General features: G+C 69.7%; 434 protein-coding genes and 5 pseudogenes (1 of these 439 cut by a window edge). 258 read left to right on the top strand and 181 right to left on the bottom strand.

Translation table 11 applies throughout. The features are described from left to right. Positions 1-50 precede the first annotated feature (50 nt). The gene (locus tag BN1701_RS22775; protein WP_054052027.1) at positions 51-3362 is read left to right on the top strand and encodes an error-prone DNA polymerase; all 3312 of its coding nucleotides are present in this window, start codon (positions 51-53) and stop codon (positions 3360-3362) included. A 23-nt stretch (positions 3363-3385) separates the two neighbouring features. Then, positions 3386-3970 carry a pentapeptide repeat-containing protein gene (locus BN1701_RS22770; protein ID WP_054052025.1) on the top strand — a complete coding sequence of 195 codons (585 nt, stop codon included), beginning with the start codon at positions 3386-3388 and terminating at the stop codon, positions 3968-3970. On the opposite strand, the gene BN1701_RS38305 is transcribed toward BN1701_RS22770, so the two are convergent. Then, the gene (locus BN1701_RS38305) at positions 3967-8802 is read right to left on the bottom strand and encodes a glycohydrolase toxin TNT-related protein (RefSeq protein WP_054052023.1); all 4836 of its coding nucleotides are present in this window, start codon (positions 8800-8802) and stop codon (positions 3967-3969) included. The two genes, BN1701_RS22770 and BN1701_RS38305, sit on opposite strands and share 4 nt — an antisense overlap. A gap of 129 nt (positions 8803-8931) precedes the next feature. Here BN1701_RS38305 and BN1701_RS22760 point away from each other — a divergent pair, with 129 nt between their 5' ends. The 4 genes from BN1701_RS22760 to BN1701_RS22745 are packed head-to-tail and all read left to right on the top strand — an operon-like array spanning position 8932 to position 11992. Continuing rightward, on the top strand, positions 8932-9918 hold the full coding sequence (locus tag BN1701_RS22760) for a LuxR family transcriptional regulator (RefSeq protein WP_054052021.1): 987 nt from the start codon (positions 8932-8934) through the stop codon (positions 9916-9918). Between the two features lie 2 nt (positions 9919-9920). After that, on the top strand, positions 9921-10829 hold the full coding sequence (locus BN1701_RS22755) for a DMT family transporter (protein ID WP_054052019.1): 909 nt from the start codon (positions 9921-9923) through the stop codon (positions 10827-10829). 13 nt (positions 10830-10842) lie between these two features. Beyond that, positions 10843-11697: a bifunctional methylenetetrahydrofolate dehydrogenase/methenyltetrahydrofolate cyclohydrolase gene (locus BN1701_RS22750; protein WP_197672135.1), complete on the top strand. Its 855-nt coding sequence runs from the start codon at positions 10843-10845 to the stop codon at positions 11695-11697. 58 nt (positions 11698-11755) lie between these two features. Next, positions 11756-11992 carry a DUF3017 domain-containing protein gene (locus BN1701_RS22745; RefSeq protein ID WP_054052015.1) on the top strand — a complete coding sequence of 79 codons (237 nt, stop codon included), beginning with the start codon at positions 11756-11758 and terminating at the stop codon, positions 11990-11992. Here the strand turns inward: BN1701_RS22745 and BN1701_RS22740 are convergent, their stop codons facing one another. After that, entirely contained in the window at positions 11993-12781 is a 789-nt protein-coding gene (locus BN1701_RS22740; protein WP_054052014.1) for a helix-turn-helix transcriptional regulator, read from the bottom strand. Between the two features lie 278 nt (positions 12782-13059). On the opposite strand from BN1701_RS22740, the gene BN1701_RS22730 reads away from it, so the two are divergent. After that, positions 13060-14043: a malate dehydrogenase gene (locus BN1701_RS22730; RefSeq protein ID WP_197672134.1), complete on the top strand. Its 984-nt coding sequence runs from the start codon at positions 13060-13062 to the stop codon at positions 14041-14043. 51 nt (positions 14044-14094) lie between these two features. On the opposite strand, the gene BN1701_RS22725 is transcribed toward BN1701_RS22730, so the two are convergent. Then, on the bottom strand, positions 14095-14721 hold the full coding sequence (locus tag BN1701_RS22725; protein ID WP_054052008.1) for a hypothetical protein: 627 nt from the start codon (positions 14719-14721) through the stop codon (positions 14095-14097). A gap of 266 nt (positions 14722-14987) precedes the next feature. Between BN1701_RS22725 and BN1701_RS22720 the strand changes: the two genes are divergently transcribed. Next, the gene (locus tag BN1701_RS22720; RefSeq protein WP_054056054.1) at positions 14988-15392 is read left to right on the top strand and encodes an SsgA family sporulation/cell division regulator; all 405 of its coding nucleotides are present in this window, start codon (positions 14988-14990) and stop codon (positions 15390-15392) included. Positions 15393-15454: 62 nt separating this feature from the next. On the opposite strand, the gene BN1701_RS22715 is transcribed toward BN1701_RS22720, so the two are convergent. From BN1701_RS22715 to BN1701_RS22700, 4 genes are all read right to left on the bottom strand, one after another. After that, a complete protein-coding gene (locus tag BN1701_RS22715) occupies positions 15455-15835 on the bottom strand; it encodes a bacteriophage spanin2 family protein (protein ID WP_054052007.1) in 381 nt (126 codons plus the stop codon). A 211-nt stretch (positions 15836-16046) separates the two neighbouring features. Further along, positions 16047-16235, bottom strand: coding sequence for a DUF1918 domain-containing protein (locus BN1701_RS34550; RefSeq protein ID WP_082859998.1), 189 nt, complete (start codon positions 16233-16235; stop codon positions 16047-16049). A 42-nt stretch (positions 16236-16277) separates the two neighbouring features. Beyond that, the gene (locus tag BN1701_RS22705) at positions 16278-17657 is read right to left on the bottom strand and encodes a serine/threonine-protein kinase (RefSeq protein WP_054052003.1); all 1380 of its coding nucleotides are present in this window, start codon (positions 17655-17657) and stop codon (positions 16278-16280) included. Positions 17658-17670: 13 nt separating this feature from the next. Next, positions 17671-18243, bottom strand: a complete 573-nt coding sequence (locus BN1701_RS22700; protein ID WP_054052001.1) for an HhH-GPD-type base excision DNA repair protein — start codon at positions 18241-18243, stop codon at positions 17671-17673. 47 nt (positions 18244-18290) lie between these two features. On the opposite strand from BN1701_RS22700, the gene BN1701_RS22695 reads away from it, so the two are divergent. The 3 genes from BN1701_RS22695 to BN1701_RS22685 all read left to right on the top strand — a co-directional run bounded on the left by BN1701_RS22695 (position 18291) and on the right by BN1701_RS22685 (position 19397). Continuing rightward, a complete protein-coding gene (locus BN1701_RS22695) occupies positions 18291-18530 on the top strand; it encodes a hypothetical protein (protein WP_054052000.1) in 240 nt (79 codons plus the stop codon). Continuing rightward, positions 18527-18940: a type II toxin-antitoxin system VapC family toxin gene (locus tag BN1701_RS22690; protein WP_054051998.1), complete on the top strand. Its 414-nt coding sequence runs from the start codon at positions 18527-18529 to the stop codon at positions 18938-18940. Before BN1701_RS22695 ends, BN1701_RS22690 begins: the two co-directional genes overlap by 4 nt. A gap of 196 nt (positions 18941-19136) precedes the next feature. Next, positions 19137-19397 carry a hypothetical protein gene (locus tag BN1701_RS22685; RefSeq protein WP_054051995.1) on the top strand — a complete coding sequence of 87 codons (261 nt, stop codon included), beginning with the start codon at positions 19137-19139 and terminating at the stop codon, positions 19395-19397. Here BN1701_RS22685 and BN1701_RS22680 read toward each other — a convergent pair. After that, a complete protein-coding gene (locus BN1701_RS22680) occupies positions 19394-20236 on the bottom strand; it encodes a metal-dependent hydrolase (protein ID WP_054051994.1) in 843 nt (280 codons plus the stop codon). The genes BN1701_RS22685 and BN1701_RS22680 overlap by 4 nt on opposite strands. Before the next feature lie 56 nt (positions 20237-20292). Between BN1701_RS22680 and BN1701_RS22675 the strand changes: the two genes are divergently transcribed. The 6 genes from BN1701_RS22675 to BN1701_RS22650 all read left to right on the top strand — a co-directional run bounded on the left by BN1701_RS22675 (position 20293) and on the right by BN1701_RS22650 (position 25155). After that, a complete protein-coding gene (locus BN1701_RS22675) occupies positions 20293-20859 on the top strand; it encodes a GNAT family N-acetyltransferase (protein WP_054051992.1) in 567 nt (188 codons plus the stop codon). A gap of 96 nt (positions 20860-20955) precedes the next feature. Next, the gene (locus BN1701_RS22670) at positions 20956-22176 is read left to right on the top strand and encodes an NADP-dependent isocitrate dehydrogenase (RefSeq protein WP_054051990.1); all 1221 of its coding nucleotides are present in this window, start codon (positions 20956-20958) and stop codon (positions 22174-22176) included. 168 nt (positions 22177-22344) lie between these two features. Then, positions 22345-22653 (top strand): SH3 domain-containing protein, encoded by a 309-nt coding sequence (locus BN1701_RS22665; protein ID WP_231949675.1) that lies wholly within the window; start codon positions 22345-22347, stop codon positions 22651-22653. A gap of 18 nt (positions 22654-22671) precedes the next feature. Beyond that, positions 22672-23484, top strand: a complete 813-nt coding sequence (locus tag BN1701_RS22660) for an exodeoxyribonuclease III (protein WP_054056052.1) — start codon at positions 22672-22674, stop codon at positions 23482-23484. A 361-nt stretch (positions 23485-23845) separates the two neighbouring features. Next, positions 23846-24619: a nuclear transport factor 2 family protein gene (locus BN1701_RS22655; RefSeq protein WP_067520852.1), complete on the top strand. Its 774-nt coding sequence runs from the start codon at positions 23846-23848 to the stop codon at positions 24617-24619. A gap of 254 nt (positions 24620-24873) precedes the next feature. Next, positions 24874-25155: a hypothetical protein gene (locus tag BN1701_RS22650; protein ID WP_054051987.1), complete on the top strand. Its 282-nt coding sequence runs from the start codon at positions 24874-24876 to the stop codon at positions 25153-25155. Positions 25156-25382: 227 nt separating this feature from the next. Here BN1701_RS22650 and BN1701_RS22645 read toward each other — a convergent pair whose 3' ends face one another. Beyond that, positions 25383-26918, bottom strand: a complete 1536-nt coding sequence (locus BN1701_RS22645) for a S8 family serine peptidase (protein WP_157368165.1) — start codon at positions 26916-26918, stop codon at positions 25383-25385. Between the two features lie 296 nt (positions 26919-27214). Between BN1701_RS22645 and trpS the strand changes: the two genes are divergently transcribed. Then, positions 27215-28249: a tryptophan--tRNA ligase gene (gene trpS / locus BN1701_RS22640; RefSeq protein WP_054051985.1), complete on the top strand. Its 1035-nt coding sequence runs from the start codon at positions 27215-27217 to the stop codon at positions 28247-28249. A 46-nt stretch (positions 28250-28295) separates the two neighbouring features. Further along, a complete protein-coding gene (gene yhjD / locus BN1701_RS22635) occupies positions 28296-29312 on the top strand; it encodes an inner membrane protein YhjD (protein ID WP_054056050.1) in 1017 nt (338 codons plus the stop codon). 11 nt (positions 29313-29323) lie between these two features. Here the strand turns inward: yhjD and BN1701_RS22630 are convergent, their stop codons facing one another. Then, positions 29324-30619 carry a D-alanyl-D-alanine carboxypeptidase family protein gene (locus BN1701_RS22630; protein ID WP_369800590.1) on the bottom strand — a complete coding sequence of 432 codons (1296 nt, stop codon included), beginning with the start codon at positions 30617-30619 and terminating at the stop codon, positions 29324-29326. Between the two features lie 128 nt (positions 30620-30747). Here BN1701_RS22630 and BN1701_RS22625 point away from each other — a divergent pair, with 128 nt between their 5' ends. Together BN1701_RS22625 and BN1701_RS22620 are read left to right on the top strand one after the other, a co-directional pair. Then, positions 30748-31923, top strand: a complete 1176-nt coding sequence (locus BN1701_RS22625; protein WP_054051983.1) for a trans-acting enoyl reductase family protein — start codon at positions 30748-30750, stop codon at positions 31921-31923. 42 nt (positions 31924-31965) lie between these two features. Beyond that, positions 31966-33111: a GNAT family N-acetyltransferase gene (locus BN1701_RS22620; RefSeq protein WP_054051981.1), complete on the top strand. Its 1146-nt coding sequence runs from the start codon at positions 31966-31968 to the stop codon at positions 33109-33111. Between the two features lie 22 nt (positions 33112-33133). Here BN1701_RS22620 and BN1701_RS22615 read toward each other — a convergent pair whose 3' ends face one another. Continuing rightward, positions 33134-33793 (bottom strand): hypothetical protein, encoded by a 660-nt coding sequence (locus BN1701_RS22615; RefSeq protein WP_054051979.1) that lies wholly within the window; start codon positions 33791-33793, stop codon positions 33134-33136. A 162-nt stretch (positions 33794-33955) separates the two neighbouring features. Between BN1701_RS22615 and BN1701_RS22610 the strand changes: the two genes are divergently transcribed. After that, the gene (locus BN1701_RS22610; RefSeq protein WP_157368164.1) at positions 33956-34534 is read left to right on the top strand and encodes a hypothetical protein; all 579 of its coding nucleotides are present in this window, start codon (positions 33956-33958) and stop codon (positions 34532-34534) included. A 48-nt stretch (positions 34535-34582) separates the two neighbouring features. On the opposite strand, the gene BN1701_RS22605 is transcribed toward BN1701_RS22610, so the two are convergent. The 4 genes from BN1701_RS22605 to sdhC are packed head-to-tail and all read right to left on the bottom strand — an operon-like array spanning position 34583 to position 37995. Beyond that, positions 34583-35359 carry a succinate dehydrogenase iron-sulfur subunit gene (locus BN1701_RS22605; protein WP_054051975.1) on the bottom strand — a complete coding sequence of 259 codons (777 nt, stop codon included), beginning with the start codon at positions 35357-35359 and terminating at the stop codon, positions 34583-34585. Next, positions 35359-37122: a succinate dehydrogenase flavoprotein subunit gene (gene sdhA, locus BN1701_RS22600; protein ID WP_054051973.1), complete on the bottom strand. Its 1764-nt coding sequence runs from the start codon at positions 37120-37122 to the stop codon at positions 35359-35361. Before sdhA ends, BN1701_RS22605 begins: the two co-directional genes overlap by 1 nt. A 14-nt stretch (positions 37123-37136) precedes the next feature. Further along, positions 37137-37568, bottom strand: coding sequence for a succinate dehydrogenase hydrophobic membrane anchor subunit (locus BN1701_RS22595; RefSeq protein WP_054051970.1), 432 nt, complete (start codon positions 37566-37568; stop codon positions 37137-37139). A gap of 1 nt (position 37569) precedes the next feature. Next, complete coding sequence (gene sdhC, locus BN1701_RS22590) at positions 37570-37995, bottom strand: succinate dehydrogenase, cytochrome b556 subunit (protein WP_054051968.1); 426 nt, start codon at positions 37993-37995, stop codon at positions 37570-37572. A 376-nt stretch (positions 37996-38371) separates the two neighbouring features. Here sdhC and BN1701_RS22585 point away from each other — a divergent pair, with 376 nt between their 5' ends. The 5 genes from BN1701_RS22585 (at position 38372) to BN1701_RS22565 (ending at position 43848) form a co-directional block, all read left to right on the top strand. Beyond that, entirely contained in the window at positions 38372-39424 is a 1053-nt protein-coding gene (locus tag BN1701_RS22585; protein ID WP_054051966.1) for a BMP family protein, read from the top strand. Between the two features lie 119 nt (positions 39425-39543). Beyond that, positions 39544-41094: an ABC transporter ATP-binding protein gene (locus BN1701_RS22580; protein WP_054051964.1), complete on the top strand. Its 1551-nt coding sequence runs from the start codon at positions 39544-39546 to the stop codon at positions 41092-41094. After that, on the top strand, positions 41094-42212 hold the full coding sequence (locus BN1701_RS22575) for an ABC transporter permease (RefSeq protein ID WP_054051963.1): 1119 nt from the start codon (positions 41094-41096) through the stop codon (positions 42210-42212). Before BN1701_RS22580 ends, BN1701_RS22575 begins: the two co-directional genes overlap by 1 nt. Continuing rightward, complete coding sequence (locus tag BN1701_RS22570) at positions 42209-43465, top strand: ABC transporter permease (protein ID WP_054051960.1); 1257 nt, start codon at positions 42209-42211, stop codon at positions 43463-43465. The genes BN1701_RS22575 and BN1701_RS22570 overlap by 4 nt, the downstream gene beginning before the upstream one ends. Continuing rightward, entirely contained in the window at positions 43462-43848 is a 387-nt protein-coding gene (locus tag BN1701_RS22565; protein ID WP_054051958.1) for a cytidine deaminase, read from the top strand. Before BN1701_RS22570 ends, BN1701_RS22565 begins: the two co-directional genes overlap by 4 nt. A gap of 167 nt (positions 43849-44015) precedes the next feature. On the opposite strand, the gene BN1701_RS22560 is transcribed toward BN1701_RS22565, so the two are convergent. Beyond that, positions 44016-44303 carry a hypothetical protein gene (locus BN1701_RS22560; RefSeq protein ID WP_157368163.1) on the bottom strand — a complete coding sequence of 96 codons (288 nt, stop codon included), beginning with the start codon at positions 44301-44303 and terminating at the stop codon, positions 44016-44018. Between the two features lie 62 nt (positions 44304-44365). On the opposite strand from BN1701_RS22560, the gene BN1701_RS22555 reads away from it, so the two are divergent. Together BN1701_RS22555 and BN1701_RS34545 are read left to right on the top strand one after the other, a co-directional pair. Continuing rightward, entirely contained in the window at positions 44366-45244 is an 879-nt protein-coding gene (locus BN1701_RS22555; protein WP_157368162.1) for a helix-turn-helix transcriptional regulator, read from the top strand. A 7-nt stretch (positions 45245-45251) separates the two neighbouring features. After that, complete coding sequence (locus BN1701_RS34545; RefSeq protein ID WP_082859995.1) at positions 45252-45446, top strand: DUF397 domain-containing protein; 195 nt, start codon at positions 45252-45254, stop codon at positions 45444-45446. Between the two features lie 22 nt (positions 45447-45468). Here the strand turns inward: BN1701_RS34545 and BN1701_RS22550 are convergent, their stop codons facing one another. After that, on the bottom strand, positions 45469-45984 hold the full coding sequence (locus BN1701_RS22550; protein WP_054051952.1) for a hypothetical protein: 516 nt from the start codon (positions 45982-45984) through the stop codon (positions 45469-45471). 217 nt (positions 45985-46201) lie between these two features. Here BN1701_RS22550 and BN1701_RS22545 point away from each other — a divergent pair, with 217 nt between their 5' ends. Next, positions 46202-47482: a thymidine phosphorylase gene (locus BN1701_RS22545; RefSeq protein ID WP_054056048.1), complete on the top strand. Its 1281-nt coding sequence runs from the start codon at positions 46202-46204 to the stop codon at positions 47480-47482. On the opposite strand, the gene BN1701_RS22540 is transcribed toward BN1701_RS22545, so the two are convergent. Beyond that, entirely contained in the window at positions 47479-48192 is a 714-nt protein-coding gene (locus BN1701_RS22540; RefSeq protein WP_054051951.1) for a TetR/AcrR family transcriptional regulator, read from the bottom strand. The genes BN1701_RS22545 and BN1701_RS22540 overlap by 4 nt on opposite strands. A gap of 94 nt (positions 48193-48286) precedes the next feature. On the opposite strand from BN1701_RS22540, the gene BN1701_RS22535 reads away from it, so the two are divergent. After that, the gene (locus BN1701_RS22535; protein ID WP_054051949.1) at positions 48287-49789 is read left to right on the top strand and encodes an MFS transporter; all 1503 of its coding nucleotides are present in this window, start codon (positions 48287-48289) and stop codon (positions 49787-49789) included. Between the two features lie 577 nt (positions 49790-50366). Here the strand turns inward: BN1701_RS22535 and BN1701_RS22530 are convergent. Then, positions 50367-50663: a hypothetical protein gene (locus BN1701_RS22530; RefSeq protein ID WP_054051947.1), complete on the bottom strand. Its 297-nt coding sequence runs from the start codon at positions 50661-50663 to the stop codon at positions 50367-50369. 491 nt (positions 50664-51154) lie between these two features. Between BN1701_RS22530 and BN1701_RS22525 the strand changes: the two genes are divergently transcribed. Further along, positions 51155-51592: a hypothetical protein gene (locus BN1701_RS22525; RefSeq protein ID WP_054051945.1), complete on the top strand. Its 438-nt coding sequence runs from the start codon at positions 51155-51157 to the stop codon at positions 51590-51592. Between the two features lie 1503 nt (positions 51593-53095). Here the strand turns inward: BN1701_RS22525 and BN1701_RS38300 are convergent. After that, positions 53096-53606: pseudogene (locus BN1701_RS38300) on the bottom strand (hypothetical protein); the annotation flags it as partial. 264 nt (positions 53607-53870) lie between these two features. Between BN1701_RS38300 and BN1701_RS22515 the strand changes: the two are divergent. Then, positions 53871-54974, top strand: a complete 1104-nt coding sequence (locus BN1701_RS22515; protein ID WP_054051941.1) for an adenosine deaminase — start codon at positions 53871-53873, stop codon at positions 54972-54974. Positions 54975-55036: 62 nt separating this feature from the next. Then, the gene (locus BN1701_RS22510; RefSeq protein WP_197672133.1) at positions 55037-55399 is read left to right on the top strand and encodes a hypothetical protein; all 363 of its coding nucleotides are present in this window, start codon (positions 55037-55039) and stop codon (positions 55397-55399) included. Positions 55400-55531: 132 nt separating this feature from the next. Here BN1701_RS22510 and BN1701_RS22505 read toward each other — a convergent pair whose 3' ends face one another. From BN1701_RS22505 to BN1701_RS22485, 5 genes are all read right to left on the bottom strand, one after another. Then, a complete protein-coding gene (locus tag BN1701_RS22505) occupies positions 55532-56779 on the bottom strand; it encodes a hypothetical protein (RefSeq protein ID WP_054051939.1) in 1248 nt (415 codons plus the stop codon). A gap of 69 nt (positions 56780-56848) precedes the next feature. Further along, the gene (locus tag BN1701_RS22500) at positions 56849-57370 is read right to left on the bottom strand and encodes a YbaB/EbfC family nucleoid-associated protein (protein WP_054051937.1); all 522 of its coding nucleotides are present in this window, start codon (positions 57368-57370) and stop codon (positions 56849-56851) included. Continuing rightward, positions 57367-57759 (bottom strand): YbaB/EbfC family nucleoid-associated protein, encoded by a 393-nt coding sequence (locus tag BN1701_RS22495; RefSeq protein ID WP_054051934.1) that lies wholly within the window; start codon positions 57757-57759, stop codon positions 57367-57369. The genes BN1701_RS22500 and BN1701_RS22495 overlap by 4 nt, the downstream gene beginning before the upstream one ends. A 20-nt stretch (positions 57760-57779) precedes the next feature. Beyond that, a complete protein-coding gene (locus tag BN1701_RS36525) occupies positions 57780-58880 on the bottom strand; it encodes a C40 family peptidase (RefSeq protein WP_054051933.1) in 1101 nt (366 codons plus the stop codon). Beyond that, positions 58877-59218, bottom strand: coding sequence for a hypothetical protein (locus BN1701_RS22485; protein WP_054051931.1), 342 nt, complete (start codon positions 59216-59218; stop codon positions 58877-58879). Before BN1701_RS22485 ends, BN1701_RS36525 begins: the two co-directional genes overlap by 4 nt. A gap of 190 nt (positions 59219-59408) precedes the next feature. Between BN1701_RS22485 and BN1701_RS22480 the strand changes: the two genes are divergently transcribed. Beyond that, entirely contained in the window at positions 59409-59999 is a 591-nt protein-coding gene (locus tag BN1701_RS22480) for a type II toxin-antitoxin system antitoxin SocA domain-containing protein (RefSeq protein ID WP_054051929.1), read from the top strand. Further along, on the top strand, positions 59996-60577 hold the full coding sequence (locus tag BN1701_RS22475; RefSeq protein WP_054051927.1) for a Fic family protein: 582 nt from the start codon (positions 59996-59998) through the stop codon (positions 60575-60577). Before BN1701_RS22480 ends, BN1701_RS22475 begins: the two co-directional genes overlap by 4 nt. Here BN1701_RS22475 and BN1701_RS22470 read toward each other — a convergent pair. The 4 genes from BN1701_RS22470 to BN1701_RS22455 are packed head-to-tail and all read right to left on the bottom strand — an operon-like array spanning position 60574 to position 64449. Further along, the gene (locus tag BN1701_RS22470) at positions 60574-61434 is read right to left on the bottom strand and encodes an aldehyde dehydrogenase family protein (protein ID WP_054051925.1); all 861 of its coding nucleotides are present in this window, start codon (positions 61432-61434) and stop codon (positions 60574-60576) included. The two genes, BN1701_RS22475 and BN1701_RS22470, sit on opposite strands and share 4 nt — an antisense overlap. Beyond that, positions 61427-62857 carry an aldehyde dehydrogenase family protein gene (locus BN1701_RS22465; RefSeq protein WP_054051923.1) on the bottom strand — a complete coding sequence of 477 codons (1431 nt, stop codon included), beginning with the start codon at positions 62855-62857 and terminating at the stop codon, positions 61427-61429. Before BN1701_RS22465 ends, BN1701_RS22470 begins: the two co-directional genes overlap by 8 nt. 2 nt (positions 62858-62859) lie before the next feature. Beyond that, complete coding sequence (deoC, locus tag BN1701_RS22460; RefSeq protein ID WP_054051921.1) at positions 62860-63825, bottom strand: deoxyribose-phosphate aldolase; 966 nt, start codon at positions 63823-63825, stop codon at positions 62860-62862. A gap of 9 nt (positions 63826-63834) precedes the next feature. Further along, entirely contained in the window at positions 63835-64449 is a 615-nt protein-coding gene (locus BN1701_RS22455; RefSeq protein ID WP_054051919.1) for a hypothetical protein, read from the bottom strand. 55 nt (positions 64450-64504) lie between these two features. Here BN1701_RS22455 and BN1701_RS22450 point away from each other — a divergent pair, with 55 nt between their 5' ends. Beyond that, positions 64505-65161 carry a TetR/AcrR family transcriptional regulator C-terminal domain-containing protein gene (locus BN1701_RS22450; RefSeq protein WP_054051917.1) on the top strand — a complete coding sequence of 219 codons (657 nt, stop codon included), beginning with the start codon at positions 64505-64507 and terminating at the stop codon, positions 65159-65161. Between the two features lie 80 nt (positions 65162-65241). Here BN1701_RS22450 and BN1701_RS22445 read toward each other — a convergent pair whose 3' ends face one another. Continuing rightward, positions 65242-65895, bottom strand: a complete 654-nt coding sequence (locus tag BN1701_RS22445; protein WP_054051915.1) for a DUF1707 domain-containing protein — start codon at positions 65893-65895, stop codon at positions 65242-65244. Between the two features lie 57 nt (positions 65896-65952). On the opposite strand from BN1701_RS22445, the gene BN1701_RS22440 reads away from it, so the two are divergent. Further along, positions 65953-66765: a methyltransferase domain-containing protein gene (locus BN1701_RS22440; protein WP_054056046.1), complete on the top strand. Its 813-nt coding sequence runs from the start codon at positions 65953-65955 to the stop codon at positions 66763-66765. On the opposite strand, the gene BN1701_RS22435 is transcribed toward BN1701_RS22440, so the two are convergent. Together BN1701_RS22435 and BN1701_RS35910 are read right to left on the bottom strand one after the other, a co-directional pair. Then, positions 66762-68852, bottom strand: coding sequence for a bifunctional polysaccharide deacetylase/glycosyltransferase family 2 protein (locus tag BN1701_RS22435; protein ID WP_054051913.1), 2091 nt, complete (start codon positions 68850-68852; stop codon positions 66762-66764). The genes BN1701_RS22440 and BN1701_RS22435 overlap by 4 nt on opposite strands. Further along, entirely contained in the window at positions 68852-69268 is a 417-nt protein-coding gene (locus BN1701_RS35910; RefSeq protein WP_157368161.1) for a hypothetical protein, read from the bottom strand. The genes BN1701_RS22435 and BN1701_RS35910 overlap by 1 nt, the downstream gene beginning before the upstream one ends. Before the next feature lie 118 nt (positions 69269-69386). Here BN1701_RS35910 and upp point away from each other — a divergent pair, with 118 nt between their 5' ends. After that, positions 69387-70010: a uracil phosphoribosyltransferase gene (gene upp / locus BN1701_RS22425; RefSeq protein WP_054051908.1), complete on the top strand. Its 624-nt coding sequence runs from the start codon at positions 69387-69389 to the stop codon at positions 70008-70010. 388 nt (positions 70011-70398) lie between these two features. Here the strand turns inward: upp and BN1701_RS22415 are convergent, their stop codons facing one another. Next, complete coding sequence (locus tag BN1701_RS22415) at positions 70399-71004, bottom strand: TetR/AcrR family transcriptional regulator (protein ID WP_054051906.1); 606 nt, start codon at positions 71002-71004, stop codon at positions 70399-70401. A gap of 65 nt (positions 71005-71069) precedes the next feature. Here BN1701_RS22415 and BN1701_RS22410 point away from each other — a divergent pair, with 65 nt between their 5' ends. From BN1701_RS22410 to BN1701_RS22395, 4 genes are read left to right on the top strand one after another with little or no spacing between them, the layout of a single operon-like run. Next, positions 71070-71276 (top strand): ribbon-helix-helix protein, CopG family, encoded by a 207-nt coding sequence (locus BN1701_RS22410; protein WP_054051904.1) that lies wholly within the window; start codon positions 71070-71072, stop codon positions 71274-71276. 8 nt (positions 71277-71284) lie between these two features. Then, a complete protein-coding gene (locus BN1701_RS22405) occupies positions 71285-71674 on the top strand; it encodes a type II toxin-antitoxin system death-on-curing family toxin (RefSeq protein WP_054056045.1) in 390 nt (129 codons plus the stop codon). A gap of 38 nt (positions 71675-71712) precedes the next feature. Continuing rightward, a complete protein-coding gene (locus BN1701_RS22400) occupies positions 71713-72090 on the top strand; it encodes a MerR family transcriptional regulator (RefSeq protein ID WP_054051903.1) in 378 nt (125 codons plus the stop codon). After that, on the top strand, positions 72087-73067 hold the full coding sequence (locus BN1701_RS22395; RefSeq protein ID WP_054051902.1) for an aldo/keto reductase: 981 nt from the start codon (positions 72087-72089) through the stop codon (positions 73065-73067). Before BN1701_RS22400 ends, BN1701_RS22395 begins: the two co-directional genes overlap by 4 nt. A gap of 50 nt (positions 73068-73117) precedes the next feature. Here the strand turns inward: BN1701_RS22395 and BN1701_RS38020 are convergent, their stop codons facing one another. The 7 genes from BN1701_RS38020 to BN1701_RS22360 form a co-directional block, all read right to left on the bottom strand. Further along, a complete protein-coding gene (locus BN1701_RS38020) occupies positions 73118-74620 on the bottom strand; it encodes an FG-GAP-like repeat-containing protein (protein WP_054051901.1) in 1503 nt (500 codons plus the stop codon). A gap of 118 nt (positions 74621-74738) precedes the next feature. Then, on the bottom strand, positions 74739-75188 hold the full coding sequence (locus BN1701_RS22385) for a flavodoxin family protein (RefSeq protein WP_054051899.1): 450 nt from the start codon (positions 75186-75188) through the stop codon (positions 74739-74741). A 20-nt stretch (positions 75189-75208) separates the two neighbouring features. Beyond that, complete coding sequence (locus tag BN1701_RS22380) at positions 75209-75937, bottom strand: SDR family oxidoreductase (protein ID WP_054051897.1); 729 nt, start codon at positions 75935-75937, stop codon at positions 75209-75211. A gap of 54 nt (positions 75938-75991) precedes the next feature. After that, complete coding sequence (locus tag BN1701_RS22375) at positions 75992-77653, bottom strand: phospho-sugar mutase (protein WP_054051895.1); 1662 nt, start codon at positions 77651-77653, stop codon at positions 75992-75994. After that, positions 77650-78462 (bottom strand): purine-nucleoside phosphorylase, encoded by an 813-nt coding sequence (locus BN1701_RS22370; protein ID WP_082859992.1) that lies wholly within the window; start codon positions 78460-78462, stop codon positions 77650-77652. Before BN1701_RS22370 ends, BN1701_RS22375 begins: the two co-directional genes overlap by 4 nt. 9 nt (positions 78463-78471) lie before the next feature. After that, positions 78472-78888: an ABA4-like family protein gene (locus tag BN1701_RS22365; protein WP_054051893.1), complete on the bottom strand. Its 417-nt coding sequence runs from the start codon at positions 78886-78888 to the stop codon at positions 78472-78474. Further along, complete coding sequence (locus BN1701_RS22360) at positions 78885-79832, bottom strand: hypothetical protein (RefSeq protein WP_157368160.1); 948 nt, start codon at positions 79830-79832, stop codon at positions 78885-78887. The genes BN1701_RS22365 and BN1701_RS22360 overlap by 4 nt, the downstream gene beginning before the upstream one ends. A gap of 78 nt (positions 79833-79910) precedes the next feature. On the opposite strand from BN1701_RS22360, the gene BN1701_RS22355 reads away from it, so the two are divergent. Beyond that, a complete protein-coding gene (locus tag BN1701_RS22355) occupies positions 79911-80549 on the top strand; it encodes a MerR family transcriptional regulator (protein ID WP_054051890.1) in 639 nt (212 codons plus the stop codon). Positions 80550-80601: 52 nt separating this feature from the next. On the opposite strand, the gene BN1701_RS22350 is transcribed toward BN1701_RS22355, so the two are convergent. Next, entirely contained in the window at positions 80602-82290 is a 1689-nt protein-coding gene (locus tag BN1701_RS22350; RefSeq protein ID WP_054051888.1) for a serine/threonine-protein kinase, read from the bottom strand. Positions 82291-82757: 467 nt separating this feature from the next. On the opposite strand from BN1701_RS22350, the gene BN1701_RS22345 reads away from it, so the two are divergent. From BN1701_RS22345 to BN1701_RS22305, 9 genes are all read left to right on the top strand, one after another. Beyond that, positions 82758-84548 carry a methylmalonyl-CoA mutase subunit beta gene (locus BN1701_RS22345; RefSeq protein ID WP_054051886.1) on the top strand — a complete coding sequence of 597 codons (1791 nt, stop codon included), beginning with the start codon at positions 82758-82760 and terminating at the stop codon, positions 84546-84548. Positions 84549-84619: 71 nt separating this feature from the next. After that, the gene (gene scpA / locus BN1701_RS22340) at positions 84620-86800 is read left to right on the top strand and encodes a methylmalonyl-CoA mutase (protein WP_054056043.1); all 2181 of its coding nucleotides are present in this window, start codon (positions 84620-84622) and stop codon (positions 86798-86800) included. Then, positions 86793-87791: a methylmalonyl Co-A mutase-associated GTPase MeaB gene (meaB, locus tag BN1701_RS22335; protein ID WP_054051884.1), complete on the top strand. Its 999-nt coding sequence runs from the start codon at positions 86793-86795 to the stop codon at positions 87789-87791. The genes scpA and meaB overlap by 8 nt, the downstream gene beginning before the upstream one ends. Positions 87792-87822: 31 nt before the next feature. After that, entirely contained in the window at positions 87823-89337 is a 1515-nt protein-coding gene (locus BN1701_RS22330; RefSeq protein ID WP_054051882.1) for a serine/threonine-protein kinase, read from the top strand. Between the two features lie 20 nt (positions 89338-89357). Beyond that, positions 89358-92165, top strand: coding sequence for a LuxR family transcriptional regulator (locus BN1701_RS38015; RefSeq protein WP_054051880.1), 2808 nt, complete (start codon positions 89358-89360; stop codon positions 92163-92165). Positions 92166-92303: 138 nt separating this feature from the next. Further along, a complete protein-coding gene (locus BN1701_RS22320; RefSeq protein ID WP_054051878.1) occupies positions 92304-93239 on the top strand; it encodes a hypothetical protein in 936 nt (311 codons plus the stop codon). A gap of 121 nt (positions 93240-93360) precedes the next feature. After that, positions 93361-93609 carry a hypothetical protein gene (locus BN1701_RS22315; protein WP_054051876.1) on the top strand — a complete coding sequence of 83 codons (249 nt, stop codon included), beginning with the start codon at positions 93361-93363 and terminating at the stop codon, positions 93607-93609. A 191-nt stretch (positions 93610-93800) separates the two neighbouring features. Continuing rightward, positions 93801-95093 carry an amidohydrolase gene (locus BN1701_RS22310; RefSeq protein ID WP_054051874.1) on the top strand — a complete coding sequence of 431 codons (1293 nt, stop codon included), beginning with the start codon at positions 93801-93803 and terminating at the stop codon, positions 95091-95093. Between the two features lie 67 nt (positions 95094-95160). Further along, positions 95161-95790 (top strand): nucleoside triphosphate pyrophosphatase, encoded by a 630-nt coding sequence (locus BN1701_RS22305; protein WP_054051872.1) that lies wholly within the window; start codon positions 95161-95163, stop codon positions 95788-95790. A gap of 10 nt (positions 95791-95800) precedes the next feature. On the opposite strand, the gene BN1701_RS22300 is transcribed toward BN1701_RS22305, so the two are convergent. Next, positions 95801-96508: a hypothetical protein gene (locus BN1701_RS22300; RefSeq protein WP_157368159.1), complete on the bottom strand. Its 708-nt coding sequence runs from the start codon at positions 96506-96508 to the stop codon at positions 95801-95803. A 131-nt stretch (positions 96509-96639) separates the two neighbouring features. On the opposite strand from BN1701_RS22300, the gene BN1701_RS22295 reads away from it, so the two are divergent. From BN1701_RS22295 to BN1701_RS22255, 9 genes are all read left to right on the top strand, one after another. Then, positions 96640-98424: an acetyl/propionyl/methylcrotonyl-CoA carboxylase subunit alpha gene (locus BN1701_RS22295; protein ID WP_054051868.1), complete on the top strand. Its 1785-nt coding sequence runs from the start codon at positions 96640-96642 to the stop codon at positions 98422-98424. Beyond that, positions 98408-98905 carry a DUF1707 domain-containing protein gene (locus BN1701_RS22290; RefSeq protein ID WP_054051866.1) on the top strand — a complete coding sequence of 166 codons (498 nt, stop codon included), beginning with the start codon at positions 98408-98410 and terminating at the stop codon, positions 98903-98905. Before BN1701_RS22295 ends, BN1701_RS22290 begins: the two co-directional genes overlap by 17 nt. Next, complete coding sequence (locus BN1701_RS22285) at positions 98902-99321, top strand: DUF1707 domain-containing protein (protein ID WP_054051864.1); 420 nt, start codon at positions 98902-98904, stop codon at positions 99319-99321. Before BN1701_RS22290 ends, BN1701_RS22285 begins: the two co-directional genes overlap by 4 nt. 14 nt (positions 99322-99335) lie before the next feature. Next, entirely contained in the window at positions 99336-99920 is a 585-nt protein-coding gene (locus BN1701_RS22280; protein ID WP_054051862.1) for an HAD family hydrolase, read from the top strand. Between the two features lie 19 nt (positions 99921-99939). Beyond that, entirely contained in the window at positions 99940-100452 is a 513-nt protein-coding gene (locus BN1701_RS22275) for a GNAT family N-acetyltransferase (protein WP_054051860.1), read from the top strand. A gap of 133 nt (positions 100453-100585) precedes the next feature. Continuing rightward, complete coding sequence (locus tag BN1701_RS22270) at positions 100586-101056, top strand: hypothetical protein (RefSeq protein ID WP_054051858.1); 471 nt, start codon at positions 100586-100588, stop codon at positions 101054-101056. A gap of 10 nt (positions 101057-101066) precedes the next feature. Next, positions 101067-102278, top strand: a complete 1212-nt coding sequence (locus BN1701_RS22265) for a PPE domain-containing protein (protein ID WP_054051856.1) — start codon at positions 101067-101069, stop codon at positions 102276-102278. Between the two features lie 74 nt (positions 102279-102352). Then, the gene (locus BN1701_RS22260; RefSeq protein WP_369800589.1) at positions 102353-104017 is read left to right on the top strand and encodes a DHA2 family efflux MFS transporter permease subunit; all 1665 of its coding nucleotides are present in this window, start codon (positions 102353-102355) and stop codon (positions 104015-104017) included. 10 nt (positions 104018-104027) lie between these two features. Beyond that, positions 104028-105848, top strand: a complete 1821-nt coding sequence (locus BN1701_RS22255) for a Xaa-Pro dipeptidyl-peptidase (protein ID WP_054051853.1) — start codon at positions 104028-104030, stop codon at positions 105846-105848. Positions 105849-105904: 56 nt separating this feature from the next. On the opposite strand, the gene BN1701_RS22250 is transcribed toward BN1701_RS22255, so the two are convergent. Beyond that, complete coding sequence (locus tag BN1701_RS22250; RefSeq protein ID WP_054051851.1) at positions 105905-106474, bottom strand: hypothetical protein; 570 nt, start codon at positions 106472-106474, stop codon at positions 105905-105907. Between the two features lie 102 nt (positions 106475-106576). Beyond that, positions 106577-107035 carry a gamma-glutamylcyclotransferase family protein gene (locus BN1701_RS22245; protein ID WP_054051849.1) on the bottom strand — a complete coding sequence of 153 codons (459 nt, stop codon included), beginning with the start codon at positions 107033-107035 and terminating at the stop codon, positions 106577-106579. Between the two features lie 127 nt (positions 107036-107162). Here BN1701_RS22245 and BN1701_RS22240 point away from each other — a divergent pair, with 127 nt between their 5' ends. Next, positions 107163-108563, top strand: coding sequence for an NAD(P)H-quinone dehydrogenase (locus BN1701_RS22240; RefSeq protein ID WP_054051846.1), 1401 nt, complete (start codon positions 107163-107165; stop codon positions 108561-108563). A gap of 34 nt (positions 108564-108597) precedes the next feature. On the opposite strand, the gene BN1701_RS22235 is transcribed toward BN1701_RS22240, so the two are convergent. Further along, positions 108598-109608 carry a serine hydrolase gene (locus tag BN1701_RS22235; protein ID WP_054056042.1) on the bottom strand — a complete coding sequence of 337 codons (1011 nt, stop codon included), beginning with the start codon at positions 109606-109608 and terminating at the stop codon, positions 108598-108600. 397 nt (positions 109609-110005) lie between these two features. Here BN1701_RS22235 and BN1701_RS22230 point away from each other — a divergent pair, with 397 nt between their 5' ends. After that, the gene (locus BN1701_RS22230) at positions 110006-110386 is read left to right on the top strand and encodes a DUF4190 domain-containing protein (RefSeq protein ID WP_054051844.1); all 381 of its coding nucleotides are present in this window, start codon (positions 110006-110008) and stop codon (positions 110384-110386) included. A gap of 48 nt (positions 110387-110434) precedes the next feature. On the opposite strand, the gene glpK is transcribed toward BN1701_RS22230, so the two are convergent. Together glpK and BN1701_RS22220 are read right to left on the bottom strand one after the other, a co-directional pair. Beyond that, positions 110435-111946, bottom strand: a complete 1512-nt coding sequence (gene glpK / locus BN1701_RS22225; protein WP_054051842.1) for a glycerol kinase GlpK — start codon at positions 111944-111946, stop codon at positions 110435-110437. A gap of 27 nt (positions 111947-111973) precedes the next feature. Beyond that, the gene (locus BN1701_RS22220) at positions 111974-112717 is read right to left on the bottom strand and encodes an MIP/aquaporin family protein (RefSeq protein ID WP_054056041.1); all 744 of its coding nucleotides are present in this window, start codon (positions 112715-112717) and stop codon (positions 111974-111976) included. 247 nt (positions 112718-112964) lie between these two features. Here BN1701_RS22220 and BN1701_RS22215 point away from each other — a divergent pair, with 247 nt between their 5' ends. After that, complete coding sequence (locus tag BN1701_RS22215; RefSeq protein ID WP_054056040.1) at positions 112965-114674, top strand: glycerol-3-phosphate dehydrogenase/oxidase; 1710 nt, start codon at positions 112965-112967, stop codon at positions 114672-114674. A gap of 13 nt (positions 114675-114687) precedes the next feature. Here the strand turns inward: BN1701_RS22215 and BN1701_RS22210 are convergent, their stop codons facing one another. Continuing rightward, the gene (locus tag BN1701_RS22210) at positions 114688-114897 is read right to left on the bottom strand and encodes an acyl-CoA carboxylase subunit epsilon (protein ID WP_054056039.1); all 210 of its coding nucleotides are present in this window, start codon (positions 114895-114897) and stop codon (positions 114688-114690) included. Positions 114898-114911: 14 nt separating this feature from the next. Next, positions 114912-116549, bottom strand: coding sequence for an acyl-CoA carboxylase subunit beta (locus BN1701_RS22205; RefSeq protein ID WP_054051840.1), 1638 nt, complete (start codon positions 116547-116549; stop codon positions 114912-114914). Between the two features lie 334 nt (positions 116550-116883). On the opposite strand from BN1701_RS22205, the gene BN1701_RS22200 reads away from it, so the two are divergent. The 9 genes from BN1701_RS22200 (at position 116884) to BN1701_RS22160 (ending at position 125751) form a co-directional block, all read left to right on the top strand. Continuing rightward, complete coding sequence (locus BN1701_RS22200) at positions 116884-118146, top strand: ATP-binding protein (protein ID WP_197672132.1); 1263 nt, start codon at positions 116884-116886, stop codon at positions 118144-118146. Positions 118147-118178: 32 nt separating this feature from the next. Further along, positions 118179-119654: an ATP-binding protein gene (locus BN1701_RS22195; RefSeq protein WP_054051836.1), complete on the top strand. Its 1476-nt coding sequence runs from the start codon at positions 118179-118181 to the stop codon at positions 119652-119654. A 43-nt stretch (positions 119655-119697) separates the two neighbouring features. Continuing rightward, the gene (locus BN1701_RS22190) at positions 119698-120498 is read left to right on the top strand and encodes a biotin--[acetyl-CoA-carboxylase] ligase (protein ID WP_054051834.1); all 801 of its coding nucleotides are present in this window, start codon (positions 119698-119700) and stop codon (positions 120496-120498) included. Between the two features lie 82 nt (positions 120499-120580). Then, positions 120581-121141 (top strand): PH domain-containing protein, encoded by a 561-nt coding sequence (locus BN1701_RS22185; protein WP_054051832.1) that lies wholly within the window; start codon positions 120581-120583, stop codon positions 121139-121141. 2 nt (positions 121142-121143) lie between these two features. Continuing rightward, on the top strand, positions 121144-122085 hold the full coding sequence (locus BN1701_RS22180) for a hydroxymethylglutaryl-CoA lyase (RefSeq protein WP_054051830.1): 942 nt from the start codon (positions 121144-121146) through the stop codon (positions 122083-122085). A 192-nt stretch (positions 122086-122277) separates the two neighbouring features. Then, positions 122278-122700, top strand: coding sequence for a YbaB/EbfC family nucleoid-associated protein (locus tag BN1701_RS22175; protein ID WP_054051828.1), 423 nt, complete (start codon positions 122278-122280; stop codon positions 122698-122700). Beyond that, positions 122697-123005: a WXG100 family type VII secretion target gene (locus BN1701_RS22170; protein WP_054051826.1), complete on the top strand. Its 309-nt coding sequence runs from the start codon at positions 122697-122699 to the stop codon at positions 123003-123005. Before BN1701_RS22175 ends, BN1701_RS22170 begins: the two co-directional genes overlap by 4 nt. Beyond that, positions 123005-125506, top strand: coding sequence for a TNT domain-containing protein (locus tag BN1701_RS22165; RefSeq protein WP_054051824.1), 2502 nt, complete (start codon positions 123005-123007; stop codon positions 125504-125506). The genes BN1701_RS22170 and BN1701_RS22165 overlap by 1 nt, the downstream gene beginning before the upstream one ends. Next, positions 125503-125751 (top strand): hypothetical protein, encoded by a 249-nt coding sequence (locus tag BN1701_RS22160; protein WP_054051822.1) that lies wholly within the window; start codon positions 125503-125505, stop codon positions 125749-125751. The genes BN1701_RS22165 and BN1701_RS22160 overlap by 4 nt, the downstream gene beginning before the upstream one ends. Before the next feature lie 36 nt (positions 125752-125787). Here BN1701_RS22160 and hisN read toward each other — a convergent pair whose 3' ends face one another. Continuing rightward, positions 125788-126558: a histidinol-phosphatase gene (hisN, locus tag BN1701_RS22155; protein WP_082859989.1), complete on the bottom strand. Its 771-nt coding sequence runs from the start codon at positions 126556-126558 to the stop codon at positions 125788-125790. 96 nt (positions 126559-126654) lie between these two features. Between hisN and BN1701_RS22150 the strand changes: the two genes are divergently transcribed. Next, positions 126655-127338 carry a response regulator transcription factor gene (locus tag BN1701_RS22150; protein WP_172803299.1) on the top strand — a complete coding sequence of 228 codons (684 nt, stop codon included), beginning with the start codon at positions 126655-126657 and terminating at the stop codon, positions 127336-127338. 2 nt (positions 127339-127340) lie between these two features. Further along, positions 127341-128621, top strand: coding sequence for an ATP-binding protein (locus BN1701_RS22145; RefSeq protein WP_054051818.1), 1281 nt, complete (start codon positions 127341-127343; stop codon positions 128619-128621). A 91-nt stretch (positions 128622-128712) separates the two neighbouring features. Here the strand turns inward: BN1701_RS22145 and BN1701_RS22140 are convergent, their stop codons facing one another. Next, on the bottom strand, positions 128713-129255 hold the full coding sequence (locus tag BN1701_RS22140) for a GtrA family protein (RefSeq protein WP_054051816.1): 543 nt from the start codon (positions 129253-129255) through the stop codon (positions 128713-128715). 32 nt (positions 129256-129287) lie between these two features. Beyond that, positions 129288-131561 carry a sigma-70 family RNA polymerase sigma factor gene (locus tag BN1701_RS38010; protein WP_054051814.1) on the bottom strand — a complete coding sequence of 758 codons (2274 nt, stop codon included), beginning with the start codon at positions 131559-131561 and terminating at the stop codon, positions 129288-129290. A gap of 200 nt (positions 131562-131761) precedes the next feature. Here BN1701_RS38010 and BN1701_RS22130 point away from each other — a divergent pair, with 200 nt between their 5' ends. From BN1701_RS22130 to purE, 4 genes are all read left to right on the top strand, one after another. Beyond that, the gene (locus tag BN1701_RS22130) at positions 131762-132592 is read left to right on the top strand and encodes a hypothetical protein (RefSeq protein ID WP_054051811.1); all 831 of its coding nucleotides are present in this window, start codon (positions 131762-131764) and stop codon (positions 132590-132592) included. A gap of 94 nt (positions 132593-132686) precedes the next feature. Further along, positions 132687-133868: a glycosyltransferase 87 family protein gene (locus tag BN1701_RS22125; RefSeq protein ID WP_231949673.1), complete on the top strand. Its 1182-nt coding sequence runs from the start codon at positions 132687-132689 to the stop codon at positions 133866-133868. An 11-nt stretch (positions 133869-133879) separates the two neighbouring features. Then, complete coding sequence (locus tag BN1701_RS22120; protein ID WP_054056036.1) at positions 133880-135052, top strand: 5-(carboxyamino)imidazole ribonucleotide synthase; 1173 nt, start codon at positions 133880-133882, stop codon at positions 135050-135052. Next, a complete protein-coding gene (purE, locus tag BN1701_RS22115; protein ID WP_054051809.1) occupies positions 135025-135555 on the top strand; it encodes a 5-(carboxyamino)imidazole ribonucleotide mutase in 531 nt (176 codons plus the stop codon). The genes BN1701_RS22120 and purE overlap by 28 nt, the downstream gene beginning before the upstream one ends. A gap of 47 nt (positions 135556-135602) precedes the next feature. On the opposite strand, the gene BN1701_RS22110 is transcribed toward purE, so the two are convergent. Further along, positions 135603-137321, bottom strand: a complete 1719-nt coding sequence (locus BN1701_RS22110) for an acyl-CoA dehydrogenase family protein (RefSeq protein WP_054051808.1) — start codon at positions 137319-137321, stop codon at positions 135603-135605. 117 nt (positions 137322-137438) lie between these two features. Here BN1701_RS22110 and BN1701_RS22105 point away from each other — a divergent pair, with 117 nt between their 5' ends. From BN1701_RS22105 to BN1701_RS38295, 5 genes are all read left to right on the top strand, one after another. After that, the gene (locus BN1701_RS22105; protein ID WP_054051806.1) at positions 137439-138599 is read left to right on the top strand and encodes an acyl-CoA dehydrogenase family protein; all 1161 of its coding nucleotides are present in this window, start codon (positions 137439-137441) and stop codon (positions 138597-138599) included. 59 nt (positions 138600-138658) lie between these two features. Further along, positions 138659-138988: a hypothetical protein gene (locus BN1701_RS22100; RefSeq protein WP_054056035.1), complete on the top strand. Its 330-nt coding sequence runs from the start codon at positions 138659-138661 to the stop codon at positions 138986-138988. Positions 138989-139073: 85 nt separating this feature from the next. Beyond that, the gene (locus tag BN1701_RS22095; RefSeq protein WP_054051804.1) at positions 139074-139583 is read left to right on the top strand and encodes a DinB family protein; all 510 of its coding nucleotides are present in this window, start codon (positions 139074-139076) and stop codon (positions 139581-139583) included. A gap of 299 nt (positions 139584-139882) precedes the next feature. Beyond that, positions 139883-141253 (top strand): molybdopterin-dependent oxidoreductase, encoded by a 1371-nt coding sequence (locus BN1701_RS22090; RefSeq protein WP_054051802.1) that lies wholly within the window; start codon positions 139883-139885, stop codon positions 141251-141253. 477 nt (positions 141254-141730) lie between these two features. Beyond that, complete coding sequence (locus BN1701_RS38295) at positions 141731-141928, top strand: molybdopterin dinucleotide binding domain-containing protein (protein ID WP_172803298.1); 198 nt, start codon at positions 141731-141733, stop codon at positions 141926-141928. Here the strand turns inward: BN1701_RS38295 and BN1701_RS22080 are convergent. Both BN1701_RS22080 and BN1701_RS22075 read right to left on the bottom strand, forming a co-directional pair. Beyond that, the gene (locus BN1701_RS22080; RefSeq protein WP_054051798.1) at positions 141897-142703 is read right to left on the bottom strand and encodes an SDR family oxidoreductase; all 807 of its coding nucleotides are present in this window, start codon (positions 142701-142703) and stop codon (positions 141897-141899) included. The two genes, BN1701_RS38295 and BN1701_RS22080, sit on opposite strands and share 32 nt — an antisense overlap. Positions 142704-142735: 32 nt before the next feature. Continuing rightward, on the bottom strand, positions 142736-143605 hold the full coding sequence (locus tag BN1701_RS22075; protein WP_054051796.1) for a winged helix-turn-helix transcriptional regulator: 870 nt from the start codon (positions 143603-143605) through the stop codon (positions 142736-142738). 74 nt (positions 143606-143679) lie between these two features. On the opposite strand from BN1701_RS22075, the gene BN1701_RS22070 reads away from it, so the two are divergent. Next, positions 143680-144888, top strand: coding sequence for an MFS transporter (locus BN1701_RS22070; RefSeq protein WP_054051794.1), 1209 nt, complete (start codon positions 143680-143682; stop codon positions 144886-144888). Here BN1701_RS22070 and BN1701_RS22065 read toward each other — a convergent pair. From BN1701_RS22065 to BN1701_RS22055, 3 genes are all read right to left on the bottom strand, one after another. Beyond that, positions 144885-145559, bottom strand: a complete 675-nt coding sequence (locus BN1701_RS22065; protein ID WP_054051791.1) for a TIGR03089 family protein — start codon at positions 145557-145559, stop codon at positions 144885-144887. The two genes, BN1701_RS22070 and BN1701_RS22065, sit on opposite strands and share 4 nt — an antisense overlap. 12 nt (positions 145560-145571) lie before the next feature. After that, the gene (locus BN1701_RS22060) at positions 145572-146750 is read right to left on the bottom strand and encodes an LCP family protein (protein ID WP_054051789.1); all 1179 of its coding nucleotides are present in this window, start codon (positions 146748-146750) and stop codon (positions 145572-145574) included. Positions 146751-146982: 232 nt separating this feature from the next. Then, positions 146983-148569 carry an LCP family protein gene (locus BN1701_RS22055; protein ID WP_197672131.1) on the bottom strand — a complete coding sequence of 529 codons (1587 nt, stop codon included), beginning with the start codon at positions 148567-148569 and terminating at the stop codon, positions 146983-146985. 158 nt (positions 148570-148727) lie between these two features. Here BN1701_RS22055 and rfbB point away from each other — a divergent pair, with 158 nt between their 5' ends. Beyond that, positions 148728-149711, top strand: coding sequence for a dTDP-glucose 4,6-dehydratase (rfbB, locus tag BN1701_RS22050; RefSeq protein WP_054051787.1), 984 nt, complete (start codon positions 148728-148730; stop codon positions 149709-149711). Position 149712: 1 nt separating this feature from the next. Continuing rightward, positions 149713-150615 (top strand): dTDP-4-dehydrorhamnose reductase, encoded by a 903-nt coding sequence (gene rfbD / locus BN1701_RS22045; RefSeq protein WP_054051785.1) that lies wholly within the window; start codon positions 149713-149715, stop codon positions 150613-150615. 146 nt (positions 150616-150761) lie between these two features. On the opposite strand, the gene BN1701_RS22040 is transcribed toward rfbD, so the two are convergent. Beyond that, the gene (locus BN1701_RS22040) at positions 150762-151202 is read right to left on the bottom strand and encodes a MarR family winged helix-turn-helix transcriptional regulator (protein WP_054051784.1); all 441 of its coding nucleotides are present in this window, start codon (positions 151200-151202) and stop codon (positions 150762-150764) included. A gap of 83 nt (positions 151203-151285) precedes the next feature. Here BN1701_RS22040 and BN1701_RS22035 point away from each other — a divergent pair, with 83 nt between their 5' ends. Continuing rightward, the gene (locus BN1701_RS22035; RefSeq protein ID WP_054051782.1) at positions 151286-151672 is read left to right on the top strand and encodes a nuclear transport factor 2 family protein; all 387 of its coding nucleotides are present in this window, start codon (positions 151286-151288) and stop codon (positions 151670-151672) included. Between the two features lie 3 nt (positions 151673-151675). Here the strand turns inward: BN1701_RS22035 and BN1701_RS22030 are convergent, their stop codons facing one another. The 3 genes from BN1701_RS22030 to BN1701_RS22020 are packed head-to-tail and all read right to left on the bottom strand — an operon-like array spanning position 151676 to position 156229. Further along, a complete protein-coding gene (locus BN1701_RS22030; protein ID WP_054056033.1) occupies positions 151676-152752 on the bottom strand; it encodes a glycosyltransferase family 1 protein in 1077 nt (358 codons plus the stop codon). Then, a complete protein-coding gene (locus BN1701_RS22025) occupies positions 152745-155288 on the bottom strand; it encodes a glycosyltransferase (RefSeq protein ID WP_157368157.1) in 2544 nt (847 codons plus the stop codon). The genes BN1701_RS22030 and BN1701_RS22025 overlap by 8 nt, the downstream gene beginning before the upstream one ends. A gap of 8 nt (positions 155289-155296) precedes the next feature. Then, positions 155297-156229, bottom strand: a complete 933-nt coding sequence (locus tag BN1701_RS22020; protein ID WP_054051778.1) for a glycosyltransferase family 2 protein — start codon at positions 156227-156229, stop codon at positions 155297-155299. Positions 156230-156266: 37 nt separating this feature from the next. Between BN1701_RS22020 and BN1701_RS22015 the strand changes: the two genes are divergently transcribed. The 3 genes from BN1701_RS22015 (at position 156267) to BN1701_RS22005 (ending at position 159425) form a co-directional block, all read left to right on the top strand. Continuing rightward, positions 156267-157355 carry a glycosyltransferase family 1 protein gene (locus BN1701_RS22015; RefSeq protein WP_054056032.1) on the top strand — a complete coding sequence of 363 codons (1089 nt, stop codon included), beginning with the start codon at positions 156267-156269 and terminating at the stop codon, positions 157353-157355. 61 nt (positions 157356-157416) lie between these two features. Next, positions 157417-158547, top strand: coding sequence for a glycosyltransferase family 1 protein (locus BN1701_RS22010; protein WP_054056031.1), 1131 nt, complete (start codon positions 157417-157419; stop codon positions 158545-158547). A 23-nt stretch (positions 158548-158570) separates the two neighbouring features. Then, positions 158571-159425: a glycosyltransferase family 2 protein gene (locus BN1701_RS22005; RefSeq protein WP_082860400.1), complete on the top strand. Its 855-nt coding sequence runs from the start codon at positions 158571-158573 to the stop codon at positions 159423-159425. A 202-nt stretch (positions 159426-159627) separates the two neighbouring features. On the opposite strand, the gene BN1701_RS22000 is transcribed toward BN1701_RS22005, so the two are convergent. Then, entirely contained in the window at positions 159628-160011 is a 384-nt protein-coding gene (locus BN1701_RS22000; RefSeq protein ID WP_054051776.1) for a hypothetical protein, read from the bottom strand. A gap of 88 nt (positions 160012-160099) precedes the next feature. Then, the gene (locus BN1701_RS21995; RefSeq protein ID WP_172803297.1) at positions 160100-161200 is read right to left on the bottom strand and encodes a mannose-1-phosphate guanylyltransferase; all 1101 of its coding nucleotides are present in this window, start codon (positions 161198-161200) and stop codon (positions 160100-160102) included. Positions 161201-161277: 77 nt separating this feature from the next. Here BN1701_RS21995 and BN1701_RS21990 point away from each other — a divergent pair, with 77 nt between their 5' ends. The 4 genes from BN1701_RS21990 to BN1701_RS21975 all read left to right on the top strand — a co-directional run bounded on the left by BN1701_RS21990 (position 161278) and on the right by BN1701_RS21975 (position 165298). Continuing rightward, positions 161278-162198 carry a DNA-3-methyladenine glycosylase gene (locus BN1701_RS21990; RefSeq protein WP_054051775.1) on the top strand — a complete coding sequence of 307 codons (921 nt, stop codon included), beginning with the start codon at positions 161278-161280 and terminating at the stop codon, positions 162196-162198. A gap of 102 nt (positions 162199-162300) precedes the next feature. Further along, on the top strand, positions 162301-162708 hold the full coding sequence (locus BN1701_RS21985) for a YciI family protein (protein WP_054051773.1): 408 nt from the start codon (positions 162301-162303) through the stop codon (positions 162706-162708). 3 nt (positions 162709-162711) lie between these two features. Beyond that, complete coding sequence (locus tag BN1701_RS21980; protein WP_054051771.1) at positions 162712-163860, top strand: RNA polymerase sigma factor; 1149 nt, start codon at positions 162712-162714, stop codon at positions 163858-163860. 154 nt (positions 163861-164014) lie between these two features. Beyond that, entirely contained in the window at positions 164015-165298 is a 1284-nt protein-coding gene (locus tag BN1701_RS21975) for an ATP/GTP-binding protein (RefSeq protein WP_054051769.1), read from the top strand. 568 nt (positions 165299-165866) lie between these two features. Here the strand turns inward: BN1701_RS21975 and BN1701_RS21970 are convergent. From BN1701_RS21970 to BN1701_RS21950, 5 genes are read right to left on the bottom strand one after another with little or no spacing between them, the layout of a single operon-like run. After that, positions 165867-166232, bottom strand: a complete 366-nt coding sequence (locus BN1701_RS21970) for a GntR family transcriptional regulator (RefSeq protein WP_082860399.1) — start codon at positions 166230-166232, stop codon at positions 165867-165869. Beyond that, the gene (locus BN1701_RS21965; RefSeq protein ID WP_054051764.1) at positions 166232-166774 is read right to left on the bottom strand and encodes an NUDIX hydrolase; all 543 of its coding nucleotides are present in this window, start codon (positions 166772-166774) and stop codon (positions 166232-166234) included. Before BN1701_RS21965 ends, BN1701_RS21970 begins: the two co-directional genes overlap by 1 nt. Further along, positions 166771-168114, bottom strand: a complete 1344-nt coding sequence (locus BN1701_RS21960) for a coenzyme F420-0:L-glutamate ligase (protein WP_054056028.1) — start codon at positions 168112-168114, stop codon at positions 166771-166773. The genes BN1701_RS21965 and BN1701_RS21960 overlap by 4 nt, the downstream gene beginning before the upstream one ends. Next, positions 168104-169102, bottom strand: coding sequence for a 2-phospho-L-lactate transferase (cofD, locus tag BN1701_RS21955; protein WP_054056027.1), 999 nt, complete (start codon positions 169100-169102; stop codon positions 168104-168106). The genes BN1701_RS21960 and cofD overlap by 11 nt, the downstream gene beginning before the upstream one ends. Before the next feature lie 36 nt (positions 169103-169138). Next, positions 169139-169891 carry a site-2 protease family protein gene (locus BN1701_RS21950; protein WP_054051761.1) on the bottom strand — a complete coding sequence of 251 codons (753 nt, stop codon included), beginning with the start codon at positions 169889-169891 and terminating at the stop codon, positions 169139-169141. A 226-nt stretch (positions 169892-170117) separates the two neighbouring features. Here BN1701_RS21950 and BN1701_RS21945 point away from each other — a divergent pair, with 226 nt between their 5' ends. Next, entirely contained in the window at positions 170118-170429 is a 312-nt protein-coding gene (locus BN1701_RS21945; RefSeq protein ID WP_054051759.1) for a WhiB family transcriptional regulator, read from the top strand. Positions 170430-170665: 236 nt separating this feature from the next. Continuing rightward, positions 170666-174037 carry a glycosyltransferase family 2 protein gene (locus tag BN1701_RS21940; protein ID WP_231949672.1) on the top strand — a complete coding sequence of 1124 codons (3372 nt, stop codon included), beginning with the start codon at positions 170666-170668 and terminating at the stop codon, positions 174035-174037. A gap of 121 nt (positions 174038-174158) precedes the next feature. On the opposite strand, the gene BN1701_RS21935 is transcribed toward BN1701_RS21940, so the two are convergent. Next, entirely contained in the window at positions 174159-174620 is a 462-nt protein-coding gene (locus BN1701_RS21935; RefSeq protein WP_054056025.1) for a metallopeptidase family protein, read from the bottom strand. A 119-nt stretch (positions 174621-174739) separates the two neighbouring features. On the opposite strand from BN1701_RS21935, the gene BN1701_RS21930 reads away from it, so the two are divergent. The 6 genes from BN1701_RS21930 (at position 174740) to BN1701_RS21905 (ending at position 180275) form a co-directional block, all read left to right on the top strand. Continuing rightward, a complete protein-coding gene (locus BN1701_RS21930; RefSeq protein WP_054051757.1) occupies positions 174740-175096 on the top strand; it encodes a DUF3499 domain-containing protein in 357 nt (118 codons plus the stop codon). Between the two features lie 76 nt (positions 175097-175172). Next, positions 175173-176519 (top strand): phosphomannomutase/phosphoglucomutase, encoded by a 1347-nt coding sequence (locus tag BN1701_RS21925; RefSeq protein ID WP_054051755.1) that lies wholly within the window; start codon positions 175173-175175, stop codon positions 176517-176519. A 66-nt stretch (positions 176520-176585) separates the two neighbouring features. Then, positions 176586-176792: a Trm112 family protein gene (locus BN1701_RS21920; protein WP_054051754.1), complete on the top strand. Its 207-nt coding sequence runs from the start codon at positions 176586-176588 to the stop codon at positions 176790-176792. A 5-nt stretch (positions 176793-176797) separates the two neighbouring features. After that, positions 176798-177880: a hypothetical protein gene (locus BN1701_RS21915; RefSeq protein ID WP_054056024.1), complete on the top strand. Its 1083-nt coding sequence runs from the start codon at positions 176798-176800 to the stop codon at positions 177878-177880. Between the two features lie 38 nt (positions 177881-177918). After that, a complete protein-coding gene (manA, locus tag BN1701_RS21910) occupies positions 177919-179151 on the top strand; it encodes a mannose-6-phosphate isomerase, class I (RefSeq protein WP_054051752.1) in 1233 nt (410 codons plus the stop codon). A 206-nt stretch (positions 179152-179357) separates the two neighbouring features. After that, positions 179358-180275, top strand: a complete 918-nt coding sequence (locus BN1701_RS21905) for a cation diffusion facilitator family transporter (protein ID WP_054051750.1) — start codon at positions 179358-179360, stop codon at positions 180273-180275. On the opposite strand, the gene BN1701_RS21900 is transcribed toward BN1701_RS21905, so the two are convergent. Then, complete coding sequence (locus BN1701_RS21900; protein ID WP_082859983.1) at positions 180254-180784, bottom strand: NADPH-dependent FMN reductase; 531 nt, start codon at positions 180782-180784, stop codon at positions 180254-180256. The genes BN1701_RS21905 and BN1701_RS21900 overlap by 22 nt on opposite strands. 246 nt (positions 180785-181030) lie before the next feature. Between BN1701_RS21900 and BN1701_RS21895 the strand changes: the two genes are divergently transcribed. Next, entirely contained in the window at positions 181031-182320 is a 1290-nt protein-coding gene (locus tag BN1701_RS21895; RefSeq protein WP_054051748.1) for a glutamate mutase L, read from the top strand. Here BN1701_RS21895 and BN1701_RS21890 read toward each other — a convergent pair. After that, complete coding sequence (locus tag BN1701_RS21890) at positions 182317-183420, bottom strand: winged helix DNA-binding domain-containing protein (protein WP_054051746.1); 1104 nt, start codon at positions 183418-183420, stop codon at positions 182317-182319. The genes BN1701_RS21895 and BN1701_RS21890 overlap by 4 nt on opposite strands. Beyond that, positions 183421-185709, bottom strand: coding sequence for a hypothetical protein (locus BN1701_RS21885; protein WP_197672130.1), 2289 nt, complete (start codon positions 185707-185709; stop codon positions 183421-183423). Between the two features lie 161 nt (positions 185710-185870). On the opposite strand from BN1701_RS21885, the gene ahcY reads away from it, so the two are divergent. Beyond that, positions 185871-187361 carry an adenosylhomocysteinase gene (ahcY, locus tag BN1701_RS21880; protein ID WP_054051740.1) on the top strand — a complete coding sequence of 497 codons (1491 nt, stop codon included), beginning with the start codon at positions 185871-185873 and terminating at the stop codon, positions 187359-187361. Positions 187362-187681: 320 nt separating this feature from the next. Here ahcY and BN1701_RS21875 read toward each other — a convergent pair whose 3' ends face one another. After that, entirely contained in the window at positions 187682-188209 is a 528-nt protein-coding gene (locus BN1701_RS21875; protein ID WP_231949671.1) for a hypothetical protein, read from the bottom strand. 50 nt (positions 188210-188259) lie between these two features. Here BN1701_RS21875 and BN1701_RS21870 point away from each other — a divergent pair, with 50 nt between their 5' ends. The 9 genes and pseudogenes from BN1701_RS21870 (at position 188260) to BN1701_RS21835 (ending at position 198488) form a co-directional block, all read left to right on the top strand. Continuing rightward, complete coding sequence (locus BN1701_RS21870) at positions 188260-188901, top strand: dTMP kinase (protein WP_054051737.1); 642 nt, start codon at positions 188260-188262, stop codon at positions 188899-188901. A gap of 26 nt (positions 188902-188927) precedes the next feature. Further along, entirely contained in the window at positions 188928-189605 is a 678-nt protein-coding gene (gene mtrA / locus BN1701_RS21865) for an MtrAB system response regulator MtrA (protein ID WP_054056022.1), read from the top strand. Positions 189606-189615: 10 nt separating this feature from the next. Next, positions 189616-191274, top strand: a complete 1659-nt coding sequence (gene mtrB / locus BN1701_RS21860) for an MtrAB system histidine kinase MtrB (RefSeq protein WP_157368154.1) — start codon at positions 189616-189618, stop codon at positions 191272-191274. Then, positions 191271-192986 carry an LpqB family beta-propeller domain-containing protein gene (locus BN1701_RS21855; protein WP_054051733.1) on the top strand — a complete coding sequence of 572 codons (1716 nt, stop codon included), beginning with the start codon at positions 191271-191273 and terminating at the stop codon, positions 192984-192986. The genes mtrB and BN1701_RS21855 overlap by 4 nt, the downstream gene beginning before the upstream one ends. A 162-nt stretch (positions 192987-193148) precedes the next feature. After that, positions 193149-193784 (top strand): ComF family protein, encoded by a 636-nt coding sequence (locus BN1701_RS21850; RefSeq protein WP_067520845.1) that lies wholly within the window; start codon positions 193149-193151, stop codon positions 193782-193784. A gap of 510 nt (positions 193785-194294) precedes the next feature. Continuing rightward, positions 194295-194933 (top strand): ribosome hibernation-promoting factor, HPF/YfiA family, encoded by a 639-nt coding sequence (hpf, locus tag BN1701_RS21845; protein WP_054051729.1) that lies wholly within the window; start codon positions 194295-194297, stop codon positions 194931-194933. Between the two features lie 235 nt (positions 194934-195168). Continuing rightward, positions 195169-197683, top strand: a pseudogene (gene secA, locus BN1701_RS21840) (preprotein translocase subunit SecA); the annotation flags it as partial. A 167-nt stretch (positions 197684-197850) separates the two neighbouring features. Then, positions 197851-198048 (top strand): annotated as a pseudogene (locus tag BN1701_RS38290) (hypothetical protein); the annotation flags it as partial. A 65-nt stretch (positions 198049-198113) separates the two neighbouring features. Continuing rightward, positions 198114-198488, top strand: a complete 375-nt coding sequence (locus tag BN1701_RS21835; RefSeq protein ID WP_054051725.1) for an HAD-IA family hydrolase — start codon at positions 198114-198116, stop codon at positions 198486-198488. Here BN1701_RS21835 and BN1701_RS21830 read toward each other — a convergent pair. Next, entirely contained in the window at positions 198477-199247 is a 771-nt protein-coding gene (locus BN1701_RS21830) for an RNA methyltransferase (RefSeq protein WP_054051723.1), read from the bottom strand. The two genes, BN1701_RS21835 and BN1701_RS21830, sit on opposite strands and share 12 nt — an antisense overlap. Before the next feature lie 44 nt (positions 199248-199291). Between BN1701_RS21830 and BN1701_RS21825 the strand changes: the two genes are divergently transcribed. From BN1701_RS21825 to BN1701_RS34520, 5 genes are all read left to right on the top strand, one after another. Continuing rightward, positions 199292-200677, top strand: coding sequence for a wax ester/triacylglycerol synthase family O-acyltransferase (locus BN1701_RS21825; protein ID WP_054051721.1), 1386 nt, complete (start codon positions 199292-199294; stop codon positions 200675-200677). Between the two features lie 4 nt (positions 200678-200681). Beyond that, positions 200682-201185, top strand: a complete 504-nt coding sequence (locus BN1701_RS21820; RefSeq protein WP_082859980.1) for a hypothetical protein — start codon at positions 200682-200684, stop codon at positions 201183-201185. 92 nt (positions 201186-201277) lie between these two features. Beyond that, on the top strand, positions 201278-202906 hold the full coding sequence (pruA, locus tag BN1701_RS21815) for an L-glutamate gamma-semialdehyde dehydrogenase (RefSeq protein ID WP_054051720.1): 1629 nt from the start codon (positions 201278-201280) through the stop codon (positions 202904-202906). Between the two features lie 68 nt (positions 202907-202974). Next, positions 202975-203808: a helix-turn-helix transcriptional regulator gene (locus tag BN1701_RS21810; protein ID WP_054051718.1), complete on the top strand. Its 834-nt coding sequence runs from the start codon at positions 202975-202977 to the stop codon at positions 203806-203808. A gap of 6 nt (positions 203809-203814) precedes the next feature. Beyond that, positions 203815-203988 carry a DUF397 domain-containing protein gene (locus tag BN1701_RS34520; RefSeq protein ID WP_082859979.1) on the top strand — a complete coding sequence of 58 codons (174 nt, stop codon included), beginning with the start codon at positions 203815-203817 and terminating at the stop codon, positions 203986-203988. Between the two features lie 66 nt (positions 203989-204054). On the opposite strand, the gene BN1701_RS21805 is transcribed toward BN1701_RS34520, so the two are convergent. From BN1701_RS21805 to aroA, 4 genes are all read right to left on the bottom strand, one after another. Then, positions 204055-204882, bottom strand: a complete 828-nt coding sequence (locus BN1701_RS21805) for a hypothetical protein (RefSeq protein ID WP_054051716.1) — start codon at positions 204880-204882, stop codon at positions 204055-204057. Positions 204883-204979: 97 nt separating this feature from the next. Further along, the gene (locus tag BN1701_RS21800) at positions 204980-205828 is read right to left on the bottom strand and encodes a PhzF family phenazine biosynthesis protein (protein ID WP_054051714.1); all 849 of its coding nucleotides are present in this window, start codon (positions 205826-205828) and stop codon (positions 204980-204982) included. A 12-nt stretch (positions 205829-205840) separates the two neighbouring features. Then, the gene (rsgA, locus tag BN1701_RS21795; RefSeq protein ID WP_054051712.1) at positions 205841-206857 is read right to left on the bottom strand and encodes a ribosome small subunit-dependent GTPase A; all 1017 of its coding nucleotides are present in this window, start codon (positions 206855-206857) and stop codon (positions 205841-205843) included. Between the two features lies 1 nt (position 206858). After that, a complete protein-coding gene (gene aroA / locus BN1701_RS21790; protein ID WP_054051710.1) occupies positions 206859-208121 on the bottom strand; it encodes a 3-phosphoshikimate 1-carboxyvinyltransferase in 1263 nt (420 codons plus the stop codon). A 106-nt stretch (positions 208122-208227) separates the two neighbouring features. Here aroA and BN1701_RS21785 point away from each other — a divergent pair, with 106 nt between their 5' ends. The 4 genes from BN1701_RS21785 (at position 208228) to BN1701_RS21770 (ending at position 210180) form a co-directional block, all read left to right on the top strand. After that, positions 208228-208977, top strand: a complete 750-nt coding sequence (locus tag BN1701_RS21785) for an SOS response-associated peptidase (RefSeq protein WP_054051708.1) — start codon at positions 208228-208230, stop codon at positions 208975-208977. Then, positions 208964-209575, top strand: coding sequence for an alpha/beta family hydrolase (locus BN1701_RS21780; RefSeq protein WP_054051705.1), 612 nt, complete (start codon positions 208964-208966; stop codon positions 209573-209575). Before BN1701_RS21785 ends, BN1701_RS21780 begins: the two co-directional genes overlap by 14 nt. Positions 209576-209638: 63 nt before the next feature. Next, on the top strand, positions 209639-209866 hold the full coding sequence (locus BN1701_RS21775) for a hypothetical protein (RefSeq protein WP_054051703.1): 228 nt from the start codon (positions 209639-209641) through the stop codon (positions 209864-209866). A 20-nt stretch (positions 209867-209886) separates the two neighbouring features. Beyond that, complete coding sequence (locus tag BN1701_RS21770; protein ID WP_054051701.1) at positions 209887-210180, top strand: hypothetical protein; 294 nt, start codon at positions 209887-209889, stop codon at positions 210178-210180. 5 nt (positions 210181-210185) lie between these two features. Here BN1701_RS21770 and ybaK read toward each other — a convergent pair whose 3' ends face one another. Beyond that, positions 210186-210662, bottom strand: coding sequence for a Cys-tRNA(Pro) deacylase (gene ybaK / locus BN1701_RS21765; RefSeq protein ID WP_054051699.1), 477 nt, complete (start codon positions 210660-210662; stop codon positions 210186-210188). A 194-nt stretch (positions 210663-210856) separates the two neighbouring features. On the opposite strand from ybaK, the gene BN1701_RS21760 reads away from it, so the two are divergent. Both BN1701_RS21760 and rsrA read left to right on the top strand, forming a co-directional pair. Further along, positions 210857-211477 carry a sigma-70 family RNA polymerase sigma factor gene (locus BN1701_RS21760; protein ID WP_054051697.1) on the top strand — a complete coding sequence of 207 codons (621 nt, stop codon included), beginning with the start codon at positions 210857-210859 and terminating at the stop codon, positions 211475-211477. Beyond that, positions 211474-211758: a mycothiol system anti-sigma-R factor gene (gene rsrA / locus BN1701_RS21755; RefSeq protein ID WP_054051695.1), complete on the top strand. Its 285-nt coding sequence runs from the start codon at positions 211474-211476 to the stop codon at positions 211756-211758. Before BN1701_RS21760 ends, rsrA begins: the two co-directional genes overlap by 4 nt. Positions 211759-211807: 49 nt before the next feature. Here rsrA and BN1701_RS38285 read toward each other — a convergent pair whose 3' ends face one another. After that, positions 211808-211882, bottom strand: a complete 75-nt coding sequence (locus BN1701_RS38285; protein ID WP_096498094.1) for a 50S ribosomal protein bL37 — start codon at positions 211880-211882, stop codon at positions 211808-211810. A gap of 155 nt (positions 211883-212037) precedes the next feature. Between BN1701_RS38285 and BN1701_RS21750 the strand changes: the two genes are divergently transcribed. Both BN1701_RS21750 and BN1701_RS21745 read left to right on the top strand, forming a co-directional pair. Continuing rightward, positions 212038-212253, top strand: a complete 216-nt coding sequence (locus BN1701_RS21750; RefSeq protein ID WP_054051694.1) for a biotin/lipoyl-binding carrier protein — start codon at positions 212038-212040, stop codon at positions 212251-212253. A gap of 8 nt (positions 212254-212261) precedes the next feature. Further along, positions 212262-213776, top strand: coding sequence for a sensor histidine kinase (locus BN1701_RS21745; RefSeq protein ID WP_054051692.1), 1515 nt, complete (start codon positions 212262-212264; stop codon positions 213774-213776). An 83-nt stretch (positions 213777-213859) separates the two neighbouring features. On the opposite strand, the gene BN1701_RS21740 is transcribed toward BN1701_RS21745, so the two are convergent. Further along, complete coding sequence (locus tag BN1701_RS21740; RefSeq protein WP_054051690.1) at positions 213860-214114, bottom strand: WhiB family transcriptional regulator; 255 nt, start codon at positions 214112-214114, stop codon at positions 213860-213862. Positions 214115-214325: 211 nt separating this feature from the next. Then, positions 214326-215249, bottom strand: a complete 924-nt coding sequence (locus BN1701_RS21735) for a diacylglycerol kinase family protein (protein ID WP_054051688.1) — start codon at positions 215247-215249, stop codon at positions 214326-214328. 295 nt (positions 215250-215544) lie between these two features. Here BN1701_RS21735 and BN1701_RS21730 point away from each other — a divergent pair, with 295 nt between their 5' ends. Then, a complete protein-coding gene (locus BN1701_RS21730; protein WP_054051687.1) occupies positions 215545-215940 on the top strand; it encodes a hypothetical protein in 396 nt (131 codons plus the stop codon). Positions 215941-215942: 2 nt separating this feature from the next. After that, positions 215943-216425, top strand: a complete 483-nt coding sequence (locus BN1701_RS21725) for a GNAT family N-acetyltransferase (protein WP_054051685.1) — start codon at positions 215943-215945, stop codon at positions 216423-216425. Here the strand turns inward: BN1701_RS21725 and BN1701_RS21720 are convergent. Together BN1701_RS21720 and BN1701_RS21715 are read right to left on the bottom strand one after the other, a co-directional pair. After that, positions 216406-216885 carry a GNAT family N-acetyltransferase gene (locus BN1701_RS21720; RefSeq protein ID WP_054051683.1) on the bottom strand — a complete coding sequence of 160 codons (480 nt, stop codon included), beginning with the start codon at positions 216883-216885 and terminating at the stop codon, positions 216406-216408. The two genes, BN1701_RS21725 and BN1701_RS21720, sit on opposite strands and share 20 nt — an antisense overlap. Next, positions 216878-217462, bottom strand: a complete 585-nt coding sequence (locus tag BN1701_RS21715; protein ID WP_054051681.1) for an acid phosphatase — start codon at positions 217460-217462, stop codon at positions 216878-216880. The genes BN1701_RS21720 and BN1701_RS21715 overlap by 8 nt, the downstream gene beginning before the upstream one ends. Before the next feature lie 83 nt (positions 217463-217545). On the opposite strand from BN1701_RS21715, the gene BN1701_RS21710 reads away from it, so the two are divergent. Next, complete coding sequence (locus BN1701_RS21710) at positions 217546-217989, top strand: hotdog fold domain-containing protein (protein WP_369800679.1); 444 nt, start codon at positions 217546-217548, stop codon at positions 217987-217989. Here BN1701_RS21710 and BN1701_RS21705 read toward each other — a convergent pair. Then, a complete protein-coding gene (locus BN1701_RS21705) occupies positions 217983-218636 on the bottom strand; it encodes a hypothetical protein (protein WP_054051677.1) in 654 nt (217 codons plus the stop codon). The two genes, BN1701_RS21710 and BN1701_RS21705, sit on opposite strands and share 7 nt — an antisense overlap. Positions 218637-218768: 132 nt before the next feature. After that, complete coding sequence (gene sodN, locus BN1701_RS21700; protein WP_197672243.1) at positions 218769-219170, bottom strand: superoxide dismutase, Ni; 402 nt, start codon at positions 219168-219170, stop codon at positions 218769-218771. Positions 219171-219277: 107 nt separating this feature from the next. Here sodN and BN1701_RS21695 point away from each other — a divergent pair, with 107 nt between their 5' ends. Continuing rightward, a complete protein-coding gene (locus BN1701_RS21695) occupies positions 219278-219568 on the top strand; it encodes a S26 family signal peptidase (protein ID WP_054051673.1) in 291 nt (96 codons plus the stop codon). A gap of 2 nt (positions 219569-219570) precedes the next feature. On the opposite strand, the gene BN1701_RS21690 is transcribed toward BN1701_RS21695, so the two are convergent. Continuing rightward, the gene (locus BN1701_RS21690) at positions 219571-220164 is read right to left on the bottom strand and encodes a dTDP-4-dehydrorhamnose 3,5-epimerase family protein (protein ID WP_054051671.1); all 594 of its coding nucleotides are present in this window, start codon (positions 220162-220164) and stop codon (positions 219571-219573) included. Positions 220165-220547: 383 nt separating this feature from the next. Between BN1701_RS21690 and BN1701_RS21685 the strand changes: the two genes are divergently transcribed. The 3 genes from BN1701_RS21685 (at position 220548) to BN1701_RS21675 (ending at position 225487) form a co-directional block, all read left to right on the top strand. Beyond that, positions 220548-221747: an NADP-dependent malic enzyme gene (locus BN1701_RS21685; protein ID WP_054051669.1), complete on the top strand. Its 1200-nt coding sequence runs from the start codon at positions 220548-220550 to the stop codon at positions 221745-221747. Between the two features lie 60 nt (positions 221748-221807). Next, positions 221808-224360, top strand: coding sequence for an EAL domain-containing protein (locus BN1701_RS21680; protein ID WP_082859978.1), 2553 nt, complete (start codon positions 221808-221810; stop codon positions 224358-224360). Between the two features lie 125 nt (positions 224361-224485). Continuing rightward, positions 224486-225487 carry a DUF3558 family protein gene (locus BN1701_RS21675; RefSeq protein WP_054051667.1) on the top strand — a complete coding sequence of 334 codons (1002 nt, stop codon included), beginning with the start codon at positions 224486-224488 and terminating at the stop codon, positions 225485-225487. Between the two features lie 4 nt (positions 225488-225491). Here the strand turns inward: BN1701_RS21675 and BN1701_RS21670 are convergent, their stop codons facing one another. After that, positions 225492-226955, bottom strand: coding sequence for a bis-aminopropyl spermidine synthase family protein (locus BN1701_RS21670; protein WP_054051665.1), 1464 nt, complete (start codon positions 226953-226955; stop codon positions 225492-225494). Between the two features lie 145 nt (positions 226956-227100). Between BN1701_RS21670 and BN1701_RS21665 the strand changes: the two genes are divergently transcribed. From BN1701_RS21665 to BN1701_RS21650, 4 genes are read left to right on the top strand one after another with little or no spacing between them, the layout of a single operon-like run. Beyond that, complete coding sequence (locus tag BN1701_RS21665; RefSeq protein ID WP_054051663.1) at positions 227101-228219, top strand: ABC transporter ATP-binding protein; 1119 nt, start codon at positions 227101-227103, stop codon at positions 228217-228219. Then, on the top strand, positions 228216-228860 hold the full coding sequence (locus BN1701_RS21660) for an ABC transporter permease (protein ID WP_054051661.1): 645 nt from the start codon (positions 228216-228218) through the stop codon (positions 228858-228860). The genes BN1701_RS21665 and BN1701_RS21660 overlap by 4 nt, the downstream gene beginning before the upstream one ends. Before the next feature lies 1 nt (position 228861). Further along, positions 228862-229551: an ABC transporter permease gene (locus tag BN1701_RS21655; RefSeq protein WP_054051659.1), complete on the top strand. Its 690-nt coding sequence runs from the start codon at positions 228862-228864 to the stop codon at positions 229549-229551. Positions 229552-229562: 11 nt separating this feature from the next. Continuing rightward, positions 229563-230471, top strand: coding sequence for an ABC transporter substrate-binding protein (locus tag BN1701_RS21650; protein ID WP_054051657.1), 909 nt, complete (start codon positions 229563-229565; stop codon positions 230469-230471). Positions 230472-230474: 3 nt separating this feature from the next. On the opposite strand, the gene BN1701_RS21645 is transcribed toward BN1701_RS21650, so the two are convergent. After that, on the bottom strand, positions 230475-231248 hold the full coding sequence (locus tag BN1701_RS21645) for an IclR family transcriptional regulator (RefSeq protein ID WP_054051655.1): 774 nt from the start codon (positions 231246-231248) through the stop codon (positions 230475-230477). 87 nt (positions 231249-231335) lie between these two features. On the opposite strand from BN1701_RS21645, the gene hutH reads away from it, so the two are divergent. The 9 genes from hutH (at position 231336) to BN1701_RS21600 (ending at position 244947) form a co-directional block, all read left to right on the top strand. Continuing rightward, a complete protein-coding gene (hutH, locus tag BN1701_RS21640; RefSeq protein WP_054051653.1) occupies positions 231336-232871 on the top strand; it encodes a histidine ammonia-lyase in 1536 nt (511 codons plus the stop codon). Then, positions 232868-234523, top strand: coding sequence for a urocanate hydratase (gene hutU / locus BN1701_RS21635; RefSeq protein WP_054051651.1), 1656 nt, complete (start codon positions 232868-232870; stop codon positions 234521-234523). Before hutH ends, hutU begins: the two co-directional genes overlap by 4 nt. Beyond that, entirely contained in the window at positions 234520-235704 is a 1185-nt protein-coding gene (locus BN1701_RS21630; protein WP_054051649.1) for an allantoate amidohydrolase, read from the top strand. The genes hutU and BN1701_RS21630 overlap by 4 nt, the downstream gene beginning before the upstream one ends. Next, on the top strand, positions 235701-237002 hold the full coding sequence (locus BN1701_RS21625) for a formimidoylglutamate deiminase (protein WP_054051647.1): 1302 nt from the start codon (positions 235701-235703) through the stop codon (positions 237000-237002). The genes BN1701_RS21630 and BN1701_RS21625 overlap by 4 nt, the downstream gene beginning before the upstream one ends. Beyond that, positions 236999-238138 (top strand): imidazolonepropionase, encoded by a 1140-nt coding sequence (gene hutI / locus BN1701_RS21620; protein WP_054056019.1) that lies wholly within the window; start codon positions 236999-237001, stop codon positions 238136-238138. Before BN1701_RS21625 ends, hutI begins: the two co-directional genes overlap by 4 nt. A 383-nt stretch (positions 238139-238521) precedes the next feature. Further along, positions 238522-240066 carry a SulP family inorganic anion transporter gene (locus BN1701_RS21615; protein WP_054051644.1) on the top strand — a complete coding sequence of 515 codons (1545 nt, stop codon included), beginning with the start codon at positions 238522-238524 and terminating at the stop codon, positions 240064-240066. Beyond that, entirely contained in the window at positions 240063-242786 is a 2724-nt protein-coding gene (locus tag BN1701_RS21610; RefSeq protein ID WP_054051641.1) for a DUF2309 domain-containing protein, read from the top strand. The genes BN1701_RS21615 and BN1701_RS21610 overlap by 4 nt, the downstream gene beginning before the upstream one ends. Next, positions 242783-243880, top strand: a complete 1098-nt coding sequence (locus BN1701_RS21605) for a proton-conducting transporter membrane subunit (RefSeq protein WP_054051640.1) — start codon at positions 242783-242785, stop codon at positions 243878-243880. The genes BN1701_RS21610 and BN1701_RS21605 overlap by 4 nt, the downstream gene beginning before the upstream one ends. After that, entirely contained in the window at positions 243868-244947 is a 1080-nt protein-coding gene (locus BN1701_RS21600) for a hypothetical protein (RefSeq protein WP_054051638.1), read from the top strand. The genes BN1701_RS21605 and BN1701_RS21600 overlap by 13 nt, the downstream gene beginning before the upstream one ends. A 23-nt stretch (positions 244948-244970) precedes the next feature. Here BN1701_RS21600 and BN1701_RS21595 read toward each other — a convergent pair whose 3' ends face one another. The 11 genes from BN1701_RS21595 to BN1701_RS21545 all read right to left on the bottom strand — a co-directional run bounded on the left by BN1701_RS21595 (position 244971) and on the right by BN1701_RS21545 (position 260667). Beyond that, entirely contained in the window at positions 244971-245525 is a 555-nt protein-coding gene (locus tag BN1701_RS21595) for a Uma2 family endonuclease (RefSeq protein ID WP_054051636.1), read from the bottom strand. Positions 245526-245531: 6 nt separating this feature from the next. Next, on the bottom strand, positions 245532-245711 hold the full coding sequence (locus BN1701_RS21590) for a DUF6104 family protein (protein ID WP_054056018.1): 180 nt from the start codon (positions 245709-245711) through the stop codon (positions 245532-245534). Between the two features lie 65 nt (positions 245712-245776). Continuing rightward, positions 245777-249481: a multifunctional oxoglutarate decarboxylase/oxoglutarate dehydrogenase thiamine pyrophosphate-binding subunit/dihydrolipoyllysine-residue succinyltransferase subunit gene (locus BN1701_RS21585; protein WP_054051635.1), complete on the bottom strand. Its 3705-nt coding sequence runs from the start codon at positions 249479-249481 to the stop codon at positions 245777-245779. Between the two features lie 187 nt (positions 249482-249668). Continuing rightward, a complete protein-coding gene (locus BN1701_RS21580) occupies positions 249669-253385 on the bottom strand; it encodes an ABC transporter ATP-binding protein (protein WP_054051633.1) in 3717 nt (1238 codons plus the stop codon). A gap of 78 nt (positions 253386-253463) precedes the next feature. Beyond that, positions 253464-254369: an ABC transporter permease subunit gene (locus BN1701_RS21575; RefSeq protein ID WP_054051631.1), complete on the bottom strand. Its 906-nt coding sequence runs from the start codon at positions 254367-254369 to the stop codon at positions 253464-253466. Next, positions 254369-255559 carry an ATP-binding cassette domain-containing protein gene (locus BN1701_RS21570; RefSeq protein ID WP_082859976.1) on the bottom strand — a complete coding sequence of 397 codons (1191 nt, stop codon included), beginning with the start codon at positions 255557-255559 and terminating at the stop codon, positions 254369-254371. Before BN1701_RS21570 ends, BN1701_RS21575 begins: the two co-directional genes overlap by 1 nt. Before the next feature lie 169 nt (positions 255560-255728). Then, the gene (locus BN1701_RS21565; protein ID WP_054051629.1) at positions 255729-256136 is read right to left on the bottom strand and encodes a hypothetical protein; all 408 of its coding nucleotides are present in this window, start codon (positions 256134-256136) and stop codon (positions 255729-255731) included. Beyond that, positions 256133-256333, bottom strand: coding sequence for a hypothetical protein (locus tag BN1701_RS21560; RefSeq protein WP_054051627.1), 201 nt, complete (start codon positions 256331-256333; stop codon positions 256133-256135). Before BN1701_RS21560 ends, BN1701_RS21565 begins: the two co-directional genes overlap by 4 nt. A 292-nt stretch (positions 256334-256625) precedes the next feature. Continuing rightward, entirely contained in the window at positions 256626-257741 is a 1116-nt protein-coding gene (gene ald, locus BN1701_RS21555) for an alanine dehydrogenase (protein ID WP_054051625.1), read from the bottom strand. Between the two features lie 117 nt (positions 257742-257858). Beyond that, positions 257859-259385 (bottom strand): CdaR family transcriptional regulator, encoded by a 1527-nt coding sequence (locus tag BN1701_RS21550; protein ID WP_054051623.1) that lies wholly within the window; start codon positions 259383-259385, stop codon positions 257859-257861. 49 nt (positions 259386-259434) lie between these two features. Further along, positions 259435-260667, bottom strand: coding sequence for an RNA-guided endonuclease TnpB family protein (locus BN1701_RS21545; protein ID WP_054051621.1), 1233 nt, complete (start codon positions 260665-260667; stop codon positions 259435-259437). A 22-nt stretch (positions 260668-260689) separates the two neighbouring features. On the opposite strand from BN1701_RS21545, the gene tnpA reads away from it, so the two are divergent. Beyond that, entirely contained in the window at positions 260690-261103 is a 414-nt protein-coding gene (tnpA, locus tag BN1701_RS21540) for an IS200/IS605 family transposase (RefSeq protein WP_054051619.1), read from the top strand. A gap of 164 nt (positions 261104-261267) precedes the next feature. On the opposite strand, the gene BN1701_RS21535 is transcribed toward tnpA, so the two are convergent. The 6 genes from BN1701_RS21535 to BN1701_RS21510 all read right to left on the bottom strand — a co-directional run bounded on the left by BN1701_RS21535 (position 261268) and on the right by BN1701_RS21510 (position 266733). Continuing rightward, entirely contained in the window at positions 261268-261738 is a 471-nt protein-coding gene (locus BN1701_RS21535) for a GDSL-type esterase/lipase family protein (protein ID WP_054051617.1), read from the bottom strand. A gap of 5 nt (positions 261739-261743) precedes the next feature. Continuing rightward, positions 261744-262253, bottom strand: a complete 510-nt coding sequence (locus tag BN1701_RS21530; protein ID WP_054051615.1) for a hypothetical protein — start codon at positions 262251-262253, stop codon at positions 261744-261746. A 49-nt stretch (positions 262254-262302) separates the two neighbouring features. After that, entirely contained in the window at positions 262303-264378 is a 2076-nt protein-coding gene (locus BN1701_RS21525; RefSeq protein WP_054051613.1) for a diguanylate cyclase domain-containing protein, read from the bottom strand. A 13-nt stretch (positions 264379-264391) separates the two neighbouring features. After that, positions 264392-265201 (bottom strand): SAM-dependent methyltransferase, encoded by an 810-nt coding sequence (locus BN1701_RS21520; protein ID WP_054056017.1) that lies wholly within the window; start codon positions 265199-265201, stop codon positions 264392-264394. A gap of 47 nt (positions 265202-265248) precedes the next feature. Further along, positions 265249-265950: a sterol desaturase family protein gene (locus BN1701_RS21515; RefSeq protein WP_054051611.1), complete on the bottom strand. Its 702-nt coding sequence runs from the start codon at positions 265948-265950 to the stop codon at positions 265249-265251. Positions 265951-266013: 63 nt separating this feature from the next. Next, a complete protein-coding gene (locus tag BN1701_RS21510; RefSeq protein WP_054051608.1) occupies positions 266014-266733 on the bottom strand; it encodes a FadR/GntR family transcriptional regulator in 720 nt (239 codons plus the stop codon). 82 nt (positions 266734-266815) lie between these two features. On the opposite strand from BN1701_RS21510, the gene BN1701_RS21505 reads away from it, so the two are divergent. After that, a complete protein-coding gene (locus tag BN1701_RS21505) occupies positions 266816-267157 on the top strand; it encodes a hypothetical protein (RefSeq protein ID WP_067520843.1) in 342 nt (113 codons plus the stop codon). On the opposite strand, the gene BN1701_RS21500 is transcribed toward BN1701_RS21505, so the two are convergent. Beyond that, positions 267158-267757: a TetR/AcrR family transcriptional regulator gene (locus tag BN1701_RS21500; protein WP_054051606.1), complete on the bottom strand. Its 600-nt coding sequence runs from the start codon at positions 267755-267757 to the stop codon at positions 267158-267160. Between the two features lie 153 nt (positions 267758-267910). Here BN1701_RS21500 and BN1701_RS21495 point away from each other — a divergent pair, with 153 nt between their 5' ends. The 5 genes from BN1701_RS21495 to BN1701_RS21475 all read left to right on the top strand — a co-directional run bounded on the left by BN1701_RS21495 (position 267911) and on the right by BN1701_RS21475 (position 274790). Continuing rightward, positions 267911-268699, top strand: a complete 789-nt coding sequence (locus BN1701_RS21495; RefSeq protein ID WP_054051605.1) for an SGNH/GDSL hydrolase family protein — start codon at positions 267911-267913, stop codon at positions 268697-268699. Positions 268700-268830: 131 nt separating this feature from the next. Further along, positions 268831-270444, top strand: a complete 1614-nt coding sequence (locus BN1701_RS21490) for a carboxyl transferase domain-containing protein (RefSeq protein WP_054051603.1) — start codon at positions 268831-268833, stop codon at positions 270442-270444. 5 nt (positions 270445-270449) lie between these two features. Then, the gene (locus tag BN1701_RS21485) at positions 270450-272435 is read left to right on the top strand and encodes an acetyl/propionyl/methylcrotonyl-CoA carboxylase subunit alpha (RefSeq protein WP_054051601.1); all 1986 of its coding nucleotides are present in this window, start codon (positions 270450-270452) and stop codon (positions 272433-272435) included. Next, the gene (locus BN1701_RS21480; protein WP_054051599.1) at positions 272432-273586 is read left to right on the top strand and encodes an acyl-CoA dehydrogenase family protein; all 1155 of its coding nucleotides are present in this window, start codon (positions 272432-272434) and stop codon (positions 273584-273586) included. Before BN1701_RS21485 ends, BN1701_RS21480 begins: the two co-directional genes overlap by 4 nt. A gap of 157 nt (positions 273587-273743) precedes the next feature. After that, entirely contained in the window at positions 273744-274790 is a 1047-nt protein-coding gene (locus BN1701_RS21475) for an alpha/beta fold hydrolase (RefSeq protein WP_054051597.1), read from the top strand. On the opposite strand, the gene BN1701_RS21470 is transcribed toward BN1701_RS21475, so the two are convergent. After that, entirely contained in the window at positions 274787-275929 is a 1143-nt protein-coding gene (locus BN1701_RS21470) for a hypothetical protein (protein WP_054051595.1), read from the bottom strand. The genes BN1701_RS21475 and BN1701_RS21470 overlap by 4 nt on opposite strands. 43 nt (positions 275930-275972) lie before the next feature. Beyond that, on the bottom strand, positions 275973-277451 hold the full coding sequence (locus BN1701_RS21465) for an MFS transporter (protein WP_054051594.1): 1479 nt from the start codon (positions 277449-277451) through the stop codon (positions 275973-275975). A gap of 95 nt (positions 277452-277546) precedes the next feature. Between BN1701_RS21465 and BN1701_RS21460 the strand changes: the two genes are divergently transcribed. Beyond that, positions 277547-278182 carry a TetR/AcrR family transcriptional regulator gene (locus tag BN1701_RS21460; RefSeq protein ID WP_054051591.1) on the top strand — a complete coding sequence of 212 codons (636 nt, stop codon included), beginning with the start codon at positions 277547-277549 and terminating at the stop codon, positions 278180-278182. A gap of 4 nt (positions 278183-278186) precedes the next feature. On the opposite strand, the gene BN1701_RS21455 is transcribed toward BN1701_RS21460, so the two are convergent. From BN1701_RS21455 to BN1701_RS21430, 7 genes are all read right to left on the bottom strand, one after another. Next, entirely contained in the window at positions 278187-278564 is a 378-nt protein-coding gene (locus BN1701_RS21455) for a hypothetical protein (protein ID WP_157368152.1), read from the bottom strand. A gap of 206 nt (positions 278565-278770) precedes the next feature. Then, positions 278771-279100 (bottom strand): hypothetical protein, encoded by a 330-nt coding sequence (locus BN1701_RS21450; protein ID WP_157368151.1) that lies wholly within the window; start codon positions 279098-279100, stop codon positions 278771-278773. Positions 279101-279183: 83 nt separating this feature from the next. After that, positions 279184-280308, bottom strand: a complete 1125-nt coding sequence (locus tag BN1701_RS35900; RefSeq protein WP_157368150.1) for a WXG100 family type VII secretion target — start codon at positions 280306-280308, stop codon at positions 279184-279186. Between the two features lie 383 nt (positions 280309-280691). Further along, on the bottom strand, positions 280692-281252 hold the full coding sequence (locus BN1701_RS34515) for a DUF3558 domain-containing protein (protein WP_231949670.1): 561 nt from the start codon (positions 281250-281252) through the stop codon (positions 280692-280694). 10 nt (positions 281253-281262) lie between these two features. Then, entirely contained in the window at positions 281263-281646 is a 384-nt protein-coding gene (locus BN1701_RS21440) for a hypothetical protein (RefSeq protein ID WP_054051583.1), read from the bottom strand. Positions 281647-281674: 28 nt separating this feature from the next. Further along, positions 281675-281860, bottom strand: a complete 186-nt coding sequence (locus BN1701_RS21435) for a DUF397 domain-containing protein (protein WP_054051580.1) — start codon at positions 281858-281860, stop codon at positions 281675-281677. Then, on the bottom strand, positions 281857-282711 hold the full coding sequence (locus BN1701_RS21430) for a helix-turn-helix transcriptional regulator (protein WP_067520838.1): 855 nt from the start codon (positions 282709-282711) through the stop codon (positions 281857-281859). The genes BN1701_RS21435 and BN1701_RS21430 overlap by 4 nt, the downstream gene beginning before the upstream one ends. A gap of 99 nt (positions 282712-282810) precedes the next feature. On the opposite strand from BN1701_RS21430, the gene BN1701_RS21425 reads away from it, so the two are divergent. Beyond that, the gene (locus BN1701_RS21425) at positions 282811-283023 is read left to right on the top strand and encodes a hypothetical protein (RefSeq protein WP_157368149.1); all 213 of its coding nucleotides are present in this window, start codon (positions 282811-282813) and stop codon (positions 283021-283023) included. After that, the gene (locus BN1701_RS21420) at positions 283020-283271 is read left to right on the top strand and encodes an AMED_5909 family protein (RefSeq protein WP_054056015.1); all 252 of its coding nucleotides are present in this window, start codon (positions 283020-283022) and stop codon (positions 283269-283271) included. Before BN1701_RS21425 ends, BN1701_RS21420 begins: the two co-directional genes overlap by 4 nt. 24 nt (positions 283272-283295) lie before the next feature. Here BN1701_RS21420 and BN1701_RS21415 read toward each other — a convergent pair whose 3' ends face one another. The 3 genes from BN1701_RS21415 to BN1701_RS21405 form a co-directional block, all read right to left on the bottom strand. Further along, positions 283296-284498 (bottom strand): acyl-CoA dehydrogenase family protein, encoded by a 1203-nt coding sequence (locus BN1701_RS21415; protein ID WP_054051576.1) that lies wholly within the window; start codon positions 284496-284498, stop codon positions 283296-283298. A 15-nt stretch (positions 284499-284513) separates the two neighbouring features. Next, positions 284514-285809 (bottom strand): acyl-CoA dehydrogenase family protein, encoded by a 1296-nt coding sequence (locus BN1701_RS21410; RefSeq protein WP_054056014.1) that lies wholly within the window; start codon positions 285807-285809, stop codon positions 284514-284516. A 122-nt stretch (positions 285810-285931) separates the two neighbouring features. Continuing rightward, positions 285932-286897: a D-2-hydroxyacid dehydrogenase gene (locus BN1701_RS21405; RefSeq protein ID WP_054051573.1), complete on the bottom strand. Its 966-nt coding sequence runs from the start codon at positions 286895-286897 to the stop codon at positions 285932-285934. 613 nt (positions 286898-287510) lie between these two features. On the opposite strand from BN1701_RS21405, the gene shbA reads away from it, so the two are divergent. Further along, on the top strand, positions 287511-288173 hold the full coding sequence (shbA, locus tag BN1701_RS21400; protein WP_082859974.1) for an RNA polymerase sigma factor ShbA: 663 nt from the start codon (positions 287511-287513) through the stop codon (positions 288171-288173). Here shbA and BN1701_RS21395 read toward each other — a convergent pair. Next, entirely contained in the window at positions 288170-288787 is a 618-nt protein-coding gene (locus tag BN1701_RS21395; RefSeq protein ID WP_054056012.1) for a class I SAM-dependent methyltransferase, read from the bottom strand. The genes shbA and BN1701_RS21395 overlap by 4 nt on opposite strands. Positions 288788-288891: 104 nt before the next feature. Beyond that, entirely contained in the window at positions 288892-289512 is a 621-nt protein-coding gene (kstR, locus tag BN1701_RS21390) for a cholesterol catabolism transcriptional regulator KstR (protein ID WP_054051571.1), read from the bottom strand. Between the two features lie 78 nt (positions 289513-289590). On the opposite strand from kstR, the gene BN1701_RS21385 reads away from it, so the two are divergent. After that, a complete protein-coding gene (locus BN1701_RS21385; RefSeq protein WP_054051569.1) occupies positions 289591-291567 on the top strand; it encodes an acyl-CoA dehydrogenase in 1977 nt (658 codons plus the stop codon). Here BN1701_RS21385 and BN1701_RS21380 read toward each other — a convergent pair. The 6 genes from BN1701_RS21380 to kstD form a co-directional block, all read right to left on the bottom strand. After that, on the bottom strand, positions 291564-295511 hold the full coding sequence (locus tag BN1701_RS21380; RefSeq protein ID WP_067520834.1) for a LamG-like jellyroll fold domain-containing protein: 3948 nt from the start codon (positions 295509-295511) through the stop codon (positions 291564-291566). The two genes, BN1701_RS21385 and BN1701_RS21380, sit on opposite strands and share 4 nt — an antisense overlap. Positions 295512-296129: 618 nt before the next feature. Then, entirely contained in the window at positions 296130-296990 is an 861-nt protein-coding gene (locus BN1701_RS21375) for a MaoC/PaaZ C-terminal domain-containing protein (RefSeq protein WP_054051568.1), read from the bottom strand. A gap of 10 nt (positions 296991-297000) precedes the next feature. After that, entirely contained in the window at positions 297001-298008 is a 1008-nt protein-coding gene (locus BN1701_RS21370; protein ID WP_054051566.1) for a ferredoxin--NADP reductase, read from the bottom strand. Continuing rightward, positions 298001-298261 (bottom strand): hypothetical protein, encoded by a 261-nt coding sequence (locus BN1701_RS21365; protein ID WP_054051564.1) that lies wholly within the window; start codon positions 298259-298261, stop codon positions 298001-298003. Before BN1701_RS21365 ends, BN1701_RS21370 begins: the two co-directional genes overlap by 8 nt. Before the next feature lie 2 nt (positions 298262-298263). Further along, a complete protein-coding gene (locus tag BN1701_RS21360; protein WP_054051562.1) occupies positions 298264-299385 on the bottom strand; it encodes a Rieske 2Fe-2S domain-containing protein in 1122 nt (373 codons plus the stop codon). A 42-nt stretch (positions 299386-299427) separates the two neighbouring features. Then, a complete protein-coding gene (gene kstD / locus BN1701_RS21355; protein WP_054056011.1) occupies positions 299428-301041 on the bottom strand; it encodes a 3-oxosteroid 1-dehydrogenase in 1614 nt (537 codons plus the stop codon). A gap of 134 nt (positions 301042-301175) precedes the next feature. Here kstD and BN1701_RS21350 point away from each other — a divergent pair, with 134 nt between their 5' ends. The 4 genes from BN1701_RS21350 (at position 301176) to dmpG (ending at position 305560) form a co-directional block, all read left to right on the top strand. Continuing rightward, entirely contained in the window at positions 301176-302771 is a 1596-nt protein-coding gene (locus BN1701_RS21350; RefSeq protein ID WP_054051560.1) for an FAD-binding protein, read from the top strand. Beyond that, on the top strand, positions 302758-303546 hold the full coding sequence (locus tag BN1701_RS21345) for a 2-keto-4-pentenoate hydratase (protein ID WP_054051558.1): 789 nt from the start codon (positions 302758-302760) through the stop codon (positions 303544-303546). The genes BN1701_RS21350 and BN1701_RS21345 overlap by 14 nt, the downstream gene beginning before the upstream one ends. Continuing rightward, positions 303543-304421 carry an acetaldehyde dehydrogenase (acetylating) gene (locus tag BN1701_RS21340; RefSeq protein ID WP_054051556.1) on the top strand — a complete coding sequence of 293 codons (879 nt, stop codon included), beginning with the start codon at positions 303543-303545 and terminating at the stop codon, positions 304419-304421. The genes BN1701_RS21345 and BN1701_RS21340 overlap by 4 nt, the downstream gene beginning before the upstream one ends. A gap of 128 nt (positions 304422-304549) precedes the next feature. Continuing rightward, positions 304550-305560 (top strand): 4-hydroxy-2-oxovalerate aldolase, encoded by a 1011-nt coding sequence (dmpG, locus tag BN1701_RS21335; protein ID WP_157368148.1) that lies wholly within the window; start codon positions 304550-304552, stop codon positions 305558-305560. Positions 305561-305569: 9 nt separating this feature from the next. Here dmpG and BN1701_RS35895 read toward each other — a convergent pair whose 3' ends face one another. After that, entirely contained in the window at positions 305570-305731 is a 162-nt protein-coding gene (locus BN1701_RS35895) for a hypothetical protein (RefSeq protein WP_157368147.1), read from the bottom strand. A 3-nt stretch (positions 305732-305734) separates the two neighbouring features. Further along, the gene (locus BN1701_RS35890; RefSeq protein ID WP_157368146.1) at positions 305735-305896 is read right to left on the bottom strand and encodes a hypothetical protein; all 162 of its coding nucleotides are present in this window, start codon (positions 305894-305896) and stop codon (positions 305735-305737) included. A 188-nt stretch (positions 305897-306084) separates the two neighbouring features. Here BN1701_RS35890 and BN1701_RS21330 point away from each other — a divergent pair, with 188 nt between their 5' ends. From BN1701_RS21330 to hsaB, 7 genes are all read left to right on the top strand, one after another. Further along, positions 306085-306951 carry a helix-turn-helix transcriptional regulator gene (locus tag BN1701_RS21330; protein ID WP_054051554.1) on the top strand — a complete coding sequence of 289 codons (867 nt, stop codon included), beginning with the start codon at positions 306085-306087 and terminating at the stop codon, positions 306949-306951. Positions 306952-306959: 8 nt separating this feature from the next. Next, the gene (locus BN1701_RS34510) at positions 306960-307178 is read left to right on the top strand and encodes a DUF397 domain-containing protein (protein ID WP_082859971.1); all 219 of its coding nucleotides are present in this window, start codon (positions 306960-306962) and stop codon (positions 307176-307178) included. A gap of 121 nt (positions 307179-307299) precedes the next feature. Continuing rightward, complete coding sequence (locus BN1701_RS21325; RefSeq protein WP_054051553.1) at positions 307300-307500, top strand: hypothetical protein; 201 nt, start codon at positions 307300-307302, stop codon at positions 307498-307500. A gap of 96 nt (positions 307501-307596) precedes the next feature. Continuing rightward, entirely contained in the window at positions 307597-308760 is a 1164-nt protein-coding gene (hsaA, locus tag BN1701_RS21320; RefSeq protein ID WP_054051551.1) for a 3-hydroxy-9,10-secoandrosta-1,3,5(10)-triene-9,17-dione monooxygenase oxygenase subunit, read from the top strand. Positions 308761-308762: 2 nt separating this feature from the next. Next, positions 308763-309605: a 4,5:9,10-diseco-3-hydroxy-5,9,17-trioxoandrosta-1(10),2-diene-4-oate hydrolase gene (hsaD, locus tag BN1701_RS21315; RefSeq protein ID WP_054051549.1), complete on the top strand. Its 843-nt coding sequence runs from the start codon at positions 308763-308765 to the stop codon at positions 309603-309605. Continuing rightward, positions 309605-310504 (top strand): iron-dependent extradiol dioxygenase HsaC, encoded by a 900-nt coding sequence (gene hsaC / locus BN1701_RS21310; RefSeq protein WP_054051548.1) that lies wholly within the window; start codon positions 309605-309607, stop codon positions 310502-310504. Before hsaD ends, hsaC begins: the two co-directional genes overlap by 1 nt. Next, positions 310501-311049, top strand: a complete 549-nt coding sequence (gene hsaB / locus BN1701_RS21305; RefSeq protein ID WP_054051547.1) for a 3-hydroxy-9,10-secoandrosta-1,3,5(10)-triene-9,17-dione monooxygenase reductase subunit — start codon at positions 310501-310503, stop codon at positions 311047-311049. The genes hsaC and hsaB overlap by 4 nt, the downstream gene beginning before the upstream one ends. Before the next feature lie 21 nt (positions 311050-311070). Here the strand turns inward: hsaB and BN1701_RS34505 are convergent. Then, a pseudogene (locus BN1701_RS34505) lies at positions 311071-312075 on the bottom strand (acyl-CoA dehydrogenase family protein); the annotation flags it as partial. A gap of 58 nt (positions 312076-312133) precedes the next feature. On the opposite strand from BN1701_RS34505, the gene BN1701_RS36925 reads away from it, so the two are divergent. From BN1701_RS36925 to BN1701_RS21275, 6 genes and pseudogenes are all read left to right on the top strand, one after another. Continuing rightward, on the top strand, positions 312134-313717 hold the full coding sequence (locus BN1701_RS36925) for a serine/threonine-protein kinase (protein WP_067520833.1): 1584 nt from the start codon (positions 312134-312136) through the stop codon (positions 313715-313717). 224 nt (positions 313718-313941) lie between these two features. Continuing rightward, positions 313942-314076: pseudogene (locus BN1701_RS35880) on the top strand (acyl-CoA dehydrogenase); the annotation flags it as partial. Between the two features lie 32 nt (positions 314077-314108). After that, a complete protein-coding gene (locus tag BN1701_RS21290) occupies positions 314109-314702 on the top strand; it encodes a TetR/AcrR family transcriptional regulator (protein WP_054051544.1) in 594 nt (197 codons plus the stop codon). A 3-nt stretch (positions 314703-314705) separates the two neighbouring features. After that, the gene (locus BN1701_RS21285; RefSeq protein WP_054051541.1) at positions 314706-315854 is read left to right on the top strand and encodes an acetyl-CoA C-acetyltransferase; all 1149 of its coding nucleotides are present in this window, start codon (positions 314706-314708) and stop codon (positions 315852-315854) included. Positions 315855-315911: 57 nt separating this feature from the next. Next, positions 315912-317282 (top strand): wax ester/triacylglycerol synthase family O-acyltransferase, encoded by a 1371-nt coding sequence (locus BN1701_RS21280; protein ID WP_082859970.1) that lies wholly within the window; start codon positions 315912-315914, stop codon positions 317280-317282. 117 nt (positions 317283-317399) lie between these two features. Then, a complete protein-coding gene (locus tag BN1701_RS21275; RefSeq protein WP_157368144.1) occupies positions 317400-317909 on the top strand; it encodes a hypothetical protein in 510 nt (169 codons plus the stop codon). Positions 317910-318209: 300 nt separating this feature from the next. Here the strand turns inward: BN1701_RS21275 and BN1701_RS35870 are convergent, their stop codons facing one another. Continuing rightward, positions 318210-318572: a hypothetical protein gene (locus tag BN1701_RS35870; RefSeq protein WP_157368143.1), complete on the bottom strand. Its 363-nt coding sequence runs from the start codon at positions 318570-318572 to the stop codon at positions 318210-318212. Positions 318573-318847: 275 nt separating this feature from the next. On the opposite strand from BN1701_RS35870, the gene BN1701_RS35865 reads away from it, so the two are divergent. Genes BN1701_RS35865 through BN1701_RS21260 form a run of 3 tightly spaced genes read left to right on the top strand, consistent with a single transcriptional unit; the run spans position 318848 to position 320060 of the window. After that, positions 318848-319255 (top strand): hypothetical protein, encoded by a 408-nt coding sequence (locus BN1701_RS35865; protein WP_157368142.1) that lies wholly within the window; start codon positions 318848-318850, stop codon positions 319253-319255. Positions 319256-319278: 23 nt separating this feature from the next. Continuing rightward, positions 319279-319632, top strand: a complete 354-nt coding sequence (locus BN1701_RS21265; protein WP_054051536.1) for a DddA-like double-stranded DNA deaminase toxin — start codon at positions 319279-319281, stop codon at positions 319630-319632. Next, positions 319632-320060 carry an Imm1 family immunity protein gene (locus tag BN1701_RS21260; protein ID WP_054051533.1) on the top strand — a complete coding sequence of 143 codons (429 nt, stop codon included), beginning with the start codon at positions 319632-319634 and terminating at the stop codon, positions 320058-320060. The genes BN1701_RS21265 and BN1701_RS21260 overlap by 1 nt, the downstream gene beginning before the upstream one ends. Positions 320061-320081: 21 nt before the next feature. Here BN1701_RS21260 and BN1701_RS21255 read toward each other — a convergent pair whose 3' ends face one another. Continuing rightward, positions 320082-321194 carry a steroid 3-ketoacyl-CoA thiolase gene (locus tag BN1701_RS21255; RefSeq protein WP_054051531.1) on the bottom strand — a complete coding sequence of 371 codons (1113 nt, stop codon included), beginning with the start codon at positions 321192-321194 and terminating at the stop codon, positions 320082-320084. A 146-nt stretch (positions 321195-321340) separates the two neighbouring features. Between BN1701_RS21255 and BN1701_RS21250 the strand changes: the two genes are divergently transcribed. Continuing rightward, complete coding sequence (locus BN1701_RS21250) at positions 321341-322561, top strand: cytochrome P450 (protein WP_231949669.1); 1221 nt, start codon at positions 321341-321343, stop codon at positions 322559-322561. On the opposite strand, the gene BN1701_RS21245 is transcribed toward BN1701_RS21250, so the two are convergent. The 3 genes from BN1701_RS21245 to BN1701_RS21235 are packed head-to-tail and all read right to left on the bottom strand — an operon-like array spanning position 322552 to position 325645. Next, a complete protein-coding gene (locus BN1701_RS21245) occupies positions 322552-323706 on the bottom strand; it encodes a thiolase domain-containing protein (RefSeq protein ID WP_054051526.1) in 1155 nt (384 codons plus the stop codon). The genes BN1701_RS21250 and BN1701_RS21245 overlap by 10 nt on opposite strands. After that, entirely contained in the window at positions 323703-324701 is a 999-nt protein-coding gene (locus BN1701_RS21240) for a thiolase domain-containing protein (RefSeq protein WP_054051524.1), read from the bottom strand. The genes BN1701_RS21245 and BN1701_RS21240 overlap by 4 nt, the downstream gene beginning before the upstream one ends. Beyond that, complete coding sequence (locus tag BN1701_RS21235) at positions 324698-325645, bottom strand: Zn-ribbon domain-containing OB-fold protein (RefSeq protein WP_054051522.1); 948 nt, start codon at positions 325643-325645, stop codon at positions 324698-324700. Before BN1701_RS21235 ends, BN1701_RS21240 begins: the two co-directional genes overlap by 4 nt. Positions 325646-325689: 44 nt before the next feature. Between BN1701_RS21235 and BN1701_RS21230 the strand changes: the two genes are divergently transcribed. The 3 genes from BN1701_RS21230 to BN1701_RS37440 all read left to right on the top strand — a co-directional run bounded on the left by BN1701_RS21230 (position 325690) and on the right by BN1701_RS37440 (position 329958). Continuing rightward, positions 325690-326718: an LLM class F420-dependent oxidoreductase gene (locus BN1701_RS21230; RefSeq protein WP_054051520.1), complete on the top strand. Its 1029-nt coding sequence runs from the start codon at positions 325690-325692 to the stop codon at positions 326716-326718. 21 nt (positions 326719-326739) lie between these two features. Next, positions 326740-328275, top strand: coding sequence for an acyl-CoA synthetase (locus tag BN1701_RS21225; RefSeq protein WP_054051517.1), 1536 nt, complete (start codon positions 326740-326742; stop codon positions 328273-328275). A gap of 99 nt (positions 328276-328374) precedes the next feature. Continuing rightward, the gene (locus BN1701_RS37440; protein ID WP_054051516.1) at positions 328375-329958 is read left to right on the top strand and encodes a proprotein convertase P-domain-containing protein; all 1584 of its coding nucleotides are present in this window, start codon (positions 328375-328377) and stop codon (positions 329956-329958) included. Positions 329959-330064: 106 nt separating this feature from the next. Here the strand turns inward: BN1701_RS37440 and BN1701_RS21215 are convergent, their stop codons facing one another. Next, entirely contained in the window at positions 330065-330844 is a 780-nt protein-coding gene (locus tag BN1701_RS21215) for a crotonase/enoyl-CoA hydratase family protein (protein ID WP_054051513.1), read from the bottom strand. 59 nt (positions 330845-330903) lie between these two features. On the opposite strand from BN1701_RS21215, the gene BN1701_RS21210 reads away from it, so the two are divergent. Continuing rightward, a complete protein-coding gene (locus tag BN1701_RS21210) occupies positions 330904-332490 on the top strand; it encodes an acyl-CoA synthetase (protein ID WP_054051512.1) in 1587 nt (528 codons plus the stop codon). Beyond that, the gene (locus BN1701_RS21205) at positions 332490-333584 is read left to right on the top strand and encodes a nitronate monooxygenase family protein (RefSeq protein WP_054056007.1); all 1095 of its coding nucleotides are present in this window, start codon (positions 332490-332492) and stop codon (positions 333582-333584) included. Before BN1701_RS21210 ends, BN1701_RS21205 begins: the two co-directional genes overlap by 1 nt. A gap of 162 nt (positions 333585-333746) precedes the next feature. On the opposite strand, the gene BN1701_RS21200 is transcribed toward BN1701_RS21205, so the two are convergent. The 4 genes from BN1701_RS21200 to BN1701_RS37890 form a co-directional block, all read right to left on the bottom strand. Further along, entirely contained in the window at positions 333747-334898 is a 1152-nt protein-coding gene (locus tag BN1701_RS21200; RefSeq protein ID WP_157368141.1) for a pentapeptide repeat-containing protein, read from the bottom strand. Positions 334899-334972: 74 nt separating this feature from the next. After that, entirely contained in the window at positions 334973-335212 is a 240-nt protein-coding gene (locus BN1701_RS21195) for a DUF5302 domain-containing protein (protein ID WP_369800581.1), read from the bottom strand. Between the two features lie 24 nt (positions 335213-335236). Then, a complete protein-coding gene (locus BN1701_RS37895) occupies positions 335237-335539 on the bottom strand; it encodes an SRPBCC family protein (RefSeq protein ID WP_255364644.1) in 303 nt (100 codons plus the stop codon). A gap of 140 nt (positions 335540-335679) precedes the next feature. After that, positions 335680-335826 carry an SRPBCC family protein gene (locus BN1701_RS37890; RefSeq protein WP_082859969.1) on the bottom strand — a complete coding sequence of 49 codons (147 nt, stop codon included), beginning with the start codon at positions 335824-335826 and terminating at the stop codon, positions 335680-335682. Positions 335827-335921: 95 nt separating this feature from the next. Here BN1701_RS37890 and BN1701_RS21185 point away from each other — a divergent pair, with 95 nt between their 5' ends. Next, on the top strand, positions 335922-336443 hold the full coding sequence (locus tag BN1701_RS21185) for a hypothetical protein (protein ID WP_157368140.1): 522 nt from the start codon (positions 335922-335924) through the stop codon (positions 336441-336443). Positions 336444-336446: 3 nt separating this feature from the next. Here the strand turns inward: BN1701_RS21185 and BN1701_RS21180 are convergent, their stop codons facing one another. Continuing rightward, positions 336447-337379 (bottom strand): acyl-CoA dehydrogenase family protein, encoded by a 933-nt coding sequence (locus BN1701_RS21180; protein WP_054051502.1) that lies wholly within the window; start codon positions 337377-337379, stop codon positions 336447-336449. Between the two features lie 11 nt (positions 337380-337390). Further along, positions 337391-338563 carry an acyl-CoA dehydrogenase family protein gene (locus BN1701_RS21175; RefSeq protein ID WP_054051500.1) on the bottom strand — a complete coding sequence of 391 codons (1173 nt, stop codon included), beginning with the start codon at positions 338561-338563 and terminating at the stop codon, positions 337391-337393. Positions 338564-338648: 85 nt separating this feature from the next. Here BN1701_RS21175 and BN1701_RS21170 point away from each other — a divergent pair, with 85 nt between their 5' ends. The 17 genes from BN1701_RS21170 to BN1701_RS21085 all read left to right on the top strand — a co-directional run bounded on the left by BN1701_RS21170 (position 338649) and on the right by BN1701_RS21085 (position 354109). After that, complete coding sequence (locus tag BN1701_RS21170) at positions 338649-338837, top strand: ferredoxin (RefSeq protein WP_054056006.1); 189 nt, start codon at positions 338649-338651, stop codon at positions 338835-338837. A 60-nt stretch (positions 338838-338897) separates the two neighbouring features. Then, positions 338898-339788 carry a 3-oxoacyl-ACP reductase gene (locus BN1701_RS21165; protein ID WP_157368139.1) on the top strand — a complete coding sequence of 297 codons (891 nt, stop codon included), beginning with the start codon at positions 338898-338900 and terminating at the stop codon, positions 339786-339788. Beyond that, positions 339788-341281, top strand: coding sequence for an aldehyde dehydrogenase (locus BN1701_RS21160; protein WP_054051498.1), 1494 nt, complete (start codon positions 339788-339790; stop codon positions 341279-341281). The genes BN1701_RS21165 and BN1701_RS21160 overlap by 1 nt, the downstream gene beginning before the upstream one ends. A gap of 10 nt (positions 341282-341291) precedes the next feature. Beyond that, entirely contained in the window at positions 341292-342053 is a 762-nt protein-coding gene (locus tag BN1701_RS21155) for a glucose 1-dehydrogenase (RefSeq protein ID WP_054051496.1), read from the top strand. Between the two features lie 97 nt (positions 342054-342150). Further along, entirely contained in the window at positions 342151-342936 is a 786-nt protein-coding gene (locus BN1701_RS21150; RefSeq protein ID WP_054056004.1) for an ABC transporter permease, read from the top strand. Position 342937: 1 nt separating this feature from the next. Further along, the gene (locus tag BN1701_RS21145; protein ID WP_054051494.1) at positions 342938-343777 is read left to right on the top strand and encodes an ABC transporter permease; all 840 of its coding nucleotides are present in this window, start codon (positions 342938-342940) and stop codon (positions 343775-343777) included. Further along, positions 343774-345093, top strand: a complete 1320-nt coding sequence (locus tag BN1701_RS21140) for an MCE family protein (RefSeq protein ID WP_054051492.1) — start codon at positions 343774-343776, stop codon at positions 345091-345093. Before BN1701_RS21145 ends, BN1701_RS21140 begins: the two co-directional genes overlap by 4 nt. Continuing rightward, positions 345090-346148 carry an MCE family protein gene (locus tag BN1701_RS21135; RefSeq protein ID WP_054051490.1) on the top strand — a complete coding sequence of 353 codons (1059 nt, stop codon included), beginning with the start codon at positions 345090-345092 and terminating at the stop codon, positions 346146-346148. The genes BN1701_RS21140 and BN1701_RS21135 overlap by 4 nt, the downstream gene beginning before the upstream one ends. Further along, positions 346145-347164: an MCE family protein gene (locus BN1701_RS21130; RefSeq protein ID WP_054051489.1), complete on the top strand. Its 1020-nt coding sequence runs from the start codon at positions 346145-346147 to the stop codon at positions 347162-347164. Before BN1701_RS21135 ends, BN1701_RS21130 begins: the two co-directional genes overlap by 4 nt. Beyond that, positions 347161-348366, top strand: a complete 1206-nt coding sequence (locus BN1701_RS21125) for an MCE family protein (RefSeq protein WP_054051487.1) — start codon at positions 347161-347163, stop codon at positions 348364-348366. The genes BN1701_RS21130 and BN1701_RS21125 overlap by 4 nt, the downstream gene beginning before the upstream one ends. Positions 348367-348535: 169 nt before the next feature. Next, on the top strand, positions 348536-349654 hold the full coding sequence (locus BN1701_RS21120; RefSeq protein WP_054051485.1) for an MCE family protein: 1119 nt from the start codon (positions 348536-348538) through the stop codon (positions 349652-349654). Continuing rightward, positions 349654-350895 (top strand): MCE family protein, encoded by a 1242-nt coding sequence (locus tag BN1701_RS21115; RefSeq protein WP_054051483.1) that lies wholly within the window; start codon positions 349654-349656, stop codon positions 350893-350895. Before BN1701_RS21120 ends, BN1701_RS21115 begins: the two co-directional genes overlap by 1 nt. A 174-nt stretch (positions 350896-351069) precedes the next feature. Then, positions 351070-351267 (top strand): hypothetical protein, encoded by a 198-nt coding sequence (locus BN1701_RS21110; RefSeq protein ID WP_054051481.1) that lies wholly within the window; start codon positions 351070-351072, stop codon positions 351265-351267. Between the two features lie 34 nt (positions 351268-351301). Then, on the top strand, positions 351302-351589 hold the full coding sequence (locus BN1701_RS21105) for a hypothetical protein (protein WP_054051479.1): 288 nt from the start codon (positions 351302-351304) through the stop codon (positions 351587-351589). Positions 351590-351666: 77 nt separating this feature from the next. Continuing rightward, positions 351667-352647 carry a LysR family transcriptional regulator gene (locus tag BN1701_RS21100; RefSeq protein ID WP_054051477.1) on the top strand — a complete coding sequence of 327 codons (981 nt, stop codon included), beginning with the start codon at positions 351667-351669 and terminating at the stop codon, positions 352645-352647. Between the two features lie 274 nt (positions 352648-352921). Then, positions 352922-353140: a hypothetical protein gene (locus BN1701_RS21095; RefSeq protein ID WP_054051475.1), complete on the top strand. Its 219-nt coding sequence runs from the start codon at positions 352922-352924 to the stop codon at positions 353138-353140. A 237-nt stretch (positions 353141-353377) separates the two neighbouring features. Continuing rightward, positions 353378-354109, top strand: a complete 732-nt coding sequence (locus tag BN1701_RS21085) for an HAD hydrolase-like protein (RefSeq protein WP_172803296.1) — start codon at positions 353378-353380, stop codon at positions 354107-354109. Here BN1701_RS21085 and BN1701_RS35860 read toward each other — a convergent pair. Then, positions 354106-354945: an XRE family transcriptional regulator gene (locus BN1701_RS35860; protein ID WP_157368138.1), complete on the bottom strand. Its 840-nt coding sequence runs from the start codon at positions 354943-354945 to the stop codon at positions 354106-354108. The genes BN1701_RS21085 and BN1701_RS35860 overlap by 4 nt on opposite strands. A 568-nt stretch (positions 354946-355513) precedes the next feature. Between BN1701_RS35860 and BN1701_RS21075 the strand changes: the two genes are divergently transcribed. The 3 genes from BN1701_RS21075 to BN1701_RS21065 all read left to right on the top strand — a co-directional run bounded on the left by BN1701_RS21075 (position 355514) and on the right by BN1701_RS21065 (position 357871). Continuing rightward, a complete protein-coding gene (locus tag BN1701_RS21075) occupies positions 355514-355765 on the top strand; it encodes an AMED_5909 family protein (RefSeq protein ID WP_054051462.1) in 252 nt (83 codons plus the stop codon). A gap of 169 nt (positions 355766-355934) precedes the next feature. Continuing rightward, positions 355935-356843, top strand: coding sequence for a hypothetical protein (locus BN1701_RS21070; RefSeq protein ID WP_054051460.1), 909 nt, complete (start codon positions 355935-355937; stop codon positions 356841-356843). A 65-nt stretch (positions 356844-356908) separates the two neighbouring features. Next, positions 356909-357871, top strand: a complete 963-nt coding sequence (locus BN1701_RS21065) for a glutaminase (RefSeq protein ID WP_369800580.1) — start codon at positions 356909-356911, stop codon at positions 357869-357871. A 357-nt stretch (positions 357872-358228) separates the two neighbouring features. Here BN1701_RS21065 and BN1701_RS21060 read toward each other — a convergent pair whose 3' ends face one another. Further along, positions 358229-359116: a hypothetical protein gene (locus BN1701_RS21060; protein WP_157368137.1), complete on the bottom strand. Its 888-nt coding sequence runs from the start codon at positions 359114-359116 to the stop codon at positions 358229-358231. 285 nt (positions 359117-359401) lie between these two features. Continuing rightward, entirely contained in the window at positions 359402-359818 is a 417-nt protein-coding gene (locus BN1701_RS21055; RefSeq protein ID WP_054051457.1) for an HIT family protein, read from the bottom strand. A 104-nt stretch (positions 359819-359922) separates the two neighbouring features. Between BN1701_RS21055 and BN1701_RS21050 the strand changes: the two genes are divergently transcribed. Continuing rightward, the gene (locus BN1701_RS21050; RefSeq protein WP_054051455.1) at positions 359923-360540 is read left to right on the top strand and encodes a TetR/AcrR family transcriptional regulator; all 618 of its coding nucleotides are present in this window, start codon (positions 359923-359925) and stop codon (positions 360538-360540) included. A gap of 165 nt (positions 360541-360705) precedes the next feature. Here BN1701_RS21050 and BN1701_RS21045 read toward each other — a convergent pair whose 3' ends face one another. Beyond that, positions 360706-361533, bottom strand: coding sequence for a tyrosinase family protein (locus BN1701_RS21045; RefSeq protein ID WP_054051453.1), 828 nt, complete (start codon positions 361531-361533; stop codon positions 360706-360708). Positions 361534-361563: 30 nt separating this feature from the next. Further along, positions 361564-361959 (bottom strand): tyrosinase family oxidase copper chaperone, encoded by a 396-nt coding sequence (locus BN1701_RS21040; RefSeq protein ID WP_197672129.1) that lies wholly within the window; start codon positions 361957-361959, stop codon positions 361564-361566. A 528-nt stretch (positions 361960-362487) separates the two neighbouring features. On the opposite strand from BN1701_RS21040, the gene BN1701_RS21035 reads away from it, so the two are divergent. The 13 genes from BN1701_RS21035 to cutA all read left to right on the top strand — a co-directional run bounded on the left by BN1701_RS21035 (position 362488) and on the right by cutA (position 372663). Then, complete coding sequence (locus tag BN1701_RS21035; protein WP_054051449.1) at positions 362488-363639, top strand: PLP-dependent aspartate aminotransferase family protein; 1152 nt, start codon at positions 362488-362490, stop codon at positions 363637-363639. Positions 363640-363659: 20 nt separating this feature from the next. Further along, complete coding sequence (locus BN1701_RS21030; protein WP_054051447.1) at positions 363660-364124, top strand: Lrp/AsnC family transcriptional regulator; 465 nt, start codon at positions 363660-363662, stop codon at positions 364122-364124. 170 nt (positions 364125-364294) lie between these two features. Further along, the gene (locus BN1701_RS21025; RefSeq protein ID WP_054051445.1) at positions 364295-364765 is read left to right on the top strand and encodes a hypothetical protein; all 471 of its coding nucleotides are present in this window, start codon (positions 364295-364297) and stop codon (positions 364763-364765) included. A gap of 35 nt (positions 364766-364800) precedes the next feature. After that, entirely contained in the window at positions 364801-365889 is a 1089-nt protein-coding gene (locus tag BN1701_RS21020; protein ID WP_054051443.1) for an MBL fold metallo-hydrolase, read from the top strand. Between the two features lie 54 nt (positions 365890-365943). Then, positions 365944-366258, top strand: coding sequence for a hypothetical protein (locus BN1701_RS21015; RefSeq protein WP_157368136.1), 315 nt, complete (start codon positions 365944-365946; stop codon positions 366256-366258). Positions 366259-366263: 5 nt separating this feature from the next. Next, the gene (locus BN1701_RS21010) at positions 366264-367277 is read left to right on the top strand and encodes a polymorphic toxin type 44 domain-containing protein (RefSeq protein ID WP_054051439.1); all 1014 of its coding nucleotides are present in this window, start codon (positions 366264-366266) and stop codon (positions 367275-367277) included. Positions 367278-367290: 13 nt separating this feature from the next. Further along, on the top strand, positions 367291-367812 hold the full coding sequence (locus BN1701_RS21005) for a GNAT family N-acetyltransferase (RefSeq protein ID WP_054051437.1): 522 nt from the start codon (positions 367291-367293) through the stop codon (positions 367810-367812). A gap of 253 nt (positions 367813-368065) precedes the next feature. Continuing rightward, positions 368066-368743 carry a histidine phosphatase family protein gene (locus tag BN1701_RS21000; RefSeq protein ID WP_231949668.1) on the top strand — a complete coding sequence of 226 codons (678 nt, stop codon included), beginning with the start codon at positions 368066-368068 and terminating at the stop codon, positions 368741-368743. 172 nt (positions 368744-368915) lie between these two features. Next, positions 368916-369350 carry an SRPBCC family protein gene (locus BN1701_RS20995; protein WP_054051432.1) on the top strand — a complete coding sequence of 145 codons (435 nt, stop codon included), beginning with the start codon at positions 368916-368918 and terminating at the stop codon, positions 369348-369350. Positions 369351-369391: 41 nt separating this feature from the next. Then, positions 369392-369808, top strand: coding sequence for a hypothetical protein (locus BN1701_RS20990; protein WP_054051429.1), 417 nt, complete (start codon positions 369392-369394; stop codon positions 369806-369808). Between the two features lie 191 nt (positions 369809-369999). Further along, positions 370000-371496, top strand: a complete 1497-nt coding sequence (locus tag BN1701_RS20985) for a cupin domain-containing protein (RefSeq protein ID WP_231949667.1) — start codon at positions 370000-370002, stop codon at positions 371494-371496. Further along, the gene (locus tag BN1701_RS20980; RefSeq protein WP_054051428.1) at positions 371493-372344 is read left to right on the top strand and encodes a sucrase ferredoxin; all 852 of its coding nucleotides are present in this window, start codon (positions 371493-371495) and stop codon (positions 372342-372344) included. The genes BN1701_RS20985 and BN1701_RS20980 overlap by 4 nt, the downstream gene beginning before the upstream one ends. Before the next feature lie 4 nt (positions 372345-372348). Next, positions 372349-372663: a divalent-cation tolerance protein CutA gene (gene cutA / locus BN1701_RS20975; RefSeq protein WP_054051426.1), complete on the top strand. Its 315-nt coding sequence runs from the start codon at positions 372349-372351 to the stop codon at positions 372661-372663. On the opposite strand, the gene BN1701_RS20970 is transcribed toward cutA, so the two are convergent. The 3 genes from BN1701_RS20970 to BN1701_RS38005 all read right to left on the bottom strand — a co-directional run bounded on the left by BN1701_RS20970 (position 372644) and on the right by BN1701_RS38005 (position 377415). Continuing rightward, positions 372644-373822 (bottom strand): hypothetical protein, encoded by a 1179-nt coding sequence (locus BN1701_RS20970; RefSeq protein ID WP_054051425.1) that lies wholly within the window; start codon positions 373820-373822, stop codon positions 372644-372646. The two genes, cutA and BN1701_RS20970, sit on opposite strands and share 20 nt — an antisense overlap. A gap of 31 nt (positions 373823-373853) precedes the next feature. Continuing rightward, positions 373854-375686, bottom strand: coding sequence for a dynamin family protein (locus BN1701_RS20965; protein WP_231949666.1), 1833 nt, complete (start codon positions 375684-375686; stop codon positions 373854-373856). Between the two features lie 64 nt (positions 375687-375750). Beyond that, on the bottom strand, positions 375751-377415 hold the full coding sequence (locus tag BN1701_RS38005) for an IniB N-terminal domain-containing protein (RefSeq protein WP_054051423.1): 1665 nt from the start codon (positions 377413-377415) through the stop codon (positions 375751-375753). Positions 377416-377677: 262 nt separating this feature from the next. Between BN1701_RS38005 and BN1701_RS20955 the strand changes: the two genes are divergently transcribed. Both BN1701_RS20955 and BN1701_RS20950 read left to right on the top strand, forming a co-directional pair. Next, positions 377678-378955 (top strand): hypothetical protein, encoded by a 1278-nt coding sequence (locus tag BN1701_RS20955; RefSeq protein WP_054051421.1) that lies wholly within the window; start codon positions 377678-377680, stop codon positions 378953-378955. Then, entirely contained in the window at positions 378952-381324 is a 2373-nt protein-coding gene (locus tag BN1701_RS20950; RefSeq protein ID WP_054051420.1) for a LuxR C-terminal-related transcriptional regulator, read from the top strand. Before BN1701_RS20955 ends, BN1701_RS20950 begins: the two co-directional genes overlap by 4 nt. 46 nt (positions 381325-381370) lie before the next feature. Here the strand turns inward: BN1701_RS20950 and BN1701_RS20945 are convergent, their stop codons facing one another. Further along, a complete protein-coding gene (locus tag BN1701_RS20945) occupies positions 381371-381739 on the bottom strand; it encodes a DUF1707 domain-containing protein (protein ID WP_054051418.1) in 369 nt (122 codons plus the stop codon). A gap of 23 nt (positions 381740-381762) precedes the next feature. Here BN1701_RS20945 and BN1701_RS20940 point away from each other — a divergent pair, with 23 nt between their 5' ends. The 3 genes from BN1701_RS20940 to BN1701_RS20930 are packed head-to-tail and all read left to right on the top strand — an operon-like array spanning position 381763 to position 384087. After that, positions 381763-382122, top strand: coding sequence for an MmcQ/YjbR family DNA-binding protein (locus tag BN1701_RS20940; RefSeq protein WP_054051417.1), 360 nt, complete (start codon positions 381763-381765; stop codon positions 382120-382122). 43 nt (positions 382123-382165) lie between these two features. Next, entirely contained in the window at positions 382166-382423 is a 258-nt protein-coding gene (locus BN1701_RS20935) for a hypothetical protein (RefSeq protein WP_157368135.1), read from the top strand. A gap of 23 nt (positions 382424-382446) precedes the next feature. Continuing rightward, positions 382447-384087, top strand: a complete 1641-nt coding sequence (locus tag BN1701_RS20930; protein WP_054051413.1) for an ABC-F family ATP-binding cassette domain-containing protein — start codon at positions 382447-382449, stop codon at positions 384085-384087. Between the two features lie 61 nt (positions 384088-384148). Here the strand turns inward: BN1701_RS20930 and BN1701_RS20925 are convergent, their stop codons facing one another. After that, complete coding sequence (locus BN1701_RS20925; RefSeq protein ID WP_054051410.1) at positions 384149-384349, bottom strand: antitoxin; 201 nt, start codon at positions 384347-384349, stop codon at positions 384149-384151. Between the two features lie 83 nt (positions 384350-384432). Here BN1701_RS20925 and BN1701_RS20920 point away from each other — a divergent pair, with 83 nt between their 5' ends. Next, a complete protein-coding gene (locus tag BN1701_RS20920; RefSeq protein WP_054051408.1) occupies positions 384433-385104 on the top strand; it encodes a TetR/AcrR family transcriptional regulator in 672 nt (223 codons plus the stop codon). A gap of 8 nt (positions 385105-385112) precedes the next feature. On the opposite strand, the gene BN1701_RS20915 is transcribed toward BN1701_RS20920, so the two are convergent. After that, positions 385113-385940 (bottom strand): isocitrate lyase/phosphoenolpyruvate mutase family protein, encoded by an 828-nt coding sequence (locus BN1701_RS20915; RefSeq protein ID WP_054051406.1) that lies wholly within the window; start codon positions 385938-385940, stop codon positions 385113-385115. A gap of 121 nt (positions 385941-386061) precedes the next feature. Here BN1701_RS20915 and BN1701_RS20910 point away from each other — a divergent pair, with 121 nt between their 5' ends. Beyond that, the gene (locus BN1701_RS20910) at positions 386062-387513 is read left to right on the top strand and encodes a DNA-3-methyladenine glycosylase 2 family protein (RefSeq protein ID WP_054051403.1); all 1452 of its coding nucleotides are present in this window, start codon (positions 386062-386064) and stop codon (positions 387511-387513) included. Between the two features lie 3 nt (positions 387514-387516). On the opposite strand, the gene BN1701_RS20905 is transcribed toward BN1701_RS20910, so the two are convergent. Both BN1701_RS20905 and BN1701_RS35850 read right to left on the bottom strand, forming a co-directional pair. Next, positions 387517-388773, bottom strand: coding sequence for a nucleotide sugar dehydrogenase (locus BN1701_RS20905; protein ID WP_054051401.1), 1257 nt, complete (start codon positions 388771-388773; stop codon positions 387517-387519). A 29-nt stretch (positions 388774-388802) separates the two neighbouring features. Further along, positions 388803-388940, bottom strand: coding sequence for a hypothetical protein (locus BN1701_RS35850; protein ID WP_157368134.1), 138 nt, complete (start codon positions 388938-388940; stop codon positions 388803-388805). A 167-nt stretch (positions 388941-389107) separates the two neighbouring features. On the opposite strand from BN1701_RS35850, the gene BN1701_RS20900 reads away from it, so the two are divergent. Together BN1701_RS20900 and BN1701_RS20895 are read left to right on the top strand one after the other, a co-directional pair. After that, entirely contained in the window at positions 389108-389902 is a 795-nt protein-coding gene (locus BN1701_RS20900; protein WP_054056000.1) for a DUF3050 domain-containing protein, read from the top strand. Between the two features lie 222 nt (positions 389903-390124). Next, positions 390125-390661, top strand: coding sequence for an EF-hand domain-containing protein (locus tag BN1701_RS20895; RefSeq protein ID WP_082860387.1), 537 nt, complete (start codon positions 390125-390127; stop codon positions 390659-390661). 50 nt (positions 390662-390711) lie between these two features. Here the strand turns inward: BN1701_RS20895 and BN1701_RS20890 are convergent, their stop codons facing one another. Genes BN1701_RS20890 through BN1701_RS20860 form a run of 7 tightly spaced genes read right to left on the bottom strand, consistent with a single transcriptional unit; the run spans position 390712 to position 397647 of the window. Then, positions 390712-391995, bottom strand: coding sequence for an NAD(P)/FAD-dependent oxidoreductase (locus BN1701_RS20890; RefSeq protein ID WP_067520830.1), 1284 nt, complete (start codon positions 391993-391995; stop codon positions 390712-390714). Beyond that, complete coding sequence (locus tag BN1701_RS20885) at positions 391992-392387, bottom strand: hypothetical protein (RefSeq protein ID WP_054051397.1); 396 nt, start codon at positions 392385-392387, stop codon at positions 391992-391994. The genes BN1701_RS20890 and BN1701_RS20885 overlap by 4 nt, the downstream gene beginning before the upstream one ends. After that, a complete protein-coding gene (locus BN1701_RS20880; protein ID WP_054051395.1) occupies positions 392384-393301 on the bottom strand; it encodes a Gfo/Idh/MocA family protein in 918 nt (305 codons plus the stop codon). The genes BN1701_RS20885 and BN1701_RS20880 overlap by 4 nt, the downstream gene beginning before the upstream one ends. After that, positions 393301-394416 (bottom strand): Ldh family oxidoreductase, encoded by a 1116-nt coding sequence (locus BN1701_RS20875; RefSeq protein ID WP_054051393.1) that lies wholly within the window; start codon positions 394414-394416, stop codon positions 393301-393303. Before BN1701_RS20875 ends, BN1701_RS20880 begins: the two co-directional genes overlap by 1 nt. After that, positions 394413-395864 carry a M20/M25/M40 family metallo-hydrolase gene (locus BN1701_RS20870; RefSeq protein WP_067520827.1) on the bottom strand — a complete coding sequence of 484 codons (1452 nt, stop codon included), beginning with the start codon at positions 395862-395864 and terminating at the stop codon, positions 394413-394415. The genes BN1701_RS20875 and BN1701_RS20870 overlap by 4 nt, the downstream gene beginning before the upstream one ends. Further along, complete coding sequence (locus BN1701_RS20865) at positions 395861-396679, bottom strand: sugar phosphate isomerase/epimerase (RefSeq protein ID WP_054051391.1); 819 nt, start codon at positions 396677-396679, stop codon at positions 395861-395863. Before BN1701_RS20865 ends, BN1701_RS20870 begins: the two co-directional genes overlap by 4 nt. Then, entirely contained in the window at positions 396676-397647 is a 972-nt protein-coding gene (locus tag BN1701_RS20860; RefSeq protein WP_054051389.1) for a Gfo/Idh/MocA family protein, read from the bottom strand. Before BN1701_RS20860 ends, BN1701_RS20865 begins: the two co-directional genes overlap by 4 nt. A gap of 211 nt (positions 397648-397858) precedes the next feature. On the opposite strand from BN1701_RS20860, the gene BN1701_RS20855 reads away from it, so the two are divergent. From BN1701_RS20855 to BN1701_RS20825, 7 genes are read left to right on the top strand one after another with little or no spacing between them, the layout of a single operon-like run. Beyond that, the gene (locus tag BN1701_RS20855) at positions 397859-399055 is read left to right on the top strand and encodes a DegT/DnrJ/EryC1/StrS aminotransferase family protein (protein WP_054051387.1); all 1197 of its coding nucleotides are present in this window, start codon (positions 397859-397861) and stop codon (positions 399053-399055) included. Further along, positions 399052-400185 carry a DegT/DnrJ/EryC1/StrS aminotransferase family protein gene (locus BN1701_RS20850; protein WP_054051385.1) on the top strand — a complete coding sequence of 378 codons (1134 nt, stop codon included), beginning with the start codon at positions 399052-399054 and terminating at the stop codon, positions 400183-400185. The genes BN1701_RS20855 and BN1701_RS20850 overlap by 4 nt, the downstream gene beginning before the upstream one ends. Beyond that, a complete protein-coding gene (locus BN1701_RS20845; RefSeq protein ID WP_054051382.1) occupies positions 400182-401120 on the top strand; it encodes a UbiA family prenyltransferase in 939 nt (312 codons plus the stop codon). Before BN1701_RS20850 ends, BN1701_RS20845 begins: the two co-directional genes overlap by 4 nt. After that, positions 401117-402445, top strand: a complete 1329-nt coding sequence (locus tag BN1701_RS20840) for an NAD(P)/FAD-dependent oxidoreductase (RefSeq protein ID WP_054051380.1) — start codon at positions 401117-401119, stop codon at positions 402443-402445. Before BN1701_RS20845 ends, BN1701_RS20840 begins: the two co-directional genes overlap by 4 nt. Further along, on the top strand, positions 402438-403211 hold the full coding sequence (locus BN1701_RS20835; protein ID WP_054051378.1) for a class I SAM-dependent methyltransferase: 774 nt from the start codon (positions 402438-402440) through the stop codon (positions 403209-403211). The genes BN1701_RS20840 and BN1701_RS20835 overlap by 8 nt, the downstream gene beginning before the upstream one ends. Further along, positions 403208-404794, top strand: a complete 1587-nt coding sequence (locus tag BN1701_RS20830) for a class I adenylate-forming enzyme family protein (protein ID WP_054051375.1) — start codon at positions 403208-403210, stop codon at positions 404792-404794. Before BN1701_RS20835 ends, BN1701_RS20830 begins: the two co-directional genes overlap by 4 nt. Beyond that, positions 404785-405246 (top strand): carboxymuconolactone decarboxylase family protein, encoded by a 462-nt coding sequence (locus BN1701_RS20825; protein WP_231949664.1) that lies wholly within the window; start codon positions 404785-404787, stop codon positions 405244-405246. Before BN1701_RS20830 ends, BN1701_RS20825 begins: the two co-directional genes overlap by 10 nt. Here BN1701_RS20825 and ispH read toward each other — a convergent pair. Further along, positions 405233-406396 (bottom strand): 4-hydroxy-3-methylbut-2-enyl diphosphate reductase, encoded by a 1164-nt coding sequence (gene ispH, locus BN1701_RS20820; RefSeq protein ID WP_054051372.1) that lies wholly within the window; start codon positions 406394-406396, stop codon positions 405233-405235. The genes BN1701_RS20825 and ispH overlap by 14 nt on opposite strands. Positions 406397-406414: 18 nt before the next feature. Beyond that, the gene (locus BN1701_RS20815; protein WP_054051370.1) at positions 406415-407455 is read right to left on the bottom strand and encodes a family 2 encapsulin nanocompartment cargo protein polyprenyl transferase; all 1041 of its coding nucleotides are present in this window, start codon (positions 407453-407455) and stop codon (positions 406415-406417) included. Between the two features lie 494 nt (positions 407456-407949). On the opposite strand from BN1701_RS20815, the gene BN1701_RS20810 reads away from it, so the two are divergent. Beyond that, positions 407950-408690, top strand: coding sequence for an SDR family NAD(P)-dependent oxidoreductase (locus BN1701_RS20810; protein ID WP_054051368.1), 741 nt, complete (start codon positions 407950-407952; stop codon positions 408688-408690). A 7-nt stretch (positions 408691-408697) separates the two neighbouring features. On the opposite strand, the gene BN1701_RS20805 is transcribed toward BN1701_RS20810, so the two are convergent. Beyond that, positions 408698-410170, bottom strand: coding sequence for a triacylglycerol lipase (locus tag BN1701_RS20805; RefSeq protein ID WP_054051367.1), 1473 nt, complete (start codon positions 410168-410170; stop codon positions 408698-408700). Continuing rightward, positions 410163-412277, bottom strand: a complete 2115-nt coding sequence (locus tag BN1701_RS20800; RefSeq protein ID WP_054051365.1) for a CHAT domain-containing protein — start codon at positions 412275-412277, stop codon at positions 410163-410165. The genes BN1701_RS20805 and BN1701_RS20800 overlap by 8 nt, the downstream gene beginning before the upstream one ends. A gap of 667 nt (positions 412278-412944) precedes the next feature. Here BN1701_RS20800 and BN1701_RS20795 point away from each other — a divergent pair. Then, positions 412945-415707, top strand: coding sequence for a LuxR family transcriptional regulator (locus BN1701_RS20795; protein ID WP_054051362.1), 2763 nt, complete (start codon positions 412945-412947; stop codon positions 415705-415707). Positions 415708-415775: 68 nt separating this feature from the next. Here the strand turns inward: BN1701_RS20795 and BN1701_RS20790 are convergent, their stop codons facing one another. Next, positions 415776-416540: a thioesterase II family protein gene (locus BN1701_RS20790; protein WP_157368133.1), complete on the bottom strand. Its 765-nt coding sequence runs from the start codon at positions 416538-416540 to the stop codon at positions 415776-415778. 59 nt (positions 416541-416599) lie between these two features. On the opposite strand from BN1701_RS20790, the gene BN1701_RS20785 reads away from it, so the two are divergent. Beyond that, positions 416600-419575 (top strand): glycine--tRNA ligase, encoded by a 2976-nt coding sequence (locus BN1701_RS20785; protein WP_054055999.1) that lies wholly within the window; start codon positions 416600-416602, stop codon positions 419573-419575. Positions 419576-419655: 80 nt separating this feature from the next. Here the strand turns inward: BN1701_RS20785 and fxlM are convergent, their stop codons facing one another. The 3 genes from fxlM to BN1701_RS20775 all read right to left on the bottom strand — a co-directional run bounded on the left by fxlM (position 419656) and on the right by BN1701_RS20775 (position 423284). Further along, positions 419656-420858 (bottom strand): methyltransferase, FxLD system, encoded by a 1203-nt coding sequence (fxlM, locus tag BN1701_RS20780; RefSeq protein ID WP_054051358.1) that lies wholly within the window; start codon positions 420856-420858, stop codon positions 419656-419658. Positions 420859-421156: 298 nt separating this feature from the next. After that, positions 421157-421279, bottom strand: a complete 123-nt coding sequence (locus BN1701_RS37885) for a hypothetical protein (RefSeq protein ID WP_255364642.1) — start codon at positions 421277-421279, stop codon at positions 421157-421159. 775 nt (positions 421280-422054) lie between these two features. Continuing rightward, a complete protein-coding gene (locus tag BN1701_RS20775; RefSeq protein ID WP_054051357.1) occupies positions 422055-423284 on the bottom strand; it encodes a helix-turn-helix transcriptional regulator in 1230 nt (409 codons plus the stop codon). Positions 423285-423460: 176 nt separating this feature from the next. Here BN1701_RS20775 and BN1701_RS20770 point away from each other — a divergent pair, with 176 nt between their 5' ends. The 3 genes from BN1701_RS20770 (at position 423461) to BN1701_RS20760 (ending at position 426762) form a co-directional block, all read left to right on the top strand. Further along, the gene (locus tag BN1701_RS20770) at positions 423461-424729 is read left to right on the top strand and encodes an aminotransferase class V-fold PLP-dependent enzyme (protein WP_054051355.1); all 1269 of its coding nucleotides are present in this window, start codon (positions 423461-423463) and stop codon (positions 424727-424729) included. Between the two features lie 86 nt (positions 424730-424815). After that, entirely contained in the window at positions 424816-425988 is a 1173-nt protein-coding gene (locus BN1701_RS20765) for a hypothetical protein (RefSeq protein WP_067520826.1), read from the top strand. Positions 425989-426003: 15 nt separating this feature from the next. After that, the gene (locus BN1701_RS20760; protein ID WP_054051353.1) at positions 426004-426762 is read left to right on the top strand and encodes a hypothetical protein; all 759 of its coding nucleotides are present in this window, start codon (positions 426004-426006) and stop codon (positions 426760-426762) included. On the opposite strand, the gene BN1701_RS20755 is transcribed toward BN1701_RS20760, so the two are convergent. Continuing rightward, positions 426759-427511: an SDR family NAD(P)-dependent oxidoreductase gene (locus BN1701_RS20755; RefSeq protein WP_054055997.1), complete on the bottom strand. Its 753-nt coding sequence runs from the start codon at positions 427509-427511 to the stop codon at positions 426759-426761. The two genes, BN1701_RS20760 and BN1701_RS20755, sit on opposite strands and share 4 nt — an antisense overlap. A gap of 108 nt (positions 427512-427619) precedes the next feature. Between BN1701_RS20755 and BN1701_RS20750 the strand changes: the two genes are divergently transcribed. The 3 genes from BN1701_RS20750 (at position 427620) to BN1701_RS20740 (ending at position 431914) form a co-directional block, all read left to right on the top strand. Beyond that, positions 427620-429002, top strand: a complete 1383-nt coding sequence (locus BN1701_RS20750) for an FAD-binding oxidoreductase (RefSeq protein ID WP_054051352.1) — start codon at positions 427620-427622, stop codon at positions 429000-429002. A 744-nt stretch (positions 429003-429746) separates the two neighbouring features. Beyond that, positions 429747-431201 (top strand): collagen binding domain-containing protein, encoded by a 1455-nt coding sequence (locus BN1701_RS20745; RefSeq protein ID WP_054051350.1) that lies wholly within the window; start codon positions 429747-429749, stop codon positions 431199-431201. A gap of 5 nt (positions 431202-431206) precedes the next feature. Then, a complete protein-coding gene (locus BN1701_RS20740) occupies positions 431207-431914 on the top strand; it encodes a class F sortase (protein ID WP_054051348.1) in 708 nt (235 codons plus the stop codon). A gap of 85 nt (positions 431915-431999) precedes the next feature. Here the strand turns inward: BN1701_RS20740 and BN1701_RS20735 are convergent, their stop codons facing one another. Further along, positions 432000-433241, bottom strand: a complete 1242-nt coding sequence (locus tag BN1701_RS20735; RefSeq protein ID WP_054051346.1) for a cytochrome P450 — start codon at positions 433239-433241, stop codon at positions 432000-432002. 42 nt (positions 433242-433283) lie between these two features. Beyond that, positions 433284-434828, bottom strand: coding sequence for a 4-hydroxyphenylacetate 3-hydroxylase family protein (locus BN1701_RS20730; protein ID WP_157368132.1), 1545 nt, complete (start codon positions 434826-434828; stop codon positions 433284-433286). Between the two features lie 213 nt (positions 434829-435041). Here BN1701_RS20730 and BN1701_RS20725 point away from each other — a divergent pair, with 213 nt between their 5' ends. After that, a complete protein-coding gene (locus tag BN1701_RS20725) occupies positions 435042-436217 on the top strand; it encodes an acyl-CoA dehydrogenase family protein (protein WP_369800579.1) in 1176 nt (391 codons plus the stop codon). 27 nt (positions 436218-436244) lie between these two features. Next, a complete protein-coding gene (locus BN1701_RS20720; RefSeq protein ID WP_054051342.1) occupies positions 436245-436679 on the top strand; it encodes an SgcJ/EcaC family oxidoreductase in 435 nt (144 codons plus the stop codon). A gap of 243 nt (positions 436680-436922) precedes the next feature. On the opposite strand, the gene BN1701_RS20715 is transcribed toward BN1701_RS20720, so the two are convergent. The 6 genes from BN1701_RS20715 to BN1701_RS20690 form a co-directional block, all read right to left on the bottom strand. After that, on the bottom strand, positions 436923-437216 hold the full coding sequence (locus tag BN1701_RS20715; protein ID WP_054051340.1) for a type II toxin-antitoxin system Phd/YefM family antitoxin: 294 nt from the start codon (positions 437214-437216) through the stop codon (positions 436923-436925). Positions 437217-437753: 537 nt separating this feature from the next. After that, positions 437754-438284, bottom strand: a complete 531-nt coding sequence (locus BN1701_RS20710; protein ID WP_082859963.1) for a helix-turn-helix domain-containing protein — start codon at positions 438282-438284, stop codon at positions 437754-437756. A gap of 156 nt (positions 438285-438440) precedes the next feature. Then, positions 438441-439676 (bottom strand): acyl-CoA dehydrogenase family protein, encoded by a 1236-nt coding sequence (locus BN1701_RS20705; protein ID WP_054051338.1) that lies wholly within the window; start codon positions 439674-439676, stop codon positions 438441-438443. Positions 439677-439784: 108 nt separating this feature from the next. Beyond that, entirely contained in the window at positions 439785-441026 is a 1242-nt protein-coding gene (locus BN1701_RS20700; protein WP_067520821.1) for an RNA polymerase sigma factor, read from the bottom strand. Between the two features lie 11 nt (positions 441027-441037). After that, on the bottom strand, positions 441038-441379 hold the full coding sequence (locus BN1701_RS20695; protein ID WP_054051335.1) for a YciI family protein: 342 nt from the start codon (positions 441377-441379) through the stop codon (positions 441038-441040). Positions 441380-441516: 137 nt separating this feature from the next. Then, positions 441517-442332 (bottom strand): class I SAM-dependent methyltransferase, encoded by an 816-nt coding sequence (locus tag BN1701_RS20690; protein WP_054051334.1) that lies wholly within the window; start codon positions 442330-442332, stop codon positions 441517-441519. A gap of 187 nt (positions 442333-442519) precedes the next feature. Between BN1701_RS20690 and BN1701_RS20685 the strand changes: the two genes are divergently transcribed. The 9 genes from BN1701_RS20685 (at position 442520) to BN1701_RS20645 (ending at position 455706) form a co-directional block, all read left to right on the top strand. Further along, on the top strand, positions 442520-443929 hold the full coding sequence (locus tag BN1701_RS20685) for an NAD(P)/FAD-dependent oxidoreductase (protein ID WP_231949662.1): 1410 nt from the start codon (positions 442520-442522) through the stop codon (positions 443927-443929). A 135-nt stretch (positions 443930-444064) separates the two neighbouring features. Then, complete coding sequence (locus BN1701_RS20680) at positions 444065-447229, top strand: AMP-binding protein (protein ID WP_067520818.1); 3165 nt, start codon at positions 444065-444067, stop codon at positions 447227-447229. After that, a complete protein-coding gene (gene cmdF, locus BN1701_RS20675) occupies positions 447216-448817 on the top strand; it encodes a tyrosine 2,3-aminomutase (RefSeq protein ID WP_054051332.1) in 1602 nt (533 codons plus the stop codon). The genes BN1701_RS20680 and cmdF overlap by 14 nt, the downstream gene beginning before the upstream one ends. A gap of 84 nt (positions 448818-448901) precedes the next feature. Next, positions 448902-449144: a phosphopantetheine-binding protein gene (locus BN1701_RS20670; protein ID WP_054051330.1), complete on the top strand. Its 243-nt coding sequence runs from the start codon at positions 448902-448904 to the stop codon at positions 449142-449144. 18 nt (positions 449145-449162) lie between these two features. Next, entirely contained in the window at positions 449163-450023 is an 861-nt protein-coding gene (locus BN1701_RS20665) for a phytanoyl-CoA dioxygenase family protein (protein ID WP_054051328.1), read from the top strand. Positions 450024-450197: 174 nt separating this feature from the next. After that, positions 450198-451754: a class I SAM-dependent methyltransferase gene (locus BN1701_RS20660; RefSeq protein ID WP_054051327.1), complete on the top strand. Its 1557-nt coding sequence runs from the start codon at positions 450198-450200 to the stop codon at positions 451752-451754. A 241-nt stretch (positions 451755-451995) separates the two neighbouring features. Further along, the gene (locus BN1701_RS20655; protein ID WP_067520815.1) at positions 451996-453588 is read left to right on the top strand and encodes an MFS transporter; all 1593 of its coding nucleotides are present in this window, start codon (positions 451996-451998) and stop codon (positions 453586-453588) included. A 78-nt stretch (positions 453589-453666) separates the two neighbouring features. Next, a complete protein-coding gene (locus BN1701_RS20650) occupies positions 453667-455193 on the top strand; it encodes an MFS transporter (protein ID WP_082859962.1) in 1527 nt (508 codons plus the stop codon). Between the two features lie 165 nt (positions 455194-455358). Continuing rightward, entirely contained in the window at positions 455359-455706 is a 348-nt protein-coding gene (locus tag BN1701_RS20645; protein ID WP_054051323.1) for a YciI family protein, read from the top strand. Positions 455707-455985: 279 nt separating this feature from the next. On the opposite strand, the gene BN1701_RS20640 is transcribed toward BN1701_RS20645, so the two are convergent. Next, entirely contained in the window at positions 455986-456837 is an 852-nt protein-coding gene (locus BN1701_RS20640) for an LLM class flavin-dependent oxidoreductase (RefSeq protein ID WP_054051321.1), read from the bottom strand. Positions 456838-457025: 188 nt separating this feature from the next. Between BN1701_RS20640 and BN1701_RS20635 the strand changes: the two genes are divergently transcribed. After that, on the top strand, positions 457026-457615 hold the beginning of the coding sequence (locus BN1701_RS20635) for an FAD-binding protein (protein WP_054051319.1). It continues 919 nt past the right edge of the window; the window shows 590 of its 1509 coding nt (coding positions 1-590); the start codon lies at positions 457026-457028; its stop codon lies off the right edge, out of view.

Below are 457615 nucleotides of genomic sequence, written 5' to 3'. Positions count from 1 at the left end.
CGCCGGAGGCGGGCCCGCAGCTGCCCTGAGGGCCGTGGAAGGAGGGGCGAATGGGGTGGAACAACCCGCCGGTGCGGTGGTCTGAGGTCGAGCGCATCCTCTCCGGCCGCCCGCCCCAGGTCGGTGACGGTGGCGACAGCCCGGCGTGGACGCGTCGCCGCGATCGGTACGTCCCGCCCATGGGGGTGGGCCCGCCCGGCGTCACCGACCACGCCGACGGCGATTCCCGCGTCCCGTACGCCGAACTGCACTGCCACTCCAACTTCAGCTTCCTCGACGGCGCCAGCCATCCCGAGGAGCTGGTCGAAGCCGCCTCCCTGCTCGGCCTCGACGCCATCGCACTGACCGACCACGACGGCATGTACGGGGTGGTCCGCTTCGCCGAGGCGGCCAGGGAACTGGGGATGCGCACGGTGTTCGGCACCGAGCTGAGCCTGGGCCTCACCGGACCGCAGAACGGCGTCCCCGATCCGGAAGGCGAGCATCTGCTGCTCCTTGCCGACAAACAGGCGGGCTATCACAGCCTCTGTCGGGTCCTCACCTCCGCGCACCTGCGCGGCGACGAGAAAGGCAAGCCGGTCTACGACCTGGTCGAGGTCGTCGAAGAGACCCGCGACGACTGCGTCGTACTCACCGGAGGCCGCAAGGGCGGGGTCCGGCAAGCGCTTGCGGCGGGCGGTCCCACGGCCGCGTTCGATCAGTTGTGCCTGCTCGCGTCGGCCTTCGGGCCGGATCGGGTCTTCGTGGAACTGATGGACCACGGCCTGCCGGAGGACACCGACCGCAACGACCTGCTCGCCAAGATGGCCGACGAACTGGACCTGCCCACGGTCGCCACCAACGCCGTGCACTACGCCCACCCCTCGCGCGGCCAGCTCGCGGCGGCGATGGCGGCGGTGCGCGCCCGGTGCAGCCTCGATGATCTGGCGGGCTGGCTGCCGCCGTCGCCGACCGCGCACTTGCGCACCGGGGAGGAGATGGCCGCCCGGTTCGCCCGCTTCCCCGGCGCGGTGCAGCGGGCCGCGCTGTTGGGGGTGCAGCTGTCCTTCGACCTGCGCCTGGTAGCCCCCAAGCTGCCCCCGTTCGACGTTCCCCCCGGCCACACCGAAGTCACCTACCTGCGGGAACTGACCTACCTGGGCGCCGCGAAGCGCTACGGTTCGGCCGCCGAACGCCCGCGCGCCTACGCGCAGATCGACCACGAGCTCAAGGTCATCGAGGAACTCGGCTTTCCCGGCTACTTCCTGGTGGTCTGGGACATCGTCAACTTCTGCGTGAAGAACGACATCCTCTGCCAAGGCCGCGGTTCGGCGGCCAACTCGGCGGTGTGTTTCGCGCTCGGCATCACCAGGGTCGACGCCGTGCGCTGGGAGTTGCTGTTCGAGCGGTTCCTGGCCCCGGCCCGCGACGGCCCGCCCGACATCGATCTCGACATCGAGTCCGACCGGCGTGAGGAGGCGATCCAGTTCGTCTACGGCAAGTACGACCGCCGCCACGCCGCCCAGGTCGCCAACGTGGTCACCTATCGCGCCAAGTCGACCGTGCGCGACATGGCCAAGGCGCTGGGCTATTCACCCGGCCAGCAGGACGCCTGGAGCAAGCAGATCGACCGCTGGGGCCCCTTGCGGTCCACAGTGGACGACAACCATCTCGACGTCCCGGTCGCCGTGCTGGAATTGGCCGGGCAGCTGGAGAACTTCCCGCGCCACCTCGGCATCCACTCCGGCGGCATGGTCATCTGCGACCGCCCGGTCAGCGAGGTGTGCCCGGTCGAACCCGCCCGCATGCCCAACCGCACGGTCCTGCAGTGGGACAAGGACGACTGTGCCGCCGTCGGCCTGGTCAAGTTCGACTTGCTCGGCTTGGGCATGCTTTCCGCGCTGCACTACGTCATCGACCTGGTGGACGAACACCACGGGGTCGCCGTCGACATGGGCGAACTCGACCTCGCCGACCAGAACGTCTACGACATGCTCTGTCGCGCCGACTCGGTCGGAGTGTTCCAAGTGGAGAGTCGAGCGCAGATGGCGACGCTGCCCCGGTTGAAGCCGAGGGAGTTCTACGACTTGGTCGTCGAGGTCGCCCTGATCCGCCCCGGCCCGATCCAGGGCGGTTCGGTTCATCCCTATATCCGGCGCAAGAACAAGCTGGAAGAGCCGACCGTCGACCATCCGCTGCTGGAGAACGCCCTGCGCAAGACGCTGGGGGTGCCGCTGTTCCAGGAGCAGCTGATGCAGATCGCCGTCGACGTCGCCGATTTCAGCCCGGCCGAGGCCGACGAACTGCGCCGGGCCATGGGCGCCAAACGTTCCACCCGGCGCATGGAACGTCTGCGCGAACGATTCTACGCGGGGGCGATGGCCAACGGGCTCGACGAGCCGCTGGCCGCGCGCGTCTACGAGAAGCTGATGGCCTTCGCCAACTTCGGGTTCCCGGAGAGCCACGCGCTGAGCTTCGGCTATCTGGTCTTCGCCAGCGCCTGGTTCAAGCTCTACTACCCGGCCGCGTTCTGCGCCGCCCTGCTGCGCGCCCAGCCGATGGGGTTCTACTCGCCGCAGTCCCTGGTCGCCGACGCGCGAAGACACGGGGTCACCGTGCGCGGCCCCGACATCAACGCCAGCCTCGCCCACGCCACCCTCGAACCGGTCGAACCGGGATCGTCCGAGCAGGCGGTCCGCCTGGGGCTGGGCGCGGTCCGCCTGATCGGCACCGACCTGGCCGACCGCGTCATCGCCGAACGCGAGACCCCGTACCGGGACATGGTCGACCTGGCCCGCCGCGTCCAGCTCACCCGCCCGCAGATGGAGGCGCTGTCCACCGCGGGCGCGTTCAGCTGCTTCGGCGTCGAGCGCCGCGAGGCCCTGTGGGCGGCGGGCGCGGCGGCGGCTGAACGCCCGGACCGGCTGCCGGGCACCGCGGTCGGCGTCACCGCGCCCCGATTACCGGGGATGGACGAGGTCGAACTCGCGGTCGCCGACGTGTGGGCCACTGGGCTGTCGCCGGACAGCTTCCCGACCCAGTTCCTGCGCGAGCGACTGGTCCGACTCGGCGCGCTGACCGCGGCCGAACTGTCCAAAGTGGAGACAGGATCCCGGGTCCTGCTCGGCGGCGCGGTCACCCACCGGCAGCGCCCGCAGACCGCGGGCGGGGTCACCTTCCTCAACATCGAGGACGAGACCGGCATGGTCAACGTGGTGTGTTCGCCCGGCTTGTGGGCCCGGTACCGCCGGGTCGCGCGCAACAGCTCGGCCCTGCTGGTGCGGGGCGTGGTGGAGAGTGTCGAGGGGGTGGTGAGCCTCTACGCCGACCGGTTGCAGCAGTTGGATCTGCGCATCCCGGCCAAGTCGCGTGACTTCCGCTGAGCGGGCCGTGGCAGGCTGGGCGGGTGGAAACCGGCGAGGACTACCGCGACTGCGACCTGCACGGCCAAGAGTGGGACCAGCGGCACTTCACCGACTGCGACTTCACCGACGCCGACCTGCGCGGCCTGGTCACCACCGGCTGCACGTTCACCAACTGCGACTTCTCCCGCGCCGACCTGGGGGAGTCGCGCCACCGCACGTCGGCGTTCCGGTCGTGCAAGTTCGACCGCGCGACGCTGATGTTCAGCGAGTTCGTCGGCTGCAGCCTGATCGGGTCGACCTTCCTCGACTGCCGCCTGCGCCCGTGGACCGTACGCGACACCGACCTCACCCTGGTCGCCCTCGCGGGCGCCGCGCTGCGCAAGACCACGCTGTCGGGCCTGCGCTTCCGCGAGGCGAACCTCACCGACGCCGACCTGCGCGACACCGACCTGCGCGACGCCGACCTCACCGACGCGCGCCTGCGGGGCACCCAACTCGACAACGCCGACCTCCGCGGCGCCCGCATCACCGCCGACGGCCTGGTCCACGCCAGCTTCCGCGGCGCCCGCGTGGACCTCGACACGGCCATCGCCTTCGCCGTGGCCCACGGCCTCCGAATCGACTAGTGCGGACGCGTCGGGGGCTCCCGGCCGGGGATCTCGACGAGGTGTCCACTCTCCAGCAGTTCCGCGATCGAGCGGGCCAGAATGAACGCCGTCCCACCGCCAGGCTGCTCGAACCACGGGATAGCGATGCCGGTCAGGGCTTCCGTCGCGCGCATCACCCGATAGGCCCGATACGGCCGCGTCACCCAATCGGGTACCAGCGAGCGCCGCTCGAATGGGGTGCCCGCGAGGTAGGTCAGGTTGCCGCCGGGCTCGCCGTAGCGGTCGATCTCGGTGCCCGGTGCCAACTCGGTGATCGCTTTGCCGCGGAACAATGTCAGCGGCGGCTCACCCGGCCGCGGCTGGATCGGCCAGTCCTGCGGCTTCCGCGGCACCTCCACCTGCCGCGGCGTCGGCCTCGGCGCGGTGCGGCTGCGCTGGTACTCGTCTTCGTCCTCGTCGTCGAACACCGGCGCGGGCGCGGCCATGGTCGGCTGGAACAACTCCTGAGCCTTCTCCACCGGCAGCGTCGGCCGGAACAACTCGTCTCCGGTCGGCGGCACCGCCCGCCGGGCGCGGTGGTCGTAGTCGTCATCGTCGTCCACGAGGTCGGCCAGCGAAGCCCGCACAGTCGCGGGTCCCTCAGCGGTCTGCTCGTCGAACAACAGCTTGCCGACCAGGAAAGCCCCCGCGTCCGTCGCGCCCGCGAACACCGCGGAGGACACAAACTCCCGATCGAACCAGCCGACCCGCCACCCCTCGGCGGTCCGCACCATCGCCCACCCGGGCACGTCCGGGGTCGCGCCGATCCGGTATCGGGATTCAGCGATCCCCAACCCGGCGAGCCGCTCCCGAACCCGGTCGACAGCCGCTTCGACCCCAGGCTCGTCGTCGGCGGACGACCAGGCCGGGGCCACCACGGGCGCGGGTTCGGTGGGCGACACGTCACCCGGCGGGATCGTGGCGGGTTCCGCGACCCAGTCGGAGCGCTGTTCGCCGAGATCGGTCGGAGAAAGATCACCTGCCGGGATCCCCATCACGACAGCTGCCGCCTCGCCGAACTCGGGCTCGCCCGACGCGGGAGTCAGTCCATGGGTCGTGTCACGCCCTTGACGATCATCGCGGACGTCACCGACCGCATGCGATCCGTTCACCCGTGCGTGGTCGGCCGCACGGCCACCGATCGGAGCCGCACCCGGTCCCTGGTAGTCGAGTTCGTCGGACTGGACCGCGGTGGTCACCTGGTCGCCAGCGGATGTCCGATCACGCGTCTCTTGATCACCAACCGCCGCCTGACCGGCCACCTGGTCGCCGAACGGTGCCTGGTCACGGAACAGGGCGTCGTCGCCTGCAGGCACCTGGCCAACAGCCGACGCTTGGTTACCGATTGACGGGTGGTCGGTGCCGGGCGCTCGGTCACCGAGTGATGCGTGGTCGCTGATGGGCGCCTGGTCACCGAACGGTGCCTGGCTGCTGTCCGATGTTCGATCGACGATGGGTGCTTCGTCGGCGAGTCGCGTTTGATCGCTGGTCGCTTGCTCGGTGAATCGAGCCTGGTCGCCGACCGGTGCCGATCCGGCGACAGGGGCCGAGTGGTTGGCGGGTGCGTGATCGCGGGCCGTTTGGCCACCCACGAACCCTTCCTCGGCGAACGATCGGTCGCCTGCGGGTGCCCGATCCTTCGAGAATGGTTGGTCGGCGAACGCCGTCTGGTCGGCGGAGGTTGGTTGGTCCGCGAAGGGTGGTTGGTCCGCGAAGGGTGGTTGGTCCGCGAAGGGTGGTTGGTTGCCGAAGGGCGGTTGGTCGGCGGTGGAGCGTTGGTCGGCAGCAGGGGACTGCTCGGCAGCCCAACTGGGCCTGCCTTCGGAAGTCTCGGGGCCTGGAGCGTCGTGGTCGGCGGTCCCGCTGACGGACGCCGGGAGTTCGGTCGACCAGTCGGTGGCCGCCATCGCGGCGGTTTCGGCCGGTGACCATGCCGACGTGGGTTGTTCGGCGGGCTCGGGTTTCGGCTGCTCGCCGGTGTTCCAGTCAGTGGGGGACCAGTGGGCTGTCCGCTGCTCGTCCTCGTGTCCGGCCATCGACGGCTCCGCGCTCCAGCGCGGGGCGGCTTGGTCGGCCACAGTCGGCTCGACGGGATCAGTAACCGGTCGGCCCTGCTGGTCGTGGGCACCACCCGGTTCGGTCGCCCAACCGCGCGGCGGAGCCTCTGATGGGGCGCCACCCGATGACGCTTGCGGTGTGCCGGAGTCGGCCAGGTGGCCGCTGCCCGACTCGCTCGCGGTCAGCGAAGGGGCGCCGTTGGGCGGTTCTTCGCTGGTGACAGAGGGCGGGCCAGCGGTCGCGCCTTCGGCACTGGCGAACGACCGGTCGTCGGTTTTGCCTTCGGCAATGGCGACTGATCGGCTCTCGGTTGGTTGTTCGGCCGGTCGGCTGTCGTCTTCGCGTGCGGCGTGGGTTCGGCTGTCGGCCGGGCCTTCGGTGAAGGTGAAGGGGTGGCTCTCGGCTGGTTCGTCAGCAGTGGCGGACGATCGGCTCTCAGTTGGTTCTTCGGCGGGTGCGCTGGGGCTTTCGCTCGCGGTGGAGGGTCGGCTGTCGGCCGGGCCTTCGGTGAAGGTGAAGGGGTGGCTCTCGGCTGGTTCGTCAGCAGTGGCGAATGACCGGCTCTCACTCGGTTGTTCGGCCGGTCGGCTGTCGTCTTCGCGTGCGGCGTGGGTTCGGCTGCCGGCCGGGTCTTCGGTGAGCGTGAAGGAGCGGCTCTCGGCCGGTTCGTCAGATCGGCTCTTGGTTGGTTCTTCAGCCGGTCGGCTGTCGTCTTCGCGTGCGGCGTGGGATCGGCTGTCGGCCGGATCTTCGGTGGTGGCGACGGACTGGTCGGTCGGGCGTTCGGTGCCTGCAAACGATCGGTCGCCACGCGGGTCTTCACTGGTGGCGAAGGTTGTGTCATGGCTTGGACCTTGGTCCGCGCCTGCGGGCGGGCCGTCGTGGTGGGCGCGAGCGGCGTCGGCGGGTCGGACGTCGCTCGGGTGCGCGGGTCGGACTTCGGCCGCGGGACCTGTCCAGTGGCCGGGTGCCTGATCCGGCGTGCCTGCCGATGTGTCAACACCGTCCTGCCCGACCGCCGAGTCGGCAGGCGCGGGCAGTTGATCGGCCGCGTCGGTGGCTGAGTCCGGCTCGGCGGGCCTGCTGGGGTGTTCGCCTGCCGGGGAGGTGGACTCGGCGTCGGGCGGCGTGCCCGGCTGATCGGCGGTGAGCTTCTGGCGGTCCTTGTGGAGCATGGCGTAGCCCGCCTGCACCGGGATGGGTGGCACGGGACCGTCCGGACCCATGATCGGCGGTCGTGGGGTGGAGGCCGTTTGACCTGCCGTGCCTGGTCCGGTCTGTGGGAACGGCCGGCTCGCTGTCTGTTCGTCGGTGGGGGCGAAGCCCGCTTGGGCGCCATCGCTCGGCTGCGCGGTGCCGGTGGGCCTTCCGGGAAAGCCTCCGTGCCTGCCTGCGCCGAAGTCGGGTTCGGCCGGGCGGACAGGGGTGAACAGGTTCACGGGACGGTCCGCGCCCCCAGGGACAAGCCCAGCTGCCTGCACATCCGCTGGACGTCCGCCAACCGGCCTGCCCGCGTCCGCGGACCGGCCTGCGTCAACCGAGTGGCCCGCATCGGCGCCAACGGCTTCGCTCGCCTCCCGACGACCCGCCTCAGCCGGACGCCCCTCATCGCCGGAACGACCTGCCTCAACTGGACGGCCTGCCTCAACTGGACGGCCTGCCTGAACTGGACGGCCCGCTTCGGCCGGACGACCCGCATCCGCCGAGCGGCCAATGTCAGCGCCGCGACCCGTGTCGACTGGACGACCCGCGTCGCTGGGTCGGCCCGCGTCGGCGGGACGCCCGCCCTCGGCCGGGCCGCCGGCATCAGCCGAGCGATCCGCGTCACCAGGCCTGCCTGCGTCCGCCGGGCGACCCGTGTCCGGCTTGACCGCGTCCCCGCCCCGTCCAGGTTCGGCGTCCGGCCGGGCCGGTCGAGCGGCCTCCGCGGGCCGTGCGGCCCCGTTCGGGCGACGAGGACCGCCGCGGGTCAGGAAACTCGCTGCGGCGGTTCGGGTGGCTTCGTCCACATCTGGGGCACCGCCCGCCCGCCGGATGTGGTCCTGGAGCTCAAGTTCCGGGGGAATGCCGTGGACTCGCAGGTAGTAGTTGACCGCGGCGGGCCAGATCCACGTGCCGTCGGTGTGGAACGCGACCGGGACCGCCTGCCTGCCCTCGTCGTCCAGGTAGTCCTTGTCGAAGCCGCGCTGCGGCAGGGCGAGGGGGGCGCTGTCGAGGTAGCGCAGCACTTCTTCGGCGTCCTCGATCGGCGGCCGGTTCACCATGGGCCGACCGCTCGGGCCCGCCCCGTCGAAGATCCGGGCGACGCGGAACGGGGGCTTGAGTCCGGCCATCCTGCGCAGCAGCCAGTCGGGCACGTTCTGTTCCTCGCGGGGGAACGTGCGAAGATCATCAGCGTAGGCCGGGGGCGGCGGCGGGTTGACCCACCGCGGTTCCTCGCGGTCGTATTCGAGGTTGTAGGCCGACGGCTGGTCCAGCTGGTAGCGGGCGTTGTACCAGGTGCCGCGGCCCTCCCGGTACATCCCGGCGCGCAGCCTGGCGAAGAGCACGGCGATGTCCGGGGAGACCTTGATCTCCTCAACGGTCTCATCGGTGCGGGTCAGTTTGCCGGTGGCCTCGGCGTACCGGCCCAGGGCGCGGTACTCCACGCCGATCGACTGCCAGTCGGCGGGCGCCGCTCGGAGCAGGGCCAGCCCGATCTGCTTGACCAGGGCATCCTGTTCCGTCGGGTTCAGCTGCGTCGGTTGTGCCACGTAGACATCTTCTCCTGTCCGCAAGCCCCCGGCATACGGTGGTTCGGTCGTTGACCCTGCCACATCGCTCGACAGCGGCACGGGGCAACCTGTTTGTGTCACCGTCACATCTGTGCCAACCTTCGCGGCATGTCCGAGGGCGATCTCGCGCCGCACCTGTCTCGTCTGGGGCTGCCCGACGACGAGATCCGCTGCTACACCTACCTGCTGCGCACCGGCCCGTCGACGGCCGAGGAGATCGCGGTCGGGTCGGCCGAACACCTTGACCTGGTCCGACGCGGTCTGCGCGCGCTGATCGACGCGGGTCTGGTCGGCGCGGGTGGCCCCGACGGGCTGACGATAACGCCGGTCCCGCCCGCCTCCGGTCTACAGATCCTCAGCCGCCGCCGGGAGTCGGAGCTGGAGCAGGCGCGGGTCGCCACGCTCAACGCGTACGACACGTTCCGCCGCGCGATCTCCCCACAGCGCACCGATGACCTGATCGAGGTGGTCACCGGTACCGCCATCGCCCAGCGGATCCAGCAGATGGAGCTGAGCGCGCGCACCGAGATCCGCAGGCTGGACTCGCCCCCGTACTTCACCGAGGGCCACGTCAACAAGGCCGAGCTGGAGCAGCTGGCCCGCGGCGAGGTCACCTACAAGGTCGTCTACTCGCGTGCCGCCGTCGAGGACCCCGGCCGCTACGCGCACAACATCCAGCCGTGCGTCGCCGCCGGTGAGCAGGCCAGGGTCCTGCCCGAGGTGCCGGTCAAGCTGACGATCATCGACCAGCAGTTCGCCACCGTCTCGCTGCCCGTCGCCGAGGCCGACGTCAACCGGTCGCTGCTCGTCGTGCGGCCCAGCAGCCTGCTCTCGGCCCTGATCGGGCTGTTCGAGGCGTCGTGGCGGCTGGCGGTGCCGCTGCACGGTGCCGTCCGCGCGGCCTCGCCGGTGCAGCCGATCGAGCAGCGCCTGCTCGGCCTGCTCGCCGCGGGCGCCAACGACGACTCCATCGCCCGCCAGCTCGGCGTCAGTAGGCGCACGGTGTTCCGGCACCTGCAGCGCCTGATGGACCACGCGGGCGCCACGACCCGCTTCCAACTCGCCGTGCACGCCGTCCGGCACCGCTGGATCTGAGCGTGTCGAAGCCGTTGGGCGCGGTCGTCGCCGTGCTCGGCGGTGTCGTGCTCGCGCTCCAGGCGCGGATCAACGGCGAGTTGGGCAGCGCGCTGGGTGACGGCCTGATCGCGGCGGCTATCTCCTTCGCCATCGGCCTGGTGATCCTCGCGAGCGCAGTGGCCGCCACACCCGCAACCCGGGCGGCGGTACAGCGCCTCATCGACGGTCTGAGGGCCCGCCGACTGCGGCCGTGGCAGTGTCTCGGCGGCACCGCGGGCGCCTGGTACGTGACATCCCAGGGCTTGACGGTGTCGGCGCTCGGGGTCGCGGTGTTCACCGTCGCCGTCGTGGCGGGCCAGGTCGTCAGCAGCCTGGCGGTCGACCGGGCGGGCCTCGCGCCAGGCGAACCGCAGCCGATCACGGCGTCGCGCGCCTTTGGGGCGGCGCTCGCGGTCGTCGCCGTCGGGGTCGCGGTGTCCGACGAGTTCGGCAGGTCGGGACACCTGTGGCTGGCGCTGGTCCCAGCGCTGGCCGGGGTCGGGATCGGCTGGCAGCAGGCGGTGAACGGCCAGGTCAGGGCGACCGCCGACAGCGTCGCGGTGGCCTCGGCCCTCAATTTCGCCGTCGGCCTGGTCGCGCTCCTGCTGGCCTCGGGGGTCGACGTCGCGCTGCGCGGGCTGCCCGACGCGCTGCCGCCGCAGTGGTGGCTCTACGCGGGCGGCGCGCTGGGCGTGTTCGCGCTGTCGACCGCGGTGTTCGCGGTGCGGCTGATCGGTGTGCTGATGGTCGGCCTGTGCGCGGTCGCGGGCCAGCTGGCGGGCGCGCTGCTGCTCGACGTGGCCGCGGGCGGGCTCCAGGCCGCCACGGTCGCGGGCGTGGTGATCACCTTCGTCGCGGTGGGGGTCGCCGCCAGTCCACGCCGCGAGTGAGAGGATGGGGCCCGTGACCGCGACGATTCTTGACGGCAATGCCACCCGTGACGCGATCCTCGCCGAGTTGCGCGGCCGGGTCGAGGCCCTCGCCGCGCGCGGTGTGGTTCCCGGCCTTGGCACGGTGCTGGTCGGCGACGACGCAGGCTCCCAGTCCTATGTCCGCAGCAAGCACCGCACCTGCAAGAAGATCGGTCTCAACTCGATCCGCCGCGACCTGCCCGCCGAGACCACCCAGGCCGAGCTGGAAGCCGTCATCGACGAGCTGAACGCCAACCCGGAGTGCACCGGCTACCTGATCCAGCTCCCGCTGCCCGGCCACCTCGACGCGGGCCGCGCGCTGCAGCGGGTCGACCCGGCCAAGGACTCAGACGGCCTGCACCCGGTCAACCTGGGCAAGCTCGTCCTCGGCGACGAAGGCCCGCTGCCGTGCACCCCGGTCGGCATCGTGGAGCTGCTGCGCCGCTACGACGTCCCGCTCGCGGGCGCGCGCGTCACCGTGGTCGGCCGCGGTGTGACCGTCGGCCGCCCGCTGGGTCTGCTGCTGACCCGCCGCAGCGAGAACGCCACGGTCACCCTGTGCCACACCGGCACCAAGGACCTCGCCGCCGAGGTCCGCCGCGCCGACATCGTCGTCGCGGCCGCGGGCAACGCGGGCCTGATCACCGCGGACATGATCAAGCCCGGCGCCGCGGTGCTCGACGTCGGCGTCACCCGCACCGACGCGGGCCTGGTCGGCGACGTCCACCCGGACGTGCGGGAGGTCGCGGGCTTCCTGGCCCCGATGCCCGGCGGCGTCGGCCCGATGACCATCGCGATGCTCATGAGCAACACCGTCGCCGCCGCGGAGCGGAACCTGTCCGCGTGAGCGGGGGCCGCGCACCGGTAAGCACCCCGCCCTGGTCCATCTGCCGTTCGCGCTGGTGATGGCGGTGGTGGTGGTCGGGCTCGTGCGGATCACCCAGTACTACTGGCGTGAGGGAACGGTGTGGATCGGCCTCGCGCTGCTGTTGGCCGCGGGCCTGCGCGCGCTGCTGCGCGACGAGCAGGCGGGCCTGGTGGCGATCCGCAGCCGCGCTATCGACGTGCTCGCCTACACCGCCTTCGGCGTGATGGTGATCGCGGTCGCGATGACCATCGAGGGTGGCCCGCTCTCGCGCTGATCAGGCGGGCGCCATGGTCAGACTCTCGATCATGGCCAGCGAGTCCTCCTCGCTCAGCGCGACACTGAGCAGCTCGACCACGATCCGGTCGTAGATCTTGACCTCGGCAAGGTCCTCGACGATCACCGTCGATGTTCGGTTCTCCAACACCACCACGGCGCCGCGCTCGCGGAACTGCAGCCGCTGGAACGGTCCGCCGAGGCCGGGGTGGCCGTGCGGCAGGTCGGGGACCACGCGGATGGTCACGTTCGGCTTCCGCCCCGCCTCGCCCAGGTAGCGCAGCTGGCCCCGCATGACGTCGCGGCCGCCGACGGCCGCGCGCAGGGCCGACTCGGCCACGATGGCGAAGAACCGCGGCGGCTGGGCCCGGCGCAACACGGCCTGACGGCGCAGGCGGTGGGTGTACTGCTCCTCGACGCAGCTCTCGTCGATCATGCTGACCTCGCGCAGCGCGGCCTGGGCGTAGGGGACGGTCTGCAGCAGCGCCGGGACGATGGCCTGCTCGTAGTCGACCAGCATGGTCGCCTTGGACTCCAGCACCCGCAGCGTGGCCGACTGCGCCCCGCCCATGCCGTCGACCAGGGCGAGCAGGTCGTCGCGGCGGGAGCCGTGCACGCCGTAGACCTTGAGGAGCAGGTCGACGTCGCCGGACTTCTGCGGTTTGCGGCCGTTCTCCATCCGGCTCAGCTTCGACGTGCTGATGCCGGTCCGCACGGTCACCTCCGCCAGGCTCAGCCCCGCCCCCTCCCGATGCCCGCGCAACTCCTCGCCGAGCAGTTCGATAACCATGTTCCGGTGTGATTCCCTCCGCCTGGCCCGCCGATGCGCTCATGATCGACCGCGCGGAGGGGCTGATGACGCAGTTCAGGGGCCTGTCGGCACAGAACCACCCGATAGGGACCGTCGAGACCCTTCTCACCGCGCGCGGTCCGGACCCCCGGGTGCTTGGTAGCCTCCCGGGTGCCGGGCGACGCTGCTGACAGGGCAGCCTGCCGCGTGGACGCGCCCGTGAACCAGCGGTCTCTCCTTGAGACCGCAACGTCCGCTTACTCGGGAGGATCCGCCAAGTGGCACCCGTCAACGTCACCGTCACCGGCGCCGCCGGCCAGATCGGCTACGCCCTGCTCTTCCGCATCGCCTCCGGGCAGCTGCTCGGCGCCGACACCCAGGTCAACCTGCGGCTGCTGGAGATCCCGCAGGCGGTCAAGGCCGCCGAGGGCACCGCGATGGAACTCGACGACTGCGCCTTCCCGCTGCTCAGCGGCATCGAGATCACCGACGACGCCAAGAAGGCGTTCGACGGGGTGAACGTGGCACTGCTGGTCGGCGCCCGCCCCCGCGCCGCGGGCATGGAGCGCGGCGATCTGCTCGCGGCCAACGGCGGCATCTTCAAGCCCCAGGGTGAGGCGATCAACGCCGGTGCCGCCGACGACGTGCGCGTGCTGGTGGTCGGCAACCCGGCCAACACCAACGCGCTCATCGCCGCGTCGCACGCGCCGGACGTCCCCCGCGAGCGCTTCACCGCGATGACCCGCCTCGACCACAACCGCGCGATCTCGCAGCTCGCGGCCAAGCTGGGCGTGCCGGTCACCGAGATCAAGAAGCTGACCATCTGGGGCAACCACTCGGCCACCCAGTACCCCGACCTCTTCAACGCCGAGGTCGGCGGCCGCAACGCCGCTGAGGCCGTCAACGACGAGGCCTGGCTCGCCGACACCTTCATCCCGACCGTGGCCAAGCGCGGCGCGGCCATCATCGAGGCCCGCGGCGCTTCGTCGGCCGCCTCGGCCGCCAACGCCGCCATCGACCACATCTACGACTGGGTCAACGGCACCGCCGAGGGCGACTGGACCTCCATGGCCATCCCGTCGGACGGCTCGTACGGCGTGCCTGAGGGCCTGATCTCGTCGTTCCCGGTGGTCTGCGCGGGCGGCCGGTACGAGATCGTCCAGGGCCTGGAGATCAACGAGTTCTCCCGCGCCCGCATCGACGCCTCGGTCGCCGAGCTGGCCGAGGAGCGCGACGCGGTCAAGGAGCTCGGCCTTATCTGATCCGCTGGATTCCCCAACGCCCGGCCGGGACTTCCGGCCGGGCGTTCGGCGTCACTGGGGGTAGAGCAGGAACGTCGCGCCCTGGCTGACGTCGTCGTGGGCGTCGTCGGCCTCGCTGGGCTGGTAGTCGAGGAACTTGGTCTGGCCTTGTTCCCTGCTGACGACGACGGCGTGGCCGCTCCCGTCGGCGCGGACGAAGCACAGCGCGAACTTCTTGTCGTTGTCGTCCGCGGCCGCGACGACGGCCTGTTGGACCTCGTCGAAGGTCGAGTACTCGGTGTAGGCGGTGGACAGGCCCGCCGCGGCGAACAGCTCATCGACCTCGGGGACGGTGGCGCCGCCCGCGTACTGCATCAGCTCGGTCTCGGTGATGAGCTTGTCCACCGTGATGCCGCGCAGGGCGGCGGCGGTGCAGTAGTAGCAGTTGTCGTCGAGGGCGTAGGTGTTGGTCGGTTCGTCCTCGGCGATGTCCATGGGCTCGGCGGTGACGGCCTGGTAGTCGTCGAGCGTCACCTCCACGTACCACCAGGTGTTGTCCTCGGGGCTCAGCCACATGAACACGGCGGCCTCGGTGGCACTGACCTGGTGCGCCGCCACGTTCTGGGTGATCACCTCCGCCCACCCCGAGACGTCGTCGAGCGGGTCGCCGTAGAAGGTGTTCGATCTGGAGAAGCGCATACATCGAGGAATACCCCCTGGCCAGGGGCGCCGTCGCGGATGGGAAGGCCGCAGGAAGGGCAGCGTTTCGTGTCCTGTTGGGACCGACAGCTCGTAGGTGCCGATCCCGTTACGAACTCCCTGCAAACGGGTATATACCGATCGTGGCCTCGTCCCCCGATCGCGTGAATGTGCAGGTCTTGGCATCACAGACCGCCGAGCGCGACGTTTCCCAGCTGACGGGTTCGCACAACCACGAGCGGAAACCGGGAACAGGAGGCGACGAGATGACCACCAACGCGCAGCACACTGAGCAACTCATCTCGCTGTATGGCGGCAGCACCCCGGTGCGCTCCCGGTGGACGTACCGGGCAGACGAACCGTTCACCATCACCGCGGCGTTCCAGACCGACCGGGACCGCTGGGTCGAGTGGATCTTCGCGAGGGACCTGCTGGTCGCGGGGCTGATCGGCCCGTCAGGCGAGGGTGACGTGCGGCTCAGCCCGGAGTTCTCCGGCGGTAAGTCGGTCATGGTGCTCGAGATCGAGTCGCCGGAGGGGCACGCGGTGCTGGAAATGGACCACGACGCGGTGGAGCGGTTCTTGCTGGCCACCACAAAGATCGTTCCGTTGGGTGCGGAGAGCGATCATTTCGACGTCGATGCCCTGATCGAGGAAATCACGAACGTGTAATCCCGCGGACCTGATGGCCGCCTGCCGACTCGGCAGGCGGCCATCAGTGTTTCCAGCGGTAATTACAGGCAGGCCTGGGACAGCGCGTTGACCGCGCCGACCTTCTCCTTGGCCCACGCCGCCACGTTCGCGGGGTCGATCGAGCCGGGGCCGAGCGCCCCGATCTTGTCCGACACGCCGTTGATGGCGTCCTTGAGCGTCGTGTCGCCGGTCTTCTCCGCGAGCGCGGACAGCTCCTGCGCGGTCTTCTCCGCGTCCTTCACCGCCTGGTCAGGGTTGGAGACGTCCGGGTAGAAGCCCGCGAGCCGGACCGCCTCAAGGCAGATGCTCGCCTTGTCGGTGGCCGCGTCAGCCGCGCTCGTGGCCTCGCGCACCTGCTGGCACGCGGTCAGACCAGCCGTCAGTACCGCCGCGGCCAGGATGGTCGCCAGCCGAGATCGCATGGTGCCCCCCTTGTGGAGTCGAAGAGGGCCACAGGCTACCTAGAGCTGTGTCCACGAACGTTGCCAGGCTCTCGACGGCCCAGCTTCCCGCTGGCCGCACCGCCGGAACGCCCAAGTACACCCAGTACGAGCGGCATTCCGGCGGCACGCCCAGCGGAAACCTGGATCCGCCGATAGCCCGACAACGCTCATGGACACAGCTCTAGTCGCATCAGGGGGACTCGTGCTCGACCTCGCAGTCGGGCCCTGGGAAGACCAGGCCCTGGTGTCCGTCATCGAACTTGACCAGATACGGCGGGGCGCCGTCGGCGCCGCGCACCTCAACGATCTCACCAAGAGCGTCCGCATTGCCGACCTTGCGACCGTGGACATGAAGTCGGTCGCCTACCGCTGCTCGCATGGGGCCACCTCCGGTGAATCAGGGTAAGCGGGACGGCGCGCGTCAGCCACCGGTGAAGACGCTGCGCGAGCTGTCGCCCTCGGCCGGGCCCGCGATGCAGTACAGGTATGTGCGGCCCTGTGCGCCCGCGTCGGACGGGATGATGTCGATCTCCCAGCCGGTGGTGTCGGCGTCGGTCTCGGTTCGCTCTCTCATGACTTCGGCTGAGCACGCGGCTTTGACCTCGGGCAGTTCGAGGATCTGGCTGACGTTGAGGATGGCGTTCTCGTCCGACAGCCACAGGCCGCTGAACGCCTCGTTGGGGTGGGGCTCGGTGCACGGGATGGCGCGGGCCTGCACGTCGCGGTCGCCGACGGTGACGAGCCCGCCGAAGCAGGCGTCGGTCACGCAGAATGAGGCCTTGCCGCAGTCGGCCATCTTCGGCGGGACGGCGTCCTTCTTGCTGGTGTCGGCGCTCTGCCCGCTCTGACTGTTCTGAGCTACCGCGGTCTCCGGGGTGACCAGCCCGCGCGCGAGGAAACCCGCGGCGAGCAGCGCCACCCCGGCCACGGCGCCCGCGGCGATCCGCCCGGCCCGCCGCTTCGGCGTGACCGCGGGGGTGATCCGCCGGGGCGGCAGCAGCCCCCGCAGCTCGTCGCGCAGTTGCTCGGCGCTGAGGGTCCGCCTGCCGGAGTCGGCCTCCAGCGCGCCGAGCAGGGCGGAGTTGAGCAGCGGCGGCGCGTGCTCGATCGGCGCGACCGGCGCGCGCAGGGCGGCGACCAGCGAGTCCAGCGAGCTCGACGGCCACGGGATGTCCCGCGGCCGCCTGCCGCTGGCCAGCGTGTAGAGGGTCGCCCCCAGCGAGTAGATGTCCCCCGCCCGACTCGGCGCCGCATGCGCGAACACCTCGGGCGCGGCGTAGTTGGGGCTCAGTGCCCCGACGGTCACGGTGTGCTCGGCGTGCGCGTCGAGGATGGCGGCCAGCCCGAAGTCGGCCAGCTTCACCGCCCCGAACGCGTTGACCAGGATGTTCGCGGGCTTGATGTCGCGATGCAGGATCCCGGCCGCGTGCGCGTGCGCCAGCGCGTCGGCCAACTGCCCACCGATCTCGATCACCCGATCGACGGCGAGGACGCCTTCGCGGGCCTGCACGTCGGCGAGGGACCCGCCCGTGCACAACTCCATGACGATGTACGGGCAGCCATCGGGCGTCACCCCGGCGTCGTACACGTTGACCACATTCGGGTGCCCCGAGAGCCGCGCGGCGGCCCGAGCCTCGCGAAGGAACCGAATCCGGTCGCGCTCGGTCGCGAGCACCCGATTGTCGACCTTGACCGCGACATCGCGCTCAAGGCGGTCCTGACGGGCGAGGAAGACGGTGCCGAACCCGCCTTGGCCGAGCGGGCCCGCGAGCGTCAGACCGGGGATGACGGGAGGCTGCACGCGGGCAATCTAGCTACCCGTTCTTCGCCGCTGCCTTGGCGGCCTTCTTGAATGCCCGCACCTCACCCAGACTGACCTGATCGACGACGTCGGCCACCGACCGATGCGCCCCGTCATCGCCATAGCTCCCCGCGGCCTCGCGCCAACCGTCAGCGGTGAGGCCGCGCTGCTTGCCGAGCAGGGCGATGAAGATCTTCGCCTTCTGCTCCCCGAACCCCGGCAACGCCTTGAGCCGCTTGAAGATCTCCGCGCCGGACGGGTCACCATCGGTCCAAATGGCCTGCGTATCACCGTCGTAATGCTCGACGAGGTACTGGCACAGCGCCTGGATCCGCTTGGCCATCGACCCCGGGAACCTGTGCACTGCGGGCGGGGTGGCCGCGATGGCCGCGAACTTCTCGGCGTCGTACTCGGCGAACGTGCGGGCATCGATCTTGCCGATCCGGTCGGCCAGCTTCTTCGGCCCTCCGAACGCGACCTCCATGGGGATCTGCTGATCAAGAAGCATGCCGAGGAGAAGGGCCAATGGACTCTCCTCCAGCAGGGCGTCCGCCTCCGGATTCTGGGCGATGCAGAGCTTGGTCATGGCCTTATCATGCCCCGAGGCGGTATGCCCTGCCGTAAGCTGGGCACATGACAGCCGAGGCGCATCGGTACGACGACATTCATGAGCTCGTCGACCAGTTGAATCCCGTCCAGGCGGATGCCGTGCGCGCTGTCGTGTTGCAGCTCGTCACCGGTTCCGGTTCGAGTTTCGCTCCGGACCGGCAGGTACGGCGGCTGTCATTCGCGGGCAGTGTGACTGCTGAGCCCGACTTCGCCGAGCGATCCGAGGACATTCTTCGGGAGATCAACCGTCGGTCCGCCGGGTGATCATCACGGATACTGGTCCACTGGTTGCGGTGGCCAATGATCGTGATGATCACCATCAGCGTTGCCTGGCGCTTCTTGAGGGGCATATGGGCCCTGTTCTCGTGCCCGCCCCAGTTGTCGTCGAAGTTTGCCAGCTTCTCGAAAGCCGTCGTGGCAGTCGAGCTGAGGCGCTTTTCCTCAGTGCCCTGGGTGAGGGCGAACTTCAGGTTGTCAACCTACTTCCGGTCGACTATGTGCGGGCGGCGAAACTGGTGGAGAAATACGCCGATCTGCCCATCGGGGCTGTGGACGCGTGTGTGATCGCCGTCGCCGAGCGACTGGATGTCCATGAGATAGCCACGCTCGACCGCAAGCATTTCAGCGTGGTTCGGCCAGACCACATCCCGGCGTTCACACTCCTCCCAGACTGACCTCGCGTGACCCCGGCTCCGGCTGGTGTCGGCAGCCGCCGAGACGATCTTGTTCGGTGGGTTGTGCGGTTAGGGCGCAAGAAGCCGAACCGTACAACTAATGCGCGCATCCCATGTGGTCCGACGCCGTTCCGGTTGCCGGTCTGTGGAGGCAGGCGCAGGCTGGCAGGCGTCACGACGGACAGGGAGTGGGCGGATGGCGGTTTGTGATACCTGCGGCAACGACTACTGGATGGCCTTCGAGGTGCGCACGGTCAGTGGCCAGGTGCACACCTTCGACAGCTTCGAGTGCGCGATCACCAAGCTGGCGCCCGTGTGCGAGCACTGTCGCTGCCGCATCCTCGGCCACGGGGTCGAGGTCGAGGGCCGCTTCTTCTGCTGCGCCCACTGCGCCCACAGCGCCGACGCCGAACTCGGGTCACAGATCCGCGACGCCGTCGGGGCGCACCCTGGCTAGGCCCAGAACTTCCAGTCGGGCATCTCGATCAGGTTCCACGGGGTCAGGTTGACCCCGTCGAGTACCGGCAGGGCCCCTGCCCGGTGCAGCGCGATCGCCGACGCCCAGACGGCGATCAGGGTGACCAAGGGGCCGACCATGGCCATCTCGACGCGGCCGCCGGTGCGCATGCGGAGGAACTTCGGTGGGGCGACGGGGTACCAGGTGCGCCAGGCGATCGGGACCGGCCAGAGGATCGGGCAGCCCTGCTCGGTGATGGCGTCGCCGAGGTAGTGGGCGATGCAGCCGATGGCGACGGCGACGCCGCAGGCCGCGGCGTCGGCGTCGGTCCGGTCTGTCCATTTGAGACAGGCGTAGGTGAGCATCACGGCGGTACCGGTGATCCACAGCGCGTCGTTGCGGGGGCACCACTTGTGCATGATGCCGCGCACGGCGAGGCCGCTGAAGAAGAACATGAGCACCGGCAGCGCCCAGGAGCGGCTGGTCTGGATGGTGGCCGTGGTGATCACGGCGGCCAGGGCGGCGAAGACCAGGGTGTGGGTGAAGCCGCGGTGGCCGCCGTCGCGGTCGCTGTCCCGACTGGTCCTGGTGACCTGGTAGATCCCGTGGCTGACGGCGTTGATCAGCTTCGACCCGGCCGCGGTGACCTGGCCGAAGGTGGTCGACACCGTCGACTGTGGGTGGTCGAGGTCGGGCAGCAGCGCCGCCCCGGTGGCCAGGACGGCGCCGACCAGCCAGCCTTTGATCGACAGTGTGCCCAGCGCCGTGTCGGCGGCCAGGGCGGTGACCGCCGCCCAGGCGGCCAGGCCGCTCATCGCGTGGGTGGGTCCGGTGGCCATGGCGGTATTCGATCACGGGCGGCCGTCAATCCCGACGAAGGACTACCCTCGGCCGAGTGTCGCGCCCTGAGCTTCCCATCAAGACCCGCCGCCTGGTCCTGCGTCAGTTCTCCATGGACGACCTGGACGCACTGCACGCGATCCAGTCCCGCGAGGACGTCGCGAAGTACCTCTACTGGGAGCCCCGCACCCGCGAGGAGACCGAGGAGGCGCTGCACGTCTATCTGACGTCGACCTCGCTCGCCAAGGAGGGTGACGGCCTCCGGCTGGCCGTCACCCTCGCCGACACCGGCGAGCTGATCGGCGACGTCATGCTGCTCTGGACGAGCGAGCAGCACCAGGGCGGCGAGATCGGCTACACCCTCCACCCCGACCACGGCGGCAAGGGCTACGCCGGTGAGGCCGCCGTCGAGATGCTCAAGGTCGGATTCGACGAACTCGGCCTGCACCGCGTCATCGGCAGGCTCGACGCCGACAACCGGGCGTCCGGGCGGCTGCTGGAGCGGCTCGGCATGCGCTTCGAGGCCAGGTTCAAGCAGAACGAGTTCGTCAAGGGCCGCTGGGCCGACGAAGCGGTCTACGCGATGCTCGCCGACGAATGGCGTGAGCTGACCGAGTCCTAGGGTGAGTGTGCACACAGGCATACGAAGCGCGTCCAGTTACCAGTACGCTTGTACCGTTTGAAGGCGCGCAGTAAGGCGAGAGGAGCACCGCGGCTCATGGCCAAGATCAAGGTCCAGGGAACGGTCGTCGAACTCGACGGCGACGAGATGACCCGCATCATCTGGCAGTTCATCAAGGACAAGCTGATCCACCCGTACCTGGACGTCAACCTGGCGTACTACGACCTGGGCATCGAGCACCGCGATGCCACCGACGACCAGGTGACCATCGACGCCGCCAACGCCATCAAGGAGCACGGCGTCGGCGTGAAGTGCGCGACCATCACCCCGGACGAGGCTCGGGTCGAGGAGTTCGGCCTCAAGAAGATGTGGGTCTCGCCCAACGGCACGATCCGCAACATCCTCGGCGGCGTGGTGTTCCGCGAGCCGATCATCATCTCCAACATCCCGCGCCTGGTGCCCGGCTGGACCAAGCCGATCATCATCGGCCGTCACGCCCACGGCGACCAGTACAAGGCCACCAACTTCAAGGTGCCCGGCGCCGGTGAGCTGACCATGACCTTCACCCCGCAGGACGGCTCCGAGCCGATCCAGCACGTCGTGGCCAACTACGGCCCCGACGGCGGTGTGGCGATGGGCATGTACAACTTCAACAAGTCCATCGAGGACTTCGCCCGCGCGTCCTTCGCCTACGGCCTGAACCGGAACTACCCGGTCTACATGTCGACGAAGAACACGATCCTCAAGGCCTACGACGGCTCGTTCAAGGACATCTTCCAGAACGTGTTCGACACCGAGTTCAAGGCCGAGTTCGACGCCAAGGGCCTGACCTACGAGCACCGCCTGATCGACGACATGGTCGCCGCGGCGATGAAGTGGGAGGGCGGCTACGTCTGGGCCTGCAAGAACTACGACGGTGACGTGCAGTCCGACACCGTCGCGCAGGGCTTCGGCTCGCTGGGCCTGATGACCTCGGTGCTGATGACCCCGGACGGCAAGACCGTCGAGGCCGAGGCCGCGCACGGCACGGTCACCCGGCACTACCGCCAGCACCAGGCGGGCAAGCCGACCTCGACCAACCCGATCGCGTCGATCTTCGCGTGGACCGGCGGCCTCAAGCACCGCGGCAAGCTGGACGGCACCCCCGAGGTGATCGGCTTCGCCGACGCGCTGGAGAACGTCATCATCGAGACCGTCGAGAGCGGCCGGATGACCAAGGACCTCGCCGCGCTGGTCGGCCCGGACCAGGAATGGCAGACCACCGAGGACTTCCTCGGCACGCTCGACGAGAACCTGCAGAAGAAGATGGCGGGCTGACACTCGTTCGGGAAGCCCCTCGCCCCGCGGCGGGGGGCTTCTCGCTGTCTATGTGACGCTGCGTCGCCGTCGTTGGCTCCGACGGGTGTTTCCCGGCTGATCACTGGCGCCGCGGCTGCGGGATGCGGGACCGTGGAACCAGGAGTACCGCGACAAGGAGCGTGCGAAGTGCTGCTGGTGCCCAAGACTGTGCTGATCGGCGGTGCCGTGGTGGCCGTCGCCTACATGTACTCGGTCGGCGGCGACGCCAACGGAAGCTCCCCGACCAGCGGCGCGGCGAAGTGCCGGATGTCGGTCACCGCCGACGTCCTGAACGTTCGGGCGGCCCCCGATATCCACGCGGGCGTGGTCGGCAAGTTCAAGCAAGGCGCGGAAACCGACGCCGACACCGTCGTGCGGAACGGCTACCGCCAGCTCGCCGCCAACCGCTGGGCGTCGACGGACTTCCTCCAGGCGCTGCCGGGCCGCACCTGCTGATCCCCGTAGGGTGTGCGGGTGCTGACGGTATCCACGATCAACGTCAACGGCCTGCGCGCCGCGGCCAAGAAGGGCTTCGTCGAGTGGCTCGCGGCCACCCCGGCTGATGTCGTGTGCCTGCAGGAGGTCCGCGCCACCGCCGACGACCTGCCCGACGACCTGGCCGCGCCCGCGGGCTGGCACACCGCGCACGCCGACTCGACAGTGCTCAAGGGCCGCAACGGCGTGGCGATCTACGCCCGCCAGGAGCCCACCAGCGTCCGCGTCGGCCACGGCGTCGCCGAGTTCGAGGCCAGCGGCCGCTACGTCGAGGCCTGGTTCCCTGGCCTGGCCGTCGGCAGCCTGTACCTGCCCAGCGGCGACGTGGGGACGCTGCGGCAGGAGCAGAAGGAGCGCTTCATGGCCACCTTCCTGCCCTACCTCACCGAACTGCGCGAGAAGGCAGCGGCGAGCGGGTGCGAGGTGGTCGTGTGCGGCGACTGGAACATCGCCCACCAGGAGATCGACCTCAAGGCGTGGAAGACGAACCGGAAGAACTCCGGCTTCACCCCGGGCGAGCGCGCGTGGATGGGGCAGGTCTTCACCGAGTACCGGGACGTGCAGCGGACGCTGGAGCCGGAGGGGCCGGGGCCGTATACGTGGTGGTCGTACCGGGGCAAGGCGTTCGACAACGACTCCGGCTGGCGTATCGACTATCAGGTCGCGACGCCTGGTCTGGCGGTACGGGCGCGGACCGCTGTCGTTGAGCGGGCGCCTTCCTATGCGGAGCGTTGGTCGGACCATGCTCCGGTGACGATCACCTATGACTGGCCCATGGCTGGGGATCAGTGACGGCGAGATGTGCCTGGGTGCCCGTTTGGGTGGTTCGCCTTGATTTGGGGCCCCTCGAATGGGCCTGCGCGGGTCTAAAAGGTGGGCTAGGTGAAGCCCACCCGCGCCGAAAGTTTAGGCCCATTCACCCCAAATCAAGGCGAACCACCCAAACGGGCCGTTGATCTTGGCCCCTTGCGTGACGCTTGCTGTTTGCCATGCCGCGGCGCGGTGGCCTGCCTCCGCGTAGGCCGTTCGGGGTACTTCGGTCCTGGTGTGCCCGAACTCGTCGGCGCAGTGTGTCGGGTGGCGGCGGGGACCGTCCCGTCGCGCCCCGGCAGTCGGGCGGTAGGCGCCCGGCTGGTGACCGTTGGAGGTTGCCATGGCGGATGTGCAGATCAGCAATCTGGAACGTGAAGGCGAGGTCCGGCAGTTTCACGCCCACGGCCATCTGACGCTCGGCAGTGCGGGCGGCATGACGCTCGGCATGGGTTCCTTCGAGCCGGGGTGGCGGTGGTCGGAGGACGTCAAGCCGCTGGCGGGCACCGATGCTTGTCAGGTCCACCACATGGGTTACGTGATGTCCGGGTCCATGGGCATCCGGCTGGAGGACGGCACCGAGTGTCAGGTCAACGCCGGTGACGTGGTCGACATCCCGCCCGGCCACGACGCGTGGGTGGTCGGCGACCAGACCTGCACGGTTCTCGACACCTCGCCGGACGCCACGGCCTATGCCAAGGGGCCCTCGCAGCGCGTGGCGCCGTACGCCGATGCCGACATGGCCGCCGTGCACGCGGGTTACGCGGCGTTCAACTCTCAGGACATTCCCGGGCTGATGGCGGTGCTCGCGCCGGACTGTGTCCAGTACAGTCCCGGCAACAGCCAGATCGCGGGCGAGTACCGGGGTGTTGAGGCCGTGCTCGGCTACTACGGCAAGATCGGCGAACTCACCGGCGGTCAGTTCCGCGCCGACCTGCTTGAGACCCACAGCGACGGCCGCGGCCATGTCACGGCGGTCCACCAGATCACCGCGACCCGCAATGGCGTCACCCGGGTCAGCCGCGGTTCGATCGTGTTCACCTTCGTCGACGGCCGCGCCGCCGAATTGAGGGAACTGCACGCCGACCTGGCCGGGGACGACGCCTTCTTCGCCTGAGTCCTGCTGTGGAACCTCGACCCGCCGCGACCGGGGCGCGGCGGTCGAGGGGCAGGCATCCCTGTTCGCAGGTCGGTGGGTGATCGACTACCCACTGCCGGTGGTTGATCCGCCGGGGTCTACCCTCGATCGAGACAACCGATAGTGCGGTTTCGGGGACGCAGGGTTGACACACTCGGTAGCTTTTTCATGGTCCACGCAGTGTGCTTAGTCCAATCGAGGGACGGTACAACGGTGTCAGGCGGTGTCAGTTCGTGAACGCGGAAACTCTGCGCAGTCACGCGCGGCGGGTCGCGGTGATCGGCTCGGTCGCGAGTGCGCAGGTGGTGTGGTCGGCACAGTCGGCCGCCGCGCAGGCGATGACCGAGAGCAGCGTGCCCTCCGGGCTGACCGGCCCGGTCGGGATCGTCGCGGTGGTGTTGGGGGTCGGCGGGCTCATCGCGGGGCTCGTCCGCAGGCGCAAGGTCGCCAAGGTGGTCAAGGTGCCGCTGCCTGGGCCACGCCAAGCCGCGCGCGCCACGGTGAGCCAAGACTAGGCGCTGTCCTGCGAGTCCGGCACGCGCTATCCGCGCCCGGACGGCCCCTGGCCGCACGGGCGGAAAGCCCAAGTACACCCAGTACGAGCGGCTTCCCGCCCGCACGCCCAGGAACCGCCCGGATCACGGATCCCACGCACCGGACTCACAGGACAGCGCCTAGAGACATGAAACAGCGGGCCCCGCAGGAGAACTCCTGCGGGGCCCGCTCTCTTTCCCGATGAGTCTTACTTGACCGCGTCGAGCGCGTCGATCACGCCTGCGCCGTAGAAGCCGCGGCCGGTGGTGCCGCCCTCACAGGTGGCCTTCCACGCGCCGGTGCCGTCCGGGTCGTAGACGCCCTCGGGGCACGCCTGGCGGTCGGCGCCGCGCTGCAGGGCGTGGATCACGCGGGTGGCCGACCAGGTCGGGTGCGCCGAGCGGATCAGGGCGACGACGCCCGCCGCGTGCGGGGAGGCCATCGAGGTGCCCTGTTTGTAGCCCCACTTGCCGTTGACCACGGTCGACAGGATGCGGCCGTTGGCGTCGGGGGTGCTGGGGATCTGCATCCGGTCGCCACCGGGCGCGGCGACCTCGGTCTCGGTGCGGCCGTAGTTGGAGAAGAAGGACTTGAGGCCCTTCACGCCAACCGACGACACGCCGACGACGCCGTGCACCTCGGCCGGGAGCTTGGTGCAGTTCTCACCGGTGGTGCGCTCGATCGGGGTCCCGTTGTTCGGGCTGCCCGAGTCGACGATGTCGTGCGAGAGGTCCCAGTTGCTGTTGCCAAGCGCGGCGACGTTGACGACGTTCTTGCGGTTGGCGTAGCGGATCGCGCGGCTGACGGCATCGGCGACGGCCTTCTGGTCGGCGTCGTCCTTGCACCACAGGTACCACGGGTCGACGAAGTACGAGTTGTTCGTGACGTGAACGCCATGCTCGGCGGCCCAGATGAACCCGCAGATCGCGTACTCGGGCCAGATGTACCCGTCGTCGTTGACGACCTTGATCGACGCCAGCTTCACGCCCGGCGCGACGCCGACGATGCCGACGCCGTTGCGCGCGGCGGCGATGGAGCCCGCGACGTGGGTGCCGTGGTCGCTGGTGGTCGGCGCCCACGCGGCCGGGGAGGTGTCCGGCACACCCTGGTTGGTGCAGCCCACCGAGCGCGAGGCGTCGATGTTGGCGGCGAGGTCGGGGTGGGTGGCCTCGATGCCGGAGTCGAGCACGCCGACGACGACGTTCGAGCTGCCCTCGTTGATCTTGTGCGCCTGGTCGGCCTTGATCATCTTGAGGTCCCACTGGTTGGCGGCCAGCGGCTCGGGTTCGGTCAGGGAGCCCTTGGGGCTGTCGACGACCGACTCGGTGTCCTCCAGCGCGCGCTGGTTTGCCCCGGACCGGGCCTGCGCCGAGTCGGCCGCGAGGGCGCCAACCGGGGCGGGTGTGACCAGCTCGGCCAGGTTCTGCGTCGCGCCCGCGCCGGTGACCCCCGGCTTGGAGCGCACGGCCGCGGCGAAGCCGGGGTCGGCCGAGGTGGCCACCACGACGCCGATCTGCGGCCAGCTCTTGACGATCGTGCCGCCGGTGGCGAGCACGGCGGCCTCGGCCTTCCTGAAGCCATGGCCCTGGGCGCCGAGCACCACGAAGTGCGCCACGGGGCCGTCGGCCGCCGCAGGCGCGGCGGGCGCTGCGGTGGCGGGCTGGATCAAGGTGGCCGCGAGGCCGGTGATGGCGGCGATCACCACCGCTCCGCTGAGGACGCGGAGCCGGGATCGACTGAGCACGAAGAACCTCCAGAGGTGACTGTTTCGGCGAGCGGCGTAGCCGATCAGGCTTTGATGCCACCCGGTTCCGGAGAACCTGTCATCACGCCACCCTATGAGCAATCGCCCGGATGGCGCAGCACACGGCCCGCCTCCCCGGAGTTTCTAGGCAGGGTCACCTTCAAGGGCACGTGCGGACAGGTGCGCACCGTGGTCGGCTGCCGTCACGGTCCCCTTTGGCTGCGGTCTAGTGGTGGGTCGCGAACTCGGACAACCCGGCCCCTGCCGGTGCAGGCGGGACTGGGACAATCGGTGGCGTGTCGACCGAGCAGAGCACCGCCCCCGCGCCCAAGCCGCGTGTGTTGTCGGGGATCCAGCCGACAGCGGACTCGTTCCACCTGGGCAACTACCTTGGCGCGGTCCGCCAGTGGGTGGCGCTGCAGGAGACGCACGACGCGTTCTATTTCATCGCCGACCTGCACGCCATCACCGTCGAACACGACCCCAAGCTGCTGCGCAAGCGCACCAGGGTCTCGGTGGCCCAGTTGCTGGCCCTCGGGCTCGACCCGGAGCGCGCGACGGTCTTCGTGCAGAGCCAGGTGCCCGAGCACGCCGAGATGGGCTGGGTGATGCAGTGCCTCACCGGGTTCGGCGAGGCGGGCCGGATGACCCAGTTCAAGGACAAGTCGGCCAAGCAGTCCGCCGACCGGGTCAGCGTCGGCCTGTTCACCTACCCGATCCTGCAGGCCGCCGACATCCTGGTTTACCGCCCGCAGTACGTCCCTGTCGGCGAGGACCAGCGCCAGCACCTTGAGCTGACCCGCGACCTCGCGCAGCGGTTCAACTCGCGGTTCGGCAAGACGTTCCTGCCGCCGGAGCCCTACATCCTCAAGGACACGGCCAAGATCTACGACCTGCAGGAACCCGGCGCGAAGATGAGCAAGTCGGGCTCCGCCACCGCGGGGATCATCGACCTGCTCGACGACCCGAAGGTGTCGGCCAAGAAGATCCGCTCCGCGGTCACCGACACGGGCCGCGAGGTCGTGTTCGACCCGGAGAACAAGCCGGGCGTGAGCAACCTGCTCGGCATCTACTCGGCCCTGACCGGGCGCGGCGTCGACGAGTTGCAGGCAGCCTACGAAGGCAAGGGCTACGGGGACCTGAAGAAGGACCTCGGCGAGGTCGTCGCCGACTTCGTCACCCCGGTCCGCGACCAGGTCAAGTCCTATCTGGACGATCCGGCCGAACTCGACAAGGTCCTCGCCCGCGGCGCCGAGCGCGCTCGCGAGGTCGCCTCGGTCACCCTGGCCAGGGTCTACGACAAGATCGGCTTCCTGCCCGCGCCCAAGTAACCCGATTGGGTTTGCGGGACCGCTTGGCGCCCAATAGCTTTCAGTGGTGACGGAGAGTGCGGCCAACCCCGAGTCCAAGATCGCCCGCCTGCGTCGACGGCGGCCGGGAATCGATCACCTGATCAGGGCTTACGACGCGTTCACCGAGCGCTACGGCAACCACTTCGCCGCGTCGATCACCTATTTCAGTGTCCTGTCGCTGTTCCCGCTGCTGCTGATCGCGGTCGCGGTCACCGGTTTCGTCCTCGCCGGGCAGCCCGACACCCTCACGGACCTGCGGAACTCGATCACCGAGGCGGCTCCGGCCGGACTGCGCGACCTGCTGACCGATCTTGTCAACGCGGCGGTCGAGGAACGCGGCAAGGTCGGTGTCATCGGCCTGATCACCGCCCTCTACACCGGCCTCGGCTGGATGACGAACCTCCGCGACGCCCTGACCGCGCAGTGGGGCCAGAAGCCGGTCGTGCAGCCATTCCTGCGCGGAATCGCCGTCGACCTGCTGGCCCTGCTCAGCCTCGGCGTGGCGATCGTGGTCTCCTTCGGCCTCAGCGCGGTAGGCGGCGGCGCGGCCGACTGGCTGCTGGACAAGGTCGGCCTGGGCGGCTACGGCTGGGCGAAGGTCCTCCTGATAGTGATCACCACCCTGTTGTCGCTGGCGGCGAACTGGCTGGTCTTCCTCTGGGTCATCACCCGACTACCCCGAACCCCCGTCCGAATCCGCAGCGCCATGCGCGGCGCTTTGGCCGCCGCTGTGGTGTTCGAGGCGCTCAAGGCGGTCGGGACGATCTACCTCAACATCGTGATCGGCGGACCGCTGGGCACGATCGTCGGCCCGATCGTGGGTCTGCTGGTCTTCGCGAACCTGGTCTCGCGAATGCTGCTGTTCATCACCGCCTGGACCGCCACGGCCAAGGAGAACTTCGTCCCCAAGCCAGTCCAGGCACCCCCGCCCGCGGTGATCCGCCAGACCGTAGAGGTGGCAAGGACACCACGGATACGCGAGGCAGCAGGCCTCCTCGGCGTAGGCGCCCTACTAGGACTGGCCCTACGCAGGCGGCGCTAGCGTCCTGCGGGCTAGACAGCTGCCCGAGCCCGAGCCGCCCGAGCGGCCTTGGCCCGCTGCCGCCGAATCCACAACCCGAACGACCCCAACACCGCCAACCCCGCCAAGATCACCAACGGCACCCCGAACGTCCCGAACGCCGACCGATGCGTATCCAACGGCGGCCCAGCCGACGCCGCCGATCCAGAGCTGGTCGGTGTCACGCTCACCTTCCCAGCGGCATCCTGCTTCCGCTGAACCTCCGGAGCCTTGTCCACCAACTGCCCCACCGGCTTGGCCGACGACTTCACCAGCGCGAACCCATAATCGAGCAACTTCGCGGCCTGATCGGCCAACGGCGCCGGATTGCGCTCACCACGCAGCAAAACAGCCGAAAGCCTGCGCCCACCCTGCTGCGCGGTCCCCAGATACGTATGCCGGGCATCATCGGTGAACCCGGTCTTCCCACCAAGAAACCCCGGATAAACCCCAAGCAGCCGGTTGTCATTGTTCACTCGGAACCCCGGCTTCGACCCATACCCGGGGAAGTCGATCGACCGAGTCGCGATCGCCTCAGCGAACTCCTTGTGCTTCATGGCCGTCCGAACCAGCAGGCTCAGGTCGTAGGCCGACGTGCTCATCCCAGGCCCGTCAAGCCCGGACGGAGTGGCCGCGCGAGTGTCCAGCGCGCCCAATTCCTTGGCCAGAGCGTTCATCTTCGACAGCGCGTTCGGCACGCCGCCCAGCTGGCGGGCCAGCGCGTGCGCCGCGTCGTTGCCCGAGCGCATCACCAGGCCCTGGAGCAGCTGGCGGACCGTGTACTGGCCGCCGGGGCCCACGCCGACCTTGGTGCCCTCCTGCGTGGCGTCCTCGGCCGTGCCGATGACGACCTCGTCCGGCCGCAGTTCCCGGATCGCGACGATGGCCAGCAGCACCTTGATGAGCGAGGCGGGCCGCTCGCGGGCGTGCGGGTCCTTGGCGGCCACCACGGCGCCGCTGTCGAGGTCGGCGATCACCCAGGAGGCCGCCGCGATGTCCGGCGGGGCGGGTGCGCCGGTGGGCTGGACCAGTCCGCACTCACCCATGTGGGTGCCGCCGACGGGCTCCTCCGGGACCGGCAGGGCGCTGGGGCTCGGCTGGCCCGGCTTGGGCTCCTCCGAGGTGTCGATCGGCGGCGGCGGGCGGTCGTGGTTCTGGCACTGCGCGCTGGTCTGCGCGGACTTCTGGACCTCGGTGGTCGACTGGGCAGTGGCCCCCGGTGCCGACGCGACCATTGCGCACAACGACACCAGGAGAACGGACACGGTCTGTCGGGATGCGAAGCGCACGAGAGCAGATTAAGGCCTGTCACGATCAGGCCACGATGCGCCCTATCACCCACACGTGGCGCGAGGTGTCGGGATGACTACTCACGGCGCCGTCGCCAACCGGGTTACCGGCGGGTAATGTCGCGGTCATGCCTACCGGCCGCACGTACGACGTCGTCCTGTTCGGTGCCACCGGCTTCACCGGGGCCCTGACCGCTGAGTACCTCGCCCGCAACGCGCCCGCGAAGCTGCGCTGGGCGCTGGCCGGTCGCAACAAGGCCAAACTGGAGACCGTCCGCGCAGGCCTGGCCGCGATCGACCCGGTGCTGGCCGAGATGGACCTGCTCGCCGCCGATGTCACCGACCAGGACTCGCTCAAGGCGGTCGCCGAGGCGGCGCGGGTCGTGGTGACCACGGTCGGCCCGTACGTGGCCTATGGCGACGCGCTCGTTGGCGCGTGCGCGGCGGCGGGGACCGACTACGTCGACCTGACCGGCGAGCCCGAGTTCGTCGACCAGACCTACCTGCGCCACCACGCGAAGGCCGTCGAGACCGGCGCGCGGCTCGTGCACGCCTGCGGGTTCGACTCGATCCCGTACGACCTGGGCGTCTACTTCACCGTCCAGCAGCTGCCCGAGGGCACGCCGCTGGTCGTCAACGGCTACGTGCGCGCGTCCGCGGACTTCTCCGGCGGCACGTTCCACTCGGCGATCACCGCGTTCTCCCGGCTCCGCACCAGTGCCCGAATCGCGGGCGAGCGTCGCAAGGCCGAGGGACGGGTGGCCGGGCGCAAGGTGCGCGGGATCTCGGGCAGGCCGCACTTCGAGAAGGACGCCGGGGCGTGGGTGCTGCCCGCGCCGACCATCGACCCGCAGATCGTGTTGCGCAGCGCGCGGGCGCTGGAGCGCTACGGGCCGGACTTCAGCTACGGCCACTACATCGCGGTGAAGAAGCTGCCGGTGGCCGTCGGCCTGGTCGGCGGCGTCGCGGCCATGTTCGCCGCCGCGCAGGTCAAGCCGGTGCGGGAGTGGCTGCTGGGCCGTAAGAAGCCCGGTGACGGCCCGTCGGCGGCCAAGCGGGCCAAGTCCTGGTTCAAGGTCCGCATCGTCGGCACGGGCGGCGGCAAGCGCGTCGTGACCGAGGTGGCGGGCGGCGACCCCGGCTACGACGAGACCGCGAAGATGCTGTCCGAGTCGGCCCTGTGCCTGGCTTTCGACCCGCTGCCCGAGGTGTCCGGCCAGGTCACCACCGCCACCGCCATGGGCGACGAACTGCTGAAGCGACTCGTCGCGGCCGGGATCACGTTCACTGTCGTGGAGGGCTGAAAAGCGTTTGCCTGAGCCGGTGGGCGGGCCAACACTGCTTCGATGACTCCACGCATCCGGACGGCAGGCCCGGCCGACCTCGACCAGATCGCCACCCTGCTGGTCGAGCGTGGTGAACCGGCGGACGCGCTGGACCACCGCCTGGTGGTTGAGCGCGCGGGCTGGGACTGCTGCGCGGTCGCGGTCGACGGCGACCGCGTCGTCTCGACGGCCACGCTGCTCGACGAGACCTTGGTCCTCGGCGGGGTGGAGATCCCGGCCGGGCAGGTCGAGCTGGTGGCCACGGACAAGGACTACGAGGGTCAAGGGCTGGTCCGGGCACTGATGGACTGGGCGCACGCGCGGTCGGCCGCGCGCGGACACCTGGTGAACGTGATGATCGGGATCCCGTACTTCTACCGCCGGTTCGGCTATTCCTATGTCATCCCGATCGAGACTTTCCGCCCGCTGATGAACAAGCCTTCGGCGGTCGAGGACTACACGCTCCGCGCGGCGACCGCGGCCGACATCCCGGCCATGGCGGCGCTGCAGGACGGTGCCCAGGCCGCGGCCGACCTGCGGATGCCGCACTCGCCGGACTGCTGGCACTGGCTGGTCGATCGAGAGGGCAGCACGAGCTGGGTGGTCGAGAAATCCGGAACGGTGGTCGCGACCGGACGCACGACCCCACCCGAGGAAGGCCTGCGCCTGCTGGAGATCGCGGCGGTCGACGACGAGGCCGCGGTGGCCCTGCTGAGCGAGTTCCCGGACGCCACGGTCAGCGCGCGCGGTCTGCCCGCACTGGAGCCGTATCTGGGCCCGGCGACGGATTTGCAGGCTCAGCAGTACTACGTCCGCGTCCCCGACCCGGTGGCGCTGCTGGAACACCTGCGGCCACTGCTGTCCGCCCGCTTGAGCGCCTTCGGCGATGGCGAGGCCCTGGTGTCGTTCTTCCGCTCCCACGTCCGGTTCAGCTACTCGGCGGGCGTCGTCGGCCCGATGCGCACTGGAGGGGTGATGCAGGGGCCGTACGCGCAGGGCGGGGCAGGCGTGGCGCCGGACCTGGTTGGGTCGCTGCTGTTCGGCCCGCTGGGGATCGACGGCCTGCGCAGGATTCACCCGGATGTCTACCCTGGGCCGAACGAGGCGCTGATGGGCGCGCTGTTCCCGCCGATCAGCGCGGACATGCTGACTTACTACGTCCCCTGACGGCCTTGTGACCTGTCACCGATTACTTGGTCGGCATCAGCTCGGCGGCGACGTGCACGGTGCCTTCCATCAGGGCAGCATCGGGTTTGCCTGCCACCACGGCCGCTTCGGCGACCACGAGGACGTCTTTCTCCGGCCGGGAGTGAAACGGCGTGCCGGTGAACCGGATTCCCTGATTCTTCATCGCGGTGAACATCAGCGGTGTGACGCTGCCTGTCCCATCGGTGTCGATCAGGGATTTGAGGTCGCCGACATCGTCTTTGTCTCGCATTCGCACCCATGACACCGACACCACGAAGGTCCCGCCTGCCGGATCGGCGAGCGTGATGAGTGTTCGGTCCAGTGACTTGCATGGATGCCGCACGAAGAAGTCGCGAATCTGACCGTAGGAGTTGATCGCGCAGTCAAGGGCGTCCTTCGTGACGTCCTTGGCTTTCTTCTTCAAGTTAATCTGCCGCCAGGCATCGTCGGCTTTGCCTTTCCGCGCGGATTCCTTCGCCTGCTTAACCTGCGCTGACAGGCCCTTGGGCACACCGACCGACTCGGCTGCGCCACCCGCCGCGGTTCCACCGCTCGCGCCGCTGCTCATGGCGACCACTCCCGCGGCGCCGAGCGCCGCCAGGCCCAATGAGCTTTTCGCGTACTTGCCGCGCTTGTCGCGCGGCTGATCGGGATTCCCCACAGTCGCCCCCCTTTGCCAGTGAGGTCTCGCCACCCGAGGCGGCCGCGTTAGGGGGAGCCTGGCCGTGGTCACTCGATCGAGTGAATATGTAACGGTGGGCGTTGTCGGGGCGACTGAATGTCATCGGTGGTGATCTGGCCGCCCTTGGGGATCCGAGGATTCATGCGCAGGTTTCTTGCCCTCGCCGCAGTGCTTGTCATGACGACATCGGCCGCATGCGCGCAGCTCAGCCGGTCAACCGACTCGGGCAACGCGTCGAGTGAGCCCGCCACCAATGAGCGTGGCAACATCGTCAAACAGGCCGGGGAGCCCGCTGGGATCACCAACAAGCTCAAGGCGGGCAAGGAAGAGCTCACCTTCACGCTCAACTCGCTGTCGATGACGGATGTCTGCGAGAAGAACTACGGATCGTTCACAGACTCCACGAAACCCGAACACGGTCACTTCCTCGTGCTCGACATGTCCGTCACCACTGCGGCCGATCTGGATCCGATGATCGGCGGCCTCGTGCTGAATCCGAACTCGTTCAGCACGATCGGTCCGGACGGTGTCACCGAGACCGATCTGGCGACGATGGGGACGTATTCCTGCTTCTCCGATGAGCGATTCCCCACGGAAGGCTTCAAGTCCAGCCAGAAATACGCGGGCAAGATCGTGCTCGACACCAAGAACAAGTCCGGCGTCCTCATCTACACCCTCGGCGGTTTCGAGGGCGGATGGGAGTGGGCGTACACCGTCTGAGGAAAGGGGCCGTCCCAAGGCGGGACGGGCCCGTTCACGAGATCAACCTCAGCGCCGGAACAGCAGCGCCCGCTTCACTTCCTGGATCGCCTTCGTCACCTGGATACCGCGCGGACAAGCGTCCGTGCAGTTGAATGTCGTGCGGCAGCGCCAAACACCCTCGGCGTCGTTCAGGATGTCCAGACGCTCCTGCGCGCCCTCATCCCGCGAGTCGAAGATGAACCGGTGCGCGTTGACGATCGCCGCTGGCCCAAAATACGAGCCCTCATTCCAGAACACCGGACAAGACGTCGTGCAGCAAGCGCAAAGAATGCACTTCGTCGTGTCGTCGAAACGCTCCCGGTCGGCCGCCGACTGGATGCGCTCACGCGTCGGCTCGTTCCCATAGGTGATCAGGAACGGCTTGACCGCCTTGAACGCCTCCATGAACGGTTCCATGTCCACAAGCAGATCCTTGTGGACCGGCAGGCCCTTGATCGGCGCGATCGTCACCGTCGTGTGCTTGCCCTTGCCCGCCATCAGGTCCTTCACCAGAACCTTGCACGCCAAGCGGTTCACGCCGTTGATCTGCATGGCGTCGGAGCCGCAGATGCCGTGGGCGCACGAGCGGCGGAACGTCAGTGTCCCGTCGAAGTACCACTTGACGTAGTGCAGCAGGTTCAGCACCCGGTCGGTGGGCAGCGCGGGGACGCCGAAGGACTCCCAGCGCGGCTCGGAGTCGGTCTCCGGGTTGAAGCGCAGGATCTTCACCGTGATGGTGATCGCGCCGTCCGGCACCGGCGGCTGGTCGCCCCGGACTCCACTGGAAACAGTTGCGGCAGACATCAGTACTTGCGCTCCATCGGCTTGTACCGGGTGAAGGTGACGGGCTTGTAGTCGATCCGGATGTCGGACTTCAGACCGTCGCCCTGCTTGTAGAACATGCTGTGGCGCATGAAGTTCGTGTCGTCGCGGTTGGGGTAGTCCTCGCGGGCGTGGCCGCCGCGGGACTCCTTGCGCTCCAGGGCGCCCACGACCAGGACCTCGGCCAGTTCCAGCAGGAAGCCCAGTTCGACGGCCTCCAGCAGATCGGTGTTGAACCGCTTGCCCTTGTCCATCACGGTGATGTGCGCGTAGCGGTCCTTGAGGGCCTGCACGTCGTGCAGCGCCTGCTTCAGGGTCTCCTCTGTGCGGTACACCGACGCGTTGGCGTCCATGGTGGCCTGCAGCTCGGTGCGGATGTCGGCCACGCGCTCCTTGCCGTGGTCGCCCAGCACCATTTCGAGCTGCGCCTGGACGGCGGTGGCCGGGTCGGCGGGAAGGTCCACATGGGAGTGGTTCGCCGCGTACTCGGCCGCGGCCAGACCGGCTCGGCGGCCGAAGACGTTGATGTCCAGCAGCGAGTTCGTGCCCAGCCGGTTCGCGCCGTGCACCGAAACACACGCGCACTCGCCCGCGGCGTAGAGGCCGGGCACGACGTTGTCGTTGTCCCGCAGCACTTCGCCGTGGATGTTGGTCGGGATGCCGCCCATCGCGTAGTGCGCGGTCGGGTACACCGGGACCGGCTCGGTCACCGGGTCGACCGCGAGGTAGGTGCGGGCGAACTCGGTGATGTCGGGCAGCTTGGTCTCCAGGACCTCGGCGCCCAGGTGGGTGCAGTCGAGCAGCACGTAGTCCTTGTTCGGGCCGGCGCCGTTGCCGTTGAGGACTTCAAGGGCCATCGACCGGGCGACGATGTCGCGCGGCGCGAGGTCCTTGATGGTCGGGGCGTAGCGCTCCATGAACCGCTCACCCGAGGCGTTGCGCAGGATCGCGCCCTCGCCGCGGGCGCCCTCGGTGAGCAGGATGCCCAGGCCCGCCAGGCCGGTCGGGTGGAACTGGTAGAACTCCATGTCCTCCAGCGGCAGGCCCTTGCGGAACACGATGCCCATGCCGTCACCGGTGAGGGTGTGCGCGTTCGAGGTGGTCTTGAAGACCTTGCCGAAGCCGCCCGTGGCGAACACGACGGCCTTGGCCTGGAAGACGTGGATCTCACCGGTGGCCAGCTCGTAGGCGACCGCGCCGGTGCAGACCGGGCCGTCCTCCGTCTCGGTCAGACAGATGTCGAGGACGTAGAACTCGTTGAAGAACTCGACGCCGTGCTTGACGCAGTTCTGGTACAGCGTCTGCAGGATCATGTGACCGGTGCGGTCCGCGGCGTAGCAGGCGCGGCGCACCGCGGCCTCGCCGTGGTTGCGGGTGTGCCCGCCGAAGCGCCGCTGGTCGATCTTGCCCTCGGGCGTGCGGTTGAACGGCAGGCCCATCTTCTCCAGGTCGAGGACCGCGTCGATGGCCTCCTTCGCCATGATCTCGGCGGCGTCCTGATCTACCAGGTAGTCGCCGCCCTTGATCGTGTCGAAGGTGTGCCACTCCCAGTTGTCCTCCTCGACGTTGGCCAGCGCGGCGCACATGCCGCCCTGGGCAGCGCCCGTGTGGGACCTGGTCGGGTAGAGCTTGGTGAGCACCGCCGTGCGCGGCGACGAGCCTGCCTCGGCCACCGAGGAGATGGCCGCGCGCATACCCGCGCCACCAGCGCCGACGATCACGACGTCGTACTTGTGGAACTGCATGGGAGTTCGCCGTCCTAGTCCGCGCGGATGTTCGGGTCGAAGGTGAAGATCACGTACGAGCCGAGCGCAAGGATCAGCACCATGGACACGTAGAGCATGATCTTCAGCCAGAACCGGGTGGTGTCCTTGCGCGCGTAGTCATTGATGATCGTGCGCAGGCCGTTGCCGCCGTGGATCTCGGCGAGCCACAGCATCGACAGGTCCCAGAACTGCCAGAACGGGCTCGACCAGCGACCCGCGACGAAAGCGAAATTGATTCGGTGCACGCCGTCGTCGAGGATGTTCATGATGAACAGGTGGCCCAGCACCAGCACCACCAGCGCCATGCCCGAGATGCGCATGAACAGCCAGCTGACCATCTCGAAGTTGCTGCGGCGCGCAGCGGGCCTACGCGGCGCGCGGGGCTTGTCCAGAGCGGGAGACACAGTCAGAGTCGGTTTTGACATCTCAGTGGCCCCCGAACATCTCGGTCACGGTGCGCACGAGCATGAAGTAGGTGCCGGGGATCATCACCAGGACCCAGAGGCCGAGGATCGTCCACAGCATCTGCTTCTGGTAGCGCGCGCCTTTCTCCCAGAAGTCGACCAGCATGACCCGGATGCCGTTGAGCGCGTGATAGAGCACGGCGCCGACCAGGCCGACCTCGATGAGGTTCACGATCGGGGTCTTGTAGGTCTCGATGATCTCGTCGTACGCGTTGGGCGAGACCCGCACCAGGGCGGTGTCCAGCACGTGCGCGAAGAGGAAGAAGAAGGTGAGCACGCCGGTGATGCGGTGCGCCACCCAGGACCACATTCCCGGGTCTCCCCGGTAGAGCGTCCCGGTGCGGCGGGATCCACGGGCCACTTGCGTGGCGCTGGCCGTGTCGGACACGGTGGACGGCCTCCGATGTCTTTGGAACGTCCCAGCCGGGGTCTGTCGTGGACGGCGGCCTGGACTTTGGTCTGAGCGGATGCTAGCCCCGCAGCGGGGACCGCACCCAACGCGCGGATCCTCTCTGTGACAGACGAGACACGCCCGCCGCCGCGCACAATGGCCCCGCGACCACGGTGAGGGCGGTCCACTCGCGACGCGCTGCGTGTGACCGCCATTACTCTTGGTGAGTCTTCACAGTTAACGCAAACGATTGGGTCACGGCCCGCGCGCTGAGGGTGCGCGAGCCGTACCGGGGAGTACCTTCCTGCGAATAGCCATCGCGATCCGGTCATCCCGGGCGCGACAATCTCGGAAGGAGAAAGCCTTGCGCCGAATGCGAGGAGTTAGTCTCGCTGCGGGGCTGCTTGCGCTGGGCCTTGGCCTGGCGGGTTGCGGCGGGGACACCGGCACCGGATCCGGAAGCGGTGCCACCACGGGTGCCACCAAGCCGGCATCCAGTGTCAAGGTCGGCCTGGCCTACGACATCGGTGGCCGTGGCGACCAGTCGTTCAACGACTCGGCCGCGCGTGGGCTCGACAAGGCCAAGTCCGAGTTCGGTGTCGAGATCAAGGAACTCGAGGCCGCCGCGGGCGAGACCGACGCGCAGAAGGAAGACCGGCTGCGCCAGCTGGCCGATGGCGGCTTCAACCCGATCATCGCCGTCGGCTTCGCCTACGAGAAGTCGGTCGAGAAGGTCGCGGGCGACTACAAGGACATCAAGTTCGCCATCATCGACAGTGAGGCCCCCAAGGCCGCCAACGTCGGCAACCTGGTGTTCGCCGAGCACGAGGGCTCGTTCCTGGTCGGTGCGGCCGCGGCGCTGAAGAGCACGACCGGCAAGGTCGGCTTCATCGGCGGCGTGAACGTTCCGCTGATCCAGAAGTTCGAGGCGGGCTTCACCGCCGGTGTCAAGGCAGCCAAGCCCGACGCCACGGTGGACGCCAAGTACCTGACCCAGCCGCCGGACTTCACCGGCTTCAACGACCCGGCCAAGGGTGAGACCGCCGCGAACGGCATGTTCGACGCGGGTGTCGACGTCGTCTACGCCGCCGCCGGTGGTTCCGGCAACGGCGCGTTCAAGGCGGCCAAGGCCAAGGGCAAGCTGGGTATCGGTGTCGACTCCGACCAGTACAACCTGCCGTCGCTGGCCGACGTGAAGGACATCATCATCACGTCGATGGTCAAGAACGTCGATGTCGCGGTGTTCGACTTCATCAAGTCGGTCAAGGACAACACCTTCAAGTCGGGGGTGACGATCTACGACCTCAAGCAGGGCGGCGTCTCCTACTCCGTCAGCGGTGGGAAGGTCGACGACATCAAGGCCAAGCTCGACGAGTACAAGGCCAAGATCGTCTCCGGCGAGATCAAGGTTCCGGCCGCCAAGTAAGGACGGAATGGGCTGTGCCACGGGCCTGGGAGACCGCGAGACGCGGGTCCCAGGCCCGTGGCAGCATCCCAGCCGCGTGAGGCACAGCAACCCCAGTCCCTCGATCGAAGGATTCGGCCGTGTCAACGGAGCCACCGCGGGCGGCGGGCAGCGATCCTGCCCCTACCGTCGAGCTGAGCGGGATCACCAAGCGGTTTCCCGGCGTGATCGCCAACTCCGACGTCAACATCGCGGTCCGGGCGGGCACTGTGCACGCCCTGGTCGGCGAGAACGGCGCCGGGAAGTCCACCCTGATGAAGATCCTCTACGGGATGCAGCGTCCCGATGAGGGCACCATCGCGGTCGACGGTCACCCGGTCGTGTTCACCTCGCCCGCCGACGCCATCAGGGCGGGTATCGGCATGGTCCACCAGCACTTCATGCTGGCCGACAACCTGACCGTGCTGGAGAACGTCGTCCTCGGCGGCGAGCCCCGGTCGGGCATCGGTTTGGACTTCGGCGCCGCGCGGAACCGCATCCGCGAGATCTCCGACAACTACGGCCTGAACATCGACCCCGACGACCTCGTCGACGACCTCGGCGTCGGCCAGCGGCAGCGGGTGGAGATCCTCAAGGTTCTCTACCGCGGCGCCCGGACGCTGATCCTGGACGAGCCGACCGCCGTGCTGGTCCCGCAGGAGGTCGATGAGCTGTTCGGCAACCTGCGCGAACTCAAGGCCGAGGGCCTGACCATCCTCTTCATCTCGCACAAGCTGGACGAGGTGCTGTCGGTCGCCGACGAGATCACCGTCATGCGCCGGGGGACCACGGTGGCCAGCGTGCTGCCCAAGGACGTCACCGCGCGCAAGCTGGCCGAGCTGATGGTCGGCAGCGCTCTCCCGGTCCCCGAGCTGCGTGAGTCCACGGTCACCGACCGCCCGGTCCTTGAGGCCCGCGGCCTGACCGTGACCAGCGCCGACGGCCGCCGCGTGCTCGATGACGTGTCGTTCACCATCCACGCCGGCGAGGTCCTGGGCATCGCGGGCGTCGAGGGCAACGGCCAGGCCGAACTGGTCGAGGCGCTGATGGGCATCCGTCCGCTCGCGTCGGGCTCGGTTCACCTGGCGGGCGCCGACATCAGCAAGACCTCGACCAAGGACCGCCGCGAGGCGGGCATGGGCTACATCCCCGAGGACCGGCACCGTCAGGGCGTGCTGCTGGAGGCGACCCTCTGGGAGAACCGCATCCTCGGCCACCAGACCCGCGGCCCCAGCGTCCGCGGTCCGCTGCTCGACCGTGCGGGCGCCCGAGCCGACACGCGCCGCATCGTCGAGGAGTACGACGTGCGCACCCCGAGCATCGAGGTCCACGCCTCGGCCCTGTCGGGTGGCAACCAGCAGAAACTCATCGTCGGCCGCGAGATGAGCGGGTCCCCGGTGGTGCTGATCGCCTCCCACCCGACCCGCGGCGTCGACGTCGGCGCGCAGGCCGCGATCTGGGACCACGTGCGCAACGCCAGGGCCAACCAGCTCGCGGTGCTGCTGATCTCGGCGGACCTGGAGGAGCTGATCGGCATGTCCGACACGGTGACGGTCATTCTGCGCGGCAGGCTCGCGGGCCGGTACGACCCGGCGACGGTCACCCCACAGGAACTCGGCTCGGCGATGACCGGCGCGGGGAGTGAGGACTGATGAACAGGCTGACCCCCCGTGCGATCCTGCTGGGCCTGGCGGCCCCGCTAGGCGCGTTGATCTTCGCGACGGGCCTCTGCGCGGTGATCTTGCTGGTCACCTCGCACTCGCCGGTCGACACGGTCGACGCCATGTCGACCGCCGCCCAGCGCCCCCGGACCCTGGTCAACTCCCTCAACACGGCGACGACGTACTACCTGGCCGCCGTCGCGGTCGCCGTCGGCTTCAAGATGAAGCTGTTCAACATCGGTGTCGACGGCCAGTACCGCCTCGCGGCGATGCTGTCGGCGACGCTGGCGGGCGCGGCGTTCATGGAGGGCATTCCGTCCTTCATTCGCGTCACCATGACGATCGTCGCGGCGATGCTGGTCGGTGCCGCCTGGTCCGGGCTGGCCGCGCTGCTCAAGGTCACGCGCGGGGTCAGCGAGGTCATCTCGACGATCATGCTCAACGCCATCGCCACGTACCTGGTGTCCTACCTGCTCAACCCCGCCCGCCTGGCCGAGAACGTGCCGGGCAGCAACAACATCAGCACCCGCCCGATCGACGCGGGCGGCCAGGTCACCGGCATCACCGTCGAGGGCTCGTCCTCGAAGATCTTCGGCCTGGTGTTCCTGGCGCTGGTGGTCGGATTCCTCTACTGGTTCGTGCTCTCCCGCACCCGGTTCGGCTTCGAGCTGAAGGCGACCGGCCTGTCGGAGTCGGCGGCGGTGGCCAGCGGAGTGAGCGTGAAGAAGATGGTCGTCTACTCGATGCTCATCTCCGGTGCGGTCGCGGGCCTGGTCGGCATGCCGCAGCTGCTCGGCTCGTCGTACTCCTACGCGCTGGACTTCCCGGCGGGCATCGGGTTCACCGGCATCGCCGTGGCCCTGCTCGGCCGGAACCATCCGATCGGCATGGCGGTCGCGGCGCTGCTCTGGGGCTTCCTGGACAACACCGCGAACTCGCTGGACGTCGCGGGCATCCCGCGCGAGATCGTGCTGATCATGCAGGGTGTGATCGTGCTTTCGGTGGTCATCGCCTACGAGCTGGTCCGCCGGTACCGAGTGGCGGCCGAGCAGCGTGAAGTCGGCCGTGCCCTCGGCCGCACCAAGACCCTGGAAGAGGTGTCGGCATGAGCGCCGGGGGTCTCACGGTAGGGATGCAGACGGCGCCCGCCAAGCGCGGACGCAAGTTCTCGCCGATGGTCTACCTGATCGCGGTGGTCGTCGGACTGCTCGTGTTGTCGCTGGTCCGCGTGCTGGCCGGAGCGACCGATCTGACGTCGGCGGGCACGGTCCAGGCCGCGATCACCGCCGCCGTCCCGATCGCGATGGCCGCGCTGGCCGGGCTCTGGTCGGAACGTTCTGGCGTGATCAACATCGGCCTCGAAGGCATGATGGTCCTGGGCACCTTCGGCGCCGGATACGCGGGCTACCAGTGGGGTCCGTGGGCCGGTGTCGCGTTCGGACTCCTGCTCGGCATCTTCGGCGGCCTGCTGCACGCCATCGCGACGGTGACCTTCGGAGTCGACCACATCATCTCCGGTGTCGCGGTCAACCTGTTGGCACCTGCCGCCGCGCTGTTCCTGTCCAAGCTCTACTTCGCCAACGCCCCCGGCGGCGGCCAGAAGCAGTCGCCCCGCGTCGAGGACGCAGCCAAGGTCTCGGTCCCCGGCCTCGCGGATGTACTGGGCGACTTGGAGGCCAAACGCTGGTTCTTCCTGTCCGACCTGGCCGGAATCCTGCGCGGGCTGCTGACCGAGGTGTCGCTGCTGTCCATCTTCGCCGCGCTGCTGATCATCGGCACGGTGTACGTCCTGTGGCGCACCCCGTTCGGCCTGCGCCTGCGGTCCTGCGGCGAAGCCCCGATCGCGGCCGAGTCGCTGGGCGTCAACGTCTACAAATACAAGTACTACGCGGTCGTCGGCTCCGGCGCCTTCGCGGGTCTGGGCGGCGCGTTCCTCGCCATCAGCTCGGGCCAGTTCCGCGACGGACAGACCGGTGGCCGAGGCTTCATCGGCCTCGCCGCGATGATCTTCGGCAACTGGCGGCCCGCGGGCTTGGCCACAGGCGCGGGCCTCTTCGGCTACACCGACGCGTTGGCGTTGCGGGGTTCCACCGCCGTGCACGCGCTCCTGTTGTTGCTGGGCATCGCGCTGATCGTGGTCGCCGTCATCCAGTACCGCAACGGCCACAATGTCTTGTCAGGGGTCGCCGCCGCGATCGGTGTCCTGTTCGGCTGGTGGTACTTCAGCAGCGACGAGGTCCCACCCGAACTGGTCGGCGCCGCGCCATACGTGGTGACACTGCTGGTGCTCGCCTTGGCATCACAGCGATTGCGCATACCGCGAGCGGTCGGCGAGGTCTACCGACGAGGCGAGGGCAAATGATCGACTGGGACGCACTCCGCGAAGCGGCCGTCAAGGCCGCCGCGTCCGCCTACTGCCCCTATTCGGGGCTGTCGGTGGGCGCGGCGGCGGTGGTCGACGACGGTCGGATAATCACTGGTTGCAATGTGGAGAACGCCGCCTATGGCGTCGGCATGTGCGCCGAAGGCACCATGGCCGGGCAGCTGCATATCTCCGGGGGCGGCAGCCTTGTGGCGGTCGCGTGCCGCAGCGGGACGGGGGAGTTGCTGATGCCGTGCGGGTCGTGCCGTCAGATCATCTTCGAACACGGTGGCCTGGAGTGTCTGGTGGACACTCCGTCCGGCCCGAAGCCGATGTCGGAGGTTCTTCCGGACGCGTTCGGCCCGGATCACCTGCCGGGATGACCACCTCGGCCTGACACAGCGTCGCGGCTTGGAAGAGGATGTGGGACAACTCGTCCCACGGGCAGCCGTCCGGCCCCTCGGTGGTCGCGCGGACCACGAGTTCGCTGATCTTGTTGCGCAGCAGCACAAGCATGGTGACGAGATCGTGCTGTTCGAGTGTCAGATGCTCACCCACGCTTGGTCGCCCACGCGTCGGCGAAGCGGCGCAGGAGATCGTCGTCGGACCAGTCGCCGTGGTGGACGGGAATGGCGTCGGCGAGGGGTTGGGGTCCTTCGAGGACTGGGCGCGGGAGTTCGTCTTTGAGGATGAAGTAGCGGCGTTGTTCTACGCAGGTTCCTCGGAAGACGGCGATGTAGCGGTCTCCTTTGGCCCAGCGGAAGGTGTGGCCGTGGGCGTACAGGCGGGAGCAGGCGGTGGTTCCCGTGTACGGGTGGGTCAGACCCTTGATCTGCATGGGGATAACGGTGGCGTCCAGAATGGACTTGCCCAAGGGGGAACATATGATCACATCTCGCGGTGGCCGAATTCCTTGCCTGGCTGGAAACTGTAGCCATGACGACGAACTCGGCCCGCATGCGCGGACTGGCAGCCGAACTCCAAGACCTGCGCAAGGCCGCGGGTCTGACATTGCGGGACGTCAGCGAACGGATCGGTTTCTCCCTGGCGAAGATCAGCCGCCTGGAGAATGGAATCAGGGATGTGAGTGTTGAGGACACCGCAACTTTGCTGGGCGTCTATTCGGTGAAGGGTGCCAAGCGAGAACGATTGCTGGATCTCGCCAGAAATCTCCACCAACCGCACTGGCCTGCCACCGGGCGCGGGAACCTGCACCCCCATCTCGCCACTCTCATCGCCTTCGAGGCTATGGCTCTTCGGATCATCCAAGCCGAGATGCTCCTGGTCCCGGGCCTGCTGCAGACCGTCGACTACATGCGCACCGTCATGATGGTGCATGGCGCTTCCGCCGATCGGATCAAGGTACTGGTCGATGCCCGGCTGCGGCGCCAAGATATCCTGGTTCAGGCGAGGGCCCCGCACTATCTAGCCGTCATCGACGAGGCGGCTATTCGCAGACCGACCGGAAGCGCGGAGTTGATGGTCGCGCAACTGGAACACCTGTGTCGAATGGCGGAGCTGCCGAATATCGACATCCACCTGCTGCCATTCGATCGCGGCCACCATGTCGGCCTCACCGGCGGATTTGGGATCCTGCACTTCGCTAAGACGGCCCCGGTGGTCCACATCGACCACGAGAATTCGGCCATGTTCCTGCACGAGTCGGAAGACGTGAGCCTGTTCCAGGCGTCCATCGCCGGTATGCTGAAGGCAGGACTCACGTCAGCCGAATCGGTGAAGTTCCTGCGGCGGTACCAAGCCCGATATAGCCGGGAGTGAAACAAAAATGCACCTTGATCACGCACGGTGGCGGAAGTCCAGCAGAAGCGGCGGCGCCGAACACTCGTCGTGTGTCGAGGTTGCGTTCGTGCCCGGTCAGGTGGGTGTCCGGGACTCCAAGAATCCTGATGGCGGTCTGCTCGACCTCCCCGAACCGGCCTGGCATCCGTTCCTTCGCCAGGTCGGCCGTGGGCGGGCCTGAGCCCACCCACGGGCCGTCCTGATCAGGCCTTGAACGTGACCGACACCGAGTCACCGACGATGGCGACGGTGCCCTTGGTGCTGTTGCCGTCGAAGTCGACGCTCTTCTCCGTGTCGGCGGTAATCTTGTAGCCAGCCTTCGGCAGGGCCTCGCGGTAGAACCGCAGGATCTTCTCCGCGCCCTCGCCCACGACGACGAATGAGCCTTCGCTGCCCGCCACGGGGTTGATCTTTCCGCCGCTGACGACCGGGAAGCCCTTCGGAGCGCCCTTCGGCAGCGCCGGGAGGACGACCGGCGGCTCCGAGGCCGCGGCGGGCACCGACGACGGGGCCGGGGCGCCGGTGGCGACGGGGCCGTCGGTGGCGGACGGGTCGGTCTTGTCGGTCTTGGCTTCGCCCGCCGCTGTCGTGCCGGCGGCGCTGTCGGCGGTCTTGGCGTCACCGGTGCAAGCGGCGGTGCCGAGGCCCACGCAGATCGCCGCGGCGGCGAGGATCAGGCGTGCGGCCATGGGGGTGTGCTTCATGGTGATGATCTCCATGCAGGGTTGGTGACGGGAACCCCTACCTCCCGACCGCCGGACGGCGGCCAGGCTCCTCGGCCGGTTCCCTCCATCGAGACCCAGGAGGCTGCCGAGGATACGGTTTCCCATTTCACAGTTGTGGAACGTCATCGCGAGCGACCCGGCGCGGCCCAGGGGGTCAATCTCCGCCCCTCGGGTTAACGTTGGCCCACTGTTCGAAGTGTGGGAGGCGTCGGTGGAGCGGTTCAGTGCGGTCGACGTGATCCGGGCGAAGCGGGACGGCGCTCGGCTCACCGATGACCAGATCGACTGGGTGATCGACGCCTACACGCGCGGCGTCGTGGCTGATGAGCAGATGTCCGCGCTGGCCATGGCCGTGTTCCTCAACGGTATGGACACCGACGAGACTGCCCGTTGGACCGCCGCCATGGTCGACTCCGGCGAGACCCTCACCCTCCACAGCGACCGCCCGACCGTCGACAAGCACTCGACCGGCGGGGTCGGCGACAAGATCACCCTCCCGCTCGCCCCGCTGGTGGCGGCCTGCGGCGCCGCCGTCCCGCAGCTCTCCGGTCGGGGCCTCGGACACACCGGCGGCACGCTCGACAAGCTCGAAGCAATCCCCGGCTGGCGGGCCCGCCTCACCACCGAGGAGATCCTGGCCCAACTCGCCGACGTCGGCGCCGTGGTCTGCGCGGCCACCGAGGGCCTGGCCCCGGCCGACCGCAAGCTCTACGCGCTGCGCGACGTCACCGCGACGGTCGAGTCGATCCCGCTCATCGCCAGCTCGATCATGAGCAAGAAGATCGCCGAGGGCGCCGACGCGCTGGTCCTCGACGTCAAGTGCGGCTCCGGTGCGTTCATGAAGACCGCCACCGACGCTCGCGCGTTGGCCGAGGCGCTGGTCGGCATCGGCGTGGCCCGCGGGTTGAGGATCTCGGCGCTGATCACCGACATGTCCGTGCCACTCGGCCGGGCGGTCGGCAACGCGGTCGAGGTCGCCGAGTCGGTCGACGTGCTGCGCGGCGGCGGCCCCGCCGACGTGGTCGAACTGACCGTCGCGCTGGCCAGGGAGATGCTCGACCTCGCCGGACTGTCCGATGTGGACCCGGCGGCCGTATTGGCCTCGGGCGCGGCCTACGACGTCTGGGCCCGCATGATCCGCGCGCAGGGCGGCGACCCGGAAGCCGCGCTGCCCGAACCCAAGCACGTCCACATCGTCGAGGCGCCCGCCGACGGCGTGGTCACCCGGCTGGACGCCTACGCGGTCGGCGTCGCGGCCTGGCGGCTCGGTGCCGGTCGGGCGCGCAAGGAGGACCAGGTCCAGGCCGCGGCGGGCATCCTCTGCCACGCCAAGCCCGGGGAGTCCGTGCGGGCCGGTGATCCGCTGCTGGAACTGCGCACTGACACCCCCGCCGCCGTTCCCAGCGCGCTCGCGGCGCTCACTGGTGCCTACGAGATCGGCGACTCGGCCCCGGCGGCGACTTCGCTCGTGCTGGCGACGGTTCGTGGCTAACGCTGTTTGATCAGTGCGTCGATGCCGTCGAGGATGCGGTCGAGGCCGAAGATGAACTCGTCGTCGATCGGGTCGTCGTGGTCGAAGATGCCGGAGTTCAGGATGCCGGTCAGCTCTGGGTAGGTCTGCGGGTTGATCAGCCGCCGCAGCATCGCCGAATAGATGGGCATGACCTCGGGGTCGTGCTCCGTGCCGATGTCGGCGGCGAGGGTGGCCGTGGTCCGGACGTAGCCGGTGACCAGCAGGATCGCCGACATCTTGTCCGCCGGGCCCAGCGGCGTGTGCGCGAGCGCGCGCAGCCCGCTTTCCAGCCATAGCAGCTGGTTCGGCATCAGCGGCGGCCCGCTGATCGGCACCCGCAGCACCCACGGGTGGGCGCGTACGGCCTCCAGTTCCGCCCACGCCCACTTGGTCAGGCTCTCCCGCCACGCACCCTCGATCGGGTCCGGCGCCGGGTGGTAGGCGGCGTCGATCATGAGGGTGAGCAGCTCGTCCTTGGCCGAGATGTAGCGGTAGAGCGACATCGCGCTCGACCCCAACTCGGCTGCGACCCGGCTCATCGAGAGCGCGTCCAGGCCGTCCCGGTCGGCGACCGCGATCGCGGCGGCGACGATCCCCTCCAAGGTCAGACCACGTTTCGGCCCGCGGTTGGGCCGCTCGCGGAGCCCCCATGCCGCCTCGACGCTCTCGGGCAGTCCAGTGCTGGTCATGGCCTCCGCTTTCGGATCGGGGTTGACCCATCATAGTTCTGCGTATAACTTACGCAGTATCGCGTATGGGGTACGCAGTAAGGAGGGGAAGATCATGGAAACCACCGCCGGTCGTAAGGAGTGGATCGGGCTCGCCGTCCTGGTCCTGCCGTGTCTGCTGGTCTCGATGGACGTCAGCGTGCTGTTCTTCGGCCTGCCGTTCATCAGCGCCGATCTCGGGCCGAGCGCCAGTCAGCAGCTCTGGATCATGGACACCTACGGGTTCGTCCTGGCAGGCCTGCTGATCACCATGGGCGCGGTCGGCGACCGTATCGGCAGGCGAAAACTGCTGCTCATCGGCGCCGCCGCGTTCGGCGCGGCCTCCGTCGCCGCCGCGTACGCGAACACCGCCGAGATGCTGATCCTGGCCCGCGGCGTCCTCGGCCTGGCGGGCGCGACGCTGATGCCGTCCACCCTCGCCCTGGTCCGCAACATGTTCCACGACGCCGCGCAGCGCAAGACCGCCATCGCCGTCTGGACCGCGGGCCTGACCCTGGGCGCCACCATCGGCCCGATCGTCGGCGGCTTCCTGCTCGACCATTTCTGGTGGGGCTCGGTGTTCCTGATCAACGTTCCGGCCATGATCCTGCTGCTGATCGCAGGCCCCCTACTCCTCCCGGAGTTCCGCGCGCCGGAGTCCGGCCGCTTCGACCTGCCCGGCGCGGGCCTGTCGCTGGTCGCCATGATCACCCTGATCTACGGAATCAAGCGCGCCGCGATCGACGGTGTCGACGGGCTCGCACTGGCCGCCTTGGCACTGGGCTTGGCGCTGGCGGTCGCGTTCGTCCACCGGCAGCGGACCACCGCCTATCCGTTGGTCGATATCTCGTTGTTCCGCAACCGAACCTTCAGCGCGTCGGTGCTGATCAGCGTGGTCAGCATGTTCTGCTTCATCGGGATCACGCTCTATACCAATCAGTATCTGCAGTTGGTCCTCGGGATGCGGCCATTCACCGCGGCGTTGTGGTCGCTGGCGGTCATGCCGGGCGTGATGATCGTGATGACGGTGTCGGGCGTGCTGGCCAACAAGGTCAAGGTGTCGGTGCTCGTCCTGTCCGGCCTGGTGATCCTGACCGCGGCGTTCGTCATCCTGACCTTCGTCCGCGCCGACTCGCCACTGTGGCTGATCCTGGTCGGCGCAGGCCTGGTCGCCTCGGGCGTGCTGGTCACGACATCCCTGCTGGCCGACCTGATCCTCACCGCAGCCCCACCCGAACGCGCGGGCACGGCGTCGGCGGTGTCGGAAACCGGCAGCGAACTCGGCGCCGCACTAGGCATGGCCATCCTCGGCAGCATCGGCGCCGCGATCTACCACAACGAGATGGCAGCCCCCGTCGCCTCCCTACCCACCGACGCCGCCCGAATCGCCCGCGACACCCTCGGCGGCGCCGTGTCTCTAGGTGACCCGGCTGTGATCCAGGCCGCTCGGGTCGCGTTTACCCACGGCTTCACGGTGACAGCGGTCGTAGGTGCGATCGTGGTGGCGCTGACTTCGGTGCTGGCTTACCGGGCCCTGCGGCACGTGCCGGTGACGGCGAAGGAAACCGTAACCGCCTGAGAACTGTGTTGTGTCCTGCCTGTTGGGCATGGAGGTTGGGGGCAATTCTGATTCGCGACAGCGTCTCGTCGATCGGATGATCGAAGCCGTCCATGCGCCATTTGGGTGGTGTGGTGGGTATTGGCCGTATCGAATCGTCGTCGCCGACCGACATGGTGTCCACAGCAGCCCATCGGGACCTGGAGGAAATTCGCCATGCCACCGCCCACTGAGGGACGTCGGGATCGCATACACGAGAACGGCACCTGGGCCGACGATCCTGAAGTGGTCCCGTTGGCCACCGAACTGATCGAACTGAAGGCGTGGCTGGGCGAGAGACCGACCGAATAATGCTTCAGAGTTCCCTCAGTAGGCACTCCTCTGAGGGAACTCTGACTGCCTGCTCTCGCACTCGCTCGGGCAGGCAAAGATCCTTTGGCGATACCCCATCGCGTGTTGCCGAATTGACGGATACCAAGTCACGGTCTCGGCTATGGCAGAAAAATTCAGCGGGACCGGACAGTGTGCGACAAGACCTGTCTTCGTCGCAGCTCTGTGGTGGTGCCGCCGGTTGGTTCGTGACCGCGTCGCGTCGTGCTCACAGCAGCACAACCTCTCGAATCGTGTCGTTGCTCCGGAGGAGAACGGTGGCGTCTTCTTCCTTGACCGAGCGGTAGACGAACTCGCCGTAGCCAACCAGCCTGCGTAGCGCTTCGGTCAGGCTCACGCCTTCTCTGTCGATCACGAGCTCTAATGCGCGGACCATGTCCGGCGTGATCGCGACGTTGATCCGCTTCGGTTCCGGCTTCGTCGGCTTCGAGCGATCTGGGGGGTCTGGCGTCAGGTCCTGCTCGGTGTCGGTCTCCGTGGCTTGCTCGGGAGGGGAAGTCTTCATCTGGGCACGCTCCCTTGAGTCCGAGGAACACGATCCCCGAACTCACGATGACGGCAGCGGGGATGGTTGGCGCCATCGCCCTGCCGGCGCGCTGAGTCCCAGCGCGGGATGGGTGGGTGTCGGTATTGGTTCGGCATCCACGAGTCGACCGGCTGCCGATCGTGGTACCTACCGGTAAGTGTAGCCACACTTGCGTAGAGTTTCAACACGCATCAACTGCGCTCTACCCACATAGTACGTGTGCCAAGTGTGTATGTTCGATGGTAATCTTGCGCCGAATGGGTCTCGACGCCACCCGGAACCCCCGCTCCGGGGGCGTCTCCCGAAAGGCTGGCGTCCGATGCGAAAGCGCACACCGACGCGCCAAGCTCCCGGTTCGTATGACGTGCTTGCGAACGGAACCTGGCTCGAGGAACTGCCTGAAGACCACCAGGTCGTCGACCGCCCCCTGGTTGTGACCAAGGAGAGCGGCCTGCAGGTGGTCGCGGCTGATGACTGACATCACCACCCAGTCGGGGCGAGGCGAGGACGGGGAGTCCGAGGGGCCAGTGTGGTCGGACCCCAGCGACGCGGTCGCGGGCGCGGGGGAGACGTGGTCGGACGGCGACACCGCTGCCGCGGATCGCGAGCTGATCGATACGCACACGCTTTTCAAGCTTCAGACCGAGCGCGCCGAGCTCGCCGCGGCACGGAAGGCTCAGGGTGAGACCCGGCGGCACAACATGAGGATGCAGGTCCGTGTTCTGAGCGGTGTCGGCCTCGTCTTCGCGTTCACCTTGGTCCTGCTGGCCATCGGCCTCTGGCGCGATCTCTTCCCGCTGGAGTTCGCCACGGAACTGATGCGCATGGTGATCCCCACCGTATTGGGGGCGGGTCTGACGATCGTCGGCGTGTTCTTCCGCAGCAACTCGGGGGGCGGCGAGGCTTAGTGGTCAAGTGAGGCGCGTGGAACCCGCCCTCCCGGCGCTGAGAGACTGACGCGCGGGAGGGTCTGGCGTATCTATACCCAGGCGATGGCTATCGCGGAACGTGCCCATTTGGTAGGCGGATAGACCAATACACCCCTGTGGGCGGCGCCACAGGGGGTTGGATATCCTGTTGTTCATACTGTTACGTACCGTATTTCCCAAGCTGGCGAAACAACGGCGTCCCGCTTGAGTGTCTGGGCACACCGCAGCGGGCGGGGGTCTCCATCAATCCAGGTGGGGACAATCGAGAGGGTCGGTCCCGGAGTTGGCGCTCCCCCGGCCCTTCTCAAACCACTCGGCTTGGAGTTGTGTCGCCCGGACCGCCGCTGCCGTTACCACCACTGACTGACAGTCGCGATTCAAAGCGATGCGTAACCATACTTTGCCTGACGGCCGTACTGTTAGCCAGCCGTAAACTGTACACCTGATCGGGTGCATTTCTCCGTAACGGCAATTCTGCGTACTTCTCGCACGACCCTGATGCGCCGTGGGCCCCTTGCGCGCGGCAAGAGGCCCACGGTTTGTTGTCTGCTTACGCGCCTGCGGCGATGTCGTTGTCCTCGGATTCCTCAAGGGCCTTCTCCGAGCCCTTGAGGTTCTTGCCGTTGGTCGGACGACGGCGGTTGCCCTGGCGGGGCAGTGCGGTCGGCGGGGGCGGGGTGGGGCTGCCGCCGCCGAGCATGAGCTCGGCGAAGGTGGCCATGGCCTCGTCCAGGTGGCCGCCGATGCGGCGGACCGACTCCTCGTTGGTCTTCTTCACCAGGGTCTCGACCGAGGACGAGTCCGGCTGGTTGGACAGAGTGCCCTCGACCTTGCTCAGGCTGGTCTGGATGGCACCGCGCAGGTCGCCGAGTTTGGCGGTGAAGCCGTCCTCGACGGTGTCCAGGCGGGTGGTCATCTCGTCGAGGCGCTCGGTGACCTTCTCCAGGCGCTGGGCCAAGCCCTCGAGGCGGTCGCTGGCGTCGACGGTCTCCTGGGTCTCGCGGAGGGCCTCGCGCAGGGCGAGGGTGGCCTCTTCGAGCTTGCCGTGGACCGCGTCGCGGGTTTCGCCGAGGGAGGTGCCCAGTTCGGCGCGGGTGCCGTCGAGCTGCTCGGTGGCGGCGTCGAGTTTGCCGTGCAGCGAGTCCGAGGTCTCGGTGACGCGGCCGTGCAGCGCGTCGGTCGACTCGGTGAGTCGGACCCGCAGGGCCTCGGCGGTCTCGGTGACCTTGGCCTGCAGGGCGCCCGCGGACTCGACGAGCTTGCCGTGCAGCGAGTCGCTCGACTCGGCGAGCAGGCCGTGCAGGGCGTCGGTGGACTCGGCCAGCTTGGTGTGCAGCGAGTCGGTCTTGCCGGTGGTCTCGGCGATCTTGACCTGCAGGGCGTCGGCGCTGGCGGTGACCTTGCCGTGGACCGAGTCCGAGGTCTCCGACACCACGCGCGCCAGGGCGTCCTTGGTGCCGTCGAGGTGCTCGTGCACGCCCTCGTCGACCTCGTCGAGGCGGCCGCGCAGCGCGGTCTCCATGATCTCGATGCGCTCGCGCACCGGACCGGTCGACAGCGACGGGACCTGGTCGATCTTGCCGTCCTGCTTGTCCAGGTGGTGATCGAGTTCGTCGATGCGGCGGTGGATGTTGAGGAGCTTGTCCTCCAAGCCGTCCATCCGGCCCGCGACACCCTCGAACCGGCCCGCGACGCCGTCGAGGCGGCCGTCCAACTGGGCGAACGGGGTGGCGAGCTTGTCGACGATGCTCTCGACCGCACGGCCGATGGCGGCGATGGCGGTGTCCTGCGCCTCCAGCTTCGACATCGCCGCGTCCAGGCGCTCGGCCAGGACGCCGACCTCGGTGCGGTCGGGCATCTCGGACAGGCGCTTACGCACCGATCCGATCGACTCCAGCGGCGACAGCCTGGCGTGGATCTCGTCCAGGGCGTCGAAGATCTGCTGCTGTTCGCTCTCACGGATCTCGGCCGCGCGCGTGAGCATGTTGCGCATCCGGTCGAACGACACCGTGGGGTTGTTGCTCTCGTTCACGGAGGTGACCTTCGTCCTGGGGAGGGGAGATGCAGACGACTCTGGGGAGCCTAGCCAGTCCCAAAAGGCGTCCATACACCACCCGTTGATAGTTCGTCGGCTCAGACACGGCGGATTGGACCGTTCGGCGTAGAGCCGTGCCGCATTGAGTGCGGCGCCCGCGAACCATACGTGACGGCCTAGCTACCCGATCGGGTGACCGCGAGAAGTGAGTACCGTGTCCACATGTCGAATCCGTCCTCGGCACCGGTCACCCCGGAAGCCATCCTCACCGCGCCCAAGGTCCTGCTGCACGACCACCTCGACGGTGGTCTGCGCCCAGCGACCGTCATTGATCTTGCCGAGGCGGGTGGGTACAAATCCCTGCCCACGACCGATGCGGGCGAACTCGGCGCCTGGTTCCGCGACGCGGCCGATTCCGGGTCGCTGGTGCGGTATCTGGAGACCTTCGCGCACACCTGTGGGGTGATGCAGAACGAGGCGGCGCTGGTTCGCGTGGCGGCCGAGTGTGCCGAGGATCTCGCCGCGGACGGTGTCGTCTACGCCGAGGTCCGGTACGCGCCGGAGCTGTTCTGCGAGCGCGGCCTCGAACTCGACGCGATCGTCGAGGCGGTCGAGGCGGGCTTCCGCGAGGGCGAGCGCCGGGCCGCCGCGGCGGGCAGGCCGATCCGGATCGGCACCCTGCTGTGCGCGATGCGCCAGAACGCGCGCTCGCTGGAGATCGCCGAACTCGCGGTGCGCTACCGCGACGCGGGTGTGGTCGGGTTCGACATCGCGGGCCCGGAGGCCGGTTTCCCGCCCACCCGAAACCTGGACGCCTTCGAGTACCTGCGCCAGCAGAACGCGCACTTCACCATCCACGCGGGCGAGGCGTTCGGGCTGCCGTCGATCTGGGAGGCGTTGCAGCACTGCGGTGCCGAGCGGCTCGGGCACGGGGTGCGGATCATCGACGACATCGAGGTGCGCGACGACGGCTCCGTCCACTTGGGACGGCTGGCGGCGTATGTCAGGGACCGGCGGATCCCGCTGGAGATGTGCCCGTCGTCGAACCTGCAGACCGGCGCCGCGCCGTCGATCGCCGAGCACCCGATCGGGCTGCTGACCCAGTTGCGCTTCCGGGTCACGGTCAACACCGACAACCGGCTGATGAGCGGCTGCTCGATGTCGAGCGAGATGGCGGCGCTGGTGGAGGCGTTCGGCTACGGCTGGGCGGACCTGCAGTGGTTCACCATCAACGCGATGAAGTCGGCGTTCATCGGGTTCGAGGAGCGGCTGGCGATCATCAACGACGTGATCAAGCCGGGGTACGCGAAGCTCCTGGGCATGTGAACAATCCTACAATTCAACAGTAGGATTGTTGGACAATCCTAAATGGATCGAGGTGGCAGGCGATGTGTCGGTACGCCGAGATCATCTACAAGGTCCACTACGTCTGCGTTCCATGTCGCCGGAGCAACAAGTACGCCTGGGACGGGGCGGTGCACCTGTGCACGTCGTGTCGGCGGCCGATGATCTTCGCGGGGCACGACTTCGCCGCGCCGCCTCGACGGGACGAATCCGGGTGGGACGCGGTCGCCGCCGTGCTCGGTGCGGGGCTTCGGTACGAGGGGTTCGAGCTGTGCGGCTGTGGCCGGACGCCTCAGTCTCGGCCACGGACCGGGGCGCTGGTTCGGGTTCGGCGCCAACTCGCCGAGCGCTCAGGTAAGTCGGATGCCGAGGCGTTGGCGGCTCGGGACCCCTACGACCTGGCCTGAGCGCTCGGCCTCGCCTGATCGCCCTACTGTGGCGGCGGGATTGTTGAACAAGTGAACGTTTGAACGTTGGGATTGTTCTACAAAACTGAACGAGGGGCCGGAAGATCCGGCCCCTCGTTCACAGCTTGAGGATCAGTGCGCGCGGAGCCGGTCCTCGAAGGTCTGCACCAGCTTGTTCCACTGCGCCGACTCCGTGTCGAATGGGGCGCTGGGGGCCAAGCGGGTCGGGTCCGGGGCCAGGATGAAGCTGACCAGCCAGCCCAGGCTCTCCGACTGGTTGAGCGCCTCGGTGACCGATCCGTCGTCGGCCCAGTCCGCGGTGTCGGTCAGCAGCTCCACCGCGAGGTCGAGCTGCACCGGGTCGACCGCGTCCACGCCTTCGGCCAGGTCGTCGCCGAGGCCCTGCAGCACATAGGTGTTGTCGGTCTCGACTTCGAGTTCCAGGCTGCCGTCGGTGGCCTTGGTGGCCACCTCCTCCCACGTCGACACCTCGGCGAGGTCGTTGTCGCCGTGGTCGCCGGTGGCCAGGAACTTCGCCAGGCCGCGCGCGGAGCCCGCGACGTCGATCTTGCCGTCGGAGCCGAGGAAGATCGGCTCGTCGTCGAGGTAGCAGCGCAGGGTGTAGTACTCGTGCCCGCTGACGATGATCTTGATCGGGTCGATGCCGACCTCGCCCCAGAAGCCGACCGGAACCTCTTCCTCGGCATCTTCGGTGGTCTCGGCGACGGGCTCGATGTCGTCGTCCTCCGCGGCGGCGTCAGCGGCCTCGGCCGCGTCGGCGTGGAAGGCGGCGAGTTCCTCGGCGCTCTTCTCCAGCGCGACCTCGTCGACCGTCGGGACGGTGACCACCGAGTCCAGCGCGTCGAGGACCTCGTCCCAGCGCTCGGCGATGGTCTCGGCGAGGTCGGTCCACAGGCGCTCGCCGTCGCGGCCGGTGAACGGCAGGGTGCCCTGGTTGAGCACCGCGAAGCCGTCGGCCGAGTTGAGCACCTCGTGCACCTCGTCGAGCTCGCACACGTCGGCCAGCGAGCGCACGATCTCGACGATCTCGGCGAGTTCGCCGATCGTCCAGGTGTCGGGCTCCTCCGCGGCCAGCTCCGGCACGCCGACCAGGTCGTACTGGTGGGCCTCGTCGGGCATCAGCTCGGCCACCGACAGCGCGGGCACCAGGTGCCAGGCCGGGTGGTCGGACAGGTCGTGCTCTTCGGTGGTGCGAACGAAAGCGGCGAGATGGGCGGCGTCGGGGAACGCGTAGAGGTCGTCCTCGTGGCCGAGGAACGCCTCCCATTCCTCACCTTCTTCCCGCCAGCGCGGCGCCCACAGCGTGACGACGTCACCCTGGGGCAGCCCGAGCTCGATCGGGACGATGTCCTGGGCCATTGGAGGTCCTCCTGGTGCGCGCAGCCATCGGCGTACGTGGGGTGCAGGCGGCAGCCTACGGGGTCGGGATCACCGGTCCGAACGTAGGGAGGACAGGTCGAACGACAGCGGATCGTCGGGGTCGAAGCCGTCATCCTCGACGGGTTCGCGCTGTGACCGGTCGGCGCTCGAACGCAACCGTTCATCGCGCCCGCGCTGGAACTCCTCGGCCGTTATGCCGCCCGCGTTGGGCTGTCTGGCCGGAGCCGACCGGCCAGAGATCAACTCTATGGCGTAGGTCATAGTGTCGCCCAGGATCGGGGCGAGCTTGTTGTAGCCGGCTTGGGTGGCCTGGTCCATGGCGGCTTGGGCCACCATCACGATGAGCCTGCCGAGTTGGTCGGCACCCCAGCGGACCGCGTCGGGGCGCAGCCACAGCTCGATCAGCTTGCCGCGGCCGTCGACGGTGACCCGGATGCTCTGGTGGTTGTCGTAGGCGGTGCCGCGCACGCTCTGCAGCACGGTGTCGATGCCCGCCAGCGCTTCCTGACGCGCGCGGCCGTCCTCGATGAGCTGCTTGGTGGACCGGCGGACCGGCTCGCGTTCGGTCATCTGGTCCGCCGCGGGCGGTGGCCGAGTGGGCTGTCGAACGCCTCGTCCTCATCGTCGTCGTCGGGCTCGTAGCCCAGCGACGTCAGGTGCTTCTCGCCTTCGGGCCCCAGGACCGGCGCGAGCGTCTGGTGCATCGCGGCCCCCGCGCGCCGGGTCGCGCGCTCGGCCAGCGCCATGATCTGCGCGGCCAGCGCCTCGGACCCGCTCGACAGCGCGGCCGGGGTCAGCGTGACGGAGCTGAGCAGGCCGCCGGGGCGGACCTCCACGGTGACCGCGCCGTCGCCGCTGGCGGCTTGGCCGGTGACCGGCCCGATCCGCTGCGCGCGCTGCTCCGTCTGCTCGACCTTGCGCTGGACCGCGTCGAGCTCATGACCGATATCGATCTCCACGGAGCTAGTGTGCCGCAGGCTCAGCCGGTCGGCCGGTAGAAACCGACGAACGGCATCCCGGAGTTGGTCGTACGCAGCGGGCCGACCTGCACCGGGTCGCCAGCCTCGACGATCTGGCCGTTGCCGATGTACATCGCCACATGGCCCTCCCAGCAGACCAGGTCGCCGGGCAGCAGCTGGTCGGCCGACGGCACCTCGGCGCCGATATCCTGCTCGCGGGACGTGCGGGGGATGTCCAGGCCGCCCTCGCCGTAGGCGTACTGCGTCAGGCCGCTGCAGTCGAGGCCCGACCCCGGCGCCGTGCCGCCCCAGACATAAGGAACACCGAGCTGGCTCAGCGCGGCGCGCACGGCCTTCGCGGCGGTCTCGTTGGGCGCCATGACCGAGCTGCCGTCGGGCAGGTTGACCTGCACGCCCGTGCCCGGCTGCGGCGGGATGGCCATCGGCAGCCTGCGCTTGGTGGCCACACCTCCGCCGCCACCGCCTCCGCCGCCCCCTCCACCACCGCCGCCTCCGCCCCCACCGCCGCCTTGGCGGTCGTTGTAGGCGGTCGGCGAGGTGGCGCCGGATGGGGTGGTCGACTGCGAGCCGCCGGTCAGCTTGGTGACGACGCCGCTGAGCTGGGTCATCACGGTGTCGAGGTTCGTCGACGTGTCGCCGGTGAGCTGGGCGGCGTAGCGGGCCAGCTCGGTGAGCTTCTGCTGCGCGCCCGCCGGGTCGCCCGCCTGCCGCAGCGCCGCGGCGGCCTGCAGGAGTTCGGCGGCTTTGCGGTTGAAGTCATCGATCTGGTCCTGGTTGACCTTCTGGCCGACCTTGAGGATCTCGCCTGCCTCGCGCACGGCCTGCTGCACGCCCGCGCTGTACTGACTCAGCTCGGCGCCCGCCTGGCTCTGCCCGCTGACGTCGGACTGGTGGCGGGTGCTGCCCTGGCCGGTCCAGCCCGCATGCAGCGCGGTCGCGTTCCGCGTGGCGTCGTAGGCGGTGGTGTCGAGGGTCGCGCTGACCGTGGCGTGCGCGCCGCCGATCCGGTCGATCGCGGCGTCGTCGGTGGCCAGGTGGCGCTGGGCGGTGGCCGCGGGCTGAATCATCGGCTCCAGCAGGTCGCGCACGGGGGCGGTCACGAGATCTCACCCGCCGCCCGCCGCAGCGCGGCCGTCGCGTCGTCCTCGGTGCTCTGCATGTTGGTCCAGGTGTTGCGCACGGCCTCGGCGGTGTTGCCCATGCTGTCGGCCAGCCCGCGGACGCGCTTGAGCTGGTCCTGGGTGGCCGAGCGGATCGCCTGGCTCAGCCCGACCTCACCGCCGATGATCGAGAACGCCTCGTCGCCGAACTCCCCGTGCGGCGCGAGATCCTTGTCGGCCATGCCCCTGAGCTGGTCGGCCAGCGGGTTCACCCCGGCGGTGTATGCCGCGAAGGCGTCTTCCTCGCCGTAGTAGCCGCCGGTGTCCGGTCGCGTCACATCTCCCCCTTGTGTCGCGCGCTTGGACGCACGCCACGCCTGCCTGGCTCCCTCGGAATTCAGGTTAGGGCACCGTGCTCAACTGGGTGGGAAGTTATCCACAGCGCACCCCGAACGGACGACTTTCGCAGGTGAACACGGTAATATGGAGCTTGCGAGACGCCGTTCAACCTCGACCTGGGAGGCCAGTGTGGCCGACGTGCACGACGTCGCCGCCGCGATTCTTGCCGAGACCGGGCCGGATTCGCCGATGCGGTTGCAGAAACTGCTCTACTACGTGCAGGGATGGCACTTGGCCACGAGTGGCAAGCCGGTGTTCCCCGACCGCATCGAGGCGTGGCGCGCGGGTCCGGTGGTTCCCGAGGTCTACAAGCATCACGAGGGCAAGCGCGAGGTCGCCTGTTGGGACGAGGGCGACCCGGACCGCCTCGACAGTGAATACCGCGAGACCGTGCGGTGGGTGGTGGCCCGGTACGCGGGCTTCGACCGCCACCAACTCAGCGCGATGACCCACGACGAAGAGCCATGGCGGGTGGCCAGGGCCGGACTGTCCGACGACGAGCCCAGTTCTGAGCCGTTGTCCGAGCAGGTCATGGCCGCGTATTTCGGCCGGTTGACCGTCGACTCGGAGACGGCCATCGCCCAAGCGGTGGCCAACGCGCGGCTCGAAGGAATGGAGGTCTCGGCCGAGGCCATCGACTACGCACGCGCGGTCGGTCGCGGCGAGATGACCACCGATGAAGCCGTGCGTCGGCGGATCAAGGAACTAGTCGGTCGGTGACCCAGAGCGACCCCTACACCGATCCCGCGACCGGTGTTCTGTTCAACCTGTTCGAACTTGACGATCCCGTGGCACTCGCCGAGGTGGAGCGCGACATCACCTTCCTCCGCGAGGACGACCTGCGGCGCGCGCCCCTGCCTGGCCAGTTCGACTTCAGGCACCTGCGGGCCTACCACCGGCACCTGTTCCGCGACATCTACGAGTGGGCGGGGGATCCGCGCAGGGTCAACATCGCCAAGCCGGGCGCCTTCTTCGCCAGCTGGCTGCATGTCGAGACCGCACTGCACGAGGTGTTCGCCAAGCTGCACAAGGAGAATCTGCTCGTCGGGCTCGACCGGGCCACTTACCTGGCCCGATTCACTTACTTCTTCATCGAGGTCAACGTCGTCCACCCGTTCCGAGAAGGCAACGGTCGAACGCAGCGGGCGTTCTTCCGCCACCTCGCGGCGCACGCTGGTTGGGAGCTCGACATCGCCACCCTGGTGGGTGCCCACTACATCGAGGCTTGCAACGGCGCGATGCTCGGCGAACCGGGTCGGCTCGCCGAGCTTTTCGACGCCGCTTTAAAGCCGATCTAGACGCCCATCGGGTGCCACACGGTCTTGGTCTCCAGGACCGCCCGCAGCCTGCTGATATCCGGCTGCCGGGCCCAATCCTGCTCAGCCGCGCGCAGCACCCGCTTGACCGTGCCCGACGCCGACGCCTCCAGTTCGGCGCGCAGGTCGTCCGGGGCGCCGGTCAGATCCAGGGCGTTGACGTCGGCGTGTGAGGCCAGCCACGGAGCCAGCTCTGCGGTGTGGCCGGTCAGCAGGTTGACCACGCCGCCCGGCACGTCCGAGGTCGCCAGGACCTCCGAGAGGGTGATGGCGGGCAGCGGTCGGTCCTGGCTGGTGACCACGACCGCCGTGCAGCCGGTCGCGATCACCGGGGCGATCACGCTCACCAACCCCAGCAGCGACGACTTCTGCGGCGCCAGCACCGCGACCACGCCGGTCGGCTCCGGCACCGAGAACGAGAAGTACGGCCCCGCCACCGGGTTCGACGCGCCCAGGACCGTGGCGATCTTGTCGGTCCAGCCCGCGTACCAGACCCAGCGGTCGATCGCGGCGTCCACAATGGACTGGGCCTTCTTGGCCTGCACGCCCTCGCTGGCCGATACCTCGGCGACGAACTGCTCGCGCCTGCCCTCCAGCAGCTCCGCGACTCGGTAGAGCACCTGGCCCCGGTTGTAGGCGGTGGCGCCGGACCACTTGCCGAAGGCGCCGCGCGCCGCCACAACCGCGTCGCGAACGTCCTTTCGGGACGCTTGCGCGGCGTTGGCGAGGAATTTCCCGCGCGAGTCCACGACCTGGTAGGTGCGGCCGGATTCCGACCGTGGGAACGCTCCGCCCAGGTACAGCTTGTATGTCTTGGCGACGCTGAGACGATCAGACATCGAGGTAAGCCTCCAGACCAGTGCGGCCACCCTCGCGACCGAAGCCAGACTCCTGGTACCCGCCGAACGGCGCGGTCGGGTCGAACCGGTTGAACGTGTTGGCCCACACCACGCCCGCGCGCAGCTTGTTGGCCATCCAGAGGATCCGCGAGCCCTTCTCGGTCCAGATCCCGGCCGACAGCCCGTACGGGGTGTTGTTGGCCTTGGTGACCGCCTCGTCTGGCGTGCGGAACGTGAGGACCGACAGGACCGGGCCGAAGATCTCCTCGCGGGCGATCCGCATGGCCTGGCTGACGTTGGCGAACACGGTCGGGGCGAAGAAGAAGCCCTTGTCCGGCAGCGGGCACGACGAGGTCCACCGGATCGCGCCCTCGGACTCGCCGGTGGCCACCAGCTCCTGGATCTTGGTGAGCTGCTCGCGCGAGTTGATCGCGCCGACGTCGGTGTTCTTGTCCAGCGGGTCGCCGATGCGCAGCGTCGAGACGCGCTTGTGCAGCTTGGCCAGCAGTTCCTCGGCGATCGACTCCTGCACCAGCAGGCGCGAGCCCGCGCAGCAGACGTGGCCCTGGTTGAAGAAGATGCCGTTGACGATGCCCTCGACGGCCTGGTCGAGCGGCGCGTCGTCGAAGACCACGTTCGCGGCCTTGCCGCCGAGTTCGAGGGTGAGCTTCTTGCCCTTGCCCGCCAGCGACTTCTGGATGATCTTGCCGACCTCGGTGGAGCCGGTGAAGGCCACCTTGTTGACGCCGGGGTGGTTGACCAGCTCGGCGCCGACGTCGCCGGCGCCGGGCAGGATGTTGACCACGCCCGGCGGCAGCTCGGCCTGCTGGATGATCTCGGCGAGGACCAGCGCGGACAGCGGCGTGGTCTCGGCGGGCTTGAGTACGACGGTGTTTCCGCAGGCCAGCGCCGGGGCGATCTTCCACGCGGCCATGAGCAGCGGGAAGTTCCACGGGATGACCTGGCCCGCCACGCCAAGCGGCTGCGGGTCGGGTCCGTAGCCCGCGTAGGCCAATTTGTCGGCCCAACCCGCGTGGTAGAAGAAGTGCGCCGCGGCCGTGGGCACGTCGACGTCGCGGGATTCCTTGATCGGCTTGCCGTTGTCCAGGCTCTCCAGGACCGCCAGCTCACGCGACCGCTCGGCCACCATCCTGGCGATCCGGTAGATGTACTTGGCCCGCTCGGCACCCGACATCGGGCCCCACACCTTGTCCTGCGCGCGGGCCGCGGCTTTCACCGCGCGGTCCACATCGGACGGTGCGGCGGTGCTCACCTCGGCCAGCACCTCCTCGGTGGCCGGGTTGATCGTCTTGAGCGGCTCACCGGCGCCTTCGACGAACTCTCCGTCGAGGAACATCCGGTAGCTCGGCTTGAGGTTCGCGATGCCCCGCGACTCCGGCGCGGGGGCGTAGTCGAAGGTCATCTCTAGTCCACCGTCACATAGTCGGGGCCGCTGTAGTTGCCTTCCAACTGCGTGCGGCGCTGCATGAGCAGGTCGTTGAGCAGGCTGGAGGCGCCGAAGCGGAACAGGTGCGGGTCGAGCCACTGCGGGCCTGCGACCTCCTGGACGGCCACCAGGTAGCGGATGGCGTCCTTGGTGTTGCGGATGCCGCCCGCGGGCTTGACCCCGCGCAGCTCGTCCGTCGCGGCGTGCCAGTCGTGCACGGCCTGCAGCATCACGTGGGTCACCGGCAGGGTGGCCGCGGGGGAGACCTTGCCGGTGGAGGTCTTGATGAAGTCGCCGCCCGCGAGCAGGGCCAGCCAGGAGGCGCGGCGGACGTTGTCGTAGGTGGCCAGCTCGCCCGTCTCCAGGATGACCTTGAGATGGGCGTCGCCGCAGGCGTGCTTGATGGTGCGGATCTCGTCGAAGACCTGTCCGTAGTGCCCGGACAGGAACGCACCCCGGTCGATCACCATGTCGATCTCGGTGGCGCCCGCCTCGACGGCCAGCTCGGTGTCGGCGATCTTGATCCGCAGGCTCGACCGGCCGGAGGGGAACGCCGTGGCCACGCTCGCCACCCCCACCCCGGTCCCCTGGACCTCGGCGACGGCGGTCTCGACCATGTCCGGATAGACACAGACCGCGGCGACGTGTGGGACGTCGGGCCGCTCCGGATCGGGCCTGCGGGCTTTGGCGCACAGCGAGCGGACCTTGCCCGCGGTGTCGGCGCCTTCGAGGGTGGTCAGATCGACCATGGCGATCGCCATGTCGATCGCCCACAGCTTGCTGGCCTTCTTGATGCTGCGGGTCGCCAGGCCAGCGGCCCGCTGCTCGACCCCGACCTGGTCCACGCCGGGAAGGCCGTGGAGGAACCGCCGCAGCGAGGTCTCGTCGCGGGTGGCGTCGGCGAACTCGGGAGGGATCGACGTCTTCGTCGAGGACACAGCCATGGTCTGAGTCTAGGCCGCGGCGGCCGTCTCGACCCGGGCGTCGCCGCTGGCCCGCCACACCCGCCACGCCAGCGCGATCAGCCAGAGGCTCCACAGTAGGTAGCCGACGAAGTTCGCCAGGTCGGCGCCGGGGACGCCGAGGGGGACGAGCACGCCGGACAGGATCAGGGCGGCGGCCGGAATAGCGAGGACGCGCAGGCCGAACTGCCGGGCGACGACCAGGGTCCATGCCGCCGTGGCCAGGTAGCCGAAGGTCTCGCCGACGACCGTGCCCAGGATGGTCGACACCGTGCGGAACGTCTCCGGGTCCTCGATGAACGGCACGATCGCGGGCCACCGCAGCAGCCCGATCACCTGCACCGCGGCGGCCGTCACCCCCAACGGCACGATCCAGTCCGGCCGCGGGGTCCGGGCGACGAGGCCGAACGAGATCGGGGCGAGCAGCCCGGCGCTGAGGGCCAGCAGGAGGAACAGGGTCGACACCGCGACCTGGTTGTCGGCGAAGCGGTCCATGACTTCGAGCGGCGGGTAGGCCAGGACGTCGGGGTAGTCGAACACGATCCCGAGGCCGAGGAAAGCCAGGTTGGCGCCGAGGGCGCCCGCGACGAGGAGAGCCGGAAGCATGAGGAGCCTTTCTCTGCACGGCGTACAATAATGATACACCGTACAGTGTTGCTCCATGGAAGACGAGACCTCCCGCCGAGGCCCCAAGCGCAGCCTTTCCGCCGACCAGATCGTGACCGCCGCGATGGGCATGTTCGACGGGGAGACACCCTCGATCCGCGGGGTCGCGGCCCGGCTCAACGTGCGCCCGAACACGCTCTACACCTACCTGCCCGACCGGGCCGCGCTGGAACGGGCGCTGGTCGACCGCCTCCTGGCCGAGGCCGACCCGGACGTCCTGGTCGGCCGACGCGGCTGGCGGCGGCGGATCGAGGACTATGCGATCAGCCTGCGCGAGGTCCTCCTGGAACGACGCGGGGCTGCAGCCCTGTTCCACGCGGCGCCGATGGACGGCCCGACCGCCGCGATCGTGGGAGAACGGCTGCTGGGCGCGTTCGTGGAGGCCGGACTTGATCCGATCAGCGCGTCACGCGCGGCCTACGCGGTGATCGTGCACGTCCTCGGCTCAGTCGCCCTCACCACCGCCGACCTGGGCGACAGCACCGAGGCCGCCCTGGTCGAGGCCCGAAGCCACCTCGCCATCGATCCCGACGCGTTCCCGCTGACCGCGTCGACCTTGGAGACGGCGGCGACCTGGAACACGGTGGAACAGTTCAAATGGTCGCTGCGCGCACTGCTAGAAGGCTGCGTCACCCCACCACGCGCGTCATAGGGTGTGGCTATGGGCCGTATTCGGCGGTGAGGGTGGCGGGCAGGCAAACAGGCATCACACGCCCAAGCGAGCTTGCGAACCTATTCCTCGATCTCCCGAACCTTCTTCTCCTTGCGCCGCTTAGGCGACCGCACATCCACCCCGCCCATCATCGCGAACCCAGTCACCCGCACGACCGGCGACCCAGGAGGCGCCTGCGTCCGGACAGAATTCGCGAACCCACCCATGAACCCAGACCCATTCACGAACACCGTCACGTCCTCAGGCACAGTGATCTCCACCCCACCCATCAACGCGAAAGCCTGAATCACAGTCTCACCGGACTCAAACGTCGCCTGGGTCAGATCGATCTCCACCCCGCCCATCACCGCGATAGCGTTGAACGTCGGCGGAACCACCCAAACACCCTTGCGATCAGACCCCGACATCACCGCGATCGCGCTGGACGAAGTCCCACGCCCACCAACCCTGGACGACGGCGCGAGAGGCGTGGCCAGCGGCTGCGGCGCGGTGTTCAAACGGGGCACGACCTGATGCCCCGGCAGGTCGCGGACCACCGGCTCCAACTCGCCATACGTCTTCGCCGCGTAGACCTGGTCGAGACGTTCCTCGAGTTCGTTGACGGTCAGCCTGCCCTCGGCCATCGCGTCGTGCAGGATCTTCGAGAAGCGTTCCCGGTCGGCGTTGGACGCGCGCATCTCGTGGGGGCCTGGGATCCCTGGCTGCTCGCTCACGCAAGGCAGCGTAGCGCTAACGGGTGACGGGGCGGCGGAAGAGCTACCGTGGGCGCCATGTCCGACACCCAGCCGTCCTTTCGGTCCGAGCAGATCAACCCAGGCGACCTGGCCCGGTTGGTCGACGTGCTCGACCGTCAGGCGGCGCTTCCCGGCATTGTGCGGCTGCGGTCGTGGGCGATGCTCGCGCTGGCGCCCAGGCCCGGGGAGCACGCTCTCGACGTGGGGTCCGGCACCGGTTCGGAGGTGCAGGCGTTCGCCGCGGTGGTCGGGTCGGCGGGGGACGCGGTCGGCGTCGAGCCCAACCCGTGGATGCGCGCGGTGGCCGAGGAGCGGGCCAGCGAGCACGCGTCGTCGGCGCGGTTCATCGAGGGCAACGCCTACGAACTGCCGTTCCCCGACGCGACGTTCGACGTGGTGCGGTGTGAGCGGGTCTTCCAGCACCTGGCCGATCCGGAGCGGGCCGCGGTCGAGATCGCGCGGGTCCTCAAGCCGGGCGGTCGGGCCGTGGTGATCGACTCCGACTGGGCGACCGCGATCATGCATCCCGGCGACCCTGAGGTGCTCAGCGCGTTGTCCGGGTCGATGCTGGCCGCCACCCCGAACCCGTACAGCGGCCGCAGGCTCGCGGGTCAGCTGACCCGCGCCGGGCTCAAGGTCACCGACATCGGCTCCCAGGCGCTGCTGCAGGAGTCCGACGCCACCGGGGACGGCTCCTTCCTGCGCGTGATGGCCGCCATGGCCGTCGCCCGGGGCGTGATCACCGAGGACCAGAGCACGGCCCTGGTCGACGAACTGGCAGTCGCCGCCGAGGTAGGCGACTTCCACATGTCGGTGACGATGTTCGCCGTACTCGCGCACAAGGTCTAGACGCGCGTCGCCTGGCCCCGGCGTTCCAGTTTGTGCCATGGCAGGCGCACGCCCGAGACCGCTGTCGCCACCGACTGGATGACGACCAGGTACATCAGCTGCCGGTAGACGAACTGCTGCAGCGGCAGCGCCAACAGCGGCCGCAGCCGTTCGCCGTCCAACTGGAACGCGATCACCGCCGGGATGGTCTGCAGGATCAGGAATCCCAGCCAGGTCAGCGTCGTGGCCACGGCGTCGCCGGTCAGCAGGCCGAACAGGGCCGCCACGTCGACGACCGGGGCCAGCACCGGCAGTAGGACCTGGAACAGCAGCAGATAAGGCAGCCCGCGACGGCCCAGCTTGCCCGCGGCACCGCGTTCGAAGACGGCGTGCCTGTGCTTCCAGACCGCTTGCAGCGTGCCGTAGCACCAGCGGTAGCGCTGTTTCCACAGCTGGCCGAGGGTGTGCGGGGCCTCCGTCCAGGCCACCGACCGTTCCGAGTAGACGACCCGCCAGCCGTCGCGCTCCAGGGCCATGGTCAGGTCGGTGTCCTCGGCCAGGGTGTCCTCGCCGACGCCGCCGACGGCCAGCACCGCGGAGCGGCGGAACGCGCCCACCGCGCCGGGCACGGTCGGCATGCACTGCAACACGTCGTACATCCGCCGGTCGAGGTTGAAGCCGATCACGTACTCGATGTGCTGCCACTTGCCGAGCAGGCCGTCGCGGTTGCCCACCTTGGCGTTGCCCGACACCGCGCCGACGGTCGGGTCCCGGAACTGGGCGGCCAGGGTCGGCACCGCGTCGGGTTCCAGCACGGTGTCGCCGTCGACCATCACGACCAGTTCGGTGCGCGCGGCGGCCAGGCCGGTGTTGAGCGCGGCGGCTTTGCCCGCGTTGGCCTGGCGGATCAGCCGGACCCTGGGCAGCCGCAGGTCGGCCACGATGTGCGGGGTGTCGTCGGTCGATCCGTCGTCGATCACGATGACCTCGACCGGGTGCCGCGAGCGCAGCACCGAGCGCAGCGTGGCCTCGATGCCCTTCTCCTCGTTGTACGCGGGCACCAGCACGGTCACGGGGTCGGCTACGGGGCTCGGGCGGTCGCGCCGGACCCGGCGGACGTGCATCCCGGTCGTGGCCAGCACCAGGATCGTGCGCAGCGCGGCCACCACCGTGGCTGCGATCAGCAGGAACTCCAGCGCGCCCGTGACGAACTCCGCCAGCTGCACGATCGCGACCAGCAGCAGCCCGCCGAGGCGGGTGAGCAGGTCGGGGCGGCCGCCGGTGTCGACCAGGCCCGTTGTCTCGGTGACGGTCCCGACGACCCAGCCGCGGGCCTGCAGGTCGGGGATGAGTCGGTCGAGCGCCGCCACGGTCTGGTCCCGGTCGCCGCCCGCGTCGTGCATCAGCAGGATCGCGCCCGCGTCGGACCTCGGTGTCGAGTTGGCGACGATCGCGTCGACGCCGGGCCTGCGCCAGTCCTGGGAGTCCAGGTCGGACAGCACCGTCAGTCGCCCGTCGTCGCCCAAGCGCAGCGCGGCCACCCAGGCCGGGTCGTCGAGCGACGCGGGGGTGGCGGCGTAGGGCGGGCGGACCAGCGCGGTCGTGCGGTCGGCGGCCCAGGCCAGCGCCAGGTCGGTGGCGCGTAGCTCCAGCCAGGTCCGGGTCTCGCCCGCCGTGCGCAGGTCGGTGTGGGTGGTGGTGTGGTGGGCGATCTCGTGCCCGCGTTCCTCGATCTCCTCGACCAGACCCGGGTGCCGGGCGACGTTGGCCCCGGTGACGAAGAACGTGGCGTGCACGTTGTGCCTGGACAGCACGTCGAGGATCTTCGGCGTCCACTCCGGGTCGGGGCCGTCGTCGAAGGTCAGCGCGAACATCTTGTCCTTCGGCCGGACCGTGCGCGGGGCCTCGCCGCGCGGGTCGATCACCGCCCCGCCTTCGCGCGCCGCGGCGGGGACTCCGGTCGCGGAACCGGTCGGGGACGCGTGCTCGGTGCCAAGTCCGCCGGTCAGGAACGCGTTGACGGCGAGCAGTCCGGTGACGGCCAGCAGGATCGCCGAGAGCAGGACCCAGTGCGCACGCGGCTTGCGGGCCTTGAGATGCCGGGCCACTAGCGGGGCGGCTTGGTCGGGCGGTCGGACGGCCTGCCCGGGGTCGGGTTGCCCGGTTTGCTGGTCGTTGTGGTGGTCTCGCCCGCGTCAGCGGTGGTGGTGGTGACCGGAGCGCCCTGGGCAGGCTTGGTCGAGGCCTTCGTCGTGGTGGTGGTCGCGGGCTTGCGGGTGGTCGAACTCGCCGGTCGGCTCGGGTCGCCCTGGTCGGGCTGTTGCAACGGGACGGCGGGCGCGGACGGCGGCGGCGGCACCGGCAGCGACGCGGTCGGCCCGATCGGGGCCCCGAGCAGGGCCGCGACGAGCAGGCCGCCGACGGTGGTCAGCGTGCCCACGGTCACGAGCGTGGTGGTGCGCACGGTCTTGCGGCGTCTCCCGGTGGGGTCGACGAACACCGGTGCGGCGGATCTGTCGGGCATCGTCACTCCAGCTCGGCGGACGGCTCACCCTAACGGGTGGCGTGGGCCGAAGGAATGACACCGCGAGCGCGGTGGCCTTTGCCGAAAAACTCGGTCGGAGCCGCTACCGTGTCGCCTCATGGATGTGCTCGTCGTCGACCACCCCCTCGCCAGGGCCCGCCTCACCGTCATGCGCGACGCGCGCACCGACAGCGCGACCTTCCGCGCCGCGCTGCACGAGCTGACCGTGATGCTCACCTACGAGGCCATGCGCGGGGCGCCGCTGCGCACCGAGCGGATCCACACCCCCGTCGCCCGCACCGACGGGCACTGGCTGGCCAACCCGCCGCTGCTGGTGCCGGTGCTGCGAGCCGGGCTGGGCATGGCCGACCAGGCGCACAAGCTGATCCCCGACGCCCAGATGGGCTTCGTCGGCCTGGCCCGCGACGAGGAGACCCTGCAGCCGACCCCATACATGGAGTCGCTGCCCGACGACCTGTCCGACCGCCCGGTCTTCGTCCTCGACCCGATGCTCGCCACCGGCGGCTCGATGGTCTACACGATCAAGCTCCTGGTCGACCGCGGCGCCACCGACGTCACCGCCCTGTGCGCGCTGGCCGCCCCGGAGGGAATCGAACACCTCCGGCAGGCCGGTCTGCCGGTCCGCCTGGTCACCGCGAGCATCGACGAACGCCTCAACGAGTCCGGCTTCATCGTCCCCGGCCTCGGCGACGCGGGCGACCGCCAATACGGCGCCCGCTAGGGCTATTCGCCGTTCACGACCTGAATGATTCGCGGGGCGAGGAAGTATCGGACTCGCCCTGGACTGCTGACTTCGGCGAGGATTCCGCCGGGCTCCTGATAGACCGAGAGATCGAGCAGCGGAGCCGGGAGTAGACCCCATTCGATCAGCAACAGAGTGACCAGGAGCCAGCCAACGCGTCCGCTTCCGTCCACGAACGGGTGGCCTTCGATCCTGCCGGAGAGAACAGCCTCCCGCCTGAGCATGGTCTTTTGTCAGCAGGTGTTCGCGCCGGCGTCCACCTATGTCAGTTGCGCCGCTGCCGTTCGGCGATCGTCAGGCGCATTGATATGGGCTCCGTTGTGATACTCAAGTCGATTTAGGTATCACAAGTGAGCCCTGGTGGGAGTTAGGTATCAGTCGGGGCTGGCTGCAGCCAGCCCGCCAGGTTGTTGCGCAGGGCGGTCTCGTAGGTCGACGAGACGTCCAACCCGGGTGGGAGGGCGCCGGTGAGTTCCAGCGAGACGAATCCGTGCACGATCGCCCAGCACGCCATCGTCATCGAGGCGGCCGGGCCGGTGAACACCCCGGACTCGACGCCCGCGCTGATGGTCCGCAGGAGCGGGGCCAGCGCCGAGAGCGCGAGGGCGTGGGCTTCCTCGTCCGGTTCGAAGCCGGGGATGGCATCGCCGAACATGATGGCGTAGAGGTGGGGGTCGGCCACGGCACTGTCGCGGTAGGCGATGCCGAGGTGGACCAGGTCTTGGTGGGGGTCGCCGGTCGGGGTGACGGCGTGCAGGCGGCGGCCGAGGCGGTCGAACGCCTCCACGTATAACTCCCGGACCAGGGCGGGTTTGCCGCCGAACAGGGAGTAGACCGCGGTGGTGGAGGTGTCGACGTCGGCGGCCAGTTTGCGCAGGCTCAACGCGGACGCGCCCTGGGTGGAGAGGAGTTCGCCTGCTCGGTCGAGCAGGCGGACCCGGAGTGCGTCGTCGTGGGTCTTCGGTCTGGGCACGCCATAGCGTACCGCGAATGGGTTTTGTAACACAGTTATTGGTATCACGGTGGTACCATCGGATTATGGCGATGACCTTGCGACTGACCGACGAGGAGAACGCGCGGCTCGATGAGCTCGCCGCCGCCGAAGGGCGCTCCAAGCAGGAGATCCTGCGCCTGGCGCTGGCCGACCGGTGGGCCAGGCTGCACAAGGAGGAGCAGCTCGGCGAGGTGCTCGGCCGCGTCTTGCCCCGCTACCGGGGCCTGCTCGACCGCATCGGCACGGTGTGACCCGGCCGGTGACGACCTATCTCGATGCCAGTGACCTGCTCGTCCTCGCCGCCGCGGTGACCGGTGGCGACCTGGTGGTCCGCGACCTCGGCCTGCTCGACTCCGCCGCGCACCGGCCCCGCGCCACCGTGCTCGGAGTGGAGGCCTACGACACGCTCTGGCTCAAGGCCGCCGCCCTGCTCGACTCGATCGTCCGGGCCCGCCCGCTGGTCGAGGGCAACTGGCGTCTGGGCTGGGTGGCGGCGGTGACCTTCTGCGACCTCAACGGCTGGTGGATCGACGCCGACACCGATCAGGCCCTGGAGGTGGTCCGCGAGGTCGGTCGCGGCGCCATCGAGGTGCCGAAGATGGCCGAACACCTGGAAGCGTGGGCTCTGCCCAAGGAGAGTGATTTGTAGTTGACCTGGAGCGCACTCCAGGTCCTACCGTCGATGGCGTGACTTACCCGATCGCCGAGGCGGCCCACCGCAGTGGACTGTCGATCGACACCCTCAGGTACTACGAGCGCATCGACCTGATCGCCCCGCCCGCGCGCGACGCGGCGGGCCGTCGCGCCTACTCCGACGACGACCTCGCGTGGCTGACCTTCCTCACGCGGCTGCGCACGACGGGCATGCCGATCAAGCTCATGCGCGAGTACGCCCGACTGTGCAGACAGGGCCCGGTCACCGCGGCGCCGCGCAAGACGATCCTTGAGGAGCACCGCGCCGATGTGCGCGCGCGGATCGCCGACCTCCAGTCGTCGCTCGCGGCGCTCGACTACAAGATCGACAACTATGAGCGCATCATGCGCACTCAGGAGGCTTCCGCATGACCACCCGGCTGTTGCGCGACCTGCGCGTCGGCGCCCAGGGCCTGGGCTGCATGGGAATGAGCGAGTTCTACGGCAAGACCGACGACGAGGAGTCGATCGCCACGATCCACCAGGCGCTGGACTCGGGCGTGACGCTGCTCGACACGGCGGACATGTACGGCCCGCACACCAACGAGGTCCTCGTTGGCAAGGCCATCGCCGGTCGGCGCGACGACGTCGTGCTGGCGACGAAGTTCGGGGTCGTGCGCGACCCGGCCGACCCGACGGCACGCGGGATCCGCGGTGACGCGGCCTACGTGCGGTCGTCCTGCGAGGCGTCGCTGCGGCGGCTCGGGGTCGACCACATCGACCTGTACTACCAGCACCGGGTCGATCCATCGACGCCGATCGAGGAGACGGTCGGCGCGATGGCCGACCTAGTGGCGGAGGGCAAGGTCCGGTATCTCGGGCTCTCCGAGGCGGGCGCGGCGACGATCCGCCGCGCCGACGCTGTGCATCCGATCACGGCCGTGCAGTCGGAGTGGTCGCTGTGGTCTCGCGACATCGAGGCCGAGGTGGTGCCTACGATTCGCGAGCTGGGGATCGGCGTGGTGGCGTACTCGCCGCTCGGCCGCGGCTTCCTGACCGGCCGGTTCGCCTCGCGCGCCGACCTACCGGAAGGTGACATCCGGGAAAAGTTCCAGCCGCGGTTCGCGGAGGGCAACTTCGAGGCGAACCTGGCCATCGCGGAGGTCTTGCGGGCGTTGGCCGCCGATCGCGGGGTGACCGCCGGGCAGCTTGCCCTGGCGTGGGTGCACAGTCGCGGGTCCGATGTCGTCCCGATTCCCGGGACCAAGCGACGCGCGTATCTGGCGGAGAACCTGGTCGCCGTCGATGTCGAACTCGGCGAGTCCGACATCGCGGCGCTGGAGGCGGCGGTCCCGGTGGCGGCCGGGGACCGGTATTTCCCGGAGTCGTTGGCGACCACCAACAAGTAGCCGTGGTGCGGTCGCCCCTCCATCCGGGAGGGGCGACCGGCTTAGTGGGGTTACCTGCAGACGGCGGCGACGACGCCGATGTGCGCGCAGGTGACGGTAGCGCTGTCGTTGGCGGGCGTCGGGTCCGCGGGCACGCTGGCCACCCGCTTGGCGGTGATCTTGTAGGTGTTGATGGTCAGTGGGCCGAGCGGGATGCGGAAGGTCTTGGTCGTGCTAGCGCCGCTGGCCATCGGTTCGATGGCGCAGGTCAGCACCCGGTTCGCGACGGTGCAGCCCGGGCCGGGGACCACGGTGGTGCGGGCGGGCAGCGCCGCGGTGATGGTGGCGCTGTCGACGGTGTCGGGGCCGTTGTTGCGCACCGAGATCGTGTAGTCCAACGCCGGGACCAGCACGCCGAGGCGCGGGGTGGCCGTCATCGTGACCGCGAGGTCGGCGAAGTCGGGGACGGTGATGTTGCGCATGACCGAGACGCCGTCGGCGAAGCGGTTGGTGGTGACCAGGTCGGGCCGTGCGTCGACGTCGACATCGACGGCGTGCACCTCGGTCGGAGTGGTGCCGGTCGGCAGGGGCGTGGCGGGGACGAACGTGCCGTCGCCGTTGCCCAGGATCGCCACCGAGTCCGCGCCCGCGATGGCCACGGCCAGGTCGTGGTCACCGTCCATGTCGAGGTCGGCGACCGCGACGCTGAACGGGTTCGGGCCGACCGCCTGGGCGGTGGGGGCGCTGAAGGTGCCGTCGCCCGCTCCCAGCAGCACCGCACTGCTGCCGTCGCCGTAGTTGGCCGTGGCCAGGTCGGTCTTGCCGTCGCCGTTGAAGTCGCCCGCGGCGATGTCGATCGGGTTGGCGCCCGAGGCGGACTGCGCCGCGGCGCCGAAGGTGCCGTCGCCGTTGCCCGCCAGGACCGAGACGGTGCCGGTGAAGAAGCCCGCGATGGCGATGTCGGGCTTGGTGTCGGAGTTGAGGTCGGCGAGCACGACGCCGCGTGAGTAGCCGCCAGCGGCATAGTCGGTGGGGGTGCCGAGGGTGCCGTCGCCCGCACCCAGCAGGACGGTCACGCCGTTCGGCCTGCTGATCACGACATCGGCCTTGCCGTCCCCGTTGAGGTCGCCCGCGGCGATGCCCTCCGCGCCACCGCTGACCGGGAACTTGACCGATGGGTCGAACGTCCCGTCGCCGCGTCCGCGCAGGATGGCGACGTGGCCCGCGATCGTCACCGCCAGGTCGGCCTTGCCGTCGCGGTCGAAGTCCGCGTCGGCGAGCCCGGTCGGCTCCTCACCCGGATTCACCGCGGCGCGCGCCGCGAAAGCGCCGCCGCCGGTGCCGAGCAGCACCGACAGTTCCCACTGGTAGCGGTCGGCGGTGACCAGGTCCGGCCTGCCGTCCCCGTTGAGGTCGGCGTCGATCACGGCCTCGGGGTGGTTCCCGGTCGCGTAGTCGACGCGGGGGGCGAAGGTGATCGGGTTCGCCGCCGACGCGGGGGTCGACGTGGCGAGGGCGACGACCGCCGCGCAGGTCAGGACTGGAATTGCCCGCGAGCGCGCGCGTGTGGCCATGGGACTACCTCCGAATGGGCGAATACCGGCATCGTCTGCGCCATCGCTCGGAGCAATCGATCCGTTTCCGGATCGGCCATACAATGTGGACAGTAGTCTTGAGAATTCGGAGAGTGACCTACAGCAATCCCGCCGCGATGGTCGCGCCCAGCTCCCAGCAGCGCTCCAGATCCGCCTTCGTCGGCTGTCCGAGAACCACCACGGGCTCGGCGGCGACGACCCAGCCCATCCCCTTCGTCACGGTCCGGATGCTCGCGACCGCGCCCTCGGTGCCCTCGTTGCCGTGGACGTAGAACCCGAACGGCGTGCCCCGGCCCGCGTCGAGGCAGGGGTAGTAGACGGTGTCGAAGAAGTGCTTGAGCGCGCCGCTCATGTAGCCGATGTTGGCCGGGGTGCCCAGCACGATCGCGTCCGCGGCCAACACGTCGACGGCCGTCGCCCCGAGCGCGGGTTCGCGGACGACCTCGACGCCCGCCAGCTCGGGGTCGCTCGCGCCGGACACCACGGCCTCGAACATCGCCTGCAGGGCCGGGGACGGGGTGTGGTGAACGATCAGCAGCCTGGGCACGGTGACCCACTCTGCCAGAGTCAGGCCGTGAAACCGCCGTCCACGGTCAGCGTGGCGCCGGTGACGAAACCCGCGTCCGGGCCGGCCAGGTAGGCCACCGCGCCCGCGATCTCGGCGGGTTCGGCGAAGCGGCCCAGAGCGGTGTAGCCGCGGATGGTGTCGGCGTAGGGGCCGTCGGCCGGGTTGAGGTCGGTGTCCGTCGGGCCCGGGTTGACCAGGTTGACCGTGATGCCGCGCGGGCCGAGTTCGCGGCCGAGCGCCTTGGTCAGCCCGATGAGCGCGGTCTTCGTCGTGGCGTAGCCCGCGTGGCCGGGGAAGGTCACCCGGTCGTTGACCATGGTGCCGACCGAGATGATCCGGCCGCCTTCCCGCAGGTGCCTGGCCGCGGCCTGCACGGCGGCGAACGGCGCGCGGACGTTGACGGACACGCTGTGATCGAAGGTCGCGATGTCGTGGTCCGCCAACGGTTCCACGACGTAGGTGGCGGCGTTGTTGACCAGGATGTCCAGCCTGCCGAACTCGGCCGCCGCCTGGTCGACGGCGGCGGCGACCGCGGCGGGGTCGGCACTGTCGGCCTGGATGGCGAGCGCGCGCCGCCCGGCCGCCTTGATCCGGTCCACGACGGACGCCGCCGCGTTCTCGTTGGTGTGAAAGGTGAACGCGACGTCGGCGCCGTCCTCGGCGAGCCGAATCGCTGTCGCCGCGCCGATTCCGCGGCTGCCGCCGATGATGAGAGCTGCTTTGTTCATGCCTCAATCATGATCGGACGGCGCCGCGCGGTCTGGCGGGTAACGGCCATGGCGCTACCGCAGCAGGCCCGCCACCTCGTCGGCGAGCGCGTCCAGGCTGCCCGCCGCCTTCGCGCGGATGTCGGGCAGCGAATCGCGGGACGGGACCGGTTCCACGACCTCCAGGTACGCCTTGATCTTCGGCTCCGTCCCGGATGGACGGACGACGACCCGCACGCCGTCCCCGGTGAAGCGCAGGACATCGGCCTTCGGCAGTAAGTCCTCGCTGGTCACCGGCACCCCGGCCAGTTCGGCGGGCGGATCGACGCGCAGGTCCGACATCAGGCCGCTGATCTTGGCCAGGTCGGTGACCCGCAGCGAGACCTGCCTGGTCAGGTGCAGTCCGTGGGCAACGGCGAGGTCGTCGAGCGCGTCGAGCAAGGTGCGGCCCGCGGCGCGGAGGGTGGCGGCCAGGTCGCAGATCAGGACGGCGGCGGAGATGCCGTCCTTGTCGCGCACGGAGTCCGGGTCGACGCAGTGGCCGAGGGCTTCCTCGTAGGCGTAGACCAGCCCGGTTCCCTTGCCGTCGCCCGCGCGGACCAGCCACTTGAAGCCGGTCAGTGTGGCGTCGTAACGGACCCCGGCGGCGTCGGCGACCGACTCCAGTAGCGACGACGAGACGATCGTGTTGGCCACCAACGGATCCGGGTGCGCGATCCGATCCAAAGTGGACAGAACATGCTGACCGAGCAACGCGCCGGTCTCATCGCCGAGCAGCATGCGCCAGGTGCCGTCGGGCGCTCGCACGCCGACGGCGCAGCGGTCGGCGTCGGGGTCCAGGGCGATGGCGAGGTCGGCGTCGACGTCGGCGGCCTTGGCGAGCAACAGGTCCGTGGCGCCCGGCTCCTCCGGGTTGGGGAACGGTACGGTCGGGAAGTCGGCGTCGGGCTGGGCCTGTTCGGCGACCATCCGCACGTCGACGAACCCGGCCTGGTTCAGCGCCAGCGCGAGCGGCCCCGCGCCGACGCCGTGCAGGGCGGTCGCCGCGACGCGCAGTTCGCGGGCCGTTCCGTGCGGCAGCGTCGCCACGTGGTCGAGGTAGCGCTGGAGCACCTCGTCGCCCAGGCGGGTCCACGAGTCAGAGCGGGGGACCGACACCGCGGGCGGGCTCGCGGTGACCGCGGTCTCGATCTGGCGGTCGGCGGGCGGCACGATCTGCGCGCCCGAGTCGACGTAGAGCTTGTAGCCGTTGTCGGCGGGCGGGTTGTGCGACGCGGTGATCTGCACGCCCGCGACCGCGCTGAACTCGCGCACCGCGAACGCCAGCACTGGCGTCGGCAGCGGCTGGGGCAGCACCCGCACGTCGAACCCGGCCGCAGCCAGCACCCCGGCGACATCGGTGTGGAACACCTCGGAACCCCGGCGGGCGTCGCGGCCGACGACGACGATGCCACCGGCGTGGCCCTGCGCGTGCAGCCACTCCGCCAGGCCTGCCGTGGTGCGGATGACGACCGCGCGGTTCATCCCGTTGGAGCCCGCCCGCACCGGGCCGCGCAGGCCCGCCGTGCCGAACTCCAGCGTGCCCGCCATCCGGTCGGCGACCTCGTCCACCGCGGCAGGGTCGCCGCCCATCGCCGCGGCGACGACCTTCTGCAGTTCGAGCTTGGTCTCGGGGTCGGGGTCGTCGGCGATCCAGCGGAACGCCCGGTCGCGCAGGTCCGAGGTCAGCCTGCTCACGAGCGCAGGACCAGCTCGCGCAGCAGCGTGCCCATCGAGCTCGCCGCGACCCGGCCCGCCTCCAGGACCTCTTCGTGGTTGAGTGGCTCACCGGTGATGCCCGCGGCCAGGTTCGTCACCAGCGACAGCCCGAACACCTCGACGCCCGCCGCGCGCGCGGCGATGGCCTCCAGGACCGTCGACATGCCGACCAGGCCCGCGCCCATCACGCGCAGCATGTTGATCTCGGCCGGGGTCTCGAAGTGCGGACCGGGCAGGCCCGCGTAGACGGCTTCGATCAGCGTGGGGTCGATCTCTTTGGCGATCGCGCGCAGGCGCGGCGAGTACAGGTCGGTCAGGTCGACGAAGTCGGCGCCGACCAGAGGGGAGCGCGCGGTGAGGTTGAGGTGGTCGCTGATCACGATCGGCTGGCCCACCTTGGCGCCCTCGACCATGCAGCCCGCCGCGTTGGTCAGCACGATCGCGCGCACCCCGGACGCGGCGGCCGTGCGCACGCCGTGGACGACCCGCGCGATCGGGTGACCCTCGTAGAGGTGCGTGCGGCCGAGCACGATCAGCACCCGCTTGTCCTCGACCCGCACCGAGCGGATCGTCCCGCCGTGCCCGGCGACCGTCGGGGCCAGGAAGCCCGGCAGGTCGGCCATCGGCACCTCGGCGACCAGGTCGCCGATGGCGTCGGCGGCGGGTTTCCAGCCGGAGCCGAGGACGAGCGCGATGTCGTGCTGATCGACCCCGGTCCGGGCGGCAAGCGCTTGCGCTGCCTGCTCGGCGAACGCGGTGGGGTCGATGTCGATGTCGATGGCGGTCACGCGGCGAGCCTACGCGCGGGAGCGCGCTCGCAGCACGAGGAACACGGGCAACCCGATCGGGGACAACAGGATGGTGAACACGAGCAGGGGTCCCATGATCAGGGGGTGGATGTTCAGCGTGCGTGACTCCAGGTACATCCATCGGCCGATGAACAGGTCCCACGCGATGATCTGCGCCCAGAGCAGCGCCACCGCGCCGTCGTCGGCGGCGAACGCCTGGAACTTCGCCAGCGACGGCGACGTCACCGCCGACCACAGCTCGGGGAACAGCGGCACGGCCAAGATCGCCCAGACGACCAGGGTCGGCAGCACGATCCACGGCGACGACACGATCCGGTGGGTCCACGACCAGCGCGGCGCGACGACCATCAGGCCCCAGAACGGGACGGTGACCCAGAACGCGAGGTCGAACAGCAGTGACGTCACGCGGCCACCGACTCGCGGATCTCGGTGTGCGCCGCCCTCGCCCACGCGACCCCGGCGATCCCCCCGGCGACGATCGCCGCGAACCCGAGCAGCGTGAGGGCGTCGGGCTGGACCAGGGCCTGCCCGCGGAACGCCTGCCAGGTGACCAGCGCGAAGAGTCCGATGTAGACGCCGCCCGCCGTCCAGGCCAGGCGGGTGCGGACGCGCTCGTCGGCGAGGATGGCGTACCGGGTCGCCAGGACGGTGACCAGCAGCGCGATCAGCGGAAGCGCCTGGACGGCGTGGATGCCGACGAAGTGGCCGACCCGCAGATCGCCCGCGACCGTGCTCCAGCCGGTGACCGGCATGATCGGGCCGCCGTCGGCCGCGCCGACCGAGTGCGCGCCCGCGATGCCGTCGACGCCGGTCTGCTGGCTCGACATCACCGCGCCGATGAGCATCCCGGCCAGGGAGATCCCCATGCCGAGGTTGATCGCCACGGTCAGCGAGCGCGGCGCGTAGCGGGTGCGGGCCAGCGATATGGACGCGACGAGTGTGGCGATCCAGAGGACGACCACCGTCAGGCCCATGACGTTGAACAGGGCGCTGTCGAAGGCGGTCTCGGTGTTGAAGTGGCTGCGTTTGCCGCGCAGCGCCTGCCCGACGATGATCGCCATCTCGACCACCCCGGCGCCGACCAGGACCGTTCCCGTGTGGTGCAGCCAGCGCGGGCGGCGCGGGTGCAGCGACATCAGCCAGGCCCAGGTGACGCTGTAGAGGATGAAGGACACGGCGAACTTGAACGGCTTGAGCCAGACCGGGGCGTCGACGACCAGGCGGTCGTCCACGACGAGGCCGACCAAGGAGAAGGCCGCGACCGCGGTCATGGCGAAGGAGAAGAGCATCAACGGGCGGTGCCAGTCGATCGCTTTGGCTATCCGGGCGTCCATACGTACCCCCTGCATGAATGGATAGTGTCACTCTCCACTATCCGATAGGTACACTATCCATCTGGTCGGGCCGGATTTCAAGAGGAGGTTTGCGTGCGGATCGCCGAACTGAGCAGGCGCAGCGGTGTCGCGGTGCCGACGATCAAGTTCTACCTGCGGGAGGGCATGCTCCCGCCGGGCGAGCGCACCAGCCCCAATCAGGCGCAATACGACGACGGGCACGTGCGCAGGCTGCGCCTGGTCCGCGCGATGATCGACATCGGCGGCCTGTCGGTCGCGGCGGTCCGGGAGGTGCTCGCGACGGTCGACTCGCCGGTGGACAACGTCGACAAGCTCATGGGGACGGTGTCCAAGGCGCTGGTGGACGAGCCCGCCGACGTGGACCCGGACGCGCTGGCGGAGGTCGGGGCGCTGCTGGAGGAGTTGGAGTGGGGGTGCGGCACCGACCACCCGTCGGTGTCGTCGCTGGCGGCGGTGTTCACCGCGGCCAGGGAGATCGGGCACGAGCGGCTCATCGCCGGGATGCGCCGGTACGCGAAGGCCTGTGAGCTGATCGCGGCGGTGGATCTCGACTACGTGGAGGGCGTCGCGGAGGTCGATCGGGTCCTGGAGAGCGTGGTCGTCGGCACCGTTCTGGGCGACTCGGCCCTTAGTGCCCTGCGCAGGCTGGCCCAGACCGCGGAGTCTCGCCGTCGCTACCCGCCCAAGGCTGACGAGGATCCGGCTTCGTAGGATTGTTCAACAAGGGGATTGTCCAACGAGGGGATTGTTCGACGATCGCCCGTCAGCCGGTGGCGCGGAACTCCGGCACGGTGCGGGTGAACAGCCCGCGCTTGCCGGAGTCCTCCTGCTCGATCGGCACCGTCAGGCTGACCACCCACAGGTCGGTGCCGATCGGCAGGACGTTGGCGAACGTCGCCCGGTTGACGTCGGTGGTCGCGGGCCTGCCAGGCGCGTCGTCGGCGACGTCGACGGTCCGGTAGGTCACCTGCACACCGGGCTCCGGGTCGGTCGAGCCGTCGATCGGGGTGGTGCCCACCAGCCGATATCCGGGCGCGCGCCGCGCCAGCACCGTGAGGTACTCGTCCGCCGTGTGCTTCGGGTAGAAGACCGGGAACCGCTCCACCACCAGCTCCGACGTGCCGTCCGGGGCGACCCAGTGCACCCGCGTGCTGTTGGGCAGCGTCTTGGTCACCCGCTGCTCGACGAACTTCACCCAGTCGCTCGGCACCGGCAGCGAGAAGCCGCCCCCCTGCTCACCGGCCAGCGTCGACGCGTCGGCGGTGCGGATCTCGACGTCGCGGACCGGCGCGGAGGCCTGCGACGCCTGGGCGTGGGACAGCGGGCGAACCGGCTGGCCGCCGACGAACCTCGTCAGCGCGAACCCGCCCGCCGCGGCGCCCGCGAAGAGCACCACCGCGGCCACCACGGCGACCACCGCCGCCCACGGCGACCGGCCCCGCGGCTCGTCGGGCTCGATGAAGGGCAATGGCCCCGGCACCGGCGCGAGCGGTGCGCTGGCCGAGGACACCGGGTCAGCCGGGGCGGCGATGGCCGGGGCGGTCGGGTCGGTGGTCTCGGCGAGCGTCGGGTCCGGCGAGTGGGGCAGGTCGGTGCGCAGGTCGGCGAACACGGCGGTACCGGGCATCGGCTGCAACTCGTGCAACCGCTCCCGGACCGTCCGCAGCGACATCCGCGCCGCCGGGTCGCGCACCATCAGCGCGGTGATCACCTCGCGCAGCGGGCCGTCGACGGTGGGTTCGGGGATCTCGCCGTGCACGACCTCGGTAACGATGTCGAGCACCGCGCCCTCCGGGTCGTACGGTGCCCGCCCCTCGACCGCCGCCCAGAGGGTCGCGCCGAGGCCCCATAGGTCGGCGTCCGGGGAGACCTCCGAGCCGGAGGCGACCTCGGGGGCGATGTAGGCGGGGGAGCCGAGCATGATCCCGGTCCGGGTCAGCGTCCGCTCGGCGACGTTGCGGGCGATGCCGAAGTCGGTGAGCTTGACCCGGCCGTCGGCGGTGACCAGGACATTGCCCGGCTTGACGTCCCGGTGTGTGATTCCCGCCTCGTGCGCTGCTTGCAGACCGGCCGCGATGGCGTCGCCGACGACGGCGGCTTGGGTCGCGTCCAGGGGGCCATTGGCGCGCAGGATCTGGGCGAGGCTGGTGGCTGGGAGGAATTCCATGACGACGAAGGGCTCGCCGTCTTCGCGGACCACGTCGTGCAGGGTGATGACGTTGGGATGTGAGACGACGGCGATGGCTCGGGCTTCGCGGAGGGTGCGTTCGCGGAGTTCGTCGGCTTCGCGTTGGGGGATGCCTGGGTCCAGGCGGACTTGTTTGACCGCCACTGGGCGGTGGAGGTGTTCGTCGTAGGCGGCCCAGACGGTGCCCATGGATCCCTGGCCGAGCACTGTTCGCAGCCGGTATCGGCCGCCGACCAGGCGTTGTGGGGGATCCTGGGTGGACATTCGACCATTGTCGCGGAAAGTGGCGTGGTGGTGGGGTGAGGTTCTTCGGCGCTCGGTCCGGTGGTTGGGCCCGGTGGTTGGGCCCGGTGGTTGGGTTCGCACCATCGGGTGAAGGTGGGCGATCACGCTTTGCCCGGGGCCCCTACGACGGCCCCTGTGGGGAGAAAGCGTGGGCGGAAGGGCACCCCACACGCCAGGCAGCTTAGGGGCCGCCGTCCCCCCGGACAAAGCGTGATCGCCCACCTTCACCCGATGCTGCTCAGGCGGCGGGTGCGGCTTGAGTGGGGGTGGGGAGGGCTCGGGCGGGGCTTGAGTGGGGGGCTTGAGTGGGGGCTTGGGTGCGGCTGGGGTGTGGGTGGGGCGGGGACGTTCTGTCTCAATCCAATGCGGGCAAGTGTGTGAATGGCGATTAGCCTCACAACGTCCTCGCCTGGTGTTGAGGCGTGGTTTCCGTAGCATTTCTGGGCATGACATCCCCCTCCGCGCATGAGCTGGTCCTGGCGGGCGAGTTCCCCGACGCCGGGTGGGAGCAGTGGCAGGAACTTGTGGGCGGTGTGCTGCGCAAGTCGGGGGTGGTGCCCGAGGACTTCGACGGGCCCGTCGAGTCGCTGCTGGCCACCACCACCTATGACGGCATCGTCCTGCAGCCGCTCTACACCGCCGCCGAGTCCGCTCCCGCTGCCGGGTTTCCCGGTTTGCCGCCCTATGTGCGCGGGGGCACACCGCAAGGTGGGGTGACGACTGGGTGGGATGTCCGCCAGCGGCACGCCGACCCCGATCCCGAGGTGACCCGGAAGGCCGTTCTCGCCGATCTGGAGAACGGCGTCACCTCCCTCTGGCTCTCCGTCCCGGCCGACGCGCTTGCCCACGTCCTCCAGGACGTCTATCTCGACCTGGCCCCAGTCACGCTCGACGGCGATATCGAGGCCGCCGAGGAGCTGCTGCGGATTCACGCCGAGAAGGGCATCCCGAACGGCGAGGTCAAGGGCAATCTGGGTCTCGATCCGATCGGCCATCACGCCCGCACCGCCGCTGGAGCCGACCTCGCCGCTGCCGCTCAGCTGGCCGTCAAAGCGGCTGAGTACCCGGCGCTGCGTTCGATCGTGGTCGACGGGCTTCCGTTCCATCAGGCGGGCGGGTCGGACGCCGAGGAGTTGGGCGCGTCCATCGCAGCCGGGGTCACCTACCTGCGCGCGCTCACCGCCGCTGGGCTCCCGGTCGAGAAGGCCGCCGCGCGGCTTGAGTTCCGCTATGCCGCCACGGCTGACCAGTTCCTCACCATCGCCAAGTTCCGCGCCGCGCGCCGCCTGTGGGCGCGGGTAGCCGAGGTCAGCGGGTTCGCGGCTCCGCAGCGGCAGCACGCGGTCACCTCGCCCGCGATGTACACCAAGCGTGATCCGTGGGTGAACATGCTGCGGTCAACGCTGGCCTGTTTCGGGGCCGGGGTCGGCGGTGCGGACGCGGTCACCGTGCTTCCGTTCGACGCCGCGCTGGGCCTGCCCGATGGCTTCGCCCGCCGCATCGCGCGGAACACGCAGTCGGTGTTGCTGGAAGAGTCCAAACTGGCCGGTGTGATCGACCCGGCCGGTGGCTCCTGGTTCGTCGAGCGGCTCACCGACGACCTGGCTCGCACCGCTTGGGACTGGTTCACCGAGATCGAGCGCGCGGGCGGGATCGTCGCCGCGCTCGACACCGGCGTCATCTCCGACCGGCTCGCCGCGACTTGGGAGGCCCGGTCGGCCAACCTGGCGACTCGCAAGGACGCCCTCACCGGCGTCAGCGAGTTCCCCAACCTGGCCGAGAAGCCGATCACCCGTGCTCCTGAGCCCGCCGCGCCGTCCGGTGGCCTGCCGGTGGTTCGCTACGCCGAGGCCTACGAGGAACTGCGCGACCGGTCCGACCGTGTGCTCGCCGAGACCGGCGCTCGCCCCCGGATCTATCTCGCCACCCTCGGCCCAGTCGCCGCCCACACCGGCCGCGCGACCTTTGCCGCCAACCTGTTCCAGGCGGGCGGCATCGAGACCATCGCGGGCCCGCCGGAGGGCTTCGCCGCCAGCGGTGCCACCGTCGCCTGCCTGTGCGGCAGCGACAAGTCCTACGCCGCCGACGGCCCTGCCGCCATCGAGCAGCTGAACGCCGCCAAGATCCTGCTCGCGGGCCGGGTCGAACTGTCCGGAGTGGACGGAAACGTCTACGCGGGCTGCGACGCGCTCGCCGTCCTGCGCGGTACCCTGGAGACGTTGGGAGTCAACGCATGAGCGAGCTTGCGAGCGAATCATCGACACAGGGCACCTCGCGTTCAGCGTCACCGAGCATGCGAGGTGGCCATATCAGCATCCCCGATTTCTCCAGCATCGACCTGGGTCAGCCGACGGGCGGCACAGCCGCCGACTGGCAGGCCGCGGTTCACGCCGCCACCGGCAAGGGCGCCGACGCGCTGGCCTGGGACACCCCAGAGGGCATCGGCATCAAGCCGGTCTACACCGCCGACGACCTCGCGGGCCTGGACTTCCTCGGCACCTACCCCGGCATCGCGCCCTACCTGCGCGGCCCGTACCCGACGATGTACGTCAACCAGCCGTGGACGATCCGCCAGTACGCGGGCTTCTCCACCGCCGAGGAGTCCAACGCCTTCTACCGCCGCAACCTCGCGGCGGGCCAAAAGGGACTGTCGGTCGCCTTCGACCTGGCCACCCACCGCGGCTACGACTCCGACCACCCGCGCGTGGCCGGTGACGTCGGCATGGCGGGCGTGGCCATCGACTCCATCTACGACATGCGCCAGCTCTTCGACGGCATCCCGCTGGACAAGATGAGCGTGTCGATGACGATGAACGGCGCCGTGCTGCCCGTTCTCGCGCTCTACGTCGTGGCCGCCGAGGAACAGGGTGTGGCGCCCGAGGCGCTCGCCGGGACCATCCAGAACGACATCCTCAAAGAGTTCATGGTCCGCAACACCTACATCTACCCGCCGCGGCCGTCGATGCGGATCATCTCCGACATCTTCAGCTACACCTCGCAGCACATGCCGAAGTACAACTCCATCTCGATCTCCGGCTACCACATGCAGGAGGCCGGGGCGACCGCCGACCTGGAGCTGGCCTACACCCTCGCCGACGGCGTGGAGTACATCCGGGCCGGGCGCGACGCGGGCCTCGACGTCGACCGGTTCGCGCCACGGCTGTCGTTCTTCTGGGCCATCGGCATGAACTTCTTCATGGAGGTCGCGAAGATGCGCGCGGCCCGCCTGCTGTGGGCCAAGCTGGTCAAGGGCTTCGAGCCCAAGTCGGACAAGTCGCTGTCGCTGCGCACGCACTGCCAGACCTCCGGCTGGTCGCTGACCGCCCAGGACGTCTACAACAACGTGATCCGCACCTGCGTCGAGGCGATGGCCGCGACCCAGGGCCACACCCAGTCACTGCACACCAACGCCCTCGACGAGGCGCTGGCACTGCCGACCGACTTCTCCGCGCGCATCGCCCGCAACACCCAGCTGCTGCTCCAGCAGGAGTCCGGCACCACGCGCGTGATCGACCCGTGGGGCGGCAGCGCGTTCGTCGAGCGGCTCACCTACGAACTGGCCCGCAAGGCGTGGGGCCACATCAGCGAGGTCGAGGCCGCGGGCGGCATGGCACAGGCCATCGACGCGGGCATCCCGAAGCTGCGCATCGAGGAAGCCGCCGCGCGCACCCAGGCCCGGATCGACTCGGGGCGGCAGCCGGTCATCGGGGTCAACAAGTACCGGCCGGACGGGGACGAGCAGATCGACGTCCTCAAGGTCGACAACGCGGGCGTGCGCGCGCAGCAGATCGAGAAGCTGCGGCGGCTGCGCGAGGAACGCGACAGCGGCGCGGTCGAGAGCGCCCTCAACGCGCTGACCAACGCCGCCGACGGTGGCGGCAACCTGCTCGAACTCGCCATCGACGCGGCCCGCAAGAAGGCCACCGTCGGCGAGATCTCCGAGGCGCTGGGCAAGGTCTGGGGACGCCACTCCGCCCAGATCCGTACGATCACCGGTGTGTACCGGGATGAGGTCGGCAACGCGTCCAATGTGGACGACGCGCGCGCCGTGGTCGAGGCCTTTGCCGAGGCAGAAGGCCGTCGTCCGCGCATCCTGGTCGCCAAGATGGGCCAGGACGGGCACGACCGCGGCCAGAAGGTGATCGCCACCGCGTTCGCCGACCTCGGCTTCGACGTCGACGTTGGCCCGCTGTTCTCCACCCCGGACGAGGTCGCCCGCCAGGCCGTCGAGGCCGACGTGCACATCGTCGGGGTCAACTCGCTGGCCGCCGGTCACCTCACGCTGGTGCCCGCGCTGCGCGAGGAACTGGCCGCGCTGGGCCGCGCGGACATCATGATCGTGGTCGGCGGCGTCATCCCGCCGCAGGACTTCGACGAGCTGCGCGCGGCGGGCGCTTCGGCGATCTTCCCGCCCGGCACGGTCATCGCCGACGCGGCGGCCGAGCTGCTGCGCAAGCTCGCCGACCAGCACGGACACTCGCTTGGCTAGAAAGATTGATGTCGGCGAGTACGCCAAAGGTGTGCTCGCCGCCGACCGAGGGCTGCTCTCGCGGGCGATCACGCTGGTCGAGTCCAAGCGGGCCGACCACCGCGCGCTCGCCCAAGAGCTGCTGGTCGAGCTGCTGCCGCACGCGGGCGGCGCGCACCGGGTCGGCATCACCGGCGTCCCCGGCGTCGGCAAGTCGACCTTCATCGACGCCATGGGCTCGAACCTGACCGCCGCCGGTCACCGGGTCGCGGTGCTCGCCGTCGACCCGTCCTCGACCAGGACCGGCGGCAGCATCCTGGGTGACAAGACCCGGATGCAGCGGCTCGCGGTCGACCCGGCGGCCTTCATCCGGCCATCACCGACCTCCGGCACGCTCGGCGGGGTCGCCAAGGCCACCCGCGAGACCATCGTGCTGATGGAGGCGGCGGGATTCGACATCGTGCTGGTCGAGACCGTCGGCGTCGGGCAGTCCGAGGTCACCGTGGCCAACATGGTCGACTGCTTCCTGTTTCTCACCCTGGCCCGAACGGGTGATCAGCTGCAGGGCATCAAGAAGGGCGTGCTGGAGCTGGCCGACGTCATCGCGGTCAACAAGGCCGACGGCGACCACACCCGCGAGGCGCAGAAGGCCGCCCGTGAACTGGCAGGCGCCCTGCGGCTGCTGCGCGCGCCCGAGGGCGCGTGGAATCCGCCCGTGCTGACCTGCAGCGGCATGGAGAACCTGGGGCTGGACACGCTGTGGGAGCAGATCGAGCTGCACCACAAGACCTTGTCGGAGTCCGGTGAGCTGGCGGCGAAGCGACGGCGGCAGCAGGTCGACTGGACGTGGCAGATGGTCACCGACACCCTGCTGGGCAGCCTGCACAGCCATCCAGCGGTGCGCGCTCTGGCCCCGGACCTGGAGAAGCAGGTCAAGAGCGGGACGCTGACGCCGACGCTGGCCGCTGAGCAGATCCTCAAAGCGTTCGGCGACCAGCCCACACCGATGTAGCGACATCCGCCCGCGCGCCGACTTTCAGGGTATGTCCGACGCCGAAGGGCAGCAGTTCGGGCGGTACCGGCTCGACGGGCTGCTCGGACGAGGTGGGATGGGGGACGTCTACCGCGCCTACGACACGGTGCTACAGCGCGATGTCGCGGTGAAGGTGCTGCCCGCCGACCTGGCAGGCGACGATGAGTTCCGGGCGCGGTTTCGGCGGGAGGCCGAGCTGCTCAGCAGGCTCCAGGCGCCGCACGTGGTGCCGATCAACTCCTTCGGCGAGATCGACGGCCAGCTCTATCTGGACATGCCGCTGCTGCCCGGCCAAGACCTCGACAAGCTGCTCGCGCACGGGCCGCTGGGCGCGGCCCGCGCGGTCACGATCATCGGCCAGGTCGCGCTCGCCCTCGGTGCCGCGCACGCGGCGGGCCTGGTGCACCGCGACGTGAAGCCGTCCAACGTCCTGGTGTCCACCGTCGACGGCGCCGACTATGTCTACCTGCTGGATTTCGGCATCGCTCGAAGCACCACCGGCACCACCAGCCTGACCAGGACGGGCATGGCCATCGGCACGATGGACTACATGTCGCCGGAGCGGTTCGCCAGCGGGCGGGCCGACGCCCGGTCGGACGTCTACTCCCTGGCCTGCCTGCTCTACGAGGCGCTCACCGCGACCAAGCCGTTCGTCTGCGCCGACCTGCCCGCCCTGATCCACGCGCACCTGTCGCTCCCGCCGCCGCTGCCCACGGTCCTGCGCCCGGACCTCCCGCCGGGTTTCGACACGACCGTTGCCATCGGCATGGCCAAGTCCCCCGACGACCGTTTCCCCACCGCGGGTGCGCTGGCCGACGCGGCCCGTCGCGCGCTCAGCGGTGCCGTGATGTCCCCGCCGCGACCCGATCGGCCACCCGACCCGACCAAGCTGGGCCTGCCCGATCCGCCCGCCTACCCCTACTTCGTGGCGCCCGCCCCGCCGCCCCGCAGCCGCTCGCGGGTCCTGCCGTGGGTCGTGGCCGCCGCCATCCTGCTTTCCGCAGGCGCGGGAGTCTGGCTGAGCGTGCTGCTCAACCGGCAGGGCGGGATCGGGGGCTCGACCGTGACCACCACGCCGGTCGCCACCACGACGAAATCCATCGCGACCCGGCCGACGACTACCCGGACGACCACCGCGACCAGGACCACCACCACCGAGACCACGACGACCACGTCGAGGCGTCCCACGACGACGCGTCCCACGACAACGCGCACCACGACAACGCGTCCCACGACGCGCCCCACCGCCCCGCGTGTCCGGGGCACTGGCGACTTCTACCAGTGCACCAACCAGCTCCCGCCGAGCAGCCTCGGCCCCGAGGTCGTGTTCACCGTCGCCAACCGGACAGACCAAGCGCTGACCTTGGACTACTTGGACACAGCGGGTGTGTGGCGGCCCTGGTACCAGCTGGCGGCAGGCGAGACCTTCAACGGCCGCACCGCGGACGGCGGCTGGTGGGGCGTGCGCAACGCCAACGGCTGCCTGTCCGTCTTCCGGTATCAGCGGCAGGTCATCGTCGAATAGCGGCCGGCTATGATCCTCCGGTGAACCACGAGGACCTGACCCTGGAGCGGGACCGGGAACTCGATCGGATCACCGCGACGCTGGACTCCGCCGCGGCTGGCGAAGGCCGGGTGCTCGTCGTCGAGGGCACCGCCGGGATCGGCAAGACCCGGCTGGTGCGCGAATGCCGGGACCTGGCCAAGGCGCGTGGGTTCGGCAGGCTCCAGGCGGTCGGGGACGCGCTTGAGGCGGCGATGGCCTGGGGTGTCATCCGGCAGCTCGTCGAGCGTTCGGTCTCCCGCTACTCCGGCGGCACCCGCGCGGCCATCCTGGCCGGGCCGTCCGGGGCGGCGCTTGACGCGCTCGACGCGGCCGCCGCCGATCCCAGCGAGGCCGAGCTGGCCAGAGCCCTGCACGCGCTCTGGTGGGTCGCCGTCGACCTGTCGTCCACCCGGCCGCTGCTGATCACCGTGGACGACGCCCAGTGGGCCGACGTGCCATCGCTGCGGTTCCTCGACTATCTCTCCCGCCGTATCGCCGACCTCCCGATCGCGCTGGTGGTGGCGACCCGGCCGCTGGAGGCGAACTCCGGTCCGCTGGCCCAGATGAGCGTGTCGCGGCAGGCGGAGCGGATCCACCCGCGCCCGCTGACCCGCGACGCCCTCGCCGAGTTCGCCGCCGCCCGCGGCCCCGCGCCCGCCGCCGAGGTGGCCGCCGCGCTGCACGAGGCCAGCGGCGGCAACCCGTTCCTGGCCACGGTCCTGCTCGACGAGGTCGACGCGCTCGGACTCGACCCCGACCACCCCGCGACCGGCGCGCGGATCGCGGGCCTTGGGCCGAGCACGGTCTTCCGGGCGGCGCTGGGCAGGCTCCCCGACCCGGCGATCCGGCTGGCCAGGGCCGCCGCGGTGCTCGGTCAGGGCATCGACCCCTGGCTGACCGGGTCGGTCGCCGACCTGGACCCGGCCGACCTGCCCGCCGCCGTGGCCGCACTCGTCGCCGGGCACGTGCTGGCCGACGACGGCGACCACCTGGTGTTCCAGCACCCCGTGGTGCGCGAGGCCGTCCTCGCCGAACTCGGTCCGCTCGCCCGAGCGGCACTGCACGCCCGCGCGGCCATCGCGCTCACCGCGGCCAACGCGCCCGCCGACCGGGTCGCCGCGCACCTGGTCAACGCACCCAGAGGCACCCTGCCCGACGCCGCGGACGTGCTGCGGTCCGCCGCGGCGGCGCTGCTCGCGGCGGGCGACGCCGCGACGGCGGCGACGCACCTGGCCCGCGCCGTCGACGAGTGTCCGCAGGACCCCGCGGTGCGAGCGGAGTGGGGCCGGGCGCTGCTACGCACAGGCGCCGCGGTCGAGGCGCGCGTCCAGCTGCGCGCCGCCGCGGCCGGACTCCCCGACGCCGAGCTGATCGCCGCCGCCGCGTCGGCCACCGTGCTCATCGACGGTCCGGAGGCCGCCGCCGACGAGCTGACCGCCGCGATAGCCGCGCGCCCGGCCGGTGCGCGGGAGGCCGGGCGGATGCACCTGCAGGCCCGCCTCGCCGTGATCCGCTCGTTCGTTCCCGGCCTGCGCCAGGCCAGCTCGGCGCACCTGGCCGGGTACGCGGACCTGCCAGGGGAGACCCCGGACGAGCGCACCCTGCTCGGACTGGTGGCCCAGACCGGCCGCTACGAGGTGTGGCCCGCCGACCAGGTCGCCGCCATCGCCCGGCGCGCGCTGTCCGACGGTGCCTACCTCGACGACGCGGCGGGCAGCACCGACGCGATGGTCGCCTGGGTGGTGGCCATGCTCGCGCTGATCATGGCCGACGATGTCAACACCGCCGGGCGGGAGGTGGCCCGCGCGCAGCAGCGGGTGCGCGCGCACGGCTCGCCGGTCGAGTTCGCCATGGTGGCCAACGTGTCGGTGTTGCTGAACTGGCGTCAGGGCAACGTGGGCTCGACGGAGGCCGAGGCCGAGAGCACGCTCGCCGCGGCCGCGAACGAGGATCCCAGCCCGACGGTGACCGCGCTGCGGGCGACCGCGACCCAATTCGCCGCCTACAGCGCCATCGAGCGCGGGGACCTCGACGGCGCCGCCTCGGTGTTGGCCAGGTTCGACGCCGAGCACGCCGACGCGCCGCGGATCATCCCGACGATCTGGCTGCACGAGGCCCGCGCCACCCTCGCCCTCGCCGCGGGCGACGCCGAACTGGCCCGCAGAATGGCCTATCAGCAGCGCGACGAACTGGCGTCGGCGGGCTTCGACCCGTCATCGGTTTCCTGGCGGGTGCCCGCGATCCGGGCGCTGATGCTGCTCGGCGAGCCCGCCGAGGCACTGCGCCTGGCCGAGGAACTCGTCGCCATCGCCCGCCGCTGGGGCGCGCCGACCGAGGTGGGGATCGCGCTGCGCCTGTGCGCCCACGCCGACCCCGAACAGCGGCTCGACCTGCTCACCGAGTCCGTGGAGGTGCTGCGCGGCGCGCCGTCCCGGTTGGAATTGGCCCGCACGCTCGTCGATCTCGGCGAGGTTCTGCGGGTGTCCCGGCGGCGGACCGAGGCCCGCGAACCGCTGAACCAGGCCGCCGACCTGGCCGCCGTCTGCGGCTCCCCGGTCCTGCGCGCCCGCGCGGTCACCGTGCTGGAGGCGCTGGGGGACCGGCCGCGCCGACCGGTGTTCGGTGGGCTGGACGCGCTGACCGCCAGCGAGCGGCGGGTGGCCGACCTCGCCGTCACCGGCCGGGGCAACCGGGAGATCGCCCAAGAGCTGTTCGTCAGCCCGAAGACCGTGGAGAACCACCTCGGCCGGATCTACACCAAGCTCGGCATCGCGGGCCGCCGCGACCTCGTCCGCGTCCTGGTCTGAGGTTGCGTTGGGGGGTACCCCCAAGTTTCGCCAGGAGCAGTTGAGGGATCGACCCTCATGCCTCGGCGCCCGTGATCGAAGAGTCTTGTCCTACCACAGGGAAGCCGCGGGGGAGCGGCGAAAACAGGAGGTAGGAACATGTTCCGGAAGCTGATCATCACCACCGCGGCCGTCGCCGCCGGAGCGGCCGCGGTCCCGGGGACCGCCGCGGCCGACATCATCGGCACCCCGCCGCCGTGCGTGCGGCTCAGTGATGTCACCGGGCCGGACTTCGACGTCAAGCAGTGTGGGGTCAGCGACGTCGACCAGTACCGGGCGGGTCTGGAGGCGAACGGGAGCTCGTACTGCGGCCCGAGTTCGCTCTACAACGTGCTCCACTACTGGTCGCACGTGAAGAACGCCCCGGTCGGCTGGCAAACGACCAAGGTGGGCAACCTCGACCCGCTGGACCAGGCCGACTACAACGTGATCACCAACTCGATCGGCCGGATCGGCGTCGACGCGCAGTACGACCTGGAGGACGGCACCAACCTCGGCAACCTGCAGACCGCGTGGAAGATCGCCACCAAGCCCGCCAGGGACGCGGGCTGGGCGACCGGGCAGGGCAACGTCAACTCGTCCGTCGCGACGGACTTCGGCGGTGACCTGGCCAAGCGCCTCAACGTGGGGCCGCTGCAGATGTCGTACGGCCGCTACTACGCGGGCCCCAAGGCGGGGAGCTGGGAGCGCAGCGGTGGCCACATCGTCACCGTGGTCGCGGCGAAGGGCTCGTTCGGCGGCGACACCGTGCAGATCAAGATCGCCGATCCCGCCCAAGCGGCCGATCACAACCAGGGTGACTTCCTCAAGACGCAGTCGAGCTACATCCTTCGCGACCTCACGCTCAAGAAGGTGAGCTTCAACGAGTACGTGCCCGTCGCGGACGACCCGGACACCGCCACCGACGAGAGCTTGCTTCCCGGCACCTACCGCTCGATCACGCGCTGGGAGCTCGTCACCCCGTTCCAGGGCGAGACCAAGCGCGTGATGATCGAGAACTTCAACTGGTTCGTCATGGCCCCGCCGGTCGGCTGACCGGCACCGGAGCCGCTGGGCCCGCCCACCTCACCCGAGGTGGGCGGGCTCGCGGCCTTAGCGGAGCGTGAGCGGTCCGACTAATCTGGTCACCGTCTCCCCGACCCGACTTGGAGGGCCTGTGACCCGGCTGCTGATCGGCCTTTTCCTCTCCGCGCTCATCGTGTTCGGCGGCGGGTCCGCGGCGACCGCCGACCCGGTCGCCCAGCCGACCGACACCGTGGCCCCGACCGGTCCTGCCCTCGACCCGGCCACCGAAAACGATGCGGCACGGGACAAGAACAAACTCATTATCGGAGTAACCGCGGTCGTGCTCCTGGGCATTGTCATCTACGGCAATCGCGTGCGCGCCAAGCGCCGAAAGTCGTGATGATCGCAGCTCAGCGCGGGTGGACCACCGATCGTCTTGATCATTCAACGGTGCGGCAGAAGAGCCGGGCACCGTTCGTCGCAGGGGCGGTACCGGCGGTCTTGCGATGTGGTCACGGCCCCGGTGGTGGGTGCGGGATGGGGCACTATGGGTCCTGAGATGAATCCCAAGACCATTGCCGGAGGGGTCGCGTGACTCTGCTGGATTCGCGGCCGGAGCTGCCGCCGGAAGGCGGCCGCGATGGCCGACCGACCGGCCCGACCGTGCTGATCACGCCCAGTGGGGTCACCATTCCCACTGTGGAGGATCTCGCTGTCGGACGCGGCCCCGCCTGGCTGGACCAGTGGCTCGCCGCCAACGCCGCCGATGTGGTGGCGTGGTTCCGACACTTCCACGCGCACCCGGAACTGTCCCGCCAGGAGTTCGCCACCACCGAGATGGTCGCGGGCCTGCTCAAGTCCTTCGGCCTGCAGCCGGAGCTGCTGCCCGGCGGCAACGGCCTCATCTGCGACGTCGGCGAAGGCGACCGCTGCGTCGCGCTGCGCGCCGACATGGACGCGCTTCCGATGACCGAGGCCACCGGCCTGCCCTACAGCACCACCGTGTCGGGGGCCTGCCACGCCTGCGGCCACGACGCCCACACCACGATCCTGCTGGCCACCGGCATCGCCCTGGCCTCCGCGCCGGTCCTGCCCGGCCGGGTCCGCCTGATCTTCCAGCCCGCCGAGGAAGTCATGCCCGGCGGCGCCCTCGACGTCATCGAGGCGGGCGGCATCGACGGAGTCGAGCGCATCTTCGGCCTGCACTGCGACCCCCGCCTGGAAGTCGGCCGCGTCGGCACCCGCGTCGGCGCCATCACCTCGGCCACCGACCTGCTGGAGCTGCGCCTCACCTCACCCGGCGGCCACACCTCCCGCCCGCATCTGACCGCGGACCTGGTCCACGCCCTGGGCACCGTGATCACCGGCCTGCCCGCCCTGCTGTCGCGCCGGATCGACCCAAGGTCGGGAACCGTCCTGGTCTGGGGCGCTGTTCACGCGGGTGAGGCGGCCAACGCGGTCCCGCAGGACGGGGTGCTGCGGGGGACGCTGAGGACGGGCGACCATGACGTCTGGGCGGACCTGGAGCCGATTGTCGCCAGTCTGGTCCAATCGCTTCTGGCCCCGACCGGGGTCGGGTTTGAATTGATCCACACGCGGGGCGTCCCCCCGGTGCTCAACGACCGCGAAAGCACGCAGCTGTTGCGTGCGGGTATTGAGACCGCTTTGGGTGAAGACGCGTTGGCGGGGACCAAGCAATCCTCCGGTGGTGAGGACTTCGGGTGGTACTTGGAGAACATCCCGGGGTCGTTCATGCGTCTGGGCGTTTGGACGGGGGTTGGGCCGAGGCATGATCTGCACCAGCCCACGTTCCAGTTGGACGAGCGCGCACTGCTGACCGGCATCCGAGTCATGGCTCACGCCGCCCTGACGGCACTCGCGTAGAGCAAATCGCAAGGGGCCAAACAGGCACCCGCGAGACCAAGCAGGCCCCCAGCCCTAGGCTTAGCCCATGCGCTTCGTCCTCGCCTCTCAGTCACCTGCCCGTCTAGGCATGCTTCGCGACGCTGGGATCGAGCCTGTGGTTCGAGTGTCCGGTGTGGACGAAGAAGCCATCGAGCGGTCGCTGCCCGACGCCCGGCCAGATGCGGTCGTCATTGCCTTGGCCGAAGCGAAGGCTCGCGCGGTGTTGGATCAGGTTGTCGCCGAGTACCCCGACGCCGTCATTGTCGGCTGTGACTCCATGCTCCACTTCGACGGTGCCCTCATGGGCAAACCGGCCACCGTCGACATCGCCCGTGAACGCTGGACCCGGATGGCGGGCAACGCGGGTCACCTCCTCACCGGTCACGCCGTCCTCCGCGTCGACAACGGCGAAGTCACCGCCACCGCCACCGGAACCGAGAGCACCGTCGTCCGCTTCGGCAAGCCCACCGACCGCGAACTGGAGGCCTACCTCGCCTCCGGTGAACCCCTGCGCGTCGCCGGTGCGTTCACGCTCGACGGGCGGGGCGGGTGGTTCGTCGACGGCATCGAGGGCGACCACTCCGGGGTTATCGGGATCAGCCTGCCCCTTATGCGCAGGCTGCTGGCCGACATCAACCTCTCCGTCGTCGATTTCTGGACCGCCCCCACTTCCTGAGTTGACCACCTCAAGGGCAGTCGCGCAGCAGTGCCGCTGGGAAGGTGATCTGCGGGTAGCCCGGGATCTGCTCGACCTTCGAGTAGGTCTTGGTGCACCCGATCTCCTGACCGCCGAGATCGAAGACCTGCGCGTAGACCGGTCGGTTCGCGCACACCTGGTTCGCGCGGCAGTCGTGTTGTACCGCGATCACCTCCGGTGACGAGTCGCTGACCAGGTTCCCCAGCATCAGCACCCCCGCCGCCGACAGGAATGGCCGGTCCTGGGCGCGCCACTTGTCCGAGCGGCCGACCACCACCTGGCCGGTCGTTCCGCCCGGGCCCGCGCCCCGGATGAGGCAGGCCGACGCCGAGCCGGGTACGCACTGCAACGATGTCGGACTCAGCGTGACACCGAGTTCGGTGACGGTCGTCTCGATCACCTGGCTGGAGGACGGTCCGCCGATGCGCAGCCTGCCCGAAGTGGCGCCCGCGTCGGCGATGAGTTCGACGAATGTGCCGCCGACTGTTGTGGTCGACAGCACTTGACATGGTTCGCGCAGGCAGCCCGTCACGCCCACCGCAGGGGTGCTCGTCGGGGCGCTCTGGGTGGTTGTCGGGAGCGCCGACATCGGGTTTGACCTGGCGTTCAGTACCGCCGCGCCGATCAAGGAGGCGGCGGTGACCAGACCGCTGATGACGGCCGTCCACACCACTGATCGGGGGGCGCGGGCACTCATCGCCGTGTCATCTCCTCGCATGCGGCGAAAACTGGGCACAGTATCCCTCGCCGGTGTGGGGTTGCTCTCGGTTCACTAGAGGCGCTGGGTCCGTAAACTCCCCCCAAGCCCGCGAACGTAGGAGGAACGGCGTGCCCGAGTCGGCAAAGGCGCTGAGCAAGGTTCTCATCGCCAACCGCGGCGAGATCGCGGTCCGTGTCATCCGTGCCTGCCGCGACGCCGGTCTGGGCAGTGTGGCCGTCTACGCCGATCCCGACCGTGACGCTCCGTTCGTCCGGCTCGCCGACGAGGCGTTCGCGCTCGGCGGCAACACCCCCGGCGAGAGCTACCTGTCCTTCGACAAGGTGCTCGACGCCGCCAAGCGCTCCGGTGCCGACGCCGTGCACCCAGGCTATGGCTTCCTGTCGGAGAACGCCGACTTCGCCCAGGCCGTCATGGACGCCGGGCTGACCTGGATCGGCCCGGACCCGCAGGCCATCCGCGATCTCGGCGACAAGGTGACCGCGCGGCACATCGCGATGCGCGCTGGCGCGCCGCTGGTGCCCGGCACCAAGGAGCCGGTCAACGGCGCCGAGGAGATCATCGCCTTCGCCGAGGAGCACGGGCTCCCGGTGGCGATCAAGGCCGCGTTCGGCGGCGGCGGCCGCGGCCTCAAGGTCGCCCGCACGATCGAGGAGATCCCCGAGCTGTTCGACTCCGCGGTGCGCGAGGCGGTCACCGCCTTCGGCCGCGGCGAGTGCTTCGTCGAGCGCTACCTGGACAAGCCGCGCCACGTCGAGGCCCAGGTGCTGGCCGACCAGCACGGCAACGTCATCGTCGTGGGCACCCGTGACTGCTCGCTGCAGCGCCGCCACCAGAAGCTGGTCGAGGAGGCCCCCGCGCCGTTCCTCACCGACACCCAGCGCGCCCAGATCCACTCGTCGGCCAAGGCCATCTGCAAGGAGGCCGGGTACTCCGGCGCGGGCACCGTCGAGTACCTCGTCGGCACCGACGGCACCATCTCGTTCCTCGAGGTCAACACCCGCCTGCAGGTCGAGCACCCGGTCTCGGAGGAGACCACCGGCGTCGACCTGGTCCGCGAGCAGTTCCGCATCGCGGCCGGCGAGAAGCTGCGCTTCACCGAGGACCCGGCCCCGCGCGGCCACTCGATCGAGTTCCGCATCAACGGTGAGGACGCGGGCCGCAACTTCCTGCCCGCCCCCGGCACCGTCACCCTGTTCTCCGCCCCGGACGGCCCCGGCGTGCGGGTCGACGCGGGCGTGGAGACCGGCACCGTCATCGGTGGCCAGTTCGACTCGCTGCTCGCCAAGATCATCGTCACCGGCGAGAACCGCGAGGAGGCCATCGCCCGCTCCCGCCGCGCGCTCGACGAGTTCGTCGTCGAGGGTATGGCGACGGTGACGCCGTTCCACCGCGCGATCGTGCGCGACCCGGCCTTCCTCGGCGACGGCGCGGGCTTCTCGGTGCACACCCGCTGGATCGAGACCGAGTTCGACAACAAGATCGAGCCCTTCACCGGCGGCGCCGACGTGGCCGAGGAGGACACCCCGCGGCAGAACGTCGTGGTCGAGGTCGGCGGCCGTCGCCTTGAGGTGTCGCTGCCCGGCACGTTCTCGATCGGCGGTGGTGGTGGCGGTGCCGCGGCGGCCAAGGCCAAGCCCCGCAAGCGCGCGGGCGGCAAGGCGGGCGCGGCGGCCTCCGGCGACGCGGTCACCGCGCCGATGCAGGGCACCATCGTCAAGATCGCGGTCGAGGACGGCCAGACGGTCGAGCAGGGCGACCTGATCGTCGTCCTGGAGGCGATGAAGATGGAGAACCCGGTCACCGCGCACAAGTCGGGTACCGTCACCGGCCTCGGTATCGCCCAGGGCGAGACCGTCACCACTGGAACAGTGCTCTGTGAGCTCAAGGACTGACGAGGCGGGCGAGGGCCGCCTGATCAGGGTCAGCGACCGGGAACGTGACCTGGCGGTCGAGCTGCTCGGCGAACACGCCAAGCTGGGCCGCCTGGAACCGGACGAGTTGGCGGCCCGGACGGGCTGGGCGCGCTCGACGCGGATCCGGGCAGGCCTCGACACCTTGTTCGCGGACCTCCCCCTCCCGCACCCCGACTACGACGCGTTGGCCAAACCCGAATCCAACTGGTGGGACGAGCAGGACGACGGACTGGTCGCGACGCCCACGAGTTCGGCGTTGTCCACGTTCGCGATTCTGACGTTCTTGCTCGGCCTGCCAGGGTCGATCGTGCTCGCCGTGCACACGGAGATCTGGTGGCCGATCGTCGCGGTGGTGATCACCGCGATCGCCGTGGGGGGACTCTCGGAGCGGTTCAAGAAGCCCGCGCTGAGAAATGCCTCAGGTCACCCAGTCGATATTTCCGTAATATCGAACGCGTGACCGAGTTTCCGCAGTCCGAGATGCGCATCGGTGATGCCGAACGGGAAGACGGTCTGCGTGCGCTCGGGGAGCACATGAGCGCGGGCAGACTCACCGTCGACGAGTACGGCGACCGCAGCGCCAAGGCGACCACCGCGACCACGCGGGGCGAGTTGATGACGCTGTTCGTCGACCTGCCCGACCCGCGGCCCCGGTTCGGTCCGCCCGCTGTCGTCCCGGCGTTCGCGGCGCCGCCCGCGTACGCGCGCAGGCCGCCGCCCGCGGTGCGGCGAATGCCGAACGTGCTGGTCCCGATCGCGGTGGTGGTCGGGGCGTTCCTGTTCTTCCGGTTCGGGCTGCTCCCGCTGCTGCTCCTGCCGCTGATCGTGATGATGTTCAGCGGACGCCGCCACCACGCGGGCCGGGGCTGGCACTGAGCGGGCCGCGGCTGTTGCTGCTCGACCTCGACGGCGTGCTGCGGGGCTTCCCCGACTTCGACGACTCCGCGTTCGGGCTGCCCATGGGCTCGGTGATGGCCACAGCGTTCGACCCTGAGCTGTTCCGGCCCGCGATCACCGGCCAGGTCACCCACGACCGCTGGCTGGCCACGGTCGCCCGCAAACTGGTCAGCGACACCGTCCCCACCGCCCAAGCCGCCGCCGCGGCAGCCGCCTGGTCGGGTCCCGGATACGTGATCGGGACCGCGCTCGGCCTCGTGCGGGCCGCGCGGGTGCGTAGCCGGGTCGCGCTGCTCACCAACGCCACCACCAGGCTGGCAGGCGACCTCGCCGCGCTCGGGCTCGACCGGGAGGTCGACGGCGTGATCTCGTCGGCTGAGATCGGCATCGGCAAACCCGATCAAGAGGCTTATCTGGCCGCGCTCGCGCTGCTCGACGCCAGCGCCGACGAGACCCTGTTCTGTGACGACGCCGAGCCCAACGTCGCCGCCGCCCGGCGGGTCGGGATGGCCGCGGCGCACGTCCCCGACACCGACGCGCTGCGCACCGCGCTGTCCGTGCACGGCCTGCTTGGCTGACTTCGCTAGCGTGGCGGCCGTGGAATTCGTAGAGATCAACGCCGGTCGGTTCTATCTGCGCGCGCTCCGCGCCGACGACCGGATCGACGACCGGCAGGCGATCGTCGAGGGCTTCGCCGACCCGGAGAGCAGGCGCTGGCTGTCGCACCTCGATGTCTCCGACCTCGACCGCGCGGAGGCCTACATCGTGCGTCGCGCCCAGGGCTGGGCCGAGGAGACGCGGTTCTCGTGGGCCGTGGCCGAACCGACGACCGGCGACCTGCTCGGCGAGGTGCTGCTTAAAGAGGTCGACCTGGCCGCGGGCACCGCGGAGGCGGGCTGTTGGACGCACCCGTCGGCGCGTGGCAGGGGGATGGCGACCGAGGCGCTGGGCGCGGTGCTGCGCTTCGGTTTCGGCGCGCTCGGCCTCAAGGAGATCGTCTACAAACACAGCCCCGGCAACGAGGCTTCGGCCAGGGTCGCGGCCAAACTCGGGTTCACGGTCGTCACTGAGACAGACGAGCGAATCGTGCTCGTGCTGCGTAACGACTGAACGGCGGGCGACGGTAGGGGGAGGGGAACCTGACGATCGCGGCGTGCGTCTAGAAAATGAGCCACGAACGGTCGAATCCGAGCATCGACACTCGATAGAGTGGGTTCACCACAGGTAGTGACGGGGAGGCGACGTGCCGGGCACGGACGGGCACCACCAGGGCGGGCAGGGCGGGGGCCACGGTTCCGGCAACGGGAACCAGGGCGGCGGGGGTAATGCCGCCCAGCACGGCACCGGATACAGCGGCCACAACAACAGTGGCCACGGCTCGCCGGATCGCAAGGACCTGCTCAACCTCGACGCGCAGGCCGTCCCCGCGCTGCGCGGCGCGTTCGTCGCCGCGCTCGACCAGGTTGACCGGCAGCTGGAGGTCGCGGCCGGGGATCTCCCGGTGACGGCGTGGGCCAACGACCCGGTGAGCCTGCGCGCCGCAGGCGTCGTCAACGCGCTGTCCGTCGACTCCGACATCGCCGCGCTCGACGCGTTGCGGGCGTTCCGCAAGCAGTTGGGCACGGCCGTGGACAACCTGGACAAGACCGCCGACCAGTACCGCGTGCTGGAGGACGACACCGAGGCGACCGTGTCGCAGACCGGCCAGGGCTGAGGGGGACGACATGACTGAGCAGACCGCCAAGCGCTGGCAAGGATTCACCCACGACGAGCTGTACCGCCTGCTGCACGAGGGGCCCGGCGCGCAGGCGTCGGCCGCCCCGGCGCGGCGGTGGGCGGAGCTATCGGCGGTGCTCGCCGATGTCGGCCAAGACCTGCTGACCTCCCTGGAGAGCACCGGCGCGGGGTGGCAGGGCCGGGCCGCGGGCCGGGCGTACGACCGCCTGTCGCCATTGGCCGCGTGGGCGACGGACGCGGCGGCGACGGCGGCGCAGATGCGCACCGCCGTGGAGAACCAGGGCGACCACATCGCCAGGGCCCGCGCGGAGATGCCAGCCCCGGAGTCCGCCCCGACCCAGGCGCCGGACCCGACGGTCGCGCCCGTGCTCCAGGTGGCGGGCGCCCAGGTCGACCCTGAGCCCCTCGAAGCCGCCAAGTCCTCGGCGGAGCAGCGCGCGTTCGAGGTCATGGCCGCCTACCAGCAGGCCACCGACACCAACCTCGGCACGCTGACCGCGCTGAACACCCCGGCCGAGGTGGTGAACCACGGGCACGGCAACCACAGCAACCGCGGCCAGGGCATCACCATGTCGACCCACGTGTCCTCGGCGCCGATCACGACGGTTGTCCCCGACACCAACCACCACAACAGCCACCACCGCCCGCCCGGCCACCACCAGCACTCGGGCAGCCAGAACGTCTACATCTCGGGCGCCACCATCAGCGCCGACCCGCCGCGCCGCCCGCTGCTGACCCCGGGCGCGCTGTCGGCGTCGGTCCCGATGGAGACCAACCCGGTCCTCGGCGCGGCCCCGCGCTCGGGAACCGGCCCCACGGAGAGCGATGAGCGCTCCTCATCCCGACGCCCGGCCGCGGCCGCGAGCATGGCGATCGGCGCCGACCCGACCACGAGTGGCGGCACGTCCCCGCTCGGCACGTCGGCGGCCCCGCCGCTGGGCACCACCGGCACCGCGGGCACGCCGATGGGCTCGGCCGCCTCGACCACCCCGGCGTCGTCGGCCGACAAGCTCGGCCTGCGCCGCTTCGGCGCTGACGCCGTCGGCTCCAGCCAGTGGTTCGGCGACCCGGTCGAGCAGGCGCCGAGCCGCGAGGTCTCCGGCCGCCGCCGTGACCTCGGCAGCACCGAGCAGGTCACCGAGTCGGTCGTCATCGACGGCGAGGACCACCAGCTCCCGCCCGGCGTGATCGGCGGCTGACCCGAGAACTCGGCGGATATGCTGGAGCCGCTACAAACCGGCACCTAAGGGGACCGTGGCGGCGGTAGACCACGGTGACCGCCCGACCGCACCCGCCAACCGAACGGAACCAAGACTTGAAAGTTCCGGGGAGGCGGTCAAGTAGGTCTTGGGCTGCTCTAGCGGCTCTGTGTGCGTGTTTCTTCATGGTGATGCTCGATTCCACGATCGTCACCGTGGCGATCCCGGCCATGCTGACCGACCTCGACGCGACCCTCAACGAGGTCATCTGGGTCAACAGCGTCTATCTGCTCGCCAACACCGTCCCGCTGCTGCTCACCGGCCGCCTCGGCGACCGGTACGGGCCCAAGCGCGTGCTGATCATCGGACTCGTCCTGTTCCTCGGCGCCTCGCTCTGGTGCGGCCTGGCCACCACCGCTGAGTCCTTGATCGCCGCCCGCGCCGTGCAGGGCCTGGGCGCCGCGGCGATGACGCCGCAGACCCTCACCTTCATCACCAGGCTGTTCCCGGCGGAGCGCCGCGGCGTGCCGATCGCGGTGTGGGGCGCGGTCGCCGGGGTCGCCACGATCACCGGCCCGGTGATCGGCGGGCTGCTGGTGGAGAACGCGGGCTGGCAGTGGATCTTCCTGCTCAACCTGCCCATCGGCGCGGCGGGGCTGGTCATGGCGCTGGTCCTGCTCCCCGACTGGCGGCCGGGCGGCCGAGTCCGCTTCGACACCCTCGGCGCCGTCCTTGCCTCCCTCGGACTCGCGGCGCTGGTCTTCGGGCTGCAGAACGCCCAGCACTACCACTGGGGAACCATCGTCGGGCCGATCAACGTCACGGTCGTCATCGGCGTCGGGCTTGTGCTGATCGGCGCGTTCCTGGTGTGGCAGCGGCGGACCAAGGACGAGCCGCTGGTCCCGCTGGTCCTGTTCACCAATCAGACCTTCTCCTACGCCAACCTCACCTACGCCGCCCTCGGCTTCGCCACGACCGGCATGTTCCTTCCCCTGGTCATCTATGTGCAGTCCGTCCTCGGCCTCGGCCCGGTGGACTCCAGCGTCCTGTGCGCGCCGATGGCGGGCGCGGCGGGTCTGGCCGCGATCGGCGCGGGCCGCGGGATGCGCCACATCAACGGCAAGACGCTGATCATGACCGGCCTGGCCGCCCTGGCCTGCGGCACCGGCCTGATCGCCGTGTTCGCCGAGCCCGACGCCGACCCGCTGGACCTGGTACCCGGTCTTGTCGTGGCAGGCCTGGGCATCGGGCTCGTCTACTCGCCGCTCACCGCCGCGGCGACCTTCGGCCTGCCGCCGCACCTGGTCGGGGCCGCGTCCGGAGTGTTCAACACCTCGCGGCAGGTCGGCGGGGTTCTCGGCAGCGCGACGACCGGCCTGCTGCTGCAGGTGGGGCTCAGCTTCTCGGTGCCGGAGGCGGCCAAGCAGTACGCCAGAGCCCTCCCGCCGCGCTACGCCGACGAGTTCGTCCGCCGGATCACCGACGCGGCCAACACGGCCAGCCAGTTCGACGACAAGGGGCCGCAGATGCCCAGCGACTGGTCGCCGTCGATCGCGGGGCGGGTGCGGAACCTGGCGACCGACGCCTACGACCTCGGCTTCACCAACGCGGCAAAAGCGACCCTGGTTCTCCCGGTCGTCGTGCTCGTTCTCGGCATCGTTTGCGCCGCGGGCATGCGCACGCCACCAACTGGTAACGCGAAAAACCTGGACTACCCGCGCGAGCGCGCGACTCCGTAGCGTCATCGCCATGACGATCCGGCGGTCACTGCTCACCGTCATCGCGGCGGTCGGCGCTTCCCTTGTCCCCCTCTCCTCGGCGACAGCCGCGCCCGCCGCGAGCGAGCCGGTCTACTCCTACGCAGCCGCGGTGCGCGAGACAGTCTGGGTCGACACCGGGCTGACCTCCCCGCAGGGCGCCCGGGTCCGCGTGGCCGCCGACATCGTCAGGCCGAGCACACCCGCGAGCGTCAAGGTGCCGGTGATCATGGACGCCAGCCCCTATTACACCTCGCTCGGGCGCGGCAACGAGAGCCAGAAGAAGACCTACGACAGCGCGGGCAAACCAATCCAGTTCCCGCTGTTCTACGACAACTACTTCGTCCCACGCGGCTACGCGATCGTGCTCGTCGACCTGTCCGGGACCGCGCGCTCCAACGGCTGCGTCGATGTGGGCGGTCGTTCCGAGATCGCCTCGGCGAAGTCCGTGATCGACTGGCTCAACGGCCGCGCGACCGGCTACACCTCGGCCACCGGGACCACCCGGGCCACCTCGGGCTGGTCGACCGGGGCGGTCGGCATGATCGGCAAGTCGTGGGACGGCACGATCGCCAACGGCGTGGCCGCGACCGGCGTCGACGGGCTCAAGACCATCGTGCCCATCGGCGCGATCAGCTCCTGGTACGACTACTACCGGGCCCATGGCGCGACCCTGAACGCGGGGACGCCGTCAGCGTTGGCCGCCCGCGTGGAGAACGCCCAGGGCAAACAGAACTGCGCGTCGGTGAAGTCCGCTTTGGACAGTGGGTCGCCGTCGAACGGAAATATGACAGCGATGTGGCGCGACCGTGACTACGTGGCGAGCGCTGCCAACATCAAGGCGAGCGTGTTCGTCGTGCACGGCGTCAACGACCTCAACGTGAAGTCGATCAACTTCGGCCAGTGGTGGGCGGCGCTGCCCGCGAGCGTGGAGCGCAAGATCTGGCTGTCGCAGACCGGTCACGTCGACCCGTTCGACTTCCGCCGCTCGGTCTGGGTCGACACCCTGCACCGCTGGTTCGACCACTATCTGCGCGGCGTCGACAACGGCGTCCAGAACGAGCCGCGGGCCAGCGTGGAGCACAAGCCGGACGTGTGGACGACCAGTGCGGCCTGGCCTGCGGTCACCGGCCCGAAGTACCTGTACGCGCACCCGTCGAGCACCGCGGGGGTCGGCGTGCTGAACGGCGCCCCGCCGCCACCCGCCGAGATCCCCCTGTGGGCGAACTTCACCGACAACCGCAGTAGCGAGTACTCCTGGATCACGAACCCGACGTCGACCTCGTCGGCCCGGCTGCTCTACAGCTCGCCCGCGATGGCCGCGGACAACCGGATCTCCGGCACCCCGCGGGTGACGATCACCGCGACCTCGACCTCCAGCGCCGCCCGGCTCACCGCGGTGCTCGTGGACCTCGGACCGGCCACGATCCGCGACTACCGCGGCTCGGGCGAGGGGATCACCACCCTGTCGACCCGCTCCTGCTGGGGCGAGAGCACCCCCGGCGACAGCGCCTGCTTCCTCGACACGGCCACCTCTACCACGTCGACCAGCGCCAATATCATCAGCCGAGGCTGGGCCGACCTGGGCCACTACGCCTCGCTGGACTCCCGGGCCACGCTGACCTCGGGGACGCCGTACCGGATCACGTTCAACCTGGCCAGCACCGACCAGGTGATCCCGGCGGGCCACAAGCTGGCCCTGGTGATCGGCAGCACCGACAGCGCCTACATCGGCTCAGCGGGCAACTACCCGAAGATCGGCGTCGACCTCACGAAGACGGTGCTGCACATCCCCATGACCGGGACGTTCTGACTCCGGGCGGCTGCGCACCGCCCGGAGTTCCAGAGATTCCGGTGAGGCGGACCAGCTCACCAGAAGTGTGCGACGTCGACGACGATGCGTGAGCCGCCGTTGGCGTTGTTCAGGACGAACGCGCGGAATGGGAGGCGGGCGCGGACACCGAGGCCGATAGTGGTCTGGCCCTCGAAGCTGCCCGCGTCGGCGACCTGGCGGAAGGTCTGCCAGCCGGTCACGTTGACCAGTTCACGGCGGTTGGCCGGGTTGAACGTGGAGTTGCCGAAGTCGTCGTAGGACGGGGCGATCGCCACGATCTCGATCTTCGCGCCACCGCGCAGCGGGACGATGTGGCCGGAGCCGTCCTGGCGGACCTGGTCGACGTAGCGCACGAAGTAGCCGTCCGCGCCGCCCGCGCGGATGTCCAGGACGAGACGGTCGTAGCACTGGTGCCTGCCGCCGCGCACACCCACAAGGGGGGCCACCTCCGTGGCGGGCGCCGACTTGGGCAGCGAGCCCCAGCTGATCCCGCAGAATCCCGGCGTCGCGGAGGCGGTCGACGAACCGACCACGCCCAGCGCCAGCATCGTGCCGACCGCGACGGCGACCGCGGTCATCCGGGTGGTCCATCTTCGAACACTCATGGCGATCTCTCCTCGCACCTGCCGAAACCCCTTCGGCGAGAGCTGACCGTGATTTCGGTCATACCAGGAGGACGCGTGTGGACGTCCGAAGTTGTCGCGGGTTCAGCCCGTTGTCGGACCGATACCGTCGCACGGGCGGATCCGCAGGTCACCGACGTAATCGGCGGGTGCTCCGGCGGCTTCGGCGGCGTCGGCGACCACCCCGAGGTAGCGCGCCGACGGCAGGCCGCCCTCGTAGGCGTCCAGGACGTAGAGCCACGCCAGGACCGAGCCCTCCAGCGTCTGCACGCGGAGCCGGATCTTGGAGTGCAGCCCCAGTTCGGAGCCCTCCCACCGGTCCAGGAGCGGCTCGTCGTCGGTGACGTCGTAGAGAACCACGAAGACCTGGGAGTCCGGGTCCTCGACGATGGTGGCCAGCGCGCCTTCCCAACCGAGGTCTTCGCCTCCGAAGGTCAGCCGCCAGCCCACCAGCCATCCGGTCCCCGCCATCGGCGAGTGCGGGGCTCGCTGCATCATCTGGGCCGGGTCCATGTTCGACCCATAAGCGGCGTAGAGCGGCACGCCGACAGCCTAGCGACACCGGGGATCATCGGCTCGCAAGCACGCGCGTTTCGCGGCCACGTCGCGTTCACCCGATCGGGTCCGCGTACGGTAATCGCGGACGCGAGCTCGATGTAGGAGGACACCAGTGACCCGGATCGTGATCATGGGTGGCGGCCCGGCCGGGTACGAGGCGGCCCTGGTCGCCGCTCAGCACGGGGCCGATGTCACCGTCATCGAACGCGACGGCCTCGGCGGCGCCTGCGTGCTCTATGACTGTGTCCCGTCCAAGACGTTCATCGCCTCCGCGGGCGCCCGCTCAGCCTTCCGCGACGCCGACGAACTGGGCATCGGCACCGACGACGTCGACTCGTCAGTGCACCTGCCCGTGGTTCGGGGGCGTGTGCGCGGGCTGGCCCTGGCCCAGTCCGCCGACGTCCGCAACCGCGTCCAGCGCGAAGGCGTCAAGATCCTCATCGGCAACGCCCGCTTCTGCGACGACCGCCCCGGCATGGCCGCCCACCGGGTCGAGGTCACCACCGCCGACACCGTCGAAATCCTCGACGCCGATGTCGTGCTGATCGCCACCGGCGCCACCCCGAGGGTCATCGCCGGAGCCGAGCCAGACGGCAAACGGGTGTTGGACTGGCGCCAGATCTACGACCTGGAACAACTCCCCGAACACCTGGTAGTCGTCGGCTCCGGCGTCACCGGCGCCGAATTCGCCTCGGCCTTCATCGAGATGGGCGTCAAGGTCACGGTGATCTCCAGCCGCGACCGCGTCCTGCCCCACGAGGACGCCGACGCCGCCGCGGTCCTGGAGGACGTGTTCTCCGAACGCGGCACCACCCTGGTCAAACACGCCCGCGCCGAAAAGATCGAACGCGACGACAAGGGCGTCAAGGTCCACCTCAAGGGCGGCGAGATCGTCGAGGCCTCCCACGCCCTGATGACGGTCGGCTCGGTCCCCAACACCAGCGACATCGGCCTGGACAGAATCGGCATCGACCTCGGCCCCGGCGGTTTCATCGCCGTTGACCGGGTCTCGCGCACCAGCGTCCCCGGCGTCTACGCGGCGGGCGACTGCACCGGCGTCCTGATGCTCGCCTCGGTCGCCGCGATGCAGGGTCGCATCGCCATGTGGCACGCCCTGGGCGAGGGCGTCGCACCGATCAAGCTGAAGACAGTCGCCGCCAACGTCTTCACCCACCCCGAGATCGCCACCGTCGGAATCAGCCAACAGGCCATCGACTCGGGCGAAGTCCCAGCCCGCACGATCATGCTCCCCCTGGCCACCAACGCCCGAGCCAAGATGGAAGGTCTGCGTCGAGGCTTTGTGAAGCTGTTCTGCCGCCCCGCCACCGGAGTGGTGATCGGCGGCGTGATCGTCGCCCCCAGCGCCAGCGAACTGATCCTCCCCATCGCGCTGTCAGTGCAGAACCAGCTGACAGTGGATGACCTGGCCCTCACCTTCTCGGTCTACCCGTCCCTGTCGGGTTCGATCACCGAGGCAGGCCGCCAGCTCATGCGTCACGACGACCTGGACTAGAGATAGACAAGGTGAGGGACAGGCGCCCACCGGCTCAGCCTCCGTTCGACGCCCGATACCCCGGCGCGGCCTGCCGAGCCGCAGGAGTGTCAAGCCGAGCGACCGCGTCAACCAACGTCCGCCCAATCACCTGCCGTGCCCGCAGCGCAGGGTGGTTCGCGCTGTAGTTGTCGGCGTTCGCGGCCTGATCACCGGCGAACTGACCGGACGCGAACAGCGCGTAGAACGCTGTCGGCTTGTCAGCGGTGTTGAACACGATGCCCGCCTCGTTGCGCCCGTCGGCGAACCAGCCTGCCTTCGTCGCTACTTTCAGGCGTTCCGCGGAGCTGAGATTCAGCCGGATGCCATCAGTGAACGAGGTTAGCGACCGCAGAAGCGACAACAGATAAGCCGAAGACGTCGCCGAAAGCAACTCCCCATCAACCAACCGCCGCAGCAAAGCATGCGTCTCCCGCGCCGTCGTCTTACCCAGGAAGAACCGATTCGGATTCGCCACCGGCTTCACCTGCGTATGCACAAACCCCTTACCCCGCAAGATCTCATTCAACTCGGCGGCCGGACAAACGAGACCACACAGACGCACACAAGTGTTGTCAGACACCGTAAGCAGCGTCGCGAGCACGTGCCCAAGAGTCACCTGACTCGGGTACGCCCCATCGAGACCAAAGATCCCATCGGTGTCCCGACTGACAATGGCACTACTGACTTCCACCCGCTGATCGAGCGTCAGCAGACCGCGGTCGATCTTGTCCAACACCGCCACCGCGACCGCGATCTTGTTGACGCTGTACGCCTCCACAACCTCATCGGCCCGAACATCGACAGCCGCGCTCGCCGCACCGTCCACATCGGACACGCTGATATACGACGCCCACGTGCCCAGCGACTTCGCGGTCTCGCGCTCGTAGACCCTCCTGACCCGGCCGCACGCCTGGGCGGCGGTCGTCGAAGCGTCCTCCGCCGCGGCGGTAGTGGTTCCGACCCCCAATACGGTGCCGACAGCGGCGGCACCCAGGCCCAGTGCGGACCTTCGATTCACGTTCATGATCCGAGTCAACCAGAAACCGTCGAGTCGGGTGACAAAGACACGAGACATACTCACCGTGTTCGAGCCACACATCTGGGTAGCCGGGTTGGGTGAATCTCCCCCAAACGTATAGGGATCGCTCTACTGGCGCGGTACGTCTGGAGACGCGGGAACCAGTCCGGTCCCGACGGTCTCTGGAGGCACTATGTCTCGCCGAATGGAATGTCCGGAATGTCTTGGCTCAGGGCTCGCGCCCAACCGACGGGACTTCTGCCCGCGGTGTGGCGGTATCGGCCAGGTGCCGAGGCTGTTGTTCGAACCGATATCGGCCCGCAGATAGCCGCGGCCCGTAACGGTGGGCAGTCGGGCCGCGACATGGCGTGCGGGGATCTACCACTGAGAGAGGCACAGTCCTGTGACGTATCCGCCGCAATCCGACGAGCCCTATGGCCAGCCCGCTGAGTCGCAGCCAGGCTCCTACGGCTATGCGCCGCAGGCGCCCGCATACCCGCAGCAGGGATATCCGGCGCAGGCCGGGTACCACGGTCCGGCCGCGCCGCAGAACGGGCTCGGCACCGCCGGGTTCGTCACCGGCCTGCTCGGCCTGATCCTGTTCTGGGTTCCGCTGATCGGCCTCGTCCTGGCGATCATCGGCGTGTCGCTGTCCGGTGTCGGCATGGCCAAGGCCAACCGCGGCGAGGCGAACAACAAGGGTCTGGCCATCGCGGGCCTGGTGTGCGGCGTCATCGGGGTGACGATCTGGCTGATCGCGTTCATCGCGGTCGCGTCGAGCTGACCGGTCGCCCAGGTCGGGGCCCACTCCCGACCTGGGCCGACCGGCGGCTCAGTCGTGTTCGACCCAGTCGAACGTCCTGGTCACGGCCTTCTTCCACTGGGCGTAGTTCTTGTCCCGCGCGGCGTCGTCCATCGCGGGGGTCCATTCCTTGTCCTTGGCCCAGTTCGTGCGGATGTCGTCCTCGCTCTCCCAGAAGCCGACCGCCAGGCCCGCCGCGTACGCCGCGCCAAGAGCCGTGGTCTCGGCGACCTTGGGCCGGATGACGGCGACGCCGAGGATGTCGGCCTGGAACTGCATCAGCAGCTCGTTGCCGACCATCCCGCCGTCGACCTTCAACGCCGTCAGCGGCACCCCCGAGTCGGCGTTCATGGCGTCGATGACCTCACGGGTCTGGAACGCGGTGGCCTCCAGGACCGCGCGCGCCAGGTGGCCCTTGTTCACGAACCTCGTCAGGCCGACGATCGCGCCGCGCGCGTCCGAGCGCCAGTAGGGGGCGAACAGGCCGGAGAACGCGGGGACGAAATAGCAGCCGCCGTTGTCCTCGACCGTGCGGGCGTGTTCCTCGATCTCGGCCGCCGAGCTGATCATGCCCAGGTTGTCCCTGATCCACTGGACCAGCGACCCGGTCACCGCGATCGACCCTTCCAGTGCGTACACCGGATCCTGCGAGCCGATCTTGTAGCAAACCGTTGTCAGCAGGCCGTTCTGGCTCATCACCTGATCCGTGCCCGTGTTGAGCAGCACGAAATTGCCTGTCCCGTAAGTGTTCTTGGCCTCGCCGGGCGACAGGCACGCCTGGCCGAAGGTCGCCGCCTGCTGGTCGCCGAGGATGCCCGAGATCGGCACGCCCGCGAGGGCGCCACGCTCCCGGACGTTGCCGTACTCCTCCGACGACGAGCGGATCTCCGGCAGCATCGCCAGCGGCACGCCCATCTCGCCTGCGATATCGGCGTCCCAAGACAGGGTCGACAGGTCCATCAGCAGCGTCCGCGACGCGTTGGTCGGGTCGGTGACGTGCACGCCGCCGTCGGGGCCGCCGGTCATGTTCCACAGGACCCAGGTGTCCATGTTGCCGAACATCAGGTCCCCGGCCTCGGCCTTGGCGCGGGCGCCGTCGACGTTGTCGAGGATCCAGCGGATCTTCGGGCCGGAGAAGTAGGTCGCCAGCGGCAGACCGGTCTTGGCCCGGTAGCGCTCCTGGCCGTCACCGAGGTTGCCCAGCTCGGTAGCGATGCGGTCCGTCCGCGTGTCCTGCCAGACGATCGCGTTGTAGACCGGTTTGCCGGTCTTGCGGTCCCACACGACGGAGGTCTCACGCTGGTTGGTGATGCCGACCGCGGCGATGTCGGCGACGTGCAGGTCCGCCTTGGCCAGCGCTCCCGCGGCGACCGCGCGGGTGTTCTCCCAGACCTCCTCGGGGTCGTGCTCGACCCACCCGGCCTGCGGGAAGATCTGCCTGTGCTCGCGCTGGTCGACCGCGACCACCTCACCCGCGTGGCTGAAGATCATGCAGCGGGTGGAGGTGGTGCCCTGGTCGACCGCGGCCACGTACTTGGTCATCGGTTCGTTCGCCTCTCGTCGCGACGGTCAGGAAGGCAGGATCTGGGAGAGCAGGCCGGCGAGAACGGCGCCGACGAGCGGGCCCACCACCGGGACCCACGAGTAGTTCCAGTCGGCGCTGCCCTTGCCCTTGATCGGCAGCACCGCGTAGGCGATGCGCGGGCCGAGGTCGCGGGCGGGGTTGATGGCGTAGCCGGTCGGGCCACCGAGGGAGTTGCCGATCCCGATGACCACGAACGCTACCGCCGCGTAGCCGAGCGCGGCGTTGCCGAACTGGGGCAGGCCACCCTCGGCGCCCGCGGTGACGCCGGGGCTGGTCAGGATCCAGAACACGAGCACGAACGTACCGATGATCTCGGTCGCGAGGTTCCAGCCGTAGTTGGGCACGGTCGGTCCGGTGGCGAAGATGCCGCGGGTGGCCGCGGGCTCGTCATGGGTGTCGAACTGCAGTTTGTAGGTCACCCAGCACAGCACGGCGCCGAGGAACGCGCCGACCATCTGGCCGGACAGGTACGCCGGGAGCTTGTCCCAGTCGAGCTTGTCGGCCGACGCCAATCCGAGTGTGACGGCCGGGTTCAGGTGCGCCCCACTTGGCGCGGCGATGCTGGCGCCGGTGAAGACGGCGAAACCCCAGCCGATGTTGATCAGCAGCCAGCCGCCGCTGTGGCCCAGCGACTTCTTCAGCACGACGTTGGCCACGACACCACAGCCCAGCAGCGTCAGCGCCGCGGTGCCCATCAGTTCCCACAGGAAAATCTCGCCGAAGTTCAGGTTCACCAGTGATCTCCCTCGCGCTCATTGTGCGGCGGAGGGGCAGGCAGGGGCGACCTGGCACGGGCGGCTGCGCTGCCTACCCTGAGTGAGACTGGACGCTACCTGCGGCTAGCGCCGCTGTCCATCCGTTGGCTCAGAGCACCCATGCCCGCTCACCTCGAACGCGGTAGCGTCGGGGACGAGTGTGACGAGCAGGGAGGCGGAAGTGGCCACGCGCAAGCCCCCACGATCCACATCGGACCCGATCGGCGGCAGGCTGGATCCCGCGGTCAGGACCCAGGCCTGGGAGAAGCTCGGGTCAGAGACGTTCGACGTGGTGATCATCGGCGGCGGCGTCGTCGGCACCGGAGCCGCCCTCGACGCCGCCACCAGGGGGCTCAAGGTCGCCCTGGTCGAGGCGCGCGACCTGGCCTCGGGGACGTCGAGCCGGTCGAGCAAGCTGTTCCACGGCGGCCTGCGGTACCTGGAGCAACTGGAGTTCGGCCTGGTCCGCGAGGCCCTGCGCGAGCGCGAGTTGATGCTCACCCGGCTGGCCCCGCATCTGGTCAAGCCGGTCAGCTTCCTCTACCCGCTGACGAAGCGGATCTGGGAGCGGCCCTATACCGCCGCTGGTCTGTTCCTTTACGACACGATGGGCGGTTCCCGGTCGGTTCCCGGCCAGAAGCACCTCACCCGTGCGGGTGCGTTGCGGATGGTCCCCGCGCTGCGCCGCGGGTCGCTGATCGGCGGCATCCGCTACTTCGACGCCCAGGCCGACGACGCCCGCCACACCATGACCGTCGGGCGCACCGCGGCCCACTACGGCGCCGTCGTGCGCACGTCGACGCAGGTCGTGGCCTTCCTGCGGGAGGCCGACCGGGTGGCGGGGGTGCGCGTCCGTGACGTGGAGGACGGCCGCGAGACCGACGTCAGGGCCAACGTGGTGATCAATTGCACGGGCGTGTGGACCGACGAGATCCAGCGCGCCTCCGGCAGCCGGGGCCGGTTTCGGGTGCGGGCGAGCAAGGGCGTGCACATCGTCGTCCCGCGCGACCGGATCGTCTCCGAGTCCGGGCTGATCCTGCGCACGGAGAAGTCGGTGCTGTTCGTGATTCCGTGGCGCAATCACTGGATTGTGGGGACGACCGACACCGACTGGAATCTCGATCTGGCCCATCCGGCGGCCACCAAGGCCGACATCGATTACATCCTTGATCACGTCAACACGGTGCTCGCGACCCCTTTGACGCACGACGACATCGAGGGCGTCTACGCGGGGTTGCGGCCGTTGTTGGCGGGCGAGAGTGAGGAGAGTTCAAAGCTGTCCCGTGAGCACGCGGTCGCCCGGGTCGCGCCTGGGCTGGTCGCCATCGCGGGCGGGAAGTACACGACCTACCGGGTGATGGCGGCCGACGCGGTGGACGCGGCCTCGGTCGACCTGCCGGGGCGGTTGCAGCCTTCGATCACCGATCGGGTGCCGCTGTTGGGGGCAGACGGGTATCACGCGCTGGTGAACCAGGCCGACCTGCTGGCGGCGCGGCATGGGCTGCATCCGTATCGGGTGCGGCATCTGCTGGACCGGTATGGGGCGTTGGTCCACGAGGTGCTCGACCTGGGTTCGGAACGCCCGGAACTGCTGAAGCCGGTCGACGCGGCGCCGGACTATCTGCAGGTCGAGATCGTGTACGCGGCGGCGTGTGAAGGTGCTTTGCACATCGAGGACACGTTGGCTCGGCGGACGCGGATCTCGATCGAGTATCCGCATCGTGGGGTCGACTGCGCCGAGCAGGTGGCCGCGTTGATGGGGTCGGTGCTGGGGTGGTCCGCTTCGCAGGTTCAGCACGAGGTCGCGGTGTATCTGGCCAGAGTCGAAGCGGAGCGTGACTCGCAGACCCTGCCGGACGACGAGGCCGCCGACGCCACGCGGTCGGCCGCGCCGGAAGCGCGGCCGCATCTGTTGGAGCCGGTTCTCTAGATGATTTGAGTGCTCAGTGCGGCAGGGTTGACGCGCGCCAGGCGCCGGGGCCGTGGTCGAGCTGGCGGCGGACCGCTGACGTGCGGGACGACCACGCCGATTGGTCGGTGGCGCTTTCGTCGGCCGCCGCGTTGCCCGCAGCGGCGACAATCGCGGTCAGGGCGGCCAGTTCGACGTCGTCCGGGGTGCCTCGGACGACGCGCAGGATGGGGGTCTCGGTCACGGGCTGCTCCTGCTTCACAGGGGGATGTTGCCGTGCTTCTTAGGAGGCAGAGTCTCCCGCTTGTCGCGCAGCATGCGCAACGAACGGGCGACATAGCCCCGCGTGTAAGAAGGCGGGATCACCGAGTCGACGTAGCCGCGCTCGGCCGCGACGTACGGGTTGAGCAGCGTGTCCTCGTACTCGCGGTCCAGCTTGGCGCGCAGCGCGTCCACGTCTTCGCCTGCCGCAAGAGCATTCTTGAGGGTCTTGCGGTGCAGGATGTTCGACGCGCCGGAGGCGCCCATGACCGCGATCTGGGCGGTGGGCCAGGCCAGGTTCATGTCGGCGCCGAGGTGCTTGGAGCCCATGACGTCGTAGGCGCCGCCGTAGGCTTTGCGGGTGATCACCGTGATCTTCGGGACGGTGGCCTCGGCGTAGGCGTAGATCAGCTTCGCGCCGCGGCGGATGATGCCGGTCCACTCCTGGTCGGTGCCGGGCAGGAAGCCGGGCACGTCGACGAAGGTCAGCACCGGGATGTTGAAGGCGTCGCAGGTGCGGACGAACCGGGCCGCCTTCTCCGAGGCGTCGATGTCCAGGCAGCCCGCGAACTGCGTCGGCTGGTTGGCCACGATGCCCACGCTCTGGCCCTCGACCCGCCCGAACCCGACGATGATGTTCGGCGCGAACAGCGGGTGCACCTCAAGGAACTCGCCCTCGTCGATGACGCGGTTGATCACCTCGTGCATGTCGTACGGCTGGTTGGCCGAGTCCGGGATCAGCGTCTCGAGTTCGCGGTCGGTGTCGGTCAGGCTGTCGGAGACCGCGCCGTCCTCGGCGAAGCCGGGGAACACCGGCGCCTCGGACAGGTTGTTCGACGGCAGGAAGGACAGCAGCTCCTTGACGTAGGAGATCGCGTCCTCCTCGTCGGCGCCCATGTAGTGCGCGACACCGGACTTGGTGTTGTGCGTGCGCGCGCCGCCGAGCTCTTCGAGGGTGACTTCCTCACCGGTGACGGTCTTGACCACGTCGGGGCCGGTGATGAACATCTGCGAGGTCTGGTCGACCATCACGATGAAGTCGGTCAGGGCGGGGGAGTACACGTGCCCGCCCGCGTTGGCGCCCATGATCAGCGAGATCTGCGGGACCACGCCCGACGCGCGCACGTTGCGGGTGAAGATCTCGCCGTAGAGGCCGAGCGACACCACGCCCTCCTGGATGCGCGCGCCACCGCCCTCGTTGATGCCGATGATCGGGCGGCCGGTCTTGATCGCCAGGTCCATGACCTTGACGATCTTCTCGCCGTACACCTGCCCGAGCGAGCCGCCGAAGACGGTCACGTCCTGGGAGAACACACACACCGGACGGCCGTCGACGGTGCCGTAGCCGGTCACCACGCCGTCGCCGTACGGCCGGTTCTTCTCCAGGCCGAAGTTGGTCGACCGGTGCCGGGCCAGCTCGTCGAGTTCGATGAACGACCCGGGGTCGAGCAGCATGTCGATGCGCTCGCGGGCGGTCATCTTCCCCTTGGCGTGCTGCTTCTCCACCGCCCGGGCCGACCCGGCGTGCACCGCTTCGTCGTTGCGGCGGTAGAGGTCGGCCAGCTTGCCCGCGGTGGTGTGGATGTCGGGCTCGTCCACGGGCGGAGTGCCGATCGGCTCAGTCGCGCTGCTCATGGACCGGCAGCCTAGCGATCCTGCGCCATTCGGCGGGCGTGGCGTATCCGACATCACCTCGACATGATGAATCATAGTTCACTGAAGCACAGTTCACTGAACTGCAACCCAGTAAGGGATGTCGATGTACACCAAGCCGAGTGAAGTCTTCGATCGGGACTGGGAGTGGGAGGGCCTGACCAGCTTCGTCCAGGGCCGCCGATCCTCGGCGACACTCGGCATCGTCAGCGGACGTCGCAGGCAGGGCAAGAGCTTCCTGCTGGAAGCGCTCGCCGAGCAGTCCGGCGGCATCTACTTCGCCGCGACCGAGGGCTCCGAACAGGAGTCTCTGCGGATGTTCGCGGCGGCGCTCGCCGAGTACTCGGGTGTCGCTCCAGAGCCCTTCCGCGACTGGAACGATGCGATCTCGGCCATGTTCCACGCGGTGCGCGACCGCGCTGTCCCGGTGGTCATCGACGAATTCCCGTTCCTCTCCAAGGTTTCCCCCGGCCTGCCCTCGATCATCCAGCGTGAGCTGGGGCCAGGCGGATCCGGTCAGGAGAGTTCGGCCCGGTTGCTGCTCTGTGGATCCGCGATGTCGGCCATGGGAAAGCTGCTTTCCGGGCAGGCGCCTCTGCGTGGGCGCGCCTCCCTGGAACTGGTCGTCCAACCATTCGGATATCGGGCCGCGAGTCGATTCTGGGGCATCGATGATCCACAGCTCGCTGTTCAGCTCCACGCGATAGTGGGAGGCACGCCCGCCTATCGCGGGGACTTTGTGGACGACGACACTCCACAAGGGATTGATGACTTCGACTCCTGGGTCGCCAGGACGGTGCTCAGCCCGCGGATGCCGCTGTTCCGGGAAGCGCGTTACCTGCTGGCCGAGGAATCGGACATCCGCGATCCCGCGCTCTATCACGCCGTGCTGGCTGCGATTGCTGCGGGCAACACGGCAAATGGACAGATCGCGAGCTATATCGGCAGGAAAGCCGATCAGTTGGCCCATCCTCTCGCTGTGCTCGAGGACTGTGGACTGGTGGCCCGCGAACCGGACCTTTTCCGGTCGAATCGCTACCGGTACCGGATCGCCGAGCCGCTGATCACGTTCTATGCGGCGATCATGCGGATGCGTTGGTCTGAGCTTGAGCGGAAGCGGGCGGCGTTGCTGTGGGCGGACTCGCGCCGTATGTTCACGTCAAAGGTTGTCGGCCCACATTTCGAACAACTCTGTCGTGAGTACTCCGCCGACGTCGACGAAAGCGTGTTCGGTGCCTTTCCCTCGGAGGTCGGCGCGGGTGTGGTCAACGATCCGCAGAACCGCACCCAGATCGAGATTGATGTCGTAGTACTCGCCGCACCCGCCGACGGACCGCGCGGCGTACTGGCACTCGGCGAGGTGAAGTGGGGCGAGGTCATGGGCGTCGGCCACATTTCGCGGCTCGTTCGGGCCAGGGACCTGCTGGCCGTCAAAGGCTGGGACACCCGCGCGGCCAAGCTGGCCTGCTACAGCGGGGCCGGTTTCACCGACGAACTCCTCGCTGCCGCAGCTGCCGACGACCGGATCCTGCTGATCGATCTCGACCAGATCTACGCCCCGATTAGTACGGAAGTGTAGTTCCGGGAAGTGTACTTCTGTAACCTGTCACCATGGTGGACAAGCCGGACTGGATCTTTGATCGGGACGATGAGTGGCAGGCGATGACCTCATTCATCTCTCGGGGGCTCACCGTGGGTTCGCGCCCGAGGGCCACACTCGGCGTGATCAGCGGCAGACGCAGGCAAGGCAAAAGCTTCCTGCTGCAATCCTTGGCCGAACAGGTCGGCGGTCTCTACTTCGCTGCGACAGAGGCGACCGAGGCCGAGTCGCTGCGTGGGTTCGCGCGGGCGCTCGATCCGCATGTCCGCACTCGGCTGCCCGCGTTCGACGACTGGAACGAGGCGATTATCGGACTGTTCTCTGGCATCGGGGAGAACCCCACGACGGTCGTGATCGACGAGTTTCCCTTCCTTGTCAGGGCCTCACCAAGCCTGCCGTCCATCATCCAGCGGGAACTCGGGCCGGGCGGAAGCGGCTTCGGTAGCGCCGTTCGTCTTCTGCTCTGCGGATCGGCTATGTCGGTGATGGGAAAACTGCTGTCCGGGCAGGCACCGCTGCGCGGCAGGGCCGGACTGGAAATGCTCGTCAAGCCGTTCAGTTATCGGAGTTCAGCCGAGTTCTGGGGGATCACCGATGCGCGGCTCGCGGTCATGGTCCACGCGATCGTGGGTGGCACCCCGGCCTATCGGTACGAGTTCAGTGGCGGTGATGTCCCGGCTGACCTCGCCGACTTCGACTCCTGGGTGGCTCGGACAGTCCTGAATCCGCGCACACCGCTGTTCCGTGAAGCTCGGTATCTCCTGGCTGAGGAAACCGACATCCGAGATCCGGCGCTTTATCACACGATCCTTGCGGCTATCGCGTCCGGAAAGACCACCAACGGCAAGATCGCGACCTATGTCGGCCGAAAGTCCGATCAGATCACCCATCCGCTCAACGTCCTTGAGGATTGCGGTCTTGTTGTCCGCGATACGGACATGATTCAGGGGAATCGGTCGCACTATCGGATCGCGGAACCGTTGATCGCGTTCTACGAGGCGATCATGCGGGATCGCTGGCGCGATCTCGAAATGGCACGGGCGGACGCGGTGTGGGCCGATTCACGGCAGACCTATCTCTCGAACGTGGTCGGCCCGCATTTCGAGGAACTCTGCCGAGAGTTCGCGGCGGGCGCGGACGAGACGTTGTTCGCGGGTCGACCGGCGGAAGTGGGCGCGGGTGTGGTCAGCGACCCAGGGAATCGAACACAGATCGAAGTCGACGTGGTGGTGAAGGCGAGCTCCGACCGGGGGCCCCGCTGTCTGCTTTCGCTGGGCGAGGTGAAGTGGGGTGAAACGATGGGACTGGGGCATGTCGCTCGATTGACCAGGGCTCAGGGCCTGCTCGCCGCCAAGGGCTGGGACACCGTCTCGACCAAGCTGGCCTGCTACAGCGGGGCTGGTTTCACCGACGAACTCCGTGCCGCCGCCGCTGGCGACGACCGGATCCTGCTGATCGATCTCGACCAGATCTACGCCCCCGAGTGAGTCCGGGAAGCCTTCGGCGGCGAACGGATCTACGCTGATCGGCATGGCAGCACTCGACGCCGAGGCCCTGCGTGCGGCCTTGGTCACGCCCCATGGCCCCTACGCCGCGCTTGACGTGGTGTCTTCGACCGGGTCGACCAACGCCGACCTGCTCGCCGCCGCTGGGGCGGCGGATCGGACGGTGCTCATCGCCGAGGCGCAGACGGCCGGGCGCGGTCGGCGGGCCAGGGCGTGGGTGTCGCCGCCGGACGCTGGGCTCTACCTGAGTGTGCTGGTGCGGCCCGAAGGGGTCCCCGCCGTCAGGCTGGGCTCGTTGTCGCTGGTCGCGGGGGTGGCGCTGGTCCGCGCGGCGCGGCATGCCGGGGTGACGGCGACGCTCAAGTGGCCCAACGACCTGCTTGCCGGGCTGGCTCAGGCCAAATGCGCGGGCGTACTCGCCGAGGTCGGCCAGGACGGTGCCGTAGTGGTCGGGATCGGCCTCAACGTCGGCCCGCTGCCCGACCCCGTCCCGCCCGGTCCCGGCGGGATCCCGGCGACGTCGATCGCCGAGGAGGGCGGGGTGGGCGACCGGGCCGAGTTGGCCGTGGCGCTGCTGCGCTCCTTCGACGAGGCGGAGCGCTCGTGGCGCGGCGCCGAGGGCGACCTGTCGACCTCCGGGCTCCTTGCCGAGTACCGAGCCAACTGCTCGACCTTGGGCCAGCGCGTGCGCGTCGAACTGCCGGAGGACCGCGACTTCCAGGGCACCGCCATCGACATCGACGCTGATGGCAGGCTGGTGGTCGACGCGGCGGGCGCGGCCCGCACGGTGTCGGCTGGTGACGTGGTGCACCTGCGGAGCGCATGATTGCAACTTGGTGAGTCCCGCGCACGCGGGAACCGCCCGCCGGTACGGTAGCCGCGTCATCAGCGATGATCGGGAGGACACCGTGGCATACCCCGACGACTTGCTCAGCGACGGCGAGCGCGTCGTGCTGCACAAGCATCCCCACTGGAAGATGTTGCTGCTGCCCTACCTGGTCCTCGTCGTCGTGCTCGGCCTGGGCATCTGGGGCGCGATCCTCGCCCAAGACCTGTCGTGGGCCACGATCGCGTGGATCAGCATCGGCGCGGTCGGACTGATCCTGATCGTCTGGCTGTTCTTCGTGCCGTTCATCCGCTGGCGCACGACCCACTTCGTGGTGACCACCGACCGGGTGATGTACCGGGTCGGCGTGATCAACCGGACCGGCATCGACATCCCGCTGTCGCGGATCAGCAGCGTGCGCTTCGAGCACGGCCTGATCGACCGGATCGTCGGCTGCGGCACGCTGATCATGGAGTCCTCCGCGCAGGAGCCGCTGATGTTCGATGACATCCCGGGCGTGGAGAAGGTCCAGACCCTGCTGTACCGCGAGGTCAACGACAACCCGCACGACGACTTCCACCGACCCGGCACCGAGCCCGCCCCGCCCACCCAGCAGTACCCCGACCAGGGCGGACGTCGCTGACGATGGGCGCGCGTGAGGTCGGTCTGCCCGCCGTCACCCCGGGTGGCGGGCTACCCGCCCGGGTGACGATCTGGGAGGTCGGCGCCAGGGACGGGCTGCAGAACGAGAAGACGGTCGTCCCGGTCGACGTCAAGATCGAGTTCTTGGACCGGATGGCCGACGCGGGCCTGACCACATTGGAGGCCACCAGCTTCGTGCACCCCAAGTGGGTGCCGCAGCTGGCCGACGCCGAGGACCTGCTCGCCAAGCTCGACCGGGTCGACGGCGTGCGCTACCCGGTGCTGGTCCCCAACGAGCGCGGGCTCGACCGGGCGCTGGCCGCCGGGGTCCGCGACATCGCGATCTTCGGCAGTGCCACCGAGACCTTCGCGAACAAGAACCTCAACCGCACGCTCGATGAGCAGTACTCGATGTTCGAGCCCGTGGTCGGCCGCGCCCGCGCCGAGGGCCTGGACGTGCGCGCCTACGTCTCGATGTGCTTCGGCGACCCGTGGGAGGGCGCGGTCGCCCCCGCGCAGGTCGCGGCGGTCAGCAAGCGGCTGATGGACATGGGCTGCTCGCAGCTCTCCCTCGGCGACACCATCGGCGTGGCGACGCCGGGCCAGGTCGAGGCTGTGATCGGCGCGTGCGGCACCGAGGGCATCGAGGTCTCGTCGGTCGCCGTGCACTTCCACGACACCTACGGGCAGGCGCTGTCGAACACCCTGGCCGCGCTGCGGCTGGGCGTGACCACGGTCGACTCGTCGGCGGGCGGCCTCGGCGGCTGCCCCTACGCCGAGTCCGCGACCGGCAACCTGGCCACCGAGGACCTGGTCTGGATGCTCGACGGATTGGGCATCGAGACCGGCGTCGACCTGGACAAACTCGCCGACGCCAGCGCCTGGATGGCCCAGCGGCTGGGGCGGCCCAGCCCGTCGCGCGTGGTGCGGGCGCTACGCGGGTAGGCCGATGGAGATCGTCGAACTGACCGAGCGGCGCTGGCCCGCGCTGGAGCGGCTGTTCGGCCCCAACGGCGCCCAGTCGGGCTGCTGGTGCACGTTCGTCCTGCTCACCAAGCTTTGAACTCGCAGGGAACCGAACTGAGTCGGGTGGCGTCCAACGCGCGACCGTGCCGACTACTCGCGGAGGTGGCACAGGTGGCCGACCACCGAGCCCAGGTCGAGGATCTGCTCGCGGACTACCGCCGCGGCCGTGATCAGCTCGCCGGGGTCCACCGCGCCCTCGCGGCGGTCAACGAGTCGAGCACCAGTCCCTGTGGGCTGGTCACCGCCACCGTGTCGGCCCAGGGCCTGCTGACTGGGCTGGTCGTCGCAGACGGCGCGTACCGGTCCTACCGCCCACACGAACTGGCGGCGGTGATCGTCGCGGCGACAGCCGTGGCTGCCGACCGCGCGAGCCGCGTGGCCTGCGAGATCGTCGCACCGGTCCTGCCGTCGGGCACCGACCCGGCCGCGCTGCTGCGCGGCACGGCCGACCTCACGCCCGCCGAGACCGACCCGCTGCCGGTGGAGGACGAGAGCTTCGAGGACGTCCACTGGCTGGGGACGGGCAAGCCATGACCCTGCGCGTCGACGCCGCCAAGCTCGCCCGCGACGCGGCTCAGTTCACCGGATTCGCCGAGCGGGTCGAGGCCATCCACCGCGACCTGTCCGACCGACTCGGCGCCGTCGGTGCTTGCTGGGGTACCGACGAAATCGGCCGGAGCTTCGCCGCCGTGCACGCAGGCGCAGCTGACCAGACCCTCGCCGCAGTCGGCGGCCTGCCCGCCCGCCTGAGCGACATCGGCGAACGGTTCGCGAGCAACGCGGCGGCGTATGTCGATGGCGAGCAGGAGAACGTCGATCGGCTGGGAGCGCAGGGCTGATGGGTATCGAGCTCCCCCCGGAACTGGCCGCCACCGCGGCCGCCGCGGGCGTCACCTGGCCCGAGGCAGACGAGGACGCCCTGCGCGCGGCCGCCCAGGCCTGGCGCGACGCCGCCACCCAACTGGGCGCCGTCACCGCCGAGGCCGACACCGCCGCCCGAACAACCCTGACCGCTTTCGAAGGCGACGCCGCGACGGCCGCCGCGAGCCACTGGTCAGCCTTCGTCGCGCCCGACACCGGCCACCTGACGGCCACCGTCACCGGCTGCACCGCCGCGGCCGACCGCCTCGACCACGCCGCCGAGCAGGTGGGCGCGGCGAAGGTCGAGATCGTCCGCCACCTCACGGCCCTGGCGAAGAACACCGACGCGGCCGCGGGCAACCCGACCGCCATGCTCGGCCTGGACACGGCGGTCAAGGGCACCGCGGTCAACATCGCCGCGATCAAGGACGCGCTGGTCAGCTCGGTAGTGCCGGGCTCGGGCCTGGACGTGTCGGCGGTTCGGGACGTGGTGCACGCCCAGCCCGGCGCGGTCGCGGGATTCGGGTTGAGCGGCTTGATCGACGCGGTGGCCGGGGTGGTGCAGGGGGTCACGGACACGGCGGCTGGAGTCGCTGGTTCGGGGATGCCTGCGGCCGTGGATGTGGCAGGCGTGGGCAGCACGGGGCGGCTTGTGCCGGGGCTGGTCGCCGGCGTTGGGGACCTGGCAGGCGGTGCGGTCGCGGGGACCGGCCAGGTGGCCGGTGGTGTGGTCGCGGGGGCGGGCCAACTTGCCGGCGGTGTGGCTGCTGGGGCGGGGCAAGCGGTTGCCGGGGTTGGGGGCTTGGCAGGCGGTGTGGTCGCAGGACATCCGGCGGGCGGTGTGGTTGGCGGGGTCACTGACCTTGTGGGTGGTGTGGCCGCTGGTGCCGGGAACGTTGTCGCTGGGACGGGACAGCTGGTTGGCGAGGCCGCTGCCGGTGCGGGGAATGTTGTTGCTGGAACGGGGCAACTGGCAGGCGGTGCCCTCGCGGGCGCGGGCCACCTGGCAGGCGGGGTGGGCGACCTGGCCCCAGGGGCCACCCTCGTTGGCGACGTGTTGGCGGGTACGACCAACCTTGTGGGCGATGCGGTCCCGGGTATCACCAACCTCGTTGGTGATCCTGGGCACGCGGGCGACCTGTTGGCGGACGCTCCGACACCGCCCGCAGGCATTCCCATGGCAGAAGCTCCCTTCGCGGGATCGGATGCGCCGACGCCGCCTAGTGGGATTCCGGTGGCGGATGGCGCCGTTCACGCGGCCGCTGCCGCCGCGGTGATCGAGGCTCCTGCGCAGGCCGCTCCCGCCGCGCCCGCTGCCAATCCGCCTCCGGCCGCGCAGGCCCCCGCTGGGCCGGGTCCGGCCGGGCCGGTGGGTGGTGGGGTGCCGCTCGCGGGTGGTGGGGCCGCGGGAGGTGGCGCGGCCCAGGGGGGACAACGTCAGCAGCAGGCCGCACCCACGCCCGCGCCGAGGGGGGAAGCGCCCGCGGGTGGGGCTCGGCAGCCCGGTTCCGCACAGGCCTCGGTGTCGGAGCAGCGTGGTCAGGATCGGTCTGAGGACGCCATCGCCGCGATGGTGGGGTTCGGGGTCGGTGCGTCCGCGTTCGGCAGGTCGACGGGTGACGGGCCAGCGGGCGAGGTACGCCCGGGGCACGGGCCCCACGGCGAGAGCAAGCCAGGCGAGCGGCAAGCATGCGACGCGAAGTCGGCCGCGCAGGCAACGGATGCCAAGTCGGCGGGGCAGGCGACCGATGCCAGGTCTACGGCGCAGGCAGGCGACGGCAAGTCGGTCGGGCAGGCGAGTCCGGATGGCCACTCCGGTGACGCCGAGAGCGGGCACTCCGAGGGCACGAGTCTGTTCCTGCTGAACATGTTCCCTATCGGGCACCTTCCCGTCGCCGCGACCAAACCGACGCGGCAGCTGCCCGCCCCACCCGCTGAGGTCGACTACGCCGCAGGCCTTCGGTTCCCGCCCAATGACCACCCGACCCCCGTCGACCTGACAATCACCGCCTGCCCGACTGACGGCCAAGCTCAAACCCCCACCCCCGCGATGGTCGGCGGCTACGACCCCCTCGGCGGCCAGCACGAGCGCGACTGGGATCGGCGGTTCCTGGTTCGGCCCGACGCGCTCGCCACCGAGTACGCCTGGCCCCCTGGCGAGCTCTATCCCGAAGGCGGCACCGCCGACGGCGAACCCGAGGCGCTGCCCGTGGGCACGCTCATCGATCGGTTCGGCACACCCGAGGGGCGAGTGTTCTCCGCCGACGGAACCCCCTTCGCCGCCCGGTCGCTGCCGCCCGCGCATCTCGACGGGGGGTATCGGCGGTATCAGGTGGTACGGCCGCTGCCCGTGTGGCGGTCGGTGTCGGCGCCGTGGTTCGCGCAGCGGGGTGGTGGTGAGCGGTATCGGGCGACGTTGTCCGCCGCTGACCTGGTGGCGTTGGGGTATCTCGTGCAACTCATCGGAGGAGACCAGTGAACGCCGAGTCGATCATCGAGCTGCTCGGGGCCGTCGGCGTTCCGGCCGACGTCGTCACCGTCGGCGGCGAGGCCGACAACACCTGGTGCCTGGTGCGCGAAGGCGACGGGTGGGAGGTCTTCTGGCGCGAGCAGGGCAACCGATACGACTGGGCCAGGTTCAGCAGCGAGGCGGTGGCCTGCCACTACCTGTTCGGCAGGCTCACCTGGTCCCAGGTCGTGCGCGGCGCGGTCGGCGTGCGTTAGTGCCCCGAGCCGATATCAGGCGTTCGGAATCATCAATTAGGCAAGCAGCTTCAGCGCGGTCTCGTGCAGGTGGCCGTTGGAGGTCATCGCCGAGCCGCCGTGGATGGTGGGGTCGCCGGTCAGGTCGCTGAACCGGCCGCCCGCCTCCTCCACCAGGATCCGCAGCGGGGCCACGTCCCACGGGTTGACGATGGCCTCGGCGGCGATGTCGATCACGCCCTCGGCCACCAGACAGTGCTGCCAGAAGTCGCCGAACGCGCGATTTTCCCAGCAGGCGTCCGCCAGCGCCAGGTACTTCTCGCGCGAGTGGTATTCCACCCAGGAGCTCAGGTGGGTCGTCGAGAGATAGGCGTCGCCGATGTCGCGCACGCCCGAGACCGAGATCCGGCGCGGTTCGCCGCCGCTCTCCGCTGCCCAGGCGCCTTCGCCGCGGGCGGCCCACCAGCGCTTGTTCAGCGCGGGGGAGCTGACCACGCCGACGATCGGCTCGCCGTCCTCCATCAGCGCGATCAGCGTCGCCCACGCGGGCACGCCGCGCAGGAAGTTCTTGGTGCCGTCGATCGGGTCGAGCAGCCAGGTGCGACCCGCCACGACCGAGCCGCCGCGCTCCTCGCCCGCCACCGCGTCGGCCGGGCGTTCGGCGGCGATCAGCGCGCGGATGGCGTCCTCGACGGCGGTGTCGGCGTCGGTCACCGGGGACCGGTCGGGCTTGCGCTCGACCACGAGGTCGGTGGCGCGGAACCGGGAGTGGGTGATCGCGTCGGCCGCGTCGGCCAGGCGCAGGGCGAAGCTCAGGTCGCTTGACACGGGCACGATCGTCGCACGCCTAGGTGCTGTCCTGTGAGTCCGGTGGGCGCGGATAGCGTGCGCCGGGCTCACAGGACAGTGCCTAGGCTGGGCACCGTGAGTCTGGTGCTGCTGGCTGAGGACGACGCCGCCATTGCCGACCCGCTCTCCCGGGCACTGCACCGTGAGGGCTACGAGGTCGAGGTGGTGGCCGACGGCCACCGTGCGCTGGAGGTGGCCTCCACCGGCCATCCCGACCTGCTCGTGCTCGACCTCGGCCTGCCCGGGATCGACGGCCTCGACGTCTGCCGCAGGCTGCGCGCGGCGGGCCGTGGCATCCCGGTGTTGATGCTGACCGCGCGCGCCGACGAGGTCGACTTCGTCGTGGGCCTCGACGCGGGCGCCGACGACTACGTGGCCAAGCCGTTCCGGCTGGCCGAGCTGCTGGCCCGCATCCGCGCGCTGCTGCGCAGGCAGGCACCGGGCGCGATCGACGTCAACGGCGTGCGGATGGACCTGGCCGCGCGCGTGGTCACCGTCGACGGGGTCGAGGTCACCCTGGCGAACAAGGAATTCGAGCTGCTGCGGGTGCTGATCCAGCGCGCGGGCAAGGTCGTCACCCGCGAGGAGATCCTGGGCGAAGTGTGGAGCGGCCCGGACCTCAAGACCAGCAAGACCAGCAAGACCCTGGACATGCACATGTCGTGGCTGCGCCGAAAGCTCGGCGAGGGCGGCCCGCGGACCCCGGAGCGGCGGATCGCGACCGTGCGCGGCGTCGGCTTCCGCTTCAACGCCGACTAGTCATGCGCCGTCGCATCCTGCTCGCCATCCTGCTCGCGGTGCTGGTCACCGCGTGCGCGCTGGGCATCCCGCTCGGCTACACCGCCCTGCAGGTGGTCGAGTCGCTGACCAGGGAGGACCTGGCCGCGCGGGCCCAGCAGATCGCCGCGACGCTCGACGACGAGATCGCCAACGGCCGCCGGATCGACCTGGCGAAGGTCCAGCTGGCGGTGCCGCCGGGCGGCAGGCTGACGGTGCTGCTGCCCGCCGAAGGCGAGCGATCGCTCGGCCCGACGCTGCCGGAGGACACCGTCACCGAGGAGGTGCCGATCGTCCAGCAGGGCCGAGTGCGGCTGGCGGTCGACGCCGCGCCCATGCGGACCCGGCAGACCCAGGTCGCGGCCCTGGTGGCGCTGGTCGTGGTGGCGACCGTGGCCATCGGGACCGGGGTGGCGACGGTGACCGCGCGCAGGCTCGCCCGGCCGCTGCGCCACGTCGCGGCCCGCGCGACCCGGCTGGGCGCCGGGGATTTCCGACTCGATCGGACCCGCTATGACCTGCACGAACTCGATCTGGTTGCCGAGTCGCTCGACGCGTCGGCCACCGCGCTCGCCGAGCTGGTGCAGCGGGAACGCGACCTTGTCAGCGACGTGTCCCACCAGCTGCGCAGCCGGTTGACCGCCCTGCAGCTGCGCCTGGAAACGCTCGCGGCCGCGCCGGACGAGGAGACGGCCGCCGAGGCCGGGGCGGCCCTGGAGCAGGCCGAGCGGCTGGCCGACGTACTCGACGAACTGCTCGCCGCGGCCCGTGAGGCTCGCGCGGTCGCCGCCGAGCCGGTCGATCTGACCGTCCAACTGACCGCGATCGCCGACGAGTGGCGCGAGCCGCTGCGGTCGGAGGGCCGGTCGTTGCGGCTGCGGCTGCAGGCCGACCTGCTGGCCAAGGCCACGCCCGCCCGGCTGCGGGAGACGATCGGGGTCCTGCTGGACAACGCGCTGCGCCACGGCGGCGGGACGGTCACCCTGTCGGCCCGCCCAGGCGACGCGGCGACGGTGGTTGTGGAGGTCACCGACACCGGGGTGGGCGTGCCCGATGAACTGGTGCCGCACATATTCGACCGAGGCGTCTCCGGCGCGGGCTCCACCGGGCTCGGGTTGGCGCTCGCGCGGGCCCTGGTGGACTCGGATGGTGGTCGGCTGGAGCTGTCCACGGCACGGCCCGCGACCTTCACCGTGTTCTTGCCGGTGCCGAGGGCCGGGGACGTGCGTGGCGTGCGGTGGACCACGCAGCGATCACCGCGCTGACGCCATCAAACTGGCCAAGTAAGAATCTACTCACCTTGGTAACGTCGACACTCGATGCTGGCACCCGCAGGCTGAGGTCAACGCGCTTTGGTCAGGAGTGGCCGAGGGCCGCGGCGGCTTCGTCCTCGTCCTCGTCGCGCCTGCGGCGGCCGAGGTCGTCGGGGAAGACCCACTTCTTGAAGCCCCAGAAGCGGAAGAACATCGCCATCACCATGCCGATGATCGAGCCGCTGACGAAGTCCGCCGTCTCCTGCACCAGCAGGCTCACGTGCGGCATCTCCAGGTCCAGCCAGTACCGCGAGATGTAGGGCGGGATCAGGTTGATCACCACGCCGCCGCCACTGATCAGGAAGAACAGCGCGGCCTCGTGGTGGGTCTCGCGGCCGCCCCTGGTCCGGAACGACCACTCGCGGTTGAGGATGTAGGACACGATCGTGGCCACGATCACCGCGATGGCCTTCGCGGTGATCGGCTTGTCCTCCAGCACCGTGAATTTCAGCAGGAACCAGATGCCGTTGTCGATCACGAACGTCGTGCCGCCGACGATGGCGAACTTGAGGAGTTCGCGGTGCTTGAGCAGCAACTCGCGCAGTGGCCCCGGAACCCGGGCGAGCACGGACTCGACGACGGTCACCCGGTCAGTCTACGGATGACCTGTCAGGGGCCTCAGCAGGGCACGTCCCACCGCTTCGGTTTGTGGTTCCCGCCGACGCAGATCGGCGTCGGCTGCGAACCCGGTTCCGGGGTCGCCGACGGGCTGGTCGTCGGCTTGGCCGGACGCGTGTTCGGCGGGGTCGTCGTGGTGTTCGGCGGCGCGGGTGGTCGGTGCTGAGTCGGGTCGACCGGGTCGGCGGTGGTGGTCGGCACCGGCTTGGTGGTGGTCGTCTTGGTCGGCTTGGTGTTGGTCGCGGGCGGGGCGAAGCTGGACCACCACGGGCCGTGCGCCCACGGCACCCAGACGGTCGCGGTGTCACGCGCGGAGCCAAGTACGGCGGTCACGGTGATCTTGCGGGCCTTCCCGTCGTGCGGGTGGTCCGGGCCCCGGCCGATCCGGAAGACGACGTCGATCTTGGCGCCCGGCGCCATCGGGCCGGTCGCGCAGTCGATTGCCGAGTGCCCGCCGCCGCAGGTGATGGGCCCGGTGGCGGAGATCTTGGACCCGCCTTCGTCCACATTGAGTGAGACCGGCTTGGTGCTGGTGCCGGTGTTGGTCATGGTGACCTTGAGCAGGATCTCGCGTTGCCACGGCCAGAGCTGGGTGAACCAGTCGTCGGTGGTGACCATGGCCCGCACGTCGACCTTGTCGACCGTGGGCGGCGGCCGCACCTCGACCGGGACGACGACGTTCACCGTCAGCGACCGGCCCGCGCTCACGGTGCCCGTGACCTGCCCGCCGGTGGCGTCTGGGTCGGCGACCAGGCGGAACATCAGGGTGACGGCGTCGCCGGGGCGCAGGCCGTCGGTGGTGCCGCAGGTGACCGAGCCGGTCCCGCCGGGGCAGCGCACGACGTCGGTGCGCTGGGTGGCCAGCAGCGGTGCGTCGAAGCGCAGCAGTGGATCGCCGGTGAGCCGGTTGGCCGTCGCCGGGATCGCCCGAACGCCCGTGGGGAGGCTGAGGGTCGCGCTGATCGGCTCGGACAGGCTGCCGCCGGTGTTGCGCACCGTGATCGGCAGGTCGACGGGGCCGCCGCCGGGGGTCAGGGAGATCGGGGTGGCCGGGCCCGCGGCCGACAGGTTCGCCGGGGCCGGGTTCGGCGTCGGCTCCGGCGCGGGCGGCGGCACGGGCTGCTCGGGGGCCGGAGCGGCCGTCGTCGGCTTCGGCTGGATCGTCGCGGGCGGATCAGCTGGTGCGGGCTTGGGTGGCTCGGCGGCGGGCGGGGCCGGGGGCGCGGGTGGCGGCGGCGCGGGCGGCTGCGGTGTCGCCGTGACCGGCGCGGGCGCCGCGGCCGGGATCTGCTGACCGGTCGGCGACGCGGCCAGCCCCACGGCGACCGCGGCGGCCAGCGCGACGCCGGAGGCGGCCACGCCGAGGAACTGGCGCGGCGCGCTCGCGGCGGCTCCCGCGGCACCACCGGCGGCACCCGCGGTGGCCGCGCCCGCCGTGGCGATCGCCGCGGTCCCGGCCGCGGCCTTGGCCAGCGCCAGGTAACCAGCCGCGGCGCCGAAGCCCAGCACCAGCGGGGCGACGTTGAGCCGCAGGCCGGTGTTGATGTCGGCGAGTTCGGCGGACAGGGCGCGGCAGCGTTCGCAGTCGTCGAGGTGGAGTTCGACCTGGGCGGTTTCGCGCTTGGAGAGGCCGCCGCGGACCCAGGCGCCGAGTCGGTCGGCGGTGGCGCGGCAGCGGTCGCTGCTGTTTTCGGCGAGGTGGACTTGGAGGTAGGCCTGGCGGAGTCCTTCGCGGGCGCGGTAGGCCAGGGCGGAGACGCCGTTGGGGGTGAGGCCGAGGATGGGGGCGACCTGGGCGGGGTTCTGGCCTTCGATCTCGGTGTGCCAGAGGACGGCTTGCCAGCGTTCGGGGAGCATGGCGAAGGCGCGGGCGGCGAGGCTGCGTTCGAGTCCGGCGACGGCGGTGTCGGAGAAGGGGACCGCGACCTGGTCGGGGTTGACGCCGCTGACCTGGGAGACGTCGTCGGAGAGTTCGACCTTCTTGTCGCGGCGGGTTTTGTCGTAGGCGGTGTGGCGCAGGGCGGTGAGCAGGTAGGCGCGGAAGGCGGAGTCGGGGCCGCGGCCTTGGCGCAGGGTGTCGAGGACTTTGGCGAACGCCTCGGAGACCAGGTCGTCGGCCTCGGCGGGTGACCTGGTGAGTTGGCGGGCCAGGTTCCGCGCCGCGCCGACGTGCCGCTCGTAGAGCGATCCGTAGGCCGACACGGTTCCGGCGCGGACCGAATCGATGAGCTCGGCGTCGCTGGGGCCGTCGAGATCAGCCGGGACGGTCGACACGGTCCTCCCTCTGGCGTGGTCTGGTCCGGACTCCCCGTCCGGCCTCATGACCACACTCTCCGCGACCTAGTGTGACCGATGCTCACGGAGCCGTCACCTCCTCACTCCTACGGGGGAGGGTCACCCGATTCACCGGAATCGCGTCACGCCACGCTTTCGGCGGCGTTTCCCCGGTGAACCAACGACGGAAGGACACAAGGGTGTCGGTACGGGCGACGGACTCACGGTGGAACCGTGGCGACGCGAACGGTACTGACCGGAAGGTTCTCCGGGCCCGCTGGCGCACCGCCAGCCTCGCCGCGGGTTGGCGCTTCCCGAATGACTGGGGTCTGCCGGAGGTCGACGAGGTCTGCGCGACGGTCGTCGCCGACGGCGAGGTCCTGGCCGCGCTGGCCGACCTCGGCCGGGCCCGGGCCCGCTCGGGCGCCGATCTGGACGAGACGCTGACCGACTTGGCCGCTTTGCACGCTGTGGTCACGAATCCGGCCGAACGCGGCGGCCTCGTCGCCGCCGACCCGGACGCGACCCCGGCCCAGCTGCTCCGCGCCATGGCCCTGGCCTGGGCGGACGCGACGCTGGGCGACCTGCGCGACTCGGCGGCCACCGAGACGCTGACCGGCCTGGCGACCGAGGAGTACCTCCAGGTCAGGATCGGTGAGCTCTACCGCCACGGCCGCAGGAACGACGTGCACCCGGCGGATCGGTACGTGCTGCTGGTGGTGACCCTGGACCTGTCGAACGTCGCGGGCTGGCCGCGCCTGATGGCGATGATCCTGGTCGGCGACGCCCTGCGGTCGGTGTTCGACGGCGGCGAGACGCTGGCGGTGCTTGGCCCGTCGGTGGCCGTGGTGCTCGCCGAGCGGGACGCGGCGCTGCCGGGTCGGGTCCGGGAGGCGCGGGCGCTGATCGCGCGGCAGTTGGGCGTCGACCCGCAACTCCACACGGCGCGGCGGGTCGACGTGCGGCTGGAGCGGCTGCCGTGCGGCGAGGCGGCCGCCAGGAGCCTGGTCCGGGCCGTCGGGCGGGCATGAACCGGGAGTGGTGATCGCTGTCGGCATGGCTGATCCGGCGGGCGTGAACCGGGGGTGGTGATCGGCTGGCGGTCGGTGGTGATTTGCTGTCGCCGTGATTCAGACAGCCGCGCCCACCAGATCGCGCGTGTGGGCCCCGGTGTCCCTCTTCCCCGCGGTGTGTGGCGTGGCCGGGATCGTCGGCTGGCTGCTGGGGTGGCACCTCGGCGTCGACAGCGCCGTCTACCGCTCCGGCGCCGTCGCCCTGTTGAGCAGCGAACCCCTCTACGACCTGCCCCACCTGAGCGCGGAACCGTCCTGGGCGAGACTCCCGTTCACCTATCCGCCGACGGCGACGCTGCTGTTCCTGCCCCTCACCCTGGTCCCCACCCAGGTCGCGTGGGGAATGCTGGGCGCGGTCTCGATCACCGCGATGGTCTGGGTGGTCAAGCTCTCGATCGAGGCGATCCCGGTCCGTCCACAGTGGATGGACCCGGCCCGTACCACCGCGGTCCTCGGCGTGGTCCTGCTGGGCATCGAGCCGGTCTGGCGGACCGTCCTGCTCGGCCAGATCAACCTGATCCTGATGGCCGTGATCGTGATCGACGTGCTGGGCAACCGGAACCAGCTGCGCGGTGTGCTCATCGGCGCGGCCGCCGCGGTGAAGCTGACGCCGCTGATCTTCGTGGTGCACCTCCTGCTGATCGGCAGGCGCGCGGACGCCGCACGGGCCCTCGCCACGTTCGTCGCGCTGCAAGGCGTGTTCTACCTGGTCGTGCCGCACGACGTCAGCCAGTTCTGGGGGCACGCGGTCCGCGATCCGCAGCGGATCGGCCCGATCCACTGGGCGGGCAACCAGTCCCTCAACGGGCTGATCCTGCGGCTGAGCGACAACGCGGACTGGACCATGCGGGTCGCCGTGCCGATCGGGATCCTGTTGGCCATCCCGTGCCTGCTCTGGGTGCGGCGCCACCGGGACCGGCCGCTGCCCGCGCTGCTGGTGACCGCGTTCCTCGGCCTCGTGGTCAGTCCGGTCTCGTGGTCGCACCACTGGGTGTGGACGGTGCCGCTGGTCGTCTTCCTGCTCTCCCGCCTGCCCGACCGGCCCCGGCCGAGGGACTTCGCGGGCATCGGGGCCGTCATCGTCGTCTACGCGAGCTGCGTGTTGCTCGCGATGCGGCACAGCGATGACATCGAGCTGGAGTGGACGCCGGGTGAGTTCGTCATCGGCAGCTCCTACCTGCTGGTTCCGCTCGTCGCCGGGGCGATTTTCCTGGTCAGGCACCTTCGGCGTTAGTGTTGCTGTCCGTGGATCCACGTACCGGTTTTCCCGTCGTCGGGATGGTGGGCGGCGGGCAGTTGGCCCGGATGACCCATCAGGCGGCTGTCGCGCTCGGACAGTCGCTGCATGTGTTGGCGGTCTCGGCCGACGAGCCCGCGCCGCTGGTGTCGCCGAATGTGACTCTCGGGCACCACACCGACCTCGCGGCGCTGCGCAAGTTCGCGGCGGACTGCGACGTGCTGACCTTCGACCATGAGCACGTGCCCGGTGAGCACCTGCGGGTGCTGATCGCCGAGGGCGTCGAGGTTCGGCCAGGCCCCGACGCGCTGATCCACGCCCAGGACAAGCTCGTCATGCGCCGCAAGCTCGCCGAACTGGGGCTGCCGATCCCGGACTTCGCCGAGGTCACCTCGGTCGACGACCTGCTCGCCTTCGGCCAGTGGCCGTGCGTGCTCAAGGCCGCGCGGGGCGGGTATGACGGGCGGGGGGTGTGGATCCTGGACTCGCCTGCCGACGCGGGGATCGTCGACGAGTTGCTGGCGGCGGGAACACCCCTGCTGGTCGAGCAGAAGGTGCCGCTGCGGCGGGAGCTGGCCGCGCTGGTGGCGCGGTCGCCGTTCGGGCAGGGCGCCTGCTGGCCGCTGGTGGAGACCGTGCAGGTCGACGGCATCTGCGTCGAGGTGCTCGCCCCGGCGCCCGGGGTGTCCGCCGAGCAGGTCGAGGCCGCGCAGGAGCTGGCGCTTCGGGTGGCCGCCGAGCTGGGGGTCGTGGGGGTGCTCGCGGTCGAGCTGTTCGAGACCGACGACGGCGTGGTCGTCAACGAGCTGGCCATGCGCCCGCACAACTCCGGCCACTGGACCATCGAAGGCGCCCGGACCTCGCAGTTCGAGCAGCACCTGCGGGCCGTCCTGGACTACCCGCTGGGCGCGACCGACGCGCTGGCGCCCGCCGTCGTGATGGCCAACGTCCTCGGCGCGCCCGAGGCGCCCGCGATGGGCCCCGACGAGCGCCTGCACCACCTTTTCGCCCGCTACCGCGACGCCCACGTGCACTACTACGGCAAGCAGGAGCGGCCCGGCCGCAAGATCGGCCACATCACCATGCTCGGCGACGACATGGCCGACGTCCGCACCCGGGCCAAACTCGCCGCGCACTGGCTGTCGCACGGCGAATGGCTCGACGGGTACGAGATCCACTAGGAGCGAATGTGTCCACCCCCCTTGTCGGCGTGATCATGGGCAGCGACTCGGACTGGCCGGTCATGCGCCTGGCCGCCGAGGCCCTCGCCGAGTTCGACGTCCCGCACGAGGTCAGCGTCGTCTCCGCGCACCGCACCCCGCAGCGCATGCTCGACTACGCCCGCGACGCCGCCGGTCGCGGCCTCAAGGTCATCATCGCGGGCGCGGGCGGCGCGGCCCACCTGCCGGGCATGGTCGCCTCGGCCACGGTGCTGCCGGTGATCGGCGTGCCGGTGCCGCTGAAGTACCTCGACGGGATGGACTCGCTGCTGTCGATCGTCCAGATGCCCGCCGGGGTGCCCGTCGCGACGGTCTCCGTCGGCGGCGCGCGCAACGCGGGACTGCTCGCGGTGCGCATCCTCGCGGCGTCCGACGAGTCGCTGCGGGCCCGGATGGCGGTGTTCCAGGCCGACCTGGAGAAGCTGGTCCTGGAGAAGGACGCCGCCCTCCGCGCCACGCTCTGACTTCGCGTCGCCGGGCGGGTTGCCTCGCCCGGCGATGAATACCCAGGTCAGGGGTTCATCTCGTAGGCGCCGGACAGGCCCTCGACCTGCTTCCACACGTGGTCGAAGCGGCCCTGGTCGACCACCGGCTTGCGCACCGCGCCCAGCGCCCACTGCTGTTGCGGCAGGGTGGACGACGGCTTGCCGTGCAGGGTGACCGCGTGGCCGGAGAAGTCGCGCACGAGGGCGTCGAAGATCTGGTCGAGTACCAGTGGGTCGACGCCGGTCAGCTCGGCCTGCTCCAGGATCAGCTGCCCGTAGACGATCAGCGTGAACAGCTCGCCGAGGGTCAGCAGGTAGTCGAGGTCCCTCTGCTGCTCGGCTGACGGCGGCGCGGTGGTCAGGAACTCGGCGAAGGACTCGGCCTGCGCGGCGAACACCTCGACGTTGGGTACGTGCACGAAGGTGCGGTAGGCCTCGCGCCAGTCGTGGAAGCGAACCTTGCCCAGGCCGCGGGCGGGGCCCTGGTTGAACAGGAACACGTCGTCGGCGGCGTCCTGGCGGGTGGGCACCGCCGGGTACTCGGCCGGGGCGAACAGGTACTGCGGCATGAACTTCAGGATCAGCGCGAGGTTGACCGCGACCGTGCCCTCGAGCTTGGGCAGGCCGCGGATGTCGGTGGCGGCGATGGTGAGGTAGGTGTCGGCCTCGAAGCTCTTGGCGGAGGCGACCTCGCTGAGCAGGCCCACGATCCGCTCGGCCTCGGTGGTCGCCTGCATCTTGGTGACCGGGTTGAACAGCAGGTAGCGGCGGTCGTCGGGGCCCGCGGAGCGGAAGTAGTCCACGGCGCGGTCGCAGAACAGCTTCGAGGCGACCAGGCGGGTGTAGGCGTCGACCAGGTAGGACCGCACGTGCGGGAAGTCGGTGACGCGGTTGCCGTAGAGGATCCGGTTGTGCGCGTGGGTGATCGCCTCGTAGAGGGCGTGCTCGGCGATGCCGATGCCGCCGAAGCACAGGTTGAACTTGCCCACGTTGACCGTGTTCAGCGCCGCGTCGAAGGCGGCGGGGCCGGTGTGCAGGATGTCGTCGGCGGTGACCGGGTAGTCCTCCAGGCGGAACTCGGAGACGTAGATCGCCGACGGGACGACGTTCTTGACCAGGTGGTAGTTCGGGTGGGCGCTGTCGGCGGCGAAGAAGACGTAGCCGTCGGGCCCGTCGATCCCCTCGACCCGGCCGAAGACCGAGACCACGCCCGCCACGTTGCCGTTGCCGATGTAGTACTTGCCGCCGGTGGCCCGGTAGCCGCCATGGCCGTCGGGGGTGAGGACCATGTCGGTGGAGTAGATGTCGGCGCCGTGGTCCTTCTCGGACAGTCCGAACGCGCACACCCCGCCGTCGGCGAGCACCTGGGCGGCGCGGGCGCGCGCGGCCGGGTTCGCGCTCTGCCAGACCGGGCCGAGGCCCAGGATGGTGACCTGCCAGGGGTACCAGTAGCTCAGGCCGTAGAAGCCGAGGATCTCCGACAGCGCGGCGACGCGAGCGGTGTCCCAACGCTTGTTCGGGTCGCCCGCCGCGTCCGCCGCCGGGGTGAGCAGGGTGGCGAAGAGGTTCTCCTTGGCGGCGAACTCCAGGAAGTCGGCGTGGAACTCCTTGGCGTGGTATTTGCTGACCAGAGCCTGCTTGCCGCGCTCCTCGAACCAGTCGATGGTCGCGCGCAGGAGCCTGCGGGTCTCCTGGTCGAACTGCTTCGGGTCGTACGTCGCGGGGTTGAAGAGCAGACTTGTCATAAGGGCAAAGCTACCCGGCGGTAACTTTGTTGGGAAGTGGTGCGACAAGACACAAGGACATCCAAGTAAACGCGTACTAACATCGTTGGCGAACGTGTGGGCTACCGGGAGGTAACAGTGGACGCGGGCTTCGGTCTCTACCAGCTCGGCGACGAGCACAACGCGCTGCGCGAGGCCGTGCGCGATCTGGCGGAGAAGGAGATCGCCCCGCACGCCGCCGATGTCGACGAGCACGAGCGCTACCCGATCGAGGCCCAGCGCGCGCTGGTCAAGGCCGGTTTCGCCGCCCCCCACATCGCCGAGGCCTACGACGGTCAGGGTGCTGACTCGATCGCGACCAACATCGTCATCGAGGAGGTCGCCCGGGTCTGCGCGTCGTCCTCGCTGATCCCGGCGGTCAACAAGCTCGGCACGATGAACCTGATCCTGGGCGGCTCGGAGGAGCTCAAGAAGCAGGTCCTCCCCGCCATCGCCGCGGGCGAGATGGCCTCCTACGCCCTCTCCGAGCGCGAGGCGGGCTCGGACACCGCGTCGATGCGCACCCGCGCCCGCCTGGACGGTGACCACTGGGTCCTCAACGGCACCAAGTGCTGGATCACCAACGCGGGCGAGTCCAGCTGGTACACGGTCATGGCGGTGTCCAACCCGGACGCCCCGAAGCCCGCGGACGGCATCTCGGCGTTCATGGTCCACAAGGACGACCCGGGCTTCGTGGTCGGCTCGAAGGAGCGCAAGCTCGGCATCAAGGGCTCGCCCACCCGCGAGATCCACTTCGAGAACTGCACCATCCCGGCCGACCGCATCATCGGCGAACCCGGCCAGGGCCTGCGCCTGGCGTTCAAGACCCTCGACCACACCCGCCACTCCATCGGCGCCCAGGCCCTCGGCATCGCCCAAGGCGCCCTCGACGCCTCGGTCGCCTACGTCAAGGACCGCAAGCAGTTCGGCAAGGCCATCGCGGAGTTCCAGGGCGTCCAGTTCATGATCGCCGACATGGCCATGCGCATCGAAGCCTCCCGCCACCTGGTCTACGCCGCCGCCGCCAAGGTCGAACGCGGCGAACCAGACGCGTCGTTCGCGTCGAGCGCCGCCAAGACCTTCGCGTCGGACACCGCGATGTCCGTCACCACCGACGCGGTCCAACTGTTCGGCGGCGCGGGCTACACCCGCGACTTCCCAGTGGAACGCATGATGCGCGACGCGAAGATCACCCAGATCTATGAGGGCACCAACCAGATCCAGCGCATGGTGATGGCCCGCCAGATCCTCAAGGGCTGAGCCTGCCTCCGACTGAACCAAGACCGCTGACGCCGACCGAACGCTCGGCGTTGAACGCGATGCTCGCACTCGATTTCCCAGGCGTCGCTGAGCTGCGGGCCCAGGCCGATTCCGCCCTCGTGGTCGGCCGCTGCGGTTGCGGCTGCGCGACGATCGACCTGGCCGTGCCTGAGACTGCACCGCTGGCGAAGGTGGAGTCAGCTACCCCAGTGTGGGCCGATGTGCCTGCGACCGGAGAAGGCCTGATCTTGCTCGTCGACTACGGCAGGCTGTCCTGCCTGGAGATTTACGGGACCGAGGAGCCGGTGTCCTCGGTGTTCCCAGAGCCCAAGTGGATCGTGCCGGTCTTGGAGGATTCCTACTGGACCGAGTCTGACGAACCTGACTGAAACTTCGTTGTCCTTTAGGACTGAACCTGTCCGCAACGGGTCATATCGTTTTCCTTACAAGCCACCGAGGGAAACGAGAGAGATCATGACCAGCACCGAGATCGTCGTGACGGGGGAGCGAGCGGACCTGCTGGAGGTGCTGACCAAGCACCGGGGACTGTTTCGATTCACGGTTCATGGCATCACCGAGGACCAGGCCCGCCTGCGGACGACGGTCAGCGAACTGACGCTGGGTGGCCTGATCAAGCACGTCGCCAGCGTCGAGCAGGGATGGGTGCGGTTCATCCAGGAGGGCCCCGAAGCACTGGCGGCAGGCGAGGGGAGCTGGGAGGACCAGCACCGCCTGACCGACGGTGAGACCCTGGCAGGCGAACTCGCCCGCTACGAAGAGATCGCCAAGCAGACCGACGAACTTCTAGCCACCCTCGACACCCTCGACGTGAGCCACCCCCTCCCCACCGCCCCCTGGTTCGAACCGGGCGCAAAATGGTCAGCCCGCCGCGTGTTCGTCCACATCATCGCCGAAACCGCCCAGCACGCAGGCCACGCCGACATCATCCGCGAGACCCTCGACGGCCAGAAGAGCATGGGCTGACCCCAACAGAGAACACAGCGGGAGATCAAGAACCAGCGTCGGCCCCGTGAAGTTGGGGACCGAAGGTCCTTGCTTGAGGGGACCGCAGGTCCCTGCTCTTCCCCCTGCACCCTCGTCCTGGCAATCCCTTGTCCGGAAACAGCGATGTCAATGGTCAGCTCCGCTGATCGCGCAGCGACGCCGCAGGCGCCATTGACATCGCTGTTTCCGGACAAGACGCTGATTGACGAGGGAGCCGACCCCGCGCCCCGAAGAACGAACGAGTAGACGCACGGCGAGGGACAGGCAAGACTCACCAGATGGCCCACATCGCGTGCTCACTCTGCGAAGCGATCTGCGGTCTAGAAGTCCAGACGAACGCCAACAGCGTCGTCTCCATCCACGGCGACCCCAAAGACCCACTCTCCCGCGGCCACCTCTGCCCCAAAGCCCTAGCCCTACAAGACATCCACGAAGGCGACCGCCTCCGAACCCCCATCCGCAAGACCCCCACCGGCTGGACCGAGATCTCCTGGACCGAAGCCTTCGACCACACAGTCGACCACCTAGCCAAGATCCGCAAACTACACGGCCCCAACGCGATCGCTGTCTATCAAGGAAACCCAACCGTCCACAGCCTCGGCGCGCTGACGCACGGAACAAGTTTCCTGAACCTCCTCAACACCCGCAACAGATTCTCCGCAACCTCCGTAGACCAACTCCCGCACCAACTAGTCGCCTCCCTCATGTTCGGCCACCAGTTCAAGCTGCCGATCCCGGACATCGACCGCACCGACCACTTCCTGATCATCGGCGCGAACCCCATGGTGTCCAACGGAAGCATGATGACCGTCCCCGATTTCGCCAACCGCCGCAAGGAACTCAGAACCCGCGCAGGCCGGATGATCGTAATAGACCCAAGAAGAACAGAGACCGCGAAGATCGCCGACGAACACCACTTCATCCGCCCCGGCACCGACGCGGCCCTCCTCCTGGCGATGATCGGCGTCATCCTCGAAAACACAAAGGGATACGACGAGATCAGGCCTCTCGCTGTCCCCGTCGACTGGGCCGAGGGAGTCACCGGCTTGACCGGGATTCGCCGCCTTGCCCAGGAATTCGCCGACGCGGACCGAGCGGTTTGCTACGGCCGGACCGGCGTCTCGACCCGGCGGCACGGCCTGGTCTGCCAGTGGGCGATCCAAGTTCTCAACATCATCACCGGCAACTTCGACCGGCCCGGCGGCGCCCTGTTCGCCAAGCCTGCCGTCGATCTGATCCGGATCACCGGCAAAGGCGAGCGGGATCGGTGGCGCAGCACAGTCCGCGGGCTCCCGGAGTTCGCTGGTGAACTGCCGGTGTCGACCCTCGCGGAAGAGCCCGAGATCCGGGCGATGGTCGTGTCGGCAGGCAATCCGGTTCTGTCCACACCGGACGGTCCACGGGTCGAACAAGTCTTGCAGAAGCTCGACTTCATGGTCGCCATCGACCCGTGGATCAACGAGACCACCCGCCACGCCGACATCATTCTGCCGCCGACCACGGCCCTCGAACGCGATCACTACGACCTGATCTTCCACGCGCTCGCCGTCCGCAACACCGCCCGATTCTCGCCCGCCGTGTTCCCCAAACCGTCTTCCAGGCGATGTTCGCCTACTACGCGCGCGGCCAGGACGCCATGGCCGCGGTGATGGGTGACCCGGACGCGGCCCTGCCATGGGACGGGTGCACCCTGCACGGCCAACCCGCCGCGGCCCGTCACGACTGGGAGATCTTCCGCGAACTCGGGCTCCGATACGGCAAGCGCTTCCCCCGCCAGTGGCTCAAGGCACAGCGGCTGAGGCTCACCCCGAACAGAATCATCGACGTTCTGCTCAGGCTTGGCCCCTATCGGCTCCCACTCAAGAAACTGAAGCAGCACCCCCACGGCATCGACCTCGGCCCCCTCGCCCCCACCGGCCCCCACAAGATCGACCTCACCCCGCGACTGCTGGTCGACGCGGCTCGGGACGTGGCGGACATGCCCACACCGCAAGGGCTTCTGCTCATCGGCCGCAGGCACCTGCGGGCCAACAACTCGTGGATGAACGACATCCCGCGGCTCACCAAAGGCAAGGTGCGGCACCACTTGCTGATGCACCCGGACGATTGCGCCGGTATCAGGGACGGTGTGCGTACGGTCCGCTGTCGGGGAAATCGAAGTCCCCGTCACGATCACCGCCGACATCATGCCCGGCGTGGTGAGCCTGCCGCACGGCTACTGGCAGGCCAACGCCAACGCGCTGACCGACCCGAAAGTCCTTGACGACAGCGGAAACGCCGTGCTGAACGGCATCAGGGTGACAGTCGCTTTGAGAACAGGGTGACCAGCGGCTGGTAGAACGAGCCGAGCAGCCGCGGGAGCAGGTCGACCACGTACGCGTCCGGGCCGATGAGGATGCGGGCCCGGTCGCGCCGCACGCCGTCGAGGATCGTGCGGGCGGCGCTCTCCGGGCTGGTCATGGCGACCCGGTCGAGCGCCTTCACGAACGCGGAAGCCTGGGTGGGGTCCGAGGTCCGGGCGTTGCGGGCGATGTTGGTCTTGATGCCGCCCGGGTGCACGCACGATACCCCGACCTTGGTGCCCTCCAGCCGCATCTCCTGGCGCAGCGCCTCGGTGAAGCCGCGGACGGCGAACTTGGCCGCGTTGTAGGCACTCTGCGTCGGCACGCCGATCAGCCCGAACACGCTGGAGACGTTGACCAGGTGGCCCTTGCTGGCGACCAGGTGCGGCAGGAACGCGCGCGAGCCGTGGGCCACCCCGTAGAAGTCGATGTCCATGATCCACCGCAGGTCTTCGTCGCTCATCTCGCGGACCGATCCACGCAGGGCGACGCCCGCATTGTTGATCACTAGGTCGACCCGGCCGAAGTCCGCGACCACCTCGGCGGCGTGGGCGTAGATGGCGTCGCGGTCGGCGACGTCTAGTTCGTAGGTGCGCACGGCGACGCCCGCGAGCGCCGCGGTCTCGGCCAGGCCCGCCTTGTCGATGTCCGACGCGGCGACCTTGGCCCCCTCGGCGACCAGCGCCCGGACCAGCGCCCGGCCGATTCCCGACCCCGCCCCGGTGACGACGGCGACTTTGCCCGCGAACGACTCCACGCTGCCTCCTCGAAGGTGTTACCCCCGGTAACTTACTTCAAGTAAGTTAGCTGGGCAAGGGCTTCGTCGACCGACGCGGCGGGGTCGGTGATCGGGAACTGGACGAACCGGATCGTCCGCGCCGGGTCGACCACCAGGGTGAGCCGCTTGAGCCGGTCGACCCCGGCGGCCCGGAACGTCGGCAGTCGCAGGGCCGCCGCGAAGCGCAGATCCTCGTCGGAGAGCAGGTCGAACGGCAGGTCGGCGTGGTCGGCGAACGCCCGCAGTTGGTCCGGCCGCTGGGTGCTGATCCCGCGCACTCGCACGCCCCGCGCGGCGAAAGACGTGTGCCGGTCGCGGTAGGTCATCGCCTCCAGTGTGCACCCGGCCGCGCCGGGGATGTCGAACCAGCCGGGCGGGAACGGGTTGCTGTTGGGCGCGAACGCGCCGGGGAAGCAGTAGAGGACGGTCCAGCGGTCGGCCGGGTCGGTCGGCTCGTCGCGCGACGACCGCAGCGCGAGTTCGGGAACGCGGTGTCCGAGCAGGCCTTGCACGCGCTGGGCCTCGGCGGACGTCGGCGCGGTCGTCGCCGTCAGGGATCCGTCGCCGGCGACGAACCGGGTGCCCCAGTCCTGCAGCGAGATGAGCACCGGGAGCAGGCCGAGTCCCGCGTCGGTGAGTCGGTACTCGAAGCGCGGCGGGTGGTCGCTGTAGCGGTGTTTGGCCACGACACCGTTCTCCACCAACGACTTCAGCCGCTCGGTGAGGGTCTTGCGGCTGACGTCGAGTTCGCGTTGCAGCGCGTCGAACCGGGTGACCCCGCCCGCGATGTCGCGCACGACCAGCAGGGTCCACCAGTCGCCGACAACGCCGAGGGCCTGCGCGATCGCGCACTCGGCGTCGGACAGATCGCTGTGTTTCATGGCCCTCGCTTCTCGGCTGACCACCTCAGTATAGTGAGTTCCGAATAGGAACTTACTCGCGAACTGGGGGCGACATGTTCTGGCGGTACTGGGCGGCGGGCGCGATCAGCCAGGTTGGCACGGCGGTGACGGCGGTCGCGCTGCCACTGGTGGCGGTGACGGTGCTGGGCGCGTCGGCCTTCGAGGTCGGCTTGGTCGCCGCGGCGTCCTACGCCGCCTGGATCCTGATCGGCCTGCCCGCGGGCGTGATCGTGCGGCGGCTGCCGCTGCGCGGCACGCAGGTGGCCATGGACCTGATCCGCGCCGCGGCGATCGGATCCATCCCCCTGGCCTGGTGGCTCGGCGAACTGACGTTGGTCCACCTGGTCGCGGCCGCCTTGGTGATCAGCTTGGCGAACGTGGTCTTCGACGTGGGCAACGCGACCTTCCTGCCGTCGATCGTCGCCAAGGACGAGTTGACGGCCCGGAACAGCCTGATCTCGGCCACCCACTCGACCACCCACCTCGGTGGACCCGGACTCGGCGGCCTGCTGGTCCAGCTCCTCGGCGCGGTCCCGACCTTGGTGATCGACGCGGTCAGCTTCCTGGTCTCCGCCGCGCTGCTGCGCAAGCTGCCGTCAGGGAACGCGCCCCAGCCCGAGTCGGCGCCGCCGATGCGGACGCAGATCCGCGACGGCCTGCGGTTCGTCCTGCGGCACCCGGTCATGCGCCCGTGCGTGCTGGGCGCGACCTCGATCAACTTCGTCAACGGCGCCCTGATGGCGCTCGTGCCCGTGTTCCTGGTCCGCGATCTCGGTGCCGCGCCCGCCGTGGTCGGTCTGCTCGTCGCCTTCGACGGCGTCGGCGCGCTGATCGGGGCGACACTGGCGACCCGGCTGGTCAACGCCATGGGCAGCGCCCGGGCGATCCTCGCCGCGTCGGCTTTCGGCGCGGCGTGCTGCCTGCTGCACCCGGCCGGGGCGGGTGGCTGGGGAATGGTGCTGTTCGCGCTGGGAGCGGCCGGGTTCAGCGCGGGCGTCGTGGTGTTCAGCATCTCCACCCGGACCCACCGTCAGGTCGCGAGCCCACCGGACCTGCTGTCGCGGGTGATGGCGACGGTCCGCTTCGTCTCCTGGGGCGCTATCCCGGTCGGCGCGCTGGCAGCGGGTGTGGTGTCGACGGTGATCGATACCCGGACGACGCTGTGGGTGTTCTGCGCGCTGGCGTTCCTCGCGCCCGTGGCGCTGTGGTTCAGCGAGGTCCGCCGGATCCGGGACCTGCTAGACGAACCGGTCGTGGTCTAGAGCAGGTCGAACGTGGTCCGCTCGCTGGTGCGGTGGGCGTCGAGGCGGCTGGGGTTGCTGACCTGGACGATCGACCCGCCCACCGCCAGCGGCGCGACCACGGCGGCCAGAACGCCGTCGGGCACCGTCCACTCGCGAGTCGACAGGACCCGTGCGCCCGCACCGTAGTTCTCCCCCAGAGCCCTCGCCGCGGCGACCACCTCGTCTACAGTGGACCCTGCAAGCGCGGGCGTCGAACCGTCGACCGTCGCGCCGAAGAAGTCGTCACCGAACATGCGGGCCTCGCCGACGAAGTCGACCAGCCCACCCGTCGAGCCGCCGAGGTCGCGGCCCATCGGGTCCAGCGACACCGACGCCACGGCACCGTCACCGTCCGCGCCCGGCACCGCGAAGGTCACCACCGGGTCCTCATCGGTGACGTGCGCGCCGCACCACCACGCGCCGAGCAGGATGCCCGCGGTCTGCCAGTGCGCGGGCAGCCGCACCGAGACCGGCGTACCCGGCTCGACGTCGTGCTCCTCGACCAGCCAGTTCGCCGTCTTCGCCGCCCAGTTGGCCACCGTCGCCACCGACAACTCGACCCGCGTGCCCGCCGTGTCGTCATAGTGGGTGATCAACGGCTTCGCGGAGTGCGCGCGCAGCGGGCGAAGCAGGATCTCGGTGAGGCTCACGGGGAACTCCGGTCAGTAGACGCAAGGTGCGGCGGTGTTGAGCGCGGCGGGGGCGCCGAAGTCGAGGAGGCGGTCGCCGGTAAGGTTCGACTCCTCGGTCATCGAGGGCGGTGGCGGGGCGGGCGGCGGGTTGGCCGTGGCCAGCCCCTTGATGTAGGCGTGCACAGCGGTCAGGTCGACGGTGATGATGCTCTGCCCACGGTCGTTGCGCGCGCCGACGCCGGTCACCGGGATGGTCACGAACTCCACCGCACCCGACGCAAGCGCTTGCGCCTGGTTGACCAGGTCCAGGAAATGCAGTCCGGGGTCCATCACCACGGTCTTGGCCACCGCGTTCTCAAGCTTGTTGAGCTTGCCAGGGTCGGCCAGGGTGCCGCCGCTGAGGACCTTGTTCATCGCCGAGGCGAGGAAGGTCTGCTGGCGGACGATCCGGTCGAGGTCGCCGCGCGGGAGGCCCTTGCGCTGGCGGACGAAGGCGACCGCGTCGCCGCCGCGGACGGTTTGCTGGCCGCGGCGGAAGTTCGCGCCGGAGTCGGGGTCGCTGGTCGAGCGGTTCAGGCACACGTCGACGCCGTCGATGGCCTCGGTGAGCAGGTAGAAGCCGTACAGCGTGACCTCGACGTAGTGGTCGACGCGCACGCCGGTCAGACCCTGGACCGACTGGACCAGCGCCGTACGGCCCGCGTTGTCGGACTCGCGTTCGATCTTCTCCCGGTCGCGCTCGCCGCCGTCGACCATCGACTGCGCGGTCTTGGCCTTGATGACCCCATACGCGCCGTTGATCTTCTCTTCGCGGTGGCCGGGGACGGCGACGTAGGTGTCGCGCGGGATGGAGATGGCGAAGCTCTTGCCCCCGTTGCGCGGCAGCCGCAGCAGGATCAGGGTGTCGGTGTTGATCGTGTCCGTTGCCTCGGTGCGCAGTTCGCGCAGCACCCTTGCCGACAGTGGGCGGCCCTGCAGGTCGGTTCGGGTGTCGTTGCCGACGACCAGGATGTCGTTGGCGCCGTCATCGGCGGACGGCGCGTCGGGGGCGTTGGCCGCGGCGGCGATGGCGTCGGTCGTGTTGACGCTCTCCTGCAGCTGATCGACTTGGAACCAGACCGCGCCCATCGCCGCCAGCGCGGCGGCCGACACCAGCGCGATCACGGACCGGCCGACAATCAGCCAGGTCTTCCCCGCCCGCCCCGCCACGTTCCGTCCCCCCGATTGCCTAGTGGTGTGTCCACGAACGTTGCCGGGCTCTCGACGGCCCAGCTTCCCGCTGGGCGCACCGCCGGAACGCCCAAGTACACCCAGTACGAGCGGCATTCCGGCGGCACGCCCAGCGGAAACCTGGATCCGCCGATAGCCCGACAACGTTCATGGACTCACCACTAGCCCCAAGCCTGGTCACAGGCTAGACGGACACGGACTGTAATAGGGGTCAGTTCACGCAGTTGAGCCCGCCCGCCTCGATCTTCGGCGGCGGCGCGGTGTTGCTCGGCGATGTCGTCGTGCTCGGCGTGGACGATCCGGTCGGCTCAGGTGGCTCGAATCTCAGCAGCCGGTCGCCGGTCAGCGAGTCGCCGACCTGGTAGCTGGTGCCCAGGACGATCCGGATGCGGCCGGTGGGCAGGGTCCGGTCCTCCTCGAAGACGAACGGGCCCGCCAGCGAGGTGGCCACCTGCTTGGCCGTGGCCAGCTCGCCCCTCGGGTAGCGGATGACCGAGCCGGACTGCACCGCGGTGTCGGTCGTCTGCCCGCGGCCGAAGCCCAGGCCCGAGAGTTCGTCGAGGACGTCGCCCGCAAGGCCGACGGTGTTCGAGCCGTTGCGGACGTCCACGGTGATGCCGTTGATCGTGGCTTTGGTGGTGGTCGTCGTCGACTCCGGGAACAGGTCGCTCGCCGTGGGGGTCGTGGTGGTGGGCCGGGTCGTCGCCGACGGGGAGCCCGAGGTGGACGGCCGGACCGGGGACCCGGTCAGCCGGGCGACGAACTCGTGCACCTTGGCCGGGTCGACCTTGATCACGTCCGCCCCGCCGATCTTCGCGTCGCCCTCGGTGGGGATGGTGCGGAACTCGATGTTGCCGCCGCTGAGGCCCTGCATCTGGGCGGCGAACGTGGACAGGTTCCAGTTCTTCGACAGCACCACCGACCGCTGGACCGCGCCGATCAGGTCGCGCGCCTTGGACGGGTTGGTCAGCATGTCGGCGGAGAGCACCTTGTCGGCCAGCGCGGCCAGGAACACCTGCTGGCGCACGATCCGGTCGAGGTCGCCGTTGGGCAGGTCGTAGCGCTGCCGGACGAAAGACAGCGCCTCCTTGCCGGAGATGGTCTGGCGGCCCGCGGCGAAGTTGGCGCCGGACTTGGGCTCGCTGACCGCGTTGTTCAGACACACCTCGACGCCGCCGATGGCCTTGGTGACCTCGTAGAAGCTGGCCAGGTTGACCTCGGCGTACCGCTCGATCTTGACCGCGTTGCCGACCAGCCGCTCGATCGTGGCGATCAGGTTCTTGCGGCCGATGACGGTGGCCCGCTGGTCGAGTTCCTTCTGGTCGGTCACGCCCTGGGCGGCCAGTGTCTTGCGGGCGTCGGTGTAGGCGTAGACGAACGCCGAGTTGAGCTTGTGCTTGCCGAAGCCCTCGCCGATGTCGACCCACGAGTCACGCGGGAAGGAGAAGGCGATCGCTCGGGTCCCGTCGACGGGGATGTGCACCAGGATCATGGTGTCGGTGTTGCGCTCGCCGTCGACCTTGCCGCCGTTGAGCAGCTGGAGCACTTCCTTGGGCAGCGGGTTGCCGAAGGCGTCGGTGCGGCTGTCCATGCCGACCAGCAGCATGTCGATCGCGCCGTCGAGCGGCACCGGGCGGGTGCCGACGTCCTCGGCGATCACGTCGGTGGTCACGGTGTTGGCGTCGACGTCGCCCACCGTCCACCAGCCGTAGGCCGTACCGGCGAGTACGGCGGAGGACAACAGAAACGCGACCGTCCGCACGGCCTGCGTGCCCAACCACCGCGCACGCTCGCCCACGAGCGCTCCTCCCCATCCCCGACCCGTCCCACCGTTCAGATTACCCAGGTGGCATCGGTAAGGGTTTCGGCACCGGCGGCGATTACCCGCACGAGTGGGCGACAGGGTCCGCGAACATGAAACACTCGGTCAGCAACCGAGAGGAATGGCGGAGCGATATGCGGGTTTTGGTCACGGGCGGAGCCGGGTTCATCGGATCGCACTATGTGCGGCAGGCACTGTCCGGCGCCTATCCGACCCTCGCCGACGCCGAGGTGGTCGTCCTCGACAAGCTCACCTACGCGGGCAACCGGGAGAACCTGGCCCCGGTCGCCGACAGCCCCCGGCTGCGGTTCGTGCATGGCGACATCTGCGACGCCGAGACCGTCGCGTCGGTGATGTCCGGGGTGGACCTGGTCGTCCACTTCGCCGCCGAGTCCCATGTCGACCGGTCCATCGCCGGGTCGTCGGAGTTCGTCCGGACCAACGTGCTCGGCACGATGACGATGCTGCAGGCGGCCCTGGAGGCCAAGGTCGGCAAGTTCGTGCACGTGTCGACCGACGAGGTCTACGGGTCGATCGAGCACGGCTCATGGCCGGAGACCCATCCGCTGGAGCCGAACTCGCCGTACTCGGCGTCGAAGGCGTCCTCGGACCTGATGGCCCGCTCGTACTTCCGCACCCACGGGCTGCCGGTGTGTGTCACCCGGTGCTCCAACAACTACGGGCCGTACCAGTTCCCGGAGAAGGTCATCCCGCTGTTCACCACCAACCTGCTCGACGGCAAGAAGGTGCCCCTCTACGGCGACGGCCTCAACGTGCGCGACTGGCTGCACGTCGACGACCACTGCCACGGCATCCAACTCGTCGCCGACGGCGGCAGGCCGGGTGAGATCTACAACATCGGCGGCGGCACCGAGCTGAACAACCGCGAACTGACCACGCTGCTGCTGGAGTCCACCGGCACCGACGAGTCGTTCGTCCAGCCGGTCATCGACCGCAAGGCCCACGACCGCCGCTACTCGGTCGACATCACCAAGATCAGCACCGAACTCGGATACGCGCCCCGCGTGCCGTTCGAGGACGGTCTCGCGGCCACCGTCAAGTGGTACGCCGACAACCGCGGCTGGTGGGAACCCCTCAAGGCCCGATCGGGGAACTGACGTGATCGATGTCCTCGTACCCGGCGGCACCGGGCAGCTCGGCCGCGAACTCGCCGCCCTCAGCGGCGACGCGGTTTCCGTGCGCGCGCTCGGCTCGGCGGAACTCGACCTGACCAGCGCCGGGTCGATCATCGCCGCGGTGTCCGCGTTGGCGGACAAGGCCCAGGCCGAGGGCAGACACCCGATCGTCATCAACGCCGCCGCGTACACCGCCGTCGACAAAGCCGAGACCGAGACCTCACGCGCGTTCGCCGTCAACGCCGACGGCCCGCGCGTCCTGGCGGCGGTCTGCTCCTCGCGCGGGGTGCCGCTCGTGCACGTGTCGACCGACTACGTCTTCGACGGCACGGCCGACCGGCCCTACGAGGTGGACGACCCGACCCGGCCGCAGTCGGTGTACGGGATCACGAAGCTGGCGGGCGAACAGGCGGTCCTGGGCTCGGGCGCGCGTGCCTGGGTCGTGCGCACCGCCTGGGTCTACAGCGCCTTCGGCGCCAACTTCGTCAAGACAATGGCCCGCCTGGAGCAGTCGCGCGAGACGCTGTCGGTGGTGGACGACCAGGTCGGTGCTCCGACCTGGGCGGCCGACCTGGCGGCAGGCCTGATCGACCTCGCCACGAAGATCGCCGAGGGCACGCCCCCGTCGAGCCGGGTCCTGCACTGCGCAGGCGCGGGCTCGGTCACCTGGTGCGGGTTCGCCAAGGCGGTCTTCGAGGAACTCGGCGCCGACCCATCCAGGGTCCACCCCTGCACAACGGCGGACTACCCGACCCCCGCCAAACGCCCGGCATACTCCGTCCTCTCCAACACCGCATGGACCGCCTCGGGCCTCACCCCCCTACCAAACTGGCGCGACGCGTTGGCACGAGCGTTCAAAGAACACCCGACGGGCTTCCAGCCGTAACCGCTGCCCGGCAAGTGAGGGGACCGCAGGCCCCAGCATTTCCCCCCTCATCGTGGCGCCGGAGCCGCACATGCCGCCCAGCAGCGGGCGAATCTCGGAGCTGCTCGCCCGCCGGCTCGACGCCATCCTCGGCGCCGGGCCTGCGGTCAGGCGTGGTGGTCGGCGAGCCGGGTCAGCAGGCGGTTGAGCTGCTGCCGCTCGGCGGCCGACAGCGGGGCGAGCAGATCGTCCTGAGCCTCGCCGACGATCCGGTCGAGGACCTTGAGCTGCTTCACCCCGGCCTTGGTCAGCTGGACGATGTTGCGCCTGCGGTCGACCGGATCCGGTGTGCGGTCCACCCACCCCTGGTCGAGCAGGTCGGCCACCGCGCCCGCGACGTCGCTGCGGTCGAGGCCGCAGCGACGGCCCAGGTCGGCTTGGCTGGCGGGGCCGAACTCCTCCAGGGCCGCGAGCATCGAGTAGTGGTAGCGGCGGGTGCCGGTGCCTTCGAGCCGGTCGGTGACGACGTTGCGGGCGGTGACCGAGTTCTGGTTGATCAGCCAGCTCGTCAGCGAGCGCAGCCGAGCCGGTGCTGAACGAGTGTCCATGTGGTTCACCGTAGCGCTTCCGATCGACTGGTGATACGTTGGTCAAACCAACGTTGGTACAGCCAACGAATTAGGAGGAGCAAGTGAACGCGGTTCTCGACATCACCCAGCTTGTCTACCGGCTCGCCGCCTGCCTCGACGATCATCGGTTCGACGACTTGCGCGAGCTGTTCACCGACGATGTCTCAGCCAGCACGCCAGGCGGAGTCGCCGAAGGTCGCGACGCGGTCATCGCGCAAGCGTCGCGCAATCATGAGGAGTACCAGCGGATCCAGCATCTGATCTCGAACGTGCTGGTCGATGTGGACGGATCCGAAGCCGCTGTGCGCGCGAACTTGATCGGGACGTTCGTCGGCAAGGACGACAAGCCTGTGCTCGAACTCGGTGCCGTGTATCGGTTCCGGGCGCGCGAGATCGACGCCGAGTGGAGGTTGTCGAGGGTGGAGGTCGCCCCGGTGTGGCGCGCTTAGGGCCTAGGTCGACTGGTATGCGGCGATGGTGAGTTCCGCGCACCGGCGCCAGGTGTGGGCCGCGGCGTGGGTGCGGCGGGCGGAGAGGGTGGCGGGGGACAGGGGGCTGTCCAGGACGGCGGCCAGTGCCACGGCCATGGCCTCGGTGTCGCCGAAGGGGATCAGGGTGGCGTGGCCGCCGGAAACCTCGCGCAGCGCGGGCACGTCCGAGCAGACCACCGGGACGTCGCAGGCCATGGCTTCCAGCACGGGCAGACCGAAACCCTCGTCCCGCGAGGGAAGCACGAGCGCGCTCGCCCCCGCGACCACGCTACGCAAGTCCACTTCGGACAGATAGCCGGTCGAGATCACCCGCTCCGACCCCACCGCGTGTCCAGGACCCGCGAGTACCAGCGGCGGTAGCGACGGGGTGGCGGCGTGGGCGTCGAGCAGCCAGCCCAACGCCTTGCGGGGGCCCGCCGCGCCGACGAAGAGCAGATACTCCTTGGGCAGGCCCATCTTGGCGACCAGGGCCTCGTTCGGCGGGCGCGCGGTGAACCACTGCGGGTCGACACCGAGCGGGGTCACCCGGACCTTGTCCTCGGACACCCCAAGCCGCTCGACAACCCGCTGAGCCACCGCGCGCGTCGGTGTGCAGATCACGGTCGCGCGGTCGGCCGAGAGCTGCACCAGGCGCGGGAGTTCGGCGTCGCTGGGCGGAAGTTCGTCGGGGAAATCGAGGAAAGCCAGGTCGTGGATGGTCAGCACGCCCTTGGCCCGGGCGGCGGCGGGGAGGACGAAGTTGGTCCCGTGCACGACATCGGTGAACCCGGCGAACAGCTCGATCGGCGGGAACTGGCCGCGCACCCACGCTTTGCGCAGCAGGCGGGCGGGCACCGGGAACCCGCGCGCCTGGGAGCCGTGCGGCAGGACATGGCGCAGCTTGCGCCAGCCGCGCAGGGTGAAGGCGACCGCCCGCATGTTCACGTCCGGCGAGGACGCCAGTTCCTCGGCGAGGGCGGCGGTGTAGCGGCCGATGCCCGTGCGGGAGCCCAGCAGCGGGGTCCCGTCGATGAGGACGCGGATCGGGCGGTCAGACATCGCCTGGGCCACCCCCGCGCAGTTTGTCCTTGGCCAGCCTGCGGACCCGGCCCGCGGCGCGGCGGGCCAGTTCGGTGGGGCCGCCGCCGTCGAGGTACTCGCGGACCAGGGCCAGGTCGCGCCGGACCGTGCCCGCCGCGCCCAGGGGCGCCCGGCGGACCAGCGGCTCGGCGCCCGGCAGCCGGTCGGTGGCCGGGCGGGGGTCGCGGCAGAAGGCGGTCAGCGGGGCGAGCGCGTTCTCCCAGGTGAACCGCTCCCGCACGCCCGCGATCCGGTCCTGGCAGGCCTGCGCGAACTCCGTGTCATAGAGGACCCGCTCCAGCGCGTCGGCCAGCGCGTCGACGTCCTCGGCCGGGACGACCACGCCCAGGCCCTCCGCGCGCACGAGTTCGGCGAACGAGTCGCCGTCGGTGGTGACGATCGGCAGACCCGCCCACAGGTAGTCGAGCACCCGCGTGCGGAAGGCGAAGGTCGTCTCCACGTGCTCGTAGTGCGTGGTGACCCCGCAGTCGGCGTCAAGCAGCCAGTCCTGACGCTGGTCGTAGGGCACCCACGTCTCGTTGAAGAACACGTGCCTGCCGGTCAGGTCGAGCCGACTGGACAGCGCGCGCACCTGGGCGCCGATGTCCATCTCCGGCACCTCGGGATTCGGGTGCTTCATCCCCAGGAACACCAGCCGGACCTCCGGCCGCCGCCTGGCCAGCGTCCCGATGGCGCTGACCAGCGTCAACGGGTCGAACCAGCTGTAGACCCCGCCCGCCCAGAGCACGACCTTGTCGCCGTCGCCGATGCCGGGCAGGCCGCCCTTGATCGGGTTGCGGCTCTGCTGCGGCGGCTTGCCCGGCAGGCCGAACGGCACCACGTCGAGCACCGATCGCAGCGTCGGGTCGCCGTCGTAGAGCGACGGTGTCAGCCTGCCCAGCGACATCAGGTGGCCCAGCCAGAAGTGCCGTTGCCGCTCCGAGGCGCAGATGAAGAAGTCGCCGCGCTCCAGCTGCGTGTTGAGCACCTTGGTCACCCCGACCAGGTCCAGTTCGCGCTTCTCGGCGATCTCGTCCTTGCCCTGTTCCAGCAGCTCAAGGTGCATCGGGTCGTAGACGTCGCACACGACGATCTTGGTGGAGTCCGCGTGCTTGAGCGACGGCACCAGCTCCAGCGCGTGCCCCTGGACGATCACCACGTCCGCCCAGGCCACGTGCGGTTCCAACTCGCGTCGCTTGGCCCGCAGAACCGGGAACGCCGCGTCCGGCGGTGCGCACACCGGGTTGACCGTCACCAGCCGCACGTCGTGTTCGGCGGCGAGGATGTCGGCCATGTTCCACGCCCGGATCGCCGGGCCCGCCATGCGCTCGGCCAGCGCGTCCCCGGTGATCACCAGGATCTTGCGGCGCGCGCCGAAGGCCTGCTCCAGGCCCAGCGCCTCGACGATCGCCTCGTGCGCGGCCAGGTAGCGCGGCAGCGGGTACGCGGGCTCCATCGCCTTGCGCATCAGCGGAACCAGGTCCGCGTCCGACCGCACCCGGGCGGCCTGCTCGACCGCGCGGGAGGCCGCCAGCGAGGGCAGCATCTCGACGAACTGGTCGATGGCGAGGATTCCGGCGAGCGTGGTCCGGGGGATGGACACCGGGCCCTCGCTGCCGTCGCGGCGGGTGATCTCCAGCTGCGTCGGGTCGACGTCGCCGCGCGCGGTGGCCCTGCGCACGGCCAGGGCGAGCGCGCCCGGCAGCGCCTTGGCCAGCGTCTCGTCGGAGAGGTTCTTGTAGAGCGCGGCCAACGCGTTGCGCTCCAACAGGTACAGCTCGCGCGACTGGTCCTTGGTGTCCACTTCGGACATCGACGCGTGGTGCCGGTGGTAGGCCAGCGACGTCGGCTCGTAGCGCACCCGCCAGCCGCGCAGGTTCAGCCGCCAGCCCAGGTCGACGTCCTCGTAGAACATGAAGAACCGCTCGTCGAACCCGCCGAGCTCGCGGTAGACCCCGGCCCGGACGAACATCGCCGAGCCGGTGGCGAACAGCACGTCGCGCGGGTCGTCGTGGCTGCCGTCGTCTGGCTGGCCGGCGTGGCGCTTGTAGCCCATGCCGAACCAGGTCAGGCCCGCGTCGACGAAGTCGATGTTGGTGCCGTCCCAGTCCAGGACCTTGCTGGCCACCGCCGCCACGTCCGGCTGCTCGGTCAGCACCCGCACCGCCGCGCGCGCCCACTGCCGATCGGGCCGCGCGTCGTTGTTGAGGAAGGCCAGGACCGTGCCGCGCGCGTGCCGGGCACCCAGGTTGCAGCCTCCGGCGAAGCCCAGGTTGGCCCCCGCCTCGACCAGTTCGACCCCGTCGACCGCGCCGATCTTGGCCGCACTGCCGTCCTGGGAGTCGTTGTCGACCACGATGACCTGCAGCCGGTCGGCCGGGTAGTCGAGGTCGGCCCGCAGCGCGCGCAGGCAGGTCAAGGTGTCCTCGGCGCCCCGGTAGTTCACCAAGATCACCGACAGTGTGGGCAGTGCCCCCTCGACCACGCCGACTCCTCCCCGTAGCTCCTGGGCCATAGCGTGCCTTATCGGCGTTGGTCCACGTCGCCCGACTGGCCGGACCACTCCCGCCAGACCGCCGTCCGGGCGTCCGGCGTGCAGAGTTTGATCTTGAGACGGGCCGCGACCGCGCGCGGCAGCCGGGCGGCGACCTGGCTCAACACCCGCAGCCGCAGGCCGAGTTGGAAGTTGTGCGCGTCCGGCACCCCGGCGCGCAGCGGCAGCACGGCGGTGAGCAGCGCGAACCGTGCCACCTGGGCCGCGGCGACGCGCGCGGGCGCGCACCGCAGCAGCGTGAGCAGCCGGTTGCGCTCGTTCCACAGGTGGAAATCGCGGGACCCAGGCGCGGTGCTCGCCCCGTGCAGGTGGACCACGTCCACCGGGACCGCCACGACCGACCAGCCCGCCAGCCGCAGCCGCCAGGACGTGTCGGTGTCCTCGTAGTAGCAGAAATACTCGCCTGGGACCCCGCCGACCTGCGCCAACACCGCCGCCCGGACCAGCGCGGCGCCGCCGCAGAAGCCGAAGACCGGGCCCGCGGTGGCGTCGGCGCCGTGCCCGTCGGCGGTCAGCCGGACGCCGACCGACTGCACCGCGCCCGCCGGGGACACCAGCCGGGCGCTGGCCGCGGCCGCGGTCGGGTCGGCGTCGAGGGTGTCCTCCAGCCGGGCCAGCCAGTCCGGTCCGGGGGCGGCGTCGTCGTTGAGCCAGGCGACGAACGCGGTGCCTGGATCGCCGACGGCGGCCAGCGCGCCCGCGTAGCCGACGTTGACCGGCAGCCCGCGCACCTCCGGCGCGCTCGGATGGGCGGCGGCGATCGCGGCGGAACCGTCGGTGGAGGCGTTGTCGACCACGATCGCGCGGTGCGGCCTGGTCTGCGCGGCCAGGGCGTCGAGGCACGCGGCGAGGTGTGCCCGGCCGCGCCAGGTGACGACGACGACGGTCGTGCGGACGTTCACCGGCGCGACGCTACCGCAGGCATGCCATCCTTCCGGCGTGCCCGAGCTGGTCGTCCTCACCGAGCAACTGCTGTCCCCGGTTCCGGGCGGAACCGGCCGCTACACCCGCGAGCTGGCCGCCGCTCTGGCAGCCGCCGCTCCAGTGGGCTGGACAGTCCGCGGCGTCACCGCGCGCCACGCCGACCTGTCCCCGGCGGCGATCCCCGGCGTGCTCGGCCCCCGCGCGCTCGCGCTGCCGAGGCGGGCGCTGACGCTGGCCTGGGAGTACGGCATGCCGCTGTGGCCCGGCGGCGACATGGTGCACGCGCCCACCCCGCTCGCCCCGCCCGCGCGCGGCGGGCTTGTGGTCACCGTGCACGACACCGTGCCCTTCACCCACCCAGAGACGCTGACTCCGCGTGGCGCCGCCTGGCACCGCAAGGTCATCCGCCGGGCCACGGCCACGGCGGCGGCGGTGATCGTGCCGACCCAGGCCGTCGCCGACGACCTGGCCAGGCACGCGCCCGGACCCGCACCGGTGCACGTGATCGGGCACGGGGTCACCGCCGCCGAGCCGACCCCGGTCGACGGCCTGCCGCCGGAGTATGTGCTGGCCATCGGCACCGTCGAGCCACGCAAGGGCCTCGACACCCTGGTCGCCGCGATGGCGGGCCTCTCGCGCGCCGCGCTCGTCGTAGTCGGCCCGCGCGGCTGGGGTGAGGTTGATCTCGACGCCCTCGCCGACCGCCACGGCCTGCCCCGCGCGCGGCTCCACGTCCTCGGTCGGGTGACTGACGGCGAACTCGCCACGGTGCTGCGCCAGGCCGCCGTGCTCGCCGCGCCGAGCCGGGCCGAGGGGTTCGGGCTGCCGGTCCTGGAGGCGATGGCGGCGGGCGTCCCGGTGGTGCACTCGGACGCACCCGCCCTGGTCGAGGTCGCGGGCGGGGCCGGGATCACCGCCCGCCGCGACGATCCAGCCGACCTGGCGCGTGCTCTTCGGGAGGTGCTTGAGCGGCCGGACACGGCCGCCGACCTGGTCGCCAGGGGCCGCGCGCGGGCCGCCGGGTTCACCTGGGCGGGGGCGGCCGAGGCGGTCTGGCGGCTGCATGTGAGCCACTGGGCTAACAAGAGTGGAGAAGGAAGTTAACCGGTTCGGTCATTCCGCCGACATCGGCCGTCGTACGCTGTCCAGCGTGTCCGACCCCGCCGTGCTCATCGACGCGACCGCGGTGCCCGCGGACCGCGGTGGGGTGGGCCGGTATGTCGACTCGCTGGTCGCGGCCCTGGCCGCCGACGGCGCCGCGCTCAGCGTGGTCTGCCAGCCCCGCGACACCCGGCTCTACAGCGAACTGGCCCCCGACGCGCGGATCGTGCCGACCTCGGCGTCGGTGACCACCCGCACCGCCCGGCTGACCTGGGAGCAGACAACGTTGCCGCGGCTCGTCCGCAGGCTCAACGTCGACGTGCTGCATTCCCCCCACTACACGATCCCGCTGGCCAACCCGGCCGCGTCCGTGGTCACCCTGCACGACGCGACCTTCTTCACCGACGCCGTGCTGCACCACTCGATCAAGGCGACGTTCTTCCGCGCCTGGACCAAGACCGCCCTGGTCCGCGCCGCGCGCTGCGTGGTGCCGAGTGTGGCGACGGCGGCCGAGCTGACGCGGGTCGCCAACGCCGACCCGCGCAGGCTCGACGTCATCCAGCACGGCGTGGACACCGAGCGCTTCCACCCACCCTCGCCCGCCGAGGTCGCCGAGGCGCGGGCCGTGGTCGGGCTGGGGGACCAGCCGTACGTCGCGTTCCTCGGTGCTCTGGAGCCGCGCAAGAACGTGCCCGCCCTGATCCGCGGTTTCGCCGCGGCCTGCAAGGGCCGAGCGGAGCCGCCCGCGCTGGTGCTGGCCGGTCAGCCCGGCTGGGACCACCAGATCGAACGCGCGCTCGACGCCGTGCCGCACCGCCTGCGCGTGATCCGCGCGGGCTACCTGCCCTTCGAGAACCTCGCGGGCTTCCTCGGCGGCGCCGCGCTGGTCGCCTACCCCAGCCTCGGCGAGGGCTTCGGCCTGCCGGTCCTGGAAGCGATGGCCTGCGGGGCGTGTGTGCTGACCACGCGGAGGCTGTCGCTGCCCGAGGTCGGCGGCGACGCCGTGGCCTACTGCGGCGTCGGCGCGGGCGACATCAGCGCCGCCATCGCCGACCTGCTCGACGACCCGGCCCGCCGCGCGGTGCTGTCGGCCGCGGCCCAGCAGCGGGCCAAGGAGTTCTCCTGGAGCCAGTGCGCCGACCGCCACCGCGAGGTGTACGAACGGGCGCTGCTGACCCACCGCCGGGCCCGCTGAGCCTGCGTGGACAATGTTTGGTCGTGACCGAAACCTACGGTGCCGAGATCGCCGTCGTGACCGTGACGTACTCGCCCGGGGAGACGCTCGACCGGTTCCTTGTGACACTGGACAAGGCCACCTCCCGCCCGGTGCACGTGATCCTGGCCGACAACGGCTCCACCGACGGCGCCCCTGAGGCCGCCGCCGAGACCCACGACAACGTCGAACTCGTGCGAACCGGCGGAAACCTCGGCTACGGCGCGGGCGCCAACCGCGGCGTAGCCGCCCTGGACGACAGCTACGGCTGGATCGTGATCTCCAACCCCGACGTCGAATGGGAGCCGGGTTCCCTCGACACCCTCCTCGAAGCCGCCGACCGCTGGCCCCGCGGCGGCGCCTTCGGCCCCCTGATCACCGAACAAACCGGCGCGGTCTATCCGTCGGCCCGCGAGATCCCGTCACTGGGCAAGGGAATCGGGCACGGGGTACTGGGGAAGGTGTGGCCGGGCAACCCGTGGACCAAGGCGTACAAGCAGTCGGCGACGGATGTCCGGGAGCGGGTCGCAGGCTGGCTGTCGGGCTCGTGCTTCCTGATCCGCAGGGAGGCCTTCGACTCGGTTGACGGTTTCGATTCCCGCTACTTCATGTACTTCGAGGACGTCGACCTCGGCGAACGCCTGGGCAGGGCTGGCTGGCAGAACGTCTACGTACCCACAGCCAAAGTCATGCACATCCAAGGCGTATCCACGGCAAAGGCATCGACAAAGATGCTGGCAGCCCACCACGACAGCGCCTACCGCTACATCGCAGACCGCCACCAGGGCCCCATCTGGGCGCCAGTACGCCTCGCAGTGAAGGCAGGCCTAGCACTACGCCTTAAGCTCGAAACCCGCTAAGCGCAACGGGCCGAATCCAACGGCCTGTTTGGGTGGTTCGCCTTGATTTGGGGGAAATGGGCCTAAAATCGCGGTGCGGGTGAGGTTCCTTGAGCTCGCCTTTTGACCCGCACAGGCCCATTTCTAGGGGCCCCAAATCAAGGCGAACCACCCAAACAGGCACCTCACCGGGCAGCTGGGCCGTGGTTCGGCCCAACCAGGCTCAGCCGTCGAGCCGCTGCGTAAAGGTCTGCCGAGGCTGCGGCGACGGCCTCGTCGTGGGCACCAGACCGTCCACTTGCTCCGGTCGTGCCTGCGGAAGCTGTTCCGTGGGACGGGAACGCGGGTCGACCGGGTGCTGGGCCCGACGAGGCGGAGCGGCCAGCGACTGCGTCGCCGCGTCCTGGGCGATCGCGGGAAGCTCCTCGGTCGCCACCGGGAAGACCATGGTGACTTCAGTGTCGTCCAGCGCGTTCACCACAGCCCGTGGGATCTGCAGTGTCGCGGAGGCGTCCATGGGAGAGATCGCACTCTCCGGAGTGACGACGAAGGCGCCACGGGCACGTGCGCGGGCGAGAATGGCGTCGGCGCGCTCTCGGGGGTCCATAGAGTGCCCTCTCCTGCGTCGCTCCATGTGCCCTGCCAGAGTATCTCTCCAGTCGCGTGCCGTCATCGGCCAGCGCCGATCGGACGGGTCAGATGTAATCGAGTTCGCCGCGTTCGCGCAGGATCTCGGTCAGCTTCTTGATGTCCTGGGCCCGGTCGCGCCTGCACACCAGGACCGCGTCCTCGGTGTCGACCACGATCAGGTCGTTGACGCCGAGGGTCGCGATCAGGCGGTTCGCCGGGACGACGACCACGCCCTTGCCGTCGACCACGATGACCTTGCCGTTGCCGCTGGTCGACACCGATCGGCCGCCTTCGCCGACGTCGGTGCCGAGCAGGTCGCCGAGGGTGTCGAAGTCGCCGATGTCGCTCCAGCCGAAGTCGCCGGGGACGGTGGCGACCTTGCCCTCGGCGGCGGCCGGTTCCATCACGGCGTACTCGACGGCCACCTTCGGCACCGACGGCCACAGCTGGGACAGCACGGCTTCTTGCGCCTCGGTGTCCCACGCGGCGGCGATGGCCAGGATCGGCTCGGCCACGTCGGGGCGGCGGGCGGACAGTTCGGCGAGGAAGACGTCGGTGCGCCAGACGAACATGCTGGCGTTCCAGAGGTAGCTGCCCGACTCGACGTACTGGGTGGCGACCTCGAGGCTCGGCTTCTCCTTGAACTCCAACAGCTTCTGGATGACCCCGCGCTCGGCGGGTTCACTGCACCGCAGGTAGCCATAGCCGGTCTCGGGGCGGGTCGGCGTGATGCCGATGGTCATCAGGTTGCCGTCGCGCGCGCCGTCGACCGCGCGGGCGACGGTGTGGGCGAACTCGTCGGTGTCGGTGATCAGGTGGTCGGCGGCGAAGGAGGCCATGACCGCCCCCGGCGCGCGCTTGTCGATCACCGCGGCGGCCAGCGCGATGGCCGCGCAGGAGTCACGGGCCAGCGGCTCGACCAGGATGTTGCGCTCCGGCAGGTCCGGCAGCTGCCGCGCGACGCCCGCCGCGTGCGCCGTACCGGTCACGACCAGCAGGTTCTCCGCCGAGGAGAGCGGGGCCAAGCGGTCGAAGGTGGCCTGCAGCAGTGACCGGTCGGTGCCGGTGAGAGGGTGCAGGAACTTCGGGTTCGCGGCCCGCGACAGCGGCCACAGGCGGGTGCCGCTGCCCCCGGCGGGCACGACGACATGCAGTTCGGCAGTCACAGAGCTTGGTGTCCTTTGGTCCCCGGCGGGCGTGATGTGCGGACCACTGTAGCCAACCGGCGGGTACGGTCCTCGTGATGACCGCGATCCCCGCCCCCGCCGCCCTGGTACGGCACTGGGCACCCGACGGCCCGCATGACGTCGCGAGCGCCCTGCGCCCGCTGCGGCGCGGCCCGGGCGACCCGGCGTGGCAGCAGGACGAGCGTGGGCTCTGGCTGGCCGCCAACACCCCGGACGGAGCGGGCACGCTCTGCCTGCGCATCGGCGACGACGTGGCCGCGTCAGCCTGGGGGCCCGGCGCGGAGCGGCTCATCGACGGCCTGCCCGCGTTGCTCGGCGCCGAGGACGACGACTCCGGCTTCGTCGCGCACCATCCGCTCGTCGCGGAGTCCCGGCGCAGGCGCCCCGGGCTGCGTTTGGGTTCGACCGGGCGGGTGTGGGACGTGCTGCTCGCGGCGATCATCGAACAGAAAGTGACCGGCACCGAGGCCTACCGCACCTGGCGTGACCTGGCCCGCCGCTTCGGCGACCCCGCGCCCGGACCGGCACCCGCCGGCCTCACGACCCCGCCTTCGCCGCGGGCCGTGCTGGGCATCGAGGACTGGGAGTGGCACAAGGCAGGCCTCGACGGCGCCCGCCGCCGCGCGGTGCTCGCCGCGGCCCAAGTGGCGGGCCGACTGGAGCGCGCGGTCGAGCTCAAGGGCGAAGAGGGACGGGCCCTGCTGCGGAAGGTCCCGGGCATCGGCGTGTGGACCGCGGCGGAGGTCGCCCAGCGCGCCTGGGGCGACCCGGACGCGCTCAGCGTCGGCGACTACCACCTGTCGGACCTCATCGGCTATGGCCTGCTCGGCCACAAGATCGACGACGACCGGATGCTCGAAGAACTGGCCCCCTACACCCCACAACGCCACCGCGCGGCCCTCTACGTCCTGCTCGGCGGCCCCGGCAAACCCCGCTTCGCGCCGCGCTTCTCACCGCGCGACTACCGCAGGCTCTGACTCGAAGAAAAGTCGGGCGGCGATGTCGAGAACCCGTGACCTGCTCCGTCCCCGCACTGAACGCGACCGGACTGGGTCGCATCAGCACCAAGGAGAACCACGATGGCCAAGTACTTGCTGCTCAAGCACTACCGCGGCGCCCCGTCAGCGGTCAACGACGTGCCCATGGACCGGTGGACGCCCGCGGAGATCTCGGCCCACATGCGGTACATGAGCGACTTCGCGGCCCGGCTGGAGGGGACCGGCGAGTTCGTCGACGGTCAGGCGCTGGCCCCCGAGGGGACGTGGGTCCGCTATGACGGCGAGGGTCGTCCGCCGGTGACCGACGGCCCGTTCGCCGAGACCAAGGACCTCATCGCGGGCTGGATGGTGATCGACGTCGACAGCCACGAGCGCGCCGTCGAGCTGGCCGGGGACCTGTCGGCCGCCCCGGGCGCGGGCGGGAAGCCGATCCACGAGTGGCTTGAGGTGCGCCCCTTCATGGCTGCGCCGCCCACCATCACGGAGTGACCTGTGAACGAGGTCCTACTCAGGAGCCTCACGCCCAGCGTGCTCGGTATCCTCGTCCGCCGCGGAGCAGACTTCGCGGCGGCCGAGGACGCCGTGCAGGACGCGCTGGTCGAGGCCGTCCGCGTCTGGCCCGCCGACCCGCCGCGCGACCCGAAGGGCTGGCTGATCACCGCGGCCTGGCGCAAGTTCCTCGACGCCACCCGCGCGGACGTCGCCCGGCGCAGGCGTGAAGACCTCGTCGAAGAGGAGCCCGTGCCCGGGCCCGCGCCCGCGGTCGATGACACGCTCCAGCTCTACTTCCTGTGCGCCCACCCGTCGCTGACGCCGTCATCCGCCGTCGCGCTCACGCTGCGCGCCGTTGGAGGGCTGACCACCCGCCAAATCGCTCAGGCCTACCTGGTGCCCGAAGCGACCATGGCGCAGCGCATCAGCCGGGCCAAGCGCACTGTCTCGGGAGTGCGTTTCGACCAGCCCGGCGACGTCGCCACCGTCCTACGCGTTCTATACCTGGTCTTCAACGAGGGCTATAGCGGCGATGTCGATCTCGCTGTCGAGGCCATCCGACTCACCCGGCAGCTTGCGACTGTGATTGATCACCCCGAGGTGGCCGGCCTGCTCGCCCTCATGCTGCTCCACCACGCCCGACGCACGGCCCGGACCGCGCCCGACGGCAGCCTCGTGCCGCTCGCCGAGCAGGACCGCGGCCGATGGGACACCGAGTCGATCACCGAGGGCGTCGAGATCCTGCAGGCGGCCCTGGCGCGCGACCGACTGGGCGAGTTCCAGGCTCAGGCCGCCATCGCCGCACTGCACGCGGACGCGCCCACGGCAGGGGAGACCGACTGGGTACAGATAGTCGAGTGGTACGACGAACTCGCGCGCCTGACCGACAGCCCGGTCGTCCGGCTCAACCGCGCGGTGGCCGTCGGCGAGGCGGACGGCCCCATCGCAGGCCTCGCGGCACTCGCGAAACTGGACGACTCACTGCCCCGCCACACCGCGGTAGCGGCCTACCTTCACGAGCGCGACGGCGACCTGGAGACGGCAGCCCGGCTGTACGCCGATGCGGCTCAACAGGCACCCAACCTCGCCGAACGCGACCACCTAACCCGCCAAGCCGCCCGACTCCACAACACCCGCCAGCCGCACTGACGCCCCGGACGACATCCGGGTCCCGGACCAGCGATTGTAGGATTGTCGGAACGTTGGATCCCGGCTTGAATCCGGGTTTTGGTGGCGATCCTGTAGGATTTCTACCTGAGAGTCTGTCTGGGCAACGTTTCGCCAGGGTATAGGGAGGCCGGCGGTGCTGGTGCGGTTTCGGGTCGCGAACTTCCGGTCGCTTCGAGGAGAGGCTGAACTTTCCTTCGTCGCGTCCGACTCCGATGACGCGATCGTCCGGCGCACCGGCGTCGAGTCGGGCGGCAAGGAGATCGGCATCATCCCCGCGGTCGGGGTGTTCGGGGCCAACGCTTCCGGCAAGTCGAACCTGCTGCAGGCGCTGCTGGCGATGAGGGCGGCCGTGCGCGACTCGATGGTGTCCTGGGCGGGTGGACATGGGGTGCCTCGGGAGCCGTTCGCGCTCGACCCTACTTGCGGGGACGAAACAACACTCTTCGAGGTCGATCTGCTGTTGCCTGAGGGTTCGCGTCGCGACGGGCGGAAAGTGCGCTACACGTACGGATTCGAGTTGTCCGACGATCGGGTGGAGGCTGAGTGGCTGCACGCCTACCCCAAAGGAAACAAGCAAGTTTGGTTCGATCGCGATCCGGGGCGTAAAGGCAAGGAAATTCACTTCCCCAATGAGAACCTGCGTGGCGCCAAGGAACATCTGGTCGCATCGACCAGGCCAAATGCGCTCTTTCTGACAGTCGCGGCCACCCTCAATCACCCGCAGCTGTCTCCCATTTATCGCTGGTTCCTGGACAACCTGTCGATGGTCAGCTCCGGCGACGATATGACGAAGCGTGCCGAATACACCAGGAAGCGGCTGACAGATCATCACGATACCGGTTACCGCGGTCGAGTCGAGTCGCTGCTGCGGCTGGCGGATTTGGGAATTCTTGGGCTGGACGTGGACAGCGCGAAGCCGGTCGACCAGCAGATACGGTTGCTGCACCGCGGAAGCGGTGACGAACCGGTGGCCCTCGAGTTCCACTCCCAGGAGTCCCTTGGCACTCACGCGTGGTTCGCGTTCATCGGGCAGGCGCTGGACAAACTTGACAGTGGGTCGGTCTTGCTCGCGGATGAACTTGACTCCAGCTTGCACCCGATCCTCGCCGCCGAGGTCATCCGGCTCTTCCAGGACCCGGTCGCCAACCCGCACGGCGCGCAGTTGCTGTTCACCACTCATGACGCGACCCTGCTCGGCACCGGGATGGTTGGCAGGCCGCTGAGTCGTGACCAGGTGTGGATCGCGGCGAAGAAGTCGAGCGGGGAGACCGAGCTGTATTCCCTGATCGATGCCCGGCCGCGCAGGGACGAGAATCTGGAGCGCGGCTATCTCCGGGGCCGCTATGGCGGCGTGCCGAGGGTGACCACCGGCGAGATGGCGCGAGAAGTCGCCGACCTGGTGGCGGGGCTCGCGTGAGCAGGCGGCGCGATTCGAACGCGGACCGGCCGATCCACCGCAGGGTTGGGCCACGTCGCGACCATCGGGTGGGCGGTTGAGGGCGAGCGAACGGAGTTCGACACTTCAACTACCCCAAGACGGGCTCGCCGAACGCGACCACCTAACCCGCCGGGCCGCCCGACTCAACAACGCCCGCAACGATTGTAGGATTGCCGAAACGTAGAATTGTAGAATGATCCAAGCCGCGCCGACCCACAAAGCAGCATCGGGTGAAACTGGGCGATCACGCTGTGTCTGGGGGGACGACGGCCCCTAAGCTGCCTGGCGTGTGGGGTGCCTTATCCGCCACCGCTTTTTCCCCACAGGGGCCGTCGTAGGGGCCCCGGGCACAGCGTGATCGCCCAGTTTCACCCGATGGTGCGGCCCAAGCCAGACGGCCCGGACGACGCCGGGTCCGCTGATCGGTTGAACAGCGATGTGAACAGGGTGAATCGCTGAACGGCAGGATCCGCGAACAGCGGGCGACGTTGAACAGCGGGCGCCGTCTACCCACGCCGGATTGTTCAACTTAAGGATTGTCGGATTGTCACCGAGTCTGCTGCGCGAGCGCCGCCTCAACAATCGCCAACGCATCCTCCGTCGACAGTCCCAACTTATGAGCCGCCGACGCATAAGCCGCCGCCGCCGTGCGCGCGCGTTCCAGCGTCCGATCCCCCGCCGCCCCAACGAACGTCCCCGCTCGCCCGCGCGTCTCGACCAGACCAGCCTCTTCCAACTCCCGATAAGCGCGCGCCACGGTATTAGCCGCCAAACCAAGATCGGCCGCCAACTGCCGAACAGTAGGCAGCTTCGTCCCCACCGCCAGCGTGTGATCGTTGATCCCCTGCGCCAGCCCACTCCGAACCTGCTCGAACGGCGGCACCGCCGACTCCGGATCAATCCGGACGCTGATCACCGCGCGACCAAGGCGTCGATCATCTCCGCGATCCCGGCTGAGCCGTCCGGGTCGTCCGGCAGCGCGTCGATCGGCCACCACCGCAGATCCAGCGACTCGTCACTGCACACCGCGCGCGCACCCGCGGGCGCGCGCACCGCGAAACGGACGTCGAAATGCCGGGTCGGCACACCAAGCGAGCACGTGATCGGGTGCACGTCCACATGAAACGGCACCGGCTCGATCACCAGCCCGTCGATCCCCGACTCCTCGGTCGCCTCCCGCAGCGCCGCCCCCGCCAGTGACACATCCGAAGGCTCGCAATGGCCACCCAACTGCAGCCAGGTGCCGACGCGCGGGTGCAGGGTCAGCAGGACCTGGGACCCCGTGTCGTCCAGGACCAGCGCCGACGCCGTGAGGTGTCCGGCCGCGCACGCGCGTTCACACGCGTCCGGCCGTGCCGCGAGGAAACCGAGGTAGGCCTGGCGCAGGGACTCCTGTCCGCGGTCGGCGGGCTTCCACGAGGTCAGCGTGGCCACGGCGTCCGCGTGCAGCGTCATTTCTCCACCCAGCAGTCCTCGGTCGACATCGAGCGCGGGGTCAGTTCCTCCACCGGGTGCCCCACGGCGACCGCGCCCAGCGGCTCCCACGTGTCCGGCAGGTCGAGTACGCGCCGGACTACATCAGCGCAGAAGATCGTCGACGACACCCAGCACGACCCAAGTCCCTCGGCCGCCAGCGCCACGAGCGTGCCTTGCACCGCCGCGCCGCCCGCGATGGTGAACATCGTGCGTTCGGCCTCGGACCTGCGGGCGTCGGGATAAGTGTGCGCGCCGTCGCGGACCAGGAACGGCAGCAGGATCTCGGTGGCCTCGAACAGCAGCGCGCCCCGGCGGACGCGGCGTTCGATCCAGTCCGCGGGCATCCCGTCGCCGCGCAGGTCGGCCTTCCACGCCTCGCGCATCGCCGCGAGCAGTTCGTCGCGATGGTCGGCCAGCCGGACGAAGCGGACCGGGCGGGTGTGGTGCGGAGCCGGGGCGGTCAGGCCCGCGGCCACCGCGCGGCGCAGCGACTCCGGGTCGACCGGCTCGCCGGTGAACTCGCGCAGGGACCGGCGCAGCAGCACCGCCTCCTGCCTGCCCTGGGCGATGGACTCCTCGGTGCCCAGCCGGAACAGGTCGTCCTCGACCGACCGCAGCAGGTCGCGCGCGGTGGCGGTCTCGTCGCCGATCTCCAGGCCGCGCACCACCGCGACGGGCACGCCGCCGAGCTTGCCCTTGACCAGGTCGGCCGCCGCGGCGACCTCGTCGGCCACGGCCACCCTGGTCACCGACAGCTCGTTGCCCTGCGAGTCGATCTGGCCCGCGTAGGAGTGCAGCACCCGCAGCCCGGACGAGCCGATCGCGGCGTCGGTCTGCCCGATGCGCCACGCCCGGCCCATGGTGTCGGTGATGACCACGGCCACCTCGACACCCAGCCGCTCGCGCAGCCCAAGGCGCAGGGCCAGCGCCGAGGCGTCGGGGTCGACCGGCAGCAGCGCCAGCTCGTCGCCTGCCACGTTGGACGAGTCGATGCCCGCGGCTGCCTGCACGATGCCCAGCCGGTTCTCGGTGATCAGCGAGCGGAACTTGCGCGCGACGATCTTCACCGACTCTTCGAGTACCAGCTTGCGCCGGACCGCGTCGCGGGCCTCCGGGTCGGACGGCACCGACACCAGCTGACCCTCTACTTTGGACACGACCTTGCTGGTGACCACCACGATGTCGCCAGAGCGCAGCCACGGCGCCGCGGCGACGATGGCGCCGGTCAGGTCGTCGCCCGGCCGGAACTCGGGCAGCCCGCGCACCGGCAGGATCTCCACGGACCCCCGCGCACCGTGTTCAGACTGTTCACTCAACATCGACACCACCCAGGTCGAACGCCGCGCGAGCCATCGCGGCCGTCGCGTCCACATCGGACATCAGCAGCGGCACCGCGCGCACCAGCACCCCCGGCACGTCGGCGGTGTCGCCGGAGTGCACCAGCCACCCGTCGAGGATGCCGTTGTCGGAGCACTCGCGGGAGCCATAATGCCTGCCCACGGCCTCGGCGGACACACCGAGCCCGACCGCGGTCAGGCACGCGTCGGCCATCCCGCGCACGGGCTGGTCGTTGATGATCGGCGAGATGCCCACCACTGGCGCCTCGGTCTTGCGCAGCGCGGTCCGCACCCCCGGCACCGCCAGCACACTGCCGATGCTCACCACCGGGTTCGACGGCGCCAGCAGCACGATGTCGGCCGCGGTGATCGCCTCCACGACGCCCGGACCGGCACTGGCCTCGTCCGCGCCGACCGGCACGATCGACCGCGCCTTCGGCTCGGCGCGGTAGCGCACCCACCACTCCTGGAAGTGCACGGCCTTGCGGTCGCCGGTCTCCGGGTCGTCGATGACCACGTGCGTCTCGACCCGGTCGTCGGACATCGGCAGCAGCCGGACCCCCGGCTTCCAGCGGTCGCTCAGCGCGGTGGTGATGTCGGAGAGTTCGTAGCCCGCGCGCATCATCCGGGTGCGCACCAGGTGGGTGGCGATGTCCTTGTCGCCGAGGCCGAACCAGTCCGGGTCGGCGCCGTAGGCGGCCAACTCGTCCTTGACCGCCCAGGTCTCGCCGGTGCGGCCCCAGCCGCGCTCGGTGTCGATGCCCCCGCCGAGGGTGTACATGCAGGTGTCGAGGTCCGGGCAGATCCGCAGGCCGTGCAGCCAGATGTCGTCGGCGGTGTTCACCACCGCGGTGATCTCGTGCGGCGAGTCGGCCGGGGCCGGGCCGACCGGGTCGAGTCCGAGCAGTTTCTTGACGCCGAGCAGGAACCGGGCTCCGCCGACTCCGCCGACGACTACGACAACCTTCACGGTGGGTGATCCTCGCACGTTCGGGTGAGACCGGGCTCAGCGCTGCCAGAAGAAGAATTCGTCCGCGCCGTACACGGAGTACAGGACGTCGCCGCCGATGACCTCGAACAGCGCGTAGACGACCTCCCACAGCGCCGCGCTCACCCCAGGGATACCGATCAGGGCCGCGAACAGGAACAGCGGCGCCCACGGCCGCGCCTTCGCGCCGAACATGCGCGCCTGGTGGGACAGGAACGGCTCGATCGCGCCCCAGCCGTCGAGGCCGGGCACGGGCAGCATGTTGAGGATGAACGCGCCGAGCTGCAGCACGGCCAGGAACGACAGCGCCGCCGCCAGCGGAAGGGCGGGCTCGAACACGTTCACCGACAGCGCGAGCAGGATCGCGATGGCCAGGTTCGACAGCGGCCCGGCGAGCGACACGCTTGATTCCACTGCTCTGGAACGCAACGCGTGGTGGTTGATCCAGACCGCGCCACCGGGCAGCGGGATGCCGCCGATCGCCAGGAAGATCACCGGCATGAGCAGGCTCAGCACCGGGTCGGTGTACCGGCGCGGGTCCAGGGTCAGGTAGCCCTTGAAGTAGACCTCGCGGTCGCCGCCGCGGAAGGCGACCAGCGCGTGGCCGAATTCGTGCAGGCAGAGCGACACCACCCAGCCGCCGAGCACGAGCAGCACGACGCCCGCCGTCACGGCGGTTTCGCTGTTGAGCAGGGTGAGCAATCCACCGCCCACGGTGACGGCGAGGAGTCCGAGGAAAATGGGAGAAGGGCGAACCGCTGATCTCTGCACCCACCCAGTGTGGCAACGTATGCCGGTTGCGCGTCGGCCGCCCCGGCTCTCCGTACCGTTTCTGCTGGTACACGATCGGGTACAGCCTGCGCATAACGCATCACCCACCTGGGGGCAGCGCTTGACCCGCCGCCATGACAAGGGTGTAATCACATTGATGTCATTCGCCAGGGAGTAGCGAGTGCATCCGCCAGCCGGGAGTGCGGAAGGCGAGGAGGCGGGCGATATGCAGGGATTGAGTGACGGGGGTCGCGTCGTGGAGTGGGGCGAGCGTCCGTCGGAGGAAGTGGACGTGTTCGCCGGATTCTTCGACGAGACCGATGAACAGGAATGGCAGGAACGCGCGCTGTGCGCGCAGACCGACCCGGAGGCGTTCTTCCCCGAGAAGGGCGGCTCGACTCGTGAGGCCAAGCGCATCTGTCTTGGCTGCGAGGTCCGGTCGGAGTGCCTCGAGTACGCCTTGGCGCACGATGAGCGCTTCGGCATCTGGGGCGGCCTGTCCGAACGAGAACGTCGAAGGCTGAAGAAAGCCATGTAGGGAGTCGTCGCCGGGGGAGTGCGCTCGCGGGAGAGCGCTCGCCACGGCGACGACTCTCTGCGCCTGCCCGAGCCCCCGTGCGTTCGGTGGCCGAACCAGCTTGGTCGCCGATGAGCGGCCACGCAACGATTCGGGGCGGGGTGCGCGGGTTTCGGCCGGTGGCGTCGTACGGTGTGGGCTCGGTGGCCGGAGGTCACCGCTAAGCCAACTGCGGGCCACGGGAGGTGGGCGCGGCCGTGCCGCCACGATCGCACCAGGCATTGGGCCGTGGCGCCCCCGTCCTGCGCACCGCACCGGTGTTGGCCGTCCTGGTCTGCCACGACGGTGCCCAATGGCTCCGGCTCGCGCTCTCGGCGCTGCGGCACTCTTCGCCAAGGCCGCGCCACATCATCGCCGTCGACACCGGATCGACCGACGACACCGCGGCCATGCTCGCAGCCGCCGCCAAGGGCACCGACCGGGTCCTCGACGGCGTCATCACCCTGGAGCGCCACACCGGGTTCAGCGAAGCCGTGCACGCCGCTGTCGACCACGCCGTCCAGCGCTGGGGCGACCCGGGCGGGTGGATCTGGGTCCTGCACGACGACTCCGCCCCGGAACCCGACTGTCTGGCCACCCTGCTCCTCGCCGCCGAGGTCTCGCCGTCGGCGGGCGTGCTCGGTCCGCTCGCCGTCGACTGGACCGACCCGCGCGAGGTCGTCGAGGCGGGTTTGTCCACCGACGCGTCCGGTCACCGCCAGACCGGGATCGGTCCGTCCGAACTGGACTGGAGCAGGCCGGCCACCGACGCGCACCGGTTCGAGCAGAGTTCCGAGGTGTTGGCCGTGTCGTCGGCCGGGATGCTCATCCGGCGCGACCTCTGGGAGGAGCTCGGCGGGTTCGACCGCGCGCTGCCGATGCTGCGCGAGGACGTCGACTTCGGTTGGCGCGTCAACCGGTCCGGCCGGGTCGTGCTGTGCGTCCCGGCCGCGCGGATCCGACACGCCCGCGCGCTCGCCCGCGACCTCAGAGGCATCGACGCGCGCTCCCCGCTGGGCATGCTCCCGCGCGCGGTCGACCGCGCCCACGGGCTGCGCACGTTCCTGGTCAACTGCTCGACGCTGTCGTTCCTCATCGGAGTGCCCCGGCTGACGCTGCTCTGCCTGCTGCGCGCGCTCGGGTTCGCCATGCAGCGCAGGCTCCCGGAGAGCGGCGCCGAACTCCGGGCTGTCGGCTACCTGCTCAGCGGCCGCGCGCGGCTGCGGGAAGGCCGCGCGACACGGGCGGCGACCGCGCGCAAGGGCAGCGTGCGCGGGCTGTTCACCAGCAGGCTCACCCGGCTGCGCAACGCCACCCGGGGCGTGCTGTCGACCATGGTCCGCCGCCGCGTCGAGGCCGACGCCGCGCTGGGCAGGCTGCCCGGCCCGGACGCGGTGTGGACCGCCCCCGAGGCCGCCTCGGCGCCGCGCGCGACGCTCGGCCCGGACGCGTTGCCCGCCGGAGCGCACGGCAGGCCCCGCCGGGCCGGGCTGCGCAGGCCGTCCGGCGCGGTCGCGGTGCCGCTGCTGGTGCCCGACGACGCCCCGACCGGCCTGCGGCCCAGTCCGCGGCCCCGGCCGTCGCCGACCCCGCGCGACGGGACCGCCGAGCCCGCGCCGGATCTGGTTCTCGTGCACGTCGACCGGGGTCGGGTGCTGCGTCAGCTCGCGCTGTCGCCGCCGTTGCTGCTCGTGCTCGGCCTGATCGGGCTCGCCGTGGTGGTGAACTCCGGCCGGTGGGGGTTCGACCTGACCGGCGGCAGGCTGCTCCCGGTCGGGGACCTGGGCGAGACCTGGTCGGACTACCTCGCCACCTGGCACGGCGTCGCGGGCGGCACCTCGGCCCCCGCGCCCGCCGCGCTGGCCATCGTCGGTGCGCTGGGCACGGTCTTCCCGCCGATCGGCGGGCCGCCTGCGGCGGTCGCGTTCCTGTTCTTGGCCGACCTCCCGCTGGCCGGTCTCGCCGCCTACGCCGCGACCCGCCGGGCGCCGGTCCGCCGCTGGGTGCGCGCGCTGCTGGCGCTGGGCTACGCGCTGCTGCCGCCCGCGACGGCGGCGGTGGCGCAGGGCAGGCTCGACGTCGTCGTCGTGCACATCCTGCTGCCGCTGGTGGCCGCCGGGGCCGCCGCGCTGCTGGTCCGGGGGCGGACTGGGAGCGGTGGATCGTCGTGGCTGTCGACGGCGGGCGGCACGGCGCTCGGACTCGCGGTGGTCGGGGCGTTCGCTCCGCTGATCCACCTGGTGATCGTGGTCGTCTCCCTGGTCGGCTTCGTCCTCGTACCCGGCGGCGGCGCCCGGCGCGGGGCGGCGCTGTTCCTGGTCGTGCTGATGCCGCTGGCGCTGCTGCTGCCGTGGCCCGCGGTGGTGATCCAGCACCCGTCGGTCGTCCTGCACGGGGTCGGCGCGCTGGTGAGCGCGCCTATGGCGTCGGTGGCCGACCTGCTGAGCCTGCATCCGGGCGGGCCGGGCGCGTGGCCGTTCGTGGGCGGGGCGGTGCTGCTCGCGGTGCTGGTCGGCCTGGCCCTGCGGCCGAGTCGAGCGGTGCTGCCCGGTCTGGGTTTCACGGTCGTCGGGCTGCTCGCTGTGGGGCTCGTCCACGCGGTGCCGATGACCCCGCTCGGCGGTGTCGAGTCCACCCACGGCTGGCTCGGGGCGCCGATGCTGGTGGTCGGCTGGGGTCTGCTGTGGACGATGCTCGGGGTGTGCCGAACCGGGCGGGACGCGGCGCCGGTCCGGTTCGCGCGGCCCATGGCGGCCATGGCGGTGCTGGTCCTGATCGGTCTCGCCGCGAGTGCCGCCGTGGCTGGTCGTCAGGGCCCGCTGCGGGCCGACGATCAGCCGGTGCTGGCGAACACCCTGGTCGAGGAACTCGCCGCGACCGGCCGCTCGGTCCTGTTCTGCGCGGCCGACGGCGCCCCGGCCCGCCAGATCATGTCCCGCCCCCCTCGCTTCGGCGACGACGACATCGCCCCCACCCCCGCCGCCCCGGTCCGCCTGAGCGCCCTCGGCCGCGACCTGGCCTCCGGCGACCCCGACGCCACCCGCGCCGCCATCGCGAACGCGGCGGCCAATGGGGTCCTGTTCGCGGTCCTGCCGGACAAGCCTTCAGGCGACCGCCTCAAAGCCGTGGCGGGCGAATTGGTGGCCGACGCGCCCACGACCTCCGACGGTCGCCCGGTGGTCCGGCTGCAGCTGAGCGCGGGCTCCGCGGCGCTGCTGTCACCCGACCTCGCCCGGGCCGCGGTGACCGGCGGCATGCCACCCGCCCAACTCGACCTCGGCGGCGGCGTGGTCCCGGTCTCAGCAGGCCCGCCGAACGTCGCTGTGCGCGTGTCGGACGGGGCTCAGGGTCGGCTGCTGGTGATCGCGGCCGAGGAGGAGCCGGGCTGGCAGGCCACCGTCGACGGCAAACAGGCCCCCATAGTCCGCGCGTGGGGCCACCTCGTCGCGGTGGCGGTCCCCACCCGCGCGGCCGATGTCCGCGTGGAGATGCCGACCGCCCTGCGCAGCGTGTTGCTGCTGACCCAGGGCGCGGTGGTGTTGTTCATCCTGCTGACGTCGATCCCAGGGCGGCGGGAACAGGAGATCTAGCCCCCAGCCCCAAAGTGATCACGGCGACCGTCTCGCAGCCGTGCGTCCTGACCTGGCGTACTGCGTGGTTCGTCTGTGGCGCAGGTAGCCGCGGACGTCAGAGATCCGCCTGAGTCGGTGGTCAGGCTTCGCCCTCGACTACGCCGGGGTCCAGGCCCAGGTAGGTGGCGACCTGTTCCACGAGCACGTCATGGATCAAGCCAGCCAGGTCGGCCCCGTCCTTCGCCCGCGCCTCCAGTGGCCTGCGGTACAGGACGATCCGGGCGCGGGTCGGCTGGCCGCGTCGGTCCACTCCGGCCTGCACCAACCGAGCCAGCGGCACACCACTGTCGGCGAGCACACCGTCCGGGGGAGCGCCGTCCGGAACCTCCGGAACATCGTCGACCGCGACGTCGAGCTTGGTCAGCTCGGTTCGCCAGCGGGCCTCGATGGGTTCGAGCGCGTCCAGCACGAGTGCGTCGAACTTCTCCGCGCGGGTGCTGGCCGCGGGGAGGGTCGAGGGAAAGAGCGGTCCGCGCAGGCCGCGGCCGTGTCGGTCGCGGTTGCGTCGTCCGCGTCGCCGGGAGCTGCGAGCCGTCACCACGATCAGCAGGGTACGGCTGCGCCGGATGGGTGTGCCAGCGGCATCGCACCGGGGTGCGTGGGCGTGTCGGGCGCACACTTGCGGCGCCGGACTGACCGGAGGCGCTATGGTCACCGATCGTGCGGAGCGTGCGTCGGTGTTCGCGAACCGGGTGTCTCAACCCGGCCGTCGCCACGCTGACCTACGCCTACGCCGATTCGACCGCGGTCGTCGGCCCGCTCGCCACCTACTCCGAACCGCACAGCTACGACCTGTGCGAGGAGCACGCCCTGCGGCTTACGGTGCCGCGCGGGTGGGAGGTGGTGCGCCATGACGGCGAGTTCGCCCTCCCGGAACCCTCGGTCGACGACCTGACCGCGCTGGCCGAGGCCGTGCGCGAAGCGGGCCGGGTCGACCGGCCGATCGAGCAGCCCGAGCCGACGCTGGGTTCGCGCCGCGGGCACCTGAGGGTCCTGCCCGACCCGGTCAACGACTGAGTGCGGTACTGCGGCGAAGTTCCCCGCCGGTAGGCTCGCCGCGAGAGCCCACAGAGCCAACCCCTGGGAGCATCCCGTGCGCGACCTGTCCGGCGTCTTCAAGGCGTACGACATCCGTGGTGTCGTCGGCGAGCAGATCGACGCCGACCTCGTCCGTGCCATCGGCGCGGGGTTCGCGCGGCTCGTGGGTGGGCCGACCATCGTCGTCGGGTACGACATGCGCGACTCGTCGCCCGGCCTGGCCGACGCGTTCGCCGAAGGCGCGAACGGCGAGGGTGTCGACGTCGTCAACATCGGTCTGGCCAGCACCGACATGCTGTACTTCGCCTCCGGCAGCCTGAACCTGCCCGGCGCGATGTTCACCGCGAGCCACAACCCGGCCAAGTACAACGGGATCAAGCTCTGCCGCGCGGGCGCCGCCCCGGTCGGGCAGGATTCCGGCCTCACCGACATCCAGCGCGACGTCGAGAACGAGACCCCCGGCTCCGGCAAGACCGGGTCGGTCGAGCGTCGCGACCTGCTGGCCGAGTACGCCGCGTACCTGAACAAGCTGGTCGACCTGTCCGGCAGCCGCCCGCTCAAGATCGTGGTGGACGCGGGCAACGGCATGGGCGGCTACACCGTCCCCAGCGTGTTCGCGGACCTGCCGTTCGAGATCATCCCGATGTACTTCGAGCTCGACGGCAGCTTCCCCAACCACGAGGCCAACCCGCTCGACCCGAAGAACATCGTCGACCTGCAGGCCAAGGTCCGCGAGGTCGGCGCCGACGCGGGCCTGGCCTTCGACGGTGACGCCGACCGCTGCTTCGTGGTGGACGAGCGCGGCGAGCCGGTGTCCCCGAGCGCGGTCACCGCGCTGGTCGCCGTCCGCGAACTGGTCAAGGACCCCGGCGGCACGATCATCCACAACCTGATCACCTCGCACGCGGTCCCCGAGATCGTCACCGAGCACGGCGGCAAGCCGGTCCGCACCCGCGTCGGCCACTCCTTCATCAAGGAAGAGATGGCGCGCACCGGCGCGATCTTCGGCGGCGAGCACTCCGCGCACTACTACTTCCGCGACTTCTGGAAGGCCGACACCGGCATGCTGGCCGCGCTGCACGTGCTGGCCGCGCTCGGCGAGCAGGACGGCCCGCTCTCGGCGCTGACCAGCGAGTACAACCGCTACGCCGCCTCCGGCGAGATCAACTCCACGGTCGGCGACCAGGCCGACCGGCTGGCCGCGATCAAGGCCGAGTTCGGCGGCCGCGACGGCGTGGAACTCGACGAACTCGACGGGCTGACCGTCCAGCTGCCAGACGGCGCGTGGTTCAACCTGCGGGCGTCGAACACCGAGCCGCTGCTGCGCCTGAACATCGAGGCCGCCGACGACGCCGCGGTCGCCGCGCTGCGCGACGAGGTCCTCGCCATCGTTCGGGCCTGAAAGAGACGATCTAGCCCGGGCGGGGGCGGCCCCGTCCTGGGACACTGGACCCGAGGAGGACCCACCATGGCAGTCGACCTGGACCCACAGTTGCTGGACATCCTCGCGTGCCCGTCGGACGACCACGCGCGCTTGGTCGTCGGCACGCCGGACAACCCCGACGCCGACGCGCTCACCTGCACCGAGTGCGGGCGGCAGTTCCGCGTGGACGACGGCGTGCCCGTCCTCCTGCTCGACGAGGCGACCGAGCCGGGCGAGCCGGACTCGCGGTGACCGCCCTGCCCGACGACAGCCTGCTGGACGACGCGGTCCGGCTGGCCGAGGTCGACACCGACGGGCTGCTGCGTGCCGCGGCGCTGGCGGGCGCGCAGGTGCGTGCGACCGCCGAGGCCGCCGTCGAGGCTCGGCTGGACCGCCTCGAAGGGCTCAAGCCGCGCGCGATCGTGCTGCTGACCAGGCCCGGCCTCGGCCCGGCCGTGTGTCACCTGCTCTCGGCGCTGCTCGCCCCGTCGTGCCCGGTGCCACTGGTCGTGGCCGACATGGTGCCCAGCTGGATCGGGCCGCTCGACGTGGTCATCTCGCACACCGACGACGCGGGCGACGTCGTGCTCGCCGAGTCCATCGCGCGGGCCGGACGCTTCGGCGCGGGCGTCGTGCTGACCGCCCCGGAGGAGGGGCCGGTGGCCGCGGCGGGCGCGGGCATGGCCGTGCACCTGGCGCCGCGGCTCAGCGTGCCGCCGGGCTTCGGCTTCGCCAAGGCGTTCACCACGGGCCTGCTGACCCTGCGCACCCTCGGCCTGCTCGAGGTCGACACCGACACCTTGGCCGACGAGCTCGACAACGAGGCCGAGCGCGACCACATGCAGCACGAGTCGTTCGTCAACCCGGCGAAGTCGCTCGCGCTGCGGCTGGCCGACCGCACGCCGCTGCTCTGGGGCCTGGACTATGTCGCCTCCGCCGTCGGCAGGCACGCCGCGCAGCTGCTGGCCACCCACACCGGCGCGGTCTGCGACGTGGCCAGCTACGCCCAGGCGATGTCGCGCACCGCGCTGCACCGCTCGGCCGTGGCGGCCACCTCCGGCCACGACCTGTTCGCCGACCCGGACGACCTCGGCGGCGCCCCCGCCCCGCCGCGCGCGCTGCTGTTGGCGATCCGCTCGAAGCCCGGCGACCCCGACCGCGCGCACGCGGCGGCGACCCTGCCCGGCGCCGACCTCATCGCCATCGCCGAGGAGATCACCGCCGACGAGCCGACCCTCGCCGCGGTGCTCGCGCTCAGATTCGAACTCGCCGCGCTTTATCTCGGGCTCGCGGCGGGTACCGCGGGTGGATCGGGCCGCTACGCGCCCGCCACGGCCTGACCGGCCAGTTTTCGGTTCGACAAGGGAGTGAAGTGGCAGTGGACCTGTTGCGCAACGCTGTGCGCCCGTACGCGTGGGGGTCGCGCACGACCATTGCCGAGCTGCTCGGTCACCCGGTTCCCGCGCCGCACCCGGAAGCCGAGCTGTGGATGGGCGCCCACCCCGGCGACCCGTCGCACCTGGCCGCGTCCGACAAGTCCCTGCTCGCGCACATCGAGGCCGATCCCGAGGCCGAGCTGGGCGCGGACAACGCTGCCCGCTGGGGCAACCGGCTGCCGTTCCTGCTCAAGATCCTCGCCGTCGAGGAGCCGCTGAGCCTGCAGGCGCACCCGTCGGCCGAACAGGCAGCCGAGGGCTACGAGCGGGAGGAAGCCGCCGGGGTCGGGCGCGACGCGGCCAACCGCAACTACCCGGACCCCACGGCCAAGCCCGAACTGGTGTGCGCGCTGACCGAGTTCCACGCGCTCGCCGGTTTCCGCGACCCGGACCGCACGGTCGCGCTGCTCGACGCGGTCCGCACGCCGTCGCTGTCGCCCTACATCGACCTTCTCGGCGACCAGCCCGACTCCGACGGCTTGCGCGCGCTGTTCACCACGTGGATCACGTTGCCGCAGACCGCGCTGGAAGCCCTGCTGCCCGACCTGTTCGACGCGTGCGTCGCGCACGTGAAGGGCCGCGGCGAGTTCGCCGCCGAGTGCCGCACGGTCCTCGAACTCGGCGAGCGCTACCCCGGCGACGCGGGGGTGCTCGCCGCCCTGCTGCTCAACCGGCTCGTGCTCAACCCGGGTGAGGCGATCTACCTGCCCGCGGGCAACCTGCACGCCTACCTGCACGGCACCGGCGTGGAGATCCTGGCCAACTCCGACAACATCCTGCGCGGCGGGCTCACCCCCAAGCACGTGGACGTGCCGGAACTGCTGCGCGTGCTCGACTTCCGCTGCGGCGACATGCCGGTCACCTCAGGCGAGCCAGACGGGCGCCGCCACGTGTACCCGACTCCCGCGCCGGAGTTCGAGCTGTCCCGGTTGGAGTGGGCGGCCGGGGACGCCGAGGCCGCGCCGCTGCCGTCGGCCCGACCGCAGATCCTGGTGTGCACGCACGGCAAGGTCACGGTCGAGGGCGAGTCGGACACGGTCGAACTCGACCGCGGCCGATCGATGTGGATCCCCGCGACCGACGCGGCGCTGTCGGTGCGTCCGTCCGGTTCGGACGGCGCGCAGGTGTTCCTCGCCACCGTGGGTGCCGAGTCGCCGCTGCACGACACGCTCTAGTGTCCCGAGTTGGAAGTTCGGCGCCAGATCCGGTGATCCGCGTGGTGGCTGGGCGTGCCGAGCGGAAGGTCGTAGTACCGGGTTGTACTTGGCCTTTCGCTCGGTGCGGCCAGGCGCCGCGCGGGCGCCGGAGGTGGTGTCGAACTTCCAACTCGGGCCACTAGGCTCCATCCAGACATTCCGGACTGAGGGTAAGAGGAGCTGCTGTGTCCGCAGGGGGTAGCACCAAGGCGATCCTGGCCGCGCTGTTCGCCAACGCTGGAATCGCCGCGGCGAAGTTCGCGGGCTTCCTGGTCACCGGGTCGTCATCGATGCTCGCCGAGTCGGTGCACTCGGTGGCCGACACCTCCAACCAGGGCCTGCTGCTGCTCGGGCAGAAGACCTCCCAGCGCGCCGCGACGAAGGATCACCCGTTCGGCTACGGCCGCGACCGGTACTTCTACTCGTTCATCGTCGCGCTGATGCTGTTCACGCTCGGTTCGGCGTTCGCGCTCTACGAGGGCATCCACAAGGCGATGCACCCGGAGAAGCTGACCTCGGCGATCGTGGCGGTCATCATCCTGGTCCTGGCGATCGGCCTGGAGACCTACTCCTTCCACACCGCGATCGTCGAGTCCAGGAAGGTCAAGGGCGACGCCTCCTGGTGGGGCTTCATCCGCCAGTCGCGCACCCCGGAGCTGCCGGTCGTGCTGCTGGAGGACGCGGGCGCGCTGTTCGGCCTGGTCCTCGCGCTCATGGGCGTCGGCATGACGGTGATCACCGGCGACCCGATCTGGGACGCCATCGGCACCATCTCGATCGGTGTGCTCCTCGGGGTCATCGCGATCATCCTGATCATCGAGATGAAGTCGCTGCTGATCGGCGAGGGCGCCACCGCGCCGGAGCTGTCCACGATCGAGGCCGAACTGGTCGGCGGCAAGATCGACCGCGTGATCCACATCCGCACCCAGTACGTCGGGCCGGATGAACTGCTGATCGCGGCGAAGGTCGGCCTGGCGCCCGGGCTGCCGCTGGAAGAGGTCGCCCAGGCCATCGACCAGGCCGAGTCCCGCATCCGCGCGTCGATCCCGGCCGCGCGGCTGATCTACCTGGAGCCCGACCTCTACCGCGCGCCGGTCGTCTGATCCAGCGCGACGACCGCGGCGGTGATGGCGGCTCTGGTGTCGGGGTCGTGTACGAGTCCGTCCGGTCCGACGTCGCCGTGGCTGACGTGGACTGAGACGACGGCGTCCTCGATGATCAGGGAGCCGGTGTAGCCCAGGACGGTCCGCAGCGACTCGTGGGCCTTCGCCGCGCCGCGGGGTGCGGAGTTGATCCACGCGACGGGCTTGCCATAGGTCTCGCCGCCGCCGACGCTCCAGTCGAGCAGGTTCTTGAAGGAGCCGGGCAGCGCCCCGGCGTATTCGGGCGTGCAGAACAGGATCCCGTCGGCCTCGCCCAGCGCCGCGCGCAGTGCGGTGACCGCTGGGTGCAGCGGCTCGGCGTCGTCGTCGGGGTTGAAGTGCGGAAGGTCGGCGAGGCCGGTGTAGTGCGTCAACCGCACGCTCGGAGGAGCCAGCGCGGCTGCCGTGGCCAGGACCGCCGCGTTCGTCGAGCCCGCGCGCAGGCTGCCGCAGACGAGGAGGATTCCCATGCGGCAGACGGTATCGGGCTTGTGATCACTGTCCAACAGGGAGACCACGCCGCAGGAGGTCGCGCACCGCGGCGGAGATCTGCGCGGGTGCCTCCTCGGCCATGAAGTGTCCGCAGGTCACGGTGGTGTGGTCGAGGTCGGGGGCCTCGCCTGGATGGCGCTGGGCGTGGTCATCTACTTCGGCTACAGCAGGCGCGACTCCGTGCTCGGCAAGCGGGTCGGCGCCGACAAGTAGGATCCCCGCTCGTGCCGCTGCTGTGCTTGGACGTCGGATCAACCTGGACGAAGGGCGCCCTGGTCGCGCCCGACGGCACTCTCCTGGGCACCGCCCAGCACGCCACGACACCGCCGGAGGTCCTCGACGGCGTCGCCGCTGTCACCGACGCGCTCGACGCTCGCGCCGCCGAGGTCCTCGCCTGCTCGTCGGCCGGTGGCGGTCTGCGGCTGGCGGTGGTCGGTCAGGAGCGGCTGGTCAGCGCCGAGGCCGGGTACCGGGTCGCGCTGTCGGCTGGGGCCAAGGTCGTGCACGTCTCCAGCGGCGACCTCGACGGCGCGGGCATCCGGGCCCTACGCGCGGACCGGCCGGACGTGATCCTGCTGGTCGGCGGCACCGACGGCGGCGACCAGCGGGTCCTGCTGCACAACGCCCGCAGGCTCGGGGCCAACCGGATCGCGGTGCCGATCGTGTTGGCGGGCAATGTCGAGGCCCAGTCCGAGGCGCTGGAGTCGTTGGCGGGCCGCAAGGTCGTCGCCACCGCCAACGTGCTGCCGGACGTCGGGGAGCTGGCGCCCGGCCCGGCTCGCGCGGCGATCCGGTCGGTGTTCCTCAGTCACGTGATCGGCGGCAAGGGCCTGTCGCGCGGCCCCCGCTTCCGCTCGCTCGTGCGGACCGTCACCCCGGACGCGGTGCTGACGGGCGTGTCCAGGCTGGCGGGCGTCTTGGCGCGGGACGAAGAAGAAGGCGCGGTGCTCGTCGTGGACGTCGGCGGCGCCACCACCGACGTCTACTCCGCTGTATCCACTGTGGACGGTGAACGGGCGGCGACGGTCGCGCTGCCCGCCGACCGCCGCACGGTCGAGGGCGACATCGGCATGCGCTGGTCGGCGCCGGGGATCGTGGCGGAAGCCTTGGCGGAACGCCTGATCACCGCGCCGGAGGACCTCGGCGCGGCGGCGAAACACCGCGCGGCGGACGTGGACTTCATCCCGACCACCGCCGAAGAGTCCGAAGTGGACATCAGGTTGGCCGCGCTGGCCGCGATCCTGGCTGTGCGCAGGCACTTGCGCTTGGTCGAGGGCAACCTCGGCCCCAAGGGCGCGGGCCTGCTCGTCCTGTCCGGCGGCGTCTTCCGGCACGCGTCAGCCGACGCGCTGGCGCAGGTCGAGGCGACGCTGCGGGCGGACCCGATCGTGCGTCCGGTGCTGCGTACGGCGCGGGTCGTGGTGGACCGGAGCTACGTTCTCGCGCCCGCCGGCCTGCTGGCGGACGCGGGTCACGGTGACGTGGCCGATCGGCTGCTGGAAGGCTCCATCTAGAGGTGCCTGCCCGCGGTGACCTCGCCGAACGTCAGCGTCGGCACGGCTTCCATGATCTCGCCGATCCGCGCGACCTGGGATTCGACCTCGGCTGACTGTTTCCTGGTGAGCCGGGTGAACGCCTCGACGGTGACCGCCGTGCGCTTGCCGGACCGCTTCTGGTGCCAGATCCCGGCGACCACGCCGTCGATCAATACCACCGGAACCGTGCCCGCTTGGCCCCGAGACAGCGCCCGCTCATAGGCCTGACCAGGGAAAACGCGGTCGCGCGGGTGGGAGCCGACGGTGTAGCAGTCGAAATAGGGCAGCAGCCGGACCCCGCACGGCCGCACCTCATCGGCCGGTTCGTCCAACCGCCAAGCGTCCTCGACTGGGCGGACGCGGTCGCCGAGCGCGGCGAACAGCGTGGCCGCGCCCGCCGGGGCCATGCCGAGCCAGCGGGCGAACTGCTGGTGGGTGACGGGGCCGTACGCGCGCAGGTAGCGGCAGGCCACCTCGGCGAGCGCCGTGCCACCGTCGAGGGGGTCGCCCTGGTCGGGGCGGGTGTAGGTGACCTTGCGGCCGCGGTCGGGGCCGAACCGCAGTGCGCCGCGGTAGGCGGCCAGTTGGATCACCGAGCGCCACTTCGGCCACAGGCCGTCGAAGCCCGGAAGCACCAACTCGCCCGCCCAGTGACCCGCCCGCTCGACCACCCCGGCGTTCAGCTCATCGATGGTGAGCGCCTGACCGTCCAGCGCGTCGGCGATCGCGGCGATCACCGCGTCGACCTCGGCGTCGGTCATCCTGGCGGGTTCGGGCAGGGTCGGGCGGGGAATCGGCGCGTGCGCGAGGGCCGCCATCCACAGCGACTCCTCGGCCGCGGGGAACAGGTGCACGGTGCCGCGCATGCCGTAGGTCTTGACCAACTCGCCGTCGGCCAGCGCGGCGCGGACATCGGCCCTGGTCGTCCCCGCGACCCGCAGGCCGAGGGCGACCTCGGCGCCGGACATCACCTGGGCGTGGACGCCGCACACGTCGGCCGCCGCGGTGACCAGGCTGTCGGTCGGTTCGGTCAGGTGGTGCCGGGCGAGCCTGCGGCGAAACACCTTGGCCCAGTCCATCTACCGCCTGCCGACCCGGGGCCAGGGGAGTCCGGCCGAGTCCGGGTCGGCCGGGTCCATCCCCGCCGCCATCGCCACCGCCCGGTCCCACTCCGGGTCGACCGGGTAATCGTTGTGGCCGAGCACCCCGGCCGCCCACCGCCGTCCGGGGAAGGGGCCGCGCATCGGGTCCGGCAGCCAGTGGTCGCCGCCGAGCACCAGGGCGCCGGTGGGGCTGACCTGCGCGGCGGGCAGGGGACCGATGGTGCCGTCCGGCCGGAAGCCGGTGCCCAGCAGCTTGCCGTCGCAGACCTGGCGGTTCCACGTCGTCACGGCGCCGCCGAGCGGGTCGGTCCCCCGGCACAGGGACCGCCAGCGGGTGCCGAGTTCGCCCGCCAGATGGGCCAGGGAGGAGTGGGGCACGACGCCTGGGAAGGCGCGCGCGTAGGCCCACTGGAGGTGGGAGCCGACGGTCAGGATGCCGAGGCGGTGGCGTTCCGGCTCGTTGATCGATTCCAGCAGCCGGGCCGCGGTGACCGCGACGATGAGCCCGCCCTGGCTGTGGCCGGTCAGCACGACCCGGGTGCCGGGGTCGCGGAGGTGTTCGACCGTGCGGGCCGCCAGCTCCGGCACGACTTTCAGCGCGTAACAGGGCGGCACCGTCGGGTGGGCCTCGCGCGGCCAGAAGCAGGCCAGGTCGGCGACCACGCCAAGGCGCCTGCCGCTGGCCGGGTCCTTAGCCGCGGTGTAGACCGCGCGCAGCAGGGCCGCGGCGAGCAGGCCGAGGGCGAGGATGCCGACGGCGGACAGCGGCTCCATCCAGAACGGCGGCGCGAGCCCGGCGACCCGCATCGTGACCGCCACCCCGGCACCGACCGCCAGCACCGCGGCGCCCGCCAGCAGCAGCCGGTGCAGGTTGCGGCGCTGCCAGGCCGCGGTGTGCCAGGCGCGGTCGGCCCAGGCCCGGTCGCGCGGCTTGCCGTGGTGGAGCAGGTCGACCTCGCGCCTGCCGCGCCTGCGCCAGAAGCCGACGCCGACCCAGGCGGCCACCGGCAGCGCCACGACCAGGCCGATCGCCGCCGCGGCGCCCCACAGCAGGGTCACCCGCTCGTAGCCGTCGGGGAGCCGCACGCCGTCGGACCCGACGAGCTTGCCGACGGTGATCGCCAGGCCCGCGCCGAAACCGCCGCCCAGCAGTCCGGCCACGGCCAGCACCGGCGCCGACATCCAACCGCCCGCCCACGGCCGCAGCCCGCGCGGCAGGTCGGACCACGTGCGACGCGCCATCAGGGCCGCGGGCACCAGCAGCACGCCAAGCAGCACGATCACCGCGATCAACGCGCCCGCCACGGCCTCGACCGTGGCGCCCGAGCCGGGTAGACCGGTCGCGGGCAGTTCGATCACCGCGCCCGCGCCGCCGACCAGCCCCACCCCGAGCGTCAGCGCCAGCGCGCGGACCGGCCCGTTCAGCGCGGTCCGCAGCAGCCTGCCCGCGCGCTCGGGCACCGCGCCGCGTGGATCGTCGAGCGTCAGCACCGCCAGCAGACACAGTCCGAGGAGACCAGCCGCGCCGAACCACAGCGCCCGGTCGGCGACATCGGCGGGCACGCGGAACGGGCCGCCCAACGCCAGCAGCGCCACCGTCGCCAGCGCCGCGACCAGGTGCAGCGCGCGCAGGGCCGGGGTGTCGGGGTCGGCGACGAGATTGCGTCCGGGCAGCTCCACCCGGGTGTTGGGCGGCGCGGCGGGCGGGTTGGGGGAGTCGGCGGTCTCCCACGCCACGCCCGACACCCGGTGCAGCACCAGCACCGCCAGCAGCACCGGCACCAACCCGGCGAGCGGGCGCACTGGGTAGGTCTCGCGCAGCCAGTTCGGCACCGAGTCCAGGCAGCCCGTTCCCGGCGCGAGGCACTGCGCGGCCACCAGGTCCAAACTCACCACTGTGGCCTGCGCCACAAGCAGCATGGTCAGCAGCACCGCGGCCAGGCGCAGCAGCGCCCGCGCCGCGCCGCCGAGCAGCCGGGCGGGCCGGTGCCCGCTGGGGATCGGTGGCAGCATCCAGTGGGCGACGTTGGCCAGTGAGAACGGGAACAGCAGCGCCCAGGTCGCCTTCGCCCAGCCGCCGGAGGTCATCGCGCCCCAGACATAGCCCTCGACCACGCGGGGGATGGATCTGCCATCGGCCTGCAGGACCGGCCCCGGTGCCGGACGCTGGAGCCGGTCGGCGGGTCGTACGATTCGGCCGACGCCGTCGCCGGCGACGTCGACCGCGGACCCGGCCGACACCAGCGACTCCGCGCTGGTGCCCATCAACCCATGCACCCGCAGCTCGACAACGCGTGTTTCCGTGCCTGTAAGCAGCACTTCTCTCCCAAGTTGCCCATCCGGCCGATCACGCCTCATTGGGCGATCCGTGTCCCCTCGGACAACGGTAGTGTTCGACAGGGACCAGAGTCTGGAGGATTCACTCGATGACCGCAGAAGACACGCGGACCACGACCGGGGCGAGCTACGCGCAGACCCGCAACGGCATTGATTTCGCCGTCGCCGATCTCTCCCTCGCCGAGTTCGGCCGCAAGGAGATCCGCCTCGCCGAGCACGAGATGCCCGGCCTGATGGCGCTGCGCCGTGAATACGCCGAGGTCTACCCGCTCAAGGGCGCGCGGATCTCGGGTTCGCTGCACATGACCGTGCAGACCGCGGTGCTGATCGAGACGCTCGTCGACCTCGGTGCCGAGGTGCGCTGGTGCTCGTGCAACATCTTCTCCACCCAGGACCACGCGGCGGCCGCGACCGTCGTCGGTCCGCACGGGACCGAGGAGGAGCCCAAGGGCGTGCCGGTTTACGCCTGGAAGGGCGAGACCCTGCCCGAGTACTGGTGGGCGACCGAGAAGATGATGACGTGGCCCGACGGCGGCGGCCCGAACATGATCCTCGACGACGGCGGCGACGCCACGCTGCTCGTGCACAAGGGCGTCCAGTACGAGAAGGCGGGCGTCGTTCCCGACGCCACCGAGGAAGACTCGGAGGAGTGGGCGCTCATCCTCGAGACGCTGCGCAACTCGCTGGCCGCCGACTCCGGCAAGTGGACCAAGATCGCCGAAGGCATCAAGGGCGTCACCGAGGAGACCACCACCGGTGTCCTCCGGCTGACCCAGATGGCCGCGGCCGGGGACCTGCTGTTCCCCGCCATCAACGTCAACGACTCGGTCACCAAGTCGAAGTTCGACAACCGCTACGGCATCCGCCACTCGCTCGTCGACGGCATCAACCGCGGCACCGACGTGCTGATCGGCGGCAAGGTCGCGGTCGTCGCGGGCTACGGCGACGTCGGCAAGGGCTCCGCGGAGTCCCTGCGCGCCCAGGGCGCCCGCGTCATCGTCACCGAGATCGACCCGATCTGCGCGCTGCAGGCGGCGATGGACGGCTACGAGGTGCGCACGCTCGACGAGGTCATCGACAAGGCCGACATCGTCATCACCACGACCGGCAACAAGGACGTCGTGCTCGCGGGCGACATGGCCCGCATGAAGCACCAGGCCATCCTCGGCAACGTCGGCCACTTCGACAACGAGCTGGACATGGCGGGCCTGGCCCGCTACCCCGGGGTCCGGCGGATCAACATCAAGCCCCAGGTCGACGAGTGGGTGTTCCCGACCGGCCGCTCGATCATCGTGCTGTCCGAGGGCCGCCTGATGAACCTCGGCAACGCCACCGGCCACCCGTCCTTCGTGATGTCGAACAGCTTCTCCAACCAGGTCATCGCCCAGGTTGAGCTGTTCCTCAAGCACAAGGAATACGACAACGAGGTCTACCGCCTCCCCAAGAAGCTCGACGAGAAGGTCGCCCGCATCCACCTGGAAGCCCTGGGCGGCTCGCTGACGAAGCTGACCAAGGAGCAGGCGGAGTACATCGACGTCGACGTCGAGGGCCCGTTCAAGTCGGAGCACTACCGCTACTGACGCGAAGATCTTTTTGGCCCCGGCACGCAACCTCGCGTGCCGGGGCCGCGTCTTTTCTGGTGAGTTCGTCAGAACGTGTAACGGATCGATAGCCCTAACCGATCTTGCATAGTTCTGACGCGCTGGGGGTGCGTCGGACCCGAAGCCGCCCCGGGGGTGGACGACGTCGGTGGGTGAGGGATTCTCCGAATGGGGTACGGGGAACGCCTCACCCACCGACGTCCTGGCTTTCTGGTGTAGAGTGGCTCTTGCTGAGGCTGTTGAGCCGATGAAGTGAGCCCGAAGCGTGTCCGGACGGTCACCCTTCGGGCTTCGCGCTTTCAAAGGCCGTCGAGATCGACCTCACCGGAGACGATCGGCGCGATCCGCTTCCTCCACTCCGATCCGGCGCCATAGCACCAAGCCACGACATCGGCGATCCACAGCAGCGGCTCACCGGTGCTCATGTGCTCGTAGATGAACGTGTGATCGATGCGGCTCAGCGTCGTGCTGTCGATGACGTCGCGATGGGAGCGGCTGTCGATCACGAGCCTGCTGATTCGGTGCCCAAGCAATTCCACGGCCGTTCGCAGGCACGCTTGGCGTGCCGTCTCGTCGTGGCGTCGACACGTCTGGCTGTAGATGTTCACCTCGACCGGGAGACGGGCGAACGAATCGGCCAAAGCCCGCCGCCGTGGGTCTTTCTCCTTCTTGAAGTGGATCTCCCGTTGGCCAGGGAGCAGCAGATTTCTTACATCACGTCGGAGCTCTCGCAGGTGTCGAGGCTCGACCAGGGCTACTGCGACGTAGTACCGCGATCCGCGGCGGGACTCGTCGACAAAGGCGTGGATGGACATGGTGTCCTTCATGATGACCACGCCCCGGCTGACACGATCGAGACACCGTTAGGGTCTTCGGCATGGGTCGTCTCATCGTCATCGAAGGGCTCGACGGGGCCGGTAAGCGCACCCTCGCCGAGAAGCTCACCGCCGCCTTCGCCGAGCAAGGCGCGCGCACGGCCACCATGGCCTTCCCCCGCTACGGCCGCAGCGTCACCGCCGACCTCGTCCGCGACGGCCTCTACGGCAAGCTCGGCCCCCTAGGCGACTCCGTCTACGGCTCGGCCATCCTCTACGCGCTCGACCGCCAAGGCGCCGCCGCCGACATCCAGTTCAAGCTCGACACCGCCGACGTCCTCCTGCTCGACCGCTACATCTCCTCCAACGCCGCCTACGGGGCCGCGCGGCTGCACGAGGACGCGGACGGCGAGTTCGTTCAGTGGGTCAAGTCCATCGAGGTCGACCGCTTCGAACTTCCCCTCCCGCACGCCCAGCTCCTGCTCAAGGTCACCGCCGCGACCGCCAAAGAGCGGTCCGAGCACCGCGAGCGCACCGAGAACCGCGAGCAGGACAAGTGGGAGGCCGACGCCGACCTTCAGGCGCGGTGTGCGGAGGTCTACGACGGGCTGGCCGCGAGTGCCTTCCTCAGCCCGTGGCACGTCATCGACGGGGCCGCCGAGACCGACCTCGCGACACTCTCGAAGCACCTGCTCACCCCCTAATCCGCGCGCAGTGCGAATATGTGCTCATGAAGGCACGTGTGCTGGTAGTGGACGACGACCCGGCTCTCGCCGAGATGCTCACGATCGTGCTGCGCGGCGAGGGGTTCGACACCGCCGTCGTGGCCGACGGCTCGCGTGCGCTGCCCGCGCTGCGTGAGCTCAAACCCGACCTGGTGCTGCTCGACCTCATGCTGCCCGGCATGAACGGCATCGACGTTTGCAAGGCGATCCGCGGCGAGTCGGGGGTCCCGATCGTCATGCTGACCGCCAAGAGCGACACCGTCGACATCGTGCTGGGCCTGGAGTCCGGCGCCGACGACTATGTGGTCAAGCCGTTCAAGCCCAAGGAACTGGTCGCCCGGGTGCGCGCCCGGCTGCGTCGGACCGAGTCCGAGCCCGCCGAGACCCTGGGCATCGGCGACCTGACCATCGACGTCCCCGGCCACGAGGTCCTGCGCGACGGCAAGGCCATCCAGCTCACGCCGCTGGAGTTCGACCTGCTGGTCGCGCTGGCCCGCAAGCCGCGGCAGGTGTTCACCCGTGAGGTCCTGCTCGAACAGGTCTGGGGCTACCGCCACGCCGCCGACACGCGGCTGGTCAACGTGCATGTGCAGCGGCTGCGGTCCAAGGTCGAGCGCGACCCCGAGCACCCCGAGGTCGTGCTGACCGTGCGGGGGGTCGGGTACAAGGCGGGCCCTCCGTGACAGGCCACTGGTGACCGCGTTCCTCACCCGGCACCTGCGCACCATCGTCGCCGCCGCGACCAGGGTCATCGCGAAAAGCAGGCGTCGCTCCGCCGCGTTCGGCGAGCTGTGGCGACGGTCGCTGCAGATCCGGGTCGTGGTGAGCACGCTGGCCCTGGGGTCGGCGGTCGTGTTCGTCCTGGGCATGGTGCTGCAGAGCCAGATCACCGAGCGGCTCATCAGCGCCAAGGAAGGCGCCGCGGTCGACCAGACCCGCGACGCCGTCCTGGTCGCCCAGCGTGAGCTGCTCGGCATCTCGCTGGGCTCGGACATCCAGAGCAGGCTCAACAGCGCGCTGACGAAGCTGACATCGTCGTCGCCGGACCCGCAGGCCGGGACGGCGTCGGCAGGCGCGTTCGAGCCGGTTCTGGTCAGCGACCAGGTCGGCTTGCCGCTCAGCGACGTCAAGGCCGCGGGCGCCTACGTGGACGTGCCCAAGTCGCTGCGCGAGTTCGTCCTGACCAGCGCCAACCGCACGGTCTCGCAGATCCACACCGTCGACCGCGACGGCGAGCGGATCACCTTCCTCATGGTCGGCGCCCCGGTGACCACCGCGTCACCCGCCCTCCAGCTCTACATGCTCTATCCGCTGACCGCTGAGCAGCGCACGGTCGAGGTCGTGCAGAGCACCTTGCTGGTCGGCGGCATCGTGCTGATGCTGCTGCTCGCGGGCATAACCAACCTGGTGACCCGCCAAGTGGTACTCCCGGTCCGCCGCGCCGCCCGCGCCGCCGAGCGGTTCGCCGACGGCGAGCTGGACGAGCGCATGGTCGTGGCAGGCGAGGACGACGTGGCACGCCTGGCTCAGTCCTACAACGAGATGGCCGAGAGCATCGAGCGGCAGTTCCGCCAGCTTGAGGAGTTCGGCCAGCTGCAGCGCCGCTTCACCTCCGACGTCTCCCACGAGCTGCGCACCCCGCTGACCACGGTCCGCATGGCCGCCGACGTGCTGCACGCCTCCCGCAAGCAGTTCCCGGCGGGCCTGGCGCGCTCCACCGAGCTGCTGGTCGACGAACTGGACCGGTTCGAGACGCTGCTGGCCGACCTGCTGGAGATCTCCCGCCTCGACGCGGGTGTCGAGGAGCTGGTCGCCGAGTACGCCGACCTGCGCGCCATCGCCCGGCGTGCGGTCGAGTCCGTCCGGGTCATCGCGCGGCGGTCCGGCTCGGAGATCGTGCTGGAGCTGCCAGAGGAAGAGATCATCGCCGAGGTCGAGTCGCGCCGGGTCGAGCGGATCATGCGCAACCTGCTGGCCAACGCCATCGACCACGGCGAGGGCAGGCCGGTCGAGCTGCGCTTGGCCGCCACCGACGACGCCGTCGCCTTCACCGTGCGCGACCACGGCGTCGGCCTGCGCACCGGCGAGGCCGACTTGGTGTTCAACCGCTTCTGGCGGGCCGACCCGTCGCGCAACCGGCACACCGGCGGCACCGGGCTCGGCCTGGCCATCAGCCTGGAGGACGCCCGCCTGCACGGCGGCGGCCTCGACGCCTGGGGCGAGCCGGGCGACGGCGCCTGCTTCCGGCTCACGCTGCCGCGACAGCAAGGCGAGGAATATGGCGAGAGTCCCCTCGCGCTGCCCCCGGTCGACCAGGCGCGGCTCGCGGTCCCCGAGGAGGTGGCCCAGTGACCAGGCTGCTCGTCGCGGTGCTGGTGTTCGCCGCGGTCACCTCGGGCTGCGCGAACATCCCCGACCGCACCCCGCCGAAGGTTGTGCTCGACCAGCCCGTCACCGAGCCGAGCAAACCAGGCAAGCCGCGCCCCGACCTCGACCCGTTCTCCCTGGTCCAGGACTTCGTCAACGCCGCGGGCAACCCCGATGCGGCCAAGACCTACCTCACCGAGGAAGCGGGCCAGCACTGGCCGAGCAGCCAGGTGCCGACGATCCTGCAGGACAACTTCACCATGCCGCCGCTCACCGGCCAGGAGAACGGCGTGGACCCGGCGAACCCGGACGAGAAGGTCGTCGTGCTCACCGGGACCGTGGTCGGCAGGCTCCGCGACAACCATGTGTTCTCCCCGGAACCCCAGAGCCTGGAGCACCGGGTCGTGGTCCGCAGGCAGCCCGACCGACAGTGGCGCATCGCCACCCCACCGCCGGACCTGCTGATCACCCAGTCCAAATTCGACGTCGCATACCGGCGCGTCAACCTGCAGTTCTTCGACTCCGAGCAGCGCGTGATGGTGTCCGATCCCCGCTACGTGGAGAACGAGCCACGCGAGGGACTCGAGGACCGGGTCATGCGCCTGCTGGTCGCGGGCGCGTCCGACTCGCTCAAGACGGCGGTGCGCAGCCCGCTGGCCGGGATCAACCTGCGCACCAACGCGGTCCTGGAGAGCGGCGCCGTGGTCGTCAACCTGACCCAGGTCGACAAGTCGGTCGAGGATCGCAAACGCATCGCCGCCCAGATCGTCGAGTCGCTGCGCGAGGTCACCTCCAGCCCGGTCCGCATCCTGAGCCAGGACCGCCCCTTGCTGCCCCAGGTCGAGTGGCGCCCCAGCGACGTCGACTCCTACGACGCGCTGACCACCCCCAAACCCGACCTCCTCGGCCTCGTGGCCCACGGCGGCCGCATCTACTCGATGCGCGACGGCAAGGCCATCGAAGGCCCATCGGGCGCGGGCGCCTACGACATAGCCAGCGCCGCCCAGTCCATCGACGGCACCCAACTCGCGATCGTCCAGCGCACGGCCGCGGGCATGCGCCTGCGCATCGGCGCCCTCAACGCCGACCTCGCCGAGGTCTCCCACCCCGCCGCCGCCACCCTCACCCGCCCCACCTGGCTCTACGGCGACAACGGCGGCCGAGAGGCATGGACGGTGCTGGACGGCACCGTGGTCATCAGGGCGGTAAGGACACCCCAAGGCGGCTGGGAAGACCTCTCAGTCGACGCCTCAGAACTCACCGCCAACGGCGGCACCATCACCCAACTCCGCCTGTCCCGAGACGGCGTACGGGTCGCGGCAGTCGTGAACGGCGAGATCAAGATCGCCTCCGTGGTCCGCACCGACGACGCCGTATCTATCAGCCTCCCCAGAACCCTCCACGGCGCCAAGATCAAGGAAGCCGTCAGTGTCGACTGGATGGGTAAAGACGCACTGATCGTGGCCACCCGGCAGAACCTGCTTCCCGTGGTCAAGATGCCGATCGACGGTCTCGCCTTCAGCGTCTACAACTACTCGACCCTGACCCAGCCCATCACCGCGATCACGGCGTCGCCCAGCAGACCGGCAGTGGTGACGGACGGGTCAGGCATGTGGTCGGCACAGGAAGCAGGCCCCCTGTGGCAAGCGCACCCCCACGGCCAGGGCCCCGGCTCAGTGCCCTTCTACCCAGGCTGACGCCAGCACCCCCAGCACCCCCGGCACCCCAGAACGCAAGGGCCCAACCAGGCGCCCACCGCGCCAAGAACGCCTGTGGACAACCGACCGCGCCAAGCACGCCTGTGGACAACCCGACCGCCCACACCAAGAACCGTCGGTGACCACCCGCACGCTGAACGCATGCTCAACGCACTCCTGGACCTACTCCTACCCCGCTTCTGCGCAGGCTGCCGCACCCAAGGCACCCGCTGGTGCACCCCATGCACCGACGCCACCGACGGCCTCTTCACCGTCCGCCGAGCAGCCCTGGAAAAGCGACCCCCAGCCCACGCACTAGCTCCCTACAACGGCCCAGCCCGACGTTTCGTCATCGCCTACAAAGACGGCAGACGAGAACTAGCCCCCATCATGGGCGCCCACTTCGCCAAAGCCCTGCTCCGCCTGGAAACCCGTGACGTAACCATGGTCCCAGCACCATCCCGCTGGTCAGCCGCACGAAAGAGGGGCGGAAACCACATCGCACGAGCCGCCGAACACACCGCCAAAGCCCTCACAAACCACCAAATCACCGCCCAAGTGGTCCCAGCGCTCAAGATGGCCTGGCGAACCCGCGACTCAGCCGGACTGAACCCCATCCAACGTGCCGCGAACCTCCACGGCGCGCTCACGGTCGTCCGCAAGCCGCCGCCAGGGACACCCGTCGTCCTCCTCGACGACGTCATCACGACCGGCGCCACCATGGCCGCCTGCATCGATGCCCTAGCCGCCGCAGGGATACCAGTGGCCGCCGCGGTCAGCTTCACGGCCACTATCTGATACACCCACACGGGTGAACCTGAGTTCGGGAACCCTCAGCCGCCCGCGTCCGTTGGCCAAGTATGCGGCGTGACGCGAGCGACCCGGTTCCTCCATCGGAAGCAGGTACCACTAAGCCGTTCGCATCATCGTCCTACGCCGCTCAGTGGGAGCTATTGCGCCAGTTGAGTGAACGTTCGGCCACCCGTCCGGGGGCGTGTCGCGGGGCATGGCCTTGGCTACCTGCGACGTCGTCGCGCGCGGTGAAAACTAGTCCCCAACAGATGTCCCCCGCGTCGGGGGCTGTTGCGGAACCGAAACCCGGACTAGCGTGCCGCACTATCAACGTTCCCGTTGGCAGGGAGGAGGCGAAGCGCCCATGACCCTGGTGCCGGTGGAGCGCTGAATCTCCGGGAGCGGAGTCTCCCCAGGTCACGCCCCGTTCTGGACGTCGAATCCCAGACATACCGGCGCCGCCAATGTTTTCGGCGGAGAGATCCAAGGCTCGCAAGCAGCGAGGGAGGTTCGTGTATGGACATCGTGGTTAAGGGCCGTAACGTCGAGGTGCCGGATCACTACCGAGTGCACGTCGAGGACAAGCTGACCCGGATGCAACGGTACGACCGCAAGGTCATCCGTTTCGACGTGGAGCTGTTCCATGAGCCCAACCGCAGGCAGCTCAAGAACTGCCAGCGGGTCGAGATCACCGGTGTGGGCCGCGGCCCCGCCGTTCGCGCCGAGGCGTGCGCGGGCGACTTCTACGCCGCGCTCGATCAGGCCGTGGCGAAACTCGAGAACCGGCTTCGCCGCCTGCATGACCGCAGGCGTGTCCACCACGGGCGACGCAGCCCGGCCTCCGTCGCGGAGGCGACCGCCGCTGTCAACGGCAGGCGGTCCGCACAGCTCGCGGTGCTCGACGCACCCGAGTTCGAGGGGATGCCCGAACTCCCCGAGCAGCAGCGCTGGACCGACGACCAGGCTGACAACCTCCCAGGTCGCGTAGTCCGGGAAAAGGAGCACCCGGCCAAGCCCATGACCGTCGACCAGGCCCTCTACGAGATGGAACTGGTCGGACACGACTTCTACCTCTTCGCCGACGTGGACTCCGGGCAGCCCAGCGTCGTGTACCGCCGCAGGGGCTTCGACTATGGCGTGATCAAGCTGGTCTGACCCAGCCCGCCAACGATGACGGATGCGGTGCCCCGGGGCGTGTCGGCCCCGGGGCACCGGCATGTGCGGAACCATGTGGCCCGGTGATGCGTTGGTCCTGTGGTGCTGCCCGCCCCGGTACCCTGCGCGAGCAGCCGACGCACGTCGCTGCACGCCACCGGTCGGGTTGCCTACGATGACGTACAGGAGCGTCCGTGGCGGACGCACGACAATCAGCTAGCGAGGTCGAGTCCGGATGGTGCTGTCCCGAATCCTGCGCGCGGGCGAGGGCAAGATGCTCAAGCGACTGCGCAACATCGCAGCGCACATCAACTCGCTGGAAGACGACGTCGTCGATCTGACCGACGACCAGCTGCGCGGCAAGACCGAGGAGTTCCGCAAGCGCTACGCCGACGGCGAGTCGCTCGACGACCTGCTGCCCGAGGCGTTCGCGGTGGCCCGTGAGGGCGCAAAGCGCGTGCTGGGCCAGCGGCACTTCGACGTCCAGCTGATGGGTGGCGCCGCGCTGCACCTCGGCCAGGTCGCCGAGATGCGTACCGGTGAGGGCAAGACCCTGACCTGTGTTCTCCCGTCCTACCTCAACGCCATCGCAGGCGACGGCGTGCACGTGGTCACCGTCAACGACTATCTGGTCAAGCGTGACGCGGAGTGGATGGGCCGCATCCACACCTTCCTCGGCCTGACCGTCGGCGCGATCCTGTCGGAGATGACCCCGCCCGAGCGCCGCGAGGCCTACAACTGCGACATCACCTACGGCACGAACAACGAGTTCGGCTTCGACTACCTGCGCGACAACATGGCGTGGAGCCTGGACGAGATGGTCCAGCGCGGCCACTGCTTCGCCATCGTCGACGAGGTCGACTCGATCCTGATCGACGAGGCCCGCACGCCGCTGATCATCTCCGGCCCGGCCGACCAGTCCTCCCGCTGGTACCAGGAGTTCGCCCGGCTCTCGCCGATGCTGAAGAAGGACCTGCACTACGAGGTCGACGAGCGCAAGCGCACGGTCGGCATCAGCGAGAAGGGCGTGGCGCTGGTCGAGGACCAGCTCGGCATCGAGAACCTCTACGAGGCGGCCAACACCCCGCTCGTGGGCTACCTGAACAACGCGCTCAAGGCCAAGGAGCTCTACAAGCGCGACAAGGACTACATCGTCCGCAACGGCGAGGTCCTGATCGTCGACGACTTCACCGGCCGCATCCTGGCCGGTCGCCGCTACAACGAGGGCATGCACCAGGCCATCGAGGCCAAGGAGAACGTCGAGATCAAGGCCGAGAACCAGACGCTGGCCACGATCACGCTGCAGAACTACTTCCGCCTCTACGACAAGCTCAGCGGCATGACCGGTACCGCCGAGACCGAGGCCGCCGAGTTCCACACCACCTACAAGCTCGGTGTCGTGCCCATCCCGACCAACCGCGACCTGATCCGCAAGGACCAGGCCGACCTCATCTACAAGACCGAGGAGGCGAAGTTCCTCGCCGTCGCCGAGGACATCGGCGAGCGGCACGTGAAGGGGCAGCCGGTCCTGGTCGGCACGACCAGCGTCGAGCGGTCGGAGTACCTGTCGAAGCTGCTGGTCAAGATGGGGATCCCGCACAACGTCCTCAACGCCAAGCACCACGAGAAGGAATCGCAGATCGTCGCCCAGGCGGGCCACAAGGGCGCGGTCACCGTCGCGACCAACATGGCGGGCCGTGGTACCGACATCGTGCTCGGTGGCAACCCCGAGCACATCGCCGAGGAGGCGCTGCGGGCCCGCGGTCTCGACCCGGTCGAGACCCCAGACGAGTGGCGCGCGGCGCTGCCCGGCGCGCTGGAGAAGGCCGAGCTCGAGGTCAAGGCCGAGAAGGTCGAGGTCCAGGCCGCGGGCGGGCTCTACGTGCTGGGCACCGAGCGGCACGAGTCGCGCCGCATCGACAACCAGCTGCGCGGCCGCTCCGGCCGTCAGGGCGACCCCGGCGAGTCGCGGTTCTACCTGTCGCTGGGCGACGAGCTGATGCGCCGGTTCAACGCGAGCATGGTCGAGCGGGTCATGGACACCCTCAAGGTGCCCGATGACCAGCCGATCGAGGCGAAGATGGTCACCAGGGCGATCAAGAGCGCGCAGACCCAGGTCGAGGGCCAGAACTTCGAGATCCGCAAGAACGTCCTCAAGTACGACGAGGTCATGAACAAGCAGCGCAAGGTGATCTACGGCGAGCGCCTGCGCGTCCTCAAGGGCGAGGATCTGCACGAGCAGATCGAGCACATGATCAGCGACACGGTCTCGGCCTACGTCGACGGCGCCACCGCTGACGGCTACGCCGAGGACTGGGACCACGAGAAGCTGTGGACGGCGCTCAAGACGCTCTACCCGGTCACCGTCACCTGGGACGAGCTGGCCGACAAGGCCGAGGGCGACGGCGGCGACATGGACCACGACTTCCTGCTCAAGGAGGTCACCGCCGACGCGCTGCAGGCCTACAAGGACCGCGAGCGCGACATCGACGGCCGGGTCGGCGATGGCGCGATGCGTGAGCTGGAGCGTCGGGTCATGCTGACCGTCCTCGACCGCAAGTGGCGCGAGCACCTCTACGAGATGGACTACCTCAAGGAGGGCATCGGCCTGCGCGCGATGGCCCAGCGCGACCCGCTGATCGAGTACCAGCGCGAGGGCTTCGAGATGTTCACCGTCATGCTCGACGCGCTCAAGGAGGAGTCGGTCGGCTACCTGTTCAACGTGCAGGTCGAGGCCGAGCCGCAGCCGCAGATCCAGCTGGCCCAGCCGTCGGCACTGCCGGTGGTCAACCAGCCGGTCGACCCGGCGGCGGCGGCCCGTCAGGCGGAGTTGGAGCAGCGGCAGGCCCGCGCCATCGCCGCGCAGCAGCGCGCGGCCGAGGAGCGGGCGGCGGCGGCCACCAAGGCCGAGCACGTGCCGCTTGCCCTGCGCGGCAAGGGCCTCGACGCCCCGACCCCGCAGAAGCTGAGCTACAGCGGCCCGGCCGAGGACGGCGGCGTCGAGTCGCACAGTGACGGCGCGGGCTCCGCTGGAGCGGCTGGCGCGGGCGTAACGCGCCGTGAGCGCCGTCAGGCTGAGCGCGACGCCAAGAAGCACAAGCCGACGCGTCGGTAGCGATGTGTGGCAGAGGCCCCGGCGATCAGCCGGGGCCTCTGCTGTCTGAGTGGGAGGATGGTGGCGTGTACGAGGCGCTGGTCGTGGACTACGCGGGCGTGTTCACCGAGCCCGCGATCGTCGAGGTCGTTCGCGCGGCGCGTCGATCCGGTCTGCGCACGGCGCTGCTGTCCAACGCCGACCGGCGGCCGTTGGTGCCGGACCTGTTCGACGTTGTGGTCGTCTCCGGTGAGGTGGGCGTGGCCAAACCGAACAAGGCGGTCTACGACCTCGTGGCCGAGCGGCTCGGCACCACGCCCGACCGGTGTGTCTTCGTCGACGACATCGCCCGCTACGTGCGCGGCGCGGCGGCGGCGGGCATGACCGGCGTGCACCACATCACCGTCGAGTCCACAGTGGACGAACTGGAGATCCTGCTGGGGCGCAAGTTAAGCGCGTGAGCGGCGGACCAGCTCGAAGCACAGCACGGCCGCCGCGCTGGCCACGTTCAGCGACTCCACCCCGCCCGCCATCGGGATCGACACCCACCGGTTGATGTGCGGCCGGACGCCGTCGGTCACCCCGGAGGTCTCGCTGCCCAGCACGAACGCCACCCGCTCCGGCAGCTCGACATCGAACACCGTGCGACGCGCGCCCGCGTCCATTCCGAACAGCGTGTAGCCCGCCGACCGCAGGTCCGCCGCCGCGTCGGCCGCCGACACGCAGCGCAGGACCGGCGCGGTGAACGCGACCCCGGCCGACGCCTTGACCACCAGCGGGTCGATCGTGGCCACGCCGCGGCGCGGGACCACGATCCCGCCGAGTCCGGCCGCGGTCGCGGTGCGCAGGATCATGCCGACGTTGGCAGGCGTGGTGATCCCGTCGAGCAGCAGCACCGAGCGCGGGGCCGAGCGGCCCGCGAGGGCGTCGGTGAGCAGGCGCATACGCGGCGCGACGACGTCGGCGAGGACGCCCTGGTCCTGTTTCCCGTTGCCCGCCAGCACCTTCACCCGCTGCGCGGTCGCGCGCTGGACCTGAACACCGCGGTGGCGCGCGGCGTCGAGGATCTCGCGGGCGGCGGCGCCGTGGGCGTTGTCGGCCAGGATCACTTTGTCGACCGACAGCCGGTCGTCGGCCAGTGCCTCCAGCACGGGCTTGCGGCCGTACACGGTGACGAAGCGGTCTTTCGGGGAAGCGGCGGAATCCACACCGAGCAGCATCGCACGTCACCTCCGCGACACCGCGATGTGTCAGGATCGAGTGCATGCCCGACCGCCTGTCCGCCCTCGACGCGTCCTTCCTCTACCTGGAGGATCAGGCGACACCGATGCACGTCGGCGGGGTCGCGGTCTTCCAGAAGCCGCGGACCGGGTTCTCCTACGCCCAGCTCGTGTCCCTGATCGAGCACCGGCTGCCGCTGGTCCCGCGCTACCGGCAGAAGGTCGTCGCCGTCCCAGGGCACCTGGCCCGCCCGGTCTGGGTCGATGATCCGCATTTCGACGTGGCCTACCACGTCCGCCGCTCCGCGCTGCCCAAGCCGGGCAGCGACGAGCAGCTGTTCGACCTGGTGGGCAGGCTGATGGCCCGGCCGCTCGACCAGAACCGCCCGCTGTGGGAGGCGTACCTGATCGAGGGCCTCGCGCACAGCCAGGTCGCCCTGGTCACCAAGACCCATCAGGCCATGGTCGACGGCGTGCGCACGATCGATTTCGCCCAGATCATCCTCGACCCGTCCCCGCACGCCGCGGATCCGCCGCCGGAGGAGCCGTGGCTGGCCCGCCGCATGCCGGGCCCGACCAAGCTGGTCATGGACGCGCTCGCCGAGACCGTCCAGCGTCCGCGCGAGATCGTGGAGAACGTGCGGTCCGCGGTGACCGACGTGGTGGCCACCTCGCAGAAGGTGGCGGGCGCGGTCGTCTCGGCGGTCGGCATCGCCGCGAACCCGACCTCCGGCGGGCCGCTGAACGCCCCGGTCGGCAAGGCCAGGCTGTTCGCGGTCGCCCGAACCCGTCTTGAGGACCTGCGCAGCGTCCGCGCCGGTCACGGCGGCACGGTGCACGACGTCATCCTGGCGGTCATCGCAGGCGCCCTGCGGGCGTGGCTGCTCTCGCGCGGCGAGCAGGTGACCTCGTCGAGCAAGGTCCGCGCGCTCGTCCCGCTGGCCGTGCGCGACGACGACGGGACCGTGCCCGGCATGCTGGGCAACCGGGTCAGCGCGCACCTGGTCGACCTGCCGGTCGGCGAGCCCAACCCGTTCGTCCGGCTGCACCACATCAGCCACGCCATGCGCGCCCACGGCGACGGCATGGCCGCCCGCGCCCTGCTCGGCGTCGGCGGATTCGCCCCGCCCACCCTGCACTCGCTGGGCGCGCGGGCGGCGGCGTCGTTCTCCCAGCGGATCTTCAACCTGGTCGTCACCAACGTCCCCGGCCCGCAGTTCCCGCTCTACGCGGGGCCCGCCCGGATGACCGAGATGTTCCCGGTGATGCCGCTCGGCAAGAACCACGCGCTCGCCATCGGGGTGACGTCCTATGACGGTGGCGTCTGCTTCGGCCTCACCGGGGACCGCTCTGCGATGGCGGATGTCGACGCGATGGCGAGAATGGTGGAAGAGTCTTTGGAAGAGTTGTTGACGACAGTGAGAGCGTGATGATTTGAGGGTCTACGTACCGGCGACAGTGGCCATCCTGCGCGAGCTGAACGAGGCGGGCGAGCTAGTCGCGGTGGGCAACACCGCGTTCGCGCTGACCCCGGCCCTGCGCGAGTCCTACGCGACCGGCGGCGACGAGGAACTGGAGTACGCCGCCATGCTCGACGCGGCCCGCGCTTCGCTGCGGCTGCTCAACGCCGAGCTGGAGAAGGATCCCAACACGGTCATGCGCCGCGCGGTGATCTCCGCCGACGTCGACGGTGCCGTGCTGCGGTCGGACCTCGACTACGCCGTGGTCAAGCTCGCGGGCCCGATCCCGCTCAAGGTCGTGGCCGCGATCCACCTCGACACCGAGGACGCCCAGGACGCCGTGCGCGCCGCCGCCGCCGTCGTCGATGCCGCTGACCTGGGCGATCCCGACGCCGAGTTCACCCTCGGGGACGCCGAGGACCACGAACTGGCCTGGTACGCCGTCCAGGAGCTGCCGTTTGTCCTGGAGCTGATGTAGGCCGACGAAACATCCCATGACAGGATGCGTGTCACCCGGGTGAGCGGCCACAAGCGGGGCTCACCACGCCAACAGGGAGGCGAGCCACACCGATGGACGCGATTTCGTCAGTTCCAGAGCCGTCGAACGAGCCCATCAACTCCTACGCGCCGGGCTCACCGCAGCGTGAGTCGCTCCAGCGCCGCATCGCGGAACTGGAGGCCGAGCGCGTCGAGCTGACCATGACGATCAACGGTGAGCAGCGCATGGCCGCTGGCGAGCGCATGGACGTGGTCCAGCCGCACGACCACGCCCACGTCCTCGGCGTGACCGCCCAGGCCACCCACACCGACGTGTCCGACGCCGTCGCCGCCGCGAAGAAGGCCGCCCCCGCCTGGCGCGAACTCCCCTTCGACGAGCGTGCCGCCGTCCTGCTGCGCGCCGCCGACCTCCTGGCGGGCCCCTGGCGCGACACGCTCAACGCCGCCACCATGCTCGGCCAGTCGAAGTCGGCTCAGCAGGCCGAGATCGACAGCGCGTGTGAGCTGATCGACTTCTGGCGCTACAACGTGGCCTTCGCCCGCAAGCTGATGGAAGAGCAGCCTTCGTCCGCGCCGGGCATGTGGAACCGGTTCGACCACCGCCCGCTGGACGGCTTCGTCACCGCGATCACCCCGTTCAACTTCACCGCCATCGCCGGGAACCTGCCGACCGCGCCCGCGCTCATGGGCAACACGGTCGTCTGGAAGCCGTCGCCCACCCAGCAGCTCGCCGCCCACCACACCATGCGTCTGCTGGAGGCCGCCGGACTCCCGGCCGGTGTCATCAACCTGGTGACCGGCCACGGCGCCGTGGTCTCCGAGGTCGCGATGACCGACCCGGGCTTCGCGGGCCTGCATTTCACCGGCTCCACGGCCACGTTCAAGTCCCTGTGGCGCCTCATCGGCGACAACCTCGACACCTACCGCTCCTACCCGCGCATCGTGGGCGAGACCGGCGGCAAGGACTTCATCGTCGCCCACCCGTCGGCCGACCCGGCGGCGGTCGCCATCGGCCTGGTCCGAGGTGCCTTCGAGTACCAGGGCCAGAAGTGCTCGGCCGCCTCCCGCGCCTACATCGCCAGGTCCCTGTGGGAGGGCGGCGTGCGCGAGCGGGTCGCCGACACGGTGGCCTCGCTGTCCTACGGCGACGTCACCGACTTCACCCACTTCGGCGGCGCGGTGATCGACGCCCGCGCGTTCGCCAAGCACAAGGCGGCCCTGGAAGCGGCGGCCGCGGACTCGTCCATCGAGGTCCTCGCGGGCGGCACCTGCGACGACTCGGTCGGCTACTTCGTCCAGCCCACCGTGCTGGTCGGGTCCGACCCGCTGAACGAGATCTTCACCACCGAGTACTTCGGCCCCATCCTCGCCATCTACGTCTATGACGACGCCGAGTACTCGAAGATCCTCGAACTGGTCGACACCTCGTCCCCCTACGCCCTCACCGGCGCCGTGTTCGCGACGGACCGCGCGGCGGTCGAGGAGGCCCACAAGGCTCTCCGTTTCGCGGCGGGCAACTTCTACGTCAACGACAAGCCCACGGGTGCCGTTGTCGGACAGCAGCCGTTCGGTGGCAGCCGGGCGTCGGGCACGAACGACAAGGCGGGCTCGATCTACAACCTGCAGCGGTGGGTGAGCCCCCGGTCGATCAAGGAGACTTTCGTTCCGCCGACCGATCACCGTTACCCGCACATGGGCTGATTCACCCCGGGAACAGCTCACCCATTTGTGCAGCTTGCGGCCTTTCGGGACCGTGATCTCATGAACGTATGAGCGAACTTTCCGCGCGGTTGCGCGCCCTGGCAACGGAATTGACCTCGGCACGCAACCGCGCGGGTCTCAGACTGCGTGAGGTAGAAGAGAAGCTGGACGTCTCGCTGGCGTCGCTGAGCCGAATCGAAAACGCGAAGCGAACTCCTACGGTCACGACTGTGGCGGGAATGCTCGCCATCTATGGCGTGGTCGGCGAGAAACGCAAGCGGATCATGACAATGATGGACGAGATCAAGGCCGCCACCTGGATGGAGGTCGGTCAGGACTTCGGCCACCTCTTCCAGGCGCTGGTCCGCTTCGAGAGCGACGCTCGGTCGATCACCAACTTCGCCCCATTCGTGGTGCCTGGCATGCTCCAGACACCCGCCTACGCCAGGGCCGTCACCTCGCTTGGCGACTCGTCCGCCGAGGTGCATGAATCCCTGATCGCCTCCCGCTTGGACCGCCAGACTGTCCTGGACCGTCTGGTGAGCCCCGACTACGTCGCGATCTTGGATGAAGCCGTGCTCCGCAGGGGCTTCGGCGGCGATGACGTGATGGCCGGTCAGATTCGCTGGCTGATCGAACGGGCGAACCTGCCGCACATCGGCATTCACGTCATCCCGTTTCGTCACGGCGGATATCACAACCCTGGCTACTTCTCGCTCTTCGAATTCCGCGACGAGACGCCGATCGTCTACATCGAGCAGGACGGCGCCCGCGGCTTCCTCGACCCCAAGGACGCACCCCGGTTCCAAGATCGGGCCGCTAGGCTGATGAAGACCGCGCTGGGGTCCACCGATTCGGTGAACTTCCTCGCCAGGGTGGCCGCTGACTACGAACGGGGCTGAAACACAATGGGTGCAGAGTGGCGGAAGTCGACCTTCAGCGGCACCGAACAGCCCGACTGTGTGGAGGTCGCCTACGCGGCCGAGGTCCGTCTCCGCGACTCCAAGAACCCCGACTCCGGCACCATCACCATCCCGGCTTCCTCCTGGCACAACCTGCTAATTAGGTGCGCTCAGCCCTGACACTGCCAGGTAGACGAGAAGCGCCCCACGGGAATCCCGTGGGGCGCTTCTCGTCAGCTAGTTGGATCAGCTGCCCGGCAGCTCAGCGACCTCAGCCGCGTCCGGAGCCTTGACCTCGACGCCCTTGCCCCAGTTGGAGTAGTCGGCCTGGACCTTGCCCGCGCCCGCACCGGCGGCCGTCGGGATGTCGATCACGAAGCGGACCGGCAGGTTCTCCTCGTTGATCCACACGTCGACCGGCATCTCCTTGACACCGGACTTCTCCAGTGCCTTGATGCCAGCCTCGTCCATGCCAAGCTGGGCGTCCTTGAGCTTGGCGGTGTCGACGATGATCGAGTAGTGCTTGACGGGCTTGCCGTCGATCTCCTCGTCCTTCACGGACTTGATCTGGCCCGAGTCCGCCAGCTGCTTGAGCGTCTGCGACGGGTCGGTGTTCTTCATCGAGCTCAGCGACGAACCCATCATCTTGGCGAGCGGGTTGTCCTTGTCGTTCAGGTCGAGCTTGAGCCACGGCTTGCCGGGCTGGATCTCCTGCGGGGTCTTGATGTAGATGATGTTGTCGACGAAGCGCATCGAGATCTCGCCCTCGCCGGTGGCCATCGTCATCTGCATCGCGGTCTTCTCGCCAGCGAAGTTGAAGTCGCCCTCGCCCTTGATCTTCTCGCCCGCGGCCTCACCGGTGAAGACGACGTGCGCGCTCTTGGCGCCGTCGCTCTTCTCGGCGACGGCATCGCTCAGGGCCTTGAGGCTGTCGAAGCCAGCGGCCTTGCCCGGCTTGTTTTCCGCGGCGGCCGACGTGCCGCCGGTGGAGGTGGTGGACGTACCGGAACTGCACGCGGTCAAGGTGAGCGCCGCCAGGGCAGCGCCGCAGACAAGCAGCGTCGTCTTGCGCATAACTGTGGGTGTCCCCTCAGAGATTGGCTCGGTCGCCCTTAGGACGTTCGGAGCTGTCCGGCGGTTGCGACCCCAGTACGGACAAGGTATCGAGCGGCTATTCGGCCGAATCAGACGGGTCCGACATGGCTATCGCCGTGCCGGAGACCGAGATCCCGGCCTCAGGATCAGCCGGGATCCCCACCGTGATCACGCCCGGCCGACCCAGGTCGTCGCCCTGGTGCACCGTCAGCGTCGCGGGCACCTCGACCAGCCCCAGTTCCCGCAGGTACCCGCCGAACGCCGCCGCCGCCGCGCCCGTCGCCGGGTCCTCGACCACCCCGCCGGGAGGGAACGGGTTGCGCGCCCAGAACACCGACGCCGACTCCCGCCACACCAGGTCCACCGTGGTCCACGAGTGCGCCGCCATCAGCGCGGACAGGGCGTCGAAGTCGTAGTCCAGATCCGCCAGCCGCTCCCGCGACCGCACCGCCACAATCGGGTGCCACGCGCCCGCGTAGGCGACCCGCGGTGGCAGCGCGGGGTCCAGGTCGTCCGGCGACCAGCGCAGCGCGGACAGCAGAGCGTCGAGATCGGTCATCTCGGCCGACTTCGGCGGCACGCTGACCAGCGTCGCGGTGATCTCGCCGTCGTCGACCGTGGTCACCTCGACCGGTCCGACCGACGTGTGGAACCGCACCGGCCCGACGCCGTTGGCGCGCGCGTACGCCACCGCCGCCGCGATCGTCGCGTGGCCGCAGAACGGGACCTCGGCCAGCGGGCTGAAATACCGGACGTCGACCTCGCCCGGCCCGCGCGGGATCAGGAACGCCGTCTCCGAGTAGCCAAGGTCGGCGGCCGCGGCGAGCATGGCCGCGTCGTCGGCCCCGGTCGCGTCGAGGACGACGCCGGCCGGGTTTCCGCCGGTCGGGTCGGTGCTGAAAGCGGTGTAGCGCAGGATCTGCATGCCCGGATTCTGTCAGTCGGCGTGCTCGTCGGCCCCCGCCTTCGACGCGAGCAGCCTGCGCAGCGAGGTGAGCCTGCCCACCGTGGCCGCGCCCTCCTCGACCACCGAGTCGAGCACGCAGTCCGGGTCCTCCGGCGCGCCGCGGTGGCCGCAGTTGGACGGGCATTCCTCGGCGGGCGCCACGAACTCCTCGAACGCCGCCACGATGTCGTTCGGCGTGACATGGGCCAGCCCGAACGACCGGATACCGGGCGTGTCGACCACCCAGCCGCCCGTGGGCAGCGCCAGCGCGACCGCCGTGGTCGACGTGTGCCTGCCCTTGCCGACGCCGCTGACCACGCCGACCGCCCTGGCCGCGTCCGGGACGAGGCGGTTGACCAGCGTCGACTTGCCCACCCCCGAGTGCCCGACCAGCGCGGACACCCGGTCGGTGAGCCGGTCGTGCAGGTCGGCCGGGTCCTGGTCCTGCCGGGTGATGACCACCGGCAGGTTCAGCTCCGCGTAGGCCGCCAGCAGGGTCGACGGGTCGGCGAGGTCGGACTTCGTCAGGCACAGGACAGGTTCGAGGCCGCCGGAGAAGGCCGCGACCAGGCAGCGGTCGATGAACCCGGTGCGCGGCGGCGGGTCGGCCAGCGCGCAGACGATCAGCAGCTGCTCGGCGTTGGCGACCACGACCCGCTCGAACGGGTCGGTGTCGTCGGCGGTCCGGCGCAGCACGCTGGCGCGGTCGGCGACGCGCACGATGCGGGCCAGTGTGTCGGCGTTGCCCGAGGTGTCGCCGACGATGTCGACCGAGTCGCCGACGACGACCGAAGTGCGGCCGAGTTCGCGGGCGCGCATGGCGATGACCAGGTGGTTCGGGTCGCGGTCGACCGCGCAGGTCCACCGGCCCCGGTCCTTGCCGACGACCATCGCGGTGACCGCGTCGGCGTGTTCTGGCCTGCGCTTGCTGCGTGGTCGCGTGCCTTTGCCGGGGCGCACCCGGACGTCGGCCTCGTCGAGCCTGCTCCAGTCACCGCGTTTCGACACGTCAGCGCGCCAGCATCCGGGTCCACATGGCCGGGAAGTCGGGCATTGTCTTGGCGGTAGTGGCGATGTCGTCGACCGACACCCCCGCGACGACCAGGCCGATGATCGCGCCGGCCGTCGCCATCCGGTGGTCGGCGTAGGCCCGCCATGGGCCGCCGTGCAGCTTCGCGGGGCGGATCGTCAGACCGTCCTCGGTCTCCTCCGCCGCGCCGCCGAGGCCGTTGATCTCGGCGACGAGCGCGGCGAGGCGGTCGGTCTCGTGGCCGCGCAGGTGCGCGATGCCGCGCAGGTGGGACGGGCCGTCGGCGAGCGCGGCGAGCGCGGCCACGGTCGGGGTCAGCTCGCCGATCTCGCGCATGTCGATGTCCACACCGGACAGTGTGGCCGGTCCGCGCACGGTCAGCGCGCCGTCGGCCTGCGTCACCTCGGCGCCCATGTCGGCCAGGATCCCGCAGATCGCGTCGCCGGGCTGCGTGGTCGCGTCGGGCCAGCCGGTGATGGTCACCGCGCCGCCGGTCACCGCGGCGGCGGCCAGGAACGGGGTCGCGTTGGACAGGTCGGGCTCGATCACCCAGTCCCGCGCGGCGATCGGGCCGGGCTCGACCCGCCAGGTGTTGGGCTCGCTGTCGTCGACCGCGACGCCCGCGGTGCGGAGCATGGCGACGGTCATCTCGATGTGCGGCATCGAGGGGACGGGCTTGCCGTCGTGGTGGACCGTCAGGCCCTTGTCGTACCGGGCGCCGGACAGCAGCAGGCCCGAGACGAACTGGGAGGACGCCGACGCGTCGATGGTGACGGTGCCGCCCGCGACCGCGCCGGTCCCGGCCATGGTGAAGGGCAGCGAGTCGCCGGTGACCGCCGCGCCGACCGCCCGCAGCGCGTCGAGCACGGTGTTCATCGGCCGCTCACGGGCGCGCGGGTCGCCGTCGAAGCGGATCTCGCCGTCGGCCAGCGCGGCGGCGGGCGGGACGAAGCGCATGACCGTGCCCGCCAGGCCGCAGTCGATGGTGGCGGGCCCGCGCAACCCGTCGTGGGCGCCGACGGCGATCGTCGTGCCGTCGACCTCGATCGGCACCCCGAGCGAGCGCAGCGCGGCGATCATCAGGTCGGCGTCGCGGCCCTCCAGCGCGCCGGTGAGCGTGCCCGCGCCGCCGCTGAGCGCGGCCAGGACCAGCGCGCGGTTGGTGATCGACTTGGAACCGGGGACCGCCAGCGTGGCGTGGACGGGGGCGGGCGCTACCGGGGCTGACCAGGGCTGCGGCATGCGGCAATCTTCCCGTACGCGGGGGAGCCTGTGGATACCGGCTCGCCACTGTCGGTCCGGCGTGTCACGATGCTGTGTCTTCCCCAGGTGCGGAGGTGAGCCGACTTTGTGCGGCAGGTACGCGGCCACGAAGGACCCGGCGACCCTGGCGGCCGAGTTCGACGCCATCGACGTGCTCGGCGACGGCGGCCCCGACGTCGACTTCAACGTGGCGCCGACCGACCCGGTGGTGACGGTGGTCCAGCGCCATCCGCGTGACGCAGCGGGCATGGCCGACCGGACGCGCACCGAGCGCACCCTGCGCGTGATGCGCTGGGGTCTGGTCCCCGCGTGGTCCAAGGACGCCTCCGGCGCCGCTCGGATGATCAACGCCCGCTCGGAGAGCGCGGCCACCAAGCCCGCCTTCAAGAAGTCCCTGGCCGAACGCCGCTGCATCATCCCCGCCGACGGCTGGTACGAGTGGCGGCGGGAGGGCACGGTCAAGCAGCCGTTCTACACCTCCTCGCCGGACGGCCACAGCCTGGCGATGGCGGGCCTGTGGACCACCTGGCGCCCCGACCAGGACGCCCCGATGCTGATCACCTGCTCGGTGCTCACGACGGCTGCGGTCGGCCTGCCCGCCGAGATCCACGACCGGATGCCCCTGCTGCTGGCCCGCTCGGCCTGGGACCAATGGCTCGACCCGGACGTCGCCGAGGTGTCCGAGCTGCTGGCCCCACCGTCGGATGACCTGGTCGCCACCCTGGCGATGCGTCCGGTGTCCACCGCCGTCAACAGCGTCCGCAACAACGGCCCAGAACTCCTCGCGCCGTACGAAGAGCCCCGCGAACTGGACTTATTCGATGACGCGCGCTGAGATCGACACCCCCCACGGCCTGGCCCGCGCCGAACTCCACTGCGCCCCCGAAGGCCGTGCGGGCTTGCTCCTCGGTCACGGCGCGGGCGGCGGCATCGGCGCCCCCGACCTCGTCGCCGCCACCCGCGGCGCCACCGCGGCGGGCGTCCACGTCGCCCTGGTCGAACAGCCCTACCGCGTCGCGGGCCGCCGCGCCCCCGCTCCTGCGGGGCATCTCGACACCGCGTGGCTGGCCGTCGCCGACCACCTGTCCAGCCTCTGGTTCGACGGCCTGCCCATGGTCTTCGGCGGCCGGTCGTCCGGCGCCCGGGTCGCGTGCCGAACGGCACTGGAGGGCCAGGCGGTCGCGGTCGTGTGCCTGGCGTTTCCGCTGCACCCGCCGGGAAAGCCGGAGAAGACGCGACTGTCCGAACTGGACGAGGTGACGGTGCCGACTCTGGTGGTGCAGGGCGAGATGGACTCGTTTGGTCGGCCGCCCGGCGCGCACCACCGCGAGATCGTGCTGGTGCCGGGGGACCACAGCCTCAAGAAAGAGCTACCCCGAATCTCCCGCACGGTCGAGGAATGGCTCGACCGCATCCTGCGTCCCCTGGACTGACGGCCCGACCCTCGTGACGCGTCTCGTCGGACGATGGGTAACACTGGTGGTAACATTGCTTGTATGACGCAGCAGCTGTCGATGAAGATCCCCGACGAGTTGGACGCGCGATTGCGCGCCGCGGCGGGCGGCAATGTATCGCAGTGGGTAGCCGAAGCCATTCAGGACCGTCTTGATCGCGAGATGTGGGAGCAGTCGAAGGTAGTCGACCAAATGCTCGGCATCACGCAGGAATGGATGTACGACCAGATGCGCTTGCGCGACCAGGCGCGTGGCGAGGCTTTGCGTTGAAGCAAGGAGAGATCCGTCGGTTGCTGGCCACCGCATCCACCGTTCCGGTGCACGTCCTGGTGTTGTCCGGTGCACGCTACCTCGCAGCAGGCAAGGGTCGCGTGATTGTGTGCCATGTGGTGCCCGGTGCTGTGCCCGATGACTTCACCTCGGTGCACAGGGTTCGCTACCAGACCGAGGAGGGCGTGGACACAATCGGCTTGGCAGTGCCCGACCTGATCGACTGGTACCCGGCCTCCGCGCTGGGCGAGCCGGTAGGCTCCGTGTCCGACATAGGCCCAGTGATGCGTCTGGTGGATGCCCTGTTCCGGTGAGGTTCTCAGGCCGCGATAGGTGCTACGACCGCCGATAGCAATGCCACCAGATCCGCCGCCGCGACTTCCACCTCAAGCCCGCGCCGACCAGCCGAGCAGAACATCGTCGGCATCTCCAGCGCACTCGAGTCCAATACAGTCCGCAGACGCTTCTTCTGGCCGAGGGGCGAGATCCCGCCCGCCACGTACCCCGTGGCCCGTTCCGCCGCCGCGACCTCGGCCATCTTCGCCCGCTTGCCCCCGACCGCCGCGGCAAGTGCCTTCAGGTCCAACTGGCCTGCGACAGGCACGATTCCGACCGTGAGCGCGCCATCCACATCGGCTAGGAGCGTCTTGAACACCCGCGACGGGTCGACACCCATGGCCGCGGCTGCCTCCAACCCGAATGACTCGTGTCGCGGGTCGTGCTCGTACGAATGCACAGTGTGGGCGATCTTGCGCTGAGTCAGCAGCGCGGTCGCCGGGGTACCTCGTCCAGCCACTCGCACAGTCTAAGGATGTGGCCCATGACCTTGGCCCACCACTAGGGAATGCGGCGCCGGATTCATGCGTTATCCCGCACGTGCTGACTGAGCTGATCCACGAATCGAAGCGTCCAAGCTCACGTCCCGCGCGTGGCGCAGGCCACAGCGGGCCGGGCGAGGGCCGCGTACGCTCGGTCAAGCGCTATTCGTCGATGGAAGGGAGCGCGGTGCCCCGCACGGAAACCTCCGCCCAACGGGCCGAGCGGTTCGAGCGTGACGCCATGCCCCTGATCGACCAGCTCTACTCGGCCGCGTTGCGGATGACGCGCAACCCCGCCGACGCGGAGGATCTGGTCCAGGAGACCTATCTGAAGGCGTACGCCGCCTTCGAGTCGTTCGCCGCGGGGACCAACCTCAAGGCGTGGCTCTACCGGATCCTCACCAACACCTACATCAACGGCTACCGCAAGAAGCAGCGGCAGCCGCTGCAGTCGCCGACCGACGAGATCACCGACTGGCAGCTCGCCAAGGCCGAGAACCACACCTCCAGCGGGCTGCGCTCCGCCGAGGTCGAGGCCATGGACCTGCTGCCGGACGACGATGTGAAGCAGGCGCTGCAGCAGCTGCCGGAGGAGTTCCGGCTCGCGGTCTACCTTGCCGACGTCGAGGGTTTCGCGTACAAGGAGATCGCCGAGATCATGGGTACGCCCATCGGTACCGTGATGTCGCGACTGCACCGGGGCAGGCGCCAGCTGCGCGACCTGCTCGCCGACGTGGCCAGGGAACGCGGATTCATCCGCCCGGCGAAACAGCAGGAGGTGGCGGGAGCGTGACGAACTGCGGCGGCGACCACGAGACCGACTGCTCCGACGTCCTCAACGAGGTCTGGCTCTTCCTCGACCAAGAGTGCGACGTGACCCGGCGGGCGCTTCTGGAGCGGCACCTCAACGAGTGCAGCCCGTGCCTTGAGGAGTACGGCCTCGAGGAGCACCTCAAGATCCTGCTGGCCCGCAAGTGCGGCGGCGACCACGCGCCGGACGAGCTCAAGGAGCGCCTGCGCGCCTCGATCCGGCAGACCGTGATCAAACACGGTGGAGCGAACTTCAAAGAGTGAGAACAGGCCCCGGCGGAATCCGCCGGGGCCTGCCACGTCAGAGCCAGGCTCAGGCGTTGGGGCGCTTACCGTGGTTCGCGCCACCCTTCTTGCGGTCACGACGCTTGCGGGCGCGCTTCGACATCGGTAATCCTCCTACGTTCGACTGGCCGTGCGCCGCGTAGCAGACGCGCGACACACCTTCGGGCACAATTTTGCCACGCGTCCGTTGTCGCGTTCGCCAGGGCCGATCGTGGTTGGATTATCCCGAGCGGAACACCCATGAGGAGGAACTGTCGGATGGCCCACGAGATCCATGCCGAGATCGTCGCGAGCGTGTTGAAGGTCGTCGCCCACGAGGGGCAGGACCTGGCCGCGGGCGACACGGTGGTGATCCTGGAGTCCATGAAGATGGAGATCCCGGTGCTGACCGAGGAAGACGGCACACTGACGAAGCTGGCCGTGCGGGAAGGCGACGTCATCCAAGAGCATGACCTGATCGCCATCGTGGGCTGACGGCCGCCGTGTCGACGCTGGCCGACCTGCTGGCCCACCACACCGGACTGTCCGCGGGCGCGGTCGACCACCTGCAGACGGTGGTGGCGGAGTGGCAGCTGCTGTCGGACCTCTCGTTCGCCGACTTCCTGCTCTGGGTCAAACAGACCGAGAGCGAGGACGGCACGCCGCTGCCCGCCGACGCCGAGGAACGCTTCCTCTGTGTCGCGCAGGCCAGGCCGACGACCGCGCCGACCGCGCACCCCGACGACGTCGTCAGCAGCCACACCAACGCCACCGAGCACCCGCAGCTGCGCCGGGCCATCGTGGAACGGCGGATCTGCCGCGAGGAGGACCCGCGCTGGCACCTTGGCGTGCCGGTGCGCCGCGAGGTGATCCCGGTGCAGTTCGGCGGCGAGATCGTCGCGGTGCTGTCGCGGGAGACGAACCTGGCCGTCCCTCGGGTGCCCAGCGCCCTGGAGATCGCCTACCTCGGCATCGCGGGCGACCTGTGCCAGATGGTCACCGACGGCACCTTCCCGGCCGTCGAGCCGTCCCCTGACGTGCATACCAGCCCCCGCGTCGGCGACGGGCTGATGCGGCTGGACCCGGCGGGCGCGGTGGTCTTCGCCAGCCCGAACGCGCTCTCGGCGTATCACCGGATGGGCCACGCCGCCGACCTGATCGGGGTGCGGCTGGCCCCGCTGACCAGGTCGCTGATGGCCGACCCGTTCGACGCCACCGAGATCTCCCAGCGCATCCTGCAGGCCCTGGAGGGCCAGCCGAGCATGCGCATGGAGGCCGAGTCGCGCCGCGGCGCGGCTGTACTGTTCCGCGCGTTGCCGCTGCGGCCCGGCGGCAAGCCCGCGGGCGCGCTGGTGCTGTGCCGCGACGTCACGGAGGTCCGCCGCCGCGACCGCGCGCTGCTGTCGAAGGACGCGACGATCCGCGAGATCCACCATCGGGTGAAGAACAATCTCCAGACCGTCGCCGCGCTGCTTCGCCTGCAATCGCGGCGCACGAGCAGCCCGGAGGCCAAGGAGGCGCTGGCCGAGTCGGTCCGCCGGGTCGCCGCGATCGCGATGGTGCACGAGACGCTGTCCACCTCGGTCGACGAGCGGGTCGACCTGGACGCCCTGGTCGACAAGGTCATCCCGGTGGTCGGCGACGTCGCCGTCGCCGAGAGCCATGTGAAGGTCCGCAAGACCGGCCAGTTCGGGGTCGTGGCCGCCGAGGTCGCGACGCCGCTGGTGATGGTGCTGACCGAGCTGATCCAGAACGCTGTCGAACACGCCTACCCGGCGGGCAGCTCGGGCGAGGTCGTCGTCACCGCCGAGCGCTCGGCCCGGTGGGTCGACGTCGTGGTGGCCGACGACGGCCGGGGCCTGCCGCGTGGATTTTCACTCGAACGGACTAATGGGCTCGGGCTGCAGATCGTGCGCACCCTCGTCGAGTCCGAGTTGCGCGGCACGCTCTCGCTGCGCCGTCGCGAGCCCAAGGGCACAGAGGCGATCTTGCGCGTTCCGCTTACCTCGCGTCGATAGCTGATCGCTATTCACCGCATTGCGTAACAATGCAAAAGGCCCCCGTGTCGCGTTTCCGCGCACAGGGGCCTTTCGACGGAAGCTCAGGCGTTGCTGCGTGCCCGGGTCCGAGCGTTGCGGCGCTTCAGCGCGCGACGCTCGTCCTCACTCATTCCGCCCCAAACGCCAGCATCCTGGCCGCTCTCGAGTGCCCAGGACAGGCAGTTGGAAGCGACGGGGCAGCGGTGACAAACGGCCTTCGCCTCGGAGACCTGCAGGATCGCCGGGCCGCTGGTTCCCACGGGGAAGAACAGCTCGGGGTCCTCGTCACGGCAGGCCGCGCGGTGGCGCCAGTCCATTTCTACTTGCTCCTCGCTCGGGCGCGCTGATAGCGCGCCTCTAGGTCGTATCCGGTCGTCGGGGTGCTTGTGAATGGTTTCACGAACCCAGGAGATGTCAAGGGTTCTTCCGCGCCCGGTGAGTGAACTCACCCGAAAGATCGACGTCAAAGCACTTTCGGAGCGGAGAGCAACGATTCGGTCTCAGAGGCCCTCTGGTCTGGACCGATGATCAGATCGCGACGGTCAGCGCCTTCGGCATCGAGGTGAACTCGACGCGCGTTCGGGCGCCGATGAGGTCTCCGTCACACTGCAGCTGGACCGGGTTCGCGGCGGTCACGACCAGCTTGGCGACGTCGTCGCGGCGGACCAGGTTCTTGCCCTTGGTCTCGCCTTTGCCGCTGAACGCCTGGGCGACGTGGCGGACCACCGTGGGCGCGCGCAGTGTCCGCAGGGCGAACAGGCCGAGGCCGGTGTCGAACGACGTGCCGTGGTTGAGGTGGATCGCCCGCGACCCCATATAGGTCCACGGGTCGGTGTTGGAGATGAACGCCAGGCGCAGGCCCTCGATCGGGTCCTCGCCGGGGATGTGGACTGTGAGGTCCGGCTTGCCGTGTCGGGGCCGCAGGTAGCGGGCGGCGGCGATGCGCGTGTAGAGCGCCGGGCTGGCCTTCTTGCCACGCTTGCGGTCGACGTCGGCGACCACCTCGGCGTCCCAGCCCATGCCAGCGCTGAAGGTGAACCACCGGGTCTGACCAGCGCCGATGTCGACCATGCCGAGCCCGACTTCGCGGCGGCGGCCCTCTTCGATCGCGCGCAGCAGGATGTGGGTGGCCTCGACCGGGTGCCGCGGCAGCCCGAGGGAGCGGGCGAAGACGTTGGCCGACCCGCCGGGGACGACGCCCAGCATCGGCACGTGGCCACCCGCGCTGAGCATGCCGTTGACGACCTCGTTGACCGTGCCGTCGCCACCGTGCGCCACGACCAGGTCGACGTTGTCCAACGCGGCCTGCGCCGCGGCCGCCATGGCGTGACCGCGGTAGTCGGTCTCGACGATGTCGAGTTTCACCTGGCTGGCCAGGGCGTGCGCGAGCACGTCGCGACCGGCGGGAGTGGTCGCGGTGGCCTGCGGGTTCACCACAAGGACTGCGCGCATTACCGCAGGGTAAGGCAGCAGGGGCTCCCGTCTTGCTCTCACCCACCCCAAACGGGTGAGTCAGGTGTCATCCGATCGTGTTGCCCGTGACCGAGTTTGATCTCCCTTCGGCACCGCTGCTCGCCCCGGCATCGGTGAGTGCACCCAGACGACCGTCTGCTCATCGACCCGCGGGACTGACACCCATGATCCTTCACCGCCCCACCGACAAAAGCCACGGCCGTCCGGGTGGCATACGATCGGCGGTGTGCACGGACCGTCATCGTGCGCTAAATCCCGCGCTTGAAAGGCCGCCGTGCGTATCGCATCCGATGCCCCTCGGACCATCCTCGGCGCCGGGCTCATGGTCGCCCTGCAGGGCCTGACCGGCCTGGTCTTCGCCGTCGTCCTCGTCGTCTCCGGCAGTTCGACGCCGGGCAACAACGTCTATGGCGAGGCCGCGTACTTCGCCGTGCTGGCCGCGGGCGTGCTGGCCGCGGGCATCGGCCTGCTGCTGGGCAAGCACTGGGCGCGCAGCCCGTCGATCGTCATGCAGATCCTGCTGCTTGGCGTGGCCTGGTACGCCGCGGGCCCGTCGGGCAGGCCCGAGTTCGGCGTCCCGTTCGGCCTGCTCGTGCTCGGCACGCTGGTACTGCTCTTCCACCCCCGGTCGTCGGCCTGGGCGCAGGGCGACAGCGGCGCGGGGGACTGATCGTGCGGGTGCGGGAGGCAGGCCAGGCGGACTGGGCCCGGATCTGGCCGCTGTGGCACCGGGTGGTGTCGGCGGGCGAGACCTACATGTGGGCGCCGGACACCCCGGAGCAGGCCGCGCGGGCCGCCTGGATGCTGCCCGCGCCCGCCGCGGTGTTCGTCGCCGAGGACGGCGGCGACGTGGTCGGCACGGCGCTGCTCAGGCCCAACCAGCCCGGCCTGGGCGACCACGTGGCCAACGCGGGCTTCATGGTCGACCCGGACCGCGCCGGTGAGGGCATCGGGCGCACCCTGGCCCACCACGTGCTGTCGGCGGCGCGGGGACGGCGGTTCAAGGCGATGCAGTTCAACGCGGTGGTGTCGACCAACGTCGCGGCTGTGGCCCTGTGGAAGTCACTGGGCTTCGAGATCGTCGGCACGGTGCCCGGCGCGTTCCGGCACCCGGACGGGCTGGTCGACATCCACATCATGTACCGGCGGCTGTGAGCGCCTCGTCGGTGAGCCGGTGGACGGTCCACTCGTCCATCGGGATGGCGCCGAGGGATTTGTAGAAGCCGATCGCGGGCTCGTTCCAGTCCAGCACCGACCATTCGAGCCGCTGGTAGCCGCGGTCGACGCACTCTTGCGCCAGCGCCAGCAGCAGCGCCTTGCCCAGTCCGGATCCGCGCTGGGTCGTGCGCACGTAGAGGTCCTCCAGGTAGATCCCGTGCGTGCCGCGCCAGGTGGAGAAGTTCAGGAACCACAGCGCGCAGCCGACGACCTCGCCGTCGACCACCGCGACATGGCCGAACAGCGCGGGCGCGGCGCCGAACAGGGCGGCGTGCAGCTGCTCGGCGGTGAGATGGCAGTCCTGCGGGGCGCGCTCGTACTCGGCGAGCTCGTACACCAGACCGACCACAGCGTCCACATCGGACGGTTCGATTCGGCGGATTCGCGGGTCAGACATGGGTTTCTCCATACGCGGGGACGTTGAGACGCTCGATCTGCGGCACGCCGCGCTCGTCGCCGAGGATGCTCACCCCGGCCGGTTCGAGTCCGAAGTGGACGCCGAACTCGGCCGACTGTCCGATCCAGGAGGAGATGAGCACCCGGCTGAAGTGCCCGTGTCCGATGAGGACCACGTCCTGCCCGATGTCGCGCACCCTGGCGGCGACCTTCGCCGCGCGATCGGTGATGGCCTCGGCGGTCTCGCCGTTGGGGCACGGGTGGGTCCAGACGGTCCAATCGGGGACGGTCTCGCGGATCTGCGGGGTGGTCCGGCCCTCGTAGTCGCCGTAGTCCCACTCGGCGAGGTCCTCGGTGACCTCGTCCACGATCAGCCCGGCCAACTCGGCGGTCCGCACGGCGCGCTTGCGCGGGCTGGAGAGCACGACGGCGGGCCGGTCGCCGCGGAGGTGGCGCAGCAACTCGCCCGCCTTCCGGGCGCCCGCCTCGCCGTCCGGGGTGAGGTCGATGTCGGTGCGGCCGGTGTGTCGACCGGACTCAGACCACTCGGTCTGGCCGTGTCGGAGCAGGTAGAGCATGCCCTGATCCTATGGGGACGCACTTGCCGCCGAATCTACTCACGAGTAGCTTTGGCTCCGTGAGTGCGACGAAGACCTATGCGATGTGGCGGACGCTGGCCGAGCGACCCCTGGGCAACCGCCTGTTCTCGGCCGCGATGTCCCTGCGGGTGCCCTACTTCGGCACCGTCCTGCCCACGGTCGTCGACATGCGCCCGGGTCGCTGCGAGGTCCGGTCGCCGAAGTGGTGGGGCGTGCACAACCACCTCGGCACCTTCCACGCCATCGCCGCCTGCAACCTCGCCGAGGTCGCGATGGGGATGCTGGCCGAGGCGACGGTCCCGGCCAGCCACCGCTGGATCCCCAAGGGCATGACTGTGGACTACGTGGCGAAGGCGAAGTCGAGCCTGCGGGCGGTGGCCGAACTGCCGGTCATTCCCTCGTTCGGGAGTGAGCCGTTCGACCTGCCGGTGCCGGTTTCGATCACGGACAAGGACGGGCTTGAGGTCGTGTCCGCGGTCATCACGATCAAGGTGTCCCCTCAGTAACCGCGGATCCCCACCCGCGTCGCGAGCTTGAGGGACGAGTCTCCTGGCTTGCTGGGCAGGCCGATCCGGTGGTTGATCATCGGGCCGAAGGGGCCGCAGCCAGCGGCTTTCGGCGCGGTGAAGGTGTTGTCGGCGATGGCGAACTTGACCACGAGCGGGTTGGTGGTGACGACCTCGGTGGGGGCGGTTCGCTTGACGACGAACCGGATGGGGTCCTGGTCGGTGCCGATGGTGCAGGTCTTGGGGATGAGCGGTCCGGTGACGGCGAGTTTGAGGTGCAACTCGCCCATGCGCTCGTCGGTGGAGAGAAAGTCGGAGTAGCCCGCGTACTGGAGGCGGGTCTTGAGGCTGGTGCGCGGGATGCGGACCTCTTCTGAGCGGAGTGCGCCGAAGGTTTGGGCGAACTTTCCGTCCTGGGTGCCTTCGGCGAAGGTGAGGCGGAGGGTGCCTAGGTCGAGTTCGGGGAGTCTGCCGAGTTGGAAGGTGCCTTTCGCGGCCATTTCCTCGCAGCGCCAGAGGTTGGGGTCGGCGGCGGCGGGAAGGGTGGGGCAGTCGGCGAAGGTGAACTCTGGGGTGGCTGATGCGGGAGTGGTCATGGCGATGGTCGCGGTCGCTGCGAGCAAGATCACAGTGAGTGGTTTCTTCATGCTTTGAGCTTGGCGGAGCGGGGGACGGTGATCATCGGGGAAGACCCGGGGAGTGGCCCGGAGTCGTCCCGGACAGGGGACGGCCCCCGCGTCCAAGTGTGGATGCGGGGGCCGTTGGACGGACCTTGGGGCTTACGCCTTCTTGGTCTCCCAGAAAATCTTGTCGATCTCGCCGATCAGGTCGAGCAGGGCCTGGCCGGTGGCCGGGTCCATCGAACCCTTGGTGCCACCCGCGCCCGCGGCCTTGGTGGCGCGGTTGAACAGGTCGTGCAGGTCCGGGTACTTCTCGAAGTGCGGGGCCTTGAAGTAGTCGGTCCAGAGAACCCACAGGTGGTGCTTGACGAGCTCGCTGCGGTCCTCGGAGATACGGATCGCGCGGGCGCGGAACTGGGGGTCCTCGTTGTCCTGGTACTTCTTCTGGACCGCCAGCACGGACTCGGCCTCGATGCGGGCCTGGGCCGGGTCGTACACGCCGCAGGGAAGGTCACAGTGGGCGGTGGCCTCCAGGCGAGGCGCGAAGACGCGCGACAGCAGTCGCATTGTTCCTCCAACGGCAAAACAGGGGTGCTCCGACGGATCCGACCCTACTCCCGGCATGCTGGGAGGGCAGGCGGAGGTGATCGTTGAGTCCACTGGGCAGGATGCCGGTCCGACGTGTGGTCGTGCGTGGTCGGTCCATGTCACCCACGCTGTCGGACGGGGACACCGTTCTCGCTGTTCGACGTTCACCGAAAGCCGGTGACGTGGTCCTGGTGACGTGGGTGAGCAGGCCAGGCCAGCTCTCGGTCAAACGGGCCATTCGCCCCGACGGCACCGGCTGGCACGTCGAAGGCGACTTTCCCGAGGCCTCGACCGACTCGCGCGACCTTGGGCCCGCGCGGGTGCACGCGGTCATCCGGTGGCGACTCCGGCCGCGGTTTGGGCGGGTCTAGAGCTAGAGGGCGGCGTAGCGAGCCAGGCAGTCCTCGTAGCGCGGCAGCAGGCCCGCGGCGAGGGCTTCGGCCAGTGTCGGGGCGGCGGCGTCCTTCTCCGACAGGGTGGGTTCGACGTCGGCGGACCATGGCAGCGCCAGCTCCGGGTCCAGGGGGTTGATGCCGTGCTCGGCGCCCGGGTTGTAGCCGGTGGAGCACAGGTAGGAGATCACCGTGTCGTCCTCCAGCGCCATGATGCCGTGGGCCAGGCCCTCCGGGACATACACCGCGCGGAAGTCCAGCGGGTCGAGGCGGACGGAGTCCCACACGCCGAAGGTGGGGGAGCCGACGCGGATGTCGACGACGATGTCCAACAGCGCACCCTGGGAGCAGTGGACGTATTTCGCCTGTCCGGGTGGGACGTCGGCGAAGTGCAGGCCGCGGATCGAGCCGCGTCGGGACTTGCTGTGGTTGGTCTGCGCGACGGTGAGCCGGTGGCCGACCGCATCGAGGAAGACGTCCTCTTGGAACGGCGAGACGAACAAGCCGCGGGAGTCGGGAAAGACCCGTGGGGTGAACTCGAACGCGCCAGGGACCTTGAGTTCTCGTGCCTGCATGGGCGCAGCCTAGTGATCGGTGTCTCGTTCGATTCCGCACGCTCGCGTTGTGACTCTCCGACAGAACCGGCCGGTAAACCAAACCGGACGGACGTCTTGGTAAAACCGCTTCTGACGTGCGGATTTAGTCGCCTTCGATGTGATCCCGACCGCAGACAGGACACACTGGTCCTGTCACACTGTGCGCACCGCAGCGTCCAACGGTCGCCCGCCCACACCCCGGGCAAGCGACCGGAGAACCCAGCCGCCGACCAACTCCGCAGTCCGTCAACGACGCCACCCAGCGCCTGTGCGACCGAGACCAAGCCCGTGTCCGGACTTCGGAGTCACGTCCGGCGATCGCTCGTGCCACCCGAGGCACGAGGCCCAGGAGGGACGCCTTCATGACCGCAGTGAACGACTACCGAGAGACCGCCGTGGACGACTCAGGCCCGATCACCGACGAGGAGATCTTCCGCGCGCATGAGGGCGGCAAGCTCGGCGTCGAGGTGACCAAGCCGCTGGCCGACCCCCGGTCGCTGGCCATCGCCTACACCCCCGGGGTGGCCAAGGTGAGCCGCGCGATCGCCGAGGACGCCACCCTGGCCAAGCGCTACACCTGGGCGGCACGCCTGGTCGCCGTCGTCTCCGACGGCACCGCGGTTCTCGGGCTCGGTGACATCGGCGCGAGCGCCTCGTTGCCGGTCATGGAGGGCAAGGCCGCGCTGTTCAAGACCTTCGGCGGACTCGACTCCATCCCGCTGGTGCTCGACACCACCGACGTCGACGAGATCATCGAGACGCTGGTGCGCCTGCGGCCGTCGTTCGGCGCGGTCAACCTCGAGGACATCTCGGCGCCGCGCTGCTTCGAGCTGGAGGAGCGGCTCATCGAGGCGCTGGACTGCCCGGTCTTCCACGACGACCAGCACGGCACCGCGATCGTGTTGCTCGCCGCGCTGCGCGGGGCCAACACGGTCCTGGGCAAGGACATCGCCAACCAGCGCGTCGTCATCTCCGGCGCGGGCGCCGCGGGTATCGCCTGCGCGAAGATCCTGCTGGCCGCGGGCGTGGGCGACGTGACGCTGCTCGACTCGCGCGGCATCATCCACTCCGGCCGCGACCACCTGAACCCGATCAAGGAGCAGATGGCGGAGGTCACCAATATCGGCGGCCTGCGCGGCGGGCAAGCAGAAGCACTGCGCGATGCCGATGTGTTCGTCGGGCTGTCGTCCGGCACGGTGCCCGAGGAACTGATCGCCACCATGGGCAAGGACTCGATCGTCTTCGCGCTGTCGAACCCCGACCCGGAGATCCACCCGGACATCGCGGGCAAGTACGCCTCGATCGTGGCCACCGGGCGCAGCGACTTCCCGAACCAGATCAACAACGTGCTCGCCTTCCCCGGCATCTTCCGCGGCGCGCTGGACTCCGGTGCCCGGCGCATCACCGAGCGGATGAAGCTGGCCGCCGCGGACGCCATCGCCGCGGTCGCCGAGGACGACCTGGCCGTCGACAAGATCGTGCCGAGTGCGCTCGATCCGCGGGTCGCGCCCGAGGTCGCGGCGGCTGTCGCACGGGCGGCGAAGGAGGACGGGGTAGCCTGAGGGCCGGCGGGATGCTCGGCACGGTGCCCACCCGCCTACTAAGGGTGGAGGGATCGCGCCGTGGCCGAGCATGTCGTGCGCGTCGGGCTACCCGGGGTCGTGCCGACCAGCGGTCTTGACGTCGACGCTGGTCGGATCCTCGCCCCGGATTTGGCCGGGCCGGTCGCGCCCAACGGCATGGTCGACGCCGTCGCCGAACGTGCTTTGTTACTGGAGGCCCAGCGGATAGCCCGGCTGGGCAGTTGGACCTTCGACTTCGCCACTGGCTCGGGTTACCTCTCCGACGGCCTGTGCAGGCTGTGCGGGCTGTCGCCGCGCAGCACCCTGGACGAGCTGATCGCGCTCGTGCACCCCGACGACGTGCCCGCGCTCAACCGCTTCCGCGCGCGCTTGGTCGCCCACCGCTCGTCCCAGCCGATCGAGCTGGAGGTGCGCGACCTTGCCTGTGAACGGACCTACCTGGTCCGGGCCAGAACCGAGTGTGACGCGGGCGGCAAGCCGACGCGGGTGCACGGCACGGTCCAGGACTTCACCAAGTTCCGCGCGATGGAACGCCAGCTCAGCCAGGACGGCAGGCTCTTCCGCGAGGCGCAGCGGGTGGCCCGGCTGGGCACCTGGGAGTGGAACACCGAGACCAACGAGTGCCTGTGGTCGTCGATGCTCTACGAACTGGGCGGCGTCGAGCCGGGGACGAAGATCACCTACGCCGACTACCTGGAGCTGGTCCACCCCGACGACCGCGGCTGGGTAGACCAGCGCTGGCAGGAGCTGGCCGCGACCCGCAGGCCCGTTGAGTGCGAGCATCGGGTGATCCGGCCGGACGGCAAGCGCCGCGTGTTCCGCATCCGCGGTGAGGCCGCGGGCGCCGACCAGGGCGACGCGGTCATGATCGGCACCGCCCAGGACGTCACCGAGCAGCGCTCCACCGAGACGCGGATGCAGCGATCCAGCAAGCGTTTCACCGACCTGGTGGCGATCACCCCGGTCGGCATCGCCCTGTTCGACGACGCCGAGCGCCTGGTCGACGCCAACGACGCGCTGTGTTCGCTGCTGGGCATGGACCTCGACCGGCTGCGCGGGATGACAGCCGACCAGCTCACCCACCCCGACGACCGCGACGCCAAGCGGCACGGGACGCACTCGTTCCACAGTGGACAGCGGGTCCTCAGCACCGCCGCGGGCAAGCCGGTCTACTGCGAACTCAACGCCACCATCTCGGTCGCCGACGACGGCAAGCGGTTCTGGCTGGTCGTCTTCGCCGACGTCACCGACCGTCGCCGCACCGCAGAGCGCCTGCGTTACCAGGCCACCCACGACGAGCTGACCGGCCTGCCGGGTCGCGCCGCGGTCAAGGAGTTGCTGGCCAAGCTGCTCGGCGGGCGTGACTACGAGCGGATCGCGCTGCTGTTCTGCGACGTCGACAACTTCAAGCGGGTCAACGACTCCCTCGGTCACGACGTCGGCGACGAACTCATCACCGCCTTGGCCCGCAGGCTCGAACGCGGCCTGCCGCCCAGCTGCACCGTGGCCCGCATGTCCGGCGACGAGTACGTGGTCATCTGCTCCGACGTCGACGAGGTCGGCGGCGTCGAGGCGCTGGCCAACCTGGCCGCCAAACTCCTGCGCACCGCGGTGCCGGTCCGCGGCCAGCTGCTGCGGGTCTCGGCCTGCATCGGCGCGGCGGTGCCCTCCGGCTCGGAGACCAGCGGTGCCGACCTGCTGCGCTACGCCGACGCGGCGATGTTCGCCGCCAAGGAACGCGGCACCGGCCGGGTCTCGCTGGCCAGCGACGCGCTGATCGCCTCGGCCAACAGCCAGATGCTCCTCGAAGGCCAGCTGCGCGAGGCCATCGCCAACGACCAGCTCGTCCTGCACTACCAGCCGGTGGTCGGCCCGGACGGCACCGTGCTCTCGGCCGAGGCCCTGGTGCGCTGGCCACACCCGGAACGCGGCCTGCTGCTGCCCGGCGAGTTCCTCCCGGTCGCCGAACAGGGCGACCTGCTCGGCGAACTCGACCGCTGGGTCCTGCGCGCGGCGCTCACCGAGGCCGCCGAGTGGCCGCAGATGACCGGCGGCACCCTCGGCGGCGGCGTGGCCATCGCGGTCAACCTGGCCGGTCTGGTGCCGGGTGACCCGGAGTTCGTCGAGGTGGTCACCGCCACCGTCGCCGCGACCGGGATCGCGTGGGACCGGGTGGTGCTCGAACTGGTCGAGACCAGCCTTATCGACCTGCCCTCCCGCAGCCGCGAAGCCATGGGCGAGCTGGTCGAGCGGGGCGTGCGATTCGCCGTGGACGACTTCGGCACCGGCTATTCGTCGCTGGCCCGGCTCAAGGAACTGCCCGCCCAGATCATCAAGATCGACCGCCGCTTCGTCTCCGGCGTGGCCACCGACGCCTCCGACTTCGCCGTCGCCCGCGCCCTGGTCGACATGGCCCGCGCGATGGGCCGCAGCTGCGTTGCCGAGGGCGTCGAGAACGCCACCCAGTTCCACGTCCTGCGCGGGGTCGGCGTCGACGCCTATCAGGGCTGGCTGCTCTCCCGCCCGCTGCCCGCGCGCGATTTCCGCGAAATGATGAAACTCGGGCCGGTGCACATCCCCAGCGGGACGTGACCAGGGCCATTGATCCGTCTGTGACGTGCTTCGAGAGCCGTCGCCTTGGGGTGGCCCGCGGTGCGTGCGGGTCGGTGTGAGATGTTCCTGGAGACCTGACACGGCCAGGGAACTGGGGACCTGCCATGTGGATCTCTTCGCGCGCGCTGCTACGCCGGTGGTCGGTGCTGGCGCTTGTTGCGCTCTTGCTGGCCGGGTGCACCAGCCAGATCAGCGGGGACGCACGCCCCTACGGCGATGTCGCCGCGGCGTCGGCTCGGTTGGCAAGCGCGCGGGCCGCACTGGGTGAGTTGCGTTCGCTGGACTACTGCACGCTGCTGGGAGGGGACGGACCCGGTCGCACCGTGGATGGCGACCAACTGGTCCGGGGCATGGACTTCTGTGCGACCTTTGGACTGTCGGCGGGTGCCCGCGTGGAAGTGATGGTCGGCCCTGTCCACGTCCGCCCGAAGTTGCCCGACCATCAGTTGCGGGCATTGGACCAACTGCCGCCTCCGCTGCGGGTCAACCGTCCCTACACCAAGTCCGACGGGTCCTGCGAGATCCTGTTGGCGTTCCCCGGCAAGGAACTGCTGCGCTTCCGCGCCCGCCATGTCGGTGATGAGCGGCCGCCACCGACGGAGCAACTGTGCGACCTGGCCGAGTCGACGCTTCGACACGCGGTGGAGCGCATGGGTGCGGGCGAGGTGGGTCACGTGACCCATGGACCAAAGTCACTTGGTTTGGTCGACGCCTGCTCATTGCTGACCAAAGACGAACTCGCGGCGGTGTTCTACACCGCCGAGGCGGCAAGGCCCAGTCCGACCGGACACCATTGCCAGTGGGTCGAGAGTGACGTGCTCGAGTTCCACAAGGTCGACATCTACCTTGACCGAGAAGGGATCCTGCCCGCGCCGGACAATCGGTCGGTCGTGAAGGAGACCATCGCGGGTCGCGAGTCGTATGTGCTGGAGGAAGCCGACGACAGGAATACCTATTGCTCAGTGTGGGCAGCGCACAAGGCAGACGAACAGCCGCTGGTCGAGGCGGCCAAGCTGGTGGTCACCGACGGCAACAACGCGTTGGGCGCGTGTGCGGTGGCGCGGCGGTTGGCTGGGCTTGCCTGGGCCCGGTTGCCCGCTCTCTGACCGCCTACCGCGCGCGGAGGATCGCGGTGATGCGGTGGCGGGGGAGGTCGATGAGCCGTGAGCCCAGGTCTGCCTCATCCGGCCACAAGTCGGCTACCCGCTGCTTGGCTTCCCGCTTGGTCAGGTCGGGGTCAGCCTTGATCAGGGCTTCCCTCCAGACATTGCCGAGCTTTCCGTGGGCCCGCCGCAGCAGTTCGGCGCGAACTCCGTCGCCGTCGACAGGTTCGGCGATGACGACCGCGTGCTTGCCGTCGGGGGTGCTGCGGTGGAACGTGAGCCGGTATTTCCCATCCACCAGGTCCCGCAACGCCACCTGGCCGCGTTGGTCGGCGATGTCCGGGTGGTTGTTGCCGACCAGCGCGCCGACGCGGACCGGGGGACCGGCGAGCAGGGTCCTGGCCAGCCACGGGCCTGGGTCGGCGGTCAAGTCGTAGGCCACGGGCTTCGTCGCCCGGACCGGCTCCGACCAGCCGGGATGCCGGGTCTCCGGCTGTTCGGCGCCGTCGCCGCGGGTCAGTCTGAGCAGGGTGGCGACGGCGGCCGGGTCGGTCCCGGCGGCCTCCACGGACTGCGGGCCGTGGGTGTAGATGGCGGTGCCCGCGTCCCGGACGGACTCGGCGAGTTTGGCCGAGCGCGCGGTCGGCTGCAGCACATACAGGTCGCTCGCGCTGCCGACGGCCTGGGCACCGAGGTAGCGGTTGAAGCCGGGCAGCACCGCCTCGAACACCAGGCCCAGCCGCAGGACCTCCTGCTGCACCTTCAATCCGAGGGCCGGGTTGCGCTCGCTGTAGCCGTAGGCGACGACGATCCGGCCGTCCGGGCTCCGCAGGGACTCCACGGCGCGCGCGAGGAACAGGCGCATGCCCTCGGGGGTGTACGGCGGGTCGGTGAAGACCAGATCAGCTTCCAGCGGGGGCAGGCCGAAGCGGAAGTCGGCGTGCAGGCAGCGGATGTTCAGGCCGCGCGCCTTGGCGGTGGTGTCGATGTACTCCAGCAGCGCCTCGTCGAGGTCGACCACGGTCGCGCTGAGTTCGGGCCGCGCGGTGCAGGCGGCCAGGGCGGTCAGGTCGTGGTCGCCGACGCAGACCAGGTGCGCGCCGGGCAGGTAGTACGTCTCGTCCAGCCACTCGGCCCGGCGGACCATCGTGTCCAGATCGGCTTGGACGTGGTCCAGCGCGCGCTGCGGGGCGGGGACGCCCGCGAGGTATCCGGCGAGGGTGTCCCGCAGGTCGGCGGGGGTGGGCAGGGCGGCGAGGAGAGCCGGGTCCACCTCGGCCGACCAGCTGTCGTCGTCGCGGGTGGCGCCCGCGGCGGCCAGCAGTTCCTCGACCGTGCGGCGGGGCACCGCCGCGGTTCGGACCAGCACGTCCAGCGGTCGCGGACCCGCGCTGAGCAGGGTCAGCACGTGACGCAGGGGGCGGGAGTGCACACCGCGGTCGGTAAGGAACGTCGCGAGGGAGTCGGCCACAACCCGGAGAGCCTACGGAACCGGCTGTCCACCAGGGGGCAATAGGGGGCCTCACATCGTGGAACGCCCTGCCGGTGTCAGCCGTTCGGGTTAGGGTCGAACGATCAACGGCTGGCAAGGAGCCGTTCCACCCGAGGGGCTTCGAGTGATCGAGTTCCAGGCCGTGACCAAGCAGTACGACGACGGAACGGTCGCGGTCGACAGTCTCTCCCTGACCATCGACGCCGGGCGGATCACCGTCTTCGTGGGACCGTCGGGCTGCGGCAAGACGACGTCGCTGCGCATGATCAACCGGATGATCGACGCCACGTCCGGTGCGATCCTGCTCGACGGCAAGGACATCCGCGGCAGGCACCCGGCCGAGCTGCGCCGCGGCATCGGCTATGTCATCCAGCACGCGGGCCTGTTCCCGCACCGGACGGTCCTCGACAACGTCGCCACGGTCCCGGTGTTGACCGGCGTGTCGAAGTCGTTGGCGCGCAAGCGGGCCGCTGAGCTGCTGGAACGCGTGGGTCTGCCCGTCGAGCTCGGCAAGCGCTACCCGGCGCAACTGTCCGGTGGCCAGCAGCAGCGCGTCGGCGTGGCCAGGGCGCTGGCCGCCGACCCGCCCGTCCTGCTGATGGACGAGCCGTTCAGCGCCGTCGACCCGATCGTGCGCGAAGAGCTTCAGGACGAGCTGCTGCGGCTCCAGTCCGACCTCGGCAAGACGATCGTGTTCGTCACCCACGACATCGACGAGGCCATCAAGCTCGGCGACAAGGTCGCCGTGCTGCGGGTCGGCGGCAGGCTCGCCCAGTACGCCACACCCGCGGAGCTGCTGGCCAAGCCGGTGGACGACTTCGTCGCGTCGTTCGTCGGCCGCGACCGCGGCTACCGCGCGCTTGGTTTCCTTTCCGCGCAAGGGGTTCCGGTCGGACCGGTCGCCACGGTCCCACTCGGCGCCGACGTCGAGCAGGCGCGTTCGAGCCTGGACAACGGCTGGGCCGTGGTCGTGGACGAGATGGGCAAGCCGCTCGGCTGGGTGTCCGACCAGTCTCTGTCCATTGTGGATGGAACGGTCGGCCGATCCGACCTGGTGTCGGGTGGTTCGCTGTTCGACGTCGGGTCCGGATCACTGCGCACGGCCTTGGACGCCGCGCTCAGTTCGCCCGCCGCGCTGGGCATCGCCGTCGACGCCGACGGCGCCGTGGTGGGCGGGGTGGTGGCCGACACCGTCCTCAAGGAACTCGCCGACGCCCGCCGCTCGGGCGAGGTGCCGACGTGATCTGGGTCTTCGACCACCTCGCTGAGCTGCTGTCGCTCAGCGGCTATCACCTCTGGCTGGCGCTCCTGCCGCTGGCCGTCGGCCTGCTGATCGCGCTCCCGCTGGGCTGGGTCGCCAGCCGGTACCACTGGGCGCGGGTGATCCTGGTGCCCGCCGCCGGCCTGCTCTACACGATCCCGTCGCTGGCCCTGTTCGTGCTGATGCCGCTGGTCCTGGGCACCCTGATCCTCGACCCGCTCAACGTCCAGATCGCGCTGACCCTCTACACCGTCGCGCTGCTGGTCCGGGTCGTGGCCGACGCGCTCGCCGCCGTGCCCGCGACGGTCGCCGCGGCCGCCACCGCCATGGGCTATCGCCCGGTGGGCCGGTTCTTCGCCGTCGACCTGCCGCTGGCGCTGCCCGTGCTGCTCGCCGGGGTGCGCGTGGCCGCGGTGTCGAACATCAGCCTGGTGAGTGTCGGCTCGCTGATCGGGGTGCACGGCCTCGGCCAGGCGCTAACCGAGGGATTTCAGCGCGACAACTACGCCCAGATCATCGCCGGGATCGTGTTGATCGTGCTGCTGGCGCTGGCCATCGACGCGATCCTGGTGCTGGTCGGGCGGGTCATGACGCCATGGGCGCGGATCGGGGGTCGGCGCTGACATGTGGGACTGGCTGACGAACCCGGACAACTGGACCAACACCCTCGGCACGCCCGGCATCCCGCAGCGGCTGGCCGAGCACCTGCGGTACACCGTCGTCGCGGTCGTCATCGCGGCGCTCATCGCGGTGCCGCTCGGCGCGTTCATCGGCCACACCGGCCGCGGCGGGACGTTCGTCGTCGGCCTGGTGAACGCCTTCCGCGCGCTGCCCGAACTGGGTCTGCTGATCCTGCTGACCCTGTCCATGGGGGTGCTGCTCGCCTTCGACGCGATGACGATCACCCTGGTGCTCATCGCGGTCCCGCCGCTGCTGGCCGGAACCTACGCGGGCATCCGCAACGTCGATCCGTCCGCTGTGGACGCCGCGCGCGGAATGGGCATGCGGGGACGGCAGATCCTGGTCAAAGTCGAGCTCCCCAACGCCCTGCCCCTGATCCTCGGCGCCCTGCGCACGGCGACACTGCAGGTGATCGCCACGGCCAGCATCGCGGCGTTCGTGAGCCTGGGCGGCCTCGGCCGGTTCGTCATCGATGGGTTGGCCCTGCGCGAATTCGACCGGATGGCGGGCGGCGCGGTGCTCATCGCGGCGCTGGCCATCGTCGCGGAACTTGTCCTGGCGGGCTTGCAGTGGCTCGTCGTCTCGCCGGGACTGCGGGCTCCCCGCACCAGAAAACGGAAGGCAACGACGTGAGGAGATCCTCGATGAAGCGCGTACTCGCCTGGGTGGCGACCGCGGCGCTGGCCCTGACCGCGTGTGGGGGCAAGTCCGACCCGCTGGCAGGCCCGTCGAGCACCGCGGCCCCCGCCGCGGCCGACACCATCGCCATCGGCTCGGCGAACTTCCCGGAGAGCACCCTGCTCGCCGAGATCTACGCCAACGCGCTGGAGGCCAAGGGCGTCAAGGTCACCAAGAAGCTCAACATCGGCAGCCGCGAGACCTACTACGCGGGCCTGCAGGACGGCTCGATCGACCTGATCCCCGAGTACACCGGCGTCCTGCTGCTGCATGTCAACAAGGAAGCCAAGGAGACCGCGGCCGACGACGTGTACGCGGCGCTGTTGAAGGCGTTGCCCGCGAACCTCACCGTCCTCGACAAGTCGAGCGCCGAGGACAAGGACGCGGTCGTGGTCAGCAAGGAGACCGCCGAGAAACTGGGCGTCAAGTCCATCGCCGACCTCGCCGCCAAGGGCCCGGTCGTCTTCGGCGGCCCCCCGGAATTCCAGAAGCGCGCCGACGGCCTGCCCGGTCTGAAGGCCAGCTACAACCTTGAGGTCTCGGAGTACAAGTCCCTCGACGTCGGCGGCCCACTGACGGTCGACGCGCTGAAGTCGGGCGCGGTGCAGGCGGCGGACCTGTTCACCACCGACCCGGCGATCGCGGCGAACGGTTTCGTGGTGCTGGCGGACCCGAAATCGAACTTCGCGGCCCAGAACGTCGTCCCACTGATCAACAAGACCAAGGCGTCGGACAACGTGAAGAAGGTCCTCAACGCCATCTCGGCGAAGTTGACCACGGAGATCCTGCTCGAACTCAACGGAAAACTCGCGGCCCCGGACAAGCCGGACGCGTCCAAGGTCGCCAAGGACTGGCTGGCAAGCGCGGGTATCTAGCTTTCAGCGACCCCCGAGCCGCGCGGTCAGTTCACTGGCCGCGCGGCTCGTCTCATTGGCGAGGTCGGCCCAGGTCTCGCCGCACTCGTCGGGGCAGACGTGGCGGAAGGTTGTGCTGATCGCGGCGGTGGGGCGGCCGGTGTGGTCGAACACGGCCGCGGCGACCGACGCGAAGCCCTCGGTCACGTACCCGTCCTCCACCGCCCACCCCCGCCGCTTCTCGACCGCCAGCAGCCCCCGCAGCGCGGGCAGGTGCTCCGGCCCCCGCGCCGTACGCCGTACGAAACTGGCTCGCGTCGGAAAAAGGGCCCTGACCTGCGCGGCAGGCAAGTACGCCAGGATCGCGCGACCTGACGCGGGCAGGTGTGCGGGCAGCCGAACCCCCACATCAGTCACCACCGTGTGCGGATGCGCGGGCTGCTCCCGAAGCAAGTACAGCGTCTCACCGCCGTGCAGGACCCCCAGATGCGCCGTGTGCCCAGTCCGCTCGATCAGCCGCCGCAACAACGGCCGCGCCAGCCGCTCCAGCGGGTCGTGCCGCAAGTACGCCGACCCAAGCTCGAACGCCGCCACCCCCAGCCCATACCGCCGCTCCTCGGGCAGATGCGTGACGAAGCCTGCCTCCGCCAGCTCGCCGAGCAGGTGATACGTAGTCGACCGCGGCAGCCCCAGCTCCCGGGCCACCGCCGTCGCCGTCACCGGACCGGCCTTGCCCGCGAGCAGCCGCAGCACCGCCAGCCCGCGCCGGAGGGCCGGGACATCGCTGCTGGCGCCCATCCCCCCAAGGTACCCGCGTCTGGAATACCAGACACTCTCACCCGATCCCCCCTCGTGCCCGCCCCCGTCCCGCGTTGAGATGGGCGCATGCTGGAACTCGTTCAGATCGACGGTGGTCCGCTCACCCGCGCGGACGTGGTGAAGGTCGCGCGGACCGCCGCGCGGGTCGAGGTCACCGCGAACGCGCTCGCCGCGGTCGCGAAGTCGCGGGCCCACATCGAGGAGTTGGCCAACGCCGAGAAACCGACCTACGGGATCTCCACCGGCTTCGGCGCCCTGGCCACCCGGCACATCCCGCAGGACAAGCGGGCCGAGTTGCAGCGGTCGCTGATCCGCTCGCACGCCGCGGGCGCGGGCCCCGAGGTCGAGCGGGAGGTCGTGCGGGCCCTGATGCTGCTGCGGCTGCGCACCCTGGCCACCGGCCGCACAGGGGTCCGCCAGTCCACTGTGGAGACCCTGCTCGGCCTGCTCAACCAGCGCATCCACCCCGTCGTGCACGAGTTCGGCTCGCTCGGCTGCTCCGGTGACCTCGCGCCGCTCTCGTCGATCGCGCTCGCGCTGATGGGCGAGGGCATGGTGCGCGACCGCCTCGGCGACCTGCGTCCCGCCGCCGAGGTGATGGCCGAGCGGAAGGTGAGCCCGGTCGAGCTGGCCGAGAAGGAAGGGCTGGCGCTGATCAACGGCACCGACGGCATGCTCGGCATGCTGTGCCTGGCCGCCGACGACCTGCGCCACCTGCTCGACATCGCCGATCTGACCGCCGCGATGAGCGTCGAGGCGCTGCTGGGCACCGACCGCGTGTTCGCCCCCGACCTGCACGCCCTGCGTCCGCACCCCGGCCAGAGCATCTCCGCGGCGAACATGGCCCGGTTCCTGGCCGGGTCGCCGATCGTGGAGAGCCACCGCGGCCCCGACTGCACCCGCGTGCAGGACGCCTACTCGCTGCGCTGCTCCCCGCAGGTCCACGGCGCCGCGCGGGACACCGTCGGCTACGCCGAGACCGTGGCCGACCGCGAGTTGGCCAGCGCGATCGACAACCCGGTGGTGCTGCCCGACGGCCGGGTCGAGTCGAACGGCAACTTCCACGGCGCGCCCGTGGCCTACGTGCTCGACTTCCTCGCCATCCCCGTCGCCGACGTGGCCAGCATGGCCGAGCGGCGGACCGACCGGATGCTCGACGTCGCCCGCTCGCACGGACTGCCGCCGTTCCTCGCCGACGATCCCGGCGTCGACTCCGGCCACATGATCGCCCAGTACACGCAGGCCGCGATCGTCTCCGAGCTCAAGCGGCTGGCCGTGCCCGCGTCGGTCGACTCGATCCCGAGCAGCGCGATGCAGGAGGACCACGTCTCGATGGGCTGGTCGGCCGCGCGCAAGCTGCGCAAGGCCGTCGACGGGCTCACGACCGTCCTGGCGATCGAGCTGCTGACCGCCGCGCGGGCCCTTGACCTGCGCAAACCGCTCCAGCCCGCGCCCGCGACCGCCGCGGCCGTCGCCGCGTTGCGTGAGCACGTCGAAGGCCCCGGCCCCGACCGCCACCTCGCCCCCGAGATCGCCGCCGCCGAAGAGCTGATCCGTTCCGGCGACCTGATGCGCGCCATCACCAGGAAGGTTTCCCGATGAGCACAGCTCGACCTGTCCGCGCCGCCCGTGGCACCACTCTCACCGCGCGCAACTGGCAGACCGAGGGCGCGCTGCGGATGTTCCACAACAACCTCGACCCCGACGTCGCCGAGCGTCCCGACGACCTCGTCGTCTACGGCGGCACCGGCAAAGCCGCGCGGAACTGGGCCAGCTTCGACGCCATCACCCGCGAGCTGACCACACTGTCGGAGGACGAGACGCTGCTGGTCCAGTCCGGCAAGCCGGTCGGCGTCATGCGCACCCACGAGTGGGCCCCGCGCGTGCTCATCGCCAACTCGAACCTCGTCGGCGACTGGGCGACCTGGCCGGAGTTCCGCAAGCTCGAAGCCCAGGGCCTGACCATGTACGGCCAGATGACCGCGGGCTCGTGGATCTACATCGGCACCCAGGGCATCCTCCAGGGCACCTACGAGACCTTCGCCGCGGTCGCCACCAAGCGCTTCGGCGGCACCCTGCGCGGCACGCTGACCCTGACCGCGGGCCTCGGCGGCATGGGCGGCGCGCAGCCACTCGCGGTGACCATGAACGACGGCGTCGCGCTGTGCGTCGAGGTCGACCCCGACCGCGCCCGCCGCCGCGTCGAGACCCGCTACCTCGACGAACTCGCCGACTCACTCGACGACGCCGTGGCCAGGGTGGAGAAGGCCAAACGGGAGAAGCGCCCGCTGTCGGTCGGCGTGATCGGCAACGCCGCCGAGGTGTTCCCGGAGCTGCTGCGCCGCGGCGTCGAGATCGACATCGTCACCGACCAGACCTCCGCGCACGACCCGCTGGCCTACCTGCCGCGCGGGGTCGACCTGGCCGACTGGCAGGACTACGCGGCCAAGAAGCCCGACGAGTTCACCGACCGCGCGCGCGAGTCGATGGCTGAGCACGTCGGCGCGATGGTCGGGTTCATGGACAAGGGCGCCGAGGTCTTCGACTACGGCAACTCCATCCGCGGCGAGGCCAAGCTGGGCGGCCTGGAGCGGGCGTTCGACTTCCCCGGCTTCGTCCCCGCCTACATCCGCCCGTTGTTCTGCGAGGGCAAGGGCCCGTTCCGCTGGGCCGCGCTGTCGGGCGACCCGGCCGACATCGCCGCCACCGACCGCGCGATCTTGGAGCTGTTCCCGGAGAACGAGTCGCTGGCCCGCTGGATGCGCATGGCCAGTGAGCGCGTCGCCTTCCAGGGGCTTCCGGCGCGCATCTGCTGGCTCGGCTACGGCGAACGGCACCTCGCGGGCCTGCGGTTCAACGAGATGGTCGCCTCCGGTGAGCTGTCCGCGCCAGTCGTGATCGGCCGCGACCACCTCGACTGCGGCTCGGTCGCCTCCCCGTACCGCGAGACCGAGGCGATGGCCGATGGCTCCGACGCGATCGCCGACTGGCCGCTGCTCAACGCCCTGGTCAACACCGCTTCCGGGGCGAGCTGGGTGTCGATCCACCACGGCGGCGGCGTCGGCATCGGCCGCTCGATCCACGCGGGCCAGGTCTGCGTCGCCGACGGCACGCCGCTGGCCGGTCAGAAGATCGAGCGCGTCCTCACCAACGACCCGGCCATGGGCGTCATCCGGCACGTGGACGCCGGGTACTCCCGCGCCGACGAGATCGCCGCCGAACGCGGTGTCGTCGTTCCGATGGCGCGTTCGTGAGCCTGCTCGACGCCATCGCCGACGTCGGCGTCGACCAGCGGCGCGGCGGCTACTCGCGGCACGGGTTCGACCCGGTGGAACTGGAGCTGCGCTCCTGGTTCGTCGCCGAGGCGCAGGCACGGGGATTGGCCGTCGAGACCGACCGCAACGGCACGCTGTGGGCGTGGTGGGGAGCGCCCGGCGACCGTGCGATCGTCACCGGTAGCCACCTGGACTCGGTGCCGGGCGGGGGCGCGTTCGACGGCCCGCTCGGCGTCACGTCGGCGCTGGAGGCGGTGGACCTGCTGCGCGCCCGCGGCTTCACGCCGGGCAAGCCGCTGGCCATCGCCGTGTTCCCGGAGGAGGAGGGCGGCCGCTTCGGCGTCGCGTGCCTCGGCTCCCGGCTCATGACCGGCGCGCTCGACCCGGACAAGGCCCGCCGCCTGACCGACCCCGACGGCGTCACCCTCGCCGACGCGGTGCGGTCGGCCGGGCTGGACCCGGCTGGGCTCGGCCGGGACCCGGTCGGACTCGGCCGGATCGGCACGTTCGTGGAACTGCACGTGGAGCAAGGCCGGGGGCTGGTCGACCTGGCCGCCCCGGTCGGCGTGGCGAGCTCGATCCTGGCGCACGGCCGCTGGCGGTTCACGTTCACCGGCGAGGGCAACCACGCGGGCGCGACCATGATGGGCGACCGCCGCGACCCGATGCTCCCCGCCGCGATGACCATCGCCGCGACCCGCAAGGCCGCGGTCGCGGGCGCCAGGGCCACGGTGGGCCGGATCGTCCCCAACCCGGGCGGCACCAACGTGATCGCCTCCTCGGTCACGCTCTGGCTCGACGCCCGTGCCGACGACACCCCACGCACTCGGGCCGTGGTCGCCGACATCACCGCCGCGGCCCAGGCCGCAGCGCTCGCCGAGGGCTGCGAGCTCACGGTCACCGAAGAGTCCTATGGGGACACTGTCCACTTCGACCCGGTCCTGCGCGACGACCTCGCCGCCTGCCTGGGCGGTGTCCCCGCGCTGCCGACCGGGGCGGGCCACGACGCGGGGATCCTCGCCGCGCACGTCCCGACCGCGATGCTGTTCGTGCGCAACCCGACCGGCGTCAGCCACGCACCGCAGGAATTCGCCGAACCAGCCGATTGCGCGGCCGGGTCGGCGGCGCTGGCCGATGTGCTGGAACATCTAGCCCAATGATTACTTACTGGTGCGAACATGCCTGGCTGACCGGCGGCATCGCCCGAGGTGTCCTCGTCACCGTCGCCGAGGATGGCACGGTCGGCGCTGTGACGGCTGCCGACACAGCGCCGACCGGTGCGACCGCCCTGCCCGGGCTGGTGTTCCCCGGCTTCGCCAACGCGCACTCGCATGCCTTCCATCGGGCCTTGCGGGGGCGCACACACGGCGACGGAGGCACGTTCTGGACGTGGCGCGAGCGCATGTACGCGTTGGCGGGCAAGCTCGATCCCGACACCTATCTGACCCTCGCCCGCGCCGTCTACGCCGAGATGGCGCTCGCGGGCATCACTTGTGTCGGCGAGTTCCACTACCTGCACCACGCTCCCGGTGGCCGCCGCTACGCCGATCCCAACGCGATGGGGGTCGCGTTGGTCGAGGCCGCGCGGGACGCCGGGATCAGGATCACCCTGCTCGACACCTGCTACCTCGCGGGCGGCATCGACACGCCGGTGTCGGCCGAGCAACTGCGATTCAGCGACGGGACCGCGGGCGCCTGGGCGGAGCGGGTCGCGGGCCTGCGGCCGGACGCGACCACCCGGATCGGGTCGGCGATCCACTCGGTGCGGGCGGTGCCCCGGGAGTCCCTGGCTGAAGTCGCCCAGGTCGAGGGCCCGCTGCACGTCCATCTGTCCGAGCAGCCCGCCGAGAACGAAGCCTGTCTGGTCGCCTACGGCCGGACCCCGACCGAACTGCTGGCCGACGCGGGCGTCCTCGGCCCCCGCACCACGGCCGTGCACGCCACCCACCTCACCGCGGGCGACATCGGCCTGCTCGGCGGCTCGGGAACCGGGGCTTGCTTCTGTCCGACCACCGAGGGCGACCTCGCCGACGGGATCGGCCCCGCCCGCGAACTCCTCGACGCCGGTTCGCCGCTGTCGCTGGGCAGCGACCAGCACGCGGTGGTGGACCCGCTGACCGAGGCTCGGTCGGTCGAGCATGGCGAGCGGCTGCGCACTGGACAGCGGGGCAGGCTGAGCCCTGACGAACTGGTGACCGCGCTGACCTCGGCGGGACACGCGAGTCTGGGCTGGGACGGCGGCCGGATCGAGGTCGGCGCCCCAGCTGACCTCGTCGCCGTGCGGCTGGACACGGTCCGGACGGCTGGATGTCTGCCGGGGCAGGTGATGCTGGCCGCCACCGCGTCCGATGTGGACACCGTGGTGGTGGGCGGCCGGGTCGTCGTCAGCGGCGGCGTGCACCGGTTGGGCGATGTCGGGGCGATGCTGGGCAAGGCGATCGAAGGGCTGTGGTCGTGAGTATTCTGGTGACCGGCATCGGCGAACTCACCACCAACGACGGCGACGCCCGCACCGACGCCGCTGTGGTCATCGACGGCGACCGGATCGCCTGGGTCGGTCAGGCGGCGTCGGCACCAGACGCCGACGAGCGAGTCGACGTCGAGGGGCGCGCGGTGCTTCCGGGGTGGGTCGACAGCCATACCCACCTGGTGTTCGCGGGCGACCGGACCGAGGAGTTCCGGGCCAGGATGGCGGGCGAGCCGTACACCGCGGGCGGCATCGCCGTCACCGTCGGCGCCACCCGCGCGGCCACCGACGACGAACTGGCAGCGGGCTTGCGCGGGCACATCGCCGAGGCCGTGGCGCAGGGGACCACGTACGTCGAGACCAAGACGGGCTACGGCCTGACCGTTGAGGACGAGGTCCGCTCCGCCCGCATCGCCGCCGAACACGCCGACGAGGTCACCTTCCTCGGCGCCCACCTCGTCCCACCCGGCGCCGACCCGCAGTCCTATGTGGACCTGGTCAACGGCCCGATGCTCGATGCCGTCGCCCCTTACGTGGGCTGGGCCGACGTCTTCTGCGAGACGGGCGCTTTCGACGAGGCCCAGTCCCGCGCGGTACTCGAAGCCGCCGCCGCCAAGGGCCTCGGCCTGCGCGTCCACGGCAACCAGCTCGGCCCCGGCCCCGGCGTACGCCTGGCGGTCGAACTCGGCGCGGCCAGCGTCGACCACTGCACGTACCTGACAAAGTCCGATGTGGACGCTCTGGCGTCATCGGACACGGTGGCCACGCTCCTGCCCGCGTGCGACCTCTCGACGCGCCAACCGCTGCCTGACGCCCGAGCGCTGCTGGACGCGGGGGCCACGGTCGCCTTGGCCTCCAACTGCAATCCCGGCTCGTCCTACACGTCCTCGATGGCCTACTGCGTCACCACTGCGGTCCTTCAGATGCGAATGTCGGTCGCCGAAGCCATCCGCGCCGCCACCTGGTCAGGCGCCAAGGCCCTCCGCCGCGACGACATCGGCGTCATCCGGGTCGGCGCCCGCGCTGACCTGCACGTTCTCAACGCGCCATCGGCCACCCACCTGGCCTACCGACCGGGCGTGCCCCTCACCTGGGCCGTCTGGCGGGCGGGGGAGCGCGCGCGCTAGCCATCGGGCGTAGGTCAGCCGCGTGGCCGGGAAGGGATCGCCGGGAACGTCGTCGGTCGGTGGATCGAGCAAGGCGGCGACTGGAGTTCGGTCGACGGCTTTTGTCGAGTTTGAGTGGAAATGTCGGTATATAACGTCGCGGCATGGAACATTGTCAAATGGGATTGCGGTGAACAAGTCCCGAATTCTGTTCTCTTGACAGTGCAAGAGGCGGTCGCCATGATCGGCTAATCATGAGAGCGATCAATTTAGTCAGGTAGACGCGGAGAGTGGCCTGGGGTGCCACGTGAGATCCCATTTCTACCGCAACTATCCCTAATATTCGCGTCAGATCCGCCTGTGGTGTGCGGAAATTGTGACGCGCCTCTGGGTGAGGACTGTCGATGACTGTTGCCGCGCGCCCGAAATCGGGCGGAAACCGATACCTGGCTGATGCGAGATCAGGATTCCTGGTCTCGCTCATCGCCCTGCCGTTGTCATTGGGGATCGCCGTGGCCAGCGGCTTTCCGCCGATCGCCGGGGTGATGACGGCGATCATCGGGGGCGTCGTCGTGAGTCTGTTCGGCAGCGCCCGCCTGACCATCAAGGGCCCGGCCGCCGGGCTCATCGTCATCGCGATCGGGGCGGTCACCGAACTGGGCCAGGGTGACATGGTGGCCGGCTACCGCAGGGCGCTCGCGGTCGGAGTCGTGGCCGCGGCACTGCAGATCGTATTCGCCTTCGCGCGGGTGGCCACGGTCGGTCTGATCCTGTCGCCATCGGTGGTGCACGGAATGCTGGCCGCGATCGGTGTGCTGATCATCGCCAAACAGGTGCACGTGCTCGCCGGTGTCACGCCGGTGTCCCAGCATCCCCTTGGCCTGCTGGCCGAGATCCCCCACTCCTTGCTCCGAGCGGACGGAAAGGCTCTGCTCATCGGGCTGATCGGCGTGGTCATCATGGTCGCGATACCGATGCTGCGCCGGGTGCGATCGGTGCCCGCGCCGCTCCTGGTGGTGGCCGTCGCGATTCCGTTGGGGCTGCTACTGAACGTGGAGCCGTCGCGGCTGGTCCAGCTTCCCGGCTCGCTGCTCGACGCGGTCGCCTTCCCCGACTTCAGCCACATCCTCAGCGCGACGTCCATCCAGTACATCGTCATGTTCGCCTTGATCGGTTCCATCGAGTCCACCCTGACGGTGATCGCGGTCGACGGCATGGATCCCGCTCGCCGCGCGTCCGACCTCAACCGCGATCTGCTGGCCCTGGGCGCGGGGAACCTGGTGTCGTCCATGGTCGGCGGGCTGCCGATGATCTCAGAGATCGTTCGCAGCAAGGCCAATGTCGACGCGGGCGCGACCTCGCGCTGGTCCAACTTCGCGCACGGCGCGTTCCTGCTGCTTCTGGTGGTGCTGATACCCGGCGTGCTCCAGACGATTCCGCTGGCGGCCCTGGCGGCGATGCTGGTCTACACGGGTGCCCGCCTTGCCGCGCCACGCGAGTTTCGCCGGGCCGCCGAAACAGGCCGAGACCAGGTGGCCATCTTCGTCACGACGCTGGTGGTCACCCTGCTCACCGACCTCCTGATCGGGGTCGCCGCGGGCCTGGCGCTCAAACTCCTCTTGCACCTGGTGCGGGGAGTCCCGGTGTCGGCGATCATGCGCCCTCGGGTCGACGCGCTGCGGTCAGGACCGGTGCTGCGTCTCAAGGTCCACGGTGCGGCGGTGTTCCCCGCACTGCTGCCGATTCGCCGAGCTGTCGCGCGCGCCGAGGACGAGGTCACCGATGTCGTAGTCGACGTCGGCGACACCCGCCTGGTCGACCACACGTTCCTTTCCCGGCTCGACGCGATGGCCGCGGAATGGCCGAACGTGTCCTTGACCGTCGAAGGGCGCGACACCCTCGTCCCGGTCGCGAACCACCCGCACGCGGTCCGGCGGCGGCGCTCGTGATCGGCGACCTGATCGATCACGCCGCCCACTTTCTGCCCGCCCAAGGCCCATTGCAGACCTTTATTCACCACAACACATTGCATGCCTTCGAATCCATGGCGTTCACCGACGCGGTGGTCGCGGCGTCGCGGCTCTACGGTACCGAGCCATTCCTGCCCGAGCGGGTCTTCCACGACCACGTGCGCGCCGGGCGGATCAACGCCGCCGACATCGACGCCGTTGTCGCGGCGGAGATTCCCCACGGCGCGGAGCCGATCATCCCGGGCGGCCCGAACCGGCTGATCTTCCACAGCGAGCGGCTGCGTTACTGGATCGATATCCCCGCCGGGCACCGGCTGCGGTGGCGGCTGGCAGAGACGGACGCGTTGACCGAGGTGACACCGCTGGCCGCGGACCGCAGGCGTGGCGAGAGCACCGACCTGACCTCCCTGTGGACGCATTTGACGGCGGTGGATACACAGGCACCCACCCCCGCTGTCGGGGCTCGCCCTCGGGAGTCGCTGCTCGCCGAGACCGGGGTCGACGCCGACCATCTGGTGCATCCAGTGCTGATCCGGGTGACCGCCGCGTTCCTCGACCAAGGCGTGGCGCACTGGTCGATGCCTGGTCGGGCAGGCGGCCTGCTGGCCGCGTTCCGCGAGGTCTACGGCGGCGTGGCGGGTCCGCCGGATCGGTTCCTGCGGGGCCTGTCCACCTGCCTGCGGGCGCAGCATGGGTGGGGCAGCGAACGCACGATCTCGTGGGCACTGGCCGAACTTCGCGTCGCGCGACGAGACTGGGGCACGGTCATCGCAGACACTCTGATTTCGCTGCGCGGCTGGGCGGGCATGGTCAGGCACCTCCAAGAGCGCCCGGACAGTGCCCCGGTCGCCGCGCCGCCTGCCCGGCTGGCCGATTACCTGGCGGTCCAGCTCACGCTCGACGTGTTCGCCGCTCGACATGTCTCCCGACTTCCGCGGCGACCGGTCTCCACGCCGGATTCGAGCCTCGCGCTGGCGTATGAGGCGTTCATCCTCGCGCAGATCATGATCGTGGACCTCGATGTTCTCGCCGATCCCCGGCACGCGGCGGCCTGGCTGAGCCAGGTGAACGCGTGCGACGAGTTGACCCGCAGGCGCCTGCTGCACCTGGCCTACGAGCATCGTCACCGCGAAGGCTTCCTCGGCGCGCTCGCCGCACACCAACGGGTCGCCCAGCCCGCGCCCGACGCCGAGTGGCAGGCCGTGTTCTGCCTCGATGAGCGCGAGGAATCGATGCGGCGGCACCTCGAAGAGCACGACCCGGCTGTCGAGACTTTCGGCGCAGCGGGCTTCTTCGGGGTAGCCATGCGCTACCAAGGGCACGCCGACGTGCGCTCCCGTCCACTGTGTCCAGTAGTGGTGACGCCGACCAAAACCGTTGTGGAGAAGGTGGTCGAGCCGGGTTTGGGAAGCCGTCGCAGGCGGTGGCGCGGCCGTGTCGCCGGTGCGCGCACGCTCGGGCGCGGAACTGTGGTCACCGTCGGCCTTGGCCTGTGGCACGCGGCGGCCCTGGTTGGACATTGCCTGTTCCCGCGCGCGACGCACCGCAGTATCGACGCGCTCCCGCGCCCGCCGAAGACGCGACTGGTTCTGGAGCCCGAGTTCACCGTCGAGGACATGGCCGAGATCGTCTCCGGCCTGTTGCGCACCATCGGACTTCGGTGCTCGCCGCTGGTGGTGCTGGTCGGGCATGGCTCGTCGAGCATGAACAACCCGCACGAGTCCGCGCACGACTGCGGCGCGACCGGCGGCGGGCGCGGCGGACCCAACGCCCGCGCCTTCGCCGCGATGGCCAACCACCCTGGTGTGCGGGCTCGGCTGCGGGACATGGATGTCGTCATCCCGGACACGACATGGTTCGTCGGGGCCTACCACAACACAGCCGACGACACGATGACCTACTTCGACACCGACCTGGCCCCGGACGGTGCGCTGGACCGGGCGCGGGCGAGCTTGGCAACGGCGTGCGCCTCGTCCGCGCATGAACGGTGCAGGCGCTTCGAGTCGGCTTCCCTGACCTTGCCCACGCACCGCGCGACCGCACATGTCCACCGGCATTCGGTCGATATCAGCCAGCCGCGACCGGAGTACGGCCATGCCACCAACGCGGTGTGCGTGGTCGGCGAGCGATCGCGTACCAGGGGCCTGTTCCTGGACCGGCGGGCGTTTCTGGTCTCCTACGAACCTGGCAACCGGGGACTGCTCGACGGTCTACTGCGCGCGGTGGGGCCGGTGTGCGCGGGGATCAACTTGGAGTACTACTTCAGCTCTGTCGACCCGGTGGGCTACGGCTGCGGAACGAAACTGCCGCACAACATCACCGGCTTGATCGGGGTGATGGACGGCCACTCGTCTGACCTGCGGACCGGATTGCCTTGGCAAATGGTGGAAATCCACGAACCGGTACGGCTGCTGCTGGTGGTGCGGGCCGACCCTGACCACCTGCTGGAAATCATGATCGGCGATCCCAACCTGTCGTTGCTGGCAGGCAACGGCTGGATCCAGGTCGTGGCGTGGAATCCCGACGCCGACCAGATGCACCTGTTCGCCGACGGCGCGTTCACGCCGTACGTTCCCGCCGATATCGAACTGCCCACAGTGGACAGTTCGGGCGAGGTCTACGGCGGTCGCCGCGACCACCTCGGATTCGCGCACGTGCGGCCGTCGGACGCCGTCGCGGTGACGGGCGTGATCCGGTGAGCCCACTGTGGTCGGTCGTGCTGCTGCCGCTGGTGGCGTTCTCGGTACTCGCCTGCCCAGCGTGGTTCGGCCTGCGGGTGTCGGAATCCATCGCCTCGACCGCGGTCGTGAGCGCCTGCGCGCTCGCCGCCATGGCGGCGGCCGTGCCGTGGTCTCCAGACGCGATACTGGCCGGGGACTGGCTCGCGCGGGTGTTCGCGGCGTTGACGTCGGTCCTGGGTGGACTCATCGGCGTCTTCGCTCGACGCTACCTCCACCGTGACCCTGGCTACCTGCGGTTCTACCTGCTGCTCGCGCTGTTCGTCGCGGCTGTCGAACTGGTAGTGCTCGCACACGGCCTTGAGCACGTGTTGATCGGCTGGGAGGTGTGTGGCCTGACGTCGGCACTGCTGATCGCGTTCTTTCACCAGCGGCGCGGACCGGTCGCCCACGGCCTGCGTGCCTTCGCCACCTACCGGCTCTGTGACATCGCTTTGGTGCTCGCCGTCGCACTGCCCGGTGCGTCCGCGTCCGTGACCGGTGTCCTGCTACTGATCGCGGCGATGGGCAAATCGGCGCAGTTCCCGGTCGGCGGCTGGCTGCCTCGGGCGATGGAAGGCCCCACGCCGTCGAGTGCGATCTTCTACGGCGCGATCTCGGTCAGCCTCGGGCCGTACCTGCTGCTGCACACCCGCCCGCTGTGGGACGCCTCGACCGTCGCCCACGTCGCGATCGTGGCTGTCGGAGCGGTCACCGCCATCCACGCGACCATTGTCAGAAGGGTACGGACCGACATCAAAAGCGTCCTGGCCTATGCGTCGATGACCCAGGTGGCCTTGGTGTTCGTGGAGGTCGGCATGGGGTGGACCGTGGTGGCGGTGGTCCACCTGGTGACTCACGCGCTCACCCGCACGGTCCAGATCCTACGATCGCCGAGCCTGCTGCACGACCATCATCGGCTCGAACAGCGTGGACTGCTGCGCGAGACCGGGCGGGTCTTCGGAATGCTGCCCGCTCCGGCTCGGGCCTGGCTGTACCGGTTCGCGCTCGAAAGCTGGTACGTCGACGGGCTGCTCGGCCGGGTACGGGACGGGGCACGCCGATGGTCTCGCTGACGGGCTTGGCCGCGGTCGCGGCCTGGACGATCACCGGCATGGCTGTCGGCCGGATCGCCGAGCCGCGCGCGGCCCGTCGCGCGGCCGTGTGGTGCGCGACGGGTGTGTTGGCGTTCGCGGTGGCCGAGTGGGTGGTGGCGGCCCCGGCGCGCTCGACGGTGGTCGCGGTCTGGGCGGGTGTCCAGGTCGGTGCTGGATCGCCGGGTACGGCTTTGGCGGCGGTGTGCCTGTGCGGCCTGCTCGTGATGGCGATGGCATCGGTGGTCGATCACGCGCCCGCGGTGCTCGGCCGGGTGTGCCTGTTGTTCGCCATCGCCTGCGGCTATGTCGCCATGACCCATCCCCTCGCGGACCTCGCGCTGTGGATCTTGGCCATGGCGGTGGCCTGGCGGTGGGTCCGTGGGCCGGTGTACCTGCTCGCGCAGCTCGCGGGCGCGGTGGGGCTGGTGTGGGGCATCGGGATCGGCGGGTTCGCCAGGTCGGCCGTGTGGTTCGCGCGCGCCCCGATGGGGGTGCTGGTGGGACTGTCGATGGTGCCGCTGTCGTCGGCGCCCATCTCCGGTTCGTTGCGCGTCGCCGCGGCCGTCGTGGCGGTCTGCGCGGCGGTGTACGCCGTCGTTCAGGACGACGCCCGTCGGATGCTGGGCGGATTGATGGTGTCCCTCAACGGCTTCCTGCTGACTGGCGGTGCCTGGCAGGTGCTCGCCGTCGCGTGCGCCGGGCTGGGGATGACGCTGGCGGCTGTTGAGGCTCGACGTGGCCCGCTGTCCCTGTCCACGCCGAGCGGCAGCTTGACCGAGACGCCCCGGCTGGCGACCGCGCTGTTGGTGTTCGGCCTGGGAGCTGTCGGGTTCCCGCCATTGCTGGGTTTCCACGGCGTCCACGCCGCGATTGAGGCGACACTGCCCCTCGCGGTCGCGGCGGCGGTCAACGGCATCACCGTGTTGCGCGCGTTCTTCGGCCTGTTCGCGGGTACCGCCGCTCACATCGGAGAACCCGACCTGACCGCCCTGGAACGCTACGCGGTGTTCGTGGCAGGCGCCGCGATGGTCCTTGGTGGGCTCTAGTGGCCTGCCATGCCCCTGGGCCGCTAGATCAGGTCGGCAAGATCGAAGGTCACGTCAACAGGGTCGGAGATCACCGCTTTGCCCGCGTCGACACCAGCCGAGGCGTAGGTCCGCGTTGTCGGGTCGAGTCGATAGCGGAACAGCGTCAGCCGCTCCTCGTCGTCCGGCGCGCTTTCCAGCCGCCAGAAGTGGGGAATCCCGGCTGAGGCGTACTCGGCAGGCTTGTCTGTCTGGTCGGTTGTCACCGACCCGGGTGACATGATCTCGACGACCAGCAAACAGTGCCTCGGCCGGAGAATGTCGTCGTGCGGCAACGCGCCGTCGTAGACGACGACATCCGGTCGGCGGTTGAGAAGCGGAACATCCCGCAGCCGGAGATCGACGCTGGTCGCGACCACCCACCGGTCTCCGACCCCGACGTCGAGCGCGTTGGCAAGGCGTCGCGTGAATCGTTGGTGGGAGCGAGACGGCGGCGGGTTGGGGACGATCGCTCCGTCGACCACTTCCATTGCGCCGCAGGTGTCCTCGGGCAGCCGGTCATAGGTCGACGCGGTCAGTCCGATTCGACGGCGTGGCATCGGGACTCAGTCGTCGATCTCGTCGTCGTCGCGGGCCAGGAAGGTGGCGAGGCGTTCGATGGGGGTTTCGAAGTCCGGGTTGGTGTCGACGAAGGCGCGGAGGCGGTCGGCCAGCCAGGCGAAGGTGATTTCCTCTTCGCCGCGGCGGTTTTCCAGTTCCTCGATGCCGCGATCGGTGAAGTACACGGTCACTCCTTGAAACGGCGGAGCCGCCGAACCCGGGTTCGGCGGCTCCGCTGGTCTGTCCTTGGTTACTGGAACGCCTTCTCGATCAGCGCGCGCTGTTCGAGTTCGTGGACCTTGCTCGATCCGGCCGACGGCGCCGACATCGGACGGCGGGAGACGCGGGTGAGCTTGGTGACGTGCTCGGGCAGCGCCTCTGGGAGGTTCAGGCCGTAGAACGGCCACGAGCCCTGGTTGGCGGGCTCTTCCTGGACCCAGCGGTAGTCCGCGGCGTTCGGGTACTTCTTGAAGATCGCCGTGAGCCGTTCGAGGGGCATCGGGTAGAGCTGCTCGACGCGCACGACCGCGGTGTCCTTGATGTCGCGCTTGGCCTGTTCGGCGGCCAGCTCGTAGTAGAGCTTGCCGGAGACGAACAGCAGCTTGGTCACCCCGGCCGGGTCCGGCGCGGTCGGGTCATCGATGACCTTCTCGAACCGGGTGCCGGTGAGGAAGTCCGCGACGGGGCTGGTCGCGGCCTTGTTGCGCAGCATCGACTTCGGCGTGAACACCACCAGCGGACGCTGCACGCCGTCGAGGGCGTGGCGGCGCAGCAGGTGGAAGTAGTTCGCCGGGGTCGACGGCACCGACACCGTCATCGAGCCCTCGGCGCACAGCTGCAGCCAGCGCTCGATGCGGCCCGAGGTGTGGTCGGGGCCCTGGCCCTCGTGGCCGTGCGGCAGCAGCACGACCACGTCGGAGCACTGGCCCCACTTGGCCTCGCTGGAGGCGATGTACTCGTCGATCACCGACTGGGCGCCGTTGACGAAGTCGCCGAACTGCGCCTCCCACAGCACCAGCGCGTCCGGGTTGGCCACTGAGTAGCCGTACTCGAAGCCCAGTGCCGCGTACTCCGACAGCGCCGAGTCGTAGACCATGAACTTGCCCTGGTCCTCGGACAGGTTCTGCAGCGGCAGGTATTCCTTGCCGGACTTGCGGTCGATGATCGCCGCGTGCCGCTGGGTGAACGTGCCGCGGCGCGAGTCCTGGCCAGCCAGGCGCACCGTGCGGCCCTCGATGTTGAGGGAGCCGAACGCCAGCAGCTCGCCGTAGGCCCAGTCGATGTCGCCTTCGCGGGACATCTTGGCGCGGCGGTCGAGCACCGGCTTGACCCGCGGGTGCGGGCTGAAGCCGTCGGGCAGGTCGGTGTGCGCGTCGGCGATGCGCTCCAGCACCGCGGCGCTCACGCCGGTGGCCAGCTTGGCGGGCACCTGCTGCTCGGACTCCACCGACGGGCTGGCCACGATCGGGTGCTTCTCCAGCTCGCGGACCTCGTTGAAGACGTGCTCCAACTGGCTGGAGAAGTCGCGCAGCGCCTTCTCGGCCTCCTCGACGGAGATGTCGCCGCGGCCGATGAGCGCCTCGGTGTAGCCCTTACGCACCGACCGCTTGGTGTCGATGATGTCGTACATGCCGGGCTGGGTCATCGAAGGGTCGTCGCCCTCGTTGTGGCCGCGGCGGCGGTAGCAGACCATGTCGATCACGACGTCCTTGTTGAACGTCTGCCGGTAGTCCATCGCCAGTCGCGCCACCCAGTAGCAGGCCTCCGGGTCGTCGCCGTTCACGTGGAACACCGGCGCCTGGATCATCTTGGCGACGTCGGTGGCGTACTGGCTCGACCGCGAGTGCTCCGGGGCGGTGGTGAAGCCGACCTGGTTGTTGATGATCACGTGCACGGTGCCGCCGGTGCGGTAGCCGCGCAGCAGCGCCAGGTTCAGGGTCTCGGCGACCACGCCCTGACCCGCGAACGCGGCGTCGCCGTGCAGGGCGACCGGCAGGACCGAGAAGCCACCGCTGGCGTCGCCCTTGTTGAGCAGGTCCTGCTTGGCCCGGACGATGCCCTCCAGGACCGGGTCGACGGTCTCCAGGTGCGACGGGTTGGCCGTCAGCGACACCTTGGTCTCGCCGTCGCCGAACATCCGGAAGTACTTGCCCTCGGCGCCGAGGTGGTACTTCACGTCGCCGGAGCCGTGCGCCTGGCCGGGGTCAAGGTTGCCCTCGAACTCCTGGAAGATCTGGGAGATCGGCTTGCCGACGATGTTGGCGAGCACGTTGAGGCGGCCGCGGTGCGGCATGCCGATGACGACCTCGTCGAGCTCGTACTCGGCGGCCTTGTCCAGCACCGTGTCCAGCAGCGGGATGACCGACTCGCCGCCTTCGAGCGAGAACCGCTTCTGGCCGACGTACTTGGTCTGCAGGAAGGTCTCGAACGCCTCGGCGGCGTTGAGCTTCGACAGCACGTACTTCTGCACGGCCGCCGGGGGCTTCTCGTGCGCGCCCTCGACGCGGTCCTGGATCCAGCGGCGCTCGGCCGGGTCGAGGATGTAGGTGTACTCGACGCCGACGGTTCTGCAGTACGAGTCGCGCAGCACGCCGAGGACGTCGCGCAGCTTCATCCGCTCCTTGCCCGCGAAGCCGCCGACGGGGAACTCGCGGTCGAGGTCCCACAGGGTCAGGCCGTGCGACCGGACGTCGAGGTCCTCGTGCTTGCGCTGGCGGTAGTTCAGCGGGTCGGTGTCGGCCATCAGGTGACCGCGGGTGCGATAGGCGTCGATCAGGCCGATGACGCGGGCGGTCTTGTCGACCGGCCCCTCGGCCAGGTCCGACGTCCAGCGGATCGGCTCGTACGGGATCCGCAGCGACGTGAAGATGTCGTCGTAGAAGCCGTCCTCGCCCAGCAGCAGCTTGTGGATGCGGCCGAGGAACTCGCCGGACTCCGCGCCCTGGATGATGCGGTGGTCGTAGGTGGACGTCAGCGTGATGATCTTGCTGATGCCCATCTCGATGAGGTTCGTCTCGGCGGCACCCTGGAACGGCGCGGGGTACTCCATCGCGCCGACGCCGAGGATCGTGCCCTGGCCGACCGACAGCCGGGGCACCGAGTGGTTGGTGCCGATGCCGCCGGGGTTGGTCAGCGAGATCGTGGTGCCCGCGAAGTCGTCCGCGGTGAGCGCTCCGGTGCGGGCCTTGCGGATCAGGTCCTCGTAGGCCTGCCAGAACTGCTGGAAGGTCATGCCCTCGCAGCCCTTGATCGCCGCGACGACCAGATTGCGCGAGCCGTCCTTGCCGGGCAGGTCGATCGCCAGGCCGAGGTTGACGTGCTCGGGGGTGACGGCGAAGGTCTTTCCGCCGTCCTCGGCGTAGTGCCGGTTCATGTTCGGGTACGCCTCAAGGGCGCGCACCATCGCGTAGCCGATCAGGTGGGTGAAGGAGACCTTCCCACCGCGGGTCCGCTTGAGGTGGTTGTTGATCACGATGCGGTTGTCCGCGAGCAGCTTCGCGGGCACCGCGCGCACGCTGGTCGCGGTCGGCAGCGTCAGCGACGCGTTCATGTTCTTCGCGATCGCGGCGGCGGCCCCGCGCAGCGGCTTGCGCTCCTCGCCCTGCCCAGCGGGCTTGGCCGCCACGGCGGCGGGCTTGGCCGCGGGCGTCGCGGCGGGCTGGCCGTTGCCCGATGGCACGGCCTGCGCGGGCTTGGGCGCGGCGGGCGGCTGCTGCGGCGGCTTGGTCGCGGTGGTCGTCGACGCGGCGGGCGGCGTCGCCGTCCCGCTGTCACTCCCCGCACTCTTGGCCTGAGCGGCACCTTGGCTGGCGGCGCGCGGTGTCGGCTTGTAGTCGGCGAAGAAGTCGTGCCACGCGGGGTCTACCGAAGACGGATCCGCGAGGAACTGCTCATACATCTCTTCGACGAGCCACTCGTTCGCACCGAACTGTGACGCGGGACTGCTGCTGGACACGGCTTGCTCTCGCCTCTATCCATCTCGATCTCTTGGTGAAGTCACTTCCCCGTCAGGCTAGTCCCCCAGTTAGGGGGTGTGTTAACCAACCGGACCCGCGTGAGTCAGGTCATGGGTCACCTTCTTCACTGTATCGGTCCAGCTCACCGAACCCGGTGGCGGCGTGTGAGGCGGAGACGGCGCCTGATCACGCCGGCGCGGCCTCCAATGACCCCAATCGCCACAGGTGCGCGTAGTGCCCGTCCTTGCCCAGCAACTCCGCATGTGTGCCCTGCTCGATCACCTCACCCCCGGCCATCACGATGATCGCGTCGGCCCGGGCGGCCGTGGCTAATCGGTGCGCGACGACGAACGTCGTCCGAGCGCTGGTGACCTTGTCTCCTGCCGCGACCACGGCCGCTTCCGTCGCCGGGTCCAACGCCGCGGTCGCCTCGTCCAGCAGCAGGATGTCCGGGTCGACCAGCTCAGCCCGTGCCAGCCCGACGAGTTGACGTTGACCGGCCGACAGCGACTGGCCGCGTTCACCCACCTGCTGCCGGAACCCCTCCGGCAGCGTGGCGATCATCGGCAGCGCGCCAACCGACCGCGCGGCGGTTTCGATCTCGGTGGACGAACTCTCGGGAGCGCCGTACCCGATGTTGTGGGCGACGTCGCCGGTGAACAGGTGCGCCTCCTGGGGTACGACGCCTAATCGCTGCCGGTAGCCGCTCAGGTCGTACTCCCGCAGGTCGGTGCCGTCGACCAGCACCTGACCCGCGGTCGGGTCGTAGAAGCGGGCGATCAGTTTCACCACCGTCGACTTGCCCGCCCCGGTCGCGCCGACCAACGCCACCGTTTGGCCTGGTAGGGCCCGTAAGGACACGCCCTTCACGGCCGGGACATCGGTGCCGGGGTAGGTGAAGGTGACGTCGCGCAACTCGACCTCGCCGGTCAGCCGGGCGGGCACGGCGACCGGGTGCGCGGACGGCGGCACCGTGGTCGGCGTGCGCAGCAGGTCGGCGATGCGGTGCAGGCCGACCCTGGCCTGCTGGTAGCCGTCGAAGATGCCGGAGAGCTGCTGGACCGGGGCGAAGAACAGGCCCAGGTACAGCAGGAACGCCAGCAGCACGCCTGGGCTCAGGTCGCCCGCGGCCACCCGGTGGGCGCCCGCGACCAGGACCGCGGCCTGGGCCAGGCCGGACAGCATCGACACGAACGGGAAGTAGGTGGCGATGTAACGCTGGGCGCGCAGCCTGGTGACCCGGTAGGCGTCGCTGCGTTCGGCGAAGCGTTCGGCGGCCTGGCCTTCGCGGGTGTACGCCTGGGCCACGCGCAGGCCGGTGACGTTCTCCTGCATGTCGGCGTTGACCGCGCTGACCCGCTCGCGCGCCTCGGCGTAGGCCGCCGACGACAGGCGCTGGAACACGATGGTCGCCGCGACCAGGATCGGCAGGACCGCCAGCGCGACCAGTGCCAGCGAGAAGTCGGTGATCAGCAGGGCCACGGCGACCGCGACGACGGTCAGCAGGCTCGCGGCGGCGGTGGCCAGGCCGGTCTGTAGGAACGTCGACAAGGCGTCGACGTCGGTCGTCATCCTGGTCATGATCCGGCCTGCCATCTCGCGCTCGTAGTAGTCGAGGCCGAGCCGTTGCAGGTGGGCGTAGCTGCGTAAACGCAGGACGTAGAGCATCCGCTCGCCGAGGCGCGCGGTGCGGATCACGCCGATCGCCGTCATGATCCAGATCAGGACGACGAGGCCCGCCGACATCGCCGTCGCCAGCCACAGCGCGGCCGTCGTCCCGGTCAGCACGCCGGAGTCGATGCCGTATCTCGTCAGCGCGGGCATGGCCATGGCGATCAGCGCGTCGGCGATCACCAGGGCGGCCACCAGCGCGATGGACCAGCGGGCCGGTCTGAGCAGGCCGCGCAGGCGGAACCCGGGGTCGGGGGCGGACGGGTCCTCGCCATGGGTGTCGGGCTGCTCGACCGCCGGGGGAAGCGCCTGGACCTGGGCCAGCAGTTCGGGGGTGGGCGGCAGCGCGCCGAGCCCCTCGCCGGGGCCGCCCATCCGGCCGCCGATTCCCGACGGAGTCTGCGACGTCGGTCGGTCGGGCTCGGTCGGCGCGGGCCACAGGGCCTCGGTGGTCCCGTCCGGGCCGGGCACCAGGTCGGCCTCGGCCCGGCGGGTCGGGTCTTCGATGACGTCGCCCGGTCCGGCCAGCAGCGACCGGTACAGCTCGCAGCGGCCTGCCAGTTCCGTGTGGGTGCCGATGTCCACTACGCGGCCCTGGTCGAGCACTGCGATCCGGTCGGCCAGGCCGAGGGTGGACCGGCGGTGGGCGATCAGCAGGGTGGTGCGCTCGGCGGTGACCTCGCGCAGCGTGTCGTGGATGGCGGACTCGGTGGCGGTGTCGACCGCTGAGGTCGCGTCATCGAGAACGAGCACCCTGGGGTCGGACAGCAGTGCTCTGGCCAGGGCCACCCGTTGCCGTTGGCCGCCGGACAGCGTGAGCCCGCGCTCGCCGACGACCGTGTCGTACCCCGCGGGCAGGGCCTCGATGAACTCGTGCGCCTGCGCGGCTTTCGCGGCGGCGTGGATGTCTTCATCGGTGGCTTCCGGTCTGCCGTAGGCGATGTTGGCGCGCACGCTGTCGGAGAACAGGAACGCCTCCTCGAACACCACGCCCACCGTGCCGCGCAGCGAGGCCAGCCGCAGGTCGCGGACATCGACACCGCCGACGGTGATCGAACCCGCGTGCACGTCGTAGAAGCGGGGAAGCAGCAGCGAGACCGTCGACTTCCCCGAGCCCGCCGTCCCCACCAGCGCCAGCGTCTCGCCGGGGGAGACCCGCAGCGACACCCCGTCCAGGACCGGGTCGCTACGCGTGTAGCCGAAGGCGACGTCGTCGAACCGGACCTCGACCGGACCGTCCGGCACGTCCACCGCGTCCGGCTTGTCCACGACGTCGGGTTGGGAGTCGATCAGCTCGTAGACCCGCTCCACCCCGGCTCTCGCGAGCTGGGCGTTGACCAGCAGGCCTGCGACGAGCCTGGTCGGCCCGACCAGGTTCGCCACATAGCTGGCGAAGGCCAGGAACGTGCCGAGCGTGACCTGGCCGTTGAGCGCCATCCAGCCGCCGAGCCCGAGGACGGCGACGTGCCCGACCGAGGGCATGGTCACCAGCGTCGCCGACATCCGCGACGTCAGCGCGGCGCTGCGCATCCGCTCGGCGAACAGCTCGCGCGCCGCCTTCTCCAGCCGCGTGACCTCTCTGGCCTCCTGTCCGAAGCCCTTGACCACTCGGACGCCGGTGACCGTCTCCTCGACGTGCTGAGCGAGATCGGCCGCGCGCTGCTGGGCCGACCAGGTCGCCGGGAACAGCGTCTTCCTGCTGCGCATCGCGACGTAGGCGACGACCGGGGTGACGATGAGCGCGACCACCGTCAGCAGTGGGGACAGCCAGAACATCGCGATCATCGCGACCAACGCGAAGGCCACCGTGCCGATCGACAGCGGGACCATCATCAGCAGCCCTTGCACCAGCTGCAGATCGGTGATCGACCGGGACACGACCTGACCCGTGCGCAGCGCGTCCTGCTTGCCGCCGTCGAGCCGCTGGACCGCGCCGAACACGGCCTTGCGCAGGTCGTGTTGGACGTCCAAGGCCAGCCTGCCGCCGAGATAGCGGCGCAGGAACGCGCTGCCGAAGGTCAGCAGTTCCATCGTCACCAGGCCTGCGACCAGCCAGCCCAGCCGGTCGGTGGCGCCCGCGACGGCGTCGTCGACCACGAACTTGATCAGCAGGGGACCGGCGGCCTGGAAGCCGACGCCGACCACCGACGCGACGACCGACAACACCACCAGACGGCGGTGTCGCCAGCAGGCGGCGGTCAGGCGGCGGATCCAGCCAGGGTTCTCAGGCACACAGCCAGATTAGGCGCGGGCCGCTCCCTCGTGTGGGGAGCGGCCCGCGCCTGTGGATAACTCAGTCGAACTCGCGGATCACGTGATGTCGCGGCTCTGGTTGCGCAGCATGCCGGTGACGAAGAAGACCGCGGTCCACACGAAGAAGATCAGGCCGCTGATCCACAGCGAGAACGCGCCGTACGCGCCGGTGATCACGCTGACGACATCGTGGAAGCCGTCGCGCACGTCCTGGTCGGCCAACTCGCCGCCGCGGTCGAGGACCAGGGTCTGGATCTGGTCGAACAGCAGGATGCTCGCCGTGGAGCCGGTGAGGCCGTTGGCCGCGCCGTTGGGCAGGAAGCCCGGCGCGTGCGAGCCCTCCGTCGCGGAGAACAGCACGAATTCGCCGAACGGTCCGACGATCAGGGTGTAGATCAGCAGGATCACGAGCGTGCCGACCGGCGAGCCGATGAGCGCGCCGACACCGAGCGCGAACAGCGTCCATAGGGTGCACATGATCACGCCCGCGAGCATCACCAGGAACCACTGCTTGGCGTCGGGCAGATATCCCTTGTCCGAGCCGACGAGCGCGCCGATCGTTACGCCGCCGCTGATCACCAGGCCGTAGATGACGCCCCACAGCGTGTAGGTGATGCCCTTGGCGGCCAGCAGGCCGGGACGGCTGGCGGCGGTGAGGAACGACGTGGTGATCGTCTTGCGGTGCAGCTCGCTGGCCAGGCCGAGCGCGCCGAACACCATCGGGAAGATCGACGCGATGTTCATGCCGCGCACCAGCGCGATGACCGACCACGAGATCTCGTCGATCGGCACGTCGAAGTCGCGGATGATGTCCTCGTCGACCAGGTCGTTGGCGATCCCGGTGGTCACCGCCGACCAGCCCCACGCCGCGCCGAAGGCCAGCAGGAACGCCGGGATGAGCAGCGCCCACCACAGCCGGGTCGTGAGGATCTTGCGGAATTCCGCGGTGATCATGTTGCCCATCAGGCGTTGCCTCCCTGTCCGGTTGTGTCGTTGTGGGTCGGGTTCGCCGTCGGATCGGGCTGGTACGGCGACGGTGGCTCAGGCTGCTGCTGATAGGGCGAAGGCGCTTGGTAGGGCGAGTTTTGCTGGTACGCCTGCTGTGCGGCGGGCTGTTGGTACGGCTGCTGCTGGTAGGGGTGCTGGGCGACCGGCTGCTGGTACTGGAAGCCCCCGGTCTGCGGCGGCTGCTGGTACGACATGGCGTAGCCCTGCGGCGGCCCGTACTGCTGGGGCATCCCCGGCGCGGCGTACTGGCCGCTGGTCAGGCGGAAGAAGAGCTGCTCGAGGTCGGCCTTCTCCTCATGCACCCCGTAGAGCGCCACCCCGGCCTTCGCCGCGATGTCGCCGATCTGCTGGATGGTCGCGTCCACCACGGCGACCTTGCCGTCCGGGGTCGGCTGGATGCCGGTGATCCCGTCCGCCTGCAGGGCCGCGACCAGCGCGGACGGGTCGCCGGGCTGCACGATGACCCGCGACTGCTGCTGCTTGCGCAGGTCGTCGAGCATTCCGTAGTACATGGTCTGGCCGCGGCTGATGATCACGACCTGGTCGATGGTCTGCTCGACCTCGGCGAGCAGGTGGCTGGAGATCAGCACCGTGCGGCCGGAGGAGGCGAAGGCGCGCAGGAACGTGCGCAGCCACGCGATGCCCTCGGGGTCGAGACCGTTGGCGGGCTCGTCGAGCACGAGCACCTGCGGGTCGCCGAGCAGGGCGGTGGCCAGCGCGAGGCGCTGCTTCATGCCAAGGGAGAACCCGCCCGCGGCCCGGTTCGCCGCGCCGCCGAGGCCGACGAGTTGGACCACCTCGTGCGCGCGCTGGTCGGGCAGGCCCATCGCGGCGGCGTAGACCCGCAGATGGTTGAGCGCCGAGCGGGTGGGGTGGAAGCCCTGGGCCTCCAGCACCGCGCCGACGACCCGTCCCGGGTTGCCCAGCTTCTCGAAGGGCTGGCCGTTGATCGTGGTGTATCCCGCCGTTGGCCGGACCAGGCCGAGCAACATCCGCAGAGTCGTCGTCTTGCCCGCGCCGTTGGGCCCGAGGAAGCCGGTGACCGACCCCGGCTCCACGTGGAAACTCAGGTTCTGCACCGCGGCGACCTGACCGAAACTCTTGGTCAGGTTCGACACCACGATGCGGCCGCTACCGTCGTGCACAGGCCCCTCCAACTCGCCAGGCGTAATGCCGGCCATCTTGCCTCATCGCGACTACGCGGCGTGGCGGCATGGCGAAGTTGGGCGAGGGGACACCCCGAAATGTCACGCCGGGCATGTCCTGCGGATCACGGATCCCACCCACCATGATCCACAGGACACGTCCTAGTGGTCAGGTGCGGTGGGGCGGCCGGTCACGGTGGACGATCGGGATCTCCGTGGTGACCTCGGCGTGGTTCTCGCCGTGCTGGGCGGGCCGGGCCCGGTTCGCCTTGCTGAAAGGGTTGCGCAGCGGGCGTTTGCGCTCGCGGTGCGGCACGCCGTCGCCGATGAGGTGTTCGTGGGCCATCTTCCAGACCTGGCACGGCCAGCGTCGGCCCCGCAGCCCGGAGGGGCAGGCTTGGCAGCGGCCGTCGGGACCTTGCCGGTGGACTGTGAGCAGCAATCGCCAGCCGTCGGCCAGCCTGCTGATCTCGCTGCGGGCCAGGGGAAGCAGCGTGTCGGCGTCGGCGTGGTCGGCCGCGTCGTCGAGCAGCGCGAGCCTGCGCAGGACCGCTTCGCGCAGGGGGTCGCGGGTCATCCGGCCCTGACCTCGTCGGCCCGGTCGGCGGCCTGGTCGAGCACGAGGCCCAACGACCGCGTCTGCTGTGCGGACAGCACCGCCGACGCACCGGGTGGGGGGACCAGTACGACCAAGTCATCCTCGACCAACACCGTCAACGCCCGGTCTCTGCCGAACGGATCGTGGCAGCCGATGCACCATCGAGGCTCTGTCACCGTTGCACCATCGGCGCCGCAGGCCCCTGGCCATAGCCCCAACTGGGCGCATTCACCCGATTGTGGTCACACCGTCAAGAGTTCACACGGTCCGGTAGGGGGTGCGTTGACAAGTATTTTCGACTCCAGCAACCCCCAGTGCAGCGCTACGCCGCGAATGTGCCTAAGCTATACATGGCGGCCCGCTCCCAGTGACCCCCAGGCTGGTTGAGCGGGCCGCCCTTTCTTTGTCTCTGAACGCAGCCCGCCCCCACCGTCAACGACGATGAGGGCGGGGCCGCACCAATCTGGTTCAGGCGAGAGCGTCAGCCAGCGGAGTCGACGGCAGTGCGTGCGCGGTGGCCACGGGCTCGTTGGTCAGCAGGCCCGCGTGGGTGTTCAGGCCCAGGGCGAGCGCGTTGTCCTGACGAAGAGCCGCCAGCCAGCCCTTGTCCGCCAACGCGACCGCGTACGGCAACGTCACGTTGGTCAGCGCGTAGGTCGACGTGCGCGGGACGGCGCCGGGCATGTTCGCCACGCAGTAGAAGATCGAGTTGTGGACCGGGTAGGTCGGGTCCGCGTGCGTGGTCGGTCGCGAGTCCTCGAAGCAGCCGCCCTGATCGATGGCGATGTCGACGAGCACCGAACCCGGCTGCATCTGCGAGACCAGCTCGTTGCTGATCAGCTTGGGTGCCTTGGCGCCCGGGACGAGGACCGCGCCGATGACCAGGTCGGCTTCCCTGGCGGCCTGCTCCACGGCGTAGCGGCTCGACGCCACGGTCCGGATGCGGCCGTTGAACTGGCTGTCGATCTGGCGCAAGCGGTCGACGTTGGTGTCGAGGACCTGGACCTCCGCGCCCATGCCGAGTGCGATCGTCGCGGCGTTGATGCCCGCGACACCGCCGCCGATGACGACGACCTTCGCCGGGTGCACGCCGGGCACGCCGCCGGGCAGCACGCCGCGGCCGCCGGAGGGCTTCATCAGCGCGAACGCGCCGACCTGGGGCGCCAGGCGGCCCGCGACCTCGGACATCGGCGCGAGCAGCGGCAGGGCGCCGTTGGCGGTCTGCACGGTCTCGTAGGCGATCGCGGTGGTGCCAGCGGCCAGCAGCGCCTTGGTCAGCGCCTCGTCGGCGGCCAGGTGCAGGTAGGTGAACAGGGTCTGGCCCGCGCGCAGGCGGGGGTACTCGACCGCGATGGGCTCCTTGACCTTGAGCACCAGGTCGCCCTCGGCCCACACGTCCTCGGCGGTCGCCAGGATCTTGGCGCCCGCGCCCAGGTATTCCTCGTCGGTGATCGATGAGCCAAGGCCCGCGCCGGTCTCGACGAACACGTCGTGACCGCGAGCGGTGAGCTCGTGCGCACCCGCGGGCGTGAGGGCCACCCGGTACTCGTGGTTCTTGATCTCACGGGGAACGGCGATCTTCAACGGAGTTCGTCCTCTCGGGTGCAACAAGGTGTGGTGTACCACGGTCGGGTACTTCCGAACGGCTGTCATCGTGCTCTGAGCACGAGAACGATGGCGATCATTTGTGCTGCGGGCACATCACTGCCAGCGGAGGGCCACCAGCTGCGTGAGTAAGGCGAGCCGCACGTCTGGCTCGGTCAAGTCGGCGTCGAGCGCGCCGGTCACCCGGGACATCCGGTACCGCAGGGTGTTCGGATGGATGTTCAGCGCCGCGGCGGCGGCTCGGGGATCGCCGGGGTGGCGCAGCCACTCGTAGAGCGTGTCGACGTACCAGCCGTCGGAGTCCTCGTCGAGGGCGCGCAGCGCGGCCAGCGGCCCGATCGCCGTCACCCCGGCGGCGGCGACGGCGGCGCGGTGCAGCACCAACACGGCCCACACGTCCTCGTGCAGCGCCACCGGACCGTCGACCAGCCCCGCCCGCAGCAGGCTCAGCGCCTCATCGGCCTCCGCGCGGGACCGTGCCAGGTCGGCCAACTCGACCGGCGACCCGGCGGCCACCAGCGCGCCGCCGGTGGCCAGCGTCGACCGCACCTGCTCCCAGCCGCCGTCGTCGGGCACGACGGCGTAGAGCACGCCGTGCATGTCGGTGACCGCGGGCCGCCTGCCGATGCCCTCGGTCAGCCGCTGGACCAGTGCCAGCCGCACGCCCTCGGCGCCGAGAGGGTCCTGGGCCTGCACGTCGACCGCGACGACCCGGTGCTCGCCGGGCGCGAGATCGAGCTCGGCTGCGACCAGCCGGGCGCTGCCGGTGCCTTCGAGGACCGACCGGATCAACTCGGCCGACCGTCTGCGCTCGCTGTCCTCCCGCGCCCGCCTGCGCAGCAGGTGCAACGCCACGACGGGCGCGGTGTCGGCGAACGCGGCGGCCCGGTCGTCGGGCACGGGGCCGGGGACCACCGCCCACATCGAGCCGAGCAGTTCGCCGCCCATGCGGATGGGCACGATCAGCCGGGGCAGGGTGCCGTCGCGCTGGGCGGGGACGAAGATCGTGGTCCGGCCCCGGCTCAGCTCGCGGAAGACACCGCGGGAACGGAAGCGGGCCAGGACGTCGTCGGGGACTCTGCGGCCCATGATCGTCGATACGCGGGCAGGGTCGGTGCGGTCTTGTCTCGCGGAGTAGGCCAGGACACGGGAGTTCGCGTCCTCGATCGTCACTGGTGCGTCGATGACTGCTGCGGCGGCGTCTGCCAGGCGGAAGAGGTCGCCGAACGGGCCCTCGGCTCTTGAGGCGTCTGACTCGTCGGCGGCGGCGTCCAGGACTGAGCGCAGGAGCCAAACCAGTTGGGCCCAGGCCGCGCCGGTGTGTACTTCGATGATCGCGACTTTGGCGCGCTGGGCTGCGGTTTTTACGGCGTTGCGGGTGGCGTGCGGTGGTTTGAGGAGGACGGCTGCGGCGCCGTGGGCGCCGCAGTGTCGGACTAGTTCTACGGCGTCGGTGGCTCCGGCTACGGCTATGCCTAGGACTAGATCGCCGGTGGCTACTGGGGTTCGTTTGCCTGCTTCGACGATGATGACGTCGGTGACTTGGGGGTGTTCGGTGTGGTCGGCGATGATTCGGAGCAGGGTGGGACCTACGCGGTCCACAACTCCCTGCATCGTGATCATCGTGGCTCCTTGTCTTGGGGTGTTGTGACAAGTTGACGTTCTCTCCGCCCTAAAATGTGGAGAGACCCTCCACGCTGCGCGTGGAACACGCGGCGTCCGGGTGGATTACCGCTTCGCCGCGCGGTGCCACCATCGCTGGTGGTCCTACCCGCGCTCCACGGTCGTTTAGCCTGTCCGCCCGTCCGGCGGCCAGAATGTTCCTTGCGGCGTTGACATCCCGGTCGTGGTGACTCCCGCACGGGCAGTCCCATGATCGGATGTCGAGCGCCATCTTGTCGTTGATGTGTCCGCAGTCGGAGCACATTCGGGTGGACGGGAAGAACCGGTCCACCCGGGCGAACGTCCGCCCGTGCCGGGCGGCCTTGTACTCCAACATGGCCGTGAAGCGTGCCCAGCCCGCGTCGTGCACCGACTTGGCAAGCCGGGTCCGGCCGAGACCGACCACGCACAGATCCTCGACGTACACCGCTTGGTTGTCGCGGATGATTTCGGTCGAGCGCTTGTGCAGCCAGTCCCGCCGGGTGTCGGCTACCCGCGCATGGGCGCGGGCGACCTTCACGGCGGCCTTCCTGCGGTTGTTGCTCCCTCGCTGCTTGCGGGACAGGTCTTGTTGCAGGCGGCGCAGCTTGCGGGAGGCGCGACGCAGGAACTTCGGCGCCGTGGTCTTCGTGCCGTCCGACAGCACCGCGAAGTGGGTCAGCCCCAGGTCGATGCCCACCTCAGCCTCGACATGGGGCAGTGGTTCGTCCGCGCTCTGCACGACGAACGACGCGAAGTACCGGCCCGCCGCGTCCCGGATCACCGTGACCGAACTGGGCGCCGCCGCAAGGCTGCGCGACCAGCGCACCTCCAGGTCGCCGATCTTCGGCAAACGCAGTCGGCCGTTGTCCAGCACCTTGAACCGGGCGTTGGCGGTGAAGCGGATTGCCTGCCGGCTGTCCTTGCGTGATCGGAACCTTGGCGGTGCGACCGTGCGGCCCTTGCGTTTTCCGGTGATCGAAGCGAAGAGGTTGCGGTACGCCGCGTTCAGATCTGCCAACGCCTGTTGCAACACGACCGACGAAACCCCGCCCAGCCACGCCCGCTCTGGCGTGAGCTTGGCCCGCGTGATGACCTGCTTGGACAGATCCCCGTCCGAAACGTACCTCTGGTCACCGGCCCGTGCTTCCTGCCGTGCGCGCAGTCCGTCGTTGAACACCACCCTGGCGCATCCGAACGCCCTGGCCAGCGACTCGCGCTGAGCGGCATCCGGATACACCCGGTAGTTGTAACGGAGCTGCACAGTCCCAGACTATCATTGGTTTATGGTCGCGCTTGAAGGCATTCGCACTGGTAGGCACTGTGTCTTTGCACTGCACGCTCACTTGGTGTTCGTGACGAAGTTCCGGCACAAGGTGTTCGGTGACCGGCACCTCACCAGGATGGAAGAGGTGATGCGGGTGGTGTGCGCCGACTTCGAGACCGACCTGGTCGAGTTCAACGGCGAGAACAACCATGTCCATCTGCTCATCAAATTCCCGCCCAAGGTCGCCTTGTCGAAACTGGTCAACAGCCTCAAAGGCGTGTCCAGCCGGCGGCTGCGGCAAGAGTTCCCCGACCTGGCCCGCCACTACTACAGGGCAAACAAGCTCTGGTCGGGGTCATACTTCGCTGGCTCCGCCAGCGCATCCCTGAGCGTCATGCGCCAGTACGTCGAGCAGCAGAACCGCCCGGGTTAGGGCACAACTCAGGCAAGTCAGCCCTCCCAGCGCGCGCCTTCACCCGGCCGTGAACGCCCGAGCGCTGGACGGCATCCCGGTAGCGGGTTTGTCCACACGAGACGGTGATCGGCGTTGTCCGGATGGGTTCGGTGGGGTATCTCTCCCGCGAACACTCCTTCGGGTCAGCGGGTTAGGTGGGTGGTGAGCCAGGTCAGGGCTGCGGTTAATCGCATGCCTGCGGCGTTGGGGTGGATGGGTGCCGCGGGGGAGGCAGGGCTCAGTGGTTCTACCCAGCGTTGGGCGGGTGGTTGGCAAGCGTCGTGGTTGAGGGAGAAGGCGTAGGGGTCCACGAAGTGGGCGCGGGTGGTGTTGGTGGCTTGTTTGATGGTGTTGTTGAGGTTGCGTTCGGTGGCGTCGAAGTAGGCGGTGTCGCCTGCGGCGAAGGGCATGCTGGGCCAGCAACCGGTGTGCGGGGGCAGGATCCTCAGGTAGCCGACGACCAGGATCTTGGCGTGGGGGGCGCGGGCGCGGATGTCGGCGATGACCTGGGTGATCTTGGGGGGTAAGGCGGCGATGCGGTCGGCCAGGACGTCGCGGCCGTCGCGGTTGTAGTAGCGCTGGCAGGGGTTGCCTGCAGGCCACGGACAGTCCATTGTGGTCAGACGGTGTCCCGGATCCAGTCGGGCACCGGGAGATCGCGGTTGAGGCATTCGTCCGACAGGCGCAGGGTCCACCGCAGTGCCTGCACCATCAGTGCCGCCATCTCGTCCGGGGCGGCGTTGGCCAGGGCGATCTCGATCTGGGCCTTCGCGCCGTCGGTGTCGCCGTGGACCTCGGCCAGCAGGGTGCGCACCGCCGTGCGGACCGGTGGGTCGGCCTCGTCGATCGGGACTTCCTGCCCGTCGTCGTCGTAGACCTGCATCTTGACCGGGGCGGAGCCGCCGGAGCCGAGTTCGGCGACCATGCCGCTGCACTCGTGAAACAACATGAGCATCAGTTCGCGGGCGTCGGTGTGGCTGTCCGGCGCGGCGCGCACGGCGGCGGCGACGCGGTCGAGCGCGCCGTCGTCCTGGCCCGCGCGCATGGCGGAGAGGGCCGCGCCCGCGGCGTCGGTCAGGCGTCGGCGGCGGGTCGGTTCCGGCTCGCTGTCGGGGTCCACGTCACTCATCCTGCAACAGCCAGGTGTCGCGCGGGGAGATCGACGCCGTCGGATTCGTTCACTTGGCCGCTCTCAGCACGTCCTCGATGTCCAGCGCGGTGCCGAAGGCCGGGCCCTCCCCGGTGACCACGCCCAGGTCGGCCCACCAGCGTGCCTCCGCGAAGTCCCGCACGCTGCGGATCCCGACCGCCGCCCCGGCCGCGCCCACCGCCGCGATGACCTCGCGTACGGCTCTGACCTGGGCACAGTCGCGCGGCAGCCAGTCCGGCCGCCACCCGTCGAACGGGTCGGCGAGCAGCACGGTGTCGACCTTGAACCGTTCGATCATGGCCAGTTCACGCGGGCCGCCCGCGAACCCGTGCAGTGCGGTCACCACCCCGATGTCGCTCAGCGTGCGCAGGTTGTCCTGGGCGTCCGCGCTGGTCAACACGGTCGACGCGGCCAGCCCGACCTCCAGCAGGCCGGGCGGGACACCCGCGTCGGTGACGGCCCGGTTGAGCACCGCGGACAGTTCGGCGTCGGCCGACTGCAGCGGCGAGAGCAGCACCCGCTGGACCGGCCCGTCGCCCGCGACCGCGGCGAACAGCGACCGCCACACCGGCACCTGCGCGGTCGACCGGCTGATCAGCCACGGCCCCAGCGCCACCGAAAGCCCCGTGGACTCGGCGAGCTCGATCGTGGACGGCAGACCCGGCACGGGTCGCGGCCGGGGCAGGTGGGCGATGGCGGCCACCCGCACCGGCACCCGGTCCGACAGCCGCACCACCCGGTCGTAGGCCACGTCGAGTTCGCCGTTCTCCCACGCCGCGGGCAGCTCCGTGGCCGCCTTGCCCGCTTTGCGGTCGCGCTTGTCGGCGTCGGGGTCGAACTGGGCCCACTGCCGCCTGCCCGTCAGCCGGGCCTGCCGCAGCGCCGCGTCGGCGGCCCGGAACACCTCCGCTGCCGACATCTCGCCCGGGCTCGTCCGGATCACGCCGATGGTCGCGCTGACCGCGAGCCCGATCCCGTCGCGGTACTCGGGTTCGGCCAGTTCGGCCTGGATCGCCTCGACCAGGTCCGGCACCGACGGCGTGTCGGGTCCGTCCTGGATCAGCACGGCGAACTCGTCGCCGCCGAGTCTGGCCACCACCGCGTTCTCCGCCGCCACCACAGCCTTGAGGCGTTCGGCCACCGTCCGCAGCACCCAGTCGCCGACCGGGTGTCCGTAGGTCGTGTTGACCATGGCGAACGCGTCCAGATCCAGGCAGCACAGGGTGAGCGTTCCGGTCGGCTCCACCCGCCCGTGGACGGCTTCCAGCCGGGACTCGAAGCCCACCCGGTTGACCAACCCGGTGAGCGCGTCGTGCAGCAGCTGGTGGGTGAGCCGGTCGCCGAGCAGGTGCAGTTCGCTCAAGTCTTGGACCATGGTCACCCGGTAGGCCTTGCCGGCATCGTCGGACAGCACCGAACTGGTCGCGAAGACCCACGCGGCCTCGCCGTTGGCCCGCAGCAGCCGCTGCCGGTCGGGCAGGTGCGCCAGCGGGCTGCCCGGCACGTCCGGCTCGTCGGTGACGAAGTCGGCGAGGGCACGTCCGGCCAGAGCCGCGGGTTCGCAGGCCAGGATCTCCGCCAGCGCCGGGTTGGTCTCGACGAATCGCCCGTCCTGGTCGGTGATCGCGATGCCGACCGACGCGCTCGCGAACACCTCGCGGAAGATCGATTCGGTGTTCTTGCGGTCGCGCTCGGCGCGCAGCATCGCGGTGTGCAGGGCCAGTCGCATGTTCTCCTGCTGTGACAGAGTCCGCTCGCGCCAGGCGTTCGCGTAGCCAGACGACACCGCCGCGAGCAGCTCGATGACCCGCTCGGCCGGGGCGCCGCCCGCGATCAGCCTGGTGGCCAGCGTCGCCACCGACCGCCGCAGCGTGTCCTCGCCGGTGAACTCCTCGGCGACCATCCGGGTGCCGACTTCGAGGCCCGCCGCGCTGTCGAACGGGGCGGTGTCGAGCGCGTCCATGATCGTGTCGACCATGCCGGTCAGCACCTCGCGGACGTCCGCCGACGACCGCGGCACGTACGCGGTGGCGGCGATGACGCGCATCCAGGCACGGACCAGGGAGTCCCGGTCCGTGCGGGAGCGGACGATGGGGTTCGACACGGGCGTGGTCAGGTCAGTTCTTGCGGCCGACACCCGAGAGGATTCCTGCCCGGTTCGGGTCGTCGCCGTCGTCGAGGCCCTGGTCGGGATGCCACAGCGCGGTCGGCACGATGCCCGGCTCGACCAGTTCGTAGCCCTCGAACAGCGCGGCGATCTCGTCCCGGGACCGCGGGAACATCGGGTCGCGGCTGGACTTCATCACCTCGACGATCCGGTCCATCTCCTCCGGCATCAGGTCGCGGGTGAACTGGGAGAACGCCAGCCAACTGCCCGACGCGGTCGCGTCCCGGTAGCGCGCGACGATCTGGGCGGGGTTGCTCCGCGGCGGCACGAAGTGGAACACCCCGGCCATGATCAGGCCGATCGGCTGGTCGAAGTCGAGCAGGGCGCGCGTCTCGGCGGCTCCCAGCACGGCGTCGGGATCGGTGAGATCGGCCTGGACGATGGTGGCGTTGGGGTTGTCCGCGAGCATGAGGTGGCTGTGCGCGAAGGCGACTTCCTCGTAGTCGACGTAGACGACGCGCGCGGTCGGGTCGGCGGCCTGGGCGATCGCGTGCACGTTGCCCACGGTCGGGATACCGGAGCCGAGGTCGAGGAACTGCCGGATCCCTTGGCCTGCCATGAACAACACCGCGCGGCGCAGGAACGACCGGTTGTGCCGGGCGATCTCGCGGGCGTGCGGCTGGGCCTTGAGGAAGCGTTCGGCCAGCTCGCGGTCGTGGGCGAAGTTGTGCCCGCCGCCGAGCAGGTAGTCATACAGCCGGGCGGCGCTCGGTCTGTCCAGGTCGATCCCGTCCGGGACCCATGTCGTCGACTCGGCCACCACGACAACCCCACTCTCCGCGATCGTTTCGTGACCGTTGAGATTACTCACCCCGCAAGGGGATCCGACAGTGGATCTCGGCGGTGCAGGTCCTTGACAGATGGCGACTTGTCGACACTCACCGGGTCCGGGTAGGTGCCAAGAGCCCGGTCCGCGGTGCCGGTCGTGGTGACGGTGAACCAGTAGTGCTCGTTCTTGTAGTGGTGGAGGCGGTGGTTGCGCCAGACCGCGCGATAGGCGCGGGTGCGCGGCACGTAGTCGCTGTGGATGAGGTAGTGCGTCCACTCGTAGGCCAGGCCGAGCGCGGCCACGAAGCACAGGTAGGTCAGGCCGAGGCCGGTTCGGCTGAAGGCGAACAGTGCGATGGCGGTCACCAGCGGCAGCAGCCACAGCAGGACCGGCCAGGGAATGAACACCAGCGGCACGTCCCGCGGGTCGGTGTGGTGTTCGCGGTGTTTGCGCGACAGCAGCGGATCGATGGTCAATGCGCCGATCCGGCGGGGGCGCCAGTGCAGGATCACCACATGCACGACCCATTCGAAGAACGGGAACACGGCGAGCATGACGAACGGGAGCAGGGTGTCCCACAGCCGCCAGTCGCCCACGACGATCCGGGCGATCACGGCGCTGATCAGGGTCGTGCCGATCAGCCATGGCGACGGATGGCGGACGAACTCGGCGGCGGCGTCCACAAGCGACAGTCGCCTGCGGGGGCTGGGCGAGTTGGAAGCTTCACGGGTCGGGTTCATGGGTCCCCTCGGGTTGCGTGCTCATGGGAGTCCGGAGGCGCTGCGCGCCTCCGGCGTCTCCGGTCACGGACCCTCCATTTGTTCAATTGCCACATGGAACAGTTCGGTGGCGGGCCGAAGCAGTTCGTCGGCGGACTGCCGGGCGGATTCGGGGTCGGCGGAGGTGATCGCGGCGGCGAGGACGCGGTAGGCGTCGGCGCGGGAGACCTCGGCGACCATGATCGGCGCGAGGACGTCGAGCGCGGGTTCGTAAGCGGCGCGCAGGCTGTTGAACATCAGCCGGAACACCACCGAGTCCGACCCATCGACAATGTGGTCCCAGAAGGTGAGCGCGTGCCGCTGCGACGTGATCGGGTCGTGCTCGCTCGCCAGGTGTTCGATCACGTCGTCCAGCGGCGCCTTGAGGCTTTCGCCTGATCGAGTGGCCGCCAGTGCGGCGATCTCGGGGCCGATGGCGAGACGGGCGTCGAGGATGTCGCGCACCACCGAGGGGACGATCGTGCCGCCGCGCAGCAGGAGCCTCGGGAGCAAGTCGAGTCCCGCGCTGCGGCGGAAGTCGCGGACCACGGTGCCGTCGCCTTGGCGGACGTCGACCAAGCCTGCCTGCGACATGCGCTGCAAGGCTTCGCGGACGGCGGGCCGGGACACCCCGAGGACCTCGGCGAGCTTGCGTTCGCTGGGCAGCGAGTCGCCTGCGGGGATGCCGCCGTCCATGACCGCCCGGATGAGCTGGGCGAACACTTCGTCGGGCACCGACGTGCGGGCCACCGGCTGGAAAGTCACGGTTCGACGGTAAGACGGAATTGGTAAGAGGTCAAGTGGTCAGACCAGCGCGATAGCGACCCGGAGGTGGGAAGGTGTCCTCGTGACTGACTCGGATCTGACCGGCCTGCGGGAGCGCGCCGCCAACGGCGACAGCGACGCGATAGACGAACTGGTCGAACTCGCGGGCGAGCGGGGCGACCTGGCCGAGCTTCGACGCCTGTCCGATGGCGGCAGCGCGACGGCGACCGATCAACTGATCGAACTCGCGGGTGAACTGGGCGATATGGCCGAGCTTCGGCGTCTGTCCGACGACGGCAATGCGACGGCGACCGACCAGCTGATCGAACTCGCCACCGAGAAGGGCGATCTGGGCGAACTGCGACGGCTTGCCGACGGCGGCAACGTCACCGCGGCCGAGCAGTTGGCCGAACTCGCCGAGTGATCAGACGCCGGGCGTGTTGACCAGCGCGGCGAGCGCCATGGCGGTGAGCAGGTCGGCCATCTGGTCGCGGTCGAGGTGCCTGCTGTGCGGGGTCGAGTTGATCAGCCCGAACACCGCGTGCGCCGCCGCGCGGGCGGTGGGTTCGGCGGTCGCGGGGACGGCGTCGCGGATGACCTGGACCCAGGTCTCGACATAGCGCCGTTGCAGGGCGCGGACCTTGCGGCGGTCCGGGTCGGTGAGGTTGCCGAGGTTGCGTTCCTGCACCGTGATCAACGCCGGATTGTCGAGGGCGAAGTCGACGTGGAAGCGCACCAGGTCGCCGAGGGTGTCCTCGGCCCCGGAGGCCTTGTCCACCCGCGCCTGGCCGCCGTCGAGGAGCACCTCGGAGATCGATGTCAGCATCTCGCCGAGCATCGCGTCCTTGGAGCGGAAGTGGCGGTAGAGCGCGGGCCCGGAGATGCCGACAGCCGAGCCGATGTCGTCGATGCCGACGCCGTGGAAACCGTGTCGGGCGAACAGTTCCGCGGCCGCGGCGAGGATCTGCTCGCGCCTGCTCGGCCCGGTTTTCGCTGGTTCGGCTGCTGGTGACACGCGGTTCATCGTATGGCAGCCGAGTTAGCGAGCGCTAACCCCTACTCCGTGGGGCCCAGGCCGATTGTCGGTAGCAAAAACAAGTTACCGAACAGTTCCGTATTCGGTGGGTCGCTGGTAGTCATGATCTGTCGGGTTCCCCTCCAACGACGGAGGCAAGGCATGCGTGTCTCACGGTTCCTCGTCATTCCCCTCTTATCGGTCTTGTCCCTGGTCGGGCTGGCGACCTCAGCCTCGGCCGCGACCGGCAAGTACGTGGCGCTCGGTGACTCCTACTCCTCGGGCCTCGGCGCGGGCAGCTACGGGAGCAGCGGCTCCTGCAAGCGCAGCGCCAACGCCTATCCCCAGCTCTGGGCCAACTCCCACGCCCCATCCGCGTTCTCGTTCGTCGCGTGTTCCGGCGCGAAGACCGGGGACGTGCTGGCCAACCAGGTCGGCGCGGTCACCGCGGACACCGCCCTGGTGACCATCTCCATCGGCGGCAACGACGCGGGCTTCGCGGGCGTCATGACCGACTGCAACACCGGGTCGGACTCCTACTGCGTGCAGCGCAACCAGCAGGCGCAGGCCTACGCCCGCAACCAGCTTCCGCCGAAGCTCGACCAGGTCTACTCGCAGATCCGCAACCGGGCGCCCGGCGCGCGGGTGCTGGTCGTCGGCTACCCGCACATCTACAAGCTCAACGGCTCGTGCTGGGCGGGCCTGAGCGAGACCAAGCGGGCCGCGATCAACCAGTCCTCCGATGTGCTGGCCCAGGTCATCTCGGGACGCGCCGCGGCGGCGGGCTTCACCTTCGTCGACGGTCGCACGGCCTTCGCGGGCCATGAGATCTGCGCGTCGGGTACCCGCTGGATCAACAGCGTGGTCTGGCCGATCGAGGAGTCGTACCACCCGAATGTCGCTGGTCAGAACGGTGGCTACTTCGCCGCGGTGCGTGCTGTCACCGGCTGATAACCCGCTGTTCGCCAAGGGCCACCCCTGTTCGCCGGGGTGGCCCTTTCCATGAGTGGACGCCGACGTTAGCGAGCGCTAACATCGACCGCGTAGTTAACGGTGACTAACATGCGATCGCGAGGAGCGAGATGGACGCGCCCGTCCTGCGCACCGCCGCCGACCCCACCGCCGAGGCCTACCTGCGCAACGTCAAGGAGCACGGCGAACTCGTCGGCGACCTGCGCGACCGGTTGGGCACGGCGGCACTCGGCGGACCCGAGAAGGCCCGCACTCGCCATGTCGAACGCGGAAAGCTGCTGCCCCGCGACCGCGTCGACTCGCTGGTCGACCCCGGGTCTCCGTTCCTGGAGCTCTCGCCGCTGGCCGCCACCGGAATGTACGGCGACGACGCCCCGGCCGCCGGGGTCATCACCGGCGTCGGGCGGGTGTCGGGCCGCGAGTGCGTCATCGTCGCCAACGACGCCACCGTCAAGGGCGGCACGTACTACCCGATGACGGTGAAGAAGCATCTGCGCGCGCAGGAAGTGGCGCTGCAGAACAACCTGCCGTGCGTCTACCTGGTCGACTCCGGCGGCGCCTTCCTGCCGAAACAGGACGACGTCTTCCCCGACCGCGACCACTTCGGCCGGATCTTCTTCAACCAGGCCACCATGTCCGCGCAGGGCATCCCGCAGATCGCCGCGGTGCTCGGCTCGTGCACCGCGGGCGGCGCGTATGTCCCGGCGATGAGCGACGAAGCGGTTATCGTGCGCAATCAGGGCACGATCTTCCTCGGTGGCCCGCCGCTGGTGAAGGCCGCGACCGGTGAGGTCGTCACGGCCGAGGAACTCGGCGGCGGCGCCGTGCACTCCGGCGTCTCCGGCGTCACCGACCACCTTGCCGACGACGACGCGCACGCCTTGCGGATCGTCCGCTCGATCGTCAGCACGCTGGGCCCGCGCGCGCCGCGGCCGTGGGAGGTCGCACCCGTCGAGGAGCCCGCGGTCGACCCGTCGACGCTCTACGGCGTGGTGCCCACCGACTCCCGTACGCCGTACGACGTGCGCGAGGTGATCGCCCGCATCGTGGACGGCAGCCGGTTCCGCGAGTTCAAGAAGGAGTACGGCTCGACCCTGGTCACCGGCTTCGCCCGGATCCACGGCCACCCGGTCGGCATCGTGGCCAACAACGGCGTGCTGTTCAGCGAGTCGGCCATGAAGGGCGCGCACTTCATCGAACTGTGCGACCAGCGCAGCATCCCGCTGCTCTACCTGCAGAACATCACCGGATTCATGGTCGGGCGCGACTATGAGGCGGGCGGCATCGCCAAGCACGGCGCCAAGATGGTCACCGCGACCGCGTGCGCGCGCGTTCCCAAGTTCACCGTGGTCGTCGGCGGTTCGTTCGGCGCGGGCAACTACTCGATGTGCGGCCGGGCGTACTCGCCCCGGTTCCTCTGGATGTGGCCGAACGCGCGCATCTCGGTCATGGGCGGCGAGCAGGCCGCTTCGGTGCTGTCCACCGTGCGCCGCGACCAGATCGAGGGCGGCGGCGGCGAGTGGTCCGCCGAGGACGAGGAGGCGTTCAAGGCGCCGATCCGTCAGCAATATGAGGACCAGGGCAACCCCTATTACTCCACTGCCCGGCTGTGGGACGACGGCGTGATCGACCCGGCGGACACCCGCCAGGTGCTCGGCCTCGCGCTGTCCGCGGCGGCCAACGCGCCGCTGAACCCTGTCAGCTACGGCGTCTTCCGGATGTGAGTGCGATGTTCACCAGCGTTCTGATCGCCAACCGCGGCGAGATCGCCGTCCGCGTCATCACCACGCTGCGCCGCCTGGGCATCCAGTCCGTCGCGGTCTACAGCGACGCCGACGCGGGCGCCCGGCACGTGCGCGAGGCGGACGTGGCCGTCCACATCGGACCAGCCGCGGCCCGCGAGAGCTACCTGTCCATCGAGAAGATCATCGCGGCGGCGGTCGAGACCGGCGCGCAGGCGGTGCACCCCGGCTACGGCTTCCTCGCCGAGAACGTCGAGTTCGCTCGCGCCTGTGCGGCCGCGGGACTCGTCTTCATCGGTCCGCCCGCCGCGGCGATCGACGCGATGGGCGACAAGATCCGCGCCAAGCTGACCGTCATCGCGGCGGGTGTGCCGGTCGTCCCCGGCCGCACCGAGCCGGGGATGTCCGACGACGACCTGGTCTCCGCGGCCGAGGAGGTCGGCTATCCCGTGCTGCTCAAGCCGTCCGCGGGCGGCGGCGGCAAGGGAATGCGGCTGGTCACTGCGCCCGATGGCCTGCGCGCGGCCATCGAGTCCGCCCGGCGGGAGGCGCGCGGGTCGTTCGGCGACGAGACCCTGCTGATCGAACGGTTCGTGCAGCGGCCCCGGCACATCGAGATCCAGGTCCTGGCCGACGCGCACGGAAGCACCGTGCACCTCGGCGAGCGCGAGTGCAGCTTGCAGCGGCGGCACCAGAAGATCATCGAAGAGGCGCCGTCGGCGTTGCTCGACGAGGCCACCCGGGCGCGGATGGGCGCGGCGGCGGTCGACGCGGCCAAGTCGGTCGGCTACACCGGCGCGGGCACCGTCGAGTTCATCGTCTCCGCCGACCGACCTGACGAGTTCTTCTTCATGGAGATGAACACCCGGCTGCAGGTCGAGCACCCCGTCACCGAGCTGGTCACCGGCCTTGACCTGGTCGAACAGCAGCTCCGGGTGGCCGCGGGCGAACCGCTGTCGTTCAAGCAGAACGACGTCGAGCTGCGCGGGCACTCGGTCGAAGCGCGCGTCTACGCCGAGGACCCGTCGACCGGCTTCCTGCCGACCGGCGGCCGGGTGCTTGGCCTGCGCTGGCCGTCGGCGGACTGGTCGCGCGTGGACTCCGGGCTGCTGGCAGGCTCGGTCGTCGGCTCGGACTACGACCCGATGCTGGCCAAGGTGATCGTGTGGGGCGAGGACCGCGCGCAAGCGCTTTCGCGCCTGTCCGACGCGCTCGCCGACACCGCCGTGCTCGGACTGGGCACCAATATTTCGTTCCTGCGGGCGCTGCTGGCCGACGAGGACGTGCGCGCGGGCAGGCTCGACACACAGCTGGTCGAGCGCAACCTCGACGCGCTGACGTCGGTGGCCCCCGTGCCCGACGAGGTGTTCGCCGCCGCCGCGCTGGACGAGCTGATCACGATGCAGCCGACCGGCGCGGTGATCGACCCGTGGTCGGTGCCCAACGGCTGGCGCCTTGGCCGGGCCGCCGTGGTCCCGCTGCGGCTGACCTGCGGCGATCGCGACGTCAAAGTACTGCTTTCGGGTAGTCCGGCCGCCGCCACGGTGACGGTCGGCGACAGCACCCCGGTGTCCGCGTCGGCGTCGCGTGTGGACGGTGAGCTGCGGGTCACCTATGGCGGTCGGAACCTGCGCTACGCCCGCGAGATCGCCGGGGAGACCCTCTGGCTGGCCGCGGGCGGGCACGCGTGGGCCGTCGCCGAGCACTCGATGCTGGAGGGCGCGGGCACGTCGGCAGCCGCCGGTGGGCCCGTGACCAGCCCGATGCCGGGCACGGTGCTGGTGGTCAAGGTCGCCGCGGGCGACCAGGTGACCGCGGGCCAGCCGCTCCTTGTCGTCGAGGCGATGAAAATGGAGCACACCATCACGGCCAAGGTCGACGGTGTGGTCTCCGAACTGACTGTGCGCGCGGGCCAACAGGTCGCGCTGAACGAAACGCTCGCTGTGGTAACCCCATCGGAGGACCCGTCATGATCGACTTCACGCTGGGCGAGGAGCACGAAGCGCTCCGAAAGACCGTCCAAGAGTTCGCGCGGGAGGAGGTCGCCCCGGTCATCGGGGACTTCTACGAGCGCGAGGAGTTCCCGTACGAGATCGTCGCCAAGATGGGTCACATGGGCCTGTTCGGCCTGCCCATCTCGGAGGAGTACGGCGGCATGGGCGGGGACTACTTCGCCCTGTGCGTCGCGCTGGAGGAGCTGGCGCGGGTCGACTCGTCGGTGGCGATCACGCTGGAGGCGGGCGTCTCGCTGGGCGCGATGCCGCTCTACCGGTTCGGCACCGAGGAGCAGAAGCGGCAGTGGCTGCCCAAGCTCACCACCGCCGAGCGGCTGGGCGCGTTCGGCCTGACCGAGCCCGGCGGCGGCTCCGACGCGGGCGCCACCAGGACCACCGCGCGCCTCGACGGCGACGAGTGGGTCATCAACGGCTCCAAGGCGTTCATCACCAACTCGGGCACCGACATCACCGGGCTCGTCACGGTCACCGCGGTCACCGGCACCAAGCCCGACGGCCGCAAGGAGATCTCGGCGATCATCGTGCCGTCGGGCACGCCGGGCTTCTCGGTGTCGAAGAAGTACTCGAAGGTCGGCTGGAACGCCTCGGACACCCGTGAGCTTTCGTTCGTCGACGTCCGGGTGCCGCGGGAGAACCTCCTGGGTGAGCAGGGCCGCGGCTACGCGCAGTTCCTGTCCACTTTGGACGAGGGGCGGGTGGCCATCGCGGCGCTGTCGGTCGGCCTGGCCCAGGGCTGTGTCGACGAGTCGCTGAAGTACGTCGGCGAGCGCGAGGCGTTCGGCCGCAAGATCGGCGAGTACCAGGCGATCCAGTTCAAGATCGCCGACATGGAGCTGCGCGCCCACACAGCCCGGCTGGGCTACTACGCGGCGGCGGCGAAGATGCTGCGCGGCCAGCCGTTCAAGAAGGAGGCCGCGATCGCGAAGCTGTACGCGTCGAACGCGGCCATGGACAACGCCCGCGACGCGACCCAGATCTTCGGCGGCTACGGCTTCATGAACGAGTTCCCCGTCGGCCGCTTCTACCGCGACGCGAAGATCCTGGAGATCGGCGAGGGCACCAGCGAGGTCCAGCGGATGCTGATCGCCCGCGAGCTCGGCCTGCGCTGACCCCGCCCGCCCGGGACCTCGGTCACATTTCGCAACGAAGCGAAGTGGGGATCGTTGTCCCGGGCGTGGGAAGCGTGGGTACGGCAGACTCAGGGGCGGCGATAAGCGATGTCGCAGTGCCTTCGCGAGTGAGCCACCGACCTTGGGAGGAGGCCGCATGAGTGTTGCCGAGTGGATCACCGCCGCGGCGGGGAACGTGACCGCCAAGGTGACCAGGGGCGGGGTCGCCGACCTGCGGCCGATGCCCCGGGTGCTGATCGACAAGGGCCGGATGCGGTCGGTCTACCGGTTCGCGGGCTCGGCGACGGGCGATCCCGTGCTGCTCGTGCCGCCACTGGCCGCGCCCGCCCTCTGCTTCGACCTGCGGCGCGGGTGCAGCCTGGCCGAGCATCTGGTCGACCAGGGCCGGTCGGTGTACCTCGTCGACTACGGCACGGTCAGCTTCGGCGACCGCGGTCTCGGCCTGGAGCACTGGGTCGACGACGTCCTCCCGCACACCATCCGCGCGGTGAGCAAGGACGCGGGCGGCCGCCCGGTCCACCTGGTCGCCTGGTGCCTTGGCGGGATCATGTCCCTGCTCACCGCCGCCGACCAGCACGACCTGCCGATCGCGTCGATCACCAGCGTGGCCGCGCCGTTCGACATGACGGCGATCCCGCTGATCGCGCCGTTCAAACCCTTGGTCGACATCGCCGACGGCTGGTTCCTCACCGCGGCCTATCGGCTGGTCGGCGGGGCGCCCCGGGCCCTGGTGAAGCGGGCCTTCCAGCTCTCCGCGATCGACAAGGTCATCACCAAGCCGTACGCGATCCTGTCCCACCTGGACGACACCGACTTCCTGGCTCAGATCGAGGCGGTCGACCGGTTCACCGACAACATGATCGCCTACCCCGGCCGCACGTTCGGCCAGATCTACCACCGCTTCTTCCGCGCCAACGACCTCGCGGGCGGCGCCTTCGACCTGGGCGGACGACGGATCGCACTGGCGGAGGTCAAGGTGCCGGTGCTCGTAGTGGCCGGAACGGGCGACAGCATCGCCCCGCAGCGGGCCGTACGGCATCTGGTCGACGTGCTCGACAACGCGGCTGAGGTTGTGTTCCATACCGCGCCCGGCGGTCACCTAGGGGTGCTGGCGGGGCGTGGGGCACGAGAGACCACGTGGAAGTACATCGACGATTTCCTGGCGGTTCACAACCCCGTTTAGCGCAGGTCGAAGGGGTCGGCCCGGTTCTCCGCGCGCGGGTCGACGCGGCCCGCCTGCCCTAGATCGACTTCATCCGTCGCCACGGGCAGGTCGGCGAATCCCGTCTCGGCCACGGTCACCGAGAACGGGGCGACGCGGGACCCGATGGCGTGCGGGGCGAAGACCCGAGTCCCGTTCTCCGTGTACCGCAGCATGATCGCGCGGTCGGCTTCGGCTTGGGCCACCGGAACGATGTCGAGGTAGGGCGCGTCGGGGTCGGTGGTGTCGGCGTAGACCGACAGCGCTCCGCCGCCTTCGGTCTTGACGGTCATCAGGACCTGGCTGCCCAGAGACCAGCGGACCGTGACCGGGGCCGGCGACACCATGGTGGCGATCTTTGCCTGAGCCAGGCCCCATGCGACGGTGTGCGGGTCGGCCCCGCGCAGGTCGGTGCCTGGCGGGAGCGGTGCGTCGGGAGCGTTGGGGAGCGGCAGGAATCCGGGGTCGTTGAGGTTGTCGCTGTCCTCGATCACCGGACGGTCCACCACCTCGGCGCTCGCGTGGGTCATCCTGATTCGGGCCGTCATGGCCACGGTCGGGGTGCCGGTGAACAGGACTCCGTGGTCGTGTTGGACGCGCTGCCACTTGCGGTGGGCGACTCCGTCCGCGTCGTAGGTCGGTTCCCAGGACACGTCGAGGTCGCGCAGGGTCGGGTCGGTGAGGATGAACAGCCAGCTCTCGCCGCTCAGATCCATCCACGCCCGCGAGACGACACGGTCCTCGACACCCTCACCAGCGGGGCCGAGCGGGGTGAGGGCCGCGATAGCACCGCCGGTCGGACCGGACAGCGCCACGATCTCGCCGCGATCGGCGTGTCCGATCGCGCCGACGACGAGCCTGCCCGCCGAGGTGTCGCCCGCGTAGAGCACGGTCAACCGCGAAGGTTCGATGGCCAGGGTTCCGATGACCGCCTTCGCGGCCGCCAGCGCGTCGGGGTCGCTGGCGAGGGAGCCGCGGGGAAGCCAGTCGAACATCGAGTCGGTGGTGGGGACGACCGGGGGATCGTCCTGGCGGCTCTCGGTCGTCGTGACTTTCGGCGCGAGCGCGATGGCGGCCACGACGGTGGCGGCGGCGACAGCCGCGACGATCTTTCGACCCATGAACAGAACCGTACGGCGCGAGCGCGCCGTACGGTTCTGGTTCTCACACGTGGATCGCGGGTGCCGACGTGTCGAGTTCGGCCGGGACGCCCGGCTTGATGATGAACACGCTGATCAATCCGCCGACCACGAACAGCGCCGCGCTCCACCCGAAGGCCGCGTTGTAGCCCGCGATCGCCGCGCCCGCCAAGGTCTTGCCCTCCATGGCCGCGTTGGTCATCGCCGTGGCCGCGACCGAGCTGAACAGGGCCGTGCCGATCGAGCCGCCGACCTGCTGGACGGCGTTGATCGCCGCCGAGGCCGCGCCTGAGTCGTTCGGGTCGACGCCCGCGACGCCGACGTTCATGGTGGAGGCCATGGTCAGGCCGATGCCGACGCCGGAGATCAGCAGGCCGGGCAGGACGCCGCCGGAGTAGGTGCTCTGCTCGTCGAGGAAGACGAACAGGGCGATGCCGACCGCCGAGGAGAGCATGCCGAGGCCGACCAGCGGGCGCGGGCCGATCTTGGGCATCAGCACCGTGGTGGACAGCGTCGCCGCGACCATCATGGTGGCCAGCATCGGCAGGAACGCCACGCCGGACTCGACCGGGCTGAACCGCAGGTTCTGCTGCAGGAAGTACGTCAGGAACAGGAAGATGACGAAGATTCCCGCGCACAGGATGAAGATCGCCAGGAACGAGCCGCCGCGGTTGCGGTCGAGCAGGATGCGCAGCGGCAGCAACGGGTGCGCGGCGCGGGTCTGCCACCAGGTGAAGACCACCAGCAGGGCCACGCCCGCCACGATGTAACCCCAGGTCTGCGGGGAGCTCCAGGTCTTGGTGTGGGCGTTGCCCAGGCCGTAGACCAGCAGGAACATGCCCGCGGTCGCGGTCGCGACACCGATCAGGTCCAGCTTCGGGCGCTCGGTGACCGTGCTCTTCTCCAGCAGCGACGCGCCGCCGAAGAAGGCGACCGCGGCGAAGATCAGGTTGACGAACATGCACCAGCGCCAGTCGAGATACTCGGTGAGGAAGCCGCCGAGCAGAAGACCGATCGCGCCACCGCCACCGGCGATCGCGCCGAAGATGCCGAACGCCTTCGCGCGTTCCTTCGGGTCGGTGAACGTGGTGGTCAGCAAGGAAAGCGCGGCGGGCGCGAGCAGCGCGGCGAACACACCCTGGCCGACCCGGGCCGCGACCAGGACCTCGAAGCTGCCCGCGGCGCCACCGACGGCCGAAGCCGCGGCGAAGCCCGCGATGCCCACGAGGAAGGTCAGCTTCCGGCCCCACAGGTCGGCGATCCGGCCGCCGATCAGCAGCAGACTGCCGAAGCTCAGCGCGTAGCCGGTCACCAGCCACTGGCGCTGGTCGTCGGTGAACTTCAGGTCCGCCTGCGCCGACGGTAGCGCGATGTTCACGATCGTCGCGTCGAGCACGACCGTCACCTGCGCGATGGCGATCACGGCCAGGATCAGCCACCGCAGATTGGACGCGGCAGGCTCGGAAGTCGCTGGCGCGGGCGTGCGCGCGTCCGAGATAGTCATGAAAGCCCCATAAGTTGAGATCCGGTCTCCGGTTACTGGTGACGACGTTATCAGTCAACTGGAGGATGATCCTCCGGTTTTGTTACGCTCCGGGCGTGACCTCGGCCACCAAGCCCCTGCGCGCCGACGCCGAACGCAACCGCGTCCGCGTCGTGATCGCCGCGCGCGAACTTTTCGCCTCCCACGGCTTGGATGTCACGCTGGATGACGTCGCACGGCACGCGGGGGTCGGGGTCGGCACGGTCTACCGGCGGTTCCCGAACAAGGAAGCGCTGGTCCTGGCGGTGTTCGACCATGTGCTGGACGAACTGGTGGAGCACATCGATGCGGCGGTCGCCGAACCGGACGCGTGGGTCGGGCTGTCGCGGCTGATCACGGACATCGCTGAGAAGCAGGCCGCGGACCGCGGGCTGTACGAGATCTGCACGCGCGCGGACTTCGGCCAGATGGAACGCATCTCGGCGCACTTCATCCCGACGATGGAGGCGTTGGTCTCCCGGGCGAAGGAACAGGGAGCCCTGCGTCCGGACTTCGAGGCCCCGGACATCGGTCCGCTACTGATCATGGTGGCGGCGTCGGCCGAGCTGACGCGTGCCATCGACCCCGACCTGTGGCGTCGCTACCTGACGATGTTGCTGGACGGAATCCGGGCCGGGTGTTCGAGCCCGCTGCGGATCGACGCGCCGACGCATGAACAGATGGACCAGGCCATGCGGGACAAACACGCCTGAGGCGCTACTTCGCCGCCTGGCTCCACCACGGCTCGGTGCGGCACTTCGGTGATCGGGATCCGGCGGTCTTGAAGTCCTGGCTGACGGGGACGTCCTTGAGCGGACGGGCGGTCAACGCGGCAATGGTCGGGCTCGCGGTGGCCATGACCTCGCCGACCGCTCTGGTGTCCGCGTCGGCGGGCAGCGCCGCCATGGCTGACTCGGCGCGTTCGAACAGGTCGACATGAACGGTGAACTTCGCGGCGAGGTCGTCGACAACTTGATCTCCGTCGGCCAAGGGGGATCCGGGGAGCTCCTTGAGCTTGCTCGCCGTGTCCCGAAGGCCATCCGTTGTCGTGCCTAGCTGCCGGGTGAACTCCGCCTTGAGTTCTGTCGAGTTCACCGCAGGAGCGGCGTCGTACACCGATCGTACGAGGGTGCCGACCGTCTTGCAGAACGTTCCAACCCACTCGACCGCATCCGAGCCGATCGGAGTGACATTTGTTGCGGGACCGGAGGTCTGGCCGCTCGACGTTGGAGTCGCCTGGGCGCATGCAGTCAGGACAACGCAGGTGGCTACCGCCACGGTGGCTTTCCGAACGAACATGGTCACCGCCGTTTCAGAATCGTTGGAGGCTCCCAGTCGTCATCGTCGTCGCTGGGCCGGGTGCGAGGCTTTTCGATCGACTCCTGGGCGGCGTCGTGCTGCCATTGGTCGAGAGTCAGTCTGCCAAGACGCTCATGTTCGACTCGATCGGACTCGGTGAGGCTTTGGTACCAGCCGGAGAACAAGCGGGCACTGTCGTCGAGGACATCCTGATACCTCGATCCCAGCATGGCGCCGCGCAGATCGGTCTTGTTGCCGAGGACGTCGTTCGCCAGCGCGCGTGCGCGCGGGTCTGTGGCGCTCTTCGCCAGCATTTCCAGCTGTTTCCGCAAGGCGATCGACTGTGCTCGACTGATGGCCATACCTGCGAAGGGGTCTGGTCGCGGAGTCATGGCTGTCCTTACTTCCTGAGTGGTCATGCTCCGACTTGCGGGTTCGGATGGTCGTAAGCCTCGGGGATCGCCATCGGCGTAAGCTCATCGAGTGTATCCGCCTCCTGTGACTGAAGAAACCCGACGAACCCTTCGATAGCAGCCTGGGTGTTGCTGATCAGCTGGGTGGCGTTTCCCCAGAGGCGCATGATATTCGCGCATTCCAGTGCGGCCACTGCGAGCGAGATACCTGCACCGACCCCAGTCCAGGAGAGATACGCAGCTGCCATAACCGCGATCCCGGCGACGATCACATTGTCCAGGATCATCTTCAGGAGGTCGGCGAGTGCCCGAGCGCAGTTCCAAACGCCCCGGGCCACATCGAGATACTTACCGTGCAGGCGGCGGAGAATATCTCGATGGCTGTCGATCGCTCTCCGGAGACGGTCCAGATAGGCTACAGCTTGGTCGGCGGCCTGACCATGCCAGTCCTGCGAGAGCCACCTAAGCCCGTAATCAATGTTCTCACTGATCGCATCTGCCGATCGACTAAGCGATTCCCACACGATGGCGCACTTGGCGAACCCCTCCCAGTCTCCGATTAGTTGGTCGGTGACGAATTCGAGAGGGTTGCACCCGATCGTGTCGTCCAGAACCTGGTTTATCCACCAGGTCGGGCTCAAGAAATCGCTAACAACATTGAAAAGCTTGACCGGATCGGTGAATTCTTGAGGCTGCTGTGGCGGGTTCAACGAACTACGCGGATCGGTGACGTCGATGCCGGTTCCAGCCGTGTACGGCCCAGCCTTTCCATCGAGATGAGGTGGGCGGTATGAACCTGGAGAATCGATGTACGGGCGCGCTGAGCCGCGGTACTGCCGATCCAGATTGGCCGCTGAGGTTCGGTCGGTCGCCGCGTAGTAGTCAGCTGACTTGCCGAGTTCGACTCCGCTGCCCTCCAGAGCCTGCGCAGCTCGTGACAGTCCAAGCGACATGCGGTCACGGGTTTCATGATGGGCGCCGCTCAACGTCTGGAGCCATAGTCCGGCCGTTGACCCGAGGTGCAGGTGAGCGTCGAGATGCGCTCGGACGTCCCACATGGCGTGTCCGTTTCGACTGATCTGGTCGCCGCATCGCCGCACTGTCTCTGGTTCAACCTTGAACTCCACTGGAGCTGTCCTTCCGTCTCGACAATCAGCTGCTAGAGTCGCTCAATGCGCTGGTTCTCTGGATCTGAATCCCCGCTAGTAGATGACATCTATCGAAACCTTCGGTCGAGCGTCGCTGTTGGTGTGCTCACCTTCGGCGGCGGACTCGGCGTTATTTTCTTGGGCTACTCTAGCCGCTTTACACACTTGATGATCGCGATCATAGGCGTAGGCGCGGGGATTGCCGCTTTGGTTTGTATGGCCACGCGCGACAAGCGGCTATCGACTCGTTGGCTTTGGGTGGCTCTGGCGCTGTTCGCGGCCCAATTGGCACTTATGGGAGTAGTTCAAAGCATCTCGCCGCCGCTATTCCCCCGAACTGGTACGCATGCTTGAAGGGACGATTAAGGGATACTTGGCTCGATCAATTGGGCCATCCGATATGCGAGTTCGCATGCCTTAGCCTTGTCGGTGCCCGCGCCAACTGTTGTGGACACGCGAGATTTGTCAGTCACTGCCATGCTGACCGAGCAGGTACCGGCCCCGCCGCCGAGCGCGGTTTGCACGGTTTCGCGATTGCCGATCTTCGGCACTTCGACCTTGTTGGCGCTGGCTGGGATGTCCTTGATTCCGTCTTTGTCCGCGATGTCAACGCTGAAGATGTAGGTGTCTTGTGGGCCGCGAAGGCGCCATTTGCACGTTCGTTCGCGGCCGACTTTCCCCGGTTCTCCCGCCCCGCTCAGTCCGAGTTCTTTCTTGCCTGCGTCATCGAGCATGTCACATGCGTCTGCGTCGGCGAGTGGATTTCCGGGGGGGCTAATGGTCGAAGTAGTTGCCCGAGTTTGCTCAGTTGCGGGCAGACTCGGCGCCTCAGTGGCGGTTGTCGGTGAACCGTCGGTCTGCTGGCTGCAGCCAGCGAGAGCGAGGGTCACGGTGAACAGCACGACGAGCGATTTCTTGTTCACTTGCTGGTTCCTAGTCCATCGGGTTCAGGGACGATGCACCGGATTGATCGGTGTTTCGATAGTTGGACATGGCCGTCCTGATCGCCTCTTCCGCTTCGGCCAGCGAGTGACGAAGGGCGAGCAGTTGGGTGATGAGGCCACGATCGTCGGTTGCGACAGCCTCGATATGGGGCTTCATGACTTCTGCTGCGACGCTTGATCCGAGCATCGGCTGTCGTGCCAACTGCTGAAGCTCCACCTGTTGTTCATCGATCCAGTCCCGAAGACCACGGCAGGCGTCGAGGAGGGCCTGGCCACCGGTCTCGTTGACGGCGAAGCCGCCGCTCTTGGCGGCGGACAAGAACTTCGAGACGCTCTCGCCGATCGCGGCGCCCCCTGCGTCGTCCACGTACATACACCGACGGTACCGGAGCGCAACCGTGTCAGTACGGAGAATGACGGAACTGGCTAAGCAGCCGCCGCCATGCACCTTGACCGATGGTCAGGTGGGGGTCGGGGTGCTTGCTGTCGCGGATCGCGACGCGATCAGCTTGGGCGATCTCGACGCACTCGACGTTGTCGTTGCTGAAGCTGCTCTTCCGCCAGAGTAAGCCGTCGCCAGGTGTCACTGCGCCTCCTTGGCTGTGCGGGTGACCAAGTCCAACGACATGGCTGGGCTCAGCGCCAACCCACGCAGGTGGTCCAAGGCGATTCTATGATCTTTCACCACCCTTTGGTCCTCCAGGTAGAGCGCACCACCGCGATGCTCGATATAGGCGAGTCCTGGATCGTTCTCGGCGGGGAAGTCCATGATCGCGAACGCACCTTGAGTTCCAGGGTGCGCGCCGACATCGCCTGGTAGAACCTGAATCGTCACGCGCGGGTACTTGGCCACGGCAAGCAGGTGGCGTAGTTGTGCGCGCATGACGTCCGGTCCGCCGACATTGCTGTGCAGTGCGGCTTCGCCAAGCACCAGCCACAGTCGTGGCGGATCGTTGTCAGCGAGGATGGCTTGCCTCGCGAGGCGGGCCTCAACCCTGCGGTCGATGGCATCCTCGGACAACTCGGAGGTCCCGCCCTGCATGACCGCCCTCGCATACTCCCCGGTCTGGAGCAGACCGTGGACGAGCATTGGCTGCCATGTATGGATTTCGCTGGCCCCTTGCTCCAGGCCGACGTAGAGCGAGAACCAGTCCGGTTGCGTAGGCGCGTAGCCCTCCCACCAGCCCTTCTTGCGGGCGTCGCGGGCGGCTTGGAGGTAGAACGGCCATCGGTCCTGCGGTACGCCGAACAAGGGGAGAAGAACCTTCTCCAACTCCAGCGTCTTCGGCGGCACGGTCCCGGTCTCCAAGTGGCCGATCTTCTGCGTTGTGCAGTGGAGTTGCTCGGCGACCTCCTTGCGGTCCAGACCAGCCGCTGTTCGTAGGCGCAGTAGTTCATGAGCCAACCATCGTTGCCACACCGTGGGACTCGACGGCATAGGCACCTCCCGTGTCGATCAACCACGCACTGTAGCCGAGTGGAGTGTCCACGATTGGGCGACTTTACATAGGGTCGCTCAAACTTAGACTCTAAGTTCATGAAGCAAGGGATGGATACCCCTCGGCGATTCGCCATCGTGGAGGACTTCGAGGACGGACGGGAGTCCATGGTGGTCGGTTGGGGCTGCGAGTTCACGGACAGGGCTGACTTCGTCAGCGAGGACGGACGGATGTTGATGACCAGTTCGTCAGCAGAATCAACGCGCGATCTTCTCGGCATCACCGGTGACATGCGGCTGGTGTGGCCATGAGGGTTGGTCGGGGGCGCGGGGAAATCGACACCCTGCGCAAGGCGCATGAGGCGCTGGCGAAGGTCAGGCCATCAAGTAGCGCAGCGAGGAACGAGTGGCTTGCGTTCCGCCAGCTCAGTGTGCGCGTGTACGCCGAGATCGCTGATCTCGATCGTGGTCACCATCATGAGGCCCGCTATCACGCGAACTATGAGCGGGAGCGGATCGATGAACTGCGCAACGAAAGCGGCGCCTCCCAGCTCAGCTGAGAAGCGCCGCCTTCGGACTTCAGATCACTTGAGTTCGGCGCTCGACTTGTTCAGGAGGCGGCGGGCGACGATGAGTTGCTGGATCTGCTGGGTGCCCTCGAAGATGTCCAGGATCTTCGAGTCGCGCGCCCACTTCTCCAGCAGCGAATTCTCGCTGTAGCCAACCGATCCGGCCAACTCCACGCACCGCAGGGTGACGTCCGAGCCCGATCGGCCCGCCTTCGCCTTGGCCATGCTGGCCTGCAACGAGTTCGGCTTTCGGTTGTCCGCCATCCAGGCCGCCTCAAGCGACAGCAGGTACGCGGCTTCCCAGTCCGATTCCAGTTGCAGGAACAGCGCGACCGCGGCGTGTTGCACGTTCGCCGGGCGGTCGTAGTCGATCTCGACGCCTGCCTCGGAGAGGATTCGGCGGGTCTCCTCCAGGGCCGCGCGGGCGACGCCGACGGCCATGGCGGCGACCAGGGGGCGGGTGTTGTCGAAGGTCTGCATGACCCCCGCGAAGCCCTGTTCGGTGTTGATGTCCGGGCTGCCCAGCAGGTTGTCCTTGTGGACGCGCACGTTCTCCAGCCGGAAGTGCGCGGTGTCCGACGCGCGGATGCCCAGCTTGTGCTCCAGGCGGACCAGCTCGAAGCCCGGCGTACCACGATCGACCACAAAGGACTTGATGGCGGCCTTGCCCACCGAACGGTCCAAAGTGGCCCAAACAACGACACAGTCCGCGCGCTCGCCCGAGGTCACGAAGATCTTCTCGCCGTTGAGCACATAGTGGTCGCCGTCGAGCACCGCGGTGGTGCGGATGGCGCCGGAGTCCGAACCCGTGTCGGGTTCGGTGATGGCCATGGCGGCCCACTTGCCCTTGTAGCGCTCCAGCTGCTCGTCGTTGGCGACCGAGGCGATGGCGGCGTTTCCGAGACCTTGCCGCGGCATGGTCAGCAGGAGGCCGACGTCGCCCCAGCACATCTCGATGGTGCCTAGCAGCAGTTGCAGGTTGGAGCCGTTGCGGTTCCCTTTGTCTTTTCCTTCATCCCTGCGGACACCCGCCGCGCCCGCGCCGCCGCCGGAGGCCGAGAGGCCGTCCAGCAGGGCCGCCAGCATGTCGAGCTCCTTGGGGTAGGTGTGCTCGGCGTGGTCGTACTTGCGGGAGTTGGGGCGGAAGAACTCGGCGGCGGCCTGGTGTGCCTGGTCGACGAGCTGCTGGAACTTCTTGGGGACTTCGAGGTTGATCATCAGAAATTCTCCAGCTCAGACGAGGACGATGCCTTCGACAAGACCGACCGCACGCAGGTCGCGGTACCACCGCTCCACCGGGTGCTCCTTCACGAACCCATGGCCGCCGAGCAGCTGCACGCCGTCGTTGCCGATCATCATTCCCTTGTCCGAACACAGCTTGCGGGCCAGCGCGGCCTCGCGCGCGTACGTCTTTCCCTGTTCCGCGCGGCTGGCGGCGCGGTAGGTGAGCAGGCGCATGCTTTCCAGCTCGATGCCGATGTCGGCGACCTTGAAGGCGACACCCTGGCGGTGGCTGACCGGCTCGCCGAAGGCGACTCGATCATTGACGTAGGGGATGACGTAGTCGAGGACGGCCTGGCCGGTGCCCACGGCCAGCGCGCACCAGCCGATGCGGGCCAGTCGGACGCACTCGGCATAGGCGTCGGCCTTGCCCTCGGCCAGCAGCGCGGTGGCGGGCAGCGTGACCTTGTCCAGGTGCAGCTTGCCGAGCGCGGCGGCGCGCAGGCCCATGGCGGGCTCGGACTCGACGCTGACCCCCTTGCTGCCGGACTCGACCAGGAACAGCGCGGGGCCCCGTCCGTCCAGATCGGCCGAGACGATGAACAGCTCGGCCTGGGCCGCGCGCGGCACCAGGGACTTGACGCCCTCGATGGTGAAGCCGCCCGGGGTGCGGAACGCCTTGGTCTTGAGCGCGAACGGGTCGAACAGCGCCCGTGGCTCCTGGATGGCCAGCGCGGCGGCCGGGACGCTCTCGCCGACGAACGACGGCAGGTAGGTCGACTGCTGCTCCGCGTCGCCCCACAGAACCAGTGCGGTGCTGACGGCCGAGGGGGCCAGGCAGGCGACCGCGAGGCCCATGTCGCCGTGGGCCATGGCCTCGGCGATGAGCACGTTGGTGACCGCGGACCGCTCCGAACCGACGCCGCCGAGGTCCTCCGGGACACCCACAAGGGTGACGCCGAGCTCCGCGGTCAACGAAAGCAGCTCTTGCGGCGTTTCACACTTGGCGTCGGCGTCGGCGGCGACCGGGCGCAGCTTCTCCGCGGCGAAGTCCACCACGGTGTCGCGGATCATCTGCTGCTCGTCGGTCGGTGTGAGGTCGAACAGACCCGTGTCCGGCGCCTTGGGCAGCCTGCCGGGCTTGCCGAGCTTGGTCGTGGCGGCGAAGGTGCGGCTGGCCGCGCCCACCGCGGTGAAACCGGTCTTGGTCGCCTCGTAGACGGTGCGTTCCACCGGCTTGCGCAGGCCGAACCGATCGAGCACGGTGGTGCTCGCCAACCGGTTCAGCACCGCCAGCGCCGCGCCCATGGCGTCGCGCCGTGGTGGCTTCGTGCCCACCTTCTCGTTCCCGGCCATGTTGCTCCTTGTCGGTCGAACCTCTTACCTACTCTAGAGTAGCAAGTGGGTTCGGTCGACCCCTGTGGGCGGGGTCACCGACGCGGCGGGCGCTTCTCCACCACGTTGAGCAGCGGTTCCCCGCTCACATATCGGGCCAGGTTGGTCTCGAAGAGGCGGACCAGCTCGTCGCGCCAGCCCTTCACATCCCCCGACATGTGCGGCGACAGCAGCACGTTGGGCTGGTCCCACAGCGGCGAGGACGGCGGCAGCGGCTCGTCGGCGAAGACCTCCAGCGCCGCCCCGGCGATGGTGCCGGTGTCGAGGGCGTCGAGCAGGTCGGCGGTGACGACGAGGCCGCGGCGCCCGATGGTGATCAGCCGCGCGGTCGGGCGCATGGCGCGCAGCATGGCCGCGTCGATCAGGCCCGCGGTGGCCGGGGTGAACGGCAGGGCGACGATGACGTGGTCGTGGTCGGGCAGCGCGTGCCGCAGATCGGCCATGGCGGTCACGTCGCCGAAGTCGGGGTCACCGGTCCGCGCCTGCCGGCCGACCCCGGACACCGAGACGCCCGCCGCGCGCAGCTTGCGGGCGATGGCGCGGCCGATCGGCCCGATCCCGACCACCAGCGCGCGGGACCCGGCGAGCCGCTCGGTCTCGCGGTGCTGCCAGATCCGGCGCTGCTGCAGCCGCATGGTGGTCGGCAGGTCTTTCGCGAAGGCCAGCATGACGGTTAGGACGTACTCGGCGACAGGTTCGTCGAAGATTCCGCGCGCGTTGGTCAGCACGACGTCGCTGTTGATGAGCCCGGGGACCAGTAAATGGCTGACGCCCGCGGCGGCGGCGTGGACCCAGCGCAGCGCGTCGGCCGCGGGCCAGGCGCCCGCCAGCGCGGTGGAGCGCAGATCCCACGCGAACAGCACATCGGCGCCGGGCAGTACCTCGGCGAGTCGGGCCCCAGAGGTATAGCGGACGCTCGCGATCTGTTCTATCGAGGTCATCCGCGGTGGTCGTTCGGCGCCGCACAGCACGACGATGGTCGGCCGCCGGTTGGGGTCCATGGTGGAGCATTCCCCATTTCGGGTGGTCGGTGCCCAGGCCACGCTAGGAACCCGTGGGTGCGGGTGTCAACGCGGCGACTCAATCGTTGTCCGCCGATCGACCTCTAGTGGTCACTGAGCGTGGCGGCGCAGTGACGGTTGTCTATATGTTCGGCGGGCTGGTCCATCCGGGCGACGATGTCCCTCGAACGACGCAGCGGGCGTCGGGGATCCGACCGTGCAGCTCGGCCGTGCATTTGATCTTGACCCGCCGGTGGGAGCAAAAGGGCGGATCATCAGTGCTGGCACACACTCTGAGTAGAGCGCCGGCCTCGCTGTGTCGACGGGGGATCGACCGTTAGTGACGGAAGTCCGGGTTTCGTGCACGGAAGGTGTCGCATAGGGCCGTTGGACCCTTCCCGGTGTGAGGTTGAATACGAAAACATCCCTCAGAAGTACTAGGGGAAACTCTGGTGCGGACGTCTCCCCCCGGCTAACATCACTCTCCGTCAAGGCCCACCATCGAATCCGACGATCTGGACGGACCGGGTGAAATAGGCCGGGGCAGCCCACGCGATACCGGATCTCAACGGGGCACCACCGAGAGGGTGTTCCGCATACTCTGGGGGCTCATGTGAGTTCTGCTGTCAGGCCGCCCTCCACCGACCTCGAGCCCGAGGTCACCGCGCCCGACCCGAAGACCACCGGGACGGACGCGGTCTTCGCGCGGCTCAAGAGCTCCGCGTTCCACGAACTGGTCGGCGCGTCGCTCAAGGGCGACCGCCAGGCGATCGGCACCCTGTTCACCTGGATCAACCCAGCCATCGTGCGCTACTGCCGGGCCCGCATCGGCCGCACCGGGTCGGCCTACTCCTCCGCCGACGACGTTGCCCAGGAGATCCTGCTCGCCGTCCTCGGCGCGCTGCCGCGTTACAGCGACGACTGCGAGTCCTTCCTGCCGTTCGTCTACGGCATCGCCTCGCACAAGGTCGCCGACTACTATCGCCGCTCCGGCCGCGACCGCTCCGAGCCCGTCGCCGACCTGCCCGAGACCATCGACGTCGGCCTCGGCCCCGAACAGCTGACCCTGCGCAGCGAGATGCGCGGCAGGCTCGTCAAGCTCCTGGAGACGCTGGCGCCCCGCCAGCGCGAGATCCTCGTTCTGCGTCTGGTCGTCGGCCTCTCCGCACAGGAAACGGCCGTCGCGATCGGACTGACCGCGACGGCCGTTCGGGTGGCTCAGCACCGGGCACTCACCCGCCTGCGCGGCGCCCTCAGCGCTTCAGACTGGCTCTAGTCGACAACTTTGGCGCGAAGGTAGAGCTGGACCTCGATGCGACCCGGCTCGGCCATCGCCTCGACCTCCAGCAGTTGCGTTACCTCGAATCCGGCGTCGGCGACGACCTGGCGCAACTGGTCGGGCGGGTAGGCCGACACCGTGGTGGGCGAGCCGAGGAAGTTGACCGGGAACGTGTCGAAGTCGCCCTGGACCATGCTGATCAGCAGCAGCTTCTCGCCGCGCAGCTGTGCGCGGATGGCGGCCAGCGTGGCCTCGATGTCGGATTTGGACAGCATCAGCAGCGCGAAGTACGCCACCACGGCGTCGAACTCGCCGAACTTCGCCGTGTCGCGCAGGTCGTCACGCAGGTAGGTGGCGCCAGGGGCCTGCTCGGCGGCGAGATCGAGCATGACCTGGGACTCGTCGACGCCGACGACCTCGAACCCGGCGTCGAGCAGCTGCTTGGCGCTGGGCAGGCCGCTGCCGCAGCCGAGGTCGAGCACGCGGGCGCCCGCGGGCAGCCGCTCGATCAGCCAGGCGGTCTCGGCGATCTGGACGTCGCGTTCCACGAAGGACTCGTCGTAGCGCTTGCCGATCAGGTCGAACGCGGGAGCTGTGTTCTCGGTAGGCACGCGCACAGCATGCCGGGGCGACCCCCGCCGGTCCAGTGACCGAACGGGTTATGGCATGTCCTGCGGATCATGGCGGGCGGTATCCGTGATCCACAGGACACGCCCTAGCTCTGGTCCTTGCCCAGCAACAGCCGAACCGTGAGTTCCAGCCGGGCGGCCACGTCGTTTGCGGTGGCCCGCCGGGTGACCCAGGCGACCAGGTTCGACAGCCACACGTCGGCGATGACGCGGGCGACGGCCATGTCCTCCTCGGTCGGCTCGTCGTGCATGGCGTGGCCGAACATCCGGTCCATCAGCTTGCCGACGGTGTCGACCTCGGCGGCGGCCGACGCGTCGGCGAACATGAACGCGCGGGTCATCGCCTCGGTCAGGTGCGGGTCGCGCTGCATGGCCCTGGTGACCCGGCCAAGGACGAACAGGACGCGCTCGTACGGGGTGGCCCCGGGGATCGTGGCCCGGTCCATCCTCTCGGTGCCGCGTTCGAGCTCGCGGGCCAGTCCGGTGACCAGCAGGTGGATCTTCGAGGGGAAGTAGCGGTAGAGCGTGCCCAGCGCGACGTCGGCCTTCTCGGCGACCGCGCGCATCTGCACCGCCTCGAACCCGCCCTTGGACGCCAGGGCGATCGTGGCGTCGAGGATCCGCTTGCGTCGGTCGCGCTGGGCGGCCGAACCGGGTTCCTCCTCGGTGAGCAGGCCGTTCGCCCTGGGGCGGTTGCTGGCGGTCATCGGACTGGTCCTTCGTTCGGGTCACGAAACTGGAACACGTTCTATAGTAGCCGAGGGTCCGAACCAAGGAGGTCAGCCTTGCCGATCGCGGTCACCGGAGAGCAGCGCGTGATTCAGGACGCCATTCGCGCGGTGGCCGCGCGGGTCGAACCGCGTCGGCTTGTCCGTGAACACGTTACAACCCTGTCGCCCGAACTGATCGAACTCGGCGTGCTCGGCCTGGCCGTGCCGGACGACCTCGGCGGCGCGGGCGGCACCATGGTCGACCTGGCCTGCGCGCTGGAGCAGGCGGCCTACGAGCTGTTCCCCGGCCCGCTGCTGAGCGCGGCGCTGGCCGCGGTGGTGCTGGCCGAGACCGGCACACCTGAGGCCAAGGAACTGTTGCCGGGGCTGGTCGACGGCAGTTCGCTGATCGGGGTCGCGCTGCCGTTGTGCGACGCGGGCGTGCCGCGATTTCTGTTGGGGCAGGAGGTTGTGGACATCCGGGTCGAGCCGGTCGACGCGGTGGACCTGACGCGCCCGCTGACCCGTCCAATCGACCCGGTGGTCGTCCCGGACCGCACCGCCGACCTCCTGGTCACCCTGGCCGCCGCGGAGGCCGCGGGTGTGGCCCGGTGGTGTCTGGACACCGCGGTCCAATACGCCAAGACGCGCACCCAGTTCGGCAAACCGATCGGCGTGTTCCAAGCGGTGAAACACCTCTGCGCGCGGATGCTGTGCCGGTCCGAACGCGCCGCCGCCGTCGCATGGGACGCCGCGCGCGCCGACGACCCGTCGGCCGCCGCGGTCGCCGGTGCGCTCGCCCTCGACGCCGCGGTCGACAACGCCAAGGACTGTATCCAGGTGCTCGGCGGGATCGGCTTCACCTGGGAACACGACGCCCACCTCGCCCTGCGGCGCGCGCTGTCCCTGCGGACCCTGGCGGGCGGCTCGGGCCACTGGCGGCGACGGGCGGCCGAACTGGTGGTCGGCGGCGCGCGGCGGCGGCTGGGGATCGATGTCGGCGTGGACCACGAGATCCGCGCGCTCGCCGAGAAGATCGGCGCGCTGCCGGTGGGCGACCAGCGGGCGGCCCTGGTCGAGTCCGGATACCTGACCCCGCACTGGCCCGCGCCGTTCGGACTCGCCGCCTCCCCGCGCACCCAACTGCTCATCGACGCCGAACTGGACCGCGCCGGGGTGCGCCGACCGGACCTGGTGATCGGCGCCTGGGCGGTGCCGACGATCCTGCGCCATGGCACCGAAGCACAGCGGTCCCGGTTCGTCGCCCCGACCCTGGCGGGCGAGCTGTCGTGGTGCCAGCTGTTCAGCGAACCCGAGGCGGGCTCGGATCTTGCGTCGCTGCGCACGCGCGCCGTCCGAGTCGACGGCGGTTGGCGGCTGACCGGGCAGAAGGTGTGGACATCGCGGGCGCGCGAGGCCGACTGGGGGATCTGTCTGGCCCGGACCAACCTGGACGTGGCCAAACACAAGGGGATCACGTACTTCCTGGTCGACATGGCCAGTCCCGGAATCACCCTGCGGCCCCTGCGCGAGATCACCGGGGAGTCCATGTTCAACGAGGTCTTCCTCGACGATGTGTTCGTGCCGGACGACTGCGTGGTCGGCGCGGTCGACGGCGGCTGGTCGCTGGCCCGCGCGACCCTGGCCGACGAACGGGTCGCCATGGGGTCCAGCTCGGCGGTCGGCGAGTCGGTGGAGACCCTGGTCTCGGCGTTGGGGCCGGTCGCCGACCCGGTGGTGCTTGATCGGCTGGGCGGGCACATCGCGGACGGGACCGCGGTGTCCCTTGTGGACTTGAGAGCGACGCTGCGCGCGCTGGACGGATCGGCGGGCGCGGAATCGGGAGTACGCAAGCTGATCGGCGTGTGGCACCGGCAGGCGGTGGCGGAGACGGCGGTGGACCTGCTCGGCGCGGGCGCCGCGGTTGACGACGGCACCCGCTCCGTGCTGCGTGAGTTCCTGGTGTCCCGCTGCCTCTCCATCGCGGGTGGTACCGAGCAGATCCTGTTGACGGTGGCCGGTGAGCGGGTCCTCGGACTGCCCAGGGACTAGCTCACCGCGTTGTTCATGTCTGCTCCGATCTCAGTGGCCGTGAGCACCCGGTTGTAAACCCGGACGTCGTCGATCAGCCCGCCGAAGTACTCACCCCACACCGAGTTCCCGCCGATCCGCAGCGCCCCGGTCGAAGCGGCCACCGACCCAGGAGCAGCGGCCGACGTGACCTGCACGCCATTGACGTAGAGACGGATCGTCGCGCCGTCGAACGTCATCGCCACATGGCTCCACGCGTTCTGCGGCAGCGCGGAAGGCCCGGTCGCGGAGTCGTCGGCCGTGAGGAGACGAACGTAGGCAGACGGGCGGCCCGCGCCGTTGTCCGAGTAGAGCGAGTAGGACAGGCCGCTCGGTCGTTCCTTCATCAGAACCGTCCGCCAGTCCGCGCCCGCGCTCGGTCGGACCCAGCCCTCCAGCGTCATCGCGTTGGTGAGGTCGAGGTCGTTGGCGTCGGCGATGGTCACGAGATCGTTGACACCGTCGAACGACAGCGCGCCGCCGGTCTTGCCCGCCGGCGACCAGCTCGCGCCGGTGATGGTGCCGGTGTGGCCCTTGCCGGTGCGGTCGGTCAGCGTCGGTCCCGTGCCCTCATTGAAGTTGTACGAGGCCACGGGTGCGCCCGGTGGCGGTTCGGTGTTGGTCACGGTGACGTTGATCGGCGCCGACGTCGCGGTGTTGCCCGCGACGTCACGGGCCACCGCGGTCAGGACGTGGGTGCCGTTGGTGGAGATGCGGGTGTCCCACGTGGTCCCGTACGGGGACACCGTGTCCTCGCCGCCAAGGGGCTGCCCGTCGAGGCGCAGTTGGACCCCGGCGACCCCGCCGCTGTCGGCCGCCGACGCCATGACCTGCACGATGCCCGACAGCTGACTGCCCGCGGCGGGGGTGCTGATCGACACCGAAGGCGGCGTGGTGTCGGCGGTGACGGTCGCCGACGCCTCGTTGGACGGGGCGGATCCGTTGCCCGCGCCGTCGCGGGCGATGACGCGGTAGTAGTAGGTGCCCGCGGTGAGGCCCTGGTCGGTGTGGCCGGTCGTGGTGCTGGTGGCGACCTTGTTCGCCGCGGACGGGGTGAAGCCCGCCGTGGTGGCGCGGTGGATGTCGTAGCCGGTCACCGCGACGTTGTCGGTCGACGCGGTCCAGGACAGCGTCGCGGTGCCCAGCGAACCCGCCGCGGTGAGGCCGGTCGGCGCGGTGGGCGCGGTCGTGTCACCAGAGATCGCGGTGTCGCGGTCGACGACGATCTCGGCGGCGGACAGGGCGCGGCTGTGGATGCGAATGTTGTCGAGCTGGCCGGAGAACCACTCGCTCCAGATCGTGTTGCCGCCCAGGCGCAGCGGCGAGGCCGACGTCAGCGCCGCCGCGGTCTGCGGTGCGGTGGCCACCTGCGTCCCGTTGACGTAGAGCCGCATCGTCGTGCCGTCATAGGTCATGGCCAGGTGCGACCACGTGTTGGCGGGCAGTGCGGTCGGTCCGGTGACGTCGTGGTCAGGGCCGCTGGAGATGTAGCCGGAAGGCTGGTTGAAGCCCGCGGAGTACAGCGCGTAGGACAGGCCGGACGGGCGTTCCTTCAGGATCGCGGTCCGCCAGCTGGTGCTGACCGTCGGCCGCACCCACGCTTGCAGCGTCATCGCCGTGGTGAGGTCCAGGCGCGCGGAGTCGTTGACCGTGACCATGTCGTTGACACCGTCGAACGACAGACCGCCGCCGTACCGACCCGCCGCCGCCCACGTCGGGCCCGCCAGGGTGCCGGTGTGGCCGTTGCCGGACCGGTCGATCAGCGTCGTGCCGGTGCCCTCATCGAAGCTGTACGCGGCCACCAGCGTCGGGTCCCCGCCGCTGATCGGGGCGAAGTTCGCCCGGTAGGTGGTGTTCGCGGCGGGCACGATGATGTCGTGCGACCGCGCGCCGCCGTCCGACCAGTTCTGGAAGCCGTAGGTGGTGGCGCCAAGGGTCTGCGGGTCGACGGTCGACAGGCTCTGGCGTGAACCGATGATCGCCTGGTGGGTGAACGGCGTGGTGGCGGACCTGGTGCCGATGCTCGCCGTCAGGCCGGACGGCGCGGTATCGATGGTGACGGTGGAGACCTTGGGATCAAGGCGCCTGCTCACCGTGGTCTCGACGCCGGTGCTGTCCCTGGCGGTCAGCCGGATCTCCAGGTAGGCCGGGTAGTCGTGGTCGGGGGCGCCGAACGAGCCCGACGCCACACCGTCGAAGCCGACCTGCGGGTGCTCGTGGCAGGCGTCGATGGTCACGCAGTGGTTGAGGATCACCCGCCAGCTCAGCGCGGACGCGGGCAGGGTGCCGTCCTCGGCGTCGGTCGCCGAGCCGCTGAACGCGATCTGGTCGCCCACCGCCCAGGTGAAGCCGGAGGCGGGCGTCGCCATGGTCACCACCGGCGGGGTGGATCCGGCGACGACGACCGTGCGCGCGATGTCGAACTGGCCGCCCGCGTCGCTGACCCGGACCCCGACGTCGTAGCTGCCCGCGACGGTGAAGGTGCGGCTGGTGGTGGCGCCGGTGGCGTCGTCGAACGCGCCGTCGTTGTCGAGATCCCACGCGTAGGTGAGCGCGCCGCCCTCGGGGTCGACCGAGCCGGTGGCGCTGAACGACACCGTGAGCGGCAGCGAGCCCTGCCTCGGGTTCGCGGTGATCGAGGCGACCGGGGGCTGGTCACTGGCGTTGAACCGGAACCGCTTGACCTGGCCCATCGCGATGTCGACGTAGTACATGTCGCCGTTGGGACCGAGGGTCAGGTCGACGGGGAAGATGCCGGTCTGGAACACCGTGCGCGTCGCCGGGTCCGGCACGCCGCCCGCACCCGCTCGCATGAACCACACGCAGCGGCGGCTGTAGTCGGCGAAGAAGTACGCGCCGTCAAAGGTGTCCGGGTAGACGCCGTTCGGGTAGAACGCGGCGCCCGAGACCGACGAACCGGTTCCGTTCGAGCAGCCGTCACCGGAGACGACGGGCTGTCCGTGCTGGTAGGTGAAGTGCGGGTTCACCGTGGGCACGGTGTTGTTGACGATCCGGTTGCACATCGTCAGACCGATGTTGTAGCCGTCGTTGGGCGAGGTGCCCTCCTTGCACGGCCAGCCGAAGTTGTCCACGGCGCCGTCGGTCGGGCTGGTGATCCGGTTGATCTCCTCCCAGGTGCCCCAGCCGACGTCGCCGAGCCACAGCTCGCTGGTCCCCGGCCGCAGGGCGAAGCGGAACGGGTTGCGCAGGCCCGCGGCGATGATCCGCCGCGCGTTGGCGTCGGCGCTGCCCGCCATCGGGTTGCCGGGCGCGCCCTGGCCGGTGACCGGGTCGATCCGGATGACCGTGCCGTCGAGGGTGAGCGGGTCGGTCATGGTCTGCACGTCCTGCGACCGCAGCGCCCCGCCCTCGGCGGTGGGCACGGTCTGGACGCCGCCCACGCCGCCCGGTGGGTCGCCGCACGGGTTGAGCGGGTTGCCGTCCTGGCCGTAGTCGGCGAAGACGTAGCTGGCGCCGTCGCCGCCGCTGGCGTAGAGGAAGCCGTCGGGCCCGAAGGCGAGGTCGCCGACGGAGTGGCTGGGGTACTGCTGGCACCAGTCCTCGATCAGCACCTGCTCGGCGCCGCTGGTGTTCAGTTTGGACAGTCGGCCGGAGATCACGCAGCCGTCGCCGGTCGCGCCGGGCGGACTGGGACAGTTGTCGTTGGTGCCGTCACCCGGACCCCAGCGCGGCGCGGTGCCGCCGATCGCGGCGTCGTGGGCGTAGAGGACGTAGACCGATGGGTCGGTGGGGAAGGTCGGGGCCAGCACCAGGCTCATCAGGCCGCGGTCGGCGAAGTTGTGCACTTTGGCGCGTAGGTCGGCGTAGATGGTGGGGGTGGTGTCGGCGAGTCCGTCGAACACCTTCACCAGGCCGGACTTCTCGGCGACGAACACGCGGCCGTCGGGGCTGAACTCGACTGCCATTGGCTGTACTAGGCCGCTGATGACGACTTGCTCGCTGAAGCCGACGGGGAGCGCGGCGGCGGGGGTGGCTAGCAGGGTTACGGCTGCGACTGGGATCAGGCCGCAGAGTAGGAGGGGGGTGGCTACCGCCGTCAGGAACCGCCTGGTTCGCCGCATACCGCAGCCCCCTTGCTCGGAGCGTCCACAGCGGATCGCGCTATGAGACTCGCGAGGAGGGCAGAAGTTGTTACCGATTGTATGAGCGGCTGATCCTAAATAGGGTCTTTTGGCCTATCTCGTCCTTCTTTTGGGTGGTCGGTCGGTAGCGGAAAGTGTAAGAACGCGCGCCGCTTGGTCATGGTCCAGCTCGGGGGAGCGCGGTCGCGTTCGGGCCGGGTGGTTGGGCTCGCACCATCGGGTGAAACTGGGCGATCACGCTGTCCCTGGGGCCCCTACGACGGCCCCTGTGGGGAAAAAGCGGTGGCGGATAAGGCACCCCACACGCCAGGCAGCTTAGGGGCCGCCGTCCCCCCAGACACAGCGTGATCGCCCAGTTTCACCCGATGCTGCTCAGGCGGCGGGTGCGCCTTGGGTGGGTTGGCGGTGTGGGCATGACTGGTGTCGCTCCTGGCCGCGCGCTCACTCGAAGGTCAAGGTGATGGCGGTCAGGGCGGGTGCGTTCTGGCGGGAGGGGACTGTGGTGATCGCATGCCAGGTGTTGCCGACTTGCCAGGCCTCGGTGCGCAGGGTTTCGCCGGGGTAGACGACGCCTGCGAAGCGGGCCTCGAAGGAGTGGATGCGGGTCGGGTCGGCGTCCAGGGCTGTGTCGGTCAGGGCCTTGCAGACCATTCCGTAGGTGCACAGGCCGTGGAGGATCGGGGCGGGGAAGCCCGCCGCCGTGGCGAAGGTGGGGTCTGCGTGGAGGGGGTTGCGGTCGCCGCATAGGCGGTAGAGGAGGGCTTGTTGGGGGAGGACTGGGGTGTCGATCACCAGGTCCGGCTCGCCCGCCGGCTCGAACTTTGTTGGTGAGGGGCCTCGGGAGCCGCCGAAGTCGCCTTCGTCGCGGGCGAAGATGCTGGACCTTGTTGTCCATAGTGGAGTGCCGTCGGCGGCTGTCGCGGTGGCTTCTTGGACGATCACGGCGGCTGTGCCCTTGTCCCAAACCTCGGTGATCCGGGCGTTGATGTGGGCTTTGCCCTCGACGGGGATCGGGGCGTGCAGGGTGATGCCCTGGCTGCCGTGCAGGACCTTGGCCAAGTCGATCGAGATACCCGGGAAGCGGACCGCGGGCGGCTCGAATACCCGCAGGCTCGGTGCCACGACGCCGAAGGTGGGCAGGGTGTGGAGGTCGTTCTCAAGGGTGTAGCGCAGTTCGCGCGGGTTGGTCGGGTCGGCGCCCGCGCCAAGAGCTAGGTGGTAGAGCAGGACGTCGCTCGCGGTCCAGGTGAACGTCGTTCCCGGCAGTTCGGCGCCGATCGCGATGGACGGGTCGATGGGCATGGGGGCACCCTCACTCGTAGCTGATTTCCACTTTCTCGCTGACCGGCAGCGACTGGCAGGCCAGCCGGATGCCCTCGTCGAGATCGTCCTTGTCCAGCACCTCGTTGTTCAGCAGCTTCACCTCACCCGACACCAGCCGGTAGGCGCACGCGCTGCACGCGCCCTCGCGGCAGGAGTACGGCGCGGCCAGGCCCTTGTCCAACAGTAGGTCCAGCAGCTTGGTCTCGACCGGCCAGTCGAGCGTGTGCCGGGTACCGTCCAGTTCGAGTTCGACCACCGCGGACCCCGCGTCCGGGTCGGTCACCTTCGCCACCAGCTCGAACGGGTTGGCGCCCAGTGAGGCGAACCGTTCCAGGTGGCGGCGCTCGCGGGGCAAGCCCAGCGACTTGAGTGCTTCGGTGACCGCCTTCATGAACGGTGCCGGGCCGCAGGTGAACGCGTCGAACGTGGCGAACGGGCGGGCGAGTTCGGTCAGTTGGGCGACCGTCGGCAGGCCCTGCACGCTTTCCAGCCAGTGAAACACCGTCAGCCGTTCGGGGTTCGCCGCGGCGAGCGCGCGCAGGGCGGCGGCGAAGATCACCGAGGACTCGTCGCGGTTGGCGTAGAACAGCACGATCCGGCCCGAGCCCGCGCACAGTGCCGAGCGCAGGATCGACAGGATCGGGGTGATGCCGCTGCCGCCCGCGAACAGCAGCAGGTCGGCGTCGAGCGATTTCGGAGTGAAGATCCCCGACGGCGGCAGCACCTCGATCGTCGAGCCCGCGCGGACGTTGTCGCACACCCAGTTCGACGCGTACCCGTCGACCGTCCGCTTGACCGTGATGCCCGGCAGGCCACCCTGGTGCGGCGAACTCGACAGCGAGTAGCACCGGGCGACCGATCCGCACTGGTCGCTGGGGATCCGCAGCGTCAGGAACTGACCAGGGGCGTACGGGAAGTCGGCGTCGAAGACGATCGTGCGGGCGTCGGCGGTCTCGTCCACCACCTCGGCCACCCGCAGCACCCGCGGCTCAGTCACCGGGCACCTCCAGCTTTCCGTCGCGCACGGCCTGCTCGATCGACTCGCGCAGCGTCCAACACGTGTCCACCAGCGCGCTCAGCGTCCCGCCCGCCACCGCCGCGGCGAACTCGGGGCAGGTCTCGGCGGGCGGGGAGGTCCACTGCACGCTGGTGTGCCGGACGCTGGTCTTCTTCACCAGCACCCGGGTCGCGCACCGCGCGCACACCAGCGGCACCAGGCCGCCGTCGAGGAACTCCCGCCGCTCGGACACCGCTACGCCTCTCGCGCCGCGAGGTTCTCGGCGACCTCTTTCTCCCAGACCTCGTTGGCCCGGCTGGTGTCGACCTCGAACTCGAAGCGCTGGGTCATGTCCTCGGTGACCTCGGCCGCGTCGACGTAGAACTGCTCGTACCAGCGGCGCAGCTGGTAGACCGGGCCGTCCTCCTCGCACAGCAGCGGGTTGTCGACGCGGATCTTGTTCTTCCAGATCTCCACGTCCTGCAGGAACCCGACGCCGAAGCTGCGGGCGAACTTGCCCGCGATCTTGTCCGCGTCCTCCGGCGAGACCCCCGGCAGCCGCTTCACGATCACGCCCCACTGCAGGACGAAAGCGTTCTCGCTCACCGGGTAGTGGCAGTTGATCAGCACGGTCTCGATGACGGTGCCCTTGTAGTCGTTCCACAGGTAATTGATCATGTAGGACGGGCCATAGTAAGACGCCTCCGACCGCAGGGCCAGGTCTTCCGAGGCGTAGCTCGACTTCGAGTACACATCCGGGCGCCCGCGCGAGTTGAGGTACTGGGTGGCGACGTGGCCCTCGAAGATGTTCTTGAAGAACGTCGGGAACGCGAAGTGGATGTAGAAGAAGTGGGCCATGTCGACCAGGTTGTCGATGATCTCGCGGCAGTTGGACCCGTCGATGCGCACGCTGTCCCAGGTCCACGAGCTCCACTCGTCGGAGAACGCACCCTCCACCCGCGGGATCACCACGTCCTGCGGCGGCGGGTTGCCTTCCGGGTCGTTCCACACGAACAGCTGCCCGTTCTGCTCCTGGGTGAGCCAGGAGCGGGTCCGGGCGCGCAGCGGGATCCGCTTGGCGTAGGGGATCGCGGCGCACTTGCCGTTGCCCGCCCAGCGCCAGTCGTGGAACGGGCAGGCGATGGTGTCGCCCTTCACCGTGCCCTGGGTGAGGTCGCCGCCCATGTGCCTGCAGTGGCCGTCGAGCACGTTGATCGTGCCGTCGGAACCGGCGAACACCACGAGCTTGGTGCCGAACGCCTCGATGGCGTGCGGCTCGCCGTCGCGGAACGACTCGGCCAGGCCGAGGCAGTGCCAGCCGCGGGCGAACCGGGCGGGCGGGACGCCCACATCGATCGTGCGGACCTCGTCGGTCATGCTTCCCTCCGGGAGCGAATCATTGTTCAACAATCCTAACGTTCACTTGTAGGATTGTTGAACACTTGCTTGGGTGGCGATGTCCTGTGCCGCGAGATAGCCGAAGACCATCGCCGGGCCCAAGGTCGCCCCAGGGCCCGCGTAGGTGTGTCCCATGACGGCGGCACTGGCGTTGCCCGCGGCGTACAGGCCGGGGATGTGGGTGCCGTCGCCGCGCAGCACGCGCGCGCGGGTGTCGGTGCGCAGGCCGCCCTTGGTGCCCAGGTCACCAGGGACGATGCGCACCGCGTAGAACGGCGGCTTGCCCAACTCGCCCAGGCAAGGGTTGGGTTTGACGCGAGGGTCGCCGTAGTAGCGGTCGTAGGCGCTCTCGCCCCGGTGGAAGTCCTCGTCGCGGCCCGACCTGGCGAACCCGTTGAACCGCTCCACAGTGGACACCAGCGCGTCGGCGGGTACGTCGATCCGGTTCGCGAGGTCGGCCAGCGTGCTCGCCTTGTACACCGCGCCGGACTTGAACCAGCGGCCAGGCAGCGGTTGCCGCGGACCAAGCCCGGCGAAGACGTAACGGTTGCGATAGCGCTGGTCGAGGATCAGCCACGCCGGAATGTGCGGCTTGTCGTCGGTGTGGCCGTCGTACATCGCGTGCACCGCGTCGACGTACGGCGAGGCCTCGTTGACGAACCGCTCACCGGCCTGGTTGACCATGACGCACCCGGGCAGGGTGCGCTCGGCCAGGCAGAAGTAAGGCCCCCGCGGCAGTTCGATGGACGGGCCCCACCAAGCGTCGTCCATCAGCTCCACCGCGGCGCCTAGCCGCAGCCCCGCTTCGATCCCGTCCCCGGTGTTCTCAGGAGCGCCGACGGTCCAGTCGGCCGTTATCGGTTCCCGTTGGTACTCCTTTCGCATTCGCTCGTTGCGCTCGAACCCGCCGCTTGTCACGACCACACCCAGCCGTGCCTCCAGTATCCCGCCTTCGGTGACGACGCCAAGGACTCGACCGTCCGCTGTGGACAAGTCGAGCATGGGTGTGGACAACCGGACTTCGACCCCGGCGCGGGTGAGGCCGACGCGCAGTCCCGCGGTGAGCGCCTGACCCATCGTCAGCATCTCGCGGCGGCGCAGCAGCGACAGCGCGCGCCTGCCCGCGACCCGGCCCGCGCGCAGCAGGCCGCGCGGGTGCCGGGCCATGAGGTTCATCCAGCGGTAGTCGGCCTGGGTGATAGCCATCCCGGTCGGCGCTTTGAGGTAGGGCGGGGTCAGGTCGGCCCGGTCGGCGCCCAGAAGGCGTGCGTCGAGCGGCTTCGGCTCGACCGACCGGCCGCCGGGCAGCCCGCCGGGCGCCTCGGGGTAGTAGTCGGCGTAGTCGGGGACCCAGGCCAGGTCGAGCGGGGTGTTGGCGAGCACGAAGTCGACCACCGCGGGCCCGTTGTCCAGGAACGCCTTCCTGCGCTCGGCCGGGACGACGTCGCCGACGATGTGGTCGAGGTAGGCGGCGGCCTGCTCCGGGCTGTCAGGCACGCCTGCGGCGCGCAAGGCCGAGTTGTTGGGGATCCAGACCCCGCCGCCCGAGCGCGCCGTCGAGCCGCCGAAGGTCGCGGCCTTCTCGATAAGCACGGTGCGCAGGCCGCGGTGTGCGGCCGCCAGCGCCGCGGTCATGCCCGCGGCGCCGCTGCCGACCACCACCACGTCGTACTCGGGCACATCCACCTCCGGTGTCGTCTCCCCGTTCCGGACAATACTAGAACAGGTTATAGTTCTGTCACGCTCACCGCTACGGGATCTGCGGATTCATGGGAGGGAACGAGTTGCAGGAGTCGGTCGATATCGTGGTCGTCGGGTTCGGCGCGGCCGGGGCGTGCGCGGCCATCGAGGCGGCATCGGCGGGTGCCGAGGTGCTCGTCATGGACCGCTACGGCGGCGGTGGCGCGACCGCGGCGAGCGGCGGCGTCGTCTACGCGGGCGGCGGGACCTCGGTGCAGGCCGCGGCCGGAGTCAAGGACACGCCCGCTGCGATGGCCGACTATCTGCGGCTCGAAGTCGGTGACGCGGTCTCCCCGGAGACCCTCCAGGCATTCGTCGACGACTCTGTGACGACGATCGACTGGCTGACGAGCCAAGGCGTCCCGTTCGATGGCAGCCTCTGCCCGACCAAGACGTCCTACCCGACGAACCAGTTCTACCTCTACTACTCAGGCAGCGAGCGCTCGTTCCGCGCCCAGGCCGAGCCCGCGCCGCGCGGCCACCGGGCCAAGGGGCCGGGCACGTCCGGCAAGCTGCTTTACGCCCGACTGGCGGCCGCGGCTGTCCGCGCGGGGGCGCGGGTTCGGCCGCAGACCGAGGTGGTCGGACTGATCGTCGAGGACGGCCGGGTCACCGGGGTCGAATGCCGGACCCTGGCGGGCGCGTCGCGCTGGGTCCGGGCACGACACCGGCTGCTCAGCAAGTACGCGGCCAAGCCCGGCCTCTACGTGCCCGCCCTACGCAAGGCGCTGACCCGCCGGGCGACCCGCTTGGAACAGCGGCACGGCAAGCCGATGACGGTCACCGCGCGGCGGGGTGTCGTCATCGCGGCGGGCGGCTTCGTGGCGAACCGGGAGATGCTGCGCACGCACGCGCCCGCGTATCGCGGCGGACTGCCATTGGGCACCTCCGGTGACGATGGCTCCGGGATCCGGCTCGGCCAGTCGGTCGGCGGCGCGGTCGGCGCGATGGACAAGGTGTCGGCGTGGCGGTTCATCACGCCGCCGTCAGCGCTGCTCGAAGGCGTTCTCGTCGCCGCGGACGGCTCCAGGGTGTGCGACGAGTCCCGCTACGGCGCCGCGATAGGCCACGAGCTGATCACCCACCACGGTGGCCGGGGCTGGCTGCTCATCGATGAGCGAGGGGTGCGCGAGGCGCGACGGCAGGCGCGGTCGCAGTCGCTGTGGTTCCAGTACCTCCAGGTCCGCTATCTGCTGCGGGTCGCGCGCGTCCGGGGCCGGACCGTCGCGGAGGTCGCAGGCAAGGTCGGCATCGACGCGGCGGGGCTGACCAGGACCCTCGACGCCTACAACGCCGCGCCGACTGATCCGCTGGGCAAACCGGACGAACTGGTCCGTCCGCTGGTCGAGGGGCCTTTCTCACTCATCGACGTGTCGATCAAACCGTCGGTCGGCTACCCGTGCCCGATGCTTACCCTCGGCGGCCTGCGCGTCGACGAACGCACCGGCCAGGTGGTGCGCGAGGGCGGCGGCGTCATCGAGGGTCTCTACGCGGCGGGCCGGTCGGCCGTCGGGATCTGTTCCAACTCATACGTCAGCGGCTTGTCGCTGGCCGATTGCGTCTTCTCCGGCCGCAGGGCCGGGCGCTCACTCGCCTCCAAGGAGTCCGACAGTGCTCACGGTTGATGAACGCACGCTGATCGCGGACCGGCTGCGGTCCGCCGAACGTGACCGGGCGCCGATCCCGCCCCTGATCGAGGGCCACCCCGGCCTCGACCAGGCCGACGCCTACGAGATCCAGCTGATCAACATCCGGCGGCGCGCGGCGGAGACCGTGGGGCACAAGGTCGGGCTGTCGTCGCGGGCCATGCAGCAGATGATGGGCGTCGACGAACCCGACTACGGCCATCTTCTCGCGGATATGTGCCTGTCGCAGACCGAGCCCGCCGACACGCTCCGCTACTGCTATCCCCGCGTGGAGATCGAGGTCGCGTTCATTCTCGGCGACGACCTGCCGGGGGAGGGCTGCACCGAGGCCGATGTCCTGGCCCGCACCGAAGCGGTCGCGGCCAGCATCGAGCTGGTCGACAGCCGGATCGTGGACTGGCGCATCAGCATCGCCGACACCATCGCCGACAACGCGTCGGCGGCAGGGTATGTGCTCGGCGACACCAGGATAGCACCGTCCGATGTGGACCTGACGGCGATCGACGCGGTGCTCACCCGCAACGGCACCCAGGTGGCGGCGGGCCGATCGGACGCGGTGCTCGGCGACCCGGTCCGCGCGGTGGCGTGGCTGGCCCGCAAGGTCGCCGCGTTCGGCGTGCGGCTGCGGGCCGGGCATGTCGTGCTTCCCGGTGCCTGCACCCGCGCGATCGACGCGCGGCCGGGGGACGTGTTCGTCGGCGAGTTCAGCGAACTCGGCCAGGTGTCACTGAGTTTCGCGGGAGGCCAGCGGTGAAGGCGGCGATCATCGGGTCCGGCAACATCGGCACGGACCTGCTCTACAAGCTCCTGCGCTCCCCGGTGGTCGAGCCGGTCTGGATGGTCGGTGTCGACCCGGCGAGCGAGGGTTTGGCGCGGGCCCGCTCGCTCGGCCTGGAGGCCACCGCGGAGGGGGTCGACTGGCTGTTGGCCCAGGATGTGTTGCCGGACTTGGTCTTCGAGGCGACGTCGGCCCACGTGCACCGGCTGAACGCGCCGCGCTTCGCCGAGGCCGGGATCACCGCGGTCGACCTGACCCCCGCCGCGATCGGCCCGTACGTCGTGCCGCCGGTCAATCTCGGCGACCACGCCGAGGCCACCAACCTCAACCTGATCACCTGCGGCGGGCAGGCCACCATCCCGATCGTGCACGCGGTGTCGAGGGTCGTCCCGGTGGCGTACGCGGAGATCGTCGCCACCGTGTCCTCGGCGTCGGCGGGCCCGGGCACCCGAGCCAACATCGACGAGTTCACCCGCACCACCGCCCAGGGCATCGAGTCCGTCGGCGGCGCCGACCGGGGCAAGGCGATCATCGTGCTCAACCCGGCCGACCCGCCGATGGTCATGCGCGACACCATTTTCTGCGCCATCCCCGAGGACGCGGACACCGACAAGATCGCCGAGTCGGTCCACGACATGGTCGCCGACGTCGCCGCCTACGTGCCCGGCTACCGGCTGCTGTCGGACCCGCAGTTCGACCCGACCGACGACGGCGGCCCCGCACGGGTGACTGTGTTCGTGGAGGTCAAGGGCGCGGGCGACTTCCTGCCGCCCTACGCGGGAAACCTCGACATCATGACCGCCGCCGCCACCCGCGTCGGCGAACTGCTCGCGACCAGGGGGACCGCGTGACGAGTTATCCACATACCCACGAGCCATCCACAGGTCCGCACGAATCCACCCCCACCCCGGCCACCCCCGATAGACTGGACAAGGGCCGTCCCCCCGGGACGGGTGGGGGCCGCGCTTCTGCGGGTGGAGTGGATATTCGGGTCACCGATACCTCACTGCGGGACGGGTCGCACCACAAGCGGCACCGGTTCGTCGCCGAGGAGGCCCGGGCGATGGTGGCCGCCATCGACGGGGCCGGGGTGCCGGTCATCGAGGTCTCCCATGGCGACGGGCTTGGCGGGTCGTCCTTCAACTACGGCTTCTCCACCACCCCCGAGCAGGAGCTGATCAAGGTCGCCGTCGCGACGGCGCGGCAGGCCAAGATCGCCTTTCTGATGTTGCCCGGGGTCGGCGTCAAGGATGACATTCGCACCGCACAGGACAATGGCGCGTCGATCTGCCGGATCGCCACCCACTGCACGGAGGCAGACATCTCGGTGCAGCACTTCGGGTTGGCGCGCGAACGCGGTCTGGAGACGGTGGGGTTCCTCATGATGGCCCACTCGCAGCCGCCGGAGGTCCTCGCGAAACAGGCCCGGATCATGGCCGACGCGGGCTGCCAGTGCGTGTACGTCGTCGACTCCGCGGGCGCCCTGGTGCTCGAACAGGTCTCCGATCGGGTCGCCGCGCTCGTCGCCGAGCTCGGGGACGACGCGCAAGTCGGGTTCCATGGCCACGAGAACCTGGGCCTCGGGGTCGCCAACTCGATCGCGGCGGTTCGGGCCGGGGCGGTGCAGATCGACGGCAGCACCCGCCGGTTCGGCGCGGGTGCGGGGAACACGCCGGTCGAGGCGTTCGTCGGGGTGTGCGACAAGCTGGGCATCACCACCGGCATCGACTTCTTCGCCATCGTCGACGCCGCCGAGGACGTCGTGCGGCCGGTGCTGCCCCAGGAATGCACCCTCGACCGGCTCGCGCTGGTCATGGGCTACGCGGGCGTGTACTCCAGCTTCCTGCGCCACGCCTACCGCCAAGCCGAACGCTACGGCGTTTCCGGCGCGCAGATCCTGGTGCGCGCGGGGGAACGCAAACTCGTTGGCGGACAAGAAGACCAGCTCATCGACATCGCCCTGGAACTCCGGCGTGAGGCGGACGCGTGATCCCAGCGGTCAGTCGAGCCCGTCGATGGGGACGCTGACAGTCGGCGTCGGGTCGTGGTTCTGACCGCTCGGAGGTGGGCCCGAGATCAGCATGGCCGTGGTCAAGGCGGTGACCGCGGCCGTGCTGGCCATCACCCGCATGAACGAGGCAAGCTTCATCGACACGTACATGGCCTAGCTCCTTGGGTTGCGCGGGAGGGCTTCGGAATCGGTCGCCGTCTTGGCGATCGTGGTGAACGACCGTTCCGCGGGTTCGGACTGGGCGCACCCGGACAGGTGAATCGTCGCCAGCGCGATCGCCACCGAGAATGCGCTGAACAACGCTCGTCGCACCATTGCGGCCTCCCCTCAGTCGTCGTCGGACCCCCGAGATCCGGCGTTTGGACTTGACGGACGCAACGTCAATCTCTAGATTGCGCGATGATCGCCCAGGAAGCAAGCGCTTCATGCAAGTGCATGATGGGACTGCGTTCGGACCACCCGGTCGGCGGTATCAGCTCGGCCTATGCCCCCAGGGAGGTGACGTGCCCGCGCAGGGACCTTTGATCCCACGCCGACGACTTGGCGCGGAGCTTCGCCGACTCCGGGAGAGCGCGGGCCTGCACCTGGAGGACGCCGCCGAGCGCCTGGAGTGCAGTACGTCGAAGATCAGCAGGCTGGAGACCGGGCAGGGCATTCCCAAGAGCCGCGACGTTCGCGACCTGCTCAGTCTTTACGGCGTGGATGACCAGAGAGCGGTGGAGAGGCTGCTGCGCTGGGCGGGCGACGGCAAACGCCAGGCGTGGTGGCAGGACCTCTCCGATGTCATGTCGACCAACCTCGGCGCCTACATCTCGCTGGAGTCCGAATCGTCGCGCATGCGGGTTTTCGGCGGCTCCTATGTCTACAGCCTGTTCCAGACCCCGCAGTACGCCGAAGCGATGTTCCGTGACTGCTTTCCCCGTGCCGACGACGACTCGATCGACGGGCGTGTTCGGCTGCGGGAGGAACGCAAGGCGCAGATGTCGGCCCGGGACGAGCAGCCGCGGATCGACGTGATCCTCGAAGAGGCGGTCCTGCGTCGGGCTGTGGGCTCACCCAAGGTGATGGCCGCCCAGTTGGAACGTTTGATCGAGGTTGATTCCGAGCATGACCGATCGCTGCGGATTTATCCGTTCTCGGCGGGCGCGGACCTGGGGATTCAGTGTACGTTCGTGGTGTTCACCTTCGAATCCGATTTCGATCGCAACGCGGTCAATCTGGAACTCAGTGGTGGTGACCGGTGGCTCGAACAGGACGCTGACGTCGCAAGATACACAAGGATTTTCGATACTTTGACAAGTAAGTCCCTGTCGGAGTCCGAATCTGTCACCATGATCAAAAAGATTATGAGTGAGTACCGGGATCAGTAGGAGCCGCGTTGAAGATCAATACCGGGTACCGTCAGAGTTCCTACTGCGCCAGCGGAAGCTGTGTCCAGGTGGCGGTGCTGTCCGATGGGCAAGTAGCCCTTCGTGACTCGAAGCATGTGTCGCTCCCGCCACACGTATTCAGCCCGGATGAGTGGGTCGCATTCACTCAGGGTGTGAAATCGGGCGAGTTCGACTACCCGGAGACCGGTATCCAAACTTCGCGCTAGCTCGGTTGGACGATCGCCATAGCGAGTTATCGACCGCTAACCTGGTGTCGAGGGTCGAATCGCCATCGGTGCGCCGAATTGGATCCCGGCTCTCTCCTGTTGTCGGGGCTAGGAGGCGATCGTGGCTGACGTCTATCGCAAGAGCAACTTCTGCACGAGCGGCTCATGCGTGGAGGTGTCGTCCGACGGGCGAACCCTGCGCATTCGATCGCGGGGCGGGCGCCTGTTGCGGGTCGGCGCCCCGGGCGCCTGGCCGCTGCTGCTGTCCTGTGTGAAGGACGGCCGCTGGGACCGTGCCCGGGGTGGCGGCTCGCCGGTTTGATCGCCTGCTGATCGGCCGCATCCGTCGACAGAAACGAGAACGTGTTCTAGTCTGGCCCTGGCCATCAGGAACACGTTTCAGTTTGGGGTGCGGTCGATGAGTGACGACGTCCTTGCCGCGGTGGAGGAACTTCTGCCCGGCCTGCGCGAGCGGGCCCAGGAGACCGAGGACGCGCGCCGGATTCCGGTGGAGTCGGTCAAGGCGCTGCGGGAGGCGGGCTTCTTCAAGCTGCTCCAGCCCGCCCGCTACGGCGGGTTCGAGGCGTCGCCGAACGTGTTCTATCGGGCGGTGCGGATGGTCGCGGGCGCGTGTGGGTCGACCGGGTGGGTCGCCTCGGTGCTCGGGGTGCATCCCTGGCAGCTCGCCCTGTTCGACGACAAGGCGCAGCAGGAGGTGTGGGGTGAGGACACCGACACGCTCGTGTCGTCCTCCTACGCTCCGATGGGCCGCGCCAAGCCCGTCGACGGCGGGTTCCGGTTCAGTGGGCGCTGGAGCTTCTCATCCGGCTGCGACCACGCGGAGTGGGTGTTCCTCGGCGGCCTGATCCTCGGTGACGACGGCACCCCGGTGGACTTCCGCACCTTCCTGCTCCCGCGCGCCGCCTACGTCATCGAGGACGTCTGGGACACCATCGGCCTGCGCGGCACCGGCAGCAACGACATCATCGTCGACGACGTCTTCGTGCCCGAGCACCGCACGCTGAGCTTCATGGCCACCGGCAAGTGCGTCTGCCCTGGCCAGGAGGTCAACACCGCGCCGATCTACAAGCTGCCGTTCGCGTCGGTGTTCTCGTGTTCCATCTCGGTTCCGGTGATCGGCATGGCCATGGGCGCATACGAGGCCTATATCGGCTACACGCGGGAACGCGTGCGCGCGTCGACCGGCGGCAAGGCCGTTGACGACTCGTTCACCCAGCTGCGGATCGCCGACGCGTCGGGGAAGATCGACGGGGCGATCATGGCGATCGAGCGCGACATCGACGAGGAACTGGCGTACGTGACGGCGGGCGAGAAGATCCCGATGCCGCTGCGCATGCGCGTGCGCCGCGACCAGGTCAACGCGACCGGGGCGGCCATCGCCGCGGTGGACCGGCTGTTCGAGAGCGCGGGCGGGCGCGCGCTGAAGGCGGGCACGCCGATCCAGCGCTTCTGGCGCGACGCGCACGCGGGGCGGGTGCACGCCATCAACGACCCGGAGAAGGCGCTGGCCATGTTCGGGCAGTCCGAACTCGGCCTGCCGGTGCGGGACGCGTGGGTGTGACGATGGAGATCCGTGGCGGCTTCGTCGACACCGGCGGCTTCAAGGTCCACTACCAGGAGGCGGGCGACGGGAAACCGTTGGTGCTGCTGCACGGCGGCGGACCCGGCGCGTCGGGGTCGAGCAACTTCGGCGCCAACCTCCCCGTGTTCGCCGAGCGGTTCCGCACGATCGTGGTCGACCAGCCCGGCTACGGGAAGTCCGACAAACCCGAGGTCCAAGGCCAGTACTTCACCTTCAGCGCCGACGCGCTTCTGTCCACACTGGACGAACTGGGTGTCGAGAAGGCTGACCTGGTCGGCAATTCGCTCGGCGGCGGCACCGCTGTCCGGTTCGCCCTGCGCCATCCCGACCGCGCGGGCAGGCTCGTGCTGATGGCGCCCGGCGGCCTCGGTCTTAACGTCTTCGCGCCCGACCCGACTGAGGGTGTTCAGCGGCTGGCGCGGTTCGGGTCCGCGCCGACCAGGGAGAACCTGGCCGATTTCCTGCGCACGCTCGTCTATGACCGGTCCCTCGTCACTGACGAGTTGGTCGAGGAGCGGTTCGCCGCGGCGGCCGACCCGGCGGCGCTCAAGGCCATGGCGTCGATGGGCGCGTCGTTCATGCGGCCGGACACCTTCGAGGAGGGCATGCTCTGGCGCGAGGCGCACCGCCTGCGGCAGCGCGTCCTGCTGGTGTGGGGCCGCGAGGACCGGGTCAACCCGCTCGACGGCGCACTCGTCGCCCTGAAACTCATTCCGCGCGCGCAGCTGCACGTCTTCGGCCGCTGTGGACACTGGGCGCAGCTGGAGAAGTTCGCCGAGTTCAACCGGCTCGTGCTCGACTTCCTGACCGACGGAGGCAGCTGATGGGCATCCGATCCCTGGCGTATCTGCGCGTCGAGGCCACGGACATGCCCGCGTGGCGCGAGTACGGGCTCAAGGTGCTGGGCATGGTCGAGGGCAAAGGCGTCGTGCCGGACGCGCTCTACCTGCGGATGGACGACTTCCCCGCCCGGCTGGTGATCGTTCCGGGCGAGTCCGACCGGCTCGCCGCCTCGGGCTGGGAGTCGGCCAACGCGGCTGAACTGGACGAAGTGCGGACGAACCTGGCCGCGGCGGGCGTCGCCTTCAAGGAAGCGACCGCCGAGGACCTCGCCGACCGGCGGGTCGCCGAGCTGATCCGCTTCGACGACCCCTCCGGCAACACCCTGGAGGTCTTCCACGGCGCCGCGCTGGAGCATCGCCGGGTGGTCAGTCCCTACGGGCACCGTTTCGTCACCGGGGAACAGGGTCTCGGGCACGTCGTTCTATCCACAAAGGACGATGAGGCCGCTTTGACATTCTACCGCGACGTCCTCGGTTTCCGGCTGCGCGACTCGATGCGCCTGCCGCCGCAGCTCGTCGGCAGGCCCGCCGACGGGCCGCCCGCGTGGCTGCGGTTCTTCGGCTGCAACCCGCGCCACCACAGCCTCGCGTTCCTGCCCATGCCCACGCCCAGCGGCATCGTGCACCTGATGGTCGAGGTGGAGAACTCTGACGACGTCGGCCTGTGCCTCGACCGCGCGCAGCGCCGCAAGGTGCCGATGTCGGCGACGCTGGGCAGGCACGTCAACGACCTGATGCTGTCCTTCTACATGAAGACCCCCGGTGGCTTCGACGTCGAGTTCGGCTGTGAGGGCAGGCAGGTCGACGACGCCGACTGGATCGCCAGGGAGAGCACCGCGGTCAGCCTGTGGGGCCACGACTTCGGCGTCGGCATGCGATGACCGCCGCCATGGTCGACCCCAGGACGTTCCGCACCGCGCTCGGCCACTTCTGCACGGGCGTGACCGTGGTGACGGCGGTCGACGGCGGCGAGCCGGTCGGGTTCGCCTGCCAGTCCTTCGCCGCGCTGTCGCTGGACCCGCCGCTGGTGCTGTTCTGTCCCGGCAAACAGTCCCGCGCGTGGCCCGCGATCGAGCGGGCGGGCCGCTTCTGCGTCAACGTGCTCACCCACGCCCAGCGCGACCTGAGCACGGTGTTCGGCACCGCGGGCGCCGACAAGTTCGCCTGCGTGCCATGGCGGCCCGCGCCTTCGGGGTCGCCCGTGTTCGATGACGTGCTGGTGTGGGTGGACTGCGCCATCGAGGCCGTGCACGACGCGGGCGACCACTACGTCGTGGTCGGCCGCGTGACGACGCTCAGCGAACCGTGCGACGAGCGGCCCCTGCTGTTCTACCGCGGCCGCTACTCGGTCACCGAGGCCCCGGAGACCACGCCGGGCGTGCTGGAGACGCTGATCACCTGGTCGCGGGACGACGACTGGATGTGAGCCAAAAGGGGACTGCACCGACCCGAACAGGTGCGCCCCGCCGTGTGCCCGCTTGAAGAACAGGTGCGCGTCGTGTTCCCAGGTGATCGCGATCCCGCCGTGCAGCTGGATCATCTCCGCCGCGGCGGCCTGGAACGCCTCCGTGCAGTGCACCCGCGCGACCGCCGCCAGCTCCGGCGACTCGGCCGCCGCCTCGGCGATCGCGGCGGCGGTCTCGACGAGCACGTGCAGGTCGGCCACGCGGTGTTTCAGGGCTTGGAACGAGCCGATCGGCCTGCCGAACTGGACCCGCTTCATGCTGTAGGCGACGGTCAGCTCCAGACACCGCGCCGCCGCTCCCGCCTGTTCCGCGGCCAGGAGCAGGCACGCCACGTCCTTGGTCCGCTGGAGCGCCGCCGTGGCGTCCGCGCCGATCCGCCTGCCGGGGCCGTCGACGGTGACGGTCGCGAACCTGCGGGTCGGGTCCAGGGTCGGGGTCGGGGTTGCGGCGGTCGGGGTCACCTCGAACAGGCCGGTACCGTCGTCGGTTCTCGCCGCGACGAGCACGGTGTCGGCGATGTCACCATCGAGTACGTAATGTGCCGTTCCGGTCACGTTGTGACGTTTCGCCACGCACGAAGGCCGCGCCGGATCCCACGCGCCGTCCGCCCCGGTCCACGCCAGCGCGGCGACCCTGCACTCGGCGATCGCGGGCAGCAGCCGGGCCGCGGCGTCCTCGTCCCCGGTCGCCAGCACCGCGTGCGCGGCCACGGTCGAGCCCAGCAGCGGCGCCGGGGTCAGCGTGCGGCCGAGTTCGCCCAGTACGACGGCGGTTTCCGCGACGCTCGCGCCGACTCCACCGAAGCGCTCCGGCACGCTCAGCCCGGCCACCCCGATCTCGTCGCACAGCCTGCGCCACAGGCTCTCGTCGTACCCGCGGGCCGAGACCATCGCGGCTCGGACCGCGGCACTGTCGGACACTCGCGACAGCAGCAGTCGGACGGTTTCGCGCAGCGCGGTCCGCTCATCGGTCACCCAGCTAGTCACCAAACAATCGCTTGGTTGACTAGCTGGACCGCTGCGGTTCGTGTGGGCTCGTTCGATAGTGTCGTGTGTTCACGGGAACGCCACATTCGAGGAGTGCCGGGTCATCGAAGAGGGTCAGCTCGTCGCGGATCGCTACCGCCTGCTGGAGACCATCGGCAGCGGCGCCATGGGCGTCGTCTGGCGGGCCAAGGATGAGCGCCTCGGGCGGATCATCGCGGTCAAGCACCTGCACGTCCGCACCGGCCTGAGTGAGGCGCAGACCGACGAGGCGCGCAGGCGCGCGATGCGCGAGGCACGCATCGCCGCGCGGCTGCAGCACCGCAACGCCATCGCCATGCTCGACGTCGCCGAGCAGGACGGCGACCCCTTCCTGATCATGGAGTTCTTGGCCTCGAAGAGCCTGTCGGCGGTGCTGGCCGAGCGCGGCACGCTGCCGCCGGACCAGGTCGCCGCCATCGGCTCCCAGGTCGCCGCCGCCCTCGCCGCCGCGCACGCGGCCGGGATCGTGCACCGCGACGTCAAGCCCGGCAACATCCTGCTCGCCGACGAGGGCACGGTGAAGATCACCGACTTCGGCATCTCCCGCGCGCTCGGCGACGCCACGATCACCGAGACCGGGATGCTCGCGGGCACCCCGGCCTACCTGGCACCGGAGATCGCCCGCGGCAAGGACCCCAGCCACGCCTCGGACGTGTTCTCCTTGGGCGCCACGCTCTATCACGCCATCGAGGGCTCGCCGCCGTTCGGCCTGAACCCGAATCCGCTGGCCCTGCTGCACGCCGTGGCCAAAGGCCACGTCGACCCGCCGCGCAACGGCGGATCGCTGACGCCGACCCTGATGTCGCTCTTGCGGTCCGAGCCCGCGCACCGGCCCACCATGGCCGAGGCCGCCACCACGCTGGCCGCGCCGACCGCGCCGCTGCCCATGGCCGACCCGGACACCGTCGACCTGCGCGACTCCCGGCTGCCCGAGCTGCGCATGTCCGATCTGCACGCCCGTACCGCGGTCGGTGTGCGCTCGCTGGACCCGCGAACGCCCCAGCGCCCGGTCGGCGTCCGGACCGGACCGCGACCTGACCCGCGGGGTTCCTTCGTTCCCGTCGAGGCCACCGCGCCCGTCCGGCGGGTGCCGACCGATCGCCCGGCGCCGCCGCCGCGCCGCGGGGTGCCGGTGCTGGTCTGGATCCTCGCCGCCGTCTTGGTCCTCGGCGGCGTGGTCACGTTCATCGTGGTCAATTCCGACAAGGGTGGGGCCGGGACCGTAGCCACGCAGTCGTCGACCACCCCGCCGACCACGGTGTCGACGACGGTCGCCCAGGCGGAGAAGGTCACCAACTACTCCGCCGCCGGGCAGAAGGTCATCGACTACTTCGGCGACGCGACGCCCGACGCGCGCTGGGAGATGCTCGGCCCCAACGGCAAGGCCGCCTTCGCCGACCGCGCCGCCTTCGACGCCTACTGGGCCAAGTTCCAGTACGTCAGCTCCCGGCAGGCGCGGGTGACCGGCGAGAACCCCGACGGATCGGTGATGGTCAGCGTCGAGGTCACCGGCAAGGCGTCCTCCGGGGACGACGTCCGCAAGCGCACCGTGAAGGTCATCCTGGTGGGCGGCCAGTACTTCATCGACTCCGACTCAAAGTGATCGCGGGCTGAGCACTCCGACCGCATCCGCTCGACCAGCACCAACGCCCCGCCCGCGTACTGCGCTCCGAGCGCGGCGACCACCCAGTGATGCCAGCCACCACCCCGGCAGCCCTGCGGAGCGCCGCGGCCCGCTTCGGCGCGTGTGAGGCCGACACGCGACCTCCTCCAAAGCAAGTGCTTGGTAGGCTACTCTGGCCGACGTAGGCAAGAGTGGAGGTGCTCATGGACTTCCGAATGGCTGCCCGCCAGTGGTTGGCCGACAACCTGGCGGGCGAGTTCAAGCATCTGCGCGGACTCGGCGGCCCCGGTCGCGAGCACGAGGCGTTCGACGAACGGCTGGCCTGGGACCGGCACCTCACCTAGCAGCCAGCATCCCTGAGAGGACCGACATGCGAGAGACCAGCGGCAGGCGCGCGGAACTGCTGGCCCTGGCCGCCGAGATGTTCGCCGAACGCGGCTTCCGGGCCACCACGGTCCGCGACATCGCCGACCGCGCGGGCATCCTGTCCGGCAGCCTCTACCACCACTTCGACTCCAAGGAGTCCATGGTGGACGAGATCCTGACCGGCTTCCTCGACGCGCTCTTCGGTCGCTACGAGGAGATCGTGGCCCTCGGCGCCGGGCCGCGCGAGACCCTGGAGGCCGTGGTCGTGGCGTCCTTCGATGCGATCGACCGCAGGCACTCCGACGTCGCGATCTACCAGAACGAAGCGTCGTATCTGGCCCAGTTCGAGCGCTTCGGCTACATCGAGGAGCGCAATGTCCAGTTCCACAAGATGTGGTCGACCATCCTCAGCGACGGCGTCCGTAACAGCGTGTTTCGCTCGGACCTCGACGTCGAGGTCGCCTACCGCTTCCTGCGCGACACCGTCTGGGTCGCCGTCCGCTGGTACACCCCGGGCGGCGCGCTGACCTACCAGGACATCGCCCGCCAGTACCTCGGCATCCTGCTCGACGGGATCGCCACCAGCCCTAAGGAGTAGCCCATGGCCTACGTGATCGATGCCCTGCGCACCCCGACCGCTCGCCGCGGCGGCGCGCTCAGCACCGTGCACCCGATGGACCTGGGCGCGCACGTGCTGCGGGCGCTGCTCGGCCGGGTCGACGTCGACCCCGCCGCGGTGGACGACGTGATCTTCGGGTGTGTCGACACGATCGGCCCGCAGGCAGGCGACATCGCGCGGCTGTCGTGGCTGGCCGCCGGGCTGCCCGACGAGGTGCCGGGGGTGACCGTCGACCGGCAGTGCGGGTCGAGCCAGCAGGCGCTGCACTTCGCCGCGCAGGCCGTGCTCAGCGGCACCGCCGACCTCGTGGTCGCAGGCGGGGTGCAGAGCATGAGCCAGATCCCCATCGGCTCGGCGATGACCGTCGGACAGCAGTTCGGCTTCCCGACCCCCATGTCCGGTTCCTCCGGGTGGGACGCCCGCTACGGCGCCGAGGAGGTCGACCAGTTCCGCGCGGCCGACCTGATCGCCGAGAAGTGGGCGATCAGCCGCGACGACCTGGAGGAATTCGCGCTGACCAGCCACCAGCGCGCGGCCGCTGCCATCGACGCGGGCCGGTTCGACCGCGAGATAGTCCCGGTCGGCGAGTTCGGCGTCGATGAGGGCCCGCGCCGCGACACGTCCCTGGCGAAGATGGCCGGGCTCAAGCCGCTGCGCGAGGGCGGGATCACCACCGCCGCCATGGCCAGCCAGATCTCCGACGCGGCGAGCGCGGTGCTGATCGCCTCCGAACGCGCCGTCGAGATCCATGGCCTGACGCCGCGTGCCCGCATCCACCATCTCTCGGCGCGCGGCGACGACCCCGTGTTCATGCTGACCGCGCCGATCCGCGCGACCCGATTCGCGCTGGACCGGGCCGGGATGTCGCTGGACCAGATCGACTTGTTCGAGGTCAATGAGGCCTTCGCGAGCGTGCCGCTGGCCTGGCTACGCGACCTGGGCGCCGACCCGGCCAAGCTCAACGTCAACGGCGGCGGCATCGCCCTCGGCCACCCGATCGGCGCGACCGGGACCAAGCTGTTCACCACGCTGCTGCACGAGCTGGAGCGCACCGGCGGGCGGTTCGGACTGCAAACCATGTGCGAGGGCGGTGGCCAAGCTAACGTGACGATCGTCGAACGGCTCGGCTGATTGCGGTAACCCGCGCGCAGTGGCAGCGTTGAACGTTCGGAAGCTGGAGGACCGCACATGGCGCTCATGCCCGTCACCGACTCGATGTTCCTGCTCGGCGAGTCGCGCGAACACCCATTGCACGTCGGCGGCCTGCAGCTGTTCGAGCGGCCTGAGGGCGCGGGCCCCGACTTCGTGAGCGACCTGCACAAGCGGCTGCTCGAAGAGGTCGACATCCGATCGCTGTTCCGGCGCAGGCCGCGCGGCCCGGTCGGCAGCGTCGGCCCGCTGCGCTGGGCCGCCGACGACGACATCGACCTCGAATACCACGTCCGGCTCTCCGCGCTGCCGACCCCGGGGCGCGTGCGTGAGCTGCTGGAACTGGTGTCCCGGCTGCACGGCTCGCTGCTCGACCGGCACCGCCCGCTGTGGGAGGCGCACCTGATCGAGGGCCTCGCCGACAACCGGTTCGCCGTCTATACCAAGGTCCACCACGCGCTGGTCGACGGCGTGTCCGCGCTGCGGCTGCTGCAGAAGTCGCTGTCGGAGGACCCGGCCGAGCGCGACATGCGCCCACCGTGGTCGCCGCGGATGCGCACCGACGCCGCCGAGGCACCGCGCAGGGACGGCCCGCCGCTGGCCGGGATCGCGAACGCGGTCAACGCGGTGCGCGACGTCATCGGGCTGGCGCCCGCGGTGGTCCGGTATGTGAACCAGGTCTTCCAGGAGCAGTCGGCCACGCTGCCGTTCGAGGCGCCGAAGTCGATGTTCAACGTGCCGATCACCGGTGCGCGCCGGTTCGCCGCCCAGGGCTGGCCGATGGAGCGCGTCCGCGCCGTCGGTGTCGCCGCGGGCGCGACCGTCAACGACGTCATGCTGGCCATGTGCGCGGGCGCGCTGCGCGAGTACATGATCGAACTGGGTCAGCTGCCGGACAAGCCGCTGGTCGCCGCCGTCCCGATCTCGCTGCGCGCCGACGGCGACTCGGCGGGCGGCAACGCGATCGGCCTGATCCTGACGACGCTGGCCACCGACGTCGACGACCCGGTCGACCGCCTGGCCGCGATCACCGAGTCGATGCGCCGCGGCAAGGAGTTCTACAGCGGCATGAGTCAGCTGCAGATCACCGCGCTCAGCGCCATCCCGTTCGCCCCGCTCGCGGTGGCCCTGCTGCCGGGCGCGCAGAAGATCACCCCGCCCGCCTTCAACCTGCTGATCTCCAATGTCCCCGGCCCGAAGAACGCGCTGTACTGGAACGGCGCGAAGATGCAGGGCGTGTACCCGGTGTCGATTCCTTACGAGGGTCAGGCGCTCAACATCACGGTGACCAGCTACAACGGCAGCCTCGAATTCGGCCTCACCGGCTGCCGCCGCTCCGTGCCGCACCTCCAGCGCCTGCTCACGCACCTGGAGACCACCTTGGCGGCCATGGAGAAACAGCTCGGATAGTCGGTGCCCGGCCCTAGCATGATCTCCATGTGGAGATCATGGGCTTGGTCCGTCCTGTTCCTTGTCGCGTCGTGCTCGTCCACCGTCACGGCGACTCCCATTCCTTCCACACCGATCGTGGAGACGGCGGGCCCGGGGATCTACCGCGTCCCGGACGACCGCCCGATGCTGTGCGACACCATCAGCTACGCCGCGCTCAAGGACTTGCAGGGCGAGCCGAACGGCAAGCCGGAGATCACCAAGACCGGCTCCGACCCGGCGACGGTCAGCGGTGTGCGCTGCGCCCAGCAGCTCGACGGCGGGCTGATCTCCACCCACATCAGCTTCTGGACCAAGGTCGAGACCGCCCGCTCGCAGTACGACCACCACCGCGACGACGTCGACAAGGAGGAAGGCAAGATGACGGAGCGGCCCGGCATCGGCACTCAGGCGTACGCGCTGGAACACAAGCTGGGCGGGCCGACATCGCCGATCCTGCAGATGCAGGTCCAGGACAGCAACGCCTTCCTCAAGCTCAGGCTGATCACCGACAAGCCGACCGAGTACACCCCTGACGAGATCAACGCGCTGTTCGATGCCATGGGCGCCTTCGCCAAGGACGTGCTCGCGGAATTACCGAAGGCATAGGCGCTGTCCTGCGAGTCCGTGGCCTGCCGGGTCTCCCCGACGGCATCGACGACCAGCTCGCGCCGAGCAGTTGGCGGGTGGGTTGTGCGGGCCGATACACGAGATGTTCTGGTTGCCGAACGCATCGATCTGGTTGGCGCCCATCACCACATGTCGCCGTATTCGAGGTAGAGGGCGGCAAACTCTCCCTCGCCGACGGCTGGCGGCACGGCCCGGCGGTCGACAGGGGCGCCCGCTGGGAGCCCGCCGAACTGGGACCGGTGGTCGCTGATCTCTTGGCCAAGACCCCGCCGCCGGGGTCTAGCTGTCCGACGCTTCGGGATGGTAGGCGTCGTCGGGGTTCGGCCAGTACTTCACGCACATGAGCATGATGGCGATCAGGATCCCGGTCGGCGGCAGTCCTTCATGGACCCGCGCCTTGCCCTCTGCTCCCGAGTTGTAGACAAACACAGCGAGCGCGACCAGCGGCGCCACCATGCCGAAGGTGACCACCTTGATGGCGAGTTTGTACTCGCACAGGCCAACGCATCGCCCTGGGTAGCGGTGCCCGCAGGTTTTGCTCGCCTTCGACAGCGTCCGGGGAAGCTGTCGGTGGGAGGGGAGTTGCTCAAATAGACGCACCACAGAACTGGCACCTGCTTCGGTCAGGCTTGCCGCGCGCACGAGGGGACTCACTGTACCCACTGCGGTCCACGCGGTTGTTGCTGAGTTCCTGTGACTAGAGGCGTTCCAGGATTGTCGCGGTGGCGAGGGCGCCGCCCGCGGCGTGTTGAACTCGGTCCCTTCGATCAGGACTGCCACGCGCACGAAGGGACTCATCGCACCCCCGCACGTAGTCCGGGTAGTTGACACCACAGGAGGCCCTGTAACAGGCTGGCGATCGCGCGGGTGCTTGGAGTATGCGGCGAGGTGTCGGTGCGGCTCCGTACCTTGACACTGTGTCCGTAGAACAGGTATCCACGGCGCTCCACGCGGTACTTGCACGACTCTTCGAGGCGCGCGAGTCCATGAGGTCGGCAGCAGCTTTCCTCGACGAAGCGGCGCAGGCCGCAAGCTCGACGATGGTGGGAACCCGTGATCCGCATGCCAGCGACGTAGCTGCGAACATTGATCGGGCGGAGCGGGATCTGATCCGCTCCGAGCAGACCGTTCAGAGGGCTGAGGTTGGCATCCGGTCCTATCTCGCGGACATCGGCGCGGTGCCTGTGCCGGCGCTCCGGTCACTGTCGCGGCCGCCCGAGCCTCAGTCAAGCCAGAGACCGAACCGCTCGGCGTGGCGAATCGGCACGGCGACCGCTACCCCGAAGGGGCTCTGCCCTATTCCGACGACCTGCCACCCCGCGTGAGAGCACGCAGGCGGAACGCGCCGATGACCGGCCATGTCGAGATCGCCGGGCGATCCTATGGCACGCTGACAGCAACGACCCAGGATCCGTGGACCCGGGACGCGGTGCAACGAGTGAAACTGCTGGGCTTCTCGTTCGCCGAGATGCGGCTGGCGAATCACGTGGAGATGAAGGCGGTGATGATCATGATTCAGAACGGCGCGGACGAGTGTCGTGTGATCATCAACCATGCGTCCTGCGGGTCGGAACCTGGGGCGGCAGGAGGATGTGACTCGTTCCTCCCGCACTTCATCCCGGCAGGAAGCGCACTGACCGTGATGGGAACCGACGCGAACGGCGGCCCATTCACTCGCGTCTACCGGGGGAGGGCAGGCTGATGATTCTCGACGCCGCGTACCTGCATGTCGATCGGATACCCGTTGAGTCGGATCTGGTGGCGCAGTTGCGTTCACTGCAGGCCGAGGGTGTCGAGATCCCGTGTGCCTGGAGCCTGACTTCCGGTCCTGATGATCCCGGTTCCCCAGGGCGCGTCACGCTGGACTTCGGACTCAACGGCGACGTGGGAATGGTTCAGTGGATTGACGCTGATCGACACCTTGTCCCGGCTATGGGAAGCAATCCGCGGTGGTCGGTCTACTACTTGGGCGGGACGTACGACACTCCCGTGCCGCCGTACGCGGAAGTGTCGCTTGAGACGGTCTGCTCCGTTGTCGCTGAGTTCCTGCGAACTCGTGTCCTGCCGACGGTGGTCGAATGGCAGGAAGCTGCTCCCATCGAGTCGATGTTCGATTCGATCTTGGACTAGATTCTCGCGAATCCCCGCTGATCAGAGGCGTTCCAGGATTGTGGCGGTGGCGAGGGCACCGCCCGCGCACATGGTGACCAGGGCGGTGCTCTCGTCCCGGCGTTCCAGTTCGTGCAGGGCGGTGGTGATCAGGCGGGTGCCGGTGCTGCCGACGGGGTGGCCCAGGGCGATGGCACCGCCGTTGACGTTTACCAGGTCCAGGTCCGGCGAGTGCACGCGCGCCCAGGACAGCACCACCGACGCGAACGCCTCGTTGACCTCGAACAAGTCCAGGTCCCCGATCTTCATCCCGCTGCGCTCCAGTACTCGCGCGGTCGCCTGGACTGGGCCGTCGAGGTGAAAGTACGGGTCCGAGCCCACGAGGCACTGCGCGACGATCCGGGCCCGTGGGCGCAGGCCGAGCGCACGGGCGCGGTCGAGGTCCATCACCAGCACCGCCGACGCGCCGTCGGAGATCTGGGATGAGGTTCCGGCTGTGTGGACGCCGCCGTCCAGTACCGGCTTGAGTGCGGCGAGGCCGTCGAGGGTCGTGTCCCGCAGGCCGCTGTCCCGGTCGAACGATCCGACCGGCACGATCTCGCGGGCGAACCTCCCGGAATCCCAAGCCTGACAAGCCAATTCCTGCGACCGCAGGCCGAAAGTGTCCACTTCGGACCGGGTCAGGCCCCGATTGGTCGCGATCCGTTCGGCGGCGACGAACTGGTTGGGCAGGTCGATCGACCACGACGCGGGCCGGGGCGAGGCGTCGCCGACGTTCGCGCGCAGGGGGACGCGGCTCATCGCCTCCACGCCGCACGCGACGCCGACGTCGATGGCGCCCGCGGCGATCAGGCCCGCGACCAGGTGGGTCGACTGCTGGGCCGAGCCGCACTGGGCGTCGACGGTCATGCAGCCGGTCGGGTAGGGCAGGCCCGCGTGCAGCCAAGCCGTGCGGGTGACGTTGTTGGACTGCTCGCCAGCCTGCGTCACACACCCGCCGATCACCTGCTCGACCAGCGCCGGATCGATCCCCGCGCGCTCGACCAGCCCGCGCTGGGCGGCGCCCAGGATCTCGGCGGCGTGCAGGTGGGACAGGGCCCCGCCGCGCTTGCCGATGGGGGTTCGTACGGCTTCGACGATCACCGGATTGCCCACGCGTAACTCCTTCGGTCAGGTTCAAACTAGAACACGTTCTCAATCTAATCAAGATCGTCCGCTAGTCGATCTTGCAGCGACGCTTCCAAAAGTTAACACCGTATGCTGAAATCAGTTTTAGAACCCGTTACAGCTTGGGAGGCAGCGTGGCCGAGATCCCCGCCGGTTTCGACTTCACCGACCCCGACCTCTACGCCGAACGGATCCCGGTCGCGGAGTTCGCCGAACTGCGCCGCACCGCCGGGGTCTGGTGGAACGCCCAGCCGCACAACGCCGCGGGCTTCGGCGACGACGGCTACTGGGTGGTCAGCAGGCACGCCGACGTCAAGGAGGTCTCGCGCAACAGTGAGGTCTTCTCCAGCTGGGAGAACACCGCGATCATCCGTTTCGGCCCGGACATGGAGCGGGAGAAGATCGACCTGCAGCGGCACATCTTGATCAACATCGACCCGCCGCACCACACCAAGCTGCGCGGCATCGTCTCCCGAGGGTTCACGCCGAAGTCCGTCAACAGCCTGCGCGACGCGCTGGCCTGCCGCGCGGCGCGCATCGTGCACTCGGCGATCGAGGGCGGCACCGGCGACTTCGTCACCGACGTCGCGTGCGAGCTGCCCCTGCAGGCCATCGCCGAACTGCTCGGCATCCCCCAGGAAGACCGCCACCGCGTCTTCGAGTGGTCGAACCAGATGATCGCCTATGACGATCCCGAGTACTCGGTCGAGCCGGAGAAGGCGTCGGTCGAGCTGCTGGGGTACTCGTGGAACCTGGCTGAGGAACGCAAGCGGTGCCCGGCCGACGACATCGTCACCAAGCTGGTCAACGCCGACATCGACGGCGGCAACCTGGGGTCCGACGAATTCGGGTTCTTCGTGCTGCTGCTGGCGGTGGCGGGCAACGAGACCACCCGTAACGCGATCACGCACGGCATGCACGCGTTCCTGGAGAACCCCGAGCAGTGGGAGCTCTACAAGGCCGAACGGCCCGCGGGCACCGCCGACGAGATCGTCCGGTGGTCGACGCCGGTGGTCTCCTTCCAGCGCACCGCCACCCGCGACACCGAACTCGGCGGCGCGGAGATCAAGAAGGGGCAGCGCGTCGGCCTGTTCTACAGCTCGGCCAACTTCGACGCCGAGGTGTTCGACGCGCCGGAGAAGTTCGACATCACCCGGGACCCCAACCCGCACTTGGGTTTCGGCGGCACGGGAGCCCACTACTGCGTTGGCGCGAACCTCGCCCGGCTGGAGATCGACCTGATGTTCAACGCCATCGCCGACCACATGCCCGACATCCGCAAGGTCGCCGAGCCGCGCAGGCTGCGGTCGAGCTGGCTCAACGGCATCAAGGAGTTCCAGGTCGCCTATCGCTGAGGCCTTTCCCGGCCCACAACCCACATCGCGAAGAACTGGGACCCGCCGCCGTAGGCGTGTCCCAGTGCTTTGCGGACGCCGTCGACCTGGTGGTCCTCCGCCCGGCCCATCACCTGACGGGCCGCCTCGGCGAACCGCAGCATCCCGGACGCGCCGATCGGGTTGGAGGACAGCACCCCGCCGGACGGGTTCACCGGCAGCCGTCCGCCCATCCCGGTCTCGCCCGCCTCGGTGAGCTTCCAACCCGCGCCCTCCTCGGCGAAGCCCAGGTTCTCCAGCCACATCGGCTCGAACCAGGAGAACGGCACGTAGATCTCGGCGGCGTCGATCTCGGTCAGCGGGTCGGCGATTCCCGCGTCCCGCCAGAGGGCCGCCGCCGCGTCCCGGCCCGCCTGGGGGTTGACCTGGTCGCGGCCGGCGTAGGTGGTGGGTTCGGTGCGCATGGCGGTGGCGTGGATCCAGGCCGAGTCGGCGCGTGCGGTGCTCTCGTCGCCCAGGACGATCGCGCACGCGCCGTCGGAGGACGGGCAGGTCTCGTCGTAGCGGATGGGGTCCCAGAGCATCGTGGACGCCTGGACCGACTCCAGCGTGATGTCCGGCTGACGCAGGTGGGCGTACTGATTTCGGGCGCCGTTCTGCCGGTCCTTCACCGCGACCATCGCCCCGACGTGGTCCGGAGCCCCGGACCGGCGCAGGTATGAGCGGACGTGCGGAGCGAAGTAACCGCCCGCGCCCGCCCCGACCGGCATCGTGAAGGGCGGCGCGATCGACAGCGCCCACATGGCGTTCGACTCGGACTGCTTCTCGAAGGCCACCGCCAGTACCCGGCGGTGCACCCCGGCATGGATCAGACTGGCCGCGACGTTGGCCGTGGAGCCGCCGACCGAGCCCGCCGTATGCACCCTGAGCAGCGGTTTTCCGGTGGCGCCCAGGGCGTCGGCGAGGAACAGCTCCGGCATCATCACACCCTCGAACAGGTCAGGGGCCTTGCCGACGACCACCGCGTCGATCCCGTCCCAGTCGACGTCGGCGTCGGCCAGCGCGCGGTCGATCGCCTCCCGGCACAGGCCCGCCATGGACACGTCGAGCCGCTTGGCCCGGTGGTGGGTCTGGCCGACACCGAGGACGGCGGCGGGGTGCTTCATCGGCCCTCCATGACGCAGACGAGGTTCTGCTGCAACGCCGGTCCGCTGGTCGCGTGTGCCAGCACCCGGCCGTGGGAGCCGTCGAACACCCGGCGGGCGGCCTCCCCGATCCGGGCGAGGCCCGCGGCGAACATCGGGTTTCCCGCCAGCGCCCCACCGGACGGGTTGACGGTCACCTCGGCACCGAGTCCGAGCGCTTTGCTCAGCAGGATTTGCTGATGGGTGAACGGCGCGTGCAGTTCGGCTAGCTCGACACCGTCTGTGCCCGCCGCGCGGGCCGAGGCCACAGTGGACGGTGATGTGGTCAGATCGCGGGCACCCAGGCTGCCGGAGTCGATCCGGTGTTCGATCCCGGTGATCCACGCCGGCCGCGCGCACACCTCACGGGCGCGACCCTCCGACGCCAGGATCACCGCGCACGCGCCGTCGGTGATCGGGGCGCAGTCGTGGCGGCGCAAGGGATTGGCGATGTAGGGCTGAGCGAGCAACTCGTCCAGGTCGCCGCCGACCACCTCGGCCATCGCCTGCTCCGACCACCGGCCTGCGTCGATCCCCAGCCTTGCCTGCAAGGCGGCGACGGTGACCGAGTCCGGCCAGAGCGGCGCGACGGTGTACGGGTCCAGTTGCAGCGCCAGCGTCCGGCGCAGGTCGCCCGCCGAGGACTTGCCGAAGCCGTAGACCAGCGCGGTGTCGACCTCGCCGGTCCGGATCTTCAGCCAGGCCTCGTAGAGCGCCCACGCGGCGTCCATCTCGACATGGGATTCGACGATCGGCGGCACCGCCCCGATCGCGTCCACCGCGGCGATGAACGAGAACGCCCGCGCGGCCAGGTAGTCCGACGAGCCCGAACACCAGAATCCGATGTCCTCTTTGGATAGTCCGGTCGCCGCGAACAGCTCGGCGAACACGGGGACGAGCATCTCGACCCCGTTGGTGGTCCCCAGGGTCCGCCGCACGTTCGGTGCCTGGGCGAACCCGACGACGGCCACGTTCATAGGTGCCCCGCGTAGGTCTCGTAGGCGGCGTCCGGTTCCCCGGTAGGGGTGAAGTGATCGATGTTCTCCAGCGTCGTGCTCCACTCGGCCTTGGGTTTCCAGACCGCCCGCACCCGCATGCCCATCCGTACGTCCTTCGCCTCGCAGCCAAGGACCAGGTGCAGAAAGGCGATGTCGGCGCCGTCGAGCAGCACGTAGGCGGCGACGTAGGGCGGCTGGATCCGCTGGCCCTGGAAGGGGACGTTGACGACGCAGAACGTGGTGACCGTGCCGATGTCGGGCAGTTCGACCTCCTCGACGGTCGGAACCCCGTCGACCGGGCACGCGCCGCGCGGCGGAATGTAGATCTTGCGACAGCGCGGACACCGCTGCCCCAGCAGCCGCCCCTCGGCCAGCCCGCGCAGATACCGGCTCTCCTCGGGCGACACCGAGTGGACGACGTCCAGCGACACCGGCGTCGTCACCATCGTCACTTCGGCAGGAGGCGCGAGAGGTGTCGATCTCTCCGGTGCGGTCACCGGTTCAAAACACTCGATGTCGCGAATGCCGCCCGCAGGTTCAGCGGCCCAGCGGATCCGCACGCGCAGGCCCGTGACCAGCTCATCCTCACCCGCGTCGACGGCGTGCAGCATCGGGGTGTCGGCGCCGTCGAGCCGGACCATCGCCCAGCCGAACGGGCGGTCGAACGGCTGGCCCGCCAGAGGGGCGCTCATCCAGGTCCATGTCACCACGGTGCCCTCGGTGCCGACCTCGACGAACTCCGTCAGCTTCGCGGCGGTCACCGGGTCGTACTCGAGCGGCGGCACGTGCACGCGCCCGTCCGAGCCGCGGATCCCGACCACGCGCCGCGCGCGGAGTTCGGTCATGAAGCGGCCTAGAACGGGTCCCAGGGAACGCGTGTAGTCGAACCCCACTCGCAGCGGGGTACTCAGCGGCGCGGTCACCCATTGAGTGAAACACGTTCTAGTATTGTCGGCAAGGAGGCGCCATGAGGCTCGGACTGCAGCTCGGCTACTGGGGTGCGCGGCCGCCCGCGAACGCCGGTGAACTGGTGGCGGCGGCGGAGCGGTGCGGGTTCGACGCGGTGTTCGCCGCCGAGTCGTGGGGGTCGGACGCGTTCACGCCGCTGGCCTGGTGGGGCTCGGCGACATCGCGGATCCGGCTGGGGACGTCGGTGGCCCAACTCTCCGCGCGGACTCCGACGTCGTGCGCGATGCACGCCCTCACGCTCGACCACCTCAGCGGCGGCCGCGCCGTCTTGGGCCTCGGCGTCTCGGGACCACAGGTGGTGGAGGGTTGGTACGGGCAGCCGTTCGCCCGCCCGCTCGCCCGGACCCGCGAGTACGTCGACATCGTCCGCCAGGTCCTCGCCCGAGAGGCGCCCGTGGTCAGCCCCGGGCCGCACTATCCGCTCCCGCTGACCAGCGAGGGACTGGGCAAGCCGCTGCGGCCGATCACCCACCCGCTGCGCGCCGACCTGCCGATCTGGCTCGGCGCCGAAGGACCCAAGAACATCGCCTTGGCCGCCGAGATCGCCGATGGATGGCTCGCCGTCTACTTCTCCCTGCGCATGGCCGGGCAGTACAACGCCTGGTTGGATGCGGGTTTCGCGCGGCCTGGCGCGCGACGGTCGAGGGATGACTTCGAGGTCGTCGCCGGGGCCCAGATCATGGTCACCGACGACCCGCGTGCCGCGTTCGCCGCGATGAAGCCCGTTCTGGCGCTCTATCTGGGTGGGATGGGGGCGCCGGAGATGAACTTCCACGCGTCGCTGTTTCGCCGGATGGGCTACGGCGACGTCGTCGACGAGGTCGGCGCGCGGTTCCGCGAGGGGAGCCGAGACGACGCCGCCGCGGCGATCCCGGACGAGGTGGTGGACGACATCGCGATCGTCGGGAGCCCGGCGCGGGTGCGGGAGCGGATCGGCCAGTGGGAGCGGGCGGGCGTGACGATGCTCAGCGTCGGCGCCGGGTCGGTGGCCGAGATCGAGACGCTCGCGACCCTTGTCGGGGAGTGAAACGCGTTCTAGATTGGCGAGATGCGCTCGATCGGTCTGTGGAACATCGCCCGCGACGACGCCGACGCGACCGCCGTCGTCTGTCCAGACGGCAGAGAGGTGTCCTACGGCGAACTGGCCGCCGCCGCCGATCGCTACGGCCGTGGTCTGCAAGCGATGGGACTGCGGCCGGGCGACAGTGTGGTCCTGTTACTGCCCAACGGTTTCGACCTGCTCGCCACCTACTTCGCCGCCGTCCAGACCGGCCTCTACGCGGTCCTGGCGAACTGGCATCTCGTCGGCGCCGAGATCGCGTACCTCATCGATGACAGCGGCGCCAAGGTGTTCATCGCCGACGCGCGCTTCGCCGAGTCCGCCTCGGACGCCGCCGCGCGCAGTGGGCTGCCCGCTGAAGGGCGGCTGGCCGTCGGGGAGATCGCCGGGTTCCAGCCACTGGACCGGCTCGGCGCGGGGGAGCCCGCCCAGCGGCCGGACGTGCGCACTCAGGGCTCGCCGATGCTCTACACCTCGGGCACCACCGGCAGGCCCAAGGGCGTCCGCCGCCCGCTCGCCGGAACCGACCCGGACCTGGTCCCGCCCGCCGCCGAGTGGTTCTTCGGGATCTTCGGACTGAAACCGTTCCACCGGCACGTGCATCTGTGCGGTTCACCGCTCTACCACACCGCCGTCATCAACTTCGTGGTCACGTCCATCCAATTAGGACACACGGCGGTGCTGATGGACCATTGGGAGCCGCGCGAGATGCTGCGGCTGATCGAGCGCTATCGGGTGACCCACAGCCACATGGTGCCCACGCAGTTCCACCGCCTGCTCGCCCTGCCCGACGACGTCCGCGCCGCCTTCGACCCGTCCTCGCTGCGCGTGATGATCCACGGCGCGGCGCCGTGCCCGGTCGAGGTGAAGCGGCGGATGCTGGACTGGTGGGGCCCGGTGGTCGTGGAGTACTACGCGGCGACCGAGGGCGGCGGCACGACCATCACCGCCGAGGAATGGCTGCGCAAACCCGGCTCGGTCGGGCTGCCGTGGCCGGGCTCGGTGGTCCGAATCCTGGACGACGACGGCGCCGAGGTGCCCACCGGCACGGCGGGCCTGGTGTATCTGCGCATGGGCACGTCCACCTTCGAGTATCACGGCGACGCGGCCAAGACGCGGGCCGCGCGCGTCGGTGAACTGTTCACCCTCGGCGACATCGGCTATCTCGACGAGGACGGCTATCTATTCCTCTGCGACCGGAAAAGCGACATGATCATTACCGGCGGGGTGAACGTCTATCCCGCCGAGATCGAAGGGGAGATCTCCTGCCACCCCAAAGTCGCCGACGTGGCCGTGTTCGGGGTGCCGCACGCGGACTGGGGTGAGGAGATCAAGGCCGTGGTGCAGCCGGTGGACGGGGTGGCGGGCTCGGCGGCCCTCACCGACGACATCCTGTCGTTCGCCGCGAGCAGGCTTGCGAAATTCAAATTGCCTCGCACCATCGACTATCTAGCCGAACTCCCGCGCGACCCCAACGGCAAGCTTTACAAGAGGCGACTTCGCGAGGGTTATCTGAACGCCTGATCTGGGAATGGCAACGGTGAAATGGTGGTACTAGCCCCGATCGCCGTCTGTTAAGTCTTTTCGTGTCGCATGTGCGACACGAAAGGAGATTCCCCTGCGATGAAGATTCTCCGGAAGATATCCCGCGTGCTGCTGCTGACCTGCTCTGCAGCCGCGCTCACCGCCGGTTCGATGCCGACCGCGGCGGCCACGCCGGACGAGACAACCACGCCCGCGCGGAGTGAGGGCAGTCCGCGGGCGTACCAGGTCGGTGAGGAACAGGTCGCCGATGTGCGGATCGACTACGCCGCGCGGACCGCGCGGCAGGTGATCAGCAGGCCGGGTTCGTCCTACGTCAAGGTGCACTTCGCCGCACTCGCGCTGGCGGACGGCGACCGCGTCACGGTGTCCGATCCGACCGGCGCCGAGGTGCACACCTACAGCGGCGACCCGACGAAGGGCGAGGCCGCCGCGACCGACTCCCTCCACACCCGCCAGGGCAGCGGGTTCTGGGCGCTGTCGATCACCGGCGACACCGCCGTCGTCACGCTGCACCGCGCGGGCCGCGCACCGTCCACCTCGGACACCGGGGTCGTCGTGGACAAGTACTTCCGCGGCTACTCCAAGGCCGAGCAGGCGCAGCGCGACCTCGGCATCCTCTCGGTGTGCCAGACCGACGCGCGCCGCGATTCTGTTTGCTACCAGCAAAGTCACCCCACCGAGTACGGCAAGTCCCGGTCGGTGGCGAAGATCCTCTACAACGGCGCGTCGCACTGCACGGCGTGGCGGCTCGGCTCGACCAACCGGCTGATGACCAACAACCACTGCATCGGCACGGCTTCCCAGCTGGCGTCGATGGAGATGTGGTTCGACTACGCCTGCGCCACGTGTGGGGGCAACAACCCCAAGCCCGCGGTGAAGGTGACCGGCGCGCAGTTCCTCAAGACCAGCGCGAACCTGGACTACACGCTCTTCTCGGTGAACAACTTCGCGAGCATCGAGTCCTTCGGGTACCTGCTGCTCGACGTCCGCGCGCCCGTGCGCAACGAGCGCATCTACATCACCGGCCACGGCGACGGCGACCCGAACGAGCTGTCGATCTTCGAGGACACCCAGGGCGGCGCGACGTGCGACGTCGACAACCCCAACAGCGACTCGATCAACATGGGGTACTACTGCGACACCAGCGGTGGGTCGTCGGGGTCGCCGGTGCTCGCGGCGTCGTCGAACAAGGTCATCGCGCTGCACCACCTGGGCGGCTGCCTGAACGAGGGCACCCGGATCGAGCTGATCTACCCGGAGATCAAGGACCTGATCGACAACGGTGGCGGCACCCCGCCGCCTCCGCCGCCGGGTGGCAAGTTCGAGAACACCAACAACGTCACCATCGCGGACTCGCCGGGCGCGGCCGTGACCAGTGACGTCGTGGTGACCGGCCAGCCGGGCAACGCGCCGTCGACGCTGAAGGTCAACGTCGACATCAAGCACACCTGGCGGGGCGACGTGGTGATCGACCTGGTCGCGCCGGACGGATCGGCGTACCGGCTGAAGAACTCGTCGTCCAGCGACTCGGCGGACAATGTGATCGTGACGTACACGGTGAACGCGTCGACCGAGGTCGCCAACGGCACCTGGAAACTCAAGGTCCAGGACGTCGCCCGCTACGACACCGGCTACATCGACGCCTGGTCCCTCCAGTACTAGTCCGCCACCCCGGAATTCTACGGTTGGTCACCATCGAGCGAACCTCCTGTCCGTCGGTAGCCGTGGTCGGCCGCCGTCACGGTGCCCCTTAGGTGCGGTTCGTGGACTATCCGGTGAAGCGGGGTTTGCGCTTTTCGGCGAAGGCGCGGGGGCCTTCCTTGGCATCGTCGCTGAGGAAGACCTCCGTGCCGAGCCGCGCGTCGATCTTGAACGCGTCGTTCTCGGGCATGCCCTCGGTTTCTCGCATGGTCCGCAGGATCGCCCGCACCGCCAGTGGGCCGTTGGCCGCGATGGTCTCGGCGAGTTCCAGCGCCTTGGGCAGTGCCTGGCCGTCCGGCACGACGTGGCCGATCAGCCCGATGTCGCGGGCCTCCGCCGCGGTGATGTGCCGCCCGGTGAGCAGCAGGTCCGCCGCCACCGTGTACGGGATCTGCCGCGGCAGCCGGACCGCCGATCCGCCGAGCGGAAACAGCCCCCACCGCGCCTCCGAGACGCCGAAGCGGGCGCTCTCGCCCGCCACCCGGATGTCCGTCGCCTGCAGGATCTCCGTACCGCCCGCGATCGCCGGACCCTCGACCGCGGCGATCAGCGGTTTGGTCAGCCTGCGGCCCTTGAGCAGCGCCTCGATCACCGACAGGTCCCACCCGCCGCCGGAGAACTTCTCGCCCGGATGGGTGGTGGTCATCGCCTTGAGGTCGGCGCCCGCGCAGAACGCGCCGCCCGCGCCGGTCAGTACGCACACGCGCACCGAAGGGTCCTCGTCGACCTGGTCCCAGGCCGTGCGCATGATCGACATCATCTCGCCGGAGAGGGCGTTGCGGGCCTCCGGGCGGTTCATCGTCACGACGAGCACGGGCCCGTGCCGCTCGACCAGGCAGTCCGGCATGCGAATCCTCCTCGCAACTGGGGATTGCCACGAACGATAACACGTTCTACTTTAGGGCGATGGCGCTCACAATCGCGGACTTGTTCGAACACGCGGTGGACCTGTTCCCCGAACGGGTCGCCGTGGCCTGCGGCGACCGGTCACTGACCTTCGCCGAGCTTGAGGCCGGAGCCAATCAACTGGCCCACTACCTGGCCGAACAGGGAGTGGGCAAGGGGTCGCACGTCGGCCTGTACGCGACCAACTCGATCGAGGCGATCGAGACCATGATCGCGGTGTACAAGCTGCGCGCGGTGCCCATCAACGTCAACTACCGGTACGTCGAGAACGAGTTGCGATATCTGTTCGACAACGCCGACATCGTCGCCCTCGTCCACGAGGACAGCTATTCCGACCGGGTCGCCGCCGTGCGCCCGGACGTCCCCACGCTGACCGCGACGCTCACGATCGAGGGCATCGACGCGGCCAAGTCGGGCCGGTCGGCTGAGCGCGACTTCGACGAACGCAGCCCCGACGACCTCTACATCCTCTACACCGGCGGCACGACCGGCAGCCCCAAGGGCGTGATGTGGCGGCAGGCCGACATCTGGCGCGTCCTCGGCGGCGGGATCGACTTCCTCTCCGGCCAACCCTTGCCCGACGAGTGGGCCCAGTCCCGCCAGGGCCAGGTCACCGGCGGCCTGACCCGGCTGGCCTGCGCCCCACTGATCCACGGCGCGGCCCAATGGGCGGCACTGGCGGCGCTTTTCGCGGGCGACACCGTTGTGCTGGTCCCCAAGTTCGACCCGCACGACGTGTGGCGGGCCATCGAGCGGCACCGGGTCAAGGTGGTCACCCTTGTCGGGGACGCCATGGCCCGGCCGATCATCGAGGCCCTGCACGTCGGCGGCTACGACGCGTCGTCGCTGCTGGCGATCTCCAGCCACGCGGCGCTGTTCTCCGGCGCGGTCAAGCAGCAGTACCTCGACGCGCTGCCGAACGTGGTGATCACCGACGCCATCGGGTCGTCGGAGTCGGGCTTCAACGGCATCGGCATGGTCGCCAAGGGAGCGGAGTCCAGCCCCGGCGGCCCGCGGGTCCGGCGCGGCCCGGACGTGCTGGTGATCGACGACGACGCGCGGCCGGTAGAGGTGGGCGAGACCGGCAGGCTGGCCCGCGGCGGGCACGTGCCGCTCGGCTACTACAAGGACCCGGAGAAGAGCGCGACGATCTTCGTGGAGATCGACGGCAAGCGGTATGTCGTGCCCGGCGACTACGCGCGGCTGGAGGACGACGGCACGATCACGCTGCTAGGCCGCGGCAACATGTGCGTCAACACCGGCGGCGAGAAGGTGTTCCCCGAAGAGGTCGAGTCGGCGCTCAAGTCGCACCCCTCGGTGTTCGACGCGCTGGTGATCGGGATCCCCGACGAGCGCCTCGGCCAGCGGGTCGCCGCGGTGGTGCAGCTGCGCCCCGACGCGGAGGCGGACTTCGCCGCACTCGACGCCCATGTCCACACCGAACTGGCGGGCTACAAGGCACCGCGCAGCCTGTGGGTCGTCGACGAGGTCGGCAGGCTGCCCAGCGGCAAGCCGGACTACCGGTGGGCCAAGGCGCACGCGGCGGACAACGCCCCGACCTGGGCCGCCGCGCCCGCCCGCGCCTGATGCGCACGGTGCTGTGCGACCTGGTCGGCGTGGATCACCCGATCGTGGGGTTCACGCCGTCGGAACACGTCGCCGCCGCGATCAGCCGGGCAGGCGGCCTCGGTGTGCTGGGCTGTGTCCGGTTCAACGACCCCGACGAACTCGACGCCGCCCTCGACTGGATGGACGCCAACTGCGACGGCAAGCCCTACGGCGTCGATATCGTGATGCCCGCCGCGGTGCCGGTGGAGGGCACGCAGGTCGACCTCGGATCGCTGGTCCCCCAGGGCCACCGCGACTTCGTCGACAGCACGCTGCGCAGGCTGGGCGTGCCGCCGTTGCCCGATGGCGAGGCGTCCGACGGCGTGCTCGGGTGGCTGCACTCGGTCGCACGGTCCCATGTGGACATCGCGATGAAACACCCGATCGCGCTGATCGCCAACGCGCTGGGGTCCCCGCCCGCCGACGTGATCGACCGCGCCCACCGCGGCGGCGTGCCGGTGGCAGCACTGGCGGGCAAAGCGGCGCACGCGGTCCGGCATGTCGAGAACGGCGTGGATGTGGTGGTGGCGCAGGGATACGAGGCGGGCGGCCACACCGGCGAGATCGCCTCGATGGTGCTGATCCCGGAGATCGTGGCCGCGGTCGGCGACCGCGTGCCGGTCCTCGCCGCGGGCGGCATCGGCTCGGGCAGGCAGATCGCCGCCGCCCTGGCACTGGGCGCGGTCGGCGCGTGGATGGGGTCGATCTGGCTGGCGACCGAGGAGTATCGGGAACTGAGCGCGGGAGCGTTGCAGGAGGCTCTGGTCCGGGCTTCATCGAGCGACACCGTGCGCTCGCGGATCTACACCGGCAAACCCGCGCGCCTGCTGAAGAACCAGTGGACCGAGGCCTGGGAAGGCCCGGACGCGCCGACACCGCTGCCGATGCCCCTGCAGAACCTGCTGGTCAGCGGCGCCCACCAGCAGATGAGCCGGGCGGGCGACCCGGACGTGCTGGCGATGCCGGTCGGCCAGATCGTCGGCTCGATGAACGAGATCCGCCCGGTCGCCGCCGTCATGACCGACCTGCTGTCCGAACTGGACGAGACACTGAAACGCCTCAGCGCGCTGTAAGAGCGCGTCTGAGGACTGGCGCACGCGATAGCCGCGCCGAGATGGCTCCTGGCGGCACGGCCGGATACGCCCACAGACAACTCCGGTATGCGGACGATCCGGCCGCACCGCCAGGAGCCATCTCGATCACGACTCTCACGCACGCCAGTCCTCAGACGCGCTCTAACCCAGGCCGGTGACTTCGGTGAGGTCGGCGCCGTCGAGCCGCAGCAGTCGCCGGGGTGTGCCGGTGAGGTCGGCGTTCCGCAGGACCGCTCCGCTGAGGTCCGCCGAGGTTTCCACGCACGTCGGGTCCTCCGGGTCACCGCGGTAGGCGCAGAAGGTCACGGCGGTGATGACGGCGCCGGTCAGGTCCGCGCCGCGCAGGGTCACGTCGGCGAAGTTCGCTCCCGCGAAGACCGACCCGCCCAGGTAGGAGTTCGAGAAATCCGCCGACCACGCGGTGATCCCGGTGAAGTTCCCCCTGGCCAGCCGCAGGGCGTCCGCGCGGGTGTCGTTGAAGGTGGCACCGGTGAAGTCGACGGTCTGGCCGGTCGCGTTCGTCATGACCGTCCCGTAGAACGCCGCCCCCGCGAGACTCCCCCCGAGGCGCGCGTCGCGCAGGTTCGCCCCGCCGAAGTCGCCGCCCTGGGCCGACACCGGCGAGAGTTGGGCGGACTCGAGATCGACGTCGCGCAGCCCGGCCCCGTCGAGCCGCACCCCGCTCAGGTCGGCACGGCGCAGGATGGCGCCGTGCAACTCCGCCCCGCTGAGGTCGGCGCCGTTGAGGTCGACCTGCTGGAGCATCGCTCCGCGCAGGTCCGCCCCGGCGAGGCAGGTGTCGGAGAGGTCCACCTCCAGCCGGTACGACCAGGTCTCCCGGGGCTGCCGCAGCCGTCCGACGGCGGTCAGCGCTCCTTGGACGTCAACAGCGGTGCCGGACGCGCAAGGCATGTGAGCCGGGGCGTGGGTGCGGATGAACGCGGAGAAGACGTCCTCGGCCATGTCGACGAACCCGGGCTGGTCGCGGGCGAGCTGTTCGAGCGCGTAGACCCCGCCGAGCCGCACGTCGATCTTCTCGGCCCCGAGCTGGTCGATCGCCCGGCCGAACCGGTCGGTGTTCTGGCCGCGTTCGGCGAGGCGGACCTGGTCCTGAGTGGCCTTCGACTGGGCCTGCGTCGCGATCAGGGTCTGGGCGGTGAAATACAGGCCCGCGAGGAGGACGACGACGCCGACGGTGGCGGGTGCGCTCGCCCACCCGCGCCAGGCCAGGAGCCTGCGCACCGGTGATCGGCGCCGGGGCCGCGTCAGCCGGAGCCTGCCTGCACTCCTCACACCGGCCAAACTACTAAGGAAGGCACCGCACGAGCCGCCGCGTCACCCGGTGGTGGCGCGGCGGCGCGGTCGCCTCAGCCGCTTTTGCGGCGGAACTGGCGCTTGGCCCCGGCCCGGCCGTGGGCGTCGTGGACCTTGGAGCCACTGTCGGCGTGGCCCTCGCCGCTCTGGGAGCGGGCCTGCTTGCGTTCGAGGGCGGCGCGGAACTTGCTCTTGAGGTCCAGTTCCTCGCCGTCCTCGGGGGCGGGGTTCTCCGGCTGTTCGGACATGGGGACCTCCAGTAGTTCGTCGTGCCCGTTCGGCCAGCGTCGCACGACTGTGGCGTGTGGTCGACTTGATTAACGGGCCGCGGATTCAGCGCGGGCCTTGAGGCCTTCGGCCTCCATGACCAGATAGCGGTCGGTCAGGCCCGCCGCGAGCTTACCGATCAGCACCCCGAGCGGGCCGCTCTGGTCGATGGCGTTGGTGGCCCGGCAGCCATCGCCGTCCGGGGTGACGGTGTGGGTGGCCACCGTGCGCGCCAGCGGGCCGGTCGCGGTCCACTCCCAGGACTTGCCCTCGTCCAGCGCCGTCACGGTCCAGACCGTCGTGGGGAGCTTGGGCTGGCTGATGCGCACCCGCTGCCCTAGTGCGTTGACCACGGACGTTCGCCGGGTATCGGCCTGTCCACGGCGTGGCTGGCAAGGCGGAGGGAAGACCGTAGTACCGGGTTGTACTTGGGCTTTCCGACAACGCGGCCAGGCGCGTCGTGGGCAGGTCGAGACCCGGTGAAGGTTCGTGGTCAGCGCACTAGCCGCAGCGGGCCGGGGTCCAGCGGTGTGACGGAGGTGACGGACTTGGTCCACTCCGGCCACCGGGCGACGTCGGCGTAGACCGCCCAAACCCGCTCCGCACTGGCGTCGATGACCACTTCGGCGCTGAACCGCATACCCGTCACCCTACTGATCCACGCCGATGCGCGGGGTCGACCTGGTTGATCATCACGGCAGGTGAGCGGTTACCCTGTGTGCCCGGAGGGAACGCGTGAATCTAGGCGACCACATCGCGTGCGTGGCGGAGTTGATCGGCTGCGCAGACCATGACCCGGCGGCCCTGGCCGCCGACGAACACCTGCGGTTCGAGTGGTACCGCGACGCCCGGCCCGCCGATGAGCGGGCCTTCCTCGAACACGTCCTCCGTGACCCCGACGAGGCCATGGCGGTGGCGGCCGTGGTGAGCCGGATCGAGGAGAAGGCCCGCTCCGCCGCCGACTACTGCGCGTGGGCCGAGGCCGTGGCCCCCGCTGTCGCGCGCGTTGACTTTGTGCGTGAGCGGCTGGCTGAGTGGCGATTGCTGCGGGACGTGTTCGCCGGGCTGCCGGTGGACCCAGCCGCCGTCCTGGCCGCGTCCGACTGGGCGCAGCGCAAACTGGCCGCCGTCGCCGTCGGCGATTTACTGGTGCTCCTGGCCGAACACGGGCGCACCCGCCGGGTACGGGCCATGACCAGGGTGCCCAGACCCGCCCGCCCCCGCGAGTCGATGAACATGCTGCCCCGACACTTCTGACTCTCACTGTGCGAGACAGCTACCGATGACCTTCAGCTGAGCGGTGGCATCGCCGAGGGTGAACTCGAGGCGCTTCGCCGCGGTGAAGTACTTCTGCAAGGTGTGGCTCGTGTCGAGGCCCACGCCGCCGTGCACGTGGACGGCGGTATGGGCCACCCGGTGACAGGCGTCGGCGGTCCAGAACTTCGCGGTGGCGACCTCGGCCTCGGCGGGCAGCCCCTCACTCAGCAGCCAAGCCGCCTGCCAGAGGGTCAGCCGAACAGCCGCGACGTCGATGTAGGCGTCCGCGAGTCGCTGGGTCACCGCTTGGAAGGTGCCGATCGGTTTGCCGAACTGGACTCGTTCGCCCGCGTAGGCCGCGGTGCGGCGCAGGGCTTCCTCCAGGACGCCGAGTGCTTCGGCGCAGGTCAGCGCCGTGAGGTTCTGCGAGATCGAGGCGGCGGTGTCGGGGAGGCGGCGGGCCGGGGTGTCGGAGAAGGTCACCATGAGGGCATTCCCCGAGACAAGTTCCTGCGCCGTGACGGAGACGCCGGGATCGGTGGCGTTGGCGACGTAGGCGTCTGCGCCCGCTGTCACCGCGAACACATCCCCTTCCGGGACCAGCATCTTCGTTCCCGACAGGCGTCCGCCGGTCGCCTCCACCGGGTCCAGTGGATCATCGATGACCGCGCAGGTAGGCGATCCCTCCATCGACGCCAGCGCCGAACAGGCCGTCACCCAGGACGCATACGGGGTTGACGCGGCGGCGCGACCCAGTTCCATGGCGATCGTGCACTGTTCGAGCAGGCCGAAGCCGGAGCCGCCCACCGATGTCGGGAGCGCGGCGGACAGCACGCCCGCCTCGTCCAGGACATTCCACAATGGACGAGAGGTGTCGACCAAGGAGCGGACCAAGCCGGCGAGGTCGTTCTGGGCCTCGGTGAGGGAGAAATCCACTGCTAGTCCTCTCAGCGGCGGGCGGGGGGCAGGCCGAGGCCGACGGTGGCGATGATGTCGCGCTGGACCTCGTTGGTGCCGCCGCCGAAGGTCAGGATCAGGGAGGACCGGTGCAGGCGTTCGATCCGGCCGCGCAGCACCGAACCTGGTGAGCCCGTGCGCACGATGCCCGCCGGGCCGAGGACTTCCATCAGCAGCCGGTACGCCTCCGTGGCGAACTCGGTGCCGAACACCTTCGTCGCCGACGCGTCCGCTGGGCTCAGCTTCCCCACGCCCCAGGCGATCTTCCAGTTCATCAGCTTCAAGTACTCGACCTTGGCGTGCACGCGGGCCAGGTGGATCTGGACCCACTCCTGGGCGATGACCGGCGATCCGTCCGGCAGCTTCGTCTCCCGGGCCCACTCGACGACTTCCGCCAGGGACTGCTGGATCGGCGCCGCGGAGGTCAGGGCCACCCGTTCGTGGTTGAGCTGGTTGGTGATCAGCTGCCAACCCTCGTTCTCCACACCGACCAGTGACGTCACCGGCACTCGCACGTCTGAGTAGTACGTCGCGCTGGTGCTCGGGCCCGCCATGGTGGTGACCGGTGTCCAGGAGAATCCAGGGGCGTCGACCGGGACGATGATGATCGACAGGCCCTTGTGTTTGGCCGCTTCGGGATCCGTGCGGCACGCCAGCCAGAGGTAGTCGGCGTACTGGATCAGGCTGGTCCACATCTTCTGGCCGTTGATCACATACGAGTCGCCGTCGCGGACCGCCCGGGTGCGCAGGCTCGCCAGGTCGGTGCCCGCCTCCGGCTCGGAGTAGCCGATCGAGAAGTGCAGTTCGCCGCGGGCGATGCGGGGGAGAAAGAATTCCTTCTGCGCCGGGGTGCCGAACTTCATGATCGTCGGACCGACCGTGTTGATCGTCAGGAACGGCACCGGGGCGCCCGCGATGGCGGCCTCGTCGGTGAAGATGAGCTGGTCGAGCATCGAGCCGCCTCGGCCGCCGTGCGCCGCGGGCCAGCCCATGGCGAGCCAGCCGTCGGCGCCCATGCGGCGGACGACCTGTTTGTAGACCTCGCCGGTGCCGTACTCGCCGCCGGTGAGGGCGTCGCGGACGTCGGGGGTCATCAGGTCGGCGAAGTAGGCGCGCAGTTCGGCGCGCAGGCGTTCCTGTTCGGCGGTATAGGCGATCCGCACGGCAGCCTCCCGGAAGAGAACACGTTCCATCAGCAACGTAGCACGCTAAGGTGGAACACGTTCTCTGTTCGTGGAGGAGGCTGCTGTGAAGATCGAAGTGGATCGGGACCAGTGCGAGGCCAATGGGGTCTGCGTGGGCGTCGCGCCCGAGGTGTTCGAGCTGGATGACGACGATGAACTGCACATAAGCGAGCCGGACGGTGATATTGACCCGCGGCGAGTGGCTCAGGCGGTCGCGTCTTGTCCGAAGGTGGCGCTGACTCTGCGCGCCTGAGGGTTGCCCAAAACGAGAACAGATTCTAGTCTGACGTTCCACTCACCCCGAGGAGACGTCATGTCCGTGGACCTCGACGGCAAAGTCGCCGTGGTGACCGGCGCGGGCGCCGGACTGGGCCGCGCAGAGGCGCTGTCGCTGGCCGCCCAGGGTGCGGTGGTGATCGTCAACGACCTGCCAGGTGGCACCGGAGGAGACGTCGTCGCCGACGTCGAGGCCGCGGGCGGCAAGGCCGTCCTGGTCGAGGGTGACGTCGCGGACCGGGCGACGGCCGACGCGCTCACCGCGGCCGCGCTCGACCGGGGCGGCCTCGACATCGTGGTCAACAACGCGGGCCTGCTGCGCGACCGGATGCTGTTCTCCATGTCCGACGAGGAGTGGGACCTGGTTCTCAAGGTCCACCTCCGTGGGCATTTTCTGCTGTCCCGCAACGCCGCCGCGCACTGGCGGGCCGAGTCCAAGGCCAAGGGCGGCCCGGTCTACGGCCGGGTGGTCAACACCGCGTCGGAGGCGTTCCTCGTCGGCTCGGCGGGACAGGCCAACTACGCCGCCGCCAAGGGCGGGATCGTCGCGCTGACTCTGGCCACCGCCCGCGGGCTGAACCGCTACGGCGTGCGTGCGAACGCCATCTGCCCCCGCGCCCGCACCGCGATGACCGAGGACGTCTTCGGCGACGCCCCCGACGGCCCGGACCCGCTCTCGCCCGACCAGGTCGCGCCCCTGGTCGCCTATCTCGCCTCGCCCGCCGCCGACGCGGTCACCGGGCAGGTCTTCGTCGTGCACAGCGGCATGGTCGCCCTGCTCGCCCCGCCAACGGTCGAGCGCCGGTTCGACGCCGACCAGTGGACACCGCAAACGCTTGCTACCCAGGTCGGCGGCTATTTCGCCGACCGCGACCCGACTCGCTCGTTCGCGGCGGATGACATCCTCGCGCTCAGCAAGGAGAGCTGATGACCCTCACCGTGGCGTCCCACGCCGCTCGTGTCGGCCTGCCCAGCCAGGGCATCCTGATCGACGGCAAGTGGCGCTCGACTGAAGCGGCCTGGACCCACATCCACCCCGCGAGCGGCGAGGCCATCGGCGAGTTCGCGGTGGCCAGTGCGTCCGATGTGGACAGCGCGGTGCGGGCCGCGCGGACAGCGTTCGACGAGGGAACGTGGCCGAGGGCGCGGGCGACGGTCAGGATCAAGGCCCTGCACCGCTACGCCGCCCTCCTGCGCGAACACGCCGACGAGCTGCGCGCCCTCCAAGCCCTCGACAACAGCGTCCCGCTCAGTTTCGGCGGCATCTACGCCACGTCGGTCGAGGCCGCCGCCGACGTCTTCGAGCACCACGCGGGCTGGATCGACAAGATCGGCGGCGAGACCCTGCCGCCGTACCAGGGCGGCGACCACCTGGCGATGACCTTCCGCGAGCCGGTCGGCGTGGTCGCGGCGATCCTGCCGTGGAACGCGCCGTTCCTGCTCTACGCCCAGAAAGTGGCCCCCGCGCTCGCGGCGGGCTGCACCGTCGTGGTCAAGCCGTCGGAGTACGCGACGTTCACCGTGCTGCGCATGATCGAACTCCTGCAGGAAGCGGGCCTGCCCGACGGCGTGGTCAACGTCGTCACCGGCCCCGGCGACCCGACCGGTGAAGCCCTGATCACGCATCCGCTGGTCGACAAGGTCAGCTTCACCGGCAGCCGCGCGGTCGGCCGCCGCATCATCGAGGCGTCGGCGGGCACGTTCAAGCGGGTCAGCCTGGAACTCGGCGGCAAGAGCCCGACCCTGGTCTTCCCGGACGCGCCCGACATCGGCCTGGCCGCGATGACGACCATGGGCACGGTCACGATGGGCTTGTCCGGCCAGGCCTGCGTCGCGCACACCCGCGCGCTGGTCCACCGCGACGTCTACGACGCCTTCCTCGGCGCCGCCGAACTCCTCGCGGGAATGATCACCTACGGCGACCCGTTCGACCCGACCGTCCTCGCCGCCCCGCTGATCAACCCGCGCCAGCTCGATCGGGTGATCGGCTATATCGATCGGGGCAAGGACACGGCCAGACTGGTCACCGGTGGGTCTAAAGTGGACGGAGTGGGGAACTTCGTCCAGCCGACCATCTTCGCCGACGTGGACAACACCCATGAGCTGGCTCAGGACGAGATCTTCGGCCCGGTCCTCGCGGTGGTCCCGTTCACCGACGAGGACGAAGCCATCCGGCTCGCCAACGCCACCGAGTACGGACTCGGCGCCGGGATCTACACCACCGACAACCGCCGCGCCTTCCGCGTCGCCCGCGCCCTGCGGGCGGGAACCGTGGGGGTCAACGGTTTCCAGGTCGAACCGCACCTGCCCTTCGGCGGGTTCAAGCAGTCCGGACTCGGCCGCGAGGGCGGCCGGTCCGCGTTCGAGGCGTACACCGAACTGAAGACGGTGCTCATGCCGCTCACCGACGAACTCATGTAGGGATGTCCGAATGGGACGGTTGGATGACAAGGTCGCGCTGATCACGGGCGCGGCGCGAGGGCAGGGCGCGGCTGCCGCGCGCCGGTTCGTGGCCGAGGGCGCCAAGGTCGTGCTCGCCGACGTCCTCGATGACGAAGGCAAGACCTTGGCCGACGAACTCGGTGACAGCGCGTACTTCCGCCACCTCGACGTCGCCGACGAGGACGACTGGGCGGGCGCGGTCGCCGACGCCCGCGACCGGTTCGGCCCCGTCACCGTGCTGGTCAACAACGCGGGCATCCTGCACTTCAGCCCGCTGGTGGACACCAAGCTCGCCGACTACGAGCGGGTGATCCGGGTCAACCAGGTCGGCTGCTTCCTCGGCATGCGCGCGGTCGCGCCCGGCATGATCGAGGCGAAACGCGGCTCGATCGTCAACGTCTCGTCGATCGAGGGCCTCAAAGCCGCGCAGCTCGTCATCGCCTACACCGCAAGCAAGTTCGCCATTCGTGGAATGACGAAGGTCGCGGCGATGGAACTCGGCGAGCACGGCGTCCGGGTCAACTCCGTGCACCCTGGCGTGATCGACACCCAGATGTTGCCCACCGCGCTCGGCGGGATCGAAGTCGACACGAGCCGCATCGGCAAGCGAGTCGCGCTGCGCCGGACCGGTCAGGCCGACGAGATCGCCAACCTCGTCCTGTTCCTCGCCTCCGACGAGAGCTCGTACTGCACCGGCTCCGAGTTCGTCGCCGATGGCGGAGCGACTACCACCCACGCCCTGTCCTTCTAACGTAATACCTGTGAAATTTTCGCGTACCTGGTTCGCCGACGCATCGTTGTGCTGACGAACACTGTCCGCGGTGACGACCGGCAGGAGTGATCAGCCGTTGAACACGCGAACCGACATCGCTGTCGTGCGCGGCCTGCGCCAGGTCGGCCGGGTGACAACGCTGGCCTGGGACGTCGTCCGGTTCACCCCGCGCAGACCGTTCCAGACCCGCGAGTTCATCCAGCAGTGCTGGTTCTTCGCCAGCGTGACGATCCTGCCGACGGCGCTGGTGGCGATCCCGTTCGGCGCCGTCATCGCCCTGCAACTCGGGTCGCTGACCCAGCAGATCGGCGCGCAGTCGTTCATCGGCGCCGCCAGCGCGCTGGCCATCGTGCAGCAGGCGGCCCCGCTGATCACCGCGCTGCTCGTGGCGGGCGCGGGCGGGTCGGCGGTGTGCGCGGACATCGGCTCGCGCACGATCCGCGAGGAGATCGACGCGATGGAGGTGCTGGGCGTCTCACCGATCCAGCGGCTCATCGTGCCAAGGGTGCTCGCCGCGATGGTGGTCGCGACCCTCCTCAATGGACTCGTCAGCGTGGTCGGTGTCGCGGGTGGCTACTTCTTCAACGTCGTTCTGCAAGGCGGCACGCCGGGCGCGTACCTGTCGAGCTTCAACGCGCTGGCCCAGCTGCCGGACCTGTGGATCAGCACGATCAAAGCGGTCATCTACGGCTTCGTGGCCGGGATCATCGCCGCCTACCGCGGGCTCAACCCGTCCGGCGGGCCCAAGGGTGTCGGGGACGCGGTGAACCAGACGGTCGTGATCACGTTCCTGCTGCTGTTCGCCATCAACGTCGTGCTGACCGGCATCTACCTCCAGATCGTGCCGCCGAAGGGGTTGTGACATGGCCACGATCCCGCGCCCGCTGCGCAAGGCGGTGACCCAGCCCGCCGAGGGGCTCGCTTCCCTCGGCTTCCAACTCGCGTTCTACGTGCGGGTGATCAAGTCGTTGCCGCGCACGATCTCGCACTACCCGCGCGAGATCATGCGGCTGCTCTCGGAGGTGTTCTTCGGCAGCGGCGCGCTCGCCGTCATCGGCGGCACGCTCGGCGTCATGGTCGGGATGACTGTCTTCACCGGCCTGATCGTCGGCCTCCAGGGCTACTCCGCGCTCAACCAGCTCGGCACGTCGGCGCTGACCGGCTTCATCGCCGCCTACTTCGACACTCGCGAGGTCGCGCCGCTGGCCGCCGGGCTCGCGCTGTCGGCGACGGTCGGCTGCGGCTTCACCGCGCAGCTCGGCGCGATGCGGATCTCCGAGGAGATCGACGCGCTGGAGGTCATGGCGGTGCCGAGCCTGCCGTATCTGGTCACCACCAGGGTGATCGCGGGCGTGGCGGCGGTGATCCCGCTCTACGTCGTCGGCCTGCTGTGCTCGTATATGGCGTCCCGGCAGGTCACAGTCTGGTTCTACGGTCAGTCAGCGGGCACCTACGACCACTACTTCCATCTTTTCTTACCCCCGGAAGACGTGCTCTGGTCGTTCCTCAAGGTCCTGGTGTTCAGCGTCGTGGTCATCGCCGTGCACTGCTACTACGGCTACACCGCCACCGGCGGCCCGGCGGGCGTCGGCGTCGCGGTGGGCCGCGCGGTGCGCACCGCGATCGTGCTGCAGACCCTGCTCGACTTCTTCCTCAGCCTGGCGATCTGGGGCGCGTCGACGACGGTGAGGATCGCCGGATGACCGAGGGCAAGCTGCGGTACCAGGTCTACGGGCTGGTGTTCCTGCTCGTGGTCGCCGGGCTCGTGTGGGTCGCGATCGGCTTCTACCGCAAGGCGTTCACCACGGTCGTGCCGGTGAGCCTGGAGACCGACCGGGTGGGCAACCAGCTGCGCGAGGGCTCCGACGTCAAGCTGCGCGGGATGATCGTCGGCGAGGTCCGCTCGATCCGGCCGACCGGCGACCGCGCGGTCCTCGACCTCGCCATCGACCCCGACTCCATCGACCTGATCCCCGACAACGTCTCCGCCCAGCTGCTGCCCAAGACGCTGTTCGGCGAGCGCTACATCGCCTTGCAGCTGCCCGCCGCGCCGTCGCCGACCCCGCTGCGCGAAGGCTCGGTGATCCCCCAGGACCGCACCAAGTCGGCGATCGAGATCGAACGCGTCCTCGACCACTTGATGCCGCTGCTGCAAGCCGTGCAGCCGGAGAAGCTGGCGACCACGCTCTCGGCGATGTCGACCGCGCTCGACGGCCGGGGCGAGAAGTTCGGCGAGACCATCGTGGAACTCAACGCCTACCTGGAGAGGTTCCTGCCGAGCCTGCCCGACCTGCGGGCCGACCTCACCGCGCTGGCCGTCGTCGCCGACACCTACGCCGACGCCGCACCCGACCTGCTGGCCGCCATGTCCGACCTGACCACCACGACCCGCACCATCGTCGAGCAACGGTCCAATTTGGATGCTCTCTACGCGTCGACGACCACGGCGGCGGTCGACCTGGAGCGGTTCTTGGCCGTCAACAAGAACAACCTGATCGAGCTGGCCGACACCTCACAGTCCACTTTGGCCGTTCTCGCGAAGTACGCGCCGGAGTACCCTTGTCTGCTGGAGAACCTGGTCAAGGCGATCCCGGCATCGGAGCGCGCCTTCGGCAAGGGGACCGACCACCCGAACGTCTCCCGGGTCACCATGGAGATCGCCGCGAGCCGGGGCAAGTACCTGCCAGGCGTCGACACCCCGCGCTACGACGACAAACGCGGCCCCCGCTGCTACCGGATGGCCCAGCCAGGCGAGAAGTTCCCGCAGTACACCACCGACGGCCCGCTCAAGGACGGCTCATCCAAGCCGCCGCCTCCAAGGTCGGACCGGCCGGAGCAGTTCCGCCCGACGATCCCGCAGAACACCGACGTGCCGCTGGTGGCCAACACGCCCGCCGAACGCGACCTGGTCAACGCCCTGATCGCGCCCGGTCTCGGCGTGATGCCCGACGACGTGCCGGAATGGGCGAGCCTGCTGGTCGGACCGGCCTTCCGGGGCGTGGCGGTGAGCCTGCGATGAGGTCGGTCACCGGTCCGCTCATCAAGATCACTGTCTTCGCCGTGGTCACCGTCGCGCTGACCGCACTGCTGGGGCTGACGATCGTGAACTCCACCCTCGACCGCACCACCGGCTACGCGGCCCTGTTCACCGACGCCACCGGCATCATCGCCGGTGACGACGTGCGCATGTCCGGGGTGCGGATCGGCCAGGTCAGCGGCGTCACGGTGGTCGACCGGCCGGGCGGCGGACCGCAAGTGGCCGAGGTGACCTTCACCGTGGAGGCGTCGCGCAAGCTGCCCGCCTCGATCACGGCGACGATCAAGTACCGCAACCTGATCGGCCAGCGCTACGTCGCCCTGGGCATCGGCGAGATCCGCGACACCAACGCCGTGTTCGGCTCCGGCGACACGATCCCGCTCGACCGGACCAAGCCCGCGCTCAACCTGACGGTGCTGTTCAACGGGTTCCGCCCGCTGTTCCAGGCGCTCGAACCCAACCAGGTCAACGAACTCACCGCGCACCTCATCCAGGTCCTGCAAGGCGAGGGCGGCACGATCGACAGCGTCCTGACCCACACGTCCTCGCTCACCAACGCCATCGCCGACAAGGACAAGGTGATCGGCCAGGTGATCGACAACCTCAACACCGTCCTCGACACCGTCAACGGCCGCAGCGCCGAGGTCGCGGGGCTCATCGACCAACTCCAGCGGCTCAGCACCGGCCTGGCCGAGCAGCGCGAGCCCATCGGCGACGCGGTGGCCGCGCTCGGCGACCTGACCACGGTCACCTCGGGCCTGCTCACCGAGGTCCGGCCGCCGCTCAAGCACGACATCGCCGGGCTCGGGCAACTCTCCACGACCCTCGCCCAGCACGAGACCACGGTCGAGACCTTCCTCCAGACCTTGCCGGGCAAGCTGAACAAGATCACCAGGTCGGCCAGCTACGGCAGCTGGTTCAACTACTTCCTGTGCAGCGCGTCCGGCCGGGTCGGGGTGTCGGAGCTGGGGATCGTGGTGGACCTGCCGCTGCTGCCGCTGCCGGGGACCCAGCGGCCGGAGAGGTGCGGGCCATGAAATCACTCCGGGAACGTGACCAGGCGAGTGTGGGCGCGGTGTCCCTGGTGCTCATCGTGCTGACCGTGCTCGCCACGTTCTTCGCCGAGGACCTGCCGATCATCGGCGGGGGCACCACCTACGCCGCGGAGTTCACCGAGTCGGCGGGTCTGCGGCCCGGCAATGAGGTCCGGGTGGCCGGGGTCAAGGTCGGCGCGGTCGACGCCGTCGAGCTGTCGGGCACCCGGGTCCGCGTCGACTTCACCATCCGCGACGCCCGCATCGGTGACCGCAGCACGCTGTCCATCCAGATCCGCACCCTGCTCGGCGACAAGTTCCTCGCCATCTCCACCGAGGGCGCCGACACACAGAACCCCGACGACGTCATCCCGCATGCGCGGACGCTGACGCCATTCGACATCCTGCCGGTGTTCAACGAGCTTTCCCGAACGGTCACGAAGATCGACACCGACCAGCTCGCCGAGAGCTTCCGGGTGGTCTCCCAGGCCATGTCCGGCAGCCCAGAACACTTCCGCGACGCGCTCACCGGCATGTCCCGCCTGTCGGCCACCCTCTCGACCCGCGACGACGAACTCGCCAGGCTGCTGGCCAACACCTCGACCCTGAGCAAGACCGTCGCCGACCGGGACCGGCAGCTGCAGAAACTGTTCGCCGACGCAGGCCTGCTGCTCGACGAGCTGCAGGTGCGCCGCGACGCGGTGGGCAAGCTGCTGACCGGCACCAAAGCCCTGGCCGACGAACTGCGTGGGCTGGTCGCCGACAACTCCGCCCAGCTCAAGCCGATGCTGACCCAACTGGACAAGGTCACCACGGTGCTGGCGCGCAACCAGGACAACCTGAGTCAGGGCGTGGCGAACCTCGCGCCGTTCGTGCGGGTGTTCAACAACGTGGTGGGCAACGGCCGCTGGTTCGAGGGCTACATCTGCGGGCTGCTGCCGCCGCCGGTCAAGACCGGGATCTTCGACATCAACCCCGAGGGCTGCTCGACCCCGCTGACCCCCGGAGGTGGCCAGTGATCCTGCGGTCCAAGCTCCATCGCGACGCGACCTTCGCGGTCACCCTGCTCGTAGTGCTAGGCCTGATCCTCGCGGGCGCGCTGTGGTGGGCGGCCAAGCCGACCTCCGGCGTGTCGATCACGGCCCGCTTCGCCAAGGCGATCGGCGTGTATCCCGGCTCGGAGGTCAAGGTCCTAGGCATCACGGTCGGGTCGGTGGACGCGGTGACCCCGCGCGGCGACCACGTCGAGGTCACCATGACGGTGGACGACGGGCTGCCACTGCCCCCCGACGTCTCCGCCGTCGCGGTCGCGCCGAGCCTGGTCAGCGACCGGTATGTGCAGCTCACGCCGGTCTCGGACGGGGCATCGCTGGCCGACAGCACGGTGATCCCGCTGGAGCGCACGTCGACTCCGGTCGAGATCGACGACCTGGCCGCGAGCGTGGCCGAACTGGCCGACGCGCTCGGACCGAACGGAGCCAACGCGGACGGCGCCCTGTCGGACGCGATCAACTCCGCGGCCGCCACCCTCGACGGCAACGGGCAGCTGCTCAACGACACCATCCACCGCCTGTCCGAGGCGGCCAATACTTTGTCGACGTCGTCCGGGGACCTGTTCTCCACTGTGGACAACCTGCAGAAGTTCACCCGCGCACTCGCCGAGAGCGACGCGCAGGTACGCGGCTTCAACACCCGACTCGCGAGCGTGGCCGACTACCTGGCCGACGACAGCGACGACCTCGGCATCGCACTCACCGCCCTGGCCGACGCGCTCGGCCAGGTACACGGCTTCATCGCCGAGAACAAGGACCTACTCAAGTCCAATGTGGACCGACTGGTCGGCATAACCCAAACGTTGGTCGACCAGCGCGGCGCACTCGCCGAGGTACTCGACGTCGGCCCCCTGGGCGCTTCCAACTTCCTCAACACGTATGACGCCGCCACCGCGACCTTCGCCGTGCGCGGCAACATCAACGAGCTGACCTACCCGCCCATGGCGCTGCTCTGCCGAACCATCGCGGCGAGCACCCCCAAGCAACTCCCACAGCTCCTAAGCGACACGTGCGCCAAACTGGCCCCGATCCTGGACGGCACAGTGAAACTGCCATCCCCGAACGACGCCCTCAACGCCTTGCAACGCGGCGAACTGCCGCCGATGCCACTGCCGCTGCTTGACCTCCCCGGCCAGAACGGCCCCGGACTCACGGGCGGTGGCCGATGACCCGAGTTGTCCACAGTCACCTCAAACCATCCACAGCCCAACGCCAACCACCCCGCAAGCCGCCCAGCACCGATAGACTGGCCAAGGGCCGTCCCCCGGGACAGGGTGGGGGCCGCGCTCGTGGGGTTTGCGCTTGCGGGGGGTTGGTCTTTGGCTGTCGGTTTTGGCGATGGTGACGACCGGGTGTGGCAGTGGTGGCCTGTATGACGTGCCGCTGCCCGGCGGCGCTGATCTGGGGGATCGTCCCTACCGGGTGACCGCGCACTTCGCCGACGTGCTCGATCTGGTCCCACAGGCGGCGGTGAAGGTCAACGATGTCGCCGTCGGGCGGGTCGACCGGATCACCTTGGCCGAGGACAACACGACCGCCGTGGTCGACCTGCTGGTCAACGGCGACGTCCGGCTGCCCGGCAACGCCGCGGCCGACCTGCGTCAGTCGAGTCTGCTGGGGGAGAAGTACATCTCGCTGCGGGCGCCCGCGCAGGGGCAGGGGTCGCTGGACGACGGCGCGGTGATCCCGAGGGAGCGCACCAACCGCAACCCCGAGATCGAGGAAGTCCTTGGCGCGCTGTCGCTGCTGCTCAACGGCGGCGGGGTCGGGCAGGTGGCCGACATCGTGGGCGAAGTCAACGCCGCGATGTCGGGGAACGAGGACGAGATCCGCGCCTTCTTGTCCAATGTGGACACGGTGGTGACCGAACTGGACGGTCAGAAGGGCAACATCACCCGCGCCATCGACTCGCTCAACCGGCTCTCCGGCACGCTCGCCGCGCAGACCGATCAGATCACCGGAGCGCTGGACCACCTGGCGCCGGGGCTCAAGGTCGTGGCCGACCAGCGCGACCAGCTCGTCACCATGCTCGGCGCGCTCGATCAGCTCTCGGCCACCGCCGTCGACACGGTCAACCGCAGCAAGGCCGACCTTGTCCAAGATCTCAAACTGCTCGCCCCCACGCTGGAGAAGCTGGCCGCGTCCGGGGCGAACCTGCCGAACTCCCTGCAACTGCTGCTGACCTACCCGTTCACCGACTACACGCTCAACGCCATCCAGGGCGACTTCACCAACGTCGACGTGAAGTTCGACCTCGACCTGAGCGTGCTGCTGGACAACATCAACAGCGCGAGCACGCCGATGATCCCGCTGCCGGGCGTGCCGCCGCCGGTCGCGGCGCCGCCGCAGGTGCCCGCGCTGCCGCTGCTGCCGTCGCTGCCGATCCCGCAGGTGCCGACGGCCGGTGGCGGATTGCTCGGTCCGCTGCTCGGCGGCCTGCTCGGGGGTGGTGGCTGATGCTGGCGATGCCGGTCAAGGTCCGATTGTTCCTGTTCTCGCTGATCGCCGTCGTCGGCATCGCTTATGTCGGCGGCACCTACGCGGGCCTCGACCGGCTCGTGGGCCTGCGCGGCTACACCGTCACCGCGCGGTTCGCCGACTCCGGCGGCATCTTCACCAACGCCGAGGTCACCTACCGGGGCGTCCCGGTCGGCCGGGTCACGGCGCTGCGGCTGGCCGTGGACGGCATCGACGTCGACCTGGAGATCGAGGACAGCGCCCCGGCCATCCCCGCCGACACCGACGCGGTCGTGGCCAACCGCTCGGCGGTCGGGGAGCAGTTCGTGGACCTGGTCCCGTCCCGCGACGGCGAGCCGTTCCTGGTTGACGGGTCGGTGATCTCCCGGGAACGGACCCGGATCCCGACTCGGCCGGACGAGCTGCTGTCGAAGCTGGACACGCTGGTCACCAGCGTCCCGATCGAGTCGCTGCGCACCGTCGTCGACGAACTCGACCTCGCGTTCCGCGACACCGGGCCTGCGTTGCAGTCGCTGCTCGACGACACCGCCACCCTGACCGGCGCGGCCACCGAGCACCTGCCGCAGACCACGAGCCTGCTGGCCGACGGCCGGATCGTGCTCGGCACGCAGGCCGCGCAGTCGGACCTGATCCGCTCCTACAGCCGCGACCTGCGCACCATCGCCGCCCAGCTCAAGACCTCCGACCCGGACTTCCGCTCGCTGCTGAACACCGCGCCCGCCGTCTCCGAGCAGGTCTACGAGATCCTGCGCGACTCCGGCCAGGGACTCAGCGTCGTGCTGGCCAACCTGCTGACGACCGCGCAGATCACAGTGACCCGGACCGACGGCCTGGAAGAGCTCCTCGTGGCCTTCCCGATCATGGTCGCGGCCGCGCCCGCGGCGAACCCGGACGGCACCGGCCACCTCGGCCTCGTACTCACCTTCGCCGACCCGCTGTCCTGCACCCGCGGCTACGAGACGACCAAACAGCGGCCCGCCAACGACCTCGCCGACACCCCGGCGAACCACCAGGCGTACTGCGCCGAGCCGCCGGGGAGTCCGACGGGCGTGCGGGGGTCGCAGAACGCGCCCTACGGTGGGAAGCCGAAGGAGATCCCGGCCGCACCGGTCGCCGCGCCCGGCCGCCCGGCGCCTGCGTTCCCGCTCCCGGGCACGGTCGGTATGCCGGGGCTGCCCGGTCTGCCGTCTTTGGCAGCTTTGCTCGGACTCTCCGGATAGGGATCAGCGGCCTCATCACGTTTATCGATCACGTGGTTACGCTGGGCATACCGGCGGCGATGTCGAGGCATGCGAAGATCCCTCTGGACCGCGGGCGTGTCGATCTCCCTGATGATCACCGGCTGTGAATCGGTGACACAGGACTCTTGGAATTGCACCCAGAGTCGATGTGAAATGACCGTGTCCGGATCCCCGACACTGGAGGTGCTCGACGCGCGCCTCAAGACGAAGGTGTCCAGAGGGCGGATCCGGGTGTCCGGCGGGGGCGTCGACGTGACGCTGAATCCGGGCGAAGCGGCGATGGTCGACGGCGTGCGGGTGGAGGTCCGCTCGGTGGAGAACGGCACGGCCACCATCGTCGTCACCGAATGACGAATCAGGGGGCAGTACGAAGGGCGGGCGCCGCATGGACCTCCCGGACGGAACCGTCGACCCGAGTTCCGGCGTGTCGCCAGGGATGATCCTGGCGGGTGCCGTCGCCTTCCTTCCGCTCGACCTGATGGTGCTGCTCATCGTGCATTCCGGCGGCGGCACCGCCCTGTCCACCCTGGTCCTGCTCGGTCTCGCGGTGGTCGGCGGGCTCATCCTGATCCTGACCCCCAACCGGTCCGCGCGCGGATTCGGCATCGGGCTTCTGCTCGGTTGGGTCATCGTCACCGTGGCCAGTGGTGGGACGTTCACGGGTCTGGGGTGAATTCCGTGGATAGGCCAACTGGCGCGTGATTGCCGGTGCGCTAGGAGGTCCATAATCCGTACCCATAACATGTCCGCATGGAACTGGAGTTCCGCCACCTGCGGATCGTCATCGTGGTCGCGGACGAAGGCAGCATCACCAAAGCCGCCGCCGCCCTGGGCTTGTCTCAGCCGTCCCTCACCTCGCAGTTACAGCGCATCGAACGAGCCATGGGCGCGCCGCTGTTCGACCGGGCCCGCACCGGGGTGATCCCCACCTCCTTCGGGCGCACTGTGCTGGTCAAGGCCCGCGCCGTGCTCCAGGAGATGGCCGACCTCCGCGGCGACGCGACCGCGGCGCCACCAGGCCCCAACCGCCAGATCGAACTCCGCATCGGCGGCATCCCCGGCGCGCTGGTCCCGACCCTGGTGCCCAGGCTGATCGGCCTGCACGCCCGCGCCGCGGGCCCGGACTCGCCGCCGCTGAAGGTCGCGGTGCACACCGACCCGTCGGTAGCGTCCCTGCTGGCCAAGGTCCGCGCGGGCCGAGTCGACGCCGCCATCCTGGTCGAGGGCGTCGGCTTCGAGGGCAGCGGCGCCGACGGCGTCCGCAGGGACGTGATCGTCCCGGTCGAGCCCCAGTTCGTCGCCCTGGCCGAGTGGCACCCCCTGGCCGCCCACGAGACCGTGGACCTCGCGGCGCTCGCCGAGGAGAACTGGATCGTCGACCCCCAGGAGGACCACGGCGGCGTCGCCGCGCTGCGCTGGGCCTGCCGCAACGCGGGCTTCGACCCGCGGATCACCCACGAGGCCAGCGACTCGGTCTCGGCCAGGGAGTTCGTCACCAGCGGGCAATGCGTGAGCCTGGCCCAGCCGACGTCGAAGGAGGGCATGGGCCTGGTGGTTCGGCCGCTGGTGGGGGATCCGCTGGTGGGCCGGGTGGAGTTGGCCTGGAAGGACCCGAGTCCGGTCGACCCCGAACTGATGCGGGAAGCCGTCGCGGTGACGTACTCGGAACTGGTCAACCGCAACCCGAGCTACACGAAGTGGTGGGCAGAAAACGGCGTCCTACTGGCGTAACTCCGAAGCGCCACTGACGCGTCCGTATGAATCAGCGCGGGTGGGTCTCAGGTGTGGTGGTTTCGGCGCCGACGACGGTGGTTGAGATCAACCAGCACACGAGGTCTGAAGTGGGCGCATGTCCGGTGTGTGGAGCGGGAACGGTGGACCCTGGGCAGACAGTGCCGCCTCACCAGGAGCGCGCCACTCGAACTACGTGTTCGGGGAGTGGCCAGACCGCGGTTGAGCGGTGAGTCACTGACAGATCTCAGATGAGATGCGTCAAGATGGGGGCGTGCAACTTCGAGAGCTTGATGCGCTGCTGGTGTCCCTGCTGAGCAACGATCACCCGGAGATCGTCAACGCGGAGCTGATCGACAAGGAGTCGTCCCCACACAGCAGGGTCCGCGTGGACTTCGCCTCCGGGGCCCGCGTGACTATTCAGGTCCGCTCGGTCGAGGGGCCAGGTGTGCCCGCACATCAGCCGTACGCGATCCCGTCGGCGGTGATCTGACATGTGGCGTGATCGCTTCGTGCAACATGTCCGGGACCTGCTCGCTGAGAGTGGACACCCTGAGATCGCCAGTGTCGACACGTACCAAATCGACTCGGCGGTCTCTGACCTCAAGATCACATGCACAGACGGACGTGTGTTCAAGTTGCACATTGTCCGCACCTCGCCGCCTGGCGGCGACAATTACAAGCAACCCGAGCCGGTTGTCACCAAGCAAGCCGATGTGCAGTAGTGAGCGTGTCCAAGACCGTGCTCGCAGATTCACTGATACTTTGGGATGTCGACCACACCCTCATTGAGAACGGTGGGGTCAGCAAAGAAACCTACGCGCTGGCCTACGAGTTGATTGTTGGTCAACAGCCGAATGTGAGACCTGTTACTCATGGTCGGACAGATTTTCAGATCATGAGGGCACTCCTGGAAGCGAACGGCCAGTCCGCAGCGGCGTTCCCAACCATATCCGAATTCACCGGACCATTGTTGGATGCCATGGCAATCAAGTCGCCGGAGCTTCCGGGGCGAGGGTATGTATTGACTGGAGTGGTTGCGGCGCTCACCGCACTCTCCATCGAGCCAAATATCATCCAGTCGGTGCTGACCGGAAATATCTCCCAGAACGCGTACGCCAAGGTCACGCCTTTCGGTCTGGACGAGTGGTTGGATCTGGATGTCGGCGGCTACGGGTCCGATAATGAGGTTCGGTCCGAACTGGTCGACGCTGCGCGGCGCAAGGTTGAAGCCAAGTACGGGCGACGGTTCACCCCTGAATCGACGGTGCTGATCGGCGATACGCCTCTAGACGTCAAGGCTGCGCATGACGGCGGAGCCAAGGTTATTGCTGTGGCCACGGGCGTTCATGATCTTGCAGAGTTGGTGGACGCAGGGGCCGACGAAGCGCTGCTGAACCTGGAGGACCACCAGGGGTTCATGGCCGCGCTCGCGAGGGTCCGGGCTATGCCTGCACGCTAGCCGACCTTGGTGCCTGTGGTTGAGTAGGCGTAAGCCTCGTCGCTCCAAACAAGTTCAAGGCTGCGCATGTACATGTCGAACATGTCGGCGCCAGATTGCCTGCGCAGGTGCAGGATCGGCGCCAGGTATCCGTAGGTTCCGTAGGCGTGTTGGTTCACAAGCATTTGGTCGTCGTAGCGAAAGATTGAGTTATAAAGCGACGTTCCGTGAATGCGAAACTCGACACCCTCGACTTCAAGTAGGGGTCGATAGTAGGCCAGTGCCATCTTGATTCTGCCAACGAGAGCATCGTGAAGTCGCTCTTCGCGGCCCCGAAGTTCCATTGCGGGTGCGTCCGGGTCCCCCATGAGGATTCGGACGCGCACACCCTTGGTAGCTTTCTCCTTTATGATGGAAATCGCCTCTGGGTTGTCTTCCGGTAGGAATAGGCTCGCGTTTGCGAACAGGTCTATCCGGTCATGCGCACCCTTGAGTAGATTCAACCACAGGCTCTTCGGCGTGTCGGAGCGATGCGCGTATAGTGCCACGAATTCTGCGGGCACGTTCGACGCGTTGCCCGCCGATGGTGCGGGTTCAGCTGAAGAGTCGGGTTGGAAGAGTTGCGCGGCGGTCCACCCGGGAAACATCTTCTCAAGCACTCGACAGTGATGCGGGTATGGAAGACTGAGTACATCTCCCGAAATCCATCGGAAGAATTGCGATCGGCTTGGGCCGGTGCCCTTCAGGTCCGGATCGGTAGCCATCGCGGCTCTGTTGTACTCCTTTGTAAATGCCTGATGGCCTTGAAGGTGGCGCTTCTTGAGTAGCGCCTTTAGAACGGTTGACGGCTCATCCATCGACGCTCCCCTTCTTCGTGCCCGGATGGGCGAACCTACTACAGATGGAACCTAGATGCGACTCGGCTGGGACAAGGTGGGAACAGATGCGATCGACATGGGGACTAGACGTGACCTGCTGTTGTCCGATGGTGGAGGTAGCCCGGTGACACGTGGGCTGCACAACACAGGTGACAACAGAAGGGTTTCCAAATGGGAGGGCGAGGTTGCGGGTCGCCCGGGGCGTTTCTCGGGCCGCTTGGAAGGTGTCGGTGGTGATCGCGGACCACTTGGACCTGCGGTGGCAGTCCGCCTACAGCGCGTATAGGCGGGCGTCGGGGGATGTTGCGATTGTCGAGCGGAGTGATCCAGACATGGCGCGGGCGATGGCGGTGGCCTCGTGGGAGGTGGCGGTGGCGTGGCGCGAAATCGCGGACGCACCCGGCCTCCCGTGATGGGCGGTGGCGTCGGTGCGCTCGGCGGCTGAGGCGTTCGAGTCGCAAGCGCGGGATTGGAATGCGCGCGCGGATGCCGGGATAGGTCCGTTGCTGCGTTCGGTGGTGCCTTGGCGGCAGGGCGGGGATGCCTGATGGTTTCGCGACAGATTCGGACGCTGCGGGAAGCCAACGAGGTGCTGGGGCGGGAGATGCCGCGGCCGGGGTCGTCGTACACGGTGCTGGTGTCGTTCCACCGTCGCGCGGAGCGGGTCTACCGGGAGGTGGCGTTGACTGATCGGCACCACCATCACGAGGCGATGGCGTGGGCGGGGATCGAAGCCGCTAACGCTGTGAAGGCCGAGAAGGGCCTTCGTGAGGCGCAGTCCCGAGAGGCACCTAGATAGGCGAAGGCCGATGAGTCTGCCGTGCCTGGGCTGATCCCCGCGGCCACCGCGTCAGCGGTCTCCTCGTGAACGAGGAGACGGACCTGAAGCGGTGTCCGCATTCACTGAACAGTTAACGGTTAACACTCCCGTTCGGGTGGCCTAGCCTCCGGTCCAGGGAGGCTGAGCCATGGCGATCATGTCTGTGGAGAACCGCGACGCCGGTCCGTTCGCCGACGCGCTGAGGGCGGCGATTCGGGCGCGGGGGCTGGGGTTGCAGCGGCTGCGGGAGCGGCTGCGGGTGAGTGGTGTCTCGATCAGTCTGGCGACGCTGAGCTACTGGCAGTCCGGGCGGAGCAGGCCGGAGCGGCGGGAGTCGCTGGTGGCGCTCAAGCACCTGGAGACCGTGCTGGAGGTGCCAGAGGGATCGCTGGCCGCGCTGCTCGGTCCGCCCCGGCCGCGGGGGCGCTGGCTCACCACGGTGGCCGACAGCATGCCGGTGAGCGCGTTGTGGCCGCGGCCAGAGGCGGTCGTCGACGCGCTGGCCGGGGTCGACGCGAGTTGGGACGATCGGCTTACCCGGCTCAGTCAGCACGATCGGGTCTTCGTCGGTCCCGAAGGCGGCGAGGTCGGCTACACCTCCCGCCAGGTGCTGCGGTCCGAGGTCGACGGGCCGGACCGGTGGGTGGTCATCCTGCACACCGACGAGCACGACCGGCCGCCGCCCGTGGTGCACCCGGTCCGCAACTGCACGCTGGGCCGGGTGGTGACTCAGCGGGCGGAGGGGCTGATCGTGGCCGAGCTGATCTTCGACCGGCCGCTGGCCAGGGGCGAGACGGTGATCACCGAGCACGAGATCGTGCACGCCGCGCCGTTTCCGGTGGATCGCAACTATGAGCGGAAGTTCCGGTTCCCGGTGCGGGAGTTCGTGCTGGAGGTGACCTTCGACCCGCGCGCGCTGCCGTCGCGCATCGAGCGCTACAGCCGGGTCGGCGGTGGCCCCGAGCAGACCGTTTCCGCTGTTTCCGACGCCAGCGGGAGCGTGCATTCCGTCGCGCTCAACTTCGGTCCTGGTTGCCACGGTTTCCGCTGGTCGTAGTGGAGTTAACAGTTAAGCCCGCGCCCTCGTTGTGCGTAGCCGAGGTAGGGGGTCATTCTGCAGCGGTGGGTTATCCCGGAGGCGAGGCGACCGCGGTCCTCGAAAGATCGTCGAGACCGTTCTTACGTACGGCACTGGACGACGTGCGCGCCGCCGTGGAGCCGATGATCGGCACCGGCCGGGTCGCCGACTACATCCCCGCCTTGTCCACTGTGGACCCCAAACGGTTCGGCATGGCGGTGGCCACCGTCGACGGGGAGACCTACGGCATCGGCGACTACCGGCAGCCGTTCTCGGTGCAGAGCCTGGCAAAGGTCTTCGCCTTCGCGCTGACCCTGGCTGTCGACGGCGACGGCGTCTGGGGCCGACTCGGGCGCGAGGCCTCGCCCCACCCGTTCAACTCCCTGGTGCAGCTCGAACAGGACCTGGGCGTCCCCCGCAACCCATTCCTCAATGCGGGCGCCCTGGTGACCACCGACCGCCTCCTCACCCTCACCGGCGACGCCGCGGGCGCATTGCGCGCCTTTCTTTGCGCGGAGTCGGGCAACACCTCGGTCGACACCGATCCCGAGGTCGCCTCCTCCGAACTGGCCCACGTCCACCGAAACGCCGCGCTCGCGCACCTGGTGGCCAGCTACGGCAACCTGGACAACGCCGTCGCCGACGTCCTCGACCACTACGTGCGCCAGTGCGCCATCTCGATGTCCTGCGAAGACCTCGCCGCGGCGGCCCTCTTCCTGGCCCGAGGCGGCCTCGGCGCCGACGGAGCCGCCATCCTCGACCGCGACGCCACCAAACGCCTCAACGCCACCATGCTGGTCTGCGGGATGTACGGCGGCGCGGGCGAGTTCGCCTACCGCGTCGGCCTCCCCGCCAAGAGCGGCGTCGGCGGCGGCATCATCGCGGTGGTCCCCAACCGATGCGTCGTGTGCGTCTGGAGCCCCGGCCTGGACGCCTGCGGCAACTCGGTGGCGGGTGTGGCGGCCCTGGAGGCCTTCTCGTCGATCACCGGCTGGTCCGTGTTCTGAGAAAAATTTGCGTTCAACGGTGGTTTACACCCGTAGTGGTGTTGTCACGCGCCCCCGATACCGCCAACATGATCCTGGACGGCCACGGAGTCGAGCAGGGTCGACTACGGTCGGCCGTCCGGCCTCGCCGCAACGCACTAATCCGGCCGGGACACCGGATTGACGCGCCCTCGCACGGCGAGGCCAGGTGACCCCGGGGCGGCGCTGCCAATCAGTCGCCCCGGGGTCACCCCACCAATCCGTTACAGGGGTGGAAGTCATAGTGGTTGCAGTGCATCACCACAACGGAACGCAAGGGGCCAAGCAAGACGGCGCCCACCAGCCCATCAGCCCCACCAGCCAAGCAGGCGAGCAGGCTCAGTCAGGATCGCTGGTCCGAGGCAACTGCCGCCGATCCTCGTCCCCAGCCAACCGATTCCACTCCCCATTGGCCACCGCACTCAACGTCGGCCGCTCAGCCTGCGCATACTTCGGCGAAACCTCAGTGTCATTCACCGCCGCCGTCAACTCCGCAAACGTCGGCAACAACGCCGCGGCCTCCCGAATCTGATCAGGATGCCGCGACAGCCACCACACCATCGCACTCCCCGGATCAGTGAAGACGTTCTCCGTCAAATACGACCGAGTGCTCTGCTCCAGCTCCCGCTCCTGGTGCAGCACCTGCTTCTCCTTGCGCAGCTCCGCGAGCCGAGCCAGCCGAGCGACGTCCGTCTCCGGAATCGTCAACCCCACATCCTCCGCCCAAGCCGTGATCTGCCCGGACCGGTCCACCACCTTCACACCCAACTCCGCGGCGAGGCGAGTGCGCACGTTGTCCGAGTCGGTCGGCGCCCCGGTCACCGTGATCTGGCGGGCCCGTTCCAGGACGGCGTGAACAGCCAAACCGCGAGGATTGCCGTGGTCGGCGTCCGGATGCGTCGTCCAGCAGACCTTGCAGGACAGGACGAACCGGTAATACGGCTCGGCGCTGTCGATCGGGATGGCGGGGACGTGGTGCTCGTTCAGCGTGGGCTCCGGCTCGGGCTTGGCCGCGGCCCGCTCCTTGGCCGCCTCGGCCCGCAGCTCGGCCTGTTCGCGTTGGAACACCACCTGCCGGATGCCCATCGCGCCCGCGCCGATGGACAGCACGAGCAGGACCACGGTGAGCCACCGCGGGAGGTTGAAGGCGAAGGTCAACATGAGCGGCAACAGCAACGCGGCGCCCATCACCAGGACGGGCGCCCGCCAGCGCGCGGAGGTCTCCACACTGTGTGCGTACCTGGTGGGACCTTGTCGCAGTAGCCGATCCATTCGGATTCCCTCGAACATACGAACATCATCACGGCGGGCTTGGGCCAAGCGGCTGAACCGATCCGGCATCAGGGGGCTTAGCGCTGTGTCCACGAACGTTGCCAGGCTCTCGACGGCCCAGCTTCCCGCTGGGCGCACCGCCGGAAAGCCCAAGTACACCCAGTACGAGCGGCATTCCGGCGGCACGCCCAGCGGAAACCTGGATCCGCCGATAGCCCGACAACGCTCATGGACACAGCGCTAGAGCGCCGAACGGATGCGCGCGGCGAAGTCCTCGGCCCGGTTCTCCGCGTCGTACGGGTGGCGCGGGCCGAGCCAGAATCGTAGGCCGTCCTTGCGTCGACGGGGGATGACGTGCAGGTGAAGGTGCGGCACCGACTGGCTGACCACGTTGTTGATCAGGATCATCGACCCGTCCGCGCCCAGCCCGTCCTCCACCGCCCGCTCCAGCCGCTGCGCGAGGGTGAAGAAGGCCGGGACCCGCTCGGCAGGCAGGTCGCTGAGTACCTGGACGTGCGTCTTGGGCACCACGAGCGTGTGGCCGTGGAACAGCGGCCGGTGGTCGAGGAAGGCGATCGTCGCGTCGTCCTCGTGGACCACGGCGGCGGGCAGCTCGCCGTCGGCGATCTGACAGAAGATGCACGGCTTGGGGGTCATCGGTGCATGTTATGGCTCACTGGGATATCCGCGGGCGCGGTGTCGCTGTCAAGATCGGCACAGCCGGTCGACGACCGGTCATGTGTGCTGGGCACAATGGCGCAATGAGCGCCCCAGACACCCCGTATCAGGTGCGTCGGACCCCGACCCAGTTCCGCGCCACCCGGCAGATCGAACGCATCCTCGACGCCGCCGCCCGGGTCGTGGTGGACAAGGGCTTCTCGGCCGCGACGACAGCGGACATCGCCAAGACCGCCAAGGTGTCCATCGGCTCGGTCTACCGCTACTTCCCCGACAAACTCGCCGTCATGCGCGCCGTCGTGGAACGCAACACCCTGCGCTACCAGGATCGCGTCACCGCCGAGGCCGCCGTGCTGCCGGTCTGGCACGAGGCCGTCGCCCGCGCGTACTCGATCTATGTCGGGATGTGCCGCACCGACGAGGGCTTCCGGGCCATCAGCAACGCGGGCCTCGCCGCGGGCGAACTCGACTCCAACGAGTTCGACGACCCGCTCGCCGACGGCCTGGCCGACGTGCTGGTCGACCGCTTCGGCTTCATCGACACCGCCGAGCTTCGGGTGACCCTGCTCCAGGCGGTGACGATCGGGGACGTGCTCACCCGGCTGGCGTTCCGGCTCGACCCGACCGGCCACGAGGACACGCTGGCGAAGACCGCCGCCATGGTCCACGAGCTGATCGCGGTCCACGCCCCGAGCCGCTGACCGTTGGGGTGTCCGCGGCCGACCGTCCACAAAGTCAGTTGGGAAACCCGCTGGTAGCAAGGTGATCACCGCCATAGCCTGCGCCGCGTACCCGATCATGTTCGGGCTGTGACGGGGTTCGCCCCCGAAGGAGCGAACCCCGATTCACGACAGGCGAAACGTGGGCTACGCGTAGGTGTACGAAGCCGAGTGCGACAGCATGCTCCGCGGCGTCACCGAACCGCCCCAGGGCAGCATCGGCTCATCGATGTCGACCACGTTGGTGGTGCCAGAGGTCGGAATGTAGGTGCGCGTCGGGTTCGCGGCCTGCCACTGCGACCACAGCCGGTCGATGTTGCAGTGGTGCATCCAGAAGACCGGGTCGTTGGGCGAGCCGAACCCCGCCATCGTGCCCGAGACCCACACGTGCACCCGGTTGTGCAGGTTGGGCCCGTTCCAGCCTTCGAGCTGGTTGCGGAAGCTCGTCAGCGACGTGCTGTTCCACGGCGACGTGTCGTAGTTGGTCAGCCCGAGGACCGTGCTGACCTGCGCGGCGGTCGGCAGGACAGTGCCGGTGCCCGCGCCGAAGCGGCGGCGCAGGTAGTTGTTGCTGTCCGTGCGGACGTTGAGGGTCCAGTTCCCGCTGCTCTGCGCGAACGGGCCCGACGTGACGCGCCAGTTCTGCGTCGAGGAGCCGTTGGGGCCCATGAAGCTCGTCGACCACAGCGTCGAGGTCGACCCGGCCGTCGTCCAGTCCCAGTAGGGCAGGTCGACAGCGGGGTTGATGGCCTTGAGCGCGTTCTCGAAGTCGAGCAGGAATCGGCGGTGCCACGGCAGGAAGCTCGGCGCCCGGTGGCCGATTCGCACGCCGTTGTCGCTGTCGCCGTTCGATCTGTCGATGTGCTGCTGCACGAAAACGTCATACTGGCCGTTTGCTTTCATGGCGAGCAGCGCGTTGACGAGGTTCGTTCGTTCGGTGGCGGTCAGATTCGCCTGGTTCTTGCGAATTCCCATTGGTCTACTCCACTACGAAAGTTGTCGAGGTCAGTGGTGGCCGTGGCCGACCGGGAGCGGCCGAGCGTCGCCCAGGGTGTCCACCGCGGCCCTGGCGGCTTCGCGCAGCGTGGCGAAGGGCTCGTAGTGGTTGACCGAGGTCACCAACGTGCCGTTGCCATTGCGCATCACGTGGACGGCGTCCCCGTCGACGGTGAGTGCGTCGATGTACTTCGTGCTGGTCAGCTTGTCGCTGGCATGCGTTCCCGCGATGCGGCGGCCCTTGTAGACCTCATCGAACTTCTCGTGGATCACGGTGGCGGTGGCCGAGTTCGCGCTGGTGGCGATCAGCGCGCCGCTTGCGCCCACGACCGCAAGGGCCCCCGTGGCGAACGCCCCGGTCAGGAATCTACGCCGGGACGTACCCGGCATTTCCCCGTTGTTCATGAATTGTCGAACTCCTCGATAAATGGGCAGGCCGGTCCGCGCCGGAAAGGGCGTGGCCGGGGTGGTCCGGCGACGCAGCGCCGGACGAGACAAGGATTCTGTGAATTGGCCGGTGCCGACAATGGACTGTGACCTCGGTCGCCGAGTCACCGCGCGCGCTGCTTTAAGGAGGGCGGCGGATTACGTGGTACTCAGAACTCCGCGATGTTATGGCAATTCGTGATGGCGCATTCGCAAAGGCAGCGCCGCGGGGTCAGGCTGATACGCGATGGACCGCGACGCCGTCGACGGCCACCCGACGGGCAGCACCGCATTGCCGGGAACGGCCCGCCACCTGGCCAAGGAAGCCCCCCGGGGAGGACGTGGGCTGACGGCGGCAGTCCCGGTTCCTTCCCGCCGCGACGTCCCGAGCCGAATCCGATTCGGTCGGACGTGCCGTGCGGGGTCGTAATCGAACCGGATTTCGTGACCCGCCGGTAGCCCGCCGAACCGGGCGATCCTCTGTGGACCCGACACAGAGGAGCGCCGATGAGCCGCCTGGCCACTCTCGCCGTGCACGCGGGCCGCGATGATCTCGCGGGACTCGGCGTGCATGTGCCCCCGATCGATCTGTCCACCACCAACCCGGTGCCCAGCGTCGAGTCCGGCGGGGCGGCCTACGAGGCCCTCGCCACCGGGGGACTGCCGCCCGCGGAGGGTGGGCTGGTCTACCAGCGACTGTGGAACCCCACGGTCGCGCGGTTCGAGGACGCTCTGGCGGCCCTCGAACGTGCCGAGCAGGCGGTCGCGTTCGGATCCGGGATGGCCGCGCTGACCGCGTGTCTCATCGCGACGGTCAGCGCGGGCAAGCCGCACATCGTGGCCGTGCGGCCGCTCTACGGCGGGTCGGATCACCTGCTGGCCACCGGGATGCTCGGCACCGAGGTCAGCTGGGTCGAGCCGGATGGCGTGGCGGCGGCGATCAAGGACACGACTGGGCTGGTGATCGTGGAGACCCCCGCGAACCCGACCCTCGACCTGCTCGACCTGCGCGCGGTCACCGCCGCGGCGGGTGACGTGCCGGTGCTGGTGGACAACACCTTCGCCACGCCGGTTCTCCAGCGGCCGGTGGAGCATGGGGCGACCCTCGTGCTCCACTCGGCGACCAAGTACCTCGGGGGGCACGGTGACGTCATCGGCGGCGTCGTGGCCGCCGACGCGGAGTGGGCGACGAGGCTGCGCGGCGTGCGGGCCATCACCGGGGGATTGATGCACCCGCTGGCCGCCTACCTGCTGCACCGCGGTTTGCAGACGCTGCCCGTGCGGGTTCAGCAGCAGCAGACCAACGCCATCGCGATCGCGGATTGGCTCGGCGGTCAGCAGCACGTCGAGCGGGTGTACTTTCCGTCCGGCGAGCTGGTCGGCAGGCAGATGTCCGGGCCGGGCGCGATGGTCGCCTTCGCCGTCGACGGCGGGTACGCGGCGGCGGCGCGGACGGTGGAGGCGGTGCGGCTGATCACCCACGCCGTCTCGCTCGGCGGGGTCGACTCGCTGATCCAGCACCCGGCCTCGCTGACCCACCGGCCGGTCGCGGCGCACGCGAAGCCGAACGCGGCGGTGCTGCGGCTGTCGGTCGGGCTCGAGCACGTCGACGACCTGGTCGCGGACCTGGAGTACGCGCTCAAGGAGGCACACCGCTGACCGGACAGTACAGTCGGTCGATGGGTGATCTCGACGCCGTCGACATCGCGATCCTGCGCGAGTTGCAACAGGACGCGCGGTTGCAGAACAAGGAACTGGCCGCGATCGTCGGGGTCGCGCCGTCCACCGCGCTGGAGCGGGTGCGGTCGCTGCGCCGCCGCGGTGTCCTCACAGGATTCCACGCGACTGTGAACCTGGCCGCGCTCGGCAGGCCGATCAGCGCGCTGCTCTCGGTGCGCGTCCGGCCGCACCGCCAGCAGATCGTGGCCGCGTTCAAGGCGTTCGTCCTCGACCAGCCCGAGACGGTGTCGTTGCTGCATGTGGCGGGGCCCGACGACTACCTCATCCAGGTCGCCGTGCCCGACACCACGCACCTGCAGCAGCTGCTCATCACCCGCCTGTTGAGTCGCCCGGAGGTCGTCTCGGTCAACACCATGCTGGTGTTCGAGGCGATAGGCCAACCGGTGCAAGGGCCGATCGGGTAGGAGTCGTCACTCACACGGGTGACATCAAACTGTGAATGACACATTGGTGTCGGTGGCATGAATGGGTAGCTACGTGTCGTCCGGGTGCGGTAAACAGGGTGAGACGGACACACCGTGTCATCGCTCGGGGGCACTCGGCGGCGGCGGCACCGGCCATTCGGGTGATGACGATGAGTCAACCTTGCGAAGAGTCACAACCGTCCGACTGGGGCGAGATAGACGAGCTCCTGCGCGCGGTCGTGGCCGACGGCTTCACCGTGTACCTCTGCGGCGGCCCGGACGTCCCGGAAGCGATCGTGGCGACCTACGCGTGGGAGAACCACGTCGACTATGTGGTGATCAAGGACGCGCACGACGTCACCGCCGCCCGGTCCCGGCAGAGCCGCGATTGGGACGTCTTCTCCGCTGACACTGTCGTCTGGTCCTACCACGGGCACGCCAGGTGGGCCCTGCGCGCGATCCTCGACCTGCTCCCGCCGGACCACCCGCAAGCACCGGACGAGGAGTACCCGGCGCCGGAGAGCCTCAAGGTCGATGAGGCCCACTTGCGCCGGGTGTCGGTCCGTACGCCGCGCCCGGGTCTGGTCGCCCGCCGCGCGATGCGGCTTCGCACCGTGACGTGGGGTTGCCGACTCGCCTGAGGACGGTCACAGCTTTTCGATGGCACCATCGTGGGATGAGACGGCTTCTTCTGGCTTTGGGACTGGGACTCGCGGCGGTCGCGTGGATCGTGCGCGACATCCCGGCCGCGCTGGGCGGCAAGGCGCGCGGCGACCGCGCGGCCCGGGTCCAGCGCTCGCCGCAGTTCCGCGACGGCGCCTTCCACAACCGCGCCCACACCGCGCAGATCGTCCCCGAAGCGGGCCGCGACATGGTGCGCGAGCTGATGTTCGGCGGTCAGCGGCGCACTCCCGCCGGGCCGGTCCCGCTGGTCAGCCCCGCTGCCCCGACCGACGACGGCCTCTTCCTGACCTGGTACGGCCACGGAACCACCCTGGTTGAGATCGACGGCGCGCGCGTGCTGTTCGATCCAGTGTGGAGCGAGCGCGTGTCGCCGTCGCGGCTGGTCGGCCCGCGCAGGCTGCACCCGATGCCGCAGCCGCTGTCGGAGGTCCCCGACGTCGACGCCGTCGTCATCTCGCACGACCACTACGACCACCTCGACCTGGCCACCGTGCGCGCGCTGGTCGAGACCAGGACCGCGCCGTTCGTGGTGCCGCTCGGGGTCGGCGCGCACCTGGAGCGGTGGCAGGTCCCGGCCGAGCGGATCATCGAGCTGGACTGGGAGGAGAGCACGGAGATCGCGGGCGTCCGGCTCACCGCGACCGCGGCCCAGCACTTCTCCGGCCGCGCCTTCACCCGCGACGACACGCTGTGGGCGTCCTGGGTCGTGGCGGGCCCGTCCCGCCGGGTCTTCTACACCGGTGACTCCGGCTACTTCGACGGCTACGCCGAGATCGGCGCGCTGCACGGCCCGTTCGACGCGTCCCTGGTCCAGGTCGGCGCGTACGCCCCGGGCTGGCCCGACATCCACATGACCCCGGAGGAGGGCGTCGCCGCGCACGTCGACCTTGACGGCGGCCTGCTGATCCCGGTGCACTGGGCCACGTTCAAGCTGGCCATGCACGGCTGGTCCGAGCCCGCCGAGCGGGTCTGGGCCGAGTCGAAGGCCCGCGACGTCGCCCTCGCGATCCCGCGGCCCGGCGAGCGGATCGACGTGGACAACCCGCCGCAGGTCGACCCGTGGTGGCAGACCCTGGCGTAGGCCGGAACCGGCCGGCTCGCTCCCGTCGCCTCAGGCGGGGCCGAGACTCGTCTCATGGCACCGCACCCTCGCATCCAGATGGACATCGAGACGATCGAACGAGTCGGCGCACACCTCACGACGATCGGGCGCGCGCTGGGAATCGACTGGACCGCGTTTCGGCAGCGGATAGCGACCGGCGAATCCGGAATCGGCACCGGTGTTCTCGGCGCGCGGTATCGGGTGGAATACACCCCGCCCGCCGACGCGATCCGCCGGGTAGCCGATCCGCTGCCCGGCCGATTCGGCGATCTCGGTCGCGCGGCGACACTGTCCGCCCAGTCGTATTCGGCGGGCGACAAAATCGCGGCCGACCAATTCCCGCGGTAGGCGTCATGGTCCCGGAACCACCAGACACCTTCGGGCTGTGGTCGGCGGTCAAGGCGAAGACCGGCTGGCCGGACACCAATGAGGACACCGTGCGCGAACTGGCCAGGACATGGCGCGGCGCGGGCGACTCGTTCAACGCCGCGGTCTACGACACCCGCGAGACGCGAGCCGCCTGGACCGACGCCGCGGGCGTCGGATTCGCCGGAGCCTTGGCGGTGGCCAACAACGACGCGGCCAGGGTGGGGCTGAGCTGCCATCAGCAGAGCAACCACGCCAAGGCGTTCGCCACGATCGTCGCGAACACCAAGCTCAAGATCAACCACACGATCATGGCCGCCATCCCGGCCTACGGACTGCTCACCGGCATCGTGGTGCTGCCCGTGCTCGCGCGGCGCCGATTCGTCCAGGCGACCGCGGCGATAGTCAACCGGATCATTCGTGACGCGGCGACCGCTGTCGAATACCTCGACTCCGGCGTGACGGTTCAGAACAATACCGGCGATCAGAGTCCGTTCGCCGAATGCAACAATATCAGCGTGTTCATCCTGAACGAGATGAACAAGAACGGGAACTCCGCCGAGGTCGAGAGAATTCGGCGGCTGCTGGAGTCGAGCAATCCGCTGGACAAAGCGCGCGGACTCAAGGAGTGGTACGACTTGGTGAAGACCGGCGGCCCATGGGATCACAAGTCGCGCATTCTCGGCATGACCGTCGGCGACAACGTGTTCACGCCGATGCCCGAGGGTGGCGAGATCCGGCACGACATCTGGTCCAACATCCACTACGGCTACGCGGGCACCCATGCGGGCATCGACGGCAGGGTGCTGCACGCGGGCGCGAACGGAGTGGACATGGTGGAGAACCTCGGCGTCGACAAGGGCGACCAGGCCGCGGTGCAGATCGGCATCGACCTCGCGCGCCAGTACCCGCCCGGCACTCTCACCCAGGCCGCGATGGACAAGGAGATCATGAACCGCTACGGCGTCCTCGTCGCGGCGGGAGTCATCCGACCGCGGTAGGCATAATGCGCAGGTGCTCACTTTCCGCGAAGCGACCCTCGCTGACGTGCCCGTTCTCGTCCCGCTCATCGAATCGGCCTACCGCGGCGATTCGAGTCGGGAAGGCTGGACGACCGAGGCGGACCTGCTCGAAGGGCAGCGCACGGACCCGGACGGGGTGGCCGAGGTGATCACCGCGCCCAAGAGCGCGCTGCTGACCGCCTGGGAGGACGGTGTTCTGGTGGCGTGCTGCCACGTCGCCGACGAGAACGGGTCCGGCTACTTCGGGATGTTCGCCGTCGTGCCCGGGATGCAGGGTGGCGGGATCGGGCGGGCGACGCTGGCCGAGGCGGAGCGGTTCGTCCGGGACGAGTGGGGCATGGGCGAGCTGCGAATGAAGGTGATCAACGCCCGCGAGGACCTGATCGCCTGGTATGTGCGGCGCGGGTATCGGCGCACGGGCGAGATGACGCCGTTCCCGTATGGGGACGAGCGGTTCGGGCTGCCGCTGCGCGACGACCTCGCGTTCGAGCTGCTGGTGAAACCGCTGGCGTGAGCTATCGCGCGATCGGATGACTAGGGCATGTCCTGCGGATCATGGCGGGCGCTATCCGCGCCCGCTCGGCCCCTGGCCGCACCGCGGGAACGGCCACGGACAACCAGTACGCGACCGTCCCCGCGGCACGCCCAGGAACCAAGCGGATCACGGATCCCACCCACCATGATCCACAGGACACCCCCTAAATCGCCGGAGTGATCCGTCGCGCGATCGGTTGACGGTCGGCGCGGGTGGCGGGTCTGCTGTGGGTGTGTCGACACGCCCGCTTCGCCAGCCCCGGTTCATCGCCCCGCCCAACGCCGCCGACATCCTGCTGATCAGGCACGGCGAATCCGCTGCGGCCGTCCCCGGCCTGCGGTTCGACCTGATGGACGGCCAGGGCGACCCGCCGCTGGCCCCGGAGGGGCAGGAGCAGGCCGAGCGGGTCGGGGCGCGGCTGCGCGAGGAGAAGATCGACGCCATCTACGTCACCACCCTGCGCCGGACCGCGCAGACCGCGGCACCGCTGGCGGCGGCGCTGGGGATCGAGCCGGTCGTCGAGCCGGACCTGCGGGAGGTGCACCTCGGCGAGTGGGAAGGCGGGCTGTTCCGGCAGAAGGTGGCCGCGGGCGACCCGGTGGCGCTGCGGATGCGCGCGGAACAGCGGTGGGACGTGATCCCGGGCGCCGAGCCAGCCGAGGCGTTCGAGCGGCGGGTGCGGGCCGGGATCGAGCGCCTCGCGGCGGCGCATCCGGGTCAGCGGGTGGCGGTGTTCACCCACGGCGGCGTTATCGGCGCGGTGATCGCGGCGGCGGCGAAGTCGGCGGCCTTCGCCTTCGTCGGGGCCGACAACGGGTCGATCTCGCAGGTCGTGGTGGACGGGTCGACCTGGTACACCCGCCGCTTCAATGACACAGCTCACCTGCCCGACGAGCCGGGCCTGGCCTAGTGCAGCACCGCGCTAATCCTTCGGGGTCTCGACGGCCCAGCTTCCCGCTGGACGTACGGCCGAAAGGCGCTGGTACACCCAGTACAAGTCGCCTTCCGGCCGCACGCCCAGCGGAAACCTGGATCCGCCGATACCCCGAAGGATCAACGCGGTGCTGCACTAGGCTTTCGGAATGGCAAACCGTCAGGTTTCGGATACCCGCATCATCTCCGCGCCCGCCGCGGAGATCTTCGAGCTGCTGGTCGACCCGGACAAGCACCCGCTCATCGACGGCTCCGGGACGGTGAAGGCCGCGCGGTCCAAGGGGCCGCGGCGGCTCGCGCTCGGCGACAAGTTCGGCATGGACATGCACATGGGGCTGCCGTACAAGATCCTCAACACCGTGGTCGAGTTCGAGGAGAACCGGCTCATCGCGTGGCGCCACTTCTATGGCCACCGTTGGCGCTGGCAGCTCAGCGACCTTGGCGACGGGCGCACCGAGGTCACCGAGACCTTCGACTGGTCCACCGCGCGCATCGGGTTCCTGCTGGAACTGGTCAAATTCCCGGGCAAGAACCTCAAGGGCATCCGCGCCACGCTCGACCGGCTGGAGCAGCGCTTCGCCTGAGTTGTCAAGCGGGTGGCCCGCGACGGTGCGACCATCGGGTAATGACGTATCCAGAGCATGACCCGCGCGGACCGCTGCCCGGCGAGGAGCAGGTCGTCCACGAGCGCGTCGAGGACAGTGCCGTGTCGCGCGGCCGTGCGATCAGCATGGTGTGCGGCTTCATCAACTTCCTTTGTGGACTCTTCGCCGTCGTCCTGGCCACCAAGATCATCCTGACCTTGGCCGACGCCAACCCGAACAACGGGTTCGCGTCCTTTGTGGATGGGTTCGCCGACGCCGTGTCGCTCGGCTTCGACGGCCTGTTCACCCCGGCGTCGGACAAGCTCGCGGTGCTCTTCAACTACGGCGCCGCGGCGATCGTGTGGCTGCTGATCGGCGCCGCGCTCACGTACCTGATCCGCAGGTTCGCCCAGCCCGGGGCCCACCGCCAGGTTCGCTACCGCCGCACGGTCGAATGACCAAAGAGCGCGTCTGAGGCATGGAAACCCCCGGATGGGGGTACCAGGTCGGCGTCAGAGGTAGCAACGCCGAGCTTGGGAGGACGAGATGTCCCTGGAAGACGACGACATCCGCAGTGGCGGCACAGGATCCCACGGCCCCTCCGACGGCGGCGCGACCGGACGACCGGGCGGCCACGACGGCGGCGCAGATGGCGGTGCTGACGGCGGCGCGGGCCACGACGGCGGTGCCGACGGAGGCGCTGACGGCGGCGCGGGTAACGACGGTGGCGCCGACTCCGGCGCGGGCGGCGACGGTGGCGCCGATGGTGGTGCCGACAGCGGCGCGGGCCGTGGCTCTGGATCCGGTGGCGGCGACGGCGGCGCGGACGGTGGCGCTGACGGCGGTGCCGACGGTGGAGCGGGCGGTGGGTCCGACGGCGGTGCCGATGGCGGTGCGGGTGGGTGAGCAGCCACTCTCGGCCGGGCGGTCCCCGGACCGCCCGGCCCTGCGCCGGTGTATCTCGGCTGAGCCGGGCGAGTTCGCCTCGGTCCACTGGGGACGCGCGCCCCTGCTCAGCAAAGCCGCCGACCTCGCAAAGCCCTTCGACGACCTCCTGACGCTCACCGACGTCGACGAACTCCTCTCCCGTCGCGGCCTGCGGTCCCCGTTCCTGCGCGTCGCCCGCGACGGCGCCGTCCTCGGGTCCTGGCAGTTCACCCGGGGCGGTGGCGTCGGCGCGGAGATCGCCGACCAGGTCGCCGACGACAAGGTCACCCGGCTGTTCGACGACGGCAGCACCCTGGTTCTCCAAGCCCTGCACCGGCTCTGGCCCCCGCTGATCGACTTCGGCGGCGGGCTTGGCGTCGACCTTGGCCACCCGGTCCAGATCAACGCCTACATCACCCCGCCCTCCTCCCGCGGCTTCTCCGCGCACTACGACGTGCACGACGTCTTCGTCCTGCAGCTCGACGGCCGCAAACGCTGGCTGATCCACGCCCCCGTGCACCCCGATCCGCTGCGCGACCAGCCGTGGGATCGGCGCCGGGCCGCCGTCGAGGCGCGGGCCGCCGAGGAGCCGCTGATCGACACCGCGCTCGAACCCGGTGACGCGCTCTACCTGCCGCGTGGGTACCTGCATTCCGCGACCGCGCTCGGCGGCGTCTCCGCGCACTTGACCGTCGGCGTCCACGTCCTCACCAGGTATGCCATCGTCGAGGCGCTGCTCAAGCTCGCGGGCGGTCTGCCCGAGTTGCGGGCCACCCTCCCGCTGGGCATCGACGCCGCCGACCCCGACCAGCTCGCCCCGCACATCGCCGAGGTGGTGGCCGAGCTCGGCAGGCTGGCCCCAGACTCGGGCGCGGTCGCGCGAGTCCTGCGCGACCTGGTCTGGCAGGGCACCCGGCCGAGTCCGGTCAGCCCGCTCGCCCAGGTCGCCGCCGCTCGGGCGGTGGCCGCGGGCACACGCGTGAAAGTCCGGCCCGGCCTGCGGTTCCGGCTCGACGCGCGCGACGGACGGGTGCTGCTCGACATCCCCGGCGACCAGCTCTCCCTGCCCGAAACGACCGCCGCCGCCCTCGCCGAGTTGCTCAGCGGGGAGCCGTGTGTGGTCGGGAGGATCGGGGGATTGCCCGTGGCCGACCAGATCGTCCTGGTGCGCAGGCTGCTCCGGGAAGCGATCCTGGTCCCCATGGGTGATGTGGTGTGATCCGCGAGCGCTGCTCGGACGGCTGCCTGCGCCGTGGCGACCTCATCGGCGCCAGCGCGCCGCCGGTCCGCCGCTGGGTGCTCATCGAGCAGCCTGGTCCGTGGGGAGCCGACGCGCTGTGGGAGTCGGACTTGCCAGCGTCGATCGCCGCGTCGGTCACCGCGCAGGCGGCCGAGGTGGGCGCGAGGGTGCTGCTGATCCGCAGACCAGGCCGCACACCTCCGGGTCCGCGCCGCTACGCCGTGGTCGACGCGCGCGCGGAACGCTTGTGGTGGAACGAGTTCACCGACCCGGCGGACTTGAGTGACCTGAGCGTGGCCGCGCCGCGCGGCGAGCCGTCGACCGAACCCGCCTACCTCGTCTGCGCCCACGGCAAGCACGACACCTGTTGCGCCATCCGCGGGCGACCGGTCGCCGCGGCGCTCGCGGCCGCGCGGCCAGGGCAGGTCTGGGAGTGCTCCCACGTCGGCGGCGACCGGTACTCCGCGAACCTGCTGGCGCTGCCGCATGGTGTCTACTTCGGACAGGTTCCGGCGAATCAGGCCGTCGCCGTCGCCGCCGACTTCGAGGCGGGAAACCTGACTCTGCCCTACCTGCGCGGCCGGTCGACCGTGCCCGCGCCGGTCCAGGCCGCGCAGCAGTTCGCCCGCGAGCGCTCCGGCGACCGGCGGATCGACGCCTTCGCGCTCGTCTCGGTCCGCCGGGTCGCGCACGAGGAGTGGGAGGTCGAGCTGGTGGGCGCCCGGCGGCTGCGGGTGCGCGCGGTCTTCGTCCGTAGTGACACCCCGCTGACCTGCTCGGCCACCGTCCCGGCCGCGATCAGGCACTTCGAGCTGCTGGAAGACTGACCCCGTGTCGCACATCGTCGTGATCACCACCACCGCGTCGGCCGACGAGGCCGCCGCGCTCGGCCGCGGCCTGGTCGAGGCCCGCCTTGCCGCCTGCGTACAGATCGTCGGCCCGATCCGCAGCGTCTACCGCTGGGACGGAGCCGTCCAGGACGACCAGGAATGGCAGCTGCAGGTGAAGACCGCCGCCGACCGGCTCGACGAGGTCACCGCGTTCCTCCAGCGCGAGCACTCCTACGACGAGCCCGAGGTGATCGCGCTGCCCGTGGTCGGCGGGAGCGCGGGCTACCTCGGCTGGGTCACCGCGCAAACGCGCTGATCAGCGCCTCGCAGCTGCGGGCCACCACCGTGGCAGCTCGGCGTTCGCGATCGGCGAGCCGGGCGTCCTCGGCGTGGGCACGCCAGCGCAGCAGCGCGTCGTAGGCGTCGCCGGACAGCGACAGCCGGGTACCTGGGTCGGTGCCGTGCTCGCCGAGCAGGCACACCGCCTCCTCGGCCGCCTCGCCGAAGGAGACCCGGCCCGTGCGCAGGGCGGCGAGCAGGCGCAGTTCGCGGAAGTCGTGCGCGCCCGCCAAGAGCCGCTCCAGGTCGGCGGCGATCGACGCCGCATCCGGGCGGGGTTCCATGCGCAGCACCATGTCCAGCGCCATCAGCGCCGACCGCGCGCGCAGAACCGGGGCGCGGTCGACGAAGTTCGCGCCGATCGCCGTGCGCAGGTCGAGGATCCCGCTGGCCCGCACCAGTTCCGCGGCGAGGCCATCGCGGTCGCGACAGCCGCGCCGGACCAGGGTGATCGCGATCCGCACGCCGAACATCCCGAGCCTGGCCACCAGGTCCGCGCGCACCGCGGGCGCGATCCGGCCGCCAGGGGCGGTGAAGCGGTCGACCGACAGCAGGGTCGCCTCGGCCTGGTCCCTGGGTTCCCGCCCGAGCAAGTCGAGGACCGCGAACTCCTCGGCGGTCAGCGTCGACGCCCCGACCGCGAGCAGACCAGCGACCGCGACGACGTCCTGGCACAGCCCGCCCAACTCGGGCGACTTGGCGTGCCGTCTGGCCACCTGCCGGGCCGAGATCAGCGCGTCGATCCGGCCGCCGCCCAGCTCGTCGGCCCGGGACAGCACCACGATCGTCGACACGGGAGTCGCCCTGGCGATCGGGTGGTCGGGGCGCAGCGCGGGCGGTTCGGACCCAGGTCGCGTGGTCAGCACCAGCGTCGCGTCGGCGTCGGCGGTGCCCGCGTCTATCAGCTCGACCGCCCCGGGCCAGTCGACCACCAGCCGCTCAGCGGCGATCCGATCGCCGACAATGGCGCCGAGCAGCGTCGAGCGCCCAGAGCCCGCCTCGCCCACGATCGCCAGGCGCAGCGGTCCGCGCAGGTGGTCAAGGTGGGTGCGTAGGAAGCCACCCGCGCGGTGGCTGTCCCGGTAGACCGAAAGCGCGCGGTCGAGCAGTTCCCCCGCCGCGTCGGGCAGGTTCATCCCGTCAGACCTCGCTGTGCCAACTCAAAATTCACGCCGTTAGGCCCTTCGGTACGTGTAGTGCGTCGATCCGCCCGCGTAGGGCGACCAGCTGTTCCAGCCCGCGCCGGACTTCGGCGGCGCGGCCGTTGCGCAGCGCCGCGCCCGCGTCGAGGTCGCGTTTGATCTCCCGCGCCGACTCGGTCGCCGCCTCCCGCAGTTCCTGGGCGACCTCGGCGAACCGGTCGCGCAGCGCGCGGTGGATCACCCGCATCGCGTCCTTGGTCTCCTTGCCGTAGGACAGGAAGAAGTCGTCGACGTGGCGCTGCGCGGAGGTCTTGGCGATGGCCTGGCGGCGCTTGAGCCGCGCGCCGCGCTCCTCGAACACGCTGCGCGCGCCGAAGGCCGCGCCCGCGCCCAGCGAGATCGGGTTGATCAGCGGCAGCCCGGCCAGCGTCGTGGCCAACCCGGACATCAGCAGGCCGCTGTAGGACCCGCGCAGGCCGACGAACATCTTCTGCACCGGGGTGAACTTCTCGATGTTCGGCTTGCGCAGCGCCGACGCGTGCTCGGCGGACAGGTCGCGCAGCAGCGTCGAGGGCAGCCGCTCGGCGTCGGGGACGACCGTGCGCGCGATCCGGGCGGCGATCCACTCGAACCGTTCCAGGAGCCAGTCGGAGTTGACCTCGGCGATCTCGGTCAGCGCCGCGCGCATCCAGTCCTCGAACTCGTCCCAGACCTTGGCCGGGTCGGCCACCTCGAAGTAGTCGTCGACCTCGCGCAGCACGCGGCGGGTGCGGTCGCGCAGGTCATACTCCACATCGGCCATCAGATCGGCGACGTCGTCGCTGAGCTGGGTCTGCCAGCGGGCGGCCTCCCGCTGCAGTTGCTCGACCCGGCGGCCCGCGGCGTGCCAGTCGGCGAGCGCGGCGGTGTCGGTGGTCGCGGCGACGGTGTCGAACTCGGCGCGCAGCGGCTCGATCAGCTGCTCGACGGCGAGTTTGCTGGTGGCGGCGGCGGCCTTGCTCGTCACGGCCACCGGGTCGGTCAGCACGTGCTGGCGCAGCTGCGTGATCAGGTCGGCGAACCCGGACTCGGCGTTGAGTGCGTGGTCCTCGGTTCGGGCCGCGGCCAGGCGCAGCGCCGACGACACCGGCACGACCGTGGTCGGCAGTCCGGCCTCGGCCAGCGCGCGGCGGTCGGCCTCGGCGACCTGCCGCCACCGCGGCACGATGTCGATCTTGGTGACCACCACCAGCACGGTTGGGCACAGCCGGTGGATCTGGCTCAGCAGGTCCAGTTCCAGCGCGGTCAGCACGGCGGTGGCGTCGGTGACCAGCAGCACCGCGTCGGCGTCGGCCAGCACGGACATCGCCCGGCCGGTGCGCGAGTCGTGGGCGTCGCCAACGGCGGGCGCGTCGATCAGGACCAGGCCGGCACCGAGCAGCGTGCGCGGCAAGCCGATCTCACAGTGCTGGACATCGTCGCGGACCAGGGCGAGCCGGTTGGCCTGCGCGCTGACCGACTCGATGGGCGCGGCGGCGCGCTCGACCGCGCCGCTGAGCGCGGGTCTGGCGTCGCCGGTCACCACCGCGGCGGTCGGCTCGTCGGCGTGCCGGACGACCGCGGGCACGACCGTGGTGATGTCGTCGCCGACCGCGCAGACCGGGGCGTTGATCAGGGCGTTCACGAGTTGGCTCTTGCCTTGGCCCGCCCCGCCGAACACCACCACGCGTCTGCCCGGTTCGAGGAGTCGGGCCCGGCGCCGCAGCAGTCTCTCAGCCAAGTCCGACCGGTCGTGCGCGGCGCACGCGCGGATGGTGTCGTCCAGGATCCCGAGCCAGGGCGGTGCCATCACCCGGTCGAGTGTGCCGTGTCGGGTCATGACAGTGAAGAAGGCGGGGTCCGTTGTGACCAGGACCCCGCCTCCACCGCTAGCGCTGGGTCGGTCAGTGGCCGAGGCTGAGGCCGTCGGTCAGTCCGCCCACGTCGGGCAGGCTGTTCTCGCCGGTCAGCTGGCCGAGCGGGCTGTCCTGGACGAGGCCGCCGACGCCGCCGGGCAGCGAGCCCAGGTCCGGCAGCGGGTTGGCGACCGGCAGGTCGGGCAGCTCGGGCAGGCTGATCGGCAGGCCGCCGGGCAGGTCGACCGGGAGGTGCAGCGGCAGGTCACCCGGCAGGTCCGTGGGCAGGCTGACCGGCAGGTCCGCGGGGACCTCGGGCAGGGCGGGCACGGCGGGCAGCGCGGGCAGGGCCGGGACGGCGGGCAGGTCGGCGATCTGGTCGGCCACGGTGCCCGAGCCGGTCTCGATGTGGCCGGCGACGTCGGCGCCGGTGCCGGTGAGGAAGCCGCCCAGGTCGGCCGAGCCGGTGGCGATCTGGTGGGCCACCAGGCTGCCGCCCTCGGCGACGTAGTTGGCCACGGTGGTCCCGGCGGTGATGTCACCCGCGCGCAGCAGGTCGGCGTCGAGCGCGTCGGCACCTTCGAGCACCACGTCCAGGCTGCCCAGCGACGGCGCGGAAAGCTCGGGCAGGGCGAGGGAACCGTCGAAGGCGCCCTCGGCGGCGAACGAGACGCCGGAGGTGCCCAGGTTGAGCTCGCCGTCGAAGAAGTCGGTGCTGACCGCGCCCGCGACACCGTCGGTGCTCACGCTGACGGCGCCGGTGCCGGTGGTCTCGCTGGCGAAGACGGCCTCGATGCCGTCGAGGCCCGCGGTGACGCCGCCGTTGCCGGAGAACAGGTCGCTCTCGACGCCGAACACGCCGGTGCCGCCGTCGGTGCCGACGACCGAGCCGCCGCCGACCGCGCCCAGGTCGGACGCCACCCCGAAGGCGCTGGTCAGGCCATCGGCCGTGGCCGCGAGCGAGCCCGAGCCGGAGAACTGGTCGGAGTCGAAGCCGAGGTCGCCCGCGACGCCGCTGAGGCCGCCCTCGACGGCGCCGGTGACCGCGCCCAGCGCGGAGTCGGCGGTGGCGTGGCCCGCGATGCCGTCCAGGCCGAGGCTGTACTCGCCCGCGCCGGTGCCCAGCGCGGTCTCGAGCACGCCTTGGCCGCTGCCGCCCGCGAGGCCGCCGTCGAACACGGTGGAGAAGGCCGCGTTCTCGGTCTCGCCGACGAAGGTGCCGGAGACCTGCGCGACGGTGGCGGAGATGCCGCCCGCGAACTCGCCGCCGAAGTCCGTGCCCGCCAGACCGCCGGTCAGGCCGCCCGCGAGGCCACCGTCGAAGTCCGTGCCGGTCAGCCCACCGGTCAGGCCACCCGCGAACTCGCCGCCGAAGCCCGCGCCGGTCAGGCCGCCGGTGAGGCCGCCGGTGGTGTCGGTGTCGCAGTGGCCCGCGTGGCTCTGCGCGGCGTCGGCCACGGCGGTGAGCTGCTCGACGACCGTCTCGGCGGAGGCGGGCAGGGTCAGGTCGACCGGGGCGTAGTCGGCGACCAGCGGAATGACGTCCTGGACGTCCTGGGCGGTGATGTCACCGAGGCCGGCACCCGCGAGTGCGGCGGTGGGGTCCTCGGTGAAGGCGATGCGCGCGGACTCGTCGGTCAGCAGGGTCAGCACGAAGTCGTGCAGGGTCTGCTCGGTGGCACCTGAGTTCGGCTGGTCCTGGTAGACGGTCAACGAACTACTCCAATTTCGGGGGTTTCGGGGAGGTCGCGCCAAGGCCGGGGGCATCGGTCGGGGCGTTGTGATCAATCTATGGACGGGCCGTACCCGGCACATCGGGGATCACTCCGAGTCGCCTACGTCACACGAACGGGTGAAGCAACTAGGTCTCGTTAGGGGGTTAGGGGGTGATCAGGCGCCTACCCGGGGTTGCTGTGCGGGATCAGGCGCCTGGTACGAACAGACCCCTCGCTACCGCCATAGTCAGGAGTCCGGGATGCCCTATGTGCTCGGCATCGACGTCGGCCGCACGCGCGGCGCGGCGGCGGTGTGCAGGCGCACGGGCAGTGCGTTCGGGCAGGCGGAGGCCGTCCCGATCGACCGCGGCAGCCCGTGGACCCCGGCCCTGCTGGCGATCTCCGATGGCGGAGAAGTGCTGGTCGGACAGGCCGCGCGAGCATGGGCGGCGGTCGAGCCGCAGCGGGTGGCCCGCGACTTCCTGCCGCGCGTCGGCGACGGCGTGCCCGTGCTGCTCGGCGGCGAGCTCTATCCGGCCGAGACGCTGGCCGCCGCCGTCGTCAGCTGGGTCGCCGACGCGGTCGCCGCGGTCGAGGGCAGGCCTGCCGAACGGATCGCGGTCACTCACCCACCCGATTGGGGGTCATACCGTCGTGGCCTGCTTCGCGGCGCGCTGCACGCGGCGGGGATGCCCGGGGTGCTGCTGCTGCCGACCGTGGTCGCCGCGGCCGAGGCGGCCCACGAGCGCGCGGCGGTGCCGGTCGGGTCGGCCGTCGCGCTGGGCCTGCTGGGCGGCAGGCACATCGAGCACGCCGTGCTCTACCGCGCGCAGGCGTCGTTCGAACTGGCCAACCACCGGCCCCTGGTCGACGCCGACGCGGGCGAGTACCTCGACGACGTGCTCGGCTCGCTCGTGCGCCCCGACCACGGGATGGACCCGGCCGCCTTCCGGCTCACCTGCGCGCAGGCCAAGGAACTGCTCTCGACCGCGCCCGAGGTCCGGCTGAACGACGAGATCGTGACCAGGGCGGCCTTCGATGAGGCGGCCCGGCCCGCGCTCGCCACCGCGGTCGATGACCTGGGCAGGCTCGCCGCCGGGGTGCCCGCCGACGTCCTGGCCGGGGTGGTCCTGGCAGGCGGAACCGCCGCGGTGCCGCTGGTCGCCGCGCTGGCCGCGGGCCGTTTCGACTCCCCGGTCACCGTCGAGACCGACCCGGCGACCGCAGCCGCGCGCGGTGCCGCCATCGCGGCCTGCCCGCGGCTGGCGCCCGCCCGGTTCGCCGCGCCCGGCGCCAACCTCAGCGCCGACGCCAGCCACCCCGGATTCCGGCATGCGAGTCCGGCAACTGGGATCGCGAATCCCGGCGGCGCCGCGCTCGTTGCGCTGGAGGGACGGAACGCGGAGATCGAGGAGAGTGCCGGGGTGCGGGAAGGCGTTGATCTGCCGCCACCGCGTCCGCCGGTGGAGATCAGCCCGCTCGAACCGCCCGCCCGCCGGTTCGCGCTGCGGCCCCGCCGTCCAGGGGAACAGTCGTGATCCCCGGACACGCGCTGCCCGACGAGCTCGTGCTGGACGACCCGACGCGCAGGCTGTGCGCGGCGATCATCTCCGGTGGCGTGGCCCCGGTCCGGCTCGCGGTGATCGCACCGGGCGGCTTCGGCAAGACCGCGCTGCTCGACCTGCTCGCCACCGCGCCGGGCGCGCGGCGCTGGCGGCCGGGCCTGGACGCGGCCGACCTGCTGCTGGTCGACGACGCGCATCTGTTGGGGGACAAGGACTTCGCTGAGCTGGCCGACCGCGCCGCCGACGGCCGGACCGGACTGGTCATCGCCGCCAGGCCACGGCCGCGGCCGGACGGTCTGACCGCGCTGCTCGGCCGGATGCGCGGCCAGATCGTGCTGCGCCCGTTCGACCGCGACCGGGTCACCGAGTGCCTGCGCGCGCTGCTGGGCGCCCCGCCCGCGCCGGGCGTCGCCGAACTGGTGCACAGCCAGACCGGCGGGGTGCCGGGCCTGGTGCACCGCGTCGCCCCGCACGTAGGCGCGGGCGACCTCCCGCACGAGGCGATCGAAGAGTTCCGATTCGAGCTCGACCGGCTCAGCCCCGACGCGCTGCGGGCCCTGATCGCCACCGCGGTCGGGGCGGGCGAGGTCGAGCTGGCCGAACTGCTCGGCCGCCCACCGGCCGACGTCCTCGATGAAGCCCGTGGCACCGGCCTGTTGGCGCCCGACCTGCTGCCGCTGGGCGCCACGGTGGTCCGCACGCTGATCCCGCCCGACCAGCGCGACGCCGTGTACGACCGGATCGCCGACCTGCGGCTGGCCCGCGGCGGCCCGCTCATCGCCGACGCGCTCACGCTGCTGGGTGCCAAGGCGGGCGGACCGTCGGTCGCCGCGGTGTTCGAGGCCGCCGCCGCGCAGGCCGAGCCAGCCGTCGCCGTGCGCCTCTACGCCGCCGCGGCCGCCGCCGGGCATCCGGTGGATGAGGTGCGCCAAGCCGAAGCCGAGGCGCTTTCCGGAGCCACCGACAGCGCGCTGCGCCGGGCCGACGCGCTCATGGCGGGCGCACCCAGTCCGGCCGCGGCCCGGGTGGCCGCCGCCGCCCTGGCCCACCGCGGCCAACTCGCCCGCAGCGCCGAGCTGTACCAGTGGTCCGGGTCCGCGCTGGCCGCCATCGGCTTGGTGGGCACGGGCCGCGTCGACGACGCCCGGACCGCCCTCAAAGCCGACGCCGACGACCCGCCGACGTTGGTCGCGGGCGCGATCACGGCCATGGCCCACGGCGTCCTCGACTCGCTTGACGACGCCTGGCCGACCGCACTGTCCACAGTGGTGCGCGCGGCCGAGATGCTGGAACCGGTGGGGGACAACGTCCTGCTGCCCGACAGCCCCGCCGCGATCAGCGCGATCATGGCCGCGCACACCGGCTCGACCGCGATCGCCGAACCCCTGCTCGACCGCGCCGTCGCCGCGGGCGGGACGCTGGCGAACCGCCACCGGCTGCTGCGCGCCTGGATCTCGATGAACCACGGCGTCGCGACCAACCCGCCCACCGCGGACCTGTCAGCGCGCGACGCCCTGTTCGCCGTCGGCCTGCGGGTCGGCACGGCCCGGCGTAGCAGCGACCTGACGGCCCTGCGCCGCGCCTGGGAACTGGCGTGCGCCACGTTCGTCCGTGTACCGGTCGACCTGTTCTCCCTGCTGCCACTGGGCGAGTTCGCCGTCGCCGCGGCCCGCCTCGGCGACCGCGAGCGGCTCGCGCCCCAGCTCGACGAGGCTTGGGAACTGTTGCGGCGCCTGGGGAATCCGCCGCTGTGGTCGACCATGCTGCACTGGCACTGCCTGCACGCCGAGATCATCGCCGACCAACCGGACACCGTCCGCCCGAGCGGCTCCCGCGCGGCCGACGCGCACGCGGCCGCGCTCGCCGACCAGGCCGCGTTCAGCCCGTTCCACGCCGCTCTCGCCGCCGCCGCCCAAAGCTGGCGCCAGGTCCTCGCGGGCGAGGTCGACGCCCCGAAGGTCGAAGCCGCCGCCAGGTCCCTGCACGCCGCGGGCCTGCCATGGGACGCCGCCCGGCTGGCGGGGCAGGCCGCGATCCGCACGCCCGACCGCACGGCGATGGTCGGACTCCTCGACTGCGCCCGCGTGCTGCAAGGCCCGGCCGCGCCCGCGCCCGCCGTGGAAGATCGGGCCGGGATGGTCCGGCTCAGCGAGCGGGAACTCCAGGTGGCCGGGCTCGTGCTCGACGGGATGACCTACAAGCAGGTCGGTGACCGCCTGTTCATCTCGGGCAAGACCGTCGAGCACCACATGGCCCGCATGCGCTCCCGCCTCGGCGCCACCAGCCGCAGCGACCTGCTGGCGCAGCTGCGTTCCCTGCTCGGCGATCGCCCGGGCGTCTGATCAGAGCCTGATGGTGGGGCAAGCCTGCGACCTGCCAACCGGATTATCAGGACATCATGAACAGGATCACGCCGAGCACCAGGATCGGCGCGAGCAGGAACCAGGTCGAGGTGATCCCGACCACCACCACGAGCCCGCCCAGCGCGAGGACGCCGAAGCCGATGAACATGGCTTTGGTGTTCTTGGGGTTGTCGTGGCGGATCAGCGAGTTCGGCTGCGCGACGGCCGGGGCCTTGGTGGGCAGGTCGTCGAACAGCAGTCGCAGCTCGGCCTGCGTCCTGGCCGCCGCGGCGATGCCGCAGCGCTGCTCGTACTCGCTGATGTCGAGCCTGCCCGCGGAGAAATGCTCGCCCAACTCGGCGATGGCGGCTTCCCGCTCGGCGGTGCCGACTCGGATGTTCTCATCCGTCCCCATGGCGACCACTCTACGGTGGAGACATGGTGACGGTCGCGCGGATCCGCGAACTGGCGATGTCGCTGCCGCGCACGGAGGAAGCCCTCGTGCGCGACCGCGTGAAGTTCCGCGTGCGCGGCTTGGTCTACCTCGCGCTCTCGCCCGACGAGACCGAACTCGGCCTCGCCTACCCCAAACTCGAACGCGCCGCGTTGATCGAGGCCGAGCCGGACCTGTTCTTCATGCCGATCCCCTCCGACGAGCGGTTCAACTGGGTCCGCGCGCACTTGGCGGCGCTCGAACACGACCGGATGGAGGAGTTGGTCATCGACGCGTGGCGGATGGTCGTGCCCAAGGGCGTGGCCGCTGACCACCTCGCTCGCCGCTCGACCTCTTTGGACTGACGTTTAGCGACTTGTTACATCATTCGAGTGAATCTATGTGACCATGAACCCAGCTGAGCGGGGGGACATGGACGTCACGCAGGACTGGCCGGAACCCGGCCGGGTCATCACCTTCACCCAATGGGATTTCCACGCGGGCCGCGCCCGATTCGTGGGCATCGGAGTCGTCGCGGGGGCGCCGCAGCGGCATCCGCACCTCGACCAGATGCGCCTGCCGATGATCGCCCGGCCCGGCGACAGCAGGGCTGTTCCCGAGTGGATCCGGCAATCGGACATCATTGACGTCGCGCCGCGCCACTGACCCGCGGTGCGGAGGGGTGTTCGATGAGCGCGACGCTGGTCGCCAAGGCGCTGGCCGCCGGGCACGGTGACCGGGTGCTGTTCACCGGCCTCGACTTCGTCGTGGCGCCGGGGGACGTGATCGGGCTCGTCGGGGTGAACGGCGCCGGGAAGTCGACCCTGTTGCGCACGCTGGCCGGGCTGCTGCCCGCCGACGAAGGCGCGGTGCGGCTGAGTCCGGCCACCGCGTCGGTGGGCTACCTCCCGCAGGAGCCCGACCGTCGGCCAGGTGAGTCGGTGCGTGCCTTTCTCGCCCGCCGGACCGGCGTGGCCGCGGCTCACACCGCGATGGACACCGCCGCCGAAGCCCTCGGCGCGGGTTCGGCGGGCGCCGACGACGACTACGCGCACGCCTTGGAGCGCTGGCTGGCACTGGGCGGCGCCGACCTCGACGAGCGAGCCGAGTCCGTGGTCGCCGACCTCGGTCTCGGGGTGGCGCTCGACCAGGAGATGACCTCGCTTTCGGGCGGCCAGGCGGCCCGCGCGGGCATGGCGTCGTTGCTGCTGAGCCGGTACGACGTGTTCCTGCTCGACGAGCCGACCAACGACCTCGACCTCGACGGCCTCGACCGGCTGGAGGCGTTCGTCTCCGGTCTGCGTGCGGGCACGGTGGTGGTCAGCCACGACCGCGAGTTCCTGACCCGCACGGTTACCGGGGTGCTTGAACTGGACCTGGCCCAGCAGCAGATCCGCGAGTTCGGCGGCGGCTACGCGGCGTATCTGGAGGAGCGCGAGGTCGCCCGCAGGCACGCACGCGAGGAGTACGACGAGTTCGCCTCGACCAAGTCCTCGCTGGAGGAACGCGCCCGGATGCAGCGCGGGTGGATGGACAAGGGCGTCCGCAACGCCCGCCGCAAGGCCACCGACAACGACAAGATCGGGCGCAAGCTGCGGGGGGAGTCGTCGGAGAAGCAGGCGGCCAAGGCCCGGCAGACCGAGCGGATGATCGAGCGGCTGGAGGTGGTGGAGGAACCCCGCAAGGAGTGGGAACTGCGGATGGAGATCGCCGTCGCGCCTCGGCCCGGCGCCGTCGTCGCCGCGCTTCGGGACGCGGTGGTGTCGCGGGGTGGCTTCACGCTGGGGCCCGTGAGCCTGGAGATCGGCTGGGCCGACCGGGTCGCGATCACCGGTGCCAACGGGTCGGGGAAGTCGACCCTGCTGGGCGCTTTGCTGGGGCGGGTCTCGCCTGCGGCCGGGTCGACGTATTTGGGGCCGGGGGTTTGCGTCGGGGAGGTCGACCAGGCGCGGGGGTTGTTCCTGGGTCAGGAGGAACTACTCGACGCGTTCGGGCGGGAGATTCCAGAGTGGCCGACCGCTGAGGTGCGGACGCTGCTGGCGAAGTTCGGGTTGAAGTCGCATCACGTGCTTCGGCCCGCGGCTTCGTTGTCGCCTGGGGAGCGGACCCGGGCCGCGCTGGCGCTGCTTCAGGCCCGCGGGGTGAATCTGCTGGTGCTCGACGAGCCGACCAACCATCTCGATCTTCCTGCCATCGAGCAGCTTGAGTCGGCTCTGGCAACGTATCCGGGGACGTTGTTGCTGGTCACGCATGATCGGCGGATGTTGGACGCCGTCGCGGTGAATCGGCGGTTCTCGGTTGACTCCGGGGTCGTGACCGAGGCGGGTTGATCCGGCCCCAGCCCGCCCCGGCGTGAGCCGGGACGGGCGATTCGGCGGCGTCGCCGGGGCGTCAGGGATGCTTGGGCAGGTTCGACCGGAGCTTGGCCAGAGTGTTGTCGATCTTGTCGTGGTACTTGCCCTTGGTGCGCTCGTCGATGATCCGGCCCGCCTTGGTCGCCATCCGGTCGACCTTGTCGGGGTGCTTGGCCGCGTACTTGCGCGCGGCCGCGGCGGCGCCTGCCAGGGCCACCAGTTTCTTGATCTTCGCCATGAGGTGTTCCCCGATCTCTGTGGTTCGTGCACTCCTTCAACGGAGTAGGTACCCCGAAAGGTTCCGAACGATACTGTGCACGTATGCGAACTTCTGCATCAGTTGACAAGCCCAAGAGTGACGGTCACCGGCGGATCGTCACTGAGGCGTTGCGGCTGACCAGGGAAGAAGGGGTGGAGAACTGGACGCTGCGGCGGCTGGCGGGCGCGGTGGGGGCCTATCCGGCGGTCGTGTACCACCACGTCGGCGATCGGGAGGCGGTCGTGGCCGAGGTGATCGACGCGGTGGTGGCCGAGGTGGCCCTGCCCGACGAGCGGCTGCGGTGGCGGGAGTGGTTCGAGGAACTGCTGACCGGGCTGCGTCCCGTCCTGCGCGGAGCGCCTGGGGTGGCCCGGCGGTTGGCGTTGCACGGGCCGGGGGTGCCGTCGGCGCTGCCGATCATCGAGGCCGGGGTTCGAGTGCTGCGGGCGGCGGGGTTCGGCGACGAGAGTGTCGTCGTCTACGAGTTATTGCTCAACCAAGCATGTCTCTTCGTGGCCTTCGAGGACGATCGGGACCTCAGTCCGGGGATTCGGGAACGGTCGGCCGAGCTGTTCAGCTCCTACCGCGACAGTGAGACCAAGCCCGGCCTCGCCGCGCTGGGTCGGTACGCCGCGGTGGCCGACCCGGCGGAGTTCTTCGGCTACGCCATCGCGCGCACGCTCGATGGCGTGGCCGTCCGCCTGGCCGACCGTCCCGTGTCGACGCCTGCTTAGAACACTGCTCAGAACAGCGCGTTCAGCTCCGGCCAGGTCATTCCGTCGCGCACCGAGTCGTACGTGCCGGTGGTGAGCAGCTCTTGGGTGGCGCGTCGGGTCAAGCCGTACGCGGCTTCGGCGATCGCCGCGCCCAGGCTGGCCCTGGCCACGCCCACGCCCGCCAGCTCCGGCACCGTAGGGAAACCGGGGCCGACCATGATGTTGACCGGAGCGGCGATCTCGGCGACCAGGGTCTTGATGGTTGTCAAGTCCCGCGCGCCGGGCACGAAGATCCCGGAGGCACCCGCTGCGAGATATGCCTGAGCGCGTTCGACCGTTAAGGCCACACGGGTTTCGTCGGAGCCCGCCGAACGCAGGAAAGTATCCGTCCTGGCGTTGATAAACAGTGAAATTCCCGTTTGGTCGGCTGCCGCGCGCGCCGCCGCAAGGCGTTCTGACTGGGCGGCGACCGCGCGCAGGGGCCCTTCGTCGCTCGCGAACGAGTCCTCGATGTTCACCCCGACCGCGCCCGCCGCGATCACCTCACGGACGGTTTGGGCCACGTCCTCGGGTGTGGCGCCGAAGCCGGTCTCGATGTCCGCGGTGACCGGGACGTCCACCGCCGCGCACACCCGAGCGATCAGATCAATGGCCCGAGCGCGGTCCAGCGAGTCGCCGTCGGCGGCACCGAGACTCCACGCGACACCCGCACTGGTGGTCGCGACCGCCTTCGCCCCCGCCGCGACCGTCACGCACGCGCTGGCGACGTCCCAGGCGTTCGCCAGGGCGAGCACGGTTCCGGATGTGTGCAGCTCATGGAACCGCGATGCGTGATCTTGCTGCTTGTTCGTCATGCTTGGGAGTCAACCAGCACCCCCCGACAAGCGGTGGCGAAAATGCGACAGTCCGGTCTACTTGCCGGTCAAGTCGGTTTTTGGCTAGCCCCTGCACTGGCCGGACCCCCATCCTGTCCGGGTGCATGACGACTTCGACCGCTGTGTGCGCGCCGTTCATTCCAAAGACTCCAGGTTCGACGGATGGTTCTTCACAGCGGTCCGGACCACACGCATCTACTGCCGCCCTAGCTGCCCTGGGATGCCACCAAAAGCTGAGAACATGTCGTTCTTTCCCAGCGCGGCCGCCGCCCAACAGGCCGGTTACCGCGCCTGCAAACGGTGTCGCCCGGACGCGAGCCCCGGTTCGCCGCAATGGAACGCGCGAGCCGATCTGGCCGCGCGCGCCATGCGGCTCATCGCCGACGGCGTCGTCGACCGGTCCGGAGTTCCCGGGCTGGCCGCGCATCTGGGCTACAGCGTCCGCCAAGTGGAGCGACAACTGCTCGCCGAGTTCGGCGCCGGTCCACTCGCGCTCGCCCGTGCGCAACGGGCGCAGACCGCGCGTCTGCTGATCGAGACAACGGAACTGCCGATGAGCGAGGTGGCCACGGCCGCGGGCTTCGGCAGCATCCGGACGTTCAACGACACCGTGAGGGAGGTCTTCGCGCTGCCGCCGACGGAGTTGCGTCAGCGCGCGGGCAGACAGACGGCGGGCGCGGGAGTCATCTCGCTGCGCCTGCCGTATCGCGAGCCCATGAGCGCGGACAGGCTTTTCACCCAGTTGGCCACGACGGTGATCCCCGGCGTGGAGGAATGGCGCGACGGCGCCTATCGGCGAACCCTGCGGCTGCCGCACGGACACGGCATCGCCAGCCTGCGGCCCGCGGCCGGGCACATCGTGTGCCAGCTGACCCTGACCGACCTGCGCGACCTGGCGCTGGCGATCAGCCGGTGCAGGCGGTTGCTCGACCTCGACGCCGACCCGGTCGCCGTGGACGATCAACTGGCCGTCGACCCCGTCCTCAAGCCACTGGTCCGGTCCACACCGGGCAGGCGGGTGCCGCACACCGTGGACGGTGCGGAGTTCGCCATGCGCGCGGTGCTCGGCCAACAGCTCACGACCGCCGCCGCCCGGGCCCACGCGGCCCGGCTGGTGGCTGCCCATGGCGAACTCGTGCGTGACCCGGTCGGCGGGCTCACCCACCTGTTCCCGTCACCGCAGATTCTCGCCTCAGTGGACCCGGACCTGCTCGCACTGCCCCGGACCCGCCGGGACACCCTGCTCGGTCTGGTCTCGGCACTGGCGTCGGGGACGATCGACGTCGGCGTGGGTGCCGACCGCGAGCGGGCCCGCGCCCGCCTTGCCGCCCTGCCCGGATTCGGTCCGTGGACGGTGGAGAACATCGCGATGCGCGCCCTGGGCGACCCGGACGCGTTCCTGCCGGGCGATCCCGGCATCCGGGCCGCCGCCCGCGAACTGGGCCTGTCGACCAACGCCAACGTCCTGGCCGCGCACTCCGCGGTCTGGCGGCCGTGGCGGGCCTACGCCATGCAACATCTGTGGGCGGTGAGCGAGCGGCTGCCAAGATAACTCTTACAGCCGTTCGACGTTCTCGCCCTCCATCCGGCCCCTGGTGTCCAGTACCGCTCGCGCGCCGCGGGTGATGGCGGGTAGGTCGAGTGCGCGGTGGTCCTGCAGCAGTACGACGAGGTCGGCCCGCCGAACCGCATTGTCCACATCGGACTCGGCGGGCACCGGCTCGCCGTCGACCAGGAAGCCGGAGACGTAGGGATCGTGGTAGCCGACCAGGATTCCCAGGTTGCGCAGCTGGCGGACCACGCCGGTGGCCGGGGTCTGCCGGACGTCGCCGACGTCGGGTTTGTAGGTGACGCCCAGCAGTAGCACCCGCGAGCCCGCCACTCGGCCGCCGTCACGGGCGAGCAGGTCGCGGGCCCGCCGGACGACGTAGGCGGGCATGCCCGCGTTCACCTCCTGCGCGGTGGTGATCATCGAACAGGGCAGTCCCTCGGCCCGGGCGCGGTTGGCCAGGTAGCGCGGGTCGACCGGGATGCAGTGCCCGCCGACGCCCGGGCCGGGGGAGAACGGCTGGAACCCGAACGGTTTCGTCGCCGCGCAGCGCAACACGTCCCAGACGTCGATCTCCAGTCGCGCGCACAACACCGCCAGCTCGTTGACCAGCGCGATGTTGACCAGCCGGTAGCTGTTCTCCAGCAGCTTGGCGGTTTCCGCCTCCCGCAGGCCCGCCGCCACCACCACCGAGTCGACCAGTTCCTCGTAGAACGCCTCGCATCGCTTGGCGCACAAGGGGGTGAGGCCACTGACCACTTTGGGCGTGTTCTCCAACCCGTGTTCCCCGTTGCCAGGGTCGATGCGCTCGGGCGAGTACCCGAGGTTGAAGTCGACGCCTGCCACCAGGCCCGTCGCTTCCAGCACCGGCAGGAGGACTTCCTCGGTGGTCCCTGGATAGCTGGTGGACTCCAACACGACCAGCGTGCCCGGCCGCAGCAGCTCGGCCACCCGCCTGCCCGCCGCGATCACCGCGCGCAGGTCGGGTTCGCCGTCAACCAGCCCGGTCGGGACGCAGATCACCACAGTGTCCGCTGTGGACACCGCGGTGAAGTCCGTCGCCGCGGTGAAACCCGCGTCGAGCATGGCCGCGATGTCGGCGTCGGAGGTGTCCCGCACGTGGGAGCGGCCCGCGCGCAGGCCCGTGACCACGGCGGCCTCGGTGTCGATCCCCGCGACCCGCAGGCCAGCCGCGCAGGCCCGGCGGGCGAGCGGGAGTCCGACGTAGCCAAGGCCCACGACCACGAGGTCAACAGAGAACAAGGAGATCCTTCCACCGGTGGGACGCACCCTCAGGCGCGGAAGCTGCCGACGTGGCTGAACGCGACCACCTGCCCTGGGGTGGCGGGGGTCGCGGATGCGGCCGGGGTGAGGGCGGTCAGCGCCGCCCCGGCGAACAGCACGGCGGACACCGACTGGACGAACCGCATGTTTCCTCCCTGGCTCGGACGCGACGCCTCCATGTTTGTCGCATTCCGCTGTGATCGCAGTCGCCGATCGGGTACGTGTTTTCATCCTATTGAGAGGTGGCGCGAACACGGTCGCGCTCCATAGCGTCCGCTATATCAGCCGCGCCGACGAAAGGTTCGACACCACGATGAGTCGCTACGATTGGGCACTGGCCCACCCGGGCATCGACCGTATTCGCGCCACAATCGAACCAATACGCACCGAAGTGACTCGTCACCCGATTTACCGGCGGATGGCCACGACCGAGGACGTGTCGGTCTTCATGGCTCACCATGTGTTCGCGGTATGGGACTTCATGTCGCTGCTCAAGAGCCTGCAGCGCGAGCTGACCTGCGTGCGGGTGCCCTGGGTGCCGACCACGCAACCGATCAGCAGGCGGCTGATCAACGACATCGTGCTGGTCGAGGAGAGCGACGAATTCGGCGAGGGCTACGTCAGCCACTTCGAGCTCTACCGGCACGCGATGGCGCAGGCCGGGGCCGACACCGGCCCGATCGACGCCTTCCTCGACCACCTGCGCGCCAACCGGCCGGTGGCCGAAGCGCTGGTCAGCGCCGGTGTCCCGGAGCCCGCCGCCGACTTCGTCCGGTCGACATGGGAGGTGATCACGCACGCCCCGGTGCACTGCCAGGCCGCCGCGTTCGCCTTCGGTCGGGAGGACCTGATCCCGGAGATGTTCGACCAGGTGGTCGCCGCGGGCGGGGCCAAGCTGGAGCTGTTCGGCGAGTACCTGGTCCGTCACATCGAGGTCGACGGCGAGCAGCACACCCCGATGGCGATGCAGATGGTGGCCGACCTGTGCGGCCCCGACGCCGGGAAATGGGCTGAGTGCGCGCGCACGCTCGTCGATGTGCTTCGGGCGCGGGTCGCGTTGTGGGACGGCATCAGCATCGCGTTGGACCAGCAACTCGCCCGGGCATGAATTGCATGCGCAAGTATTGATGTATCAATACTGTGACCTGCCAGCCTACGCACTTTCCGGCGGTCACGGCGGCCCCGAATGGTGGACAGCGAATTACACCCGAAAAGGGCCCGCGAGAACCCGACGCCGGGTCCGTGGCCGTTGCTAATGTCGAGAACGCGGAGCTGCCTGAATGCTGGGGCTCCCCTGATGAGTCCGTCGAGAATTCAAAGGAGCATGGTCGTGACCGCTAGCGTCCAGGACAGCCGCCTGAAGCGTCGTTTCGAGCTCTGGGACAGCAATGGTGACGGAACGATCGACAGGTCGGACTACGAGACCGAAGCGCGTCGAATCCTCAAGGCCTTCGGCGAGCAGGAGACCTCGCCCAAGGGCCGCGCACTGCTCACCGCCTACCTCGGCATGTGGGACAAGCTGGCCGCCAAGGCCAAGGTCGGCCCGCAGGGCAAGGTGACCCTCGCGCAGTTCACCCAGGTCTCCGAGCACGAGCTGGTCGAGGGCGGCGACGCGGGCTTCGACCGCAACCTGCGCCCGACCATCGAGGCCATCGTCGACCTCTGCGACACCGACTCCGATGGCGAGGTCAACCCGGCCGAGTTCAAGCGCTGGATGAAGGCTGTCGGCGTCGACGAGCGCCAGGCCGACTCGGCGTTCCGGCAGATCGACAAGGACGGCAGCGGCCAGCTGACCGTCGAGGAACTGGTGATCGCCGTGCGCGATTACCACCAGGGGGTGAACGACATCCCGCTGCTGGGCCGCTAGTAGCGCCCCGCGTGGTGCCCCCGGGACAGTGGCCCGGGGGCATTCGCGTGTTATCTGAGCTTTGCCAGTGCCGCGCGGGCGAGGATCTTCGGGTGCAGCAGTGCCGTCGGGTGCAGTCGCATGTTGACCACGTCGGCGAAACACTTGGCCACCACCGGATCCGCGGTGGTCGCCTGGTCGATGGCGGCGCCCACGGCGTGCATCATCCGGTAGCCCCTCGGGCGCTGCCCTGGGACGTGCGGCAGCGCGAAGTCGACCGTGGCCGAGGTCTGCCACGCGGCGTCGACCAGGACCTTGAGGCGCTCGAAGTACGCGTGGATGTCCTCGCCGGTTTCCAGCCACGCGGCCAGGGCCGAGGCGTGCAGCGCGGCTGAGGGCATCCCTTGCCCGTACACCGGATTGAACGATGCCACCGCGTCGCCCATCGGAACCACGCCAGCGGGAAAGTGACGCAGCGTGTGGAAGTCCCGGCGCAGGCTGTGGGCGAACCGGTGCACCTCCACGGGGCCGGCGGGCTCGCACTCCCGGGTCAGCGCGGCGAACCCGGCGGCGGGCTCACGATCGCACCGGGCCCGAAAGTCCGAAATGGACCGTCCGGGCCGCTGCTTCCCATACGCCGACACCGTGCAGATCCACCGGTCCGGTCCGGCGGGCGCCACCACGCTCACCCCTGGTTCCGGCGAACCGGCGGACCGCAGCGAGTGCACCGCGAAGAGGTTGTCCAGGCGCTGGTCCGGGTACCGGTGATACAGCATGGTCGCGTAGCCGAGATCCAGCTCCATCCGCCGCTTGGGCGGTGGCTGGAAGTCCAGGCGCAGCAGCCAGTCGCCGAGCCGGGACGCTCGCCCGGTCGCGTCGACCACCAGGTCGGCGGTCACCGCCGCCCCCGACGCCAGCCGGACCCCGTTGACCCGAGCCAGCCCGGCGGTGAGCCCCACGACCCGGTCCCGGACCAGCCGAACTCGCGGCAGCGCAAGGACTTCGGACCGCACGTGCCATTCCAGCAGCGGCCGCAACACCGGCATCAACTGGTCGCCGGGCACCGGCAGCCGCATCGAGCCGTCGAGGAACATCCGGGCGTCGTCGGTCGGGTAGGGCACCGTGCCCGCCGCGGCGAGTCGGTCGAACAGGGTGGGGAACCAGTGCGCGAACAGGTGCTGCGCCATCCCCAGCAGCACGTGGAACTGGTCCCCGTGCGGGGTTCCCGCGCGGTTGCGCGGACCGTCGGGCAGGTCGTCGGGCTCGACGATCACCACCTCGTCGGCGACGTCGTGCAGGACGCGGGTGGCGAGCAGGCCCGCCAGGCTCCCGCCCGCGACCACGGTCCGCCTCATCCGCGGACGCCGAAGCGGACCGGGGACTCCGGGGTCAGCGCGATCTGCTCACCGGTCACCGGCGCGTCCCGGTGGATCAGGATGTTGTAGTGGTTGGGGAAGTGGCAGGCGTCGAAGCCCAGGACCTTGCCCACGTACTCGCCGCCGATGTGGACCTCGTCGCCGCGGTCGATGACGCCGCCGTGGGAGATCTCGGTGAAGCCGAGGAAGCCGACCCGGTCGATGCGCGGGTCGTCGACGCCGTGGTCGGTGGTGACCAGTTCGTGTACCTCGCCCTGACGGACGCAGCGGCTGGCGAACTCCTCCAGTCGCATGCCGCGGTCGTCGCGACTGTGCACCAGGACCTTGACCAGGACCCCGGCCACGGCCCGCTTGTCGCCGTCCTCGATCATCGTCGGACCTCTCCGGTCATGGCGTGCTCGGCCTGGTAGACCGCGTCGACCAGGGACAGCGCGGCCAGGCTCGCGGGGTCCGGCCCGCCGTGGTGGACGACGTGGGCGAACTCGCGCAGGACACCCGCGTACTCGTGCCACAGCGACTGCTTGAAGCCGAGGAATCCCGCGAGCATGTCCGCCCGCCGGACCGTCCCGTCGGCGAGGCGTAGCTCGACGTCCTTGGTCTCGCCGGGGTGGCTCCAGTCCAGTTCGACCGTGGCGGTCGCGCCGGACTCCGACGTCAGCTCGATCACGGCCTGCCGGTCGACCCCGGCGTCGTCGCGGTGGACCTCGGCGCGTTCCAGGTCGAGCGGGCCGAGGAACAGCCGGGCCAGGTCGAAGGCGTTGGGGCCGTTGTCGGCCACACAGCCGCCGCCGCAGCGGGCGGGGTCGAGATACCAGCGGTCGTTGCCGACGTGGTCCTCGATGCGCTCCAGGTACCGCACGCGCACCGACTCGATCGGCACGCCCGACGGCAGGCCGTCCAGCATCGCCCGCACCCGCGCGTTGTAGCGGCGGTGGAACGAGGTGAACAGCACCGTTCCGCGCGCGTCGGCGAGCGCGGCCAGTTCCAGGCCGTCGTCGAGCGTGGTGGCCAGCGGCTTCTCCACACAGACCGGCAGGCCCGCGTCGAGCAGGTCGCGGCAGACCTCGGCGTGGTGGTCGTTGGGCACGGTCACCACGACCGCGTCGAGTCCACCGGCGGCGATGAGCTCGCGGTGGTCGGTCCAGCAGGGCACCTCGTCGCGGTGCGGGGCCAGCGCCTCCGGCCGCAGGTCGCACACCGCGCCCAGGCGCAGCGGGCCGCTTTCGCGCAGCACCGCCAGGTAGAAGCGGGAGATCACGCCGAGGCCGACGATGCCGATGCGCATCAGCTCACCCCTGGCGCGGTCAGGCCGAGCCGGTCGGCGATCTCGCGCAGTTCCGCGTGGACCGCACCGGTCAGCGGGACTCCGAACTCGGCGGCCTCGGCGGCGTTGGCGGCCTCGGGGCAGCCCGGATAGGACACCGTGTCGCCGGGGTCGACCGGCGGGCAGCCCAGCACCGACCCGAACAGCGCGCCAGCGTCGCGCCGGTACTGGCCCGGCGAGCGCAGTGCGGCGGGGGCGATGGCCAGCATCAGGTAGCCGATGTCGTCGTCGGGGGTGCGGTCGGCGGCGAACGCGGCGGGCGACGGACCGAGGCCCGCGCCGGGCACCAGCGCGGCGAGCACCTCGACCATCAGACCGAGCCCGAAACCCTTGTACTCGCCCGCTCCCGGAGCGCCCAGCCAGCTCAGATGGGCCTCGCCCGCGTCGAACCGGGTCGGGTCGGTGATCGGGGCGCCGCGGTCGTCGGCCAGCCAGCCCGCCGGGATCGACTCGCCCGCGCGGGCGGCCGCGCGGACCTTGCCGGTCGGCACGGCCGTGGTGCTCATGTCCAGCAGGAACGGCGGGTGCTCGCCCGCGGGAGCGGCAACGCTGAGCGGGTTGGTGCCCAGCATCGGCAGCCTGCCGCGCGGCGGCCTGGCGATGCGCTGGTGGCCGCAGTTGGCCGCGACCACGCCGATCATGCCGTGGTCGACCGCGCGCAGGGCGTGGTGGCCCGCGCAGCCGAAGTGCGTGGCACCGCGCACCGACACCATGCCGATGCCGTAGTCGGAGGCCCGGCGCACCGCGAGCTCCATCGCCTCGCCCGCCGCCCACAGCCCGAGCGCGCCGCGCGCGTCGAGCAGGACCGTGGCGCCGAGGTCGGTGAGTACCAGGGGTTTCGCGTCGGCTCTGGCCCGGCCGGACTCGAGCAGCGGCAGGTAGATCCGGGAGAGGTTGACCAGCCCGTGCGAGCCCGCGCCGGTGATGTCGCCGTGGCACAGCGCCGCCGCCGCGGCCCGCGCCCGCTCGGCGGGCACGCCGTGGGCGGCGAAGACGGCGGCGGTGAAGTCCAGCAGCTCGGCCTGGGGCACCCGGACCTGGGCGGTCGACTGAGCGGGCACGGCTAGGTCGGTCATCGGGAATCCGTTCTCGGTGGGGCGTCGGCAGGTTGTCCACATGGGGTCGAGTCATCCACAGCCAGCGGCGGCCATCCCTGTTGATCTTCCGCCGCCGGTAGACTGGAGCAGGGCAGCCCCCCAGGGCGGGTGGGGGCTGCGTTCTGGTGTGTGGGGCGTGTGTTCTCGCGTGTGGGGCGGGCGTTCTGGGGTAGGGCTGGTGGGGCGTCGGCGAAGGCGCGCAGGAGGCGGGACACCTGTTCGGCGAACGCGGTCAGCTCGGTGAGGGTGGCGAACTCGCCTTCGGCGTGGGCATTGTTGGCGGCGAGGTCGCCGGGGCCGAGCACCGCGGTGGCGGTACCGGGCACGTCGGCCAGCCAGATCGCGTCGCAGGTGAAGGCGGGCTCGTCGGCGGGCCAGCGGGGGATGGCCGCGGCGCGCATCCAGGCGTCCAGTTCGGCCGACCGCGTGTCCAATGTGGGCAGGCCGTGCTTGAGCCAGTCCACTGTGGTCACTCGATGCGCCTCGGCCGCGGTCAGCGCGAACTCGGGCAGGTGGGCGAACAGCTTGGCGAAGCGGTCGAGCCCATCGCCCACGGCGCGGTCGAGGGTTCCGGCGAGCCGTGCCCCCGCGGCGGGGGTGGCGTAGGCGAGGTTGATCAGCAGGTCGCCGCTGCCGTAGACGCGGTTGTGGGCGGTGCCGGTGTGCAGGCCCGCGACACACGCGTGGCCGTCGGCGTCGCCGACGAGTTCGCCCGCGAGGTGCTGGGCGAGGAAGCCGAGCAGGACGGTGGCGTTGTGCCCGTCGCCGGGGCGGTCGTCGATCGCGCCGTGGCCCGCCACGCGCACCGCCGCGGTGGCCGACGCGGTGGCGCGCGGGAGATACCGCAGGCCAGTGGGTTCGCAGAAGATGTTGAGGGCACCGACGTAGCCGCGCTCGACCAGCGGCCGGGTGCCGAAGGTGCCCATGGCGCCGCCTTCCTCCCCGGCCACGGCCTGCACCAGCACCGACACCTCGTCGCCGACGCGCGCGTCGCGGGCGGCGGAGTCGCGGATGCCCGCGAGCAGCGCGACCGCGGGCCCCTTGGCGTCGATCGCGCCCCGGCCCCGGAACGCCACGCCGTCGAACGACACCGGTTCCTGGCCCGCGACGGTGTCCAGGTGGACGTTGAACATCACGGTGCGCTCGCGCGGGCGCCGCGGGCCCAGGCTCAGCACCAGGCTCGGCTGCCCGTCGAGGAACCCTGGCTCCCGCGCGGCGGCCCGCACGGGAGCGGGCACGTCGGGCCTGCGCACGTCGGACAGGTCGGCCGGGGCATGGTGCAGGACCTTGAACCCCGTGGCCGAATCGGCGTAGGCGAACTGGGCGTCCCACAGGCGCGCGGGTTCGTCGGTCTCCAGCGGTCCGGCGGTGGGAAGGGCGAGCAGGCGGAGCAGCAGCGCGTGGTCGGCGCTGGTCAGCTGGGTCATCGGGCCGCGAGCAGGGATTCCAGCGCGCGCCCGGCGGCCACGAAGCCGTCGGCGCGGCCGGTGCCGGGGGCGTCGGCGTGCGGCTCCAGCGACAGGTGCGGCTCGATCGACAGCGCGCCCCGGTAACCCGCGTCGGCCAGCAGGTCCAGGCAGCCGCCCACGTCGGCGGCGCCCGCGCCCGGGACTGTCCACACAGGTCCGTCGGTCCCGTCCTTGATGTGCACGTGGTCGACGAACTCGATCACGTCGGCGAGCAGCTCGACGCCGGAGTAGCCGTAGGCGATGCCGTTGCCGGTGTCGAACAGCAGCCGCAGCGCCGGGCTGCCGGTCTCGACCAGCAGGTCCAGCGCGCGCTTGGCGTCCGCGCCCGCCCAGCCCGCGCAGTTCTCGTGCAGCAGGACCAGACCGGCCTGTTCGGCGCGCGCCGCCAGTTCGCGGATCCGCCGGTGGACGCGGCGGGCCCAGTCGAGGTCGTCGAGACCGTCGTTCGGGTACGACATGATCCGGACATGGCGGGTGTTGAGCGTGGCGCAGCGGCGGGCCAGCATCCGCAGCTCGTCCAGATCGCGCTCGAAGTCGCCGGTGATCGCCGAGGACCAGTCGCCGATGCGGGAGTCGACGCAGACCGTGCGCACGCCGTGCTCGGCGATGGTGTCGGCGGCCCGCTCGAAGGCGCGGCGGTCCAGGTCGGCGATGTGGACGCCGTCGACCGTGCGCAGCTCGATCGCGGTCCAGCCGAGTTCGGCGACGGCGGCGAGCTGGTCGGCCAGCGCGGGACCGGCCTCGTCCCCGATGCCCGCGAGCAGCGGCCTCACGCGGGCACCCCGGCCGCGACGGCCAGCCCGGCCCGGCGCTTGGCCGCGGTGATCAACTCGACCACGGCGACGCCGGTCTCGGGCTCGTCGGCGATCCGCTCCTCGCCCGCGAAGTGCGAGTACGCGAGCCTGAGGAACGCGCCGAGGGAGTCGTCGGCGAAGACCGAGCGCAGCTGCTGGCCCTGGGTGTTGACCCGCAGCTGGGCGTGGTCGTCGGCGTCGCTGACCGCGAAGTGCCCGACCAGCGTGCCGCCGTCGAGGTCGACGGTGACGCGCCGCTCGCGCACCGGAGAGGTCAGGTCGGTGCGGATCTCGGTGACGATCCCGCTGTCGTGGCGCAGTTGGACGGTCGCGCCGCCCATCGCGGGGTGGACGGTGTCGCCGAGCAGCATGTCCGAGCAGGTCGCGGCGGTGACCTTGGCCGGTCCGGCGAGCAGCAGGGCCAACAGCACCGAGTGCGGCAGCTCGACGTCGAACGCGGTTGGGTGGTCGTCACCCGCGCGGCCGAAGCGGGGCTTGGTCTGCACGATCGTGATCGACCGGGCCCGGCCCAGGTTCCCGGCCGCCAGGGTGGCGCGCAGGCGGCGGGTCAGCTCGCTGGAGCGCCACTGGCCGACCGGCAGCAGGTCCAGGCCCGCGGCGTCGCGCAGGCGCAGGATCTCGGCCAACTCGACGCTGTTCGCCGCCAGCGGCTTCTCCACCAGGATCCGGCGGAAGCCCAGCTCGGCCAGCTCGGTGAGCGGGGCGACGCGGGCCGCGGGCGGCGTGCACAGGTGCACCACGGTCGAGGCCGGGTCGGTGATCGATGCCGCGTGGGTGAGCGAGTCGGTCGCGGTGACCCCTGGCAGGTCGAGGGTCCGATGTGGATCAAAGGCGACCACGGGCTGGTGGGGGCGCAGCCTGCGCAGGACCGGCAGGTGCAGCGCCGTTCCCGCCCGGCCGAGTCCGACGACGAGCGAGCCGAGCATCGGTGCTGCCTCCTGCGCGGGATCGGGTGACGCCCGCCAACACTGGAGGTGCGGGGGACAGGTGTCAACGTGGACCGGGGGTCTCCACCCGACCGTGTGATCTTTGGATTCCGTTGCGGTTCAACGGATGTGCTCTGACTAGGTTGGAAAGCGCTGCCTCGGGCGCGTCCAGGAACTTCACCACTCAACCATCCGTCCGGAAAGGACACGCATGGAGCACGCCGCGACACTGACGGGTCCCGGCGCGGGTTCGGCGGCGTCCGCCCCTTCGGTGCCGTTCTTCACCCAGGCCGCGAGCTTCGCCGCCGTGTGGCCCAAGATCGAGGCCAACCTCAACGCGATGGTCGAGGGCGGCAAGTACTCCCACGGCCCGCTCGTGGCCGAGTTCGAGTCGGCGCTGGCCGAGTACACCGGCGCCGCGCACGTGATCGGGGTCAACTCCGGCACCGACGCGCTGGTCCTGCTGCTGCGCGCGGCCGGGTTGCGGCCGGGTGAGGAGGTCGTGGTCCCGGCGTTCAGCTTCGTGGCCTCGGCGTCGTCGGTCGCGCTGGCCCAGGGGCGGCCGGTGTTCGTCGACATCGACCCGGTCACCTACGCGATGGACCCCGACGCCGTGCCGGAGGTGATCACCGAACGCACTCGGATGATCATGCCGGTGCACCTGTTCTGCCAGCTCGCCGACCTGTCCGGGATCACGGAGGTGGCGCAGCGGTACGCGCTGACCGTGGTGGAGGACAGCGCCGAGGCCATCGGGATGCGCTGGGGCGGCACCCACGCGGGCCTGCACGGCGCGGGCGGCGTGCTGTCGTTCTTCCCCACCAAGACCCTCGGCGCGCTCGGCGACGCGGGCGCGGTGATCACCAACGACCCGCGGGTCGGCGAGGTCGCGGCGGCACTGCGCCACCACGGCCGCTTCGGACGCACGCTCGACCACTTCCCGGGCATCAGCAATGAAACAGTCCTGCCCGGGCTCAACAGCAAGATGGACGATCTCCAGGCCGCCGTGCTGCTGGCCAAGCTCGCCACCCTCGACGCCGACATCGCCCGCCGCGCCGTCCTCGCCGCGGCCTACACCGAGCGGCTCGCGGACCGCCCGGGCGTGCTGCGCCTGCCCACGGTGGTGAAGCGTCAAGCCGACACCACCGCCGTGTTCTACGTGTACCTGATCGAGGTCGAGCGCCGCGACGACCTGGTCGCCCACCTGGCGGCCAACGGCGTCACCACCGAGACGTACTACCCGGTCCCCCTGCACCGCCAGCCGTGCTTCGCCGAGCTGGGCCACCGCGCGGGCGAGTTCCCCAACGCCGAGGCCGCCTGCGCGCACGCCGTCGCCCTGCCGCTCTACCCGGACCTCACCGAGAGCCAGGTCGACCGGGTGTGCGAGTTGATCAAGGGGTTCTTCCGATGACCGTTCCCTCGCTGCCCTTCTTTCCCCCAGACCTGTTCGACGACGACCGCGAGCTGCTGCTCGACACCGTCCGCCGCGTCGGCCTTGCCGAGGAGCAGAAGTTCATCCTCGGCGCGAGCACCGCCCGCTTCGAGTCCGCGCTGCGCGACCAGCTCGGCGCGGCTGACGTCGTGGCCTGCGGCAGCGGCACGACCGCGCTGATGCTGATCCTGCGCGCGATGGACATCGGGCCCGGCGACGAGGTGGTCGTCCCCGCGTTCGGCTGCGCCCCGCTCGCCGCGTCGGTGGTCAACGTGGGCGCCACACCGGTCTTCGCCGACGTGCACCCGTGGACGATGGTGGTCGAGCCCTACGAGGTCGAGGAGTCGATCACCAGCCGGACCGCGGCGATCATGCCCGCGCACATGTTCTCGGTGATGGCCGACATGCCGACCATGCGCGCGCTGGCCGACCGGCACGAGGTCCGGCTGATCGAGGACTCCGCGGTGGCCCAGGGCGCGGTGCTCGACGGGACCCCGGCTGGCCGCTGGGGTGAGGCGGGCGTCTTCTCGTTCGTGCAGGTCAAGACGTTCGGCTCGATCGGCGAGGGCGGCGCGGTGGTCACCGACGACCCGGAGATCGCCGCGCGGGTCCGCATGCTGCGCAACCACGGCCAGGACGGCAAGCAGCGCTTCGTTCACCACGTCGTCGGGTTCAACAGCCGCTTCGACGAGATCATGGCCGAGTTCCAGCTGCACCGGCTGGCGGGACTCGACGCCCGCCTGGAACGCCGAGCCCAGATCGCCGACTACTACACCGAGCGCTTCACACCCCTGGCCGAGCGCGGGATCCAGCCGCCGCCACCGGGGCGTGAAGGCCGTTGCTACTACGTATATTCCCTGCTGGCCGACCGCCGCGACCACCTCAAGCGCCACCTGGCCGAGTTGGGCATCGGCACGCACGTCTACTACCCGACCCCGCTGCCCGCCCAGCCCGCGTTCGCCGAGTACGCCGCGCGCGACCGGTTCTGGCCGCACGCGGAGCTCGCGAGCGCGCGCATCCTCGCGCTGCCGATCTACCCGCACCTGACCGACGCCCAGGTCGAGTCGATCGCCGACGCGGTCTGCGCCTTCCCGGGAGGCTCGCGATGACCGCCATCCTCACCGCCGCGCCCGGACGGGTCGGCGCCTACGCCCGGCTGGCGAAGCTGGACGTGTGGGACTACTACCTCGCGCTGCCGCTGGCGTGGTCGCTGCTCGGCCCGGCGCTGTGGTTCGACCCGCGCGTGCTCGCGACGCTGGCGCTGTTCGGCGTGGGCACGGTGTTCGTGGTCGCCTCCGCGGTGGCCTTCGACGACGTCACCGGCTTCGTCGACGGCAGCGACGGCGCCAACTACGGGCCGAACGCGTCAGCCCGCAAACTGGCCCGCAAACCCCTGCTGACCGGCGAACTGACTGTCGTCGACGCTGTTCGGTTCGGCTGGGCCACCGCCGGGATCGGCGCGGTGTGCTGGGGGGTCTGCGTCGCGGCGGCCCCGTTCGCTCTCTTGTGGACAGTCGGGTTGGCCGTGTTGTGCCTGGTCACGGCCGTGCAGTACTCGTGGGGACTCAAGATCAGCTACCGCGGGTGGCAAGAGGTGTTCCTGGCCGGGTTCGGCACCGGACTGGTGCTGTGCGCGGTCGGGTTCGCGCAGGGCGCGATCACCGGGTTCGGCATCGTGCAGGCCGTGCTCTTCGGGCTCGGCCCGCTGCTGTTCGGCGTCTACTCCAACACCCGCGACGCCGACGGCGACGCCGCGGTCGGGCGGCCCACGGCGGCGGTTCTGCTCTCGGCGACCGGGAACCGGCTGTTCATCGCCGCGCTGTCGGTGGCCGAGATCGCAGTCATCGTGGTTTCCGCCGGGCTCGGCGCGGCCCCGTGGTGGTTCGCGCTGGCGATGATGCCCGCCGTCCTGCTTCGGATCGCGCAGCTGCGGCGCGGGGTCGGCATCGGCGACCTGCTCGCCGCCCGCACGCTCGGGCTGCGGGCGCACCGGCTGACCTTCGTGCTCCTGTTCGCCATCAACGTGCTGGGAGGGTGGCTGTGAGCGCGGACCTGGACGTCGCGATCGTCGGCGCGGGCATCTCCGGCCTCGCCCTCGCCCACCGGCTGCGCGCGGCGGGCCGGTCGGTGCACGTGTTCGAGTCCAGCCCCCACGTCGGCGGCCGGATGCGCACGGTGCGGCGCGAGGGCTACGTCATCGACACGGGCGCCGAGATGGTCGGCACCCATGGCTACGACGCGACCTGGCGGCTGGCCGGGGAACTGGGCCTGAGCCAGGCCGACGCGCCGCTGCTCGGCACACCCCTGGCGATGTGGCGCGAAGGCGTGGCCCACCCCGGCGTCGGCGATCTCGGCGGGCTCATCAAGGGCGCGGGGATGTCGGTGAGCGGTCGCGCGAGCCTGGCCAAGCTGATGGTGGGCTCCGGCCTGCGCAAGCGCTCCTACGACGTCGACCGGCCCGACCGCACCCCGCTCGGCTCGACCACCGTCCGCGAACTCGCGCGCCGCTACCACCCCGACGTGCACGACTATCTGCTGCAGCCGATGGCGGGCGGCTTCTTCGGCTGGGACACCGAACGGGCGGCGGCCGGACCGCTGATGAGCCACCTGCTCGCGGTCGGCCCCACCCGCACGTTCCGCACCTGGCGGCACGGCATGGACACCCTCGCCCGGCAGATCGCCGCACGGGTCGACGTGAGCACCGGCGTCACCGTCCACGAGGTCGTCGCGGGCGAACGGGACGCGACGCTGGTAGTCGACGGAGCGCCGCTGAGCGCGCGCACGGTCGTGCTGTGCGTGCCCGCCCCGGTGGCGGCGGAACTGCACGCGGACGCGCCCGACTTCGTGCGCGCGTGCCAGTTCCGGCCGATGGTCAAGGTGATCTGCCTGCTGGACCGCCCGATCGAGCCGATCGGCGGAAGTCCCGCGTGGGGGATCGCGGTGCCGTCGGTGGAGAACCCGGCGTTCGCGGGCCTCCTCATCGACCACCGCAAGCCAGGTCGGGCGCCCGCGGGTCGAGGACTGGTGACCTTGTTCGCGGGAGCGGCCGTCGCCGATGGCCTGATCGACGCCCCGAACGAGGAGGTCTCCGACCTGCTGATGTCGCACGCCGCCCGCTACCTGCCGGAGTTGGCCTCGGCGTGCCGGGTGTCGGTGGTGGTCCGCTATCGGCATGGTCTGCCGATGCCGACAGCGGCGGCTTTGGACGAATACCGGGACTTTCTGCACCGGCCGGTGTCCACTGTGGAGTACGCCGGTGACTGGTGCGTGTTGCGGCCGAGCAGTGAGGGTGCGATTCGGTCGGCCGAGATGACCGCGGATCGGCTGTTGGTCGGGTCGGATAGCGCGTTGGCGGTGTTCGGTGGCTGAGACCGCGGTCCGCTACGTCTTCGGCACGTCCTTCGAGCGGGAAGGTGAACGGCTGCGGCTCGGTGAGTCCTTGTGGGACAAGGGAACCAAGGCGACCTTGGCCGACCTGGACGTGGGGCCGGGCTGGCGGTGTCTGGAGGTCGGCGCCGGTCGCGGGTCGATCGCGGCCTGGTTGGCCGGGCGTGGGGCCGAGGTCACGGCGGTCGACCTGGACGTGTCGCGGCTGGTCGGGCTGCGCGGGGTCGATGTCCGCGAACTCGACATCGGCGCCGACGTGCTGCCCGGCGACTTCGACCTCGTCCACGGCAGGCTGGTCATGCAGCACGTCGGCGACCGGCCCGCCGCGGTCGCCGCGCTGTGCCGGTCCCTGCGGCCGGGCGGCCACCTGGTGCTGGAGGACACGGACACGACTTCGCTGTTCAGTCACGCGAACGGGCCGTTCCACCCCGAGGTGAAACGCGCGGCGTATGACGTGATGGCGGACGCGGGCTACCACCCGCGCTGCGGTCTGCTCGACGTCGACCTCGTCGAGGCGGCCGGGTTGGTCGACGTGCGGGCCGTCGGGCGGGCCGAGGTCGTGCGCGGCGGGAGCGACGGGGGCCGGTGGTTCGCGCTCTGGCTGGCGCACCTGCGGCCCGCGATGCTTGCCCGCGGCACAGTGTCTGAAGTGGACATCGACCGGGCGGTGGCCGACCTGATGGACACGCGGCACCGCTGGCTGTCGCAGGTGATGGTGACCGTCGTCGGCAGGAAGGACACCGGATGAAGCCCACCGATCTGGGCACGCTGTTCGACGACCTGGTCGACCGGGGTGTCAGCACGGTCGTCGAACTGAGCAGGCCGCTCGACATCGCGCCCGACCACGGGACCACCTACGACGTCGGGGAACTGGCCGCCCTGGTGCGCGGCGCGGCGGGGTGGCTGCACGCGGCCGGGGTGCGGCCCGGCGACCGGGTCGCGGTGGTCAAAGAGAACCATTGGGACTACGTGCTGCTGGCCTGCGCGGCGGCGAGGGTCGGCGCGGTGCCCGCGCTGCTGTCGGACCACCTGACCCCCGAGACCCTGCAACTGCTGCTCAAGCGGCTCGACCCGGCGCTGCTGGTCACCACCCACGCGGTGCTCGACCACGCCCGCGACAACGAGACCGACCTGATGGGCTTCGCCCGGCGCACGCTCACCCTCGACGGACCGCACCCCGGCGCGCTCGACCTGGATCGGCTGCGCGGGCACGAACCGCCGCGACCGGTCTCGCGCGACCCCGATGACCCCTTGGTCGTCAACCACACCTCGGGGACCACCGGCACGCCCAAGCTGGTCATGCACAGCACCCGGACGCTCATCCACGGCCTCGCCGCCACCGAGGCGGCCCGCCTGCCGGTGGTGTCGTCCAAACCCACCGACACGGTGTGCTCGGCCCTGGCCTACTGCCACGGTCGGGCGATCCCGTGGACGGCCAGCGTGCTGTGGCTCGCGCCGCGCAAGGTGGTGGTCATCGCCGACGCCGACGGGGCCGAACCGGTACTGCGGGCGCATCCGCCGACCACGCTGGAGGCGCTGCCGTCGATCTTCGTGCGCTGGCAGCCGCTGGCCGAGCGTGCCGACAACCCGTTCCGCGATGTCCGGCTCTACGTCAGCACCTTCGACGCCATGCATCCGCCGACCGTGCGCGCGTTCCTCGGCGCGACAGCGCGGCGGCCGCTGTGGGTGCAGGTGTGGGGGCAGACCGAGACCGGGCCGCTCACGTTCCGTTTCCTCACCCGCCGCTCGGTCGCCGAACGCGACGCGCGGCACCCCTCGACCCGGAATCTGGGCCGTCCGGTGCCGGGGCGGATGCGGCTGCGGGTGGTCGATCCGCGCACGTTCCGGCCTGTTCCCGCTGGTCAGCCGGGTTTGGTGTTGGCGCGGACGAAGGTGCGGTGCCTGGGGTACGTGGGTGAGCAGGAGCGGTGGGACGCCAAGGTCGTCGGCGGGTGGTGGAACACCGGCGACGTCGGCGTGCGCACCCGGACCGGGGCCTACCTGCTGCTGGACCGCGAGGTCGACGTCATCCCCGGGCAGAGCTGCGTCGAACTGGAGGACGTGATCGAGGACCGGCTGCCCTCCGTGGTCGAGTGCGTGATCCTGGGGACGCCGGGTGAGCTGCCGGTGCCGGTACTGGTCACCGACGGCGGCGCGCTCGATCGGCGGGGCTGGGCGCACGCGCTGCGTGACCTGCCCGCGCTGGCCGACCCGATCGTGCTGACCTGGGACGAGATCCCGCGGACCGGCACCGGCAAGGTGCGACGGATGGAGCTGCGCACGCTGATCCGGCGCGGCCACGACACCTTTGGGAGCGGACGATGGACGTGATGGAAGCGACCCGGGTCCAGGCGACGACCGCGGCGCCGGAGCTGTATCGCAAGCTGTTGGAGCTGCACACGGCCGCGGACCGCGCTGCGGTGGACGCGGGTTTGGAGCGGCGGCTGCTGGAACTGGTGCGCATCCGTGCCTCCCAGCTCAACGGCTGCGCGTTCTGCGTCGACCTGCACTCTACGGCCGCGGTGGAAGCGGGCGAGACGCCGCGTCGGCTGCACGCGGTGACGGTCTGGCGGGACACGCCGTTCTTCACCTCGCGCGAGCGGGCGGCGCTGGCGCTGGCCGAGTCGATGACGCTGCTGTCGGAGTCGCACGTGCCGGACGAGGTCTACGCGGTCGCGTCGACGGAGTTCGACCAGGCCGAGCTGGCGTGTCTGATGTGGACGCTGACGGTGATCAACGCGTTCAATCGGCTTGGGGTGGCGGGCAGGCTCAGTCCCGTCTGATTTGGCCGGGCAGGGTGAAGTGGATGGTTTCGCGCGCGGTTTCGTACTCGGTGACGGTGATGGTGCCGAGGCCGCCGATCGCGGCGACGACCTCGTCGACCAGGGTCGGCGGTGCCGAGGCACCCGCGGTGATTCCGATGGTGTGGGCGTCTTCCAGCCACTCCGAGCGGATGCCCGCGGCGTCGTCGATCAGGTGGGCGGGTGTGCCTTGGCGGTTCGCGAGTTCGACCAGCCGCTGTGAGTTGGACGAGTTGGCCGATCCCACCACCAGCACCAGGTCCGAGTCGGCGGCGATGGCCAGCAACGCGTCCTGGCGGTTGGTGGTGGCGTAGCAGATGTCGTCCGAGCCGGGGCCCTTCAAGTCGGGGAACCGGGCGCGCAGCACGTCGATGATCTCGGCGGTCTCGTCCACGGCGAGCGTGGTCTGGGTGAGGTAGGCGACGCGGCTCGGGTCGGGGACGGTGACCGTGGCGGCCTCGGCGGCGGACTGGACGAGGATGGTGCGGTCCGGGACCTCGCCGAGGGTGCCTTCGGTCTCCTCGTGGCCCGCGTGGCCGATGAACAGGATCGTGTCGCCCCGGTGGGCGAACCGGATGGCTTCGGCGTGCACTTTGGCGACCAGCGGACACGTGGCGTCGATGACCTGGAGGCCGCGCCTGCCAGCGTCCTCGCGCACTGAGGGCGCGACACCGTGCGCGGAGAAGACGACGGTGGCGTTGTCGGGCACCGCGTCGAGTTCGTCGACGAAGATCGCGCCGCGCGCGCTGAGTTCGTTGACCACGTGGACGTTGTGGACGATCTGTTTGCGGACGTGCACCGGGCCGTCTTCAAGCGCCCGGTCGACGATGTCGATGGCCCGCTCGACGCCCGCGCAGAACGCCCGCGGGGCGGCCAGCAGGATGCGCCTCGGGCCGCTGACGGCGATCCAGTGGGCTAGAGCGTTGTGCGCGGTCTGGCTGTCGACGGCGATCGCGGTGTCGCGGGACAGGGACACCCAGGCCGTCGCCTGACCGGTGGTCAGCGGGCCGCGGCGGGTGGATTTGCCTTGCCTGCGCAGCGTTCCCTCGATGAGCGGGGCGGCGGGACAGGGCAGGGTGTCGTCGCCGACGAGGTGATCGGCGACGGTGACCGGTGCGGTGGGATCGGGCATTGTCACGGCCTCCGTGGATCAGTGGTCGCGGCGGACGGTCAGGTGGGCCAGCGCGGTCAGCTCGGCGGCGGCGCGCGGGGCGGGCGCGGCTTGGTCGAGGTGGGTAAGGGCGTCGGTCAAGACTCCGTCGGCATGGGCCTGGGCCCAGGTGCGCGCGCCTGCCCGTTCGATCAGCTCGGCGGCGCGGACCAACTCGGCGGCGGACAGGGGGGTGCGACGGTGGTAGATCGTGGCGAGTTCGCGGCTCGCGGGCGTGTTGGAGCTGAGCGCGGCCACGACCGGCAGGGACTTCTTGCGGCTCTCCAGATCCGAGTACACCGATTTGCCGGTGGCGGTCGGATCGCCCCAGATGCCGAGCAGGTCGTCGACCAGTTGGAAGGCCAGGCCCACGCGTTCGCCGAAGCGGCGGAGGTGGTCGACCTGGGGTGCGCCGCCGCCGCCGAAGAGCGCGCCGACCGCGGCGGCGCAGCCGAGCAGGGCGCCGGTCTTGCCCTCGGCCATCCGCACGCACTCGGCGAGGGTGACGTCGGCGCGCTTCTCGAAGGCCAGGTCGGTGGCCTGGCCCTCCTGCACCGCCAACACGGCGGCGGACATGACCCTGGAGGCGTCCTGCGCGCGGGGATGCCCGGTGGCGGCCAGCACGTCGTAGGCCAGCGTGAGCAGGGAGTCGCCCGCGAGAATCGCGGGGCCGAGACCGAAGACGGTCCACGCGGTCGGGCGGTGCCTGCGGGTCCGGTCGCCGTCCATGACGTCGTCGTGCAGCAGGGTGAAGTTGTGGACCAGCTCCACCGCCACCGCCGCGGGCACGGCGTCGCGCGGCGATCCGCCGACCGCCTCGGCTGAGGTGAGCACCAGGGCCGGACGGATCGCCTTGCCGCTGTCGGCGTGCACCGGCCCGCCGTGTTCGTCCCACCAGCCGAAGTGATACCCGGCGATGCGCCGCATCGTCGCGGGCAACGAGTCGACGGCGGCGCGGATGGCGGGGTCGAGCAGCGAGCGGCTCTGGGAGAGCACCGCACGCGCCGAACGGAACCCGGTGATCACCTCGGTGGGTGCCATGGTGGTGGTCGATCTCCTCGCGGGCATGGGGAAATAGGCCTAGATGATTGATTCCTGACTATCACCAGGTCTCGACCGGCCCACGACGCCGCTGCCCGCGTTACAGGAACAGCCACGTACACCCGGTACGCGCGCTGTCCCTGCGCCTTGGCAGCGACGCCGTGGACCAGCCGATACCAGGCGATAGTCAGGAATCAATCATCTAGTGTGTGGAAGCGTCGGCCGATGGCGCGGAGTCCCGACCCGCGTCTCGACGTCCTCTGTGTTCTCTCATCGAGATTTCGCGTTGTCCGCTGGCTGCCGACCCTGTGAAGTTATCACCGGGAAATGGTGTTCGGCAGTCACCGGATGGGCTGGTGATAACCTCGCGAAATCCACTCGATCCAGTCGTAATGGCGACGGCGAGTAGTCATTTTCCGACACGTCACTCGATCATCGTGGGCCGTCCGGAACCCGCCGTGTCGATCACCCGCGCCGCCCGGCAGACTGGCCCAATGGGACCTGTGGTGATCCTCGGCGGACGCAGCGAGATCGGCGTCGCCGTCGCGCGGCGACTGGCCGAGCGGGGAGCGCGAACCGTCGTCCTGGCCGCCCGCCGCAGCAACGACCTCAAAGCCGAGGCGGCGTCAGTCCGGGCCGCAGGCGCGACCACTGTCGACCAAATCGAGTTCGACGCCGACGCCCTCGACACCCACCGCCCGGTCCTTGACGGGATCGTGGCAGAACACGGACCAATCGACACGGCGGTGATCGCCTTCGGAATCCTCGGCGACCAAAAACGCGCCGAGACCGACGCCGCGCACGCGGTGGCCGTAGTCCACACCGACTATGTCGCGCAGGTGGCCATCCTGACCCACCTCGCCGCGATGATGCGAGAGCAGGGACGCGGAACGATCGTCGTGTACTCGTCGGTCGCGGGCATGCGCGTGCGCAAGGCCAACTACGTCTACGGTTCGGCCAAAGCGGGCCTCGACGGCTTCACCTGCGGGCTCACCGACGCGCTGGCGGGCTCAGGTGTCCGAGTGCTGCTGGTCCGTCCAGGTTTCGTCATCGGCAGGATGACCGACGGCATGACCCCCGCACCGTTCTCCAGCACCCCGGACCAGGTCGCCGAGGCCACCGTCCGGGCGTTGGCCAAGGGCCGCCAAGAGGTCTGGGTACCCGGCGTCCTGCGCCCCCTGTTCGCCCTGCTGCGACTCCTGCCCCGCCCGCTCTGGCGTCGGATGCCGCGCTGATCGATTCTCAGCCGACCAGCCAGCGGTCGACAGCGGCGGCGAACCTCGGCTGAGTCCAGTACCCACTGTGATCCACGCCGACCTCGGCGTCGAACAGCTCGACTTCCCCCACCGGGAAACCGAAAGCACCGTTCGCAGCGAACACACCATCAGTCGGAACAACGAGATCATTGTGGGCCGAGCCGAACACCGAGTCCGTCGCCACGTTCCGGGCGCTGCGCAACAGCGATGACCCCTTCGGCGGATCATAGTTCGACGCCAAAGCACGGTAAGCAACCGAGTGAGCCGAAGGCTGATTGAGCCGCTCAAGGAAAGAACCCTTGGGATCCATGGACATCAACCCCGAAAGCCCCCGGAACGCCCCCACCGCCACCTGCTTGACCACCGTCAGTACGACGTCCAACATGTCAGTGATTCCATTGTCCGGCACCCACTGCAGCAGATTCGTCATCCGATCAAGCCACTTCGCCACATGAGCCGGATCGCACAGCGGAGTGCCAGCGTTCGGCGTCGCGACCATGACCAACGTGCGTACACTCATCCGCTCCGTCGTCAGCCCGATCTCCCCCGGCAACTCGCACAACACCCGCCCGACAAGCCCGCCGCGCGAATGGGCAACAATGTCAAGCCGTAGCCCAGCGTCAACAGGAATCTGCGCGACCAACGAACGCGCGTTGGCCACAGGATCCGTCGCGATCGTGTGATGGTCATAGGCAAAGACCCGACCACCATACCGAGTGTGCAAAGTAGACAGAACCTCGTCCGAAACCCCATGAAACCCGGTATGACTCTGACTTCCAGTGCCATGCAGGAACAACAGAGCAGGTCCCGCGCTCAGCGAGGACCAATCAACCGACGCCGCCGACGACTCCCGATGACCGCCCACAGTGAACTGTCGCAACCGAACCGGCCGATTGTGCTGCTCCCAACGGCTGACAAAGTGATCGCCGACCTTGCCAAGCACCGGATCGATGAGCGGAAACACGAGTACCTTCAACAACTTCGACCCCACCGCGCCGATCAACCCGCGCGAAGCGCCGGGGTCGACCGGCGCGACGGCGCGGACAAAGGTATACGTGCGGCGGTCACCGCCCCGGTCCGGGACGTCGACGGGGTCGATGTCGTCAGGCAGGTGCCAACTCAGCGCCCCGTCCTCATCGGCCGCGAGGATGAGCTGACCAAGACCGGCGCCCGGCCCGGGAACCTCCACCGTGATCGCAGGTTCGCCAAGGCTGGTCGCCCGGCTCGTCCCGGAAGCCAGTTCCGGGACCTCGACCGGATCGATGAGCCGGACGGTGAGCTGCTCGGAGAACCCTTCCCTCGCCAACGCAGCCAGCAGCACCGCCCGCGCGTCCTCGGCGGCCCTCATCCCCTCGCTGCCCGGCGGCAGCACCTCCACCCTGCCGGTCAGGCCCGGTGAGACGACGACGATGTCGCCGACGCGGACGGCGGTCCCGTCGGGACGCAGCGGTTCAGCCATGGTTTGCCCCCTTGTCGCGGCGCAGCCTCAGGCGAGGGTGGCCGAAGAACTGGTATGCCAGCGTGGTCGCGGGCCACGCCGGGAAGTCGGTGCGGGTCACCTGGGACCGGGCCCGGCGCAGGAACTCCGCGGGCGCCAGCGACTCGGGGCCGTAGGCGGCGCGGTAGAAGCTGTCGGCCAGCGCGCCCGCGGCCTCGTCGTTGACATTCCACAGTGGAGCGACGACGCCTGCCGCCCCCGCCGCCAGGAACGCCTTCGCCAGGCCGGAGTAGTCCCCGAGCACCTCGCCTGCCGCGCCGACCTGGCAGGAGTTGAGGAACACGAACGGTGCCGTGGTGAACTCGAGCGCGGCGACCTGGTCGGGTTGCAGGAAGCGGGGCACCAGCCGGGTCGGGTCGGCGTCGGACGGGGCGAGCAGGACCAGACCGTCCTGGGCGTTCTCCGGATCGTATCTGCCGTGCAGCGCGAAGTGCAGCACGCCGCCCACCGGCCCGGCTTCCAGGCAGTCGAGCACGGCGGAGTGCAGCGGCTCGATCTCGTCGGCGGGTGGGTAGGCCAGGCGCAGTCGCTCGGCTTCGGCCTCGGCGAAGGGAAGGCGAGACCAGCCCGCCACCCCTTCGTACCGGGCGGTGACCACGGTGTGCCGGTCCGCGCGGACCTGCGTCGGCGGTGTCGGCCGGGGCCTGCTCTTGGCCAGCACCCAGCGGCCGATCGCCATGGCCGAGCCGAGGAAGGGACTGCCGGGCGGCGGCGGGTCGAGCACCGCCAGCTCCCACGGCACGTGCGGTTCGGAGCTGAGCAGCAGGACCGTGGCCGGTTCGGGGGCGCGGGCGGCCGCCGCCGCGGTCAGCGCGGCGCGGACCTCCTCGGGGATGTGATCGGCGATCGCGCGGCCGACGCCGATGAGCTTGAGGGTGGTGCCGCGCGCGTCGCCGCCGAACGCACCGATGTCGAGTCGGATCCGCCGGGCGAACGCGGCCGGGTCCTCGCCGATCTCGCTGCGGAACGGACCTGGCGCGGCGGGCACCCCCGGCAGGGTGGTCCTGGTGCTCCACAACAGGGTCTGCCCGCGCAGGTCCTCGCCGCGCTCCACCACGACGACCAGGTCCGGCGCGTCCTGGGCCAGCAACGGACCGATGTCGAGCAGGCCGCCGTCGAACAGCGGGACGACGCCGGAGGGCGTGCCGGTGACCTCGATCCCGCGCGAGGCGTACCCGCGCAGGCCGCCGTCGACATAGAAGGACGCGCCGATATCGCGGCGGGTGCGCAGGTTCGGCCCGCCCAAGGCGGTCATGCCGACGGTGGCGAGCGGGTAGGGGCGGGTCGGGGTGACCGTGAGCCTGATCGGGTTGGCCCAGCCGACCGGAGCGAACGCGGCGGGGTCGTACATGAGGACGACCTCTAGTTCGACCGAGGTCGAGGGCACGGTGAACGACCCGGTGCCGAATAGTTCGATGTCCTGGCGCGGGCCGATGCCGACGTCGATGTCGAATCGCTCGTCGGCGGCGACCGCGGCCGGGAAGTCCAGCGCGGGCCAGGCCTCCCGGGTGGTGGGCGGCTCCGGGCCCTCGGGGATCGGGAAGGCGCCGGTCTGTTCGGGATCCGGCTCGGCGGGGTCGAAGGGCGGCACGATCGGATAGCCCGGATCGGATGGTGTGAGGGGTCTGCCGGGGTTCAGCGGTGGGCCGGTCTGCCAGCCGGGATAGGGGCCGGGCGGCCACTGCCGCCACTCTGGGTCGGGCCGCGGGCGTTCCCAGTATGGTCGCGGATCGACCGGTGCCTGGCCGTATCCGCCGTCGCGAGGTGGGGGCGGAGCCGACCTCGCGCCTCCCAACGCCAGAAGCAGGGCCCGCGCGGCGGTCGGCCGATAGTGCCCGTCGGCCACCAGCGGAGCCATCGCGCGCAGCACCACGGCTCGGTTGTGCGTTGTCAGCCGCGCGGCGATCGCGCCCGGCGGTTCGCCGTGGTCGATGGCCGCCTTGATCCACCTGCGCAGGCCTGCCGCACCGAAGATCCACGGGACCTTGGCGAGCAGGGCGGCGGCCTCGTGGTGGCGGGCGGGGTCGGCGAGCAGACTGACCAACCGGGGCAGGTCCGGTTCCCACATCTCGCGCCTCCTCACCGTTGGTCGTCAACGTAGTCACTTCCGTGACGGTAGGCGCGCACGGGTGCGTCGGCTAAAGCGCGACCCGCCACTGGACCGCGAAAATTCTTTGCCAATTGGGGCGGTGACGGAAACAATATGAATCGTCTCGCTCCGAGATCGTGCGGATATCCGACATTGGTTACCGCCAGTTAGCGAAATGGTGGAGCGGCCCTGTCTGTCCTGTGTGGCGGGTTGCCGAAGAACCCCGTCGAGGTGTCTGCCCGGAGACGGTTGTCCCAACCAGGTCCACAGGGGACTTGATCTGGTCTTGAGGTTCGCTGTTGGAAACTGGCCAACCCTCCAACGCTTCCCGGCGTGCACCTTCGTCGTTCAGCCCGCCGGGTGCCCCCATGTGGGAAAGTAGTTGTCGCTTCACCGACCCGGGCGGCCGTTGTACGACCGAGGGATGAGTCGAATGGGCCGAACGGCGGACAGGAAAAGTGAGACGCCGTCAAGATCGAGGAAAGCTCACCTGGGCACTTGGGAAACCTTCCACAATTGCTCGCGATGCCGTTAGATTCAGTCTCGACCGTGGGGTAACGGGAAAAACTGGTCACGATGAGTGACTTCGGCCCAGGTGTGGAGGTGACGCCGGGGCCGCGGTGGGCTCACAGGGGAAAGGCGACGGATGGCGCTGGTCGAGCGGAACGAGGAACTGAGAACCCTGAACCGGCTCTTCGCCGACTGTGCACGCAACCGGGGGCAGGTCGCGCTGATCAGCGGTGGGGTCGCCAGCGGCAAGACCGAACTACTGCACACCTTCGCCGAGCACGCCGCGGGCAAGGGCGCCACGGTGCTCACCGCGACGGGCTCACGGGCCGAGCACAGCCTGGCCTTCGGCGTGCTGAAGCAATTGGCGAGCGCGCAGACATTACCCGAGGCCGTGGCCGCGAACGTCGCCTCTTTGCTCAGCGGCGACACGGACGCGGCCCGGCCCGATCCCGTCAGCATCGGCCGCTCCCGCGCGCTGATCCTGGAAGGCCTCTGCGCCGCCCTCATGGAGGCGGCCAAAAGCACGTTGGTCGTACTCTGCGTCGACGACGTCCAGTTCGCCGACGGACCCTCCCTGCAAGCCGTGCTCTACCTGCAACGACGGATGCGCTTCGCCCGGGTCATGATCATTCTGACCGAGTGGGCCCTGCCCCGTCCGACCCGCGCGGTGTTCCGCGCCGAGGTCACCCGCCAGCCCAACACCACCCACCTGCGCCTGGCTCCACTGTCCAAGCGCGGTGTCGAAGACCTGCTGCGCGCCGAGTTGGACACCAGCACCGCGCGCACGCTGGCCCCGGTGCACCACGCGCTCAGCGGCGGCAACCCGCTGCTGGCCACCGCGCTGATCGAGGACTTCCGGGCCGCGACCAGGGCGGGCGGCGGCCGGGAGAAGGAGATGGCCGTCGGCCAGGCCTACGGCCACGCCGTCATCTCCTGCCTGCACCGCTGGGAGCCCGCGATGCTCGAGGTCGCCCGCGGCCTGGCGCTGCTGGGCGACGCGGGCACCCCGGCGCTGGTCGGCAGGCTTGTCGACATGACCGCGGAGGCCGCCGGGTCGGTGCTGGAGGTGCTGGAGCTGGCCGGTCTGCTCGACGGCGGCCGCTTCCGGCACCCGGTGGCCAAGGCCGCCGTGCTGCACGGGCTCGGCAAGGCCGATCGGGCCGCCAGGCACCTGCGGGCGGCCTGGCTGCTGCACCACGACGGCGCCGACGCCGCCCAGGTCGCCGACCACCTCGTCGCCGCCGACCAGGCCGACGGTCCGTGGGCGGTGGCGGTGCTGCGCCACGCTGCGCAGGAGGCGCAGGTCGCCGACCGGCTCGACCTCGCCATGGCCCGGCTTGACCTGGCCGCCCGGTCCTGTTCCGACGAGACCGAGCACGCCGACATCGTCACCCAGCTGCTGCGGGTGGAGTGGCGGGAGAACTCGGCCGCCGCGGAGCGCCACCTGACCCCGCTGCTCGACGCGCGGGCCAGCGGCACCCTCGCCGACCACAACGCCGTGCATCTGGCGAAGTTCCTGCTCTGGTACGGCCACACCGAGGACCTGGCGGGCACCCTGGCCGGGTTGGCCGCCGCGGCGTCGAAGCCGGACCACCCGGCCGCGGCCTATCTCGGCCTGGTCGTGCGGTGGCTGGCCTTCGTCACCCCCGGCGCCACGGAGCGGATCAAGTCCATGCCGCTGCCGTCGGGCAAGGACGATCCGTGGAGCCGCGCCGGAGCGGTGCTCGACGCCATCCGCGCGGGCAAGGCCGACAGCGAGACCGCGCGGGCCGCCGAGTACATCCTGCAGAGCTGCAGGCTCGGTGAGCAGGCCTTCGGCGCCCAGCTCTCGGCGCTGGCCGCGTTGATCCACGCCGACCGCATCGACCGGGCGGCCACGGTGTGCGAGGCGCTGCTGGCCGAGGCCACCAACCGGCGCGCGGTCACCTGGCAGGCCGTGCTCGGCGGGCTGCGCGGGGAGATCGCGTTGCGCCAGGGCGACCTGCCCGCCGCGGCCGAGTACGCCAGGGTGGCCGCCGACGCGGTGTCCGCGCAGGGCTGGGGCGTGGTCATGGGCTCGGTGACGGCGGTGCGCGTCGCCGCGGCGACCGCCATGGGCGACCATCAGCTGGCCGCGACGCTGCTGCGCCAGCCGGTGCCGGAGTCGGTCTTCCAGACCCAGTTCGGCCTGCAGTACCTCTACGCGCGGGGCGCGCACTATCTGGCCACCGACCGCCCGCACGCCGCGCTCGGCGACTTCCAGCGCTGCGGCGAGCTGATGGCGCGCTGGTCGGTCGACCTGCCCGCGCTCGCCCCGTGGCGGGTCGGCGCCGCTCAGGCCCAGCTCGCCCTGGGCAACCGGGAGGCGGCCAGGACGCTGGTCTCCGAGCACTTGGCGCTGCCCGGCTGCCGCGGCCCCCGCAACCGCGGGATCGCCATGCGGATCCTCGCGGCCACGGTCGACGCGACCCGGCGGGTGTCCATCCTGGCCGAGTCGGTCGACCTGCTGCACGCGGGCGGCGACCGGTTCGAGCTGGCCAGGGCCCTGACGGACCTGAGCCAGGCCCACCAGGACTCCGGCGCGTGCGAGAAGGCGCGGGCGGTGGCCCGGCGGGCGCTGCAAATGGCCAAGCGCTGTCAGGCCGAGCCGCTCAGCCGCGACCTGCGGCCCGCCCGCGAGGCCGAGCCCTACCCGGCCGACGCGGAGAGCCTCAGCATGGACGTACTGAGCGAGGCCGAGCGCCGGGTGGCGGTACTGGCCGCGCTCGGTCACACCAACCGCGAGATCGGCGGCAAGCTCTACATCACGGTCAGCACTGTTGAACAGCACCTGACCAGGGTCTACCGGAAGCTGAAGGTCACCAAACGGACTGACTTGCCCGCTGGCCTCCCCCGGCAGCTGATGGCCGAGGACCGCTAGCCGCACCAACACCGCTCGGCCGCGGTGACGTTTCGGGTGCGTGAATGCGCCGACGAAGTCTGGCGTGTTCACGTGCCCGAAACGTCACCTTGAGGCGGCCGAGCGCGCGTCCCTGGAGGGGACGCCAACAACACAGCTCCTATTGCTAGCACGTTGTCGATTAGGAAGAAGTGCCCGCCTGGGTATACCTCGATGTCGAGGGTTCCGGTGGTGTGCTCGGCCCATGCCTTGACCTCGTCCGATGTGGTCCTGGGGTCGGCGTCGCCGGTCATGGCCAGGATTGGGGCGTCGACCTGGGACCTTGGATCGCCGCGGTAGAGCTCGGCGGCGCGGTAGTCGTTGCGGATCGTGGGCAGGACCATCGCCATGATTTCGGGGTCGTCGAGCGCCTCGGCCTCGGTGCCCGCCAACTCGCGGGTCTTGGCCATCACGCCCGCGTCGTCCAGCGTGTGGATGTAGTCCTCACGCCACGTGCTCGGGGCCATCCGCCCGGACACGACCAGCCTGCTCGGGGGCAGCCGCAGGGCCAGCTCGTAGGCCACCGAGGCGCCCATGCTGTGGCCGAAGAAGGTGACCGGACGGTCCATCCATGGCCGGACGACCTCGGTCAGCGCATCGGCCAAACCGGTGACGGAGTCGATCAGCGGCTCGGCCAGCCGGTCCTGGCGGCCGGGATATTGGACGGTGAGCACGTCCACATCGGGGGACAGCGCCTTGGAGAACGGGAAGTAGAAGCTGGCCGAGCCACCCGCGTGGGGGAATATCACCAGGCGGTGTGCGGCGGCGGGGGCCGGATGGAAGCGGCGGATCCACAGGTCGGTGCTGGCAGACATAGACACTAGACTGCCCGCATCCCATCCAGGTTCGTAGATGAGGTAGCACTGTGCTGACCATGCAGGACGCGTTGCTCGCGTTGACCAGGTACTGGACCGAGCGCGGCGCCATGGTGGTGCAGCCGTTCAACACCGAGGTGGGCGCGGGCACCCTCAACCCGGCGACCGTGCTGCGCGTGCTGGGGCCGGAGCCGTGGCGGGTGGCCTACGTGGAGCCCAGTGTGCGGCCAGACGACGCCCGGTACGGGGAGAACCCGAACCGCCTGCAGACCCACACCCAGTTCCAGGTGATCCTCAAGCCGGACCCGGGCAACCCGCAGGAGCTGTACCTGGGCAGCCTGCAGGCCCTGGGCATCGACGTGCGCGCCCACGACATCCGGTTCGTCGAGGACAACTGGGCCTCGCCCGCGCTCGGCGCGTGGGGACTGGGCTGGGAGGTGTGGCTCGACGGACTGGAGATCACCCAGTTCACCTATTTCCAGCAGGCGGGCGGAATGACGCTCGACCCGGTTTCGGTCGAGATCACCTATGGCGTCGAACGCATCATGATGGCGTTGCAAGGTGTGGACCATTTCGCCGACATCGCCTACGCGCCGGGAATTTCCTATGGCGAGGCTTTCGGGCAGGCCGAGTACGAGATGAGCAGGTTCTATCTCGACGACGCCGATGTGGACTCGCAGCGGCGGCTGTTCGAGGAATACGCCGCCGAGGCGCGCAGGCTGCTGGACCTGCGCCTGCCGGTGCCCGCCCACATCCACGTGCTCAAGTGCTCGCACACCTTCAACGTCCTCGACGCGCGCGGCGCGGTCAGCACCACGGAGCGGGCCAAGGCATTCGCCAGGATGCGCGGGCTGGCCAGGGAGGTAGCGACCCTGTGGGCCGAGCGGCGGGCCGAGCTCGGTCACCCGCTGGGCACCGCTGATCTCCCCGTCCCGGCGCCCGCGCCCACCTCGTTCCCGGAGGTGGACGGTGAGCGGACGCTGCTGTTCGAGATCGGCACCGAGGAACTGCCGCCGCACGAGGTGGGCCGCACCGCCGACGCCGTTCGCGCCGCGCTGACCGACAAGCTCGCGGCCACCCGCCTCGCGCACGGCGACATCGCCACCTTCGCCACCCCGCGCCGGATCGTCGCGCTGGTCGAGTCGGTCGGCGCGCGGGAGCCCGACGCCGAGCGCACCGTGCGCGGGCCCCGGGAGTCCGCGGCGTTCGACGCCGACGGCAATCCGACCAAGGCCGCCGCCGGGTTCGCCCGCGGCCAGGGTGTCGATCCGGCCGAGCTGCGAAAGATCGAGGTCGACGGGGTGTCCTATGTGGGCATCACGCGCACCGAGGTCGGCCGCGGCGCGGTCGAGGTGCTCAGCGGGATCCTCGGCGAGATCGTCGGCGACCTGCGGGCGGACAAGAACATGCGGTGGAGCGACCCGAAGCTGTCGTTCACCCGTCCGGTGCGCTGGCTGGTGGCCCTGCTGGGCGACACCCCGGTCCCGGTCGCGGTGTCCGCGCTGACGGCGGGCTCGACGACGCGGGTGCACCGCACCGCCGACGAGCCCACGGTCACGGTCGCCTCGGCCGACGGCTACCCGGCTTTCCTTGCCACGCACGGAATCGTGCTCGACCAGGCCGAGCGCCGGTCGAGGATCATCGACGCCGCGCGGGAACTGGCCGCGACGGTCGGCGGGGACATCGACGCCGAGGGCGAGTCCGCGCTGCTCGACGAGATCACCAACCTGGTCGAGGAGCCCAACGCGCTGCTCGGCTCGTTCGCCGAGAAGTACCTGGACCTGCCCGGCGAGATCCTGACCACGGTCATGCGCAAGCACCAGCGCTACCTGCCGGTCCGCGACGCGTCCGGCGCGCTGCTGCCGCACTTCGTGGCTGTCGCGAATGGAGCGTGTGACCACGACAAGGTGCGGGCGGGCAACGAGGCCGTGCTGCGGGCGCGCTACGAGGACGCCGCGTTCTTCTGGCGGGCCGACCTGCAGACGCCCCTGGCCACGATGAAGGAGGGCGTCGCCAAGCTCGCCTTCGAGGAGCGCCTCGGCTCCGTCGCCCAGCGCGCCGCGCGCATCGGCGCTGTGGCCCAGGATCTCGCCGCCGATGTGTCCGGTGTGGACGCTGCCACGCTGGCGCGGGCGGCCGAACTGGCCAAGTTCGACCTCGGCTCGCAGATGGTCATCGAGCTGACCAGCCTCGCCGGGACCATGGCCCGCGAGTACGCCCGCCGCGCCGGGGAGCCCGAAGCCGTCGCGCAGGCACTGTTCGACATGGAACTGCCGCGGACGGGCGGCGGCCCGGTGCCGTCGACGGTCCCGGGTGCGCTGCTCGCGCTGGCCGACCGGTTCGACCTGCTGGCAGGCCTGTTCGCCATCGGCGCCAAGCCCACCGGCAGTTCCGACCCCTTCGGCCTGCGCCGGGCCGCGGCGGGCGTCGTGGTGATCCTGCGCGCCTTCCCGGACCTGCGGGCGATCAGGCTGTCGCGCGGCCTATCCGCGGCGGCCGAGCGGGTGCGGGCCCAGGGCATCGAGGTCACCGACGCCGTGCTGGCCGACGTCGCCGAGTTCGTCATCAAGCGGTTCGAACAGCAACTCCTCGACGCGGGACACGCCCACGACCTGGTGGCCGCCGTGCTTCCGCTGGCCCAAGCGCCCGCCGCGGCCGACGAGACGCTCGCGGAGCTGACCTCACGCGTGTCCGACCCGGACTTCGCCGCGCTGGCCGCCGCCCTGCAGCGGGTCCGGCGGATCGTCCCCGCCGACACCTCCGTGTCCTACGACGCGGCCGTGTTGTCGGAGCCCGCCGAGATCGCGCTGCACGAGGCGTTCGTGAAGGCCGGATCGGCGGGAACGGACCTGGCAGGCTTCGTGTCGGCGGCGGCGGTGCTGACCGGGCCGGTGAACACGTTCTTCGACGAGATCCTGGTGATGGCCGAGGACCCCGCTGTCCGGGCCGCGCGACTGGGCCTGCTGGCCTCGATCCGCGACCTCGCGGCGCCGGTCCTGGACTGGCAGGCACTCACCACAAGCCTGGAGGGCTGACCCTGCGAGACCGGCGGGAAGACCGCGACCCGGGTCCACAGACATGCGGTGGACCCGGGTCGCGACCGGCGGTCGAGGCTTCAGGGCGACAGGACGAGTCGCGCGTCCAGCTTGTCGATGACTACCCCGGCAGGCGGTGCGGCGACCGTCGTACCGGCCGGGTAGGCGTCGATGCTGGGCTGGTGGTCGCGGTCGCGGTTCCACACGATGACCTGCGCGCACAGTCGTTCGGCGAGTTGCTGCCGGGCGGGGCCGTGGCCGATGGCGCCGAGTTCGGAACGCCGCTCGGGACCGTCGATGCGGCGGTAGGTCACGTAGGCCAGGCTGGTGCCGTCGGTGATCGCCGGGGTTCGCCACCCGATCACCGGGGTGCACAGGCCGCTGGCGACGGCCTCGTCCTCGGCGGCGATGCGGCAGGTTCCGGCGTCGGTGGCGGTCAGGTTCAGCCACACCCCGTCGAACGAATCGGTGGGGCCGACGGTGACCTCCGACCAGACGGTCGATCTGGGCTGGTCCAGCACCCCGCGCAGGGCGGCGGGGTCGATGCCCTGATCGATGTCGAAGTACAGACTGACAAGCCCGCCTGTGTCGATGGTGCCGGTCTGTTCGCCTTCCTGGCCGATCATGGGGATGAACCCGCACAGGTCGGTGCGGTCGGAGACGAGTCGGTCGCCGTCGCGGACGAACGCGACACTGCGCGTCTGCCCACGCCAGCGCAGCGGCACGACCAGGCGGCCGCCGGGGGCGAGCTGTTCGCGCCACGCGGCGGGCAGGTCCCAGGCGCCGACCGTGACGATGATCCGGTCGTAGGGGCCGTTCTCGGGTGCGCCGAGCGCGCCGTCGCGGGTAGTGACCTGGACATGCTGGTTGCCGGTGGCGTCGAGGCCGCGGCGGGCTCCGGTGGTGACTTCCTCGTCGATGTCGACGGTGGTGACCCGCCCGTTCGGACCGGTCAGGACGGCTAGGAGGGCGGCGTTGTAGCCGGTGCCGGCGCCGATCTCCAGGATGTTGTCGCCGGGGCGGACGTCGAGCTGGTCGAGCATCATCGCCACGACGGTGGGCACCGAGGCGCAGCTCAGCGCGGATCCGTCGGCGGCGCGTTTGGTGATGACCGCGATGTCGGCGTAGGCGCCTTCGAGGGTGGCCTCATGTACGAACGCGTGGCGCGGGACGGCGCGCATCGCGGCCTCAACCCCGCTGCTGCGGGCGTACCCACTTTCCTTGACGGTGTCGACCATGGAGTCCCGCAGCGTCTCCGGTGCGCTGTCGGTGGTGGTGTTCATCGGTTCCTTCCGGTTGTTGAGCAGCCCGCCGCTGCCGGGTGGGCGTCGGTGTGCCGCCGCTGGTCCAGGCGTGCGCGAAGGCGCGGCACAACGGCCGCGAGTTCGCTGCCGGGGTCGGCATCGGCGGATGTCCGCGTCTGCGATCTCGCGGCGCTATTAGTTGTGGACCTGCGGGCACTCACCACAAGCCTGGAGGGCTGACCCGGGCGCGACTGCTCAGAACGCCGCGCAGGGGCCGCCGATCTTGGCGGGCGCGTCATGGCTGCCGTCAGGTAGCTGGCTTCTGCATCCGAGGTGGCTACGGTCCGTGCTGCTCGTAGATCCGCTTGAGCTCGGCGCCGAGCAGGGGGTGGAGTTGTCCGGCCGCTTTACCCTGTCCCTCGGCCCTGGCGGGTGCCGCGCCGTGGATTCCGTCAACCACCCGGCCGTTTTCAGCAACCGGGTGCTTCCACTCCGGACCGCACCTAGCCGGGCACGGGTGTTCCATGGCGCGCAGCACCATGCCGCCGTGCCCGTCTTGAGTCGGTTGTTGCCACCGAATCACGCCATGGCCGTCGCAGTGCGGGCAGCTACTTGGGGATCTCTCCAATTCCGCCACACCTCGGACAGTAGTCCTTCCGGTTGGGTGCGAGTCCAGACCCGAGACAGACAGGACAGGTGACCATTTCGATGCTTGGCGGGTTTGTCCCGCCGATGGCGGGCATGTGCGCTCGACGCATGGTGGCTCCTCGTTGTTCGGACTGGGTCGGTTGAGTCGGACCTGGCGTGCGGTCTCTTCGAGGATGGCGGCGAGATCGTCGGCCATCTCGGCTGTCGCCCAGCAGACGATCAAGCCTTGAGCTTGGGCACGTGCCTTGCCTGCGACTGTGTCGAGCTTGGTCGCGAGCATTGACAGGGCCGCCGCCAAGTCGGTGGGGCTCACGATGGCTTTGGCAGGCCGTGGCAGGCGAACGTGTGTCGGCGCATTGCCTGGCGGAGTTCTGATTGGGTATCGCCAAGCACGAGTGACTCGCAACGCACGGCAGGACACCACTGAGCCTTGCGTGGCGGATGCATGCCGCCGGGCGGGCTGACGCCCCGCAGCCAACGCGCCAGCAGGCCGCTGGAGGAAGAATGTGTCGCTCTGCTCATGGAGGGCGACGCTAGGAGCGGCGGGAACCCTTGGGAGGTACCGTTTGTACCCCTACACGATCGAGTCAGGCGACCTTGAGGCCCACGGCCGCAGCGAGACTGCGGACGTCCTCTCGCATCCCGGCCGGGGGTGTGTGGACGAGGTCGAGCAGCATCTCTCGGGCCCATCCGTTGAATCGGATTGTCTCCGGCGCGGTCCGGTTCGATGCGTTCAACAGCGCCCACACAGCGGGCCGTTCACCTCGCTGGTAGTGGGCGCGGGCGATCTCGATGAGGTGTCGGGCCCGACGCGGCACGCTGGCGATCTGATCGGGGTCGACGCGGTTTGCCGCCTGCAACGCATCGCCGGGACGCCGCAACTCGACACCGACCGTCGTGGCGTGGGCCGCCATCACCGCATTCGAGAAGCTGGACTGGACATGTCGATACCCGTCACCGAGTCGGCGCGCGATGGCGTCGGCGTTCTCCAAGTGGGCCCAGGCGTCCCCGGCGCGGCCACGCCGCGCGTGCACGTACGCGATCTCCGCTTCCAGGGCTCCGCACATCCCCCGCCAGTCCGCAGGTGCACTGTCGAGACGCGGCTGTAGTCGCACCATCGCGTCAGTGGCGAGATCAACGGCTTCCTCCCACCGACCCGCATCGCGCAGAGCCTGCACCATGGCCCAGGCACCTCCGGCCGCTACGTACGGGTCGTCGGCTTCCTGCCCCTCGGTGAGCGCCCTGTCGGCGACCATCCACAGCAGTTCGGGCGCGGGCTGGTAGGCGACGAAGAAGTCTGCGAGCTGATAGACACCCGCCAGGACGCGTCGGGCGTTGCGTCGCTCATCTCCGCGCGTTGTCCGGACTGCGCGCTGTGAATCGCGGATCAGGCTGGGCAGAATCGAGCCAAGCTGAGTGCGATGGTCTGGCGAGGCGTGCCTGACCTTCCAGGCGCCTGCGAGGCGGGCAGCCAGATGGTCGATGTTGGGTGCGCCCGCGCTCGGCGTGATGTGGTAGTCGGTCAGCGCCGCTCGTACCTCGGCAAGCGCGCGATGCTGCTCACCCGCGTACATCGCGACCGGCACGGCCAAGCCGTTTCCGGTGAGGGTGGCGAGGTCGTCTATGCCCAGGGCCTGGGCCAGTCGGAGCAGCATGGGCAGCCGCGGCATTTGCAGGCGCCCGCTCTCGACGGCCTTGATCCACTCGGCGGACTTGCCGACCAAACCGGCGAGGACGGAGCGTGTCATGCCCGCTCGCTCACGGGCGTGCTTGATTCGCTGTCCGACCGGAAGGCCATGATCCGGGTGTGCGCCCATGGCGGAACGACCCTTTCGCCGAGTGCCCCGCCGCGCGCCCGGGTCCGTTGGGCCAGGAACATCCTCGGCGAGGGGAACATAACCCAGCGTAGGGGCGAGTTGACGGTGTCGGCAACGGGTCGGAGTTTGGGCCTTTCGGGGGCACGCCGACCACCGGATTCGCCGATACTGGCGTGATGGTGGAGCTGAGCAGGCGGCGGGTGCTGACGGCGGGTGCGGCTGGGCTGGTGGTGGCGGGCTGCACCGCCGAGCCGACTCCCGCCGCGCGGACGGACTTCGATCCGACGGACTGGGGGTCGGTGCGCGAGCAGTTCCCGCTGACTCGCGACGTCCGTCAGTTCTCAGCGTATGTGCTCGCCGCGCATCCGCGGCCGGTGGCGGAGGCGATCGAGCGGCACCGTGCTGGGCTGGACAAGGACACCCACGCCTACCTCGACAGCCAAGGCGGTGGTGAGGACGCGGTCCGGGCCGCCGCAGCGGAGTATCTGGGTGGGCGCGCGGAGGACGTGGCGCTGACCGACAGCACGACGATGGGGCTCGGGCTGCTCTACGCCGGGGTCAAGATCGCCGCCGGGCAGGACGTGCTGACCACCGAGCATGACTTCTATTCCACCCACCAGGCCCTGCGGATGCGCGGTGTGCCCGTGCGGCGGGTCCGGCTCTACGACGATCCGGCGCTGGCCACGGCCGACGAGATGGTCGCCAAGATCAAAGCTGGACTAACTTCCTCCACCAGGGTGGTCGCGGTGACGTGGGTGCACTCGGTGTCCGGGGTGAAGCTGCCGATCCGGGCGATCGCCGACGTGGTCGCCGCGCACAACGCCGACCGGGCGCCCGCCGAACGCGCGTTGCTGTGTGTCGACGCCGTGCACGGGCTTGGGGTCGCGCCGGAGCGGGTCGCGGATCTGGGGTGCGACTTCCTGGTCTCCGGGACGCACAAGTGGCTGTTCGGCCCGCGCGGGACCGGGATCGTCTGGGGCAAGGCGGAAGCGTGGGCACAGCTGGACCCGGTCCTGCCCTCGTTCAGCGGTCCCGCGTTCGGCGAGTGGTTCGACGGCCGGCCCGCCGGACCCACCACGGCGGCCCTGTTCACTCCGGGTGGCTACCACAGCTTCGAGCACCGGTGGGCGGTCGCGGAGGCGTTCCGGTTTCACCTCGTGATCGGCCGTGAGCGGGTGGCGGCCCGGACCAGGGAACAGGTCGAGCGGATCCGCGCGGGGCTGGCCGGGATCGCGTCGGTCAGCCTGCGGACCCCGGCGGCGGACTCGGCGGGGCTGGTGTGTTTCGACGTGGCGGGCGAGGAGCCGCAGGCGGTCGTCGCGCGGTTGGCGGGGCATGGGGTGTCGGCGACGGTGACTCCGTATCGGGAGCGGCGGGTGCGGGTCGGGCCGAGCATCGTGACCTCCGATGAGGACGTCGACGCGCTGATCGCCGCGCTTAGGTGAACTTCGCGGACCGTCCGTAACGTGGTGATCACCAGGGGCGACTCAACGAGTGACGGGCTGGGCGGTTCGGGGGAGGGTCAGCGCGGATGACCAGGGATGAACCCTTATTAGTCGTGCGCAGGCCGCCGCGGCCGTTCTATCTACGCCGCCGGTTCCTGCGCACGTTCGGTCCGGTGGCGTCGCTGGCGGTCATCGGGTTCGTGGTGCTCCTGGTGGCTGGCACGCTCGGCCTGCCAGCCGAGCGGCTGGTGACCATGCGGGCGAAGATGGGGTCGAAGGCCGACTACTTCGACGACGCCGTGGTCAAGGATCTCCTGCTGCGCCACCACATGCGGGTCGAGGTGAGCCATATCGGCTCCCGGGAGGCCGCGACCAGCGACTACAGCGGGTTCGACTTCCTGTTCCCGTCCGGACAGGCCGTGGCCGGGCTGACCACCAAGAACAAGGACTTCAAGAACCACTTCAAGCCGTTCATCAGCCCGCTTGTGCTGGCCACCTATCGCGAGTACGCGCTGGCGCTGGCCGAGGAAGGGGTGGCGACGCCGTATCCGGACGCGTCGGGCTACTTCTATGAACTCGATATGAGCAAGTTCGTGGCGCTGACCCAGAACGAGCGGACCTGGAACGACCTGAAGATCGGGAAACACGGCTTCGCCAACGGCAATGTCGTGCTGGCGCAGACTTCCGAGCTTTGCACGTCCTATGGCGCCGGGGCGTATCTCGGGCTGGTGTCGCAAGTGGTGCACGGGCGGATCCCCCGTTCGGTGGAGGAAGCGCGGGCGTTCGCCGAGAAGATCAAGCAGCTGCACCGAAGCCAAGGCCTGGAGTCCTCGGCGGCGACGGAGAACTACTTCGTCGATGAGGGACGCGGGATCGCCCCGATCATCGTGATGTATGAACACCAGTACCTCGCGCGGCAGGCCCAGCGCGTGGAGAGTGGCAAGGGACTCGACGAGCAGCGGGTGCTGCTCTATCCCGACACGTCGATCTACACCAAGCCCGAGCTGATCACCCTGACCGACGACGGCGACCGGCTGGGCCACATCGTCGCCGAGGAGCCCGCGTTCAAGCAGCGGGCGATGGAGTTGGGATTCCGGGTGCTGGACAAGGAAGGGGTGTACTCCAGCGAGCGGCTCGCGGCGTTCCTGGCCGAGCGCGGGATCCCCAACCCGATGATCCGCCGGGACGAGACCGAGGCGGTGCCGTTGGACTCGCAGCTCCAAGAGGAAATGATCCGGGTCGTGGGCGGTTGCGCGTGATGTTCAAGGAGATCCGTGGCTGTCTTTGACGCGTTGTGGCTGCAAGTCTGGTGGCCGTGGCTGCTTGTCTGGCTCGCCGAGTTCGGGCTGGTCGTGGCCGCGGTGACCATCGTGGTGCGCCACTGGCGTCGGGCCCGGCGGCCCGCCACGCCCAGCGGGCACGGGGTCAGCTTCTATCTCGATGAGCAGTTCGTGCTTCGCCTCTACCGCCAGTTCGGCGGCAAGTACCGCGCGGCGCTGACCCAGGAGGTCGAGGAACGCATCAGCGAGGGCGACGAGACCGCCATCAGCGCCGAGGTGTCGCCGGTCAAGATCGGCAAGAAGGGCAGCAACAGCAGCGAGGTGTTCCGCCGCTATATCGAGGACAACGACGCGATCACCGTGATCGGCATGATCATCGACGTCCTCGACGCCGCCGACGACATCATCTACGTCGACCTGCGCAAGCGCGACGTGGTGTCCAACCGCGCGTTGGCCAAGACTCTCGACATCGAGGACGAGGCCGCGCCCGCGTTGGTGCGGCCTCGTGAACTCGGCTCGTTCGTGTCCTTGCGTGGTCGGTTCCGCCTGGTGGAGAAAACCGCGGAGATCGCGACTTTCCAGGCGCCCCTGGGGGATTCGGCCGACGAGGTGCTGGTGCGGTGCGCGGTGGTCGGGCTGAGCGGGGTGACGGTGCCGTCGGCGGAATTCCCGGCGCGGTGCCTTGGTCAGGTGCAGGAATGGGACTCAGGGACCCGCATGCTGACCGTGCACCCGATCGCGATCTTCCGCTAGTTCGGGACTGAGCCGACCAGGCCGCCGTCGACGACTAGTTCCTGTCCGGTGATGTAGGACGACCGGGACGAGAGCAGGTAGAGCACGGCGTCGGCGATGTCGGTGGGGTCGCCCAGGCGGCCGATGGCGACCTGGCCGCGGAAGAACTCACGCACCTGGTCGTTGCCGGTCACCGCGTCGAACATCTCGGTCTTGATGTGCCCGGGGGTGACGGTGTTGACCCGGATGCCGCGGTCGGCCAGGTCCGGCGCCAGGGTGCGGGCCAGGTTCAGCACGGCGGCCTTGCTCGCCGCGTACAGCGAGCCCATGCCCATGCCGCGGTGGACCAGCCACGAGGCGTTGAAGACGATCGAGCCGCCGTCGTTGAGGATCGGCAGCGCCTTCTGCACGGTGAAGAAGGCACCCTTGAAGTTGGTGCCGACGACCTGGTCGAAGTCGGCCTCGGTGATGTCGGCGGTGCGCGCGTTCAGGCCGACGCCCGCGTTGGCGAACACGCCGTCGAGGCTGCCGAACTTGCTCTGGATCTCGCCGATCAGCACGTCAACGTCGGCCGTGCTCGCCACGTCTGCCCGCACCGCGATGACCCGCTCACCCGCGTCGAGCTCCTTGGCCGCCGCCTCCAGGCGGTCGGTGTCGCGCCCCGCGATGGCGACGCGGGCGCCCGCGTCCAGCAGTCGCCGGGCGGTGGCAAGGCCGATGCCGCTGCCGCCGCCAGTGATCAACACGCTCTTGCCGTCGAATTCGCTCATGCTGGTCAGGGTCACACCCGCGCGGAACCCGGCGCATCTCTGGGATTGCGGCGGAATCCGGCACCATCGGAGATGTCGGGCCCCACGCCCGGTGTGAGGCTGCAGGATATGACCAGCTTCGACGAACGGGACGCGAGCATCGCCCTCCCCGGTGACCCGGCCTATGTCGCGGCGACCCGCGTCTTCAACCTCGCCGCCCCGGTAACCCCGGCCGCCGCGCTCACCGCCCGTACCGTCAACGAGATCCGCGCCGGCATTACTTATGCCAGGTCCGCAGGCCTGTCGGTGCGCGTGCACACCACCGGCCACTCCGCTGGCGCGGCCAAGCCGATGGCGGGCGCTGTCCTGATCCGCACCGAACTCGATGGTGCCGTCGAGGTCGACCCGGACCGCCGCGTCGCCCGGATTCCCGCTGGGACACAGTGGAAAGCCGTCGTGGAAGCCACTTCGGCCCACGGCCTGACCGCCCCCCACGGATCGTCGGGAACGGTAGGCATCGTCGGCTACCTGCTGCGCGGCGGTATTAGCTTCTATGGCAGGCAGACGGGCCTTGCGGTCAACCACGTCCGGGGAATCGAGTTGGTCACCCCAGATGGTGAGTTGGTCTGGACTGACGCCGACAACGACCCCGACCTGTTCTGGGCCCTGCGCGGCGGCGGTGGTGGATTCGGCGTGGTGACCGCGATCGAGGTGGACTTGTTTCCAGCGTCCACTGTGGTCACCGGAGCGGCCTTCTGGCCGGGCGAACACGCACGAACCCTGCTTACCTTGTGGGACAAGTGGTGCCGCGACGCCCCGAACGCGGTTTCGACGTCGTTTCGGGTACTGAACCTGCCCCCGTTTCCCGGCGTCCCGGAGGTTCTCAGCGGTGGCACCATGATCTGCGTCGACGGTGTCGTCCTGGGCGGCGCGGACGACTCGGTCGCCTTGGGTCAGGCAGATGACCTGTTGGCCCCGCTGAGGGCGGTCGCGGAACCGGTGATGGACACCTGGCACCTGACCACCCCACAAGACATCCTGGCCACCCACATGGACCCGGAGGACCCAGTCCCCGCCCAGGGTGACCACTTCCTACTGACCGAACTGACCGAGGACACAATCGACGAGTTCGTCAAGGTCTTCGGCCCCGGCACGGAATCCCCACTGGTCATGGCAGGCCTACGCCAACTCGGCGGAAACCTGGCCCAACCGTCCCCAACCGGTGGAGCCCTCGACCACCTCACCGCCCCATACCTCTACTCGGGCGCAGGAATCCCGTTGGACGCAGACACCTCGGCGACTATCAACGACCGCTTGGAACTGGCCAGGGCGGCACTGTCACCTTGGGACAGCGGCCGAACAGCCCCCACCTTCATCGAAAGCCCCACCCAACCCCAAGGCCACCTGACCCCAGAAGCCATCGCCCGCGTAGACGAAGTCCGAGCCAGACTCGACCCCAAGGGCCTGTTCAAGGGCGACGTAATGACCAACACCACCGCCCGTCCTTTTTAGACCGCAAGAAAAACAACGGCACCAAAGTCCCATCCGACCGCTTTCCACCAGCACCCCGTCCTGGCCATCTTTAACATTCGATCGGCGGTGTCAAGGGTCGGCTTGCCGATCGCGCAGCGACGCCGCAGGCGCCCTTGACGCCGTCGATCGAATGTTAAACGCTCGGGCTAGGGGAGCGACCCCGCGGTTGTGCGACGAACGAGTGCACTCGTTGGTGCACAACGATTGAGTGCACTCGTTCGGGCTTCGGAGGGCGAGCCGCTCCCTCGTCAATCAGCGTCTTGTCCGGGCCCAGCGATGTCAAGGGCGCCTGCGGCGTCGCTGCGCGATCAGCGAGCTGACCCTTGACATCGCTGGGCCCGGACAAGGGATTGCCAGGACGAGGGTGCAGGGGGAAGTGCAGGGACCTTCGGTCCCCACAAGCAAGGACCTGGCGGTCCCTTAAGCAAGGACCTTGCGGTCCCCTCAAGTAAGGCAGGTCGTGCCTATCCGGTGGGTTGGTTGGGTGAGACGGGGGTCACTGTTGCACGCTGGGTGATGTCGATCTGTGCTCGGGCGCACAGGGGTTACGCCATTTGAACCGTAACTCGTGGTCTGGACCCTTCTTGCTCTCCGCTGTGTCAGTGCATCCTCCTTTCGGAGTCGCTCTGGAGGCGGATTGCGGCGTGCTGGGGGAAGCGTCAGGCTCGCCTGGGATCTCTGTGAGGGCAACCGACTCCGACATTTGATGGGGCGAGAAACACAATGGGTAGTTCCACTCCCGCCGCTCGGCTGATCGCGGGGACGGCGGGTCTGGCCATGGCCGCCGCTGTCCTGGTGGCTACGGCGCCCGCTGCTGTGGCGGCACCCCAGCATGGTTTGGGGCATTCGGTTTCGCCTGCGCAGCAGTATGAGGGCAACCCTGACCCCAGTGACTGGCTTGGCTCGTATGTGGTGGGCGGTCAGCACGTGTGGTGCGTGAGCTACGCCTATCTTGCGCCCGATACCGATGAGCAGTATCAGCCGGGTGAGGCCTTGAAGACCAAGTGGGGGACGGAGTTGGCGCCGACGGTCGCGGCCGACATCTCCTATCTGCTGCTGCGATACACGAAGACCACCAGTGCCGACGAGGCCGCCGCGCTCGGGCATCTGCTGCATTCCTGGACGGCGGCACCGCAGAAGCCCGATCAGTTGTTGCCGACCAACACCTTCCGCACCATCGCCTATGACGAGGCGGGGCACTTCGCCAAGTTGCCCGCGTCGGCCAAGGCGGCCGTTGACAAGCTCAAAGCTGATGCGACAGCCAATCACGGGCCGTGGACGGTGAAGATCACGAAGCCGACCAAGCCGCAGATCATCGACACTCCCGACGCCTGGACTGTGCAGGTCAACAATGCGGCGGGCAAGGGTGTGGCGAACGTGCCGGTGGCGCTGACGCTGACCGACGCGACGGCCGAGGGGCGAACGACGCTCACCGCCAAAACCCCAGTCGACGGTGGGCCTGCCACGATCAACGTGACGCCCACGGGGGTCAATCCCAAGCTGGCGGTTTCGCTGTCGAGCCCGGCGGACCGGCCCGTGGTGCGTGCGGCCGTCCAGGTCGACACCCAGCGCGTGGTCAGCACGGGCGGTGAGAAGGCACTGACCGGCGCCGAGGCGACCACGGCGGTGACGGCGCCCGGGTCGGTGGCGGTGGCCAAGGTCGACGAGAAGACCGGCGCGGGCATCGCGGGCGTTTCACTGCGGATCACGGCGGCGGACAAGGTCGCGCCCGCGGTCGGTCAGGATGGCAAGCCGCTGGTCGGGGCGGATGGCAAGCCCACGGTCGTGGTGACCGGCGCTGATGGGACGGTCAAGGTGCCGGAGCTGAAGACACCGCAGGACATCTGCGTGATCGAGGTGGCCGCGCCCGCTGGGTATGAGCAGTCCTTCGATCCCACCGCGCCGCCATCGGTGTGTGGGACGGTCAAGCCGGGCGACACGCTGACGCTGAAGCTGGTGAACAAGCCGAACGTGCCGACTGTGCCGAAGACGATTCCGGCTGGTGACGATCCCGGTGTGGCGACCGCGGCGATGGATAGCGGCGGCCCGTCGACCGGGCTGCTGGTCGGCCTCGGTGCGCTGGTGCTGCTCGCGGCCGGTGGCTCGGCCGCGTTCGTCCGTCGCCGGACGCCGCGGGCTGTGGTGGGTCGCGGGATGCGTAGGGACTGGGAGCGCTGAGGGAGATGTCTCGGCGTGGTCCCGTCTCGGCCGCCGCCGCGGTGACGCTGCTGGTGGCGGCCGTGGCCGCGGTGACATTCGGTGGCCCCGGAGTGGTGTCGGGGGTGGCTCTGGCGGCTGGTGACGCGCCTGAGCCGGCTGCGGGGGTGGTGGGTGCCGTGGTGCCCGCGCCGACCTCGGCCCCACCGGTCACGACAATCCCAGAAACGACAGCACAACCCACGCCAACTCCGACCGCGACACCATCACCCGCGGCTCCGAAGCCGCCCGCCGCCCAGAGCCCCGGCACTGTCCGGTTGGCCAAGGGCGGAACGGCGACCCTGGTCCGCCGCGACCTCGGCCCGGACGCGAGCCTCCCCATCCCGGACGGCGTCCGCGAGGCCACCTGGTGGGGGGCGGCGCTCGACGCGGGCAAGGGCGCGACGGTGTTGGCCGGGCATGTGAACTGGAAGGGTCAGACCGGCCCGTTCTCCGAACTTTGGGAGTCCAGAAAGGGCGACATCACGTCCATTGTGGACCCGGCAGGCCGAATGTGGCGCTTCCGAGTCGAACGAATAGAAACGGTGGCCAAACACGATCTGCCTGCTCGCGCTGAGGAGTTCTTCGGCCAGACCGGGGCACATCGCCTGGTTTTGGTGACCTGCGGCGGCCGCTGGGTGGGCGGATCATCAGGCTACGAATCGAACCGCGTAGTGATCGCAGTCCCAGCCTGACCTGGCCGGGCCTGACCCACAGTTTCACCCGATGGTGCGGACAGAACGCGGACCAGGCACAAGCCCGGTCCGCGTCCGAAATGACCTAGGCGACCTGGCGAGCGGCGACCGCGTGCAGGTTTACCGGCAGGCTCCGGTGTCCATTCATGATGAACGTCGGCATCGGCACCAGTTCCTCCCGATCCACCGCCAGACTCAGATCCGGGAACCGCTCGAACAACGTCGAAAGGCCGATGTTCGCCACCAGCCGGGCGATACCGGCGCCCAAGCAGTAGTGCGGTCCGTGTCCGAACGACAGGTGCTCCTTGCTCGACCGCTGGATGTCGAACTCCTCCGGGCTGTCGGTGTGCAGTCGCGGGTCGCGCCCGACGGCGGCGTAGTTGATCAGGATCGGGTCGCCCTTGGGGATCGTCAGGCCGTCCAGTTCGATGTCCTCGGCCGCGTACCGCAGCGGCAGGCTGGCCAGCGGAGACTGGACGCGCAGGATCTCCTCGATGACGTCGTCCCAGGTGTTCTGGCCGGAGAGGACCAGTTCCAGCTGCTCGGGGTGGGTGAGCAGTTCGGTGACGGCGTTGTCGAAGAAGTTGATCGTGGTCTCCGAGCCCGCACCAAGGATGGCGAAGATGGTGTCGGCCAGTTCCTGTTCGGTGAGGCGGGAGCCGTCCTCGTCACGCGCGGCGATGAGGTCGCTGGTGATGTCCTCGCCGGGGTTGGCGCGCTTCTCGGCGATCAGGTCGGCCATCGCGCCGCGCCAGCCGAGGAGGATGTTCTGGGCGGTCTCCGGGGTGACGGTGGTGTCGACCATCATGTCGATCACCTTGGCCGTGGCGGCGCGCTGCTGTTCGCCCATGCCGATCAGCTCGGCGACGAGCATGCCCGGCAGCGGGTAGCAGAAGCGTTCCTTCAGGTCGACGACCTCACCCGCGGGGACGGCGGCCAGGCCGTCGAGCAGCATGTCGGTCAGGCCGACCACGAGCGGGCGCACTGCCTCGGTGCGGCGCGGGGTGAACGCCTTGCCGATGAGCCTGCGCAGCCGCAGGTGGTCCTTGCCGAACGACGTCGACACATTGTCCATCGCGACCCAGCTGATCATCTCCCAGCTGGGCGACAGGTCGCCGTTGTAGAACGCGGGCCAGTGGTTGCGGGCGCTCTTGGTGACCTTCGGGTTGGCCAGCATGTCCTTGATGACGGCGTGGCTGGTGACCGACCAGACCACGACGCCACCGGGCAGCTCGACCTGGGTGGCCGGACCGAGCGCCCGCAGCGCGGCTGCCTCGGCGTGGATATTCCGACCAGTGGTATCCAGTGCGGGACAGCGTTTCTCCATCGGATTGCTCCTATGACGTCGGGAACCATCGGGGTGGCGGACTCAGCCGTTGAGGCCGTCGCGGAACTGGCGGAGTTCGGCGAAGTCGGACAGATCGGGCACGGTCCAGCCGTCGAGGTCGTACTCGCTCAGGCACTGGTCGACGAACGCCTTGTAGCTGTCGATCTTGCCGTCGGCCAGTTGGGAGCTGTAGAGCTCGACCCGGGTGGCCTCGTGGTTGCCCGCGTAGTTGCGCTCATAGAGTTCGTGGCGCCCACCGAACTCGGTGCCCACGGCGTCCCACAGCAACTTCATCACCTTGACCCGGTCAACCGCTTCGATCCCGTTGGAACCACGCACGTACTTGTCCAGGTACGGCCGGATCTCCGGGTTCTTGAAGTCCTCGGCGCTGGAGTTGAGGTAGATCAGCCCGCTGGCGATGTCCTGCTCGATGATCTCCTTGACCCGCGGGTACCCGATCTGCATGAACCACCGGTATGCCAGCCCGTACTGCGGGTTGGGCAGCACCGCGCCGTTGACCCAGGGCACCGGGTTGCGCGCGGCGGCGTCGGACAGGCCCCAGAACAGGTTGCGCCAGGCCAAGACCTCGCCGATGCGGCTCTGCACGCCGCGGAAGTCCTTGGTGCCGGTGATCTCCACCGCCTTGGCCAGCAGACCCGCGATGAACTCCAGCTTGACCGCCAGGCGTGTGCAGCCGTGGAAGGTGAACCGCTCGGGGAAGCCGGAACGGCCGGTGAACAGCTGCACCTTGCCGAGGTGGCCGTAGATGAAGACGTTCTCCCAGGGGATCAACACCTTGTCCAGCACCAGGATCGTGTCGTTCTCGTCCATTCGCGACGAGAGCGGGTAGTCGAACGGGCTGCCCATCACCGCGGCCTGGGCGGTGTAGGACGGGCGGCAGATCAGCTTCATCCCGGCCGCGCCCATCGGCACGGTCGCCACCAGGGCGAACTTCTTGTCCTTGATCGGCAAGCCGTAGTGGGCGATGAAGTTGTAGTGCGTCAGTGCGGACCCGGTCGCTACGACCTTGGCGCCGCTGACGATCAGGCCAGCGTCGGTCTCCTTCTCCACGTGCACGAACACGTCGGCGACCTGGTCGGGCGGCAGGTTGCGGTCGACCGGCGGGTGCACGATCGCGTGGTTCCAGAAGAGGACCTTCTCTTGCGACTCCTTGTACCAGCGCCGCGCGTTGTCGGCGAAGGGCTCGTAGAACTCGGCGTTCGCGCCGAGGGTGCCGAGGAAGGCGGCCTTGTAGTCCGGCGTGCGGCCCATCCAGCCGTAACTCAGCCGCGACCACGCCGCGATCGCCTTCTGGTGCGCGACAAGGTCTTCAGCGCTGTGCGGGGTGGTGAAGAACCGGTGCGTGTACCCGTTGCCGCCGGTGTCGGTCGGGCAGGTAAGCACATCGCGCTGCGCCGGGTCGTGCAGCGCGTCGTAGAGGCGCGCGGTCATCCGGATCGGGTTGTGGAACGCCGGATGCGTCGTGACGTCCTTGACGCGCTCGCCGTAGATGTAGATCTCGCGGTCGTCGCGCAGGCTTTCGATGTATTCGTCGCCGGTCAGCGGACGGGTCGTGTGGTCGGTCACCGGACTGTCCCTCTTTTCGCGGCCGCAGCGGGCAAACGGGCGTGCGCTGAGACCTCGATCCTGGCAGCCTGGCGCGGGTCAGCCTTCTCTGTTAGTGCGGACATGCATTGTGGGACAACGCCATTCCGCAGTCCGGAAGGTGCCGCGGCCGCGGTCGGGTGAGACGGTTTTCGGTGGCGGCCGCATACCCGTGAACCGTAGGAGGACATGGCCATGACCGAGATCCCGAGCAGGGAGGAGCTCGTCGCGCGGGCTACCGCCCTGGCGCCGCTGCTGCGCAAGCACGCGGCGTGGGCCGAGGAGAACCGGCGTCTGCACGACGATGTGGTCGAGGCTCTCGCCGAGGCCGGGTTCAACAAGCTGCGCAGGCCCAAGCGCCACGGCGGCTACGAGGCCGACACCCGCACCCTGGTCGAGGTGGCCGCCGAACTGGGCCGCGCCGACGGGTCGGCGGCGTGGGTGGCGGCGGTGTACTGGATCCCCGGTTGGATGACGTGCCACTTCCCCGACCACGTCCAGGACGAGGTCTTCGCCGACGCCGACACCCGCGTCTGCGGCACCCTGAGCCCGTCGGCGATGGCCGCGCCCGCCGAGGGCGGCGTCGTGGTCAACGGCAAGTGGCAGTTCATCTCCGGCGCGCACCACGCGCAGTGGCAGGAGATCATCGCCATCTACGTGCCCGCCGATGGCGAGCCGTACCCGATCATGGCCCTGGTCCCGATCACCGACCTGCTGATCGTCGACGACTGGCACACCTTCGGGCTCAAGGGCACCGGCAGCGTCAGCACGGTCGCCAAGGACCTGTTCATCCCGCAGGACCGCGTCCTGCCGCTGCCCGCGGTCCTGGCGGGCCAGGGCGCCTCGCAGCTCAACGCCGACGGTTCGATCTACCGCTCCCCGCTGATGCCGGTCGCCGCCGCCTCCTCGGTCGGCACCATCGTCGGCCTGGGCCGCGCGGCCCGGGACGCGTTCCTGCACCGCCTGCCCAACCGCAAGATCACCTACACCGGCTACGACAGCCAGCGCGACGCGCCGATCACCCACCTGCAGGTCGCCGAGGCCACGCTGAAGATCGACCAGGCCGAGTTCCACGCCTTCCGCCTGGCCGACCTGGTCGACTCGAAGACCGCGGGCGGCGAGGAATGGAAGCTGGAGGAGCGCGCGCGGGCCCGCGCCGACATGGGTGCGGTGATCCGGCTGACCAAGGAGGCCATCGACATCCTGGCCACCGCCAGCGGCGGGTCGTCGATCTACAGCGACATCCCGATCCAGCGCATCTCCCGCGACATCCAGGCGGTCAACTTGCACGCGCTGATGCACCCGAACACCAACTTCGAGCTGTACGGCCGGGTGCTGTGCGGCCTGGAGCCGAACACGCTCTACATCTGATTCTCGGGACCTGGAAAGGGAAGTGGCATGACTGAACTGACCGACGGCGACAAGGTCGCCATCGCGACGCTGACCCAGAAGGTCATCTCGTCGTGGGCCTACGCCGACGCCGAGACCTTCGCGGGCGTGTTCACCGAGGACGGCACCATGGTGCTGCCTGGCCTGTTCAAGAAGGGCAAGACGGAGATCCAGGCGTACATGGAGAAGGCGTTCGCGGGTGTCTACAAAGGAACCCAGGTCACGGGCAAGCCCGTCGACATGCGCCCCCTCGGCCGCGACGCCGCGATCCTGCTCTCCCAGGGCGGCGTCCTGGACGCGGGCGAGTCGGAGGTCGCCGACTCGGCCGCCATCCGCGCGGCCTGGGTGGTCGTCAAGGTCGACGGCGAGTGGAAGCTCGCGGCGTACCAGAACAGCCCGCGGGACGCGGTGGAGGGCGTGAAGACGGAGAAGAGCGCCGCGTAAGCGCGGTTCGCGTGCCCCAGCCTGAGTTCGGGCTGGGGCACCGCGGTGTCAGGTCCGATTGACGTCGGCGGTGTTGATACCAAGCGATGTGCACGCCTGGATCAGCTTGCGGTCCCCGCTCGCGAACACAAGAGTCGGCGCGACGCGATGACGGCCCGGGCCTGCTCCCAAAGTCCGTGCACCGTGTGGTGCTCGGTTCGGCGATGAGCAGTGGGACGAACGCCGAGGTGTCGAAATAGACATTCACCTGCGCTGGTCCGCCACCAGATCGCTGACGGTACCGTCGGCCTGTACGGGGGTGGGCCGTGACCGTTTCGGGCGCGCTGCCATGTGGACGGTTCCCTCCGCGATGAGCCGTTCCAGGACACTCGGTCCGTTCACCGGGACGAGGCGGGCGATGGCGTGGCCGTGCTCAGTCACCGTCACGGTGCCGCCGGACTTGACCACGGCGAGGTACTTGCTCAGCCCGTCTCGCAGTGCGTGGACACCGACCTCGTTCGGGTTCTCCGGAGCCTTGGGCGCTCCATGTGGCGTCATGGGCTCAATATTATCGCCATCATCGCCTACTGCCGACTCGGTGAGACGGGCTTACGCGCTGATCAGGACCGGGCCGGATCGAGGGGCTCGGATCAGACCCGAGTGGCTTTGCATCATCGATGCCACGACAGCCGGACGGTCTCCCGGCAGATGGTCGCGATCCGCCACTCGTCATCGCGAAGGCCACGACCGGAGATGGGCCTCGATCAGCCCGAAACGCAAGGGGGCCAAACGAAACGGCCTGTTTGGGTGGTTCGCCTTGATTCGGGGTAAATGGGCCTAAACTCGCGGTGCGGGTGAGTCTTCTTGACCTCGCCTTTTGACCCGCACAGGCCCATTTTCGGGGTCCCCGAATCAAGGCGAACCACCCAAACAGGTACCCACCGACACCGCAGGCGCCATCCCGAGCAGGCGTCGTTCAGTCAGTTCCTGTCGCCGGGTTCAAGCGATGAGCGGGCGGAGTCGATCTCCTCGAGGAGAACTTGTCGGAAGGTTGCGTCGAGGTAGAGCAGTTGCTCGGCTGTGCGTTCGTTCATGTCACGCGGCGACGATGAGTTGGCGGCGGTGGCGGTTGACGCCTCGGCGGAACAGGTCGTTGGAGTCGAGTTCTGTAGTGATCACGACGTCGACGGGGCAGCTCAACAGTTCGGACAGCTCGTCGTCGAGTCCGATGATGTCGGCGAAGGACGCGCCGGGGGTGAGTTCGACCAGTAGGTCGAGGTCGGAATCGGGCCCGTCGTCCCCACGGGCGACGGAGCCGAAGACCCAGGCGGCGGAGACTGGGTAGCGCGCGAACACTCGGGCGACGTCCGAGCTGTGCTGTTCCAGTAGCACAGACGGTCGAACGGTGTTCACGAGCTGGGTCGCGACCTGGAAGCCCGCGGCCGCGATCAGCCGTTCGAGCATGGCGACCGACGGCTGACGTTGTCCGGACTCGATCTTCGACACGGTCGACTGGGGAACGCCCGCCGCGGCCGCGAGTTCGCGCTGGGACAGTCCGCGCTTGCCACGGGCTGTCGCGACGAGTCGAGCGGCCGTGGCCCGATCCTCAGGTGCGGTTGCCGACATGACCTCAATGATAGCGGATCCGCTATCACGCGACCACTGTCAACGCAAGAAGGGACCCGGTAGCCCTCGGATGGAGGGCCGCCGGGTCCCAGTGCCCGCGCGTCCCCTGAATGGGGTCCGCGGGCGGCGGGGGTGACCCGCCCTGGCGGCGAAAGGTCAGTGGTCGGCGATGCCGAAATGGGCCTTGGCCAGCTCCCGATTGGCCATGGTGGTCAACACGATCGAGATGCCCGCGTGGCTCTGCATCATCGACATGTCCCGCCAGACCCGCTCGATGTGATGCCCCGCGCGAACGGCGCTGGAGCCCGCGGTCGGGAACAGGAACCGGTGGACGGCCTCCCACGACAGCCGGACGGTCTCCCGGCAGATGGTCGCGATCCGCCACTCTTCCTCGCGGGTGAAGGACTCAGGACCGGTCTCGGCCAGCGTCGTCCACTGGCGCATCCCGCTCAGCAGCGCGCCCTCGGCCGCGGCGATGCGGCCCGCGGCTTCGCCGTACCAGATTTGGAAGTCCGGGTCTTCGGCGCGGAGGGCGATGGGTGGGAACGACGTCATCCGGGTTCGCATCAAGTCGGCGTAGCTGTCCAGGGCGCCCGTTGCCATGCCGACCGCCAGGGCCGCGGCCTCGAACTGCATGAAGCTCATCGGGCCGCCGCCGTAGAGCGGGTTCGCGTGCAGGCGGACGCCCGGGGTGTCGGCGCTGACGGTGTACATGCTCATGTGCGTGTCGAGGAAGTAGTGGTCCGGGACGAACTTGTCCTCGACCTTGATGCTGTGCGACCCGCTGCCGCGCAGGCCCATCTGGTCGCCCCAGTCGTCGAGCCTGCGCCACTGGGCGCGGGGGATGACGAACATGATCGGGCGGGGTTCGCCGCCGTCGGGGGCGACGACCACGTGGCCCATGAAGTGCGTGGCGTACGGGGCGCCGGAGCAGTAGGCCCAGGTGCCGTCGAGCAGCCAGCCGCCGTCGACGCGGCGGGCGGTGCCGCTGGGGATGACGGTGGCGGGTGCGATGAAGTCGCCGTCGGCGAACAGTTCGTCCTGGGCGCGTTCGTCGAACAGGGTGGCCGCCGGGACCGCGTGCACCGCGCCCAGGCAGAACATCCACGCCGTGGACGGGCACGCACGGGCGAGCGTGGACACGACCTGCATGAACGTCTCCAGGCCGATCTCGTACCCGCCGTAGCGCGCGGGCACGAGTAACCGGTAGAAACCGGCGTCCTGGAACGCGGAATGGACCTCGGCGGAGTAGTACGTCCGCTGCTCGACGGCCGCACGCTGCTCGACCAGCAGCGGCAGCAGCGCGCGCGCCCGTGCGATCACCTCCGCCGGGGTCAGCCCGGGCTCGGGCGGCAGCGGGCCGGTGGCGGGGACGATCGCGGTGACAGACATCGCGGCGCTGGTCCTTTGCTGTCGTCGGACAGGAACCGTGTCGTTAGCCTGGCAGCGGCGGCCGCGCCGACGCATCTTCCGCACTGCTTGTCTTCCGCGCACGCAGCGCTAGCTGACCTCCTGCAACCTGGCTTCGAGGAAAGCCCGCTCGGCCTCGTTCTCGCAGAGTTCGAGCGCGGCCCGGTACGCCGCCGCCGCCTCGGTCAGGCGGTCCGTCCGACGCAGCAGGTCGGCCTTGGCCGCGGGCAGGTAGCGGTAGCCCGCGAGCCTGCCGTCGGCCTCCAGGGACTCCAGCTCGGCCAGCCCGTCACCGGGGCCGCGCACCATCGCGACCGCGATGGCCCGGTTGAGGGCGACCACCGGCGACGGCCACGCCTTGAGCAGTTCGGTGTAGAGAATCAGGATCTGGGGCCAGTCCGTCTCGGCGTACGTTGGCGCCATGGCGTGCAGCGAGGCGATCGCGGCCTGCAGGGCGAACCGGCCCGGCCGACCGCCGCGCAGGGCGTCGAGGACCAAGCGGTGGCCCTCCTCGATCTCGTCGCGGTCCCAGGCGGCCCGGTCCTGGTCCTCCAGCAGCAGCAGGCGGCCGTCCGCGTCGGTGCGGGTGGCCTTGCGGGCGTCGGTGACCAGCAGCAGCGCGAGCATGCCCCAGACCTCGCGCTCGTCGGGCATCAGGTCGCGCAGCATCCGGGTCAGGTCAAGCGCGCGCAGCATCAGGTCCTCGCGGACCAGGTCGCCGCCGGAGGGTGACGTGTACCCGGTGGTGAACAGCAGATGAATGACAGTCAGCACGGCGTCGAGTCGGTCGGGCAGTTCCGAGGCGTCGGGGACGCGGTAGGCGATGCGGGCGGCGGAGATCTTCTTCTTCGCCCTGGTGATCCGGGCGGCCATGGTCGGTTCGGTGACCAGGAACGCCTTGGCGATGTCGCCGGTGCTGATGCCGCACACCAGGCGCAGGGTGAGCGCGACCTGGGCCTCGGTGGCCAGGGCGGGATGGCAGCAGGTGAAGATCAGCCGCAGCCGGTCGTCGGGGATCACGTCGCCGGTGCAGTCCGCGGAGAGTTCGTCCATATCGGTCTCGTCCGGTTCCACGAGCAGGGGCAGCTTCGAGCGGAACACGTTCTGCCTGCGCAGCACGTCAAGGGCGGTGCGCTTGGCGACCGTGGTGAGCCAGGCGCCCGGATTGTCCGGGACACCGTCGCGGGCCCAGACTTTCAGCGCGGTGGCGTAGGCCTCCTGCACGCATTCCTCAGCGAGGTCCATGTCGCGGGCGACCCGCGCCGTCGCGGCGAGCACGAAGGCCCACTCGCGACGGTGCGCGTCCGCCACGGCCTGGTCGATCGGCGTCATGTGCGCCGACGTTACTCCGCGGGGGGCTCGAACAGCGGGCGCACCTCGACGCCGCCGCCAGCCGAGACCGGGACCAGCTTGCCGATCTCCAGGGCCTCGTCGAGGTCCTTGGCCTCCAGCACGAAGAACCCGGCGAGCACCTCCTTGGACTCCACGAACGGGCCGTCGGTGAGCACGCCGCCGCGGATCGCGGTCGCGGTGGTGCTGGCCTGCAGGGCCTGCGGGTTGAGGATCTCCACGCCGCGCTTCTCGATCTCGGCGGCGAAGACCTCGTGCTGGGCCATCATGTCCTCGCCGACGTCCATCGGGTCGGCGGGGGCGGGGGAGTAGAGCAGGATCGCGTACTGAGCCATGACTGGCTCCCTTCAGGTCCGTTTCGGTTGGCCTACACACTGACGACGAGCGGTCGACCCGGGAATCGACAACGTCCTCGAAGATTTTTTCGCACGGGCCTCGACTACGCCGATCAGACCATCCGACCCTAGCGTCCCTAGTACGGCTTGCGAGCTGAGATGATCACGTATCCGACCTGATCTTTGCGGGGTGCGTAGAAGCCGATGTTCTTGCGCGAGAAGTCCGTCACCGCGCTGTCGCCGAACTTCGCGGCGATCCCCTCGCGGCGGTGCATGGCCTCCTCAAGGTACTTCGCCTTCATCCCGTAGACCCGCGGCCCGCACTGGGTGAACTCCTCGACCACGAAGCCCGCGGCCTCGGTCAGCCGCACCCACTGCTCCAGGCTGGGCAGCTCGGCGAGCTTGAGGGTGGTCATGAACTTCGCCAGCCGCGCGGGGTCGCCGTCGCGGCCCCGGCTGAAGTCGGAGAACGTGATCCGCCCGCCCGGCCGCAGCACCCGGAAGAACTCGTCGAGCACCTGGCCGAGGTCGACGGCGTTCTGCAGCGACTCCAGTGCGAGCACCGCGTCGAACGTGTTGTCCGGATAGGACAGTTCGGCGAAGTCGCCGTACTCGAAGTCGACGCCCTCGGCGCCCGCGGCCGCGGCGCGCTCGTTGGCCTTGTCGATCTCGAAGCCGCTGACGCTGATCCCGGTGACCTTCGCCCCGAACTCCTTGGCCACATAGATCGCTGTCTCGCCGGGGCCGCAGCCCGCGTCGAGCAGGTGCTCGTCCGCCCGCAAACCCAGTGTGGCGGTGACTTTGCGGGTGATCCGGTGCAGCGCCTCGGTCAGCGGTGCCGGGTCCTCGCGGTCGTACCAGTACCACATGTGCAGCTGCCCGTCGCGGATCTCGTCCTCGATCGGGGACCGCTCGTCGTAGTGCTCGCCGATTCCGGCCGGGTCGATGGTCATGGGACTCCGTTCGCAGCGCGCGGGTACGACGGCCTTCCATGGTTCTCGCCACGCGCGCCCGCGGGCATCTCCGCCATTGCCGCGATGTCGGTCTGTCCACTCGGCAATCAAAGAGGTGCCTGGTATTGGTGTCATCGTGATGATGGGAACCGGCTGTGATTGGGGATACGAAAGTCAAGGAGATTCCGTGAGCGACGTTACCAAGACTCGCGCGGTGGTATTGGGCGGCAGTATCGCGGGCCTGTTCGCGGCCAGGGTGCTCGCCGACGCCTATGACGAGGTCCAGATCATCGACCGGGACAAGCTGATCGGTGTGGCCGGACCGCGGCGCAACTGCCCGCAGGGCAAGCACATCAACGGCTTGCTGGCTCGCGGCCAGCAGGTCATGGAGGAGTTCTACCCGGGCATCACCAAGGAGATCTTCGCCGACGGCGTGCCCACCGGCGACCTGTGCGGCGACGTCCGCTGGTACTTCAACGGTGTGCGCCTGCAGCAGCAGGCCGCGGGACTCACCTGTGTCTCGGCCAGCCGCCCGATGCTGGAGAAGCACATCCGCAGGCGCACCGCCGCGCTGCCCAACGTCGTCTTCGTCGAGGAGCACGACATCCTCGGCCTGACCACCACGCCCGACAAGGGCACGGTCACCGGCGTCCGGGTGCAGGCGCACGGGCAGAAGCGGGAGCGCGCCATCGACGCCGACCTGGTGGTCGACGCCACCGGCCGCGGTTCGCGCAGCCCAGTGTGGCTGGAGGAACTGGGCTACGGCAGGGTCGAGGAGGAGAGCAAGAAGGTCGGCCTCGGCTACGTCACCCAGCACTACCGCCTCAAGGCCGACCCGTACGGCCACGACCTGTCGATCAACCCGGTCGCCAACGCCAAGCTCCCGCGCGGCGCGATCTTCACCAAGACCGACGGCGGCCGGGTCGAGCTGACCGCCTACGGCATCCTCGGCGACCACCCGCCCACCGACCAGCAGGGCTTCTACGACTTCGTGAAGACCCTGGCCGCGCCGGAGATCTGGGAGGCGCTGCAGCACGCCGAGCCGCTCGACGAGCCGGTGGCCTTCCGCTTCCCCACCACGCTGCGCCGCCGTTACGAGAAGCTGGACCGGCTGCCGGGCGGCCTGCTGGTCGTCGGGGACGCGGTGACCTGCTTCAACCCGGTCTACGCGCAGGGCATGACGGTCTCGGCGCTCTCGGCGCTGACGATCCGCAACCACCTGCACAGCGGCGCGGCCCCGCAGCCGAAGCTGTACTTCGAGGACCTGGCGCGCAACGTCATCGACCTGGCCTGGGAGATGACCAACATCATCGACCTCAGCTTCCCCGGGGTCGAGGGCGAGCGCACCCGCGAGGTCAAGATGGCGCAGAAGTTCCTCAAGCTGGTGCAGATCGCCGCGACGCGCGACAAGAAGGTCGCCGCCGCGTACATGCGCACCGCAGGCCTGATCGAGCGGCCGGAGTCGTTGCAGAAGCCCGCTTTCATCGCCAGGGTGCTGTGGAACGCGCTGCGCGGCCCGGCGAAGAAGACACCCGCGCCCGCGCTGGTGCCGATCATCCCGGTCGAGACCTGGTCGACCGAGAAGAAGGCCGCGTAGCCTCCCGCCGCGACCGCGCAATCGCCCCCGTCTACTCCTGACGGGGGAGATTTCGCTTGTGCGGCAAGGGAAGTCTGCGCAGATCATGAGATGCGGCGCGGACCGCCCGAGCCCGACGATAGAACGGTGAGCCCCATGTCGCAGTCGGTGACCTCCGCCATCCAGGACGGGTTGTGGTACTTGGCCAAGCTCGACGCCGAGTCCGCGGCGGCCTCGGTGTGCCTGGCCTACCAGGTGACCGGCGAACTCGACCTGGACGCGCTGCGCACCGCGTGGCACACGGTGGTGGACCGGCACCCGGCGCTGCGCACGAGCTTCACCACGGCGGCCGGGCGGCCGTCGGCCATCATCGCGGTCGACGGCGACCCGATGCACTTCGTCGACGTCACCGCCGAGCCGGAGTCGGTCGCCGAGTGGGCACGCGAGGTAGCCGCCACCCCGCTGCGGCTCGATGGCAGGCTGGCCCGGCTCGCGGTGGCCCGCTTCGGCGAGTGGGACCACGCGGTGGTGCTGCGGCTGCACCGCGGGGTGGCCGACGACGAGTCGGTGTCGATCGTGCTGGCAGAGCTGTCCGACGCCTACGCCGCGACGCTGCGCGGGGAGTCCGAACGGCCCCGGCCGCTGCCTGCCTACACCGCGTTCGCCCGTGCCCAGCGCGACCAGGTCGCCGAGCCCGACTTCGCCGAGCGGCTCAAGTGGTGGACCGCGGCGCTGACCCCGCCGCCGCCCGCGCCGACACTGCCGGTCGACCGCCCGCGTCCGCCGCACGCCGCGGCGGCGGGAGAGGTGCTGCGCTTCGAGTGGGGACCGGAGGTGACCCGCCCGCTCGGCGAGTTCACCGATGGCGTGTTCCCGGTGCTGCTGGCCGCGTTCGCCGCGCTGCTCGGCCGCTACGGCGGCGACGAGCGGATCGCAGTCGGCTGCCCGGTGTCGGTGCGCCCGCCGGACTTCACCGGGGTGGTCGGCGCGTTCCAGAACACCCTCGCGCTGCCGGTGGACCTGTCCGGCCGCCCGTCGCTGCGTGAACTGGCGAGCCGGGTCGGCGCGCTGGTCGCCGAGGCGCAGGCCCGCGCGGACGTGCCCTTCGCCGAGTTGGTCGCCGCGACCAGGACAGAGCGGGACGCCGACCGGTTCCCGCTCTGTGACGCGTTGTTCGTCTGCCACGACAAGCCGCGCGCCGAGCTCGTGCTGTCCGGCGCGGCGGTGTCGCCGCGGATGGTGGAGAACTGCTCGGCGCGCGCCGACCTGGTCCTGACCGTGCGGCCGGGTGAGGCGAAGATCGCCGGGTCGCTGGAGTTCCGGTCGGCGCTGTTCGACGAGGACGGCGGCGAGCGGTTGCTCAGCCAGTTCCACGTGTTCCTGGTGTCGGCGCTGCGGGAGCCGGACCGGCCGCTGGCCGACGTGCCGCTGGAGGGTGTCGACCGGCTGGCCGAGGCGGTGCGCGCGGCCGACCAGATCCCCGCGGCGGCCCCCGCGGCCCGGCCCGCCAACGAGCTGTTCCACACCCAGGCGCTGCGCAGGCCCGACGACATCGCGTTGAGCATGGGAACCGAGGAGACGACCTACCGGGCGCTGGAGCAGCAGGCGGCGATCATCACCGCCGCGCTGGTCACCGACGAGATCGTCGCGGGCAGCCCGGTGGTGGTCCGGATGGCGTCCGGCCCGCTGCAGGTGGCCGCCGTGATCGGGGTGCTCGACGCGGGCGCGCACCTGGCCTGCCTCGGCCAGGGCGACACGGGCGAGCGCGGCAAGGCGGTGCTGGCGGACCTGCGGCCGGTGTGCCTGGTGGTCGACGGCGACCCGGAAGAGGACGAACTGGTCCAGTGGTACCTGGGCGAGTACGGCGGCTGGGTCCTCGACGCCTCGATCCTGGAGCCCGACGACGAGCCGCGGCCCTCGGTGCCGAGCCTGCGCGGGGCGCGGGCGTATGTCACCTACACGTCCGGGTCGACGGGCAAGCCGAAGGGGATCCCGCAGTCGCACACGACGCTGGCCCAGTTCGTCACCTGGTTCTCCCGCGAGTTCAGGATCGGCCCCGGCACTCGGATGGCCCAGTGGGCCGCCCCCGGCTACGACGCCGCCCTGGTGGAGATCTTCGCCGGACTGGTCGCCGGGGCGACACTGTGCCTGGTGCCCGACCGGATCCGGGCCAACCCGGAGAAGATCGTCGACTGGCTGGTCGAGCAGCGGGCCACGGTGTTCCAGACGGTGCCGAGCTTCGCCAGGCAGGTGCTCGTGGCGATGGACTCGCGCGGCGTCGTGCCGGACACGCTGACCCACGTGCTGCTCGCGGGCGAGGCGCTGCCCGCCGACGTCGCCAACGGTCTGCGGGCGGCGCTGCCGGGAGCGCGGCTGATCAACCTCTACGGTCCCACCGAGTCGATCCTGGCCACCTGGCTGGAGGTCACCGCCGACCTGCACGGCACCGCGCCCATCGGCCGCTCCATCCCCGGCAGGCACGTGCTGGTCCTCGACGACCGCGGCGTTCCCTGCGCGGCGGGTGTCACCGGCAACCTGGTCATCCGCAGCCCCTACCTGACCGACGGCTACCTCGGCGACGCCGCCGACGAAGCGCCGTTCGCCCCACTGTCCACTCTGGACCTCGATGGCACCCGGTGCTACCGGACCGGCGACCTGGCCGCTCGACGTCGCGACGGGGTGCTGGAATTCCGGGGCCGCAAGGACTTCCAGATCAAGTTCAACGGCGTGCGCGTCGAGCTGACCGACATCGAGGCGGCGCTGGCCGCGCACGAGACCGTCGCCGAGTGCGCGGTCGTGGCGGTGACCACCTCCGACCGGCTGGTCAGCAGGCTGGTCGGCTACGTCGTGCCGTGCCGCGACGAAGCGGGCGCGGCGATCGGCTCGGCCGCGGCGTGGCGGTCGGCGCTGCGCGCCCGGTTCGGAAAAGCGATGCCACCGGTGTCGTTCCACACCATGATCGGCCTCCCGCGCGGTATCGGCGGGAAGGTGGACCGGCGGCGGCTGCCAGAACCAGCCGCGGCGCCGGTCGGTCCGGCCCGGACGCCAGAGACACCGGTGCGAACGGCAGTCGCCGCGCTGTGGGCCGGGTTCCCCGGCGTGCGCGCAGGCTCGGCCGACGAGTCGTTCTTCGCCGCGGGCGGACGGTCGCTCCAGGTCCCGATACTGCTCGAGCGGGTGCACGAGCGGTTCGGGGTCGAGGTGCCGATGCGCGAATTCCTTTCCACACCAACGGTGGCCGGTTTGTCCACATTGGTCGAAACGCACAGAGTTTCCCTGACCGCCGCAACCTTACGGGGTGAAGACCGTGACACTGCTTGACACCAACCTGTCCGTTGACTTCGACGGTGAGAACGTCGAAATCCTCGACATCCGCCGCATCGCCGAGGACGGCACGCCGGTCCGCGTCGCCCCCGCCGCGCTGACCAGGGCCGCCGCCAGCAGGCAGCAGTTCGAGGACACCGTTCGGGCTGGCATCCCCGTCTACGGCGTCACGACCGGCTACGGCGAGATGATCTACATGCTCGTCGGCACCGCCAAGGAGACCGAGCTGCAGACCAACCTGGTCCGCAGCCACAGCGCGGGCGTCGGGCCCGTGTTCGCCGAGGACGAGGCGCGCGCGATCGTCGCGGCCAGGCTCAACGCCCTGTCCAAGGGCTACTCCGCGGTCCGCCCGGAGCTGCTGGAGCGCCTTGCCCTGTACCTGAACCTGGGCATCACCCCGGCGATCCCGGAGATCGGCTCGCTGGGCGCCTCCGGCGACCTCGGCCCGCTCGCCCACATCGCCAGCTCGCTCATCGGCGAGGGCTACGTGCTCAAGAACGGCCGCCGCACCGAGACCGCCCCGGTGCTGCGCGAGCACGGCGTCACCCCGCTGCAGCTGAAGTTCAAGGAAGGCCTGGCGCTGATCAACGGCACCTCGGCCATGACCGGCCTTGGCTGCCTGGTCGTCAGCCGGGCCATGGACCAGGTCCGGCAGGCCGAGATCGTCACCGCGCTGGTCGTGGAGACCCTCCAGGGCTCGCTGAGCCCGTTCCAGGCCGAGGGCCACGACATCGCCCGCCCGCACCGGGGCCAGATCGACAACGCGGCCAACATGCGGGGTTTGCTCGACGGCAGCGCGCTGGCCGTCTCGCACGCCTCGCTGCGCACCCAGGCCCAGGAGCAGGCCAAGGGCGACGTCTCCCGCACTGACGTCTACATCCAGAAGGCCTACACCCTGCGCGCGATCCCGCAGGTCGTCGGCGCGGTCCGCGACACGCTGTACTTCGCGGCGAACACCGTCGACATCGAGCTGAACTCGTCGAACGACAACCCGCTGTTCTTCGAGGGCAAGGAGGTGTTCCACGGCGCGAACTTCCACGGCCAGCCGGTCGCCTTCGCCATGGACTACGCCACCATCGCCCTCACCCAGCTCGGCGTGTTCTCCGAGCGGCGCACCAACCGGCTGCTCAACCGCTACCTGTCGGGCCTGCCCGAGTTCCTGGTCGCCTCCGGCGAGCCGGGCCTCAACAGCGGCTTCGCGGGCGCGCAGTACCCGGCGACCGCGCTGGTGGCCGAGAACCGGACCATCGGGCCGGCCAGCATCCAGAGCGTGCCGTCCAACGGCGACAACCAGGACGTCGTCAGCATGGGCCTGATCGCGGCCCGCAACGCCCGCCGGGTGCTGGCGAACAACAACTACATCCTGGCCGTGGAGTACCTCGCCGCGGCGCAGGCCGTGGACGTGTCCAACCGCTACGCCGGTCTGAGCCCGGCGGGCAAGGCCGCCTACAACGCCGTCCGGGCCCTGGTGCCGACCCTGGAGGTCGACCGCTACATGGCCGACGACATCGAGATCGTCGCGGCGGCGCTGTCGCGCGGCGAGTTCCTGGCGGCCGCCAAGTCGGCCAACGTCGACCTGGCCTGAGGCCGGAGCCGGGGAGGGAGGACGGGACGGGCCTCCCTCCCCTTTGGTCGTCGCAACTCCGTCAGTGTGGATCAGGAGGAAGAGATGAGTATCGAGAACAAGGTCGCCGAGATCTGGAAAGCGGTGCTGACCGTGCCTGCAGGGCAGGAGGACGACACGTTCTTCGAGCTGGGCGGCGAGTCGATCTCGGCGGTGCGGCTGGTCTCGCGCATCGAGGACGAACTCGACGTGCTGGTCGACGTCGGCGACATCTTCGAGGACGACCCGAACCTGGCCGCCCTGATCCGCACCGTGCAGGCCAAGGCCGCCGAGGCCGAGGCAGCCTGAGCGGAGGGACGGCGCACCATGACTGGACTGACCAGGGTCGGCCCCGACGCCGAACTCGACGACGTCGTGGCGATCCTGCGGCGCGACGGCGGCATCATCGTCGAGGACTTCGTCGACCAGGACACCCTTTCCGCGCTCTGGGCCGATCTCGGCCCCGCGCTCGACGCCCAGGCCTACGGCGAGGACTGGTACAACGGCACGAGGACGCGGCGGGTGTCGTCGCTGTTCGGCCGGACCACGCACCTGACCTCGGCCATCACCCACCCGCTCTACCTCGGCCCCGCCAGGGCGATCATGCAGGTGCCGACCCCGATGTGGATCGGCAAGAAGCGGGTCGAGATGGTGCCGACGATCCAGATCAGCGGCACCCAGCTCATTCAGATCCACCCGGGGCAGGGCAAGCAGCCCCTGCACCGCGACGACGCGCTGCACCTGCGCACCCATCCCGGGCCCACCAGCCGGGTGCAGCTCATGCTGGCGATGAGCGACTTCACCGCCGAGAACGGCGGCACGCTGGTCATCCCCGGCAGCCACCACTGGGACGACGAGCGCGCGCCCACCGCCGAGGAGACCTACCCGACCGAGATGCCCGCGGGCTCCGGCCTGATCTGGCTGGGCGGGGTCTACCACGGCGGCGGCAAGAACGTCAGCGACAAGCCGCGCACCGGCCTGACGCTGGCGCTGGACCTGGGCAACCTGCGCCAGGAGGAGAACCAGTACCTCGCGGTGCCCAAGGACATGGTGCTGGCCTATCCCGAGGAGGTCCGCAGGCTGCTCGGGTACGACCGCTGCCCGCCGGGGCTGGGCTGGCTGGAGATGGACGACCCCTATCTCGCCCTTGAGGACGGGTACGACGGAATCTCCCGCGAAGTGGCCTGAGCCTGGCCGAGACATCGACGACGCCGCCCCGACGCTGGGGCGGCGCCTTCGTCTGTTGTGGACTTGCGCGCGAATCTTGTTGCGGCGCAAGGAAATCGCGCACGGCAAGAGACGCCGGGCGCACCCGCCGATGCCACCATGGTGGCGACCCCATTCCCAGGAAGGGACCCGCGCATGTCTTCCTCGAGCCGACCGGACATCGACGAGCTGGTCAAGTCCTACACCGCCGCCGTGCCGCGGGAGCTGAACGCGGCCTATCTGGACCTGGTCGCGGCGGTGTGGTCCGCCGATGTGCCGACCGCCGCCGCCGAGGACACCGTGCCCGCGTTGATCCTGGCGCTCGACCAGGCGGGCGACGACCGCCGCGGCAGGTTGCTGGTGCTGCTCGGCGTGCTCGCGCAGACCGGCGGCCGGGAGACCGGCGGCCCGGTCAACGCCGCCGTCGCCGCGGGCGTGCCCGGCTACCTCGACCTGCTGCGCCGGGTCGGACCGGCGCACATCGACACCGCGCCGGTGCTGTACCTGCTGTCGCAGTTCCCCAGCCGCCGCGACGAGATCCTTGCTGGTGTCGCAGGCGTCGGCCTCGGCGTTCCGGACGCGACCCGGCTGGCCCGCGCCATGGTGCTGCTCGACCCGACCGACCGCTCGCCGGACCTGGGCCGGGTGTGGCCGTCGCCGTCGGTGTGGGAGCTCGACGAGGGCGAGAAGGCGTTCGACCGCAGCTGGATCGCCGCGCTGACCCCCGAGCAGATCGAGGTGAACTGGGGCTACGACGTCGACACCATGCTGGCCTACGCGGGCGGCAAGGCCATCTGGTCGGCGCTCAACAACAAGGTCGTCGTCGAGGACGCGGTGCTGTCGGTACCCGCGGACCTGTGGCCGACCGCCCCGGAGCCGGGCGCGTCCATCCACGCCGCGCACGCCTACGCGCTGCGCTGCCCGTCGTGCCACGGGCCGCTGACGGTGGTCGAGGGCAGCGGCGACTGCGCGGCCTGCGCGGTGTCCTACCCGCTGGCGGGCGGCATCCTGGACCTCACCGGCGGGATCAGCCCGGCCGAGTCCGCCGTGGACGTGGAGAACTCGGCGAACCTGCTGCAGAAGCTCGCCGAGATGCCCAGCATGGGGCTGTACTACGAGTCCGTGCTGCGGCCCGCGTTCCTGCGCACCGCGGGATCCAACTGGGGCGACGAGGTGTCCATCGCCGACGAGGACGCCTACCTGTCGAGTCACGTGGCGCCGGTCGAGGGCCCGGTGTTGGACCTGGCCGCCGGGACCGGCCGCTGGACCGCGGTGCTCGCTGACACGGTGGGTCACGATCGGGTGATCGTGGTCGACACGGGACTGTCCATGCTGGCCGTCATGCGCAGGCGCCTGCCGAAGGTGCCCGCCGTGCTGGCCAGCGCGCTCGACCTGCCCTTCGACGACGGCAGCCTGGGCGCGGTGACCTGCTGGAACGCGCTGCAGGCCTTCCCCGAGCAGGTGGGCGAGGCGATCGCCGAGGTCGGCCGGTGCCTGCGTCCGGGTGGGACGTTCACCGCGATGACGTTCGTCTGGGAAGAGGACCCGATCGCCGAGTTCTTCCAGCGCACGCACCACTTCCCGAGCAGGCCGGAGGGCATGTTGCTCTTCACCCGCGAGCAGATTCGCGGCTGGCTGGCCGACGCGGGGATGGAGGTTCGCGACCTCAGCGGCCCGGGCAGCTTCGCGTTCTTTACCGCAGTTAAGAAGTAGTTAACAGTCCGTTTGGTCCGCACATGCGCAATGCATGCCGTATGGGTGCCTGACGCACTGGCCTCGGTGACGGCTCCTCACTTACCGTAGTGGCTCAAGGTGATCGTCCGCGACGCGGCGGCACGGGTAGGGGTCGTTCGTGCGGGCAAACCGGCTGTGGGACTCGGCCGGTTCGTCGCAGGCGGGCCGATTCCACCATCGTGGCCGCCGCAAGGGGCGGCCCTCTTAGGAAGGTGTAATCGTGTCTGACGCACCTGCCAAGGCAGGCCCACGGGAGTGGGCCGGAATGGCAGTCTTGTGTGTGGTGACGCTGCTGGTGGCGATCGACATGTTCGTGCTGCTGCTGGCGTTGCCCAATCTGACTGCCGATCTCGGCGCCACCGGTATCGAACAACTGTGGATCACTGACATCTATGGCTTCATGGTCGGTGGCTTCCTGATCACCATGGGCACGCTCGGCGATCGGATAGGCAGACGAAAACTCCTGCTCATCGGCGCCGTCGTGTTCGGTGTCGCGTCGGCGGTCGGGGCGTTCTCCACCAGCCCCGAGATGCTGATCGCCATCCGCGCCATCCTCGGCATCGCGGGCGCCACCCTCGGCCCGTCGACGCTGTCGCTGATCACCACCCTGTTCAAGGACCCCAAGCAGATGGGCGCGGCCATCGGCATCTGGGCCGCCACCTTCTCGGCGGGCGCGATCGTCGGGCCGCTGCTCGGCGGGATCATGCTGAACCACTTCTGGTGGGGCTCGGTGTTCCTGCTCGGCGTGCCCCCGATGGTCATCCTGCTGGCGACGGGCCCGTTCCTGTTGCCGGAGGCCAAGAACCCGAACGCGGGCCGGATCGACCCGTTGAGCATCGCACTGTCCCTGCTGGGGATCCTGCCGTTCATCTACGGCATCAAGGAGATCGCCCGCGACGGCTGGACCGTGGGGCCGATCGCGATCTCGCTGGTGGGCCTGGTGTTCGGGGTGCTGTTCATCCGGCGCCAAAAGGCGCTGGAGTCCCCACTGCTCGACCTGGACCTGTTCCGCAGCCGAACATTCAGCCTTGGTCTGCTGGGTCTGCTGATGTTCAGCATCCTCGGCGGGGCCACGCTGCTGTTCATGACCCAGTTCTTCCAGTCGGTCGCGGGCCTGTCGTCGTTCCAGGCCGGTCTGTCGCTGATACCGGGCATGGTCGCGGCGATGATCAGTGTGATGGTCTCCCCGCAGCTGGGCCAGAAGATCCGGCCCGCGGTGCTGATGTCGGGCGGTATGGCGATCTCGATCGTCGGCATCCTGATGTTCGCCTTCACCGACGCCGCGGACGGGCCCGCCGGTCTGATCATCGGGTTCGCGCTCATGAGCTTCGGCGGTGGTCCGCTGATGGCGCTGGGCATGAACCTGATCCTGGCCGCGGCCCCGCCGGAGAAGATGGGCGCGGCCTCGGCGCTGCCACAGATCAGCAACGAGCTGGGCGCGGCGCTGGGTGTGGCCACGCTGGGCGCGGTCGGTGTCGCGGTCTACCGCTCGGACCTGGGCGAGTCGATGCCCGCCGGGGTGTCGGCCGAGACCTCGGCGCAGGCCACCGAGAGCGTCGCGGGCGCCAACGTGGCCGCGACCTCCCTGCCAGAGCAGATCGGTGACGCGCTGTCCAGGGTCGCCCACGAGGCGTTCGCGGGCGGCATGCACACGATGGCGATACTCGGCGCCGTCGTCTTCAGCGCCATCGCGGTGATCATCTACGCCACGATGCGCGGGGTGCCTCCGCTCGGCGCGGCGGCCGCGGCGCCGGAGCAAGCGGCACCGGACAAAGAGGACTCGAACGCGGTGGTCGCCGCGAACGAGGCTTAGCCCGAAGTCCACGGCTGTGGTGCCCGTCCACGCGCGGGCCGGGCACCACCGCCAGCGGGAACAAGGAGCTGGCGAACCATGACCACGACACCCGAGATGTCCCCGACGTCCGGGACCACCGAGCCGCCGCGCGCCACCCGACGAGAGTGGATCGGCTTGGCCGTACTCGCCCTGCCGACCCTGATGGTTTCCTTTGACATCTTCGTTCTGCTGCTCGCACTGCCGCAACTCAGCGCGGACCTGTCCGCCACCAGCGCCCAACAGCTCTGGATCATGGACATCTACGGGTTCCTGGTCGGCGGCTTCCTCATCACCATGGGCAACCTCGGCGACCGCTTCGGCAGGCGCCGGATGCTGCTGCTCGGCGCGTCGGTGTTCGCCGTCGCCTCGATCCTCGCCGCCTACTCCACCAGCGCCGAGATGCTGATCGCGGCCCGCGCGCTCCTCGGCATCGCGGGCGCGACCCTGGCACCGTCCACTTTGTCCCTGATCACCACCCTGTTCCGCGACCCGCGACAGCTGGGCTTCGCGATCGGGGTGTGGGCGGGTTCCTTCACCGCGGGGGCCATCCTCGGTCCGGTGATCGGCGGGGTCATGCTGGAGTACTTCTGGTGGGGCTCAGTGTTCCTGCTGGGCGTGCCCGCCGTCCTGTTGCTGCTCCTGGTCGGCCCTCGGGTGCTGCCGGAGTTCCGCGACCCCACCGCGGGCCGGATCGACCTGACCAGCGTCCTACTCTCCCTCGGCGCGATCCTCCCGTTCGTCTACGGCGTCAAGGAACTCGCCCGGCACGGATGGGCGCTCGGCCCCACGGCCGCCTTGGCACTCGGCGTCGGGATGGGCGTGCTGTTCCTACGCAGACAGCGCGGCCTGACCGACCCGATGCTCGACCTGAGCCTGTTCCGCATCGGCGCTTTCCGTGTCTCGCTGCTGAGCCTGCTGGCCTACAGCTCACTGACCGGCGCCACCTTGCTTTTTATGACCCAGTACCTGCAGTCCGTCGCGGGCCTGTCACCGCTGGACGCGGGCCTGGCGATGATCCCCGGCCTGGCGACCGGGATGGTCAGCGTCACCGTCGCACCGATCCTGGCCCGCAGGATTCGTCCCGCGGTGTTGATCGCCGCGGGTATCCTGGCTGTTGTCGCGGGTCTGGTCATCCTGGCCATGGTCGGTCCCGAGTCCGGCGTGGGCTTGGTGATCCTGGGCAACACGGTATGGTGCCTGGGCGGCGGCCCGCTGCTCGCGCTGAGCACCGGCCTGGTCGTATCGTCCGCGCCACCGGAGAAGGCAGGAGCGGCGTCAGCGCTACCGCAGATCAGCAACGAACTCGGCTCAGCCCTGGGCATGGCCACTCTCGGTTCCCTGGGCGGCCTGGTCTATCGCGTCGGCGTCAGCGACGACATGCCCGACGGCCTGACGCCCGGAGTGGCCGACGCGGTGCGCGAGAGCCTGGCCCGAGCCACCGCCGAGGCGACATCACTGCCCGACGCCGCAGCCCTGCTGAGCGCGGCCCGCTCAGCCTTCAGCGACGGTTTCGCCGTGGTCGCCGGAATCAGCGCCGTACTGCTCGCCCTGCTCACCATCCCCGTCCTGCGCGGGCGGGGCTGACGGCCATGCGCACGATCAAGATTTCCGCCGAGTCTGGACCACCCCAGACCGGCGGGTTCGCCGCGTCCGACGCGGCGAAGCTGGGGGACACCGATGTGGTGATCTTGCTGCCACCCGGGACCGCAGTGATATCCAGGAAATCAACAAAAATAGGAGGGATCCACCATGGCGAAGTTCGCTGTGCTGCTCTGGGCGCCCACGCCCGCCGACCCGATGGCCGCCCCTGAGGACGAGATGGCAGGCCACGAGGCCTTCGGCGGCAAGGTCGACGAGCTCGGCGCCAAGATCCTTGACGGCTACGCCCTGCACGCCAGCACCGAGGGCAAGACGGTCAAGGGCAAGAAGGGCGAGGTCGTCGAGGGCACGTTCGTCGACGGCACCCACGCCATCACCGGCTTCTTCATCCTGGAGGCCGAAGACCTCGACCAGGCCGTCGAGCTGGCCAAGACCAGCCCGACCACCTGGCGCGGCGGCGTCGAGATCCGCCCGCTCTTCGAGCCCCCGCAGGGCTGATAGCTGTAGAACCCGCACCACACCGAGCCGCGGCTGAGCGCCCATCGCCCAGCCGCGGCTCGCCGCATTAACCAGATCCCTAAAGTCAGCACAACGGAACGCAAGGGGCACAACGGAACGGCCTGTTTGGGTGGTTCGCCTTGATTTGGGGGAAATGGGCCTAAAATCGCGGTGCGGGTGAGGTTCCTTGAGCTCGCCTTTTGACCCGCACAGGCCCATTTCTAGGGGCCCCAAATCAAGGCGAACCACCCAAACAGGCACCCGCCACCGAACTGGCGCTCAACCGATCGCGGGCAGCACCTTGTCCGCCAACAGTTCCACAGTCCGAACCGGCGTAGCCCCTTCAACGATAGCGATAGCAGTGTCCACACCAGACAGACTCTGCAACAGCCCGACCAGCCCGTCGACGTCAACATCAGCCGCGACAGGCAGAATCACAGTCTTCTCGATACTCGCGTAGTCTCGCCCGCTCTCCACACACAGCGCCCGCAGCAGGTCAAGACGATCGGCGAGATCCGGCGTGGGATAAAGGTTGCAGGCATCCCCGTACCGCGCCACCAGCTTCAGTGTCTTGTTTCCACCGCCACCGATCAGGATCGGCGGCCGGTTGATCGCCTGCGGCAGGTTCAACACCCGCTCCAACACATAATGCTCACCCACCACCGGCTCACCACTACCCTGCGGCCCCTCCCAAAACGCCAAACAAACCCGCAGCGCCTCCTCCAACATCTCAAACCGCTGCTTCACCGGCGGAAACGGAATCCCGTTCCCCACACACTCATCAGCGTCCCAACCCACCCCGATGCCCAACACAGCCCGCCCACCAGAGATCACGTCCAAAGACGTAATCGCCTTGGCCAGCACCGCCGGATGCCGAAAGTGCACCCCCGCCACACCCGTCATCAACCGAATCCGGCTGGTGTGAGCGGCCAGCGTGGCCAGCGTCGTGAAGCACTCCAGCATCGGCAACTCAGGACCGCCTGAATGCGGCCCCTGCCACAGATGGTCGGCGACCCCGATGACATCGAACCCGGCGTCGTCGGCGGTGCGCCCGATCTCGGCGAGTGTCGCCCCGACCCGCTCGGGGCCGCCTTCCCAGGAGAATGCCCCCAGCTCCAACCCGAGTTTCACCGTCGTCTCCTCACGGATCGTTGGATAGCGATCTCATCGATCGTGACGTCAAACCAGGCTCCGCCACCACTCAGTGTGTGCTGAATTCGTTGACACGCAAAGAAAGCACACGCGAAGAGGACGTTCATGCCTGCCCCCGACGACGATGGGGGGACACCAGCAGGCGACGAGGTGAAGGGCGCCCCCAAATGAGTGAGGACTCGGTCTTCGGGCCCGCGACTATCAGCGCGGGGGATCCCCGCTACGAGAGCATGCTGTGCGGGACGAACCACCGGTTCGCGGGCAAGCCCGCCTATGTCCGGGTCGTCGCCACCGCCCAGCAGGTCGTCGCCGCCGTCGGCGAGGCTGTCGCGGCGGGCGCGCGGGTGCAGGTGCGCAGTGGCGGGCACGGCTTCGAGGACTTCACCTCGGCCGACGTCGACGCGTTGATCGACATGTCGGAGATGACCTCCGTCGGGTACGACGCCGACATGCGCGCCTTCGCCATCGAGCCGGGCGCCACGCTGCGGCACGTCTACCGGGTCCTCTACAAAGGTTGGGGGGTGACGATCCCGGCTGGTGAGGGCGCCGAGGTCGGCTTCGGCGGACACGTCACCGGAGGCGGCTACGGGCCGCTGTCACGCCGGTTCGGCGCGGTGGTCGACTATCTGTACGCCGTCGAGGTCGTCGTGGTCGATGCCGATGGCACCGCGCGCCTGTTGGTGGCCACCCGCGAGGCCGATGACCCGAACCGCGACCTGTGGTGGGCGCACACCGGCGGGGGCGGCGGCACGTTCGG

Source organism: Alloactinosynnema sp. L-07 (genome assembly GCF_900070365.1).
Taxonomy (GTDB): domain Bacteria; phylum Actinomycetota; class Actinomycetes; order Mycobacteriales; family Pseudonocardiaceae; genus Actinokineospora.
The sequence above is the reverse complement of the archived record's forward strand: the minus strand, read 5'-3'. Positions and strand labels throughout refer to the sequence as shown.

Excerpts from the sequence above, each read along its gene's own strand:
- BN1701_RS21050 (WP_054051455.1), top strand. The coding sequence starts at position 359,923 with ATGAGCGCCCCAGACACCCCGTATCAGGTGCGTCGGACCCCGACCCAG.
- BN1701_RS21645 (WP_054051655.1), bottom strand. The coding sequence starts at position 231,248 with ATGGGCGCCAGCAGCGATGTCCCGGCCCTCCGGCGCGGGCTGGCGGTG.
- BN1701_RS22450 (WP_054051917.1), top strand. The coding sequence starts at position 64,505 with ATGGAAGACGAGACCTCCCGCCGAGGCCCCAAGCGCAGCCTTTCCGCC.
- BN1701_RS35850 (WP_157368134.1), bottom strand. The coding sequence starts at position 388,940 with ATGCGGTTCGTCCAGTCGGTGTCCGCCGTGCTGTTCGCCGGGGCGGCG.
- BN1701_RS21055 (WP_054051457.1), bottom strand. The coding sequence starts at position 359,818 with ATGACCCCCAAGCCGTGCATCTTCTGTCAGATCGCCGACGGCGAGCTG.
- BN1701_RS22305 (WP_054051872.1), top strand. The coding sequence starts at position 95,161 with ATGCGCTTCGTCCTCGCCTCTCAGTCACCTGCCCGTCTAGGCATGCTT.
- BN1701_RS21625 (WP_054051647.1), top strand. The coding sequence starts at position 235,701 with ATGATTACTTACTGGTGCGAACATGCCTGGCTGACCGGCGGCATCGCC.
- BN1701_RS34545 (WP_082859995.1), top strand. The coding sequence starts at position 45,252 with ATGCACCTTGATCACGCACGGTGGCGGAAGTCCAGCAGAAGCGGCGGC.
- BN1701_RS20710 (WP_082859963.1), bottom strand. The coding sequence starts at position 438,284 with ATGTCGGCAACCGCACCTGAGGATCGGGCCACGGCCGCTCGACTCGTC.
- BN1701_RS20885 (WP_054051397.1), bottom strand. The coding sequence starts at position 392,387 with ATGATCGAGGACGGCGACAAGCGGGCCGTGGCCGGGGTCCTGGTCAAG.
- BN1701_RS21685 (WP_054051669.1), top strand. The coding sequence starts at position 220,548 with ATGACCGCAGTGAACGACTACCGAGAGACCGCCGTGGACGACTCAGGC.
- BN1701_RS21465 (WP_054051594.1), bottom strand. The coding sequence starts at position 277,451 with ATGACTATCTCGGACGCGCGCACGCCCGCGCCAGCGACTTCCGAGCCT.
- BN1701_RS21760 (WP_054051697.1), top strand. The coding sequence starts at position 210,857 with ATGGAAGGGAGCGCGGTGCCCCGCACGGAAACCTCCGCCCAACGGGCC.
- BN1701_RS21595 (WP_054051636.1), bottom strand. The coding sequence starts at position 245,525 with ATGCCACGCCGTCGAATCGGACTGACCGCGTCGACCTATGACCGGCTG.
- BN1701_RS22530 (WP_054051947.1), bottom strand. The coding sequence starts at position 50,663 with ATGAAGACTTCCCCTCCCGAGCAAGCCACGGAGACCGACACCGAGCAG.
- BN1701_RS21890 (WP_054051746.1), bottom strand. The coding sequence starts at position 183,420 with ATGGACTGGGCCAAGGTGTTTCGCCGCAGGCTCGCCCGGCACCACCTG.
- BN1701_RS22190 (WP_054051834.1), top strand. The coding sequence starts at position 119,698 with ATGGCAGCACTCGACGCCGAGGCCCTGCGTGCGGCCTTGGTCACGCCC.
- BN1701_RS20890 (WP_067520830.1), bottom strand. The coding sequence starts at position 391,995 with ATGAGGCGGACCGTGGTCGCGGGCGGGAGCCTGGCGGGCCTGCTCGCC.
- BN1701_RS21205 (WP_054056007.1), top strand. The coding sequence starts at position 332,490 with ATGCGCACGGTGCTGTGCGACCTGGTCGGCGTGGATCACCCGATCGTG.
- BN1701_RS20705 (WP_054051338.1), bottom strand. The coding sequence starts at position 439,676 with ATGTCTGTCACCGCGATCGTCCCCGCCACCGGCCCGCTGCCGCCCGAG.
- BN1701_RS20930 (WP_054051413.1), top strand. The coding sequence starts at position 382,447 with ATGAGCGCGACGCTGGTCGCCAAGGCGCTGGCCGCCGGGCACGGTGAC.
- BN1701_RS20800 (WP_054051365.1), bottom strand. The coding sequence starts at position 412,277 with ATGTGGGAACCGGACCTGCCCCGGTTGGTCAGTCTGCTCGCCGACCCC.
- BN1701_RS22440 (WP_054056046.1), top strand. The coding sequence starts at position 65,953 with ATGTCCGACACCCAGCCGTCCTTTCGGTCCGAGCAGATCAACCCAGGC.
- BN1701_RS21750 (WP_054051694.1), top strand. The coding sequence starts at position 212,038 with ATGGCCCACGAGATCCATGCCGAGATCGTCGCGAGCGTGTTGAAGGTC.
- hpf (WP_054051729.1), top strand. The coding sequence starts at position 194,295 with ATGGACATCGTGGTTAAGGGCCGTAACGTCGAGGTGCCGGATCACTAC.
- BN1701_RS20720 (WP_054051342.1), top strand. The coding sequence starts at position 436,245 with ATGACTGAACTGACCGACGGCGACAAGGTCGCCATCGCGACGCTGACC.
- hsaD (WP_054051549.1), top strand. The coding sequence starts at position 308,763 with ATGGAGATCCGTGGCGGCTTCGTCGACACCGGCGGCTTCAAGGTCCAC.
- BN1701_RS22570 (WP_054051960.1), top strand. The coding sequence starts at position 42,209 with ATGAGCGCCGGGGGTCTCACGGTAGGGATGCAGACGGCGCCCGCCAAG.
- BN1701_RS20795 (WP_054051362.1), top strand. The coding sequence starts at position 412,945 with ATGGCGCTGGTCGAGCGGAACGAGGAACTGAGAACCCTGAACCGGCTC.
- BN1701_RS21115 (WP_054051483.1), top strand. The coding sequence starts at position 349,654 with ATGCTGGCGATGCCGGTCAAGGTCCGATTGTTCCTGTTCTCGCTGATC.
- BN1701_RS20785 (WP_054055999.1), top strand. The coding sequence starts at position 416,600 with ATGCAGGACGCGTTGCTCGCGTTGACCAGGTACTGGACCGAGCGCGGC.
- BN1701_RS22525 (WP_054051945.1), top strand. The coding sequence starts at position 51,155 with ATGACTGACATCACCACCCAGTCGGGGCGAGGCGAGGACGGGGAGTCC.
- BN1701_RS22670 (WP_054051990.1), top strand. The coding sequence starts at position 20,956 with ATGGCCAAGATCAAGGTCCAGGGAACGGTCGTCGAACTCGACGGCGAC.
- BN1701_RS22300 (WP_157368159.1), bottom strand. The coding sequence starts at position 96,508 with ATGAGTGCCCGCGCCCCCCGATCAGTGGTGTGGACGGCCGTCATCAGC.
- BN1701_RS21495 (WP_054051605.1), top strand. The coding sequence starts at position 267,911 with ATGCGTGTCTCACGGTTCCTCGTCATTCCCCTCTTATCGGTCTTGTCC.
- BN1701_RS21145 (WP_054051494.1), top strand. The coding sequence starts at position 342,938 with ATGGCCACGATCCCGCGCCCGCTGCGCAAGGCGGTGACCCAGCCCGCC.
- BN1701_RS20940 (WP_054051417.1), top strand. The coding sequence starts at position 381,763 with ATGGTGACGGTCGCGCGGATCCGCGAACTGGCGATGTCGCTGCCGCGC.
- BN1701_RS20915 (WP_054051406.1), bottom strand. The coding sequence starts at position 385,940 with ATGACGAACAAGCAGCAAGATCACGCATCGCGGTTCCATGAGCTGCAC.
- BN1701_RS21850 (WP_067520845.1), top strand. The coding sequence starts at position 193,149 with ATGCTCAACGCACTCCTGGACCTACTCCTACCCCGCTTCTGCGCAGGC.
- BN1701_RS21695 (WP_054051673.1), top strand. The coding sequence starts at position 219,278 with ATGCCGGTCCGACGTGTGGTCGTGCGTGGTCGGTCCATGTCACCCACG.
- BN1701_RS20745 (WP_054051350.1), top strand. The coding sequence starts at position 429,747 with ATGGGTAGTTCCACTCCCGCCGCTCGGCTGATCGCGGGGACGGCGGGT.
- BN1701_RS21920 (WP_054051754.1), top strand. The coding sequence starts at position 176,586 with ATGGCAGTCGACCTGGACCCACAGTTGCTGGACATCCTCGCGTGCCCG.
- hutU (WP_054051651.1), top strand. The coding sequence starts at position 232,868 with ATGAGCACAGCTCGACCTGTCCGCGCCGCCCGTGGCACCACTCTCACC.
- BN1701_RS22745 (WP_054052015.1), top strand. The coding sequence starts at position 11,756 with ATGGCGGTGGTGGTGGTCGGGCTCGTGCGGATCACCCAGTACTACTGG.
- BN1701_RS21290 (WP_054051544.1), top strand. The coding sequence starts at position 314,109 with ATGCGAGAGACCAGCGGCAGGCGCGCGGAACTGCTGGCCCTGGCCGCC.
- purE (WP_054051809.1), top strand. The coding sequence starts at position 135,025 with ATGGCTCGACGGGTACGAGATCCACTAGGAGCGAATGTGTCCACCCCC.
- BN1701_RS20735 (WP_054051346.1), bottom strand. The coding sequence starts at position 433,241 with ATGGAGAAACGCTGTCCCGCACTGGATACCACTGGTCGGAATATCCAC.
- BN1701_RS22455 (WP_054051919.1), bottom strand. The coding sequence starts at position 64,449 with ATGCTTCCGGCTCTCCTCGTCGCGGGCGCCCTCGGCGCCAACCTGGCT.
- hsaC (WP_054051548.1), top strand. The coding sequence starts at position 309,605 with ATGGGCATCCGATCCCTGGCGTATCTGCGCGTCGAGGCCACGGACATG.
- BN1701_RS22090 (WP_054051802.1), top strand. The coding sequence starts at position 139,883 with ATGGCCCACATCGCGTGCTCACTCTGCGAAGCGATCTGCGGTCTAGAA.
- BN1701_RS21350 (WP_054051560.1), top strand. The coding sequence starts at position 301,176 with ATGGGAGGGAACGAGTTGCAGGAGTCGGTCGATATCGTGGTCGTCGGG.
- BN1701_RS21775 (WP_054051703.1), top strand. The coding sequence starts at position 209,639 with ATGACGCAGCAGCTGTCGATGAAGATCCCCGACGAGTTGGACGCGCGA.
- BN1701_RS20765 (WP_067520826.1), top strand. The coding sequence starts at position 424,816 with ATGACCAGGGATGAACCCTTATTAGTCGTGCGCAGGCCGCCGCGGCCG.
- BN1701_RS22170 (WP_054051826.1), top strand. The coding sequence starts at position 122,697 with ATGACCCTGCGCGTCGACGCCGCCAAGCTCGCCCGCGACGCGGCTCAG.
- BN1701_RS20665 (WP_054051328.1), top strand. The coding sequence starts at position 449,163 with ATGACTGGACTGACCAGGGTCGGCCCCGACGCCGAACTCGACGACGTC.
- BN1701_RS20770 (WP_054051355.1), top strand. The coding sequence starts at position 423,461 with ATGGTGGAGCTGAGCAGGCGGCGGGTGCTGACGGCGGGTGCGGCTGGG.
- BN1701_RS21405 (WP_054051573.1), bottom strand. The coding sequence starts at position 286,897 with ATGGACCCCAACCGGCGGCCGACCATCGTCGTGCTGTGCGGCGCCGAA.
- BN1701_RS20850 (WP_054051385.1), top strand. The coding sequence starts at position 399,052 with ATGACCGTTCCCTCGCTGCCCTTCTTTCCCCCAGACCTGTTCGACGAC.
- BN1701_RS21500 (WP_054051606.1), bottom strand. The coding sequence starts at position 267,757 with ATGAACCGCGTGTCACCAGCAGCCGAACCAGCGAAAACCGGGCCGAGC.
- BN1701_RS34550 (WP_082859998.1), bottom strand. The coding sequence starts at position 16,235 with ATGCGAGCAGCGGTAGGCGACCGACTTCATGTCCACGGTCGCAAGGTC.
- sdhA (WP_054051973.1), bottom strand. The coding sequence starts at position 37,122 with ATGCAGTTCCACAAGTACGACGTCGTGATCGTCGGCGCTGGTGGCGCG.
- BN1701_RS21735 (WP_054051688.1), bottom strand. The coding sequence starts at position 215,249 with ATGCGCGCAGTCCTTGTGGTGAACCCGCAGGCCACCGCGACCACTCCC.
- BN1701_RS21550 (WP_054051623.1), bottom strand. The coding sequence starts at position 259,385 with ATGATCACGATGCAGGGAGTTGTGGACCGCGTAGGTCCCACCCTGCTC.
- BN1701_RS22040 (WP_054051784.1), bottom strand. The coding sequence starts at position 151,202 with ATGGACACTCGTTCAGCACCGGCTCGGCTGCGCTCGCTGACGAGCTGG.
- BN1701_RS22500 (WP_054051937.1), bottom strand. The coding sequence starts at position 57,370 with ATGACCGAACGCGAGCCGGTCCGCCGGTCCACCAAGCAGCTCATCGAG.
- BN1701_RS21035 (WP_054051449.1), top strand. The coding sequence starts at position 362,488 with ATGAGCCGCCTGGCCACTCTCGCCGTGCACGCGGGCCGCGATGATCTC.
- BN1701_RS20810 (WP_054051368.1), top strand. The coding sequence starts at position 407,950 with ATGGGACCTGTGGTGATCCTCGGCGGACGCAGCGAGATCGGCGTCGCC.
- ahcY (WP_054051740.1), top strand. The coding sequence starts at position 185,871 with ATGACCGCAGAAGACACGCGGACCACGACCGGGGCGAGCTACGCGCAG.
- BN1701_RS21240 (WP_054051524.1), bottom strand. The coding sequence starts at position 324,701 with ATGAACGTGGCCGTCGTCGGGTTCGCCCAGGCACCGAACGTGCGGCGG.
- BN1701_RS22610 (WP_157368164.1), top strand. The coding sequence starts at position 33,956 with ATGCGCAGGTTTCTTGCCCTCGCCGCAGTGCTTGTCATGACGACATCG.
- rfbB (WP_054051787.1), top strand. The coding sequence starts at position 148,728 with ATGCGGGTTTTGGTCACGGGCGGAGCCGGGTTCATCGGATCGCACTAT.
- BN1701_RS21480 (WP_054051599.1), top strand. The coding sequence starts at position 272,432 with ATGATCGACTTCACGCTGGGCGAGGAGCACGAAGCGCTCCGAAAGACC.
- BN1701_RS21045 (WP_054051453.1), bottom strand. The coding sequence starts at position 361,533 with ATGGGAATTCGCAAGAACCAGGCGAATCTGACCGCCACCGAACGAACG.
- BN1701_RS20805 (WP_054051367.1), bottom strand. The coding sequence starts at position 410,170 with ATGGCTGAACCGCTGCGTCCCGACGGGACCGCCGTCCGCGTCGGCGAC.
- BN1701_RS21375 (WP_054051568.1), bottom strand. The coding sequence starts at position 296,990 with ATGCCCATCGACCCGTCCATCGCGATCGGCGCCGAACTGCCGGGAACG.
- BN1701_RS21720 (WP_054051683.1), bottom strand. The coding sequence starts at position 216,885 with ATGTCTGACCCGCGAATCCGCCGAATCGAACCGTCCGATGTGGACGCT.
- BN1701_RS35890 (WP_157368146.1), bottom strand. The coding sequence starts at position 305,896 with ATGGTGCGACGAGCGTTGTTCAGCGCATTCTCGGTGGCGATCGCGCTG.
- BN1701_RS20990 (WP_054051429.1), top strand. The coding sequence starts at position 369,392 with ATGACGTATCCAGAGCATGACCCGCGCGGACCGCTGCCCGGCGAGGAG.
- BN1701_RS21040 (WP_197672129.1), bottom strand. The coding sequence starts at position 361,959 with ATGAACAACGGGGAAATGCCGGGTACGTCCCGGCGTAGATTCCTGACC.
- BN1701_RS22565 (WP_054051958.1), top strand. The coding sequence starts at position 43,462 with ATGATCGACTGGGACGCACTCCGCGAAGCGGCCGTCAAGGCCGCCGCG.
- BN1701_RS21825 (WP_054051721.1), top strand. The coding sequence starts at position 199,292 with ATGCCCGACCGCCTGTCCGCCCTCGACGCGTCCTTCCTCTACCTGGAG.
- BN1701_RS22025 (WP_157368157.1), bottom strand. The coding sequence starts at position 155,288 with ATGGCCCAGGAGCTACGGGGAGGAGTCGGCGTGGTCGAGGGGGCACTG.
- BN1701_RS20815 (WP_054051370.1), bottom strand. The coding sequence starts at position 407,455 with ATGGCACCCACCGAGGTGATCACCGGGTTCCGTTCGGCGCGTGCGGTG.
- BN1701_RS21420 (WP_054056015.1), top strand. The coding sequence starts at position 283,020 with ATGAGGGTTGGTCGGGGGCGCGGGGAAATCGACACCCTGCGCAAGGCG.
- BN1701_RS21690 (WP_054051671.1), bottom strand. The coding sequence starts at position 220,164 with ATGCAGGCACGAGAACTCAAGGTCCCTGGCGCGTTCGAGTTCACCCCA.
- BN1701_RS21410 (WP_054056014.1), bottom strand. The coding sequence starts at position 285,809 with ATGGGCGCGGCGCTGGCGGTGCTGAACCGGTTGGCGAGCACCACCGTG.
- mtrA (WP_054056022.1), top strand. The coding sequence starts at position 188,928 with ATGAAGGCACGTGTGCTGGTAGTGGACGACGACCCGGCTCTCGCCGAG.
- BN1701_RS20900 (WP_054056000.1), top strand. The coding sequence starts at position 389,108 with ATGAGTCGCTACGATTGGGCACTGGCCCACCCGGGCATCGACCGTATT.
- BN1701_RS21490 (WP_054051603.1), top strand. The coding sequence starts at position 268,831 with ATGGACGCGCCCGTCCTGCGCACCGCCGCCGACCCCACCGCCGAGGCC.
- BN1701_RS22250 (WP_054051851.1), bottom strand. The coding sequence starts at position 106,474 with ATGAGTGTTCGAAGATGGACCACCCGGATGACCGCGGTCGCCGTCGCG.
- BN1701_RS22510 (WP_197672133.1), top strand. The coding sequence starts at position 55,037 with ATGTGTCGGTACGCCGAGATCATCTACAAGGTCCACTACGTCTGCGTT.
- BN1701_RS21485 (WP_054051601.1), top strand. The coding sequence starts at position 270,450 with ATGTTCACCAGCGTTCTGATCGCCAACCGCGGCGAGATCGCCGTCCGC.
- BN1701_RS22330 (WP_054051882.1), top strand. The coding sequence starts at position 87,823 with ATGTCCGACGCCGAAGGGCAGCAGTTCGGGCGGTACCGGCTCGACGGG.
- BN1701_RS21800 (WP_054051714.1), bottom strand. The coding sequence starts at position 205,828 with ATGCAGATCCTGCGCTACACCGCTTTCAGCACCGACCCGACCGGCGGA.
- BN1701_RS20715 (WP_054051340.1), bottom strand. The coding sequence starts at position 437,216 with ATGACGCCACATGGAGCGCCCAAGGCTCCGGAGAACCCGAACGAGGTC.
- BN1701_RS22535 (WP_054051949.1), top strand. The coding sequence starts at position 48,287 with ATGGAAACCACCGCCGGTCGTAAGGAGTGGATCGGGCTCGCCGTCCTG.
- BN1701_RS22465 (WP_054051923.1), bottom strand. The coding sequence starts at position 62,857 with ATGACCTTCGACTACGCCCCCGCGCCGGAGTCGCGGGGCATCGCGAAC.
- ispH (WP_054051372.1), bottom strand. The coding sequence starts at position 406,396 with ATGCCCGATCCCACCGCACCGGTCACCGTCGCCGATCACCTCGTCGGC.
- BN1701_RS21165 (WP_157368139.1), top strand. The coding sequence starts at position 338,898 with ATGTCCGTGGACCTCGACGGCAAAGTCGCCGTGGTGACCGGCGCGGGC.
- BN1701_RS21475 (WP_054051597.1), top strand. The coding sequence starts at position 273,744 with ATGAGTGTTGCCGAGTGGATCACCGCCGCGGCGGGGAACGTGACCGCC.
- BN1701_RS37890 (WP_082859969.1), bottom strand. The coding sequence starts at position 335,826 with ATGCGGTTCAGCGCCGAAGTGGTCATCGACGCCAGTGCGGAGCGGGTT.
- BN1701_RS22410 (WP_054051904.1), top strand. The coding sequence starts at position 71,070 with ATGGCGATGACCTTGCGACTGACCGACGAGGAGAACGCGCGGCTCGAT.
- BN1701_RS22715 (WP_054052007.1), bottom strand. The coding sequence starts at position 15,835 with ATGCGATCTCGGCTGGCGACCATCCTGGCCGCGGCGGTACTGACGGCT.
- BN1701_RS22075 (WP_054051796.1), bottom strand. The coding sequence starts at position 143,605 with ATGAAACACAGCGATCTGTCCGACGCCGAGTGCGCGATCGCGCAGGCC.
- BN1701_RS20955 (WP_054051421.1), top strand. The coding sequence starts at position 377,678 with ATGCCCTATGTGCTCGGCATCGACGTCGGCCGCACGCGCGGCGCGGCG.
- BN1701_RS22205 (WP_054051840.1), bottom strand. The coding sequence starts at position 116,549 with ATGAGCAGCGCGACTGAGCCGATCGGCACTCCGCCCGTGGACGAGCCC.
- BN1701_RS21530 (WP_054051615.1), bottom strand. The coding sequence starts at position 262,253 with ATGAGTGACGTGGACCCCGACAGCGAGCCGGAACCGACCCGCCGCCGA.
- BN1701_RS21360 (WP_054051562.1), bottom strand. The coding sequence starts at position 299,385 with ATGACCGACGAGGTCCGCACGATCGATGTGGGCGTCCCGCCCGCCCGG.
- BN1701_RS21020 (WP_054051443.1), top strand. The coding sequence starts at position 364,801 with ATGAGACGGCTTCTTCTGGCTTTGGGACTGGGACTCGCGGCGGTCGCG.
- BN1701_RS34520 (WP_082859979.1), top strand. The coding sequence starts at position 203,815 with ATGGGTGCAGAGTGGCGGAAGTCGACCTTCAGCGGCACCGAACAGCCC.
- BN1701_RS22235 (WP_054056042.1), bottom strand. The coding sequence starts at position 109,608 with ATGAACGTGAATCGAAGGTCCGCACTGGGCCTGGGTGCCGCCGCTGTC.
- BN1701_RS20750 (WP_054051352.1), top strand. The coding sequence starts at position 427,620 with ATGACCAGCTTCGACGAACGGGACGCGAGCATCGCCCTCCCCGGTGAC.
- BN1701_RS20845 (WP_054051382.1), top strand. The coding sequence starts at position 400,182 with ATGACCGCCATCCTCACCGCCGCGCCCGGACGGGTCGGCGCCTACGCC.
- BN1701_RS21870 (WP_054051737.1), top strand. The coding sequence starts at position 188,260 with ATGGGTCGTCTCATCGTCATCGAAGGGCTCGACGGGGCCGGTAAGCGC.
- BN1701_RS37440 (WP_054051516.1), top strand. The coding sequence starts at position 328,375 with ATGAAGATTCTCCGGAAGATATCCCGCGTGCTGCTGCTGACCTGCTCT.
- BN1701_RS22550 (WP_054051952.1), bottom strand. The coding sequence starts at position 45,984 with ATGGAGATCATCACCATGAAGCACACCCCCATGGCCGCACGCCTGATC.
- BN1701_RS21515 (WP_054051611.1), bottom strand. The coding sequence starts at position 265,950 with ATGAACCCGACCCGTGAAGCTTCCAACTCGCCCAGCCCCCGCAGGCGA.
- BN1701_RS22350 (WP_054051888.1), bottom strand. The coding sequence starts at position 82,290 with ATGTCCACCCAGGATCCCCCACAACGCCTGGTCGGCGGCCGATACCGG.
- BN1701_RS20690 (WP_054051334.1), bottom strand. The coding sequence starts at position 442,332 with ATGACCATCGACCCGGCCGGAATCGGCGAGCACTACGACGAGCGGTCC.
- BN1701_RS21810 (WP_054051718.1), top strand. The coding sequence starts at position 202,975 with ATGAGCGAACTTTCCGCGCGGTTGCGCGCCCTGGCAACGGAATTGACC.
- BN1701_RS21030 (WP_054051447.1), top strand. The coding sequence starts at position 363,660 with ATGGGTGATCTCGACGCCGTCGACATCGCGATCCTGCGCGAGTTGCAA.
- BN1701_RS35860 (WP_157368138.1), bottom strand. The coding sequence starts at position 354,945 with ATGGATGAGCCGTCAACCGTTCTAAAGGCGCTACTCAAGAAGCGCCAC.
- BN1701_RS20970 (WP_054051425.1), bottom strand. The coding sequence starts at position 373,822 with ATGAACCTGCCCGACGCGGCGGGGGAACTGCTCGACCGCGCGCTTTCG.
- BN1701_RS22575 (WP_054051963.1), top strand. The coding sequence starts at position 41,094 with ATGAACAGGCTGACCCCCCGTGCGATCCTGCTGGGCCTGGCGGCCCCG.
- BN1701_RS35895 (WP_157368147.1), bottom strand. The coding sequence starts at position 305,731 with ATGTACGTGTCGATGAAGCTTGCCTCGTTCATGCGGGTGATGGCCAGC.
- BN1701_RS21565 (WP_054051629.1), bottom strand. The coding sequence starts at position 256,136 with ATGACCCGCGACCCCCTGCGCGAAGCGGTCCTGCGCAGGCTCGCGCTG.
- pruA (WP_054051720.1), top strand. The coding sequence starts at position 201,278 with ATGGACGCGATTTCGTCAGTTCCAGAGCCGTCGAACGAGCCCATCAAC.
- BN1701_RS21945 (WP_054051759.1), top strand. The coding sequence starts at position 170,118 with ATGCAGGGATTGAGTGACGGGGGTCGCGTCGTGGAGTGGGGCGAGCGT.
- BN1701_RS21885 (WP_197672130.1), bottom strand. The coding sequence starts at position 185,709 with ATGGGCACCAGCGCGGAGTCGCTGGTGTCGGCCGGGTCCGCGGTCGAC.
- BN1701_RS20855 (WP_054051387.1), top strand. The coding sequence starts at position 397,859 with ATGGAGCACGCCGCGACACTGACGGGTCCCGGCGCGGGTTCGGCGGCG.
- BN1701_RS21715 (WP_054051681.1), bottom strand. The coding sequence starts at position 217,462 with ATGCTCTACCTGCTCCGACACGGCCAGACCGAGTGGTCTGAGTCCGGT.
- BN1701_RS20670 (WP_054051330.1), top strand. The coding sequence starts at position 448,902 with ATGAGTATCGAGAACAAGGTCGCCGAGATCTGGAAAGCGGTGCTGACC.
- BN1701_RS20775 (WP_054051357.1), bottom strand. The coding sequence starts at position 423,284 with ATGGGCGCACACCCGGATCATGGCCTTCCGGTCGGACAGCGAATCAAG.
- BN1701_RS20935 (WP_157368135.1), top strand. The coding sequence starts at position 382,166 with ATGAACCCAGCTGAGCGGGGGGACATGGACGTCACGCAGGACTGGCCG.
- BN1701_RS21470 (WP_054051595.1), bottom strand. The coding sequence starts at position 275,929 with ATGGGTCGAAAGATCGTCGCGGCTGTCGCCGCCGCCACCGTCGTGGCC.
- BN1701_RS22775 (WP_054052027.1), top strand. The coding sequence starts at position 51 with ATGGGGTGGAACAACCCGCCGGTGCGGTGGTCTGAGGTCGAGCGCATC.
- hsaA (WP_054051551.1), top strand. The coding sequence starts at position 307,597 with ATGAGTGACGACGTCCTTGCCGCGGTGGAGGAACTTCTGCCCGGCCTG.
- BN1701_RS21430 (WP_067520838.1), bottom strand. The coding sequence starts at position 282,711 with ATGCCGTCGAGTCCCACGGTGTGGCAACGATGGTTGGCTCATGAACTA.
- BN1701_RS22725 (WP_054052008.1), bottom strand. The coding sequence starts at position 14,721 with ATGCGCTTCTCCAGATCGAACACCTTCTACGGCGACCCGCTCGACGAC.
- BN1701_RS21425 (WP_157368149.1), top strand. The coding sequence starts at position 282,811 with ATGAAGCAAGGGATGGATACCCCTCGGCGATTCGCCATCGTGGAGGAC.
- BN1701_RS21015 (WP_157368136.1), top strand. The coding sequence starts at position 365,944 with ATGGCACCGCACCCTCGCATCCAGATGGACATCGAGACGATCGAACGA.
- BN1701_RS20925 (WP_054051410.1), bottom strand. The coding sequence starts at position 384,349 with ATGGCGAAGATCAAGAAACTGGTGGCCCTGGCAGGCGCCGCCGCGGCC.
- BN1701_RS21805 (WP_054051716.1), bottom strand. The coding sequence starts at position 204,882 with ATGCGCAAGACGACGCTGCTTGTCTGCGGCGCTGCCCTGGCGGCGCTC.
- BN1701_RS20875 (WP_054051393.1), bottom strand. The coding sequence starts at position 394,416 with ATGACCGACCTAGCCGTGCCCGCTCAGTCGACCGCCCAGGTCCGGGTG.
- BN1701_RS21600 (WP_054051638.1), top strand. The coding sequence starts at position 243,868 with ATGGTCTCGCTGACGGGCTTGGCCGCGGTCGCGGCCTGGACGATCACC.
- BN1701_RS22165 (WP_054051824.1), top strand. The coding sequence starts at position 123,005 with ATGGGTATCGAGCTCCCCCCGGAACTGGCCGCCACCGCGGCCGCCGCG.
- BN1701_RS21615 (WP_054051644.1), top strand. The coding sequence starts at position 238,522 with ATGACTGTTGCCGCGCGCCCGAAATCGGGCGGAAACCGATACCTGGCT.
- BN1701_RS21130 (WP_054051489.1), top strand. The coding sequence starts at position 346,145 with ATGAAATCACTCCGGGAACGTGACCAGGCGAGTGTGGGCGCGGTGTCC.
- BN1701_RS22195 (WP_054051836.1), top strand. The coding sequence starts at position 118,179 with ATGGTGGACAAGCCGGACTGGATCTTTGATCGGGACGATGAGTGGCAG.
- BN1701_RS20650 (WP_082859962.1), top strand. The coding sequence starts at position 453,667 with ATGACCACGACACCCGAGATGTCCCCGACGTCCGGGACCACCGAGCCG.
- BN1701_RS21070 (WP_054051460.1), top strand. The coding sequence starts at position 355,935 with ATGGCGATCATGTCTGTGGAGAACCGCGACGCCGGTCCGTTCGCCGAC.
- BN1701_RS22180 (WP_054051830.1), top strand. The coding sequence starts at position 121,144 with ATGGGCGCGCGTGAGGTCGGTCTGCCCGCCGTCACCCCGGGTGGCGGG.
- BN1701_RS21675 (WP_054051667.1), top strand. The coding sequence starts at position 224,486 with ATGTGGATCTCTTCGCGCGCGCTGCTACGCCGGTGGTCGGTGCTGGCG.
- BN1701_RS35910 (WP_157368161.1), bottom strand. The coding sequence starts at position 69,268 with ATGCCCGACAGATCCGCCGCACCGGTGTTCGTCGACCCCACCGGGAGA.
- BN1701_RS21245 (WP_054051526.1), bottom strand. The coding sequence starts at position 323,706 with ATGAAGCACCCCGCCGCCGTCCTCGGTGTCGGCCAGACCCACCACCGG.
- glpK (WP_054051842.1), bottom strand. The coding sequence starts at position 111,946 with ATGACCAAGTACGTGGCCGCGGTCGACCAGGGCACCACCTCCACCCGC.
- BN1701_RS20740 (WP_054051348.1), top strand. The coding sequence starts at position 431,207 with ATGTCTCGGCGTGGTCCCGTCTCGGCCGCCGCCGCGGTGACGCTGCTG.
- BN1701_RS22720 (WP_054056054.1), top strand. The coding sequence starts at position 14,988 with ATGACCACCAACGCGCAGCACACTGAGCAACTCATCTCGCTGTATGGC.
- BN1701_RS22700 (WP_054052001.1), bottom strand. The coding sequence starts at position 18,243 with ATGACCAAGCTCTGCATCGCCCAGAATCCGGAGGCGGACGCCCTGCTG.
- BN1701_RS20755 (WP_054055997.1), bottom strand. The coding sequence starts at position 427,511 with ATGAGCGAATTCGACGGCAAGAGCGTGTTGATCACTGGCGGCGGCAGC.
- BN1701_RS21155 (WP_054051496.1), top strand. The coding sequence starts at position 341,292 with ATGGGACGGTTGGATGACAAGGTCGCGCTGATCACGGGCGCGGCGCGA.
- fxlM (WP_054051358.1), bottom strand. The coding sequence starts at position 420,858 with ATGAACACCACCACCGACAGCGCACCGGAGACGCTGCGGGACTCCATG.
- BN1701_RS22360 (WP_157368160.1), bottom strand. The coding sequence starts at position 79,832 with ATGCAGGGGGTACGTATGGACGCCCGGATAGCCAAAGCGATCGACTGG.
- BN1701_RS22030 (WP_054056033.1), bottom strand. The coding sequence starts at position 152,752 with ATGTCTGACCGCCCGATCCGCGTCCTCATCGACGGGACCCCGCTGCTG.
- BN1701_RS21135 (WP_054051490.1), top strand. The coding sequence starts at position 345,090 with ATGAGGTCGGTCACCGGTCCGCTCATCAAGATCACTGTCTTCGCCGTG.
- kstR (WP_054051571.1), bottom strand. The coding sequence starts at position 289,512 with ATGACCGCCAGCAACCGCCCCAGGGCGAACGGCCTGCTCACCGAGGAG.
- BN1701_RS22585 (WP_054051966.1), top strand. The coding sequence starts at position 38,372 with ATGCGAGGAGTTAGTCTCGCTGCGGGGCTGCTTGCGCTGGGCCTTGGC.
- BN1701_RS22000 (WP_054051776.1), bottom strand. The coding sequence starts at position 160,011 with ATGGACCCCCGAGAGCGCGCCGACGCCATTCTCGCCCGCGCACGTGCC.
- BN1701_RS20995 (WP_054051432.1), top strand. The coding sequence starts at position 368,916 with ATGGCAAACCGTCAGGTTTCGGATACCCGCATCATCTCCGCGCCCGCC.
- BN1701_RS21780 (WP_054051705.1), top strand. The coding sequence starts at position 208,964 with ATGACGCGCGCTGAGATCGACACCCCCCACGGCCTGGCCCGCGCCGAA.
- BN1701_RS21960 (WP_054056028.1), bottom strand. The coding sequence starts at position 168,114 with ATGTTGAGTGAACAGTCTGAACACGGTGCGCGGGGGTCCGTGGAGATC.
- BN1701_RS20700 (WP_067520821.1), bottom strand. The coding sequence starts at position 441,026 with ATGACGCCGATCGACCAGGCCGTGGCGGACGCGCACCGTCGCGAGTGG.
- BN1701_RS20825 (WP_231949664.1), top strand. The coding sequence starts at position 404,785 with ATGGACGTGATGGAAGCGACCCGGGTCCAGGCGACGACCGCGGCGCCG.
- tnpA (WP_054051619.1), top strand. The coding sequence starts at position 260,690 with ATGGTCGCGCTTGAAGGCATTCGCACTGGTAGGCACTGTGTCTTTGCA.
- BN1701_RS20945 (WP_054051418.1), bottom strand. The coding sequence starts at position 381,739 with ATGGGGACGGATGAGAACATCCGAGTCGGCACCGCCGAGCGGGAAGCC.
- BN1701_RS21710 (WP_369800679.1), top strand. The coding sequence starts at position 217,546 with ATGTGGCGGACGCTGGCCGAGCGACCCCTGGGCAACCGCCTGTTCTCG.
- BN1701_RS21105 (WP_054051479.1), top strand. The coding sequence starts at position 351,302 with ATGGACCTCCCGGACGGAACCGTCGACCCGAGTTCCGGCGTGTCGCCA.
- BN1701_RS20790 (WP_157368133.1), bottom strand. The coding sequence starts at position 416,540 with ATGTCTGCCAGCACCGACCTGTGGATCCGCCGCTTCCATCCGGCCCCC.
- BN1701_RS21740 (WP_054051690.1), bottom strand. The coding sequence starts at position 214,114 with ATGGACTGGCGCCACCGCGCGGCCTGCCGTGACGAGGACCCCGAGCTG.
- BN1701_RS22505 (WP_054051939.1), bottom strand. The coding sequence starts at position 56,779 with ATGGCCCAGGACATCGTCCCGATCGAGCTCGGGCTGCCCCAGGGTGAC.
- BN1701_RS22695 (WP_054052000.1), top strand. The coding sequence starts at position 18,291 with ATGACAGCCGAGGCGCATCGGTACGACGACATTCATGAGCTCGTCGAC.
- BN1701_RS22255 (WP_054051853.1), top strand. The coding sequence starts at position 104,028 with ATGACGATCCGGCGGTCACTGCTCACCGTCATCGCGGCGGTCGGCGCT.
- hutH (WP_054051653.1), top strand. The coding sequence starts at position 231,336 with ATGCTGGAACTCGTTCAGATCGACGGTGGTCCGCTCACCCGCGCGGAC.
- BN1701_RS21285 (WP_054051541.1), top strand. The coding sequence starts at position 314,706 with ATGGCCTACGTGATCGATGCCCTGCGCACCCCGACCGCTCGCCGCGGC.
- BN1701_RS21985 (WP_054051773.1), top strand. The coding sequence starts at position 162,301 with ATGGCCAAGTACTTGCTGCTCAAGCACTACCGCGGCGCCCCGTCAGCG.
- BN1701_RS22620 (WP_054051981.1), top strand. The coding sequence starts at position 31,966 with ATGACTCCACGCATCCGGACGGCAGGCCCGGCCGACCTCGACCAGATC.
- BN1701_RS22200 (WP_197672132.1), top strand. The coding sequence starts at position 116,884 with ATGTTCGCGGCGGCGCTCGCCGAGTACTCGGGTGTCGCTCCAGAGCCC.
- BN1701_RS22655 (WP_067520852.1), top strand. The coding sequence starts at position 23,846 with ATGGCGGATGTGCAGATCAGCAATCTGGAACGTGAAGGCGAGGTCCGG.
- kstD (WP_054056011.1), bottom strand. The coding sequence starts at position 301,041 with ATGACCGCGGCGCTGGCGGCCGCACACCGCGGCCTGCGCACCGTGCTT.
- BN1701_RS21120 (WP_054051485.1), top strand. The coding sequence starts at position 348,536 with ATGGTGACGACCGGGTGTGGCAGTGGTGGCCTGTATGACGTGCCGCTG.
- BN1701_RS21260 (WP_054051533.1), top strand. The coding sequence starts at position 319,632 with ATGATTCTCGACGCCGCGTACCTGCATGTCGATCGGATACCCGTTGAG.
- BN1701_RS22070 (WP_054051794.1), top strand. The coding sequence starts at position 143,680 with ATGTTCTGGCGGTACTGGGCGGCGGGCGCGATCAGCCAGGTTGGCACG.
- BN1701_RS20680 (WP_067520818.1), top strand. The coding sequence starts at position 444,065 with ATGTCGCAGTCGGTGACCTCCGCCATCCAGGACGGGTTGTGGTACTTG.
- BN1701_RS21025 (WP_054051445.1), top strand. The coding sequence starts at position 364,295 with ATGAGTCAACCTTGCGAAGAGTCACAACCGTCCGACTGGGGCGAGATA.
- BN1701_RS22740 (WP_054052014.1), bottom strand. The coding sequence starts at position 12,781 with ATGGTTATCGAACTGCTCGGCGAGGAGTTGCGCGGGCATCGGGAGGGG.
- BN1701_RS20870 (WP_067520827.1), bottom strand. The coding sequence starts at position 395,864 with ATGACCCAGCTGACCAGCGCCGACCACGCGCTGCTGCTCCGCCTGCTC.
- BN1701_RS22145 (WP_054051818.1), top strand. The coding sequence starts at position 127,341 with ATGCGCCGTCGCATCCTGCTCGCCATCCTGCTCGCGGTGCTGGTCACC.
- BN1701_RS22320 (WP_054051878.1), top strand. The coding sequence starts at position 92,304 with ATGTTCCGGAAGCTGATCATCACCACCGCGGCCGTCGCCGCCGGAGCG.
- aroA (WP_054051710.1), bottom strand. The coding sequence starts at position 208,121 with ATGCCGCAGCCCTGGTCAGCCCCGGTAGCGCCCGCCCCCGTCCACGCC.
- BN1701_RS21100 (WP_054051477.1), top strand. The coding sequence starts at position 351,667 with ATGGAACTGGAGTTCCGCCACCTGCGGATCGTCATCGTGGTCGCGGAC.
- BN1701_RS20725 (WP_369800579.1), top strand. The coding sequence starts at position 435,042 with ATGACCGAGATCCCGAGCAGGGAGGAGCTCGTCGCGCGGGCTACCGCC.
- BN1701_RS22680 (WP_054051994.1), bottom strand. The coding sequence starts at position 20,236 with ATGGCCACCGGACCCACCCACGCGATGAGCGGCCTGGCCGCCTGGGCG.
- BN1701_RS21655 (WP_054051659.1), top strand. The coding sequence starts at position 228,862 with ATGTGGGACTGGCTGACGAACCCGGACAACTGGACCAACACCCTCGGC.
- BN1701_RS21875 (WP_231949671.1), bottom strand. The coding sequence starts at position 188,209 with ATGAAGGACACCATGTCCATCCACGCCTTTGTCGACGAGTCCCGCCGC.
- deoC (WP_054051921.1), bottom strand. The coding sequence starts at position 63,825 with ATGGCTGTGTCCTCGACGAAGACGTCGATCCCTCCCGAGTTCGCCGAC.
- BN1701_RS20660 (WP_054051327.1), top strand. The coding sequence starts at position 450,198 with ATGTCTTCCTCGAGCCGACCGGACATCGACGAGCTGGTCAAGTCCTAC.
- BN1701_RS22595 (WP_054051970.1), bottom strand. The coding sequence starts at position 37,568 with ATGTCAAAACCGACTCTGACTGTGTCTCCCGCTCTGGACAAGCCCCGC.
- BN1701_RS21830 (WP_054051723.1), bottom strand. The coding sequence starts at position 199,247 with ATGCTGCTCGGTGTGGATTCCGCCGCTTCCCCGAAAGACCGCTTCGTC.
- BN1701_RS21440 (WP_054051583.1), bottom strand. The coding sequence starts at position 281,646 with ATGTACGTGGACGACGCAGGGGGCGCCGCGATCGGCGAGAGCGTCTCG.
- BN1701_RS22265 (WP_054051856.1), top strand. The coding sequence starts at position 101,067 with ATGACTGAGCAGACCGCCAAGCGCTGGCAAGGATTCACCCACGACGAG.
- BN1701_RS22395 (WP_054051902.1), top strand. The coding sequence starts at position 72,087 with ATGACCACCCGGCTGTTGCGCGACCTGCGCGTCGGCGCCCAGGGCCTG.
- upp (WP_054051908.1), top strand. The coding sequence starts at position 69,387 with ATGGATGTGCTCGTCGTCGACCACCCCCTCGCCAGGGCCCGCCTCACC.
- BN1701_RS22760 (WP_054052021.1), top strand. The coding sequence starts at position 8,932 with ATGTCCGAGGGCGATCTCGCGCCGCACCTGTCTCGTCTGGGGCTGCCC.
- BN1701_RS22625 (WP_054051983.1), top strand. The coding sequence starts at position 30,748 with ATGCCTACCGGCCGCACGTACGACGTCGTCCTGTTCGGTGCCACCGGC.
- BN1701_RS20985 (WP_231949667.1), top strand. The coding sequence starts at position 370,000 with ATGGCGGTGCTGACGGCGGCGCGGGCCACGACGGCGGTGCCGACGGAG.
- BN1701_RS22380 (WP_054051897.1), bottom strand. The coding sequence starts at position 75,937 with ATGAACAAAGCAGCTCTCATCATCGGCGGCAGCCGCGGAATCGGCGCG.
- hsaB (WP_054051547.1), top strand. The coding sequence starts at position 310,501 with ATGACCGCCGCCATGGTCGACCCCAGGACGTTCCGCACCGCGCTCGGC.
- BN1701_RS21965 (WP_054051764.1), bottom strand. The coding sequence starts at position 166,774 with ATGACGCTGCACGCGGACGCCGTGGCCACGCTGACCTCGTGGAAGCCC.
- BN1701_RS38020 (WP_054051901.1), bottom strand. The coding sequence starts at position 74,620 with ATGGCCACACGCGCGCGCTCGCGGGCAATTCCAGTCCTGACCTGCGCG.
- BN1701_RS21110 (WP_054051481.1), top strand. The coding sequence starts at position 351,070 with ATGACCGTGTCCGGATCCCCGACACTGGAGGTGCTCGACGCGCGCCTC.
- BN1701_RS20830 (WP_054051375.1), top strand. The coding sequence starts at position 403,208 with ATGAAGCCCACCGATCTGGGCACGCTGTTCGACGACCTGGTCGACCGG.
- BN1701_RS21210 (WP_054051512.1), top strand. The coding sequence starts at position 330,904 with ATGGCGCTCACAATCGCGGACTTGTTCGAACACGCGGTGGACCTGTTC.
- BN1701_RS21215 (WP_054051513.1), bottom strand. The coding sequence starts at position 330,844 with ATGCCGGACTGCCTGGTCGAGCGGCACGGGCCCGTGCTCGTCGTGACG.
- BN1701_RS21650 (WP_054051657.1), top strand. The coding sequence starts at position 229,563 with ATGAAGCGCGTACTCGCCTGGGTGGCGACCGCGGCGCTGGCCCTGACC.
- BN1701_RS21990 (WP_054051775.1), top strand. The coding sequence starts at position 161,278 with ATGACCGCGATCCCCGCCCCCGCCGCCCTGGTACGGCACTGGGCACCC.
- BN1701_RS20860 (WP_054051389.1), bottom strand. The coding sequence starts at position 397,647 with ATGCTCGGCTCGCTCGTCGTCGGACTCGGCCGGGCGGGAACGGCGCTG.
- BN1701_RS21140 (WP_054051492.1), top strand. The coding sequence starts at position 343,774 with ATGACCGAGGGCAAGCTGCGGTACCAGGTCTACGGGCTGGTGTTCCTG.
- BN1701_RS22345 (WP_054051886.1), top strand. The coding sequence starts at position 82,758 with ATGACATCCCCCTCCGCGCATGAGCTGGTCCTGGCGGGCGAGTTCCCC.
- BN1701_RS21415 (WP_054051576.1), bottom strand. The coding sequence starts at position 284,498 with ATGATCAACCTCGAAGTCCCCAAGAAGTTCCAGCAGCTCGTCGACCAG.
- BN1701_RS20880 (WP_054051395.1), bottom strand. The coding sequence starts at position 393,301 with ATGCGCATCGGCATCGTCGGCCTCGGCGTGATCTCCCGCTTCTACCTG.
- BN1701_RS22605 (WP_054051975.1), bottom strand. The coding sequence starts at position 35,359 with ATGTCTGCCGCAACTGTTTCCAGTGGAGTCCGGGGCGACCAGCCGCCG.
- BN1701_RS21900 (WP_082859983.1), bottom strand. The coding sequence starts at position 180,784 with ATGGGAATCCTCCTCGTCTGCGGCAGCCTGCGCGCGGGCTCGACGAAC.
- BN1701_RS22560 (WP_157368163.1), bottom strand. The coding sequence starts at position 44,303 with ATGCAGATCAAGGGTCTGACCCACCCGTACACGGGAACCACCGCCTGC.
- BN1701_RS21075 (WP_054051462.1), top strand. The coding sequence starts at position 355,514 with ATGGTTTCGCGACAGATTCGGACGCTGCGGGAAGCCAACGAGGTGCTG.
- BN1701_RS22685 (WP_054051995.1), top strand. The coding sequence starts at position 19,137 with ATGGCGGTTTGTGATACCTGCGGCAACGACTACTGGATGGCCTTCGAG.
- BN1701_RS21575 (WP_054051631.1), bottom strand. The coding sequence starts at position 254,369 with ATGGGCAACATGATCACCGCGGAATTCCGCAAGATCCTCACGACCCGG.
- BN1701_RS20965 (WP_231949666.1), bottom strand. The coding sequence starts at position 375,686 with ATGACCCGACACGGCACACTCGACCGGGTGATGGCACCGCCCTGGCTC.
- BN1701_RS22540 (WP_054051951.1), bottom strand. The coding sequence starts at position 48,192 with ATGACCAGCACTGGACTGCCCGAGAGCGTCGAGGCGGCATGGGGGCTC.
- BN1701_RS21225 (WP_054051517.1), top strand. The coding sequence starts at position 326,740 with ATGCGCTCGATCGGTCTGTGGAACATCGCCCGCGACGACGCCGACGCG.
- BN1701_RS22470 (WP_054051925.1), bottom strand. The coding sequence starts at position 61,434 with ATGTCTGATCGTCTCAGCGTCGCCAAGACATACAAGCTGTACCTGGGC.
- BN1701_RS20645 (WP_054051323.1), top strand. The coding sequence starts at position 455,359 with ATGGCGAAGTTCGCTGTGCTGCTCTGGGCGCCCACGCCCGCCGACCCG.
- BN1701_RS22100 (WP_054056035.1), top strand. The coding sequence starts at position 138,659 with ATGCTCGCACTCGATTTCCCAGGCGTCGCTGAGCTGCGGGCCCAGGCC.
- BN1701_RS21280 (WP_082859970.1), top strand. The coding sequence starts at position 315,912 with ATGGCGCTCATGCCCGTCACCGACTCGATGTTCCTGCTCGGCGAGTCG.
- BN1701_RS20920 (WP_054051408.1), top strand. The coding sequence starts at position 384,433 with ATGCGAACTTCTGCATCAGTTGACAAGCCCAAGAGTGACGGTCACCGG.
- BN1701_RS20695 (WP_054051335.1), bottom strand. The coding sequence starts at position 441,379 with ATGGCTCAGTACGCGATCCTGCTCTACTCCCCCGCCCCCGCCGACCCG.
- BN1701_RS22110 (WP_054051808.1), bottom strand. The coding sequence starts at position 137,321 with ATGACAAGTCTGCTCTTCAACCCCGCGACGTACGACCCGAAGCAGTTC.
- BN1701_RS21230 (WP_054051520.1), top strand. The coding sequence starts at position 325,690 with ATGAGGCTCGGACTGCAGCTCGGCTACTGGGGTGCGCGGCCGCCCGCG.
- BN1701_RS21010 (WP_054051439.1), top strand. The coding sequence starts at position 366,264 with ATGGTCCCGGAACCACCAGACACCTTCGGGCTGTGGTCGGCGGTCAAG.
- BN1701_RS21535 (WP_054051617.1), bottom strand. The coding sequence starts at position 261,738 with ATGGACTGTCCGTGGCCTGCAGGCAACCCCTGCCAGCGCTACTACAAC.
- BN1701_RS22515 (WP_054051941.1), top strand. The coding sequence starts at position 53,871 with ATGTCGAATCCGTCCTCGGCACCGGTCACCCCGGAAGCCATCCTCACC.
- BN1701_RS21160 (WP_054051498.1), top strand. The coding sequence starts at position 339,788 with ATGACCCTCACCGTGGCGTCCCACGCCGCTCGTGTCGGCCTGCCCAGC.
- BN1701_RS21265 (WP_054051536.1), top strand. The coding sequence starts at position 319,279 with ATGACCGGCCATGTCGAGATCGCCGGGCGATCCTATGGCACGCTGACA.
- BN1701_RS22095 (WP_054051804.1), top strand. The coding sequence starts at position 139,074 with ATGACCAGCACCGAGATCGTCGTGACGGGGGAGCGAGCGGACCTGCTG.
- BN1701_RS21380 (WP_067520834.1), bottom strand. The coding sequence starts at position 295,511 with ATGGCAGTCGAGTTCAGCCCCGACGGCCGCGTGTTCGTCGCCGAGAAG.
- BN1701_RS21705 (WP_054051677.1), bottom strand. The coding sequence starts at position 218,636 with ATGAAGAAACCACTCACTGTGATCTTGCTCGCAGCGACCGCGACCATC.